Annotated in this window: 362 protein-coding genes, 22 tRNA genes, 1 rRNA gene, 2 other RNA genes, 1 pseudogene, 2 riboswitches and 9 other annotated features; of the genes and pseudogenes, 76 read left to right on the forward strand and 312 right to left on the reverse strand. The window is 40.1% G+C overall.

What is annotated here, in order from left to right; genetic code table 11:
* The first annotated feature begins 8 nt into the window (after positions 1-8).
* Together J7E81_RS15765 and ispG are read left to right on the forward strand one after the other, a co-directional pair.
* On the forward strand, positions 9-338 hold the full coding sequence (locus J7E81_RS15765; protein ID WP_215043650.1) for a hypothetical protein: 330 nt from the start codon (positions 9-11) through the stop codon (positions 336-338).
* Between the two features lie 117 nt (positions 339-455).
* Entirely contained in the window at positions 456-1,634 is a 1,179-nt protein-coding gene (ispG, locus tag J7E81_RS15770; RefSeq protein WP_215043652.1) for a flavodoxin-dependent (E)-4-hydroxy-3-methylbut-2-enyl-diphosphate synthase, read from the forward strand.
* Between the two features lie 194 nt (positions 1,635-1,828).
* Here the strand turns inward: ispG and J7E81_RS30595 are convergent, their stop codons facing one another.
* The gene (locus tag J7E81_RS30595; protein ID WP_374104058.1) at positions 1,829-2,185 is read right to left on the reverse strand and encodes a DUF4190 domain-containing protein; all 357 of its coding nucleotides are present in this window, start codon (positions 2,183-2,185) and stop codon (positions 1,829-1,831) included.
* A 330-nt stretch (positions 2,186-2,515) separates the two neighbouring features.
* Between J7E81_RS30595 and J7E81_RS15780 the strand changes: the two genes are divergently transcribed.
* Positions 2,516-3,112: a 5' nucleotidase, NT5C type gene (locus J7E81_RS15780; protein ID WP_215044391.1), complete on the forward strand. Its 597-nt coding sequence runs from the start codon at positions 2,516-2,518 to the stop codon at positions 3,110-3,112.
* 15 nt (positions 3,113-3,127) lie between these two features.
* On the opposite strand, the gene zur is transcribed toward J7E81_RS15780, so the two are convergent.
* The 3 genes from zur to J7E81_RS15795 are packed head-to-tail and all read right to left on the reverse strand — an operon-like array spanning position 3,128 to position 5,159.
* Complete coding sequence (zur, locus tag J7E81_RS15785; protein ID WP_215043654.1) at positions 3,128-3,541, reverse strand: zinc uptake transcriptional repressor Zur; 414 nt, start codon at positions 3,539-3,541, stop codon at positions 3,128-3,130.
* Positions 3,538-4,389, reverse strand: coding sequence for a metal ABC transporter permease (locus tag J7E81_RS15790; RefSeq protein WP_215043656.1), 852 nt, complete (start codon positions 4,387-4,389; stop codon positions 3,538-3,540). The genes zur and J7E81_RS15790 overlap by 4 nt, the downstream gene beginning before the upstream one ends.
* Positions 4,386-5,159 (reverse strand): metal ABC transporter ATP-binding protein, encoded by a 774-nt coding sequence (locus tag J7E81_RS15795; protein ID WP_215043657.1) that lies wholly within the window; start codon positions 5,157-5,159, stop codon positions 4,386-4,388. Before J7E81_RS15795 ends, J7E81_RS15790 begins: the two co-directional genes overlap by 4 nt.
* A 167-nt stretch (positions 5,160-5,326) precedes the next feature.
* On the opposite strand from J7E81_RS15795, the gene J7E81_RS15800 reads away from it, so the two are divergent.
* A complete protein-coding gene (locus J7E81_RS15800; protein WP_215044393.1) occupies positions 5,327-5,584 on the forward strand; it encodes a DUF2624 domain-containing protein in 258 nt (85 codons plus the stop codon).
* 29 nt (positions 5,585-5,613) lie between these two features.
* Here the strand turns inward: J7E81_RS15800 and J7E81_RS15805 are convergent, their stop codons facing one another.
* Together J7E81_RS15805 and J7E81_RS15810 are read right to left on the reverse strand one after the other, a co-directional pair.
* Positions 5,614-6,507, reverse strand: a complete 894-nt coding sequence (locus J7E81_RS15805; RefSeq protein ID WP_215043659.1) for a deoxyribonuclease IV — start codon at positions 6,505-6,507, stop codon at positions 5,614-5,616.
* Positions 6,508-6,529: 22 nt separating this feature from the next.
* Positions 6,530-7,846: a DEAD/DEAH box helicase gene (locus J7E81_RS15810; RefSeq protein WP_215043661.1), complete on the reverse strand. Its 1,317-nt coding sequence runs from the start codon at positions 7,844-7,846 to the stop codon at positions 6,530-6,532.
* A gap of 257 nt (positions 7,847-8,103) precedes the next feature.
* On the opposite strand from J7E81_RS15810, the gene J7E81_RS15815 reads away from it, so the two are divergent.
* Together J7E81_RS15815 and J7E81_RS15820 are read left to right on the forward strand one after the other, a co-directional pair.
* Positions 8,104-8,748 (forward strand): YqfQ family protein, encoded by a 645-nt coding sequence (locus tag J7E81_RS15815; protein WP_215043663.1) that lies wholly within the window; start codon positions 8,104-8,106, stop codon positions 8,746-8,748.
* Positions 8,749-8,934: 186 nt separating this feature from the next.
* Positions 8,935-9,885: a 4-hydroxy-3-methylbut-2-enyl diphosphate reductase gene (locus J7E81_RS15820; protein WP_215043665.1), complete on the forward strand. Its 951-nt coding sequence runs from the start codon at positions 8,935-8,937 to the stop codon at positions 9,883-9,885.
* 85 nt (positions 9,886-9,970) lie between these two features.
* On the opposite strand, the gene J7E81_RS15825 is transcribed toward J7E81_RS15820, so the two are convergent.
* The 19 genes from J7E81_RS15825 to yqfC all read right to left on the reverse strand — a co-directional run bounded on the left by J7E81_RS15825 (position 9,971) and on the right by yqfC (position 29,144).
* Positions 9,971-11,086 carry a Nif3-like dinuclear metal center hexameric protein gene (locus J7E81_RS15825; RefSeq protein WP_215044395.1) on the reverse strand — a complete coding sequence of 372 codons (1,116 nt, stop codon included), beginning with the start codon at positions 11,084-11,086 and terminating at the stop codon, positions 9,971-9,973.
* Positions 11,064-11,798, reverse strand: coding sequence for a tRNA (adenine(22)-N(1))-methyltransferase (locus J7E81_RS15830; protein ID WP_215043667.1), 735 nt, complete (start codon positions 11,796-11,798; stop codon positions 11,064-11,066). The genes J7E81_RS15825 and J7E81_RS15830 overlap by 23 nt, the downstream gene beginning before the upstream one ends.
* 76 nt (positions 11,799-11,874) lie before the next feature.
* Entirely contained in the window at positions 11,875-12,243 is a 369-nt protein-coding gene (gene cccA, locus J7E81_RS15835; RefSeq protein WP_215043669.1) for a cytochrome c550, read from the reverse strand.
* Between the two features lie 192 nt (positions 12,244-12,435).
* A complete protein-coding gene (locus J7E81_RS15840; RefSeq protein WP_215043671.1) occupies positions 12,436-13,575 on the reverse strand; it encodes an acyl-CoA dehydrogenase family protein in 1,140 nt (379 codons plus the stop codon).
* 384 nt (positions 13,576-13,959) lie between these two features.
* On the reverse strand, positions 13,960-15,090 hold the full coding sequence (gene rpoD / locus J7E81_RS15845; RefSeq protein ID WP_215043673.1) for an RNA polymerase sigma factor RpoD: 1,131 nt from the start codon (positions 15,088-15,090) through the stop codon (positions 13,960-13,962).
* Between the two features lie 40 nt (positions 15,091-15,130).
* A complete protein-coding gene (gene dnaG / locus J7E81_RS15850; protein ID WP_215043675.1) occupies positions 15,131-16,939 on the reverse strand; it encodes a DNA primase in 1,809 nt (602 codons plus the stop codon).
* A gap of 628 nt (positions 16,940-17,567) precedes the next feature.
* On the reverse strand, positions 17,568-18,377 hold the full coding sequence (locus J7E81_RS15855; RefSeq protein ID WP_215043677.1) for a pyruvate, water dikinase regulatory protein: 810 nt from the start codon (positions 18,375-18,377) through the stop codon (positions 17,568-17,570).
* A 26-nt stretch (positions 18,378-18,403) separates the two neighbouring features.
* Entirely contained in the window at positions 18,404-19,039 is a 636-nt protein-coding gene (gene ccpN / locus J7E81_RS15860; RefSeq protein WP_215044397.1) for a transcriptional regulator CcpN, read from the reverse strand.
* Positions 19,040-19,159: 120 nt separating this feature from the next.
* Entirely contained in the window at positions 19,160-20,542 is a 1,383-nt protein-coding gene (locus tag J7E81_RS15865; protein WP_215043679.1) for a glycine--tRNA ligase, read from the reverse strand.
* A gap of 94 nt (positions 20,543-20,636) precedes the next feature.
* Positions 20,637-20,821, reverse strand: a binding site (T-box leader).
* Between the two features lie 51 nt (positions 20,822-20,872).
* Positions 20,873-21,625 carry a DNA repair protein RecO gene (gene recO, locus J7E81_RS15870; protein ID WP_215043681.1) on the reverse strand — a complete coding sequence of 251 codons (753 nt, stop codon included), beginning with the start codon at positions 21,623-21,625 and terminating at the stop codon, positions 20,873-20,875.
* Between the two features lie 36 nt (positions 21,626-21,661).
* Entirely contained in the window at positions 21,662-21,805 is a 144-nt protein-coding gene (locus tag J7E81_RS15875; protein WP_098529956.1) for a YqzL family protein, read from the reverse strand.
* A gap of 157 nt (positions 21,806-21,962) precedes the next feature.
* Positions 21,963-22,883: a GTPase Era gene (gene era, locus J7E81_RS15880; protein WP_215043684.1), complete on the reverse strand. Its 921-nt coding sequence runs from the start codon at positions 22,881-22,883 to the stop codon at positions 21,963-21,965.
* Positions 22,873-23,274 carry a cytidine deaminase gene (locus J7E81_RS15885; protein ID WP_215043686.1) on the reverse strand — a complete coding sequence of 134 codons (402 nt, stop codon included), beginning with the start codon at positions 23,272-23,274 and terminating at the stop codon, positions 22,873-22,875. Before J7E81_RS15885 ends, era begins: the two co-directional genes overlap by 11 nt.
* A gap of 220 nt (positions 23,275-23,494) precedes the next feature.
* Positions 23,495-23,875: a diacylglycerol kinase family protein gene (locus tag J7E81_RS15890; RefSeq protein ID WP_215043688.1), complete on the reverse strand. Its 381-nt coding sequence runs from the start codon at positions 23,873-23,875 to the stop codon at positions 23,495-23,497.
* Entirely contained in the window at positions 23,859-24,329 is a 471-nt protein-coding gene (gene ybeY, locus J7E81_RS15895) for an rRNA maturation RNase YbeY (RefSeq protein ID WP_215043690.1), read from the reverse strand. Before ybeY ends, J7E81_RS15890 begins: the two co-directional genes overlap by 17 nt.
* Complete coding sequence (locus J7E81_RS15900; RefSeq protein ID WP_215043692.1) at positions 24,326-26,503, reverse strand: HD family phosphohydrolase; 2,178 nt, start codon at positions 26,501-26,503, stop codon at positions 24,326-24,328. Before J7E81_RS15900 ends, ybeY begins: the two co-directional genes overlap by 4 nt.
* A gap of 184 nt (positions 26,504-26,687) precedes the next feature.
* Positions 26,688-27,656, reverse strand: a complete 969-nt coding sequence (locus tag J7E81_RS15905) for a PhoH family protein (RefSeq protein WP_215043694.1) — start codon at positions 27,654-27,656, stop codon at positions 26,688-26,690.
* Positions 27,631-28,845, reverse strand: coding sequence for a sporulation protein YqfD (gene yqfD / locus J7E81_RS15910; RefSeq protein ID WP_215043696.1), 1,215 nt, complete (start codon positions 28,843-28,845; stop codon positions 27,631-27,633). Before yqfD ends, J7E81_RS15905 begins: the two co-directional genes overlap by 26 nt.
* Positions 28,842-29,144, reverse strand: a complete 303-nt coding sequence (gene yqfC / locus J7E81_RS15915) for a sporulation protein YqfC (RefSeq protein ID WP_215043698.1) — start codon at positions 29,142-29,144, stop codon at positions 28,842-28,844. Before yqfC ends, yqfD begins: the two co-directional genes overlap by 4 nt.
* 105 nt (positions 29,145-29,249) lie before the next feature.
* Here yqfC and J7E81_RS15920 point away from each other — a divergent pair, with 105 nt between their 5' ends.
* The 5 genes from J7E81_RS15920 to J7E81_RS15940 all read left to right on the forward strand — a co-directional run bounded on the left by J7E81_RS15920 (position 29,250) and on the right by J7E81_RS15940 (position 34,301).
* Entirely contained in the window at positions 29,250-30,770 is a 1,521-nt protein-coding gene (locus J7E81_RS15920; RefSeq protein ID WP_215043700.1) for a recombinase family protein, read from the forward strand.
* Between the two features lie 157 nt (positions 30,771-30,927).
* Complete coding sequence (locus J7E81_RS15925; RefSeq protein WP_215043702.1) at positions 30,928-31,965, forward strand: hypothetical protein; 1,038 nt, start codon at positions 30,928-30,930, stop codon at positions 31,963-31,965.
* Positions 31,966-32,094: 129 nt separating this feature from the next.
* Positions 32,095-32,283 (forward strand): amino acid transporter, encoded by a 189-nt coding sequence (locus J7E81_RS15930; RefSeq protein WP_215043704.1) that lies wholly within the window; start codon positions 32,095-32,097, stop codon positions 32,281-32,283.
* A gap of 145 nt (positions 32,284-32,428) precedes the next feature.
* Positions 32,429-33,103 (forward strand): hypothetical protein, encoded by a 675-nt coding sequence (locus J7E81_RS15935; protein WP_215043706.1) that lies wholly within the window; start codon positions 32,429-32,431, stop codon positions 33,101-33,103.
* A 598-nt stretch (positions 33,104-33,701) separates the two neighbouring features.
* Positions 33,702-34,301, forward strand: a complete 600-nt coding sequence (locus J7E81_RS15940; RefSeq protein ID WP_215043708.1) for a recombinase family protein — start codon at positions 33,702-33,704, stop codon at positions 34,299-34,301.
* Between the two features lie 524 nt (positions 34,302-34,825).
* Here the strand turns inward: J7E81_RS15940 and J7E81_RS15945 are convergent.
* The 11 genes and pseudogenes from J7E81_RS15945 to rpsU form a co-directional block, all read right to left on the reverse strand.
* Positions 34,826-35,152 carry a gas vesicle protein gene (locus J7E81_RS15945; protein WP_215043711.1) on the reverse strand — a complete coding sequence of 109 codons (327 nt, stop codon included), beginning with the start codon at positions 35,150-35,152 and terminating at the stop codon, positions 34,826-34,828.
* A 22-nt stretch (positions 35,153-35,174) separates the two neighbouring features.
* Positions 35,175-35,462: a gas vesicle protein K gene (locus J7E81_RS15950; RefSeq protein ID WP_215043713.1), complete on the reverse strand. Its 288-nt coding sequence runs from the start codon at positions 35,460-35,462 to the stop codon at positions 35,175-35,177.
* Positions 35,425-35,649, reverse strand: a complete 225-nt coding sequence (locus J7E81_RS15955; RefSeq protein WP_308162232.1) for a gas vesicle protein — start codon at positions 35,647-35,649, stop codon at positions 35,425-35,427. Before J7E81_RS15955 ends, J7E81_RS15950 begins: the two co-directional genes overlap by 38 nt.
* 62 nt (positions 35,650-35,711) lie before the next feature.
* A pseudogene (locus J7E81_RS15960) lies at positions 35,712-36,518 on the reverse strand (GvpL/GvpF family gas vesicle protein).
* Positions 36,519-36,528: 10 nt separating this feature from the next.
* Positions 36,529-36,783: a gas vesicle protein GvpG gene (locus J7E81_RS15965; protein ID WP_215043715.1), complete on the reverse strand. Its 255-nt coding sequence runs from the start codon at positions 36,781-36,783 to the stop codon at positions 36,529-36,531.
* Positions 36,783-37,103, reverse strand: coding sequence for a GvpL/GvpF family gas vesicle protein (locus J7E81_RS15970; RefSeq protein ID WP_215043717.1), 321 nt, complete (start codon positions 37,101-37,103; stop codon positions 36,783-36,785). The genes J7E81_RS15965 and J7E81_RS15970 overlap by 1 nt, the downstream gene beginning before the upstream one ends.
* A gap of 151 nt (positions 37,104-37,254) precedes the next feature.
* Positions 37,255-37,701, reverse strand: a complete 447-nt coding sequence (locus tag J7E81_RS15975) for a hypothetical protein (protein ID WP_215043719.1) — start codon at positions 37,699-37,701, stop codon at positions 37,255-37,257.
* A gap of 32 nt (positions 37,702-37,733) precedes the next feature.
* The gene (floA, locus tag J7E81_RS15980) at positions 37,734-38,729 is read right to left on the reverse strand and encodes a flotillin-like protein FloA (RefSeq protein WP_215043721.1); all 996 of its coding nucleotides are present in this window, start codon (positions 38,727-38,729) and stop codon (positions 37,734-37,736) included.
* Between the two features lie 20 nt (positions 38,730-38,749).
* Positions 38,750-39,385 (reverse strand): NfeD family protein, encoded by a 636-nt coding sequence (locus tag J7E81_RS15985; RefSeq protein WP_215043723.1) that lies wholly within the window; start codon positions 39,383-39,385, stop codon positions 38,750-38,752.
* 131 nt (positions 39,386-39,516) lie between these two features.
* Positions 39,517-39,963 carry a GatB/YqeY domain-containing protein gene (locus J7E81_RS15990; RefSeq protein ID WP_215043725.1) on the reverse strand — a complete coding sequence of 149 codons (447 nt, stop codon included), beginning with the start codon at positions 39,961-39,963 and terminating at the stop codon, positions 39,517-39,519.
* A 15-nt stretch (positions 39,964-39,978) separates the two neighbouring features.
* Positions 39,979-40,152: a 30S ribosomal protein S21 gene (rpsU, locus tag J7E81_RS15995; protein WP_007087607.1), complete on the reverse strand. Its 174-nt coding sequence runs from the start codon at positions 40,150-40,152 to the stop codon at positions 39,979-39,981.
* A gap of 189 nt (positions 40,153-40,341) precedes the next feature.
* On the opposite strand from rpsU, the gene J7E81_RS16000 reads away from it, so the two are divergent.
* Complete coding sequence (locus J7E81_RS16000; protein WP_215043727.1) at positions 40,342-41,283, forward strand: Na/Pi symporter; 942 nt, start codon at positions 40,342-40,344, stop codon at positions 41,281-41,283.
* A gap of 42 nt (positions 41,284-41,325) precedes the next feature.
* Here J7E81_RS16000 and mtaB read toward each other — a convergent pair whose 3' ends face one another.
* The 12 genes from mtaB to gpr form a co-directional block, all read right to left on the reverse strand.
* Positions 41,326-42,699 (reverse strand): tRNA (N(6)-L-threonylcarbamoyladenosine(37)-C(2))-methylthiotransferase MtaB, encoded by a 1,374-nt coding sequence (gene mtaB, locus J7E81_RS16005; protein WP_215043729.1) that lies wholly within the window; start codon positions 42,697-42,699, stop codon positions 41,326-41,328.
* Positions 42,700-42,705: 6 nt separating this feature from the next.
* Positions 42,706-43,455 (reverse strand): 16S rRNA (uracil(1498)-N(3))-methyltransferase, encoded by a 750-nt coding sequence (locus J7E81_RS16010; RefSeq protein WP_215043732.1) that lies wholly within the window; start codon positions 43,453-43,455, stop codon positions 42,706-42,708.
* 92 nt (positions 43,456-43,547) lie between these two features.
* Positions 43,548-44,489, reverse strand: a complete 942-nt coding sequence (gene prmA / locus J7E81_RS16015; protein ID WP_215043734.1) for a 50S ribosomal protein L11 methyltransferase — start codon at positions 44,487-44,489, stop codon at positions 43,548-43,550.
* Between the two features lie 17 nt (positions 44,490-44,506).
* A complete protein-coding gene (gene dnaJ, locus J7E81_RS16020) occupies positions 44,507-45,646 on the reverse strand; it encodes a molecular chaperone DnaJ (RefSeq protein ID WP_215043736.1) in 1,140 nt (379 codons plus the stop codon).
* 130 nt (positions 45,647-45,776) lie between these two features.
* On the reverse strand, positions 45,777-47,603 hold the full coding sequence (gene dnaK, locus J7E81_RS16025) for a molecular chaperone DnaK (RefSeq protein ID WP_215043738.1): 1,827 nt from the start codon (positions 47,601-47,603) through the stop codon (positions 45,777-45,779).
* Between the two features lie 28 nt (positions 47,604-47,631).
* The gene (grpE, locus tag J7E81_RS16030; RefSeq protein ID WP_251028666.1) at positions 47,632-48,231 is read right to left on the reverse strand and encodes a nucleotide exchange factor GrpE; all 600 of its coding nucleotides are present in this window, start codon (positions 48,229-48,231) and stop codon (positions 47,632-47,634) included.
* A 108-nt stretch (positions 48,232-48,339) separates the two neighbouring features.
* On the reverse strand, positions 48,340-49,371 hold the full coding sequence (gene hrcA, locus J7E81_RS16035; protein ID WP_215043742.1) for a heat-inducible transcriptional repressor HrcA: 1,032 nt from the start codon (positions 49,369-49,371) through the stop codon (positions 48,340-48,342).
* A 125-nt stretch (positions 49,372-49,496) separates the two neighbouring features.
* Positions 49,497-50,636, reverse strand: a complete 1,140-nt coding sequence (gene hemW / locus J7E81_RS16040; RefSeq protein WP_215043744.1) for a radical SAM family heme chaperone HemW — start codon at positions 50,634-50,636, stop codon at positions 49,497-49,499.
* A gap of 74 nt (positions 50,637-50,710) precedes the next feature.
* Positions 50,711-52,546 carry a translation elongation factor 4 gene (lepA, locus tag J7E81_RS16045; protein ID WP_215043746.1) on the reverse strand — a complete coding sequence of 612 codons (1,836 nt, stop codon included), beginning with the start codon at positions 52,544-52,546 and terminating at the stop codon, positions 50,711-50,713.
* A gap of 406 nt (positions 52,547-52,952) precedes the next feature.
* Positions 52,953-53,279 (reverse strand): DUF3679 domain-containing protein, encoded by a 327-nt coding sequence (locus J7E81_RS16050; RefSeq protein WP_215043749.1) that lies wholly within the window; start codon positions 53,277-53,279, stop codon positions 52,953-52,955.
* A gap of 17 nt (positions 53,280-53,296) precedes the next feature.
* A complete protein-coding gene (spoIIP, locus tag J7E81_RS16055; protein WP_215043751.1) occupies positions 53,297-54,502 on the reverse strand; it encodes a stage II sporulation protein P in 1,206 nt (401 codons plus the stop codon).
* A gap of 123 nt (positions 54,503-54,625) precedes the next feature.
* Positions 54,626-55,744, reverse strand: coding sequence for a GPR endopeptidase (gpr, locus tag J7E81_RS16060; protein WP_215043753.1), 1,119 nt, complete (start codon positions 55,742-55,744; stop codon positions 54,626-54,628).
* A 212-nt stretch (positions 55,745-55,956) separates the two neighbouring features.
* On the opposite strand from gpr, the gene rpsT reads away from it, so the two are divergent.
* Positions 55,957-56,217 (forward strand): 30S ribosomal protein S20, encoded by a 261-nt coding sequence (gene rpsT, locus J7E81_RS16065; protein WP_215043755.1) that lies wholly within the window; start codon positions 55,957-55,959, stop codon positions 56,215-56,217.
* A gap of 129 nt (positions 56,218-56,346) precedes the next feature.
* Here the strand turns inward: rpsT and holA are convergent, their stop codons facing one another.
* Positions 56,347-57,363, reverse strand: a complete 1,017-nt coding sequence (holA, locus tag J7E81_RS16070; protein WP_215043757.1) for a DNA polymerase III subunit delta — start codon at positions 57,361-57,363, stop codon at positions 56,347-56,349.
* 305 nt (positions 57,364-57,668) lie between these two features.
* On the opposite strand from holA, the gene J7E81_RS16075 reads away from it, so the two are divergent.
* A complete protein-coding gene (locus tag J7E81_RS16075; RefSeq protein ID WP_215043760.1) occupies positions 57,669-57,803 on the forward strand; it encodes a YqzM family protein in 135 nt (44 codons plus the stop codon).
* 105 nt (positions 57,804-57,908) lie between these two features.
* Here the strand turns inward: J7E81_RS16075 and J7E81_RS16080 are convergent, their stop codons facing one another.
* The 3 genes from J7E81_RS16080 to J7E81_RS16090 all read right to left on the reverse strand — a co-directional run bounded on the left by J7E81_RS16080 (position 57,909) and on the right by J7E81_RS16090 (position 61,502).
* Positions 57,909-60,236 (reverse strand): DNA internalization-related competence protein ComEC/Rec2, encoded by a 2,328-nt coding sequence (locus J7E81_RS16080; RefSeq protein WP_215043762.1) that lies wholly within the window; start codon positions 60,234-60,236, stop codon positions 57,909-57,911.
* A gap of 94 nt (positions 60,237-60,330) precedes the next feature.
* The gene (locus J7E81_RS16085) at positions 60,331-60,783 is read right to left on the reverse strand and encodes a ComE operon protein 2 (protein ID WP_215043764.1); all 453 of its coding nucleotides are present in this window, start codon (positions 60,781-60,783) and stop codon (positions 60,331-60,333) included.
* 68 nt (positions 60,784-60,851) lie between these two features.
* Positions 60,852-61,502: a helix-hairpin-helix domain-containing protein gene (locus tag J7E81_RS16090; RefSeq protein WP_215043766.1), complete on the reverse strand. Its 651-nt coding sequence runs from the start codon at positions 61,500-61,502 to the stop codon at positions 60,852-60,854.
* 84 nt (positions 61,503-61,586) lie between these two features.
* Between J7E81_RS16090 and comER the strand changes: the two genes are divergently transcribed.
* Positions 61,587-62,411, forward strand: coding sequence for a late competence protein ComER (gene comER, locus J7E81_RS16095; protein ID WP_215043768.1), 825 nt, complete (start codon positions 61,587-61,589; stop codon positions 62,409-62,411).
* A gap of 73 nt (positions 62,412-62,484) precedes the next feature.
* On the opposite strand, the gene J7E81_RS16100 is transcribed toward comER, so the two are convergent.
* Genes J7E81_RS16100 through J7E81_RS16135 form a run of 8 tightly spaced genes read right to left on the reverse strand, consistent with a single transcriptional unit; the run spans position 62,485 to position 67,531 of the window.
* Positions 62,485-63,231 (reverse strand): class I SAM-dependent DNA methyltransferase, encoded by a 747-nt coding sequence (locus J7E81_RS16100; RefSeq protein WP_215043770.1) that lies wholly within the window; start codon positions 63,229-63,231, stop codon positions 62,485-62,487.
* The gene (gene rsfS, locus J7E81_RS16105) at positions 63,228-63,584 is read right to left on the reverse strand and encodes a ribosome silencing factor (protein WP_215043772.1); all 357 of its coding nucleotides are present in this window, start codon (positions 63,582-63,584) and stop codon (positions 63,228-63,230) included. Before rsfS ends, J7E81_RS16100 begins: the two co-directional genes overlap by 4 nt.
* Entirely contained in the window at positions 63,577-64,155 is a 579-nt protein-coding gene (gene yqeK, locus J7E81_RS16110; protein WP_215043774.1) for a bis(5'-nucleosyl)-tetraphosphatase (symmetrical) YqeK, read from the reverse strand. Before yqeK ends, rsfS begins: the two co-directional genes overlap by 8 nt.
* Positions 64,124-64,714 carry a nicotinate-nucleotide adenylyltransferase gene (locus J7E81_RS16115; RefSeq protein WP_215043776.1) on the reverse strand — a complete coding sequence of 197 codons (591 nt, stop codon included), beginning with the start codon at positions 64,712-64,714 and terminating at the stop codon, positions 64,124-64,126. The genes yqeK and J7E81_RS16115 overlap by 32 nt, the downstream gene beginning before the upstream one ends.
* A gap of 37 nt (positions 64,715-64,751) precedes the next feature.
* The gene (yhbY, locus tag J7E81_RS16120) at positions 64,752-65,042 is read right to left on the reverse strand and encodes a ribosome assembly RNA-binding protein YhbY (RefSeq protein ID WP_215043778.1); all 291 of its coding nucleotides are present in this window, start codon (positions 65,040-65,042) and stop codon (positions 64,752-64,754) included.
* Positions 65,042-65,875 carry a shikimate dehydrogenase gene (aroE, locus tag J7E81_RS16125; protein WP_215043779.1) on the reverse strand — a complete coding sequence of 278 codons (834 nt, stop codon included), beginning with the start codon at positions 65,873-65,875 and terminating at the stop codon, positions 65,042-65,044. Before aroE ends, yhbY begins: the two co-directional genes overlap by 1 nt.
* 30 nt (positions 65,876-65,905) lie before the next feature.
* Positions 65,906-67,012: a ribosome biogenesis GTPase YqeH gene (gene yqeH, locus J7E81_RS16130; RefSeq protein ID WP_215043781.1), complete on the reverse strand. Its 1,107-nt coding sequence runs from the start codon at positions 67,010-67,012 to the stop codon at positions 65,906-65,908.
* Between the two features lie 3 nt (positions 67,013-67,015).
* Complete coding sequence (locus J7E81_RS16135; protein ID WP_215043783.1) at positions 67,016-67,531, reverse strand: YqeG family HAD IIIA-type phosphatase; 516 nt, start codon at positions 67,529-67,531, stop codon at positions 67,016-67,018.
* A gap of 496 nt (positions 67,532-68,027) precedes the next feature.
* Between J7E81_RS16135 and J7E81_RS16140 the strand changes: the two genes are divergently transcribed.
* On the forward strand, positions 68,028-68,168 hold the full coding sequence (locus J7E81_RS16140; RefSeq protein WP_215043785.1) for a sporulation histidine kinase inhibitor Sda: 141 nt from the start codon (positions 68,028-68,030) through the stop codon (positions 68,166-68,168).
* Between the two features lie 90 nt (positions 68,169-68,258).
* Here the strand turns inward: J7E81_RS16140 and J7E81_RS16145 are convergent, their stop codons facing one another.
* Positions 68,259-69,041, reverse strand: coding sequence for a phosphatidylserine decarboxylase (locus J7E81_RS16145; protein WP_215043787.1), 783 nt, complete (start codon positions 69,039-69,041; stop codon positions 68,259-68,261).
* A 132-nt stretch (positions 69,042-69,173) separates the two neighbouring features.
* Between J7E81_RS16145 and pssA the strand changes: the two genes are divergently transcribed.
* On the forward strand, positions 69,174-69,713 hold the full coding sequence (pssA, locus tag J7E81_RS16150) for a CDP-diacylglycerol--serine O-phosphatidyltransferase (RefSeq protein ID WP_215043789.1): 540 nt from the start codon (positions 69,174-69,176) through the stop codon (positions 69,711-69,713).
* A gap of 159 nt (positions 69,714-69,872) precedes the next feature.
* Positions 69,873-70,586, forward strand: a complete 714-nt coding sequence (sigK, locus tag J7E81_RS16155; RefSeq protein ID WP_215043791.1) for an RNA polymerase sporulation sigma factor SigK — start codon at positions 69,873-69,875, stop codon at positions 70,584-70,586.
* A gap of 74 nt (positions 70,587-70,660) precedes the next feature.
* On the opposite strand, the gene J7E81_RS16160 is transcribed toward sigK, so the two are convergent.
* Positions 70,661-71,617, reverse strand: coding sequence for a F510_1955 family glycosylhydrolase (locus J7E81_RS16160; RefSeq protein WP_215043793.1), 957 nt, complete (start codon positions 71,615-71,617; stop codon positions 70,661-70,663).
* Between the two features lie 48 nt (positions 71,618-71,665).
* Positions 71,666-72,346, reverse strand: coding sequence for a response regulator transcription factor (locus J7E81_RS16165; RefSeq protein ID WP_215043795.1), 681 nt, complete (start codon positions 72,344-72,346; stop codon positions 71,666-71,668).
* Between the two features lie 218 nt (positions 72,347-72,564).
* Here J7E81_RS16165 and J7E81_RS16170 point away from each other — a divergent pair, with 218 nt between their 5' ends.
* Complete coding sequence (locus tag J7E81_RS16170; protein ID WP_215043798.1) at positions 72,565-74,364, forward strand: M3 family oligoendopeptidase; 1,800 nt, start codon at positions 72,565-72,567, stop codon at positions 74,362-74,364.
* Between the two features lie 468 nt (positions 74,365-74,832).
* Here the strand turns inward: J7E81_RS16170 and J7E81_RS16175 are convergent, their stop codons facing one another.
* From J7E81_RS16175 to mtnN, 6 genes are all read right to left on the reverse strand, one after another.
* Positions 74,833-74,973 (reverse strand): YrzI family small protein, encoded by a 141-nt coding sequence (locus J7E81_RS16175; protein WP_215043800.1) that lies wholly within the window; start codon positions 74,971-74,973, stop codon positions 74,833-74,835.
* 27 nt (positions 74,974-75,000) lie between these two features.
* Positions 75,001-75,141, reverse strand: a complete 141-nt coding sequence (locus J7E81_RS16180) for a YrzI family small protein (RefSeq protein WP_215043802.1) — start codon at positions 75,139-75,141, stop codon at positions 75,001-75,003.
* A 503-nt stretch (positions 75,142-75,644) separates the two neighbouring features.
* The gene (locus J7E81_RS16185; protein WP_215043804.1) at positions 75,645-75,899 is read right to left on the reverse strand and encodes a YrhC family protein; all 255 of its coding nucleotides are present in this window, start codon (positions 75,897-75,899) and stop codon (positions 75,645-75,647) included.
* A 141-nt stretch (positions 75,900-76,040) separates the two neighbouring features.
* The gene (locus J7E81_RS16190; protein WP_215043806.1) at positions 76,041-77,174 is read right to left on the reverse strand and encodes a bifunctional cystathionine gamma-lyase/homocysteine desulfhydrase; all 1,134 of its coding nucleotides are present in this window, start codon (positions 77,172-77,174) and stop codon (positions 76,041-76,043) included.
* Between the two features lies 1 nt (position 77,175).
* Positions 77,176-78,099: a PLP-dependent cysteine synthase family protein gene (locus J7E81_RS16195; protein WP_215043808.1), complete on the reverse strand. Its 924-nt coding sequence runs from the start codon at positions 78,097-78,099 to the stop codon at positions 77,176-77,178.
* A gap of 17 nt (positions 78,100-78,116) precedes the next feature.
* Complete coding sequence (mtnN, locus tag J7E81_RS16200) at positions 78,117-78,812, reverse strand: 5'-methylthioadenosine/S-adenosylhomocysteine nucleosidase (protein ID WP_215043810.1); 696 nt, start codon at positions 78,810-78,812, stop codon at positions 78,117-78,119.
* 283 nt (positions 78,813-79,095) lie between these two features.
* Between mtnN and J7E81_RS16205 the strand changes: the two genes are divergently transcribed.
* Positions 79,096-79,299, forward strand: coding sequence for a DUF2536 family protein (locus tag J7E81_RS16205; protein ID WP_215043812.1), 204 nt, complete (start codon positions 79,096-79,098; stop codon positions 79,297-79,299).
* A gap of 32 nt (positions 79,300-79,331) precedes the next feature.
* On the opposite strand, the gene J7E81_RS16210 is transcribed toward J7E81_RS16205, so the two are convergent.
* From J7E81_RS16210 to cymR, 21 genes are all read right to left on the reverse strand, one after another.
* Entirely contained in the window at positions 79,332-79,958 is a 627-nt protein-coding gene (locus J7E81_RS16210) for a YrrS family protein (protein WP_215043814.1), read from the reverse strand.
* Positions 79,959-80,027: 69 nt separating this feature from the next.
* Positions 80,028-81,794 (reverse strand): peptidoglycan D,D-transpeptidase FtsI family protein, encoded by a 1,767-nt coding sequence (locus J7E81_RS16215; RefSeq protein WP_215043816.1) that lies wholly within the window; start codon positions 81,792-81,794, stop codon positions 80,028-80,030.
* A gap of 57 nt (positions 81,795-81,851) precedes the next feature.
* The gene (gene greA, locus J7E81_RS16220; protein ID WP_215043817.1) at positions 81,852-82,328 is read right to left on the reverse strand and encodes a transcription elongation factor GreA; all 477 of its coding nucleotides are present in this window, start codon (positions 82,326-82,328) and stop codon (positions 81,852-81,854) included.
* Positions 82,329-82,484: 156 nt separating this feature from the next.
* Positions 82,485-83,120 carry a uridine kinase gene (udk, locus tag J7E81_RS16225; RefSeq protein WP_215044399.1) on the reverse strand — a complete coding sequence of 212 codons (636 nt, stop codon included), beginning with the start codon at positions 83,118-83,120 and terminating at the stop codon, positions 82,485-82,487.
* A complete protein-coding gene (locus tag J7E81_RS16230; protein ID WP_215043819.1) occupies positions 83,117-84,391 on the reverse strand; it encodes a peptidase U32 family protein in 1,275 nt (424 codons plus the stop codon). The genes udk and J7E81_RS16230 overlap by 4 nt, the downstream gene beginning before the upstream one ends.
* 75 nt (positions 84,392-84,466) lie before the next feature.
* Positions 84,467-85,396 carry a peptidase U32 family protein gene (locus tag J7E81_RS16235; protein WP_215043821.1) on the reverse strand — a complete coding sequence of 310 codons (930 nt, stop codon included), beginning with the start codon at positions 85,394-85,396 and terminating at the stop codon, positions 84,467-84,469.
* A 5-nt stretch (positions 85,397-85,401) separates the two neighbouring features.
* Positions 85,402-86,046 carry an O-methyltransferase gene (locus tag J7E81_RS16240; RefSeq protein ID WP_251028668.1) on the reverse strand — a complete coding sequence of 215 codons (645 nt, stop codon included), beginning with the start codon at positions 86,044-86,046 and terminating at the stop codon, positions 85,402-85,404.
* Positions 86,047-86,354: 308 nt separating this feature from the next.
* On the reverse strand, positions 86,355-87,491 hold the full coding sequence (gene mltG / locus J7E81_RS16245; RefSeq protein ID WP_215043823.1) for an endolytic transglycosylase MltG: 1,137 nt from the start codon (positions 87,489-87,491) through the stop codon (positions 86,355-86,357).
* Between the two features lie 239 nt (positions 87,492-87,730).
* The gene (locus tag J7E81_RS16250; RefSeq protein ID WP_215043825.1) at positions 87,731-88,030 is read right to left on the reverse strand and encodes a DUF1292 domain-containing protein; all 300 of its coding nucleotides are present in this window, start codon (positions 88,028-88,030) and stop codon (positions 87,731-87,733) included.
* A gap of 12 nt (positions 88,031-88,042) precedes the next feature.
* Entirely contained in the window at positions 88,043-88,459 is a 417-nt protein-coding gene (gene ruvX / locus J7E81_RS16255) for a Holliday junction resolvase RuvX (protein WP_215043827.1), read from the reverse strand.
* A 3-nt stretch (positions 88,460-88,462) separates the two neighbouring features.
* Entirely contained in the window at positions 88,463-88,729 is a 267-nt protein-coding gene (locus J7E81_RS16260) for an IreB family regulatory phosphoprotein (RefSeq protein ID WP_101579205.1), read from the reverse strand.
* Positions 88,730-88,862: 133 nt separating this feature from the next.
* Entirely contained in the window at positions 88,863-91,499 is a 2,637-nt protein-coding gene (alaS, locus tag J7E81_RS16265; protein WP_215043829.1) for an alanine--tRNA ligase, read from the reverse strand.
* A 483-nt stretch (positions 91,500-91,982) separates the two neighbouring features.
* A complete protein-coding gene (locus J7E81_RS16270) occupies positions 91,983-93,047 on the reverse strand; it encodes an AI-2E family transporter (protein ID WP_215043831.1) in 1,065 nt (354 codons plus the stop codon).
* A gap of 99 nt (positions 93,048-93,146) precedes the next feature.
* Complete coding sequence (locus J7E81_RS16275; protein ID WP_215043833.1) at positions 93,147-93,281, reverse strand: YrzQ family protein; 135 nt, start codon at positions 93,279-93,281, stop codon at positions 93,147-93,149.
* A gap of 54 nt (positions 93,282-93,335) precedes the next feature.
* Complete coding sequence (locus tag J7E81_RS16280) at positions 93,336-93,527, reverse strand: hypothetical protein (protein WP_098529891.1); 192 nt, start codon at positions 93,525-93,527, stop codon at positions 93,336-93,338.
* 11 nt (positions 93,528-93,538) lie between these two features.
* Entirely contained in the window at positions 93,539-94,015 is a 477-nt protein-coding gene (locus J7E81_RS16285) for a PRC-barrel domain-containing protein (protein ID WP_215043835.1), read from the reverse strand.
* A gap of 24 nt (positions 94,016-94,039) precedes the next feature.
* A complete protein-coding gene (recD2, locus tag J7E81_RS16290; RefSeq protein WP_215043837.1) occupies positions 94,040-96,451 on the reverse strand; it encodes an SF1B family DNA helicase RecD2 in 2,412 nt (803 codons plus the stop codon).
* 31 nt (positions 96,452-96,482) lie between these two features.
* Positions 96,483-97,136, reverse strand: coding sequence for a tetratricopeptide repeat protein (locus J7E81_RS16295; protein WP_215043838.1), 654 nt, complete (start codon positions 97,134-97,136; stop codon positions 96,483-96,485).
* A 104-nt stretch (positions 97,137-97,240) separates the two neighbouring features.
* On the reverse strand, positions 97,241-98,359 hold the full coding sequence (mnmA, locus tag J7E81_RS16300; protein WP_215043840.1) for a tRNA 2-thiouridine(34) synthase MnmA: 1,119 nt from the start codon (positions 98,357-98,359) through the stop codon (positions 97,241-97,243).
* A 36-nt stretch (positions 98,360-98,395) separates the two neighbouring features.
* Positions 98,396-99,538 (reverse strand): cysteine desulfurase family protein, encoded by a 1,143-nt coding sequence (locus J7E81_RS16305; RefSeq protein WP_215043842.1) that lies wholly within the window; start codon positions 99,536-99,538, stop codon positions 98,396-98,398.
* Between the two features lie 109 nt (positions 99,539-99,647).
* Positions 99,648-100,067, reverse strand: a complete 420-nt coding sequence (gene cymR / locus J7E81_RS16310; protein WP_215043844.1) for a cysteine metabolism transcriptional regulator CymR — start codon at positions 100,065-100,067, stop codon at positions 99,648-99,650.
* 221 nt (positions 100,068-100,288) lie between these two features.
* Between cymR and J7E81_RS16315 the strand changes: the two genes are divergently transcribed.
* The gene (locus J7E81_RS16315; protein WP_215043846.1) at positions 100,289-101,563 is read left to right on the forward strand and encodes a replication-associated recombination protein A; all 1,275 of its coding nucleotides are present in this window, start codon (positions 100,289-100,291) and stop codon (positions 101,561-101,563) included.
* A gap of 64 nt (positions 101,564-101,627) precedes the next feature.
* On the opposite strand, the gene J7E81_RS16320 is transcribed toward J7E81_RS16315, so the two are convergent.
* The 7 genes from J7E81_RS16320 to J7E81_RS16350 all read right to left on the reverse strand — a co-directional run bounded on the left by J7E81_RS16320 (position 101,628) and on the right by J7E81_RS16350 (position 108,442).
* Positions 101,628-102,578, reverse strand: a complete 951-nt coding sequence (locus J7E81_RS16320; protein WP_215043848.1) for an ABC transporter permease — start codon at positions 102,576-102,578, stop codon at positions 101,628-101,630.
* Positions 102,571-103,497, reverse strand: coding sequence for an ABC transporter ATP-binding protein (locus J7E81_RS16325; protein WP_215043850.1), 927 nt, complete (start codon positions 103,495-103,497; stop codon positions 102,571-102,573). The genes J7E81_RS16320 and J7E81_RS16325 overlap by 8 nt, the downstream gene beginning before the upstream one ends.
* 125 nt (positions 103,498-103,622) lie before the next feature.
* Positions 103,623-104,390 (reverse strand): tRNA threonylcarbamoyladenosine dehydratase, encoded by a 768-nt coding sequence (locus J7E81_RS16330; protein ID WP_215043852.1) that lies wholly within the window; start codon positions 104,388-104,390, stop codon positions 103,623-103,625.
* Positions 104,391-104,540: 150 nt separating this feature from the next.
* Positions 104,541-104,735, reverse strand: a non-coding RNA gene (ssrS, locus tag J7E81_RS16335) — 6S RNA.
* Positions 104,736-104,801: 66 nt separating this feature from the next.
* Positions 104,802-106,571, reverse strand: a complete 1,770-nt coding sequence (gene aspS / locus J7E81_RS16340) for an aspartate--tRNA ligase (protein WP_215043854.1) — start codon at positions 106,569-106,571, stop codon at positions 104,802-104,804.
* Positions 106,572-106,584: 13 nt separating this feature from the next.
* A complete protein-coding gene (gene hisS / locus J7E81_RS16345) occupies positions 106,585-107,856 on the reverse strand; it encodes a histidine--tRNA ligase (protein WP_215043856.1) in 1,272 nt (423 codons plus the stop codon).
* A gap of 113 nt (positions 107,857-107,969) precedes the next feature.
* Positions 107,970-108,206: a binding site (T-box leader), on the reverse strand.
* A 59-nt stretch (positions 108,207-108,265) separates the two neighbouring features.
* Positions 108,266-108,442, reverse strand: coding sequence for a hypothetical protein (locus tag J7E81_RS16350; protein WP_215043858.1), 177 nt, complete (start codon positions 108,440-108,442; stop codon positions 108,266-108,268).
* Positions 108,443-108,607: 165 nt separating this feature from the next.
* On the opposite strand from J7E81_RS16350, the gene J7E81_RS16355 reads away from it, so the two are divergent.
* Complete coding sequence (locus tag J7E81_RS16355; protein ID WP_215043860.1) at positions 108,608-110,365, forward strand: N-acetylmuramoyl-L-alanine amidase family protein; 1,758 nt, start codon at positions 108,608-108,610, stop codon at positions 110,363-110,365.
* 90 nt (positions 110,366-110,455) lie between these two features.
* Here the strand turns inward: J7E81_RS16355 and dtd are convergent, their stop codons facing one another.
* From dtd to J7E81_RS16385, 6 genes are all read right to left on the reverse strand, one after another.
* Positions 110,456-110,896 (reverse strand): D-aminoacyl-tRNA deacylase, encoded by a 441-nt coding sequence (gene dtd, locus J7E81_RS16360; RefSeq protein WP_215043861.1) that lies wholly within the window; start codon positions 110,894-110,896, stop codon positions 110,456-110,458.
* A 12-nt stretch (positions 110,897-110,908) separates the two neighbouring features.
* On the reverse strand, positions 110,909-113,104 hold the full coding sequence (locus J7E81_RS16365; RefSeq protein WP_215043863.1) for a RelA/SpoT family protein: 2,196 nt from the start codon (positions 113,102-113,104) through the stop codon (positions 110,909-110,911).
* Positions 113,105-113,404: 300 nt separating this feature from the next.
* On the reverse strand, positions 113,405-113,917 hold the full coding sequence (locus J7E81_RS16370) for an adenine phosphoribosyltransferase (RefSeq protein ID WP_215043865.1): 513 nt from the start codon (positions 113,915-113,917) through the stop codon (positions 113,405-113,407).
* Positions 113,908-116,271 carry a single-stranded-DNA-specific exonuclease RecJ gene (gene recJ, locus J7E81_RS16375; protein WP_215043867.1) on the reverse strand — a complete coding sequence of 788 codons (2,364 nt, stop codon included), beginning with the start codon at positions 116,269-116,271 and terminating at the stop codon, positions 113,908-113,910. The genes J7E81_RS16370 and recJ overlap by 10 nt, the downstream gene beginning before the upstream one ends.
* Before the next feature lie 147 nt (positions 116,272-116,418).
* Positions 116,419-118,683, reverse strand: coding sequence for a protein translocase subunit SecDF (gene secDF, locus J7E81_RS16380; RefSeq protein ID WP_215043869.1), 2,265 nt, complete (start codon positions 118,681-118,683; stop codon positions 116,419-116,421).
* A gap of 136 nt (positions 118,684-118,819) precedes the next feature.
* Positions 118,820-119,116, reverse strand: coding sequence for a post-transcriptional regulator (locus tag J7E81_RS16385; RefSeq protein WP_215043871.1), 297 nt, complete (start codon positions 119,114-119,116; stop codon positions 118,820-118,822).
* Between the two features lie 146 nt (positions 119,117-119,262).
* Between J7E81_RS16385 and spoVB the strand changes: the two genes are divergently transcribed.
* A complete protein-coding gene (spoVB, locus tag J7E81_RS16390; RefSeq protein WP_215043873.1) occupies positions 119,263-120,813 on the forward strand; it encodes a stage V sporulation protein B in 1,551 nt (516 codons plus the stop codon).
* A gap of 47 nt (positions 120,814-120,860) precedes the next feature.
* Here the strand turns inward: spoVB and J7E81_RS16395 are convergent, their stop codons facing one another.
* Positions 120,861-121,523, reverse strand: coding sequence for a DUF421 domain-containing protein (locus tag J7E81_RS16395; RefSeq protein WP_215044403.1), 663 nt, complete (start codon positions 121,521-121,523; stop codon positions 120,861-120,863).
* A gap of 180 nt (positions 121,524-121,703) precedes the next feature.
* On the opposite strand from J7E81_RS16395, the gene J7E81_RS16400 reads away from it, so the two are divergent.
* Positions 121,704-122,120 (forward strand): TIGR04086 family membrane protein, encoded by a 417-nt coding sequence (locus tag J7E81_RS16400; protein ID WP_251028670.1) that lies wholly within the window; start codon positions 121,704-121,706, stop codon positions 122,118-122,120.
* Between the two features lie 48 nt (positions 122,121-122,168).
* Here J7E81_RS16400 and yajC read toward each other — a convergent pair whose 3' ends face one another.
* From yajC to nadB, 12 genes are all read right to left on the reverse strand, one after another.
* Positions 122,169-122,468: a preprotein translocase subunit YajC gene (gene yajC, locus J7E81_RS16405; RefSeq protein WP_215043875.1), complete on the reverse strand. Its 300-nt coding sequence runs from the start codon at positions 122,466-122,468 to the stop codon at positions 122,169-122,171.
* Positions 122,469-122,498: 30 nt separating this feature from the next.
* Complete coding sequence (gene tgt, locus J7E81_RS16410; protein WP_215043877.1) at positions 122,499-123,638, reverse strand: tRNA guanosine(34) transglycosylase Tgt; 1,140 nt, start codon at positions 123,636-123,638, stop codon at positions 122,499-122,501.
* Positions 123,639-123,763: 125 nt separating this feature from the next.
* Positions 123,764-124,792 carry a tRNA preQ1(34) S-adenosylmethionine ribosyltransferase-isomerase QueA gene (gene queA, locus J7E81_RS16415; protein WP_215043879.1) on the reverse strand — a complete coding sequence of 343 codons (1,029 nt, stop codon included), beginning with the start codon at positions 124,790-124,792 and terminating at the stop codon, positions 123,764-123,766.
* A gap of 33 nt (positions 124,793-124,825) precedes the next feature.
* Complete coding sequence (gene ruvB / locus J7E81_RS16420; protein ID WP_215043880.1) at positions 124,826-125,827, reverse strand: Holliday junction branch migration DNA helicase RuvB; 1,002 nt, start codon at positions 125,825-125,827, stop codon at positions 124,826-124,828.
* A 10-nt stretch (positions 125,828-125,837) separates the two neighbouring features.
* The gene (gene ruvA, locus J7E81_RS16425) at positions 125,838-126,449 is read right to left on the reverse strand and encodes a Holliday junction branch migration protein RuvA (protein ID WP_215043882.1); all 612 of its coding nucleotides are present in this window, start codon (positions 126,447-126,449) and stop codon (positions 125,838-125,840) included.
* Positions 126,450-126,676: 227 nt separating this feature from the next.
* Positions 126,677-127,225 (reverse strand): intercompartmental signaling factor BofC, encoded by a 549-nt coding sequence (locus tag J7E81_RS16430; RefSeq protein WP_215043884.1) that lies wholly within the window; start codon positions 127,223-127,225, stop codon positions 126,677-126,679.
* A 338-nt stretch (positions 127,226-127,563) separates the two neighbouring features.
* The gene (locus J7E81_RS16435; RefSeq protein ID WP_215043886.1) at positions 127,564-128,250 is read right to left on the reverse strand and encodes a YhcN/YlaJ family sporulation lipoprotein; all 687 of its coding nucleotides are present in this window, start codon (positions 128,248-128,250) and stop codon (positions 127,564-127,566) included.
* An 87-nt stretch (positions 128,251-128,337) separates the two neighbouring features.
* Positions 128,338-129,327, reverse strand: coding sequence for an aminoglycoside phosphotransferase family protein (locus J7E81_RS16440; protein ID WP_215043888.1), 990 nt, complete (start codon positions 129,325-129,327; stop codon positions 128,338-128,340).
* Positions 129,314-131,272, reverse strand: a complete 1,959-nt coding sequence (gene safA, locus J7E81_RS16445; RefSeq protein ID WP_308162221.1) for a SafA/ExsA family spore coat assembly protein — start codon at positions 131,270-131,272, stop codon at positions 129,314-129,316. Before safA ends, J7E81_RS16440 begins: the two co-directional genes overlap by 14 nt.
* Before the next feature lie 318 nt (positions 131,273-131,590).
* Positions 131,591-132,688 (reverse strand): quinolinate synthase NadA, encoded by a 1,098-nt coding sequence (gene nadA / locus J7E81_RS16450; protein ID WP_215043890.1) that lies wholly within the window; start codon positions 132,686-132,688, stop codon positions 131,591-131,593.
* A gap of 1 nt (position 132,689) precedes the next feature.
* Entirely contained in the window at positions 132,690-133,538 is an 849-nt protein-coding gene (gene nadC / locus J7E81_RS16455) for a carboxylating nicotinate-nucleotide diphosphorylase (protein ID WP_215043892.1), read from the reverse strand.
* Positions 133,507-135,084: an L-aspartate oxidase gene (nadB, locus tag J7E81_RS16460; RefSeq protein WP_215043894.1), complete on the reverse strand. Its 1,578-nt coding sequence runs from the start codon at positions 135,082-135,084 to the stop codon at positions 133,507-133,509. The genes nadC and nadB overlap by 32 nt, the downstream gene beginning before the upstream one ends.
* Positions 135,085-135,183: 99 nt before the next feature.
* On the opposite strand from nadB, the gene J7E81_RS16465 reads away from it, so the two are divergent.
* Positions 135,184-136,356: an IscS subfamily cysteine desulfurase gene (locus tag J7E81_RS16465; protein WP_215043896.1), complete on the forward strand. Its 1,173-nt coding sequence runs from the start codon at positions 135,184-135,186 to the stop codon at positions 136,354-136,356.
* 29 nt (positions 136,357-136,385) lie between these two features.
* Entirely contained in the window at positions 136,386-136,922 is a 537-nt protein-coding gene (locus J7E81_RS16470) for a transcription repressor NadR (protein WP_215043898.1), read from the forward strand.
* Between the two features lie 37 nt (positions 136,923-136,959).
* On the opposite strand, the gene pheA is transcribed toward J7E81_RS16470, so the two are convergent.
* From pheA to J7E81_RS16575, 21 genes are all read right to left on the reverse strand, one after another.
* Positions 136,960-137,814 (reverse strand): prephenate dehydratase, encoded by an 855-nt coding sequence (gene pheA, locus J7E81_RS16475; RefSeq protein WP_215043900.1) that lies wholly within the window; start codon positions 137,812-137,814, stop codon positions 136,960-136,962.
* A 69-nt stretch (positions 137,815-137,883) separates the two neighbouring features.
* Positions 137,884-138,333: an ACT domain-containing protein gene (locus tag J7E81_RS16480; protein WP_215043902.1), complete on the reverse strand. Its 450-nt coding sequence runs from the start codon at positions 138,331-138,333 to the stop codon at positions 137,884-137,886.
* Positions 138,334-138,361: 28 nt separating this feature from the next.
* The gene (gene obgE / locus J7E81_RS16485) at positions 138,362-139,651 is read right to left on the reverse strand and encodes a GTPase ObgE (protein WP_215043904.1); all 1,290 of its coding nucleotides are present in this window, start codon (positions 139,649-139,651) and stop codon (positions 138,362-138,364) included.
* Positions 139,652-139,687: 36 nt separating this feature from the next.
* Positions 139,688-140,233: a Spo0B C-terminal domain-containing protein gene (locus tag J7E81_RS16490; RefSeq protein WP_215043906.1), complete on the reverse strand. Its 546-nt coding sequence runs from the start codon at positions 140,231-140,233 to the stop codon at positions 139,688-139,690.
* A gap of 192 nt (positions 140,234-140,425) precedes the next feature.
* Positions 140,426-140,722, reverse strand: coding sequence for a 50S ribosomal protein L27 (rpmA, locus tag J7E81_RS16495; RefSeq protein WP_215043908.1), 297 nt, complete (start codon positions 140,720-140,722; stop codon positions 140,426-140,428).
* A gap of 1 nt (position 140,723) precedes the next feature.
* Positions 140,724-141,068 (reverse strand): ribosomal-processing cysteine protease Prp, encoded by a 345-nt coding sequence (locus J7E81_RS16500; RefSeq protein WP_215043909.1) that lies wholly within the window; start codon positions 141,066-141,068, stop codon positions 140,724-140,726.
* A gap of 15 nt (positions 141,069-141,083) precedes the next feature.
* On the reverse strand, positions 141,084-141,392 hold the full coding sequence (gene rplU / locus J7E81_RS16505; protein ID WP_160721963.1) for a 50S ribosomal protein L21: 309 nt from the start codon (positions 141,390-141,392) through the stop codon (positions 141,084-141,086).
* A gap of 13 nt (positions 141,393-141,405) precedes the next feature.
* Positions 141,406-141,487, reverse strand: a sequence feature (ribosomal protein L21 leader region).
* Between the two features lie 74 nt (positions 141,488-141,561).
* Positions 141,562-143,019 carry an Rne/Rng family ribonuclease gene (locus J7E81_RS16510; RefSeq protein WP_215043910.1) on the reverse strand — a complete coding sequence of 486 codons (1,458 nt, stop codon included), beginning with the start codon at positions 143,017-143,019 and terminating at the stop codon, positions 141,562-141,564.
* 85 nt (positions 143,020-143,104) lie between these two features.
* A complete protein-coding gene (locus J7E81_RS16515; protein WP_215043911.1) occupies positions 143,105-143,974 on the reverse strand; it encodes a M50 family metallopeptidase in 870 nt (289 codons plus the stop codon).
* Complete coding sequence (locus tag J7E81_RS16520; protein ID WP_215043912.1) at positions 143,967-144,761, reverse strand: M23 family metallopeptidase; 795 nt, start codon at positions 144,759-144,761, stop codon at positions 143,967-143,969. Before J7E81_RS16520 ends, J7E81_RS16515 begins: the two co-directional genes overlap by 8 nt.
* A gap of 106 nt (positions 144,762-144,867) precedes the next feature.
* A complete protein-coding gene (minD, locus tag J7E81_RS16525) occupies positions 144,868-145,671 on the reverse strand; it encodes a septum site-determining protein MinD (RefSeq protein ID WP_215043914.1) in 804 nt (267 codons plus the stop codon).
* Complete coding sequence (minC, locus tag J7E81_RS16530; protein WP_215043916.1) at positions 145,672-146,352, reverse strand: septum site-determining protein MinC; 681 nt, start codon at positions 146,350-146,352, stop codon at positions 145,672-145,674. It abuts the gene before it with no gap.
* 141 nt (positions 146,353-146,493) lie between these two features.
* Positions 146,494-147,012: a rod shape-determining protein MreD gene (mreD, locus tag J7E81_RS16535; protein WP_215043918.1), complete on the reverse strand. Its 519-nt coding sequence runs from the start codon at positions 147,010-147,012 to the stop codon at positions 146,494-146,496.
* Positions 147,009-147,890, reverse strand: coding sequence for a rod shape-determining protein MreC (gene mreC, locus J7E81_RS16540; protein ID WP_215043920.1), 882 nt, complete (start codon positions 147,888-147,890; stop codon positions 147,009-147,011). Before mreC ends, mreD begins: the two co-directional genes overlap by 4 nt.
* Positions 147,891-147,950: 60 nt before the next feature.
* Positions 147,951-148,973, reverse strand: coding sequence for a rod shape-determining protein (locus tag J7E81_RS16545; RefSeq protein ID WP_215043922.1), 1,023 nt, complete (start codon positions 148,971-148,973; stop codon positions 147,951-147,953).
* Positions 148,974-149,136: 163 nt separating this feature from the next.
* Positions 149,137-149,811, reverse strand: a complete 675-nt coding sequence (gene radC, locus J7E81_RS16550; protein WP_215044409.1) for a RadC family protein — start codon at positions 149,809-149,811, stop codon at positions 149,137-149,139.
* A 46-nt stretch (positions 149,812-149,857) separates the two neighbouring features.
* Positions 149,858-150,430: a Maf family protein gene (locus tag J7E81_RS16555; protein ID WP_215043924.1), complete on the reverse strand. Its 573-nt coding sequence runs from the start codon at positions 150,428-150,430 to the stop codon at positions 149,858-149,860.
* Positions 150,431-150,665: 235 nt separating this feature from the next.
* On the reverse strand, positions 150,666-151,745 hold the full coding sequence (locus J7E81_RS16560) for a hypothetical protein (RefSeq protein WP_215043926.1): 1,080 nt from the start codon (positions 151,743-151,745) through the stop codon (positions 150,666-150,668).
* Between the two features lie 482 nt (positions 151,746-152,227).
* A complete protein-coding gene (locus tag J7E81_RS16565) occupies positions 152,228-152,986 on the reverse strand; it encodes a prepilin peptidase (protein ID WP_215043928.1) in 759 nt (252 codons plus the stop codon).
* A 483-nt stretch (positions 152,987-153,469) separates the two neighbouring features.
* On the reverse strand, positions 153,470-154,777 hold the full coding sequence (locus J7E81_RS16570; protein WP_215043930.1) for a bifunctional folylpolyglutamate synthase/dihydrofolate synthase: 1,308 nt from the start codon (positions 154,775-154,777) through the stop codon (positions 153,470-153,472).
* A gap of 64 nt (positions 154,778-154,841) precedes the next feature.
* Complete coding sequence (locus J7E81_RS16575; RefSeq protein WP_215043932.1) at positions 154,842-157,484, reverse strand: valine--tRNA ligase; 2,643 nt, start codon at positions 157,482-157,484, stop codon at positions 154,842-154,844.
* Positions 157,485-157,533: 49 nt separating this feature from the next.
* Positions 157,534-157,767, reverse strand: a binding site (T-box leader).
* A 155-nt stretch (positions 157,768-157,922) separates the two neighbouring features.
* Between J7E81_RS16575 and J7E81_RS16580 the strand changes: the two genes are divergently transcribed.
* Entirely contained in the window at positions 157,923-158,117 is a 195-nt protein-coding gene (locus J7E81_RS16580) for a hypothetical protein (protein WP_215043934.1), read from the forward strand.
* A 17-nt stretch (positions 158,118-158,134) separates the two neighbouring features.
* Here the strand turns inward: J7E81_RS16580 and ysxE are convergent, their stop codons facing one another.
* The 8 genes from ysxE to hemA form a co-directional block, all read right to left on the reverse strand.
* Entirely contained in the window at positions 158,135-159,175 is a 1,041-nt protein-coding gene (gene ysxE / locus J7E81_RS16585; RefSeq protein WP_215043936.1) for a spore coat protein YsxE, read from the reverse strand.
* A gap of 95 nt (positions 159,176-159,270) precedes the next feature.
* Positions 159,271-160,398: a stage VI sporulation protein D gene (gene spoVID / locus J7E81_RS16590; protein ID WP_215043938.1), complete on the reverse strand. Its 1,128-nt coding sequence runs from the start codon at positions 160,396-160,398 to the stop codon at positions 159,271-159,273.
* Between the two features lie 297 nt (positions 160,399-160,695).
* Positions 160,696-161,982 (reverse strand): glutamate-1-semialdehyde 2,1-aminomutase, encoded by a 1,287-nt coding sequence (gene hemL, locus J7E81_RS16595; protein ID WP_215043940.1) that lies wholly within the window; start codon positions 161,980-161,982, stop codon positions 160,696-160,698.
* A 24-nt stretch (positions 161,983-162,006) separates the two neighbouring features.
* Positions 162,007-162,987, reverse strand: a complete 981-nt coding sequence (gene hemB, locus J7E81_RS16600) for a porphobilinogen synthase (RefSeq protein WP_215043942.1) — start codon at positions 162,985-162,987, stop codon at positions 162,007-162,009.
* Between the two features lie 277 nt (positions 162,988-163,264).
* Complete coding sequence (locus J7E81_RS16605) at positions 163,265-164,041, reverse strand: uroporphyrinogen-III synthase (RefSeq protein ID WP_308162224.1); 777 nt, start codon at positions 164,039-164,041, stop codon at positions 163,265-163,267.
* The gene (gene hemC / locus J7E81_RS16610) at positions 164,034-164,972 is read right to left on the reverse strand and encodes a hydroxymethylbilane synthase (RefSeq protein ID WP_215043944.1); all 939 of its coding nucleotides are present in this window, start codon (positions 164,970-164,972) and stop codon (positions 164,034-164,036) included. Before hemC ends, J7E81_RS16605 begins: the two co-directional genes overlap by 8 nt.
* 14 nt (positions 164,973-164,986) lie before the next feature.
* Entirely contained in the window at positions 164,987-165,820 is an 834-nt protein-coding gene (locus J7E81_RS16615; RefSeq protein ID WP_215043946.1) for a cytochrome C assembly family protein, read from the reverse strand.
* 12 nt (positions 165,821-165,832) lie between these two features.
* Positions 165,833-167,176: a glutamyl-tRNA reductase gene (gene hemA, locus J7E81_RS16620; RefSeq protein WP_215043948.1), complete on the reverse strand. Its 1,344-nt coding sequence runs from the start codon at positions 167,174-167,176 to the stop codon at positions 165,833-165,835.
* A gap of 284 nt (positions 167,177-167,460) precedes the next feature.
* Here hemA and J7E81_RS16625 point away from each other — a divergent pair, with 284 nt between their 5' ends.
* Positions 167,461-167,949 carry a LiaI-LiaF-like domain-containing protein gene (locus J7E81_RS16625; protein ID WP_215043950.1) on the forward strand — a complete coding sequence of 163 codons (489 nt, stop codon included), beginning with the start codon at positions 167,461-167,463 and terminating at the stop codon, positions 167,947-167,949.
* A gap of 41 nt (positions 167,950-167,990) precedes the next feature.
* Here J7E81_RS16625 and yihA read toward each other — a convergent pair whose 3' ends face one another.
* The 13 genes from yihA to J7E81_RS16690 all read right to left on the reverse strand — a co-directional run bounded on the left by yihA (position 167,991) and on the right by J7E81_RS16690 (position 182,258).
* Positions 167,991-168,572: a ribosome biogenesis GTP-binding protein YihA/YsxC gene (gene yihA / locus J7E81_RS16630; protein ID WP_215043952.1), complete on the reverse strand. Its 582-nt coding sequence runs from the start codon at positions 168,570-168,572 to the stop codon at positions 167,991-167,993.
* Positions 168,569-170,896, reverse strand: a complete 2,328-nt coding sequence (gene lon, locus J7E81_RS16635; protein ID WP_215044413.1) for an endopeptidase La — start codon at positions 170,894-170,896, stop codon at positions 168,569-168,571. Before lon ends, yihA begins: the two co-directional genes overlap by 4 nt.
* Positions 170,897-171,108: 212 nt before the next feature.
* Entirely contained in the window at positions 171,109-172,776 is a 1,668-nt protein-coding gene (gene lonB / locus J7E81_RS16640; RefSeq protein WP_215043954.1) for an ATP-dependent protease LonB, read from the reverse strand.
* A 294-nt stretch (positions 172,777-173,070) separates the two neighbouring features.
* On the reverse strand, positions 173,071-174,330 hold the full coding sequence (gene clpX / locus J7E81_RS16645) for an ATP-dependent protease ATP-binding subunit ClpX (RefSeq protein WP_215043956.1): 1,260 nt from the start codon (positions 174,328-174,330) through the stop codon (positions 173,071-173,073).
* Between the two features lie 395 nt (positions 174,331-174,725).
* Positions 174,726-176,003 carry a trigger factor gene (gene tig, locus J7E81_RS16650; RefSeq protein WP_215043958.1) on the reverse strand — a complete coding sequence of 426 codons (1,278 nt, stop codon included), beginning with the start codon at positions 176,001-176,003 and terminating at the stop codon, positions 174,726-174,728.
* Between the two features lie 170 nt (positions 176,004-176,173).
* Positions 176,174-177,199 (reverse strand): tetratricopeptide repeat protein, encoded by a 1,026-nt coding sequence (locus tag J7E81_RS16655; RefSeq protein ID WP_215043961.1) that lies wholly within the window; start codon positions 177,197-177,199, stop codon positions 176,174-176,176.
* Positions 177,200-177,316: 117 nt separating this feature from the next.
* Positions 177,317-177,393: transfer RNA gene (locus J7E81_RS16660), tRNA-Arg, on the reverse strand.
* Between the two features lie 102 nt (positions 177,394-177,495).
* Positions 177,496-178,008, reverse strand: coding sequence for a metallophosphoesterase family protein (locus tag J7E81_RS16665; RefSeq protein ID WP_215043963.1), 513 nt, complete (start codon positions 178,006-178,008; stop codon positions 177,496-177,498).
* Positions 178,005-178,616 carry an XTP/dITP diphosphatase gene (locus J7E81_RS16670; RefSeq protein WP_215043965.1) on the reverse strand — a complete coding sequence of 204 codons (612 nt, stop codon included), beginning with the start codon at positions 178,614-178,616 and terminating at the stop codon, positions 178,005-178,007. Before J7E81_RS16670 ends, J7E81_RS16665 begins: the two co-directional genes overlap by 4 nt.
* A 146-nt stretch (positions 178,617-178,762) precedes the next feature.
* Positions 178,763-179,518 carry a ribonuclease PH gene (rph, locus tag J7E81_RS16675; RefSeq protein WP_215043967.1) on the reverse strand — a complete coding sequence of 252 codons (756 nt, stop codon included), beginning with the start codon at positions 179,516-179,518 and terminating at the stop codon, positions 178,763-178,765.
* A gap of 297 nt (positions 179,519-179,815) precedes the next feature.
* Positions 179,816-180,871 carry a GerMN domain-containing protein gene (locus J7E81_RS16680; RefSeq protein WP_374104051.1) on the reverse strand — a complete coding sequence of 352 codons (1,056 nt, stop codon included), beginning with the start codon at positions 180,869-180,871 and terminating at the stop codon, positions 179,816-179,818.
* A gap of 127 nt (positions 180,872-180,998) precedes the next feature.
* Positions 180,999-181,793 carry a glutamate racemase gene (gene racE, locus J7E81_RS16685; RefSeq protein WP_215043969.1) on the reverse strand — a complete coding sequence of 265 codons (795 nt, stop codon included), beginning with the start codon at positions 181,791-181,793 and terminating at the stop codon, positions 180,999-181,001.
* A gap of 15 nt (positions 181,794-181,808) precedes the next feature.
* Positions 181,809-182,258 (reverse strand): MarR family winged helix-turn-helix transcriptional regulator, encoded by a 450-nt coding sequence (locus J7E81_RS16690; protein ID WP_215043971.1) that lies wholly within the window; start codon positions 182,256-182,258, stop codon positions 181,809-181,811.
* A gap of 246 nt (positions 182,259-182,504) precedes the next feature.
* On the opposite strand from J7E81_RS16690, the gene J7E81_RS16695 reads away from it, so the two are divergent.
* On the forward strand, positions 182,505-182,810 hold the full coding sequence (locus J7E81_RS16695; protein WP_215043973.1) for a HesB/YadR/YfhF family protein: 306 nt from the start codon (positions 182,505-182,507) through the stop codon (positions 182,808-182,810).
* Between the two features lie 51 nt (positions 182,811-182,861).
* On the opposite strand, the gene J7E81_RS16700 is transcribed toward J7E81_RS16695, so the two are convergent.
* The 6 genes from J7E81_RS16700 to J7E81_RS16725 all read right to left on the reverse strand — a co-directional run bounded on the left by J7E81_RS16700 (position 182,862) and on the right by J7E81_RS16725 (position 189,271).
* Positions 182,862-184,697 (reverse strand): PAS domain-containing sensor histidine kinase, encoded by a 1,836-nt coding sequence (locus J7E81_RS16700; protein ID WP_215043975.1) that lies wholly within the window; start codon positions 184,695-184,697, stop codon positions 182,862-182,864.
* Between the two features lie 256 nt (positions 184,698-184,953).
* The gene (gerE, locus tag J7E81_RS16705; RefSeq protein WP_007087335.1) at positions 184,954-185,178 is read right to left on the reverse strand and encodes a spore germination transcription factor GerE; all 225 of its coding nucleotides are present in this window, start codon (positions 185,176-185,178) and stop codon (positions 184,954-184,956) included.
* A 165-nt stretch (positions 185,179-185,343) separates the two neighbouring features.
* The gene (locus tag J7E81_RS16710) at positions 185,344-185,928 is read right to left on the reverse strand and encodes a class D sortase (RefSeq protein ID WP_215043977.1); all 585 of its coding nucleotides are present in this window, start codon (positions 185,926-185,928) and stop codon (positions 185,344-185,346) included.
* Between the two features lie 142 nt (positions 185,929-186,070).
* Positions 186,071-186,835 carry a succinate dehydrogenase iron-sulfur subunit gene (gene sdhB / locus J7E81_RS16715; RefSeq protein WP_144564368.1) on the reverse strand — a complete coding sequence of 255 codons (765 nt, stop codon included), beginning with the start codon at positions 186,833-186,835 and terminating at the stop codon, positions 186,071-186,073.
* Positions 186,836-186,856: 21 nt separating this feature from the next.
* Positions 186,857-188,608 (reverse strand): succinate dehydrogenase flavoprotein subunit, encoded by a 1,752-nt coding sequence (gene sdhA, locus J7E81_RS16720; protein WP_215043979.1) that lies wholly within the window; start codon positions 188,606-188,608, stop codon positions 186,857-186,859.
* 51 nt (positions 188,609-188,659) lie between these two features.
* Positions 188,660-189,271 carry a succinate dehydrogenase cytochrome b558 subunit gene (locus J7E81_RS16725; protein WP_215043981.1) on the reverse strand — a complete coding sequence of 204 codons (612 nt, stop codon included), beginning with the start codon at positions 189,269-189,271 and terminating at the stop codon, positions 188,660-188,662.
* Between the two features lie 428 nt (positions 189,272-189,699).
* Between J7E81_RS16725 and J7E81_RS16730 the strand changes: the two genes are divergently transcribed.
* Positions 189,700-190,155, forward strand: coding sequence for a YslB family protein (locus J7E81_RS16730; protein WP_308162226.1), 456 nt, complete (start codon positions 189,700-189,702; stop codon positions 190,153-190,155).
* A 92-nt stretch (positions 190,156-190,247) separates the two neighbouring features.
* Here J7E81_RS16730 and J7E81_RS16735 read toward each other — a convergent pair whose 3' ends face one another.
* The 13 genes from J7E81_RS16735 to zapA all read right to left on the reverse strand — a co-directional run bounded on the left by J7E81_RS16735 (position 190,248) and on the right by zapA (position 205,440).
* Positions 190,248-191,468, reverse strand: a complete 1,221-nt coding sequence (locus J7E81_RS16735; RefSeq protein ID WP_215043985.1) for an aspartate kinase — start codon at positions 191,466-191,468, stop codon at positions 190,248-190,250.
* A gap of 238 nt (positions 191,469-191,706) precedes the next feature.
* Positions 191,707-191,884: riboswitch (Lysine riboswitch) on the reverse strand.
* Between the two features lie 66 nt (positions 191,885-191,950).
* A complete protein-coding gene (uvrC, locus tag J7E81_RS16740) occupies positions 191,951-193,723 on the reverse strand; it encodes an excinuclease ABC subunit UvrC (RefSeq protein ID WP_215043987.1) in 1,773 nt (590 codons plus the stop codon).
* A 132-nt stretch (positions 193,724-193,855) separates the two neighbouring features.
* The gene (gene trxA, locus J7E81_RS16745) at positions 193,856-194,170 is read right to left on the reverse strand and encodes a thioredoxin (RefSeq protein WP_215043989.1); all 315 of its coding nucleotides are present in this window, start codon (positions 194,168-194,170) and stop codon (positions 193,856-193,858) included.
* A 208-nt stretch (positions 194,171-194,378) separates the two neighbouring features.
* Positions 194,379-195,356, reverse strand: a complete 978-nt coding sequence (locus J7E81_RS16750) for an electron transfer flavoprotein subunit alpha/FixB family protein (protein ID WP_215043991.1) — start codon at positions 195,354-195,356, stop codon at positions 194,379-194,381.
* 39 nt (positions 195,357-195,395) lie between these two features.
* Positions 195,396-196,169 (reverse strand): electron transfer flavoprotein subunit beta/FixA family protein, encoded by a 774-nt coding sequence (locus tag J7E81_RS16755; RefSeq protein ID WP_215043993.1) that lies wholly within the window; start codon positions 196,167-196,169, stop codon positions 195,396-195,398.
* Positions 196,170-196,277: 108 nt separating this feature from the next.
* Positions 196,278-197,051 (reverse strand): enoyl-CoA hydratase, encoded by a 774-nt coding sequence (locus tag J7E81_RS16760; RefSeq protein ID WP_215043995.1) that lies wholly within the window; start codon positions 197,049-197,051, stop codon positions 196,278-196,280.
* A 22-nt stretch (positions 197,052-197,073) separates the two neighbouring features.
* The gene (locus J7E81_RS16765) at positions 197,074-197,658 is read right to left on the reverse strand and encodes a fatty acid metabolism transcriptional regulator FadR (RefSeq protein ID WP_215043997.1); all 585 of its coding nucleotides are present in this window, start codon (positions 197,656-197,658) and stop codon (positions 197,074-197,076) included.
* A gap of 387 nt (positions 197,659-198,045) precedes the next feature.
* The gene (locus tag J7E81_RS16770; protein ID WP_215043999.1) at positions 198,046-199,752 is read right to left on the reverse strand and encodes an AMP-binding protein; all 1,707 of its coding nucleotides are present in this window, start codon (positions 199,750-199,752) and stop codon (positions 198,046-198,048) included.
* A 279-nt stretch (positions 199,753-200,031) separates the two neighbouring features.
* Positions 200,032-200,439: a DUF350 domain-containing protein gene (locus J7E81_RS16775; protein ID WP_215044001.1), complete on the reverse strand. Its 408-nt coding sequence runs from the start codon at positions 200,437-200,439 to the stop codon at positions 200,032-200,034.
* A gap of 18 nt (positions 200,440-200,457) precedes the next feature.
* Positions 200,458-202,815, reverse strand: a complete 2,358-nt coding sequence (locus J7E81_RS16780) for an endonuclease MutS2 (RefSeq protein WP_215044003.1) — start codon at positions 202,813-202,815, stop codon at positions 200,458-200,460.
* A gap of 18 nt (positions 202,816-202,833) precedes the next feature.
* A complete protein-coding gene (polX, locus tag J7E81_RS16785) occupies positions 202,834-204,549 on the reverse strand; it encodes a DNA polymerase/3'-5' exonuclease PolX (RefSeq protein ID WP_215044005.1) in 1,716 nt (571 codons plus the stop codon).
* A gap of 82 nt (positions 204,550-204,631) precedes the next feature.
* A complete protein-coding gene (locus J7E81_RS16790; protein ID WP_215044007.1) occupies positions 204,632-205,174 on the reverse strand; it encodes a CvpA family protein in 543 nt (180 codons plus the stop codon).
* 5 nt (positions 205,175-205,179) lie between these two features.
* Positions 205,180-205,440 carry a cell division protein ZapA gene (zapA, locus tag J7E81_RS16795; protein WP_215044009.1) on the reverse strand — a complete coding sequence of 87 codons (261 nt, stop codon included), beginning with the start codon at positions 205,438-205,440 and terminating at the stop codon, positions 205,180-205,182.
* 132 nt (positions 205,441-205,572) lie between these two features.
* Here zapA and rnhC point away from each other — a divergent pair, with 132 nt between their 5' ends.
* Both rnhC and J7E81_RS16805 read left to right on the forward strand, forming a co-directional pair.
* Positions 205,573-206,526: a ribonuclease HIII gene (rnhC, locus tag J7E81_RS16800; RefSeq protein WP_215044011.1), complete on the forward strand. Its 954-nt coding sequence runs from the start codon at positions 205,573-205,575 to the stop codon at positions 206,524-206,526.
* Between the two features lie 40 nt (positions 206,527-206,566).
* A complete protein-coding gene (locus J7E81_RS16805; RefSeq protein ID WP_308162227.1) occupies positions 206,567-206,869 on the forward strand; it encodes a 4a-hydroxytetrahydrobiopterin dehydratase in 303 nt (100 codons plus the stop codon).
* 146 nt (positions 206,870-207,015) lie between these two features.
* Here J7E81_RS16805 and J7E81_RS16810 read toward each other — a convergent pair whose 3' ends face one another.
* From J7E81_RS16810 to J7E81_RS16825, 4 genes are all read right to left on the reverse strand, one after another.
* Complete coding sequence (locus tag J7E81_RS16810) at positions 207,016-207,993, reverse strand: nuclease-related domain-containing protein (protein ID WP_215044015.1); 978 nt, start codon at positions 207,991-207,993, stop codon at positions 207,016-207,018.
* A 231-nt stretch (positions 207,994-208,224) separates the two neighbouring features.
* Positions 208,225-210,639, reverse strand: a complete 2,415-nt coding sequence (gene pheT, locus J7E81_RS16815; protein ID WP_215044017.1) for a phenylalanine--tRNA ligase subunit beta — start codon at positions 210,637-210,639, stop codon at positions 208,225-208,227.
* Positions 210,640-210,688: 49 nt separating this feature from the next.
* Positions 210,689-211,726 carry a phenylalanine--tRNA ligase subunit alpha gene (pheS, locus tag J7E81_RS16820; RefSeq protein WP_215044019.1) on the reverse strand — a complete coding sequence of 346 codons (1,038 nt, stop codon included), beginning with the start codon at positions 211,724-211,726 and terminating at the stop codon, positions 210,689-210,691.
* Positions 211,727-211,798: 72 nt separating this feature from the next.
* Positions 211,799-212,043: a binding site (T-box leader), on the reverse strand.
* A 60-nt stretch (positions 212,044-212,103) separates the two neighbouring features.
* On the reverse strand, positions 212,104-212,865 hold the full coding sequence (locus J7E81_RS16825) for a TrmH family RNA methyltransferase (protein WP_215044021.1): 762 nt from the start codon (positions 212,863-212,865) through the stop codon (positions 212,104-212,106).
* Positions 212,866-212,985: 120 nt separating this feature from the next.
* Here J7E81_RS16825 and sspI point away from each other — a divergent pair, with 120 nt between their 5' ends.
* Entirely contained in the window at positions 212,986-213,192 is a 207-nt protein-coding gene (sspI, locus tag J7E81_RS16830) for a small acid-soluble spore protein SspI (RefSeq protein ID WP_215044023.1), read from the forward strand.
* A gap of 79 nt (positions 213,193-213,271) precedes the next feature.
* Here the strand turns inward: sspI and J7E81_RS16835 are convergent, their stop codons facing one another.
* The 3 genes from J7E81_RS16835 to dut form a co-directional block, all read right to left on the reverse strand.
* Entirely contained in the window at positions 213,272-214,357 is a 1,086-nt protein-coding gene (locus tag J7E81_RS16835) for a M42 family metallopeptidase (RefSeq protein ID WP_215044025.1), read from the reverse strand.
* Positions 214,358-214,527: 170 nt separating this feature from the next.
* A complete protein-coding gene (locus J7E81_RS16840; protein ID WP_215044027.1) occupies positions 214,528-215,121 on the reverse strand; it encodes a YdeI/OmpD-associated family protein in 594 nt (197 codons plus the stop codon).
* 58 nt (positions 215,122-215,179) lie between these two features.
* Positions 215,180-215,626 carry a dUTP diphosphatase gene (dut, locus tag J7E81_RS16845; protein ID WP_215044029.1) on the reverse strand — a complete coding sequence of 149 codons (447 nt, stop codon included), beginning with the start codon at positions 215,624-215,626 and terminating at the stop codon, positions 215,180-215,182.
* A 136-nt stretch (positions 215,627-215,762) separates the two neighbouring features.
* Between dut and J7E81_RS16850 the strand changes: the two genes are divergently transcribed.
* On the forward strand, positions 215,763-216,134 hold the full coding sequence (locus tag J7E81_RS16850) for a sigma-w pathway protein ysdB (RefSeq protein ID WP_215044031.1): 372 nt from the start codon (positions 215,763-215,765) through the stop codon (positions 216,132-216,134).
* Between the two features lie 23 nt (positions 216,135-216,157).
* Here the strand turns inward: J7E81_RS16850 and J7E81_RS16855 are convergent, their stop codons facing one another.
* From J7E81_RS16855 to infC, 4 genes are read right to left on the reverse strand one after another with little or no spacing between them, the layout of a single operon-like run.
* Positions 216,158-216,418, reverse strand: a complete 261-nt coding sequence (locus tag J7E81_RS16855) for a DUF1294 domain-containing protein (RefSeq protein WP_215044033.1) — start codon at positions 216,416-216,418, stop codon at positions 216,158-216,160.
* A gap of 57 nt (positions 216,419-216,475) precedes the next feature.
* The gene (gene rplT / locus J7E81_RS16860; protein ID WP_215044035.1) at positions 216,476-216,835 is read right to left on the reverse strand and encodes a 50S ribosomal protein L20; all 360 of its coding nucleotides are present in this window, start codon (positions 216,833-216,835) and stop codon (positions 216,476-216,478) included.
* A gap of 32 nt (positions 216,836-216,867) precedes the next feature.
* Positions 216,868-217,068: a 50S ribosomal protein L35 gene (gene rpmI / locus J7E81_RS16865; RefSeq protein ID WP_215044037.1), complete on the reverse strand. Its 201-nt coding sequence runs from the start codon at positions 217,066-217,068 to the stop codon at positions 216,868-216,870.
* 17 nt (positions 217,069-217,085) lie between these two features.
* Complete coding sequence (infC, locus tag J7E81_RS16870) at positions 217,086-217,604, reverse strand: translation initiation factor IF-3 (protein WP_176541431.1); 519 nt, start codon at positions 217,602-217,604, stop codon at positions 217,086-217,088.
* Positions 217,605-217,730: 126 nt separating this feature from the next.
* Positions 217,731-217,863 (reverse strand) — a sequence feature (ribosomal protein L20 leader region).
* A gap of 351 nt (positions 217,864-218,214) precedes the next feature.
* On the opposite strand from infC, the gene J7E81_RS16875 reads away from it, so the two are divergent.
* Positions 218,215-220,431, forward strand: coding sequence for a glycerophosphodiester phosphodiesterase family protein (locus J7E81_RS16875; RefSeq protein WP_215044039.1), 2,217 nt, complete (start codon positions 218,215-218,217; stop codon positions 220,429-220,431).
* Between the two features lie 65 nt (positions 220,432-220,496).
* Here the strand turns inward: J7E81_RS16875 and thrS are convergent, their stop codons facing one another.
* From thrS to J7E81_RS16925, 10 genes are all read right to left on the reverse strand, one after another.
* A complete protein-coding gene (thrS, locus tag J7E81_RS16880; protein ID WP_215044041.1) occupies positions 220,497-222,431 on the reverse strand; it encodes a threonine--tRNA ligase in 1,935 nt (644 codons plus the stop codon).
* 276 nt (positions 222,432-222,707) lie between these two features.
* Positions 222,708-222,955 (reverse strand) — a binding site (T-box leader).
* An 87-nt stretch (positions 222,956-223,042) separates the two neighbouring features.
* Entirely contained in the window at positions 223,043-223,924 is an 882-nt protein-coding gene (gene ytxC / locus J7E81_RS16885; protein WP_215044043.1) for a putative sporulation protein YtxC, read from the reverse strand.
* Positions 223,925-224,067: 143 nt separating this feature from the next.
* Positions 224,068-224,994, reverse strand: coding sequence for a primosomal protein DnaI (dnaI, locus tag J7E81_RS16890; RefSeq protein ID WP_215044045.1), 927 nt, complete (start codon positions 224,992-224,994; stop codon positions 224,068-224,070).
* Between the two features lie 10 nt (positions 224,995-225,004).
* Positions 225,005-226,402, reverse strand: coding sequence for a replication initiation and membrane attachment family protein (locus tag J7E81_RS16895; protein ID WP_215044047.1), 1,398 nt, complete (start codon positions 226,400-226,402; stop codon positions 225,005-225,007).
* A gap of 190 nt (positions 226,403-226,592) precedes the next feature.
* Positions 226,593-227,054, reverse strand: a complete 462-nt coding sequence (nrdR, locus tag J7E81_RS16900; RefSeq protein WP_144564449.1) for a transcriptional regulator NrdR — start codon at positions 227,052-227,054, stop codon at positions 226,593-226,595.
* 174 nt (positions 227,055-227,228) lie between these two features.
* A complete protein-coding gene (locus J7E81_RS16905; RefSeq protein WP_215044049.1) occupies positions 227,229-227,627 on the reverse strand; it encodes a hypothetical protein in 399 nt (132 codons plus the stop codon).
* A gap of 160 nt (positions 227,628-227,787) precedes the next feature.
* Positions 227,788-228,819 (reverse strand): glyceraldehyde-3-phosphate dehydrogenase, encoded by a 1,032-nt coding sequence (locus J7E81_RS16910; protein WP_215044051.1) that lies wholly within the window; start codon positions 228,817-228,819, stop codon positions 227,788-227,790.
* A gap of 154 nt (positions 228,820-228,973) precedes the next feature.
* The gene (gene coaE / locus J7E81_RS16915; RefSeq protein ID WP_215044053.1) at positions 228,974-229,579 is read right to left on the reverse strand and encodes a dephospho-CoA kinase; all 606 of its coding nucleotides are present in this window, start codon (positions 229,577-229,579) and stop codon (positions 228,974-228,976) included.
* A gap of 19 nt (positions 229,580-229,598) precedes the next feature.
* Positions 229,599-230,234, reverse strand: coding sequence for a sporulation membrane protein YtaF (gene ytaF, locus J7E81_RS16920; RefSeq protein ID WP_215044055.1), 636 nt, complete (start codon positions 230,232-230,234; stop codon positions 229,599-229,601).
* A gap of 138 nt (positions 230,235-230,372) precedes the next feature.
* Entirely contained in the window at positions 230,373-230,738 is a 366-nt protein-coding gene (locus tag J7E81_RS16925; RefSeq protein WP_215044057.1) for a winged helix-turn-helix transcriptional regulator, read from the reverse strand.
* 215 nt (positions 230,739-230,953) lie between these two features.
* Here J7E81_RS16925 and hxlA point away from each other — a divergent pair, with 215 nt between their 5' ends.
* Positions 230,954-231,601 (forward strand): 3-hexulose-6-phosphate synthase, encoded by a 648-nt coding sequence (gene hxlA, locus J7E81_RS16930; protein WP_215044058.1) that lies wholly within the window; start codon positions 230,954-230,956, stop codon positions 231,599-231,601.
* A gap of 2 nt (positions 231,602-231,603) precedes the next feature.
* Positions 231,604-232,161 (forward strand): 6-phospho-3-hexuloisomerase, encoded by a 558-nt coding sequence (hxlB, locus tag J7E81_RS16935; RefSeq protein WP_215044060.1) that lies wholly within the window; start codon positions 231,604-231,606, stop codon positions 232,159-232,161.
* 144 nt (positions 232,162-232,305) lie between these two features.
* Here the strand turns inward: hxlB and mutM are convergent, their stop codons facing one another.
* Genes mutM through J7E81_RS16955 form a run of 4 tightly spaced genes read right to left on the reverse strand, consistent with a single transcriptional unit; the run spans position 232,306 to position 237,934 of the window.
* The gene (gene mutM / locus J7E81_RS16940; protein ID WP_215044062.1) at positions 232,306-233,133 is read right to left on the reverse strand and encodes a DNA-formamidopyrimidine glycosylase; all 828 of its coding nucleotides are present in this window, start codon (positions 233,131-233,133) and stop codon (positions 232,306-232,308) included.
* Between the two features lie 15 nt (positions 233,134-233,148).
* Positions 233,149-235,785: a DNA polymerase I gene (polA, locus tag J7E81_RS16945; RefSeq protein WP_215044065.1), complete on the reverse strand. Its 2,637-nt coding sequence runs from the start codon at positions 235,783-235,785 to the stop codon at positions 233,149-233,151.
* Positions 235,785-237,221: a two-component system histidine kinase PnpS gene (pnpS, locus tag J7E81_RS16950; protein ID WP_215044067.1), complete on the reverse strand. Its 1,437-nt coding sequence runs from the start codon at positions 237,219-237,221 to the stop codon at positions 235,785-235,787. The genes polA and pnpS overlap by 1 nt, the downstream gene beginning before the upstream one ends.
* A complete protein-coding gene (locus J7E81_RS16955) occupies positions 237,218-237,934 on the reverse strand; it encodes a response regulator transcription factor (RefSeq protein ID WP_215044069.1) in 717 nt (238 codons plus the stop codon). The genes pnpS and J7E81_RS16955 overlap by 4 nt, the downstream gene beginning before the upstream one ends.
* Positions 237,935-238,129: 195 nt before the next feature.
* Here J7E81_RS16955 and J7E81_RS30600 point away from each other — a divergent pair, with 195 nt between their 5' ends.
* Positions 238,130-238,516 (forward strand): nuclease-related domain-containing protein, encoded by a 387-nt coding sequence (locus J7E81_RS30600; RefSeq protein ID WP_251028672.1) that lies wholly within the window; start codon positions 238,130-238,132, stop codon positions 238,514-238,516.
* Between the two features lie 604 nt (positions 238,517-239,120).
* Here J7E81_RS30600 and J7E81_RS16965 read toward each other — a convergent pair.
* The 6 genes from J7E81_RS16965 to J7E81_RS16990 form a co-directional block, all read right to left on the reverse strand.
* Positions 239,121-239,348: a hypothetical protein gene (locus J7E81_RS16965; RefSeq protein WP_215044071.1), complete on the reverse strand. Its 228-nt coding sequence runs from the start codon at positions 239,346-239,348 to the stop codon at positions 239,121-239,123.
* A gap of 180 nt (positions 239,349-239,528) precedes the next feature.
* Positions 239,529-240,005 (reverse strand): MaoC/PaaZ C-terminal domain-containing protein, encoded by a 477-nt coding sequence (locus tag J7E81_RS16970; RefSeq protein ID WP_215044073.1) that lies wholly within the window; start codon positions 240,003-240,005, stop codon positions 239,529-239,531.
* Between the two features lie 83 nt (positions 240,006-240,088).
* Positions 240,089-241,027 carry a malate dehydrogenase gene (mdh, locus tag J7E81_RS16975; RefSeq protein WP_215044075.1) on the reverse strand — a complete coding sequence of 313 codons (939 nt, stop codon included), beginning with the start codon at positions 241,025-241,027 and terminating at the stop codon, positions 240,089-240,091.
* A 141-nt stretch (positions 241,028-241,168) separates the two neighbouring features.
* Entirely contained in the window at positions 241,169-242,437 is a 1,269-nt protein-coding gene (gene icd / locus J7E81_RS16980) for an NADP-dependent isocitrate dehydrogenase (protein WP_215044077.1), read from the reverse strand.
* Between the two features lie 146 nt (positions 242,438-242,583).
* Positions 242,584-243,702 (reverse strand): citrate synthase, encoded by a 1,119-nt coding sequence (citZ, locus tag J7E81_RS16985; protein WP_215044079.1) that lies wholly within the window; start codon positions 243,700-243,702, stop codon positions 242,584-242,586.
* A 444-nt stretch (positions 243,703-244,146) separates the two neighbouring features.
* Complete coding sequence (locus J7E81_RS16990) at positions 244,147-244,608, reverse strand: DUF441 domain-containing protein (RefSeq protein WP_215044080.1); 462 nt, start codon at positions 244,606-244,608, stop codon at positions 244,147-244,149.
* Positions 244,609-244,820: 212 nt separating this feature from the next.
* On the opposite strand from J7E81_RS16990, the gene ytvI reads away from it, so the two are divergent.
* The gene (gene ytvI / locus J7E81_RS16995; RefSeq protein ID WP_215044082.1) at positions 244,821-245,936 is read left to right on the forward strand and encodes a sporulation integral membrane protein YtvI; all 1,116 of its coding nucleotides are present in this window, start codon (positions 244,821-244,823) and stop codon (positions 245,934-245,936) included.
* A gap of 96 nt (positions 245,937-246,032) precedes the next feature.
* Here ytvI and pyk read toward each other — a convergent pair whose 3' ends face one another.
* The 7 genes from pyk to dnaE all read right to left on the reverse strand — a co-directional run bounded on the left by pyk (position 246,033) and on the right by dnaE (position 256,505).
* Complete coding sequence (pyk, locus tag J7E81_RS17000) at positions 246,033-247,796, reverse strand: pyruvate kinase (protein ID WP_215044084.1); 1,764 nt, start codon at positions 247,794-247,796, stop codon at positions 246,033-246,035.
* A gap of 41 nt (positions 247,797-247,837) precedes the next feature.
* Positions 247,838-248,797: a 6-phosphofructokinase gene (gene pfkA / locus J7E81_RS17005; RefSeq protein WP_215044086.1), complete on the reverse strand. Its 960-nt coding sequence runs from the start codon at positions 248,795-248,797 to the stop codon at positions 247,838-247,840.
* A 304-nt stretch (positions 248,798-249,101) separates the two neighbouring features.
* Positions 249,102-250,079 (reverse strand): acetyl-CoA carboxylase carboxyl transferase subunit alpha, encoded by a 978-nt coding sequence (gene accA / locus J7E81_RS17010; protein ID WP_215044088.1) that lies wholly within the window; start codon positions 250,077-250,079, stop codon positions 249,102-249,104.
* Positions 250,073-250,951 (reverse strand): acetyl-CoA carboxylase, carboxyltransferase subunit beta, encoded by an 879-nt coding sequence (gene accD, locus J7E81_RS17015; protein WP_215044090.1) that lies wholly within the window; start codon positions 250,949-250,951, stop codon positions 250,073-250,075. Before accD ends, accA begins: the two co-directional genes overlap by 7 nt.
* A gap of 195 nt (positions 250,952-251,146) precedes the next feature.
* Positions 251,147-251,773 carry a FadR/GntR family transcriptional regulator gene (locus J7E81_RS17020; protein ID WP_308162229.1) on the reverse strand — a complete coding sequence of 209 codons (627 nt, stop codon included), beginning with the start codon at positions 251,771-251,773 and terminating at the stop codon, positions 251,147-251,149.
* Between the two features lie 7 nt (positions 251,774-251,780).
* The gene (gene ystJ, locus J7E81_RS17025; RefSeq protein ID WP_215044092.1) at positions 251,781-253,019 is read right to left on the reverse strand and encodes an NADP-dependent malic enzyme; all 1,239 of its coding nucleotides are present in this window, start codon (positions 253,017-253,019) and stop codon (positions 251,781-251,783) included.
* Between the two features lie 123 nt (positions 253,020-253,142).
* Positions 253,143-256,505 (reverse strand): DNA polymerase III subunit alpha, encoded by a 3,363-nt coding sequence (gene dnaE / locus J7E81_RS17030; protein ID WP_215044094.1) that lies wholly within the window; start codon positions 256,503-256,505, stop codon positions 253,143-253,145.
* A gap of 186 nt (positions 256,506-256,691) precedes the next feature.
* On the opposite strand from dnaE, the gene ytrH reads away from it, so the two are divergent.
* Both ytrH and ytrI read left to right on the forward strand, forming a co-directional pair.
* Entirely contained in the window at positions 256,692-257,030 is a 339-nt protein-coding gene (ytrH, locus tag J7E81_RS17035) for a sporulation membrane protein YtrH (protein ID WP_215044096.1), read from the forward strand.
* Positions 257,027-257,527, forward strand: coding sequence for a sporulation membrane protein YtrI (ytrI, locus tag J7E81_RS17040; RefSeq protein ID WP_215044098.1), 501 nt, complete (start codon positions 257,027-257,029; stop codon positions 257,525-257,527). The genes ytrH and ytrI overlap by 4 nt, the downstream gene beginning before the upstream one ends.
* A 76-nt stretch (positions 257,528-257,603) precedes the next feature.
* On the opposite strand, the gene J7E81_RS17045 is transcribed toward ytrI, so the two are convergent.
* Positions 257,604-258,548, reverse strand: coding sequence for a DHH family phosphoesterase (locus J7E81_RS17045; RefSeq protein ID WP_215044100.1), 945 nt, complete (start codon positions 258,546-258,548; stop codon positions 257,604-257,606).
* An 88-nt stretch (positions 258,549-258,636) separates the two neighbouring features.
* Here J7E81_RS17045 and J7E81_RS17050 point away from each other — a divergent pair, with 88 nt between their 5' ends.
* Positions 258,637-258,948, forward strand: a complete 312-nt coding sequence (locus tag J7E81_RS17050; RefSeq protein WP_215044102.1) for a YtpI family protein — start codon at positions 258,637-258,639, stop codon at positions 258,946-258,948.
* A gap of 240 nt (positions 258,949-259,188) precedes the next feature.
* On the opposite strand, the gene J7E81_RS17055 is transcribed toward J7E81_RS17050, so the two are convergent.
* From J7E81_RS17055 to J7E81_RS17065, 3 genes are all read right to left on the reverse strand, one after another.
* The gene (locus tag J7E81_RS17055; RefSeq protein ID WP_215044104.1) at positions 259,189-260,508 is read right to left on the reverse strand and encodes a CBS domain-containing protein; all 1,320 of its coding nucleotides are present in this window, start codon (positions 260,506-260,508) and stop codon (positions 259,189-259,191) included.
* A 188-nt stretch (positions 260,509-260,696) separates the two neighbouring features.
* Complete coding sequence (locus J7E81_RS17060; RefSeq protein WP_215044106.1) at positions 260,697-260,933, reverse strand: hypothetical protein; 237 nt, start codon at positions 260,931-260,933, stop codon at positions 260,697-260,699.
* An 82-nt stretch (positions 260,934-261,015) separates the two neighbouring features.
* Positions 261,016-261,696, reverse strand: a complete 681-nt coding sequence (locus J7E81_RS17065) for a metal-dependent hydrolase (RefSeq protein ID WP_215044107.1) — start codon at positions 261,694-261,696, stop codon at positions 261,016-261,018.
* Between the two features lie 225 nt (positions 261,697-261,921).
* Between J7E81_RS17065 and J7E81_RS17070 the strand changes: the two genes are divergently transcribed.
* Together J7E81_RS17070 and ssrS (J7E81_RS17075) are read left to right on the forward strand one after the other, a co-directional pair.
* A complete protein-coding gene (locus J7E81_RS17070; RefSeq protein ID WP_215044109.1) occupies positions 261,922-263,019 on the forward strand; it encodes a M24 family metallopeptidase in 1,098 nt (365 codons plus the stop codon).
* Positions 263,020-263,072: 53 nt separating this feature from the next.
* Positions 263,073-263,268, forward strand: a non-coding RNA gene (gene ssrS / locus J7E81_RS17075) — 6S RNA.
* An 83-nt stretch (positions 263,269-263,351) separates the two neighbouring features.
* On the opposite strand, the gene J7E81_RS17080 is transcribed toward ssrS (J7E81_RS17075), so the two are convergent.
* The gene (locus tag J7E81_RS17080) at positions 263,352-263,696 is read right to left on the reverse strand and encodes a hypothetical protein (protein ID WP_215044419.1); all 345 of its coding nucleotides are present in this window, start codon (positions 263,694-263,696) and stop codon (positions 263,352-263,354) included.
* Between the two features lie 197 nt (positions 263,697-263,893).
* A complete protein-coding gene (locus tag J7E81_RS17085) occupies positions 263,894-264,052 on the reverse strand; it encodes a hypothetical protein (RefSeq protein ID WP_215044111.1) in 159 nt (52 codons plus the stop codon).
* Positions 264,053-264,157: 105 nt separating this feature from the next.
* Between J7E81_RS17085 and J7E81_RS17090 the strand changes: the two genes are divergently transcribed.
* Together J7E81_RS17090 and J7E81_RS17095 are read left to right on the forward strand one after the other, a co-directional pair.
* The gene (locus tag J7E81_RS17090) at positions 264,158-264,610 is read left to right on the forward strand and encodes a universal stress protein (RefSeq protein ID WP_215044113.1); all 453 of its coding nucleotides are present in this window, start codon (positions 264,158-264,160) and stop codon (positions 264,608-264,610) included.
* Positions 264,611-264,779: 169 nt separating this feature from the next.
* Positions 264,780-265,094, forward strand: a complete 315-nt coding sequence (locus J7E81_RS17095; protein ID WP_215044115.1) for a hypothetical protein — start codon at positions 264,780-264,782, stop codon at positions 265,092-265,094.
* A 30-nt stretch (positions 265,095-265,124) separates the two neighbouring features.
* Here the strand turns inward: J7E81_RS17095 and J7E81_RS17100 are convergent, their stop codons facing one another.
* From J7E81_RS17100 to J7E81_RS17130, 7 genes are all read right to left on the reverse strand, one after another.
* Complete coding sequence (locus tag J7E81_RS17100) at positions 265,125-265,637, reverse strand: MogA/MoaB family molybdenum cofactor biosynthesis protein (protein ID WP_215044117.1); 513 nt, start codon at positions 265,635-265,637, stop codon at positions 265,125-265,127.
* 2 nt (positions 265,638-265,639) lie between these two features.
* Positions 265,640-266,476, reverse strand: coding sequence for an EcsC family protein (locus J7E81_RS17105; RefSeq protein ID WP_215044119.1), 837 nt, complete (start codon positions 266,474-266,476; stop codon positions 265,640-265,642).
* Between the two features lie 132 nt (positions 266,477-266,608).
* Positions 266,609-267,796 carry an acetate kinase gene (locus J7E81_RS17110; protein WP_215044121.1) on the reverse strand — a complete coding sequence of 396 codons (1,188 nt, stop codon included), beginning with the start codon at positions 267,794-267,796 and terminating at the stop codon, positions 266,609-266,611.
* A gap of 241 nt (positions 267,797-268,037) precedes the next feature.
* Positions 268,038-269,021 carry a class I SAM-dependent methyltransferase gene (locus J7E81_RS17115; RefSeq protein ID WP_215044123.1) on the reverse strand — a complete coding sequence of 328 codons (984 nt, stop codon included), beginning with the start codon at positions 269,019-269,021 and terminating at the stop codon, positions 268,038-268,040.
* Between the two features lie 249 nt (positions 269,022-269,270).
* Positions 269,271-269,771, reverse strand: a complete 501-nt coding sequence (gene tpx, locus J7E81_RS17120) for a thiol peroxidase (RefSeq protein ID WP_215044125.1) — start codon at positions 269,769-269,771, stop codon at positions 269,271-269,273.
* A gap of 211 nt (positions 269,772-269,982) precedes the next feature.
* The gene (ytfJ, locus tag J7E81_RS17125) at positions 269,983-270,447 is read right to left on the reverse strand and encodes a GerW family sporulation protein (RefSeq protein ID WP_215044127.1); all 465 of its coding nucleotides are present in this window, start codon (positions 270,445-270,447) and stop codon (positions 269,983-269,985) included.
* A 14-nt stretch (positions 270,448-270,461) separates the two neighbouring features.
* The gene (locus tag J7E81_RS17130) at positions 270,462-271,157 is read right to left on the reverse strand and encodes a DUF2953 domain-containing protein (RefSeq protein ID WP_215044129.1); all 696 of its coding nucleotides are present in this window, start codon (positions 271,155-271,157) and stop codon (positions 270,462-270,464) included.
* 177 nt (positions 271,158-271,334) lie between these two features.
* Here J7E81_RS17130 and J7E81_RS17135 point away from each other — a divergent pair, with 177 nt between their 5' ends.
* Complete coding sequence (locus J7E81_RS17135) at positions 271,335-272,138, forward strand: NAD kinase (protein WP_215044131.1); 804 nt, start codon at positions 271,335-271,337, stop codon at positions 272,136-272,138.
* A gap of 37 nt (positions 272,139-272,175) precedes the next feature.
* Here J7E81_RS17135 and rarD read toward each other — a convergent pair whose 3' ends face one another.
* The 6 genes from rarD to refZ form a co-directional block, all read right to left on the reverse strand.
* Positions 272,176-273,108, reverse strand: coding sequence for an EamA family transporter RarD (gene rarD, locus J7E81_RS17140; protein ID WP_215044133.1), 933 nt, complete (start codon positions 273,106-273,108; stop codon positions 272,176-272,178).
* Between the two features lie 176 nt (positions 273,109-273,284).
* Entirely contained in the window at positions 273,285-273,488 is a 204-nt protein-coding gene (locus J7E81_RS17145; protein ID WP_098532038.1) for an alpha/beta-type small acid-soluble spore protein, read from the reverse strand.
* 99 nt (positions 273,489-273,587) lie between these two features.
* Positions 273,588-274,793 carry a tRNA uracil 4-sulfurtransferase ThiI gene (gene thiI, locus J7E81_RS17150; RefSeq protein ID WP_215044135.1) on the reverse strand — a complete coding sequence of 402 codons (1,206 nt, stop codon included), beginning with the start codon at positions 274,791-274,793 and terminating at the stop codon, positions 273,588-273,590.
* Positions 274,794-275,936: a cysteine desulfurase family protein gene (locus J7E81_RS17155; RefSeq protein WP_215044137.1), complete on the reverse strand. Its 1,143-nt coding sequence runs from the start codon at positions 275,934-275,936 to the stop codon at positions 274,794-274,796. It abuts the gene before it with no gap.
* Positions 275,937-276,054: 118 nt separating this feature from the next.
* A complete protein-coding gene (gene ezrA, locus J7E81_RS17160; protein ID WP_215044139.1) occupies positions 276,055-277,743 on the reverse strand; it encodes a septation ring formation regulator EzrA in 1,689 nt (562 codons plus the stop codon).
* Positions 277,744-277,904: 161 nt separating this feature from the next.
* Positions 277,905-278,537, reverse strand: coding sequence for a forespore capture DNA-binding protein RefZ (gene refZ, locus J7E81_RS17165; protein WP_215044141.1), 633 nt, complete (start codon positions 278,535-278,537; stop codon positions 277,905-277,907).
* 144 nt (positions 278,538-278,681) lie between these two features.
* Between refZ and J7E81_RS17170 the strand changes: the two genes are divergently transcribed.
* Complete coding sequence (locus J7E81_RS17170; RefSeq protein WP_285292022.1) at positions 278,682-279,164, forward strand: GAF domain-containing protein; 483 nt, start codon at positions 278,682-278,684, stop codon at positions 279,162-279,164.
* A gap of 73 nt (positions 279,165-279,237) precedes the next feature.
* Here J7E81_RS17170 and J7E81_RS17175 read toward each other — a convergent pair whose 3' ends face one another.
* The gene (locus J7E81_RS17175; RefSeq protein WP_215044143.1) at positions 279,238-280,638 is read right to left on the reverse strand and encodes a sensor domain-containing diguanylate cyclase; all 1,401 of its coding nucleotides are present in this window, start codon (positions 280,636-280,638) and stop codon (positions 279,238-279,240) included.
* A 397-nt stretch (positions 280,639-281,035) separates the two neighbouring features.
* Here J7E81_RS17175 and rpsD point away from each other — a divergent pair, with 397 nt between their 5' ends.
* Positions 281,036-281,638 (forward strand): 30S ribosomal protein S4, encoded by a 603-nt coding sequence (gene rpsD, locus J7E81_RS17180; protein WP_215044145.1) that lies wholly within the window; start codon positions 281,036-281,038, stop codon positions 281,636-281,638.
* A 211-nt stretch (positions 281,639-281,849) separates the two neighbouring features.
* On the opposite strand, the gene tyrS is transcribed toward rpsD, so the two are convergent.
* Positions 281,850-283,106, reverse strand: coding sequence for a tyrosine--tRNA ligase (gene tyrS / locus J7E81_RS17185; RefSeq protein ID WP_215044147.1), 1,257 nt, complete (start codon positions 283,104-283,106; stop codon positions 281,850-281,852).
* Positions 283,107-283,154: 48 nt separating this feature from the next.
* Positions 283,155-283,374 (reverse strand) — a binding site (T-box leader).
* 148 nt (positions 283,375-283,522) lie between these two features.
* On the opposite strand from tyrS, the gene J7E81_RS17190 reads away from it, so the two are divergent.
* Complete coding sequence (locus J7E81_RS17190) at positions 283,523-286,315, forward strand: transglycosylase domain-containing protein (protein ID WP_215044149.1); 2,793 nt, start codon at positions 283,523-283,525, stop codon at positions 286,313-286,315.
* 174 nt (positions 286,316-286,489) lie between these two features.
* Here the strand turns inward: J7E81_RS17190 and acsA are convergent, their stop codons facing one another.
* The gene (gene acsA, locus J7E81_RS17195; protein WP_215044151.1) at positions 286,490-288,208 is read right to left on the reverse strand and encodes an acetate--CoA ligase; all 1,719 of its coding nucleotides are present in this window, start codon (positions 288,206-288,208) and stop codon (positions 286,490-286,492) included.
* Positions 288,209-288,410: 202 nt separating this feature from the next.
* On the opposite strand from acsA, the gene J7E81_RS17200 reads away from it, so the two are divergent.
* The 3 genes from J7E81_RS17200 to J7E81_RS17210 all read left to right on the forward strand — a co-directional run bounded on the left by J7E81_RS17200 (position 288,411) and on the right by J7E81_RS17210 (position 290,944).
* On the forward strand, positions 288,411-289,043 hold the full coding sequence (locus J7E81_RS17200; RefSeq protein ID WP_215044153.1) for an N-acetyltransferase: 633 nt from the start codon (positions 288,411-288,413) through the stop codon (positions 289,041-289,043).
* A gap of 75 nt (positions 289,044-289,118) precedes the next feature.
* On the forward strand, positions 289,119-289,766 hold the full coding sequence (locus J7E81_RS17205; RefSeq protein WP_215044155.1) for an acetoin utilization AcuB family protein: 648 nt from the start codon (positions 289,119-289,121) through the stop codon (positions 289,764-289,766).
* The gene (locus J7E81_RS17210; protein ID WP_215044157.1) at positions 289,763-290,944 is read left to right on the forward strand and encodes an acetoin utilization protein AcuC; all 1,182 of its coding nucleotides are present in this window, start codon (positions 289,763-289,765) and stop codon (positions 290,942-290,944) included. Before J7E81_RS17205 ends, J7E81_RS17210 begins: the two co-directional genes overlap by 4 nt.
* A gap of 78 nt (positions 290,945-291,022) precedes the next feature.
* Here J7E81_RS17210 and ccpA read toward each other — a convergent pair whose 3' ends face one another.
* The 5 genes from ccpA to J7E81_RS17235 form a co-directional block, all read right to left on the reverse strand.
* Positions 291,023-292,048: a catabolite control protein A gene (ccpA, locus tag J7E81_RS17215; protein ID WP_215044158.1), complete on the reverse strand. Its 1,026-nt coding sequence runs from the start codon at positions 292,046-292,048 to the stop codon at positions 291,023-291,025.
* A gap of 247 nt (positions 292,049-292,295) precedes the next feature.
* Positions 292,296-293,372 (reverse strand): bifunctional 3-deoxy-7-phosphoheptulonate synthase/chorismate mutase, encoded by a 1,077-nt coding sequence (locus J7E81_RS17220; protein WP_215044159.1) that lies wholly within the window; start codon positions 293,370-293,372, stop codon positions 292,296-292,298.
* Positions 293,373-293,634: 262 nt separating this feature from the next.
* The gene (gene ytxJ, locus J7E81_RS17225) at positions 293,635-293,964 is read right to left on the reverse strand and encodes a bacillithiol system redox-active protein YtxJ (protein ID WP_215044160.1); all 330 of its coding nucleotides are present in this window, start codon (positions 293,962-293,964) and stop codon (positions 293,635-293,637) included.
* A gap of 77 nt (positions 293,965-294,041) precedes the next feature.
* The gene (locus tag J7E81_RS17230; RefSeq protein ID WP_215044162.1) at positions 294,042-294,518 is read right to left on the reverse strand and encodes a YtxH domain-containing protein; all 477 of its coding nucleotides are present in this window, start codon (positions 294,516-294,518) and stop codon (positions 294,042-294,044) included.
* 20 nt (positions 294,519-294,538) lie between these two features.
* Positions 294,539-295,000, reverse strand: coding sequence for a DUF948 domain-containing protein (locus J7E81_RS17235; protein WP_215044164.1), 462 nt, complete (start codon positions 294,998-295,000; stop codon positions 294,539-294,541).
* A 210-nt stretch (positions 295,001-295,210) separates the two neighbouring features.
* Here J7E81_RS17235 and J7E81_RS17240 point away from each other — a divergent pair, with 210 nt between their 5' ends.
* Positions 295,211-296,326: an aminopeptidase gene (locus J7E81_RS17240; RefSeq protein WP_215044166.1), complete on the forward strand. Its 1,116-nt coding sequence runs from the start codon at positions 295,211-295,213 to the stop codon at positions 296,324-296,326.
* A gap of 81 nt (positions 296,327-296,407) precedes the next feature.
* On the opposite strand, the gene murC is transcribed toward J7E81_RS17240, so the two are convergent.
* The 6 genes from murC to J7E81_RS17270 form a co-directional block, all read right to left on the reverse strand.
* A complete protein-coding gene (gene murC, locus J7E81_RS17245; RefSeq protein WP_215044167.1) occupies positions 296,408-297,706 on the reverse strand; it encodes a UDP-N-acetylmuramate--L-alanine ligase in 1,299 nt (432 codons plus the stop codon).
* A 232-nt stretch (positions 297,707-297,938) separates the two neighbouring features.
* Entirely contained in the window at positions 297,939-300,431 is a 2,493-nt protein-coding gene (locus J7E81_RS17250; protein ID WP_215044169.1) for a DNA translocase FtsK, read from the reverse strand.
* 157 nt (positions 300,432-300,588) lie between these two features.
* Entirely contained in the window at positions 300,589-301,377 is a 789-nt protein-coding gene (locus J7E81_RS17255; protein ID WP_215044423.1) for a DUF1444 domain-containing protein, read from the reverse strand.
* A gap of 104 nt (positions 301,378-301,481) precedes the next feature.
* Complete coding sequence (locus J7E81_RS17260; RefSeq protein ID WP_215044171.1) at positions 301,482-301,796, reverse strand: thioredoxin family protein; 315 nt, start codon at positions 301,794-301,796, stop codon at positions 301,482-301,484.
* Between the two features lie 120 nt (positions 301,797-301,916).
* On the reverse strand, positions 301,917-302,438 hold the full coding sequence (locus J7E81_RS17265; protein WP_215044173.1) for a DUF84 family protein: 522 nt from the start codon (positions 302,436-302,438) through the stop codon (positions 301,917-301,919).
* Between the two features lie 55 nt (positions 302,439-302,493).
* Positions 302,494-303,567 carry a M42 family metallopeptidase gene (locus tag J7E81_RS17270; protein ID WP_215044175.1) on the reverse strand — a complete coding sequence of 358 codons (1,074 nt, stop codon included), beginning with the start codon at positions 303,565-303,567 and terminating at the stop codon, positions 302,494-302,496.
* A 203-nt stretch (positions 303,568-303,770) separates the two neighbouring features.
* Here J7E81_RS17270 and J7E81_RS17275 point away from each other — a divergent pair, with 203 nt between their 5' ends.
* Complete coding sequence (locus tag J7E81_RS17275; RefSeq protein WP_215044177.1) at positions 303,771-304,088, forward strand: PepSY domain-containing protein; 318 nt, start codon at positions 303,771-303,773, stop codon at positions 304,086-304,088.
* Between the two features lie 40 nt (positions 304,089-304,128).
* Here J7E81_RS17275 and J7E81_RS17280 read toward each other — a convergent pair whose 3' ends face one another.
* Complete coding sequence (locus J7E81_RS17280) at positions 304,129-304,971, reverse strand: YtnP family quorum-quenching lactonase (protein WP_215044179.1); 843 nt, start codon at positions 304,969-304,971, stop codon at positions 304,129-304,131.
* Positions 304,972-305,061: 90 nt separating this feature from the next.
* Positions 305,062-305,703 (reverse strand): tRNA (guanosine(46)-N7)-methyltransferase TrmB, encoded by a 642-nt coding sequence (gene trmB, locus J7E81_RS17285; RefSeq protein WP_215044181.1) that lies wholly within the window; start codon positions 305,701-305,703, stop codon positions 305,062-305,064.
* Positions 305,704-306,078: 375 nt separating this feature from the next.
* On the opposite strand from trmB, the gene J7E81_RS17290 reads away from it, so the two are divergent.
* Complete coding sequence (locus J7E81_RS17290) at positions 306,079-306,357, forward strand: YtzH-like family protein (protein WP_215044183.1); 279 nt, start codon at positions 306,079-306,081, stop codon at positions 306,355-306,357.
* Here the strand turns inward: J7E81_RS17290 and J7E81_RS17295 are convergent, their stop codons facing one another.
* The 4 genes from J7E81_RS17295 to thpR form a co-directional block, all read right to left on the reverse strand.
* A complete protein-coding gene (locus J7E81_RS17295; protein ID WP_215044185.1) occupies positions 306,358-307,131 on the reverse strand; it encodes a phosphotransferase family protein in 774 nt (257 codons plus the stop codon).
* Positions 307,132-307,339: 208 nt separating this feature from the next.
* On the reverse strand, positions 307,340-309,475 hold the full coding sequence (gene pulA, locus J7E81_RS17300; RefSeq protein WP_215044188.1) for a type I pullulanase: 2,136 nt from the start codon (positions 309,473-309,475) through the stop codon (positions 307,340-307,342).
* Positions 309,462-310,445, reverse strand: a complete 984-nt coding sequence (locus tag J7E81_RS17305) for a diacylglycerol/lipid kinase family protein (protein WP_215044190.1) — start codon at positions 310,443-310,445, stop codon at positions 309,462-309,464. Before J7E81_RS17305 ends, pulA begins: the two co-directional genes overlap by 14 nt.
* A gap of 26 nt (positions 310,446-310,471) precedes the next feature.
* Complete coding sequence (gene thpR, locus J7E81_RS17310) at positions 310,472-311,038, reverse strand: RNA 2',3'-cyclic phosphodiesterase (RefSeq protein ID WP_215044192.1); 567 nt, start codon at positions 311,036-311,038, stop codon at positions 310,472-310,474.
* Between the two features lie 155 nt (positions 311,039-311,193).
* Here thpR and cysK point away from each other — a divergent pair, with 155 nt between their 5' ends.
* The 3 genes from cysK (at position 311,194) to J7E81_RS17325 (ending at position 314,334) form a co-directional block, all read left to right on the forward strand.
* Positions 311,194-312,117 carry a cysteine synthase A gene (cysK, locus tag J7E81_RS17315; RefSeq protein ID WP_215044194.1) on the forward strand — a complete coding sequence of 308 codons (924 nt, stop codon included), beginning with the start codon at positions 311,194-311,196 and terminating at the stop codon, positions 312,115-312,117.
* 391 nt (positions 312,118-312,508) lie between these two features.
* The gene (locus J7E81_RS17320; RefSeq protein WP_215044196.1) at positions 312,509-312,730 is read left to right on the forward strand and encodes a DeoR family transcriptional regulator; all 222 of its coding nucleotides are present in this window, start codon (positions 312,509-312,511) and stop codon (positions 312,728-312,730) included.
* Positions 312,731-312,984: 254 nt separating this feature from the next.
* On the forward strand, positions 312,985-314,334 hold the full coding sequence (locus J7E81_RS17325) for an amino acid permease (RefSeq protein WP_215044198.1): 1,350 nt from the start codon (positions 312,985-312,987) through the stop codon (positions 314,332-314,334).
* Between the two features lie 81 nt (positions 314,335-314,415).
* Here J7E81_RS17325 and J7E81_RS17330 read toward each other — a convergent pair whose 3' ends face one another.
* The 3 genes from J7E81_RS17330 to speD form a co-directional block, all read right to left on the reverse strand.
* A complete protein-coding gene (locus J7E81_RS17330; protein ID WP_215044200.1) occupies positions 314,416-314,760 on the reverse strand; it encodes an ArsR/SmtB family transcription factor in 345 nt (114 codons plus the stop codon).
* Positions 314,761-315,186, reverse strand: coding sequence for an SRPBCC family protein (locus J7E81_RS17335; RefSeq protein WP_215044202.1), 426 nt, complete (start codon positions 315,184-315,186; stop codon positions 314,761-314,763). It abuts the gene before it with no gap.
* Between the two features lie 104 nt (positions 315,187-315,290).
* Positions 315,291-316,100, reverse strand: a complete 810-nt coding sequence (speD, locus tag J7E81_RS17340) for an adenosylmethionine decarboxylase (RefSeq protein WP_215044204.1) — start codon at positions 316,098-316,100, stop codon at positions 315,291-315,293.
* Here speD and J7E81_RS17345 point away from each other — a divergent pair.
* A complete protein-coding gene (locus J7E81_RS17345; protein ID WP_215044206.1) occupies positions 316,099-316,326 on the forward strand; it encodes a hypothetical protein in 228 nt (75 codons plus the stop codon). The genes speD and J7E81_RS17345 overlap by 2 nt on opposite strands.
* A 903-nt stretch (positions 316,327-317,229) precedes the next feature.
* Here the strand turns inward: J7E81_RS17345 and J7E81_RS17350 are convergent.
* From J7E81_RS17350 to J7E81_RS17360, 3 genes are all read right to left on the reverse strand, one after another.
* Entirely contained in the window at positions 317,230-318,138 is a 909-nt protein-coding gene (locus tag J7E81_RS17350) for a nuclease-related domain-containing protein (RefSeq protein WP_215044208.1), read from the reverse strand.
* A 226-nt stretch (positions 318,139-318,364) separates the two neighbouring features.
* Positions 318,365-319,084 (reverse strand): pseudouridine synthase, encoded by a 720-nt coding sequence (locus J7E81_RS17355; RefSeq protein WP_215044210.1) that lies wholly within the window; start codon positions 319,082-319,084, stop codon positions 318,365-318,367.
* Positions 319,074-320,702: a putative polysaccharide biosynthesis protein gene (locus J7E81_RS17360; protein WP_215044212.1), complete on the reverse strand. Its 1,629-nt coding sequence runs from the start codon at positions 320,700-320,702 to the stop codon at positions 319,074-319,076. Before J7E81_RS17360 ends, J7E81_RS17355 begins: the two co-directional genes overlap by 11 nt.
* A 203-nt stretch (positions 320,703-320,905) precedes the next feature.
* Here J7E81_RS17360 and J7E81_RS17365 point away from each other — a divergent pair, with 203 nt between their 5' ends.
* Positions 320,906-322,180: a BaiN/RdsA family NAD(P)/FAD-dependent oxidoreductase gene (locus J7E81_RS17365; RefSeq protein WP_215044214.1), complete on the forward strand. Its 1,275-nt coding sequence runs from the start codon at positions 320,906-320,908 to the stop codon at positions 322,178-322,180.
* A gap of 7 nt (positions 322,181-322,187) precedes the next feature.
* Here the strand turns inward: J7E81_RS17365 and J7E81_RS17370 are convergent, their stop codons facing one another.
* Positions 322,188-322,373, reverse strand: a complete 186-nt coding sequence (locus J7E81_RS17370) for a sporulation protein Cse60 (protein ID WP_215044216.1) — start codon at positions 322,371-322,373, stop codon at positions 322,188-322,190.
* A gap of 141 nt (positions 322,374-322,514) precedes the next feature.
* On the opposite strand from J7E81_RS17370, the gene J7E81_RS17375 reads away from it, so the two are divergent.
* Positions 322,515-322,910, forward strand: a complete 396-nt coding sequence (locus J7E81_RS17375) for a hypothetical protein (protein WP_215044218.1) — start codon at positions 322,515-322,517, stop codon at positions 322,908-322,910.
* Positions 322,911-322,985: 75 nt separating this feature from the next.
* Here J7E81_RS17375 and J7E81_RS17380 read toward each other — a convergent pair whose 3' ends face one another.
* The 8 genes from J7E81_RS17380 to J7E81_RS17415 form a co-directional block, all read right to left on the reverse strand.
* Positions 322,986-323,300: a rhodanese-like domain-containing protein gene (locus J7E81_RS17380; RefSeq protein ID WP_215044220.1), complete on the reverse strand. Its 315-nt coding sequence runs from the start codon at positions 323,298-323,300 to the stop codon at positions 322,986-322,988.
* Positions 323,301-323,363: 63 nt separating this feature from the next.
* Positions 323,364-325,781 carry a leucine--tRNA ligase gene (gene leuS, locus J7E81_RS17385; protein ID WP_215044222.1) on the reverse strand — a complete coding sequence of 806 codons (2,418 nt, stop codon included), beginning with the start codon at positions 325,779-325,781 and terminating at the stop codon, positions 323,364-323,366.
* A gap of 43 nt (positions 325,782-325,824) precedes the next feature.
* Positions 325,825-326,047 (reverse strand) — a binding site (T-box leader).
* A 168-nt stretch (positions 326,048-326,215) separates the two neighbouring features.
* On the reverse strand, positions 326,216-328,009 hold the full coding sequence (gene cstA, locus J7E81_RS17390) for a carbon starvation protein CstA (RefSeq protein ID WP_215044224.1): 1,794 nt from the start codon (positions 328,007-328,009) through the stop codon (positions 326,216-326,218).
* Positions 328,010-328,148: 139 nt separating this feature from the next.
* The gene (locus J7E81_RS17395; RefSeq protein WP_215044226.1) at positions 328,149-328,895 is read right to left on the reverse strand and encodes a LytR/AlgR family response regulator transcription factor; all 747 of its coding nucleotides are present in this window, start codon (positions 328,893-328,895) and stop codon (positions 328,149-328,151) included.
* The gene (locus tag J7E81_RS17400; RefSeq protein ID WP_215044228.1) at positions 328,873-330,648 is read right to left on the reverse strand and encodes a sensor histidine kinase; all 1,776 of its coding nucleotides are present in this window, start codon (positions 330,646-330,648) and stop codon (positions 328,873-328,875) included. Before J7E81_RS17400 ends, J7E81_RS17395 begins: the two co-directional genes overlap by 23 nt.
* Before the next feature lie 131 nt (positions 330,649-330,779).
* Positions 330,780-331,964, reverse strand: coding sequence for an MDR family MFS transporter (locus J7E81_RS17405; protein WP_215044229.1), 1,185 nt, complete (start codon positions 331,962-331,964; stop codon positions 330,780-330,782).
* A 557-nt stretch (positions 331,965-332,521) separates the two neighbouring features.
* Positions 332,522-332,701 (reverse strand): glycogen biosynthesis protein GlgD, encoded by a 180-nt coding sequence (locus J7E81_RS17410; protein WP_215044231.1) that lies wholly within the window; start codon positions 332,699-332,701, stop codon positions 332,522-332,524.
* Positions 332,702-332,716: 15 nt separating this feature from the next.
* On the reverse strand, positions 332,717-332,980 hold the full coding sequence (locus J7E81_RS17415; protein ID WP_215044233.1) for a YtzC family protein: 264 nt from the start codon (positions 332,978-332,980) through the stop codon (positions 332,717-332,719).
* Positions 332,981-333,170: 190 nt separating this feature from the next.
* On the opposite strand from J7E81_RS17415, the gene mnmL reads away from it, so the two are divergent.
* Both mnmL and mnmM read left to right on the forward strand, forming a co-directional pair.
* Positions 333,171-334,130, forward strand: coding sequence for a tRNA modification radical SAM protein MnmL/YtqA (mnmL, locus tag J7E81_RS17420; RefSeq protein WP_215044235.1), 960 nt, complete (start codon positions 333,171-333,173; stop codon positions 334,128-334,130).
* 1 nt (position 334,131) lies between these two features.
* Positions 334,132-334,704 carry a tRNA 5-(aminomethyl)-2-thiouridylate-methyltransferase MnmM gene (mnmM, locus tag J7E81_RS17425; RefSeq protein ID WP_215044237.1) on the forward strand — a complete coding sequence of 191 codons (573 nt, stop codon included), beginning with the start codon at positions 334,132-334,134 and terminating at the stop codon, positions 334,702-334,704.
* A 20-nt stretch (positions 334,705-334,724) separates the two neighbouring features.
* On the opposite strand, the gene J7E81_RS17430 is transcribed toward mnmM, so the two are convergent.
* Both J7E81_RS17430 and J7E81_RS17435 read right to left on the reverse strand, forming a co-directional pair.
* A complete protein-coding gene (locus J7E81_RS17430) occupies positions 334,725-335,807 on the reverse strand; it encodes a tetraprenyl-beta-curcumene synthase family protein (protein ID WP_215044239.1) in 1,083 nt (360 codons plus the stop codon).
* A gap of 20 nt (positions 335,808-335,827) precedes the next feature.
* On the reverse strand, positions 335,828-336,631 hold the full coding sequence (locus J7E81_RS17435; RefSeq protein ID WP_215044241.1) for an alpha/beta hydrolase: 804 nt from the start codon (positions 336,629-336,631) through the stop codon (positions 335,828-335,830).
* A 142-nt stretch (positions 336,632-336,773) separates the two neighbouring features.
* Between J7E81_RS17435 and J7E81_RS17440 the strand changes: the two genes are divergently transcribed.
* Positions 336,774-337,286 carry a gamma carbonic anhydrase gene (locus tag J7E81_RS17440; protein ID WP_215044243.1) on the forward strand — a complete coding sequence of 171 codons (513 nt, stop codon included), beginning with the start codon at positions 336,774-336,776 and terminating at the stop codon, positions 337,284-337,286.
* Between the two features lie 41 nt (positions 337,287-337,327).
* On the opposite strand, the gene asnB is transcribed toward J7E81_RS17440, so the two are convergent.
* Both asnB and metK read right to left on the reverse strand, forming a co-directional pair.
* Positions 337,328-339,232: an asparagine synthase (glutamine-hydrolyzing) gene (asnB, locus tag J7E81_RS17445; protein WP_215044244.1), complete on the reverse strand. Its 1,905-nt coding sequence runs from the start codon at positions 339,230-339,232 to the stop codon at positions 337,328-337,330.
* A gap of 230 nt (positions 339,233-339,462) precedes the next feature.
* Entirely contained in the window at positions 339,463-340,662 is a 1,200-nt protein-coding gene (gene metK / locus J7E81_RS17450) for a methionine adenosyltransferase (protein ID WP_215044246.1), read from the reverse strand.
* Between the two features lie 310 nt (positions 340,663-340,972).
* Positions 340,973-341,109: riboswitch (SAM riboswitch) on the reverse strand.
* Between the two features lie 260 nt (positions 341,110-341,369).
* Between metK and pckA the strand changes: the two genes are divergently transcribed.
* Entirely contained in the window at positions 341,370-342,956 is a 1,587-nt protein-coding gene (gene pckA, locus J7E81_RS17455; RefSeq protein WP_215044248.1) for a phosphoenolpyruvate carboxykinase (ATP), read from the forward strand.
* A 67-nt stretch (positions 342,957-343,023) separates the two neighbouring features.
* Here pckA and J7E81_RS17460 read toward each other — a convergent pair whose 3' ends face one another.
* Together J7E81_RS17460 and J7E81_RS17465 are read right to left on the reverse strand one after the other, a co-directional pair.
* Positions 343,024-343,266: a DUF2584 domain-containing protein gene (locus J7E81_RS17460; RefSeq protein ID WP_215044250.1), complete on the reverse strand. Its 243-nt coding sequence runs from the start codon at positions 343,264-343,266 to the stop codon at positions 343,024-343,026.
* A gap of 34 nt (positions 343,267-343,300) precedes the next feature.
* On the reverse strand, positions 343,301-344,095 hold the full coding sequence (locus J7E81_RS17465) for an alpha/beta hydrolase family protein (RefSeq protein ID WP_215044252.1): 795 nt from the start codon (positions 344,093-344,095) through the stop codon (positions 343,301-343,303).
* 230 nt (positions 344,096-344,325) lie between these two features.
* On the opposite strand from J7E81_RS17465, the gene J7E81_RS17470 reads away from it, so the two are divergent.
* The 3 genes from J7E81_RS17470 to J7E81_RS17480 are packed head-to-tail and all read left to right on the forward strand — an operon-like array spanning position 344,326 to position 346,927.
* Complete coding sequence (locus tag J7E81_RS17470; RefSeq protein ID WP_215044254.1) at positions 344,326-345,342, forward strand: ABC transporter substrate-binding protein; 1,017 nt, start codon at positions 344,326-344,328, stop codon at positions 345,340-345,342.
* A 21-nt stretch (positions 345,343-345,363) separates the two neighbouring features.
* Positions 345,364-346,140, forward strand: coding sequence for an ABC transporter ATP-binding protein (locus J7E81_RS17475; protein ID WP_215044256.1), 777 nt, complete (start codon positions 345,364-345,366; stop codon positions 346,138-346,140).
* Positions 346,121-346,927 carry an ABC transporter permease gene (locus J7E81_RS17480; RefSeq protein WP_215044258.1) on the forward strand — a complete coding sequence of 269 codons (807 nt, stop codon included), beginning with the start codon at positions 346,121-346,123 and terminating at the stop codon, positions 346,925-346,927. The genes J7E81_RS17475 and J7E81_RS17480 overlap by 20 nt, the downstream gene beginning before the upstream one ends.
* A 19-nt stretch (positions 346,928-346,946) precedes the next feature.
* Here the strand turns inward: J7E81_RS17480 and ytkD are convergent, their stop codons facing one another.
* Both ytkD and J7E81_RS17490 read right to left on the reverse strand, forming a co-directional pair.
* Entirely contained in the window at positions 346,947-347,426 is a 480-nt protein-coding gene (ytkD, locus tag J7E81_RS17485) for an RNA deprotection pyrophosphohydrolase (RefSeq protein ID WP_215044260.1), read from the reverse strand.
* Between the two features lie 85 nt (positions 347,427-347,511).
* Positions 347,512-347,835 (reverse strand): hydrolase, encoded by a 324-nt coding sequence (locus J7E81_RS17490; RefSeq protein WP_215044262.1) that lies wholly within the window; start codon positions 347,833-347,835, stop codon positions 347,512-347,514.
* Positions 347,836-348,079: 244 nt separating this feature from the next.
* Here J7E81_RS17490 and J7E81_RS17495 point away from each other — a divergent pair, with 244 nt between their 5' ends.
* Both J7E81_RS17495 and ytzI read left to right on the forward strand, forming a co-directional pair.
* The gene (locus J7E81_RS17495) at positions 348,080-348,337 is read left to right on the forward strand and encodes a DUF6154 family protein (protein ID WP_098531965.1); all 258 of its coding nucleotides are present in this window, start codon (positions 348,080-348,082) and stop codon (positions 348,335-348,337) included.
* 110 nt (positions 348,338-348,447) lie between these two features.
* Positions 348,448-348,636, forward strand: a complete 189-nt coding sequence (gene ytzI / locus J7E81_RS17500; protein ID WP_215044264.1) for a YtzI protein — start codon at positions 348,448-348,450, stop codon at positions 348,634-348,636.
* A gap of 40 nt (positions 348,637-348,676) precedes the next feature.
* On the opposite strand, the gene J7E81_RS17505 is transcribed toward ytzI, so the two are convergent.
* The gene (locus tag J7E81_RS17505) at positions 348,677-349,150 is read right to left on the reverse strand and encodes an S-ribosylhomocysteine lyase (RefSeq protein WP_215044266.1); all 474 of its coding nucleotides are present in this window, start codon (positions 349,148-349,150) and stop codon (positions 348,677-348,679) included.
* Positions 349,151-349,299: 149 nt separating this feature from the next.
* Here J7E81_RS17505 and yidD point away from each other — a divergent pair, with 149 nt between their 5' ends.
* On the forward strand, positions 349,300-349,527 hold the full coding sequence (yidD, locus tag J7E81_RS17510; RefSeq protein WP_215044268.1) for a membrane protein insertion efficiency factor YidD: 228 nt from the start codon (positions 349,300-349,302) through the stop codon (positions 349,525-349,527).
* 2 nt (positions 349,528-349,529) lie between these two features.
* Here yidD and J7E81_RS17515 read toward each other — a convergent pair whose 3' ends face one another.
* The gene (locus J7E81_RS17515; protein WP_215044286.1) at positions 349,530-350,102 is read right to left on the reverse strand and encodes a beta-class carbonic anhydrase; all 573 of its coding nucleotides are present in this window, start codon (positions 350,100-350,102) and stop codon (positions 349,530-349,532) included.
* 205 nt (positions 350,103-350,307) lie between these two features.
* Here J7E81_RS17515 and J7E81_RS17520 point away from each other — a divergent pair, with 205 nt between their 5' ends.
* The 3 genes from J7E81_RS17520 to J7E81_RS17530 all read left to right on the forward strand — a co-directional run bounded on the left by J7E81_RS17520 (position 350,308) and on the right by J7E81_RS17530 (position 353,802).
* The gene (locus J7E81_RS17520; protein ID WP_215044287.1) at positions 350,308-351,240 is read left to right on the forward strand and encodes a metal ABC transporter solute-binding protein, Zn/Mn family; all 933 of its coding nucleotides are present in this window, start codon (positions 350,308-350,310) and stop codon (positions 351,238-351,240) included.
* Positions 351,241-351,375: 135 nt separating this feature from the next.
* Positions 351,376-352,737: a cytochrome ubiquinol oxidase subunit I gene (locus J7E81_RS17525; protein ID WP_215044289.1), complete on the forward strand. Its 1,362-nt coding sequence runs from the start codon at positions 351,376-351,378 to the stop codon at positions 352,735-352,737.
* 15 nt (positions 352,738-352,752) lie between these two features.
* Positions 352,753-353,802: a cytochrome d ubiquinol oxidase subunit II gene (locus J7E81_RS17530; RefSeq protein WP_215044291.1), complete on the forward strand. Its 1,050-nt coding sequence runs from the start codon at positions 352,753-352,755 to the stop codon at positions 353,800-353,802.
* Positions 353,803-353,885: 83 nt separating this feature from the next.
* Here J7E81_RS17530 and menC read toward each other — a convergent pair whose 3' ends face one another.
* The 6 genes from menC to J7E81_RS17560 all read right to left on the reverse strand — a co-directional run bounded on the left by menC (position 353,886) and on the right by J7E81_RS17560 (position 361,606).
* On the reverse strand, positions 353,886-354,992 hold the full coding sequence (menC, locus tag J7E81_RS17535; RefSeq protein ID WP_215044293.1) for an o-succinylbenzoate synthase: 1,107 nt from the start codon (positions 354,990-354,992) through the stop codon (positions 353,886-353,888).
* 6 nt (positions 354,993-354,998) lie between these two features.
* Complete coding sequence (locus tag J7E81_RS17540; protein ID WP_215044295.1) at positions 354,999-356,477, reverse strand: o-succinylbenzoate--CoA ligase; 1,479 nt, start codon at positions 356,475-356,477, stop codon at positions 354,999-355,001.
* A 330-nt stretch (positions 356,478-356,807) separates the two neighbouring features.
* Positions 356,808-357,626, reverse strand: coding sequence for a 1,4-dihydroxy-2-naphthoyl-CoA synthase (menB, locus tag J7E81_RS17545; protein WP_215044297.1), 819 nt, complete (start codon positions 357,624-357,626; stop codon positions 356,808-356,810).
* A gap of 13 nt (positions 357,627-357,639) precedes the next feature.
* On the reverse strand, positions 357,640-358,452 hold the full coding sequence (menH, locus tag J7E81_RS17550; RefSeq protein WP_215044298.1) for a 2-succinyl-6-hydroxy-2,4-cyclohexadiene-1-carboxylate synthase: 813 nt from the start codon (positions 358,450-358,452) through the stop codon (positions 357,640-357,642).
* Positions 358,449-360,200, reverse strand: coding sequence for a 2-succinyl-5-enolpyruvyl-6-hydroxy-3-cyclohexene-1-carboxylic-acid synthase (gene menD, locus J7E81_RS17555; protein ID WP_215044300.1), 1,752 nt, complete (start codon positions 360,198-360,200; stop codon positions 358,449-358,451). The genes menH and menD overlap by 4 nt, the downstream gene beginning before the upstream one ends.
* A 2-nt stretch (positions 360,201-360,202) precedes the next feature.
* A complete protein-coding gene (locus J7E81_RS17560) occupies positions 360,203-361,606 on the reverse strand; it encodes an isochorismate synthase (RefSeq protein WP_251028675.1) in 1,404 nt (467 codons plus the stop codon).
* Positions 361,607-361,948: 342 nt separating this feature from the next.
* Between J7E81_RS17560 and J7E81_RS17565 the strand changes: the two genes are divergently transcribed.
* Positions 361,949-362,887, forward strand: coding sequence for a 1,4-dihydroxy-2-naphthoate polyprenyltransferase (locus tag J7E81_RS17565; protein WP_215044305.1), 939 nt, complete (start codon positions 361,949-361,951; stop codon positions 362,885-362,887).
* Between the two features lie 34 nt (positions 362,888-362,921).
* On the opposite strand, the gene J7E81_RS17570 is transcribed toward J7E81_RS17565, so the two are convergent.
* From J7E81_RS17570 to rrf, 27 genes are all read right to left on the reverse strand, one after another.
* A complete protein-coding gene (locus tag J7E81_RS17570; protein ID WP_215044307.1) occupies positions 362,922-365,318 on the reverse strand; it encodes a glycogen/starch/alpha-glucan phosphorylase in 2,397 nt (798 codons plus the stop codon).
* Positions 365,308-366,759, reverse strand: a complete 1,452-nt coding sequence (glgA, locus tag J7E81_RS17575) for a glycogen synthase GlgA (RefSeq protein ID WP_215044309.1) — start codon at positions 366,757-366,759, stop codon at positions 365,308-365,310. The genes J7E81_RS17570 and glgA overlap by 11 nt, the downstream gene beginning before the upstream one ends.
* A complete protein-coding gene (locus tag J7E81_RS17580) occupies positions 366,756-367,787 on the reverse strand; it encodes a GlgC family sugar phosphate nucleotidyltransferase (protein ID WP_215044311.1) in 1,032 nt (343 codons plus the stop codon). Before J7E81_RS17580 ends, glgA begins: the two co-directional genes overlap by 4 nt.
* A 45-nt stretch (positions 367,788-367,832) precedes the next feature.
* The gene (locus J7E81_RS17585) at positions 367,833-368,978 is read right to left on the reverse strand and encodes a glucose-1-phosphate adenylyltransferase (RefSeq protein ID WP_215044313.1); all 1,146 of its coding nucleotides are present in this window, start codon (positions 368,976-368,978) and stop codon (positions 367,833-367,835) included.
* Entirely contained in the window at positions 368,920-370,869 is a 1,950-nt protein-coding gene (glgB, locus tag J7E81_RS17590) for a 1,4-alpha-glucan branching protein GlgB (protein ID WP_215044315.1), read from the reverse strand. Before glgB ends, J7E81_RS17585 begins: the two co-directional genes overlap by 59 nt.
* Positions 370,870-371,569: 700 nt before the next feature.
* Positions 371,570-371,641 (reverse strand) — tRNA-Glu (locus J7E81_RS17595).
* A gap of 10 nt (positions 371,642-371,651) precedes the next feature.
* A tRNA-Ser gene (locus J7E81_RS17600) sits at positions 371,652-371,742 on the reverse strand.
* Between the two features lie 11 nt (positions 371,743-371,753).
* A tRNA-Asn gene (locus tag J7E81_RS17605) sits at positions 371,754-371,828 on the reverse strand.
* 26 nt (positions 371,829-371,854) lie between these two features.
* A tRNA-Ile gene (locus J7E81_RS17610) sits at positions 371,855-371,931 on the reverse strand.
* Between the two features lie 6 nt (positions 371,932-371,937).
* Positions 371,938-372,011, reverse strand: a tRNA-Gly gene (locus J7E81_RS17615).
* Between the two features lie 11 nt (positions 372,012-372,022).
* Positions 372,023-372,098, reverse strand: a tRNA-His gene (locus J7E81_RS17620).
* A gap of 31 nt (positions 372,099-372,129) precedes the next feature.
* Positions 372,130-372,205 (reverse strand) — tRNA-Phe (locus J7E81_RS17625).
* Between the two features lie 6 nt (positions 372,206-372,211).
* Positions 372,212-372,288: transfer RNA gene (locus tag J7E81_RS17630), tRNA-Asp, on the reverse strand.
* Positions 372,289-372,291: 3 nt separating this feature from the next.
* Positions 372,292-372,365, reverse strand: a tRNA-Met gene (locus J7E81_RS17635).
* A 177-nt stretch (positions 372,366-372,542) separates the two neighbouring features.
* Positions 372,543-372,635: transfer RNA gene (locus J7E81_RS17640), tRNA-Ser, on the reverse strand.
* Between the two features lie 18 nt (positions 372,636-372,653).
* Positions 372,654-372,727, reverse strand: a tRNA-Ile gene (locus J7E81_RS17645).
* 23 nt (positions 372,728-372,750) lie between these two features.
* A tRNA-Met gene (locus J7E81_RS17650) sits at positions 372,751-372,827 on the reverse strand.
* Between the two features lie 15 nt (positions 372,828-372,842).
* Positions 372,843-372,918, reverse strand: a tRNA-Ala gene (locus J7E81_RS17655).
* A gap of 17 nt (positions 372,919-372,935) precedes the next feature.
* A tRNA-Pro gene (locus tag J7E81_RS17660) sits at positions 372,936-373,012 on the reverse strand.
* An 8-nt stretch (positions 373,013-373,020) separates the two neighbouring features.
* Positions 373,021-373,097: transfer RNA gene (locus J7E81_RS17665), tRNA-Arg, on the reverse strand.
* 17 nt (positions 373,098-373,114) lie between these two features.
* A tRNA-Leu gene (locus tag J7E81_RS17670) sits at positions 373,115-373,203 on the reverse strand.
* A gap of 5 nt (positions 373,204-373,208) precedes the next feature.
* Positions 373,209-373,283: transfer RNA gene (locus J7E81_RS17675), tRNA-Gly, on the reverse strand.
* A gap of 24 nt (positions 373,284-373,307) precedes the next feature.
* Positions 373,308-373,392: transfer RNA gene (locus tag J7E81_RS17680), tRNA-Leu, on the reverse strand.
* Between the two features lie 35 nt (positions 373,393-373,427).
* Positions 373,428-373,503: transfer RNA gene (locus tag J7E81_RS17685), tRNA-Lys, on the reverse strand.
* Positions 373,504-373,513: 10 nt separating this feature from the next.
* Positions 373,514-373,586: transfer RNA gene (locus tag J7E81_RS17690), tRNA-Thr, on the reverse strand.
* 19 nt (positions 373,587-373,605) lie between these two features.
* Positions 373,606-373,681: transfer RNA gene (locus tag J7E81_RS17695), tRNA-Val, on the reverse strand.
* 7 nt (positions 373,682-373,688) lie between these two features.
* Positions 373,689-373,804, reverse strand: a 5S ribosomal RNA gene (gene rrf, locus J7E81_RS17700).
* Between the last annotated feature and the right edge of the window lie 58 nt (positions 373,805-373,862).

Raw genomic sequence — 373,862 nt, forward strand, 5'->3', positions numbered from 1 at the left:
CTTGTCCCATGAAAAAACTATTCGGCATTCTACTAGGAATCTTAGTCCTATACGTCATTTATTACGATCTAACAGTTGGCACTCTTCCAACCTCCACCCCTAAACCTGTAGACGCAAAAGTTGAGCAAAGCACCCCGTCTAAAACAGATTTACCTTCTTTTGATGCAGAAGTAAAACCAGGTGATACAGTGATTTCCATTGTTGAGCATAGAATCAATAAATCACTTCCTGTTCCCATCCCTGACTTAATCGAGGACTTTCAAACATTAAATGGAGGTAAGTCCCCTGAAAAAATTCAAATTGGCTCTACATATCATTTTCCTGATTACTCAAAATAAAGAGGATATATCGTAAATCTTGTCAAAAATAGCACATGGCTGATACAATAAGATGAACCTCCAAGCAGGGGCTATTCATACTTCTGCTTGGGAGAACATTCGAGTGTACTGACCGTTATGACGGCAATAGATCGAATTTATTCAGATTCGAATCCATATTTGAAGGAGAGCGAATTACACGTGAGTGAAATTATACATCGCACCAAAACCCGGCCCATTAAAGTAGGAAATTTAACCATTGGCGGGAGCAATGAAATCATTATTCAAAGTATGACTACAACGAAAACGCACGATGTGGAGGCGACCGTTGCAGAGATTAAACGCTTGGAAGAAGCAGGCTGTCAAATAGTCCGGGTTGCATGTCCAGATGAACGGGCTGCAAATGCCATTCCAGAAATCAAGAAAAGAATTAATATCCCTCTTGTAGTCGATATTCATTTTGATTATAAATTAGCACTTAAAGCCATTGAAGGCGGTGCTGATAAAATTCGAATTAACCCAGGGAATATCGGTAAACGTGAAAAGGTTGAAGCAGTTGTAAAAGCAGCGAAAGAACGTGGAATCCCGATTCGAATTGGAGTAAATGCTGGATCTCTAGAAAAGAAAATTCTTGAAAAATACGGATATCCGACAGCTGATGGTATGGTAGAAAGTGCCCTTCACCATATTAAAATTCTCGAGGATTTAGATTTCCACGATATTATTGTCTCGATGAAGGCATCTGATGTTAACCTAGCTATCGAAGCTTATGAAAAAGCCGCACGCGCTTTCGATTATCCATTACACTTAGGTATTACTGAATCTGGGACACTTTTTTCCGGTACAGTTAAAAGTGCGGCGGGATTAGGTGCGATTATCAGTAAAGGGATAGGAAATACATTACGGATTTCTTTAAGCGCCGACCCTGTGGAAGAAGTGAAAGTCGCACGCGAGCTTTTAAAGGTATTTGGACTTTCTTCTAATGCAGCAACATTAATTTCATGCCCAACCTGCGGAAGAATTGAAATTGACCTGATCAGTATCGCAAATGAAGTTGAAGAATATATTTCAACCATAAAAGCTCCGATTAAAGTATCAGTATTAGGCTGTGCTGTAAATGGTCCTGGCGAAGCACGGGAAGCGGATATCGGAATTGCCGGTGCTCGTGGTGAGGGATTATTGTTTAGGAAAGGTGAAATTGTCCGCAAAGTTCCAGAGGCACAAATGGTTGAGGAACTTAAGAAGGAAATTGATCAAGTCGCTGAAGAATATTTCCGCAAAAAGGCAGAAGAAGAAAAGTTGTTAAATAAAAACTAACCGCAAAGAAACCCGGTATGAATGCCGGGTTTCTTTTTGTCTGTCTGTCTGTCTAGCTCCAGCGCCTAGCCCCTCGAGGTCATAAGCCAATCCGACCAAAAGGTTAAAAAGCAACCTTTCGGCCGGCTTGGCTTATGCTTGTCGGGGCTGAACAAGGCGCTTGCGCTTTTCTTAGCTCCTATGCAGCAGTACTGTTAAAAGAACGGAAGAATAAAGATACCGACAACAATTGATATGGCTCCAATACCAATTGCCCATGCACCAAGACCTTGGGCACCTCTACTCCTCGCTACAAACCCTAACACAATACCTGCAGCACCAAATAGTATAGGCATTACAAACAGTGATAAAATCGATAACGCTAAGGCAAGGGTACCTATCCCTGTTCCTGCGGCAGCTCCAGCTTTCTGCTGCTGCTGCGTATTGTTTTGATTTTTCCTTAGTGCAACAGGAACAGGTGCAGCAATTTCAGCTGCCGATTCTTCTCGGTATTGAGAAGATCTGATCGGAACGGAAGCACCAATCTCAGGAGTATTCTCTGACTTCTTCAAGGAATAAGAAGTGCTAATTGGTGCAGCTACTTCTGAAGCGGTTTCTTCCCTATATGAGGAAGGAGAATTGGGTATATCTTCTCCAATTATTGGTCCTCGAAGAGCTTCTTGCACTTTCGTGTCTCGTTCATCTGCCATCCTAATCCCTCTCTTTCAGTTATAGGAGCATTTATTAGTGTGGACCACATGACGGTTTTTAGTATGTCAATGTTTGTCTTAAATAGGGATTTATTTGAAATAGCGGAATGTAACTTTTTAAATTAATCCTTTATTGTTGGCCTGACTTTGGTAAAATAAAAGGAGAACTTACATCAAACGAGGGTGAAGAATATAATGAAAAGATTTGGTATAGATATAGATGGCACCGTAACCTCTCCCACCTCCCTGATTCCTTTTATTAATAAGGCCTTTAACTTAACTATCTTATATGAGGATGTAAATAAGTATGAATTGACCCCGTTTGTTAATGTACCTGAACAGGAATTCGCAAAGTGGTTTACCGAAAATGAACCGATTATTTACGAAGGTTCACCGCCTGCACCTGGTTCCATTGATGTACTAACGAGATGGAAACATAAACATGAATTATTTTTTATTAGTGCACGAGGACCTCATTTGCTCGATGTAACGGAGGAATGGTTTTTCAAGCATGGGCTTACGTTTCACCATATTGAGTTGATCGGTTCACACGATAAGGTGGAAACTGCCAAGAGGCATAATATTGATCTTTTTTTTGAGGATAAACATGATAATGCGGTTATGATTCATGAGGAGTGCCGTATTCCGGTTATTCTCTTCGATACTCCCTATAATCAGGATCCCCTGCCAGAAGGCGTTATACGTGTTAAGAATTGGCGTGAGGCCTATCATTGGGTAGAAACCTGGCTAAAGAATCAAAAACCAGTACGTAAAAAACAGCTTGTGTAACCCACAAGCTTTTTTTTAACAACAACAATCCGGACAACGTCCATATATTTCGAATTTATGCCCAGAAATATCATATCCCTTTAGATTTTCACTTAATCCCTCCATGGGACAGGTATCGATTTCTTTGGTTTTTCCACAATCTAAACAGATAAAATGATGATGATGATGGTTTCTGGAACAAGTAAACCGGAAATGTTTTTCCCCGGATAACTCTGTCATTTCTAAGATCCCCATATCGACAAATAGAGATAGGTTACGGTAAATGGTATCAAAGCTTAAACCTGGATAATCTTCTTTTAATAAATCGAGGACATCTTTAGCCGTTAAATATTTATCATTATCTGCAAATAATTGCAGCATATCTTCTCTTTTTCCTGTTTGTTTAAATCCATTTTCCTTTAGGTGCTGTATGGCTTCATTAACATTCACTTAGCTCCTCCTCCTAATCGACTGGTCATTTTTTTATAAAAGATTGCCATTATTAAGATGAGAACCGCGAGCATAACAATCGTACCCCCGGGTGCAAGATCCAGGTAATAGGCCGTAAAAAGTCCGCCTAAGACAGAGAGTTCACCGAAGAGAACCGATAAAAAGATCGTTTGTTTGAACCCCTTGGCGATGCGAATACTGGCCGCAACTGGAAGTGTCATTAAAGAGGAAACCAACAAGATTCCTACAATTCTCATCGATGCAGCAATCACAAGGGCTACCATGACAATAAAGATGAAATGAATACTTTTCGCAGGTATTCCTGAGGCTTTGGCATGTTCCTCATCAAAAGAAAGTAAAAATAGCTCTTTATACAATAAAATAATTACGACTGTGACAAGTATACTTATAACCAATATAACCCATAAATCGGTCCGGCTGACAGCAGAGACACTGCCAAATAAATAACTATACAAATCAGTATTAAATCCATTGGCAAGCGAAATAAAAATGACTCCAAGCCCAATTCCGCCTGACATAATAATTGGAATCGCCAGCTCTTGGTATTGCTTATAAACGCCTCTTAGCTTTTCAATAAACAATGAGCCGCCTACAGAAAAAACCATTCCCATATAAAGCGGGTTCAAACCCGCAAGCATAGTAAATTTGTTCTCAATAAGCAAGCTTGCAGCAATGCCTGCCAAGGTAACATGACTTAAGGCATCAGCAATTAATGATAACCTTCTGACGACGATAAACACTCCTAGCAAAGGGGCTAGGATTCCAATCAAAATCCCTGTTAAAAACGCATTTTGTAAAAATTCATAATGAAAAATACCTTCAATCAATTTCTAACGCCTCCATGTTCATGGTTATGGGCTAACACGTGTACATCATGACCATAAACCTTAGACAACCCATTCCTGCTAACTTGTTCAAATTCCTCTGTATTACCATGAAAATGCAAATGTTTATTTAAACAAGCAACATGTGTAACCTTATCGGAAATGGTGCCTATATCATGGGTAACCAATAAAAGCGTAATCCCCCTGCTCTTATTTAAGTCGCCTAGCATCTCATAGAACGAATGAACATTTTCCGCATCCACGCCGACGGTGGGCTCATCCAAAATCAAAAGCTTCGGTTCACTTACCAGTGCACGGGCAATAAATACCCTTTGCTGCTGACCTCCGGACAGTTCTCCAACATTTCGATGGCTAAATGCCTTCATCCCCACTGCGTCTAGTGCCTCCATTACCCTCTGCCTATGTTCCTTTTTAAAGAAGGTAAATAATCCCAACTTTTTGGTTAATCCGCTTGAAACCACTTCAAAAACAGTAGCTGGAAATCCAGTATTAAAGGAATTGGCCTTTTGCGACACATAACCAATTTTTTGCCAATCTTTAAATTTACTTATTTCCTGACCAAATAAAAAGATGTCCCCTCTTTGCAGCTTTAATAAACCTAATATTAATTTTAACAAAGTAGATTTACCTGAACCGTTAGGGCCGACAATGGCCAAAAAGGATCCGTCTGGGACAGTAATCGTAATATCTTCAAGAACACTTTCTTTTTCATAACGGTAAAAAAGATCTTTTATTTCAATATTAGCTTGCATGGTCCACACTCTCACTTTTAATTATCAGAATGATTCCGATTTAACTTCAAGTAGTATACAATAGGACTTCCCAATTGTAAAGGCAAAGAAACTTGGTCAATCCCCATTATAATCCATTGTCACACTCTATCCTCATCTTCATACATTAGCATGGAGGAGTGATGAGGGTGAAAATATTTGAAAGCATCATTAATCATAAAATTAACACAATTACAGCAGAAGAGCTTATAAAGTATGCAAATCAGTTTAATATTACGATCAGTAACCAACAGGCAAACAAGATCTCCGAATACTTAAGAGGGAAAAACATTAATATTTTTGATACAACACAACGGTCCCAATTGGTAAAGCAAATAGCAAAAGCAGCTGGACCCGAAACCGCCCGAGAAGTTAATAAGCTATTAGTTGAATTTACGAAAAAATAAAAAAGCTGTGCCGAAGCACAGCTTTTTCCTTATCCTTGCATTATTTCATCTAATAAGTTTTCGTTAAACTCTTGCTCCCTGAGCATGTTGATTTCAAACTTATAAGGCGGTTTTTTATTATTTTTATCTTCGCCAACAAAAGGAGTCTCCAAAATCTTTGGGACTTCTGTTAATTGAGGATGATGAACGACATAATTTAGGGCTTTAAATCCAATATGACCAAATCCGATATTCTCATGGCGGTCTTTTCTCATCCCCACTGTGTTCTTACTATCATTGATATGAAGGACTTTTAGTTTGTCTAAACCGATAATTTTATCAAATTCATTTAGAACACCGTCAAAGTCGTCTACAATGTTATAGCCGGCATCATGTGTATGACAAGTATCAAAGCAAACTGACAACCTGTCGTTAAAATTGACACCGTCCATAATCATCGCTAGTTCCTCAAATGATTTTCCACATTCAGAACCTTTTCCTGCCATCGTTTCGAGCGCAATTTGAAGCTGTTCCTTACCTGTTAAGACTTCATTCAAGCCTTCGATGATTTTTTTTATGCCAAGCTCCGTTCCCACCCCGACATGGGCACCCGGATGAAGAACAATTTGTTTCGCCCCAAGTGCCTCTGTTCGTTCAATTTCACTGCGAAGGAATCTTACTCCTAATTCAAACGTATCCGGATTAGTTGTATTTCCAATGTTTATGATATAGGGAGCATGCACGATTATATCTGTGATCCCGTTCAACTCCATATGTCTTCTTCCTGCTTCAATATTCAGATCTTCAATTTTCTTTCTTCGGGTATTTTGCGGTGCACCCGTATAAATCATAAAAGTATTAGCACCATAGGATACTGCTTCCGCACTGGCAGCAAGCAGCATATCTTTGCCGCTCATAGATACATGTGAGCCAATTTTCAACATCCCATTCTCTCCCTTTAGATGATTATTTCTTTCTCTTCTCTATCTTCCGCTGCCGTTTTTTTATTTTATCCATTTCCCACTGCATTTTCTTTTTATAGCCTGGTTTTACCTTTTGTGGTTTTTTAACAATTGATTTCGCCGTTCGATCAGCCTCATCTTCTTTTCGTACACGGGTTTTCCGTCTATTTCTATCGTCGATCTCTTCAATTCCTTCATTTTTGAAATCAACATGTTTAAATTGAATGCCCATTTTTTCCAACCGGTTTAAAGCGTCCTCATCGGAGCTTTCATAAATCGTGAGGGCAATTCCAGAATTACCTGCGCGTGCTGTTCTTCCCACCCGATGAATATAAAAATCCAAATCAGTTGGAAGTTCATAATTAATGACATGGCTGACCCCTTCAATATCAATCCCTCTAGAAGCAAGATCGGTCGCAACAATATACTGATACTCCAAGTCCTGTATTTGTTTCATCATTTTTTTTCGTTCACGGGGGTTTAAATCGCCATGAACTCGTCCGACTTTTAAGCCTTTATCATTTAAGAAATAGGCAACCTCTTCTGCCATCTTCTTCGTATTGGTAAAAACAATCGCTAGATATGGATTGTAGGCAAGCAGTGCATCATGGACAAGCTGCTTTTTATTGCGATGCCTTGATGGTAACAGATAATGCACTAAGTTCTCAGCTGCTTTTCTTTTTGAATCAATCTGAATGGTTTTAGGATTTTCCATATATTTCTTTAAAAATGGTTTTAATTTTTCAGGTATCGTAGCTGAAAAGACCAACATTTGCAATTTCTCTGGCATTTTGGCAGCAACCTGATCGACATCTTCAATGAATCCCATATCAAGCATCATGTCAGCTTCATCAACTACAAGGATTTTGGCTGTATGGATAAATAATGCCTGTTCCACCATAAGATCTTTAATTCTGCCCGGGGTACCAACCACGATTTGCGGTTGAACCTTTAATTTTTCAATTGTTCTTAGCTTATCGGTTCCTCCGATATAGCATCTAGTCATAATTTGCTGATCAGGACTGCAATGTTCGGTAACTTTCAAAATCTGGTGGTAAATTTGTGAAGCTAATTCTCTTGTTGGTGCGGTAATGACTGCTTGAACCTCTTGACGGTTTGGATCTATTCCCTGCAGAATCGGCAAAGCATAAGCAAATGTTTTCCCTGTCCCGGTTTGGGATTGACCAATCGCACTTTCTCCTTTTAACACTAATGGAATCATCCGTTCCTGAATTTCTGTAGGCTCAAAAAAACCAAATTGGTTCAATGCTTCTATAATAAAAGGCTGAAACTTAAAACGCTCAAATTGATTTGCTTTCATAAAATTGCTCCTTATTCTTTTTAATCTTCTTATGGAGTAGTGTTTCCTCAAGTTTAACTTCCTTCTCTATGTCCATCATGTTATTATAGTAAAATTTCTCCTAAATAACCAGTTAACTTATTTTTTTATTCACAGCTTTTACTAATTTGCCAATTTTTAAAACGAAATTAAGTTATTTCCTTGTGTGTAAACCTAAACCAAATTTGGATTTATGCATATTTTAAAGTATGAAGTCATGGTAGAAAGGAGGTTTTGGAATGCAGCCAAGACCAAGAATGCCCTTTAACGGCGGAATGGGACAGCAAATGTTCGGCGGTGGCCCCATGATGGGGTCAGGGGGCACCCCTTCATTCGGTAGAAATCCGATGATGAGGCCTCAAACAGGACCTTTCGGCGGTGGAAACTCAATGATGGGGGCGAGAATGGGAGCCGGATCCGGTCAGATGGGAAGAGCCGGAGGCGGAATGCTCTCAAAACTACTCGGAAGAGGTACACAAGCAAGTACTCCTGGCGGACTTATGGGAATGGGAAGGGCCGCAGGAAGCGGCGGCGGCGGCTTACTTCAATCCTTAAGCAATCCTGGGGGGTTAACAGGAATTTTAAATAATACCCAGCAAGTGTTAAAAACAGCACAAACAATTGGACCAATGATCCAACAATATGGCCCTATGGTTAAGAATATACCTGCGATGTGGAAGCTATATCGGGGCTTTAAAAATGCTACAAAGGACAGTGAGTCATCCACTAAGAAATCAAAAGCAGAATCAGTCACGGAGGAATCTTCTAGCAGTGAAAGTTCGGAATCCGGACATTCTAAACAGTCGGCAACCCAAAAAGGAAGCCAAAAGTCACGCTCTCATCAGTATCAAAAAGGAAGTTCAATCCCGAAAATGTATATTTAAAACACTTGAATGCTGAAACCCAGCATTCTTTTTTAATTAATCCTACAGGAAAAATGTATCTTTGTATTCTATCTATTAGTTTTATATAATAAATACATAGACTTACAGAAAAGCCTATTGATTCAGGGAAAAGAACGGATTGCTGATCTAATAAAAAGCAAAGTTCATGTAGGAGGACTTTAAAATATGCAAATCATTAAAATATCACCACGCGGTTACTGTTACGGTGTCGTCGATGCCATGGTTATTGCAAGAAATGCTGCTTTAGATAAATCATTGCCACGTCCCATTTACATTTTAGGGATGATTGTTCATAACAAACATGTTACAGATGCGTTTGCAGAAGAGGGTATTATCACCCTTGATGGTAATAATCGCATGGATATTCTTAATAAAGTTGAATCGGGTACGGTTATTTTCACCGCCCACGGCATCTCTCCGGAAGTACGTGAGCTTGCAAAGAAGAAAGGACTAGTAGCGATTGATGCAACCTGTCCTGATGTAACTAGAACACATGATTTGATAGAGGAAAAAACCAAACAAGGATATCAAGTTATTTATATAGGTAAAAAGGGACACCCGGAGCCTGAAGGTGCGGTTGGTGTTGCACCAGATATGGTTCATTTAGTGGAAACTCCTAATGATGTTGAAGCATTAACCATTCAAAGTGAACACCTTATTGTTACGAACCAAACTACCATGAGTCAGTGGGATGTTGCCGATACTATGAAGAAAGTAAAAGAAAAATATCCGCATGTCGAGGTCTATAATGAAATTTGCCATGCAACGCAAATCCGCCAAGAAGCCGTTGCGGACCAAGCAACTAAAGCAGATGTAACAATTGTTGTGGGCGATCCAAAAAGTAATAACTCAAATCGTCTTGCACAAGTTTCGGAGGAAATTGCTGGAACACGAGCATATCGCATTGCCGATATAACAGAATTAGAAATTGATTGGTTAAAAGATGCCAAAACTGTGGCCGTAACGTCGGGTGCTTCAACACCGACCCCTATTACCAAAGAGGTAATCACATTTCTTGAGCAATTTGATCCAACGAATGAATCGACTTGGGAGCGCCGTAAACAAGTTCAATTGAACAAAATATTACCTAAAGTTAAAAGTGCTGACAAAGCGTAAGAAAAAACGCTAAGGACTTGTCCACTGTAACTATTTAATAGAAAAAGAACCGTGTCCTATAAAGACCGGTTCTTTTCTATGTAGTTTATACAAACTGAAAGGGATCTGTATTTTGTTCAGATGGGAAAATGTCAACATGGTAGCCAGACTCTTGGCACATCTTTTGGAGTACGTTTGTCAGCCCTTTTTTCATTACCTTTTCCACATTATGTCCCGGGTCAATCATATTTAAGCCCTGCATCAGCGCATCATGGGCCGTATGGTAATAGATATCCCCTGTAACATATACATCTGCCCCTTTAAATTTCGCACTCATAAAATATTTATTACCATCGCCGCCTAATACAGCAACCTTTTTAATTTTAGAGGTTAAATCACCTACAACCCGGACTGTGGAGACGTTTAATGCTGTCTTTACCTTTTCAGCAAACTCAGCTAATGTCATCTCTTTCACTTTTCCGATTCTGCCGAGACCAAGTGTCTCCCCTTTATTCTCAACCGGATACACATCATAGGCAACCTCTTCATATGGATGTGCTTTAATCATCGCAGTGATTGTTTTCTTTAAAAGGGATTCAGGCAGGATGGTTTCTATTCTTACTTCCTCCACTTTCTCTAACTGCCCTGGTTTGCCCACATATGGATCTGTATGTTCACCTGGTAAAAATCTCCCTATACCATTTGCCGAAAAAGAACAATGACTGTAGTTTCCAATATGACCAGCCCCTGTATGACCTAACACTTGTCTGATTTCTTCTGCATGACTAGAAGGGACATAAACAACTAATTTCTTAAGCTTTGTATCATAGGTTGGGACCAAAACCTCCGCCTCTTCAAGCTCCAAAGCTTCTGCCAATAGATCATTGACCCCGCCTTTGGCCACATCCAAATTTGTATGGGCTGCATAAACAGCTATATCATGTTTTAATAACTTTTCAAACATTTTCCCCTGGGTTGTATCAGTTAACAGTTTTTTAAGCGGCCGATAGATAATCGGGTGATGAGCAATAATGAGCTGCACATCTTTTTCAATTGCCTCATCAATTACATGATCGAGGACATCAAGAGCAATCATTACTCTCTCAACTTTTTTATTTAGATGCCCAATTTGTAAACCTATTTTATCGCCTTCCATTGCCAACCCCTTTGGTGAAAATTGTTCAAAAAGCTGGATGATTTCATGACCGTTCGGATTCTTCATTATCATTACTTAGGACCTCCTCCACAAGTTTTATCTTTTCAATGAGCTCATTCTTTTTTTCGATCGTTTCGGCGGTTTCCGAAGCCCCTTCCATCGCTTCCACAATGCGCTGCCAATTTTTCATCTCTAAATCCCACTTCTTTTTAAAGATTTCATTCTTTTCTTTCAAAAGGAATGGACCGAGCAAAAACTCTCTTTCTTTCTTTTCCTGATAAGGTTTAACCGGATCACCTTGTTCGGCAATTAAAATTTCGTAAATTTTCCCATCTTCCTCAAGGATTTCTTCCGCAAGTAACTCCCAGTGATTTTCAAACAACCACGTTCGAATGGAGAACGCACTAATATTCGGCTGCAGTACAAGACGCTTAACTGAACCTAGCTTGTCTTTCCCATTTTCCAAGATACTTGAGATGAGAGCACCTCCCATTCCGGCAATGGTAATACAATCGACCTCACCAGACTGAATAACCTCAAGTCCATCACCCATGCGGACAGTAATTTTGTCAGCGAGCCCTTCTGTTAGTACATTTTTCTCGGCTGATTGGAATGGACCTTTGGCCACTTCGCCTGCTATCGCATACGATATTTTTAAATTCTTTGCTAGATAACATGGCAGATAGGCATGATCGGAGCCAATATCCGCCAACCGTGCCCCTTCTGGTACATATTTTGCGACTGTCGTTAAACGAACTGATAATTTATCTGTATTCAAGATTCCACCACTTTTATATAATGTATTTTATTAAGTATATAAAAAAGTCCTTTACAGATGCAAAGGACTTCTTTTGCTATTTAATTTTTGAAACCCATTCTGCCATTGCTTCAGCTTGTTCTTGAGGAACAAGACCTGATGGCATGTTGCCTTTACCTTTTGTAATGATGTTCACAATCTCTGCTTTAGAATACTTGCTGCCGACACCTTTTAATGTTGGCCCTACTACCCCTTGATACTGATCCCCATGACAGCCAATACAGGTTTGCTTATAAATGTCTTCTGGCTTTGTTGCTGCAACCTCTGTCGTCTCGCTGCCGCTTCCTTTTCCATTCTCTTTGGCGACTTCTTTCATGTCTCCCAGGCCTTTGAAGGAAAGAATAAACACTAATACGATCCCAAAAACCATGACAAGAATGTAAGGAATAACCGGATTCCGTTTCATGATCTTACCTCCCTTATGTACGAACGCATCTTAAAAATAAATAGTCTACAAACAACTACTATTTTACTTGAAAAATAACAGAAGGAAAAGCCCTAAACTTATTTTATCACTATAATCTTTTTAATATAGAAAAAAGAGACTGAAGAATTTAACCATTTATCTCTACAGTCTCTCCATTTAGCCCTTTATTTATTAGCCGCCGATGAGGCGGGATATGACGATTCTTTGTACTTCGGAGGTGCCTTCGCCAATCTCAAGGAGCTTTGCGTCGCGCATCATTCTTTCTACCTGGTACTCCTTCATATAACCGTAACCACCATGGATTTGCACGGCCTGGTCTGTTACTTCCATACACATTTCGGATGCATATAACTTACACATGGCTGCTTCTTTGGAAAACGGCCTGCCTTGATCTTTTAACCAGGCAGCTTTATAGACCATATTTCGTGCTAACTCGATTTTCATGGCCATATCGGCTAGTTTAAATTGAATAGCCTGAAAGGAAGAAATGGATTTACCAAATTGTTTTCTCTCCTTCGCATAGGCTAACGCCTTCTCATAAGCACCTTGAGCAATCCCTACAGCCATTGCCCCAATCCCGATACGTCCACCATCTAATGTGATTAAAAACTGTCTAAAGCCCTCTCCACGCTTCCCAAGTAGATTATCAACTGGTACCTTTACATTTTCTAATACTAGCTCCGTTGTATTGGAAGCGTTCAAACCCATCTTTTCATAATTATCAATGATGGTAAATCCCTCAGCGTTTGTAGGAACGATAATGGCGCTAATCTCTTTTTGTCCATTCTTCTCTCCAGTTACAGCTGTTAATGCTAAATGGTGCGCATAACTGGCATTGGTAATAAAGCACTTATTTCCATTTATAATAAATTTGCCATCTTCTTCTTTGGCCGATGTCCTTGTTCCCCCCGCGTCTGAGCCGGCATTAGGTTCTGTTAGACCAAATGCCCCCAATGATTCTCCCTTACAAATTGGAGTTAAATAGTTACGTTTTTGCTCCTCCGTTCCAAACATATTAATTGGTGCACCGCCTAAAGAAATATGTGCAGAGTATGTGATCCCCGTCGAGCCGCATCCCCTGCTTAACTCTTCGACCACTATGGCAAAACTGATTGTATCTGCTCCGCCGCCGCCGTATTTTTCAGGAAAAGGAAGCCCCATCATCCCTAAACTGCTTAGCTTTTTTAATATCTCCACTGGAAACAGCTTTGTTCGATCACGTTCTATGGCTCCTGGTGCCACTTCTTCATCTACAAATTGTTTGATCATATGTTTAATCATTTGTTGTTCAGATGTTAAGTCAAAATTCATTTTCATCCCCCCAAAACAACATTGTATACGCTTTCTTTTTTATTATATAAGGAATTGCCATTAATTCATAACATTTAAAATTTTAAAATATATTATATTATCGAAATATATAAACGGGATTGGTCAAACCCGGGGGATGGAATGAATAGGATTACCGCTAAGCTGTTGCTTGAGATGGATGTAGAAGCCATTTTTCCTTTTGTAAAAAAGTAAAGCAACGTAAAAGACGGAACAGATGTTGAAAAGCCTATTTGCAAAAAGAGAGACAATTCAGTAAAATAACAATACAGAAAGTGCTTACATTCGTTGAAAGCTTTTGTGTTTCGAACAAAAAAATAGTCTACCTCTGTTTAAGAAGTAAACTATAATTGGCAACACATTCAGTTATTCTAAGAAATCTTTTAAACGTTTACTGCGGCTTGGGTGACGTAACTTCCGCAGCGCTTTTGCTTCGATTTGACGAATACGTTCACGAGTGACACCGAATACCTTTCCAACTTCTTCAAGGGTACGGGTCCGGCCATCGTCCAATCCAAAACGCAATCTGAGAACATTTTCTTCTCGGTCAGTTAACGTATCGAGAACATCCTCTAATTGCTCTTTTAATAATTCATAGGCAGCATGCTCTGAAGGGGACGTTGCATCCTGGTCTTCAATAAAATCACCTAAGTGTGAATCATCTTCTTCACCAATTGGAGTTTCGAGTGAGACTGGCTCTTGTGCTATTTTTAGGATTTCTCGCACCTTATCAGGGGTTAAATCCATATCTTCACCGATTTCTTCCGGTGTTGGTTCACGACCAAGATCTTGAAGAAGCTGACGTTGAACGCGAATAAGCTTATTAATGGTTTCAACCATATGAACGGGAATCCGTATCGTTCTTGCTTGGTCAGCAATGGCACGGGTAATTGCTTGACGAATCCACCAAGTAGCATAAGTACTGAATTTAAAGCCTTTTCGATAATCAAATTTTTCAACAGCTTTAATGAGGCCCATATTCCCTTCTTGAATTAAGTCAAGAAATAACATACCCCGGCCAACATAACGCTTTGCGATACTTACAACAAGCCGTAAATTGGCCTCAGCAAGACGACGTTTAGCTTCTTCGTCCCCTTCTTCAATCCGATTAGCAAGTTTAATTTCCTCTTCCCCAGAAAGTAAGTCAACACGGCCAATCTCTTTCAGATACATGCGGACTGGGTCATTAATCTTAACTCCTGGAGGTACACTTAAATCATTTAAATCGAATTCTTCATCATCTTCTTTTGCCAATTTTTTAACGTCTGGATCTTCTCCATCACTTTCGCCTACTAATTCAATTCCTTGCTCAGTTAAGGACTCATAAAATTCATCCATATGTTCGGAATCTACATCAAAGTTCGCCATTTTCTCAGCAATATCATCATAGGCAAGGACACCGATTTTTTTACCCAGTTCAGTTAACTGGTCTTTTACTTGTTCAAGGGTTAATTCATTTTCAACCTCTTTTGAACGGGCTGATTTTTCAGCAGCCATATGTCCCCCTCCTTCCAAAATCAAAACAATATATTAGAATTTATAACAATTTACGCAAGTGATTCATTTCAGTAGCAATCGCTGCGGCCTTACTAAAGTTCTTTTCTCGTTCAGCTTCTTTTAGTTCCACTTCTTTTTCTTTTATCTTTAACAACTTTTGATAATTCAACACCTGTTTGATATAATCAGTTAATTCCTGACTAGTCAGTTCATCATTTATGGCCATCATTTCAATGTCTGCAACTATTCTTCTAAGATTATCATCTTGAATATAGGTTAAAAATGCGCTGGTGTCAGGTTCTGCATGGTCCTCATAAAATCCTAACAGATAGGTTATTATTGCCTGATGTTCATCCATATTAAACGTTTGTCCTGCAAGTAATTCCTGAACCTTATATGCTACATCTCGATCTTTAAGCATATGGGCAATTAACCGTCTCTCGGCTGTAAGATATGCCGGTTTCAGTCCTTCTGCCGGCTTAATAACTACCAAAGGCTTATGAGCCGGTTCCTTCGACCCGCTTGATTTTCTCTTTTCAGCAAAATATATTTGCTGCTGTTGCTGCTTTAATGCCTCTAATGAGAGCGAAAATTCAGCTGCCAGCTGTCTTAAGTAATGATCTCTTTCAACAGCCTTATCGAGTTTGCTGATCTCTTTGATTATTTGTTCGATGTATGCGAACTGATCTCCTTCAAGCTGAAGATTTTTTCCGCGGCGAAAGTAAAGAAATTTAAAGGCCATCCAGGTTAAACTTGCGCCAATTACATCATTACGGAACTTATCTGTACCATTCTTTTGAATATATTCATCAGGATCCAGACCATCTGCCATCATCGCGACCTTTAGTTGGAAGCCGGCTTCTTGAAGGTGATTCCCTGCCCGATAGGCAGCCTCGATTCCGGCCTTATCGGAATCATAGCAAATCGTTATCGTTTGAACATTTTGTCTTAACAGAGAGATATGCTCCTCTGTTAAGGCTGTTCCCATTGTGGCAACCCCATTTTCTACACCAGCCCGGTCGGCTGCAATGACATCGGCAAATCCCTCAAATAAAACAGCATATTGCAATTTTTTTATACTTGGTTTTGCCAAGTGATAATTATATAAAATTTTACTTTTATTAAAGATTGCCGTTTCGGGACTATTTAAATATTTGGGCTCATCAGCCCCAAGTGATCTCCCAGAAAAAGCAATCGTATTACCATGACGGTCAAATATAGGAAACATAATTCGATCCCTGAAACGATCGAAGTACGTTCCATCCCGCTCTCGTTTGATAATTAAACCGGCTTTTTCCATCCATTCAGGTGAAAAATCCCTTTTGGTCAGGAATTTATACACGAAGTCCCATGAATTTAATGAATACCCGATTTGAAACTTATCAATCGATTCCTGGGTAAAACCTCTGTTTAGTAAATACTCAAGTGCGTGCTGGCCCTCTTTTGTATTTACCAAAAGATGGTGGTAAAATTTTCTTAAAAGCTCATGGGCATCAATCATTGCTTGAAGCTCTTTTGAAAGTTTTTTTCCACCCAATGTTTGCGGCAAGTTAATACCTAATTCAATATTTACCTTTGCTGCTAGTTTAATGGCTGCCTCTTGGAATGATATTCCTTCGAGTTCCATTAAAAAAGAAAATACATTTCCTCCAGCCCCACAACCAAAACAATGAAAAATTTGTTTGTCAGGTGATACTGAAAATGATGGGGTGCTCTCTCCATGGAATGGACATAATCCGAAGTAATTTCGCCCCTGTTTTTTCAGCTGAACATAATCGCTTATTACCTCGACAATATCAACAGCCTGACGAATTTGGTCAATCTTTTCTTCGGCAATAAGGTCTGCCATGAAAACAACTCCATTTGTACTACAGGTATTCGGCAGGCACCAGTTAAATTCCTGCAAATTTCGACATTTTTTTTGTTAACTCCATCACAAATCCTGCTCGATCCTCAGATTAATAGGTCTTGGTCCTTTCGGTATTCTCCTCTTTGACACCAATATCTCCTTTACCGGGATTGTTTACCAGATACAGGTTTGTTCTTCCTTACCTGAGTCAATGTATTTCCAGATTGCACATATGTAATGTTTTTTCTTTCACATGATGATCACAGGTAGCAGCTAAACAAACGTCAACGGAAAATATGGCTGTGATTTTCGACAATTTCCTCTTTAACCGGGCAAAACTCTGCATCGACAAAATAGCCTATTTGCCTTTTCCATAAGTATTAATTCTACATCACTCCGCATATTCCTTCTTAAAGAAACAACTTTTATAAAAAGGATTTATGTCGAATTTTTTTAGGGGGGCTGCCTTGACATCTAACAATAAATAGTTTATTCGTTCCAATGCAACTCTAAACCTAAAAAGATATATTTTTATCACAATTTTTTATTATAGTATATTCGTTATCATTTTACCATAACTTTTTTTCATTTTTTTCGTTTGAAAAACACATAATCAATTGATTATGTGTTAGAATCTTCCCTTTTGAATATAATTTAAGATAACATTTGCTGTTTCTTCAACTGCTTTATTGGTCACATCGATCACTGGACACTTAATTTTCTTGACTATCTCTTCAAAGAAGGTTAATTCCTCTTTTATTCGTTCAATATTTGCATAACTTGCTTGATCGTTTAATCCCAAAGAAAGCAACCGTTCTCTTCGGATATTATTTAACTTTTCCGGACTGATTTTCAAGCCAAAGCACTTTTCGATCGGAACCTTATATAGTTCTTCAGGAGGATCTACTTCCGGAACCAGCGGCACATTGGCCACCTTTAACCGTTTATGTGCCAAATACTGTGATAATGGTGTTTTAGAGGTTCTAGATACCCCAATTAAAACGATATCTGCCTTTAAAAGCCCTCTTGGGTCTCGTCCATCATCGTATTTTACTGCAAATTCAATCGCTTCTACCTTTTTAAAGTAATCCTCATCAAGTTTCCTTACCAAACCAGGTTCACAAAGGGGTGTTTTCCCGCTGAAAACTTCAATTTGATCAATGATCGGCCCTATTAAATCTACTGCTTGTATACCGTCCTCATCGGCCCTCTCCTTCAAATATGTACGCATATCAGGTTTAACCAGGGTATAAGCAATCATCCCCTTATCATGGGAAACCAGTGATAAAACTTCTTCGATATGTTCTTTATCCTCCACATAAGGAAATCTCTTTAATGTCATACCTGACCCATTGAACTGGCTAATCGCTGCTTTCGTCACTAATTCAGCTGTCTCCCCAACTGAATCAGAGACCACATAAATGATTGGCGTACTCATTCTCCCCCATCAGCTCCATTTCCTATTTATCTTTCTTCATCACCTATCGCCAAAAAGGCTTTGGTAATGTTTGTTTTTGTGACTCTGCCAATAACCTCATAGCCTTGTTCTGACTTTTTAACGACAGGTAAGGCATCGATTTGTTTTTCAATTAATTTCTTAGCCACATCAATTAATAAATCTTCACGTTCGCATGTGGTTATGTTTGGCATCCTAGTCATAATGATATTAACAGGGATACTTGTTAGCTCTTGCTTGCCAATACTGGCCCTCAATAAGTCTTTCCTTGATAGTACTCCGACTAGATTAGATAATTGATCGACTACAAATAATGTGCCCACATCTTCAAGGAACATTGTACAAATCGCATCATAAACTGAAACACTTTCACTTACTACCACTGGGATCGATTGATAATCCGATACATAAATTTTCTGCAGATTCTCAGTCAATAACTGAGCTCCCGACTTTCCTGTATAAAAATAGCCAACTCTCGGCCTTGCGTCTAAAAACCCAGCCATTGTTAGGATTGCCAAGTCCGGCCGTAATGTAGCACGGGTTAAACTTAATTGGTCCGCAATTTGTTCACCTGTAATTGGGCCATTTTCTTTAACGATTTGTAAAATATGCTCCTGGCGTTTAGTCAGTTCGATTGTCCTCACCACCTAAAAAAATACAATACGATTTGCCATAATTGATTAAGAAATATTATATACTACTTAGCGGCTATTTTAAATCATAATGGTTATAGATAAAAGGTGCGGATATCCGCACCTTTTTCCCTAAAATACCATCTTATCTTGTAAAAAGCTAACTAATTCCGAAATAGGCAGGCGGGTCTGTTCCATTGTATCCCGGTCACGGACTGTAACCATGTTGTCTTCTTTTGAATCAAAATCATAAGTGATGCAAAATGGTGTACCGATTTCATCATGACGGCGGTACCGTTTACCGATCGAGCCTGCTTCATCATAGTCAACGGTAAAGTGTTTAGACAAATCAGCAAATACCTCTCTGGCCTCTTCAGACAGTTTTTTCGATAATGGCAGCACTGCAGCTTTATAAGGGGCTAGCGCCGGGTGAAAATGCATGACGGTTCTGGAGGTACCATCTTCAAGCTGCTCTTCATCATACGCATCGATTAAGAAAGCTAGTGTAACCCTGTCAGCACCAAGTGATGGTTCAATACAATATGGTACATATTTTTCATTTGTTTCTGGATCCAAGTAGTGAAAATCTTCTCCCGAAAATTCCATATGCTGTTTTAAATCATAATCTGTTCTTGAAGCCACGCCCCACAATTCGCCCCAGCCAAACGGAAATTTAAATTCAAAATCAGTTGTCGCATTACTATAATGGGAAAGCTCATCTTCTGAATGGTCGCGAAGTCTGATATTTTCCTTTGTAAGACCTAGAGATGATAACCAGTTCTCAGCAAATTGCTTCCAATAATCAAACCATTTTAATTCCTCACCAGGTCTGCAGAAGAATTCAAGTTCCATTTGTTCAAATTCTCTAGTTCGGAAGGTAAAATTACCAGGTGTAATTTCATTGCGGAAGCTTTTACCGATTTGCGCAATACCAAACGGCAATTTCTTTCGCATTGTCCGCTGAACATTTTTAAAGTTAACAAAAATACCCTGAGCAGTTTCTGGACGGAGGAATATTTCATTTGTACTCGTTTCCGTTACGCCTTGGAACGTTTTAAACATTAAATTGAATTGACGGATTCCCGTAAAATCGTGGCTGCCACAATCAGGACAAGCAATATTATGTTCCTTAATTAATTCTTCCATTTTTTCAAATGGAAGCCCGTCTACTACCAACTCTATTCCTTTTTCATCGAGAGCATTTTCAATTAACTTATCAGCACGATGACGAGCCTTACAGTTTTTACAGTCAATCATTGGATCATTAAAATTACCAATATGACCTGACGCTTCCCAAGTTCTTGGGTTCATTAAAATACTTGCATCTAGGCCTACATTATAGGGAGACTCTTGAACAAATTTTTTCCACCAAGCTTGTTTGATATTATTTTTAAATTCAACACCCAATGGACCGTAATCCCAAGTGTTTGCTAAACCACCATAAATTTCTGACCCAGGGAAGATAAATCCTCTGTGCTTCGCATGTGAAACGATTTGTTCCATTGTTACATTCATTGTTTTTTCGCTCCTTTTTTAAAATAAAAAGTGGAATGTCCTCATAATACATCAATTAGACAATAAAAAACTCCCGCCTCTATGCTTAATTAAGCATAGGGACGAGAGTTACCCGCGGTTCCACCCTATTTGCTGCTATGGAAGCAGCCTCCTTAAATTGTGTTTCTTCAACACGTTTGCTCAGGAATGCCTTCACTAGTACTCTATACCCTAGCTTCCACCATCCTAGGTTCGCTTTTATAGAGAAATCTAATTACTACTTTCCGTCACCGCAAATATTTTTTATTAAAGAAATAGTAACGAAAACTTCTTACATTGTCAACAAGGCATTTATAACAGATTGCGAAAATGATCCATTGAATTAAGAAACTTTTTAGATTTAAGGTGGAGACCTGAATATTCATCATAGTAGGCTGTGATTATTTTTTTCAATTCAGCCTTCGTTTCGTCTTTAACTGAAATATTTCCTAATCTGGAAAGATCAAAATAATAAAATAGCCGTAATAATTTAACAGTCGCTGGTAATAATGGAAAATGGTAAGGATCTTTTTCCTTACAACGATGACAGATAAAACCGCCTTCCCGAATTGAAAATGAAAAATGACCGTCTGTACTGCCGCAAACAGAACATTTATCTAAAACCGGGTAGAGTCCCATCACATTTAACATCTTCATCTCGTAAATATTCATAAGAATATCGGGATCGAACCCTTCATTCAGATAATGAAGGGTCTGATTGAGTAATTCAAAATGATAGGGGTTTGTTTTTTTATCTTCCGTACATCTATCTGTTAATTCAACAATATAACTGGCATAGGCTGTTAAAAAAATATCTTCCCCAATAGAACGCAAAGAAGTAATGATTTCTCCCTGCTGCAGGCTCCCTAAACCGGAACCTGTTTGCAGGAGAAAATATCCATGTGTAAAAAGTTGGGAAATAGAGGAAAGGCGGCTATTGGGCTTTTTGGCTCCGCGTGCCATAACACCAATCTTACCACCTTCTCTAGTATATAACGTGACTATTTTATTTGTTTCTCCATAATCTGTGGTTCTAATGACAATGCCCTCATATTTCTGAAGCATTTTTTGCCACCTTCTATCATACGTGCGAAAACAAACTTATGAAACGGGAAAATCAATTTGTGCTAGATCTTCATTCTGATTTCCGGGTATTTCTTGGTTTTCCTTCTCAAGCTCTTTGAAGAGAAGATATGTGTCAATATTACCTGTTTGGAGGAATACTTTCCACGTAAAATCCATCATCGAAAACCCCACCTTTCATTATTTAGACTAGCCTAATGTTAAATCCCAAACCTTATTATTATCATAGCCTGCCTTAGCCAAAATATAAGACGAAATAATTGTTAATGTTGTCCATGCATAATCTTGTTTAAGAGTTAATATTTTAATTAGGGTTTACTTAATATTCATCTTCATTGAAGCCATAATCACGGAGTTGAGACATTTTATTACGCCAATCTTTCTGTACCTTAACCCAAAGCTCCAAAAATACTTTTGAACCAAGGAGATTCTCAATATCTACTCGGGCGCGTTTACCGATTTCTTTAAGCATGCTCCCTTGTTTGCCAATAATTATACCCTTTTGTGAATCTCTTTCTACAATCACCGTAGCCATAACATGAATAATATCCTTATTTGGCTGGCGTTCCATTTTATCCATCACGACTGCCAAAGAATGGGGAATTTCCTCCCTTGTTAAATGAAGTGCTTTTTCCCTAATTAATTCAGTAATAATAAACCGCTCCGGATGATCGGTTACCTGGTCTGCAGGGTAATATTGGGGCCCCTCAGGTAAGAATCCTTTAATTTGCTCTAATAATCGTTCAACATTATTTCCTTCCAATGCAGAAATTGGCACGATTTCTTTAAAATCATATTTTTCCTTATATGATTCAATAATAGGCAGCAACTCATCAGGATGAATTTGATCAATTTTATTAATTACGAGAAAGATAGGAGTATTTACCGTTTGGAATTTTTCAAGTATAAATTCTTCACCCCGGCCAAATCCTTCTTCGGCATTTACCATAAATAAGACTAAATCAACTTCTTTAAGTGTATTCTGTGCTACCTTCATCATGAAGTCGCCCAATTTATGTTTTGGTTTGTGGATTCCTGGTGTATCAATAAAAATCATCTGAGCATCAGGCAGGGATAATACCCCTTGAATTTTGTTTCTTGTTGTTTGCGGCTTATCACTCATAATGGCGATTTTCTGGCCTATTACCCGATTAAGAAAAGTTGATTTCCCGACATTAGGTCTTCCTATGATGGAGATAAATCCTGATTTGTATCCGTTTTCATTCCCTTTAGTTTGCATGTAAATCCTCCGGAGAAAAGGCACCAGGAAGTAACTCCGCCACCGTCAATTCTTTTACATCACCTTTTAGGTTGGTTAGTATTATTTTCATGTCACTTGGGCAAAGTTCAGATATTACCTGCCTGCAAGCCCCGCATGGCGAACAAGGGCGGTCTGTATCAGCAACAACGGCCATCATTTGGTAATCTCGGTCACCTTCGGAATAAGCCTTAAAAAGGGCTGTACGTTCTGCACAATTACACATACTATAAGCGGCATTTTCAATATTGCAGCCATGATATACTTTTCCATCAGTCGTTAACAATGCTGCCCCCACTCCAAACTTAGAGTATGGAACATATGCTTTTTCTCTTGCTTTTTTTGCTTCTTCCATTAATTGTTCAATATTCACAAAAACGTCTTCCCTTCCAGCAGGAATCTGCTGTTTCTTTATTTTACCGCAATTTTTAGAGAAAATCATTACTTGTAGCGAAATAGTAATAAAAAATTTTAAAAAGTTAGAATTTTCTCATAATGTAACTTGTCTTTTTAAAACAAATTATTTTAGTTATTTTACCGAAATGATCCTTATATTTCAAATCGGTTAAAATTAGATTTATTTTTACCTCTTTCTAGAACAGTTTCAGGACATAGGGTAAATAGATAATGATACCCACAATAACTGCCAAAACCGCATAAACAAACACAGCTCCAGCAGCAATATCTTTGGCTTGTTTTGCAAGTGGATGATATTCGGCAGTAGCAAGGTCTACTACCCGTTCAATGGCTGTATTCATTAATTCCAAGGCAAACATCCCTCCAATCGTGAAGAGAATGAGGAGCCACTCTATTTTAGAAATTGAAAAATAAAACGATAACCCCAGAACGAGTATCGAGCTAATCAAATGGAACCGCATATTTCTTTCCTTTTGAATCGCGGTGAGAATTCCTGCAATTGCAAATGAAAAGGAACTCAACGAGATAAACCGTTCCCTTTTATCGTGTGAGTCCATAATCGTTCAAAATTTCCTTTTGCAAAGTAAACATTTCTTTTTCATCTTCTTCTGTCATGTGATCATAGCCCAAGAGGTGAAGGAAACCATGAACAGCCAAAAATCCTAACTCCCGCTCAAAAGAATGGCCGTATTCTTCAGCTTGCTCTTTTGTTCTTGGGATCGAAATAATAATATCGCCTAAGATCCGAGGCATATCTATTCCGGATAGTTCCACCTCACCCTCACCAAGTTCTTCCATCGCAAAGGAAATAACATCTGTCGGGGCATCTTTATCACGATAATCACGGTTAATTTCATGAATCCGCTCATTTGAAACATAGCTTATCGATACCTCACTATGCTCTTCAATCTGCTGGGTTTTAGCTGCAAAATTGATTAATCTTTCTATTTCAAGCATTTGCTGCTCGGTCAATTCATTTGTTTCATCAACACTGTCAATAAGTAAGGTCATGCTTGCTTCACCTGCTTTGTATTTGTTAATTCTGGATACTCAATCCTTGAGTGAAAGATCCCTTTTAATGTCTCACATAATGTGTGGGAGACCGTTTCAATTTCTTTCATCGTAATATCGCATTCGTTTAACTGCCCATCTTCAAGCCTTTCAGTAACTATTTTTTTTACAAACGTTTCGATTAATTCCGGTGTAGGCTGTGATAAAGACCGTACAGCTGCTTCAAGACTGTCCGCAATACCAACAATCGCAGATTCCTTCGTTTGCGCTTTTGGGCCTGGATAGCGGAATTCCTCTTCTTTCATAGTTGATTCAGCTTGAAGGGCTTTATGGTAAAAGAATTTTAACAATGTGGTTCCATGGTGTTGCTCAGCAATATCAATAATTTCTTTTGGCATGTGGTATTTCCTTAATATTTCCGCCCCATCTAAAACATGAGCTATAATAATAGTTGCGCTTTTATCAGGAGGCAGCTTATCATGGGGATTTTCATGATTTATTTGGTTTTCTATAAAGAAGTTTGGCCTTTTGGTTTTCCCGATATCATGGTAATAACTCCCCACCCTTGCTAAAAGACCATTAGCTCCAATCGCTTCACATGCTGATTCTGCTAAATTAGCAACCATTACACTATGATGATAGGTTCCTGGTGCCTCCATTAGAATCTTCCTTAGGAGTGGATGATTTGGGTTAGATAATTCAATCAGCCTGATGGTTGAAAGTATTCCAAAGCTCGCTTCAAAGAAAGGTAATACCCCAACAGTCAACACAGCAGAAATGACCCCGGATACAAGTGCTGTAATTAGATAATAGCCGTACTCAATCCCAGAGTACTGTCCATTTGGGAGGAGCATTAATGCAGCAATCGTTAATATATTGATCAGTGATGCGAAGATACCAGCTTGGAATATTCTTGAACGGCGATTTTGGCTGTTTAAAAACAGAATTGCTGCAACACTGCTAAAAAGGAAGTAAATTCCTACTGAAAAATTAAGTGTTCCAGTAATCCCTTCATTAAAAAGGATACTCCCGCAGACAGCCATAAGAACGGACATAAAAATGGCCAGCTTTTCATCAATTAATATTTTAATCAACATTCCGCTCATGGCGGCCGGAAAAATATAACCGATTCCATCAAAATTAAAAACCTGAAGCATACTAATAATTTTCATAATAAAAATCGAGAAAATGAAAATAATCCCATACAACAATAAGTAGGTTTGCCGCTTTTCAGGGAGCGATTTCATTTGATGAAAATAGTAATAAATAGCCGAAAGGGTAATGAAAATTAACAGGACTAAGCCAATCAGGGGCTTATATGAACGATCATTGTTGATCAGACCTACCAATTTCAATCGCCGATAGATATCCTGATTAATTAATTCTCCTTCTTCGGCAATTATTTGTCCTTGAAGAATTTTTACAGGTTCCACATTTTCTGCAGCCTGTTGTCTTAGTTCTTCTGTTGCGTTAGAGTCATAAAATTCGTTTTGGATAACAGCATATCTTCCTAATTCAATCGCTGCTAATTTTAATTCATCATTTAAGGTAGTGTATTTTAATTCTTCTTCTACCCTTTTCTTAGCATTTTCCACCTCATCAGCAGAAATTCTTTTGGTCATCACATTATTGATGGCGGTGACCGTTAAATCCTTTGCGATTGCTAGTTCATCATTATTGGCGTGAATTAAGGCTGCAAAAACCTGATTAGAAAGCTCCTTCGAAACACTAGATGTTAATTTTGCTTTTAATTGTGACTCTTTATCAGAATCACTGGGCTCCTCATTGGTGGTTGATTCATCAGAACTAGCCTCTTCCTGTTTTTTCGTTGCCTCCTTAATTTCATTATTAACCTCGTTTGCAGCTTGAAAAATAGATGTGATTAAATCCACCCGATTTTGCGTATACTCATTTTTCAAAGCGTATACAGGCTGTACCTGATTAATCGCCTCTTTGCGTTTGGTTTCGGTACTTTCCTTATCTTCTACTGTTGCAGGAGAACGAATCGTATTTTCTGCGACTGAGAACAAGCTTAACTCAAGTTTTTCGGGTTTCACATGGTTGTAAAGCGCCCCGACTAAAACAATTCCTAGTACGATAAAAAATAAAATGCGAAAAAAAGTAAAGTCAAGTAATTTCCGTATCCGTATGAAGTTCTGCTGTAGTTTATCCAACTAAATCCCCCCAACCACGGCCCATCGATCAGTGTAATAGTAAAAGACTAACAAAAATACTACTAGAAAATGCGCTTTATGTAAAATCATATCAGTTTTTCGGGAAAGTTTCACCTTTATAACGAAGAATTTGTTTAAATATGGAAAAAGGATAAACCAATAAGGTTTATCCCTTCTGCCTTCTTTAGTGCTGATTACCCTTTTTTTCGTACGCTTCAATGATCCTTCCGACAAGGGGATGCCGAACAACATCACTTTGTTCTAAAAAGATAAAGGAAATCCCTTTTACATTTTGCAAAATCTCTTCTGCTACAATTAAGCCGGATTTGGCACCTTTAGGTAAATCGACTTGCGTTTGGTCACCGGTAATCACCATTTTTGACCCAAAACCTAACCTAGTCAAGAACATTTTCATTTGTGCCTGAGTTGTATTTTGTGCCTCATCTAAGATAACGAAAGCATCATCTAGTGTACGGCCACGCATATAGGCAAGAGGAGCAATTTCAATTGTCCCCCGTTCAATAAGCCTTTGAGTATGTTCTGCCCCTAGAACATCGTTTAACGCATCGTAGAGAGGTCTTAAATAAGGGTCCACTTTCTCCTTTAAATCACCTGGCAGGAAACCGAGGCTTTCACCTGCTTCCACAGCAGGTCTTGTTAAAATAATTCGATTTACTTGCCCTGATTTGAGAGCATTCACGGCCATGACAACTGCAAGATACGTTTTTCCAGTCCCGGCTGGTCCAATTCCAAACACCAAGTCATTTTTCTTTATGGCTGTTACATAATGTCTTTGTCCAAGCGTCTTAATTCGAATTGTTTTTCCTTTAACATTTTTGCCGATTTCTTCCTCATATAAATTCACAAAATAATCCAAAGTACCCTTCTGAGCCATTTGGATGGCATAAAGAACATCTCTTTGACTTATATTTATACCTTTGCGGATTACAAAAATTAATCTGTCGATGATTTCGCCTGCCATAGTGACTTGATCTTCATCACCAGATAAACTGACAGATTCTCCTCTTGTAATAATCGATACATTTAACTCTTCTTCAATTGTTTTAAGGTTTTGATCCGAATTTCCTAGCAGCGTAATCGCTTCTGCCGGATTTTCTAATTGTACATTAATGGTTGTTAATTTCTCTGTCATCAGGAGTCTCCTTGGAAATCGGTTGTCCGACTGCAATGTTTTCGATTATCTTAAAATGGATATCTAGTATAACTTTACCATTTTCCATTGCTTTGTGTAAAATTTTTTCATCCTTTATCATAGCATCCTCATCTAGGCTGGTTTTTATTTGTTTTTTTGCAAGTTCTACTGCCATTTTTTCAGCCTCACTAGTAGAATAGCTTCGTTCGTACACTTCTCGCTCTCGAATTGTTTTATTCACATAAGAAATAGGCAATTCCCAATTTAAAAAACGAACTTTATGGACATTCTTTTCTGTCTCATAATGCTTATACTTAGGTTTCCCAAAACCCCAAATAGGTACTTCTAACTTCCCTAATAAGAGGGAATGTTTTTGCTCTTCCTTCCCATTATAGACGTTAAATTTGGTGACGAGTGGAAGCTCAACATGGCTTTTATACCAGGTTTCTCCCCAAACCTCACCTTTAGCAGCAGTAAGTTCAGGATGATCTTCTTGTCCAAAAGCACCTGAAACGAGTAACTGGCCTTTTTCAACATGATCATGAATATCAACCAGCTTTTGCCCGCTTTCCACAAACATTTTTACAATGATGGCCTTCTTTTTTGCAATAAGATTTTGTGGTGAGTATTGCTCAGGTTTTTTAGGTTCATTTTTTTCTACCACTTGCAGATGGTAGGTTGTCCCCTTTAATTCCACACCAACCCATGTTAACGCGCCAATATTATTGGTCAATTGTCTTTGGATTCCCTCAACGTTGGCAACAAGAAATTGGACTTTTCCAATTTTAACGCCCATCTTGTCCAATTCTTTACGGATTTGATACTCAGTAGCTGGTTTTGCCCCCTTAATTTCAATTCCCCAAATCATATTAGACAAGAGCAAAATGATAAATAAAAAGGCGGCGGCTCCCAACATAAAGCCGCTGTTTTTCAACAACCTTTTTAGCAGAAATGGGGCACCGCTGCGCTGTAAAAAGGTAATTTTGCATTCACTTTTTCTTGCAAACCTTCTAATTTTAAGGGCATCTTGAACCCGCATCTTGAATGTAATGGTCTCAGTGCCATGCCGTTTGACATGCCAAATATGTAAACCGTTTCTTGTTAAAACATTTAAAAAACGTTCGAGCCCTTTGCCAGATACTCTTACGGTAACTCTGCCATAGAGAAATTCAATCCACTGGTTTTTCATTTTGTGCCTCCCGCATCTTCATTTATATAAATGACCTGATCTATCTTTCCTTGCAATAAAATTTCTTCAGGCAGAATGGTCTTTATGACAAACCCCTTACCTTTTATTAACAGTTGGCCCTGTTTTAACAACAAACGGAGTTCTTTATCAGTAAACGACAGCAGGCCGCGGTGATTTTCCACATATATATGGATATGTCCAATCATTGTAATTCGTGGCAGGTCCATCATGACATCTTGAGGAAGATCCATTTTATTAGCCATCCAATTTCGAACACGCTGGCCCCATTTTTTTGCCATAAAAAAGAACCCCCTTTCATCTCATATTTATGAGATTTGTTACCGATTGTTGCTTGTGCTATAATAAAGTCTCAATAACATATTTATTCTACAGGGGTTCATATCATGCTAATTAAAACAGTCGCTATATACAATCGTATTTCAAGGGACAACGGTGAATCAGATGATGTCCTTCTCAATCACAGAACTATTATAAAAAGATTATGCGAAGAAAAAGGATATCAGTACCAGTTATATGAAGAGGTTGAGTCGGGTGGGAAATTTGAAGAGCGTACCCAACTTTTACAGTTGCTCAAGGATATTGATAAAGGATTATATGATGGACTAGTTGTCGTTGAACTGAGTCGTATTGCTCGGGATAATCTCTATTCACAAATGATTGCTAAAGTATTAGAGGAAAATGGAGTTCTAATCATCACTCCAAGCAGAACATACAATCTAAGTGATGAATCAGACAGACTCATGTATGATATGGAATCCATGATATCCAGTAAAGAGTTAAGAACAATCACTCGCAGAATGAGAGTTGGAAAGCTTGAAGGTGTAAGACGGGGTGAATGGATTCAAGGTGTTCCTCCTCTTGGATATTCAAAAGGAGACAATAAGAAGCTTGTAATCGTTGAATCAGAGGCAAGCCTTGTTAGAATGATATTCAACTATGCTGAGAATGGTTATGGAATCCAAAGCATTGTAAAAAAGCTTGAAGGGTACAAGACGAAAGCGGGTAAATCATTTACTGATACAGCGGTCTACACCATTCTAAATAATAAGACCTACACAGGGAGCATTATATACAATGTCAAAGACAAAAAGGGAAATATCACTGAAACCATATTAACTAAGAATGCTCATGAACCAATCATCACTAGGGAACAATTCAAGTCAGTTCAGCAAGCTATTAAAGGACGTATGAGCGGTAATTTGGAGACTAGAAACCGCTCAAGAGGAAAAATATTGAGTATACTGAAAGACCTTGTATATTGCAATGAATGTGGTCTAAAGATGGGATTTAGAAAGGACAGTAAGCAAAAGAATGCAATATATCTCAAAGCATGTAAATGTGGTAATCGTGGAGTCGTTGAAAATCTAGTATTAGATTCTTTCATGAATGAGTTTTACTTCCTTCAAGGGTTGCTTCAAAGAGAATGGAAGGAAGCTTTGAAATCACCTCAGAGCGTTTCTAAAGATACCTTACTCCACCAAGTCAAGGAGTTAAAAAAGACACAGGACAAGCTAAATACAAGACTTTCAAGAGCAAAAGATGCTTATCTCGATGGAGTGTTTAACAAAGAAGAGTATTTAAAGACAAAGAATGATGTTGAAAGCGAGTTAAAGAAGATATCCGTTTCAATAGATGACTTGCTTCAAGACATTGAAACCATGGATAAGGATTCAATCACATCTCAATATAAGTCCAAGATAGAAAAGATTAATCGTTTCCATGAAGCATATAATAAGGAAGCTTCTCAGCAGGATTTTGATGAATGTAATCGTATATTGAAGCTGATAATCAATAAGATTCATTATGCAAGAGTGGATGAGAAAGTCACAATCACTTCTCCTCTTGAGGGATATATGGATGTTGAGCAAGGTGATTTTGTTGAGTTGAGTATAGAGTCAAAATGAGGGTATCCATCGAATTAGGGTATCCTTTTAATATCTTAACTGACAGTTTGTAATTACTCATTCTTTTTTGTTACATTCTAACTGGTCCGATTTATTGTTCCACATAGTTATAAACATGATTAACTAACAGTAAAAACAATAGCTTGAAGGTGATAAATTGAGGAGTAACGAAAGAGAGGTATATAAGCAATTCATACCTATAGACAAGAGAACCATTCAAGGTAAAAAAGACGGGGTAAAATATGAGTGGTTCTCAATGGAGTTAAGTGAAGAAAAATCCAAGGAATTTATGTCACAGTATAACTTTACTTTCGAAGAAACTACCCCACATTATGTAAAGATTGAATGGAATCTTGAACAACTAATCAATGATGAACTATTACAAGGAATGTATCCCTTTCTCTATAGAGTGATTAAACGTAGACTACACTTCTTATCAACATTAATTGAGGAGTCAAGAGACAAAATAGTTAGTCCTGTAGCAAGAATAGAAGGAAACTACTATTTCTTTGCATCAGCTAGATATTTAGCATCTCAATACTTTAGCACCTACAATACTTGGAATAGAAACATTTCGATTTTTTGCACCTTAGGATTAGTAAACAAGGTAAAAACTGATAATCGAATGATAGAACGTAGAACAACAAGAGAAACAAAAGCATTAGCCAAGAGATTGGATATTGACCACGAAAAGCTATCACCCCCTAACTTTTACACTATACCTATTTACAATGATGAGTTGCTGACAGAAGCAAATCATAGAGCAAAAGTTCTTCTAGATAACAATTTTCGTACCAATGGATTTAGTAAGAATTTCTTGATAAGGGTATTTGGGCAAGAGTTTGCCGACACAATATTCCATGATGAACGGCAAATATCAGAGTATAGCCAAAATGTTCAATCAAAGATTGAGGAGTTTATCTTAAAGGATATTAACCGTCAGGGTTACACAACCAAAGACAGAGTACTAAGATATGTTCATATCGATTATTCACAATTGCTACCTTGGGAATATGGAGTAACGAAAGAGAAGCAGAACAAAAAGGCTATTCTAGGTAGAGAATTTGATAGGAGTATATCTGAAATAAAGGATAAGTATAATCTAGAATACAAAAAGGCTAATAAGGAATTAAAGGAAAGGTTCAAACTCGCTAAAAGTAAAACTATCATTTATGCAAAAGAAAACAACCTTTAAGGCTGAAACCGAATGTCTAATAAAACTCTGATTTCATTAAGAGCAAATCCCCCTTTCACTCAAAAGCAAACAAAATATTCCAGCGAAGAAGGAATTATTATGTTAAAATTTGGTAAAGGGGGGGGTTGAATGAAAGAGGAAAAGAAACCATTCAATGATGTAATTGACCACTTTAACAAGATAGAAGGAAATGCCACAAATCCAACCAATGCTAAATTGAAAAGATTGCCAAAACCATTGAAATATTTTGGGTATTTTATGATTGGTTTCCTTTTAATATCATTTCTGTTAGTGATTGTTTTAAATTTATTAGACTAAATAAATATTATTAAGGGTGTGCGTTTCTGTAGCAATGCAGGAACGCTTTTTTGTTGTTGTGGTAAGGAGCGGATTTAGCAAACTATTCCTATCTGTATGAATTAGAAAACTTCATTGGGAACACTATTAATGAGGTGTTGAACCAATGAAAAGATACGTTATTTTTGTAATGGCATTTCTTCTTGTAATTGCCCCCAATAACGTAAGGGCAGTAATTCCAAAATACACTGTTATAGCAAAGTCTGATAAAGATAATATAACTATCTATGCGAGGAAAATGGATGGGTTATATCATGACTTCAAAATTGATTTTAAGGGGGAAACTTACTTCCGACCTTTTTGGATGAACGATACTAACCCTACTTATGCCCCACAAATATATTACGAAGACATCAACAAAGATGAAAAGAAGGAGTTAGTCATCATCTTAACGAAGGGGTATGGTACTGGTTTATTAGATGAAGAAGTCTATGTGTATAGATATACTAATGGATTGATTGACGTACTTGTTGATAATCCTTTGGCAATTATCAACAAAAAGGTAAAAACTAAGTTAACGACTGAAAAAGCCGAAATCAGAGTGGGTAACAAAGTACACAAAGTTGATATAACCCCTTTAGAAATACAACCTTCAAACTTATTTGATGATATAGCCTTTGTCGGTATTATTAAATACGAAGTAAAAGAAAATCAACTTATCGTAAGAGTTAGTGGACAAATATCTCCTGCAGGTTTTATTGGGGATATTGTAATTGTTTATGAATATCGAGACAAAATGTTTCAAGCAAAATCAATTGAATTTCAACCCGCTGAATTATGAGTTGTTAACAACAAGCTGCGTTTCTGTATCAAGCAGGGACGCTTTTTTGTTGCTACGGAAAGGTTAGCGGAAGCAGTATGAGTATGTAATGTACATACACACGCCACAGACGCTCAGAATGGCTCGTGGTGTTCTAAGAAGTCTTTCCTCCCCCCTCTATACCTCTTTATTCTAAGTCAGGCTTAGGATTGAATCTGTAAGCCTCATGTGGTGTTTGTAAGTTCGTTTGATACAGACCACTCTCATTCACAAACCAGTATTCGTTATATTTCCGACACGACTCAAATAATAGATATGTTTTAGTACGGTAAAGTGATAAATCCTATAGTAATACACTGATGTTGTTCGAGACGAATCATCGAAAACGAGGATGAAACCTGTTAAGTGAGGAATAGACATCGCTGTATTGGTTCTGATAAGCTATGAGTTTCAAAAGGTACACCTTATGAGACGGTATTTAAGTACTGAATAAACCTGTGTTTGTATAGTTGCAAAAGGTGCAATAACTGATTATGAAACGTATCAAAATAAATATTGACCTTTTGGTACACCTTGTTATATACTTGACTCACAAGCTAATAGTAAGGAGTTAATTAAAATGACAAGAGAATTCGCATATGTACGTGTTTCAAGTAAGGAACAAAATGAACAAAGACAACTAGATGCAATAAGAGAGTTAGGAATTGATGAAGGCTACATATTCACAGACAAGCAAAGCGGTAAGGACTTTGACAGACCTGACTATCAATTAATGAAGCGTATGCTTAAAGCAGGTGATGTCCTATACATTATGTCAATTGACCGTTTAGGACGTGACTACACTGGCATATTGAAGGAATGGAACGATATTACAAAGATTATCAAAGCACATATCGTTGTATTGGATATGCCATTATTAGACACTCGTAAGTATGCTGACACAATGGGAACGTTTGTAAGTGACCTAGTACTACAAGTCCTATCGTTTGTTGCTGACAGAGAACGTGATAATATTAAGAAGCGTCAAGCACAAGGAATTGCTTCCGCTAAAGCACAAGGTAAACATCTAGGAAGACCCAAAGCGTCTATTACAGTTGAATTTGAGAATGCCTACAAACAATGGAAAGCAGGAGAAATAACAGGTGTTCAAGCAATGGAACAAGCAGGAATGACTAAGGCTACCTTCTACCGCAAGGTTAAAGAATATGAGGCAAGTTAAAGAGACTCCCAAACTGAGGAGTCTCTTTTCTTTTCGTGATGATATGAGGGGCGGTATTTTCCACACTTTAAGGGCGGTTATGAGCGGGAGACGGGGTAGGTTGCTACATATCCACATCATCAAAATTTTAAAGATGCCGAGTCATAGCAAGAACCACGTCTCACCACCTATAAAAAAATTCATATTTATGAAATGAAAGAGGGTTCTAGCACCTTTTTTATAATAAAACTCCCAACCTAGCCGGCCATTATAGGCTGCATAAAAAGAGGCCGCGGGATTTTCCCGCAAGCCGCTGGGTCAGAATAAGTCTTAAGGGTGTTGAAAATACAATTTTATTTACATCTGAAAGTTGATTATTGTATATTTTGAAATCCACACTATTTATCAATGTTTTCATATATCTTCCCTAGAAAGAATCCATTGACTTCAGTGAGTTTACCTCTCCAGATTCATTTTGAGTGTTGTTTGCTTCCTCTGTTTGGTATTCGTGTTTTATAGTTTTTCCCATGATAAAATCCTCCTTATTAATAATTGATATCAGGTGAATTTAAGCGGTTCGTGGAGATGCCTTTTTCAAGAGATTCGGGCCGTTCCAGGATCCTCTTATTCTCTTCCTCAAGCACTTTGTTTGTGTGTTCTAAGGCTTTAGAGGTTAAATATGGATCGGTTTCCCACCAGTCCATGCCAATTTCTTTTGCCTTATCAACAGAAGCTACAATCAGGCGGATTTTAATGGTAAGCAGTTCGATATCCGCAATCCCTACTGTAATATCTCCAGCAATGACAACACCCTTGTCGAGTATTTTTTCAAGTACGTCTACAATAGTACTTGATTGCATGGAATGTTCCATTTAAAATTCCTCCTTTCCTGGTTTACAGTAAGCTTCCTAAAAGACCCAAATCGATGTTCAAATCTTTATCATCAAGGCCAAAAACTTTTTTTAATTCTTCCATTTTTTCTTCAAGATTCATTAAAGCGACACCCAGGTTTTCAATTTGCTCATCTGTCAGCGTCCCGCCTTCAACCCTTCTTATGGCATGCCGTTCGACGATTTGCCGCAGCAGCTCAATGACAGTTAACACTAACTGTGCTAATCCATGTTCTGCATTATCAGGATCCAGATTAATCTTTCCATTTGGTGTTTGGCTGGCCGGTTGCATCAATCAATGCCTCCCTCTGTGTATCAAATTCTTCTGAGGATACAGTTTTCCGGTTTTGAGCCTGAACCAAAGATTCAACCGACGCAATCAGGAGCCGCAAATCCAGGTAAACAAGATCAACCCCGGCAATGGAAATCACTAAATCTGCTTTTATTGCTACACCCTTATCAAGAATGACATCCAAAATATCAAATTAACGCATATCCTTATTTTCAATCGATTCCGTTACAGACATATGCTTGTCCTCACTTATGAAACGCTGGAAAAATGGTAAGCAGGCCATGGCCCCGTTGCCATAAACAGCCATCCTTTTTCCTGCATTAAATTGTGATATTGTTGGATTTTTTCCCTGAATGGCTCCACTTGCGATTTAGTAACAAGATAGACACCGTTCCATGCCATCTGCTCCCGCCTGCCTGTCACTTGGCTGTTCCAAGTTCTTTTCACATTAGCTTTTAGCGCCAACTCAGCTAAATCCGAGTGGATTTGCTCACTCACCTTGTTCTTCTCTTCCTCAAGCTGCAAATTTACCAATTTTTCAAGCTTTTTCTTTTCGAAAAATTGTCGTCCTTTTTGCAGCTTGCTGATTTCTGCCCGTTGCGCCTCTATCACCGGGTTGCTTTCACTTACTAGTTTTTTTAGGAGTTCATCCTGACATTAAATTTTCAAATTCCATTCTTCATTTCCGGAAATTATGTCAAACGTCTCCAGCATTTTGGGTTCATTCGCCTTTACCGTCGTCACCAAACTGGCTTTATTTTTATAAAGAGTACAAAACTTCAACGGGACCATCGTGAACATCGTTGATAGATGCATTACCGTTTCATGATGATGAAAGGCCTTTTCCTGCACCCATTCCATATCACTGTTGATCAGGTCTTGAATACTATCTTCCGAGTATTGTCCGGAATCCAGGTTACAAACAATTGCGGTAATTTCGTCTAACTGAATCGTGTATAGATTACTGGTACCATCAAAGCCTTTTAAAAATGGTAACGAGTTCTTATCTGCTTCGGCGGTGGGAATTAATCCATATAAATAAATTAGACCGTCCATCTTCTTTGCCTCACTTCTTCTTTGTCATCTGTTCCCATTGTTCCATTTCCATTCGTTTAGCTACTTCGTATCTTATTAACAGCTCTTCTTCTTTTGCTTTATAGGCATCTTCAGGAATATCACTAAGCTCAAACATCATTTGAAGTTGAATCAGCTTTTGTTGAATGGTGGGAAGGTGGTACAATTCTTTATCAGCCTCTTCTTTCACCTTTTCCGCGATTTTGATCACGAGGTTAATCGGTGCAGAAACTAACTTGTGAAGCATCAGGCATCGACGGTTAATCTGATATTCACAAAGTTATATGCGGGCCACGGACCGCTATAGCTGAATTCAACTTTATCGTCCCATTTGTCATGTACTTCATTTACTTTTTGATCAAACAAGGCTTCATTGGCCCGATCTACCAGGAAGGATGCATTTAACAGCATCTTCTCACTTGTTGGCTCAGTGGTTTTGGATGCAACTGCCAGTTCCTTTAAAGGCTCGAACACCTTCTGTGCTGCATCCTGCCTTAGCGAGGAGACAATTTTCTGGGCAGCCCCTCCTAATTGCACCCGCTCGTAATAGCTAGCGGCTTTATCCATTATCCATCCCTCTACTTTAGTTTGTAATATTAAAAGGCGTTAAGAGCAGTACCTGAAACTGCATCTTTACAGAGGGATTACGAATTTTAAAAATAAAAAAAAGAGCACAAAACCCAAAGGTTTCATGCTCTCTCCATATTCTCGTTTTAATTCACCGAGAACGTTTTTTCATTATATAAGGATTCTTTGAACGCGGTTCCCCAAGTATTTCAGACCAAATTAATCCATCTATTACTGTGCGTTGATCTGGATTCAAGGTTAAATCAGGCGTTACTTCTTCCTGATTTTTAATAATGTCCCTATTTGCTGATTGGTTTCGTGCAGCTGCCATCCCAATTCTGCTAGCTTGAGACTCTTGTCTTACCTGCTCGTATTCTACTTCAAGTGTATTTAGACTTCTTTGTAGTTTCGGCTTGTTCTCCGTCCTCAAAGGCTTTGTTTCTGTAGTAAAATTTTCAGTTATTTCTTTGAACATGGTTTGAATCTCTCCCAGCGGCTTGCCAGCAGGATTCCTCCGTGTCTGTCCTGGAGTGTTTTTGTTCTTATGGATGATCATTGAGACAATTCCAGCAATTATCATAATTACTATGGTTTCCAAAGCGACATCCCTCCTTTTAAGGAAAACGGGGATTATTGATTATTCTTTTTATCACCTGTCATTTTTCCGATTGAGCCCCTCATATCCGTGTCAGCTGAAATATTCTTAAAATTCATATAGTCCATTACACCGATATTCCCTGATTTAAGCGCTTCAGCCATTGCAAGTGGTACTTCCGCTTCTGATTCCACCACTTTAGCTCTCATTTCTTGTACTTTTGCTTTCATTTCCTGCTCGAGAGCAACAGCCATTGCCCGGCGTTCCTCTGCTTTTGCCTGGGCAATCTTCTTATCTGCTTCCGCTTGTTCTGTTTGCAATTCTGCTCCGATATTCTTACCGATGTCAACATCAGCAATATCAATCGAAAGAATTTCAAATGCCGTACCGGCATCAAGACCCTTAGACAAAACGGTTTGTGAAATTAAATCCGGGTTTTCAAGAACTTTGCTGTGACTATCAGACGAACCAATGGTAGATACCACACCTTCTCCCACTCGAGCTACAACTGTTTCTTCACCAGCACCACCGACGAGCCGCTCGATATTGGCACGAACGGTAATTCTTGCTTTTGCTTTTACTTCTATTCCATTCATCGCAACACCAGCAATAAAAGGAGTTTCAATGACCTTCGGATTTACACTCATTTGCACGGCCTCTAGTACATCACGTCCTGCCAAATCAATAGCAGCACAGCGTTCGAAGGATAATTCGATATTGGCACGATGCGCCGCAATTAACGCATTAACTACTCGATCGACATTTCCGCCTGCAAGATAGTGACTTTCAAGCTGATTAGTTGTGACATTTAAACCGGCTTTATGGGCTTTTATTAGCGGATTTACCACCCTGCTTGGTGTTACACGTCTAAGCCTCATACCAACTAATGTAAAAATACTTATTCGGACTCCTGCAGCAAGTGCGGAGATCCACAGCATAACTGGTACAAACGATAATAAAATTCCTAAAAGGATTAGGGCAACGATAATAACTACAATAATAAAAATAGTTCCGCCTGATAAAATATCCATGTACAAAACCCTCCTAACATTTATTGTACTTCTCTCACAACAATTCGTACTCCTTCAACCTTAACGACTTTCACTTGAGCGTTTTTCTCTATAAAACCCCCTTCAGTGATAGCATCCACTCGTTCATTGTTAATAACAATGGTACCTGCAGGCCGTAGGATCGTGAGTGCACGGCCTTCCATTCCTAAGAGATCAGTACGGTTAATATTTGAAACATACCCATCCTCTTTTCTAGCAGAATCGGATAGTACCATCTTATTAAATAAAACAAGTTTTTTTCCCAAAGTCTTAATCATCAAAAAGAATGTAAAAATAGAAACAGCAATCGCTATTAAGATGGAAACACCCATTTGCAAGGCATCTTGGCCTGCTAAAAACAGACTCAATAGTAAGGCAGTGAATCCGAGTGTCCCTGCGATCGCCCCAGGTAAAAAAAACTCCAAAAAAATAAGCAGGATTCCGGCAACAAATAAAATTAATGTTCCAAATCCTGCTAAACCTGCTTGAAAGTGACCATAAAAGAATAAGATTAACGCCAATATCCCTATTAAACCCGCAATACCAAATTTGGCAGTAAAAAGCTCCAAAACGATTCCCACTCCTGCAATGGTTAAAAGGATAGTCACAACAACCGGATTTGTTAGAAACTCAATCATTCTAGCTCCCCCTTTCCATCTGAAACTTTCTGACTATATGTTTTACGTTTCAGGACAATAAAAAGTTTCAAATGAATCAAAATATGTAAAAAGACTACTGGCATTAACCAGCAGTCTTTATGTCAGAATACTTATGAAAGGTGTTGTTGTACAAATTTATTAACGAGCGAACCATCTGCTTTACCTTTAACTTTAGGCATAATAGCAGCCATCACTTTTCCCATTTCTGCTTTTGATGTTGCGCCGACTTCAGCGATTGTTTCTTTGACAATCACTGACAGTTCCTCTTCAGATAACTGTTTCGGTAAATACAGCTCAATATTCTCAAGTTCTGTACGCAATTTATCAACTAGGTCTTGACGACCAGCCTTATCAAATTCATGGAGGGAGTCTTTGCGTTGTTTTACTTCGCGAGAAAGGACTGTTAACTCTGCATCTTCAGAAAGCTCTTTTGTACCGAGCTTGATCGCTTCATTTTGAAGTGAAGCTTTCACCATCCGAATAACTGAGAGTTTGTCTTTTTCCTTGTTTTTCATCGCTTGTTTCATATCATTGTTCAAACGCTCGAGAAGACTCATATAATACACCCTCTCTTAAAACTTACGTTTTCTTGCAGCTTCAGACTTTTTCTTACGTTTTACACTTGGTTTTTCATAAAATTCGCGCTTTCTTGCCTCTTGCAAAGTACCAGTTTTTGATACTGTACGTTTGAAGCGACGAAGAGCATCTTCAAGCGATTCGTTTTTACGAACGACGGTTTTAGACATTCTCTTTCCCTCCCTCCGAAACACAACACACTTACATTCAATCCATGTACCTTGCAATTATAATATAACCTTTATACAAGGTCAACTTAAATTCACACAAATAAACGGAAAACATGATTAAATGCTTGTCTAAATAATTGGCATGTCCCTTCAGGCGCTGCCATACAATGAAGGGAGGGGGCCAAACATATGCTATACATACTATTATTTATACTTTGTATTTTAGTATTTATCTTTGGAATGACGATTATTCGATTTGGGTTATTCAATTTATCAGCAAATAAATTAAAAACATGGTTAATTAAACTAACCAGTACACCGTTAAAAGGAATGTTAACTGGAACTTTCATTACTGCCCTTTTGCAAAGCAGCTCGGCGGTAATGGTGATTACAATCGGTTTAATTTCGGCGAGGATTATGACGTTTCCTCAATCGATTGGTATTATACTCGGCACCAATATTGGGACAACCTTTAAAACTGAATTAATTACGTTTGATATAGATAGAATTCTTGTTCCATTAGCCATAAGCGGTGCGCTGCTTATATTATTCAAGAATAAAAAAGCACGAAGCATTGGAATGCTGCTTTTTGGGATTGCTTCCGTGTTCACAGCGATGAAAGGTTTCGAATTATTGGCACAGCCTCTTACAGTCATGCCGTTTATCAACAAATTTATATTATCTATCAATGACAATATTTTCTTAAGCCTGCTCACAGGGGCGGTTATCACTTCGATCATCCAGTCAAGTACTGCCATGACGGGGATTGCGATGGGATTTTTAACTGCCGGCCTGCTGCAGCTTGATGCAGGGATTGCGATTGTTCTTGGTGCAAACATTGGGACGTGTATTACGGCTGTGATTGCATCGATTGGTGGCGGCAGGGAGTCAAGATTAGCAGCATTTGCCCATGTTTGGCTTAATGTTTTTGGAGTATTACTTTTTATCCCGCTCATCCCTTTTTTAACGGAGAATGCAAAGCTTCTTGCAAGTCAAACAGATATTCAGCTAGCACATATCAGTGTTATTTTTAATGTTGCTACCTCTTTAATCGTTTTGCCGTTCGCCACTAAGTTTGGGGAAATGATTCTCTTTTTACACGACAGAGCTCCCAAAAAACCGATTTCTTAACTTATCTAAAATAAAAAGGACCTACTGAGGTCCTTTTTCTACTTAAATTGCAGCTTCTTCTTTGTTAAAAATTACTTCTTTCATTAATTCTCGATCTTCCATTACCTTGACAAACTGCCCTTCATTATAAGGATATCCGGCTTTGGTAATTTTAACTTTAACAATTTTCCCAATCATATCTTCTGTTGCTGGAAAGACAACTTTTAAGTAATTATCAGAGTATCCAACATAAAGCCCCTTGTTGGCTTCTTCCTTGTACTCCTCTTCCGGAATGACCTCTAATACTTCCCCTTCAAAAAGAGACGCGTATTCTTTTGCAAGTTGATCTGAAAGAGAAATTAAACGGTGTACCCGTTCATTTTTGACTTCCTCATCAACTTGATCCTCCATCCTTGCTGCAGGAGTACCAGTACGCTTTGAATATGGGAATACATGAAGCTCAGAAAATTTATGCTCTTTTATAAAATTATAAGTTTCCATGAACTCTTCTTCGGTTTCCCCTGGAAAGCCGACAATGACATCAGATGTAACCGCAAGCCCTGGAAGTACTTCCTTAAGTCTATCTAATCGTTCAGCAAAAAATTCCATTGTATACTTACGACGCATACGTTTTAAAACAGAATTTGATCCGGATTGGAGAGGAATATGCAGATGACGCACAATCAAATTGGATTGATTAATTACCTCAATCACTTCATCGGTAATTTGACTTGCTTCAATTGATGAAATCCGCAATCTTTCTAGGCCATTTACACCTGCTTCTAAATCACGAAGCAAAGCAGCAAGATTATAATCTTTCATGTCTTCACCGTAACCGCCAGTATGAATACCAGTTAAGACAATTTCCTTATAACCGGCATCAACAAGCTGCTGGGCTTGATGAATGACTTCTTTAGGGTCACGGGATCTCATCAGCCCTCGAGCCCACGGTATAATACAAAACGTACAAAAGTTATTGCAGCCTTCTTGAATTTTCAGGGATGCACGCGTTCTGTCCGTAAAAGCTGGAACATCAAGCTCTTCATAAACTCGACTCTTCATGATATTCCCTACGCCATTTATTGGCTGCCGTTGTGTTTTAAATTGTTCAATATAATCCAGCATCTTTACACGGTCCTGGGTCCCAACTACAATATCAACACCAGGGATGGCCATGATTTCGGCAGGAGAAGTCTGAGCATAGCATCCAGTTACACAAATAACAGCATCTGGATTTTTTCGAACAGCACGCCGGATGATTTGGCGGCTTTTTTTATCGCCCGTATTAGTAACGGTACAAGTATTTATAATATAGACATCGGAAATGGATTCAAAATCAACCCGTTCGTAACCTTCTTGTTTAAACAACTGCCAAATGGCTTCTGTTTCATAATGATTCACCTTACAACCTAGTGTATGAAACGCAACTGTTGCCATTTAATCTCACCTCAATAGTTCAAAATGATAGGAAATAGCCGCAAGTGAATATAATGGGGCCGTTTCTGTTCTTAAAATTCGCGGTCCTAAACCACATAGCCCAAAACCATATTCCTTTAATTGCTGAACTTCTTCCTCAGCTAGACCGCCTTCTGGTCCAAATACGATCAGGAGGGTTTCGCCGCTTTTTATCTGTTTTAACGTGGAAGAAAGCACCGAGGTCTCGCCTTGCCTGCTTTCTTCCTCATACGCTGCTAATTTATAATCAAAGTCCCCGCTCATTTTCAGCAGCTCTTTAAATGACATCGGATTGATAATGGTCGGTACTACAGTCCGATGGGATTGTTCTGCCGCTTCCTTAGCAATCTTTTGCCATCTATCTATTTTTTTTGCCGCTTTTTTTTCATCCCATTTTACAACCGAACGAGCAGCAGAAAAAGGAAGGAACTGCCGGGCACCTAATTCCGTCCCTTTTTGAATAATCCACTCCAGCTTGTCCCCTTTGGGCAACCCGCTTGCGATGGTAATCGAAATTGGAAGCTCGGGACTGTCATCTATCCATTGTACAACGTCTGCAACGACACTTGAATTGGTAATTTCTGAAAGCTTACAAACAGCCTGTTTGCCATTTGGATCAACGCAAATAATTTGATCATCGATTTGCATCCTCATGACCTTTACAATATGGTGACGGTCCTCTTCATCAATGAAAAATTGATTATCATTTGCTTGATGTTGAACAAAGTAGCGTTGCATACATTGCACCTCTCTTAACATTTTACTCTTTATTCTACTACTTTTAAGAAGTAAGGAAAATAAAAAGGGGTTTTTCCACCCCTTTTTAAGCATTATTTCCTTTTTGCAATAATCGCAACCCAATCTTCCATTAGAATGGTTTCAAGGATTTCAAAACCGGAATCAATTAGTGCATCTTTTACTAAATCTTTTTTAGGCTGGATAATTCCCGACGCTATAAAAGAGCCACCCGGTTTTACCACACGAGCAACATCATTCGTGAATCGTAAAATAACTTCAGCTAAAATGTTTGCAACAATAACATCAGCGGAATTTTCTTCCACACCGTCTAAAAGGTTGTTTTGTGAAACCACTACACTCTCATTGACCTTATTGAGCTTAATATTGAGCTTTGCGGATGCGACTGCCACTTCATCAAGATCATAAGCCCTGACGTCTTCCGCCCCTAGCATAGCAGCTGCGATACTAAGTACTCCTGAGCCGGTCCCTACATCGATTACCCGATCACCAGGCCGCACGGTCTTTTCTAGCGCTTGAATACACATAACCGTTGTTGGATGTGTTCCTGTCCCAAAGGCCATACCAGGGTCCAATTCAATAATTAATTCATCGCTGCTAACAGGTTCGTAGATCTCCCATGTTGGCACAATCGTGAATTTTTCTGATATTTTAACTGGATTATAATACTTTTTCCAGGCTGTGGCCCATTCTTCTTCATTTACTTCACTTATGGTTACCTTATTTAACCCTAAATCAATATCATGGAGGATAAGATTGTTAATGGATTCTTTAATTGCGTCGACCGTCTCTCCGAGGAAACTGTTAACAGGTAAATAGGCTTTGATCATAACGCCCTCTTCGGGATAATCATCTGGATTAAGTTGGTAGATTTCTCCGAATTGATCTTCCCTTTCCTTCGTTAATTCAAGGGGATCTTCTATAACTACACCGCTCGCCCCGGCTTCATGTAAAATATTTGAGATAGGTTCGATCGCCTCGTTTGTTGTGTGGATACTAATTTCTGACCACTTCATCTCTACCAACTCCATCCTTACTCGCTTTTAAAAGCTCTTTTTACTTTTGAGAAAAAACTTTCTTCGTGTTCACCGATTGGTGAGGAACCACTAATGTCCGCAAATTCTTTGAGAAGCTGTTTTTGTTTATCAGACAGCTTTGTTGGAGTAATAATACGGACGATTATATACTGATCTCCTACACCATATCCACGAACGTTTGGAATTCCTTTCCCTTTCAGGCGGAATTTTTTACCTGTTTGTGTACCAGCAGGAATTTTAAGCTTTACTTTGCCTTTTAAGGCTGGAACCTCAATTTCATCACCCAAGGAAGCTTGAACAAACGTAATTGGCATCTCACAATATATATCATCGCCGTCGCGTTCAAAAAATTCGTGTGAACGAACCTGGAATACCACGTAAAGATCGCCGGCCGGACCGCCGTTTGCTCCAGCTTCCCCCTGGCCTGACATGCGCAGTTGTTGTCCATCATCAATACCGGCAGGAATTTTTACATGGATTTTTTTGCGTTTTTGAACTTTACCTTTTCCGCCGCATGTTGAACATTTATGTTTAATCTCTTTGCCTGTACCATTACAATGATGACAAGTTCTGCGGTTAACAATTCTGCCAAATGGAGTGTTTTGTTCCACATTTAACTGTCCTGTACCATGACAATGCTGACAAGTCTCTGGTTGAGTGCCAGGTTTAGCACCGGAGCCATGACAGGTTTCGCATGTTTCTTCTCTTGGAATTTCTATATCTGTTTCTTTTCCAAACGCCGCTTCTTCAAATGACACCGTCATCGTATATTGCAAATCAGCACCTTGTCTAGGCGCATTCGGGTCACGTCTTCTCGAACCGCCGCCACCGCCAAAGAAGGTATTAAAGATATCTTCAAACCCTCCAAAACCGCCGCCAAAGTCACCACCACCACCAAAGCCTCCGAAGCCTTGGTTTGGATCTGTATGACCGAACTGGTCATAATGGGCCTTTTTTTGGTCATCGCTTAGCACTTCATAAGCTTCAGCAATTTCTTTAAATTTTTCAGCTGCATCAGCCTCTTTATTAATATCTGGATGATATTGTTTAGATAATTTTCGATAGGCTTTTTTTATTTCATCCTTAGAAGCACTTTTACTAACACCTAGTACTTCATAGTAATCCCGTTTACTCATGATTACCACTCCCGAATCTGTCACATAAAGATTATTCTAACACCGTTTAGATGGGTATTGCAATAAAAAAGCCAAAGCCTGTAACTTTGACTTTGACTTTTTTTACAAGAATAAAAATTACATAAGATTTTTACTTATCATCTTTAACTTCTTCGAACTCTGCATCGACGACATTGTCATCTTTAGGACCTGCAGCGCCTGGATCTTGAGCACCTTGTTGTGCTTGTGCTGCTTGTTCGTAAAGTTTAACTGTTAATGCTTGAACAACTTCTTGTAAAGCATCTTTTGCCGTACGAATTTCATTTAGATCGTTTTTCTCAATAGCTTGTTTTAAGGCATCTTTAGCATCGTTTGCTTTAGCAACTTCTGCAGCATCTACCTTTCCTTCCAAGTCTTTTAAAGTTTTTTCCGCCGTAAACACTAGCTGGTCCGCCTCATTGCGAAGTTCAACTTCTTCCTTGCGCTGCTTATCTGCTTCTGCATTTTCTTCGGCTTCTCTAACCATTTTTTGAATTTCTTCATCAGAAAGTCCTGTTGAAGACTTAATGGTAATTTGCTGTTCTTTATTTGTGCCAAGGTCTTTTGCTCGAACATTAACAATACCGTTTTTATCGATATCAAATGTAACTTCGATTTGTGGGATTCCACGTGGTGCTGGCGGAATATCGGTTAATTGGAAGCGTCCTAATGTTTTGTTATTAGCGGCCATTGGGCGTTCGCCTTGTAAAACATGAATATCAACAGCAGTTTGGCTATCAGCAGCAGTTGAGAACACTTGTGATTTTGATGTTGGGATCGTTGTGTTACGGTCAATTAACTTCGTGAACACACCGCCCATTGTTTCAATACCAAGTGATAGTGGTGTTACGTCAAGTAAGACAACATCTTTAACATCACCTGTGATAACACCGCCTTGAATAGCTGCTCCCATTGCAACTACTTCATCTGGGTTTACTCCACGGTGAGGCTCTTGACCTGTTGCTTTTTTGATAGCTTCTTGAACAGCTGGAATTCTTGTAGATCCACCAACAAGGATTACTTTATCTATTTGTGATGGTGTTAAACCTGCATCACTTAATGCTTGACGAACAGGGCCCATTGTACGTTCAACAAGGTGTGCAGAAATTTCATCAAATTTTGCTCTTGTCAATGATACTTCTAGGTGAAGCGGGCCAGCTGCACCAGCAGTGATAAATGGTAAAGAAATCTGTGTTGTAGATACACCTGATAAATCTTTTTTCGCTTTCTCAGCTGCATCCTTAAGGCGTTGTAATGCCATTTTATCTTGAGAAAGATCAATTCCATTTTCTTTTTTAAACTGCTCTACTAAATAATCAATAATAACTTGGTCAAAATCATCCCCGCCAAGACGGTTATCACCGGCAGTTGCTTTAACTTCAAATACACCGTCACCTAATTCAAGGATTGATACGTCAAATGTACCACCGCCAAGGTCATACACAAGAATAGTTTGGTCTTGGTCAGTTTTATCTAGACCATAGGCAAGTGCAGCTGCTGTTGGTTCATTGATAATACGTTCTACTTCAAGACCTGCAATTCTGCCGGCATCCTTTGTTGCTTGACGCTCTGCATCGTTAAAGTAAGCTGGTACCGTAATAACCGCTTTCGTTACTGGTTCGCCGAGATAGTCTTCTGCGTATGATTTTAAATATTGAAGAATAATAGCTGAAAGCTCTTGCGGAGTGTAATCCTTTCCTTCAATATTTTCTTTGTAATTTGTACCCATGTGACGCTTAATTGAAATAATCGTATTTGGATTTGTGATTGCTTGGCGTTTTGCCACTTCCCCTACTTGGCGTTCACCGTTCTTAAACGCAATTACAGAAGGAGTTGTACGGTTTCCTTCAGGGTTTGGAATTACTTTTGGTTCTCCGCCTTCTAGAACAGATACACAAGAGTTTGTTGTTCCAAGGTCAATACCAATTATTTTACTCATTGCCTTTTCCTCCTAATAAATATGTAGATTATTGATTTACTTTAACCATTGAAGGGCGAATAACTCGATCCTTTAATAGATAGCCTTTTTGAAACTCATCAGTAACAACGTTTGCTCCGTAATTCTCATCTTCTCCCTGCATAACTGCTTGATGCAGGTGCGGATCAAACTCTTTGCCAACAGCCTCAATAGGTTCAACACCTTCTTTTTTCAGTGCATCAACCATACTGCGGTAAACCATGTCCATTCCTTGTAGTAAAGCCTTAGTCTGTTCATTGTCAGCTTCTACTTTCATGGCTCTTTCAAAGTTATCTAATGCTGGCAGTAGATCGGTGATTAATTTTTGAGCTCTATATTTTTCGCTCGCTTCTTGGTCGATTCTAGTCCGGCGGCGGAAATTATCAAAGTCTGCCTGAAGTCTTAAGATTCGATTGTCTGCTTCATCTAACTTAGCTTTAAGCTGCTCGATTTCTTGCAGATATTCATCAACTGGATTAGACTCAGCCACATTTGTTGGCTCACTTTCACCAGCAACAGGTTCACCTGTATTTTCTTCAGTAAGTTCAACTTGTTCATTATGCTCAATTTCAACTTCTTCGTTGATGGTATTATTTTGTTCTTTTGTCAACTTACTCACCTCCCTTAAAGGATTCATAACAATTTATCGTAACTGATCAATACAAAGGAAAAGGGGGTGCCTAAAAAGGCGATTCACCCTTACTCAATATTACCAGCACTAGTTACTTTGATACAGTTTAGTTAAAACAGTGGTTAAATCTCTGCTCAAAAATTGAAGCAAGCTGATTACACGCGAATATTCCATTCTTGTAGGTCCTAATATCGCAATCGTTCCTAATTTTTCAACACCCACAGAATAGGAAGCAGTAATTAAACTGCAATTATCCATCGCACTAATATTATTTTCCCGGCCAATTTTAATATGGATGCCAGCAGACTCGTTTCGGATTAAATTATAAATCCATTCCTCTTGATCAATCATAGTCAATAAACTGCGGATTTTGGTGATATCGTGAAATTCCGGTTGGCTTAACATATTGGTTTTTCCACCAAAAAACAGTTTCTCTGCTACGGGCATTTTAAAGGATTCTCCAATCATGTGGAGCATTAAATCGTAATTCTGGATATGCTGGCGTAATAGCATTGCCACTTCCTTATAAATCTTATCATTTAACTCTTCTAGCGGTACACCGGATAAACGGTCATTAAGAATATTCACCGTTTTTTCGATATCACTGGCATCCACCATATCCGGCAGTGAAAAAGTCCTGTTTTCCACATGACCTGTATCGGTTACAAATATAGCGACTGCTGACTCCCTGTTTAAAGGAATAATTTGTATTTTCTTTAACTTATTTATACTAACAGCTGGTCCTAGAACGATGGATGTATAATTGGTTAACTCTGATAAGATTTTTGCGGATTTTTGGATGATTGCTTCGAACTCAAAGATCCTTTCAGCAAAAATCGATTGAATGATAGAGATATCTTGCTTATTTAATGCTTGAGGCGAGAGTAAATGATCCACATAATACCGGTATCCTTTTTCAGAAGGCACACGTCCTGAGGAGGTATGTGTCTTTTCGATATACCCCAACTCTTCAAGGTCGGCCATTTCATTTCGAATGGTAGCGGAACTAAAGGAAATTTCCTCTTTTTTCGACAAACTTCTTGAGCCGACTGGTTGGGCAGATCGAATAAAGTCATCAACAATTACCTGAAGAATCAACAACTGCCGATCTGTTAGCAACTTTCATCACCTCTGTTAGCACTCTTTGTTAACGAGTGCTAATTATATTAATAAATTATCAAAAAAGGTGGGATGGTGTCAATTAAAAAGAATACAAAATGGCACATCAGCCTAAAGACTTTGCTTTAGATTACTCCCAAAAAGGCCTGGAATACTTCGTTGCCTAACAAACGGCCCTGTTTAGTTAAATATATATTATCGTTCTGTACTTCTATCCATTGTTTAGCCCTTAAATCCGTAAGTTCATTAGCAAATAATTTTAAAGGATCGGCGGCAAATTTTTCATGAAAGTGGGAAATAGAAACTCCATCTGATTTTCTTAGACCCAGGAACATTTCTTCCTCCATTTGTTCTGCTTTTGTCACCTGATGATTTTCAAAAATGGGCAGCAATTGATTATCTAGTTGGTCGATATACTTTCTTAGTGGACCTGTATTGGACCGTCTCCATCCGTTTACATAACTGTGTGCGCCTGCACCAAACCCATAGTAGTATTCATTATTCCAATAGGTTAAATTATGCTGACTTTCATACCCTGGTTTTGAAAAATTACTGATTTCGTATTGATTAAATCCGTGTTTTTCCATTTGTTCCATTAATATTTCATACATGCTCGCTTCGACATCTTCCCCGGGAGTTGGCAGCTTGCCCTTTTTTAATAAATTATAAAAAACGGTCTTTGGCTCAATAATGAGCGAGTAAGCAGAGTAGTGAGGGATATCAAGCGAAAAAGCCTCCGTTAAGGAATCTTTAAAATCCTGAACAGTTTGAGTTGGTAAACTGAAAATCAAATCGATACTGATATTTTCAAAGCCAACCTTTTTGGCCTGGTCAACTGTCTGGTAAACATCCTTTGCTTGGTGGACACGGCCGATCTTTTTTAAGAGCTCGTTATTGAAGGTTTGTACCCCAAGACTTATTCGGTTAACCCCAGCATCTTTTAATGTTTGTAATTTCTCTTTGGTTAAATCACCGGGATTGGCTTCAAACGTAAACTCTAGCTTTTCGCTTTTCGGCAGATTGGTATGAATACTTTCACAAAAAGTGTAGAGCTGCTGCTCATTTAAGGAAGTCGGTGTCCCGCCGCCAACAAAAATGGTGTCTAGTGAATCAGTTGGAAATTCACGAAGAGTAAGTTTCATTTCCTGGTCAAGTGCCTTTATATAATCATCAACAGGCTGGCCCTTTAAAAAAACTTTGTTAAAATCACAATAGTGGCAAATATGCTCACAAAAAGGGATATGGAGGTATGCTGCTTTAATCATGTTTCTTCCTCTATTCTGTAATAAAAAGAGGCTAGGAGAACCTGCCTTAGGCAATCCCTAACCCCTTTACGTTGTTATTTTTTCGTATTATTTTCGTCCATTTTCAATACGGCCATAAACGCTTCTTGCGGTACTTCAACAGAACCTACTTGTTTCATCCGTTTCTTACCTTCTTTTTGCTTTTCTAACAATTTACGTTTACGGGAAATATCCCCGCCATAACATTTAGCTAATACGTTTTTGCGCATTGCTTTAATGGTTGAACGTGCGACAATTTTTTGTCCGATCGCCGCTTGAATAGGTACCTCGAACTGTTGTCTTGGAATGAGTTCTTTCAGTTTTTCAACGATGATTTTACCTCGATCATAAGCAAAATCCTTATGAACAATAAAACTCAAAGCGTCTACTTTTTCGGCATTCAGTAATATATCCATTTTAACCAGACTTGATGGTTGATAACCAATCAACTCGTAATCAAAGGAAGCATAGCCTCTCGTACTCGATTTCAATTGGTCAAAGAAATCATAGACAATTTCTGCTAGTGGAATTTGATAAACTATGCTGACCCGATTTTCCCCTTGGTATTGCATGTCAATAAAGATTCCGCGCTTAAGCTGGCAAAGTTCCATGATCGCACCCACATAATCATTTGGAGCCATCATCGTGGCTTTAACATATGGCTCTTCCACACGGTCAATTTTTTGCGGATCAGGCATATCAGACGGGTTGTCAACATTCAGTTGAGAACCATCTGTTAAATGAACATGGTAAATAACACTTGGTGCAGTTGTAATTAAGTCAATTTTAAATTCGCGCTCGATCCGTTCTTGAATGATCTCCATATGGAGAAGTCCAAGGAAGCCGCAGCGGAAACCAAAACCAAGTGCTTGAGATGTCTCTGGTTCGAATTGAAGTGCCGAATCATTTAACTGCAGTTTTTCCAACGCTTCGCGCAGGTCATTAAATCTAGCTGTATCAATTGGGTAGAGACCGCAATATACCATAGGATTTAATTTACGATAACCTGGGAGCGGTTCAATTGCACCGCCTTTAGCATTGGTAATGGTATCACCAACACGAGTGTCCCCGACATTTTTAATAGAGGCTGTTAAGAAACCAACATCCCCAACGGAAAGCTCGTCCCGCATAACTGCTTTTGGTGTGAATACACCGACTTCGTTCACTTCAAACTCTGCTCCCGTAGCCATCATCTTAATTTTATCACCGACTTTAACCGAACCTTCAACGACACGGATGTAGGCAACGACGCCGCGATAGGCATCATATAAAGAGTCAAAGATTAATGCTTTTAATGGTGCTTCGGGATCACCTGTTGGTGCAGGAACTTTCTCAACAACCTGTTCGAGAATTTCCTCAATCCCAATGCCAGCTTTTGCTGATGCGAGAACTGCTTCAGAAGCATCTAGACCGATAACTTCTTCAATTTCGGCGCGGACTCTTTCTGGTTCCGCACTCGGCAGGTCAATTTTATTAATGACAGGTAATATTTCAAGGTCGTTATCCAGGGCTAAGTATACGTTTGCTAGTGTTTGTGCTTCAATTCCCTGCGCAGCATCCACGACTAAAACAGCCCCTTCACATGCTGCAAGACTTCTTGAAACTTCATACGTAAAATCGACATGTCCCGGTGTATCTATTAAATGAAAGGTGTATTCTTCCCCATCTTTTGCTTTGTATTTTAATTGGACAGCATTTAACTTAATCGTAATTCCGCGTTCTCTTTCTAAATCCATTGAATCTAATAGCTGATCTTTCATTTCACGAGAGGATAAGGCATTCGTTTTTTCCAATATCCGGTCAGCTAAAGTTGATTTCCCATGGTCAATATGGGCAATAATAGAAAAATTTCTAATTTTCGATTGTCGTTTAAGTCTTTCTTCTCTGTTCATGGTCTTCCACTCCTACTATACTCGCACATGTACACTATTTTTGATTATATCAGTAGGGCTGTTAAGATTCAATACAGAATCCCTCTCCCACGGATTAGCAATGATTGGAGCAAAATCAGAAGGGTGATGGCAGTGCATTTTCAATTGAATAAAAAAGTATAATCCTCTTAACCATGAGAACTATACCTTTTTAAATAAAATATGTAAAAGAACTCTGTTGATTGGAACGGAAGGCGGCGTAGACTCCTGCGGGAGTAAGGGACAGGGGAGACCCCGCAGGCGCTTAAGCGCCGAGGAGGCTCCGCGGCACGCCCGCGGAAAGCGAAGCCGCCTGGAGTGGAAATCAACAGCCAAGTTAGATTTAGGGGACTTTTTCAATGAACATTAAAAGATCTGACGTCTTTACCTAATCCGCAATGAAGTGAACTAATTTTTCTGAAGCACCTGTAATCCCATCTGACATTTTTCTGCCCATTGAAGAAAAGAGATTAAAGGCGCTTATTTCCTCCAATTTTTTCTTCTTCGCTGCAATATCGTGGCTGGAAATATCCTTCCCAAGGAACGATGCCCTCACATTATGGTCCTTTTCATGAATGCTGACAGCTGTTTCTAGATTGGGATCGCCATACCCTTTCATTTTTTGAATCCCATTATTCGCTAACTGCATCCCTGTTAGAACAGCAATGAACAGTAGAGCAGCTAGACAGAAGCTTTTAACCATAAACATCTTCATAAAAATGCTCCTAACCTCTATTGTTTAGTAGACGGTTGCTGCGTATCCTGATTTACTTTTTCTGCCTGCCAATAGAAATCACTAAACACATCGGCAAGCGCATCAGCGGAGCGGTTTAATTCTTCAAATGTATTATCAACACCGCCAAATTCCATTAAGATTGCATTTTCCGAAAGGTTCTGATTATATATACTATTCGATCCGGCAGCATTTTTGATAATGACTCCCCTGCTTAAACCTTTATATTTTTTCTCCAGTCGATCATGAAGTTCTTTTGCTAGTTTTGCATTTTTTTCGTAGTTTGGATTTTTTCCGCCGATAATAAACGCAACCTTTGCATAGGACTTTCCATTAATTGAAACCGTTGTTTTATCCCTGCGTTGTGAATCACGGTGAATATCAATAAAATAATGCAAATCATGATTAGATGTCATCGCGGTCTGAACCACGGTTCGCGATTGATCATAGGACTTCCAGAATTTCCAGCCTTTTTTATTTAATGCCGCTTGAATATCAGTCTTATCGATAAAACTGCCAATTCCTCTGTCAGCCAAGCTGGTCTTTAATTGATCACCAATCTTTGTCACATTTATTTGCGAGTGATAAGCTAAATCCGGGTTAGTTACTCCTTTAAGGTAGGGAAGATAGGATTCGCGATTATGAGAGAAGTACACATACACAACCATCCTTCCTCCAGTAGTCTGCCCTGGTGCAGGTGAGGAATTTTCATCCGAAAGCTTGTCCAATCCTTCTAAATTTTGTAAGGCTGCTTCTCGTTCCTCTTTCATAGTTTCAATCGGCGGCGCTGACTCAACCGGCATATTTGTATAGTTTGTTCCTTCCCCAGCCACAAGGATCTTTCCATCAAATTGATAAAAGCCCGGAAGTTCTCTGCCAAGAAGGCTGCGCGGATCATTTAGATTAATATTGCTTGATAGGGTAAATATCAAATTGGTAAGCTTCGGTGTAGTCACCCAGCTATTCCCTGTCTTTAAAAAATGATGATTTTCCCAGCCCATAAATTGGTATAGTAATTCACCATTCACATTCGTAGCAGCTTCATTTACAGATGTTGACATAAGTCTATATTGCGGTTTTAATGACGTTAAAAGACCGCTGATAGAGAAAATTAATATAATAAATAGGGAAAGTACGGCAAAAGCTTTCAGGATGCTTGTCCCTTGGACGATTAAAAAGGCACTTGACGTTTTTGTGTTTTTCATAGTTCCACCTCGCTTAAACGATTCTAGTAAATACTATGTCATTACTAGAAATGGTAGAACTATCTTTTTATTTAATAGTCGAAGTAAAGAGGGCTATTGAAGGAACAGCCCCCTTTAGTTTGTTTATCTTGTATTAAAACCAGCATTCTCTTGATCGATAGCAGTATGTAACGCGGAGTTTAATCCATTGGCAATAAGGTTCGCCATATCCTCGATGAACACATCTACTTCTTTTGGTGTTACCATCAAATTATGACCAATTGGTGAGAGAACTTCGTAGATTAATTTTCTTTTTTCTTCATCCGGGAGTGTGCCGATCATACCTAAAAAGGTTTTACGATGTTTTTCCTCGGGCAAATCCTCATCGGTTAATTTTCTTTTCTCGCCAAAAGTCATACCTGCGGGTGCAAGAGCTCTTGAAGGACGATTTCCTTCCCTCAGCTCTTTCCCAAAATGTTTTAGAATAAAATCTATCGTATCACTTGTTATTGAAACAGCGTCAACGACGGTTGGAACTCCTATGGCGATAACCGGAATTCCCAAGGTCTCCTTACTTAATTCCTTTCTTTTGTTTCCGACCCCTGAACCAGGATGGATACCGGTATCAGAGAGTTGGATGGTTGAATTGACTCTTTCTATCGAACGTGATGCTAAGGCATCGATGGCGATGACGAAGTCCGGTTTCGTTTTTTCAACCACCCCAAAAATGATGTCGCTTGTTTCAATCCCAGTCAGGCCCATTACACCTGGTGATAAGGCACTAACAGATCGGTAACCTTCTTCAACATTCTCAGGCTGAAGCTGAAATAAATGCCGGGTGACTAAGAGATTCTCACACACCATTGGACCAAGGGCATCGGGAGTTACATTCCAATTCCCCAACCCTACCACGAGGCAGGAATCCGTTTTTTTTATTCCGGATCCTGCTAAGAAATGGGCAAATTCCCGGGCAAAGATTTCTTGCACCTTCTGTTGAACCTCGGAATTCTGCTGTCTAATCCCCTGTACCTCTAACGTTAAGTATCGGCCTGCTTTTTTGCCTAGCTGTTCTTCTCCTTGTTTTGTTACCTCAACTAGAGAAATTTTTATATCGTCAACATCTTTTTCTTTAATAATGACCCCTTCGATTTTCGAAAGGTTTTCTTCTTCTCCGACAGATCTTCCCGCAAGCACCATTTCTCTTGCTTCAATTGCTAAATCCGTTCGAATCGAATACTTGCTTAAATCAATAGACTCATTCATGAATTCCACCCCTAATAGAAAATCCTAAATAGAAACTATTTCCTATTTTTGCCCTTAAGCCCGTAAAACATGCATTTTAAATTCGGTTACCTTTGAATTGTGTATTGCAATCTGGCCTTCTGTTTGATAAAATACTTCTTGTTCTGAATTATTATGGATGAATGTAAAGTCGAGTTCATATAAGTCTCGATTCTTTGTAGGAGGTGAATGGAATGCCTAACATTAAATCTGCAATTAAACGTGTGAAAACAACTGAAGCTCGTAATGCTCAAAATACAACTGCTAAATCTGCAATGCGTACGGCTGTTAAAAAAGTAGAAGCTGCTGTTACTCTTAACGATGCTGCTGCTACAAAAGAAGCATTAGTTGCTGCTGCTAGCAAATTAGACAAGGCTGCTGCTAAAGGTCTTATCCACAAAAACGCTGCTGCTCGAAAAAAATCACGTCTAATGAAAAAGTCTAACGCTCTTTAATTAAAAGCGTAAAAAAACGATTCCTATTCGGAATCGTTTTTTTATTGCTCCAGCGCCTAGCCTTTGACCTTGCTTTCGCCGGTCAGTCGCCCTATATCGTGGCTGACCAAGGCGCTGCAGCTTTTCTTTTTACCTTTTTAAACGGAACAAAAGCATTTCAATCAGTAATGACTTATTCATTCCGCCGGTTTTCATCTGATAATCTGCCTCTGCTAACATCTCCATTAGGTTAGCTAATTCTTCATCCCTAAAACTTCCTGCCTGACCGAGGGCTAGCTTTACCCGAAACGGATGGATTTTTAAATAGGCGGCAATTTGCTGCTGCCCGTAGCCTCTTCTTGAAAGTTCCTTTACCTGATAGATGAGACGAAATTGACCAGACAAAAGCGCTAATATCTTAATAGGCTCTTCATTTTGTTTTAACAAGTCATAATAAATCCGCAACGCCTCATCTAATTTTCTTTGAACTACTCTCTCAATAAGGGAAAAAATATTTTGCTCAAGGGTCCTAGCAACCAATTTTTCTACCAGCCCGCTATCAATACGTTTTTGCTCAGCAGCGAATAAGGACAATTTGTCCACCTCGCTGGCAAGCATAAACATATTAGTACCTGCTAAGGAGAGTAATAGGTCAATCGCATTTTCTTCAAATTCCATCCCATTACTTATCGCTCGATCTCTTACCCATTTTTTCAATTCATGTTCAGATAACTTTTTAGCCTCAACTAATTCAGCACTCCGTTTAATCTCTTTGGTTATTTTTTTTCTTTCATCCAATTTTTCATACGGAGCCGAAATGACCATCACTGTATATGGAGCAGGCTCTTTCAGGTATGCTTCCAATTTTGCCAGATTGTGTTCTACCTTAGCCTTCGTTTTTTCTGCAGTTAAGAAAACAGGATTATGTAAAAAAACAACCTTTTTCTCTCCCAAAAAAGGAAAGGTCTCAGCGTCCTCTAAAGCGAAATCGACTGAAGTCTCTTCTAAATCATAAGCTGAAAAATTAAAGTCCTTTTCTTCTTCGTCTAGAATATGGTTCAGAAGTAATTGTTTTGTTTCATTGATTAAAAATGCTTCTGTTCCATATAATAAATAAATAGGAGCTATATCCTTTTTTTTAATTTTTTTCCATATCTCTAATACCATTTTGTCCAGCGCTCCCCTAAATTTTCACTCCTATCTTATCGTAAAGAAGCTTGGACCTTTTGACAAGTACTTAAAGGGAATTAGCACGTTTATCCAACAATACCAATTCCCGAATCTATTTGAACGCCAGCAATATTGGCCCTAGGTACTTCTATTGACTGGCGGGGTTCCTCTACTTATAGTGTAGCCCTTCCTGAGTCGAACTATTTTGACAACTCTTGTCAGTACAGGAAAGAAGCAAATAGCAGGCTGGATTTTTTCAGGCGAATAGCTTATACTATACTTGAAAATAGGAGGGGTATAGCGTGAATCATTTTGAAAAAGACGTGCAAAGTAAACGTAATGATGCGATTGATTCTGGGGTAGGTTTTGGAGTTTCTTTCGGCTTTTTTGCTATAATCTTTATTATTGCAACAGTCATTAAGCTAATTGGTTCCTAATGAATGCTACATAATTTAGTAAAGAGGGCTGCAGCGCTGCAGTCTTTTTTTATGAAAATTGCGCTTCCGCCAGAGCCTTGGGCTTTCTTCTTGAATTACTATACCTTATGGCAGATAGGTTGAAAAGGTTCCTTTTCCACGATAAAAAAGATAAGTAATGGCCCCTTGCTGGTCAGTACGGTATATTTTTGCTTTTACGGCTGCCAAACGATCTAGTACCTCCTGATGAGGATGTCCAAAACGGTTATGTTCACCAACTGAAATAAGAGCCGCCTTTGGCTTAATTTGATTGATAAACACCTCAGCACTTGACGTTTTACTTCCATGGTGGCCCGCTTTCAACACATCAATCGTTAAATGCGGATACTTTCTTATGATTGCCTCTTCCCCCTCTTGGTCAAGATCCCCGCCAAAAAACCAGCTAAGACCTCCAATCTCGGCAACGATGGCGATCGACCCTCTATTTCGCTCACCTGTGAAGTTCTTTTTCGGAGACAAAATATAAAAATTATTATCCCCTTGTTGCCAAGTATCACCGGATGAAACTTTTATAACGGGTATCCCTTGGCTCGCTGCTTCTTTTGTGATAAGTTGTTCCATTTCAGAAGGCTCAGTAACCGATGGCATTAAAATCTGCTTGACCTTAAGCTCTGAAAGAATGGATTTAGCACCGCCAATATGATCCATATCCCCATGGGTCAGGATTAATTTATCAATCTTTGTAATACCTTTTGCTTTCAAAAAAGGAACAACCACATCCCGGCCAACTTCAAATGGTTTGGCCTGCTCTTTCCACCTTTCCTCTACAAAATTCATTGAACCGCCTGTATCGATCAGATAGTCGCCCCGTCCATGTGGAAAATGAATGAAAATACTATCACCCTGTCCTACATCAATCATTGTCACTTCGCCAGAAGGATTCAACCAATTCCAGCACGGCTGAATGGTAAGAAGCATGACTATAATTACAAATACATGCACCCTCTTTCTAGGATAAGCCCCTCTTTCCCATACATAAAAGGATGAAACGATTAGGATGATGTAAAGAATAGTGATCAAGTTAGGAGGTCTTCCCGGAGTAAAATTGGTGAAAGGCACATTCCCTAAAACCTGAATAAGCTTATTGGATAACTCAATCGTCTTTTGTACGAGGAAGATCAGTATCCCTGGGGTTGTTCCAGTCAGTAATTGAATCATAAATAGGACATAAACGGCAGGAAGATAAACGAATGAAAATAGGGGGATATACAACAAATTAGCCGCAATCCCTATAAAGGAAAGTTGAAAATAGTGGTAAAGCAATAGCGGCATCGCGGAAAGTTGGGCTGTCACAGAGGTAGCAATCATCTTCGCCCCATTCCCTTGATGCCGTTTGAGAATTTTGGGGGCAGCAAGAATGATCGCAAAACTGACTAAAAAGGAAAGCTGGAAGCCATTATCAAAAATGATCATTGGTGAACCAAAAATATAGAGGAGAAAGGCCAAACTTAGAGCATCGATAGTTAAAAGCCTAAGATGATGCTTCCATTTTTCAGCGATTAAAATCAGTGCAATCATTAGTGCTGAGCGTATTACAGAGGGGGAACTGCCTGTTAAGAGGACATAAACGGGTAGGAGGCCCAAAAGAAAATTGGTCATAAACTGTCTAGTCAGTCCGCATCTAAGTCCAATATAAAAAATCATCCCAATGAACAAGGAAACATGGAGACCGGAAATGGCCAATAAGTGAACAATTCCCGTCCGTTGGTAGTCACTTAATAATTCAGGGTCAAGGATTTTGGTATCACCGAATATTAAGGCTGCAGACAACCCTGCAATTTCTGATGGAAAGTTCTTTTCTAGGTAGTTAATCCCTGTAAAGCGAAGCTGTTTTACATATGCGGACGGAGAGGATTTAATGGGTTTGCAATGATGAAGAGGGCTTTGTTGAAGATTAAGAATCCAAAAAATTCCTTTTGTGGCCAAATAGCGCTGATAGTTAAATCCATTCGGATTTTTAGCCACAGCCGGTTTCTTTAATGTGCCTGTAATTTGGCAAATGCAGCCATATGGGCTGTGACTTTGCAAAAGCCGTTTTTCTTCCTCCGAGTTTATTTGGTAACGAAGGAGAACTTTTTCATTATAGAGTTGTTCCTTTCCTTGTACTTTTAATAGATGGCCATCAATGATTGGGTCCTTGATATATTCTATATAAAAGTTAGTCTTCGCTGGCGGAAGCTTTGAATGATTATGGGCATAGACCCACTCTCCTTTAAGATAAAAGATAAAACCTATCAGGATGATCAGGACAATTGGGGCTTGTTTGAACTTTTTAAGTTTAGCCAAAGTAAGGAGAAATAGACAAGTTACGATAAGAAATGGAAAAAATGAAACAAGTGAACATAAAACACCTAAGAAGGCACCTAGAGCAATATAAATATATTTTCCGCTCATTTTTTTCTCCGTTATTTGGAATTTTGTGATACTGGGGAATCGTTATCGATTTATGGGGTGACGCCGGTCATTTTCCGGCGTCTTATAAAGGAGATTATTTACCAAGTTGAATCATTGGTTCTTTCAATTCAACCTTTTCGGTTTTCACCTTGGCTTGTTCAAACAATTCAATCGCGTAGGGATGATTTTTATAATCCTCTGCATAATAGACGGTTTTAATCCCTGCTTGAATAATTGCCTTACAGCATTGAAGACAAGGAAAATGGGTTACGTAAAGTTCGGCATCAGAGGTCGGAACACCGAATTTGGCACACTGCAACAGTGCGTTCATTTCCGCATGAACCGTCCGCACACAATGATGATCAATCACATAACACCCTTTGTCAATACAATGATCTCCGCCGGCAATAGAACCATTGTAGCCGCCGGCAATAATTCGTTTATCTCTGACAATCGTTGCACCTACGGTTAATCTTGTACAAGTGCTTCTTAGTGCGAGCAGATGGCTTTGTGCCATAAAATATTGGTCCCAAGAAATTCGCTCCATGTTTCCCACTCCCTGCATAACTTTTCTTTTAAGTTTACTGGTACAGCCCTTTTAGGTCAATGGAAGTTTCATTTTACTACAATCAAATCCTTTAGCTTTTCAAACGTCTTATCCCCAATTCCAGTTATATTTTTTAAGTCGTCAATCGTTTTAAATGGGCCGCTTGTATTTCGGTAATCGATAATGGCTGCTGCCTTAGCTGGACCGATTCCAGGGAGATTCTGCAGCTCTTGTTCATCCGCTTTATTAATATTAATTTTCCCTTGTTTTTGACCTGTCCCGCTCAATCCAGATCCGCCGCTTCCAGTCGCTGTAGGTAAGGTACTTTCCTCTTCTCCCTTTCCTGGTATGTAGATGACCATTTCATCCTCCACATGCGCAGCAAAGTTAACTTGTGTTTGGTCGGCCTGGTTCGTTAATCCACCCGCTCTTCCAATTACATCAATGACCCTTTCTCCAGTGTTAGCTTGATAAACCCCTGGATGAGTCACTTGTCCCTTTACATCTACCATGATATTTTCAGGCTGATTTGCAGCTGGTGTGTCTTTCTTTTCAGCAGGTGTCTCGACAGCTTGTGTTCGGACCTCATCTTCCTGGCTGAGAGAAGTCAATGGGGCCGACTCCTCAGGACCTTGTATATAAAAATAATAAAAACCACCAACAACAAGCAATAAGACAACTGCAAAATGAATCTTGTGTTCCAGTAACCAATCTTTCATGATAATCCATCCTTCCTAAAGGTATATTTCACATTTCATTTTCATAATCTTATAAAAGAATACTGATGCGAAGGAGGGTCGATTATGAATATAGGCATTATCGGTACCGGTAATATGGGAAGAGTCATAGTGGAGGCTTTGATTGACGGAAAGGCCGCTTCCCCTTCTTCCTTAATGATAACGAACCGAACCAAATCCAAAGCCATGCTGCTTAAAGATAAATATAAGGACATATTAATTGGCGCGAATCCAGAAGAAGTTGCTGCACAATCTGATTTAATCTTTATTTGTATAAAGCCATTAGACATACGGAATATGCTTGATCAAATCAATCCCCATTTATCTCCTGATAAGTGTCTTGTTTCGATAACTAGTCCTGTCAGTACTAGCCAGATTGAAAATAGGGTATCCTGTTCAACTGTCCGAGTCATTCCTAGTATTACAAATCGGGCATTAGCGGGGGTTTCACTCGTTACGTATGGGGAAAATTGCAGCGACCATTGGAAAATGAAACTAGAAAAACTCATTTCGAAGATTTCTGTTCCGGTTTGTATTGATGAACGAATAACGAGGGTAGCCTCTGATATTGTTAGCTGTGGACCTGCTTTCTTTAGCTATTTGCTTCAGAATTTCATTAAAGCTGCGGTTAAGGAGACTGACATTGATACAGAAACAGCGACTGTTTTTGCAAGTGAGATGATTGTAGGACTTGGAGAATTAATTAAACAAGGGCATTATACCCTGCCATCCTTACAAGAAAAGGTTTGTGTAAAGGGCGGGATCACAGGGGAAGGAATTAAGGTGTTAGATAGTGAGCTTGGATCAGTATTTGAACATGTCTTCCAAGCTACCCATGCTAAATTTAAAGAGGATTTAGAAAAGGTAGAAATTCAATTCTCTAAACAATAATTCGCTAATCGTTTACAAATTCCTCTAATAAATCATAAAAAAAGCCATCTTTTTTGTAAAAAGATGGCTTTTTTTATTTTTTCTTGGCAACAAAGAAAATTCGTTCCGATTCCTTTGTGGGTTCGAACTGTTGAAAATCAGCACTAATCTCAAGTAATTGAAATCCGGCAGTATTTAACCAGTCAGAATATTGGCCGATCGGATACGTACGCTGATAATGAAGTTCGTCTATGCGATCATATTTCCCGGTCCGTTTGTCTAAAACAAAAAAACTTAATTCATGTTCCACGCTATTAGGATCTTCCCCGGGGAAACTATTCCAAATATAAGAAATATTATCCTCATTTAAGGCGAAGGTTTGATTAATGAACACGTCTGTCATTTTATAGATCGAATGTACATCAAAAATAAACAATCCATGATCCTGTAAATGTTGATGTACATTCAAGAAAGTTGATAGTACCTCTTCTTCTGTTTGTAAATAATTTAATGAATCACAAAAGATACCTATGACATCAAATTGCCCTTGTCCTTCCAAATTTGCCATGTCCTGTTGAAAAAACGGGATTTTAACACCCTCTGCCTCGGCTTTTCCCTGGGCCACTGATAGCATATCTTCTGATAAGTCAATCCCTGTAACATCAAGACCTTGTTTGGCAAACCGAACAGAAAGTTCTCCTGTCCCGCAGGCTAGATCCAACAGGCGGGTTGCTTCCACCTCATATTTGGCAAGCCTGTTTTTAACAAATGATACCCATTGATCATATGGGGCATCTTTCATAAGTTCATCGTACAGGTAGGCAAATTGCTCATAGCTCATGAATTTAACTCACTGAGGATATCAACATGCGGCGCATCGCCCCACAACCGTTCTAAATTGTAATAGCTTCGTTCATCACGGTGGAATACATGGGCAACAACATCTCCTAAATCAATTAGCACCCATCTTGCTTCGTCAAACCCTTCGATTCTTTTTACATCATAACCGGTCTCTTGGGCCTTTTCCTTCATTTCTCGTGCAATAGCCTGTACCTGTTTGTCGGAATTACCATGACAAATAATAAAATAATCGGCAATTAACGAGATTCCTTTCATATTTAAAGCTAATATATCTTCAGCCCGTTTATCGTCGGCTGCTTTTACCGCAATCTTAAGAAGTTCTTGATTATCCATTCATCAGTCCTCCAGTTTTTGAAATTAAATCATTATAGGTATAAAATGTTTCCGGATAAATCGTTTGGTTCTTTTTCATTAAGAAAAGAATGGTATTTTGAATGGCTTTTACGAGTGCCTTTTCTAAATTTTCTTTAGCTATTTCTCTTACTTCCTCTACACCCGGGAAATGTCTCCCCGGCTCAATATAATCCGCTAAATAAATGACTTTTTCCAGTAACGTCATATTAGGTCTTCCAGAAGTATGGTAGCGGATCGCATCCAATACCTCATTATCACTGACCCCTGCTTCTTTTCCAACCAGGTAAGCACCCACTGGAGCATGCCACAATTCAGTATTATATAAAAGTAAATCCTGCGGCAGTCCTTGTGACATAATAATTTCTTTCATTTCATCCTTTGGGCGAAACTTGGCATAATCATGAAAAATAGCCGCTATTTCCGCTTTCTTCACATCTGCTCCATATTTCTCTGCCAAGCTAATAGCAGTTTCCATTACCCCTAGCGTATGCTGGTATCGATGTTCCGTTAATTGGACTTTAACTATGTCTAAAGCTTTTTGACGTTCCATATAAATGTTTCTCCTCAATATAATCAATAACCGAATCTGGCAGCAAATAACGAACCGATTTACCTTTTTTTACTCTATCCCTGATCATACTTGAGGACACATCAATGGCTGGTACATCCACATATAGAACAGGGTAGTCCGTTTGGCGGCTGTATGAAGGTCTCTCAACCCCAACAAATTGGACAAGGTTAATAAGTATATCAATATCATGCCATTTCGGCAAATATTCAATCATATCGGCACCAATTATAAAGAAAAATTGATGGTCAGAATACTCAGCGTTAAGTAATTTCATTGTATCAACGGTATAAGAGGGCCCGTTACGATCGAGCTCGATAGGTTGAATGCTGAAGGCCGAATTTCCTGCAATAGCAAACTCGAGCATCCTGAGACGGTCCTCATCTTTAACCGACTCCGGTTTTTTCTTGTGCGGCGGTTCATGGTTTGGCATAAACCAAATTTTATCAAGCTCAAGTGCCGAAAGAACTTCATTGGCAATCAAAAGATGTCCATAATGGGGCGGATCAAACGTGCCGCCCAATATTCCAACTTTCTTCATGCGATCGCCATCCTTTTCCTTGTTTAAGGTCCTTTTTTTATGGAAGAGTGATTGTTTTCTTTTCTGTAGACTCTTTATACAAGACAATCGTATTTCCGATAATTTGGACGATTTCTGCGCCTGTGCCGTTTGCCAGTTGCTCGGCTACTTCCGTTTTGTCTTCCTCACAATTTTGCAGGATACTTATTTTAAAAAGTTCTCTTGCTTCCAAGGCCTCTGCTATTTGCTTAATCATATTCTCATTTACTCCGCCTTTACCTACTTGAAAAATCGGATCTAAATGATGTGCCTTTGACCGTAAAAATCTTTTTTGTTTACCTGTTAACATTATTTTCCTCCTAGTTGTCCCAACACATTTTCTTTCATTCGTTGTATATCTGGAAATATCCCTGTCCATTTTTCAAAAGCAAGTGCGCCCTGATAGACAAACATATCAATACCGTTCTGTACGGTTGCCCCTCTTTCACTCGCTTCATGTATAAACCTTGTTTCAAGAGGGTTATAGATAATGTCACAAACAACAGTCTGATTACCTAAATTTTTGAGACTTAAGGGCTGTTCCGTTATTTTCGGAGACATCCCAATCATCGTTGTTTGGATAAATAGATCATATTCACCTACAAGTTTGCCTGCTTCTTCTATGGTAAACGCCCTTGAGGAATTTGGATAAGGACATTCCGCAATGAGACCGGCGGCCTTTTCAACCGTGCGATTAGCGATGTCGATTTGAATAGGGTTTTCTTTGGCTAAGGTAAAGTAAATAGCTCTTGCAGCGCCACCTGCTCCAATCACTAATATTCTTCTTCCTTTGACTTCAGAAACAATACCATTGAGCCCTTTCAAAAAACCTACCCCATCCGTGTTGTAACCAATCAATTTTCCATTTTGGTTAACTACGGTATTTACAGCTCCAATACTAGCGGCTAATTCATCCACTTCATCCAAAAACGGGATAATGTTACTTTTGTGGGGAATGGTGACATTAAAGCCAACGGCTCCTAATGCTCTTAATCCGTTAACTGCATCATGTAAGTCTTCATCCTTTACTTGAAAAGGAAGATAGATGGCATCCATGTTATAAAGCGAAAACAAATCATTGTGCATTGCCGGCGACATGGTATGTCCAATCGGGTTCCCCAAAACTCCAAATAGCTTTTTCACCTGTTTCTCCACCCTGTTTACATATTCTCTTTAGATTAATGACCTTCGCATCAAGGTTTGGACGCCTTTTGGCACATAGGCAGCCACTTTTGCCCCCGGTTCATTAATTGTAATCCATCCCAGTCCTGAAAAAACAATATCTGTTTTTGCCTCTTTGACGGTAAATTCCTGTCTAACCAACTCCGGAAATGATTCTAATTCATCCGGTCCTGGTGGTGTCAGCAATTCGCCTACATGTTTTTCATAAAGACTGTCCGCATTTTCAATTTTTGTCCGGTGAATATTTATTTCGTTTGAAACGTAACAAACAAGTGATCTTCGGCCACCCGAAATATAGTCAAAACGAGCCAAACCTCCGAAAAACAATGTTTGTCCTTCATTTAATTGAAATACCTTTGGCTTTATTTCCTTCTTAGGCGTAATAATTTTTAAATCTTTTTTATTTATAAAATGTGCCATTTGATGGTGATTGATGATTCCCGGCGAATCAATTAACGATTTTTCATCATCGAGCGGGATTTTAATAATATCTAATGTGGTACCCGGAAAATGAGAGGTTGTTATTACGTCTTCTTCCCCTGTTACTTCTTTAATAATCCGATTAATAAAAGTTGATTTTCCAACATTCGTACATCCGACCACATAGACATCTTTACCATTTCGTAAAACATCAATGGCCGCGGCCGTATCCCTAATATTTAATCCTTTTGCGGCACTGACTAAAAATACTTCTTCCGGTCTAAGCCCTAATTCTCTTGATTCATGCTTCATCCACTGAACTAACTTGGCATGCTTGACAGACTTTGGTAATAAATCGACCTTATTTCCAACAAGTATTACCTTATTGTTACCTACGAACCGGTGTAATCCTGGAAGCCAGCTGCCGTTAAAATCAAAGATATCGACAATCATGACAATAAGGGCATCAGTCCGGCCAATTTCATTTAAAATTTTTAAAAAGTCATCATCGGTTAAATTAACATCCTGGACTTCGTTATAGTGTTTTAACCGAAAACATCTTTGGCATATAATCGTTTCCTTCTCTAAAGCAGAAGAAGGGGCATAACCCATTTCATTTGGGTTTTCAGTTTGGACTTTTATTCCACAGCCCATACAGATATATTGTTGATCACTCACTAATTAATCCTCCCATTGAAGCATCCCTTTTTTACGGAACCAATTTAAGATTCTTCGTTCCGCAAATCGATTGAATTTCGTCCAAAATCCATCGGATGAGGCGACAGGAACAACCAAGATCGTATGAAATCCGCTGCGGTTTCCACCCAGTACATCCGTTAATAATTGGTCTCCTATAACAACTGCCTCTTCCTTTTTAATTCCCATTTGTTGAACAGCCCGGTGAAACGCCGGCCCCATTGGTTTCCGTGCTCTATAAATAAACGGTATTTTTAGCGGGTCTGAAAAAAACTTGACCCTTTCTTCATTGTTATTAGAAACAATGGTTACCAGGATATGATGTTTTTTCACTTCATCAAACCATTTAATTAATTGAGGAGTGGCACTAGGACGGTCCCATTCCACCAAGGTATTATCTAAGTCCGTAATAATCCCTTTAATCCCTCTTGCTTTTAATTCTTCAGGTGAAATATCGAGAATGCTTTTCACATGTTCATTCGGTAAAAATTGTTTCAACACTAAGCGTACACCTCATTAGCTCTAAATAAAATGCTGGATGCAGAACCACCATTTTCTTTTCTTGTACCATCATAACCAATTTCCCCCCTTGTTTCAAAAGAAAAAGTGAAACAGGACAAATTTAATCAACAAAAATACTTTATATCTTATTATCCTTCATATATCGAAAATACATGAGATTCAAATACAATTACTTTTTGATTAATTTAAAGGATCTGCTGATTAAAGGTATTTTAATAAATATTTTTCGACAAATTCCAACATTCCCACCTTCTGTGGATAACCTTATTAACAATATACCCATTGAATAATTTACATTTTATTACTTTATAAACAAATTAACCACAAGTTATCCACTTGAAACTGTGGATAACGAGAACGATTGTTCTAAAGGAATTAATTTGGTAGATTTAGGTTACAGCATTTGAACTTACCAATTTATGTTTTGTTCTTATAAAATAGAACCATTTATTCTAAATCGGAGGGGGATTCTGATATGCGGAACCTGTCAGATGAATTATTAATTGAATCATATTTTAAAGCAAGAGAGCTAAACTTAAGTCCAGAATTTATCGGTCTCATTGAATCTGAGATGCACCGACGCTCTTTATATAATAAAATTAAAAAGTCTTCTTAATTGTGATAACGCCCCTTTTGAGGGCTTTTCTTTTTTTACAGCGTAAATAACTACAAACTAACAACGGCGCCACTAAAGCGCCGTTTTGAATTACTTTACTAGCATTCCGAGTCTTTCCCCAACCTTAAGCTCTTGCGGGGTATGAAGGGTTTCATCCATTTGAAAAGTACCTTTTTCAAATAAAAGGACCACTGTCGAACCGAAACTAAAGTAAGCCAGTTCCCCGCCTTTTTCCAGCTCACTGCCTTTATGAGTGGTCTCAATTGAATTTACAAACATTGCTCCAACTTTCACGATGGCAACATGACCACCGTTTGTTTTTACTTCGGTTATGACTCGATAGTTTTTAGATAGGGCTTGTCGTCCGTATTTTAACCCCCATTTATTAACTGGGTATGATTTTGAGCCAAGCTGCCATTGTTTAGTAACAGTCCCATTGACAGGACTATGGATTCGATGATAGTGGCTTGGACTCAAATATAAAATCATATATGTACCTTTCAGATACTTAGCCAGGGTATCCGAATTACCGAGCATCTCACCAATTGAATAGGTTTTACCTTTGACAACGATCTCACTGGTTTCTTTAATGTTCCCTACATCTTCCAAAACGGCATCAACAGGGCTGACTACTGAATCAGCCAGTTGGTCAATTGCCCTGGCCTCTTTTTTTAACGTCCTCACAAATAGGTCATGCAAGGTTGGATAATCAGACAGTCCTTTATCCATTTCCTCTAGATTTAATTGATAGACCCTTGCAAAGGATGGGACAACAAAACGACTGACTGGCGAGCGGGCAAATCTTTTTAAAATCCCCGATGACCACCTTCCATTGGTCAATTCTATTAAGAGCCGATAAAAACCTTGCAACATGATAATACCCCCAAATAGTGTAAAAATACTCTTTACGGAATGACATAAAACCCGTAGAATTAAATATTATAGAATAATCTAGCTTAAAAATATATTCCCTTCTGTTTTTCAAAAAAAGGAGTGGTGTGGAGAATGTTTTTATTGGATGTATTGGATCTCACAATAAAAAAACTGAAATCGCAAACAGCAAATGTTATTACCATAACAAACCTTTCACTGGGCGGATTTGCAATCGTGCTTGGTTTACATGGAAATTTACGTTTAAGCTTATTGCTCATTTTCATTGCCGCTTTGGCCGATCGCTTTGACGGCATGGTCGCCAGAAAATTTAATATTGAATCTGAGTTAGGCAAACAATTAGATTCCATGAGTGATATTATATCATTTGGAGTTGCACCAGCACTATTACTATATCAAGGTATTTTATCTGAATTTGGCGGACCTGGTTCATTTTTCACCGTATTTTACATCGCCTGCGGTGCTTTTCGATTAGCACGATTTAATGTTACAGAAAGTAACGGTTATTTTACTGGTTTACCCATAACGGCGGCTGGCTGCCTGGCAACCTTAAGTTTTCTGGCAATCCCCTACCTCCCTTCACAAACCTTCTTGTTTATTATGATTATTTTATCATTTCTAATGGTAAGTTCCTTTAAACTAAAAAAAGTATAATGGCAAAAATACTTCAGAAAAAAATGACCTATTTAGCGGCAAGCTAGAGGGTCATTTTTATTTTGTAAATAAAATTTACAGGACAGACACAATTTTTTGTTTTTTTCATAGGAATTAATAAGTGGGCTAAAGTCCAATAAAGCACGGGGGTGGACGTAGATGACTGGAATCTTAACAGCTCTCGGATATTTAATGAAGGAATTTTTATTTCTTGTTTCTTATGTAAAAAATAATGCCTTTCCCCAGCCCCTCTCTGCGGCGGAAGAAAGAAAGTATTTACGGTTAATGGCAGAAGGGGATGCGCACGCACGTAATATGTTAATTGAACACAATTTACGACTTGTCGCTCATATTGTAAAAAAGTTCGAAAATACCGGCGAGGATTCAGAAGATTTGATTTCGATTGGAACCATAGGTTTAATTAAGGCAATCGAGAGCTATTCAGAAGGGAAAGGAACAAAGCTTGCAACCTATGCAGCAAGATGTATCGAGAACGAAATTCTCATGCATCTAAGGGCGCTCAAAAAGACCAAAAAGGATGTTTCACTGCATGATCCGATTGGTCAGGATAAAGAGGGCAATGAGATTTCATTAATTGACGTGCTGAAATCCGAATCAGAAGATGTAGTAGATACCATTCAACTTAACATGGAGTTAGAAAAAATCAAAAAATATATCGAAGTACTTGATGACAGGGAAAAGGAAGTAATTATTGGCCGCTTCGGCCTAGATTTACAAAAAGAAAAAACGCAGCGTGAGATTGCTAAAGAGTTAGGGATATCAAGGAGCTATGTCTCGAGGATTGAAAAACGGGCATTGATGAAAATGTTCCATGAGTTTTATCGCGCTGAGAAAGAACGGAAGAAGAGATAACCCAATTTGAAAGCGAATAATATAGGATTGTTCCAAAAGAGCAGGATTTCTCCTCCTGCCCTTTTGGTTTGGATTTATTTATTTTTACCGTCCGACAATAAATTGTTCCACGTTTTCCCGCCATCAGTGGATTCATATAGGTCATTTTTGTATGTTGTAAAAGCAATCTGGTTAGTATTTTTAGGATTCACCGCCAAATAAGTAATGGGATTATCATAATCAAGAAACGGAATGATCAGATTAGCCTGTTCTCCTGTTACGGGTGAAATCGTTTTTAATAGAATTTTCTCATCTTCCACACTGGAAAAAAGAAGTGAATCCCCACTGAAGGTTAATGCTGTTACCATGATCGGCCCTGTGATTAGTTTCATGGTGTTCCCGTTATCGGTTGAAAAATAGATACCAGATCTTGTTGACATGGCCATGGTATTTCCATTAGTCGGATGAACCGCCATCATCCCCATTGAATCAGCAGAAAAATTTTTAAAAGCACTTTTCTTCCATGTCTTCCCGTTATCGGTCGAATAGTTTACACCGAGATTGACAGAACCACTTTGCTCTTCACCAATTACATATAGACCATTTCCTGTGTAACTAGCTGCCGTAAAATGAAAGTTTGCTTTGTCATAAAAAGCCAGCTTCTGAAGGGTTTTCCCCTTATTAACACTTCTTACTAGACCGAGCGGGTCCTTCAAGCCCGAACCTTTTTGCGGATGGCCGCTTGCTATAAATCCCGTTTCAATCGCCTGAAACCCGATGTAGTCATGTTGATTTGTTGTTGTTTTGTACCATCTTTTATCTTTATAAAGTTTTAAACCATTATTTGCGGCTATATATAGGGCGGTGTCGTTGCCAGGATAGCCAATCCCGCGGATATTTTTCAGTTTTATGACCCCTGCATCTGCGATATGAAAGGTCGCTTTACTTCTCGAACTCGTTTCTTTTTTCTCCTGACTCTGATTAGTGCAGCCTGATGTAATTAGCACAACTCCTAAAAGAACAGCAAGAAAAGTTTTACTATTAAGCCTCATTTTATCCCCCTACTAAGAATTCATATTAAACTATGAGATATTTTTTTATTAGAAATCGTTATCCATCCACTTATACCCCACTCCCCATACGGTTGTCAAATAATCCTCCACAGGAAAACCAGCTTTCCGTAATTTATCACGTAAATTACGGACATGGGAATCGATGGTCCGATCCTCAGTCAATGCAGCATAACCCCAAATCGTTGTTAAGAGATGTTCCCGCGTAAATACTTTATTTTTGTTTTTTAATAAAAGAGCCAACAATGAAAATTCCTTTGGCGTAACCGAAATAGGCCGCTGTTTATAGGATACCTGGAAGGAATCTTCGTTTAAGCTTAATTCGTTAAAAAACACCAAACCACCAGACGCCTGTTTCCTTCTTAAAACAGCCTCAATTCGAGCAATCAATTCATCTTCATCAAATGGCTTAGAAATATAATCATCTGCCCCCATGTTTAACCCTTTTATGATATCTAATTTCTCACTGCGCGCTGTTAACATGATGATGGGGATATCCGATTCTTTTCTAATTTCTACACAGGCTTCCCATCCGTTCATTTCTGGCATCATGACATCTAATAAAAGCAGATCTGCTTTATCTTCGTGCAAGTACTGAATGGCCTCCGCTGCGGAGGTTCTTTTTATACATTGATACCCTTTTGGTGTTAAATAAAGAGACAATAGGTCTAGCATTCTTGATTCATCATCCACTAGCAAAATCTTGGTCACTTGATTTCAACTCCAGCTATATAAATGTTGATAAAATTATACTATAAACAAGACCACAAATTTCTAGATTTATTTGTATTTAATGGGACAAACCTTTTGCCTGCCGGAAAAGTAGTTCCCAACTTTACTTGTTTGAGTCATTTTTATAAAAGTGAAAGTTAGAGAATTTTTCGATAAATGATTATAATGTAAAAGGACATAATTGAGGAGGTACAACGATGACAGTCAATACATATTCAGAAGTATGGAATCTTGATGTATTTTTTCCAGGAGGAAGTGATTCCGGAGAATTAGAAACGTTTTTGGTTCAAACAGAGGAAAGTATTAAAGGGTTGGCAGAAAAGGTAAATAATTGGACACCTGTTAATTCAGTCGAGGACAGCCAATACCTGCAGGAGCTCTTACGTAATTTAGAAGAGGCAGCAAAGAAGTTAACTCAAGCAGGAGCGTTTATTGGCTGCTTATTAGCACAAAACACAAAAGATAAGAGGGCGTATTCTCTTGATGCCAAAGTAACGAGTTTGGGGGCTGTATTTCAAACCGCATTAGGTTCGCTGGACTATCAATTAACGACGATTGATGATTCCGTCTGGGAGCAGTTAGTTGCTAAGGAGCCGTTAAAAGAATTTAGCTTCGTATTAACAGAGAGCCGAGAAAAGGCTAAAGAGAAGCTTTCAAAAGAAGAAGAAGCAATAATCAGCACGCTTGAAGTAGACGGCTATCATAGCTGGGGCCAACTATACGATTTAATTGTAAGTAAAATTAAAATCCCTTTTAATGAAAACGGTATGGAACAACAACTTTCCGTTGGCCAAGCCTTTAATAAATTCTCAAACCCCGACCGGGAAGTTCGGGCTGCGATTTTTAGGAAGTGGGAGCAAGCCTGGGGAAATCAAGCAGACATTCTTGCCAAAACGCTTAATCATCTTGCCGGATTCCGGTTAAGTGTTTATCAAAAACGAGGCTGGGAAGATGTTTTAAAAGAGCCGCTCAGCATTAACCGGATGGAAAAGGTCACGTTAGAAACGATGTGGTCAGTGATCTCGGAATCTAAACAAAAGATCGTTGATTATTTGGAGCGCAAGGCTAAACTACTAGGGCTGAAGAAGTTATCCTGGTTTGATTTAGATGCTCCATATGGAAAAACAGAAACGAAGGTACCTTATCAAGAAGGAGCCAAATTTATTGAAGAGAACTTTGCCCTGTTTGGCGAAAAGCTCGCTGCTTTTACGAAAAATGCTTTTAGCGAACGCTGGATTGAAGCGGAGGATCGTCCAGGGAAAGCTCCAGGGGGTTTTTGTACTGATTTTCCTGTGAAAGAACAATCACGGATATTTATGACCTATTCTGGTACGCCATCGAATGTTTCTACACTAGCACATGAACTCGGGCATGCATTTCATTCCTATGCGATGCGGGATGTTCCCTATTTTAATTGCAACTATGCCATGAATGTGGCAGAAACAGCCTCGACCTTTGCTGAAATGATTGTTGCGGATGCGGCTGTAAAAAACGCTAAGGACGAAGAAGAAAAACTGGTTCTTTTAGATGATAAAATCCAGCGGACGGTTGCCCTGCTCATGAATATACATGCACGCTTCTTGTTTGAGGTTAATTTTTATCAAGAGCGTAAACTTGGTACTGTGGCTGCAGATAGAATCAGTGAATTGATGTTGGCTGCACAAAAAGAGGCTTATGGCGATGCGTTGGAGGAATATCACCCACTATTTTGGGCTTCAAAGCTGCACTTTTTTATCACGGATGTACCGTTTTATAACTTTCCCTATACATTTGGCTACCTTTTCTCGCTGGGTATTTATGCTCAGGCACTTGAAGAAGGAAAAGGGTATGAGGAAAAATACATTGCCCTATTAAAAGACACTGCCTCCATGAAGGTAGAGGACTTAGCACGAAAACATTTACAAGTGGATTTAACTCAAAAAGATTTTTGGGAAAAAGCAGTAGGCACATGTCTGGCGGATATTGATGAGTTTATTAAGCTTACAGAAAACAAATAATGAATTGATAAAAAATGAGCATTGGCCGTATATGTGCCAATGCTCATTTTTCTTCCTTATTCTACACTAATCTCTGCGAAATTACGCATCCAATCGCCCCGGTAATAACGAGAGCCATAACAACCATAAACATCATCTTCTCCACCCCTTAGAGATCGGTATATTCTAATTTGAATTTATCATATTTTCATAGTACCAATCTTAAGGAAAATTGAACATTTTGTTAACACTCCTATCGCTATAATCGACTGGCAACAATTATCTTGTGATTAATTCGTGTTTTTGGATGCTTTCAGCAGCTTAAATAGTAAAGATAAAAATAAGGTGTGCAGCGGCATTTTTTCTACCTCCTATTTTTTCTTGACTAGGTGGTATCTTTCATACCCCATAAGCTAGCTCCCCGGCCTTGCATTAGAAAAAACATCATATAAAAAACCACCTTTCTTCGCGTTATCTTTTAGCTACAAACTACATCATGCGATACATTGAGATTTGCCGGTCTTTATTTTGTTCATAAAGCTTTTCAACCATCTCTTGATGGGCAGCTTCTTGTGTGCTGATTTTTCGTTTAGAAATGGTAATCGTTAAAAATAAGATATTTAGAGTCATTTTGTTTCACATCCTTTTTGAGCAAATTTACATTAACCGATACATGGAAATTTGCCGATCTTTGTTTTTTTCATACAGTTTTTCAATCATTTCCTGGTTAGCCGCTTCTTCCGGGCTATAACTTCTTTTTTTGATCGTAATCGAGAAAAATAGAATATTCAGGGTCATGGATAACACCTCCTTAAATGAGTTCTCTGATAACAGCCAAGCCTAAAGACCGATTGCTCTAAGGCCACAGTTTTACCTTATGCCAGACATATCCATATAGCTCGTAAAAAGGGCACAAAAAGGCCGCAGGAAGATATCTCCCTGCGGCCAAGTGAAATTTAGGCACTAAAATACCGCAAGGCGTCATTCTCCCTGCGGCATGGATATGTATTGTCACAGTACGCAAATAATGCGAGCGCTAAGCAATCCATTCCAATCTGGTCGAATGCGTGTTATTCAAGTATGCTGTTTTAACTTCAACTCCAGTTGACACGGGTGTATTTGCAGTTGGATATAACATCATTTTCTTCGACCTCCTTTGGAATTTTTAACTTCATATGGTAATTATATCCACGCTAACTAACTTTGTAAACCTTTTTAGCAAACTTTTTGATAAATAAGTAAACTGCCCTTTTATGAAAAGCAAAAAGGCGCCCCAATAAAAAATCGGGTGCGCCTGCCGTTTAATTATATAAATCCTCATTCTCATCTATTTCTAACAGCTTTAGTTGACATTGCTTGGACTGGATAAAAAACAAAATGGACACTGCTATAAACGATGTAGAAGCAAGGACCATCAAATTTAAAGTAAATTCGGTTTTCGTCACAACCGGAATGATAACTCCTAAATAAAAAAAGATACCGACAGCCAATAAGACAGATCCGAAACGTTTAAAATCAACCATTTTCTCATACAACACCTTCGTTTGCTGCTTCACTACTTCTCACCTGTCTTTCTTAAAATCTACTAACCTACTTTACCATAAAAATCCCAGCTAAACAGTATGTAAATATTAGAAAAGGCGACAGGCACCATGTGAAAATTTCACATGGTGCCTGTCACCTTTGGTTTGTAGGTACTATTTTAATGCTTGCGATAGGTCTTCGATTAGGTCTTCGACGTCTTCGATGCCAACGGAGATCCGGACTAGGCCTTCGGTGATGCCAAGTTCGGCTCTTCGTTCAGCAGGGATTGAAGCATGTGTCATACGTGCTGGTACGGAAATAAGGCTCTCGACTGCTCCAAGGCTTTCTGCCAGTGTAAAGTACTTGATCCTGCTCAGGAGTTGGTCTGCATTTTCCCCGCTGCCAACATCAAAGGAAACCATACCGCCAAACCCTCGCGCCTGTTTTTTCGCGATCTCATGATTCGGATGGGTTTCAAGGCCCGGGTAGAATACTTTGTTGACCTTCGGATGGTTTTGTAAAAACTCGACAATCGCCTTTGTATTGGCTTCCGTTTCTTCCATGCGGATTCCTAATGTTTTAATCCCTCTGATTAATAACCAAGAATCCTGAGGTCCTAACACCCCGCCAGTAGAGTTCTGCACGAAATGGAGATCTTCTGCAAGCTTGTCGCTGTTTACTACGGCTAATCCAGCCACTACATCACTGTGACCGCCAATATACTTTGTCGCACTATGAAGAACTATATCCGCCCCGAGCTCAAGTGGATTTTGCCAATAAGGGGTGGAAAAAGTATTGTCAACGATTGTTAACAAATTATGCTTCTTTGCAAGCTTAGCTGCGGCATCAATATCGGTAATCTTTAAAAGAGGGTTGGTTGGTGTTTCGATATAAATTGCCTTCGTATTCGGACGGATTTCTCGTTCAATATTGTCCAAATTACTTGTATCAACAAAGGTTGAATCAATACCAACCCGTTTTAATACCTTAGTCAGCACACGGAACGTACCACCATAGACATCGTCTGTAATGACAACATGATCCCCGCTGTTAAACAGCATGAATACAGCCGTAATCGCGGCCATTCCGGAACCAAACGCAAAACCTGCTGTACCGCCCTCAATTTCCTTTATAAGCTCTTCTAGTGCGTGTCTGGTTGGATTTCCTGTTCGCGAATATTCAAAACCCTTATGACCTCCAACCCCTTCCTGCTTATAGGTACTTACTTGATAGATTGGGAAAGAGACAGCGCCAGTAGCAGGGTCTTCACTGATTCCGCCATGAATTAATCTTGTCTTCGGTTTCAAGCTATATTCCTCCCTCAAAAATCTTCTTACTTAAATAACGTTCACTACCATCCGGAAAAATAACCACGATATTGGTCCCTGCTTTTGCAGTCCTTGCCTCCTCTAAGGCAGCATAGAAGGCTGCACCTGAAGAGCTTCCACAAAGCAGGCCCTCCTGCATAGCTAATTCCTTTACCAGACGAAAGGAATCATCATCTGAAACGGTATAAATCGCATTAAAATAAGCGGGATCCATATAGCCTGGTAAAAATTCCATTCCAATTCCCTCTGTCTTGTGAGGTCCGGTTTCTCCGCCGTTCAATATAGATCCTTCTGGTTCCACGATCACAGTCTTAACGGCTTGGTTCTGATCTTTTAAATACCGGGCAGTTCCCATAAAGGTTCCGCCAGTACCTGCTCCAGCCACAAAAACATCGACATGACCATCCATTTGTTTCCAAATTTCCGGTCCAAGGGTTTTGTAATAGGTTTCAGGGTTTGCCGGATTTCCAAATTGCCGCGGGTAATAGGAGCCTGGGATTTCTTTTAGAAGCTCCTCCGCTTTGGCAATCGCCCCTTTCATCCCTAGCTCTGTGGGGGTATGAACAACCTTAGCCCCCAACGCCTTCATTAATTCTTGTTTCTCAATACTAAATTTCTCTGGTACACACAAAATAACCTGTACGCCTTTATTAATCGCGGCAAGAGCCAGGCCAATTCCGGTATTTCCAGCAGTGGGTTCAATGATCGTACCGCCAGGCTTTAGTTTCCCGCTCGAAAATGCCTCTTGTAAAAGTTCAATTCCAAGGCGGTCCTTGACACTTCCCCCAGGGTTCATGAATTCAAGCTTTGCAAAAATACGAACGCCTTCAGGCAAAGAAAATTGTGTAATTTCAACCAAAGGTGTATGCCCAATTAATTCATGGACGTTTTTGTAAAACTGCATTGCTCCACCCCTACATACTATTTTAAGGCAGCGATCATTTTCATAACCAAAGTAGCCGAATTGGTTGCTGCTTTGTCGATGAACTGATCAAATGAGATCTCAGATTCTTTTCCGGCAATGTCGGAAAGCGAACGAATAATGACAAATGGAACTTCGAAACGGTGGGCCACTTGCGCAATGGCCGCAGCTTCCATTTCTACCGCTTGAAGGTCCGTAAATTTCGACCGAACGAACTCAACTCTGTCCGGATCTTCCATAAAGGAGTCACCTGTTACGATTAATCCCTTAACAATTTGAAAATTTTCCAGTTCTTTCGCCGCAGATTCAGCCACAGAAATTAATTTGTCATCCGCTAAAAAAGCGGCAGGAAGCTGTGGTACCTGGCCATACTCGTATCCAAAGGCAGTGACATCGACATCATGATGACGGACTTCTGTTGAAATAACGGCGTCCCCCACGTTTAAAGAAGGATTAAAGCCACCTGCTGAACCGGTATTGATGATGCAATCGGGCTTAAACTTTTCAAGCAGAATCGTCGTCGACATCGCTGCATTAACTTTTCCGATACCTGAACGCAGTAAAATTACCTCTGAATCATGCATGTTACCAAATGTAAACTCACAGCCGGCAACCGTTTCTTGTGTTTGATTCTTGATATTTTCTCGTAGTAAGGTTACTTCTTCTTCCATTGCTCCAATTATAGCGATCTTCATAAATGACCTCTTTCTTTTTTTGAACCAGCCCTTAACCTGGAAAACAAAAACATGGAAAACGTGATTGTTTTATTGTATTCAGTTATGTAGTGTCGGGTTAGTGCTGGCACTTGTTTTTTATTTTCGCATTTATACGATTATAATCTTCCTCTGATTTTGCTATCGTATCCGCAAACCCTATTCTATCACCATTTAAAAACAACCTGCTAGATTAATGACAAAGCAATTGTATACAAACAAGAAAATAACTAAAATGAAATATAGGGAAAGGGGGATTTGCTTGATGAATTTTCAGCTCGACTTTATTGAGGATAAGGTAGAGTTTTTCGAAGCCACTAATTTACAGACCTTACAGAAAAAGATTGAAACACAGATTGATGAAAATCGTGCCATTATGTTAGCCGTACACTCTGTTTCACATCAAATGCATGTCAACGAAAACGGTCAAACTTATTTTACGGCTGTTGTGCACTTTAAAAAGAAATAGGATGGTGCTAGTAGCGCACCATCCTATTTTCCTTATTGTTGTTCAACATTTGTAGGGACATAGCCTTGGCCATCCACCCATTTTATATAAACCTTAAATTTCTGTTTCGTATCTTTAGCAGTAACTGTCCCAATGGCTGCATTAGCAGTAGACTTATCACTCCCAAGCCAATTTACGGTCATATTGCTTTGGTCAATACCTGTTGCTTTGGAGATGGCAGTTAACATCGCCTGCCAATCCTCACCCTCAAATGTCATTTTATGCTCGCCTGTTTGAGTCGTAGAAGAACTACCATCATCCGTTACACCTGCCTGTGTATCCTCTGGCTGTTCAGGTGTGGTTGTTTCTTCACTTGCTTGTTCGGCTGCCGTTTGATCCTCTGAAGAAGAACTGTCATCACTTGAGACAGTGTCATCCTTCGTGTTGTCATCGGTTGTTACTTCTTTATCAGTTGTTTTTTCTTTAGCTGTAGTTTGGGTTTGTTCTGTTTTTGTACTTTCCGTTTTTGACGTCGAAGCATTGTCATTTCCTGATGAAAATATATTATATGCAACAAAAATAATTAATAGCAGGACAACCACAATCAAAGTATTTAAAACGACATTTGTTTTTTTTCGTTTCGCTCGATAACCAGAACGAGAATTGGAATCTTTGCTCAAAATTTTTCCCTCCTATAAATAAGGCTCTTCATATTCTAACATGATTTACAGAGAACTTGAAGGGAAAACCTACTTACTTCTTTCGTCATGGTCATTTTCATAGAGCAGCTTGACCATGTCAGCAAATAACAAATTAACCCCGCCCGCGGAATCATACACATCTAAATTTACAGCAACAAGAGCATATTTTGGATCTTTATAGGGAAAATACCCGGCAAACCATTTATTATGAAGCTGCTTACCCGCCACATATTTTCCTGTTTCAGCTGTACCTGATTTTCCGGCTACTTCATATGGTAAATCCTTAAACCATCTCCCTGTACCATTGGGGCTTGTAACAACCTCTCGAAGCAATTTTTGGAGCCGCATGGTGGTGTAAGGAGAGATGCTATCTCCCTGAAGGCTTTGAATTGGAAAATTGACCATCGTTGTCCCATTTTTATACTCAATCTTTGATACCGCCCTGACCATTTCTTTTTTTCCACCTCTCGCAATGGTTGCCATCATATTCGCAACGGCTAAAGGGGTAGCACGGACCTCATTCTGGCCGATCCCGGACATGGCTGCCATATTAGCATCCTTTCTTGCCTCATCGGATACAAAGACTCTGCCATGATCTTCTTCAGGAAGCTGCTTAAAATTACTGGTATGATAGACATCTCCCTGCCAGCCTACGGTGTTCGTTAATGATAATTTGTCAGCGTACTCATCTAATAGATGGGGGTCCTTTTTTTGTAATTCTTTTGCCAATTCACCAAAGGTTCGGTTGCAGCTTCTTGCAAAGCTATTGGTAAAATCCAGCATTCCATAATTATATTTTAGTTCCGGTTTTCCATTAATCTTTTTACTGCAATCAAATTGACGTGCAGGGTGATCGAGGTTATTATCAATTGCTGCTGCTGCAACGACGGTTTTAAACACAGAGCCCATAATCTGCTGCTTCAACATCTTATTGGTAATCCCTGCACCGCTATATGGATCCTTTTTATTAATAGCAGGACGAGAAACCATTGCAAGTACGCTATTGTCTTCAATATTCAGAAGGACAAGGCCGCCCTTTTTTATTTGGTACTTGTCTACTAATTCCTCTGCTTTCTGCTGGATATTTTTATCAATAGTGGTACGTACATTAACAGGATAAAATGGGTTGGCAGGATCGACATACTTAACATTGATGCCAAATAAAGGACCGCCAGAGCCGTCAACATGGTATACAAGCTTAGATTTTCCTTCCGGCAGTAAAAATTCATCAAAGCTCTCCTCTAGCCCTGACACACCCAATAAGGTTTTCTCAGATAATTCTTTAGTAGGATACCGCTTTTTCACTTCTTTTGGGTTTTCACCTGTCAAACCAATTAATTGTTCTGCAGGTACTTGAGAACGCTCAAACTTCTTTTCGATCGCAAAAACACCAGGAATATTTAATTGATTCACTCGTTCCATTTGTGATGCAGTTAATTCCAAGGGCTGTGGATCACCATAGGCAAACGGCTTTTTCGCATCTTTAACCGCATTTTTAAGGACACTTTCTGGGATTCCGGTAATGGCAGAAACCTTGTTAGCATCCCAGTCGATTTTTTTTAAAAAAGGAAACAGAACGAGGACGGAAACCTTTTTATGGGAAAGCATTTCGCCATTCCGGTCCAGAAAATTTCCTCTGCCATTATCAATCACTAACTCTTGTGTTCTTTGCTTAACACTTTCCTCAAGTAAATTAACGTTATGCTTTGAAAATGTCTCTGTTTCCATTAATTGAATTTCGATAAGCCGGACTAAAAGCAGTGCCAGTCCTGTAATACAGATAAAAAGCCATCCAAGTGCCCGTCTTTTCCACATAATAAAACACCTCGTCAAAAGTTTTGACGAGGTGAGAGGTTTTCAAACCATTATTAATTATTTAATGGAAACAATACGAACGCTCATTTCTCCGCCTGGAGTTTGAACCGTTACTTGGTCGCCCACTTTTTTCCCTAAAAGACTTTTCGCAATAGGTGAATCGTTTGAGATTTTTCCTTCAAACGGATCAGCCTCTGCACTGCCGACGATGGAATACGTTTCTTCTTCGCCATCTGGAAGTTCAATAAAGGTAACAGAACGGCCTAGAGCAACTGAATCTCCTGCCATTTCACTCTCAGCAATAATCTTAGCATTACGAATCATATTTTCTAATGTTGTAATCCGGCCCTCTACAAATGCTTGCTCTTCTTTTGCAGAATCGTACTCGGAGTTTTCAGATAAATCACCAAAGCTTCTGGCAATTTTAATTCTTTCCACCACTTCTTTACGTTTAACTGATTTTAAGTATTCAAGCTCTTGTACTAGTTTTTCTTTACCTGCTTGTGTCATTGGAAATACTTTCTCTGTAGCCAAAACCCTCACTCCTTCTAGTCTTCACAATCCCCCAATAGAATTGTGTATGTAATTTTATGTAGGTATTGTACCATACGGTAAATACATAGTAGCGCGTCCTTTCAAAAAAGGGCGCGCACTATACTATTTATTTTCGTCTATTCTGTTGCTATTGTGTCATAAAAATGACTTTTGTTCAAGAATTGTTTGAATTTTAGTGACCATTAAATCAATTGCCACATGATTTTGACCGCCCTCAGGGATAATGATATCTGCATAGCGTTTAGTTGGTTCAATAAATTGATTATGCATCGGCCGGACAACGTTTAAATATTGATCAATGACGGAATCAAACGTGCGACCGCGTTCTCGAATATCCCGCTCTAACCGGCGGATAATTCTTAAATCAGCATCTGTATCAACGTACAACTTTATATCCATTAAATTGCGAAGCCGCTCATCCTCAAGCACTAAAATCCCTTCAAGGATAATCACCTCTTTAGGTTCAACAGGTATTACCTTATCAGAGCGTGTATGAATCGAATAGTCGTAAACAGGTTTATCGATTGCTTCATAACGTAAAAGCCTCTCAATATGATTAATCAGCAGGTCATTATCAAAGGCAAGCGGATGATCGTAATTTGTTTTTAATCGTTGCTCAAATGGAACATTTTGCTGATCTTTATAATAATAATCCTGTTCTAGAACTAAGATAGAGAGATCTTTCAAACTTTCATAGATCGCATTTGTTACACTGGTTTTTCCGGAGCCGGAGCCGCCCGTTACACCAATAACAACCGGTTTGCGCATTATGCGTTCTCCTTTCGCATCATGTTGTTAGGGTATACCGGTTTGTCCAATTTAAATTGTACAATCTGAAGTGGATGTCTAGCTGCGTCCAATTCATTCCCTTTTTCATCCCAAATTTTATCAACTACATGTGTAAAGTTTTCAATTTCAGGACCAAAGAATTCCACTTCATCCCCTGGTTTAAAATGATTCCGCTGCTGCAAGGTTACAATTTGGGTTTCCTCGTTATAATCCAACACAAGTCCTACAAATTCAAAGTTTGTCTTCTTGCTATGATTACCAAACATTTGCTCTTTATACCCTGGAATCCCTTCAAAAAAGGCTGGAGCTGTTTCTCGGTTTGCACACTTGTCAAGCTCTTCCAGCCATTCTTTTTTAATCACAAAATTCTCAGGATCGGCACAATAGGCATCAATGACTTTACGATAAACACTAACAACCGTTGCAATATAATGAATCGATTTCATGCGGCCTTCAATTTTTAAACTATCGATTCCAAGCTCAATCATGTTCGGAATGGCCTTAATAAGGTTAAGGTCTTTTGGGCTCATCGCAAATGGAGCGTCCGCTTCGCCAAACAGGGCAGTCTCCTGATCCGCGCCCTCGAGCTTATACAAATCATAATCCCAGCGGCATGATTGACAGCAGCCGCCTCGATTTGAGTCCCTTGCCGTCATGTGATTACTTAAAGTACAACGGCCGGAATAGGCAATACACATCGCCCCATGGATAAAGGTTTCAATTTCAACTTTAACCTTTTCCTTCATTTCTCTAATTTCCTCTGCTCCAACCTCACGAGCTAACACAACTCGCTCTGCTCCTGCTTCTTTCCAAAACTGAGCAGCCTTCCAGTTAGAAAGTGATTGCTGGGTACTAATATGAATCTCAATTTCAGGAGCCAGCCGGCGGCATGTTTCAATAATCAGCGGATCGGCAACGATAATTCCTGCGATTCCAGTTTCTTTTAGGCCAAGAATATATTCCTCTAAGCCTTCTATATTTTCATTGTGAGCAAAAATGTTCGTTGTCACATAAATTTTTGCACCGTATTTCTTGGCAAACTCCACCCCATCTTTCATATCTTCGAAGGTAAAGTTATCAGCATTCGAACGAAGACCATATTCCTGGCCGCCAATAAAGACAGCGTCGGCACCATACTGAACGGCAATTTTTAATTTTTCAAGATTGCCTGCTGGAGCAAGGAGTTCCGGCTTCTTTACAATGACACGTTTTCCATCGATTATTTCAGAAATTTTGTCTGTAACGGTATTCACGATTGAACCCCTCCCAATTATTTCTTTATATTTAACTTTGTTGCCTGGTTTTTTTTAGGCACTTCCGGTTTTCATTTAATATACGGTTTCTTTGAAAAAGAAGCCTGTATCTAAGGAACGGTTTGCTGGCTGAATTTCTTCGATCGCCTCCAACAGGTCGTCCTTTTTGTCATCATATGCATCCGGGTCGTCAACGCATAAATCAATTGCCGCACGGTAGGCTTTTGTAACGGCGAGAATATATTCCGGGCTTTTTAAGATCCCATCAATTTTAAAGGAATCGACACCGGCCTCAATCATTTCTTGAAGTTCATCAATGATACAGATATCATTTGGGCTCATAATATGGGTTCCATTTTCGTCTTCAAAAATTGGATATTTATTACCGCGTTCTTTATCATGCAAAAACATATTTTCTTCCATTTTGCGGTTTTCCACTTCCATAACCTTGCCCTGATATTCATAATAGTTTCCCAGTAAGGAACGTTTAGATTGGAACATGCAGCTCATACCATGAACCTGAACTTCAATTTCCACTTCCGCCTTCTCTTTTATCTCAACAATGGCATCCATGTTAATCTCACGGGCTAGAACCGAACGTTTTGCACCCTTCGAACCCCAATAATTACATGTAAACCAGTTCGTCCCGGTTGTTTCTGTATTCCAATGCAGCTTCATCTCGGGAGCTACTTCTTTTGCCGTCATTAAAACGGCAGGGTCACCGAAAATAATCGCATCAGCATGGGCATCTTTAGCAAATTGGATATAGTCGCCAAGCTCATCGATTTTTTCATTATGAAAAATAGCATTCATGGCCACATAGACTTTTTTTCCTTTACTATGCGCTATTTCAATAGCCTTGCGGACATTTTCACGGTTGAATTCACCGGCAAGTCGAAGACCATAGCGCTGTTCACCCACCACAAATGCATCGGCACCCGCTTCGGCTAATGGCAAAATATCATCCACGGTTAATGGAGTGACAAGTAATTCTGGTTTTTTCATCACACTCACCTCTTCTTTTTACTTATGGCTATTCCGTCACCAACTGGTAAAATAACAGAATCATACTCAGAGTGGTTCATTAACCACTGATTAAATTCAGCAATTTTTTTTACAAGATTGCGTGTTCTTTTTGATTCAATCTCGGCTTCTGCAACAAGTCCTTTAAACAAGACATTATCTGTCACAACCATCCCTTCAGCTGTCAGATACTTTGCATAAAGCTCAAAGAACTTTTTATATTGTCCTTTTGCCGCATCAATAAAAATAGCATCGAACGGGCCATGTTTACGAACAACTTCTTCAACTTCAAGGGCATCTCCCTCAATTAAGATAATTTGTTCAGCCTTACCGGACCGCTCGATAAATTCTTTTGCTGTCTGAATTCTTTCGATATCACGTTCAATCGTAACAATTTCAGCTTCAGGAAGGGCTGCTGCCATTCTTAAAGCTGAATAACCAATTGCCGTTCCAACCTCAAGGATTCGCTTTGACCGGTGGATTCTTAACAATTGCAACATCGTTTCAATTCCGGCCAATTCCATAATTGGAACATGGTGTTCATTTGCATAATTTTCCATTTCGCTAAACAAGTCATTCCTGTCAGCAAATAAACCGTCTATATAAGCCTGCAGCTTCTCATTATTTAACAAGCTGCCGTCACCTCTATCCTCATAAGAAAGCCGGCAGCGCGAGACACACTAAATCCGGACCGTTCATAAATTCAAATACTTTTATTATTCGCTAAAAAAGAACTCTTTAGACATGAAAAAATAGCGTTCACAGCTTCGGAGCCCTGCAAGCTGAATGGCTTGAGTGCTTTTTAGGGGCAATAATACCGCCATTTTTCCTTTTACTGTGGGTTACGCTATAGAATACTTATTAAAACACCTTATTAAAACACCTGAATTATTTTACCATAAAAAAAGGGGGAATGCTAATCTTTCCCCCAAGGTTCTGCTTATTTTTTATTGGAAATATACTCAGCTTTTTTTTGATTATGCTCAGCTAATGTTTTCGTGAAAATAACAGAACCATCAGCTGTAGCGAGGAAATAGTAATAATCGGTTTGATTCGGCTCAAGTGCCGCTTCGATTGAATCCCTGCCGGAGTTGGCAATCGGCCCAGGCGGCAGACCGGTATTTTTATAAGTATTATAGGGAGAATTTACTTCTAAATCCTTATAATAAACTTTTTCTTTGTGTTTTCCTTGTGCATATAAAACGGTTGGATCCGTCTGAAGCGGCATTCCTTGTTTCAGTCGATTGTAAAAAACACTGGCGATCGTTTTCCGGTCAGCCTTACCGGTAGCTTCCTCTTCAACTAGAGAGGCCATCGTTAATAACTGATGAATGGATAGCTTTTTTTCTTTACTTTTTTCCGTGTAATCAGTTAACACGGTTCTTGTTTTATCAAGCATTGCCGTGACCATTTCTTCAACTGTTGGGTTTGGCTTGTAAAATGGATAGGTTGCTGGGTATAAATACCCCTCGAGTGGATACTTTACGGTAGAATGCAAGATTTCATCTGTTAAGATATCAGGATATTTACTCATAAGAGATTTAATAAATTGTTTATCATTTAGTTTATTAAACACATCCGCTTCATTTTGATGAGTGGCTTTTGCCATAATCCCGGCAATTTCCTTCAGCTGCTTCCCCTCTGGAATGGTAATCTTAAATGTTGCTCCAGCTAGGACCTTACCGGTTTTCAAACGGCTGACAATTTCAGGTACAGCCATGGAAGGACTTAGTTGGTATTTGCCCGCCATAAAGCCGCCTTCGTTTTTAAGCTTTACATAGTATTTAAAAACCTTTGCATTTTTAATAATTCCATTTTCCTCTAATCTCTCACCAATTCCCGTTACAGAAGATCCGATTGGAATATCTACTGTTTTATGCGTCTTACTTTTTGCATCAACAGGTTTTAGGGCAGACTGTATGTAGAGATAACCCCCACCGCCAATTAAAATGATCAATAATAGCAGGCAAATAGAGATCATTAAAACAATCTTGCGGACAAGTTTTGCTTCATAGTGTTGTTCTAGCATTTTTTGTCGAATGACATTCTTTTTATTGCCTTTTTCATTTGTTGTCATCCTGTTCCCCCTTCCCAAGGCCAATGTGACATGAATCCTATCTATCTATATTATCGTAAAATAGATATCCATAATAATTTGAGCACATAGTAAGAAAAATGTCAATTTAACAATGAATATGTCGGGCGGAGTTCGAAGGATACTAGCCGCTAGGGCGCTGAAGCTGAACAATTCTCGTAGTAAAAATCTTATCCAAAACACATAAAAAAACCGGCTAAATCAATAGCCGGTCATGAAACCTATTCTTCTTGTTCCTCGTTAAAGGTATTAAATACTTCTTCTACCATATCCCATTCTTCGTCCGTTTCAATTTCCATTAACTCACCAAAACCGCCGTCTTCTGTAGGTATATAGGCATAAGTAAGGATATCGATTTCCTCTTCCTCATCTTCATTTGCGCCCACTGGGTAAAAGAAAACATAGGACTTTTCAAACTCATCTGAATCGAATGTGAAAAGTATTTCAAATAATTGTTCATCGCCATTTTCATCGACAAGTGTGATGTAGCGATCTTCTTCGTGATTATGTTCGTGTGCCATTTTTCCACCTCATTAATTTTTGCTATCAAGAAAACCTTGTAGAATCATTACGGCTGCCATTTTATCAATGACCTTTTTTCTCTTTTTACGGCTGACATCCGCCTCAAGCAAGACACGTTCAGCAGCCATTGTCGTTAACCGCTCGTCCCACAAAACTGTGGGAACAGCAAATCTGCTCTCAATTTCAGCAGCATATTGCTGACTAGCTTCACCGCGCGGTCCAATCGTCCCATTCATATTTTTAGGTAAACCGATAACGACCGTATCAACTTGATACTCCTTTATTAATTGCCCAATTTCCTCGAAACCAAACTCTTGTTTTTCTTCGTTTATTTTAAGGGTCTTTAAGCCCTGCGCCGTCCAGCCTAATTCATCACTTACGGCAATCCCGACGGTCTTTGAGCCTACATCTAATCCTAATACACGCATTCATTAACCCTCTCGTTGTTGTTTTAGGTAGGATTTTACCAATTCCTCAATAATTTCATCTCGTTCTAACTTACGAATAATGTTACGTGCATCACGATGACGTGGAATATAGGCAGGGTCTCCAGATAGTAAATAGCCAACTATTTGGTTGATGGGATTATATCCTTTTTCCTGCAGGGCTTCATAGACTTGAAAAAGAACATCGTTAACATCATGTTCAAACGGTTCTTCCGGAAAATTAAACCGCATCGTTTTATCAAATGAGCTCATTTCATGCACCTCGCTTATTTTTTACGAGAATTGTCTAGCTCCAGCGCCTAGGGGCTCGTCTTATGCCGGTCGCCCCTTGACAAGGCGCTTCGCTTTTCTAGTTACCTACATTTTACACTACTTTGTCCCATTATCAAATGGATTTCACCCATTCATCAACGAATTGGAGTGCTGCATCCAATTTTTCTGGGTCCTTGCCGCCAGCTTGCGCCATATCCGGACGTCCGCCGCCGCCGCCGCCGCAGCGTGTGGCAACTTCTTTAACCAATTTACCAGCATGGAAACCTTTTTCAATTAGGTCCTTTGTCACTGCCGCGATTAAATTCACTTTTCCTTCATGGACACTGCCAAGAATAATAACCGCAGATCCCAGCTTTTGTTTCAAGTCATCGGCCATATTTCTCAAGTTATTCATTTCGGCAGCTTGAACTTTTGCCGATAAAACTGTTACACCTTCAACTTGCTTTGCATTTGAAACAAGATTGCCTGCTTCAATATTTCCAAGCTTTGCAGCAAGTGATTCATTCTCACGCTGAAGCTGCTTAATTTCAGCCAGTAATCCTTCAATTCGGCTGCCCATATCTTTAGGATTGGTTTTTAACTTTTCTGCTGCATCCTTTAATAAACCAACTTGATCATTTAAGGATTGATAAGCTGCTTCACCTGTTACCGCCTCAATCCTTCTAGTTCCTGCACCAATTCCGCCCTCTGATACAATCTTAAACAAACCAATAACAGAGGTATTCGGTACGTGGCATCCCCCGCAAAGCTCTAAGCTGTAATCGCCCACTCTAACAACGCGGACAATGTCCCCATATTTCTCACCAAACAAGGCCATTGCTCCAAGTGCCTTTGCTTCCGCAATTGGCTTTAAGCTAATATCTACTGCGATATTGCGCCAAATTTTTTCATTAACAATTCGTTCAACTTGTTCCAATTCCTCTGATGTAATTTGACCAAAGTGTGAAAAGTCAAACCGGAGACGATCAGGTTCAACAAGGGAGCCGGCCTGGTTAACATGTTCCCCAAGCACATCTTTTAGAGCACGATGCAGAAGATGTGTGGCTGTATGGTTTTTAATAATTTTGACTCGATTTTCCGGATCAACTTCAGCCGTTACCTGTTGATTGGTTTTCAGTTGTCCGCTTTCTACCATAACCTTGTGAAGGTTTTGACCATTTGGTGCTTTTTGAACATCCTTTACCGCAACTGTCACACCATCAGCCTTAAGTAAGCCTCGGTCCGCAATTTGGCCTCCACTTTCTGCATAAAAAGGAGTGATATCAAGGATTACCTGAACTTCTTCACCTTTTCCAGCCTGATCAACAAGGTTACCGTCTTTAATAATGGCCGCCACGATTGATTCGGTTTTTAATTGATCATAACCAACAAATTTACTTTCAAGCGTTACATCACGGAGGACACCGCCTTGAACCTGCATGGAATCAACATCTTGACGGGCGGCCCGGGCACGCTCACGCTGCTGCTCCATTTCTATCTCGAAGCCTTCATGGTCAACCTTCATGCCTTCTTCTTCTGCATATTCTTCCGTCAATTCAACAGGGAAACCGTATGTGTCATAGAGACGGAAAATATCTGCGCCAGATATCGTATCACTGCCCTTTTCTTTTTCCTTGCTAATGACACTAGCTAGAATCGTCAAGCCTTCATGAAGGGTTTCATGGAAACGCTCTTCCTCGTTTTTAATTACTTTTTGAATAAACTCGGTTTTATCTTTTACCTCTGGATAGTAGTCCTGCATAATTTCTCCTACAACCGGAACAAGTTCAAACATAAACGGACGGTTAATATTGATTTGCTTTGCATAGCGTACTGCACGGCGAAGTAAACGGCGCAGCACATAACCGCGGCCTTCGTTTGAAGGAAGGGCTCCATCCCCAACCGCAAAGGCAACGGTCCGGATATGGTCAGCAATCACTTTAAAAGCAACGTCTTGTTCCTTGTCAACACCATAGCTGACACCAGAGATTTCTTCTGCTGCCCGGATAATTGGGATAAATAAATCAGTATCAAAGTTGGTTGCCACATTTTGAACAACGGAGGCCATCCGCTCTAGTCCCATCCCGGTATCAATATTTTTCTTTGGAAGCGGTGTATAGGTTCCATCAGGGTTATGGTTAAATTGAGAAAATACAAGATTCCAAACCTCAAGGTAGCGCTCATTTTCGCCGCCAGGATATAATTCAGGATCACTAGGGTCGTCTCCATACTCAGGGCCGCGGTCATAGAAAATTTCTGTGTTAGGTCCGCTTGGTCCTTCACCGATGTCCCAGAAGTTCCCTTCCAAGCGGATAATGCGTTCCTCCGGGATGCCAATCGTTTTATGCCAAATTTCATAGGCTTCATGATCCTCAGGATGAACCGTAACACTTAGCAGTTCAGGATCAAACCCCATCCATTTTTCAGAGGTTAAAAACTCCCATGCCCAAACGATTGCTTCGTCCTTGAAGTATTCTCCGATTGAGAAATTTCCAAGCATTTCAAAAAAAGTATGGTGTCGGGCAGTTTTTCCGACATTCTCAATATCGTTTGTACGAATAGATTTCTGTGCATTTGTAATCCTTGGATTCTCTGGAACCACACGACCATCAAAGTATTTCTTTAAGGTTGCCACTCCACTGTTGATCCACAATAATGATGGGTCATCGTGCGGTACAAGCGATGCACTTGGTTCAATATTGTGACCTTTTTCCTCACTAAAAAACTGTAGAAACATGGAACGAATTTGTGCTCCTGTTAATTTTTTCATAATTAAGACCTCCCTTTAATAGAAAAGCGCAAGCGCCCGTTTAGCGACGTATGGACTCGAGCCCATTGACTGAGTTAAAGGAAACACGAAGAGCGTGAGCGATTCGATGTTGACTTATCGTAGGGAAATGGGCGAAGTACACTAGTCGCTGGGCGCTGGAGCTAGACATACTTTAAAAAAGCATACAAAAAAGCCCTCATCCCAAAACAGGGACGAGAGCTGATCTCGCGGTACCACCCTGATTATGAATACAAACATATGTATCCATCTCTCAAAATTCGCCTTAACGCGGCAAGCACGGCAGGGATTAGCTGCACTCCAGATTAGCTTTCTGTTATCCTTCATCTAGAGCTTCTTTCAGCCTGGGAAGCTCCTCTCTTTTACGCAAAAAAGCGTTACAGATGGACTACAACATACTCAATCCTTCTACATTTTTAAACAAATATTCTATATGACGAATTATAGCCACCATCAAAACGTTTGTCAATTTGATTCGTTCATAAGATGGTTTTTTGCATGGACTATGCCCACTTTCAGGACAGCTAAAATGGGCACAGCAAGGATTAATCCTAAAATTCCGCCAATTTCACCGCCCGTTGTTAAAGCGGCCATAATCAATAATGGATGCATATGGAGACTCTTTCCGACAATATAGGGAGATAAAATGTTCCCTTCGATAAACTGCAAGCCAAAGACAATCACGATTGTAATAATGACTAATTTCATTGAAACAGTAGCCGCAACAAACACGGCCGGTATGGCCCCAATCAGAGGACCAAAATAAGGAATCACATTTGTAGCCCCTACAATCAGACCTAAAAGCAGCGGATAATTCAAATCAAAAATCCAAAATAATAGCGAAGAGATACTTCCGATGATCACACAAACCAGCAGCTGACCGCGAATATAACCGCCGAGTGAATGATCGGCATCCTTTAGAAATAATGTTCCTTTCTTTCGCCATTTCTTCGGTGTTAGGTACCAGACTGTCCTTTTTAATAACGGATAATCCTTTAGCATATAAAAGGTAATAAACGGAATGATCATCATTAGTAAGGCGGAATTTAACAGATTGACAAGGATATTAACGATAATCGTTAATAAGGAATCAAGTTTATTTTCAAATGCATCAATTCCTTCATCCACCCGCGCCTGAAGACCATCAGGCCATTCTCTTGTATGCTTTTGCAGGAGTGTAATCCATTCCCGATACTGCTCAGCAAAAGCGGGCGCACTTTCTGACAAATCTTTGATTTGATCAATAACAACTGGTATCCCTTTATATAAAGAAAAGCCAATTCCGCCAAAAAAGATAATATAAATGAGGATAATCGCAAGACCACGGTGTAGTCCTTTTTCATGCAATTTCTCCACAATTGGGTGCAGCAAATAGGTAATAAACCCCGAAATAATGAAAGGAAAAATAATCGTTCCAATTATTTTAATAATCGGCATCCATAATGAACTAATCTTAAGGAAAACAAAAATTGCTATTAATAAAAGGAGCAAAAACCCAATTCGATAATACCATTTCACACGAATATCCACGTCAAGGCCCTCCTTCAATTAGTTTTGGAGACTGACGTTGGAAATATACAGCGTTTAAGCTAAAAATCCCCCTCAATGTCCTTGAGGAGGATGATCCATCTAAAATATCGCACGCTTTACCTTTTTCTGAATCCTTTTCATATTGCGGGCTGACATCATATTATTTCTTTGGGCAATATTGTAAGCTGCCATCCCTGCACCAAAAACAAGCATTGTCGTCATCATTTTATTCATCGTCTCACCTCTTCGACAGATTGGCTAGACTAAACATCCCGAGGGAACCCCGGTTTAAATCGTATAACGACGTTCTTCTTCTTCAAACAAATCATCCAAGGAACTTAGTGACCCGTCTTCTTCAACCTGATGGGTATTGATTATCCCTTTGTTAACGGAGAGCTCGATAAAACAATTCCAGCAATAATATTGGTTAATACCTATTTTGCCAATATCTTTGCTTTGACAATTGGGACACTTGAACATGAAAAGACACCTCACGTATTTTTTACATCTACGATAATGGCATCCTTTCCGATCGCAACGGGCTTCCCGGATTGAATGACTTGTTTACCTTCCGTAATCTCCGAAAAGAAGCCATCCGTAATTTCATACCCTACGATTGTGCCCATTTCTTCTTGAAAATATACATCCGTTAACATTCCTAGTGACTCACCGCTCTTAGAGAGCATCATCATCCCATCTAAAGAATGTTGATGGTTTAAGGTATATTCAGGACTCACTTTTAGTTTCTCTAAGTAACTGCCATCCTGGACCATTACCCCATCCCAGCCAAAGGAGGCCACTTTTTCGATCTCAAGGAAATAGAGTTGCTTGAAGAGTATTCCTTTTTTGACCAATAGGCCATTCACCTTTCCGGTGCTGGATATACAAAGATCTGTAATCTCACCTATCTTTGTTCCACTTTTTGTTTCAAAAACAGGCTGCCCTTTTAATAAAGAAAATGTCCGCAAAGAGTTTCCACCCCCGAACATTTCTTAGTTTCCGTCATTTGTTAAAAAATCATAAGGTGTAACGTTTTCCATTCCAACCATAGGATGGACTTGCATTAACTGCTCCTCATAGGATAATTCACTAGAAGAGTTTTCTTCTAGTTGAGTGACAATTGTGATCGATTCCTGCAGCTTTTGGCAGAGTGTCGTTTGCCTTTGAAGCTCATCTGCCCGTTCGACACCCAGCCTGAAGGCCTCTTCCTCCCCGCAAATAATCAACGATTGTTTACTCCTAGTTATGGCCGTATAGATTAGATTCCTTTGCAGCATTCGGTAATAACTTCTTGTGATGGGCATAATAACAATCGGAAACTCACTGCCCTGCGACTTATGGACCGAACAGCAATAGGCATGTGTAATTTGATTTAAGTCCTGTCTGGTATATTCCACTTCTGTTCCTTCAAATGAAATATAGATCATATCTTGTTTTTCAGTATTTTCTTTGGCATAGATAATGGAAATAATTTCTCCAATATCACCGTTAAAAACATTGTCTTCCGGCTGGTTCACAAGTTGAAGCACCTTATCTCCAATCCGGTATTTGACGTCGCCAAACGCTATTTCCTTGCGCTTGCCATCCGGATTAGGATTAAATATTTCCTGTAATAAGACATTTAACCGGTCAATTCCGGCCGGCCCCCGGTACATCGGTGCCAGCACTTGAATATCCTTCGCGGTATAGCCTTTATTCTTGGCATTCTGGGCCACTTTTTCGACAACTTGGGCAACTTGTGCAGTTGAACATCGAATAAATGAACGGTCTGACTGCTTTGCTGTCACATTTGCCGGAAGATGCCCTTTTTTTATATCATGGGCTAGTTCAATAATGGAAGAACCCTCGGCCTGACGGTAAATATCGGTCAGGCGGACGGTTGGAATCCTTTGTGATTGGAGCAAGTCCTTTAAGACTTGTCCAGGTCCAACGGATGGAAGCTGGTCCTCGTCCCCTACCATGATTACTTGGATATGTTCTGGCAGGGCCTTAAATAATTGATTGGCTAACCAGATATCGAGCATCGATGTCTCATCAACAATTAATATTTTCCCCTCAAGCGGACTAACTTCATCGCGGTCAAACCCTTCTGTCCCATTAAAGCCAAGTAAGCGGTGAATCGTTACGGCAGGCAGACCAGTGGATTCGGTCATTCGTTTCGCGGCTCTTCCTGTCGGCGCTGCTAGTAAAATCGGAAACGGTTCATCTTTTTTAAAATAATCCTTTGGTTCAAGTGAACAGCCGTGAAGTTCACCGTATAGCTCGACAATCCCTTTAATAACCGTTGTTTTCCCGGTACCAGGACCGCCTGTCAAAATGAGCATGGGCGACATCAGCGCCGTTTGAATAGCTTCTTTTTGGGACGGGGCATACTGAACACCGAGACGCTCCTCTAAGCCGCCTAAGGCCAGAAGGAATTCAGACTCAGGAAATTGCTCACGATATTCCGTTTGCTGCAAAATTCGGTTGATATTTGTAACTAGCCCTTTTTCCGCAAAAAATAAGGAAGGCAGATAAATACGTTTTTCTTCACCAATAATCTTTCCTTCTTCTTCAAGCTTGATCAGTTCGCCAGAGATATCCGTAAAGTCAATTTGATCGCGTTTGTTCTCTTCTAAAAGTGACTTGACCTGTTCGAGTAAAGTCTCTGCATGTAAATAAACATGACCTGTTTGCATGCTTTCATTTTCGAGTGTATAAAGGCAGGCTGCCTTGATCCGGTCAGGGTGATTTCCTGAGATTCCAAGCTGGTAACCTAGTTCATCTGCCCGGCCAAATCCAATCCCCTCGATATCCTCAACAAGCTGATAAGGGTTTTTTTGAATAACCGAAAGCGTTTCGTCTTTATACGCTTGATAAATACGCATCGATATTTGCGGTCCAAATCCATATTGATTCAGGGCTACCATTACCTGTTCAAGCCCTTGATGTTCCATTAAGGTATCATACAGCATTTTCGCTTTTTCAGGAGGAAGCTTTGGAATGGAATCGAGTAAGGATGGCTGATTGAGAATCTTGGAGATGGCATTCTCGCCAAGTGTCTCAACGATGTTTTCCGCTGTCTTTTTCCCGATGCCTTTAAACATTTCACCTGATAAGTAAGCAATAACCCCTTGTTTGGTCTGCGGCATATCCTTCCGAAAATGTTGGGTATGAAACTGAACCCCAAACTTAGGATGTTCTTTAAATTCTCCAAAAAACACATATGTTTCTTGTTCATGAATTTTTGGAAAATAACCGGTTACCACTGCTTCTTTGTCATCATATTGATCATTGGTTTCATCGACACGGATTCTAAGGACCGTATAGAGGTTTTGCTCGTTATGGAAAATGGTTACAATCGGTCTTCCCTTTACGAATTTTCCTTGCTCAGCGAATAAATCAAGGGTGTCTTGTTTTTCCATTCTGCTCCCTCCTTTCCGTTCTAATTAGTAATTAGAGATTTTGTTCAAGTAATTTTTTACCGTGGCCAGCGAGCAGGTGATCCGGCTGAATTTCTAATGCTTTGTTAAACATTGCTAGTGCTAGTGTCTGATCTTCTTTAAATGCATATGAGACGCCCAAGTTATAATAAGCATCGGAATGGTCGGGATCTAGTTCGATGCATTTTTCTAGCTGGATGATGGCTTCATCGATGATTTCATTCTGTGCCAGGCATAATCCATACTGGAACCGGGCTTCTGCATCGTTTTCGTTCAGTTCGACACTTCGCTGCAGGTACGGGAGAGCCAGTTTGCCTTGATCTAACTGCAGGAGGGTAAGACCTAACATAAAATATGTGTCACTTGAGTCGAGTCCTTTTTTCATGGCTTGCTCAAAACTATGCTTTGCTTCTGCGAAGCGGTCGTGGCTAAAAAGGACGTTTCCGATACTATAGTAAGCAGCTGCGGCGTTTTCGTCTATTTCGATGGCTCTTTGGTAGAATTTGATTGCTTTTTCATCGTCGCCTACTGCTGATAGAACATTGCCAAAATTAATATAAGCAACTGGGTCTGTAGGGTTTTGTTCGATCGCGTCGTTAAACGCTTTTGCTGCCTCTTCCCAGTTACCTTCTTGCATGTATTGTACACCTAATTGGTTTTTATCCATTTTTTCAACTCCAATCCTAAATGAAAGTATATCATATTTTAATCAGTATTTTTCCGCCAAATAGTAGAAAAGCCCTGATTCCAGCGAGGGAATCAGGGACTTAGTTAGCCAACATATGTTAAACGTTCACCATTTTTATAAACTTCATCAATCGTTCCGCCTCCAAGGCATTCGTCTCCTTGATAAAAAACAGCGGCTTGTCCAGGTGTAATCGCTCTGATCGGTTCATGGAACAAGACTTGAACCTTATCGCCTTCTAACAGGCGAACTGTGACTTTATGGTCCTCCTGACGATAACGGAATTTCGCCGTGCATTCAAATTCAGCTGGTTTTTCACGGTTTGAAACCCAGCTGACATTCACAGCCGTAATCGCATCGGAATAAAGTTTTTCATGATAGAAGCCTTGGCCGACATACAGGATATTTCTTTTTAAATCCTTGCCAATCGCAAACCATGGCTCGCCAGATCCGCCAATCCCAAGGCCATGACGCTGACCGATTGTATGATACATCAGCCCCTCATGTCTTCCTTTGACTTCACCTTCAAACGTCTCCATGTTTCCAGGCTGTGCAGGGAGATATTGCCCTAGGAATTCTTTAAAATTCCGTTCGCCAATAAAACAAATACCGGTACTGTCTTTTTTGGCAGCAGTAGCAAGTTCTGCCTCCTTGGCAATTTCCCGAACTCGAGGCTTTTCAAGGTTACCAATCGGGAACATTACTTTACTTAACTGCTCCTGGGATAATTGATTTAGGAAATACGTTTGGTCCTTATTTTCATCAAGACCGCGAAGCATTTTATATTCGCCATCACGGTATTCAACCTGGGCATAGTGTCCTGTTGCTAGATAATCGGCACCCAGGTTCATCGCATGTTCCAGGAAGGCTTTAAATTTGATTTCTTTGTTACACATTACATCAGGATTTGGCGTCCTGCCCGCTTTATATTCATCAAGGAAATAGGTAAATACCTTGTCCCAATATTGTTTTTCAAAGTTAACTGCATAATAGGGTATGCCAATTTGATTGCAGACACGAATGACGTCCTCATAGTCTTCTGTAGCTGTACAAACGCCATTTTCATCGGTGTCATCCCAGTTTTTCATAAAAATTCCGATGACATCATAGCCCTGTTGCTTTAATAACAGCGCTGCAACAGAGGAATCGACTCCACCTGACATCCCTACTACAACACGTGTATCCTTTGGATCCTTTCTTTCCATGTTTTCACCTCTCTCGTTTAACAACTTCCTCTTCCTCTATTTTTTCAGGCGCTTCACAATTTTCGCTATTTCTTCAGCTGCTTTACTGACATCTTCCTTCGTCGTAGTAAAGCCAAAGCTGAAGCGGATGGAATTGGTCAGCCGCTCTGATTGTTTACCAAACATGGCAACAAGAACATGGGATGGCTCAATCGATCCAGCCGTACATGCTGAGCCGCTTGATACAGCAACACCTGCTAAATCAAGGTTGACTAACATCGCCTCCACACTAGTTCCCGGAAAGCTTAAGTTTAATACATGTGGCAGACAATATTCAAGCGATCCGTTTATGTTAAATTCAACCTGTCCATCATGCAGTTTTTCAAGTAATGTTTCCTTCAGTTCAACAAACTTTTCGCGCTTGGCCGGACGCGCTTCACTCGCAATTAAAACCGCTTCATGAAAGCCAACGATTGAGGCCACATTTTCCGTCCCGGCCCGGCGTTTTCGCTCTTGGTCACCGCCAAAAAGGCGTGGCGCCAATTTAACCGTTGACCTTGCATAAAGAAAGCCGACCCCTTTAGGGCCATTAATTTTATGAGCGGAAACCGATAATAGATCAATTTTGCTTTCGTTAACATCTATGTCTACTATTCCGTATGCTTGGACGGCATCAGTATGAAATAGGGCTTGATGTCCTTCAAGCAGTTGGCCAATTTCACTAATTGGCTGTATCGTGCCTACTTCGTTATTGCCGTACATCACCGATACTAGAATTGTATCTTCCCTTAATGCCGCTTGCAGGTCACTCATGGAAATTCTACCTGTTTCATCCACTGGCAGATAGGTTACTTCAAAGCCCATTTTTTCTAATCTTTTGCAGGCATGGAGAACGGCATGATGTTCAACCTGGGTTGTAATCACGTGCTTGCCCCTCGTTTGATAGCTTTCAGCTACACCAAATAATGCCATATTATCGGCCTCAGTGCCGCCGCCTGTAAAAATAATCTCGGTTTCCTGGGCTCCGATGCTGCGGGCAAGTGCAGCCCGCGCTAAATCAATATAATGACGTGCCTCTCTCCCGTAGGAATGAATGCTAGAAGGGTTCCCAAATGTAGCATTCATAATCGTCATCATCTTGTCGATCACCTTAGGGTGCATCGGACTTGTTGCGGCATGGTCGAGATAGATTCGTTCCATTATTACACCTTCAATCAAATAATTCTCATTTATCATTCAGCTAAAAACGGTGAAGTATCATTGAAATAGTGGTCAGCGCACTAGAACAAACTCACTGTTATTTTTAACCTTAAATATAAAACATATAACCCTCTGGCTCCTGGTCTTCACTATGGCTGGCCAAATCTTCTAGCGTCGTATTGTCTAAAACATCTCTAATGGCATCGCGAATTCGAATCCAAAGCTCACGCTTAGCAGGTTCTTCATCCTCTATTCCTTCGACAGGGGTAATCGGTCCTTCTAACACGCGAATCACATCGCCTGCAGTAATTTTTGAAGGCGTACTTGTTAATTCATAGCCGCCATACGCCCCTCTGATACTTTTAACTAAGCCGGCATTCCGTAATGGAGCAATTAATTGTTCTAAGTAATGCTCGGATAGTTCATTTGCTTGAGCAATCGTCTTTAAAGAGGTCGGACCTTCACCATGTTTTTTAGCTAGTTCGATCATAATCGTTAAACCGTAACGACCTTTAGTTGATATTTTCATCTCTTGCACCCCTATTCGTTAATGGATCTATTATATTAAAAAATTCTTAGTAAATTGATAGGCATTCAAAATTATATCATATTCTTGTTTAATATGCTTTTTCAAGGGAAAATGGTAAAGTTAAATTAGGAAAGTCTATTTTACAACCTATAAATGAAAAGTTTATTTACCTTATATTAATATTTTGAGCAAGGCATGAGTTCAATTTTGGAGAGATGATTATGCAGCAAAAACCATTAGCATTCCGCATGCGTCCACGAACGATTGAAGAAATTGTCGGGCAGGAGCATCTTGTTGGGGATGGAAAAATTATTGCAAGAATGGTGAAAGCAAAACAGCTGACATCAATGATTTTATATGGACCGCCGGGAATTGGCAAAACCTCGATTGCAAGTGCTATTGCAGGAAGTACAAAATATGCCTTTCGAACCTTAAATGCCGTAACGAATAATAAAAAAGATATGGAAATTGTGGCTGCAGAGGCAAAGATGTCGGGAAAAGTCATTTTGCTTTTAGATGAGGTCCACCGTTTGGATAAAGCCAAACAAGATTTCCTTCTTCCTTATCTGGAAAACGGAATGATTGTCTTAATAGGAGCCACAACCAGCAATCCCTATCATGCGATTAACCCGGCGATTCGGAGCCGTTGTCAAATATTTGAGCTGAAGCCCTTAGCACCTAATGAAGTGAAGCAAGCCTTATTGCGGGCACTCAAGGATGAAGAGCGTGGTTATGGAAAAGAAAAAGTAGACATTTCCGAGGAAGCATTACTGCATTTTGCCCAAGGTTCGAACGGGGATGTTCGCAGCTCCTTGAATGCATTAGAACTTGCCATTCTATCAACAGATAAGAATGAGGATGGTGTGATCCCGATTGATGTGGAAACGGCTGAGGAGTGTTTGCAAAAGAAAAGTTTGGTTGCCGATAAGGATGGAGACGGTCATTACGATGTCCTTTCAGCCTTTCAGAAGTCGATTCGCGGGAGCGATGTCGATGCCGCCCTCCACTATCTTGGCCGGTTAATTGAAGCAGGTGACCTTCCTAGTATCAGCCGCAGATTGATCGTGATCGCTTATGAGGATATAGGATTAGCTAATCCTCAAGCAGGGGCACGGACGTTAGCGGCAATTGAAACAGCTGAAAGAATTGGATTTCCCGAGGCAAGGATTCCACTCGCAAACGCGGTGATTGAACTGTGCTTATCCCCTAAATCAAATTCAGCGGTTCTGGCGATACAAGCGGCCCTTGATGACATTCAAAAAGGAATAGTCGGAGAAGTGCCAGATCATCTAAAGGATGCCCATTACAAAGGCGCAAAAGAGCTTGGCAGAGGGATCGGCTACTTATATCCGCACGACTTTGAAAACGGCTGGGTACCGCAGCAATATTTACCGAACAAACTAAAAAACAAAAAATACTATCAGCCTAAGAAAACAGGAAAATTCGAACAAGCTCTAGCTACTGTCTATGAAAAATTAACAAGATCAAAAAAGTAGAAAGAGTAGAAACGGTGACAGGCACCATGTGAATTCTTCACATGGTGCCTGTCACCGTTTGTGTTTATGCTGCTACGTCTCGTTTTTGGAAGACGTAGAAGGCGAGAAATTGGAATAGGGCGAAATAGATGACTAACATGATTATCGAGAAGGGGATCGTCATGCCTTCAACTAGCGGCGTTCCTTCAAAATATTGCATTAAATCTGTGTTGGCAAATAAAACATATTTAGCCCAGTCAAATTTCATTGCTAACAAAGCGGTAAACTGACCACCGGTAAATAGTAAAAATAAGGAAAGTCCGATCGCAAGGGAACTGTTTCGAAACACAGCAGACATCATAAACGCCATTGTTACTAACATAATCGTATCAATGGAACTCAGCCCATAATAAATGAGTAAATGGACAACTATATTTTGTTCGGTCACATGGCCATTATAATAATTTAAATAGGGAACTGCTTTATCAGGCATACCAAACAAAATCGCACCCAATAGGCTGGAGAAAATAAACATAATGGCCAACATTAAAATAGTAAATAATAGCACTGTCACATACTTTGCGAATAAAATTTTAGTCCGATTAATCGGCCGGATCAATAATAGCTTAATGGTTCCCCAATTAAACTCACTGGCCACAATACCTGCAGAGATAATAATAATAAAAACACCTGCCAGTAAAATCAGCTGTGATGAATCTCTAACAAACGACCAAACGGTATATTTCTCTTTTGGCGGCATATCATGTTTAATTCGATAATCATTTATTGCAATTTCTTTCTTGAAATACTGCTTTTCCGTATCAGTCCGGCTTTTCACCATCTGTTGCTTTAGGGCATCATTTTCCTCTTTTAAAATTTGCTGCCAATTTTTATCTTGCTGAATGTCCATACTATTTTGTTGAGACTTAATCACAATGCCAACCAGGGCTAGAGATAAAACCAAAATCGCAATCATAACAATGGTTCCTGGTCGTCTAAAAATTTTCATCAATTCGTTTTTGATTAAATTAACCACGTACAGCCGCCTCCTTTTCTGATGTCACTTCAAGGAAGCGATCTTCTAATGTTTTCGCTACTTCTTTTATCCCAAATACCGAAATCTCCTCAGCCACCAATAACTTTACCAAATGAGGGATTTCCTCTTTATCTATTTCAACAGTTAATCCGTTTCTAGAACGATTTGCTTTATGATTTGGATAATTGGCCGTTAACAGATCCAGCGCCTTATCGCAGGGAACTACTTCTAATTCATATGTGGTTTCAGTGCTGTGAACAAATTCTTGGACAAGCTGTACATCTACCAGCCTGCCATCTTGGATAATCCCGATTCGGTCACACATCATTTCCATTTCAGATAATAAATGACTCGAAACGATCACTGCCATATTCTTTTCTCGGGCGAGCAGGCGGACATAGTCACGAATCTCTCTTATACCTGCTGGATCTAACCCGTTAGTAGGCTCATCAAGGATTAAGACATTCGGGTCATGCAAGAGGCACTGAGCCAGACCTAACCGCTGCCTCATTCCAAGCGAATACGTTTTTACCTTTTCATGGATTCGTTCCGATAAACCCACCAATTCTACTGTTTCGGCTATTTTTCCCATTGAGATACCTTTTGACATTCGGGCATAATGAACTAAGTTCTGATACCCGGTCAAAAATTTATACATTTCGGGATTTTCAACGATTGCTCCGACATGACCAACAGCCTGTTCAAACTTTGTTTTAATACTAGCCCCGCCAATAAGGATGTCTCCGGAGGTAATCCCCATTAAGCCAACAATCATTCGAATCGTTGTCGTTTTCCCTGCTCCATTTGGACCTAAAAATCCAAACACTTCCCCTTTATTTACTTGGAAACTAATCCGGTCTATTATTTTTCGCCCTTTAATAATCTTAGTGACATCTTTTAGTTCTACAATTGTCTCCAAATTCTCATCTCCTCTCAACACAAACAATCCAATTTAAGTGTACCTGAATCTAGCAAAAATTTCCTTAAATTCAAGTCTGATCGAAAAATAAAAACCCTAAACCTCAATAGTTTAGGGCTAACAGTTTATTTCTCATCTGCAACACGCTGAATTTTAATGTCTTTTAACAATTGTGTTACCACATAACTTGCCATAATCAAACCGGCTGCCGATGGTACAAAGGCATTGGATGCTGGCGGCATTTGTGCTTTACGGATTGGGGCATTTTCATTTCCCACTTCTTTTTTGATATCCTCACGAATCACAATTGGACTTTCATCAGAAAAGACAACTGGAATACCTTTATGAATCCGCTCTTTACGAAGTCTGGTACGAATGACCTTTGCAATCGGATCCGTGTGCGTTTTCGAAATATCGGCAATCTGAAACCGGGTTGGATCCATTTTATTTGCTGCACCCATGCTGGAGATAATCGGGATATTACGTTTAAGGCATTCTTTCATGAGGTGAATTTTATAAACAATGGTATCAGAAGCATCGACAACAAAATCCAATTTATGACTAAAAATCTCTTCATACGTTTCTTCGGTATAAAATATTTTTAAAGGAATTACTTCACAATCAGGATTAATATCCTTAATCCGCTCGGTCATGATGTCCACCTTTGGTCTGCCGACCGTTGACAAAAGGGCAATCAGTTGACGGTTGATATTCGTAATGTCAACATCATCTTTATCAATTAAAATTAATTTACCCACACCGGATCGGGCTAAAGCTTCAGCCGCAAACGAGCCAACTCCGCCGATTCCTAAAACAGCAACCGTGCTGTTTTTCATAATTGTTAATCCTTCTTTACCAATAGCAAGTTCGTTTCGAGAAAATTGATGCAGCATTAGATTCACTCCAAATTTATAATCACTTTTATATATTTTTTCACCATAAGAATATATCATACCCACTTATAAAAACAAGTAATTTAGTAGGAATTATTCAAAAAGAAACACCTTCTGCTTCTGCAGAAGGTGATAGTTTAGAAAATAACGAAGAGTCCCAATGGTGCCGTTGCTAATGATCCTTCGTTTTGATCCCGCTACTAGCAGGTGGGTGTCCTGTTTCCGCGATTGTAAGTCCCTATACCGTATAGGTGGGGCATTTACGCATGGCAGAAAACGCTAGACTCCCGAATCAATTATGTTCGGTCAAAACTTCAGGTAACACAACGAACAGTTCAGGACTCTTCTTTAATTGCCTTTATCATACCATAATTTACAACAGTCATCAAGAATTATGAAAGCGAATTCTTGTTATTTATTAACATTTAATGACAAATTTAATTCTTTTAATTGTGCCTCGGAAACTTCACCCGGTGCATCCGTCAACAGGCAGCTTGCACTCGCTGTTTTAGGAAAGGCAATCGTATCCCTAAGGTTAGAACTGCCAGCAAGAAGCATAACCAAACGGTCAAGACCAATCGCGATTCCACCATGAGGCGGTGTTCCAAATTCAAATGCATTTAAGAGGAATCCGAACTGTTCTCTTGCCTCTTCAGGAGTAAATCCTAGAACGCTAAACATTTTTTCTTGAACCTCACGTTCAAAGATCCTTAGGGAGCCGCCGCCAAGTTCATAACCATTTAAGACAATGTCATATGCTTGAGCACGAACTTTTGAAGGGTCCGTATCTAACAGTTCAAGGTCTTCTCTAAACGGCATCGTAAATGGATGGTGGGCAGCATAATAACGGCCTTCCTCCTCATCATACTCTAAGAGCGGCCAGTCCGTAACCCATAGGAAGTTAAACTGACTTGGGTCAATTAAGCCTAATTCTTTTCCAAGTTTGAGTCTTAAGGCGCCAAGTGCGTCGGCGACAACATTTTTCTTGTCAGCTACAAAAAGAAGTAAATCTCCATCTGTTGCTTCAAGCGTAGCCTTAATCGCTTGTGCATCTTCCTCAGAGAAGAATTTTGAAATTGGTCCTTTTAATCCTTCGGCTTCAACCTTTAACCAAGCAAGCCCTTTTGCGCCATAGACAGCAACGAATTCGGTTAACGCATCAATATCTTTACGCGAATAGTTTTCTGCTGCGCCCTTAACATTAATCGCTTTTACCTGGCCGCCATTTGCAACAGCTGCTGCAAAGACTTTAAAGCCAGAATCCTTCACGATTTCAGAAAGATCGACAAGTTCTAAGCCAAACCGGGTATCTGGTTTATCCGATCCAAAACGGCTCATTGCTTCTGCATAGGTCATCCGCGGAAAGCTTGCAGGGACTTCTACCCCTTTAACTTCTTTCATTAATCCAGACAACATGTTCTCCATCATGCCCATGATGTCTTCTTGGCTCCAAAAGCTGGTTTCAATATCGACTTGAGTAAATTCTGGCTGACGGTCGGCACGCAAGTCCTCATCACGGAAACAACGCGCAATTTGATAATAACGTTCAACCCCGCCTACCATCAATAATTGTTTAAACAATTGTGGTGATTGCGGCAATGCATAGAACTCACCAGGATGGACACGGCTAGGAACTAAATAGTCACGTGCTCCCTCTGGAGTACTTTTTGTTAAAATTGGTGTTTCAATATCTAAGAAACCTTCACTGTCAAGGTAGTTTCGAATATGTCTTGTTACCTGATGACGCATCTTCAGTGTTTCAAACATAACTGGACGGCGGAAATCTAAATAGCGGTACTTTAAGCGGACATCTTCTGAAGCATCTGTCCGATCAGAGATCTGAAACGGCGGAGTTTTCGCTTCATTGATAATCGTTACTTCTTCAGCTTGCACCTCAATTGTTCCGGTTGAAATATTTTGATTGACGGTTCCTTCTTCACGACGAACAACAGTTCCAACCACATTCAAAACATATTCGTTGCGGATTTTTTCTGCTGTTTGCAGTGCTTCTTTTGATAAATCTGGATTAAATACAACCTGAACAATTCCAGAACGGTCGCGCAAATCAATAAAAATTAACCCGCCTAAATCGCGGCGTTTTTGAACCCAGCCCTTTAACGTTACCTTCTCCCCAACTGCTGACTCTGGAACTTCCCCACAAAAATACGATCTGCCAAACATGATTATCCCCCTTTTAAGCTTGTAATTCCTGAAATTGTTTAATAAATGTGTTTAGGTCAAATTCTACTTGTTCACCTGTAGCCATATTTTTAACATTAATTTTATTATTTTTAAGCTCGTCGTCTCCGAGTACTGCTACATATTTAGCTTTTAAACGGTCAGCGGCTTTAAACTGGGCCTTGATTTTCCGGTCAAGATAATCTCTTTCCGCTGAATAGCCAGCCGTGCGGAGCTGCTGCAATAGTCCAACCGTATAATCTTTTGCTTCTTCGCCAAGTGATGCTAAAAACACGTCGATTCCCTGGTTGATTTCAAGTTCAATGCCTTCGGCGTTAAGGGCCGCAATAAACCGTTCAATACTTAAAGCGAAGCCGATACCAGGCGTTTCCGGACCGCCGATTTCTTCGGCAAGCCCATTATAGCGCCCGCCTCCACATAGGGTCGTAATGGCTCCAAATCCCTCCGCATTACTCATAATCTCAAATGCTGTGTGATTATAATAATCTAAGCCGCGAACCAAGTTTGGATCGACCTCAAATGGGATATCAAGCAGCGTTAAATACTGCTGTAGTTTTTCAAAATAGGCTTTTGAAAAATCATTTAAGTAATCCAGGATGGAAGGTGCTGTTTTCATTAGTTCATGATCACGGTCCTGTTTGCAATCAAGGATTCGAAGCGGATTTTTTTCAAGACGATTTTGACAGTCATGACAAAATTCGCCAATCCGCGGTTTGAAGTGATTGACAAGCGCTTCACGGTGGGCTGTGCGGCTCTCTTTATCACCAAGACTGTTGACTATAAGCTTTAACTTACGCAAGCCCATTTCTTTGTAGAGATTCATCGCTAACGAGATAACCTCTGCATCAATTGCTGGGTCATTACTCCCTAAGGCCTCTACCCCAAATTGGACGAATTGGCGAAAGCGGCCTGCCTGAGGCCGTTCATACCGGAACATCGGTCCCATGTAATACAGTTTTACAGGCTGATTAGCAAGGCCAAACATTTTCTTCTCTACAAAAGAGCGGACAACTGCTGCTGTTCCTTCTGGTCTAAGTGTTATGCTGCGTTTGCCCCTGTCCTCAAAGGTGTACATTTCCTTTTGGACAATGTCCGTGCTGTCACCGACACCTCTTGAAAAGAGGTCTGTATGTTCAAAGATTGGTGTACGAATCTCTTGGTATTGATATTTTTCACATAGTTCTCTGGCTTTTGCTTCAATTAACTGCCACTTTTCAACTTCACCAGGCAGAATGTCCTGCGTACCTCTCGGAATGCTAATAGACATGGTGTATACCTCCTTTATAAACATAAAACTTATGTATATATAGTTAAATGGACACAATAACAGGTGCTTGCTTTTTCTGGAAAAACAAAAAAACTCCCATCCCTTGTAATTATACAAGGGACGAGAGTTTGGTTCCCGCGGTGCCACCCTAGTTGAAGAACATCATACATGCTCTTCCTCTTAAACAGTTAACGCCTGCTACGTTCATCTTCTACTAAAGCGCTGCTTTTTCAAAGAGAAGCCTACGGAGTGTTCTTTCACTAAGGTACATGGAGAAATGCTCTCAGCCTAAGGCACTTCTTCTCTTTCCATGGATGATCTTAATTACTATGCTCCATCATTGGTTATCCCTAATATGACTTATATTTATTTAATAATACGGAGCAACCGTGGTAATGTCAAGAAAGATTTAAGACCTTCCTAAGTGTTTTTTTAACTTTCTGACATCGCCCATTGTGATCCCAAATTCCGATGCAAGCTCAATCGAGTTCGTATGACCTTCTTTTTGAATAAAGTCATGGAAATCCACCCCAAAAAGACGGCCCTCCATTGATTGTATGTTCATGCCTTTCTCACTTGATCTCATCAACAATCACCTCAGTCTTTTTTACTAGTATTTCCACTCTGGAAAAAAATTTGCATGTTTTTGTGATTTTTATGGTTTACTTCTAGTAAAATTGGCGCAATTAACCAATTAAGGAATGAATTTCTGGCTTTTTTACGATAAAATAAACAGATAAAGGAGGTTACGATGACAAAAAAGTATACACTGCTCTTATTCACTATTATTCTCGCTTTCGGTACCTTTCTGCCGCAAGAAATAGGCAACGCCTCAAGTGGTTCGGTAACGATATCCACGGATACTGTAAATGTCCGCAGCGGCCCAGGATTAAGCTATCCCAACATCATGACAGTAAAACGCGGCGAACAGTATCAAATTGTAAAAGAAAAAGATGATTGGATTGAGATTAAATTATCGTTTGGCCAAACTGGCTGGATAGTCAATTGGCTCGTCACGAAGGACGATGAAACTAGTTCAGGCCCCGAAGCAACAAGTACTGGAGGCAAAATTGCAAAGGTTAATACTGATCAATTAAGGATCCGTTCCGGTCCTGGGACAAGCTTCCCGATGATCGCCTCGTTAAATCAAGGTCAAGAAGTGACAATCCTTGATCAGAATGAAAACTGGTATAAAATCAGCAGCTATTTTGGAGAAGGATGGGTCATACGGGAATTCTTAAACATTCAAACCAGTGATAATACTACTTCCCCAAAATCATCTAAACATACTGAAATGGGGACAGTGAATGCCGATACGATCAACATAAGAGAAGAGCCTAACGTCTCAAGTTCAACGGTTGGAAAACTGACAAACGGAACAGATGTGACGATTATCTCCCAACAAAATCAATGGCTGAAAATCAGTTATTCAAGTATAGAAGGCTGGGTTAAGGCGGAGTTTATTGACACTCAATCAGAGATTTCAAATGATACCCAAAAAGAAAGTGTAACAGGGGTAACAGGAACCGTATCTGCGGAAAGTCTCAGTGTCCGTTCAGACGCATCGTTAAACGCCGATATCATTGGTAGTGTTTCAGAGGGACAACAGTTTACTATTTTAGATGAAAAATATAATTGGGTAAAGATAGAGTTTCAGTCCGGTAGTTTTGGCTGGGTTTCAGGCTTGTTTCTTGAGAAAACCACTGCTTCCGCTAAAGAAAAACAACCGTTAAAGGTAACTACTGTTACAATTTTACATAACGGCACAAATATCAGAGAAGAAGCAGATGTCCAATCCGATGTAGCTGCCCTGGCTGACGAAGGAGATCGGTTTTCGGTAAAAAGGATGGTAAATGACTGGTACGAGGTACAATTAAGGAATGGAAAAACAGGCTACGTCGCTGGCTGGATTGTTTCAAACAATGGGTCCAGTCCGCAAATTCATAAAGGCGGAGCCGAGAGCTACCTTAAAAATAAAACTATTGTCCTCGACCCCGGACATGGTGGCGAGGATACTGGAACAACAGGTACGAATGGTACACTAGAAAAACAGCTAACACTTCGAACCGCACGACTACTATACGATAAATTAAGTGCGGCTGGAGCCAATGTCTACCTTACTAGAAGTACGGATACATTTATTTCCCTGCCATCTCGGGTGTATGCGGCCACAAAAAATAGTGCTGATGCCTTCATCAGTCTGCATTACGACAGTACCCTGGACGACCGAAGTTCACGGGGAATGACAGGCTATTATTACTATGACGATCAAAAAGGATTGGCAGATTCGCTTTATACTTCAACCATTGCTCAAACAAAATTGGATGGGCGCGGAGTAAGATTTGGTGATTTCCATGTCATCCGGGAAAACAGTCAAACAGCTGCTCTCATTGAGCTGGGCTATTTAAGTAACCCGCAAGAAGAAATTACCCTTAACTCAAGTGTGTTTCAAGAAAATGCAGCTTCAGGACTATATGATGGCTTAGCGCGGTATTTTAAAAATAACTAAACTAAAGCTCTGGAGGATGATGCTTCCAGGGCTTTTTGTGGTTAGCGGGCGCTCCCACTAAAAAAAGCCCGGCACGAATGCCAAGCCAGCCTACTTACTTTCTACAATCAACGTAACAGGTCCATCATTGATTAATTCTACATCCATCATGGCGCCAAACACACCCGTTTCAACCGTAATCCCTTTGTCCCGAAGCATCTGATTAAAGGCTTCATATAAGACCACTGCCTGTTCGGGCCTTGCAGCGTCCATGAAGTTTGGCCGCCGCCCTTTCCGGCAGTCACCATAAAGGGTAAACTGAGAAACCGAGAGAATTTCACCGCCCACATCCAATAACGAAAGATTCATTTTCCCCTCATGATCATCAAAAATTCGAAGGTTCGCAATTTTATCCGCTAAATAGAGGGCATCTTCTTCTTTATCCTCATGTGTCACTCCAACCAGCAGGACAAAGCCTTTCTTAATCTGCCCGGTTATTTCACCATCGACAGTAACCTTAGCTTTCTTGCTGCGCTGCACTACTATTCTCATGCTAGAAACTCCTTAATTCATAATCCGGCGAACTGAATAAATGTCCGGGATTTGCTTAATGCGCTCCACAACCTTTTGGAGGTGGCTGACATTGTGAATGGCAATTGACATAATAATTGTTGCCATTTTATTACGGTCCGACTTCCCGCTAACAGCTGAAATATTGGTCTTCGTCTCACTAACCGCTTGGAGAACCTCATTAAGCAGCCCCTGTCTGTCATAACCGCTGATTTCAATATCAACGTTATACTCTTTACGATCGTTTAAGGAAGATTCCCACTCAACCGGAATTAATCTAGATTGAGCGTCGTTCGAATCAATATTTGGGCAATCAGAACGGTGCACAGACACTCCGCGTCCTTTTGTGATAAAACCGACAATCTCATCACCCGGAACAGGATTACAGCATTTTGATAACCGGATTAACAGGTTATCAATCCCTTGCACACGTACACCTGATTCTCGCTTTTTCGTCGACGGAAAGGCTTTTAAATCGGTAATCGCATTCGCAATTGTTGCTGATTGTTCTTTATCCCGCTTTTTCCGCCACTTCTCGGTTAAACGGTTGGCCACCTGCAAGGCGGTAACGCCGTTATAGCCGACAGCAGCATACATATCTTCTTCATTGGAAAAATTAAACTTTTCTGCAACCTTTTTAAGATTATCCGGTGTTAAAATTTCTTTTATATCGAATTCCATTGTACGGATTTCTTTTTCAACCAGTTCTTTGCCTTTAATGACATTTTCATCACGGCGCTGCTTCTTAAAGAACGCACGAATCTTGTTCTTGGCTTGTGATGTTTGAGCGAGCTTTAACCAATCCTGGCTCGGTCCGTACGAATGTTTTGAAGTGAGAATCTCAATAATATCGCCAGTCTTCAATTTATAATCAAGGGTGACCATTTTCCCATTCACTTTGGCACCTATCGTCTTATTGCCGATTTCGGAGTGAATCCGATAGGCAAAATCAATCGGAACAGAGCCAGAAGGCAATTCGATCACATCACCCTTTGGTGTAAAAATAAATACCATATCGGAAAATAAGTCAATTTTTAATGACTCCATAAACTCTTCGGCATTGGCGGTATCATTCTGAAACTCAAGAATTTCCCTAAACCAGGTAAGCTTTTGTTCAAAGGTAGAGCTGTCGCTAATCGTCTTACCTTCTTTATAGGCCCAGTGGGCTGCTACCCCGAATTCAGCAATTTGGTGCATTTCGTACGTACGAATTTGCACTTCAAGCGGATCTCCCTTTGGACCAATAACTGTGGTATGCAATGATTGATACATATTCGGCTTTGGCATTGCGATATAGTCCTTGAAACGCCCTGGCATTGGCTTCCAGCAAGTGTGAATAATGCCAAGAACGGCATAGCAATCCTTAATACTATTGACCACGATGCGTACAGCCAGTAAATCATAAATTTCACTGAATTGTTTATTTTGCAGGGCCATTTTACGATAGATGCTGTAAATATGCTTTGGGCGTCCTGAAAGCTCGGCTTTAATCGATACTTCATTTAAGCGGCTCTTCACTTCATCGACGACATCATCCAAATATTGCTCGCGTTCGGCCCGTTTTTTCTTCATTAAGTTCACAATCCGGTAATACTGCTGTGGATTTAAGTATCTTAATGCGGTATCTTCTAACTCCCATTTAATCTTAGAAATACCTAGACGATGAGCTAAAGGTGCAAAAATTTCAAGTGTCTCATTTGAAATCCGACGCTGCTTCTCTACTGGAAGATGCTTAAGTGTCCGCATATTATGCAAGCGGTCAGCAAGTTTAATCAGAATGACGCGGATGTCCTGTGCCATTGCTACAAACATCTTCCGGTGGTTCTCCGCCTGCTGCTCTTCATGAGACTTGTATTTTATTTTCCCTAACTTTGTAACCCCATCAACAAGCATTGCCACTTCGCTGTTAAAAGCCTCTGTAATATCCCCTAAGGTTACATTGGTATCTTCTACAACGTCATGGAGAAAACCAGCCGCCACCGTTGCCGGGTCCATTTCAAGGTCCGCTAAAATACCGGCAACCTGAATCGGATGGATAATATAGGGCTCTCCCGATTTTCTATATTGTTCACGATGGGCATGTTTCGCATACTCATAAGCCTTTTTGACTAATTCAACATGCTCATCATTTAAATATTTTCTAGTCTTGTCGATGACTTGGTCGGCCGTTAACACTTGATCGTTCGCCATGAAATCACCTTTATTTTCATCTCATTTTTTATATCAACGTATTTTGTAAGTTACCTTATGGTCTGAACAAAATATCTATCTATATGAATGCTTTTCTAAAAAAAATTGTTACTAAATTAGAATGATTGTTACTATTATCGAAAAAATTTGCCGAATTGTAAAGGGATTGGGCTGTTTTTTTACTAAAATACGATATTTTTGTCGTTTTTATTGTTTTGTCACACCCAATACAGGGTAAAAAACCCGCCTTTTTCATTATATAAAGAGAGCACTCGTATCCTGAGTGCCCTCATGCCTTTATTAATAGTGCATCAATGTTAGAACATCGTAGCCGTCTAATTTATTGCGGCCTTCTAAATAGCTTAATTCCACTAGAAAAGCAATTCCGGCTACCACACCGCCAAGCTCTTCTACCAATTGAATCGTTGCTTCGATCGTACCGCCTGTTGCCAACAAGTCGTCAGTAATTAACACACGTTGACCAGGTTGGATTGCATCTTTGTGGATCGTTAGTACATCCTTGCCATACTCCAATCCGTAGCTTACCTTAATGGTTTCTCGTGGCAGCTTACCTTCTTTGCGGACTGGGGCAAACCCTACTCCTAACGAATAGGCTACCGGGCAGCCAATAATAAAGCCACGTGCTTCTGGTCCAACGATAATATCGATTTGCTTCTCTTTTGCATAAGAAACAATTTGATCTGTTGCGTATCTATAGGCTTCACCATTATTCATTAAAGGGGTGATGTCTTTAAATTTAATCCCCGGTTTTGGCCAATCGGGTACGATTGTTATAAATTCTCTTAAATCCATTCTTTAATTGCCTCCTCAGATTCAACCGATCCTTGAATGACTTGATCGAACCAGCCTTTTAATTCTTGAAAGGAGGAAAACAATAATTCTCTTTCAAGAGCATACTGGGCCTGTTTTGTTTGATAAGTTTGGGAATCAGTCAGGTCACGCTTTGGCGCTCCCGTATTTAAAGTGATAAATCCATTGTTTATTGTAACAAAATCTAGTTCAGAAAACACCTTTGACATAAATTTAATCGTTTCCTGCGACCAGCCGCGATGTTTCGCTATGGTTTCACCATGGAGTTTCAAGTCGATTGGGCCTTTTTTTAACAGGAAGGCATAGAACCATTTGAAGTGGTCGCGGGTTGGCAGGGTGGAAAAATAATCGCTTGCTTCTTTATAAAAATAAGTATAAATCCTTGCAGGCTCTTTTCCGGCTACTAATTCTTTTACATGATCCTTGGTTGGCGGGAAATCAACTAAAGCAATATTGGCTCCTAATCCATCAAAGGCTTTTGCATCTTCAATGTTTTGGATAAGGTTTACCTCAGACCGCAACTCTTTGTTTATTTTTTCAAGGTGATCTTGATTAAAAATAATAATTTTCCTGTTTTCAGCAGGTACAATCGTTTGGATGTGATTCGCTCGTTTTTGTCCGCGCAAATCAAATAATTGCCACGAATGGACAGCCATATCGTGAATAAAGATTTGTGGTTTACGATTATTATTCCATTCATTAATAGATAATTCTCCAATTAATGAAATTTTTGAGACAGGAGAAATTTGGTCAGCAAGCGAACCTAAACCAAACCCTACACCATCAAGGGTGGAGCCTTCTTCATTTACTAAGACCTTTAAATGATTTTGTCCACTGCCAATCTTTCTCATACTCGTAATCGCCACATTATCGATTAACACTTTGGGCTTCGGGTTATCCATGCCAAACGGAGCGAGCAAGCTTAGTTCATCTAAGGAAGCTAAACTAATATCTTGAAGATGTAATTTCTCATCAAGCTGCGTTATTGGGATTAAATGTTCATCTGTCAGCTGCTCATCAGCGAGGCGGTTAAGGCGCTCACGGAGTTCAGCAACGTCTTCAAGTTTCAATGTCATCCCAGCTGCCATCGGGTGACCGCCAAAATGGGGAAGAAGTTCTCTGCATGTCGATAGATTTTTAAATAAATCATATCCGAGAATACTTCTTGCCGAGCCCTTAGCGACACCTTTTTCCGAATCAAAGTTAAGCACGATGGTTGGCCGATAGAACTTTTCGACAAGTCTTGAAGCCACAATTCCAATTACACCAGGATTCCAGCCTTCTTTCCCAATCACCAATACTTTATTGGTCTCAATCGGGTAGTTTTTTTCAACCTCGGCGATTGCTTCGGCCGTAATGGTGTTGACGATCTCCTGCCTTGTCTTGTTTAACGCATCCATTTCTTCAGCCAAACTTTGAGCTTCCTCTGGGTCTTCTGTTAATAACAAATGAACGGCTAAATCTGCATCTTCAAGCCTGCCGACCGCATTAATTCGTGGTGCAATTGTAAACCCAATCGTTTCTTCATTAATCGCCTTAAGGTCAACCCCAGCAACTTTTAAAATAGCTCTCAGCCCAATATTTTGGGTTACTCTCAGTTTTTCAAGACCTTTTTTGGCAATCAGGCGGTTTTCGCCTTTCAACGACACTAAGTCAGCAATTGTCCCGATGACGGCAATTTCAAATAAATGATCGGGAACTTCCCCGTATAAGGCATGGGCCAGTTTAAAAGCGACACCGACTCCGGCCAGTTCGCGAAATGGATAAGTGCTGTCAGGCAGTTTGGGATGAATGATGGCGAGTGCCTCTGGTAAAACCGGTCCAGGTTCATGATGATCGGTAATAATTAGGTCCAAGCCAAGTTCTTTTGCAACAGCTGCCTCATGCACAGCCGCTATTCCTGTATCTACGGTGATAATCAGTTTAATACCATTTTCCGCCGCTTGACGGAATGCAGATTCATTTGGTCCATATCCTTCTCTAAAACGATTAGGGATATAGAATTGGACATTTGCCCCTAAATCGCGAAGTGTAATCATTAACACCGAGGTGCTGCTTACTCCATCGGCATCGTAATCCCCAAAAATGAGAATAGGTTCTTGTTTTTCAATCGCCTCTTTAATTCGATCAACCGCTGTTTCCATTCCTATAAGTAAATATGGATCATGAAACCCATCTTTTCCAAATAAAAAATACCGAGCAGAATCTACGGTATCCAGTCCACGGTTTACAAGCAGGGATGCAACCAGAGGTGTTATTTTCAATTCATTTACAAGCATTTGGGCAAGTTTATGATCAGTTTTGCGAACAATCCAGTTAGACTTTGATTTTAACAATTGTACGTTCACCCCTCAGACTTTCTAATTATACAGGAGCGAGCATAAGCTTTCAATCAAAAGAAAAAACTGCAAATGGTTTGCAGTTTTTCTTTTAATATAAGGGTAGTCTTGCTTTACGCCCAGCAACTAGTGGACAACGCTTTTCTATACTTGCGGCTGATCCGAATATTTTCTCTTTTCTTTAACCGTTCTAATGACACCCTTCTTTTTCAGTTCTTTACATTTCATTACATACCATAAAGAACCTGCGATAAAGATAGATGAATATACACCAACGATTAAACCGACAAATAATGCAATCGAAAAATTACGAATCGATGGACTTCCAAATATCATTAAGCACGCGGTCGTTACAAGTACCGTAAGAACAGTGTTAATGGATCGGGTTAATGTTTGACGAATACTTACGTTTACCACATCCGCAATATCTTGAACGGTTTTAAGACGCTTTTTCTTCTGCATATTTTCACGAACCCGGTCAAATGTGACAATTGTATCGTGGTTTGAATAACCGACAATGGTCAAAATGGCCGCGATGTAGTTTAAATCTACTTCAAGTCTTGTAATACTGAAAATGGCAATCATGAAGAATGCATCATGCAGGATAGCTGCAATCGCCGCAATGGCCATATAGGCTTCAAATCGTAAAGAAACATAAAGAATGATGATGATCGACGCCAGCAAGACGGAAATAAACGCATTCTTCGCCAGTTCTTTTCCGATCGTCGGAGAAACGGTGCTGACATTCGGCTCAAAGCCAAATTCCTTTTTGAAATCTGCCTTTAAGGACGCAATCTCATCCTTTGTCAATACACCAATCATTCGAACAGCACCAATTTGATTTTTGTTTCCTGAGATAACAACATCATCAGGTTTTAAACCGCGATCAGTAAAAGCACTTTTCACTTCTTCTGCGGTTAATGGTGTTTTTGATTGTACTTCTATCCGAGTACCACTTGAAAAATCAATTCCTAAGTTCAAGCGGAAAATGGCAAGACAGATAATCCCTGCAACAATAAGCGTACCTGATAATATAAATACTTTCTTTCTGATTCCAACAAAATCAATTTTATCAAATCTGGTTGGCAGGTCGACCGTATCAACGTTATCAGTAATTTTCCTAATTTGTGAAGGATGTACTGCAAACCAGCCCGGTCTTTTATTAAAGAGACCGCTCTTTACCCATAGTCCTAACAGGAGTCTTGAACCGTAAACATTGGTCAAGAAACTCATAAGAACACTCACGATTAACATGGTCGCAAACCCTTTAACAGAACTTGTCCCATAGAAAAATAACACACATGCTGTCAAAATGGTTGTTAAGTTGGCATCAAAAATGGCTGTAAAGGCATGTTTTTCACCAGCTTCAAACGCGGATTTAAGGCTTCTTCCTACCTTCAATTCCTCGCGAATACGTTCATAGGTGATGATGTTCGCATCAACGGCCATACCGATCCCGAGGATAATGGCGGCAATTCCCGGCAGGGTCAGGACCCCATTCATCCAATCGAAAATTAATAACACCAGATAAGTAAAAATCGTTAATGTAATTGTCGCAATAAATCCTGGAAAACGATAATAGAAAATCATGAATAAGTAAATGATTGCTACACCGAGAATTCCAGCAAAAATAGTTTCATTAAGAGCTTGTGCCCCAAACTTAGCCCCAACTGAAGTGGAGTATACCTCTTTCAGTTTAACTGGCAAGGAACCTGCATTTAATAGCGAAGCCAAGGTTTGCGCTTCTTTCGTCGTAAAACTGCCGACAATCGAAACGGTATCCTGATTAAAGACTTCTTTTACTGTAGGGGCCGATAAAAACTTAGGCTTTGCTTTGGTTACTTCTGTTTTAAAGGAATCTTTGCCTTCTTCGTAATCAAGCCAAATGACTAGATAATTATTTGGAGCCATATTCAAAATTTCCTGAGAAACTTTGCGGAATTTATCTGCACTTTTTAATGTTAAAGATACACTTGGTGCACCGTTTTGATCAAAGGTTTGCTTAGCCCCGCCTTGTTTCAGATCGGAACCATCCATCATTAGTTTGTCATTCGCATCACGGAAAGTTAAATTTGCCTGTGTGGACAAAATTTCCCTTGCTTTATTTTGATCTTTAACACCGGCAAGCTGCACACGGATTCGGTTTGTACCTTCAATTTGAATACTAGGTTCACTTACCCCTAGAACGTTAATCCGCTTATCAAGAGCTTCAGCGGTGCTCGCCAAAACATTTTTGTCAATTTTTTGACCTTTTTTCGCAGGCTGAACCTCGTACAAAACCTCAAATCCACCTTGAAGGTCTAGCCCGAGCTTCATATTATTTAAGATGTTCTTTGTTGTTGCTCCTATTGTGCCTCCAATTATTAGGATCACAAGAAAGAAAGCAATAATTCTACTACGCTTTACCATTATGTATTGTTCCTCCTTAGTGCTTGTGCATGTAGCACTGTACGTCTATCTCTATACAAAAATAATGAAAAAGTCACTGCTTTCATTATGAAATAACTTATAAGTGCTGTCAATTTACATAAATGAAAACATTTTCTTATTTTAAAAGTTCTTTAAGCTCTGCTTCGTTATCAAATGAGAATTCGGAAGTTTTATAGGATTCAATTGTTACATAGTTTAGATAGTCACTTACCCTTACAGAGAGAATATCCTGGATCATTTCATAAAGCTTCATCTCATGTTTTACTTTTTTCCACTTTTTCTTTACTAAGAATTCCCAAAGACCTTGTTCTCTTACAGAATCAACGCCGAGCAGGCGAAACTCCTCCAATTTGCTCTTTAATGCCGGCTGTACTTGGGTACGAAAGTCTTCGTTTACGTGACTATTATCCATTCTCACTGCCTCCCAGAAATCTCGTTTGCGCATTCACTTAAATGAAAACATTTAAAAAGCTTTTACAACTTGTCATGCTTTGTCCACCCTAAGGCATATAGTTAATTGTATATGAATTCTTCTTATTTGAGAAGGTGGGAACCTAAATGTCGAAGTTTTTAAAAGGGACTTTCATCCTTTTAGTTGCGGGCTTTATCACAAGAGTCCTTGGCTTTATTTATCGCATCGTTCTGGCAAGAAGTATTGGTGAAGAAGGCGTCGGTTTATATATGATGGCCTATCCTACGTTCATTCTTGTAGTAACGATCATTCAGTTAGGCCTTCCGGTTGCCATCTCGAAAAACATTGCAGAGGCAGAGGCCAAAGGGAATTATGCCGAAATCAAAAAAATTCTCGTCGTATCCTTGGCGATCACGGTGGGTTTATCCATAGTCCTGACACCTGCATTGATTTTACTGGCACCCACTCTATCTAGCACTCTCTTTACCGACCAGAGAACCTACTATCCGCTGATCGCGATTGCCCCAGCCATGCCTATTATCGCCGTAGCGTCCGTTTTACGCGGATACTTTCAAGGCCGGCAAAATATGCGGCCCTCAGCCATTTCACAAATACTTGAACAATTTGTTCGAATTACGTTAATCGCAACTGCCACTAAAACATTCCTCCCATATGGAGTGGAATATGCAGCAGCAGCGGCTATGGGGGCTTCCGTTTTAGGTGAACTGCTTTCGCTTATCTACTTGCTGACAACATTTAAATTAAAAAAACGATTTAAGTTGCGAAAAAACTTTTTCCAATTTGTTCACAAAGGGAAACGTACATTTAAAGAATTAATGGAGATTGCTCTGCCAACGATGGGCAGCAGAATGATTGGCTCAATCTCCTGGTTTTTTGAACCGATTGTCGTGGCCCACAGTCTTGCCCTTGCAGGTGTTCTCGCTGTCAATGCTACCAAACAATATGGCGCCCTAACCGGCTATGCAATGCCGTTGTTGATGCTGCCTTCCTTTGTAACCTTTTCGCTGGCAACCTCCCTTGTTCCTGCCATCAGCGAAGCCAATTCAAAAAATAATCATAAATTAATTGAATACCGGCTCCAGCAAGCGTTGCGGTTTGTTTTTTTAACAGGCGGTCTTGCCGTGATTATTCTCTATGTATTAGCGGACCCGCTCATGCAGCTAATGTACGGCTCAACGAAGGGAGCCTATTTTATCCGCTTGATGTCTCCCTTTATGTTGGTTTATTACTATCAAGGTCCCCTTCAGGCAGTTTTACAGGCCTTAAATCTTGCTCGAGCAGCGATGCTTAATAGTCTAATCGGTTCGGTTGTTAAAACCGCCGTCATTTTCTTACTTGCTTCCCAAGCTACATTTGGTATTACTGGAGCTGCCTTAGGAATTGTCGTAGGTTTTGTCCTTGTAACTGGATTACATTTTGCAACCGTCTTAAAGAAGGTGTCCTTTTCCTTCTATGCCTGGGAATATTTAAAGGGCTTCCTCGTGATGGGGCTTTCAGGCTGGCTGGGCTATTATCTTTTTGAACATTTCCTGTTACAGGAGCATTTAATCATCCGTGTCATCACTTCTGCACTTGCTATGGTCGTTTCCTATATAGTGATGCTCGTTTTATTCCGCCTCATTAAAAAGGAAGAACTAAAACGGATCCCTTGGTTTGGGAATTTAATTCCTAGCTAAGCAGCTTAATAAATGAAAAGAAGACATGCCTTATGGGCGTGTCTTTATTAATCGGTGTCCTTTAGATCGATATAGAAATTCCCATTTTCAAAACTGCAAAAAGAAATATCTTTAATATCACGATATCCCTTCTTCTTCAATTCCTGTCTCAGCCATAGGTTGGTTTTATTGATTCTCTTTAAGTTTTCTTCATCAATTTGTCCGTCCATTATTAAAGGAATTGTGATATCGCCTTGCTTGGTTGGTTCTTCAGGATTTTTTAATTTTTCAATAACAGATAAACTTCCAGACGGCTCCAAAATAGCAAATTCGACGTCAGCAATACTGCGGATGTCCTTTTCTCTTAATTGCACCATTAAATCATCAAAATTATAGCGCTGCTTCCGCATCGCTTTTTCATCAATTTTTCCTCTATTTATAATAATAATCGGTTTTCCATCAATCAGATCACGAAACCTTTTACTCTTTAAGGATAAAATCGCCATGATAATTTGGATCGCCATTAAAACTAACATTGGAACCATTGTATGAAGTAACGGAGAATGATGATTCTCGATGGCAACGACCGCCATCTCACCTATCATTATAAATACGACTAGATCCAGAATACTTAATTCGCCAATTTCGCGTTTACCCATCATCCGAAAAATGATGAGGATGAGGATATAAAACAAAATGGTCCGAAACATGATCGATACATATTCCACAATTGGTCGCCCCTTTTTTTCAATCAAAGAATAGTATCGTGTATTTGATAAGCATTTATGAGAGGAAGTTCGTTCCAAAAAATTAAAAATAGGCAAGCAGAAATATTTATTCTACTTTCCGCTTAGCCTGAATACGCTTGTACTAGGAAGAATAACTGTCTAGGACTTGCCGAAGGTTTAGTCTTGGAACGAAGGGGGAGAGTTAAAATCGAATCGAAAAGCTTTGGGATATCCATTTTGTATGGATTAATTTTTATTTTTGCCTTTGCTTTAATATCCAGTCTTATATTTGCCTTTATCCTTCGATTTACATCCGCTCAAGAAGGATCACTTCAATATGTAATTACAGCCTTGTCTTTCATTGGGCTGTTCGGCGGCGGTTTTCTTTCAGGCGGAAAGCGAAAAGAAAAAGGCTGGCTAATTGGAGGATTTACAGGGCTCATTTATTCATTTTTTGTCTTTTTGTTTCAATATCTTGGCTATGACCGCTTGTTTGATGCGGAACAAGTCATTTATCACACCTGCTATACATTAATTGCGATGATGGGTGGAATCTTAGGAGTCAATATTTCTTCTAACAATTCACGTAGGGCTGCATAATAAAAAAGGAAGCCATCTTAATACATATGGCTTCCTTTTTATTATTCATTACTTCGTAAGATTTACGCTTCCTTCACTTGAACCCGCTGCGGATTCAGTTACCTCACGGATGGCATTGCGATCATATGTAAGACGGCTGCCGTCACCACATTTAATGACCACTTTATTATCATCAATCGAATCAATAAAGCCATGCAGACCACCAATCGTGACGATTTTATCCCCTTTTTTCAATTGGTTTTGCATATTCGCAACATTTTTTTGACGCTTTTGCTGTGGGCGAATTAATAGGAAATAAAATAATACAAACATTAGTATTAATGGAATGATTGTACCGATACCTTGCATCTTGTTTCCCTCCTTTCAATAAATATTCTATTAGAAATTTTTCGCGTTTGGTTTATTAAAACCATAACGTTCAAAAAACTCTTCACGGAAATCTCCAAGCCTGTCTTCCATAATAGCTTGTCTGACCTTCTCCATTAATCTTAACAGAAAATAGAGATTATGGTAAGACGTTAAACGAATTCCAAACGTTTCATCACATTTAATTAAATGACGGATATACGCTCTTGAGTAATTTCGGCATGTATAGCAATCACATTCAGGATCTAGCGGCCCAAAATCACGGGCATATTGCGCATTTTTCACGACAAGGCGTCCTGTGCTTGTCATTAAGGTCCCATTTCGGGCAATTCGAGTTGGCAATACGCAATCAAACATATCGATGCCGCGAATCGCTCCATCAATCAACGAATCCGGTGAGCCAACTCCCATTAGATAACGTGGTTTATTTGACGGTAACATTGGGGTTGTAAACTCAAGGACTCGGTTCATGACATCCTTCGGCTCTCCCACGGATAACCCGCCTACTGCATAACCAGGGAAGTCAAGCGAAACAAGGTCGTTTGCACTTTGTCTGCGGAGCTCTTCATATTCGCCGCCTTGGACGATTCCAAATAACCCTTGGTCTTCTGGTCGCTGGTGAGCGTTTAAACAGCGCTCAGCCCATCTTGACGTTCTCTCAACGGATTTTTTCATATATTCAAACGTAGCAGGAAATGGCGGGCACTCATCAAATGCCATCATGATATCGGAACCAAGAGCATTTTGAATTTCCATAGCCTTTTCCGGTGATAAAAATAGTTTCTCCCCACTCATGTGATTGCGGAAATGAACGCCTTCTTCTTCAATTTTACGAAATTCACTTAAACTGAATACTTGAAAACCCCCAGAGTCGGTTAAAATGGCCCGGTCCCAATTCATAAATTTATGAAGACCGCCAGCCTCTTTAATAATTTCATGTCCTGGTCTGAGCCATAAGTGGTAGGTATTACTTAAAATAATCCCTGCACCCATTTCTTTTAAATCTTCAGGTGACATTGTTTTTACAGTTGCCAGTGTTCCAACAGGCATGAATGCAGGTGTGTCAAACGAACCATGCGGTGTATGGACCCTGCCAAGCCTGGCCCCCGTTTGTTTACATGTTTTAATTAATTCATAACGAATCGCAGTCAAATTGTTATCTCCTTCCAAAGGCGGTGTGAGCAGAGCTGTGTTAAATCTTTATAAAGTGATGACTATATATTACAGAAAATATGATTTACAATGAATTCTATTTACGGCGCTCCACCCCTTTACCACTAGATGATGAACATTGCATCACCAAAGCTGAAAAAACGGTACCGTTCCGCAACGGCTGTGTTGTAGGCATGCAAAATATTCTCTCGGCCGGCTAAAGCACTGACAAGCATGATCAGCGTTGACTTAGGCAAGTGGAAATTTGTAATCATTCCATCAATCGCCTTAAATTCATAACCAGGATAGATGAATATACTTGTCCAGCCGCTTCCCGCGGTAAATTGTCCATTGTTTGCGGATGCAATCGTCTCTAAAGTCCTAGTTGATGTAGTTCCAACAGTGATGATTCTGCCTCCGCTCTGTCTTACTTCATTTAGCAGTTGGGCCGTACCTTCTGTAACCATATAAAATTCAGCGTGCATGTCGTGTTCCAATACATCGTCCACACTCACAGGGCGGAATGTCCCAAGACCTACATGAAGCGTAATAAAGGCTATATGTACTCCTTTTGCTTTAATCTCTTCCAGGAGGGACTCCGTAAAGTGAAGACCAGCGGTTGGAGCAGCGGCAGATCCCGGTTCGCGGGCATATACCGTCTGATAACGATCACGGTCATCTAGCTGTTCTTTAATATAGGGTGGGAGCGGCATTTCTCCTAACTGATCAAGTACCTCGTAGAAAATCCCAGAGTATTTAAACTTTAATACTCTTCCGCCATGGTCGGATTCCTCGGTGCAAACAGCTGTAAGCATTCCATCACCAAAGGTGATTTCTGTACCTATCTTCACGCGTTTTGCCGGTTTCACAAGTGTTTCCCACTGATCACCCTCAAGTTGTTTTAAAAGCAGGACCTCAATTTTTGCCCCCGTATCATCTTTTACACCAAAAAGGCGTGCCGGTAATACCTTGGTATCATTTAAGACAAGGCAGTCCCCTTCACGCAAGTATTCCGTAATATTTTTAAACACTTCATGCTTTATTTCACCTGTTTGCTTATCTAAAACCATTAATCGGCTGTCTGTCCGGTTTTTTAATGGGACCTGAGCAATTAATTCCTCAGGTAAATGAAAATCAAATATATCTACTTTCATCACTAACACACCTTACTATTTTTTATAAAAAGATCAATCCATCGGCACTTCCATGCCAAAATGGTGATAAACTGCCCCAGTTACTACTCTGCCGCGCGGGGTACGCTGCAGGAAGCCAATTTGTAACAGATATGGCTCATAAACATCTTCAATTGTTTCCGCCTCTTCCCCAATCGAGGCCGCAATGGTATCAAGACCGACCGGACCGCCGCGGAATTTTTCGATAATTCCTTTTAATAGCTTGTGATCGATATGGTCAAGTCCTAACCGGTCAACCTGCAGTAACTCCAGAGCTTCTCTCGCAAGGGCCAGGTTAATTGTACCATTTCCCTTAACTTGTGCAAAATCCCTAACCCGGCGGAGGAGCCGGTTGGCAATCCTAGGGGTTCCCCTCGCCCTCCTGGCAATTTCAACTGCAGATGGTTCATCGATTTCTGTTTCAAATAAATCGGAGGTTCTGACAACAATATTTTTTAACTGATCTTCCTTATAATACTCGAGCCTGCACAAAACTCCAAATCGGTCGCGTAAGGGAGCTGATAAGGAACCTGCCCTGGTAGTGGCACCGACCAATGTAAACGGCGGCAGGTCAAGCCGGACCGACCTCGCACTCGGCCCCTTTCCGATGACAATATCCAGGCAAAAATCCTCCATTGCTGGATAAAGTACTTCTTCGATCGTCCGTGGCAGCCGGTGAATTTCATCAATAAATAACACATCCCCAGGCTCGAGAGAGGTTAGAATAGCCGCTAAATCTCCTGGCCGTTCAATCGCAGGCCCTGAGGTTGTCCGGATATTTACCCCCATTTCATTGGCAATAATTACCGCTAGTGTGGTCTTGCCTAATCCTGGAGGCCCATAAAGGAGAACATGGTCAAGGGTCTCCTTCCGCATCTTTGCCGCTTTTATAAAGATCTCAAGATTTTCTTTTACTTGAGTTTGTCCGATGTATTGCTGTAAAGTTTGCGGCCGCAGGCTTTGTTCAAGACTGACCTCGCTTTCATTCACTTCACTAGATATGATCCGCTCTTCCATGAATTATCACCTATTTTAAAAGCCGCTGGAGGGCTTTTTTAATATATTGATCGGTCGAAAGCTGTTCTTTTTGTAATTCAGACGATATTTTTTTAATTTCTTTATCGGAATAGCCAAGAGCTTTCAAGGCGAGGACAGCTTCTTCAAAAGCTGCATTGGCCGCTTGCTGTGGAAGTGGGAATTGATCAGCATTGAATAGGTTAGGAAAGTAATCCGGTACAATATCTAGTAATTTTCCTTTTAAATCAAGGATCATTTGCCGGGCAGTTTTTTTACCAACGCCAGGGAATTTAACAAGAAAGCTTTCATCTTCATTTTCAATGGCATTTACCACTTGCTGGACTTCGCCTGAAGCCAAAATGGCCAGTGCCCCCTTAGGACCAATCCCCGAAACGTTTAATAGTTTGGTAAAAAGTCTTTTTTCTTCTCTTGTTTCAAATCCGTAAAGGGCGATTACATCTTCGCGGACATAATGATAGGTATATACTGTTACCATTGTTTCCATTTTACCAGCGAAAATAAACGGATTCGGTGTGGAGATTTGATAGCCAATCCCATTATTTTCAATGACAATGTATTCCGGTCCGACAAATTCTACCATCCCTTTGATAAATTCATACACACGTTTTCTCTCCCCAAATAAACCTAAAAGTTTTTTCTCTTGAAAAATAAGCTGTCTTTCATTTTAACATAAGTCCAGGCGGTTATTGAAGAAATTCGTATCCTATCAAAAAGTCTAATAATTCAGTTCCCTTGGACCTTCTTCTAAAATTGGATACAAATGAGAGATCGATCTACACATAAAAAAACAGGCTGATTGGAGTCAATCAGTCTGAGTTAATAAAAGGTTTACTGTTTTTTTACAGAATACGGTTCGAATGTTTCTAGGACTTCCACATAATGGTCCTTCGATTTAATTGGGATGCCTTGAATTAATTCCTCTTGTTTCTTGCTTTCAAGTTTCTTGATATCTATTTGAAAGAATGATTGGATAATGTGTGATTGTCCCGGCCGGCCATTAAAAATGGTCAAAACACCATCATCTGTGACACCAAAAAAACCATTTGCTTTTAATAATGGCGAGATATCGTCAACTTGTTTGCGGAATACATAGGTTGACTCGTTGATGTCGGTAAGCTGCCATTGGTCATATTTAGCCCAGAAATTCTCCATTTTCCAACATGTCTCGTGCACCAATTCCTGACTTATTTCCCCGTCAAGATAGACTCTTTCTAAGATAACCGTTAAGTTCAGGGGCTCTGTCTTCGGTATTTGGTTATCTTGTGGGGCAGCCGAGCCTGTTGGGATTAGCCCAGGAACTCTACCAATCAACATGAAGAGAATAACAGCAAATACGGCTAATGTGTACCGGTACATTGCTATCCAAATGACCCTCATGTCACTCACCTCTTAATCTTAATAATTGAACATAGTTTACAGTACTAGTTTAGCCTTTATTTCCCTTTTTATCCGACAAAATAATAGCGGCTTATTTATAAATAAAACTGTGTTAATCGTGAATGTTGATTTCCGCTCCAGGCGGCTTCGCTTTCCGCGGGCGTGCCGGGGAGCCTCCTCGGCGCACTTGCGCCTGTGGGGTCTCCCCTGCCCCGTACTCCCGCAGGAGTCTTCGCCGCCTTCCGCTCCAATCAACATGCTTAAATTCAACAATCCCTTTAACACAGCCATAAATAAAGAGGCAAGCTCGAAAGCTTTGCCTCTTGTTTTGGAGTGGGTTAGCTGCCGCCCTTATTCCGCTGGGAATCGTTATGAATATTACGGTCCCGGCCCATTGTGCCCTCGTCCGTAATAACCTGGACGGTTTTTCCTTTTGCATAGGGCTGAACCACTTTCTGAATGGCTCGTTTGGTTTCAGCTGCCCGATCATTGTCATGTAATGAAACGGATACAATGACCGTATTTCCATATGCGACAGACCTTACATTTCTAACATTATCGATATTTTCCACTTTGTTTCTTATTTTTGCTGTAAAACGATCTTGGAACTCCGGATTCGTGACCACTCCATAATTACCGTTCTTAGCACTCAAGTGACCGTGATAGTTTAAATCACTTGTACTAAAACGGTTATCTCGCTGAAAGAAGTTTCGGTCTGTTTTGGCCCTAGGGACTGTTGGATTTGGGGGATTCCCGTTTTCGTCTCTAGTTTGCATCTGCCTGCTGTTTTTTTCATTAATGTCTTGATCTTCCACGCCAAGGTTATGGTCCATAATTTCTGTCAAGGCACCATCATTATCCCTTAACATTCCATAATCATTATTGGCGTGGTTTTCATTCGAATAATAACCAATCGGCCGAGCTACGTTATTTCCAGTACCCGCACGATTATTATCATTTGTACATCCTGTAACACCTATTAATAAAGAGAAGGAAAGAGGAATCATCCACTGTCTTTTGTTCAAGCGATAAACCCCCTAGAGTACATTCTGAGCATAGAATTCTGCTCATTTATAGGGTGTTATCTTCTGTTGTAAATCATTCTGATAAAATCATTTCACTTTTTCCTGTAATTGGCTGATAAATTTTTTTCTTAAGTGAAATTGATCAACAGTTAAATCCATCACCATCCTTATTTTTTCTTGGTCATTATAGGCTTTTTCGCGAATCAGCCGGTTCCATTCTCGAAAAATATCTGCTGGGAAGGCTAAAGCATACAAAAAAGCTTTTTCATCTAAATATTTTCCTATTGGCTTTAAACTTTCCAGTTTTCCCAATGACCAATCTAGATTGGGAAGAATTCGATTGGCATATTGTAAATAATCATATGACGGCGGACCGATACTAATTAAGTCAAAATCAATTAAATTTAACTGTCCCTTCCTGTCACGGAGGAAATTGTGATGGGCTACATCACCATGGAGAATCACAACCGGCTCTCTTTGAAAAAAGCGGCGGTGTTTCATCATCCCGGCCAATGACCAATTGGCCCATACGATTAGTTCAGAAATCATGTAATCATCTAAAAAGTATTTTATAAAAGGAAGATTGCCTGAAAAAACTCGGAGCCTTTCTGTCCATTTTGCAATTAAATCACTTCTCGAAAGCAAAGTTCGGTAACGGCTTTCAACTGAAGCAGTGGTTTGGTGAAATTGTTTCAGCAGATCAAGACCTTCTTGACGATTTCGCTGTGTTGAATAAGAAAAGGGTGTGTTATGTGGAGGAATGTATTCGATACAGCCATAATAGGTTCCCTCAAAAAAGAGCTGTTCTTTGATCGGACCTGATAAGTATTGGTATGTTTTCAAAAATCCTTCTTTTTTTAAGGTTGCGGTAAAGGCTTCTTGAAGTTTTAATCTGTTATTGGAATGATATCCCTTTAAAATATAGGTATTATTATCAGTTTTTAATAAAAAGACAGATTTTCGGACCATCACCAGCCGAACAATTTTCTCATAAAATTGTGATTGAAAATAAGAGAGGAGACGATTCAAGTAATCATCGTCTCCCTTTTGTTTACCAGGTTTATTAATTGCTCTCATCACGGTAACCTGGCATACCGTAAGGATTTGTTCCAGCTGGACCCACACCATATGGATTCATATAAGGCGGGTGAGCAACATTCATTGGCCCTGTATACGGGGCACTGTATATTGGCGGTGTTGGCGGTACAAAGCTGGTTGGTGGCGGGCTTGTTGGAACCATTCCAGCAGGCTGCATTCCGCCGCCGCCACCACAGCCACAGTCATTTAGAGCTCCGGTTCCTACTGGCAGCCCTTGTGCTGGAGCTGTCGGCATAAACGGCATTTGCCCTGCTGCTCCATGTGTATGAAGATCGGATGATTCAAAGTCATGCATACCCATTACTTGTGGTCCAGGTCCGCCCATTTGCGGATATCCGTATGGTGCTGTGCCCATTCCGTAAGGATTAACCATTCCAGGGTTCCCAAACATGGTGCCAGGTCCTCCTGGAGAGGCTTGAGACATCCCTCCTTGATATTGAGCTGGATAACCTTGTGCCCCTGTCATTGGGTCGACTGTTCCTCCAGGCATTCCCTCATAGCCCATTGGCATCTGACCATATCCGGCAGGCATTCCTCCGTAACCCATTGGGGTTTGACCAAATCCAGCTGGCATTCCTCCGTAGCCCATTGGATTTTGTCCGCATCCGGCTGGGACCTCTCCATAACCCATTGGATTTTGTCCGTATCCGGCTGGGACCTCTCCGTAACCCATTGGATTTTGTCCGTATCCGGTCGGGGCCTCTCCGTAACCCATTGGATTTTGTCCGTATCCGGCTGGGACCTCTCCGTAACCCATTGGATTTTGTCCGTATCCGGCTTGCATTGGTGCTGCTCCTGCCGGCATTCCACCATATTCAGACGGCATTTGAGTTGGTACAGGTGCTCCTCCAAAGCCCATTTGGGTTGATCCAGCTGGTACCCCTCCATAGCCCATCGGTGCCGTTCCAGATTGGAACCCTCCATAGCCCATTGGGGATTGACCATATGCTGCAGGGTCCATCATTGGTGTTTGGGTTCCCATTACTGCTCCAGGGTTATAGGCCGGATTTACACCAGGCATTTGCGGCATGAAGGATGATGACTCATCATGGAAAAATTGCCCCGGCATAACGGACGTACCAGCCATAGCTGGATTAAATCCAGGTGTCCCGTGAACCATGCCTGGATGTGGCAAATACCCTGCCCCTTGGACTTCCGGATAAGGCATAACAGGCGGCATCATCGGCATACCTCCAAATGGAGGGCAGAAACCAGGTCCCGGCATTACAGGCGTAATTGGCACACAATAGTCTTGCGGCGGCGGTATTTCAACCGGCATTTCTTTCGCAGGTGCCGGAGGCGGAATTGGAATTTCCTTTTTTATTTCTTCTTTGACCTCTGGAAGTATGTTGGCAGGTTTAGGAGGAAGCTGTGGTGGAACGGTCATGTTGGTCATGTTGCTCGTATAATAATTGTTTATATCAATTTCTGGGATGATTTGCAGGGGCATTTTTGGAGTGAAAGGTGCTTTAGGTGCTTCTTTTATTATTGGCTGTTCTTTTACAATTGGTTTCTCTTTTACAATCGGTTGTTCCTTTACAATCGGTTTCTCTTTTACAATCGGTTGTTCCTTCACAATTGGTTTTTCTTTAACAATCGGCTGTTCCTTCACAATCGGTTTTTCTTTTACGATTGGGGCTTCTTTGATTGGCAGTGGAACGGGCTTCTCTTTGGCAAACGGATGCTCAGCAATCGGCATTTCTTTCTTTGTTCCTAAATTGATTGTTTTTTCCGGTTTCGTTCCCATCGGCGCTTCTTTTTTTATGGATCCACCTGTGGTTGGAACTTTTATTTTCATACCGGGCATAATCATATCAGGGTTGCTGAGCTGTGAATTCATCTTTTTCAGCTCTTCAAAATTCACGCCGTACTTCTTGGCGATCTTCCAAAGAGTATCCCCTTTCTGTACGATATGGATCTTCACTCTGATTTCCCTCCTATGGCATAAGTCCATATAGTGTATGTGAAGATGGGCAAAGTGCTAACATTCTTCAAAAAAATCTATGCTTCCTTTTGTAAAATTATGAATAAGTCCCCAAAGATACGGCGAGATTCGTAAAATGAAATATTCGCCGATAAATTGGTTAAAACCGCCGATATGTTGAAGATTTCCGCCGATATATTAGTTAAAACCGCCGATAAGTTAAAAAAAACCGCCGATATATCATCCAATTTTAAAAATTACCTTTTCAAAGATAAAAAAAAAGATGCAATTAGTTAAATTACATCTTTTTTTCGCTTATTATGAATTTTTCAACATCCGATCTAGAGCTAATTTTGCTTTTTCTGCTATTTCTGGACTAACTTTGATGATATTGTTTGGTTGATCGAGTGTATCCAGGCTCCACACTAGGTGCGGCAAGTCAATTCGATTCATGGTCATGCAAGGACACATATGCGGATTTAATGAGATAATCTGTTTATCCGGATGATCGTTGATTATCCGGTTTACGAGATTCATCTCGGTCCCGATTGCCCATGCGGAACCAGGCTCTGCCTTTTCGATCGCATTAATAATATAACTGGTGGACCCCGCCATATCCGCTAATTCAACCACTTCTCGGCGGCATTCCGGATGAACGATAATTTTCATATCAGGATATTGAGCACGTGTATCGGCGACGTTTTGAACAGTAAAATTTTCATGAACTGAGCAATGCCCTTTCCAGAGAATCACTTTTATTTGTGATACATCGCCCTCATATTCAAGCGCATTTGTGATTGGATTCCAGATCGCCATCTCATCTAAGCCAATCCCTAAATCTGCTGCCGTATTCCGGCCTAGGTGCTGGTCAGGCAAAAATAAAATCCGTTCTTTAATTCCTAATGCCCATTTTACCATCGTTTCGGCATTGGAGGAGGTAACGGTTGCACCGCCATTTTCACCCACGAATGCTTTAATCGCTGCGGTTGAATTGATATAGGTTAACGGCAGTATCGTATCTCCAAACAGTTCCTGGAGTTTTTCCCAGGCTCGTTCTGTTTGCTCGATATCCGCCATGTCAGCCATTGAGCAGCCGGCGCGCATATCAGGTAGAAATACTTTTTGATTGTCACTGGTTAATATATCGGCCGTCTCGGCCATAAAATGGACACCGCAAAATACGATATACTCCGCTTCCTTGTTATCCGCCGATAATTGCGCTAATTTTAACGAATCACCGGTTGCATCGGCAAACTGAATCACTTCGTCTTTTTGATAATGATGGCCTGGAATAAATAAGCGTGAGCCAAGCTGTTTTTTTACCTCAATTACACGTTTTTCAAGTTCTTCCCGTGTCATTTGCTTGTATTTTTCCGGGATCATGACATTTTTTTGTAAAGTTTCTAAGAAGCTCATTCTACTCATCTCCTTTATTCCATAACACTTTTACACTTATATCAAGGGCTTTATAGGAATGAGTCAGTAGCCCTAGGGAAATATAATCGACCCCTGTGTCACGATAGTCCGCGATGTTAGATAATTGGATGCCGCCGGAAGCCTCGGTAATGATACCAGCCGGGACGAGTTTGATAAACTCCTTAATTTCATCAGGTGTTCGGTTATCAAACATGATCACATCCGCACCAGCATCGACTGCTTCTAGCACTTGCTCTTCTGTTTCTACCTCGACCTCAACTTTTACCATATGGCCTGCTTTTTCCCGGACAGCCTCTACTGCCTTTGAGATCGAGCCAGCAAAGGAAATATGGTTATCCTTAATCATGACCGCATCATATAAACCAAAACGATGATTAAAGCCACCACCGCAGCGGACTGCATATTTTTCAAGCATTCTTAGACCCGGAGTCGTCTTTCGTGTATCACATACTCTTGTATGACCACTGTCGAGAGTCTGAACTGTCTTTTGTGTCAAGGTGGCGATCCCACTCATTCGTTGAACCAGATTAAGGACCACTCGTTCTCCTTTTAGTAAATCAGCAATTTTTCCAGAGACGTGAGCAAGTTCCTGTCCCTTCTTGATTGCTTGGCCATCCTTCACAAATAGCTCGATGCCAATCTCTTGATTTAATAGCTGAAAACCGGTCTTGATAATTTCCTCTCCACAAAAGACACCCTCATCCTTTGAAAGAAAAACAATTTTCCCTGTTGTATCATCCGTAAAAATGAGATCGGTAGTTAAATCCTGTTCCCCAATATCTTCGATAAAAAAATCCTCAAGTTGCGAGCGCAGTTTTAGTGAATTCATGGTTTTTCTCCAATCCCCGATTGTATTTATGAATAATGGTTTTTCGAAGCCATTTTTGATTATCTTCTAACGGGTAATCACTTCGATAGTGACCCCCTCGGCTTTCTGTCCTTTGTAAGGCCGATTCCGTAATCAAACTCGCTGTAATCACCATAAAGATCTTTGTCAGGTCCGTCTCAGAACAAGTATCTAACTGGATTTTATCGGCACGGAATTGAGCCAGCCAAGCTTGCTGCATTTTCAAATCTGCTTCATTTCTGACAATCCCTACCCGCTCCATCATGGAATCCTTGATCAGCTGAACATCCGGTAATTTCGCCTTTTGGATGATGGCAGATGGGAAGAAATCACGAGAATCAAATGGCTGCGGATTTGTTTTGGCACCATTAATCAACTTGGATAATTGCACACCTTGATAAAGCCCCTCTAATAAAGAATTGCTCGCTAAGCGGTTAGCCCCATGCAGTCCTGTACATGCGGCCTCCCCGATCGCATATAACCCCTTAATGGAAGAACGTCCGATTAAATCCGTTTTAATTCCGCCCATTAAAAAGTGGCTGCCAGGAGCTACCGGAATTTTCCCTTCCGCTAAGCAAATTTCATTTTCTTCGCAAAGAGCGGTAATAGAAGGAAATCTTTTGGTAAATTCTTTAATGCTGCGAATATCTAAAAATACTTGTTTGCCCTTTTTCAGAAATTCATAGATTCGCTGTGAAACAACATGCCTCGGGCCCAGATCCTTCATGGGATGAATCCCATCCATTATAGCTGTACCGTCTTCGGTCACAAGGATTGCCCCTTCACCTCTAACAGCTTCAGAAATTAAGCCTTTTGTTTCACCGTTACTATACAGAAGGGTAGGATGAAATTGGATAAATTCCATATCAGCGATCTCTGCCCCTGCTAAATAGGCCATGGCAATACCGTCTCCAGCTACGGTTCTAGCATTTGAGGTATAGGTGAACAATTGCCCGCAGCCTCCGGAAGCTATGATGATATGGCATCCATAATACCGCAGGATCGTTCCATCCGATTGTTTGGCTTTCACACCAATGCAGCGAGTTTTTTCTGCGTTTAATACTAATTCATAAGCAAAAACTCCCTCTTCAACCATCACATTTTGGGGGAGTCTGCTGATTAAATGTTCCATCACGTTTTTACCGGTTGCATCACCGCCGCCATGGACGATTCTCTTTTCACAATGGGCACCTTCCATTCCTAGGAATAATTCACCATTATGATCTTTATCAAACACATCGCCCTGCTGAGACAGATTTCGAATCAAAGACGGGGCAGCGTTAATGATTTCCCGGACCGTATCAAGGTTATTATGAAACCTTCCCGCCTCCAGTGTATCCCCAATATGTTTGGACGGGTGGTCATTTGCTCCAAGCGCGGCAGCAATGCCGCCTTGGGCAAGATACGAGTTTGCCGTTCGTAATTTCCCCTTTGTGAGTATTCTCACATTCAAATGATTATTTAATTGAACAGCCAGCTGTAACGCGGCTATTCCACTTCCAATAATTACTACATCATCATTTATCATGGATGACCCTCCTGGCATTAACAGGTGTCTTGACATATATATTTACACAGATTTAAACTAAAAACAAGTACTAAAAAAATAGATTATTGGAGAAATAGGATGATATATTTTGATTTTGCTGCGACAACTCCTTTAGATGCTGATGCTGCGGAGGCTTATGTAAAAGTAGCAACTGAATACTTTGGAAATACTCAGAGCCTCCATGATATCGGCGGACAATCTCAACAATTACTCGAAAGTTGCCGGGAAGAACTGGCCAATGCTTTTGCTATTAATAAAAAGGGCTTATATTTTACAAGCGGCGGGTCGGAAGGAAACTTTTTAGCGATCGAGGCTCTTTTGTCAGCTCCACTAAAAAGCGGCAACCATATTATTGCCGGCATGGCAGAGCATTCCTCTGTCCATGGTGTGCTAAAGCGACTCAAAAAGAATGGCTATGAAGTAACCTTTATTCCGCTTACTTCAAATGGATTGATGGATATGAATTTTCTCTTGAGTTCGATCAGACCAGAAACTATTTTAATAACCGTGCAACATGTTAATTCGGAAATAGGAACAATCCAGCCAGTTGAGGAAATCGCAAAAATAGCGAAAGAAAACAAGATTCACTTTCACAGCGACTTTGTCCAATCCTTTGGAAAAATAGATGTAACGACCCTTGCGCCCTTAGTCAGCAGTTTTTCTTTTTCCGGTCATAAAATTTATGGTCCAAAAGGGATCGGCGGCGTTTATATTAACCCCAGCATCGCTTGGAAGCCCTTTTTCCCGGGGGGTTCACATGAAAGCGGGCTTCGGCCTGGAACAGTCAATGTCCCTGCGATCGCTGCACTAACTGTGGCAGCTCAGAAAATTATCGGACGACTTGATAAGGACCATACTAAATTTCAATTATTGCGTGAAACATTTATTGAAACGCTTGAGCCGATAAAAGAATCGGTCAAAGTTTATCAAGCTGATGATCACCGGCAGCTGGCCAATATAATTGGGATGCGGATTTCCGGTATCGAAGGGCAATGGATGATGCTTGAATGCAACCGGCTCGGTTTTGCCATCTCCACTGGAAGCGCATGTCAAATCGGAATGCAAGCCCCGGCAAAGGTGACGGAGGCACTTGGATTAGATAAAGACGAAGCTAAGGAATTTATCCGAATCTCGCTTGGTCATTCCTCCACAAAGGAACAGGTCATTACACTCGGGGAAACGGTGGTCAAGATTGTTAAATCATTCAAAATGGCCTCACGTGATAGAAAGAAACAATCTGTGCTAGAATAGGAAGATAGAAAAACGACAGGAGGTCTTTTATGGCTGATCAAAAGAAGATTTTGGGGGAGGAAAGAAGGTCGTTCATTCTCCAGAAGCTGAAAGACAGCTCTGAACCGCTCACAGGAAGTGAACTTGCGGCAAGAACAAATGTAAGCAGACAAGTAATTGTTGGGGATATGACCCTTCTTAAAGCTAAGAATGAACCGATTATTGCCACAAGCCAAGGTTATATTTATTTAAAGACAAGCTCGAGTACTCCTGCATTTGAAAGAACGATAGCCTGCAAACATTCGCCGGCTGACACAGAGAAAGAATTAAATTTACTTGTTGACCATGGTGTTCTGGTTAAAGATGTAAAAATTGAACACTCTGTTTACGGTGATTTAACGGCATCCGTAATGGTGGCAAACCGCCATGAAGTGAAGCAATTTATGGAAAACATTACAAGCACGAAGGCATCTTTATTATCAGAGCTAACCGGTGGATATCACCTGCATACGATCTCGGCTTCAAGTCTCGAGGTCTTAGATCAAGCCGAACAAGCCCTGAAAATTGAAGGATTCCTGATTGAATAAGAAAAGAGACCCGCTGCAGATGCACGGGTCTCTTCTCTTAATCTAAGTTTACCATCACGGATGGATAGCTCCCTAACACTTTGACACCACAGCCAAGGGCTTCAAGTTCAGCAATGGCTCCAGGAATTAACACCTCGTCAAGTTTCATTTCCAGATCAATAATAAAGAAATAATTGCCAATTCCTGTTTTCATTGGTCTTGATTCAATTTTGGAAAGATTCAATTTTCTCCAGGCAAACGCTGACAGTACCTGATGAAGGGCACCAGCCTGATCAGAAGGCAGTGTCACCATTAGGGTTGTTTTATAATGCGATGACCCGCTTATTTCCGCAAAATCCAAGTCTTGCTCTGATAAAACAAAAAAGCTCGTATGGTTAAAATGAAAATCATGAATGTCCTTTTGGACGATAGTCAGACCATATTCTTTTGCTGCGAGTTCATTTGCAATCGCGGCCGCATTCAATTCAGGCTGCTCCATGACCATCTTCGCTGCCGCAGCGGTTGATGTGATACTCTCAATTGGTACACCTTTAAAATGGTTATGTAAAAACTTATGGCACTGGGCAATTGCATGGGAATGGCTAAATACTTTGGAAGCTTCCTTCCAATGGTCCTTATTATCAGGATGAACCATCAAATGCTGTTTAATTGGAAGCGTAATTTCTCCCACAATCGGAATATCAACTACATGTGTTAAATAATCCAGCGTAATATTTACTGAACCTTCAAGCGCGTTTTCAACCGGGACGACCGCCAAATTCACTTTTTGATCCCCAATGGCATCGATACTTTCCGGTATCGTGCTAAATGGTTCCAGCTCGAAACCTTGAAAAACTTTGCTCACAGCTAATTCTGTAAATGTTGCCTTTGGTCCCAAATAACCAACCTTCATGACTTTCCCCACTCCTCTATATTTTTAAAAAGGAAGGCTCAAGACCAGGCCCATAGCGGATCTTGTCCACTACGCGCCTGTTCCCAGCACTTCCACTTTTTCAACAAATTCAAGTTTTCTTAGTTCCGTTAATAAATCGTCTAGCTTTGTTATAATGTTTGATGTATTTAATGACAATGTCACATTTGCTCTGCCTTGGAGCGGGATCGTTTGGTGGATGGTCAGCACATTACAGCCTGATCCAGCAACGACACTTAACAAGTTTGACAACGTGCCAGAGCGGTCTTCTAAATGAAAGAAGAGGGAAATGATCTTCTCCTTTTGAATCGTCGAAAAAGGAAAGACCGTGTCCCTGTATTTATAAAAGGCACTCCTGCTTAGGTCCACTTTAAGAACAGCATCTGCAATCGATTCAGCTTTGCCCCTATCAAGCATTTCTTTCACTTCAAGGGTTTTCTTCATCGCTTCTGGCAAAACATCCTCACGGACCAGGTAAAACTTTTTATCAAAATTATCCATTTACCTCTACCTCGTTCTTGACGGAAAACTACTCAATAAACTCAAATTCGAACTCTAACAACTTCACAATATCCCCGTCTTTTGCCCCTCTTTGTCTTAAGGCATCATCGACACCATAACCGCGGAGCTGGCGTGCAAAACGGCGGATTGATTCTTCTCTTGAAAAGTCCGTCATCTTAAATAAGCGTTCGAGCTTCTCACCCGAGAGAACAAATGAGCCGTCTGGATCTCTCGTAATGGTAAAGGCTTCAGGATCGGCCTCATGTTTATATAATACACGATGTACGCCCGTTACCTCTTCTTCATGCTCAAGCGGGAATTCTGGTGTCTGCTCAATTTTATCGGTAATCGCAAATAATAGATCTCTAAGACCTTTTCGTGTTAGGGCAGAAATAGGAAAAATCGGATAATCCTCTTCTAACTGCTCTTTAAACATTTTTAAGTTTTCCTCGGCATCCGGCATATCCATTTTATTAGCGACAATGATTTGCGGGCGCTCCGTTAATCTGAGGTTATATTCTTGTAATTCTTTATTAATCGTCAAATAATCCTCAAATGGATCTCTGCCTTCTGTTGCTGCCATATCGATAACGTGGACAATTACCCTTGTCCGCTCAATATGCCGCAAAAATTGATGACCGAGGCCAACACCTTCACTAGCCCCTTCAATTAATCCCGGCAGGTCGGCCATAACAAAGCTTCGGCCATCTTCTGTTTCGACCATGCCAAGATTAGGAACAATCGTCGTGAAGTGATATTCCGCAATTTTTGGCTTTGCCGATGACACGACTGATAATAAGGTTGACTTCCCTACACTTGGGAATCCTACTAAACCGGCATCAGCAAGGAGTTTCAACTCAAGAACAACATCCCGCTCTTGTCCTGGTTCACCATTTTCGGCAATCTCTGGTGCTGGATTTTGCGGGGTGGCAAAACGAGTATTTCCTCGTCCGCCCCGGCCGCCCTTGGCAATAACCGCCCGTTGGCCATGCTCGACTAAATCAGCGATGACCTCTTTTGTTTCAGCATCGAGGACGACTGTTCCAGGCGGCACCTTAACAATCATATCTTGAGCGCCCCTGCCGTGCATTCCCTTCGACATGCCATGTTCTCCGCGTTCCGCCTTAAAATGACGCTTATAACGAAAATCCATTAGGGTGCGTAAGCCCTCATTCACTTCAAAAACGACATTGGCTCCCTTTCCGCCATCCCCGCCGGCAGGACCGCCATTTGGTACATATTTTTCACGGCGAAAGGCAACCATACCATTTCCGCCGTCGCCACCTTTTACATATATCTTAACTTGATCGACAAACATCTTATTCCTCCAGTCTTGCACATAAATAAATTAAAATTAAACCGAGTTATTTTTCAGCATTGGCATAAATAACTCGAGGGAGAGTTCCGTTTCTGTAAATTCTTTGATCGACAAATCTAAAGATTTATCAGATAGAAAGCTCTCAATCAGTTCTCTGTTAGTTATTATCCCGCTAAAATCAAAAAAGAAACGAACACCGTCAGATTGCGGTTCTATGGTAATTGATAAATTATTTTCTTGAAATGGCTCAATCGCTTGATTCAAACTGCAAAAAAAAGTATGTGTCCATTTCGTCATGGCCAGATCATTAATTTTTGAGGCATCTGGATCAAACATTACCTCATATTCCAGCTTAAAGAAAGGATTTTCCCAGTTCGATTTTAAAAGCAGCGCTGCAAATAAAGGCATATGTAAATTTGATAGTTTGGTCTCATGCTGGGTCTCAATTACGATTTCATCAATCACTTGTTTTGCCCGATCAATCCTATTTAAGTCCAGGTTTCCTTTAATTAGCTGCAGCTTATTTAGCCAATCATGTCGTGAATGCCGCAGCACTTCCACGATATCCCATTCATTCCCCATATGTACACTCCCACATTTAAGTGTTGACACTGTTTGCTGTTAGTATATCAAAAAAACATACATGAGTAGACTTTTTTGTATAAGAAAAGTTTTTTAGAGGCAAAAAGAGCTTTCTAAGAAGATTTTATGAGTGAGGTCTTTATTGCAAAAAGAAAACTCTAACCAATCAGGTTAGAGTTTCTGATGAATTGCTTAAGCTTCTTGAGCAGCTTCTGGATAAACACTTACTTGTTTACGGTCACGACCTAAACGTTCGAATTTTACAACGCCGTCGATTTTTGCAAAAAGAGTGTCGTCACCACCGCGGCCAACGTTTTCACCTGGGTAAATCTTTGTACCGCGTTGACGGTAAAGGATAGAACCACCAGTTACAAATTGACCGTCTGCACGCTTCGCACCAAGGCGCTTCGCGATAGAGTCACGTCCGTTCTTTGTAGAACCTACTCCCTTTTTAGATGCAAACAATTGAAGATCTAATTTTAATAACATTTCATTCCACCTCCTGCTTTTTGAAGGTTATTTTAATGTGCTCTCCGTACGTTTCTTCAATCGATCGTAATGACACAGCCATACCCTCGAGAAGAAGCTGTACTTTCTCATATACGCTCTCCGGAAGGTCTCCCGGTATAACGCAGCGGAGAAAGCCATCTGCTCGATGTTCAAGATCGGGCGTGACACCGGTTAGTTCGTGAACCGCATTAATCGCACCAACAGATACGGCTGATACGCCTGCACAAACAATGTCCTTGCCGCGATCTGCAAACAAAGCATGACCGTTCATTTCGAATGATTGAATATTTCCGGACTCAGTACGATAAATCGTAATGTTAATCATCTATTTTCCAACACCTTATGCGTTGATTTTTTCGATGACAACTTTAGTGTAAGGTTGACGATGACCTTGTTTCTTACGGTTGTTTTTCTTTGCTTTGTACTTGAAAACAATGATTTTCTTCGCACGGCCTTGTTTTTCAACTTTAGCTGTAACAGTAGCGCCTGCAACAACAGGACTTCCAACTTTTACAGTTTCACCGCCAACGAAAAGAACCTTGTCAAAAGTAACTGTTTCACCAGCTTCAACATCTAATTTTTCAATGTAGATAGCTTGGCCTTCTTCAACTTTTAATTGCTTACCGCCAGTTTCGATAATTGCGTACATGAACTGCACCTCCTTATAAACTCAGACTCGCCAAATACAGGCGCTTATGCATATGCAAAAGTCTTATTACCTGCACTGTGCGGTTGTAGCACGGGTGCTACAAACATAACATTAAGATACTAACATAGATTAATTGAATGTGTCAATAGCCATTTGGGCACTTCATCGGTCAGAGCTGTTCCTTTTTCGAAAGTTCATCGATATGACCAAACTGCTTTAACTGATAAAAATGGGGTAGATCAGGCTGAAGCGTAAAATATAGTTTCAGCTGAAGAAGTCCCTCTAACACCTCTCTGTGGGCCTCATGTGTTCCAAGGAGCGCTTCTTTTACCTCTGGGGTTGTCCCGATCAGGATGGCCTCAAAATCGGAGCTGCGGTGCTCTAACAGCTCTCGCTCAAGCCGGAAAGCAACGGTTTCTGGACTAAGAATGCGGCCGGTACCCTCGCAGACCGGACATTTCACCTTTAGGGCTTCTGATAAGGTCACCTTCGTCTTTTTCCTTGTCAGTTGAAGGATGCCAAGTTCTGTAAACCCGATGATTTTGGTTCTTCGCTCATCTTTATTTAATTCTAATTCCACTGTATCGAGTACCGTTTGCTTGTCATCGTCCCGAGGCATATCAATAAAATCAATCAAAACAATTCCGCCAATATCACGGAGACGAAGCTGTCTGACAATTTCTTTCGCTGCAAGCTGGTTGGTTTTAAGGACCGTTTCACCGTAGTCGATCTTGCCGGAAAATTTCCCTGTGTTCACATCGATAATCGTTAACGCTTCAGTCTCATCAAATATCAGGTATGCCCCATTGTCAAGCCACACGACCCGCTTTAACGCCTTGTCAATTTCATGCTCGACCTTACTGCTTGAAAAAATATTCTCTTTGCCGTTGTAAAAACTAAGCTTGGTGTGATCGTTGATCTTCTCGAGAACATTTTTTAGAGAAAGATCATCGACAATGATTTCACCTGTTTTCATCCGGGCAGCTTGGGTGATGACCATTTCAATAAAAGTGTCCTTTTGAAAAATAATTCCGGGATTTTTTTGGACGGACGCTTTTTGTAACAGGTCTTGGTATTGTTCTCTTAACATTTGAAGTTCAGCGGCGATTTCCTCTTCTGAACTATAGATTCCTGATGTCCGAAAGATCATCCCTTCTTCTTCCGTTTTTAACTTTGTGCCAATTTTACGCAAGGTCATTTTCTTAGATTCATGGGCAATTTTCTTTGATACGGCCACATACCGTCCTTGCGGCATATAGACAAGATGATTCCCCTCTATCTCAACGATTCCTTTGACTTTGGGGCCTTTTGTGCCTGTCGCATCCTTCTCAACCTGGACGAGCATTTTTTCGCCTTGATGGACAAACGAGGTAACGTTCTTTTGTTGATCCTTTGATTGAACGAACGAGGGGAGAACATTGCGGTGCAAATAAGCATTTTTCTCCTCGCCGATATCGATGAAGGCAGCGTTCATACCTGGCAGTACCTTTGTAACGGTCCCTAAATAAATATTACCGACCAGCGAACGAAGTTCCGGCCGGTCGATGACAATATTTTCAACACGGTTATCCCTTAGGTAAGCAAATCGCTTTTCCCGTGAATGATAGTTTACAATTAATCGTTCCAATGAAGCGTCCTCACTTTACAACTTTCTTTAATCGCAGAAGAAGCGCTCGTGGCCCGGGCGCTTCTCGCTTTTTTATTATTATACCCTAATAGTATGAAAAAAGAAGGTCGCTAATTTTATCGGTCAACCGTTTTTCGGAAAAATAGGCATGGAGGAGTTCGTTCTCATCCAGTTTTCCAGTTTCCCGTCCATCTGCCTCGACGATAATAGGATGCTTGCAGCCGCGCTGAAATTTTTCGAGAACATGAATGACCAAGTCCCCTTCATTCGCTTGGATGGGCCTCAGAATATCAGGGGTCGCCTTTTTCCCGTAATAACGCTCAAGTAAAAATCTCATAAAGATATAACGGCGCTGTTTCCATTCATGATATAGCGAGAAAAAGAGGAAAAAGATTACTACCCAAACATTTAAATGCATGGGTGCTGTGAATAAAATCAACACCGAAAACAAGCTTAAACAGCATAGAGAAATCAGTAATGTCAATTGATGGGCTCGTGGAAATGAATCTTTTAAGGAGAGCAGTAAGAATACGAGCTTGCCCCCATCAAGCGGCCAAACTGGGAATAGATTAAAAACAAAAATCATCAGATTATAATTAAGAAAGAGATGAAATAAATTTTCTGGAAGCAGTTGCAGAGTAAATAAGAGATAAGCGAGCCCCACCATCCAAACATGCTGCAACGGCCCGGCAAGCACCACAATTGTCTCTTCCTTTAAAGGACGATTACCATGCTCATCCATTTCCGCTACCCCGCCAAATGGAAGCAAGGAAATTTTTTTGATTCGCCAGGAAAAAAAAGAAGCTGCAGCAGCATGCCCCATCTCATGTATAAAAATAATTCCAAGCAGCATGGAGACTTCCAGGAAATGTGCTGTAGCAATCGATAAGGCAATCACAATCCACAATAACGGATGGATCGAAATCAGTCTTAGAAGTGTCATCATCCTAGTCAAAGCGAATCACCTGGATCGGATCGATAAAATTATCGTCTTTTTTAATGGCAAAATAATATTTTCCTTTTGTCTTATCCTCCCCTGCAGAGGTCGAAACGGTTCCAACTACGTCTCTCTTGCCGACATACTCATACAGCTTTACTTTCACTTCGTCCAAATTGCCGTACCATGTTTCTGATTTGTCAGAGTGCTGGATAATGACGGTTTTACCAATCCCTTCTTTCACACCCGCAAATGTAACGAGACCATCATTAATCGCTTGAACCGGAGCACCCTTGCCTGTTTCAATCATGATCCCCTGGCCATTTTTTTCGAAGTTTTCAAGGATCTTCCCCATGGCCGGTACAGAAAGATTCTGATTATCTGCCACTGTTTTTTTATTTGACGCTTTATCGTCAGTAAAAGGCAGCAGGGCTAATGGTTTACCAAACTTCTCCTCGTACCAATTGGATACCACGGCAAACTTAAAGTCCTTATCCATTTGACTTGTGATAAAATCCCGCGCCGGCTCAAGTTTTCCGGTATGATTGCGAAAGAGAATGGCCACTGCTAAGAAGAGAAGTGCTGAAGCCAAGATCTTGAAAAAGAAGACCTCTTTTTTAAAGAGAGGATGTCCGGCGTCACCGCCACCGGTGTCGGAAGGACTCGTATACTTAAAATCATCATGCTCATCATACCCTGGCCAAGTAATCTGGCGTTCAGGACTTGTTGAATTTGCATTGGTACCTTGTTCCTTTTTTCTTTTGGCGATTCGCCGCCGTATTTCTTCCGGTGTAGACCGCGCCATACCCATCAACCCTTTTCCTGCTTTTTGTACAAGTTTATGTGCGAAGAAGGACGAGTATGACAAACATTAAAAAGCCTGTCCGCAATTAAACAGACAGGCTCCAAAATTATCTGACACCAAAGAATTTTTTTAGTTTAGTAAAAACACCTTTATTTGCTTCCTCAAGCGGCTGAAGCGGAATGGATTCCCCAAGAATTCTTCTTGCGATGTTCCGGTAGGCAATCGATGCCTTGCTAGTTGGATTAAGGGCAATCGGTTCACCATGATTAGAAGCCTTGATGACCTCTTCATCGTCAGCGACAATCCCAATTAATTCAATCGATAAGTGCTGGGTAATTTCATCAATATCCAGCATATCGCCAGTCTTCATCATATGATTGCGAATCCGGTTGACGACTAGTTTCGGTGCTTCCATATTCTTTTGCTTTTCTAAAAGACCGATAATCCGGTCGGCATCACGGACAGCTGATACCTCAGGGGTTGTGACCACAATCGCTTTATCCGCACCCGCGATTGCGTTTTGGAAACCCTGTTCAATCCCGGCAGGGCAATCAATAATAATATAATCATAGTCTTGCTTTAATTCTAGAATGAGTTCTTTCATTTGTTCCGGTTTTACAGCTGATTTATCAACCGTTTGTGCCGCCGGAAGTAAATATAATAAACCGTCAAACCGTTTATCTTTCACCAACGCTTGATGAATTTTACATCTTTTTTCTACCACATCGACCAGGTCATAAATAATCCTGTTTTCTAATCCCATGACTACATCCAAGTTTCGAAGACCGATGTCTGTATCCACTAAGCATACCTTTTTGCCTTGAAGGGCCAAAGAAGTTCCAATATTAGCAGAAGTAGTAGTTTTACCCACTCCGCCCTTACCGGATGTAATTACGATTGCCTCTCCCACCTAAAGTCCCCCTTCGAATCTGTTTAAATTAGGCCTTACATGAACTAAAACTTGTAATCTATCAACAATGATCTTCCGGTCCTCATCTATGTATGCACATTCCATTTCTCGCGGTTCATTGTTTTCTGCATGATCCGGTGCACGATTAATTTGATCACTAATCCGAAGCTGTGATGGTTTCATGCTAGACGCGGCAATTACTGCTTCATCGTTGCCATAGCAGCCTGCATGAGCTACACCTTTTAATGATCCCATTATAAAAATATTTCCACCGGCGATAACGGTACCGCCAGGGTTAACATCGCCAATTAATAATAAATCACCAGGGGCTTCCAGAACTTGCCCTGAACGAATAATTTTCGAAACAGTCCTTACCTCATTTTTAGTCTTTAGCTGGTTAGCGTCTTCCAGCGTAATGACATTCGAAACGATCGCATCGACATCCAAGTTCTTCTTTTGAAGAATCAGCTGTTTTAACTCTTCATGCTGCTCCGAGGTTATATAGCGGTTACCTACATTAACTTTTACTGAAATTAAATTGCGCTCATCTTGCATCCTTGAGTTTGCGGATAGTTTTTGATCCAATTCTTTTTTTAGTTCCTGATAGGAACATGTATCATCAAGATGAAGGACAAGACCTTCCTTCGTACCTTTTATTGTAACATTTTGCCGCTTTTTCATGGAGAATTTTCACCTCATAATAAGAAAACAATTTAGGAATAGTTCTCTAAGGACCTATTCCAATCAAAAAATACAGACATTTAATACAAATTCGACACGAAGGCTCTATTCTCCTTTTTTTGAAGAAAACAAAGTATTAGACTATTCAGCCCGCATTGCATCCATATGTTTTTCAAACAATCTTTTTAAAGGATACCCAGCGATGATCACAAATAGCGCATTTAAGATAAGCGTTGGGTAAAAGCGCAAATGAAGAAAACTCCTAAAATCCATGTCCGTCACATGGATCAGATGGTCCATTTCGTAAACGCCCACTTCCAATAACGCAATCCCAACAATCGTGATTAGGATGGCAACCATAAAATTATTTTGCAGGATATTCAGGATTTTGGAAGCTAGATACGCAATAAACGGAAAAAGGAAAAGGTATATACCAATAATTTCAATATAGACAATATCAAACAAAAGCCCAAAGATGGCTGCATAAATAATTCCTTGTTTTCTGCTCACAAATATCGTTAGAAATAATAAAGCAGCAAAAAGAAAGTGCGGCGCAATGATTTTATTTTCACCCAAAAGATCCGCTGGTACATATTGGACAAATAAGCTTTCTAAAATAAATATACACAGAAACAAAAGAGGAAGAAGGAATTTTTTCACGATCCCGACTCCTTCCCTGATGTTGTATCTGTAGTTACCGACTGAGCCATTACTCGTTTCGTAACGATGACTGTTTTAATATCATAAAAATCAGCCCCCGGTTTTACCAAGGCCGTTTGGTTTAATCCATATTGATCCTGTCTTACTTCGACCACTTTTCCGATCATTAAGCCTTTTGGAAAAACATCCCCTAACCCAGAGGTGATGACAGTCTGTCCTTTATCAATTTTTGCACCAGAAGGAATGGCTTTGACCTGAAGTAATTTTTTCTCGCTGTCATAGCCTTCTACCAGTCCATATACATTGGTTTTTCCCTGCACAATGGCAGAAATTCGGTTCTTCGGATCCATCGAACTCAACAGCTGTACGGTCGAGCTAAATTGAGTCACATTCTTTACTTTTCCAATCAAGCCGTTGGCTGTGACAACTGCCATGTTTTTCTTCACACCGTTTAATTTACCTTTGTCGATTATAATCATTTCATGCCAACGATCAGGATTTCTTCCAATCACAGTAGCTGGAAGTGGTTCATAATCTCGCAGGGTCTTCTTTTCACCGAGAACATCACGCAGTTCTTTATTGTCGTTCTTCAGCTCCTGAACCTGTGCTTCAAGGCTGGCAACATTTTCAACTCGTGATTTTAATTCTTTATTCTCTTCGTAAGTGTTCGTAAGGTCCTGGAGATTTTCAAAAAAGCCTGCAACATAGTTGGTAGGCTTTGAAACCAAGGATTGAACCCAGCCGGTTGTATCTTTAACAAATTGCTCCGGCCAGGATAGTTTGCTTCTCTCCCTTAAAGAAAACCCAATCAATGCCACGAGAACAATAATGCTGACAAGTAATAGAATCAGTCGTTTATTCATAAAGAACTGTGGCATGATTATACACCTCTTTTTTTCTATATAGATAAGAAAGTAGTAGTCTTAAAAAGCTCTTACTTAACGTGAATCTCTTGCTTTATTTTTAAACAAATGGATATGGTCGAGCGCTTTTCCAGTGCCAATCGCCACGCAATCAAGCGGGTTTTCAGCAATTAAGACAGGCATTTTCGTTTCTTCACTAATGACTTTGTCCAAATTGCGAAGAAGCGCCCCCCCGCCGGTTAAGACAATGCCGCGGTCCATTATATCAGCAGCAAGCTCAGGCGGCGTTTTTTCTAACGTATTTTTTACCGCTTCGACGATTGCATAGACAGTATCATTTAGGGCAGTCGCAATTTCTTTTGCGGTAATTTCAATCGTTTTTGGCAGACCCGTTAATAAATCGCGGCCGCGGATCTCCATATTATCGATGCCTTCAGGTATGCCCGCAGACCCAATCTCCATTTTGATTTGTTCAGCGGTCCGTTCCCCAATCATCAAATTATAGTTTTTACGGATATAAGTAATAACGGAGTCGTCCATTTCATCGCCAGCGACACGAATCGATTGGCTTGTTACGATTCCTCCTAAGGAGATAATCGCGACTTCCGTCGTACCTCCACCAATATCCACAACCATGCTGCCGGTTGGCTCCCAAACAGGCAGGTTCGCACCAATGGCTGCAGCAAATGGCTCTTCAATCGTGTAGGCATCTTTTGCCCCTGCTTGTCTTGTTGCATCAATGACGGCTCTTTCTTCGACTGCAGTTATACCTGATGGTACGCAGACCATGACATATGGCTTGCCTGAAAAAAGATTATTACTTTTCTGTGCTTGGCGAATATGGTATTTCATCATGATAGCGGTCGTTTCGAAATCAGCGATGACGCCATCCTTCATTGGTCTCATGGCAACAACGTTCCCCGGTGTCCGTCCAATCATATTTTTCGCGTCGTTCCCTACAGCCACAATGCTTTTGGTATCTGTTTGCATGGCCACAACGGAAGGCTCTCTTAAGACAATGCCTTTTCCTTTTACATAGACGAGGGTGTTGGCCGTCCCCAAGTCAATTCCAAGATCTCTAGGTCTAATTCCAAACATACTATTGTATCTCCCTTTCTGATACGAAATGCACAAATTCTATAGGCAGGTAATCACCTTAATTATCATGTCTTTTTTCGTACTATTTAAATGATGACTTTAAAAAACAATCCTAAAAAATCATACCCAATATTATATCGTAACGTCAAATAATATCCTAGTGTTATAAATAACCTTTTTCCTTTAAACTAACAAACTTGTTTTCACCGATAATCAAATGATCGAGTAAATCAATGCCAATGATCTTTCCACACTCGACAAGACGCTTCGTAACATCAATGTCTTCTTTGCTTGGTGTCGGGTCTCCGGATGGGTGGTTGTGCAGGGCAATTATTGATGCAGCAGAGCGCTTTAAGGCTTCGCGGAACACCTCCCTAGGGTGCACGATTGAGGCATTTAAACTGCCGATAAAAACGGTTTGTTTATGGATGACTTGATTTTTCGTGTTTAAAAACAAACAGACAAAATGTTCTTGGGTCAAGAAGCGCATATCGTTCATGACATACTTCGCTCCGTCTTCCGGTGAGCGGATCACATAGCGGTCCGTGTAATTAAGATTAGCAATCCTTCGCCCAATTTCAACCGCAGCAAGAATTTGAATCGCCTTAGCTGCACCAATCCCTTTGATTTCCGTCATTTCTTCTAAGGTTGCCCCCTTTAACATGCGCAGCCCTTCAAAATGAGTTAACAAACGATTCGCTAATTGCAGCACGGATTCATCTTTTGTTCCAGTTCGAAGCAGGATGGCAATCAGTTCATGATTCGATAAGCTTTGCGGTCCATGGTTAATAAACCGCTCTCTTGGCCGTTCATCCTGCGGAAAATCACGGATCATCATGGTATTTGTTGACACTTATTTTCCTCCCTTTTTAGTGGGAGTCTTTCTAATATGGCAAAGAGTAGCCGGCCTTTTTCAATTCCCTTATCGTCCTTGCAACTGGCAGACCGACAACCGCAAAATAGTCTCCATTTATTTTTTTGACAAGCATGCTGCCTAGCTGTTGAATCCCATAGGCGCCTGCTTTATCAAACGGTTCACCGCTTTGCACATAGGCGTTAATGTCTTCATCTGTTAACTCCCAAAACCATACTTCTGTTCTTTCATAAAATTTAGTGGTACTTGTTGGAGACACGATTGCAACACCAGTAAAAACCTCGTGCTGCCTTCCGGATAACCTTTTTAACGTACTAATGGCTTCTGCTTCGTCAGCCGGCTTTCCAATGATTTGATTATCCGCAACCACAACCGTGTCAGAGCCGATCACAAAAGAGTCTTGATTCTTCCGAAAAACAACCTGTGCTTTACGCTCGGCTAACTCCATGACTACTTCCTCTGGGGAGAGTGCCGGATCAAAGCTTTCATCAACTTCACTGCTTGAGACCGCAAATGATAAGTGGAGATTTTCTAGAAGTTCTTTTCGCCGTGGAGAAGAAGAGGCTAAAATGAGGTTTTGCATTCAATCACCTTACCTTTGGCATTTATTATAGGGAGATACATGTTAATGGTATCAGAAATTGTAGAAGCACACAATTTCAAGACGAAAAAAATTTTGAAGAATGATGTCAAATTATGTAAAATAAATGTAAAAGCTCAGTTTTTGTAAATGTGTAATCGTTTATACAAAGTACAATGTCAAAAGCCTCACCATTTTTAGTGAGGCTTATTTCCCGGAAAATATCATCTATTGTCGATTACAATGAATAATAGGCACTTAGAAAGTTTAAAAGATGCTGCTGGGCTTGACTGAGACTCTTTTTACTTTTGGACTTTTGATAAGTATCTAGCTTATCGACCGCGGTTGTTAATTCTGTTTTTATCGTCTTTACCTTTTCATTCTTTAGGCCGCTCGTCTTTAATTGTTCCTCAAGACCTGTAATGGCCTTTGTCGATTCGGCAGACAGTTCATTATTTAATAGTGCCGTTGAGGTTGCTAGTGATAACGTTTCATAGATAGCAGGCACACTCTCTAGGAAGCTTTTGTCTTTGTCATTAAGACCGGATACTTTTTTTTCATCAAGTAACAGCGGCTTGGCAAAGACCTCCCCTACACCATCTGCTTTATATTGATTACCGAGAGATTTAGCTGCTTCAATGGAATTGGCTACCCCGAGAAATAAAAATTGCTTTCCACTTATTTTAATTAACTTTGCTGGAACCCCTTTGGAGGTAACCTCAGTAGATGTTTCCTTTGCCCCGTCATTCGAGGAGAACACCCCGCCTTGGATCACATAGATCGTCATTTGATCTAAGGTAACTTCGTTTGTTTTTTCTCCAGTGTTCGCAACTGTCGTGTTTCCTTTTTCCTCAACGACAGTTGGGATTGTCTCTGTACCTGTCTTGTTCGTAGGTCCTGCAATCACTAATTTCAACATTACAAACCCAATCGTTGTACCGAGCAAAATGGCGAAGGTGGCCGAAATTATTATAGATAGAATGTTTCTGTCCTTCTTCTTTTTTGTATTGGTAGAGAAAGTTGTTATTTTGGGGAGGCTGGCTTTGTTTGTTTTTTTATTGCCTGCGATCGTAAATTCCTCTATCTCTTGTTCGGAGGATTCGGGAATAATCCAGTCAAAGCTCTCATCGACGGATTCCTGGGCGGCGGCTGTTTCCAAAAATACGTCTGAATCTAGGTTAGTCGAATCTATTTTTATCACTCTTGTAGTTGATTCGAGGCTAGTTTCCGGTTCGGTAAGTGTTGGTTCTTCTTGGTAGGCTTTAGTCTCACCATTTAATTTGATCGTGATTGTATTGCCTTTTTTAGGCTTGTCCACTGTTTGTACTCCTCTCTCTTCCGAAGGGTCATTGGTTTCATCCTAACATAGAGGCAAAAAAAAATAACAAGACTTTTGTCGTCTTGTTATGGTAGTCTTTCGTCAAATTGTTTGTTAGTTCGGCATTAAGATAACTATGGCTGGGTTGTTACTGTCTCTGGGAACTTGCTAAGAGGAGTTTTCATACCAGCTGAAAAAGACATCGATTTTTTGCTGTAGACCGGCAAGTTCTGCTAACTGGGCATATAGAATACCTTATATCACAAATACTTATCTAAGGGGTTGATTGTTTGTTCGATACTGAAAATTTCTTGGCCACCTTATATTTTTACAAATAATTCCGGTAAAAAAATGTTCACAACCTCTTTGAGCTATCGGTGGGTTGGAATTTTAAATTAAGCAAACGAATGGAGTGATCATTTATTACCAGATTAATCATTCAGCTTTTGATGTTAAATAGGGAAATACCATAACAAAAAACCTTAGTTAAATCCTTTATTAAGGAAGTTTATATAAATATTAATTATTTCCGATCCAAAAAAATAAGCTGACAATGTTCCCGCTACTATATAAGGTCCAAAAGGTACTGGTTGTCGCTGTTTAACAAATTTCAAGAGTAATGCCAAACCACCTATTACTGCACCGAATAGCGTAGAAAGGAAGAATGATAATAAGACTAATTTAACACCCAAAACAAACCCCAGTAATGCATATAGTTTTACATCACCATAGCCCATCCCCCCCTTACTAACAAGAGCAATACTAAGAAGCAATAGAAATCCAGTTAAAGCTCCTAGGATACTATCCCACCAAGGGATTAAAGGCCAAATAGATCGTTCTAATAAAAAAATCATTGCAAACCAAATTAAAACTTTATCAGGAATAATCATATATTGAATATCCGATACAGCAATAATCATAAGCATGGAGATTAGGGTTAGGGCCACTATTAATTCCCCTGACCATCCAACAGTTAACAGTGCTATCATAAACAGTATTCCAGTAAGTAATTCAATTACTGGATAAATAGGAGAAATCCTCGACTGACAGCCGCGGCATTTACCACCTTGGATAATATAAGAAACTAAAGGGATAAGTTCATAAAATTTCAACTGATGTTTGCAATTAGGGCATTCCGAACGCGGATAAACTATTGATTTCTTTATTGGTACTCTCAACCCTACTAGATTATAGAATGAGCCAAGAGTAAATCCATATAATAATATTATTATAATAAGCATTGACATATTCCCCTTAGTTCTTTTATTTGTTAAACAGTAATCAACCTTATATTGAACTCTGAAACCAGTAATGTTTTTTTTATTTGCAGTCTTATTAACATCTCCATCAATGATTCTTTTTTATGTTTTTATTATTGATTTTATTTCTTTTACAGCTCTATAGAATAGTTATATTATCTCTTGTAGTATACAATAATAAAAATGGGATACAAGTGAACTTTTTTAGGATTTTGTCCTAAATCTCAGCATTTTAAATGAAATGGAATATTAGGCGGAACTTGCTGACAATAGATAAAATAATCACTATAAATATATTTAACTAGCAGACTATCTTGAATTTTTCTCTGCTCTGGAAATTCATGTAAAAATAACAACTGAAGTGAACAGTTAATCCCTAAAGCGGATAACCTTTTCTAATTAACCTATAAAAAGACCAATTCATCCTTTCAGAATTGGTCCTTTTTAAAATTTAGTATAATTCACCTACGGTTTGTTTAAGTATTTAGAAATGATTGGTTTCGCTTCTGAAATAAAATAGAGAGATCCAGTGATAACCACTATCTCGTTTGGTCCTTGGCATTTAATCTTATCTAAGATATAGGCTGACCAGTCATCGACCGCCAATTTGTTTACTGAACTGCTTAGTGTGAATAATTCTTCCGCCTTAGCCGCACGCGGGAAATCAAAACTTACAAACGCTATTTGATTAGAAATCCCATCAAGCATTTTAATCATCTCATCCAATTTCTTATCCCTTAAAGCAGCAAATACAATATGAATGTTTCGATCTTTATATCTTGTTGATAGCTCATGGACCAAAGCCGTAATCCCTTCCTGATTATGAGCACCATCAATAATAACAAGTGGGTTTTCCGAAAGAATTTCGAATCTTCCCGGCCAATATGCTTCTTTTAATCCGCTACGAATCGATTGCTCAGTTACTTGGAAACCTGCATGGTTTAAAAAGTCAGCTACGAGAACAGCTAATGCGGCATTTTCCGTCTGATGCTGGCCGATCATGCTAATCTCAAGTTCTTCCAAGGATAAAGATTTTGATTTTAATGAAAAAACCTCACCTCTAGCAATCGATTTATATCCAGAAATCTGAAATTCTTGATTTAATCGATAGATTGGTGCAGACCTCTTTTCTGCCATTTCCTCAATTACCTTTAACGCACCTGGATGTTTAACAGCTGTAAAAATAGGAGTATTCTCTTTAATAATCCCTGCTTTTTCAAAAGCAATTTCTTCATAGGTGTCACCGAGGATAGCTGTATGGTCTAAGCCAATATTTGTAATAATCGAAGCTAACGGCTGGATGATATTAGTTGAATCGAACCGCCCGCCTAACCCCACCTCAAAAATAACAATGTCGATATTACTTGTATTAGCGAAATAATAAAAGGCCATCGCTGTGATTACTTCGAACTCCGTTGGACCGCCTAGTTCCATTCCTTCTAATTCATCTGCGAGCGGCTTAATGACATTGGTCAGCTTTAAAATTTCCGCATCACTAATCGGTTTTCCGTTCACACTGATTCGTTCATTAAATTGTTCAATGTATGGCGACGTAAAGGTACCTACTTTATATCCTTCTGCTTGTAGGATTGAACGTAAAAAGGTGACAGTGGAGCCCTTTCCATTTGTTCCGCCAACATGGACTGCTTTGATTTTCTTTTCCGGTGATCCAAGCTTGTCCATCATCCATTCCATCCGTATTAAACCCGGTTTAATTCCCAGTCTCAGTCTCCCATGGATCCAGTCGAGGGCTTCTTGATAAGTCGTAAACAATTTTGATACACCCCTTTTATGTAAGCGAGACGAACCCAGGATTGAATTCGTCTCGCACAACTTGTTATCCTCTTAGTTCTTTCATACGAGCTTCAACAATGTCTCTCTTCTCTAGATAATCCTTTTCTTTTGCACGTTCCTCGGCTACAACACTTTCAGGTGCTTTTTTCATAAAGCCCTCGTTGCTTAATTTCTTCTGAACGCGATCGACTTCTTTATTTAAGCGGTCTAATTCTTTATTTAAACGAGCAATTTCTTCGTCGATATTAATCAAGCCTTCAAGCGGCAGGATGATTTCTAAGCCTGTAACAACTGCAGTCATCGCTTTTTCAGGTACTTCGATATCAACGCCCATTTGCAATTCTTCTGGATTACAGAAGCGTTCAATGTAGCTGCGATTACTTTCAACTGCCTTCAGAACAGATTCATCTTTTGCTTTTACAAGCATTTTTATCTTTTTGCTTAATGGTGTGTTTACCTCAGCACGAATATTACGTACAGAGCGAATCATTTCTACAAGCAGCTTCATTTCTTGAGCCGCCTGGTCGTCTGATAGCTCTGGTTTTACAACCGGCCATGCTGCCGTTGTGATGGATTCACCAGCATGCGGTAGGTTTTGCCAAATTTCCTCGGTGATAAATGGCATGAATGGATGTAACAAACGCATGGTGTTATCTAGGACATAAGCAAGAATCGAACGAGTTGTTTTCTTAGCTGCTTCATCTTCGCCATATAATGGAAGCTTCGCCATTTCAATGTACCAGTCACAGAAATCATCCCAGATAAAGTTATACAAGGCACGGCCGACTTCACCGAACTCATAGCGTTCAGACAGTCTTGTCACATGCTCAATTGTTTCATTTAAGCGTGTTAGAATCCACTTATCGGCAACTGATTTTTCACCGCTGAAATCAATTTCCTCATATGTTAGGCCATCCATGTTCATTAACGCAAAACGGGAGGCATTCCAAATTTTATTCGCAAAGTTCCAAGTCGATTCAACCTTTTCAAAGCTAAAACGTAAATCCTGACCTGGTGAACTTCCAGTAGATAAGAAGTAACGTAAGGCATCGGCACCATATTTTTCGATTACATCCATTGGATCAACACCATTGCCAAGTGACTTACTCATCTTACGTCCTTGCTCGTCACGAACGAGACCATGAATAAGTACGTCTTTAAATGGACGGTCACCAGTGAACTCGATGCTTTGGAAAATCATTCGGGATACCCAGAAGAAGATGATGTCGTACCCAGTTACTAGAGCAGCCGTTGGGAAATAACGCTTATAATCTGCCGCTTCAGTATTTGGCCAGCCCATTGTCGAGAACGGCCATAATGCAGAGCTGAACCAAGTATCTAATACGTCTTTATCCTGTTCCCAGTTTTCTGCGTCTGCAGGTGCTTCCGTTCCTACGTAAACTTCACCTGTTTCCTTATGGTACCATGCAGGAATACGATGGCCCCACCACAGCTGTCTAGAAATACACCAGTCGCGGATATTCTCCATCCAGCGAAGATATGTTTTTTCAAAACGGTCTGGAACGAAATTTACTTTGTTTTCCTTTTCCTGGAGAGCAATTGCTTCGTTTGCGAGTGGCTGCATTTTAACGAACCATTGGGTTGAAAGATATGGTTCAACAACCGCGCCGCTCCGCTCAGAGTGACCAACGGAATGCATATGCTCCTCGATTTTGAAAAGAACGCCTTGTTCTTGTAAGTCCTTAACAATTTGTTTACGGCATTCGAAACGGTCTAGTCCCTGATATTTACCTGCTTTTTCATTCATCGAGCCATTTTCATTCATAACAAGAATACGCTCTAGGTTATGGCGGTTACCAAGTTCAAAGTCATTTGGATCGTGCGCAGGTGTGATTTTTACAGCCCCTGAACCAAATTCCATATCGACATAATCATCCGCAACAATCGGGATTTCACGGCCAACGATTGGAAGAACAACGTTTTTGCCAATTAAATGCTTGTAACGTTCATCTTCCGGATGTACGGCAACAGCGGTATCACCAAGCATTGTTTCTGGGCGGGTAGTGGCGACTTCAATGTGGCCGGAACCATCTGCAAGTGGATAGTTCATATGATAGAAGGCACCTTGAATATCCTTATAAATAACTTCGATATCAGATAATGCTGTTTTCGTGGATGGATCCCAGTTAATGATATACTCTCCACGGTAAATTAAATCTTTCTTATAAAGAGTTACGAACACTTCTTTAACCGCATCAGATAAGCCCTCATCAAGCGTGAAACGCTCACGGCTGTAATCAAGGCCTAAGCCTAACTTCGACCATTGCTGACGGATATGGGAAGCATATTCTTCTTTCCACTTCCATGTTTCTTCAACGAACTTTTCACGGCCTAAATCATAGCGGCTTTTTCCTTCGTTACGAAGTTTTTCTTCCACTTTGGCTTGGGTCGCAATTCCAGCATGGTCCATACCAGGCAGCCAGAGAACATCATATCCCTGCATCCGCTTCATTCTTGTCAAAATATCTTGTAATGTCGTATCCCACGCATGACCTAGGTGAAGTTTTCCAGTAACGTTCGGCGGTGGAATCACGATTGTATATGGCTGTTTGCCTTCATCGTTTTTTGCCTCAAAAAATTTTCCATTCAGCCACCATTCATAGCGACCTTTTTCAATCGTTTGCGGGTCGTACTTGGTAGGCATTGATAATTCTTTTGTTTCCATTTTAGTTCCTCCTTCAATTTCCGGTAAACATAAAAAACCCCATTCGTCATAAAAGGACGAATGGAGTTTGCTTCGCGGTACCACCTTTTTTCCAATCAAAAAACACGATTGGCTCTTAACTTAGATAACGGATTTTATCCGTCTTCCACTATTAGGATTGCTCCGTTCACAGAAGAAGCTCATGGGCGACATTCCAATGTTCCGCTTAGGAAATCTTTCAGCTAATGATTTCCCTCTCTAAAAAGCAGGTGTGCATTGTACTCTTCCCTGTCGTAGCTTTCATTTTAAATTATATTGTTATACTACCCAAAAAAGGGGAGCGACGTCAACAGGATGAACAATTTTTTTATATTTTATACGTTATGTAATTATAAGAGAACTTATCTAGGCTTTTGGAATATATATAAATAAAAATTTATTATTAGGGGGATTCGGTCCGTGAAACGTAACAATTTCCACAAATACAAATACCGTCCCTGGTTTATTACTTCGCGCAGAATTGCGGCACAATTCATTGTTCCCTTTACTATCTTTCAGTTTATCCGCACCTTGTTTTTACCAACCATCCTAGATGTATTACTGTTAGTGACATTTCTTGTGATTGCCGTTTCTATCTATTTTGACATTATTTAAGGAGCCCATCAAGCAGATTAAGACTGCTGCTGGGCTCCTTCTTTTGCTTGTTTTCGTTGATTTTCGATTTCCGTCATCCGCATCACAACATACTCGGAATTTTTTAAATGCCAATATTGCTCCTGCAGCTTACGGACAAATTTCATTTCATTTTTCCGGCCCTCTTTTTTATAATAACGATCGACCACTTGCATAATCGGCACAGGCAGGGCTAAGTAGCTGTTAAATAATAATTTCTCATCCTCTTTATAAGGGAAATATTTAAAGTAATGATACACCCAATCGATCGCGGTATCACTCCGCTTCGGTCTCGTATTTAACGCCCTTGATAAATAAGGGAGAAGATCATGGATCGGAGACCCATAACGGGCATTTTCAAAATTGATAAAATAGCCGTAGCCCCGGTCATCATAGAGAAAATGCTCGGAAGATAATTTACCATGGGTAATGACCATGCGTGCCTTCTCGGTGTCCTTCGTATTCTCGTACCATTCCTCAAATTTGCCTTTTGAAAATCGAAGTGCCTGACTGATTTCGTTATAGTATAAGCAATACAACAATTGGAACGGTGACATATAAGTCTTCTTTTCACATTCATCAATAAAACCGTCGAGAAACTCCTGGTGCTTTTCCAGCTGTTGAATGGTGGTTTCATAATGCTCCGTCCGTTCCTCTTTACTAACGGTCACTTCCTTAGCAGACAGGGTATGAAGTCTAGCTAACTCTCGGAATAGCTCAAGATTTATTTGGTCACGGTTTTCTTTTTGAAGATTGGGCATCCAAGGCATTAAATAATAAAGATTATTCTCATGTAAAACGGCATACCTGCCGTCCATTGTCGGATAGATGGGGACAATACGGTTAAAGCCTTTTTGGTATAGCAGGTGAACATGACGGATGAAATCTGTACCGGTTGTAGGTGGAATTTTTTTTAACGCAAAGGTGCCTTTATTGGAATAAACCTTTTGAACAATCCCGAAGTCTTCTACAAAATAAGGCTCAATAAGATAATGATTTAATATCGGTGCTACTGATTCTAACCGATTCGTATCGTTCATGAGATGTCATCTCTCTTTCAAAGAAAGGCGAGGATTCGTTAAGTACCTTAAAAATAAGCTGAGCAGGTTAAAAAAAACCCGCTCATCTTTTTTGTTTACCTGTTATTTTTTGCAAGTGTACCAGGAATATAAAGGACCTGGCCTTCATATACATCTTGATTTAGTTCAAGATTGTTCTCCCGAAGAAGGTTTGGCACGGAAACATCATAGCGGTCTGCTACACTAGCAACCGTATCCCCTTTTTGAACAATGCAAACCTTTAATTTCGTTTGGGCTGTTCGTTCATCCTTACGGCCAAAAAACTCGGTTAACGTCATGCTTTTCTTTTTAGCAGGTTTCTTCTTTTTCTGTGCTTTCGGCGGCGGCTCTTCTGATGAGGAGGAAGATGAGCTTTCAACCTCAACTTCTGCAATAATCACTTCTTCATGGTGCTGCGGCGCATGATCTTGCACCACGATAACCTCTGCCGTCGTTTCAACTGCTTCGGGCTGGCTGGCTTCACTTCTAGCTTCCTGAAGATTCCATGCAGGTGAATAGTCTTCTTCTTCTTCTTCTTCTTCTTCCTCTTGTTCCTCGACCTGAGGCTGGTAGTTGAAGGTCGGGAATGTTGGTAAGATTTCCACAGGATCTTCTTCTTCCTGTTGTTTTCTTGCTTCTGCTTCAAACAAGAAGTTGTTTTCAAAACTGCTATGGACCGCAGGTTGTTCTACTTCTACATCTTCCTCCACCTCTTCATAACGGTGAAGGACCTCATACTGCTGTTCTTCTTCTTGCTGTTGTTCTACAGGCTCATTTCCATATAACCCACTAATCGTCAATTCGGCGGAAAGCTTTAAGCAGCTGCGCTCAGGGATGGAATAATCAAATGATTCTACAAGGACATCGATATCATAAATACTTTGGATCCGGTTATTCGGAATGGTGATATCTACTGGGAAACGGTGTGAAAACTCACAAGATCCCGGCTCCTCCAATTCTGCAACTCTCTCGACAAATTTTTGAGAGGTCACTGCCTCCTCTTCACTCACATCGCTTGCTTCGTAACTTTTATATTCTCCAGATAGTTCGAGCGAACCACGTATGGTTACGTACTGATCGTTTTCCTGGATGGTGATGTCCGGGTCTAGGGAAATGGACACGAGTTCCTCGACTTCCTGTCCTTTTCTAAACCACAATGACTCCTCCAAGGAAAATCGCAGGCACGATTGATTCTCTTGGGACAAAGCGACTCCTCCTTTCGTATCTTTCACGCAAAATCACTATGTCACTTACACTTTATGAGGAAGGTCTATTTTTTATGATAAAAATGGAATTCCGACTTGAAAAAGAATTGTTTTGGATGGGCTTTTTATTCTGTTTGGCTGATTTTTCGGAGGGATTGGCTTATTTTTCAGGTGGTTTGGCTCATTTTATTAGATATTTGGCTCATTTTCTTTGTTTATTGGATGATATTCCATTTACACCCAATTATAAGCAAAAAAAATACACCCACTCTTAACAAAGTGGGTGTAAAAAAGCGATTATTTAAGTTTCGAGAAAGCAACTTCAGCTGCTTGAATGGTTTTTTCAATATCCTCATCAGAGTGCTCTACGGATAGGAATAAGCCTTCAAACTGAGAAGGCGGTAAGAATACCCCTTGATTAGCCATTTCACGGTAATACGCCGCAAAGAAATCCAAATTAGACGACTTAGCTTTCTCATAGTTAATGACCGCTTCATTCGTAAAGAAGAAACCAATCATCGAACCGGCACGGTTAAAGGTAATCGGAATATCATACTTTTTAGCCGCTGCTTCAAAGCCTTTCTGAAGCAGATCACCTTTACGGATAAATTCTTGATAGTGCTCTGGTGTAAGTTGGCTTAACGTTTCAAGTCCTGCTGTCATGGCCAGCGGGTTACCTGAAAGTGTCCCTGCTTGATAAATTGGACCGCTTGGGGCGATTTGCTGCATGATTTCAGCTTTTCCACCGTAAGCACCAACAGGAAGTCCGCCGCCGATCACTTTACCAAGACAAGTAATGTCTGGTGTCACATTAAAATAGCCCTGTGCACAGTTGTAACCAACACGGAACCCGGTCATGACTTCATCAAAAATAAGCAGAGAACCGTTTGCTGTCGTTAGCTCACGCAGACCTTCTAAAAAGCCTGGAAGCGGCGGAACAAGTCCCATGTTACCAGCAACAGGCTCAACGATAATACATGCAATATCATCGCCAAATTGCTCAAACGCATATTGAACACTTTCTAAATCATTATAAGGGACTGTAATCGTATTTTTGGCAATCCCCTCAGGAACACCTGGGCTGTCAGGCAGACCTAGTGTGGCTACCCCTGAGCCAGCTTTAATCAACAATGAATCACCATGACCATGATAGCAGCCTTCGAATTTTAGGATTTTGTTACGGCCTGTATAGCCGCGTGCCAAACGAAGTGCACTCATGGTCGCCTCAGTTCCTGAGTTAACCATTCTGACCACTTCAATTGATGGGACACGCTCAATGACAAGCTTTGCTAATTTCGTTTCTAACTCGGTTGGGGCACCAAAACTGGTCCCTAATTCAGCTGTTTTTTTCAACGCCTCTACTACACGATCATTAGAGTGTCCTAAGATCAGCGGCCCCCATGATAGAACATAATCAATATATTCATTACCATCGATATCATAAATTTTTGACCCTTTGCCTCTTTCCATAAATATTGGGCTCATATTAACGGATTTAAAGGCACGAACCGGGCTGTTTACACCGCCAGGCATTAGGTTTTGGGCTTCTTTAAATGCTTCAATCGATTTTGTATACGAACGCATTCTCTTCCCTCTTTTCAGAAATTGTTAATTCTCTTCTTTTAACCAACGGCAGGCATCTTTGGCATGATAGGTAATAATTAAGTCTGCACCAGCACGCTTCATGCCCACTAACATTTCCATTACGGTATTTCTTTCGTCAATCCAGCCATTTTGCGCTGCCGCTTTAATCATCGCATACTCACCGCTCACGTTATAAATAACGACAGGCAGATTAAAGTTATTTTTCACATCACGAACGATGTCAAGATATGGCATCCCAGGTTTCACAATTAAGAAATCAGCGCCTTCTGCGACATCGGACTCTGCTTCTCTAAATGCTTCCATGCGGTTCGCAGGATCCATTTGATATGTCTTCCGATCACCGAATTGCGGTGCGCCCTCAGCAGCTTCTCGGAATGGTCCGTAGAAGGCAGATGCATATTTAACAGCGTACGACATAATTGGAATCTCGGTAAAACCAGCCTCATCTAATCCTGCACGGATCGCCGCTACGAAACCATCCATCATGTTAGAAGGAGCAATAATATCGGCACCTGCTTTTGCTTGGGCTACTGCTGTTTTTACGAGTAGATCAAGCGATTGGTCGTTAAGGATTTTGTCCCCTTCCACCATTCCGCAGTGACCATGGTCGGTATATTCACATAGGCATGTATCTGCCACGATAATGATATCTGGGAAGTTTTCCTTTATGTAACGGGTTGCGACTTGGACGATTCCATGGTCATGGAAAGCTTGCGTGCCGCATGCATCCTTTGTGGTTGGTATTCCGAACAAAAGTACAGACTTGATTCCGTGTGCGACGATATCTTCTATTTCAGCCTGAAGGTTGTCCATTGATACTTGGAAGACACCAGGCATGGAGGAAACTTCTTTACGAATATTTTCGCCTTCATAGATAAACAACGGATAAATGAAGTCATCGGGTCTTAGGTGATTTTCTCTCACAAGTGCACGCATATTCGCACTAGTCCGTAGTCGGCGGTGACGTTGAAATTGAAGTTCCATTCTATTTATACCTCCAAAAGTTTAGTTTTAAATTTGTTACTGGCGGATCACGTCGTGTTTGTGGCGGATAGACGCAGCTCTCTGGCGCAGCGCCGCCGTTTACTGGCGGATAAAAAAAATTACTGGCGGTGCTCTCGGTTGCTGGCGGATAACATCGTGTTAGTGGCGGATAACGCGGCTCTCTGGCGCATCACCACCTTTTACTGACGGATAGCCCACGACTACTGGCGGGAAATTCACCTTTACTGGCGCACAGCCTCCGTTTACTGGCCGCCAGTCAACCCTCACCCTCAAGATAAGCAATCGTGCTCTCAATCATATCCTTCACGGTATACTGATCCGGTGAAACATGCACCGTAAGCCCGTATTCCAGCAGCTTTTTTTCCGAAACAGGTCCAATACAGCCGATTATACATTTTTTCAACTGCTCCTCCAAACCATACTCCTTCACGACCTCCATGAGGTGATCCACAGTCGAAGGACTTGTAAACAAGAGAATATTTAATTCATTCTTTGCCAGCATCTGTGCCAGCTTCAAGCGGCTTTCCTCAGGCAAATACGTTTCATAGATAACCACTTCATCGATCTGTGCCCCTGCCGCGGTTAAAGAAGTCGCGATATACTCCCGAGCCAAGTTCCCTTTGGGCAGCAACACCTTGGTATGCGAATCGACAAGTGGTAGAAACTCCTCGACAAACACCTCAGCCACATAGGCTGAAGGGACAAATTCCGGGTGAATTCCCCTCTTCTGCAGAACTTCGGCAGTTTTCTTTCCGATTACAGCCGTTTTAGGCAGTTCAGCCGCATCCCGGTCGCAAAATAAAAAAAAGGTTTCAACCGTGACATTACTCGTAAAAATGATCCAGTCGTATGTATGAATGGCCTCCAAACAGTCTTCAAGGCGATGATTTTTTTCAATCGGCCGAAAAGCAAGTAGAGGGATTTCAACCGGAATCCCTCCATACCTCTCGACTAGCCGAGAAAATGATTTTGCTTGATTCATTCCTCTAGGAACTAGAACTGTTTTATCAAGCAAAGCGTGAGGTTTACTCACGGCCTTCAAGCTCCCGTTTCACTTTTTCAATCAGGTCCTTGGCTCCTTTTTTAATTAATAAATCCGCAGCCTGATCTCCGAGTTCTTCTGGATTTTGTCCGCGAAGCTCTTCTCGGTAAATCACTTGACCTTCTGGTGAGCCGACTAAAACATTTAAGACTACTTCATCATTTTCATCTACTTGAGCAAAGCCAGCAATCGGCACCTGGCAGCCGCCCTCCATTTTTTGAAGGAACGCCCGTTCAGCACGAACCGCTTTTTCTGTTTTTTTACAAGTGAATTTCTCAAAAAGGTCTAGCAATTCTTGATCGTCCTCACGGCATTCAATCGATAGTGCGCCTTGCCCCACTGCAGGTATACAGATATTGGCATCAATAAATTCCGTTACGACTTCCTTTGCCCAGCCTAGGCGGGATAAACCTGCCGCCGCTAGAATAATTGCATCGTATTCACCTGATTCTAACTTTTCTAATCTCGTATCGACATTACCACGAATCCATTTAATTTCTAAATCAGGACGCTGAGCAAGAAGCTGGGCACTGCGGCGCAGACTGCTTGTTCCGATGATTGCGCCCGGCTTTAAATCATTTAATTTCACATGATCCTTTGAAATCAAGGCGTCACGATGATCCTCACGGAATGGAATGCAGCCGATTGTTAACCCTTCTGGCAGAACAGCAGGCATGTCTTTCATACTATGAACGGCCATATCAATCTCTTTATCAAGCATAGCTTGTTCGATTTCTTTTACAAATAACCCTTTACCGCCAACCTTCGAAAGGGTAACGTCCTGGATTTTATCACCTTTTGTGACGATTTCTTTTACTTCAAATTCGAAATCGGGATTTAGCTTTTTAAGCTGGTCAATAACCCAATTTGTTTGTGTTAATGCCAGTTTGCTTCGTCTAGAACCAACAATAATTTTTCTCATGTTTGCCTCCTAAGTTATGCATACCATAAATGAAATGATGATAATCTTCCAAATAGAAAAAAGTTTATTAAAACGATTAAAAAGGACGCTGTATTCCAAATCGCCAATTTTCTCCCGGAGAGATTTTTTACGATCCGCAGGTATAAATAAATGCTATAGGCTGAAAGTAACAGGAATGAACCAATAATTTTCATATCGTACCACGGCATTCCCGGAACCTTTAAAAATGCCCACTGGAGGCCTAGAATCAGGCTGAGAAGCAGCATCGGAACGCCAATGACAGCAAGTATGTAGGATAATTTTTCGAGTTTTTCTAAATCTGCCAGCCTGATCAGACGCGCTCCCCATTTTTTCCGTTTCAACAAATCATATTGAAGTAAATATAAAGATGAAAATACAAATGATAGCGAAAAGGCTCCATAAGAAAGTATGGCCATTGTAATGTGAATTAACAGCAGTTCAGATACAAGCCTGGTTGCCAGAGTATGAGAATGGTATTGCATTGGGACAAATGTATGAATGGCCATAACAGTAAAGCCGAGTATATTGGTGAAAAAGACGATGAAATCCACCCGTAATAAGTGATTGATCACAATCGACAAAGTGACTAATACCCAGGCATAAAAATAGAGTCCCTCGAAAATCGTTAGTACAGGGAACCTGCCTGTTTTGGTCATATATAAAAAGAGAAAGACCGTTTGCAATATCCAAACAACTGCAAGTAACCAGAAAGCAATACGGTTTGCCTTCCGGTTATGGTGAATGAAGTCGAAAAAATATAACAACACACTGAAGGCATATAGAACAACTGTAAACTCGTGAAGCCTTGTCAAAAGAGTGTTAAACATAGCAACAACCCCTTATGACTGAAAAGAAGCCTGAACTTCTCCAACCGGCAATTTAATTGTTTTGGCTTCTTTCCTATGCTGCTCCTGAACAAGCCCTTCAATATTAAAGATCTTCATAAACAAATCCATTGCTTGATCTGCATCCGGTCTTGCCGCCAATTCTTTTGCTTGTAAAATAGGATCCTTTAAGAGCTGATTAATAATACTCTTTGTATGTTTATTTAGGACTTTAAGATCATGTTCGCTTAGGCTTGGCAGTTTCCGTTCAAGACTAACCATCGTTTCTGCTTGAATCGCAAGTGCTTTTTCACGCAGTGCAGAGATAACAGGGACTACCCCAAGCGTGCCCAGCCACTGTTTAAACTCAACAATTTCCTTTTCGATCATGAGCCTGATTTTCGTTGCGGCCTTTTGACGCTCCTGCAAGTTTGCTTCGACAATGCCTTCTAAATCGTCAATATCGTATAAAAAGACATTATCAAGTTCAGCTATTCTTGGGTCTAAGTCACGAGGTACCGCAATATCGACCATAAATAATGGTTTCCCTTTGCGCTTTTTCTCGACTTTTGCAATTAATTCTTTTGAAATAACTAACTCCTTGGCACCTGTTGAACTAATTAAGATATCAGCCTCTATTAGTGATTTCTCTAATTCACTCACATTTCGCGCCTGACCGTCAAAACGGCTTGCAAGCGTCTGTGCTTTTTCAAACGTACGATTAATCACCGTTACCTGTTTTACACCATTGCCGTGTAGGTTCTGGGCAGCGAGTTCACCCATTTTTCCAGCGCCAAAGATTAAAACATGCTTATTCTCGAGCGATCCAAAAATTTTCTTCGCAAGTTCAACGGCTGCATAGCTGACAGAAACTGCATTAGCACCAATATCAGTATCAGAATGTGCACGTTTTGCCAAGGTAATCGCTTGTTTAAACAGGTGTTTAAACACGGAACCGATCGTTTCCTCTTGTTGTGCTAATAAAAAGCTTGTTCGTACCTGTCCGAGAATTTGTGTTTCTCCTAGAACCATGGAGTTTAGTCCACATGTTACATTGAATAAGTGATCTACTGCCCCATCATCCTCATTGACAAAGAGAAACGGCGAGAATTCTGCCTGCTCCATTCCGAACCATTCGGACAGAAACTCCTTAATATAATAACGGCCTGTATGAAGCTGATCCACAACCGCATAAATTTCTGTACGATTACATGTCGACAAGATGATATTTTCTAGGATGCTCTTTTTGGCATTTAATTGTTTAATCGCATCCACAAGATCGGTTTCGTTGAATGTCAACCGCTCACGGATTTCAACAGGGGCAGTTTTATAGTTAAGACCGATGACTACTATATGCATTTGTAAATTACACCCCCAAAGAGTTTACAGTATTAACTAGTAAAATTATATCACGAGCAATTTCGACTTTTGCTCGAAAAATGTGAACATAAAACGAAACAATATGCTACTATATAATAAACTCGTGTATGAATACCGAGCCTGATATAGTAACTTTACCATCGTTTCCTTTACATATTCTTAACGTGATGAATAAATAGAATTTCTAACATACTTCCTTATGTACAGTACCAAAAAAATAGAATAGATTCAAGTGAACCTTACTGGAAGTGGTGGTGTTTTTATTGAAAAATCAACGAATTTTCCCTGGGATTATCTTAATTGGCTTCGGGGCTTACTTTTTACTCCAGCAGACAGGCTTTACTCTTTTTCAACAATTTTATACATGGCCGACATTACTGATTATTGTCGGGGCTGCTTTTTTGGGTCAAGGGTATTCTGCAAGGGAATATGATGCGATTCTCCCTGGGGTCATCATGAGTGGATTTGGCCTGCATTTTCACTTATCAGGTCATCTTGCTTTTTGGCCCACGAATACGATTGGAATGCTGATTTTAATTATTTCAGTAGGCTTTTTCCTTCGTTTTCAAAAAACCAACTCGGGTCTGTTTCAAGCCTTTCTTTTTCTCATTATAGCGGTTCTGTTGCTGTTTTATGATAAAATTGCCAGCTATTTTGGCCTGTTGCAAAACGGAATGAATTTCGTCTGGAAATTTTGGCCTGCCCTTTTAATTGTTGTTGGTATCTATTTTTTACTAAAAAAGAAAAAATAACCGCCTTGAGCAGAAGAACTGCCTAGGCGGTTATTTTTTTCTTACATATAACTATGCAAAATCGACCAGGCTTGATCTTTGCCTTCGCCTGTTTCTGATGAAAAAACCACAATTTGGTCGTTTTTATCTAGGTCTAATGTTTCACGGGTTACTTTTAAATGCTTCTGCCATTTCCCCTTAGGGATCTTATCCGCTTTCGTCGCAATGATAACACATGGAATCTCATAATGTTTTAGGAAATCATACATCATCACATCGTCAGTGGTTGGCGGATGACGTAAATCAACGATTAAAACAGCTGCCTTAAGCTGTTCCCTCGTCGTGAAGTAGGTCTCAATCATCCTTCCCCACGCTGCCCGCTCGGACTTCGAGACTTTCGCATACCCATAACCTGGGACATCGACAAAATGCAAAATTTCATTAATCAAGTAAAAATTCAATGTCTGCGTTTTACCTGGCTTAGAGGAAATCCGAGCTAAGCCCTTACGGTTCAGCATTTTATTAATAAAGGAAGACTTGCCAACATTCGAGCGGCCGGCAAGTGCAAACTCCGGCAGCTCGGTTTCCGGATATTGCTCAGGTTTTACCGCACTAATTACAATCTCAGAACTTACAACCTTCATCGGACGCCACCTTCTAGAAGGGCACGCTTCAATACTTCATCCACATGGGCAACAGGGACAAATTCTAACTCGTTCCGAACACTTTCAGGAATATCATCAATATCTTTGACATTATCTTTAGGAATAATGACTGTTTTCAAACCTGCGCGGTGGGCACTAAGCGATTTTTCCTTCAAGCCGCCAATTGGAAGAACTCGGCCTCTCAACGTGATTTCACCTGTCATTCCCACTTCACGACGGATTGGTTTGCCGGTTAAGGCCGAAACTAGTGCGGTTGCCATCGTAATTCCTGCAGATGGACCATCTTTAGGGACCGCACCTTCTGGAACATGGATATGAATATCATTTTTTTCATGGAAGTCTTCGGCTATACCAAGCTCACTTGCTTTTGAACGAACATAACTAAAAGCTGCTTGAGCCGATTCTTTCATAACATCACCAAGTTTACCTGTTAAAACTAGTTTTCCTTTACCAGGAGATAAAGAAACTTCTATTTGCAGGGTATCGCCGCCAACAGTTGTATATGCTAATCCAGTTGCTACGCCGACTTGATCCTCGGATTCTGCCATGCCATAATGGAATCTTGGTTTACCTAGGAACTCTTCCACATTCTTCTCGGTAATAATTACACGCTTTTTCTCGCCGGCAACAATAATTTTGGCCGTTTTGCGGCAAATCGTTGCCATTTGACGTTCAAGGCTACGAACACCTGCTTCACGAGTATAGTAACGAACGACTTTCAAGATCGCATCATCACGCACTTGCAGAATTCCTTTTGAAAGGCCATTTTCTTTAATTTGCTTCGGCAGTAAATGATCACGGCAAATATGAACTTTTTCAATTTCCGTATAGCCTTCAATCGTTATAATCTCCATTCGATCTAGGAGCGGCCCTGGTACGGTTGACAAGTTATTCGCTGTTGCAATAAACATAACCTTCGATAAATCATAGGTTTCTTCAATATAATGATCGCTGAAATTATGGTTTTGTTCAGGGTCTAATACTTCTAGCATGGCACTTGATGGGTCACCCCGGAAGTCACTCGACATTTTATCAATTTCATCTAGTAAGAAAACAGGATTGATCGTCCCTGCTTTTTTCATTCCTTGGATAATCCGGCCAGGCATTGCACCGACATAGGTTCTGCGATGACCGCGGATTTCGGATTCATCTCGAACACCGCCAAGCGAAACTCGGACAAAATTCCGATTCAGCGAGGTCGCAATCGAGCGGGCCAAACTGGTTTTACCCACACCTGGAGGTCCTGCTAGACAAAGGATTGGACCTTTGATTGAATTAGTCAGCTTTTGCACCGCTAAGTATTCAAGCACACGTTCCTTTACCTTTTCAAGTCCGTAATGATCCTCGTTTAAAATCTTTTCAGCACGAAGAATATCGATATCATCCTCCGTCTTTGTTGTCCATGGAAGGGCAATCAGCCAATCAATATAGTTACGAATGACCGCACTTTCAGCCGAACTTGCAGGGACCTTCTCATAACGGTCCAGTTCTTTCAATGCGGCTTTTTTAGTATGCTCCGGCATGCCTGCTTCTTCAATTTTTTTCGTAAGGTCTGCGATTTCGCCGGTTTTACCTTCTTTATCGCCTAATTCCTTTTGAATCGCCTTCATTTGCTCACGAAGGTAGTATTCTTTTTGTGTCCTTTCCATCGAGCGTTTCACACGCTGGCCAATCTTTTTCTCAAGATTTAGGACTTCTTTTTCATTATGAATGGTATCAATTACGCGGTTAACACGCTGTTTAATATCGATCATTTCAAGAATTTCTTGTTTTTCTTTTAACTTGATTGGCAAATGTGAGGCAATCAGATCGGCCATCCGCCCTGGCTCTTCAATATCGGCAACAGTTGCAAACGTTTCGGCTGATATCTTTTTCGATAATTTTATGTATTGCTCAAAATAATCCAGCATCGTTCTCATCAAGGCTTGATCTTCTACATCTTTCGTATCCGGGTCCTCGTAGGTAACGATACTAACGGAGTAATAGTCATCTTCATCATAAAAAGAAACCACTTCTGCCCTATTTAATCCTTCTACTAATACGCGAATGGTACCATTAGGAAGCTTTAACATTTGCTTCACCTTTGTCAATGTACCTAATTTGTATAAATCCTCTTCCGCAGGTTCATCAATGGAGACATCCTTTTGTGTGGTTAAAAATATCAAATGGTCATCTACCATTGCTTTTTCGAGTGCCTGAACCGATCTCTCACGGCCTACATCCAAATGCAGAACCATTGTCGGATAGACGAGCAGGCCTCGAAGCGGCAGGAGGGGGACGATTAATTCATTTTGGTTCGCCATCATACTGCACCTCCACATGCAAAATCCTTATTTTTCTACTGCATAGCAGAATAGTCTTTGTTGTACAATTCTATCTCATTTGGTTTTTCGTGTCTATTTTTAGAGAGTGTACGCAGTTTCTTTCTCAATATAATTATTTTCCCCAATCAAGACATTTTCTTTCTCATAAAAAAACTTCGGTTTGATTATATTGCCAAACCGAAGTTTTTATACTAAATGGACTCTTTTTTTGTTAATTCAATGGAAGCAGGTATAGCCTCATTTTGTTGAAAGGAGTTTACCAAGGCAATATCAAAAACTTGTTGCAGGTGGGTAACCGTAACAATGTTGATCCCTTTTATTTCATTTAAGATCGTTTGCATATTTTCTTCTGGTATAATAACGGTTTTAGCCCCAGCCTTTAGCGCTGCCTTTACCTTCGGATAGACACCGCCGATTGGCTTTACATTACCGTGAATACTAATTTCACCTGTCATGGCCACTGTGTTGTCAATTGGAATCTTGTAAATGGCGGAATAAATTCCTGTCGCCATGGCAATCCCTGCAGAAGGACCATCGATCGGCACCCCGCCTGGAAAATTGACATGAATATCATAATCGTTAGCTGGTACTCCCATCGACCGCAGGACGGTAATAACGTTTTCAATTGAACCGCGCGCCATACTCTTGCGCCGGATCGATTTGCCTTGACCGCCAATACTTTCTTCTTCCACAATACCAGTAATATTAATCGAGCCCTTTTCTTTTGCTGGAATGACCGTTACCTCTATTTCAAGCAATGCGCCTGAATTTGGTCCATAAACAGCTAAACCGTTAACCAACCCAATATGTGAAATGTCATTAATTTTTCTTTCCATTCTTGGCGTCATCTGACTGGAATGAATGACCCACTCGATATCTTCGTCCTTTAGATAGCTCCGGTCTTCGGTTATGGCAAGACCAGCAGCAATTTGAATCATATTGACCGTTTCCCGGCCATTTCTTGCATATGTAGAAAGTGTGTTAACAGCATTTTCGCTTATTTCCATATTCACTTTATCAGCCGCTTTTTTTGCCACGGTTACAATCTCTTCTTGATTTAAATCTCGGAAGAATACTTCCATACAACGTGAGCGAATCGCTGGGGGTATTTCACTTGGTGTTCTGGTTGTGGCCCCGATTAGCCGGAAGTCTGCCGGAAGGCCATTTTTAAAAATATCATGGATGTGAGTTGGAATCTGCGTATTTTCTTCATGATAATAAGCACTTTCAAGAAAAACTTTCCGATCTTCTAACACCTTCAACAGTTTGTTCATTTGAATCGGATGTAATTCACCAATTTCATCAATAAACAGGACCCCTCCATGTGCATTGGTGACTGCTCCCTGCTTTGGCTGGGGAATCCCTGCTTGTCCCATTGCCCCTGCACCCTGATATATCGGGTCATGAACGGAGCCTATTAACGGATCGGCAATCCCTCTTTCATCAAATCGAGCGGTTGTTGCATCTAACTCAACAAAGACCGATTTTGGTTTAAATGGTGATTTTGCATTCTTTTTTGCTTCCTCAAGGACGAGGCGGGCAGCAGCTGTTTTTCCGACTCCCGGAGGTCCATAAATAATGACATGCTGCGGGTTTGGACCGCATAAAGCTGCTTTTAATGATTTTATTCCATCTTCTTGGCCTACAATATCATTAAAACTTGTAGGACGAACTTTTTCAGATAACGGTTCTGTTAAGGAGATCGATCTCATTTTGCGTAGTTGTTCCATCTCTTTCCGGGATTCCCGGTCAATGGACACTTTTTGGGTTCGCTGGCTCCTCAATAAATTCCAAAAATACAGCCCGATAATAATACCAAAAAACAGCTGTATAAATAAAGCAATCCCCGTCCAACTCATATCTTTCCCTCCTACAACTAATACTCATCTATAGTAAGAAGTATTTCCTTTACACTGGCGGAATAAACCAACAATGTAAAAACAAATCATCGTTGGAAAGAGAGGGGTTATCTGTCTTTGGCTCATTTTCTTCGATTGTTGGCCGGTTTTCTAGGTTATTAGGCTGATTTCCCATAGGTATTAGCTGATAAATTATGAGTATTGGCTCATTTTTCGTTAAGATTGGCTGTTTTAACAATTTATGGAATAAATCCATCAAAAAGAGACCCAGCTTTACAGCCAGGTCTCACTTCATTATGCTGATTTTTCCTCGACAATCACAGTACCATCTTCAAGGACTAACTTTGGTACACTATTTTCGGAAACTGTTTCTTTTGTAATAATACATTTCGTGATATCTTCACGTGAAGGAAGATCAAACATGACATCCAACATAATTCCTTCAATAATTGAACGTAAACCACGGGCACCTGTCTTCCGTTCGATTGCCTTTTTCGCAATTTCAGTTAGAGCACCTTCTTCAAATTCGAGCTCCACTTCATCGATTTCAAGCATCTTTTGGTACTGCTTGACAAGTGCATTCTTTGGTTTTGTTAAAATTTCAATTAAGGCAGCCTCGTCTAATTGCTCAAGACTCGCAATAACTGGAAGACGTCCAATAAATTCAGGAATTAATCCAAAACGTAGTAAGTCTTCAGGCAATACCTTGGAAAGAAGCTCTTTTTGGCCGATATCCACTTGCTTGACATCTGATCCAAAGCCTATTACCTTCTGGCCTAAACGGCGTTTGATAATTGGTTCAATTCCATCGAATGCACCGCCGCATATAAACAAGATGTTCGTCGTGTCTATTTGGATAAATTCTTGATGCGGATGCTTTCTACCACCTTGTGGCGGAACGCTTGCAACGGTACCTTCAAGAATTTTTAATAGTGCCTGTTGAACGCCTTCACCGGAAACATCTCTTGTAATCGATGGATTCTCCGATTTACGGGCAATTTTATCGATTTCATCGATGTAAATGATTCCTTTTTCAGCCTTCTCGACATCGTAATCGGCTGCTTGAATTAATTTTAAAAGAATATTTTCAACGTCTTCCCCTACGTAACCTGCCTCCGTTAGTGAGGTTGCATCAGCAATCGCAAACGGTACATTTAAGATACGTGCCAAGGTTTGCGCTAATAACGTCTTACCTGATCCAGTAGGTCCAATCATACAGATGTTACTTTTTGAAAGTTCAACATCATCGATTTTACTATTAGAATTGATACGCTTATAGTGGTTATAAACCGCTACTGAGAGCGATTTTTTCGCCTGATCCTGCCCAATAACGTACTCATTCAAAATCTCACAGATTTCTTTTGGTTTTGGTACGTCTTTGAATTCTACTTCTTCTTCTGTTCCTAGTTCTTCTTCCACAATCTCTGTGCAAAGCTCGATGCATTCATCGCATATATATACTCCCGGCCCGGCAACTAATTTACGAACTTGATCCTGTGTTTTTCCACAGAAGGAACACTTTAACTGTCCTTTTTCATCATTAAATTTAAACAATTCTTTCACCCCTTAACACGTGTTAAAACCCTATTGAAGCTCGTGAATTACACAAACAAAGTCCGAGTTTTTTCTCTACTTCTAATGGTATGTATTTTGCATTGTAACACATTTGACTAGTGGACTGGAAATAAAACGCTTTATCGATTATGTTTTCTTTTTCTCGTTTTGTTTGTGGAATTCGAAAAAATATGTACTCATTAATCTTAACCATAATTTTTAAAAATAAATCTTAAAACGCTATGGAAATATTTATTCGCTATTGACTGCGCTTTTTCCTTCCCATATTTTGTGGAATCCTTAAAAAGGTTTCCCTGTCCTTATTATAATATGTAATGGATAAAATGTATAAAACAAGGCACGATAAAAATCGCGCCTTGTCCAAAAGTTCACTATTATTTCTTATTTTCAACTAAGAAATTAACTGCTTTTTGAAGTTGAAGATCAGCTTTAATGCCTTCAACGCCGCCAAGAGCTTGTTTAATGGTATCAACCGGCATATTGTACATACCAGCCATTCTTTCAAGTTCAGCGTCCACATCTTCATCTGTTACTTCAAGGTTTTCTGCTTTAGCAATTGCTTCAAGTGTTAAATTCATTTTCACACGTTTTTCAGCGTCTTCTTTCATTTGTTCACGAAGCGCGTTTTCGTCTTGACCTGAGAATTGAAAGTAAAGTTCAAGGTTCATACCTTGCATTTGCAGGCGTTGTTCGAACTCTTGAAGCATGCGGTTTACTTCAGTCGTAACCATTACTTCTGGAATTTCAACTTCTGCATTTTCAGCAGCTTTTTCCACTACAGTATCACGTAGGTTGTGTTCTGCTTCATGCTTTTTGCTGTCTTCTAAACGAGTTTTGATTTTTTCTTTTAATGCTTCTAAAGTTTCAACTTCTTCGTCTACATCTTTAGCAAACTCGTCATCTAATTCAGGAAGTTCTTTTCCTTTGATTTCATGAACAGTTACTTTGAATACGGCTTGTTTTCCAGCAAGTTCTGCCGCATGGTATTCTTCCGGGAAAGTAACTTCAACTTCTTTAGATTCGCCAGCTTTTACGCCTACTAATTGCTCTTCGAAACCTGGGATGAAAGAGCCTGAACCTAACTCTAATGAATGATTTTCAGCTTTTCCGCCTTCGAATGCTTCGCCATCTACGAAACCTTCAAAGTCGATGACAACTGTATCACCATTTTCTGCAGGAGCATCTTCTTTTACAACAAGCTCAGCTTGACGTTCTTGCATTGTTTTTAATTCGTTCGCAACATCTTCATCTGTTACAATTGTATCGATTTCTTCTACTTCTAAGCCTTTGTACTCGCCTAATTTAACTTCAGGCTTCACTTGTACAGTTGCTTTAAAAATAAGTTCTTTGCCTTTTTCCATTTGATCGATATCGATATCTGGACGATCGATTGGCTCAATTCCTGTTTCGTCAATTGCATTTCCGTATGCTTCTGGAAGAAGGATATCTAATGCATCTTGGTAAAGAGCTTCTACACCGAAACGTTTTTCAAACATGCCACGAGGCATTTTTCCTTTACGGAAACCTGGAACGTTTACTTGCTTAACCACTTTTTGAAATGCCGCGTCTAGGCCTTTGTTTACCTCTTCAGCGCTTACTTCAACAGTAAGGACACCGCGGTTGCCTTCTAATTTTTCCCATTTTGCTGTCATACCTATTTTCCCTCCAACAAATCTATTCTCATTTCATTCGATAACGAATTTGAGTCGAAAAATGTCTTGTCGAACAAGCAATTTTTCCATTTTTAAATGTAAAATATAGTTTTTTACACAATGCAACCCCTACATTATAACATAGGTTCGTCTTCTTTCAACAGGAAGACCTAAATATTAGGATAAGAAATTTTCTCAATAGTCTCTATTTGCTCTCTTGCTTTCTCAATTTCAGAGGGTTCAGCACCGTAATCTCCTGCAATTTCGTCAAATTCCGGGTCCATTCCCAAATATTCTTGTGCGAGCATGTCAAAAGCTGCAGCCCAAGCTTCCGAGGAATTTGGTTCAAGTTCAAACGGATAACAAATAAAAAATAGTCTATCAACCATATTAATCGCATTTTCATATAGACCGGGATTTTTACTTTCTACTTGTTTTGCAAGCAATGCCTTTACCTCTAGCATTTTAGGCTGCTCCCTTACGTCAGGGAGCTGTATAGGACTGAACTGTTTTTTGCAAGCAAATTTTTCTACGATGATGTCTCGATTTATTTCTTGTTCCTTTAATAGATTTAAAACGATTGTTTTTATAAATGGATGACCCGCCTCGGACTTTAAGTAGTCTGCCAGTTCCTCAAGATAGGGACGGATGTTTTTGTCCGCCAAATTGGCTATAGTGAGCATTTGCTCGTTAATATTATCGATTGAGAGCAGGTTTAGGGCTGGAAGCTCTAAGTCTTCTTCCTCCTGTTCTGCGTCTTGCCGGTCATGTCCCTCTGCCATCCGGCGGCTAAATTGCAAAATTGTTAAAAAGTGGTCATGCTTCTCGGGCGGGATTTCCCTTTCATCTAAGAGTGCTTCAATGGTTGTGACAATTTCCCGGTATTCATGCAGCTGGATCAGGACGGTCAAATAAAGATCGACCATCTGAAAATAATCGCCTATGCCTTTTAGCAGCATCTCATTTGCCAGTATTTTCGCTTTTTTAAAAGCACCCGCTTCAAAATAGGCCAGGACAAGCCCGATTAAAATGTTTTCGTTATCAGGGTCAAGCTCCCGTGCCTCCTCTAAAAGGGGGATCGCTTCATGAAATTTTTTCTTCTCAAGTCTTTCCAGACCTTTGTCCGCTAATCGTTTGTCTAGTCCGGGAAAGAAGATAATATTATCTTTTCGTTTGACTTGTTCCCGTTTTTTCATAAAATCCGTCCTTCGGTGTGTAGTAAAAAATAGTGTAGCATAATTTGGAAACAAAAAAAACTCACCATACTGGTGAGTTGAGCTTTTGATATGTAGTTTGACTTTGGTACAAGAAAATGGCGTCCCAGGAGAGATTCGAACTCCCGACCGTACGCTTAGAAGGCGTATGCTCTATCCGGCTGAGCTACTGGGACATATTAACTTTCAAAGACAATATTTATTATATTATCCTATCATCTAAAAGTCAACAGCATTTTTTACTTTTTTATAAAAAGGGGAGTAACTCCCCTCCCTAATTATAGAATGAATTCTTGTGCTAGTTGTGTTAGTTCACGACCAGAGAGCTCAAACACTGATAGCTTAACCTTACCACTTTGTAAATCAAGCATCACATAGGTTTTTTCAAAGCGCTCACGCGGGAGACGGATGCTGCCTGGGTTGATAAACAAAGTCCCCCCAACTACTTCTGCCCCTAGGACATGGGAGTGTCCAAAGCAGACAATATTGGCATGGTATTCCTCCGCTTTGTATTTTAGAGTCATTAATGAAGATTTAACCGAGTAGCGATGGCCATGGGTGATAAAAAACTTTCTTCCTGCCACTTCACAAGTAGTCTCTAAAGGGTATTCTGCCCCAAAATCACAATTTCCCATAACTGTTAAGTAACCAGAGATCGCTTTATCGGTTGGCATCAATTCCGAATCACCACAGTGAATCATTAAGTCAACTTCATGTAAGTGCCGTTCCCTGATGATGTTAAGTTCCTTTGTTAAACCGTGGCTGTCGCTGACAATTAATACCTTGCTCATGACCGGTCCGCTCTTTCTAAAATAGTATCTAACATGACATCCAATTTTTTTAGAGCATTTGCCCGGTGGCTGAGTTGATTTTTTTCTTCTGAGGATAGTTCCGCCATGGATAAGCCTTTTTCCGGCACATAAAATACCGGGTCATAACCAAACCCGTTAGTACCGCGGGGCTCTTCCAAAATACGTCCCTCACAGGTGCCTGACACCGTTCTTGTCTCTTGACTAGGAACTGCAATGGCCAACGCACAATAAAATCGAGCCGTTCTCTTTTCCTCAGGAACGCCTTGCAGTTCTCCTAGCACTTTATCTGTATTGTTCTGGTCGTTTTTCGGCTCTCCGGCATAGCGGGCGGAGAAAATCCCGGGTCTGCCGTCTAGGGCATCAATGATTAGCCCTGAGTCATCCCCTATGACCATTTTATCGAGTGCTCGGGAAATAGCCTCCGCTTTAAGGATCGCGTTTTCTTCAAAAGTGGTTCCCGTTTCCTCCACGTCAGGTAGTTCAGGAAAATCTAATAGGGTTCGAACTGCAATTCCCCTTGATGAAAATATTTCTTCAAATTCTCTTGCCTTTCCCGGGTTTTTGGTTGCTATTATGACTTCTTTCATATTATCGCCTCTTATTTTATAACAGTGTTTTTATCAATTTGACAGTAAAGTTAGCTTATCCGCTAGTTGACTCTAGTTATCCGCCAGTTACCCCATGTTATCAGCCAGACAATTCCTCTATCCAAGCGAATCCTACTTCTACCAACTTATTTCTTCCTTCTACTCTCAATCTTTTTAATAATCTCCTCACCAAGTGCTGCTTTTTGCTGTTCGAATAACTCCATAAGCCCTTCTTGTGCAGCATGGAGCAGCCCTTGAAGTTGGTCGTAAGAGAAAGTTGATTCTTCCCCTGTACCTTGCAGCTCGACAAATTCTCCATTTCCTGTCATGACCACATTCATATCGACTTCAGCCTTGGAATCTTCCGCATAGTTTAAATCTAACACGATCTTGCCGCCCGATAAGATCCCGACACTCGTTGCAGCTAAATAATCGGTAATTGGAAATTTCGGAAAGTGCTTTTTCTCCGTTAATGAATTTAGGGCTAAGGTGAGCGCCACAAATGCACCGGTAATCGAGGCTGTTCGCGTCCCTCCATCCGCCTGGATGACATCACAATCAATCCAAACCGTCCTCTCTCCAAGTGCCTTCAGATCGACTATCGCACGAAGTGCACGGCCAATCAAGCGCTGAATCTCCATTGTTCTGCCTGAGACCTTTCCTTTAGAGGATTCACGAGTGTTTCTGGTTTCTGTTGCCCTTGGAAGCATAGCGTATTCGGCTGTAATCCAGCCCTTCCCTTCCCCTCTCATAAAGTGAGGAACCCGATCTTCAATACTGGCGGTACAAATAACCTTTGTATTTCCGACCGATATAAGGACAGAACCCTCTGGGTGCATTAAATAATTGGTTTCAATATGTATAGGCCTTAGCTGCAATGGCTCTCTTCCATCCACTCGCACAACTTATCCTCCTTATGAGTATCGCTTTTATTCAAATGGCTGTGTTAATCTTGAATGTTGATTTCCGCTCCAGGCGGCTTCGCTTTCCGCGGGCGTGCCGGGGAGCCTCCTCGGCGCACTTGCGCCTGCGGGGTCTCCTCTGCCCCGTACTCCCGCAGGAGTCTTCGCCGCCTTCCGCTCCAATCAACATGCTAAAAATCAACCATAACCTTTAACACAGCCTTTCAAATAAAGAAGAGGCGGGCCTAAGAGCCAACCTCTTTCATGGTCACTATATAGTATAACAAAAATGGTTTTTTAAAAACTACCTGTATTGACTTTTTCTGGACGTGTTACCGGTTCAGAGACTTTCTTCCCTTGATCATTCTTAATGTCTACCTTACCTTCAACCTCGACGGCAACCTTTTCAACACCTTTTTGTTCTGTTAAAGAAAGAACGAGCGTATCTAGTAACGATTGAGAGATTTCTTTGTCCTTAAAGCTGTCATAAATATTCTTGTTAAAGTTTAATGTTACCGTACCGTTTTCATATTTAGGGGCTTCAAGCAGCTTCACATCTGACATAAATTCAGATACTAGCGTAGATTTCTCACTCGGCCCTTGAATTAATTGTTTGATGACAGCGGCATAATTGTCTTTCTCCGTATTGCTAATCCGGCGTGTTACCGGCACATAGTAATAAGAGCCCTCTTCCCCGCCAATATAATAGACCGTTACTGGCTTTGTATTGGTAATATCTGCGACATCTGTGGTATCAATATTAATCCCGGATGCTCTTGATAGATTTTCACTAATCGGAGTTCCGCCGACAGGCATTTCTGTTAAGTCATGGCCGTTCATTTGAAGCTTGACCGATTTCACGTTATCAAATTGCGTCATTGTCCAGGTGACAGATTGAAGGATTTTTTGTTCATCCTGTGGCTGATAATTCTTGAATTCTTTTGAGAAGTTCACCGTTGCGACGCCATTATCTTTATTAATGTTAACCGAAACTTCTGTATCTTCAGGGAGCACTGCCCTAAACTTATTTGGAAGCAAGTCGGTTCCTTTACCATTTACCACAAGATACTCAAGGGCCTGTTTTGCTACGGAAGCGGTTTTTGGCAGGGCAAGTGTTTGCGGAACTACATAGCCATCCTTATCAATCAAATAGAGTTCCGTTTTAACTGTGTTCTGGGCGGTTTCTTTATCTTTCGCCGTCGTCACCTTGCTTACCGTTTCATCTTTCACCGTAACCGTTTTTGGCGGATCGATTTTCTTTTGTACTTCTGTGTTAAATAGTCCGCAGCCAGAAAGTAGCATTGTCGAGGTCAACACCGTCATACCAATTATTTTTGCTTTATTTTTAGACACATTAATTCCCCCCTAAGACAGTTTGTACTATCATGTATACGAGCCTTACGAAAAAATAGACCGCCTTAAGAAAGAAAAATAGAATTAAATTTATATGCAAAAAGGAGCCCCGTGGCTGGAGCTCCTTTTAAAGTTTTATTTTATTTACATTGTGGACAGGAGTTCCGAGCCATTGGGAGGCAATTTTTGAAAAAAGCCATTTTGAGCCTGTTGTGTAATATTCGTGCTCTGGTTCGTCCTCACAAGTGTCCAGCAAATCATTATACTGGAGAATAGCACTGACTTCTCGAGCTGTTTCATCCCCTGAACTAATTACCTTTACCTTCTCACCCATTACATTTTTAATAAGCGGTTCGAGCAGTGGATAATGGGTACACCCCAATATTAAAGTATCTAAATTTTGCTCCAACAGCGGCTTCAAAGATTCATCTACGATTCTCTCAGCAATGGCACCTGCATATTCTCCGCTCTCCACTAGAGGGACAAATTTCGGGCATGCATGACTCGTGACAAACAGCCTGCTGTTGAGCGATTTTAGAGCTATTTCATAGGCTCCGCTTTTGACCGTTCCAATTGTGCCAATAATCCCGACACGATAATTTTTCGTCCGCTTTATCGCAGCTCGTGCCCCAGGATTAATTACGCCAATAACTGGAATTGATAATGCTTTACGGATTTCATCCAAAGCAGCAGCCGTAGCGGTATTGCAGGCTATGACAAGCATCTTAATATTTTTTTCTAATAAAAAATTAGTTAATTCCCAAGTAAACTTCTTAACTTCCTGTCTTGACCTTGGGCCATATGGGCAGCGTGCTGTATCTCCCAAATAGATGATTTTCTCATTGGGAAGCTGCCTCATCATCTCTTTGGCAACGGTTAGTCCACCGACACCGGAATCAATAACACCGATTGGTTGTTTCAAAAATCTCGCCTCTTTTTAACGCATTTCTTGATGCATTTTGCTCAAGCTGGATTGAAGAAGTAAGATTTGATCCATTGTAAAGTTTTTTAATATTTCCTCTAAATACGCCTGACGCTTCTTTATGACTTCATCAATGATTCTTTTACCTTCTTCTAATAAATGAATTCGCACGACACGGCGGTCGCTGGGATCCTTCACTCGCACCACAAGTAAATTTTTTTCCATCCGGTCGACTAAATCTGTCGTTGTACTGCAAGCCAAAAACATTTTATTCGATAGCTCTCCAATGGTCATGTCTCCCTCTTCAAAAAGCCATTGCAAGGCCACGAATTGTGGTGGAGTAATTTTATATTGACTTAACATTTCCCGGCCCTTCTGTTTAATGATACCAGAAATATAACGTAAGTCCTTTTCAATATTAGCAATAATATCCACTGTAACTTTTTGTGGGTTTTCGAGTTCCATATTTGTATACACTCCTATAATTTGCTTCTCCTCAAGACGACACTAGGTCATAACCGGCTGAAAAAAGCTAAATGTCTTAAAGCTTGTACTTATTTTCTACTTTTTTTGCTAAAATTTCAAGCAGAAACTTGCTTTTTGCTACTCCTGAAAAGCCATTTACTAAATCAAATGCTATAATAAATTTATTCTAACAGATTCGTTCATAATATAGTTATGTTTGAATTTTAAAACAAAGGTGAGAAAAAGATGAAAATAGATTTGAGTAACACTGCGATTCAATGGTTTAAGGAAGAAGTAGACTTAAAAAATGGGGATAAGGTTAGATTCTATGTAAAAATTTACGGAAGCAGCCCTGTTCAAGAAGGGTTTTCACTTGCTTTTACCGTGGATAATGAACCCATCGACATTGCAGTTAAGACTGAAAAAGACGGGCTGACCTTTTTTATTGAGGGTGCTGATTTATGGTTCTTTAATGGTCATGATTTACATGTTGATTACAATAAAGAAATTGATGAATTAGAATTTAGTTATATTCTACCAAGTGAAAAATAATAAAAACCGGCATCTTAAAAAGATGCCGATTTTTATTACCCTAGGTATTTCTTAATGAAGTCTTTTACTTGCAATGGGTAAAATCACTTCTATTAAAGTCCCCTGCTCATCGCTCCAAATATTAATGGTTCCACCATGGTTTTCAATGATTTGTTTTGAAATCATCACTCCAAGTCCAGTACCATCTTCTTTGGTGGTGAAAAATGGCTCTCCCACACGTTTTAATATTTCTTGTGACATACCCTTTCCCGTGTCTTGAAAGAAGACCTTTACCATATTAAGACCGTATTGTTTTACCTCAATGGTGATAAGCCCGCCCTCTGGCATCGCCTCTATGGCATTTTTTAAAATGTTGATAAACACCTGCTTTAACTGATTCCGATCACAATTAATAGTAAAGTTATGATAATTGTAATGGGTCTCGATTTGAACTCCACTGATAATGGCCTGTGTATCAATCAACGTCTTAACATTTTCCAGCAGGGTGATGAGATCAACGGCTTCAAATTTTAATTCATGTGGTTTGGCCATGACCAGAAGCTCACTTAGAATCAATTCAATCCTGTCCATTTCAGACTCGATGATTTCAAAGTAAGGCCTATTCCTCTCCTCTTCTGACTCCATCAACTGCAGAAAACCTTTAATGGCGGTGAGAGGATTTCGTACCTCATGAGCAATTCCCGCAGCCAGTTGTCCTGCTACATTTAATTTCTCGGAATTAAGCAGGAGTTCATGGGTCCTTTTCCGTTCGGTAATATCCCGAATGATGATATGCCTCGCCCGGTTATTCTGATAAATGGTTGGAATTCCTTTCACTTCGGCTACAAATGGAGAGCCGTCTAAGCGCAGGAGTTTATACTCAATAAAGTCTGTGACATTACCAGACGTCTCGATTTGCTGACGCTCTTTGGCTATCTCATGATAATCCGGATGGATAAGATCAGCCATTGTCCGATTTAGAATATCCTTTTTATCTGATGCCCCGAATAATTTGGCACCTGTTTCATTGATAAAGAGAATCTCGGCATCTTTTGCAATAATGACGGCATCTGGTGAATACTCAACTAGATCTCGATAGGTTTCTTCCCGTCTTTTTGCTTCTGTTATATCTCTTATTACACTGACAATCTCTAAAACATGCAGAGTATCATGGGCGATGATTGGTTTACAAAGCGATTCCACCCACATATATTCACCGCTATTTTTTCGGACACGGTAGCTGTCTCGTCCATGTTCTTGGCCGTCGAGGACCTTTCTTCGGTTTTGAAAGGCGTTTTCAACATCATCCGGATGGACAAACGACAAAATATTTTGGTTCAACACTTCATTTGGATCATAACCGAGAATATATTCACAGGAAGGAGAAACATAGACAATTTCACCTTGCAAGTTAGTACTAACAATAACATCGAGGATATTATCAGTTAAAACGCGCTGCATTTCTTCAACTTTTCTTATTTCTTCTTTTTTTCTTTTTAATTCCGTTATGTCTTTCCCGACTGCGCTAACCCCGACAATTTGGTCATCTTCACTAATCGGGATAAAGGTTATATTTAAATCAAGGATTTGTCCAATTTTTGTGATGATCTTGGTATCAAAGTTTGAAAAACGGCCTAATACCGCATTGCTAAAATGATGGAACACCTTATTTATGTGGTCGATGGGAAATAGAAATTGAAGTTTTAACTCGTCCGCTTCCACGGGTGAAAAACCAGTTAATTGTAAGAATGCCGGGTTCGATTGAACAACACGGCCTTCAATATCCAATACAAAAATGCTATCTTCGTTGCAGGAAAATAACGTCTCATTTCTGCGGTGATTTTCTTTTAAATATTTTAATAAAAGCATTCTCTTTTCACTTTTAATCGCTTCAACAGGACTGTTCATCTTTCTCTTTCCGTTCCTTTCTCCCCTAATAATACCTATATATGATCACTCTAATTTTCATTTTAAGTTTTACTGATAAAACTTTCAATAGATTTCTACTATTTTCCATTAACTTATATTATCTTCTAAACTAGCCAAAGAAAGAACAATTTGCATGATACGGATAGGGAAACTAGTGTGAGGAGGTCTGTTTTTATTTTTCTAAAAAAACATTTTCATAAAAATGAACGGCCCCCAAAATGGAAGCCGGTCATTATTAAAGTTCTAGCTCTCCCATTCGAAGGAGCTCTACAACAGCTTGTGAACGCCCTTTGACACCAAGCTTTTGCATGGCATTTGAAATGTGATTCCTTACTGTTTTTTCGCTTATAAATAATTCACCAGCGATTTCTTTCGTTGTTTTGTCTTGTACTAGTAGTTCGAATACTTCTCTTTCCCGTTTGGTGAGTAATGGCTTGTGATTATAATCATTCTCCTTCAAGTATTGTAACCCTCCTTGCCTTCGCCAGTAATGTATCGTGGGATGGGTATATATTTAGTCACCATATCTTATGTAAACGATACAAATGGAGTGACTATAATTGACTAAAAGGAGTGGGTTTTTATTAAAAAATCACAAAATTATTCCAACTTTTTTATTTTTTGTTTAGGAGTTAATTATTTTTGCATAAATAATGTATCGTTTTGGCGCATTACCAACATAATGAAACGGATAACATGTGGTCAGGATTAATTCTTCCTGCTGTTTTTGTAAGGTAATAATGCTTTTATCGTTTGCTTTAACAATTTTTGTACGGACGATCTCGTATGTATAATTCCCATACGGCATCTGTATCTTTAACTGGTTACCTATTTTTAGTTCGCCTAATTTGCGAAATACTGTATCCCGATGACCCGACAAAACGATTTGCCCCTTATCACCTGGAAAAGAAGAGCCTTTATAATGGCCTACTCCCTTTTCAAGATCATCAGGGTCTGTTCCTTCCACAATGGCCAATTCAGCTTTAATGTTTGGAATCTTTAAAATGCCAACTGTATCTCCTATAGTGGGAGGTGTACTAGTATCTAGTTTCTTCTTATCCGCAGTAACCGGCTGTTTCTGGCTGATAATTTCCTTTGCCTGCTGAAGAGCCGTAGTCGATTTTACTTTTGTATGGGCATATTGCCAAACACCAACGCCCAATAGAATAAGTCCTATTACAATAAGAAAAAAGGGGAATTTTCTTTTCACCTTGAATACCTGCCTTTAATGAGGTTCATTTCTTCAAGTATACCAAAGAGTGACACGATTGGACTATTGAAACTATTGCCTAAAAAAAGAAAAAACCTTCTTTCCCAAACAGAAAAGAAGGTTTTGTGAGGCTATATTACGTTTAGTTACCACTATCGCTTCCAAAGAAGTTTCTAAATGCTTGCATCGTGGCAGCACGGTTAACCGCTGCAATCGAAGTTGTAATAGGAATTCCTTTTGGACATGCCTGTACACAGTTTTGCGAATTCCCGCATCCCTGCATACCGCCATCCTCCATAAAAGCATTTAAACGTTCTGCTGCGTTCATTTCACCTGTTGGATGTGCGTTGAATAAGCGAACTTGGTTAAATACTGCTGGTCCCATAAAGTTTGTTTTACTATTCACATTTGGACAAGCCTCTAGACAAACACCGCAAGTCATACATTTAGATAGCTCATATGCCCACTGACGTTTTCTTTCCGGCATCCGTGGTCCAGGTCCTAAATCATAGGTTCCATCAATCGGAATCCAGGCTTTTACCTTTTTCAAGGAATCAAACATTCTGCTCCGATCAACGGAGAGGTCACGAACAACAGGGAATGTTTTCATTGGTGCTAGGCGAATCGGCTGTTCTAGCTGATCAACCAAAGCCGAACAAGATTGACGAGGCTTCCCGTTAATCACCATTGAACAGGCACCGCAAACCTCTTCAAGGCAGTTCATTTCCCAAGTGACTGGAGTAGTCGTTTTCCCTTGTGCATTTACTGGATTTTTACGTATTTCCATCAAGGCCGAAATAACGTTCATATTCGGACGGTATGGAATTTCGAATGTCTCCTCATAAGGAGCAGCATCTGGACTATCTTGACGAGTAATGATAAAAGTTACCTTTTTATTTTCAGACATGTTTCCCCACTCCCCTTTCTATTAATGTTTTGTTGTGTAATCGCGCTTCCTTGGCTGAATTAATGAAACGTCGATCTCTTCGTAATGGAAAGCTGGAGCAGTTTTAGAATCAACGAATTTCGCCATCGTTGTTTTCATAAATTCCTCATCATTCCGTTCAGGGAAATCTGGTTTATAATGAGCACCACGGCTCTCGTTCCGGTTATACGCACCGATCGTTATAACACGGGCCAATTGCAGCATGTTCTGTAATTGTCTTGTGAAAGCTGCCCCTTGGTTGCTCCATTTTGAAGTATCATTGATATTGATGTGTTGATAACGCTCTAATAGTTCTTGAATCTTTTCATCTGTTTTTAATAGCTTGTCATTATATCGGACAACGGTTACGTTATCTGTCATCCATTCGCCAAGCTCTTTATGAAGAACATAGGCATTTTCAGTACCATCTAAAGTCATGATATTATTCCATTTTTCTTCCTGCTCTTTCACATGACGATCAAATACAGTAGAAGAAATAGCATCTGAACTCTTTTCAAGTCCTTCGATATATTTAACAACATTAGGTCCTGCTACCATACCGCCGTAAACAGCTGATAACAAGGAGTTTGCACCAAGACGGTTTGCACCATGCTGTGAATAGTCACACTCACCTGCTGCAAATAAACCTTTGATGCTAGTCATCTGATCATAATCAACCCATAGACCACCCATTGAGTAGTGAACCGCAGGGAAAATTTTCATTGGTACTTTACGAGGGTTATCACCCATGAATTTTTCATAAATCTCGATAATACCGCCAAGTTTTACATCAAGTTCATGCGGATCCTTGTGAGATAGATCAAGGAATACCATGTTTTCGCCATTAATACCAAGCTTTTGACGAACACATACATCAAAGATTTCACGTGTTGCAATATCACGTGGTACTAAGTTTCCATAAGCAGGATATTTTTCCTCAAGGAAGTACCATGGTTTTCCGTCTTTATAGGTCCAAATACGACCGCCTTCACCACGTGCAGATTCACTCATTAAACGAAGCTTATCATCACCAGGAATAGCAGTTGGATGGATTTGAATCATTTCACCGTTTGCATAGTAAGCGCCTTGCTGATACACGATTGATGCAGCTGAACCTGTGTTAATAACGGAGTTGGTTGATTTTCCAAAAATAATCCCAGGCCCGCCCGTTGCCATGATCACAGCATCTGCAGCAAAGGATTTAATTTCCATTGTTTTTAAGTTTTGGCAGACAACGCCCCGGCAAACCTGTTCATCATCTAAAACTGCACCAAGGAATTCCCAGCCTTCATATTTCGTTACTAATCCATCTACTTCATGACGGCGAACCTGCTCATCCAGAGCATAAAGAAGCTGTTGCCCGGTTGTTGCACCGGCAAACGCTGTCCGGTGATGCTGTGTTCCCCCAAAGCGACGGAAATCTAGTAAACCTTCAGGTGTACGGTTAAACATAACACCCATACGGTCAAATAGATTAATAATACCAGGTGCTGCATCACACATCGCCTTAACTGGAGGCTGATTCGCTAAGAAATCCCCGCCATAAATGGTATCGTCAAAGTGAATCCATGGGGAATCCCCTTCCCCTTTTGTATTTACTGCTCCATTAATACCACCTTGGGCACAAACAGAGTGAGAACGTTTAACTGGTACCAGCGAAAAAAGCTCTACCGGTGTTCCTGATTCTGCCACTTTGATCGTAGCCATTAGGCCTGCAAGACCGCCGCCGACTACAATCACTTTTCCTTTACCCATTTGTGACTCACTCCTTCTAATCCAAATACAATTTTTTCCGACTACAATCTATTAAGAAATAAACGCTATTAAAGTTTGAATGCTTATTAATGAAAGAATAACGAACACACCAATCGTCACGTATGTAGTAATTTGTTGTGAACGTGGTGATACGGTAATTCCCCAGCTTACTAAAAATGACCATAAACCATTGGCAAAGTGGAAAATAGCTGAGAGAATCCCAATTAAATAGAATCCAAACATGAATGGTGATGATAGAATATCATGCATCATATCATAGTTTACCTCAGTCCCAAATGCCGCCGCCACACGGGTTTGCCATACATGCCAAGCAATAAAGATTAAGGTTAAAACTCCTGTAATACGCTGCAGCATGTACATCCAGTTTCTAAAAGTGCCAAACCTATTAACATTGCTACTTCCGGTAAAGGCAATATAAAGTCCATAGATTGCATGATATAACAATGGTAAATAGATAAGAACTGTTTCTAGGATGATCTTGAAAGGAAGATTCCCCATGAAACCTGCTGCCTTATTAAAGGATTCTGGTCCCCCTGTAACAAAATGGTTGACGACAAGATGCTGCGTTACAAATAATCCAATCGGTATAACACCTAGCAATGAGTGCAATCTTCGATTTACAAACTCTCGATTACCCGCCATAATTTTACCCCCCTTTTAGTTTTCAAAAAATGGTTCTTACTGTTTCCTTTTTTATATTTTTCTTACAAATGTATAATGGTCACCACTGTGACAATTATGTGACATGTTCATTTTACTCCCATCATTTAAGAGCGTCAAGAAAACGGATACAGATTCTTAAGCAAAAATAGAAAATTTTTTAAATATATTGATATTATACTAACCATGTCTCTTGTAAGAGTTTTCAGGTTATAAATATATATTAATCCCAATCTTTTCAATCTATTTCCAACATCTAACTGGTAGAAATTTTCCACTGGTGGAAATAATAATTATGATGAGAAATAGGATTAAATATTGCACGATAATTAATTTAATCTTAATAAAACTGATAATGAAATCCGAGTTAAATTGTATATAATAGAATGATAGGAAAGAGGGGAAACATTGTGAAAGAAAGTACTGTCGTCGATGTAAGTTTGACCACTTCAGAACCGCGTACCATATCGATCTTCGGATATGAATTAATCAGGGAAATCCTTCTGCCTGAGATTCTTGGGAAGGAAGCACCAGAAATATTATATTGGGCAGGTAAACGGCTGGCTCGGAAGTATCCATTAACTGATTTTGATCAGGTTATTGATTTTTTCAATCAAGCTTCATGGGGTCAATTGGAAATAAAAAAAGAAAACAAAAATGAACTTGAGATTGAGCTGTTTAGCCCCTTGATTGTATCAAGGGTTAAATCAAAGGCTGAGCATTTCTTCCAGCTTGAAGCAGGCTTCCTCGCCCAGCAAATGGAACTTCAAAAAGGAGCTATCGCCGAAGCCTTCGAGCACCCCGTCAAAAAGTCAAACAAAGTGCAATTTACCGTCAAATGGGACATAAAAGACTCCCTCGAGTAATCCAGTCCCATTCGAGTAAATACGATTGCACTGTTATCAATCGTGTCAGGTTCCCTTTCGGTGCCTGACACCATTTTTACTATCTTTCTATTTTATTGTTGTTTGCCCAGCTCGAAGGCTGTGTGCAGGGCTTCAACTGCTTTTAACATATTTTTTTCTTCTACTACCGCCGAGACTTTAATTTCGGATGTGCTGACCATTTTGATTTGAATATCATTCTCGGCAAGTACCTTAAACATTTTCGCTGCCACACCTGGATTGGAAATCATTCCTGAACCGACAATGGATACTTTAGCTAATTTATTTTCTGCATCTAGCTGCTCATAACCCAATTCTGTTTTATTATCTTCCAGTACCTTCAGCGTTTCTAATAGGTCATTCGTTTGGATTGAGAATGACAGATTAGCTGTTCCGCCTTCAGTTGTGCTTTGAATAATAATATCTACATTGAGATGATTTTGCGCTAGAGTTGTAAAAATAGTTGATAGACTTGTAATTGAGTTAGTCAACCCCAATACGCTTACTCTTGTAATTTCGTCCTCAAATGCCACTCCGCGTACCACTAAATTTTGTTCCATCGTTGCTTCCTCCTCAATCACTGTTCCTTCTTCTTTCTCCATGCTTGATCTGACCACAAGCTGTACATTGTAATTTTTAGCAAACTCTACTGCTCTGGGATGAAGTACACCTGCACCTAAATTGGCCAACTCTAGCATTTCATCATATGAAACAGATAATAGTTTTCGGGCATCTTTTATATATCTTGGATCCGTCGTAAACACGCCGGTTACATCTGTATAAATATCACACTTATCCGCTTTTAGAGCTGCCGCTAAAGCAACTGCGGTTGTATCTGATCCACCGCGGCCTAATGTTGTAATTTCGCCATCCTCGGTTACTCCTTGGAAACCCGCGACAATGACCACCTTTCCAGTTGAAACTTGGGTTTGAATCGCTTTTGTATCGATTTTGGCAATTCGAGCATTCCCATGTACAGGTTCAGTAACAATTCCTGCCTGCCAGCCTGTAAAAGATACTGCCTCCATTCCTTGTTGTTGTAAAGCCATGGAAAGTAATGCAATCGTAACCTGCTCGCCCGTAGACAAAAGCATATCCATTTCACGCTTGCTGGGCTCCTTCGTTATATCCTTGGCCAGGCTTACAAGCTGGTCCGTCGATTTTCCCATCGCAGAAACCACTACAACCACATCATTGCCCCGCTCTTTTTCCTCTCTTACACATGCTGCAACATTTAAAATTCTTTCAACACTCCCAACGGAAGTGCCGCCAAATTTTTGTACAACTATACCCATCTTTTTCCCCACTTTCCATTTTGCTGTCACTAGTATGCTAGTAAATTAGAAAAGCGCAAGCGCCTTGGTCAGCCCCACAAGCATAAGACGAGCCGGCCGAAAGGTTGCTTTTTAACCTTTTGGACGGATTGGCTGTAGACCATCGTGGGCTAGGCGCTGGAGCTAGACATAAAAAAAGCAATGAGAAGGGTATCTCATTGCTTTTTGAACACGAACATAAAAATTCCTGTGCAAATAACGTTAAGATAGCTCTCCAAGACATCGTCTTGACAATTCTGGATTTCTTCAATACAGAACCAGCAAAAGAAGGATATGAGCCCTTCTTTACTTCGGCGAACCTTCCCTTTCATGATCCCTCATCGAAGCTCATCCTTCTCAGAACCATTACTATTGAATTTCGCACCTCTACCTTCACTTTATTACGATAAAGTGACTGATTAAATTTTCACCATTATAGCATGTTCATTTTTATATGACAATAATTATTGACGAAGTTTTTCGATTAATTCCTCTGCGACATTGGTTGGTATACCAAGGGCAGTAAATTCCTCCAGACTGGCTTCCTTCATCTTTTTCACTGAGCCAAACTGTTTTAGCAATAATTTTTTTCGTTTTTCACCAATTCCTGGAATATCGTCGAGTAATGATTGAAAAGCACTTTTCCCGCGAATTTGCCGGTGGAAGGTAATCGCAAAACGGTGGACTTCATCCTGAATCCGCTGCAGCAAATAAAACTCCTGGCTATTTCTCGCTAACGGCACAATTTGGAGCGGATTTCCATAAAGCAGCTGCGAAGTACGGTGTTTCTCATCCTTCACAAGACCTGCCAGCGGGACATCTAAACCAAGCTCATTTTCGAGAACATCCCGAACCGCCTCCACATGTCCTTTACCACCATCAATAATAATTAAATCTGGCAACGGCAGATTTTCTTTCAGAGCTCTCGAATATCGTCGTCTGGTAACTTCCCGCATCGATTCATAATCATCAGGGCCGATTACTGATTTAATTTTGTATTTTCGATATTCACGTTTGTTTGCTTTTCCATCTGTAAAAACAACCATCGCTGAGACGGGGTCCGTCCCTTGTATATTAGAGTTATCAAATGACTCAATTCTGTAAGGGGTATAGATCCCTAGAAGTTCACCTAAATTTTCAACCGCTTTAATTGTTCGTTCCTCATCTTTTTCGATCAGCGAGAATTTTTCCTTTAAGGCAATGTTGGCATTTTTAATTGCCATTTTAACGAGGTCCTTTTTGGCACCTCTTTGCGGCTGTAGTACCTTTACTTCTAGCAGTTGTTCTGCCAACTGAAGATCCACTTCATCTTGAATTAAAATCTCTTTTGGCTTAAAATGATTGGCTTTTGTATAAAATTGACCAAGGAATGTCAAGATTTCTTCCTCAGGTTCATTGTAGATCGGGAACATAGAGACGTCCCGCTCGATCAACTTGCCTTGACGGACAAAAAACACTTGGACACACATCCAGCCTTTGTCGACTGCATATCCAAACACATCGCGGTCCGTAAAATCGGTCATCGTGATTTTTTGCTTTTCCATAATGGTCTCAATGTGAACAATTTTATCGCGGAGCTCCTTAGCACGTTCAAAATCGAGTTCTTCTGCCGCCGCAGTCATTTTTTCTGTTAACTCATTCTTTATTTCCTTATAACCGCCATTTAAAAAACGGGTGATTTCGTCAGTCATTTGTTTATATTGATCTTCCCGTACTTCATTAACACATGGTGCAAGGCATTGTCCTAGATGGTAATACAAGCAGACTCGGTCAGGCAACGTAGAGCACTTGCGTAACGGATATATTCGGTCGAGCAGCTTTTTGGTTTCGTTTGCCGCCATGACATTTGGATAAGGTCCAAAATACTTTCCTTTATCCTTTTTCACTTTTCTCGTAATAATTAGTTTCGGATGTCTTTCCGCTGTTAATTTGATAAACGGATACGTTTTATCATCCTTGAGCATGATATTGTATTTTGGATCATATTTCTTAATCAGGTTTAATTCAAGCAGCAGCGCTTCTATATTTGAAGAGGTAACAATATACTCAAAGTCCTCAATTTCATTAACAAGTCGTAATGTCTTCCCATCGTGTGAACCGTTAAAATAAGAACGTACACGATTCTTCAAAACTTTCGCTTTTCCCACATAAATAATCGTTCCCTGACGGTCTTTCATTAAGTAGCAGCCAGGCTGATCAGGCAGCAGGGTTAATTTTTGCTTTATAATTTCATTCATTCCGGCCACTCCTCCGTCCTTTTTTCATACATATAAAATTTTAATGCAAAGCGTCAATAAAAGGAAGTAGGAGACTATTGTCAAAAGTAAAAAACCTCAGCCAATTGGCTAAGGTTCTCGGGTTCAACGGTATTAAACGTGCTTTTCTAGAACGCTTGCTAGCGCATCTTTAGGCTGGAAGCCAACTACTTTGTCTACTACTTCGCCGTCTTTTAATACCAACAAAGTTGGAATGCTCATTACGCCAAAGTTAGCAGCCGTTTGTGGGTTGTCATCCACATCAAGCTTGGTGATTTTTACTTTTTCGCCCATTTCTGCGTCAAGTTCTTCAAGAACGGGAGCAATCATTTTACAAGGGCCGCACCATGGTGCCCAGAAATCTACAAGCACAAGACCTGAACCTGTTTCAGCTGTGAAATTTTGATCGGTAACATGTGAAATAGCCATTTATATTGACCTCCTAATAAATACTGAAATACTACGGAAAGTATAACATTTGTTTGTCATATCACGCTAATAATATGTCTCGCAAATAATTTCCCCATTTTTACTATAAGTATTCTATTCATAACCATGTAAAAAAGCGAGCCATTCACCGCCCGCTTTTTAGTATTGACCTGCATTTCCGTTAGTAAACCGTCCTGGCTATAGTTTATTAAGAATGAACTTTTAGTTTTTTAAATTCTTCTGTTAACAGTGGCACGACTTCGAATAAATCACCAACAATACCGTAATCAGCTACTTTAAAAATGTTGGCTTCCGGGTCCTTGTTAATTGCGACAATAACCTTGGAATTAGACATTCCAGCTAAGTGCTGAATAGCCCCTGAAATACCGCAGGCAATATACAAGTCTGGTGTCACAACCTTGCCAGTCTGGCCAATTTGTAAAGAGTAGTCACAATAATCCGCATCACAGGCACCACGTGAAGCTCCAACTGCGCCGCCTAATACCTTTGCTAATTCCTTTAATGGAGCAAATCCGTCAGCACTTTTTACACCGCGGCCGCCAGAGATCACGACTTTTGCTTCACTTAAATCTACACCCTCACTAGCTTTTCTGACCACTTCCTTGATAATCGCACGAAGATCCTTGATCTCAACAGACAGAGACGAGACCTCGCCTGTTCTGCTATCATCCTTTACGGAAGGTGCAATATTATTTGGGCGAACAGTGGCAAAAATCATCCCGTCGGTAACAATTTTCTTTTCAAATGCTTTACCTGAGTAGATCGGTCTTGTAAATACGATATTTCCACCAGCAGCTTCAACTGCTGTAGCATCAGAAATGAGGCCGGATGAAAGTTTCCCGGCAATTCGAGGGGCTAAATCCTTTCCTAACGCTGTGTGTCCTATCACTAATCCTTCAGGCTTTTCTTGGTCAATGACTGCCAATAAGGCTTGGGCAAAACCATCCGACGTATATTGTTTTAATTTTTCGTTCTCTACGACCAACACGCGGTCTGCTCCATATTGGATCAGTTCAGTACCTAAAGCGCTTACAGATTCACCAACTATAACTCCAACAACTTCTCCGCCTTCTGCCACTGTTTTTGCTGCAGCAACTGCTTCGAAAGAAACATTACGTAATGATCCGTCACGAACTTCTCCTAGTACCAATACTTTTCTTGACATTCGATTACCCTCCTGAAAAACAATTTTTATGTGAATGGATTAGATTACTTTCGCTTCCGTATGAAGAAGATGTACAAGTTCCTTCACTTGGTCATTTAAATCCCCTGCTAAAACCTTTCCTGCTTCTTTCTTTGCCGGTAAGAATATTTCGATCGTTTTGGTTTTGGCTTCTACGTCATCTTCTTCAAGATCGAGGTCGTCTAACTCTAATTCTTCCAGCGGCTTTTTCTTTGCCTTCATGATTCCTGGCAGAGAAGGGTAGCGAGGCTCGTTAAGGCCTTGCTGTGCCGTAACCAATAGCGGCAGGCTGGATTCAATCACTTCGGAATCTCCCTCTACATCCCGAGTGACTGTTACGCTTGTTCCATCAATTTCTAACTTTGTAATAGTTGTAACGTAGGGAATATTAAGCAATTCAGCCACGCGTGGGCCAACTTGGCCTGAACCGCCATCAATCGCGACATTGCCGCCTAAAATTAAATCCGCATTTTTATCTTTCAAGTATTCCGCAAGAATTTTTGCAGTCGTAAATTGATCTCCATTTTCTACATCATCTTCAATATTAATAAGAACGGCTTTGTCTGCTCCCATTGCAAGAGCTGTACGTAATTGCTTTTCAGACTCCTCACTGCCTACGGATATCACCGTTACGTCACCGCCATTGGCATCACGAACCTGAATCGCTTCTTCAATTGCATATTCATCATATGGATTGATGATGAATTCTGCACCATCCTCGTTAATTTTGCCGCCAGATATGGCAATCTTCTCTTCCGTATCAAAGGTTCTTTTCATTAATACATAAATGTTCATGGTTTCCCTCCTAGTAAATTTCAAACATTAACTCAGTTCAAAAGATTGAGAAAATGATTGGCAAAAAAATTTTATTAGAACTCCGAGACAGGTCTCTGCCGTCAGAAGTTATGCCCCTTTAAAATTAGGCTCCCGCTTTTCAAGGAAGGCCTGGATTCCTTCTTTTGCATCCTTTGAAACAAATACCTCGCCAAATAATTCAGCTTCCCTTTTTGTTCCTTCGTAAAATTCTTCTGTTTTTGCATAATTTAATAATTCTATAGCTGCCCGAATAGAACCAGGGCTTTTCTTAGCTATTTTTCCAGCAAGCTTATAGGTCTCATCTAATAGTTGACTTTCTGGGAAGGCACGGGTTGCTAAACCATATTGGACTGCCTCCATACCGGAAATAGGTTCGGAGGTAAACAGCATTTCCGCAGCCCTGGCAACGCCTACATATTTAGGTAAACGCTGTGTACCCGCAAAACCTGGGATTAACCCAAGCTGCAGCTCAGGAAGACCAAGCTTGGCATTTTCGGTTACATAGCGGATATGGCATGCCATCGCCAATTCGAGTCCACCGCCAAGTGCGGCACCATGGATAGCAGCAATGATGGGCTTTGAAAACTTTTCCATCCGATCGAATAAATCCTGCCCATACTTGCCAAGGTTTGCAAATCCATCTGCTGAAGTCACAGTCGTAAATTCCTTAATGTCGGCTCCCGCTGAGAAAAATCGGCCTTCGCCATGAATGATTATAACCCCAATCTCACCGTTTGGTTCAATTTCATCAAGTACTGCTGACAATTCTTTCAACAGACCTGATGAAAGTGCATTTGCGGGCGGACGCTCGATCGTAATCGTGGCAATCCGATCCTGATACGACCATTTTAAGTATTCCAATGCAACTCCCCCTTTTCATTCCTCACCTTTTCCCACAGCCATTAATCAACAGTCGATGGACTGGGGATGCCAGAGACAATAAATCATACTTTTCCTCGTTCATAACCCACGAAGTAACAGTCTCGTCAATTGTCCCAAAAATCATTTGCCGGGCTAGACGAACATCAAGATCACTAGAAAACTCCCCTGTTTCTTTTCCTTCTAAAATGATTTTGTCTATCACCTGTAAATATCCTCTAAGAACCGCATTGATTCTTAAACGTAATTCTTTATTGGATTGACGTAACTCCAATTGAGTAACAATTGCCATATGGTGATCCTCAGATAGAAGTTGGAAATGGGTTTCAATCATCATTAATAACTTCTCTTCCGCTGTCACTTTTCCTGCTATTTTTTCCTCAATTTTTTCAACGAATTCGCCCATCTTTTCTTCAAAGAGTGAGATAAGGATGTCTTCTTTGTTTTTAAAATATAGATAAATCGTTCCATCAGCCACCCCTGCCTGTTTCGCAATTTTGGAAACTTGGGCTTGATGGTACCCATTTTCAGCAATCACAATAACTGCTGCATCTATAATTTGCATATATTTTGGTTTGCTCTTTTTCACATAATCCACCCTCTTGAAGAAAATCGAAAAGCGGAAGCGCCTTGTTTAGGGGCGATATAGGGAGATTTAGTCGATTGAAAATCGACTTAGTCTCCCTTAATGCGTACAGGAAGCGTTAGCTTTCTGTAGCCAAGCATAAGACGAGCCGGTGAGAAGGTTGCTTTTTAACCTTCTTGCCGGATTGGCTTAGACCAAAGAGCCCCTAGGCGCTGCAGCTAGACATTAATCAAATTTATCAACTTAAAAAAAGAAATTATGAATGAATCATCATTCATAATTTTATAATAGAAGTTAAATTATCTGCTGTCAAGAAAAACTGACCCATTCATCCTAATATAAATCAATTAGTGTGACAAGCCCTCCTGCTCAAAAAAAATAGTTCCAAAGCTAGGCATGTTTTTGGGTGTCTTGCTCTATTTTTTGTTTTTCTTCTTCCACTAGTGTTCTTCTTAATATTTTACCTATAGCTGTTTTTGGTAATTCCTTTCTAAATTCATACACTCTTGGTGCTTTATATGCGGCCAGATATTTCCTTGCAAATTGATTCATTTCCTCCGCTGTCACGTTGGAACCTTCTTTTAAGACAAGATAGGCTTTCACGGTTTCACCACGGTATGGATCAGGAACACCGGCAGCAACGGCCTCAACTACGTCTGGATGTTCATAAAGTACTTCTTCAATTTCTCGAGGATAGATATTAAAGCCTCCCGCAATAATCATATCCTTTTTACGGTCCACTACATAAAAGTATCCCTTTTCATCCATGTAACCCAGATCCCCGGTATAAAGCCAGCCATCCTTAAGGACCTCCTCGGTTTCTTTTGGACGGTTCCAGTAGCCCTTCATAATTTGCGGTCCTTTGATCACAATTTCACCAATTTCGCCAGCCGGCATCGATTCACCCGTTTCAACGGACAAAATGAGGGAATCTGTGTCTGGATAGGGAACACCGATACTGCCTTTTACTCTTGGAACATCCCATAAAAAGTTGGAATGGGTAACAGGAGAAGCTTCGGATAAACCGTAGCCTTCAACCAGCTTTCCACCGGTTATTTCCTCAAACCTTTGTTGTATTTCAACCGGAAGTGGGGCGGACCCGCTGATACATGAATCAATCGAAGAAAGATCATATTTTTTTAAATCTGGGTGATTCAATAAGCCAATATAGATGGTGGGCGCACCTGGAAATAGGGTGGGCCGCTGTTTGTGAATGGTTTTCAGTGTTGTTAGGGCATCAAATTTAGGTAATAAAATCATTTTACAGGCCATTTTAATTGATAAAATCATCACTGTGGTCATTCCATAAACATGGAAGAACGGTAAAATACCTAAAACAGATTCTTCCCCCGGTTTACATTTGTATAACCATGCTTCAATCATACAAGTATTGGCGATTAAATTTTTATGGGTCAGCATAACTCCTTTTGGATAACCCGTTGTTCCCCCGGTATATTGTAGCAGGGCAATATCTTCAGCTGGATTAAATTCAGGACGGTTTACTTCTTTTGAGTTGGTTTTGATTATTTCGGTGAGCAGATGGGCGTTTCCTTCATGTTTTACCTTTACAACAATCCCATATTGCTTTTTCTGGATGAAGGGATAGACAAGATTTTTAGGAAATGGCAAGTAGTCTTTGATAGCGGTTACAATAACGTGTTGTAAGTTTGTCTGCGGCATAACTTTGGTGACTCGTGGATAAAGGATGTCTAGGGTGATAATAGCTTTTGATCCGGAGTCTTTCATTTGGTACTCCAGTTCTCGTTCTGTATATAAAGGATTCGTTTGAACAACGATTCCCCCTGCCATTAATATCCCAAAATAACTAATGACGGATTGAGGCGTATTCGGAAGCATAATGGCAACCCGGTCATCCTTCTGGATGCCAATGGATTGCTGTAGATAACTGGCAACACTTAGCGCTTCTTCATAGAGCTGTTTATAGGTTAATTCCTTACCCATAAAGTGAATGGCGATTTTCTCCGGGAACTCTCGGGCTGCATTGACTAAGTATTCTTGGACTGGTTCACTGGAGTATTCAAGTGTGGCAGGAATTTCCTCTGGATAAAGGTCCAACCATGGTTTTGACTCCAACATAAGTAACCTCCTTTTTTATCTATAATTGGAAAATATTAAACTCTCTTCTATTATAGTACAGCACTACACAATAGACAATGAGACTTTCGATTTTGGTACAGGACCGATCAGCTTAAATTCTTTATCACTTCATCCGATCAATAAAAAAATCATCGCCAAATGACTTTAGCGATGATTTTAATTAGGCGAAAAACACCATATAGATAATGCCGATCAGTAAAAACAAACCGCACAATCCCAGCAGTACTTTGGCTAATGTCTCCACTATTTCTTCTCTCCTTACGAAATTCCTGCACCAATAACAAAGGACAACCCAATCGAGATAATCAGTGACATCAAACCAACCGCTCTGTTATCATTTTGAATTTCCTCATCAATCTTAAATTTAGGTGTTAAAAATTCAAAGATAAAATAGCCGGCAAGCAGCAAGGCAAATCCGAAAACACCCCAGCCAACCATCTCAAGTAAGGAATTGTTTTCCTTAATGGAAGCCCGAAAAATATTAGCCAGACCCAATATTTTTCCACCGGTTGCCATTGCCACAGCCAGGTTTCCTTTTTTTATTTCTTCCCAATTTTTATATTTGGTTACCATTTCAAAAACAGCTAAAAAGACAACCATACATAAAATCACAACACTGTAATATGCAGCAATTTGAATATACCTATTCTCCCAAAACTGGTCCATTACGTATCTCCCCGGGTATTATTTAAATTCGACGATGGTTACCCCTGAACCACCTTCTCCGGCCTCTCCAAAGCGGATTTTCTTAACGGAACGGTGGTTTTTTAAATATTCTTGTACACCCTGTCTTAACGCTCCGGTCCCTTTTCCATGGATAATGGATACGCGCGGATAACTTGCCAGAAGAGCATCATCAATGTATTTTTCTACCTTCATAAGGGCATCCTCATACCTTTCCCCACGAAGATCCAATTCCAGTTTAACGAGCGTGTCCCGTCCTTTTACAATCGCCATAGGTCTGGTTTCCACTTGTTTTGGCGTACTCAAGTACTCCATATCCTTCTCTTTGACTTTCATCTTCAAAATCCCAATTTGAACCTGCCATTCATTGTCTGAAACCTTGTCCACCAGGGTTCCCTTTTGACCAAAGGTTAAGACCTTGACCTCATCACCCGGTGTAAACGTATGCTTTTTCGTTTTCTTATTGGTTAATTTATCGGATTTCTTAATTTCAGGTGCCGCTTGTTCCAGCCGTTTTTTCGCATCAATGAGCTCATGCTCTTTAATATCTGCATGTTTTTCCGTTCTCATTTTGCGCAAATCACGGATAACCTTCTCTGCCTCTTGTTTGGCCTCATCCACAATATCAGCAGCCTTTTCAGCTGCCTTTTCCATCATAGTATCTTTTTTATTATAATACTCGATCAGTTGTTTTTGTAAATCTTGATGAAGTTTTTCCGCTTGCTTTAAAAAGTCTCGTGCTTCTTCATGTTCCCGCTCTGCTGCGCGTTTGCTTTCCTCAAGTGAAGCAATCATTTTATCAATTTGATTGGTGTCTTCACTTACATGAGAGCGGGCTGCTTCAATAACCCGATCATTTAAGCCCAAACGTTTCGAAATTTCGAAGGCATTACTCCGGCCAGGAACTCCCAATAATAATTTATACGTTGGACTTAAGGTCTCCACATTAAATTCTACACTTGCATTTAAGACACCCTCGCGATTATAACCATATGCCTTTAATTCTGGATAATGGGTCGTTGCAATGACCCTTGCCCCGCGCCTGTGCACCTCGTCTAAAATCGAAATTGCTAAAGCAGCACCTTCCTGTGGGTCCGTTCCTGCACCGAGCTCGTCAAATAAAACTAAGCTGTTAAAATCAACCCGATCTAATATATCCACTATGTTTACCATATGGGACGAAAACGTACTCAAGCTTTGTTCAATCGACTGCTCATCGCCAATATCGGCATAGACAGCATCAAAAACCGCCAGTTCCGATCCATCCTGCGCTGGTACCTGTAATCCCGCCTGTGCCATTAACGAGCATAGGCCAAGCGTTTTTAAGGTAACGGTTTTACCACCGGTATTAGGACCGGTTATGACAATCGTTGTATATTCTTTTCCAAGCATAATATCATTGGCCACTACCTCATCAATCGGAATGAGCGGATGACGTGCTTTATATAAAGCAATTCTTCCTTCATCATTCATAATTGGCATGGATGCCTTTATTTTTTTACTATATTTCGCTTTTGCAAAAATAAAATCTAGGTTGGCTAGAATATCGACAATCACTTTGAGTTCGCTTTCGTACTCAGCGGTTTTGGCAGACAACTCTGTCAGGATTCGTTCAATTTCCAGCTGTTCCTTGACACGAATATCCTGAAGCTGGTTATTCAATTGAACAATGACCTGCGGCTCAATGAATAGAGTTTGTCCAGAAGAACTTTGATCGTGAATAATCCCGCCATAGTGGCCGCGATACTCTTGTTTTACCGGGATAACAAAGCGGTCATTGCGGATGGTCACGATTGCATCGGATAACATTTTTGCTGCGTTTGAAGAACGGATCATACTTTCTAGGCGTTCACGAATACGCGATTCATTTGCTCTAAGCTGATGCCTTAGTGAGCGCAGCAAATCACTCGCACTATCTAACACCTCGCCGCTTTCATCAATCGCATGCTTAATTTCATGTTCCAGATTGGTAAGCGGAACAATATGTGCTACCTGTTCCATAAGGATAGGCAGTTCCGTTCTTTCTTCAGCAAGTTCCTCTATAAATCGTTTCATTTGACGGCTGGCATGGATTGTACTTGCAACATGGACCAGCTCATGAGCACTTAGTACGCCGCCAATCACTGAACGTTTTATGTGAGCACGGATATCGTGAATTCCTGATAAAGGAACATTTCCTTTTATCCGAATAACGGTTGCCGCCTCATCTGTTTCAGCTTGAAGTCTAACAACCTCTTCAAAGTCAGTAGAAGGCACTAAAGCCTTTATTTTATCTCTTCCAAGTGAAGAAGAGGCATGATCGAAAAGCTGTTCCTTTATTTTCGTAAATTCTAAAACTTTTAACGCTCTTTCGTGCATGGAGTTTCCCCCCTTTTCTTATCTTTGGTGTAAAAATTCAAGTAAGTCATATTTATCTAATGCGTTAATTACGGTAGATTTTTTAATCCAGCCTTTTTTGGCGGCATATACCCCAATTTCCATATGCTTTAATGTATCCAATTGATGGGCATCTGTGTTAATCAGGATTTTAACGCCATTTTCTTGGGCTTTTCGTAAATACTCTGCTGCTAAATCGAGACGGTTAGGGTTGGCATTTAATTCTAATGCCGTATTCGTCTCTTTTGCTAATTGGATCAATAAGTCAACATCGACATCATAACCTTCCCGGCGGCCAATTTTCCTCCCGGTTGGGTGGGCGATTAAATCGACATGTGCATTTTCAAGTGCTGTCTTTAGCCGTGCCATAATCTTTTCCCTCGGCTGGCTGAACGCCGAATGAATCGAGGCAATAACGAAATCCATTTCCGCTAATAGCTCATCATCATAGTCTAGAGTACCGTCTGGTAAAATATCCATCTCTACACCCGATAGGATGAGAATATCATCATATTGTTGATTTAATTTTTTAATTTCTTCCTTTTGCCTTAACAATCTCTCACGAGTAAGACCGTTTGCCACCTTTAAATACTGCGAGTGGTCGGTGATCGCCATGTATTGATAGCCTCTAGCCCGGCAGGCTTCAACCATTTCCTCAATTGTATGAGCCCCGTCACTCCAGGTGGTATGCATATGCAAATCACCTTTAATATCTGCAAGTTCAATTAATTCTTCAGACGCCGAGAATTGCTCGACTTCTTTTCCATCTTCGCGAATTTGCGGCGGAATAAACGGTAAATCAAAATGTTTGAAAAATTCTTCTTCCGATGAAAAAGTAAGAATCTCCCCTGTTTCTACAATTTCAACACCGTATTCACTTATTTTTTCTCCGCGTTCTTTGGCAAGCTGACGCATCCGGACATTATGGTCCTTAGAGCCGGTAAAATGATGTAGCGTGGTGATAAACTCGTCTGGTTTCACGAGGCGGAAATCAACAGAAACGTCATAATCCAGATTCAAGACAATGGAAACCTTTGTATCCCCTGCGCCGATCACTTCTTTAATTCTCGGCAGATTCAACAGTTGCTCGCGGACCTTTTCCGGTTGGGTTGTCGCAATGATAAAATCAAGATCTTTAATGGTTTCCCGCATTCTTCTCAAGCTTCCTGCTCTTGAAAACCGAGTGATATCCGTCATTTCTTCCAATTTTGCCTCAATTTGTTCGGCAATTGGGAGCATGTATGCCAGCGGAAGCCGCTCGGGTCTTGTTCCTACATTGGCGATAGCACTTAAGATTTTCTCTTCCGTCTTCTTGCCAAATCCAGCAAGAGCCTGTACCTGACCAGCAAGACACGCTTCTTTTAAACTGACAACATCGACAATCCCCAGTTCCTTATAGAGCTTGGCTATTTTCTTTCCACCAAGGCCTGGGAGCTGCAGTAAAGGAATTAAGCCAGCTGGGACTTCTTCCTTCAGCTCTTTTAGAACGGTAGACTCCCCATCTTTGATATACTCATCCATGACTGCAGCAGTACCTTTGCCAATCCCAGAAATACTTGTAAAGTCCTCAATTTCTGCTAAAACACGCTCATCTGTTTCAAGCGCATTTGCTGCTTTGCGGAATGCAGAAACTTTAAATGGGTTTTCACCCTTTAATTCCATATAAATCGCAATGGTTTCTAATAACCGTATTAATTCCTTTTTAGTCATTTCCATTCTTAACACCTGCCCTATTTAGCATTATCATTTTATCCTATTTTTTGCAAGAATGAGAAAAACTCCTCTGCTACAGAGAAGTTCAAGCAGTTGTATATTCAATCCACAAGCTTTTGATTTGCTGTGAAAGGATAGGGGTGTGATTCACGATTGCTTTTGCCACAGAGGAGTGCTCCAGTGCATCCTGAATAAAACCGATTGGAATTAGCGCTCCAATATATAATAAAATAAAGATAATTAAATAGACTTCACAAAAGCCTAATATTCCTCCAGCTACTATATTCAGCTGTTTTAAAACCGGCAAATGAGCAATAAAATCAAGCATGGAGCCGATAATTTGAAATAATATTTTTACAGCAAAAAAGATAATCACAAAGGCAATCGCCCTGTAAAAAGCACTCTCCATATCGGTTGAGCCGGTTAAAATCTTTAATTCCGGGGCATCACCGAAGTTTGGATAGGGAATCCATAAAATGAGTTTTGTGGAAAGTTCTTCATAGTAGGAAGTGGCGGCGACATATGCAATAATAAATCCTAGTAGATGAACAAGCTGGAGAATGAAACCCCTTTTAAGTCCAACAAAGAATCCCATAATGAGTAAAATAATAATGGCTAAACCTAACATATTTTTTAGTCCTTTTCTTTTTGTAGTTCTGCTTGCAGCCGTTCTAACTCATCTTTGATTTTAATATAATCATTGACGGCATTTACCGCAGTAAGAACAGCTAGTTTATTTACGTCTAAAGTTGGATTCTTATAACTAATTTCGCGCATTTTGTCGTCAACTAACGATGCCACAAGTCGTACATGACTTGGACTTTCCGTACCCATTATGACGTATTGCTGTCCGTATATAGCAACGGTTGTTTTGTGTTTTTGAATATTTGACAACGTAAAGCCTCCATTCCAGAATCCTACTCTATACTATAACACGAACGTACATAAGTCGAAAAGTCAAACAAATTAAAAATGAATCGCTAACTTTAATTCCAAACAGAAATTTTATAGAAATGTGGTGTCTAAGTGGGAAATGTTGTCCTTAATTTAGAAATGGCAAAGATCAATGAAATGAAAAACTATTATACCAAGCAGCTTTTAGATAAAAATATTCCCGGAAGTGTGTTTGCTGCCAAAACACCGGCCTGTATGATTACGGCCTATAAATCCGGGAAGGTTTTGTTTCAAGGAAACGATAGTGAATCAGAGGCTGGAAAATGGGGCAGCAGTGCTGTTGGTGCTCCTAGTAAAAAACCTTCTGCAGTCAAGGCGAAGGCTGGGGCAAAAGGCGATCTTCCTCCAGGTATTGGCGGGATGTCAGCCATCGGTTCCGACGAGGTGGGCACGGGTGACTTTTTTGGACCTATTACGGTTGTAGCTGCCTATGTCAGAAAAGAAGATATTCCGTTATTAAAGGAATTAGGCGTACGGGATTCAAAGGATTTGAATGATGAAAAAATCATCTCAATTGCCAAAGTCATTAAGGATGTGGTTCCTTTTAGCTTGATGACCTTGAAAAATGAAAAATATAATCAGGTGCAGCGTTCCGGAATGTCCCAAGGGAAGATGAAAGCACTGCTCCATAATCAAGCCATTTTAAAGGTGTTGGAGAAGATATCCCCTGTAAAGCCGGAGGCGATTTTAATTGACCAATTTGTCCAGCCCAGTACTTATTTTCAGCATCTAAAAGGACAGAAGGCAATCGCCAATAAAGATGTGTATTTTAGTACGAAAGCAGAAGGAATTCATTTAGCGGTCGCTGCGGCTAGTATCCTGGCACGTTATGCGTTCATTCAGTATATTGATAAGCTTAGTGAGGCGGCAGGATTTAAGATTCCTAAGGGGGCAGGAGCTCAGGTGGATGTGGCAGCAGCCAAGCTGATTTTGAGTAAAGGACGGGACAGTCTTCCTTCCTTTGTCAAACTACACTTTGCCAATACAGATAAGGCGATGGCGATTGTAAATAAAAAACGGAACTAAGAGTTGTTAAGATTCGTATCGGGTAATGGAGGGGTCCAGAGTGACAAACAAATTAAGTATATCGGAAATCGATCAAGCTCTAGCTGGATTACCAGGATGGAAATTAGACGGTAAATTCATTGTTAAAAAATATCGTTTCCGGGAGTTTTTGAGTGGGGTAGCGTTTGTGAATGAAATTGCGGAGCTGTCTGAAGAGAAAAATCATCACCCTTTTATTGCCATTGATTATAAATTAGTGACGCTAAGGCTAACTTCTTGGAATGTCGGGGGATTGACGGATTTGGATATGGCTTTGGCGAAGGTTTATGATGAAATCTATGAAAAAAGTAGAGTTCAGGACTAATTTGGTGATTCTTTTTATGAGAATGCGGTCTAAAAATTTGTTTACATTTTTTTATCAGCAGTTTTTAGTTACTTATCAGCAGTTTTTGTATGTTTATCGGCACTTTCCAGCCATTTATCAGCGCAAATTTGATTTTATCAGCACTTTTACCAGGGGATGGCCTTCGGAGAATAGGACCTCCCCTTTTTTGTCTCTGGATCATAACTGAGATTTGCCGATATTAAAAATCGCTTTGAAGTATGAGGAGATGTTATATGGCAAAAATCTCGAAATTGTTGATTGGTTATTTGAGAATCAATTAGCAAAAAATAATCCATTAGAGCACTAATATGGGCATCTTTTGAATCCGTCTTACAGGATGGACAGAACCATTTAGCTCTTTTTTCAATCATCGGAAAATAACTACAGCGGGGACAGAATACACCGATTGATAAATTATGCTTATTGATTCCATATTTTCGCAAAATATAGCTTGTGGGTACCGTATTCATTTTCATAAGAAGTCGACACAGCTTACGGAGATCCCTTGCCTCAAGGACAGGCTTCGTGTGTTGATTTTCAAAGTAACTGATTTTATTTTGGAACACGTCTGCTTTACATACACGAGGCTTTACTTTATGAGTATTTTTCCCAGTAACAACATACGTCGTATAACTATTACTAATCACTACCTCGTATTCAATGGGGATGCTGGGGTATTTGTGCTCTTTTAAAAGCTTTCTTAAGTATTCTTGGTGTCTCTCTGCTTGGGTGATTGGATAGGGGTAACCTTTTTCTCTTTCATTATTTATCTGGATGAACTGCTCGTTTTCGGTATCAAATACCAACTTACCAGCCATATTTTTTATTTCAATAATTAGGGCGTATTCTGGTGATATGAGGAGGGTATCGATTTGGCAGTTGTAATCACCATCAGGAAGGTTTAAATCGTGGAGAATCATGTATTTATCCTTAGGCAGGAACCTAAGATAGTAGTCAAACGCAACTTCACCTTGGAAACCAGCACGCCTTCTTCCTAACTCCTCTTGGATCTCTTGGTATTTTGGATGGTTAGGGGAAAGTCGCCGGCATAGGGCTTCTAAAATAAGTATAACTAAGGGAATTTTCCTTTCTTTTATAAGCAAATATGTTCACTCCTTTCGTTTTATCATAACTATTCTAATAGGAGACACGAAAATCCTGCGGAAATTTAGCGAAATTTGCATGTCATTTTTTATATCGGCAGTTTTTATATGTTTATCAGCAGTTTTCATCAAATTATCAGCACTTTTCAATGTTTTATCAGCGAAAAAATTAATTTATAAGCAATTACAAAAAAAAGCCGGCTCGAATTAGTTTCGAACCAGCATTTTACTTTATCCTCTAAGCACAGCCCCAGCCTTTTCTTTTAAGGCATCGAGCACACGCTCATGAACCTTTGTTACCTCTTCATCCGTCAAAGTACGTTCCGGATCCAAATACTTTAACGAGAAAGCAATCGACTTCTTGCCTTCTTCCATTTTATCTCCCTCATACAAATCAAACACTTCCGCTTCCTTGAGAAGTGGTGCACCAGTAGTTAGAATAATATCCTTTAAGGTGCCTGACACCGTTTCTCTGTTTACCACAAGGGCAATGTCTCTTGTGATGGTTGGGAAGCGTGGGATGCTGTTGTATTGTAATGGCGCCGTTTCTTCTTGGAGGACGGCTTGTAAGGAAAGTTCAAAGACATAGGTATCTTTTAGATCGAGTTCTTTTTGAACAGTTGGATGGACTTGGCCAACGAAACCAACGCTGACACCGTCCAACCTGATTTCGGCAGTACGTCCTGGGTGCATACCTTCAACTTGCGCCTGAACATATTCAATACGCCCTTCAAGGCCAAGCTTTGCAAACATCCCTTCCAAAATCCCTTTCACAACGAAGAAGTCCACAGCCTTCTTCTCGCCTTGCCATGAATGGCTGTGCCACAAGCCCGTTACAGCCCCTGCTAAATGCTCATTTTCAACGGGAAGCGTTTCTTCCCCATTTGATAAGAATACAGCGCCCGTTTCATAAACAGCTAAACTGTCATTTTGACGTGCACTATTATATTTTAATACTTCCAATAATTGAGGCATGATGCTTAAACGAAGTACGCTGCGTTCTTCACTCATTGGCATAGCCAAACGAATTGGGTTACGTTTTTCAAGGGCAAATTGGGCAGCTTTTTCTACACTGGTTAACGAGTATGTTACAGCCTGATACAATCCTGCACCCTCTAAGTATTGACGAACCACACGGCGTTTCTTTTGATAAGCCGACAACTTACCTGGAGTGGTCGAACCAATTGGCAAAGTTTTAGGAATATCATCATAGCCAAATAGGCGCGCAACTTCTTCCACTAAATCCTCTTCAATTTTGATATCCCCGCGGCGAGTTGGTGCGGTAACCGTAATAGTATCCTGTTCGATACTTACAGGGAATTGCAAACGATCAAAGATTTCTTTGACTTCGTTCATTTGAAGCTCTGTGCCAAGGACACGATTGATTTTTTCAAGAGTAATCGATACAACCGCAGGTTCAACTGTTAGCGTATCTACCTCTGAAGTTCCCTCAAGCACTTCACCGCCGGCATATTTTGCCATTAAGTAAGCTGCACGTTCGCCGGCTGCACGAACACGGTTAGGATCTACGCCTTTCTCGAAACGTGCGCTTGCTTCACTCCTTAACCCATGGTCTTTTGAAGCTTTACGGACAGTCTGACCGTTGAAATAAGCCGCTTCTAAAAGAACAGTAGTAGTATCTGAAGTTACCTCTGAATTAGCACCGCCCATAACTCCAGCAAGAGCAACTGGTTCCTTTCCGTTCGTGATGACAAGGTGATCCGCAGTTAACGTGCGTTCCACATCATCAAGGGTTACAAACTTTTCACCATCTACCGCACGGCGGACAAGGATTTCCTTTGAGCCTAAACGGTCATAATCAAACGCATGTAACGGCTGGCCATATTCTAATAAAATATAGTTTGTAATATCAACCACATTATTGTGCGGACGAATGCCTGCATTCATCAAGCGGGTTTGCATCCATAATGGTGATGGTCCGATTTTAACATTCTTAATGATTTTAGCGGCATAAAGCGGACTATCTTCTTTGGCTTCAACCGTGATTTTAATATAATCAGATGCCTTTTCGGTAATTGGTTCAAGGGTCATCTCAGGAAGCTTAACGTCTCTCCCCAGAATGGCCGCCACTTCATAGGCAACTCCTAACATACTTAGGCAGTCAGAACGGTTAGGGGTTAAGCTTAGCTCTAACACTTCATCGTCACGATTAAGCTGCGCTAACGCATCAACGCCAACTTCCGTCTCTGCCGGAAAAACATAGATGCCCTCGGAATATTCTTTTGGAACAATTTTTCCTTCCATGCCAAGCTCAGTAAGAGAACAAATCATTCCGTTTGACTCTTCGCCACGAAGCTTAGCCTTTTTAATTTTAAAATTCCCTGGAAGTACTGCTCCCACTGTAGCAACGGCTACCTTTTGGCCTTGTGCCACATTTGGTGCCCCGCAAATAATTTGCACAGGTTGTTCTGCACCGATATCTACCAGGCATTTGCTTAATTTATCAGCATTTGGATGCTGTTCACGTTCTAGGACATGACCAATAACAACACCTTTTATTCCTTCGTTGAGGACTTCAACACCCTCAACTTCGATTCCGCTTTTTGTAATTTTTTCAGCAAGTTCAACAGCTGTTACACCGGTTAAATCAATATAATCCTGCAGCCATTTATATGATACGAACATGTCGCCAACCTCCTATTATTCAGCTTTAACTCCTACGGGGCTTCAGCCTTTACTCGTGTTTTGAAAACTGCTTTAAGAATCGTACATCATTTGTATAGAAATGACGGATATCATCGACACCGTATTTCAACATCGCAATCCGTTCAGGTCCCATTCCAAACGCGAATCCAGTGTATTTCTTAGAATCATAACCAGCCATCTCAAGTACGTTTGGATGAACCATTCCTGCACCTAAAATCTCAATCCAGCCTGTTTTCTTGCAAACATTACAGCCATGGCCGCCACAGATTTTACAAGAAATATCCATCTCAACAGATGGCTCTGTGAATGGGAAGAAACTTGGTCGAAGACGAATTTCACGATCTTCTCCAAACATTTTTTTCGCAAAAACTTCCAGAGTTCCCTTTAGATCGCTCATGCGGATGTTTTCACCGACCACTAGACCTTCAATTTGCATGAATTGATGAGAGTGTGTGGCATCATCATTATCACGGCGGTAAACCTTACCAGGGCAGATAATTTTAATGGGCCCTTTGCCCTCATGCTTTTCCATTGTCCGTGCTTGGACTGGTGATGTATGGGTACGAAGGAGGATTTCATCTGTAATATAGAAAGAGTCCTGCATATCACGGGCCGGGTGACCTTTTGGTAAATTAAGAGCTTCGAAATTATAATAATCTTGCTCTACTTCTGGACCTTCGGCTACTTGATAGCCCATGCCGATAAATAAGTCTTCAATTTCCTCAATGATTCTAGTCAGCGGATGGTGGTTTCCAACCTTGACGGGACTGCCTGGAAGGGTGACATCAATACTTTCTGATGCTAATTTTTCTAGAACCGCTGCCTCCTCTAATCCTTTTTGTTTGACTTCGATTTTAGCCGCAATCGTTTCACGTACTTCGTTTACAAGTGCTCCCATAACTGGACGCTCTTCAGCTGAAAGCTTTCCCATTCCGCGCAATACTTCAGTAATTGGTCCCTTTTTACCAAGGTAAGCAACACGGATGTCATTTAATTCTTTTAAGCTGGAAGACTGTTCAACTTTTTCAATAGCCTCTTCCTGCAATTCCTTTAATCGTTCTTGCATATCATCTATTCCTCCTTAATGGTAATTGGTCACTTTAGGCAGCCATAAAAAAACAAAAAAACCCCATCCCTGGAAAGGGACGAGGTTTGTTAATTCGCGGTACCACCCTTGTAAACACACGTTATGTAAAAAACATTGTGTTCGCTTCATTCGAATAACGGCCTGTGCCGATGCATCTTTACATTTTAAAAAAATGGTCCCGATGCCAACTCAGGAGGTGAACTTCTCTAATCTAGAACCATAAAAGTGCTTGCAGTCATGGCACTTTCTCCCTAAATGGTCGATAACTAGATACTTTTCTCCGTCATCGTTTTTAACTTTTTTCAATTGTTCATTATTATATAACGTTTTTCAGCAAAAGGTCAAACGTATTTCGCCTATTTTTTTAAATAATAGAGCAGAATTCCTGTCGCAACCGCAACATTTAATGATTCACTTTTTCCGAAGATCGGGATATATAGGTTGGCGGTCGTACTTGAAAGTAGATCTTTGGCGACACCATTGCCCTCGTTGCCAACGATAAGGGCAAACGAATCTTGGCTGGAAATATCGGTGTAAGCCGAAGCACCTTCTAGTGCGGTTCCATAAACCGATATGTTTTTATCCTGAAGCTTGTCAATCCATTCATGAAGGTCGCCCCTAATGATTGGCAGGTGAAAATGGCTTCCCTGTGCTGACCTTAAGACCTTCGAGTTATAGATATCGACACTGCCGTGTCCGACAACAACTGCATCAATCCCGGCCGCATCGGCTGTGCGGATCATGGTACCAAGATTACCTGGATCCTGGGCAGCATCTATTAATAAGAACGTCTTTCCCTCCTCGGCCATGATTTCAGCCTTCTTACTTGGTACACGACAAATCGCGTAAATTCCTTGAGGAGTTTCAGTCTCCGTTAATAATTTAGATATTTCTTCCGTGACGAGAGTGACTGGTGTAGAACTGACATCCCAGCGCGGCGGCAGACCTGCCTGTTCCGAAACGATAATTTCTAATATCTGCTCACCTTGCTTGAGTGCTTCCTCTACTAAATGAAAACCCTCTATTATAAACGACTCGGTTTTATCCCGCTCTTTTTTTGTTAACAGTTTTCTCCATTGTTTTACCTTAGGATTATTGACAGATTCTATAAATTTCAAAACAGTTCTCCTTTAACTAACTCATATATTTTCTCATTATATCCTAAATATAGTACATAATAAAACCCAAACCTAGAAATCATAATATTGAAGAAAGGTTAACAAAAGGAGGATGTTTACATGAACTTAAACCTACGAAATGCGATTCTTCACAACGTTTCCGGGAATACACAAGATCAATTACAAGATACAATCGTGGATGCCATTCAAAGTGGCGAGGAAAAAATGCTTCCAGGACTTGGGGTATTATTTGAAGTGATTTGGCAAAATTCATCTGAAGATGAGAAGAAAGAAATGCTTGAAACCCTTGAAAAAGGCGTGAAGTAATTTACAGGCTGCCAATTTGGCGGCTTTTTTTTTCTAAAAAAATCCCTCGGCTAGATACTAACCGAGGGTCTACTACATTTTATTCAAATGTAATCTTATCAACCGTTTCACGATCTAAACGCTTAATAACCTCAACAATCAATTTAACCGCATTTTCGTAATCATCACGATGGAGCATTGCTGCATGCGAATGAATATAACGAGTCGCAATCGTGATCGCAAGCGCAGGTACACCTTTATGAGTCAAATGGATTGAACCGGCATCTGTGCCACCGCCAGGGATGGATTCAAATTGATAGGGAATATTCAACTCATCGGCTGTATCTGTAACAAAGTCACGCAACCCTTTATGTGCCACCATAGAAGCATCATAAACAACTACCTGCGGGCCTTTGCCCATTTTGCTCATTGCTTCTCTTTCCGAAATTCCAGGCGTATCTCCGGCAATACCCACATCCACAGCAAAACCGATATCCGGTTCAATTTTGTAAGTAGCTGTCTTCGCACCGCGCAAGCCAACCTCTTCTTGAACATTTCCAACGCCATAAACCACGTTTGGATGTTCAACGCCTTTCAACTGTCTTAACACATCAATCGCAATGGCACAACCAATCCGGTTATCCCATGCTTTGGCTAATAGCATTTTCTCATTGTTCATGACGGTAAATTCAAAATATGGAACAACCATGTCTCCTGGACGAACGCCCCAGCCCTGTGCTTCTTCTCGGCTGGACGCCCCAATATCAATGAACATATCTTTAATTTCAATTGGTTTCTTGCGGGCTTCAGCTGATAAGATATGCGGTGGTTTAGAACCGATAATACCTGTTACCTCACCTTGCCTTGTTACAATTGTGACGCGCTGAGCCAACATAACCTGTCCCCACCAGCCGCCAACTGTTTGAAAGCGAAGGAAGCCTTTGTCGTCGATTTGCGTTATCATAAAACCAACTTCATCCAAGTGGCCGGCCACCATTATTTTGGGGCCGCCTTCTTTCCCCACTTTTTTGGCAATTAAACTGCCGATTCCATCAGTCGTGATTTCATCCGCATATGGAGCTATGTATTGTTTCATCACTTCACGGACTTCACGCTCATTACCGGGAATACCTTTGGCATCTGTTAAATCCTTCAACATTGTTAATGTTTCATCTAGTTTTGCCATGTTTAAGCCCCCTAATAGGTATGTACGACCTTATTATACAAAACGAAACTGCCAAGCTACAAATTTTTGGTTCAAATAATCGACGGCAGGGCCTATTTGGGGCTGACCGCCTTACTTCCGACCATGCCAAGCGCAGCTATGAATCATATGGATATTTTTGTAAAAATGGACTAATCATTTAATCCCTTTCCATCGAGAATTTGCTGCATATACTTTTCAACCCTAGACACTCGAGTTTTAGATTGTTTAGGTTGAGCGAAATAAAGAAGGTATGCTCTTTGCCGTCCCGGCGTTAATGCTTCGAAAGCCGTTTTCAGGGCAGGGATCTCATCTAATTTATGTTGAAATTCTTCAGGAATACTATAATCTGTATTCTTTTTAAAGGTTACTTCCAAACCAGCTTTTTCAACTTCAATCGCTTCATAAATATAGTCTTTCACGATCGTTTCCATTGCAATGATTTCTTGAACGTTGGTGAACCGAATTTGGCGCGCCGCCTGTACATTCTCCGTTTGTTGGATTAGTATCCCTTGGGCATCCTTTAATAAGGCACCTTTGGGAAAAAGAAGGGCACAATATTCTTTAAATCCATGGATTAAAACGATGTTTTTTTTCTCAAACGTGTAACAAGGATGCATCCACTTAAATTCTTCGGTCAGCTCACAGTCAAGAACAATCTCTCTCAATTTCTCATATTCTTCCTTCCACTGTTTTGCTTTATTTAAAAATTCATCAACCTTAGGATTCGTTCTACTCTCTGTCATCCAGGACCACCTTCCTTTAATTCTTCCTGCCATAAATTTTTCAAACTACGTTCATAGCTTAGGAGTTGATCGTGGTCCCAGATGAACCAAAACCACCAGTTCCCCTCTCAGAACCTGTTAAAACATCTGCTTCGATAAGATCAACTTTAGCAATAGGAGCAATGACCATTTGAGCAATTTTCATTTTCTTCTTTATGACAAAATCTTTTTTTCCATGATTAATTAAAATGATCTTAATTTCTCCTCTATAGCCTTCATCTATAGTGCCTGGACTATTTAAAACAGTAATAGAATGATTTAAGGCCAAACCACTTCTTGGTCGAATCTGAGCTTCCGTTCCTTTTGGCAATTCTAACTGAATACCTGTTTGTATCAGTGCCGCTTCTCCCGTTTTTATGACTTTCTCCTCTACTGAGAATAAATCAAACCCAGCATCACCTTCATAAGCCCGATTTGGCAATAAAGCATCCTCATGAATTAAATTAACCTTAACCGTGTAGGTCATAATTATCCTCCAATCGTTTCGATTTATGTAATAGTAAGCTCCTTTAAGAAATTATATCAAAACACAAAAATAGTGAAACTTCTGTTTTTCGTAACCGTATTAAAAAGTAATATCGTCTAGGGTAGGGGGCAAAACCATGATCTGGTTGCTGCGTTTTATATTATTGTTCTTACTTTTCTTCATCGTTTACTTGGGGATCAAATCTTTTTTCAACTCGTCCCGTAAACTTGAAACAGCTCGTAAACATAAACGATTTTTGCTTCTGGATGATGAAGATATTAGAAAGAACTTCATTGTGACGTATCAAGGTGCCGTGTTTGTTGGCGAAAAATATATGGGTAAAAAGGATAATGGATTTGATGTTGAATCAGTCTTTATTTGGCCCAACAATCCTGCTGCACTAACAGGACTCATAAAAGAAGACTTCACTTTTCTAACTGAAAAAATACGCCAGAAATATCCAAATGCGGATATTCATTGGAAAAGTACGGTGAAAGAGTTTTTATAGACTAGCCGCAGATCATGCGGCTTTTAAATGATTATTTTTAAAAAAATGATCATCTCGAGGATGGCAAGAATAGGGAACCCTAGCTTAAAGGATGTATGTTTTGTTTTATGACGGTAAAGCTGCATTCCTGCAGTGGTCCCAATTGCCCCGCCAAAGATTGCCACCATCCAAAGTGTCCGCTCACTAATTCGATATTCATGCTTTTTGGCACGCTTTTTATCCTCTCCCATAATCAACAGCCCGACTAAGTTCATAACAATTACAGCGATAATTAATACCTTCATTTTTTTCCCCTTTTATAGAAAAAGCCATCCTCATTAGAGAATGGCTTTTATTAGTAATTACTTGTTATATTGTTGTTTAGCTGTGTTTGCTAATTCAGCAAATGCATTTGCATCGCTAATAGCAAGTTCAGAAAGCATCTTGCGGTTTACTTCGATACCAGCAAGCTTTAAGCCATGCATTAAACGGCTGTAAGAAAGACCGTTGATACGAGCTGCTGCGTTGATACGAGTAATCCAAAGTTTGCGGAAATCGCGCTTAACCTGACGACGGTCACGGAAAGCATATTGTAATGATTTCATAACCTGTTGGTTAGCAACTTTATATAATGTATGTTTTGAACCGTAATAACCTTTTGCTAATTTAAGAACTCTTTTACGACGTTTGCGAGTAACAGTACCGCCTTTTACACGTGGCATGTAATTTCCCTCCTATGAATCGATCACTTATATTATTTTACGTAAGTTAGTAGATGACGAATGCGTTTAAAATCGCCTTTTGAAACAAGGCCTGATTTGCGAAGCTTACGCTTAGCTTTTGTAGATTTGTTAGCGAATAAGTGGCTTGTATAAGCATGGTCACGCTTTAGTTGACCAGAACCAGTTTTCTTGAAACGCTTTGCAGCGCCGCGGTGAGTTTTCATTTTTGGCATTATGATTGTCCTCCTTATTACTTATCGTTTTTAGGTGCTAAAACTAGGAACATGCTGCGTCCATCCATTTTTGGGTGTGATTCAATGGTCGCAACTTCCTTGCACGCTTCGGAAAAACGGTCTAACACACGTTGACCGATTTCTTTATGGGTAATCGCTCGGCCCTTAAAACGGATAGAAGCTTTTACCTTGTCGCCTTTTTCCAAAAATTTAATGGCATTACGAAGCTTTGTATTAAAGTCATGTTCATCTATTGTTGGGCTTAGACGAACTTCTTTAGTAGTAATAATCTTTTGATTCTTACGTGCTTCTTTTTCTTTCTTTTGATTCTCGAATTTGAATTTGCCATAGTCCATAATTCGGGCTACCGGAGGCTTTGCATTTGGTGCTACAAGTACCAAATCAAGGTTTACTCTTCCGGCGATTTCCAATGCTTCAAATTTGGTCTTAATCCCCAATTGTTCGCCATTCTGGTCAATTAAACGAACTTCTCGAGCACGGATGCCCTCATTCAACAACATGTCTTTGCTAATAATTAGCCACCTCCAAGGTTTTATCAAGAATACAACTTATGGGGTACAAGAATAAGATCACCTTATTGTTTGACACCCTAGTTGATTGACAGGCATGAAATACTTTTAAAAGTGCTATTTCTTAAGTACACAAACAAAAAAGTGCGGATGAATACACCCACACTTTACAGAACATAAGTAATAAACAAAAAGTTCACGTAAAACCTGCCAACTGCTTAACTAGCGTCAATCAGGTGAGAAGCGGGTGCTTCTTCTTTTCCCAAAATTAAGTATTCAATTTTACCTTAGTAACTATATCATAGCGAAGATTACTTGTCAAACAAACTATTTTTCTTTGACAACGAAATTTATTGTAGCAAGAAACAAAAAATTATTCAATAGTTTTTTTATAAAATACTGTTATTGCCTTTCCAAATGCTCTTGTTCATTCATGATTATCAGCCAGCTTATACATCACAATCCTCCACTAAAGGCTGTCGACATACGGGTTTGATAGGTAAAAGGTACTGTTTATGCTCCTTTTACAAAAGATTAATATTCTAGTAATTCCCACTTTACAATTCTCCTATAGTTTTATGTTGAAATACATAAACGTATAGGAGATGGATATGAAATGAAAAAAGGTTTGATCGCCAGCCTTGCTTGTTTGTCATTTTCGGTAACTTCGGCAGCTCCTCTGGCAGTATTTGCTCACCCAATTGAAAGTACTGCTACTGACAATGGACAATCTACACTACGCCCGATTAATTCTGATGTTGCCGTTATTGCTCATCGCGGAGCATCTGCCTACGGTCCAGAACATACACTTGCAGCCTATAAGCAAGCAATGACGATGAAGGCGGATTATGTGGAATTCGATTTACAAATGACAAAGGATGGCCAGTTAATCGCTATGCACGATGAAACTCTGGCAAGAACAACGAATGTGAAGGACCTCTATCCGGACCGTGCACCATGGAGGGTTAAGGATTTTACGCTTGATGAAATCAAACAACTTGATGCGGGCTCATGGTTTAATAGAGCTTATCCAAATAAAGCGAAACAAGAATACATTGGGCAGCATGTCCCAACCCTTGAGGAAGCAATTGAATATGTAAAAAAACACGGAAACGGAAAAGTCGGTCTTTACATGGAAACAAAAGCACCGAACGTTTACCCTGGAATGGAAGAAAAAGTAATCGAAATATTGAAAAAAACCGATGCCTTAGATGATGAAAAGCTTTTTCTAGAATCATTTAGTGAGGATAGCCTTCGGAAGTTAAAAACACTTGCCCCTAACGTAAAGCTGATTCAGCTTTATGATGGAAAAATGCTTGCAGGGAAAGATGTATACCAAGAGATGAAGCGAATCTCCGATTATGCTTCCGGTGTAGGTCCGAGCAAGGAGCTTGTGGTTCCGAAGCTCATGGAAGCTGCTCATCAAAACAAACTTCTGGTTCATCCTTGGACCGTAAATTCTCAGGACGATTTGGTATCCATGCTCTCTCTTGGTGTCGATGGAGAATTCACAAATACCCCTGACATGTTGGACGATCTGCTTAAGAAACCGTTTATTTCACATGGAGTGGCAAGCGGAGATGTAACGGATTCTTCAGCTATTTTATGGACCCGAACGAATAAAGACTCAGGAGTCCAATTCGAAATTTCAACTAACAGCAATTTTAAAAATGATACGATCGTAAAAACCGGTCATGCTTCTAAAGAGGATGATTTTACGGTAAATATAGAGGTCAACGGATTAAGTGCCGATACAAAATACTATTATCGTGCTCATGCTGTTTCCAGCAAGTATATGGTTACCGGATCCTTTAAAACCGCACCGAAGGAAAACAGCTTAAAGCCCTTGACAATGATATGGGGCGGAGATACTGGCGGCCAGGGAGAGATTCCACCTTATAATTCTTTCAAAGCAATGTCGGCTTTAAATCCAGACTTCTTCCTGTTCAGCGGGGACACCATTTATGCAGATAATAAAACACCAGCTGTGCCTAATCCTCCTTCTCAAACCGTTCAGGATTTCTGGGCTAAATATAAAGAAAACCGTACGGATTCTGGTTTGCGCAGCCTTTTGCAAAAAACAGGGACGTTCTCGATTTGGGATGACCATGAAGTAACGAACGACTTTTCAGGGCCATCCCAGGAACTCACCCCAACCGGTTTAAGAGCGTTTGAGGACTATTGGCCGATTTCAAGTGAGCGCAGTTCGTCAGACAAGCTATATCATAAGTATTCTTGGGGTAATACAATGGATATGATGATCCTTAACAACCGCGGCTACCGCTCACCAAATACACAGGCAGATGGAACAGATAAAACTATGCTAGGTGATGAACAGGTAAAATGGCTGGAGCAGCAGCTACTCGAGTCGGATGCTAAAGTAAAACTAGTAGCCACATCTGTGCCAATCTCAGTGCCAACCGGAAAAGCCATGGCTAGGGATGGATGGGCAAATGGGAATAATGTAAATCCAAATGACCCAACTGGATATGAGAACGAATTCAAAAAATTCTCTGATTTTATCATTGAAAAAGGGATTAAAAACGTCTTTTTCGTCACCACTGATGTTCATTTTGCAGAAGTGATCAAATATGATGCCAACCATGACGGAAAAACCGATTATAATGAACTAATCAGCGGCCCGATTGGCGCTGTAAAAATCAATCCAGGAACCCTCGACCCAACTTTTGGTCCTGAAAAATTATACGCAGAAGGTAATTTCTTCAATTTCGGTGTGTTTAAGGTGAACCCTGAAAACAAGCAGGCAGTTGTTGAAATACAGGATGAGAACGGGAAGACTCATTTTACTCATACTTTCCAGCTCGAGGACTAATATCCCCCAAAAAGATAATAAAAATACCACAGCCCAAAAAGGCTGTGGTATTTTTCATTATAAGCTTAGCCGCGTTTTACTTCTGCTAGAAGTCCTGCAAGGAAATCACCAAAGGCGATCGTTTCTGATTTCTGTTCTCCATATTTCCGGACGTTGACAGCATTGTCTTCCACTTCTTTGTCACCAACAACCAGCATATATGGTATTTTCAGCATTTGCGCTTCACGAATTTTATAGCCGATTTTTTCATCACGGCCATCTAATTCTACACGGAAGCCTTCATTTTGCAGCTGTTCCTGAACTTGTTTCGCATAGTCATAATGTGCGTCAGGTGAAACTGGTATCACTTGTACCTGTACTGGAGCAAGCCATGTTGGGAATGCCCCTTTGTATTCTTCAATCAAGTAAGCAACAAACCGTTCCATTGTTGATACAACGCCGCGGTGAATAACAACAGGACGATGCTGCTTTCCGTCTTCGCCGACATAATTTAGGTCAAAACGTTCAGGAAGCAAGAAATCCAATTGAACAGTTGATAATGTTTCGTCTTTACCCAATGCAGTTCTTACCTGCACATCGAGCTTAGGACCATAGAAAGCTGCTTCTCCTTCAGCTTCGAAATAATCAAGACCGAGATCATCCATTGCTTCTTTCAACATGCTTTGTGCTTTTTCCCACATCGCATCATCATCAAAGTACTTTTCAGTATCCTGCGGATCGCGGTAAGAAAGACGGAACGAGTAATCGTTAATATTAAAGTCTTTATATACTTCTAGAATTAAATTCACAACACGCTTGAATTCATCTTTAATTTGATCTGGACGGACGAAAATATGAGCATCATTTAAAGTCATCCCACGAACACGCTGCAATCCTGCTAAGGCCCCTGACATTTCATAACGATGCATTAGACCAAGTTCCGCAATCCGAATTGGAAGCTCACGATAGCTGTGCATGCTGTTTTTGTAGACCATCATATGATGCGGACAGTTCATTGGACGGAGCACTAATTGCTCATTATCCATTTCCATAATCGGGAACATGTCTTCATGATAATGATCCCAGTGACCGGAAGTTTTGTATAAATCTACGCTTCCCATAATTGGCGTATACACGTGGTCATAACCAAGACGCTGTTCTTTATCGACGATGTAACGTTCAATCACACGGCGGATCGTTGCCCCTTTAGGAAGCCATAATGGCAAGCCCTGACCAACTAATTGGTTACTTGTGAAAAGACTTAATTCTTTTCCGATTTTACGATGGTCACGCTCTTTCGCTTCTTCTAATAAACGAAGATGCTCTTTTAAGTCTTCCTTCTTGAAGAAAGCAGTACCGTAAACTCGCTGCAGCATTTTATTATCGCTGTTGCCGCGCCAATAAGCACCCGCAATACTTAGCAGTTTAAACTCTTTGATTTTTCCAGTAGACGGAACATGTACTCCACGGCAAAGGTCGAAAAATTCACCCTGCTCATAGATTGTTACTGTTTCTTCATCCGGAATTGCTTCAATTAGCTCAAGCTTGTAAGGATCTCCAGCTTCTTTAAAAAGCTGTACCGCTTCAACACGGCTGACTTCCTTACGAACAATTTCAAGATTTTCATTGACGATTTTCGCCATTTCCTTCTCAATCTTTGGCAAATCCTCGGGTGTTAATGATACATCAAGGTCCATGTCATAATAGAAGCCGCCTTCAATAACCGGTCCGACCCCTAAATTGACATCGGGATATAGTCTTCTCACCGCTTGTGCCATTAGGTGGGCTGTACTGTGGCGTAATACCTCTAACGCCTCATTTGATTCGGGTACAACGATTTCTATAGAACCGTCTTCTAAGATGGGACGGCGAAGATCAACCATTTGTCCGTTCCATTTGCCAGCGATTGCCTTTTTCTTTAGGCCCGGGCTGATGGAAGCAGCAATATCTTCCGTTGTTGTTCCTTTTGGAAACTCCTTTACTGCTCCATCAGGAAACGAAATCTTAACAACATCTGACATATTAACTCCTCCTTTAAATTTAAGCGCCTGAAGCCATTTGGACTACAAATCGCTTTTAAAAAATGGCTGTGTTAAAGGTTATTGATAATTTTTAGCATATTGATTGGAGCGGAAGGCGGCGAAGACTCCTGCGGGAGTACGGGGCAGGGGAGACCTCACAGGCGCAAATGCGCCGAGGAGGCTCCCCGGCACGCCCGCGGAAAGCGAAGCCGCCTGGAGCGGAAATCAACATTCAAGATTAACACAGCAAAAAAAATAAAAAAACCCGTCCCTAGGAATAGGGACGAGTTTTGATTAACACGTGGTTCCACCCAATTTTTCACTTTTAATAAATCCATTAAAAATGACTTTGGTCAGGTAACGGCTGTGGCCGTCAACAATTACTTTCCCCATCAGAAAATGAAGAGTTCACTGCCGAAGTTTAAAGGTGGTAAGTATTAATTCCGTGTTAGAAGACTTTCAGCCGTTGGTCTTCCTCTCTTTAAACCGTAAAAAAATACTGTTGTCCTTATCATTACTTTTACTACATATTTGCTATGTACGTTATTATAATGATTTACTTTTAAAAATGCAAGGTACATAAAACTAAATATTGACAAGAATTTAAGATTTTATGCATGATTTTCTGATGACTCTTGGTCCAAGTTCCACTTTTTCAAACTTCTCAAGGCGGTAAAATTTTTAGTTGTTACTCGTTCTTCAAAAATATTTTTGATTGTTCTTACCAACGGCTCATCTGGATTTTTTGTATAGAGAAAAATGGACGTAGGTGCAATCGATAGAAGAGGTGCGATGGAAACAGAATCAACATATACCGGATGGTTTACCAATAATTTTCGATCAATCATTTTCGTTAGTTCAGCTCGTTTTATTTCCTCCAAATTCTCATTATAAAACGTGATTTCCTCATCAAATAATACATGCAGCGTTGACATTTTCGGCTCCCGCTTTACCAAGAAGTCGCGAAGCATTTGAATAAACATTTGATATTCTTGCTCCATTTTGTATTCATCAATAGCGAGTTCTACATATTCTTCGAGCATCTGCAGGTATGGCCGCAAGCGAAATTTAAGCAAGGCATCAAAAGAGAAAGAAACCTGTTCTTGAAAAATATGATCAACTGCCTCTTCAATAAAAGATGTCTCTTTTTTGGTTTCCTTTAAGAAAGCGGCCAGGTCCTCTCTTTGACCTTCAAGGATGGAATAAATAATCTCCATAATCGACTGCTGTTCTTCTTCATCTTGGAAAAAATAGTGATTCTTAATTATATCTCGAAACCAATCATCACGTTTCACGGTGGTAATAAAATCATAAAAGGCTTTTTTCACCTTATTAAACATATCATTAGAAAAGATACCATCTAACACTTGTACTATATGTCGATCTTCTATAAGAAGAATAGTTTTTTCATCAGAATTGAATGGTAAATACGTTAGCAAGTGGTTATAAAACCGGTTCGCATCTATCTTGCTTTGGAAGATGATTTCCGCCAACCAAATCCCCCCTTTTTTAGAAAAATCTCTGTTTAATATATATGGGGGACTTGACCAAAATAGAAGTATGCACAGCCTTAGAATTGTTATTTAAATAAAAAAAGGACCGCCATATGTTTACAGGCAATCCTTTCATGTTACTATTATCTTCTGTTTGGCCCATCTACTAAAACAGGCTCACTCAAGGTACGGATTCTTTCCATAATTCTCCGGGCTTTCATTTTCTCTTCCTCACCGCGCTGGCTATAGGTTAAATGGTGCTCCAGCCCTTTTAAATCAAAGTTTGACGTAAAAAAGGTTGGAAGGTTCTCGAGCATTCGGAATTGGAGGATCGGACCAAGGACCTCATCCCTTGTCCAACTGGATACGGCCTCCGCGCCAATATCATCCAGCATTAAAATCGGTTCTTTTTTCAAGGCCTCTATTTTTTCGTTTAAGGTAGAATCGGCAATTGAACTTTTCATTTCCCGTAATAATTCCGGGACATAAACAATCATAGAGGAAATTTGTTTTTTGGCCAGCTTGTTCGCAATGGCGCCAAGTATATACGATTTCCCAACACCAAATTCTCCGTATAAATATAAGCCTTTTGCCTGCTTCCCTTGTTCATAGTTTAAAATAAACGACAGGGATCGTTGAATGGCATCAATTCGATTATTATCATGTTCAAAGTCCTCAAACGTTGCATTCAAGATATCTTTAGGAACATATAAACTTTTAATTAACTTTTCATTTTTTCGTTTTTCATCATCCATCATTTTTCTTGGACATCGTTCATATCTTACATCAATTGAATTCCTTACTAATACCAACTCGGGCTGATATCCCTTCATCATATTAATACAGCCATTAAGACTTTCACACTTATTACATTCTTGGCTTTGATTAATATACTCGTAAAGCTTGTTTAAGCCCTTTTCAATTGTATCCTTGGTCAACTCATGTTCATGTTCCCTAATAAATGATTTCACTGCAGGATGCGACAGCGTTTCTTGGCGCATTTTTTCATATCGTTTTTGAAAACTCTCACTTGAGGCTATCCGGTTTAGCGTTCGGTTAATCTTTTCCATATGTCACCTCTTAATCATCGATTGCTTTTAACATTTCTTCTATTTCACGTTTTTTAGCCTCTAAATCAGGATCTTTTTCTTTTAGGACTTCCACAGGTTCATTTTTTGGATCTTTATCAAACCAATCAGGCAAAAGTTCGGTCCTAATAGGTTTTTTATTTGATGTTCTTCTATTTTTCTTCTCTTCATCCCAAGAAAGATACTTACTATGTTCACTTCTCGCTAATTCCATCGCTTCTTTAACGGTTTTAACTTCCTTCCGTGCCCAGTGGCTGGCAATTTGCTCGACATAGTTCTTAGTAAATTTCGAATCTGCTTTTAACAGAACATATTGGATGAGCACATTGACAACACCAGGCAGCAGTTTCTTCTTGGACATGACATCTTCAATAATTTTCAATTCGGTATCAGAAGGTTCAATTCCATGTGATGCGTCTCTAAATACCTTAACAGGGGATGTGGTTTCCAACGAACGGACTAACTCCTCTTCTTTCGTCTTTGGCTCGTCTAATTGATTACGGTATCTAGGCGGCTGTGTCCGTTCCACTAAGCTTGGATATTGCTCATTATTTTCAAATTGATACCAGTTTCGTGCTGCTTTTCTTAAGTCCGCGAGATCAATTTCATTATTTGGATTAATGGCATCAAGAATTAAATTTTTCATTTCAATCGGATTTATATTATATAGGAATGACAGATTACTAATCACTTCTTTTACTTTTTTCGTTAATGCCTTTTTAGGGACAAGTGATTCATTTAAGCCGGCCAATAGCAAACCAAAATCAAAAGTATCGATATCAATTTGAATCCCCTGCTGTTCCTGACGGCTAATAAATTGTTCATCATCCTCCGCTTTTAATTCTCCTGAAACATCTTGTATATATTGCATGCTCCCGAGGGTGGCAGAGGCAAACACATCTTGGAATGCCTTCGTTACATTCTGATATTCCGTTTCCTTTGGTTTTTGTTGATCAGTAAAAAATCGCTTCAATCGGGAAAAATGGTTCTTCCCGATTTTCCGGAATAAATAAATGTTCAACATTCCATCTAAAAAGAACTGCTCCGGATTTAAAGGCGGCTGGAGCTCATAAATGAAGGAACGCTCTTCATCTCCTGTCTTAACATAGGTTTTGATTAACCCGATTCCCTCTAGCTTTAACCTAGCTTCGTAAATATCCTTTAAATTCATTCCCATAAGATTCATCAATAGATGGTGTGTCGATGATTCAGACCAGAGGCGATTTTCCTCCAGTTCTGCCCAAAGCGTCATGTATAAACTTAAGCAAGCTGACCCTATCAGCGGCTGATATAAAAACGTCAGCACTTTACGGTCATATTCATGCAGCAGCCCGCCGGCAGCTACTATATAACGGTCGATAGGAAGAATTTCCTGCCAATGCTGCGCCATATCAATCCAACCTTTCCTCTGAAAATTGTATAATAAAAGTCCAGCTACAGCGCCTAGGGGCTCGAGATCATAAGTCAATCCGGCAAGAAGGTTAAAGTGCAACCTTCTCACCGGATTGTCTTATGCTTGTCGCCCCTGGTCAAGGCGCTTCCGCTTTGTAAACAAAAAGAGCTAAAATCATCAGCTCCTTTTACGATTTTTCCTTTTTTATTAATTCTTTTAGTTCGTCTATAAAAACATTAATATCTTTAAATTGGCGGTACACAGAGGCAAATCGCACATAGGCAACTTCATCTACGTGTGCCAGCCTGTCCATAACCATTTCGCCAACCGCTTCACTTTTGATTTCAGAAATCCCTTGGCTGCGAAGGTCTTTTTCCACACCGTGCGTTATATCTTCTAATTCCTTTAAGGCGACAGGGCGTTTCTCACACGCCTTAATTAGGCCCCTTAGAATTTTATCACGGCTGAATTCTTCTCTTGTTCCTTCCTTTTTCACCACAATCAGGGGAATCTCTTCAATCTTTTCAAATGTAGTAAACCGATAACCGCATTCCTCGCATTCTCTTCTTCTCCGTGTTGCACGTCCTTCATCAACAGGCCGGGAATCAAGCACACGTGTACCGTAATTTTGACATGAAGGGCACTTCATTGTTAATCAACTCCAAATCTGAATAAAAGAACTTGCCAACTGGTGTTCCCCTAAAGGGGCGAAGACAAAGGCGTTATACGTTGTGTTTATACATCTTTTAAACCAGCCCTCTATTTCCGAACAAAATCCTTAACTTTATCTTATAAAAAAGAGGGCTTTAACACAAGTAGCGGATTACGAGTTTTTTCTTATTTCGACAAGGTTATGTAATCGATTGATTCGTTCATAATAAGATTCAATCCTCTTTTTCAATTGTGGATATATACCTAGGAGAGAAAAACTCTCTGACGAAATATTAAAATCAACTGCTGTTTCCATTGGTTTTACAGAAACAATCGTGACGACTAGAAAGCATGGAATAGGTTTATTTATTTCAACCGCAATCTCCCCATGGTCTTTGGATACAGTGGTGACTCGACAGTCCGCATCGTCGTGAAATAATTTCTCAACCGACTGAAATAATTGATTAAAGGTCCCTTTATAATAGTGCGTTTTTAACGAAACATCCGTATTACGGTCAGACGTTTCTAGTTGTTTTTTAAATCGTGTAAAAATATTCACCATGATAGCCATATAAACCCTCCAAGTTTCTTCCTTTTTCTCTATTTTACAACATTCTGTTAAAAATATAAAAAGAGGAGTACGAATTAGTACACCTCTTTTCATATTTTTTATTAGGAAGCAGAAAAATTTGCTCATTTGGCCTAAAGAAGGACTTCCCACAAAGGGATTATTAGCTGACTTTCACCTTTGACATTTTAGCGATTTCCTCTGCCACATACAGGGCGAGATCAACCACTCGTGATGAATAGCCCCATTCATTATCATACCAAGCTAAGACCTTGACTTTCCTTGTTCCCATTACCATTGTTGAGAGACCATCAATAATAGCAGAATGGGAGTTTGTATTAAAGTCTACAGATACTAAAGGCTCCATCGTAACATCCAAAATTCCTTTTAACGAGCCATTTGCAGCTTCTAAAAACGCTTGATTAATATCGTCTAGTGTAACATCACATTTTAGATCGACAACTAAGTCCACTAATGAAACATTAGGAGTCGGCACACGTAAGGACATCCCATGCAGTTTTCCTTTTAATTGCGGAAGCACCAATGATATGGCCTTAGCCGCTCCTGTTGTCGTTGGAATAATAGATTGTCCACATGATCGGGCTCTTCGTAAGTCCTTATGCGGATTATCAATATTCTTCTGATCGTTTGTATAAGCGTGAATGGTTGTCATTAAACCAGATTCGATACCGAATGTTTGATCCAAGACCTTTGCAACAGGTGCGAGGCAGTTGGTCGTACACGAAGCATTAGAAATAATATCATGCTGATTAAGATCAAGCATGTCTTCATTTACTCCCATTACAATGGTAACGTCCTCATTTTTACCCGGCGCTGTTAAGATAACCTTTTTAGCACCTGCTTCCAGATGAAGTGCGGCATGTTCACGAGAATTAAATTTTCCCGTAGCCTCAATGACAATATCAATCCCAAGTTCCCTCCAAGGTAATTCCTCAGGGACACGATTATTTAATAGTTTAACTCGTTTACCATTTACGATTAATTCATTATCTAAAGGGATAACATCTCCCTGAAATGTCCCATGATTTGTATCATACTTAATGAGATGAGCTAAGGTTTCTGCCGGATAGCTCGCATTGATTGCTACAACCTCAAGATTCCCTTCATAAATTGCTTTTCTAAAAACCATCCTTCCAATTCTCCCAAACCCATTGATCGCAATTCTCGCTTTCATTTTACGGCCCCTTCCGTATTAGTGTTATACTGTTATCAAGTATTGTTACAATTAGTATAACACATTAAAGTTTAATTGTGATCATTTAATCGCGGATATTTTTAAAAATTTGTCTAAAGCAAAAAGAGAAGGGGTTAGTCCCTTCTCTTTTCCATTATTCTTGTGTTATTCCCCATTTAGCAAGTATCACAAGCAGCTGTTGTTTCGTCTCATCAAGCGATCCATTATTATTTATTACAGCGTCAGCAAGCTTAATTTTTTCAGATAATGGCATCTGAGAATTGATTCTAGCTTGTGCATCTTCATGGGTTAGGTTATTTCTTTCCATTAATCTTTGCAATTGTATGTCACGATCAACATAAACCAGTATCGTTTTTTCAACCATCGCGGTTAGGTTACTTTCAAATAATAAAGGAATATCCAAAATCACTACCTCTTCATTATTCCTCTTGGCAGTCTCCACTTGTTCTAGCATTCTTCGTCTTACTTCCGGATGGGTTATTTCATTTAACCGCTGCCGTTGATCAGCTTGATGAAAGATAATAGCACCAAGTTTTTGCCGGTCAATTTCTCCAGTTTCTAAAAGAATTTCATCGCCAAATTCGGCAAGAATTTTCTGGTAAGCAGGTTCACCTTTCATGACCGCTAAGCGGGCTTCAACATCTGCATCAATAACGGTGATAGACATTTCCTTTAACATGTTTGATACTGTACTTTTTCCACTGGCAATTCCGCCTGTTAGACCTATAACGAGTGACATGCTTTGTTCCTTTCTAGGGTTATAACTTCATAACTCCAATGATAATTAATAAGACTCCTGGTAAGAAAGTAAATTTTTGAACCCATTCAAATTTATGAAAAAATGCGCCACTTTTGATCCCTAACAGAACAAATAGAGAACTCATGACGGCGACCGCTAATGCTAAAGAAAAGGGAGAATACCCAAGCATGGCCGCCCCAATCCCTGCACCAAAAGAATCTAGTGATAAGGCAAAGCCAAGCATTAAGGCCTCGACCCCTGTAATCGTTCCAGATTGGTCAAAATCGGCAGACATCGGCTTTTTTAGGATGTTTATGGCGATTCCTAAAGAACGTATCTCAAAGTTTACAATGGTCTTTTCATGCTCTATCAATTCTTTTTCCTTCTCTGGCCGAAAAAACTGATATAACACCCATGCACCAAGGGCGATTAAGATGATTCCTCCAAGGCTTGCCGTTAGTTTGGGTGACAGTATCTTTTCCAGCCCATGTCCAATGGACACGGCTATCATTAATGAGACAGCCGAGCAAGTGGCAATAATTAAAACGGATCTAAGCGGCATCACCATTTTCCTTAACCCATAGGTGAAGCCAACGCTAAAACTGTCGAGACTGAGCGCAAAAGCTAAAATAAGAAGTGAGAACAACTGAACCATGATGTCTAGGGCTCCTTCCTCCGAAATCACTACGATAGTATATGGAAGGAGCCCATCCCATGTGATTAGGAGTAAATCTTTGTTCATCATAAGTTCAAGGGACAGCTTTATGTTGGTGTCACGCGATTTATTGCCTATCTACTTTACAGATGTACTGCTATTTGGGAGCTCTCCAATCACATTTTCCATATAATTTTTTCCCCATTCATACATGGCATCAAGAATCGGCATTAAACTCTTTCCCTGCTTGGTCAAGGAATACTCCACTTTTGGCGGAACTACAGGATAAACCTTCCTATCGATGATAAGGTCTTCTTCCAGTTCACGTAATTGGTTAACAAGCATTCTTTGTGTAATTCCAGGAATGAGAGCCTTTAGTTCACTAAAGCGCTTTGTTCCTTGTTTGCCTAAATGCCACAAAATCAGCATTTTCCATTTCCCCCCGATAACAGAAAGGGTAAGTTCTTTTTCACAATTAAAGATTTTTTCACTCGTTCGTGACATATGTTCACCCCCTACTTAGTTTATCACTTAGTATACTTTTTGACACTATGTAAAAATAAAGTGCGTACTTCTCAAATTTAAATATAGCTATTATACTAACCACTATACCAATGATTGCGCACATTGGTTACAGATGCCGAGTGAATTTCATGTCATTCGAGGGCATTAATACTATAGTGCAACAAATTAAACTAATCATGAGGAGTGAAATATAGATGGAATTACAATTAGCATTAGATTTAGTCAATATTCCACAAGCAATTGAACTGATCAAAGAGGTGGAAGATCATATTGATATTGTTGAAATCGGCACGCCGGTTGTCATTAATGAAGGTCTCCATGCAGTAAAAGCAGTAAAAGATGCATTCCCTAATTTAAAAGTATTAGCAGACTTAAAAATTATGGATGCTGCTGGTTATGAAGTCATGAAAGCATCCGAAGCCGGCGCAGATATTATTACAATCCTTGGTACAGCAGAAGATGAATCAATCAAGGGTGCGGTTGCGGAAGCTAAAAAACAAGGGAAAAAGATCCTTGTGGACATGATTGCTGTAAAAAATCTGTCTGAACGCGCAAAAGAAGTTGATACAATGGGTGTGGATTATATTTGTGTTCATACTGGATATGATTTGCAGGCAGTGGGAAAAAATTCATTTGAAGACCTTCAGACGATTAAAAGCGTTGTAAAAAATGCCAAAACAGCCATCGCAGGCGGTATTAAATTAGAAACCCTTCCAGAAGCTTTAAAAGTACAACCAGATCTTGTCATTGTGGGCGGCGGTATTACGGGACAAGCTGATAAAAAGGATGCGGCGGCAAAAATGCAGCAAATGATAAAAGATGAAATGGCTGTCCTTTACTAAAAATGCAAGCCACTCAATATTTTGCAGAAATTTTAACAGAGCTAAGCCGCTCTATTTCTTTAATAAAGGATGAAGAAGCTGAAAAGCTGTTAAACGGAATTCTTGAATCCAAGAAAGTCTTTGTGGCAGGTGCAGGAAGATCAGGATTAATGGCAAAATCCTTTGCCATGAGAATGATGCACATGGGAATTGATTCCTATGTTATAGGTGAAACGGTAACCCCTACTTTTGAAAAAGATGATGTTTTGATTATCGGTTCAGGCTCGGGTGAAACAAAAAGCCTAGTCTCCATGGCTGAAAAAGCCAAAAGTATTGGTGGAAAAATAGCAGCCGTAACCATCTATCCTAATTCCACCATTGGACAGCTAGCTGATTTCACCATTCAATTACCTGGGTCCCCAAAGGATCAATCAGAAGGCAATTATAAAACCATTCAACCAATGGGTTCGCTGTTTGAACAAACCCTTCTGCTCTTTTTTGACGCGATAATTTTACGATTCATGGAGAAAAAGGGATTAGATACGAATAAGATGTATGGCAGGCATGCCAATCTTGAATAAAAAATGATTTCCGAATTACTCCATAGTTTGGATTTTGAAGTAGGAAAATATTTTTCCTACTTCTTTTTTAATGCTTTGAAAAATGATTTGATACACCTTTTCCATTCTTAGGCGCTATAGCTGGACCGTTTTCAAAGTTCACTACTAAATTATTTGGCAGTTCGGGCAATAGTGTGTTCCCCGACCGCCTACAGTGATTTTCTCTAGCGGTGTTCCGCATTTTTTACAGGCTTCCCCTTTTCGGCCATACGCGTATAGGTCCTGCTGAAACATACCGATTTGGCCTTGGGAGTTAACATACGAACGAATTGTACTGCCGCCTTTTTTAACTGCCTCACTTAATGTCGCGACAATCTCATCATGCAGGACTGATATTTCCTCTTCATTGAGCGTACTCGCAATCCGCTCAGGATGAATACCTGAACGAAATAGAGCCTCATCAACATAGATATTTCCAAGACCAACAAACAATTTTTGGTCTAATAAGGCTGTTTTAATCCTACGATTCGTCTTTTTTAATTTTTCAGCTAAGTATTCCTTTGTAAACTCCTCCGAAAATGGTTCCGGACCAAGTTCTAACAATGGAGGCTGTATAAATTCTTCACCTTTTTTATAGAGATGCATGGTCCCAAATTTACGGACATCGCGGTACCGCAGCTCGGTATCATCCGTAAAATGAAAAATCACATGTGTGTGCTTATCAAGCTCTTCTTCTTTTGGATACAGACCATATTTGCCCTCCATACGTAAATGAGACACCAAGGCAAAATGATCGGTATAAATAATTAAAAATTTCCCTCTTCGGCCTACATCCACAATTGTTTCTCCTTTTAAGGCATCGATAAATTGTTCCACCTCTACAGGATTTTTGATGATTTTGGGCCAAAAGACAGTAATGTTAGCAATTTCCTTATCAAGGACGAGATGTTTTAATGTTTTTCTTACAGTCTCTACTTCAGGAAGCTCCGGCAATGTTGGTCCTCCTTTTTATTTTGCATCAAACCAAGTTGGTCCATAGGCATAGTCCACCTTCAACGGCACTTTTAATTCAAGGGCATTTTCCATGACATCGGGAACTAATTTCTTCAATATTTCAATCTCCTCCTCGGGAGCTTCAAAAATAAGTTCATCATGGACCTGGAGTAACAGTCTTGTTTTTAGCCCTTTATCCTTTAAAGCCTCATCCATATCAATCATCGCTTTTTTGATAATATCTGCAGCGGTCCCCTGGATTGGCGTGTTCATGGCTGTTCTTTCTGCAAAGCTTCGTAAATTAAAATTTCGAGCTGTAATTTCAGGGAGGTACCGTCTTCTTTGCATTAAGGTTGTCACATACCCCTTTTGTCGGGCCGAATGAATAATATCATCCATATATTCCTTGACTCCAGGATACGTATGAAGATAACGGTCAATAAACTGTCCTGCTTCTTTTCTTGTGATTCCCAAAGATTGTGATAGTCCATAATCACTGATTCCATAGACTATCCCAAAGTTTACAGCCTTTGCCTGGCGGCGCATATTAGAGGTTACTTCATCGGCGTCAACATGAAATACCTCCATCGCTGTTTTCGTATGAATATCCATATCATGCTTAAAGGCATCAATCAGCTTTTCATCACCCGCTATATCGGCAAGCACCCGCAGTTCAATTTGCGAATAATCAGCAGCAAAAATGACCCAGCCCTCTTCGGATGGTACGAACGCCTGACGGATTTTCCGCCCTTCCTCAAGGCGAATAGGAATATTTTGCAGATTCGGATCAATCGAGCTTAATCTGCCCGTTGCGGTTAACGTTTGCTGATAACGTGTATGGACCTTTCCTGTTTCTGAATTAATGACTTTCAGAAGGCCCTCAATATAAGTGGATTGCAGCTTTCCAAGCTGGCGATACAGCAGGATATACTGGATGATTTCATGATCCTCTGCTAATTTCTCTAACACATCAGCAGATGTCGAATGACCAGTCTTTGTCTTCTTGTATGAGTACAAGCCTAATTTTTCAAAAAGAATGACTCCCAATTGTTTAGGCGAGTTAATGTTAAACTTTTCACCAGCTAACTCACATATTTTCCCTTCAATTTCTACTAGTCTTTCTGTTAGTTCCTTCCCCATCTGCTGAAGCCGGTCTTGTTCAACCTTAATCCCGGTGGATTCCATATCCGCTAAGATAAGAGATAAAGGCATTTCTAACTCGTTAAAAAGTTCATATTGTTCATTTTCCCTTAATTCATCTTCGAGCTTCTCTCTTAACTCTGACATGGCAAGGCTTTTTCGAACCAGATGCTCAGCATGTTTTGCGGTTTCAGGAACCTTCCGTTTCGCCCCTTTTCCATAAAAAGATTCGTCTGATTGAATATTAAGGTTTTGATATCTCTTGGCAATCGCGGCAAGATCTTCAATATTTTCCGATGGGTTAACCAAATATGCTGCCATAAGAATATCAAAATCAGTTCCTTTTAAATGGATATCATATCTTCGTAAAGCAACCTCTGAGCGTTTCGCGTCATAAACAATTTTCCTTTTTCGTTCATCCTCCGCCCACTTTTTAAAAACAGTTGATTTTAATGCCTGCTCGGTCGACAAATAATAATGGCCCGTTTCATTTACGATTGAGAACCCAATTATGTCAGCATAGTGATAATTATCGTCAAGCATTTCAACATAAAAATAATTGTCATCCGCAAAGATATCTTCCGTTATTTCCTCAGGAATTTTATAGTCGATTTCCTCTAGTACATGTTCCACTGTGTCTATTCGTTCATCGCCCAGCTTTTCTAATAAGGAGTTGAAACCTAATTCTTTAAATAAGCTGATTAGTTTTTCTCTGGTAAAGCCTTCATACGCAATGGTATCTAACTCAACCTCGACCGGGGCTTGCCGTTCAATTGTCGCAAGTTCTTTGCTCATTAATGCTTGTTCCTTAAACTCAGCTAATTTTTCCTTCAACTTGTTCCCGCTAACTTGGTCAATGGAAGCTAATAAATTTTCCAAGGTGGAAAATTCTTTAAGCAGCTTAATGGCTGTCTTTTCTCCTACCCCCGGAACTCCAGGGATATTATCGGAAGGATCTCCCATAAGGCCTTTCATATCAATGATTTGCTCTGGCGTCAAACCGTATTTTTCTGCAACATGCTCAGGTGTGTACACCTCAATATCTGTTATTCCTTTTCTGGTAATTCCGACCGTGGTAATCGGAGAAGATAGTTGGGTTAAGTCTTTATCGCCAGAGATTACCTTAACTTCAAAGCCATCCTTTTCAGCGGTTAATGATAGTGTGCCAATAATATCATCTGCTTCATAATTTTCAAGTTCATACCTCGAAATCCCGTACGCATCCAGCAGATCACGAATGAAAGGGAACTGCTCTGACAGTTCAGGAGGAGTTTTTTGCCGGCCGCCTTTGTACTCGCCAAAGGTCTTATGCCGAAACGTGGTCTTACCTGCGTCAAAGGCAACCAGCATATGGGTTGGCTTTTCATCTTCCAATATTTTCATCAACATCATGGTAAAACCGTAAACTGCATTAGTATGTATTCCTTTATCATTATTAAGTAAAGGGAGCGCAAAAAAGGCGCGATAGGCAATACTATTCCCATCAATCAGCACAAGCTTTTTCTTTTCCATTAACTTTCACCATCCATCAAAATCATTTCTTTTGGCAGTTCAATGATAAATTCACTGCCCTCACCGAGTTTACTCCTCACACTTATACTGCCGTGATGCGCTTCGACTAAATGTTTTACAATCGCTAAACCCAGGCCTGTACCGCCGGAGTTTCGACTTCTCGCGCGGTCAACCCGATAAAACCGTTCAAATATTCGAGGAATATCTTCTTTACTAAGACCAACTCCAGTGTCTTTTATTGATATACGCACTTTTTCTTCCCCGTCAATTAGGATAATTCTCACCGCTCCATCCGCAGGTGTATAGGTAATCGCATTATTGATTAGATTGATAAACACTTGCTTTAAGCGATCCAGGTCCCCGTATAGTAGGACTTTGTTTTGTTTACTATGAAATTCAAGCTGAATGTTTTTCGTCTTAGCTTTCCCATCCAAAAGTTTCAGGACATCGTGAAGCACAGAGTATAGATCGATCAACTGTATATTTAATTGAAAGCCATGCTGCTCAATTTTTGAAAGCTCCAAAAGGTCTTGAATCAAAGTCTGAAGCCGATCGCTTTCTTTTAAGATAATGGAGAGAAACGATTGAAGCGTTTCTTTGTTATTCATCGCTCCATCCAAAAGGGTTTCGGTAAAACCCTTAATAGAGGTGACTGGAGTTTTTAATTCATGAGAAACATTGGCGACAAAATCCTTACGCATTTGTTCCAGTTTCTTCATTTCTGAAATATCGTGGAATACAAGCAATACTCCCTTCCAGACATTGTTAGCGCCAATAATGGGTACCCCATACACAATAAAATATTTTCTTTCAATCTGCAAAGGTAAATGTAATTGTTTGCTAACCTTTTGTTCCGTTCGAAATACCTCGGCAACGAGCTGACGAATCTCTTCATAATCGATCACCTCGTAATATTGTTTATTGATATAATCACTTGGATTGATATGAAAAATATCAACATAGCCTTTATTAACTAAATTAATATACCCTCTACTGTCAAATAGAATTAAACCTGCACCCATATTTTCAATCAAAGCACTTAAGCGGTCTTGCTGGATTTCTCGAACTTTGGTGAGTTCTTGCAGATTCTCTGCCAGCATGTTAATCGAGGAACCTAACATTCCTGTATCGTCTAACCTGTTTACTTTTGTACGGGCACGGTAGTTTCCATGTGCAAGTTCGATTGCCACTTCGGTGGCGGCTTTAATGGGCTTTGTATATCTCGTGGTAATACTGATGGCTAGAATGACGGTGACGATGACAGCTGTTCCCAAACCGGCGGTTAAAAGCAGCCAAATTTCCACTTTGATTTTGTCATTCAGGGTGTCCAAAAAATTATATTTAAAAAACTGCCCCAGCAATATTCCTACGCCAATTAGGACCATTATTATTAAACTAATTAATACAACGAAAGCCCTCGAACGAAACTTAATCATTCTCCTTTAGGCTCCTCCAGTTTATAGCCCAGGCCGCGTATCGTTTTGATATAGGCAGGCTTTTTCGTATCTTTTTCGATCTTCTCGCGCAGATGTGAAATATGAACATCGACAATTCTAGTATCGCCTGCAAAGTCATAATTCCAAACAGCACTCAGTAATTGATCTCGAGTCAATACACGACCTTTATTTTGTCCAAGAAAAAGGAGCAATTCAAATTCCTTTAGAGTTAATTCGAGTTGATTCTCTTGGAAAAAAGCTTCATATTTTCCTGGGTAGATCGTTAATTTCCCAATCTGGATCTGCTCCTCTGCTTGATCGCTGTCACTTGCTGCTTCGGTTTGGAATTGTGCTCTTCTTAAAATGGCTTTAACCCGGGCGATGACCTCTCGTGGACTAAAAGGCTTGACCATATAATCATCAGCACCCAGCTCGAGTCCTAGAATTTTATCTAGTTCATCATCTTTGGCCGTTAACATCAGGATTGGCGTCATAATATTTTGTTGCCTGAGCTTTTTGCAAACATCCATTCCATCTAATTTGGGCAGCATTAAATCCAAAACGATCATATCAGGGGACTCGGTTTCGGCTAATCGTTTTCCCTCTGCCCCATCCATTGCCGTAACAACCTCAAAGCCTGCCTGTTCTAAATTATATTGAAGTAAGGTCACAATTGATTGTTCATCATCTACAACTAGTACTTTATTTTTCATGGAATAACCCCCACCTTCTAGATATTCTCATTATATCTATAAGGAATATGGATTATCTAGTTTTAGGGGCTGCTAAAGATATTTGTTATATAAGAACGCTTTCTTGTAAAGAAATTTACATAGAATTCACAATTCTCGCTGATTTCGCCATTTTCGTTTTATACAATAGTATTGGTAAAAGAAAGGATGTGTAATATGGCCTATAAACCACGTACGGTACCTGAAGATTTAAAGGTTCTACGGATTTTAAACAATCGAATGGCTTTAACTGCAGAACAGCATAAGTACTATCTATATAAAGAGAAAGGTTTTGAAGGGGAGGTCCGGTTTGATCTCTTAACAGAGCAGCTGCAAAGTGATTGCTTAATTTTAAATGATTTGTATCTTGAAGTTAATAACACCTCGTTTCAGCTTGATGCCTCGATAATTTTTCAACATACTTTTTATTTCTTTGAGATTAAAAATTTGGAAGGAGATTATTGCTATCGTGAGGAACGTTTTGAGACCATTTTTGGAAAAATTATTAAAAACCCTCTTGACCAGATAAGTAGAAGCAACTCCTTACTACTCCAATTATTTTAAAAACTAGGTTTTTCTCTATCTATTGAGGCCTACGTTGTATTTGTAAACCCTGAATTTTTTTTGTATCAAGCTCCAATGGATAAGCCCATTATCTATCCCCCACAGTTAAAACAGCTTATGAGAAAACTAGATAATACACCATCTAAATTAACGTATCATCATAAGAAGATGGCGGATAAGCTCATTTCATTGCATCAGGTTCAATCTCCTTATTCCAATGCAAATATTCCAACATATGAATACAATCAATTACGTAAAGATATAACATGTTCTGTATGTCATTCTTTTTCTTGTTCATTTTCTAGTGGAAATGTTATTTGTGTTGATTGCGGGCATGTAGAAAGTGTGGAATCCGCTGTTTTACGGTGTGTAGAGGAGATTCGGATATTATTTCCGAATATGAGGATCACTACTAATGTTGTTTTTGAATGGTGTGGGATAATAGATTCAAAAAAGGTCATTCGACGGATACTTAAAAAGAACTTTAAAGCAATAGGAGAAAGAAAATTACGTTATTTTGAGTAAAGACCAATGAGCAGCAGGAATGGAGTTGGTCATAACTTCCATGTTGAGTTAATTAGATACATTCATTTACCTGTAAAGCTTATATTCTGAAAAGATGGTCAATGATATTTTTTTCATTGACCTTTTCATCCTCTTTATCTAACTGTCGGGCAATGAGATTTTTTTCTTTTCCCCTTTTGACCACTTTTGCTCCTTGGCGGGCAATGAAACCCTTTTTCTTTTCCCCTATTACCCACTGTTTCTCTTCGGAGGGCAGTGAAACCCTCTTTCTTATCCCTATAGACCTCTTTTTCTCATCGACGGGCAATGAAACCCTCTTTCTTTTCCCTTATAGACCTCTTTTTCTCTTCTGCGGGCAATGATACCTTTTTTCTTTTCCCTTATAGACTTCTTTTTCTCATCGACGGAAAATGAAACCATTCTTCATTGACCGCAACTGTCTCTTTTCTTTTAGAATCGTCCATGAAGAAATTAGCCATATATAAATTCAAAAATTATCCAAAACCTTCCCATGAATATCTTCCAACCGATGCGGCGGGCATACCATTAACTGTCCTTCAATCACCTTATCATTAGCTTCATTCATCCCAACGACACGAATCACCACCACATGGGCGGTCTGATTCACCTCAATTACCTCGAACAGAAACTCGACCGTCTCATAATGATAAACCGGCTTTAGAAACTCAATCTCCTGTTTTAAAAGATGACTACCAGGCCCCGGCAGATATTTAGATACAGCTGAAGTCATAATCCCTGTCAGCATAATACTAGGGACAATCGGCTTTTCAAATGGAGTTTGGGAAGCATAATCATGTTGAATATAAAGAGGATTGGCATCATCCGTCAGGCCTAGATATAAAAGCAGATCCTTGTCTTCCATTTTTTCCGTTAATGATAACTTTTCACCAACACTTATCTCATCAATTCGGCGGCCAAGCCTTCTTTTTTTTCCTAACAGCATCAAATCACGCCTCTCTTGTAAGCGATTACATTAATGATAGAGAAAATTCGGAGACCGACATTGATCCCCGAACCCAATTTTATTTAGATTAATACTCGCATTACATTGCGAACAGATTCGACTGATTTATCTAATGCAGCCTTTTCTTCAGCAGTTAAATCTAATTCAATGATTTTTTCAATCCCATTCGCTCCAAGAATCGTTGGTACGCCAAGATAAATACCTTCATAGCCAAACTCGCCTTCTAGATACGCAATGGATGGTAATACACGGCGTTGATCTTTAAGAATAGCTTCACACATTTCAACTAAAGATGCAGCCGGCGCGTAGTAAGCACTTCCATTTCCAAGAAGGTTAACGATTTCGCCCCCGCCCTTTCTCGTACGCTCAACAATTGCCTCTAAACGATCTTTAGGAATTAACGTTTCTAATGGAATACCGCCAGCATAGGAGTAACGTACAAGCGGAACCATATCGTCACCATGACCGCCGAGAACAAAACCTGTAACATCTTTTACAGAAACGTTTAATTCTTGAGCAACAAAGGTGCGGAAACGCGCCGTATCAAGAACACCAGATTGACCAATCACACGACTTTTAGGGAAACCAGATTCCTTGAATACCGTGTAGGTCATGGCATCAACTGGGTTAGTTAAGACTATAATGGTACAGTTTGGAGAAAATTTAACGATTTCTTGTGTAACGCTTTTCATAACTTTTTGGTTTGTTTGCACTAAATCGTCACGGCTCATCCCTGGTTTACGTGCAATACCAGCTGTAATGACAACAATATCAGAATCACGTGTATCCTCATAGTTAGATGTACCAGTAATGTTGGCATCAAAACCTTGAACCGGACTCGCTTCAAGCATATCTAACGCTTTACCTTTTGTAGGATTTTCCATTGGAGCAATATCCACTAAAACGACATCACCAAGTTCTTTTTGAGCTAGTAAAAATGCTGTTGTTGCACCAGTAAAACCGCCGCCAATTACAGAAATCTTTTTACGTTTTAATGACATTTTAAGCTCTCCCTTTGAACGTATTAGTTTTTAAAGGCCTACATATAGGAAGGGGCTGTTAATAACAGCCCCTGTTCCTGATAAAAGCATTTAGAGAACAAGGTTCCTTAATAGTTCATGCCGCCTTTTACCAGCGTATGATTATTCCATGTTCTTGATAAGCTCGTCACCAAACTCTGATGTTTTTACTTCAGTTGCCCCATCCATTAAACGAGCAAAGTCGTAAGTTACAACTTTAGAAGCAATTGTTTTTTCAACTGATTTTATGACCATAGTTGCCGCTTCATTCCAACCTAAATGTTCAAGCAGTAACACTCCGGATAAAATAACAGATGATGGATTTACTTTATCTAGACCTGCATATTTTGGTGCAGTACCGTGAGTTGCTTCAAAAATCGCATGACCAGTTTCATAGTTGATGTTAGCTCCTGGTGCGATACCGATACCGCCAACTTGAGCTGCAAGTGCATCAGAGATATAGTCACCGTTTAAGTTTAATGTTGCAACGACATCAAACTCGCGTGGACGAGTAAGGATTTGTTGTAAGAAAATATCAGCAATCGCATCTTTTACGATGATTTTGCCAGCAGCTTCAGCATCTGCTTGTGCTTTGTTCGCAGCATCTGAGCCTTGTTCTGCTTTAATGCGGTCATATTGTGCCCAAGTGAACACTTTATCGCCGAATTCTTTTTCCGCAAGAGCATAGCCCCAGTTTTTAAATGCGCCTTCAGTGAACTTCATGATATTCCCTTTGTGCACTAAAGTAACTGACTTACGGCCTTCTTTAATGGCATAATTGATTGCTGCACGGACTAGACGATTTGTTCCCTCTTCAGAAACTGGCTTAATACCAATACCTGATGTTTCAGGGAATCTAATCTTGTTAACGCCCATTTCATTTTGCAAGAAGTCGATAACCTTCTTTGCCGCATCAGTTCCTTTTTCATATTCAATACCAGCATAGATATCTTCAGTATTTTCACGGAAGATTACCATATCAGTATCTTCTGGACGCTTAACTGGTGAAGGAACACCTTCAAACCATCTCACTGGACGCAAGCATACAAACAAATCTAATTCTTGACGCAGCGCAACGTTTAATGAACGAATTCCTCCGCCAACAGGAGTCGTTAATGGACCTTTGATTGCAATCAGATATTCATTGATTACATCAAGTGTTTCTTTAGGAAGCCACTCGCCAGTTTGGTTAAATGCCTTTTCACCAGCTAGAACTTCCTTCCATACTATTTTACGATCGCCTTTATAGGCCTTTTCTACAGCTGCATTTAAAACTCTCTCGGAAGCTGCCCAGATATCTGGTCCAATTCCGTCCCCTTCAATAAATGGAATAATAGGGTTGTTTGGTACGTTTAGAACTCCGTTGTTTACTGTGATTTTTTCACCTTGCATTGTGTTATTCTCCCTCCTGGTATGTATAAAGACTTTGAAGTTTGTTCGTGATCTATCAAAAGACTGAATCAAAGGTTAGAGTGGTAATCCTCTAACCTTTATTAATCCAATTCTATTGAATCAATTTTTTGAATAAAAGTAAAATATTAACCTCTTTGCTCCACTGGGACATATTTTTGCATGCCAGGACCTGTATAATCGGCACGAGGACGGATCAAACGATTATTTTCATATTGTTCTAAAATATGAGCTAACCAGCCTGATACACGGCTTACCGCAAAGATTGGTGTCATTAAATCATGGTCAATACCTAAACTATGGTACACAGATGCTGAATAAAAATCCACGTTTGGCGGTAATTTCTTTTCGCCTGTCACAATGGCTTCAATCTGAACAGACATATCAAACCAGTGTGGTTCCCCAGTCAACTCGGTCAATTTCTTAGACATTTCTTTTAAATGCTTTGCTCGAGGGTCGCCTTTTCGGTATACCCTGTGACCAAATCCCATGATTTTTTCTTTGTTTGCAAGTTTACCGCGAACGTATGGTTCAACATTTTCAAGAGTGCCAATTTCGGTTAACATCTTCATTACCGCTTCGTTTGCACCACCATGAAGTGGTCCTTTTAAGGCACCAATGGCTGATGTAACACCTGAATATACATCAGATAATGTTGCGACACACACACGTGCAGTAAAGGTAGATGCATTCAACTCATGATCTGCATGCAGCACCAATGCCTTATTCATTGCTTCTACCGCAATTGGTTTAGGTTCATTCCCAGTTAACATATATAAGAAATTAGCTGCAAAGCTTAAATCCTTTCGTGGGGCCACTGGTTCAAGCCCTTTTCTAATCCGGGCGAACGTGGTAACGATGGCTGGCATTTTCGCTTGCAGACGAACTGCTTTTCGATAGTTGGCATCTTCATCCATAATGTCTGCTTCATCATCATATAACCCTAACAAGGAAACTGCTGAACGAAGGGCTGCCATTGGATGCACTTTTTTAATTGGATACATTTTAAAGTGCTCGATGACTTCCGGCGGCAGGGCTGAGTTTTCAGCTAACTGTACTTTTAGCTCTGCTAACTCCTCTACATTCGGTAATCTTCGATGCCATAATAAATAAATAACCTCTTCAAAACTAGCATTTACTGCTAAGTCATCAATGTCATAGCCAACATATGTCAGTGTGTCATCAATAATAGAGCTTATGGAAGATGTTGTTGCCACTACCCCTTCAAGACCGCGTGTTACTGTCATAGAAAATCTCTCCTCACATTCTGAATTTCCCCATCTTTCTTTAAAAAACTGTCTGCTGACATTTACTCTAATAAAGGATTTTGTCAGCTCTTCATTACTCTTATGCCGGATAAGATCGTTATATCTTTGATCTGGCAAAAATCTTATAACAACTGAAATCCATTAATAGGATTCAGTTGAGTTAAAAGCTTATTTATGGCGGTTGCCTTCGTAAAATGACGCCCTGCTTTTTCTTTTATTCTTTTGACTGAGCGATTGCTCGGAATCAAGCCAAGAAAAGTGTATTCTTACCAATCTTTAAAAAATAATTTACAAGTAATTCAATATTTATATATGGAATATGTAAATAAGGATACGCTTACAAGCTTATTATAAACAATTATCAGATTTTTGTGAATGAAAAGACACCGAAAAACTCAAAAAAATTATTATTTCACAAAAAATCTAGCTAAAAAATCCGAATACTTTCATCGCCGTATAGGCAATACCAGCACCAATCAGAGGTCCTACTGCTACACCTTTAAAAATTGAAACAGACAGAATGGTACCAAGTACTAAAGCGGTTGTAATCTGCGGATCATCTGCCAGCAGTTTAACCCCGCCCTTGGCAAGTAAGGCCACAAGCACCCCCGATATTAGAGCCACCCAAGCATATGGTGACTTAAATGACGCTGTTAAATCTTTAAAGCCGATATCGCCGCTGGCAATTGGGGCGAGCACTGCAATGGTAATCAGCGTTACCCCCCAGTTAATCCCCTTTGACTGTATAAAAGAAAAAGATTTTGCCTCTAAACCTCCCGCCTTTAATAAAAGCAGGACAGCAATCGCGATCATTAAAGAACTATTTTTCGCAATTAACCCGATGACGAGTAATAGCAGGAGGAATAATAATGATTCGCTGAACATGGTATCACCAATCCTTTCCAAATTATTGTGCCATACTATTTAGTTACAGCCCGATTTCATTATTTTTAGTTTCTTTTTTTATTACCTGCGTGAAACTTTTCCCGTTATGAATCGTACTATTTTTAGAGAATAAATTTTTCTGGGAAATTATGCAGTTTCTATCATTAAATGTTAAACTGAAATTACTCATTTATTTTAAAGGAGGGCTGCTTTTGGAGCTTAAATATATATACCGGACCATACGATTTTTACTGGTCGCAGGTGGTGTGTTTTTGGCGTTGTATTTATTTTATTTCTTGTCAAAAGTCACCTATCCATTTTTAATTGGTCTTATCATTGCCTTTCTGATCAATCCCTTTGTCGACTTCCTTCAGAAAAAGGCAAAAATGCCTCGCGTACTTGCCGTTCTCATTGCCTTAATCGTGATATTTGCCTTATGTGCCGGTTTAATTACGCTGTTAGTTGCTGAGATTGTCTCTGGTGCAGCCTATTTGGCTACAGTAGTTCCGGAACATCTAGATACACTGATTAATTACCTAGAGGATTATTTTACAGCTCAAATTATTCCCTTATACAACCAATTAACAAGTGTGTTTAATAAGCTGGATGCGGGTCAACAGGACACGATCATTGGCAATATTCAAAATGTAGGGGCAAAAGTCGGCTCAACAGTGGGGACGTTTATTAAGAATCTTTTTGGTAATATACCAAATATCATATCGTGGTTTCCCAATGCTGCGACTGTTCTCATTTTCTCTTTATTAGCCACCTTCTTTATCAGCAAGGATTGGTATCACTTGTCAGCAATGGGCGGTAAAATCCTGCCTCAAAAAGCGAAAACAAGTGGAAAAACGGTTTTTGCAGACCTAAAGAAGGCATTATTTGGTTTTATCAAAGCACAGCTGACCTTAATTTCAATTACCACGGTCATTATTCTGATTGGGTTGCTCATTCTTAGAGTAGATTATGCCATAACGATTGCATTAGCAACAGGAATTGTGGATATTATCCCTTACTTGGGTACAGGTGCTGTCTTTGTGCCATGGATTATTTATGCCTCTATCAGCGGTGATATGGGGCTGGCGATTGGTTTAGGTGTTCTCTATATCATTGTCCTTGTCCAGCGTCAAATTATGGAGCCGAAGATTCTCTCATCTAGTATCGGTCTCGATCCGTTAGCCACCCTTATAGCCTTATTCGCAGGCTTTAAATTAATAGGATTTCTGGGCTTAATTGTTGGTCCAGTCACCCTAGTGATTATCACCACTCTAAAAAGAGCAAATGTCTTCCATGATGTCTGGGTATTTATCAAAGGCCGAGAAGTATAAGCAAAGTAAAGGATAGAAAAAACGTCAGCCCCAAATGGATGCTGACGTTTTTTTCTTGTCTTCTATTTCATGCTATTCATTAAGAGAGCTTAATGATTATAGGACACTTGCATGTCCGTTATAGACAATTCCTCTTGTTGCATCAACAGTGATTTCTTGGCCATCACTAAATAGCTCAAGGGCACGGTCAACACCAACAATGACCGGAATGCTTAAGTTAAGACCAACAACCGCTGCATGGCTGGTTAAACCGCCTTCTTGCGTAATAATGGCCGCACACTTTTCAATGGCTGGCATCATATCACGATCAGTTCCAAGTGTTACAAGTATGGAACCTGGCTTTACTTTTTCCAATGCTTCCTTTGCATCATGGGCAACAACCACTTTACCGAATGCAGAACGGCGTCCAATCCCCTGTGCTTTTGTAATAAAATCGCCCACCAAATGAATCTTCATGATGTTCGTTGTACCTGCTTCCCCAACTGGTACGCCGGCAGTGATTACCACCAAATCGCCATGTTTAACAATGCCGCTGTTTAAGCTTTCTTCAACTGCTGTATCGAGCATATCGTCTGTGGTTGTTGAAGTTCTGCCATGCTGTGGATAAACCCCCCAAACTAGCTGTAAACGACGAACAATGTGTTCATTAGCTGTAATGGCTACAATGGCTGCTTTTGGACGATATTTAGAAATCATTCTAGCAGTGTGGCCGCTCTCCGTTGGTGTAATAATAGACTTAACCTCGAGATTTAAAGCGGTATGTGCTACAGATTGGCCGATTGCATCTGTAATATTGTGTTCTGTGTCCTTGCTGCGGCTTGATAAGATTTCTTTATGATCTAAAGCTTGTTCAGCTCTTGAAGCAATATTATGCATGGTTTGCACGGCTTCTACTGGGTATTGGCCTGCAGCCGTTTCACCAGAAAGCATAATAGCATCGGTACCATCAAAAATGGCATTGGCAACGTCACTCGCTTCCGCACGAGTTGGTCTAGGGTTACGCTGCATTGAATCAAGCATTTGTGTAGCAGTAATAACTGGCTTTCCAAGAGCATTACATTTTTTAATAAGCATTTTTTGCACAAGTGGTACTTCTTCTGCAGGAATTTCTACACCTAGGTCTCCACGTGCAACCATTAATCCGTCGGAAATTTCAAGAATTTCATCGATGTTATCTACGCCTTCTTGATTTTCAATTTTAGGGATGATTTGAATGTGTGTTCCATTATTTTCTTCCAGCAGCTGACGAATTTCTAGTACATCTTTCGCACGGCGGACAAACGAAGCTGCGATAAAGTCAACACCTTGCTCAATCCCAAATAAAATATCTTGGGTATCTTTTTCTGTAATCCCCGGTAAATTTACTGATACACCAGGAACGTTTACACCTTTTTTATTTTTCAAAGTACCGCTGTTTAAAATTTTAGTATGAATTTCTTTTTCGGATTGATTGATGTCTGTAACCTCGAGGCCGATTAATCCATCATCTAAAAGAATTCTAGAGCCTACATGAACATCTTCAATTAATCCAGGATATGTAACTGAAAATTTTTCTGTGGTTCCTTCTACTTCTGTCATGGAAACAATAATGTTTTTTCCCGCTTCAAGCTCAATTGCTCCATTTTGCATGTTATTCGTACGAATCTCCGGACCCTTCGTATCAAGCAGGATGGCTACAGTCTTACCAGTTTGCTCAGAAGCTTCCCGGATATTTTTAATTCTAGCCCCATGTTCTTCAAAATCACCATGAGAAAAATTTAATCGGGCAACATTCATACCCGAATTAATTAATTGTGTTAATTTTTCAATGGACTCACTTGCAGGTCCAATCGTACAAACGATTTTTGTTTTTCGTAGCATGCTTTTTTCCTCCTATTTTTAGAAAAGACAAACTCCAATTCCTATATTGATAATTCCTTAGATAATTTAAATAAGTCAAGGTCGAGCGTATGCTTTTTCTCTAAGGCTTCAATGATATCATAGTCAACAAGCTTATTATTTTCGATTCCTACGGCACGTCCGCCTTTTCCTTCAATTAGCAATTCAACCGCACGTGCTCCAAGCCTGCTGGCTAGCACTCGATCCGCTACGGTCGGTGAACCGCCTCGCTGGATATGTCCCAGTACCGATACTCTTGTTTCAAATTCCGTGTTTTCTTGAAGCTGACGGGCAAATTCATAGCCACTGCATACTCCTTCAGCCACGACAATAATACTATGCTTTTTACCGCGATCATGTCCACTGCGCAGTCTTTCAGCTACTTCTTTCATGTCATAATTTTCTTCTGGGATTAAAATGGTTTCCGCTCCGCCTGCCAGTCCAGCCCATAAAGCAATATCCCCGGCATTACGTCCCATTACTTCAATAACAAATGTTCTTTCATGGGAGGTTGCTGTATCACGAATTCTATCAATCGCATTGATGACAGTATTTAGGGCCGTATCGAAGCCAATCGTTAACTCTGTTCCAGGGATGTCATTGTCAATGGTCCCAGGTACACCAACACACGGATACCCTTGCTGTGTTAAGGCTCTCGCACCGCGGTAAGAACCGTCTCCACCGATAACAACTAGCCCTTCAATACCGTGTGCACGAAGCTGCTCAATTCCTTTTTGTTGGACTTCTGGATTTGCAAACTCAGGAAGACGGGCAGACTGAAGCATCGTACCACCACGATGAATGATGTCACCCACAGAACCTAACTCAAGCTTTTTTATATTTCCACTAACTAATCCTGCATAACCACCGTAAATACCATATACCTCTACATTATGAAAAATTGCTTTACGAACCACAGCACGAATGGCTGGATTCATCCCAGGAGAGTCTCCCCCACTTGTAAGAACGCCTATTTTTTTCATGTATATCACCCCAATAATCAATTTGACCCGTATGTACACACCGTTAGTAAATAAATGAATTAAGCCTAAACTTCACAGTACTTTATTATTATTAACATAAAATCCTCGAATATTTATAAAATAACATGAACAAAACGCGTTAACAACCGATTCAGATTAGTAATTATAATAGACGAAATAATCAATTAATTGGCAGCGCTTCATATTGGGTTGCAATCGTTATCATTAACAATTTAAGGTAATTTCAGTGAATAAAATGTGAACTCTTTTTAAAAAAAATCGTGCCCATTGAGAGCACGATTCGTTAATTTACACTAATGTAATCTTCCGCAACTGTGTATTCGCCAATGGTTCTAAACCGGTTATAACGGTCTGCTATTAATTCTTCTTCGGACCGTTTTAATAAGTCTGCTAGTGATGCTTTTAGCATTTTCTCAATTTCCTCAGCCTGCTTTTTAACATCCTTTTGAGCTCCACCCTTAATCTCTGGGATAATATCATCAATAATCCCCAGTTCCTTCAGGTCAGGAGCAGTAATTCTCATTGTTTCTGCTGCATTCTTTGCAAGAGACGCATCCTTCCACAGAATAGCTGCCGCCCCTTCAGGAGAAATAACGGAGTAAGTTGAATTTTCGAGCATATAAATGCGGTTGCCAACACCTAGTGCTAGGGCACCGCCGCTTCCGCCCTCTCCAATGACAACGCAAATAACCGGGACCCGCAGCCCAGCCATTTCAAATAAATTTCGAGCAATGGCTTCGCTCTGACCTCGTTCTTCAGCAGCTTTCCCTGGATAGGCTCCCTTCGTATCAATAAAGCAAATAATAGGGCGATTAAATTTATCAGCCTGCTTCATTAATCGCAATGCTTTTCGATAGCCTTCAGGATGGGGCATTCCAAAATTCCTGCGGATATTTTCTTTCGTATCTTTCCCCCGCTGATGGCCAATAACGGTGACAGGTAAGCCTTTAAACTTGGCTACACCGCCAACAATGGCTTCATCATCACCAAAGGTACGATCACCATGGCACTCAAAAAAACCATCAAAAAGATACGAAATATAATCAAGAGTGGTCGGGCGGCTGGCAAGCCGAGCTATTTGAACTCTGTCCCATGGCTTAATATTTTCATATATGTCCTGCTCCAGTTTCACCAGACGAGCCTCTAACTTTTTAATTTCAGAACTTAAATCTACATCTGTTGTTTTAGTGAACTCTTTTAGTTCCGTAATTTTCTTTCTTAACTCCACAATTGGGCGTTCGAATTCTAATTCTCCTACCATTCGAGTTCACCTCCAGGTTGATGAATTTCTAATATATTAGTAATTTTTTCCACTAAGTCTTCACGGGAAATAATGGCATCAAGCTGACCATGTTTTAAAAGGAACTCTGCCGTTTGAAAATCCTCCGGCAATTCCTCACGAATCGATTGTTCAATTACTCTCCGACCAGCAAAGGCAATTAATGCTCCCGGTTCAGCAAAGTTATAATCCCCCAAGGAGGCAAAGCTTGCAGAGACACCGCCTGTTGTCGGGTGAGTCATCATCGAGATAATAAGGCCGCCATTATTACTAAATCTCTTTAAAGCAACACTAGTCTTTGCCATTTGCATCAAACTGAGGGCGCCTTCTTGCATTCTTGCTCCGCCGGATGCTGTAAAAATAATAAATGGAAGCGACAATTCATCTGCTTTTTCAATGGCCCTGGTTATTTTTTCTCCAACAACTGAACCCATACTCCCCATCCGGAATGAAGCATCCATAATGGCTAAGACAATCTTATGGTCATTAACCGTCCCTATACCAGTTACAACGGCTTCATTAAGATTGCTTTTTTGCCGGTCTTTTTCCAGCTTTTCCAGATAATCCGGAAAATTAAGTGGATTCATTGAAACCATTTCCTCGTTTAATTCCACAAAAGTTCCTTCATCAATAAAACTATCGATCCGTTCTTTTGCTGTCATTTGGAAATGAAAACCGCAATGCAGACATACCTTTGCGTTTTTCACTAACTCTTTTGTATACATAATTTTTTTACATGAAGGACACTTAGACATAATTCCTTCTGGCACGTCATTCTTTGTAGTATCTTTTGTTATGGTTGCATATTTTTTCTTTTTTGGTTGATTTTTTGTAAAAAGATCCTTAAGCGCCAAATTAAAACCTCCCTTGTGTAACGCGACCTGCCTATGGCAAGATTCTCCAATTATTGCTATTATAAAAGTCTTTCTATCCAGCCTCCACTTCATACCTAAACCATTCTAAGTGTTCTAACTGAATCAAACTAAAAAATAGCCCTCCTAACAGGCTTGTATAACTTTCACTATAAAATAAACATAGTTCAAAATCTGTTAGTATTTGTCGGTAAAGTTTGACAAATTTCGAAGTTTTTTATACGCAGATAGTGTTTTTTCAAGATCCTTTTCAGCTATAGCGTTTAATAAATTAAGATAATGTTCCCGTTTATAGATTAGATCATTTTCCTCTAATGAGTGATAATACTCTTTTAAAATAGACCATAATCGCAAGAATAAATGGTTATCGGACAGCTCCATAAATCTCTGGAAAAATTCATCATCAGAGAAATGGTCCGTGATTTCAAACCAATCCTTAATCTTTTTGATTTCCTGATTATCTGCTTTTTGGAGTACTAAATGCAAGCAATCCATTTCAATATAGTTTTTGGTTTCATACACATCACGCTTAGCTTTTTGATCCTGCAAAATAAAAGTACTAAGAAGTTGGACAAGCTGATGACCGCGAAAATCTCTAATATAGGTTCCCTCGCCTCTTCTAGTCTCAATTAAACCAAGTAATTCTAACGCTCTAAGTGCTTCGCGAACGGAAGAGCGCCCGAAATTCAGGCGCTCCGACAATTCACGTTCAGATGGGATTTTATCGCCGGTCTTGAGACCGTCAATCGTAATCATTTCTCTTAATTGCTTCACAATCTCTAAATAAACTTTGGTATTCGTCACTTACGAATCACTCACTTTTACCAATGATTGCGAGCCTTTGAGTTCTTTCCTTTACATCCTCTGGATCAACTTTCAGACGGGCTACTCCTGTTTCCATAGCTGCCTTGGCCACTGCAGCAGCAACATTTGGTGCTACTCTTGGGTCAAAAGGTGCTGGGATAACATAGTCTGCATGCAGTTCATCCTCGCTTATTAATCCGGCAATTGCCTCTACGGCTGCCACTTTCATTTTTTCATTTATATGAGTTGCCCGAACATCAAGGGCTCCACGGAAAATTCCTGGAAATGCAAGGACGTTGTTCACTTGGTTAGGAAAATCAGAACGACCCGTTCCAACCACTTTTGCCCCCGCCGCTTTGGCTTCTTCCGGCATAATCTCTGGATCAGGATTAGCCATTGCAAAAATGATCGAGTCTGGGTTCATAGAAGCAACCATATCCTTGGTTAGTGCTCCTGCAACCGATACACCGATAAAAACATCCGCACCTTTTATCACATCAGCGAGACTTCCTTGTTGATTATCGCGGTTCGTAAATTTCGCCACTTCTGCTTTGACTGAATTCATCCCCTGCGGCCGGCCTTCATAAATGGCACCTTTTGTATCACACATGATGATATCTCTGACTCCGTAGTTATATAACAACTTGATAATGGCAATTCCAGCCGCACCGGCTCCGCTAGCAACTACCTTTATTTCAGTCATTTTCTTTCCAATAATTTTAAGGGCGTTGACAAGTCCTGCTACAGTTACAATGGCAGTGCCATGTTGGTCATCATGAAAAATGGGGATATTAGCTTCCCTTTTCAATCTTTCTTCAATCACAAAACAGTTCGGAGCGGCGATATCTTCGAGATTCACTCCCCCAAAGGTTGGCTCCAACAACTTTACCGTTTCGACAATTTTATCAACATCTGTTGTGTTTAAACAAATGGGAAAAGCATCCACTCCGGCAAAGCTTTTAAAAAGGACAGCTTTGCCTTCCATTACTGGAAGAGCGGCTTCAGGTCCAATGTTACCCAGCCCTAATACAGCTGTACCGTCGGAAACAACGGCAACCATATTACCTTTCATCGTATAATCATAAACCGTTTCAGGTTTTTCATAGATGTCTTTACATGGCTCTGCCACACCTGGTGAATAGGCTAAACTTAAATCATGTGCATTTCGAACTGGAACCTTTGATTTTGATTCTAACTTTCCCTTATGAATTCGATGCATATGTAATGCTTCTTCACGTAAAGTCAAGAACTGTCACCCCTAAAAAATTATATAAAAAATAATAATACCCATTCACTTATTGCCATCTATAGTGGTCAGACCACACTTGTCTCTTTACCACTATAACATATCTAGGGAAGTTGTAAAGAATTATTCCTTTAGGACCACGTTTTCTGAACCAAGGATATTTCTTAATTTTTGCAGTACATTCTGTTCAGGTTTCACCTTGTACTCATCACCTAACCTAAATGTTTTCCCGGTATCTTCATAATGGACAATAACGGGGGCAGTTCCTTTATTTTCTTTTAATAACTGATGTATCTGTTTTAGTAATGCTTCGTCCTTCATACCAGCGGAAACTTTTAAATATAAAACAGCTTGTGTTTTAAAATTGTTTTGTAACCATTGTTCCAAATCAAACACCTGCTGAATAATAAATTGCCATTGACCTTCTCTTTCTTCCAATTTACCTTCAAGAAGCACAAAACTTCCTTGTTTCAATAATACCTGAAATCTTTTATATACATTTGGAAATACCACAGCCTCCATCTCACCGCTCGAATCACTTATGGTTAAGAAAGCCATCGAGTCTCCTTTTTTTGTACGAATCGATTTCATCGCTGAAATATAGACACCTGAGGCAGCCCTTTTTACTTCCGGGCTAAATTGATATAACAGCAAGGCACCACTTAGTTTAAGCCTTTTTTCATAAATGGAGATAGGATGGTCAGATAGGTAGAAACCTAGCGCCTCTTTTTCAAAGGTCAATTTATTTTCGAGACTAATAGGATCCACTTGGACGTATTTTGGCTTTGGGATCATGTCTTCCTCAAATAAGGCAAACTGTTCATCCTCATTCGGTTTAAAGATTTGGGCATGTTCAATCGCTACATCCAAACTGGCTAAAAGAACAGCACGGTCTTCGCCAAATTCATCAAATGCACCGGAATGAACTAAATATTCAAGTGTTTTTCGGTTTACTGCTTTAGAAGAAACTCTAATACAAAAGTCAAATAAGTCTTCAAATCTCTTCCGTTTTCTAACTTGGAAGATTTCCTTCAGAGCTGCAGCACCCACACTTTTTATGGCTGCCAGGCTATATCGAATTCCATTTCTTTCTACCTGAAAGGAGTATTTGCTTTGATTAATCGATGGGGGGAGGACGTTGATCTCCTTTTGCCGCGTTTCCAAAATATATTGAGCAATTTTTGTATCATTCCCGATTGCAGAAGTAAGAAGGCCCGCCATAAAATGAACTGGAAAGTTGGCTTTTAAAAACGCTAGTTGGTAGGCAATCATACTATAGGCGACCGCATGGCTCCTATTAAATCCGTAGTTTGCAAATCGAACAATTAAATCATATATTTCATTCGCAAGTCCTTCTGTATAACCTTTCTTTAATGCCCCTTGAACGAAGTGATAGCGCTCTTTGTCCAATACTTCTTTTTGCTTTTTCCCTACTGCACGGCGTAACAAGTCTGCTTCACCAAGGGAAAAACCAGCCATTTTGGAGGCAATCTGCATGATTTGCTCTTGGTAAACAATGACTCCATAGGTATTCGCTAAAATGGGCTCCAAATCAGGGTGTGGATACTCTACAGCCGCCCTGCCATGTTTCCGGTCGATATAGAGTGGAATGTTTTCCATTGGGCCTGGACGATATAAAGCATTTACTGCCACAATATCCTCAAAGCGAGACGGCTTTAATCGAGTCAGTACCTTCCTCATACCCTCTGATTCAAGCTGAAATATACCTGTGGTTTCCCCTCTGGCCAGTAAGTCAAACGTGTTAGCGTCTTGCAGTGGTATCTGCCGTATGTCAACATTCCTGCCCGTATCTCGATAAATAGAAGTTAAAATCGTTTCAATTAACGAAAGGTTTCGTAGACCGAGAAAGTCCATTTTCAGTAAGCCAATCTCCTCAAGATACTCCATTGAATACTGGGTTAAGAAAACATCTCCGGACCCCCGTTGAATCGGGACTAACTCCACCAGCTGCTTCTCACTAATGACCACACCGGCCGCATGTGTGGAAGTATGGCGCGGCAGGCCTTCAAGTTTGATAGCTGTCTCAAACAATCTATGATTTAGCGGACTATCCTTCACAAACTTTCTTAATCGTTCAGATTCTTTATAAGCGGCGTCCAGATTAATACCTAAGCGGGACGGAACCAATTTTGATAAATACTCCAATTCTTTCGCATTTAAACCAAACGCTCGGCCGACATCTCTTAAAGCCGCTTTTGCAGCAAGTGTTCCAAATGTAACAATTTGAGCAACATGCATTTCCCCATATTTTTTAGCAACGTAATCGATCACCTCGTCCCGGCGATGATCAGGGAAATCGATGTCAATATCGGGCATCGATACCCGTTCAGGATTTAAAAAACGCTCAAATAATAGCTCATGCTTAATCGGATCTACGTCTGTGATATACAAAACATACGCAACAAGTGAACCTGCCGCTGACCCTCGTCCTGGTCCGGTTAAAATACCATGCTCGCGTGCATATCTCATAAAATCCCAAACAATTAAAAAGTAGTTACTAAATTTCATCCGCTTAATCACAGCAAGTTCATAGGACAATCGGTCTAAATATTCCTTATCCGGGTTAGAGAACCGTTCATACAATCCCTTTTCACATAAATGGTCAAGAAACTCCTCCGCGGGAACACCATGCTCGGTTGGGAATGCCGGTAAATAGGTTTTATTAAGTTCGATATTTACGGTGCACCGGGCGGCAATGTTCAAGGAATTTTCTAAGGCTTGGGGATGTTCTGAAAAGCAATCAACCATTTCTTCAGCACTTTTTAAATAAAACTGGTCGCTATCTAGTTTTTCTCTATGCTCATCCTGAAGTTTATCGCCATTTTTAATCGCTAGTAAACATTCGTGTGCAAATGTATCTTCTTTTTCTAAATAATGGACTCTGTTTGTAGCTACAAGCGGTATGTTCTCTCTGTTAGCGATCGTAAGAAACTGTTTGTATATCCTTTTTTCATCTTCTAGCTGATGCTGCTGGACAGATAAGAAGAAGTTGCCGTTTCCGAATATCTGATCCAGTCTAAGGATTAATCTTCGTGCATATTCCTCATTGCCGTTTAAAAGTGACTGTTCAATTTCCCCTTCTAAACCTGGAGAAATGGCGATAAGTCCTTGTGAATAAGATTTAAGCCATTTAAACGGAAGACCATTTTTAGACTTAGTTTGAACCGCACTTGTTATTTTTAGTAAGTTTTTAAATCCTTCCTCTGTTTCAGCAAGTAAAACAAGTGGATAGGCTTCATTTTCTGACCGTTCGCTTTCAACATCTACCGTTAGACCAATGATTGGTTTAAGGTTATTTTTCTTACAGAGTTTATAAAATTCAATCGTTCCGTACATGACGTTTCGGTCTGTCAGAGCAAGGGCTTTAAACCCTTTTCTTTTGGCATTTTCAATTAAATCCGGGACAGATGCCGTGCTTGTCAACAAGCTATAGGCACTATATACATGAAGGTGAATAAAAGACATAATGTCACACCGTTCCTTAAAAAAATTTCATTAATTTAATTATAGAGCTTAATAAGAAAAAAGGAAAATATGTTCTTATTTAACGAAAAGCATAAGCGCCTTGGGCTTTATTTCATGGTACTAACTCATATTCCAGAACCTTTGTCCATATACATGAATATAACAATTTGTAAGGGCGGTTTGCGCATGAAAGAGATTGGTTTTTTTCCGGCTTTTATTGAGGGCTACTTTATCGCACTAGGAGTCGTGCTTGGCGGTTCCTTAATTGGAGGAATTGCTTCATTCTTAACTGGACAACCACCGCTTACGACCGTCTACCGATTGTCCTCCGCACTTAGGATATGGGCAATCGTTTCTGCAATTGGTGGAACATTTGATGCAGTTTACACATTTGAAAGAGGTATATTTAACGCGGATACAAAGGATCTTTTTAAACAACTCTTGCTCATCCTTTCTGCCTTGGGCGGGGCCCAAACAGGTGCGCTCATTATTAATTGGTTAACCCAGGAGCATATCTCGTCATGAGAGTCCCGCAATTATATCGTAAACCCGGCTGGCAGCGCTTTTTTGCAGGAACCGCTGTTGGCGGAGCAATTAGCTGGTGTATCTTTCTCTATATTTACGGGGTTTGGCAGGAAGAGAACACGGAGTTAATACGGAAGCAGCAGCAGGAAATTGTTGATTTAAATAACGAGAAAAAGATTTGGCAGGATGAGTATAAGGAAATCAATCGGCGCAATATTGAACAGCTTACGGTCCAGAAAATAAATATTAAAATCACAAACGCCGAAAAATATAAGCTAGACTCGTTGAGTGTCCTAGAAACAGAAGATTCGGTTCACGATGATATTAGTATGATGCTCGCCAAAGATATCGAAACCGTATATAAAAGTAAGGACTTACTCAAAAAAATAATTGAAAACAAACAAGTAAAAATTAATGATAAAAGATACAAGTTAAAAGTGAAAGAAATGGTTATCTATACAAACTTAACCATCCAATTAGAAATTCATTTTGAATAAGCAAGGCTGCAGCGACTTTATTAGGCGCTGCAGCTAGACATACGGCCCTGAAAACGGGCCGTTTTCTTGCTTGAGACTAGTTGGAATATGCTTCGCAAACTTTCCCTAATTCCGTAACGACTTGTTCCACTTCGTCCCATGAATAAATCGTTGCACCCGAAGCAAGCGGATGTCCGCCGCCGTTAAATTTCCTTGCGACCACATTAATCACAGGCCCCTTCGAGCGGAGTCTTACCCGGATTTGGTTGTCTTCCTCAATGAAAAAGACCCACGCTTTTATCCCTTTTACCTCCCCAAGTGATCCAACCAGTAAAGATGCTTCAGCCGGTCTCGCGTCATACTCTTTTAATAAATCCTTGGTAATCTCAACAGAAGCTACACCATTTGGCTGTAGGACAAAATTCTGCAGGATATAACCTTGTAATTTAATAATTTTAGGATCTAGCTCGTACATTCTGTCAAAAAGTTCTGTCCGTGAAAAATTGTAATGAATTAATTCACCTGCATATGCAAATGTTTTTTCCGTTGAACTTGGGAACAAAAATCTACCCGTGTCACCAACAATACCGGCAAACAATAACCTTGCCGCCTCGTCATTCATTTTCAATCCCGATTCCTTACCTTTTAGATAGAATTCATAGATCATTTCACTGCAGGAACTAGCATTGGTGTCGACCCACAATAAGTCCCCATACGGTTCCATGTTAGGATGATGGTCGATTTTAATCAATTTATCTCCCCATGTATAGCGATGATCATCGATTCTTTCCTGATTGGCCGTATCACAAACAATCACTAATGCCCCTTTATAAACTTCGTCCTCGATTACATCAAGCCTGCGCAGGAAATTCAGCGTCGCTTCCTCTTGACCGACGGCATAGATTTTTTTCTCTGGAAAGGATTCCTTTAATATTGCGGTTAATCCACCTTGTGAACCGTATGCATCCGGGTCTGGACGGATATGACGGTGAACAATAATCGTTTCATATTGTTTAATTGCTGTTAAAATTTGCTCAATCATGACACTGCTCCTTATGTACCAATTATGGCTTTTTTTTTCAATCCACGATAAAATAATAATGATTTCAAGAAATTTGGAGGATTGAATAATGTTTGTATTCGTTGTATTGATTGTCGTTTTATTTGCTTTCTACTTATTTTATAAAACAAAATACATTAGAAGCAACCGTCAGGTAGAAAAGAAATGGCTTTCCGCCAAATCAAATATCGCACTTGGTCTTTTTGTCTGCTTATTTGGCATTAATCATCTTGTCTTTATATCCGAGACTACCACATCATACATTATTGCATCCATCTTTACTATTTATGGTGCCTACTTTAGTTGGATTGGCTTCAAAAAATATAAGCACTACCTTCCGTTTGCCATTGAAGAGGCTAACAGTCTTGAAGCCCAAAAATAAGTTGAGCCGCTTCTCAAAGGGAAGCGGCTTTCTTTTTAATTAGGCTGTGTTAAGGGGTATTGTTAATTTTTAGCATGTTGATTGGAGCGGAAGGCGGCGAAGACTCCTGCGGGAGTACGGGGCAGGGGAGACCCCACAGGCGCAGGTGCGCCGAGGAGGCTCCCCGGCACGCCCGCGGAAAGCGAAGCCGCCTGGAGCGGAAATCAACATTCAAGATTAACACAGCCTTTAATTAAGTTATTAATTCCGATCAATTAACTGACACATCATCATCGCTTTTCCCACTAACACACTTTCATTAAAAACCTCTACATCTACTTTCCCAAACTTACGGCCAACTTCCAGTACTTTAGGAATAATTTCTAAGGTACTTTCCATCTGAACCGGTTTTAAAAAGTAAATTGTCATATTTTCTACAACCAAATCGCCTTTTTTATAACTGCGTAAAATCCGATTTGCCGCTTCAGACACAATTGTGGTGAATACCCCGTATGAAATGGTTCCAAGATGATTAGTCATTTGAGGGGTTACTTCACAGGAGTAAACTTCCTCCCCTTTAGCTTTCCCTTGGATTAAAGCCATTTGGTTGGTAATGATATCGTCAATTGTTTCACCAACCTGCGGCTGGCGCTGATTCATTTGCAGCGCCTTTAATACATCTTGACGGCTGATAATTCCCTCAAGACGATTGGAATCGTCTGTAACAGGTAAGACCTCTATCCCTTCCCAAACCATTGTATGAGCTGTTGAGGCGACACTTGTTTTTCCGTTCACCGTCATTGGATTTTTTGTCATGATCTTATCAATCGAAGTATCTAAATCTCGGCCTAGTATATCTTTACTCGTGACCATCCCCTGAATTTTCATGTTTTGGTCGACAACAGGGTAGCGGCTATGCGTGGTTTTTTGATTTAGCTCATGCCATTTGGATACTTTATCTGAAGTTTTGAGATAATAGGTTTCATCAAGCGATGTTAAAATGTCTTCTACTAGAATGATTTCTTTTTTGATCAATTGGTCATAAATAGCCCTGTTAATCATCGTTGCTACCGTGAAGGTATCATAACTAGTTGAAATGACCGGTAATTCCAAATTATCGGCCAGCTTTTTCACATGCTCTTCACAGTCAAATCCACCAGTAATTAAAACAGCGGCTCCTTCTTTTAAGGCAAGCTCATGTGCCTGTGTCCGGTTTCCGACAATAAGGAGATTACCAGCCTCTGTATAGCGCATCATGGCTTCTAATTTCATCGCGCCAATGACGAATTTATTTAGGGTTTTATGCAAACCAGTTCTTCCGCCTAATACCTGCCCGTCCACAATATTTACAACTTCGGCAAATGTAAGCTTTTCAATATTTTCTTTCTTTTTTCGCTCAATCCTAATCGTGCCAACCCGTTCAATCGTGCTGACATATCCTTTATTTTCAGCTTCTTTTATCGCTCTGTAGGCCGTTCCTTCACTTACGGTCATCGCCTTGGCGATTTGCCGCACTGATATTTTTTCCCCAATTGGAAGTCCATCAATGTATTGCAAAATTTGTTCATGCTTAGTAGCCAAGACCTTCACCCTTTATTGTTTGAATTCCAATTCATCCAGTCTTACACCGGAATTATGTCTATTTTCCATTATAGAGTGTTAAAAGTCTTGATTCAATGCGGTTTCTCACAATTTATCATGCAAAGAGCGCCTTTTTTGAGGCGCTGCTTGCTAGGAGCCTTGAAAACTCCTAAGAAAATAATGAAGGATTAATGGTAGGAACGGGACTTTTTCTTTACACGTCCTGACTGCATTTTTCGCATCGATTTCTTTGGGCTATAGAGGATACCTGTTAGATTCCCTGCAATCACAACTAATGCAAAAGCCAGCCATGTTAAAGAAAAGATCCCTTGTGTGTTGTCAAGGTTAATTGACAATCTAGGTACAGCAAAATAGAGCATAAAGGCTGCAAGCAATAAGCAAAGTAGATATCGGTTCTTTTTCATTTTCATTTCCTCCCTAAAAGACTGCTTGTTTCATTTTTATGCTAGAGGAAGGAAAAAAAGTATGTGAAAACCGAAAGAACCATTAAATTTCTAATGCCTCACCTGGTGCAAGGACGAGTCCATTTTTATTAGGCATCATTTCAAGAAATTGATTCGGGTCTTGTTTAATTGGCGGGAAGGTATTGTAATGGATTGGAACAACTGTTTTAGCTCTTAACAGTTCGGCCGCATAGGCAGCATCCTCTGGACCCATTGTATAGTTATCACCAATTGGCAGGAAGGCAAGGTCGATTGGATGACGGTCGCCAATTAATTTCATATCGGAGAAAAGTGCAGTATCACCTGCGTGGTAAATGGTCTTCCCTTCACTCATAAACAAGATTCCAGCAGGCATTCCGCAATACACGATTTGATGATCATTTGTGGTATAGCTTGAGCCATGGAAGGCCTGGGTCAACTTTATTTTGCCAAAATCAAATTGATAAGAACCTCCGATATGCATACCATGTGTTTTTACACCCTGCCAGCTTAAGAACGTAGATAATTCATCCGTTGCCACTACAAGCGCGTCATTCCTTTTGGCCAGCTCTACAGTATCCCCCACATGGTCATTATGGCCATGTGATAATATAATTGCGTCGACTTTCACATCTTGCGCCTTTAAGTCCGTTAAGGAATTGCCTGTAATAAACGGGTCAATGATGATATTTTTTCCTGCCGTATTAATTTGAACAACTGAATGCCCATGATAAGATATTCTCATTCTTACCTACTCCTTTTTATCTATAAGAATTATCAAGCTCGGTGCCAACGCTAAGACGGGCACTTACGCTTTTCTATGTATTTCCCTAAGAATTTAGGAATTCCTTCTTACTTTATACCCATAACTGCTTCTTTTTAGTGCATGATAAGGTATGATAGTTTACATTCACCAATTATCTTGTTACGCTCAGGTTGGATTTGATATTTAACAAGGGGGTCCCCTAACATGAATCAACGATTAGTAAAGCTTCAAACTTGGATGAAGGAAAATGAAATTGAAGTCAGTTTTTTGACATCGTCAGAAAATGTTTTTTATTTAAGCGGCTATTATACTGACCCGCATGAAAGACTTCTCGCACTTGCGGTATTCCAAGAAGAGGAGCCGTTTTTGGTTTGCCCTTCAATGGAAGTACATGATGCAAAACGATCTGGCTGGGCTCATGAGATCATCGGCTACAGTGACATTGAAAATCCGTGGGAACTGATCTTAAACTCGATCAATAAAAGAATTCATAAAGTTTTGAAGGCTGCTATTGAAAAAGAACATATGAACGTTGAGCGCTATGAACGGCTTTTAAGTTTGTTTCCGCACGCTTCGTTCGTATCGGCAGAAGAAAAATTACGGATGCTGCGCATGATTAAGGATGCACAGGAATTAAAAATCATTGAAGAAGCCTGTGCATTGGCAGATTACGCTGTTCAGTTTGGTGCTAGTGAAATTAAAGAAGGAAAAACAGAACTCGATGTACTAAATGCATTGGAGTACGCACTTAAACAAAAGGGCGTAACCGAAATGTCGTTTTCAACCATGGTTCTAACAGGTGCAAATGCAGCTTCTCCTCATGGTACTCCTGGAGGAACCAAAATTAAAAAGGGCGATCTCGTCTTGTTTGATTTAGGTGTTGTGGTTGACCGGTATTGCTCCGATATTACAAGAACAGTGGCGTATGGAGATATTAACGATAAGCAAAAAGAAATATATGATACGGTCTTGAAGGCCCAACTTGCTGCGATAGACGCTAGTAAACCTGGGGTGAGCGCTGCGGAAGTGGACCTTACTGCCCGACGAATTATTTCAGATGCCGGTTACGGGAAGTTTTTCCCTCACCGCTTAGGGCATGGTCTTGGGATTAGTGTCCATGAATATCCGTCATTAACAGAGACCAATCAGTTGATAATTGAAGAAGGAATGGTTTATACGATTGAACCCGGTATCTATGTACCAGAGGTTGCAGGCGTCCGTATTGAGGATGATGTGTATATTACGGCGGATGGAGCAAAAGTGATTACTAATTTCCCAAAAGAGCTGCAAATTATTAAATAAAATTTGGGACCTTTTTACATTGAACTCTGTAAGGATTTGATGTATTATAACAATACAAGCTGCGTTGTACGTAATCATAATAAAGTTTTAACCTTTAAGCTGTAAAAGGGAGTTTAACTATCGAAGCGGAAATGACATGCCTCTGTCTATAGGACATGGAGGACACGCAGGAACGTTTCTGAGAACACCCACTTTGAGGAGTGGTGGTTTAAAACTTTCTTATATCTCTACGGCAAATGCGGCTACATAATTGCTTTATAAAACCAGCTTTCTAGTGAAGCTGGTTTTCCTATGTAAAAAAGAAGAGGTCCCCGCCTCTTCTTTTTTTACTTTTAATAAAAGTAAGGATATGGGTAATATGGGTAAAAATACGGGTAACCGAAATACGGGTATCCATAACCATATAAATATGGTGCTGTTAATAAGGCACCTGCTGCCAAGCCGCCTAAAAACGGCAGCCCAAAACCGCCAAGGCCCCATCCCCATCCCCACGGTCTGCCAAAGCCAAAACCGAAGGGTCTGCCAAAGCCAAAGCCGAATGGACGGCCAAAACCGAATCCGAAGCCTGGACGTCCAAAGCCAAAGCCAGGACGGCCAAAACCTCCAAAATGACCAAAGCCGCCAAAGTGGCCAAAACCGTGGTGAAGTCTTTCATCTCCCGTATTTATTCCATACATTTCAGTTGTCATTTTTCATTTTCCCCTCCTCTTTTTATAGTTGACACACTAAAGAATATGCATGATTACCTATAAACTCTTGGGTAAATGCCCTTTAGAGTTTATTTTCCATGGACATATGACTACTATTACAAGTCTGGTTTATCAAAACAAAAAAGCTGCCTAATTTAGACAGCTTTTTTGTCAGAAACTCAATTTTATTCCTCAACAGCAGCAAAATCACTATTGTTTGCAAGTGCCGTTCCTTCCCCTATAAATCCACTATTATAAGAGTTCAAAATCTGCTGGCTTACCTCCATTGTCCCCTTTTCATCAAATTCAAATGTATACTTGTTCTTTGATTCACCTTTTACCATACTTTCATACCCCCCTTTTGATGATGTTACTTCATTATTGTTCGAAAAATTGAAACAATTATTCATTGTTAAATATTGTATAATCAAGGTGAGGAGATGATAATCATGGGACTTAAATATCAAAATATTTTAGTCGCTATTGATGGATCAAAAGAAGCAGAGTGGGCATTCAAAAAAGGGATAGAAATCGCCAAACGAAATGGTTCACGTATGATACTCGTACATGTAATCGATACAAGGACTTTTGCCTTAGTTGAAGCATATGATACGGTTATTGGCGACCGTACAGAAACGCAAGCAAAAGAAATGCTCGAAAAGTATCAACAGCAAGCTGTTGAGGCAGGGATAAAAAATGTTCAATATGAGATTGAATACGGCTCTCCTAAAATTCGCATCCCTAGAGATATAGCCAAAAAACATCAAGTAGATTTAATCCTCTGCGGAGCTACCGGGATGAATGTGGTGGAAAGATTCTTTATCGGAAGCGTTTCAGAACATATCACTCGTTACTCCCCTTGCGATGTTCTAGTCGTTCGAACCATAAAAGATGCTGAATAAAACTTTATATATTTTAAAGCACGGCGCTCATCGCCCGTGCTTTTTCGTTAAAAGTTAAATATATTCTCGTGAATGATCTCTCTATCTATAGTACAATTAAAACAATTATTTTAAGATGGTGCCTGACACCATTTCTACTATTAGCGAATTTGAAATAGGAGGCAGATATATGGTGGATCATTTTTATTTTGATGAACGTCTTGGGATTCCTGTGCCGGATTTAAGGGTTGAGTGGGATGAATACAGCAAGGAAACGCAGCAGTTTATTTTGCTTCATTGGGAAAAGATTCGCGGTTCTATTCCCGATCGGATTGCTGAACTCGAGCAGGAAATTAACTATAAACAGGCTAAACTTTCTGATGAAAGTGACTTTCCCCTTTCATGTAAGTTGAATACTGAAATAGCGGAACTTGCTTCTATCATTAATGATTTATGGCTCTGGTATCGTGCCGATCAAACCGTTTCCACAAAAGTCCATCAATAAAAACTCCCTGCAAGAGGGAGTTTTTATTGTTTATAGGTCTTTTTTTAACTCTCGAACAACATGCCCAATCTCTGGAAGAATTAATTTGCTCATTGCTAATTTGACCGCTCCAGTGGAGCCAGGAGTCGAGAATATAGCTGTGTTTTTAACAACGCCTGCTATCGCCCTGGATAGGATTGCTGCAGAACCTATATCCTCCTGGTAACTCAGCATTCTAAACAATTCCCCAAAGCCGACTATTTCTTTCTCTAGCAGCCCTTTAACCGTTTCGATGGTAACATCCCGCTTGGCAATTCCCGTCCCGCCATTCGTAAGAATTACATCGATCTCTTCTCTGTTACAGGCTTTAAGAATTTCAGCTTGTATTGGTCCCGATTCATCTTTTACAATACAATAATCCACAATTTTATGTCCTGTATCTTCAAGCATTTCGATCATTAACCGGCCACTTTTATCTGTTTCCTGATTTCTTGTATCACTAACAGTAATGACCATACAATTAACAGCCTTTGGTGCTTCACTTTTATGTTCTTTGGTACTCATCTTTATGACTCCTCTTTATCCTTAAGATATCGCAATTGATAATATTTATGGGCAAAGTCCGTTACTTTGCGCGTTAATTGATAATTGGTTGCAGCGCCAATGGCCATACTGACAAGTGGTATACCCTGGATTGCTTTTTTCCGGAACACCATAATCACCATTGCCTTAAACAGCTGCTGAATGGGTTGCTCCAGCCAAGAAATATCGGAAATTTTCTCATTTCCTTCATAAAAATATAACTCTTCTTGCTGCTCTAATTCCTCGTTCAAACAAGCCCAGCCCTCTTTTTGGATTCTCGGCGGCAATGTGGCTGTATGGAATACCTTTAAAGACGTCATCATCTCAAATGGGGTATTCACCTCAAATCCGTAGGTCATCGCAATCAATTGAACCACCCGCAGATTTATAACTGCCATCGCTGGAATATCTGCCCCTAGCAGAAGCGTACCTCCCGTCCCAGAAAGTCCACCTTGGGTAAAGGAATAGAGGCGATGCTTGGCAATTTGCTGCTCCGCTATGTATTGTAATTGGTCAATATCCAATCTTCTCAGGTCTGCGATATTCTCTATATCTTTTTGGAAGATTCTCCCTGATCCCAGTATTCTTTCCTTTGCATCCATTTGAAGCTGTGAACCTTGAATAATACTATGTAAATGAAATAACCAACCGTCAATTACGGAAAAAAATTGCCTTTGAACTTTTTCCGGCAATAAAGAAAAAGATCGGTCCAAATACTTTTCATAGAGTAATTGAAAATCATTGGCTTCATAGCTTAATAAGTTTTTTTCCCACGAGCGAATTTCATCCAGAACAACTAGTTCACGGTCTGTCAATGGCATTGTAATCCCTCCTGCCCATTGTATCTTTTTCCAGTATATCACATTAAAACAGGACTGAAAAAAGGCAAAAGCCACAACAAGAGCTTTTGCCTTTTTCTAGATTATTAAATTTCAGGGTTACCTGAATTAACCTTAATGTGTTAAACGAACAACGTCACGGGCAATCATAACCTCTTCATTTGTAGGTATGATGATTACTTTAACTGGGGAATGAGGATAGTTGATAAATGCTTCCTCTCCTCTTACCTTGTTTAAAGCAGGATCCCAATATACACCCATAAATTCTAAGCCTTTTAAAATACGTTCTCTAATTGGGTCACTATTTTCACCAATACCGGCAGTGAAAATAATCGCATCTACGCCATACATCCGAGCAGCATAGGAACCGATATATTTATGAATACGATTAGCAAACACATCCAATGCAAGCTCTGCACGCTCATTTCCTTTGTCAGCTTCGCCAATAATATCCCGAAGATCACTTGAAAAACCAGAAACAGCTAACATACCACTCTTTTTATTTAACACATCAAGCACTTCTTCAGCTGTTTTATTGGTTTTCTCCATGATATAAGGAATAAGCGCTGGGTCAATATTCCCTGAACGTGTCCCCATTGTTACCCCTGCCAGAGGCGTGAATCCCATAGATGTGTCGATGGACTTACCGCCTTCAATCGCAGCGATACTTGCTCCATTTCCTAGGTGACAGGAGAGTAAACGAAGCTGTTCAATCGGGCGCCCTAATAATTCTGCCGCACGCTGGGACACATATTTGTGGCTTGTGCCATGGAAGCCATATTTACGAATTCCATACTTTTTATAGTATTCATATGGCAAGCTATATAGGAAAGAGCTCTCAGGCATTGTTTGATGAAATGCTGTATCGAACACTGCAACTGCCGGTACATTAGGAAGAACTTGTTTGAATGCTTTAATACCAGTAGCATTTGCTGGATTATGCAATGGAGCTAATTCTGATAACTCTTCAATTTTAGCTAAAACTTCATCCGTAATTAACGCTGAATCGTTAAAAGTTTCTCCTCCGTGAACGACGCGGTGCCCAATTCCTTCAATTTCATTAAGAGACTTGATAATACCTAATGAGGTCAATTTATCCAATAGCATCTTAACGGCGACATCATGATCGGGAATATCTATGACTTCTTCGATTTTTTCTCCATTAACCGTTATATTAAAAATTGAATCATTCAGACCAATTCTTTCAATTAGTCCTTTTGTAATTACTTCTTCGCTAGGCATTTCGAATAACTGAAACTTCAACGAAGAACTGCCTGCATTGATTGCAATAACTTTTGCCATTTTTCAGAACGCTCCTTTTATATAACAACATCGACTTGAAGTAAATTTTGTTTTAATACACCTTTATTTTGCGCAAACCGACCCTGTTTATTTCCCTCAATTTTTCATTTAATCACTCTAGGTAAGACATTACAAGGAATAAATCATTTGATACCGATTACATTACAAATGTTCATATATTCACAAATTTCTTAATTCCAAGAAAACAAAATAAAGGATAAAGAGGTGAATTTCACCTGCTTTATCCTTTATTTTCTTGAAACCACTTTTCCATCTTTGTGAGGATGTTATCCATCTCATACGCATTTGAAAGGCTAGGTAAATTTACCAGCAATGCTTGCTTAGGGGGCTGAATAGTTTCGCCCTTTTTTTGTAAAATCAAAATACTTTTCGCCGAACTCTTATTTTTAAATATACTGGTTGGCAATTGCAGCAGGCCTTGGATATACACATGATCCTTTATGTATTCGTGAAGCTGCGGTGCCTGCTCACTTTCAAATAGTCCATTAGGAACCAAGAAGAACAGATATCCCCCTGCATTCGTATGACGGACACCTTGTTCAATAAACAAGTGATGGGAATAAGTATGGCCCGTATCCGCTTTTAATTGATAATCGGCCGCCCTGATATCATTCGGATAGTAGCCAACAGGTAAATCAGCGATTACTCCATCGACTGGGTCAATAAATAAAGATTCTAAGCTGTCTTGGTTAAAGAATTGAATCGGATGCCCCTGCAAGTTTGCATTCACATAGGCGAGCTTGATTAGAATATCGTCAATTTCTACACCAATCGCGGTGATTTGTTTACGCGAATGATTCATTACCGTTGTTAAAAGATTTCCTGTTCCCACAGCTGGATCAAGAAGACGGAAGGATGGTTTCTGCATAAATTTTTCAACTAAATATCCGACGAGCATTCCCACAGAATCGGGAGTCATTTGATGATTTGGCTGTACATTTTCCTTCATACCTTTTAGAATCACTAACTGAAAGGCTTTGCGAAGGTCTTCATTGGAAAAGTTGTCCAAACTCAGTTCACTGTATTGTTTCTTTAGCCGCTTGACGGTTAGTTCACTTAACTCTTCCTGCAAAATAGCTCCTTGGAATAGATTTTCACCCGTATCAGCAAGTGCTTCAAGATAACTGCAAGCTAGTTCCTCTTGTAAAATAAGGGCCGTTTCGTTAAATAATGTAAATAACTCTTCTATTGGAGAAATGTTCATTGTTTCCCTCCATTACTAAATTTCCTTATTCATTCTATACGAGTATGTATTTTTTAAACAAGTAAAAAGACCTCGCAATTTCACGAGGCCCTTTTCAGAATGACAAATTTAATTACTTTTCAAGCTGTCCAGCTCCAGCGCCTAGTCCCTCGAGGTCACTTCGGTCCTGCCGATGAAGTCAAAGAACGACTTCACCGTCAGGCCCTCCAGTGCTTGTCGGGGCTGGTCAAGGCGCTTCCGCTTTTCTGTTTATTTTGCGTTTCTAGCGGCTTCAAGTGCTGCTTCGTAGTTTGGATGGTTTGTTGCTTCACTTACATACTCAACATATACAACCGTATCGCTTGAATCTACTACAAATACGGCACGCGCTAAAAGTCTTAGCTCCTGGATAGCCACCCCATACGCTTCACCAAAAGAGAGGTCTCGGTGGTCAGAAAGAGTTTGAACATTTTCAATTCCAGCAGCGGCACACCAACGCTTTTGTGCAAATGGTAAGTCAACGCTTACTGTTAAGATTTTAACATTTCCTAAAGAGTTAGCTTCTTCATTGAAACGGCGTGTTTCTGCATCACAAACACCTGTATCTAAAGATGGTACAGATGAAATTAAGCGAACTTGCCCCTTCGTATTTTCAAGAGTCACTTCTGATAAGTCATTGGCAAGAACAGTGAAATTTGGAGCCTTGTCGCCAACTTTCACCTCATTGCCAAGCAGCGTAATTGCATTTCCTTTAAATGTAACGTTTGCCATACTCATTCATCCTCCTTTGTCGTATTAAAGCCATTTGCTAAAAAACAATTAGACTTTAATTATGTACAGTGTAAATATATCTGTTCAAAACTATTTTTGCAATTATTTGAACTAGGGAATTTTAATTAATAGAGTAAAGGTATAATGAGGGGTGGAAATCACAAAAGAAAAAGTTAACCTTCCAAAAATCTTGGAAGATTAACTTTCTTACTTATAATTCTAAATCGACTTTAGGCTGCTGCTGCTGAGATTGCTGTTGTGGCTGCTGTTGGGATTGCTGTTGTTTTCCCTCATTTTTTTTCGAGAACATTTGCTGTATTTTATCGACAGCCTGCGGGGCAAGCTCCAAGATCTTCTCGTATAAATGAGTGCTTTCGTCTAAATGAAGCATTTTTACACCTTGAGAATTTACGATTAAAAAAGCGATAGGAGTAATAGACACACCGCCACCGCTTCCTCCGCCAAATGGAAGTTGAGGCTGTCCTTCTTTTTGACCACTTTCGAGTTTAAACTCACTACCCCCTGCAGCAAATCCAAATCCAACCTTTGATACTGTTAAAATAACACTTCCGTCTGGGGTTTCTACCGGATCACCTATAATCGTATTTACATCAATCATTTCTTTTAAACTTTCCATTGCAGTCGTCATCAAACCTTGAATTGGATGGTCAGACATGGTTATTTCCTCCTCTATGAAACGGATTTAGTTTTTTCATCTCGATGATTTGTACTGCCTTTTAGGTTCGGTTTCCCGCCCCTCCAGAATCTAATCAGTTTTAATCCTGCGAGAATAGCATACCCGATTCGAAACTGAAACATACATGTTAACTGTGTATGGATTACAGTCGCCTGAAAATGGGGGGTAACCGTTAATTGCGGCATTTCTTTCAACCTCATATAATGGCTGAGAAGTCCTACAATGCCTCCTTTAACAGCCCATAAGGCACCAGTCATCATCCCCGTATGAGCGGCGTCACCAACCCCCAGTAAGGTTTGCCACTCAAAATTTTTAATCGTGACCTTTTGTAAAAACTTTTTGACTATTACACTCAAACCGAAAACCTTATGCAGGATATGTTTTGTTCTTTGGAGTTTACTTAAAAAATCTTGCTGGGTTAATTGAGTTACATCCGGTTCAGTGTCTTCATCAGCGGTGTCTCCCATTTGGGATTTGCTTTTCAAAACAATACTTGGGGAATCATCATCCACTTTAATTTCAGGTACTTTTATTTTGTATTTGATTAAACCAAACAATACTCGTAACTCTATCTTTAAATCGTCATTATCGTTTAGATGGGTATAATAAACATAGATCGTCAACTTTGTAAAAATAATTAATAGAAATAAGAACAATAAGATCATAAGAGAGAGAAGAAGCCAAAACATTTTCTCACATCCTTTCAGCCCATTATTATTTGCTTTTATCTAAAAAATAAACCTGCCATACGATATTGATAGGTTAGTCCTGCTTTTATATTATTTCTAAAAAATGCTAAACTAAATTCAGAGGTTTTATTTTTCAGCATGAAATGACATCTTCATCATCTTACAGGGGGACTGAAAATGGAGACCAGACGAAATATTTATGTATATCACAAACGGGATGCGGATTTACTTTTGAAAATGGCACCCCTGCTAGAACTAGCGAAACGTTACGATTTTACGATTGTGGATGATTACCGTAAAGCTAACATTATTGCCAGTGTAGGTGACGATGGAACATTCTTACAAGCGGTAAGAAAAACTGGTTTCAGGGAAGATTGCCTTTATATGGGGATTTCAGTCCTGGATAGTTTGAGTATGTATTGTGATTTCCGCATTAATGATACCTCAAAAATGATTGAGGCGATTACCATGAATGAACAATTAAAGGTCCGCCGTTATCCTACCATTGAGGTAACAGTCGATGGTCAAAGTACATTCCGTTGTTTGAATGAATTTAGCATCAGATCATCTATTATTAAAACACTTGTGATAGACGTATTTATTGATCAGCTGCATCTTGAAACGTTTCGAGGTGATGGATTAATTGTCGCTACCCCAACAGGCAGCACCGCCTATAATAAATCAGTTAGCGGCTCGATTGTGGACCCGCTGCTCTCTTGTATGCAGGTTAGTGAGGTGGCATCTGTTAATACAAATCAATATCGAACACTTGGTGCTTCCTTTATTGTTGGAAGTGAACGCACACTTACCCTGAGAATTATTCAGGAAGGGAATGACCACCCTACCATGGGGATGGATAACGAGGCCTTAAGTATCCGTCATGTTGAATCCATTCAAATCAAAATTAGTGATAACAAAATAAAAACCTTAAAATTAAAAGATAACGCTTTTTGGAATAAAGTTAAGCGAACCTTTCTATAAAAAAACCCTTATCCGCCATCGGATAAGGGTTTTTAAATTAAAGAGCAGCTGTTTTTTCATTTGATATCTTAACTTTTCTTTTAGTAAACAGTTTTGTTTTTGAAAGTGAATAGATGACAAGCGCTGCCCAAATAAATATAAAGGATAGTAATTGTATTTTAGAAAAATGCTCTTGATAAACAAAAACACCCAGGATCAAGGTTAATGTTGGTGAAATATATTGCAGGAAGCCAAGTAAAGAAAGTGGGATTTTTTGAGCGCCTTTTGCAAAATAAAGCAGTGGTATTGCCGTAACGGCACCTGCACCCATTAATAATAAATCCGTTCTCCAACCGGAGATAAATAAAGAATTCGTCCCATGTAGAAATAAGTAAATCATATAAATAACAGCAATGGGTGCCAGCACCATGGTTTCTAATGTTAAACCAACCGACGATTCTACATGAATCACTTTCTTAGCCAGTCCGTACAAGCCAAATGATAACGCCAAAGAAATCGCAATCCACGGAAAGACACCGTGAGAAACGGTTATGATAATTACCCCAATTGCTGCTAATAGAAAAGATACAAGCTGCGCAACTGTTAATTTTTCTTTAAGGACAATCATCCCTAATAAGATACTAATAAGTGGATTAATGTAGTAGCCAAGACTTGCCTCAATCATATGACCGCTATTAACTGCCCAAATGTAAACAAACCAATTAACACTAATGAGTAAAGAGGCAATGGTTAGGAAATACATCTGTTTTTTATTTTCCGCAAATCCTTTCAATGTAGTAACAAATAAACTCCATTTTTTTGTGATAACTAGAACAACTACCATAAAAATAAATGACCAAAAAATCCGGTTTGTTAGAATTTCCTGTGCATTTACCTTATCTAAGAATTTCCAATAAATCGGCAGTAATCCCCAAAGGAAATACGAAAAGCCGGCATGAAGCGCTCCCTTTTTTGTATCCGTTTTTTTCATCTTTCTTCTCCCTTAATGTTTCTAATTTCGAAATACTCTTTATTATACCTCGAAAATGGGAATATAGAAGACCTTTTTGAATCCCAATCGATTCCAGGTCTTGCAAATTATGATAAATATAAAAGAGGGTGGGAGGTAAACCTCCACACCCTCTGTAGCCATCTTATTCAATTTGATTAACGAGAAAATCCGCCGCCTAATTGTTGTTCAGCCATAGATACTAAACGCTTAGTGATTTCACCACCAACAGAACCGTTAGCACGTGAAGTAGTGTCAGCACCAAGATTTACACCAAATTCTTGAGCAATTTCATATTTCATTTGATCAAGAGCTTGTTCAACACCAGGAACTAGTAAGTTGTTTGAGTTGTTGCTTGCCATGTGATATCACCTCCTTGTGAGTATAGAATGTGTAGAAACTGTAAAGTTCATTCTATAATCCAATTGGTAATTGTTCACAAAAAATTCATATTTTGCTTGTTAAAATAATGAATTAAATTCTGATGGTTGGTCATCAGGTGAAATGACAAGTGTTTCAACCGCTTGAACCGCTTCTTCCATTAAAGAAGTAAAATCAAAAAAGCTTTCATAATACTGTACTTTCTCTCGACGCGGCTTTGTTTTAGGAGAGGCAGGAACAAAGATGGTACAGCAATCCTCATAAGGCCGATTGGAAATCTCGAGAGTATCTATTTCGTGCGCGATTTTGATTATATCTGTTTTGTCCATCGTAATCAATGGACGAAGAATAGGGGTATTGGTTACCTCATTAATCGTATACATGCTTTCTAATGTTTGGCTCGCTACCTGACCAAGACTTTCACCAGTTATAATTGCAAGCCCTTCTTGTTTCATCCGGATCCTATCGGCAATGCGAAGCATCATTCTCCGTGTTGAGGTCATGGTATAGTTTTCCGGTATTTGTTCGTGAATAGCTTGTTGGATGTCGGTAAACGGCACAATATGAAGCTTGATCGTGCTTCCATAAATTTCGCCCAGCTTTTTCGTAAGATCTATTACCTTTTCTTTGGCTCTTTCACTTGTATAGGGCGGGCTAAAGAAATGGACTGCTTCAATTTCTAATCCCCGTTTCATTGCCATATACCCCGCGACAGGGCTGTCAATTCCTCCTGACAACATAAGCATGGCTTTTCCGTTCGAGCCAATCGGCATGCCGCCAGCACCCGGTATATTTTCACATGATAAATAAATCGCGTCTTCTCTAACTTCAATCCGTAAATTAATATCCGGATTTTTTACATCTACACGCAGGCCGGGGATATTCTGGAGTATATAGCCGCCAATTGTCCGATTGATTCCATCTGTATTTAACTCGAAAGTTTTATCTGAACGTTTTGGGGTTACCTTGAAAGTTTGTCCGTCCTTATAATGTGCCCTAACAAACTCTAATGCTGAATCTTTTAGTGCCTCAACATTTCTTTCCACTTTAATGGCCGGACTAAAGGATTGAATCCCAAATATGTGCTTTAGTTTCTCAATTATTTCCGTCCCATTTTCTCCGTTTATTAAAACATACATCCGATCCCGACTGGCCTCTATTTTACTAGTTGGAAAAGAGGCCAAGGCCAATTTTACGCTTTTTCTAAGTTTCTCAACAAACTTATGGCGGTTACGCCCTTTTGTGGATATTTCTCCATAACGTATTAAAATACGGTCATAATTCATTTATTTCCTAACCTTTCGTAATTGGTTTGCATATTTCTTTATCGAATGAATAACATCAATAGCCTCTTCTTCTGTGTTATCAAAACTGAGACTGATTCGAATCGAGCTATCGGCTAATTGTTCCGGAACCCCCATGGCGATCAATGTTTTACTTGGTGATTTGCGCTTGGATGAACAGGCACTTGTGGTCGATACAAAAATACCTTCCTGTTCAAGAGCATGAATAAATACTTCCGATTTTGTTCCTTCAAGGGAAAAATTTAAAATATGTGGTGCCGCTCCTTCTAGTGGTGTATGAACCTTCACACCTTCGATTTCGTTTAAACCTTTCCTAAGCATGTCCTGGATTTTTATCATGGCCGCTATCCCATCCGCACTTTTTCCCACTGTCATCCTTAGGGCCTTTGCCATCGCCACGAACCCCGCAACATTTTCCGTGCCGCTGCGCAGCTTTTGCTCTTGATTGCCCCCAGATAATAAAGGTGTTAGTCTAGTACCCTCACGAACAAATAATACACCTGTCCCTTTTAGGCCATGGAATTTATGTGCGGATAATGAGCAGAAATCAACCCTGTTTTGATTTATGGATAAAGGCACTTTTCCGATTGCCTGGATGGCATCAACGTGAAATAAAATGGTTGGATATTTTTTTAACATCTCTCCTATTTTAGCGATTGGCTGTATTGACCCAACTTCATTATTTACCTGCATGATCGAAACCAATATGGTTTCTTTGCGGATTGCTCTTTCTACATCCTCCACCGAGACTCTTCCATTTCGGTCCACTGGTAAATACGTAATGTCAAAGCCTTCCCCGGCAAGCTGCTCCATTACTGCCAAAACAGACGCATGCTCGATACTTGACGTAATGATATGGCGCCCTTTATTTCGATTCAACAGAGCTGCCCCTTTAATCGCCATATTATTACTCTCTGTCCCGCCAGACGTAAAATAAATTTCAGTGGGTTTTACTTTTAATAACTTCGCCACCTGATCTCTTGCCTGAGTCAGCAGTTTCTCTGCCTGCCCTCCTATACGATGCAAGGAGGAAGGATTTCCAAAATATTCACTGGAAACTATCGTAAAGGAATCTAAAACTTCTTTATATGGTTTAGTTGTTGCACTATTATCAAAATAAATCATGATGTGATCTCCTCCCCCTCCCAGACACTTAACAAAAATAAATCTTATCATATTTAGGATCGTTTGAAAAAGAAAAAACCGATTCAAGCCGTACGGCTGAATCGGTTTCTTTACGAACCTAATGGGTTACACTCGCTGCTTTTATTTTCTTCAATGCTTCCGGGTCAATTCCTTGAAGGGAGGCCGCTACCTGCTCTAATGCTTCCTGATACTCATAATGCCTAAAAGCATCTTCCGCATCTGCTAATCCTTTAGCGACAGATGGGTACTTGCTGCGGTAACGATTTCCATATTGAATGGCTTTTTCGGCTAATGTAACATTTTCAATTAGCTCATAAGTAGTGGTTACAAGCTTTTCAACCGTTAATACAGCCACCTCTAGGTATTGATTAAGCGCTGATACATTGAGCGGCTTTTCTTCAAGCTGATAACGAACGTTTTGAATACTGTCGTTTGTATCTTCAAAAAGAAATTTGTAATCTGCAGGCAAACCAGGGACATTGTTTTTCTTCACAATTCTGATGGTCTCGCCCACCTTTTTTGTTAATTCCATAACCTTTTCCCGCGCTTCGTTTTCATCTTTTCGTAAAGCTTGAAGTTTTAAGGCAAAGGCCTGCTGTCCTTCACGAATGACTTCTAGCTGTTCTTTAATCGAATTCAGTTCTTCGCTAAGTGCCGATTGTGCTGTTCCATTCATCTTCAATTTTTCAACCAATATCTCATAATGCTTATATACAGTGGAAAGTTCTTTTTCAAGCTGCCTTTGTGTCTCAAAATCGCTGTCCGATAATTGATAGCTTTGTTGAACCGCAAACACCTCATTTGACAGCTCCTTATTCTCTTTTTGAGCAGAAGCTAATAGCTCATAGGCTGTTTTTTCATTTTTAATCACGAAATGTTTCGCATGAACTTCTTTTTCCAAAAGATCCAATAGGACATCGATTCGGTCCTTTATTTCTTTAATCCCTTCCTCTGCCTGATCAATTTCTGCTGTTTCAATCAGCACTAAATTTTCAGCAAGCTTCTCTTCCAAACGTTTCACTTCTTGTTCTACATTGATATGGTCTAAGTAGTAATCCTGACCGATCATTTCACGATGTCCTTCTAAACAATCGGATAACAGATTGGGAAGTAGTGACTGACATTCTATTAACATTTGGGGGATTAAATCCATATGGTGTTTGATTTTTCCAAGCTGATTATGTATAAGTAAAACGACTTCACGAGCTTCTAAATAATTTCCGAGTTCCGTTTTCTCATCATATTCTTTATAATGATGTGCTACTTCGTTTAACAGCAGTTCTAGATGTTTTTCCGCTTTGCCAAAGCTGTGCCGGTGAGCAAGCAGCCTCTTTTTTGCTTCACGGTATTTTTCTTTTAATTCTTCAATTTCTACTCTGTTTTTTTCCTCACTGCCAACAAGCTCATGGAGTTCATCCAATATATTCTTAATTTGATTTTCCGTTTCCTCCAATTTGGTATGAATGGCTTGTTGTACCTCTTTTGCCTTTTTAAAGCGGTACCGATCAATATATTCTTCCGCATCAAAAAGCATTTCTTCTAAATCAGGGAGCTTCACGGTTACTACATCATCCCATTGATTCCGCCAGCGTTCAAACAGCTCCTCTGTTTGGCCTGTCATATTCAATTGCTTTACCTTCGACATTTCATCCAGTATTGGCCGATCTAATAAATCAATTTTCCATGCCTCGAGCCGATCCATTTCTTTAAAGTATTTTTTCTTTATTAAATACCCCCATACAAACAAGGCTAGTAGCAGGATGAAAAATCCAATGAAATACTTCACAAGTAAGCCTCCTATATCAAACAACATATTCGAATTCATCTATATTAAAAAAATTTATTCCTATTCCTATTCAATGCTATTATGATACCATGTTAACGACATTTTTTGACTATTAATTTCAATTTTTTTGTAAAATACAATAAAAAAAATAGCGATTACCGCTATTTAATCAATGCCCCCTTCATTACTGGACCTTCATAGCTTAACGTTTTATCAATCCAAGCGTATAGTTCCTTTAAATACTTTTGTTCAAAAAATGGCTCATTTGGGAAAATATATAAAACTTCTCGCATATATTGTGTATTCATAAATGGCATCATTAACAAACTCTTTAATTGAATAATTAAGTAAGGAATTGAATGCGGCCGAAATTCCTGCCATTCAAAGCCTCTTTCCATGATCTTTTGCAAATAATATTTTTCTTTTAAGGAATATGTTGACATGATTTCCCTTACTACTTGAGAATCCATCGACATTTCCCGATAGACAAAACTGGCAAGTTGACTATTTTCACATTGATAATGAAGTAAATCTGCGACAATCTTCTTTAAACATTCTTTAGCACCACGGTCGATGGAGAGATACGCTTCTTCTATCTTATTGATATATTGTTCAAAAAAATGCATGAAGCAGTATTCTAATAGTCCAGGCTTATTATTAAAATAGTAAGCAATGGTAGCGGTGTTTACCTTTGCTAAATTGGCAATATCCCTAACCGACGTACCTGAATACCCATTTGAATTAAACAACGATATGGCAGCCTGAACAATTGCTTCCTTTGCATTTTTCTTCATGTATTCTCCTCCTTAGGTATCCCATACATAGGATTTCTGTATTATATGACTGAATCCTTTATGAAAATATCGACAAAGTACTCTCTTTTTCTTCTTTTTTTGATAAAATAATAAATAATTCATTATAGAAAAAGGTGAAATTACTTGTTTAACGTCGAAATGTATACAGGAACTCGCGAAGAGAATTATGAGCTAGTCATAAAGCAGATGCAGGCCTTGCTTCATGATGAGAAAAATCAAATCGCTAATCTCAGCAATGCTTCTGCACTTTTGAACCAATTTCTCGACCGCATTAACTGGGTTGGTTTTTATTTAATGGATTCTAATGGAGAGCTAGTTCTTGGTCCTTTTCAAGGATTACCGGCTTGCGTCAGAATTCCTCTCGGGAAGGGCGTATGTGGAACGTCAGCTTTGAAAATGGAGACCATTCGTGTGGAAGACGTTCATCAATTCCCTGGCCATATCGCCTGCGATGCGGCTTCACGATCTGAGATTGTCATTCCGCTCTTGAAAGACGGGGAACTTTTTGGAGTGTTAGACATCGATTCCCCAGAAGTCAATCGCTTCGATGAGCTTGATCAGCAAAAGCTTGAAAAGTTGGCAGCTGCAATAGTCGAACATCTTTAAACTTCTTTTAGGTTAAGTCTAGATAAGAAGAGCACAGATAATTATTCTGTGCTCTTCTTTATTAAATATCATCCTAACATGCCATGCTGGCATCCTCTTGGATGACCACCTTGTTTTTGCCAGTTTCTTTTGCCCGGTATAATGCTTCATCTGCTCTTTTAAATAAATATTGATAAGTGTCATTCCGTTCCTTTTTCCAGTAAGACACACCACAGGATACTGTAATATGCGGTTCTGAGCATTCTGACACCTTATTTACAATCCTTTGGGCAATAGCAACCCCCGTTTCTAACGAAACCCTAGGCAAATAAATAGCAAGCTCCTCTCCGCCCCAGCGTGCACCAATATCACTTTCTCGAATACTGCCTTTAATGAGATTCGCAACTTGAACCAATATCAAATCTCCAATTTGATGGCCATAGGTATCATTTATTTCTTTAAAATTATCAATATCAATGAGAATAAAGGTGCCTTCCTCATCTTTCTTCATAGATTGTTGTATTTTTTCATCTAAAAACTTACGGGAATGAAGCTTGGTAAGATGATCCGTAATCACCAATTTTTCAAGTTCAGCTCTTAATAGGGCATTGGTTAAGGCCAAAGATGAATGATAGACCAGGGATTGCAGTAATTTAAACGCCTCAAACGGGAAGAAGTAGGGCTCTCGATGCATAATAATAGCAAATCCTTTCAGCTTCTTGCTGACAACTACCGGAACCGCCATGACAGAATGAAAAACAGGTGAAAGATGTTGGGGAAGATTCAAATCTCCAATAAATAATGGTTCGTTACTCTGTTGAAATTTTCCCTTTATATGGTCAATGTAGATTCGAGCTTGTTGTGTAAAAAAGAATGCTGTCGAGCCAGGGAGTACTTTTGCTGTTAGTTGATCCCTGGTGAATAGAAAAAAGCCAACCTCTTGTGCTTCAAAAGAGCTTTTAATTTGTTCAGACATAATGGTCATCGTTTCGACTAACGGCTGGTTTGAATTTAATTGGTATGACGTTTTATTGATTAATTGCAGGTCAGAAATGGTTTTTTGCGCTTGCTGATACAGTTTAGCATTTTCCAAGGCACTGCCCGCGGACTCTGACAATGACCTGATAAAATCTGCCTCATACTCCGGAAATTTGGTCTCTTCCGGTGCGATGACTTGAATCACACCATAAATCTTCGAATTACTTTTTAAAGGTGCGTAGAGAGCAGCGTGTTTGGACACATCTGAACTCTCAAATTGAATCTCTCCAGACTCATAGGCATTAATGACATTCATATTTTCACTATCGTATTCTAAGTCCATGATTGGCAGGTCACTATGATGGTAGGCATCAAGTGATAGAAGTAAGTAGTAGGAATAATTAGGAAAGATTTCTTTTAGTGTAACAAATATTTCCCCTAGTAGATTGTCCACATTCAGGGTTGAATGAAATTTTTCAGATATTTGAAATAATTTTTTATATTTTTCTGTATCCAATAGTAAATCCCCTTTAGAGACTACATCATTATTTTCTGTATTTTTTTAATTCCAAATAAATACATTGTATCCTAATTATAGTGAATGTCAGGATGCTTTTGGAATATATTTTTAGGTAAAATATTAATTTTTCTAGAACATTTCCGAGTCATTTAAGTCGGTTTAAAAATATACTTGACTTACCATGTATAAAAATCATATAATATTCTTTGTGTAAAATATATGCAGCCTATTGAGTTCATTTTATTGGTATCATTTTGTTCCTCAAACTAGTTTGATGGTGCATCTTGTAACCCTTAGCTGCTAGGGCGAAGGTGCATGAAAACAAAATGTCTAGTAAAGATTCTCATAACGGTTTTTATTTTACCAAAATAAAAACACTAAGGAGGAGTCATTCATGGCTCGTTATACCGGCCCAAGCTGGAAATTATCCCGTCGTCTTGGAATCTCTCTAAGCGGCACAGGCAAAGAATTAGAAAAGCGTCCTTACGCTCCTGGACAACATGGTCCTAATCAACGCAAAAAGCTTTCTGAATACGGATTACAATTACAAGAGAAGCAAAAGCTTCGTCATATGTATGGTGTAAATGAGCGCCAATTCCGTACTCTTTTCGAAAAAGCTGGCAAATTATCAGGTATCCACGGTGAAAACTTCATGGTATTACTTGAATCACGTTTAGATAACGTTGTTTACCGTTTAGGTCTTGCTCGCACTCGTCGTGCTGCTCGTCAATTAGTAAACCACGGTCATATCTTAGTTAATGGTTCACGTGTAGATATTCCATCATACCGTGTAACTGCTGGACAAACAATCGGTGTTCGTGAAAAATCACGTAACCTTGATGTAATTAAAGAAGCGATCGAAGTTACTAATTTTGTACCTGATTTCTTAACTTTCGATGCTGACAAATTAGAAGGAACTTTCACTCGCTTACCAGAGCGTTCTGAACTTCCTGCTGAAATTAACGAAGCACTTATCGTTGAGTTCTACTCTCGTTAATCTCTATAATGAAAAAACGGATGCTAATTGGCATCCGTTTTTTTCATTTATTTGCCTTGTTTTTTTATGAGGACAAGGAGTCCTCGTTTACCGGGCTTTCGTGTCCTCATGGGGCCTTCATGCGGACAATAGTTCCCCGCTTTTTGCACTCATGTCCTCATGGTTTTCCTTGTAATAAAAAATGGGCTTTGGAATCCCAAAGCCCTAGTCTTTAATAGTTTATTAACGTGTATTTCTTCTTACCTCTTCTAATAATCGTAAACTGTCCTTCAATACGATCTGTTTCCTGAAGAAGATAAGCAGTGTCAGTCACCTTTTCCCCATTTACCATGACGGCCCCATTTGTAATATCCTCACGTGCCTGACGCTTGGAAGGAGAAATCTTTGCCGCAACAAGCAAATCAACTAAATTCTCTTCACCTTCGTTTGCATCATAGGAAGGTACATCTTTAAAACCTTGCTTAATTTCTGCCGCAGAAAGGTTTTTCACTTCACCGCTAAAAAGAGCTTGAGAAATCTTAATCGCCTGCTGTAATGATTCTTCTCCGTGAATCATACGGGTAATTTCTTCTGCTAATGCTTTTTGAGCTTTACGAAGATGCGGCTCTTCTTGGACGCTTTGTTCAAGGCTCTCAATATCTTCTTGAGAAAGGAACGTAAAGTACTTCAAGTATTTCACTACATCTGCATCAGCTGTGTTAATCCAGAATTGATAGAACTCGTACGGAGTGGTCTTTTCTGGATCTAACCAGACAGCTCCGCCTTCCGTCTTCCCAAATTTGGTTCCATCTGCTTTTGTAACCAGTGGGATCGTTAGACCAAACGCCTTCGATTCTTCGTTATGCATTTTCCGGATTAATTCCAGTCCAGAAGTAATATTCCCCCACTGGTCGCTTCCGCCAATTTGCAATTTACAATTGTGGTGGTCATATAAATGATTAAAGTCCATTGCCTGAAGAATGGTGTAGGTAAATTCGGTAAAAGAAATACCGGTTTCAAGGCGGGATGCAATCGTATCCTTGGCAAGCATGTAATTAACACCGATATGCTTACCGATATCACGTAAGAACGTCACGATATCCATAGAGCCTGCCCAATCATAGTTGTTAACCATAGTGGCTCCATTTTCACCATCAAAGTCAAAAATAGAGGCAAGTTGTTTTTTAATGCCTTCAACATTCTCTTGAACGGTTTCCAAAGTTAGCAATTTACGCTCTTCACTTTTACCGCTCGGGTCTCCAATTAATCCCGTAGCACCGCCAACCAACACGATAGGGCGATGTCCATGCTGCTGAAATCTTCTCAGGGTTAAAAACGCAACTAAGTGCCCAATATGCAAGCTATTGGCAGTCGGGTCTACCCCGCAATAAAGCGAAATACTTTCCTTGTTTAATAAATCTTTTAGGCCTTCTTCATCTGTTTGCTGATAAATAATGCCCCTCCATGTTAAATCCTGTAGTAAATCCAAAATAATCCCTCCAATTAGCTTAAAAAAATAAAAACGCCCCTGCAAAAATGCAGGGACGTATAGTTACGCGGTACCACCCAGCTTGAGGAAATATCCTCCAACTCAATAAAAATAACGGTTTAAACCGTTTTCCGCTACTAACAAACGAGTTCACAGAAAAAAGCTCCAGGAGGTAATTCATTCTTCTATGTGTATCAGCTTTCACCACCGCTGACTCTCTACAAACAGGGATAGAAGAACTACAGTTGATTCCCTTCACAGCTTTAAATATAAAATATGCTATAGCTTTTTTTAACATAATTCCTTGCCTCTGTCAAACCTCGAACTGGAAATTTCAGAAAATGTAGAAGGTTGTCAGTTTTTAGTCCTTCTGTATGCTATAATGGATGTGATTTTATATTGAGGTGATGCCCTGAATGAATGAAAAAATTCAAGCTTGGATGGAAAAAGGAAAATCCATATTAAACTTGTTTACCCATAGAAAAACGGTAAAAAGTGCACGAATAACCTACCAAGTCGTTTGGAACTTAATGCTCCTTGTACTAACTGTCGGCATTCTTGGCGGGTCATTTGCGACAGGTGTTGGTGCAGGCTACTTTGCCTCACTAGTAAAGGATGAACCCGTCCGCTCCTACGACAGTATGAAAAAGGATATTTATAATTATACCGAAACCTCGGACTTATATTTTGCTAATAACGTCTACCTTGGCAGGCTCAGGACCGATTTGGTCCGGGAAGAGGTTAAACTTGATCAAGTCTCAAAGGATTTAACCAATGCAGTGGTGGCAACGGAAGACCAATACTTTTATCAACATAAAGGGGTAGTACCGAAGGCCGTATTTCGAGCTCTTTTTCAAGAGGTAACAAATTCCGCTGTTCAATCAGGTGGGAGTACGTTAACACAGCAATTAATTAAAAATCAGATTCTAACGAATGAAGTCTCCTTTCAGAGGAAAGCCAATGAAATCTTACTTGCCCTCCGTTTAGAGAAATTCTTCAACAAAAAAGAAATTTTAGAAGCCTACCTCAATGTTTCAACCTTTGGAAGAAACTCATCGGGTCAAAACATTGCCGGTGTCCAAGCTGCAGCTAAAGGAATCTTTGGAAAAAGCGCTAGTGAGCTGACACTGCCGCAAGCCGCCTTTATTGCCGGTCTCCCGCAAAGTCCGTTTGGATATACTCCCTTTACAAGAGAAGGCACAGTGAAGAATAATCTTGAACCAGGGCTGGCTCGAATGAAAACGGTTTTAAAAAGAATGTTTGACGGTGGATACATAAACCAGCAGCAATATGCTGAAGCCTCTGCCTACGACATCACAAAGGATTTTATTAAGCCTGTACCAAATCCACTTGAAAAATACCCATGGCTTTCATTCGAAATTGAAAAACGTTCTCTCGATGTCCTTACCACTGTGCTGGCAAAAAAAGATGGGTACACAGATAAGGATTTAAAAAATGATGATACTCTTTATTATAAATATAAAACATTAGCGAATCATGATCTCCATCAAAATGGTTACAAGATTTATACAACGATCGACAAAAATATTTATGATAAGATGCAAACGGTAAAAGATCATTATAAATACTACGGACCCGATAAGGCTCAGGTGAAAAAGGATCCGGAAACCGGCAAAGAAGTAACGGTGATGGAGCCAGTCGAAGTGGGAGCCGAATTGATTGAAAACAAGACAGGGAAAATTATCAGTTTTGTTGCAGGAAGAAATTACGGAAATCAGCAGCTTAATCATGCAACTAGCGCCATTAGACAGAATGGTTCAACGATGAAGCCACTTCTCGTTTATGGCCCGGCAATTGAGTTAGGCAAAGCTTCACCAGGTATGCCGCTTCCAGATGTAGCGCTAAGTCTCGCTGATGGCCGAAGCACTCCATGGCCGCGCAACTATGATTTAAGGTATAGTGGGATCGTTTCCGCTCGTTATGCATTAGCAAAATCATATAACGTTCCTGCAGTTAAATTGTATAAAGATATCGTTGCACAGCAGCCCGCAAAATATCTCGAAAAAATGGGGTTTACCTCTCTGAAAAAGCCGGATTATACCAATCTTGCAACCGCGATTGGTTCAATGGAAACGGGTGTTACGATTGAGGAAAATACCAATGCATTTAGTACGTTTGCAAATGGCGGGAAATTTATTGATGCCTATATGATCGATAAGATTGTCGATAAAGATGGCAAAATCATCTACCAGCATGATATAAAACCTGTAGATGTCTTTAAGCCGCAAACCGCCTATCTTACACTTGATATGATGCGGGATGTTATCAAGATGGGGACTGCCGCTGGAGTTAAGAGTAAATTGAAGTTCAGTACAGATTGGGCCGGAAAAACTGGAACCGGTAATCAGTATATCGATTCTTGGTTTGTTGCTTCAAATCCGAATGTAACCTTTGGAATTTGGACCGGATATGATACACCAAAATCCCTGCAAACATCGGGAATGAGTTATAGTCAGCGTACGAATAACCTGTGGGCAGAATTAATAAATGCCGCATACGATATCAACCCAGACTTAGTGGATCCAAAGGAATCATTCCAAATGCCTAGTGGGATCGTAAAACGTTCCTTTTGTGCAGTTTCCGGTTTACTTCCATCTGCAGCCTGTTCAAAGGCTGGTTTAATCCAAAGTGATTATTTCAATGTGAACAATGTTCCAACAAAAGTGGATGATAGTTTAGTGGAAGGGAAATTTGTTACTGTAGGTGATAAAAAATATTTAGCCTTGGATTCCACTCCAAAAGAGTTTGCCCAGTTTGGTTTGGTCCTGAATCCCGACTTCATCACAAGGATGGTCGGAAGGAATTTTAAAAATTATAGTCAATTGATCCCGAAAAGGGACCGTTGGGGGAAAATACTTGTACCGACCGCTAAAATGGTCGATAACGGAAAAAGTCCGGACGGAGTAGCTCTTTCCGTGTCGGGAAATACCTTATCTTGGTCCAAGTCAGGTGATAATGATGTCGTCGGTTACCGAGTATATCAAGGCAATACCAAGGTAGCAAGTATAACTAGCGGCTCAAAGCTTTCCTATACGGCAGGAAACGGCTCTTATCACGTTAAAGCAGTTGATATTGCCGGCAATGAATCTGCATCATCTAATGTAGTTGAAGTTGGAGCTTCTGCTCCTCTACCGGTGATACCACCGACTACACCACCGGCTTCGAATGATCATCCGACTGCACCATAAGTATCAGGTTGCACATAAGTATGAAGAAAAGAATGGCTTTCGCAGCCATTCTTTTTTTGTGTCATTAGTCGGTTGAACGAGTGAACACCCACACTGATTTTCATACTACCGGGAAATATAAAAATAAAAACACACGACCATTCTTTTAGAATAATCGTGTGTTTGAAACGTTCATTAATCTTCCATGGTTGAAAGGTCCCCTGTCGGCAGGTTCAACTCCCATGCCTTTAAGACGCGTCTCATAATTTTACCACTTCGAGTTTTTGGCAATTTGTCACGGAAATCAATTTCCCTAGGCGCTGCGTGAGCGGCAAGACCTTTTTTTACAAATTGTCTAATTTCCTCTTTTAATTCTTCAGATGCTTCAAAACCGTCCCGTAAAGCCACGAACGCCTTAATAATCTCACCGCGGACAGGATCTGGTTTCCCAATAACCCCTGCTTCTGCAACAGCCGGATGCTCAACAAGCTTACTTTCTACTTCGAACGGACCAACCCGCTCCCCAGACGTCATGATCACATCATCGACCCTGCCTTGGAACCAGAAATAACCATCCTCATCCATGTAGGCAGAGTCTCCCGAAACATACCAATCACCTGGCATGAAATAGGATTCATACTTCTCCGGATTATTCCAAATCGTATGCATCATCGACGGCCAACCCTTTTTAATAGCCAGATTTCCCATGCGATATGGAGGCAGTTCGTTTCCTTGATTATCGACAATGGCCGCCTTCACTCCTGGAATAGGTTTTCCCATGGAACCAGGCTTGATTTCCATACAAGGATAATTACAGATAAGCTGTGCGCCTGTCTCGGTCATCCACCAGCCATCATGGATACGTTTATTAAATACCTTTCCACCCCATTTTACTACTTCCGGATTTAATGGTTCACCAACACTTGAGATATGACGCAGACTGCTTAAATCGAACTTCTTAACAAGCTCATCTCCTGCTCCCATTAGCATCCGGAAGGCCGTTGGTGCACTATACCATACCGTAACACCAAAATCCTCTATCATTTGATACCAGGATTCAGGGCTAAAACGGCCCCCGACGATTACGTTTGAAGTTCCTGTTAACCACGGTCCAAAGATACCATAAGATGTACCTGTTACCCAGCCAGGGTCGGCGGTACACCAGTATACGTCATCCTCTTTTAAATCCAGAACCCATTTTGCCGTTTGGTAATGTTGAATCATGGCATTATGTACGTGCAATACTCCTTTAGGCTTTCCAGTAGAGCCTGATGTATAGTGCAGGATCAGACCATCTCTGCGATCCACCCATTCAATCTTCAGTTCTTTACTAGCCGATTTAAACTTCTCTATAAAGTCAATCGTTATTCCTTGCTCTTCAACATTATTCCCCACAACAAAGATATGCTTTAAGGCCGGTAAATCTTGAACAGGGACACGATCTAACAAATCTGGGGTTGTCACTAAAACTTTCGCTTCGCTGTCCTGCAGCCTGTCTCGGACTGCTCCCTCCATAAATGCTTCAAATAATGGCCCGACAATCGCGCCAAGCTTAATCGCACCTAGTACTGTAAAATAAAGTTCCGGAGAGCGCGGCATGAAAATAAAGACACGATCGCCTTTTTCAACATCACCATATGATTTTAATACATTTGCTGCCTTATTAGATAAATCCTTCATTTCCTTAAATGTATACTTTTCATCTCTAGCGCCATCACGGTAATATAGGGCTACCTTATTCTTCCGGAAGGTTTTCGCATGGCGGTCAATCGCCTCATAAGCCAAATTTACAAGTCCTGTTTCACTCCAGGAAAATTCTTTTTCGGTTTCCTTCCAGTCAAAACGTTTGTACATTTCTTCATAATTTTCAAGATTAAACTCGCCTTGGACAACTGGCAGCGCTTCCACTTTCACCTAAATCTCCCCCTCATTTGCTAGTATGAGATAATTATAGTACAAACAAGAATTATTCACAATTTTAAAAATATTATTTTCTTGAATTTTATGGTCATTCACCTATTTCCTTACATAAAAATTATTTGAAATTTCTTTTTTCTAATAGTTTTTATGTATAATAGAATTGATACACAACCATCTCTGTAGAGTAGGTGACAGTATGGAACACACAAAAACATACAATGCCAAACAATTAAAAACTCCTCATGGGAATTTAATTATTGAGGGTCCTATTTCATCTGAAAAACTTGCCGGATATGAATTTCACCACGACCTTGTAGCATTTCGACAGCCCGCACAACAGCATCAGGCATTGATTGGGATTGCCGATCTTCCTGAAGGAAGAATCATTATTGCCAGGGACCTGCATACCATCGTTGGATATGTAACTTATCTTTATCCTGATCCGCTTGAGCGATGGTCAGAAGGAAAGATGGATAATCTGATTGAATTGGGAGCGATTGAGGTCATCCCAAAATTCAGGGGCTGCTCCGTCGGTAAAAATCTGTTGATCGTCTCCATGATGGATGATGCCATGGAAGATTATATTACAATTACAACGGAGTATTACTGGCATTGGGATTTGAAAGGTACAAAATTAAATGTTTGGGACTACCGAAAGATTATGGAGAAAATGATGAATGCCGGCGGCCTTGAGTGGTATGCCACGGATGATCCTGAAATTTGCTCTCACCCTGCTAACTGTCTGATGGCAAGGATCGGAAAAAGAATAGAAGCTGATTCCATCCAAAAGTTTGACCGGCTCAGGTTTATGAATCGATTTATGTACTAAAAGTGGAAGTGACCGTTTAGCATCGCAAGAACTGGAGCTAGACAGCTTAATCTTTTTTGATTGAGGGTGATTTATATGATTATCGAAGAAATCATGAAAACAGATGTTGCCGTACTTTTACCAACGAATACGATTGCAGATGCCATACATTTAATGGATACACGAAAAATTCGTCACATTCCGATTGTGGATCAAGACAACCATTTACACGGACTAATAACCATAGCAAATATACGAGAAGCAACTCCCTCTATCTTTCACGCAAATGAACATCCCGAAGACTTAAAGAAACCACTAGAAACCATTATGGAGAAAAAGGTAATCACCGGTCACCCGCTTGACTTTGTAGAGGAGGCAGCTGGGATGTTTTATGAACATAAAATCAGCTGTATTCCGATTATCAATGACCGAAAGCTAATCGGGATTGTAACGGAAACCGATTTACTGCGGACTATGGTTGAATTAACTGGAGCACACCAGCCTGGTTCTCAGATCGAAATCAAGGTTCCCAATCTTGCCGGTGTACTTAGTGATATAACAGCTTTGGTAAAAAAGAGGAACGCGAATATCCTAAGTGTTCTCGTCTATCCCGATAAAAACGATGATCACTTTAAAATCCTTGTTCTTAGGGTGCAAACCATGAATCCGACTGCACTCATTCAAGATCTTAAACAAGCGGGCCATCAAGTTTTATGGCCCAACCTCCCGGGGACATCTCTATGAAAGATCAGTGCTCCTTTATATTTTCAGAAGAACTGCTTAAGTATAAATTTAATGACCAACATCCTTTTAATCAATTCCGGCTTCAATTGACCGCTAACCTTTTACATAAAATCAATGCTTTAGCGCCAGATCAGATTATTCCGCCCAAGATGGCAACTGAAAGGGAATTAACACTAATCCATGACCCTAGCTACGTAGAGGCTGTAAAACAGGCAGGAGAGGGAACTCTTCCAAAGGAAATTGCTGAAAATTACGGCCTTGGAACAGAGGATACACCCGTGTTCCCCCATATGCATGAAGCAAGTTCCTTATTGGTTGGTGGGACGTTAACGGCAGTGGACCAAGTAATGACAGGAAAGGCTCTTCATGCCCTTCACCTTGGCGGAGGATTACATCACGGCTTCCGTGGCAAAGCCTCAGGATTCTGTGTCTATAATGATAGCTCTGTTGCGATAAGATATTTACAAGAAAAATATCATGCCCGGGTTTTATATGTCGATACCGATGCCCATCATGGCGATGGTGTTCAATGGTCCTTTTATGATGACCCTGGTGTTTGTACCCTGTCCATCCATGAAACAGGAAGATATTTATTCCCTGGAACAGGCAGCATTAATGAACGAGGCCAAGGTCTCGGGTACGGTTATTCCTTTAATATACCTGTTGATGCCTTTACCGAAGATGAATCATGGCTGCATGTCTACACAGAAGCGATCAAAGAAGTCGCAGCATTTTTTAAACCAGATGTTATTCTAACCCAAAATGGCGCTGACTCCCATTATTATGACCCCTTGACCCATTTATCTGCAACAATGAAAATATATCGGGAGATACCTCGACTTGCCCATGAAATTGCACATCAATATTGTAATGGTAAGTGGATTGCTGTCGGCGGGGGCGGATATGATATCTGGCGTGTCGTACCTAGGGCATGGGCACTTATTTGGCTTGAGATGACCGAAAACAAGATAGGCTATGGCCGTTTACCGGATGAGTGGATCGGACATTGGCAAAAGCTAGCTCCTGTTCCTTTGCCAATGGAGTGGGATGATCCTGAAGGGATATACACTCCCATTCCACGAAAAGCAGAAATTACCGAAAAAAATCTACTAACACTTGAAAAAGCACTATTCCCAATTCGAAGCCAAGCAAACATCAGAAAAGCGGAAGCGCCTTGATCAAGTAATGAGATGTACAACGATAAATGTCTATTTAAAACAAGAGGGTTGGCATTTTTAGATGCCAACCCTTTTGTTTTATTTTGTCGAATTGCGATGTTCAATCCGGTGCGGTAAGACAACGATTGAATCACTAGTCTTATCTTTATTCATCAATTTGGTTAGAAGACGCATGGAAACTGCACCAATGTCATATAACGGCTGAACAATGGTGGTCAGCTGCGGGCGCACCATCAGTGACAAGCGGGTATTGTCTGAGGTAATGACCTCAAAATCTTCCGGTATATGAAAGCCTTTGTCCTCTGCCCCATGAACAACGCCTAGTGCCATTTCATCAGAGCCTACTAAAATCGCTGTCGGTCTGTCTGCCGCTTCAAGCAATTTTTCAAAAGCTTCGATTCCTGAATCGTACGTATAGTCCCCTTCAACAATCAATTCTTCATTATACGGAAGACCTTCGTCTTGAAGCGCTCTTTGGTATCCCTTTAATTTTTTCTGAGCATTTTTTGGTTCATGTAACGGACCCACAACAAAGGCGATATGTTTATGGCCTTTTTCAATAAATTCCTTTACAGAATCATAAACAGCTGCTTCATAATCAATGTTTACTGATGGAATTTGATTAGACTCTTCAATAGATCCTGCAAGGACAATCGGAACTGGAGACTTGCCGAATTCCTCGACATGATCTGCCGTAATATTTCCTCCCATAAAGACAATTCCGTCTACTTGTTTACCAAGCATCGTATTCAATAAATGTAATTCCTTATCTTTATTTTGGTCAGAATTACTTAAGATGATATTATACTTATACATTGTAGCAATATCCTCAATCCCGCGAGCTAATTCTGCATAGAATATGCTCGAAATATCAGGAATAATAACGCCAACTGTGGTTGTTTTCTTACTAGCTAATCCCCTGGCAACGGCATTAGGGCGATAACCTAGTCTGTCAATAACCTCTAATACTTTTTTGCGGGTAACCGGTTTAACATTCGGGTTTCCATTCACCACACGGGAAACAGTTGCCATTGATACATTCGCTTCCCTTGCCACATCATAAATAGTAATATTCACTTTTATACACTCTCCTAAAACGTTCATTGTTTTTTTTATTTTACATCTGTTTGTAAAAAACTAGTCATGATTATTTGTCTAGTTTAAATTTCTCTTTATAACGACCATCCGCTTTGGTTGTTTGTGAGATAATAAACAATCTTCATATGTACTTAATGATACGACAACTAGATTAAAGCCGCAATTGAAAAAGTCAATATTTTTTTAAAAATGTCCGTAAATACAAAAAAACCTTCTGCCACTCGCAGCAGAAGGTCCTCTTTATTATGGTTCTTTAAATATTAACAAAATTTGATGCTAGTAATTGCTTATAGAATTCATCAAATTGCTTAAGATCCATCTGCTGCTGAGCGTCTGAAAGAGCTACCGCTGGATCTGGATGAACTTCAGCCATAACTCCATCTGCCCCAATGGCAATAGCCGCTTTCGCACATGGAAGTAATAAATCTCTTCTTCCAGTTGAGTGGGTAACGTCCACCATGACCGGTAAATGTGTTTCCTTTTTCAGGATTGGAACGGCGGAAATATCTAATGTATTTCTTGTTGCCCGTTCATACGTCCTTATTCCACGCTCACAAAGAATGATTTGGCCATTCCCCTGTGCCATAATGTATTCAGCTGCATTGATAAACTCTTCAATAGTAGCAGCAAGCCCCCTCTTTAGCAAGACCGGTTTGTTAACTGCACCAGCAGCTTTTAGTAACTCAAAGTTCTGCATATTTCGGGCGCCAATTTGAATAACATCAATGTAATCACAAGCCATTTCAATATCTGCCGGATTGACAATTTCACTAATGACTGCCATATCGAACTCATCAGCCACACGTTTTAAGATTTTTAAACCCTCTACCCCCAGGCCTTGGAAATCATATGGAGAAGTTCTTGGTTTATAGGCACCGCCTCGAAGAAGCTTTAAGCCTTTTTCTTTCATAGCCTTAGCCACTGTGGCTACCTGCTCATAGGACTCAACGGAACAAGGGCCAAATACAAAATGTTGTTTACCATCTCCGATATTTTGGCCCTTCAATGAAACAATCGTATCTTCAGGCTTTTTCTTTCTCGATACTAGTAATGCCTTTTCGTGGTCATCTTTCTGTAAATCCAGCCCTGCTTTAAAAATTTCCTTAAAAAGATGATCAATCGTTGAATCCTCAAACGGGCCATCATTATGTTCTTTAATCACTTCAAGCATTTTTCTTTCACGGACTGGATCGTAACGGTAAACACCCTGATTACCTTTTACTCGTCCGATTTCTTGAACGAGCTGAGCTCTTTCATTAATTACTTTTAATAACTCCAAATTTAATTCATCAACACGTGTCCTCAGTTGATCCAATTCATTATTGCTCATTATTCGTCCCGTCCTTCCTTTTGCAGATCATTTTCTTTTCGAAGTAAATTTCAGGTAATTTTCTATCTAAAGATAATGATTTACAAGCTTAAAGTTAAAATTTTATAATTTTTGAATAATTAGACCAATTATAGCTGAAAAATAATTTTTTGTCACCTATTTTTTCTTTAGCAATTAAACGCTTTTAAGCGCTAAAGTAAATGGAGTTATAATAGAGTAATATATGCAAATTCACTGTAAAAGTTTCTTAAAATTTAAAATTTTACTTATTATTCGCTGCTTCTGTAAGAGAACGGCTTGTAATTTTCCAATGAGAAGCATTCCAGCGCGGCTTTCCTTCTGAAAAAAGAATCGCCTGTGGTGATTCATGCTTTATTTCAAATCTTTCAGCAATTTCGTTTGATAACGGACGTGAATCTTGAACAGCTAAGAAGTAAGTAGGGATATCGTGATTGGAGCCTGCAAACTTTTCGTATTCCTTATAAGCAGCAAGACTAATTGGACAGGTTAAACTATGTTTCAAAAGATAGAACTCACCTTCAGTTTTCATTAAATCATTAAATTGTTCAACTGTATCAACTTTTTTCAGCATTTCTATCTACCTCCAAAGTATCCAAAATAAATAAATGGTGAAGTAATTTTATCACTTCACCATTTTTATCACAAATATTAAAGTTTCACTTTACTTTCTTCTTCGTCAAAAGCCTTCTGTGTTTCTTCTAATTTTTTCTTAATATCATTGCTATCTGATTTTTTTGCCGATGGAGATTCATTCGGATTTTGAATAGGAATATAGGTTCCTTCGGAGTCTGTACTATCTTGGTCCTTTTGTGATGTTTTCCCTTTTACTTTATTAACAAGTTCTGAGGATTGCAGGACAATTCCTTGAGAGAAAGATGATGTTTTGGAAGCAAGTTCATTACTTTTTGCTACGACATTTTCTTTTAAACTCACCGTTTTATCCATAATTGTATCAGCTTGGCTGCCTAGAGTGGTACGAAGCTCTCTACCGGATTTAGGAGCAAAAAGCAAAGCAGCGGCAGCTCCTACAACTCCTCCAATCACTGCCCCCCAAAAGAAGGTGCTAGAAGATCCCTCATTACGGCTTTGATTCGTTTCCCTTGACTCATATTCTCGATTAGTCATGTTCTTCCTCCTTCACTTTGTTAATGTAACCTTACCCTTTGTCTCTCGTTTACACTTACTTCTTGTTTAGACTGCTTTCTAGACTGCCACTTTTCTTTTAATTCAAGAATAATATTCCCCCATTGAACAATTTGTGAGATTTTTTCTTTACTTTCCTCTACCTGCTGATCAACTGAATGGCTAATATTCTGAAGTGTCCCATTAAACCTGGTCACTGTTGTGCCTACATCCTTTACGGCCGCAACCACACTGTTTAGACTTTCAGATTTTTGCTGAATGTCTTCTGCTAATGCGTTTGTTTTTTGCAGGAGTAAGGTTGTTTCTGTTGTGACACCATCCAATTGTTTTTCTAAACCACTCAATGTGTTTGAAACGCTTGTGAGGGTTACTTGAAGTGATTTTAGTGTCTTTGATAGATAGATAACTAGCACAAAAAATGCGATTGCTATCAATGCTGCGCTTAAATATAAAATAATTTGCATTATGCACCTCCGCCTTAAATCCTATCCATATGTATAACCGATTCCATCTAGATATAAACCTCGAAATTATCTTATACTACTTCCATAAATTTGTCTTGTTTTCCTGCAATTCGTTTAAAAAAATTTCCCTATATAAGCTGAAACTTCAACTTTCTTCCCTTGTTCGGGTACAATAGAAAGGGAAGAAGAATTCTTGTTGGAGGTGTTTGTGTGAAGGATCCTCGTATCGAAAAACTTGCGAGAAATTTAATTAATTATTCTGTCCAGCTTCAAAAAGGGGAGAAGGTACTGATTGAAAATTTTGGGCTGCAGCGGGAACTAGTGACTGCACTTGTAAAAGAAGCCTATGCCGCAGGGGGATATCCCTTTGTCCTGTTAAAGGATCATCAAGTGGACCGTTCGCTATTAATGGGGGCACAGGTTGAACAATTTAATATGATGGCTGAGTTTGAAGCAAATGTCATGAGTAAGATGGATGCATACATAGGACTTCGTTCCGGAGATAACATCAGTGAACAATCGGATGTTCCGGATGATAAAATGAAGATACACGGCAATACGATTGGCAAAAAGGTTCACCGGGACATCCGTGTTCCTAAGACTAAATGGGTTGTCCTTAGATACCCAACGTCTTCTATGGCACAATTAGCTAAAATGAGTACAGAAGGATTTGAGAACTTTTACTTCGATGTATGTAATCTTGATTATGCTAAAATGGATCAAGCAATGGACAGCTTGGTAGAATTAATGAACCGGTCCAATAAAGTTCACATTACCGGCCCAGGAACCGACCTGCATTTTTCTATTAAAGACATCCCGGCCATTAAATGTGCGGGAAGACTAAATATTCCTGACGGTGAAGTTTACACGGCTCCAGTGAGGGATTCCGTTAACGGAGTTATCACCTATAATACTCCATCCCCCTATCAAGGCTTTACGTTTGAGAATGTGAAATTAACGTTTAAAAACGGGAAGATTGTGGAAGCAGAATCCAATGATTCAAGCCGTATTAATAAAATCTTTGATACAGATGAGGGAGCCCGCTATGTCGGGGAATTTGCCATCGGAGTGAATCCATTTATCCTGACGCCGATGCAGGATATCTTGTTTGATGAAAAAATAGCCGGCAGCTTCCATTTTACACCGGGACAGTGCTATGATGATGCCTTCAATGGCAACCATTCCAATATCCATTGGGACATGGTTAACATCCAGCGTAAAGAATATGGCGGCGGGGAAATCTATTTTGATGATGCCCTCATCCGTAAAGACGGCCTATTCGTTTTGCCGGAATTAGACGTATTAAACCCTGATAAGCTTAAATAACCAAAAAGGATGCCATTATGCTGGGCATCCTTTTTTTCCTTCTTATTGTCAAGCGTAAGCGCCTAGGCGCTTACGCTTTTCTTATGATAACTGTTTTTCATAGGACTCTTGGAATTTTTGAATATCTCCAGCTCCCATGAAAATAATGACACTATTTTCATACTTGTTCAAAACAGATGTATTTTCTTCTGAAAGAACTTCAGAACCCTCAATTTTCTCTTGTAAATCCTTAATTGATAGCTTGCCGTGATTTTCTCTGGCCGATCCAAAAATTTCACACAGATACGTTTTATCTGCCTGCCGTAAGCTCTCGGCAAAATCCTCTAAAAAAGCTTGCGTGCGTGAAAAGGTATGCGGCTGGAAAACAGCGATGATCTGCTTATCTGGATATTTCTGCTTAGCCGCGTCAATCGTTGCTCTTATTTCAGTTGGATGATGGGCATAATCATCAATTAAAATTTGTGTTCCCACTCTTTTTTCCGAGAATCTTCGTTTTACACCTTGGAACGTCTGTAATTGTTCCTTTACTATTTCCACATCGATTTCCTCGTAATGACATACCCCGATGACAGCCAGTGCATTGAGTACACTATGATCACCAAACGTAGGAATGGAAAATTTGTCATAAAAGGTATTGCGAATAAATACATCAAAGCTGGTTCCATCAGTTGTCTTTACGATATTTTTGGCCTGATAGTCATTTTCTTCACCAAAGCCATAGAAAAGAACGGGAACCTTTGCCTGAATTTTTTGAAGCTGTTCGTCGTCCCCATAAGCAAATATACCTTTTTTAACCTGTACAGCCATTTCTTGAAAGGCAGAAAAAACGTCATCAATATTGGCAAAATAATCCGGATGGTCAAAATCAATGTTTGTCATGATCGCATAGTCAGGGAAGTACGATAAGAAATGTCTTCTGTATTCACATGCTTCAAAGACAAAATACTCTGCCCCTTCCTCGCCTTTTCCTGTTCCATCACCAATTAAAAATGATGTTGGTTTTGCCCCAGCGATGACATGAGAAAGTAATCCAGTTGTCGATGTTTTTCCGTGCGCACCTGTAATGGCAATGCTTGTAAAGTTTTGCATAAAATCGCCTAAAAAACGATGGTACCGTATGATAGGAAGTCCAAGTCTCATCGCCTCTTGTATTTCCTCATGGGAATCGGGAAAGGCATTTCCCGCAATGATTGTCATGCCTGGCTTTATGTTTTCCTTTTGAAAGGGAAGAATCGTAATCCCCGATTGTTCAAGGGCCAGTTGTGTAAAAAAGCGCTTTTCGACATCGGAGCCCTGCACCTGAAATTTCATATCATGAAGAACTTGTGCGAGTGCACTCATTCCTGACCCCTTTATACCTACAAAATGGTAAATAGTCATAGAAGAACCTCCAACCAACGTAATACTGGTAAACAGTATATGAAATCTGTCTGCATTTGCTAATCAGTATGTAAACACACGTTGTTTTATTATTATAAGAAATCAATTCAATATTATAGCACTATTCTGTAATAAAAACTATTTGTTGCCCTTCCCTTACATCCGCCCTACTCATTATACTATTTAATATCTGTCCACATCCATAAAGAATACAAAAGATTAGCTCATAATACTAGTCTTGCATCGATTGTAATTCAGCTTCCGTAATTAAGACTTCACGTGGTTTGCTGCCATTTGCACTTGTGATATATCCGTTTTGTTCAAGCATATCCATTAATCTCGCGGCTCGGTTATAGCCAATCTTGAAGCGTCGCTGCAAGCTGGAAGTTGAAGCATTGCCATGATTGACGATAAACTCACAGGCATCATAAAACAATTCATCCTCTTCTTCGATCACCTGCGCCTTTTTTAACAATTCTTCCTGTTCAAATAAGTAATCAGGCTCTTGCTGCTCTCTTACGTGAGCAACGACAAGATCTATTTCCTCGTCCGAAACAAATGTACCTTGTAAACGCACTGGTTTGGATGCGCCATTCTCTAAGAATAGCATATCTCCACGGCCAAGGAGTCTTTCAGCGCCACTTATATCAATGATTGTTCGTGAATCTACCTGAGATGACACCGAAAAGGCAATTCGTGTCGGGATATTCGCCTTAATTAAACCTGTAATGACATCAACCGAAGGTCTTTGCGTTGCCACTATTAGATGGATTCCACAAGCCCTTGCTTTTTGAGCGATTCGGCAAATGGCTTCTTCCACATCAGCTGGCGACATCATCATTAAATCTGCCAGCTCATCAATCACAATCACAATGAATGGCAATTTGTCAGAGTAACGTTTATGCTGAGTAGCTAATTCGTTAAAACGATTGATATCACGGACGCCTGTATGAGCAAAAAGTTCATAGCGCCGCTCCATTTCATCAACTGCCCATTTTAAAGCAGCGGTTGCTGCCTTTACATCCGTAATAACCGGACTTACAAGATGGGGAATCCGATTATATGGGGCAAGCTCTACCATTTTTGGATCAATAAGCAGGAGCTTTAAATCCCGAGGATCTGCTTTATATAACAGACTAATCAAAATCGAGTTAATACATACACTCTTTCCCGATCCTGTAGCCCCAGCAATGAGTCCATGCGGCATTTTTTTTAAATCGGTAACAATTGGATTCCCGGCAATATCAAGTCCAAGCACTGCGGTTAATGGCGAACCAGACTCTTTAAAAACCCTGCTCCCAATGATTTCATTAATCAATACAGGTCTTGACTTTTGGTTCGGCACTTCAATCCCAATCGTATGTTTTCCCGGGATTGGCGCCTCAATCCGAATATCACGGGCTGCAAGACTTAATTTAATATCATCACTTAAATTAGTGATTTTATTTACTTTTACCCCCGGTTCAGGCTGTACTTCAAAGCGGGTAACGGACGGCCCTTGGGTGACATTGACAACACTAGCCCCTACATTAAAGTTCTTAAGGGTTACATTCAATAAATCCTTTTGCCCATCAATCCAGTCTGTATCGAGTATTTCTGTTACAGGAGGACTTAACAAATTAGATCTTGGAAGTACATATAATCGATCATTCTCTACTTCCTCACGGACTGATGGCATTTTGATGACTGGTCTTTCTTCTGCTGATATTTTCTCTTGCTGATGAAGCCTCTCTTGTTCAAACTCTCTTTTCCGGTTTCTTTCTTCCCATTTTTGTTTATCTTGCTTAAGCATCATGACATTAAAAGGCAAACGAGACCGTGCGGATGGAGGAGCTGGTGTTTCAGATACTGCCTCACCTGCCGCCTCCGTTTGGTCGGGGCTGTCGGCCTCTTTCCCAAATGCAAGTTCATTTGTCTCTGTCTGGACATTTTCTTTGTATACTGTTTCATCCATTCCGGATTGAACATCCGCTCCAAATATAAGCTTAATAGCTTCCGCTTGAACCTGCTCCTCATGAGTATGTTCACCCGCTTCCGCTAAAACATCTTCCTCATAGGCAGGTTCGTAAGCTTCTGTGTGGTCATCGCTCTCAAATGTAAGCTCATTAGCTCCTTGTTCATCTTTCTCTTTTTCAGGAAGGTAATTTTCTTTCATTTTCTCCTGAGTTTGACTCAGTTGATTTTTATCACTTTGATTGACCATCTCTTTCGGTTCATTTTCAAGTGATCCTGTTTTTAAATTCACATTTGTTCGAATAACATTACTCACTTGGTCATCAAGTTGGTCATTAAAAAAATGACTTAATTCATGCTCAACAATGGCCGTTGTCTTTTGCGGTCTGTTAAACCCGAAAACAGGTGATGGTATCTCGGTGGGATGAAACGGGCCGCGCGGGCGTGCCTTTTGCTCTTTGATGACCGTCTGTACCTTTGAGATTTCATGTGTACTTTTGGTATTTTCTACTAACTTACTTTTCTTAGGTGATTCTACCACACGCTTTGTTCGGCTTGTTACCTGCCTAGTATTTGATTTGATAATCTTTTTTGGGGTACTGCTTCCTTTTGGATATTGATAAGCTATTCTAGCATCTAAATCCTTTAAGCTATCCAATTGACTGGTGGAATCGTGATCCCCTATTTCCTTATGGAGGAGATACCCCGTCATTTTGTCCCCGTCTTCCTCTTCTTTCCTTAACTTTTGGAAAAAGTTTTGGATCCAACTCAAAACTATCACTCTTTCTTGTTCATCTATCATTCTATTTTATCAGTTTTTCTTATTTTATCGACACAATTCTTAAGAATGAGTCGAAATATGTTCGAATTGGATACAATAGGAAAGGTACCATGAAAAAAGACCACATAACGTGATCCCTTTCAAGGTCTCATTTATTTTTTCCTAGAATAAAAATTGGCTCTAGTTCTCCATCTTCATATAAAAAAGACAAGGCAGTAATCGGCACCCTTCCACTTGCAAAAAAGCTCATGGCCATTTGGGCAATCACATCATATCCCCTGTCATTGCGGATGTCCGCGATAATTAACACATCTTGATGCGGAACAGCGAGCACCATGGTTCCTGTAATCCGTTTCTCCATTTCATTGAGGAAACCCTTATTTAAGATTCGGCTGGCATCATAGCCATCATTGGTGTTAAGGAAATAGAAGATATTGCCGGCCACTCGGTCCTCTTTTACGGAAGTTGAAAGGGACCTAACATTAAATAGAGCCATCTCCTTGATCGTGTTGGCACTCCATCCCTCTTTTTTCATCATGCGTGTATCAATCAAGCGATAAGTATTTCCCATGTCAATCGCATAATAAATTTTTGTTTCTGCGGTATGCTCTTCCGTCAGAAATGGTACCCCCTCTTCTGCTTCGACTGGAAATGACGCCGACCGAATCACAGGAAAAATCTGTTTAAACTGATCGTGCAGGTCGACGGTGTTCTCCATTGCTTGCAAACCTTCTTCAACATAATAAACAATTTCATCGATGGCTTTTTCTTTTTCAACTTGCCATTTGGCGATAACCCCTGGTAAGGCGATGCTAATCCCTTTCCCAGTTGATTTACTTTCGATTCGAAGCTGATCCTTTTCTCTGTCATAAGTAATCAGTCTATCATCCTTTGCCAAACGTGTCTCTAATGTTTGGCGCATCAGTCTACTGTCCATTTTCATTGTTTACCTCCATGGTAAGAAGCTACCGTTCATTTTACAGTAAAAAACGACAATAAAAAACCCCTGCTCCAAAAGAGAAACAGGGGTTTTTATCTCTATTACTTCAGACCAGAAATAAATGATTCAATTTCTTCTTGTGTTTTTCGGTCCTTACTGACAAAGCGTCCCAGTTCTTTTCCGTTCTCATACGCAATAAAACTTGGTATTCCATATACATCCACTTGCTGGCATAAATCAATAAATTGATCGCGGTCAACATGAATAAATGTAAAATCGGAAAACTTCTCTTCAATCTCTGGCAGCACTGGCTCAATAAAACGACAATCCCCACACCATTTTGCGGAAAACATAAAGATAGTTTTATCTTGATTACGCAGAGAATCGAATTGTTCGATTGATTCTAAATTTTTCAAAGTGAACGCCTCCGTTTTTTTTCTTACCTATATGATAACTTTCCTTTCAAATCATAACAGTATACGCTTTATGGAGTCTAATGTTATGCATCATCTCGCCTATTGCTCCTCATTCATAAGTTAATATTTTCCAGTCTGGGAATAATAGCTAAATTGACCTACCAATAGGCTGGTTACATGTGTAAACATATCGATCCGGTTCACTAAGCCATTGGTAAAAATACCAACCGCCCCTTCATGTTTTCTAACATTATTCTTTTTTGCATAGTCATCCATCACAGGTCCTAATTCCTCTCCTGCTCTGAGCCTTGCTGCCACTTCTTCCGGTAAAAGGAATCTAGCTCCGCCGGCAATTACAGGCTCCCTGCCGCTTACTGCAAGAGCTCCCCAATTACAAAGCAATAATCCATGGCTTGTCTCTTGTACTCCGCCTTCCAGCCCAATCCCAATATCACCATTTCCTTGGTTTAAGGCCCCAACAGCCCGATTGACGGCACCTTGTATCGTTTCCTCATCAGAAAAAGGCTGGTCGTTCACGCCAGATGGGATATCGATTGAAATAAATTCAATGTCTTCTTGTCGAAAGCTATTTTGGACAGCTGTAATTTTAGCAGGATTTTTTGATCCGATCACAATTCTCATGTTGAATCCCCTCTTTCCACATTGAAGAGGAGGCACGATCAATGCCTCCTATTTTTTAGCTATTTGATTTAATGGTATCTACTGTTGTTTGGTCGCATGCCTTAACGAGTTTTACCAATAATTCTTTGGCTGCCGCATAATCATCAACATGGATAATGGAAGCATGTGTGTGGATGTAACGAGAACAAATGCCAACCACTGCACTTGGAACCCCTTCATTCGATAAGTGAACACGTCCAGCGTCTGTTCCGCCCTGTGAAACAAAATATTGATAAGGAATATGATTCGTTTCCGCTGTATCCAGCACAAATTCCCGCATTCCGCGATGGGTAACCATGGAACGGTCAAGAATGCGGAGCAATGTCCCCTTTCCAAGCTGGCCAAATTCATGCTTATCCCCTGTCATATCATTGGCTGGGCTGGCATCAAGAGCAAAAAAGAGATCCGGTTTAATCATATTAGAAGCTGTTTGAGCGCCACGCAAGCCGACTTCCTCTTGAACAGTTGCTCCTGAATATAGGATATTGGGCAATGACACATCTTTTAGTTCCTGAAGTAATTCAATTGCCAATCCACAGCCATAACGATTATCCCAAGCCTTAGCTAAAATTTTCTTTTCATTCGCCATTGGGGTAAATGGGCAAATCGGCAGAATGGCCTGACCGGGTTTAATACCAATCCGCTCAGCATCTTCTCGGTTATCAGCACCAATATCAATTAACATATTCTTTATTTCCATCGGTTTGTTTTTCTTTGATTCATCTAATAAATGCGGTGGAATAGAACCAACCACACCTATAACCGGTCCATTTTTGGTCATGACTTGGACACGCTGCGCTAGCAGCACTTGACTCCACCAGCCTCCGAGCGGTTGAAAGCGGATCATTCCATTCTCCGTAATCGCTGTAACCATGAACCCAACTTCATCCATATGCCCTGCTACCATGACGGTTGGTCCTTGTTGATTTCCTTTTTTCACCCCAAAGATACTGCCCAAATTATCTTGTATAATTTCATCTGAGAATAATGACAGCTGCTCTTTCATGAAATTTCTGACTAAGTGTTCATTTCCAGGTGCGCCTGGCAGCTCTGTCAAGGTTTGAAAAAGCTTTAGTGTTTGTTTATTCATGATAAGACTCCTTTTATGTATTTACTTTCATGACTTTCCATTCCCCAGCACTTCTATCCGTCTCTTCTACTACATTTTACAGAATCCTCTCACTTGTTACCAATAATTCATTTTCCTTCCGTAATATTATCCACTTAACTGTAAATACGGTATACTGAGAAGAGAATCTTTTTGTAATCTTTTCCTATTTCGGAGGTGGATGAATGAACTGGAAGTCTTTTTTCTTAGGTGCAGCGGTAGGAATAGTTGGTTGTTATGTGACCAAGGAAGCCATCACTCAAAAAACAAATGTTTCACCAGAGAGGGTATTAGCGTCAGTCAAAAAACACTTTCAACTGAACGGTCCAGTATCTGGCTCATGGATACATATGGAAGCGGAGCCTTACGAGAAAAACCAAATAACGTATCGCGTGTATAAAGGCGGAATATCTCAAACCATTGACGAAGCAATCCAGCAATATGAATTTATCGCTGATGCTCAAACTGGTACAGTCATAGACCTAATTCCTTTTTCTTCATAATATGAAAAAGCCGCATCCATAAGGGGTGCGGCATTCATGTTTATTGCTCCCTTTTAATACTGGCAACAAGCTGTTTCCCGTCTGGATCCCATTTTACAGCCCGGTAAAATGCATCATGGTAGAAAGTAAACCATGCATTTTTCTTTAGACCAAATGGAATCCACTTTTGTTTGGCGGCAATGGAGGTCATAGGATAGTCGTCGTAAGCCATAACCCATAGTACATTTTGATGAGCATGTGTGGGCATAAGGTCGGCCATGTGAATACAGGTTTCCCCCCCGTCTTCAATCATAAGAATGGAATGTCCATCACTATGCCCGCCCGTATGGATCATCGTGATGGCTTCTAATTCCCATTTTTCTGCAAAAGGGACCACCTGTGCTGCTACTGCTTGCCAATTTTCCAGCCAATATGTATTTTTGGAGCGAATATTGGGGTTTTGCATTTCGTCCCACTCGATTTGAGAAGTAATAATCTGAGCATTTGGAAAGGTTGAGACATACTTCCCATCCACCAGCTTCGTCAGCCCGCAGGCGTGATCAAAATGTAAATGTGTCATTAGGACAAAGTCGATATCTTCTGGGGTTAAGCCTATTTGTTGTAAAGATTCCTCTATCATCGATTCTTTTGTTACCCCATAATTTCGTAATTGTTTCTCCGTTAATTTGCCTTTTCCCAAACCGGATTCAACTAAAATATTTTTCCCATTCATTCGAATTAAAATTGGGTCTGTCGGAAGTTCAATTTGATTCTTTTCGTTTACCGGATATTTTTTTGACCATAACCCCTTGGGAACTACCCCAAACATAGCACCACCATCAAGGTATGTGACTCCCCCGGATAACCAAGTAAGCGAAACATCACCAATCTTTAACATTTCCATTATCCACTCCCCCTTTCCCTCTATATTAACATTATTTGGATTTAATTTTTATAAAAAAAAGACAGCTCTTAAAAAGAACTGTCCCTGCCATCAGTTTTGATATTTTACTTCACAACGATAAATCCGTTTTCCTTGTTCAGAAAATTTCTGCTCATATTCTGTCATAATGTTGCCTTCATACTCACTTTTGTGAAAATCAAGACTCACATATTTCAATAATAACCCATAAGAAGAAAAGCTCGTTAGGGAGTATTCAAATAACCCCTGATTATCGGTCTTAAAATGTATTTCCCCGCCATCAACCAAAATATCTTCATAGCGCTTTAGGAAATCTTTATAGGTTAATCTTCTTTTTTCATGCCGGGCCTTTGGCCATGGGTCTGAGAAATTAAGGTAGACTCGATCAACATCATTTTTTGTAAAGTATTTATCTAGGTCCGCTGCATTTACTTGTAGCAGCTTAAGATTGGGTAAATCCGCTTCTATTAGGCGATCCAAAGCAGCAACAATGACACTGACGTACAGCTCTATTCCTATATAATTTATATCTGGATTGGCCTTAGCCATGCCCGTGATGAATTGACCTTTACCTGTACCGACTTCAATATGGAGAGGCTGATCTTTTTCGAATACTTCATGCCACTTACCCTTGAAATTTTCTGGATTTGCTACTACATACTGTGGATGCTGCTCTATTTTTTCCTTTGCCCAAGGTTTATGTCTAAGTCTCATTTTGACACTCCTAAAAAACATTATCTTTCAAAAGATACCATGCTAATCTCTTTCATGCAAGCCAAACTAAATGGAAAAAAGGTTTGCGTATAAACAAAAAAAGAATCCACAAGCTAACTGTGAATACCTTTTTTAGAATTGTCAAGCTCTAGCGCCTAGCCCCTCGAGGTCACAAGCGGATCCGTCCAAAAGGTAAAAAAGCAACCTTTCGGCCGGATCGTCTTGTGCTTGGCTACAGAAAGCTATCGCTTTCTGTACGCATTAAGGGCGACTAGTCTTTGGCCCTGCTTACGCTGGCCAGTCAACAAGTCGCCCTAGATCGGGGCTGAACACGCTTGTGCTCTTCTTAATATCCACTTGAAAGGATGTGCTTTAATGCCATTAAGCCATGGTCACCAAGTTACACTGCTAAAGGATATTTTAAACAACCACCAAACCGATTGCTGTGGGTCTGTTGCCGAATGCGAGCAATTGGAGCGTTTAGTAAAATCTCTTATGGTCAACAACCAAATTGATTCGAATGTTAAAAATATCTTGCAGGAAGTATATCAATACAGTCAGCATGGTACTCAATCTGCTGATTTAGATCAGCATATCTTATCTAATCAAGAAAATTTATCACAATGGGTAAATGATATTGACCAATTTTCCTAATTAGAGGATATTTTGCAAAAAATCAATCCAATTATTCATTTCTTCGAATCGTTGTTTATCTTTATACCACTGAATAGAAGATAGGGTTTGAATGGTTACATACCATTTCATTCTAAGTTTTAGATGATTGGTTAGCTCTTTACCATAAAGATTTAACCAGTCCTCCCAGTTTTCTTCTGGAATGTACCAGTAAAGAAGTAATCCTAAATCAATGGCAGGGTCAGCAATCATGGCTCCGTCCCAATCAATCAAATACAACTGGTTGTCTTCTGCAAGCAGCCAGTTGTTATGGTTGACATCACCATGACAAACCACTTTCTCATCGCAAGATACATGTAAGGCTTCCTCTTTAAGAAAGTTAATTGCCTTTTGTGATTCAGGTAAAGAAAGTACCTGTTCATCTAATTCCTCGATGACCGACTGTAAAATCGGCTCAGGATTTACCGGCGAATTTTCTAACCGTCCTAACATTCCAAGCATCGGTTCAGAACAGTGTATTTTCTTAAGCAATCTGGCTACACTCTCTTGGTTCATTTCAGAGGGCTTTAATTCCCGGCCAGGAAGCCATTGCTGTGCTGTTATAACATCTCCGTTTTCCAATCGTTTTGTCCACACAAGCTTTGGGACAATGCCTTCTGCTGATAGTACTGCAAGGAATGGAGAGGAATTCCGCTTTAAAAAAAGCCTTTGATCCTTATATTCTGCATAAAAGGCTTCTCCTGTTTTGCCTCCAGCTGGGATAACTTCCCACTCTTGTCCTAGTAAATGTTCCAAAATTGCTCACCTTCAATTTATGCCGTTCTAATGGGCTTAATCCTCTTTAAAGAGGTAAAACCTGTGCTGTAGGAAGGTTTATAAACCACAATTATAACAATAGCCTTTTTTTAAATAAAAAAAAAGCTATTGAAACCATTGCACACAATAGCCATCTTATTAAATTTTATCTCCTATTCCCTTTTTTCGTCAAGTAATCTTTCAAAAACTATTTTTTCAGCAAAACATTTAATGAAATGGGTTCTACTAAATATTGGGGCTCTTTTATAAAATCTTTGGCAGTGGTTTTAGCAAACTGGTGATTGGCTAACACTCCCCATTCCCCCTCCGGAAGTGTGATCATTTGGGTTTTAGTGGATGGATTAATAACAAGAACCACCTCCTCCTTGGGTAATTGATAATAACAGCCGGCAACAGGAGCCGGAAATGACAGGGCTTGGATGTGAGCACAAATTTCCTCCGCTGTTCTCATCCGAAAACATGAATACTCCTGACGGATTTTAATAAGACCCTTGATGTACTCGACATTTTCCTTATACTTACTTTTCCGTTCCCAATCGAGTTGATTAATCACATCTGGAGAACGATAGCTATTTCCATCTCCTTGTTTTGTGCGGAAGAACTCCTGTCCGCTGTGAAGAAACGGGATACCTTGTGATAATAGGACAATTGCTGTTGCAAGACGATGGTACTTTTTTCGAATAGCCGGATCCGTTTCAGAATAGCAGCCGTTAAGTTTATCCCAGAGTGTATGATTATCATGACATTCAACATAATTGACCGATTGTTGCGGGGTATTAAAGACACGAGTACTCTTTTTAGTAAAACCGATACTGCCAGTAATCACCTCTATTGCAGCATCCACCAAATGCTCGTTCCCTATCGCATAGCCCTTATCAAACAAGTTAAACGTACTTCCTTTTATGATGTCTCTAAATTTATCATTGAACTGTCCGATTTCCGGTATTTTTGCCTGATTAGCTATGATCGCCTTTTGTGCGGCCGGCAGGGGAGTATTAAGGTTCCAGCCTTCACCAATAATTAAAATCCCCTTTGCTAAACTGTCACAATTCTTTCGCACCTCATTCATCGTTGTTACGTCTAAAATACCCATTAAATCAAATCGAAACCCATTGACTCGGTACTCCTCCAACCAATAGCGGACACAGTCAACAATAAACTTCCGCACCATTCTTCGTTCTGAGGCAATATCATTTCCAACACCCGTTCCGTTTGAAGGCAATCCAATATCGTTATGACGGAAATAATAGCCTGGGACTATTTTTTCAAAGGAAGATTGTTCACGTATATAAACATGATTAAAAACGACATCGATGATGACCCCTAAACCTTGACTGTGAATCTGGTCAATTAATTTTTTAAGTTCATTGATGCGGGAATAAGGATCGGATGGATTGGTTGCATAACTTCCCTCGGGAGCATGGAAATGGAGAGGATTATATCCCCAGTTATACTGCTTTGCTGGGTTTAATTCATCCACTCCGGCAAAATCGTTCAGCGGGAGAAATTCTATATGGGTAATTCCTAAATCTTTGACATATGATAAGCCAGTTGCATCACCATCTGGACCTTTTGTATCCATTTCACCGGCACCTAAATATAGTCCTTTATGTTTGACACCGCTTTGTGGATGAATCGTGAAATCCCGGATATGTGTTTCATAAATAATCGCATCCACTGGGTTTTCTAATGGAGGTATCCCGAGTCTTGGCCTAGCTGTCTTTTCCAGGAGCACAATTACACCCTGCTCCCCATTTGCTGTTACTGCCTTTGCATATGGGTCTACAGCCTCCCGCCATTCTTGATTAACAAGGACCAAAAAGCTATATTGAAAAAACTCCAGCTCGCGGTGAAGAGAGACAGACCAAACGCCGTACTCCTCCCGCCTCATCTTGATGATTTCTGAATATCCATTACCAGATGGGCGTAATTTTAATTTGACCCCTGTCGCTGTTGGTGCCCACAGTTTAAAACAGGTTTGCCCGGCCTGAAAGGTTACACCGAGGTCATTCCCTTCATAATAGAATTTTTCATCAAATTGTTCTGTTCGAATCACTGCACCTATTTGTAAATCGGTTTTCCCACCGTACTCATCAAAAATCCAATACAGCTTGCCAAAGGAAATTTCTCCCTCAAACTGGCAAATATATTTAAAGTGTTCCTCAATTTCCGTCTTCTCCACAATGACTAGGGGCGTCTTATCTGAATCCGCTGCCATGTAAAATGTAGTGGATATTCCGTGATGGTATGAATGGGGAAGAAGGATAGTAACGATGTTCATTTCATCTAAGTAAGCAAAAAAATTTCGGTCAGCAGAATTCATTCGAATCCCTCTCCTTCAGATCAACTTCTTCCTTCCCGCGACTTCTAGATAACACCTCTAAGGATTTCGCATGAAGGTGAATCGAAAGTGGGGTGTATCCGATATGCTCCCCATCAGCATGAACATACTGTGTTTCTGTCGAATAGATGGTTATATTTTTCCCCTTGAATGTTTTCACTTCTTTAAAATGGGTGTGTCTTCCCCAAAAAACACTCATAAAAACGAATAAAAGTTTCACCCTGGATAGTTGATGAACAATTGTAATATCAAAAAGACCATCATCCGGGTTGGCATCCGGCGCAATTTTCATGCCGCCGCCGTAGTAAGGCTGGTTAGACACAGTAATAAACCACGTTTGTTCAAATATATGCGTTTTCCCGTCAATTGATAAATCAAATCTTCCAGTTTTATAAGTAAATACATTTTTTAATAGGAAATAGACATAAACCAGCCTGCCTAATGATATTTTATTTAACAATGCCTTTATGCGGGATTGATTCACTTGATACGAGATAATAGCATCCAATCCAGCACCCATATTATTAATAAAATAGTGTTCCTCCATATTATTTAGGCAAACTTTACCGATATCAATCTGCTTTCCTGGCCGCTTCCGGAGGCGGAGAATGACTGTTAAAGCCTCTTCAGGATCAGCTGGAATTTGAAAGCCCCTTGAAAAGTCGTTTCCTGAACCGCCAGGAATAAAACCAAGTGTTATGTTTTTGTCATTTGCAACCCCATTTAACACCTCATGGATGGTTCCGTCTCCGCCTACCGCAATCATCAGCTTTTCCTGCTGATCGCTGCAGGCAATTTGTTTAGCAATCAATTTAGCATGACCAGGATATTCGCTAAAAAAAGCTAAAAAGGAGATCTGGTCAGACATCAGTTTGGATTCAACTTTTTTCCATATTTTTAGACAGGATCCATTACCAGCTTTTGGATTAATAATAAAATATATCTGCTTCATACAACACACCTTTTAGTGGTATTTCATTATTGCAATGGGAATATGGTTACGGCTTCATATTTTGGGGTTTGGTCAAGATGTGTTTGATAAACAACAACCTCTTCAACTTTAAATTCAAGTGGTTCCGGCTGTAATTGATTCCAAACATTTAACAGCTCTTTTTGAAATCCTTCCTGCCCCTTCCATTTTCTCGCTAACGTGATATGCGGTTTAAAGGGGCGTGTTTCCAGTTGAAATCCTGCCCTCTCACACGCTGAAAATACTTTATTCCTAATTGCAGCCAGCTCCTCACTACTTTCTGTATCGGCCCAAAAAACCCGAGGAGAATCAACCTTTCCAAATATACCTAGTTTGTTTATTTTTAATGTAAAAGCTTCCTCGTTACTTATGGTCTCTTTTACATATTTTTCAGCAGCTTTCAGTTTCTCAGGTTCTGCTGCTCCTAAGAAAGTTAATGTTATATGTAAGTCCAAATGATGAACCCAGCGGCTAAATGGGATCTTTTCCTGTAAATGATCGATATGATTCTTCATGATTCGTTTGGTAGTTTCAGGTATTCTTACAGCAAAGAAAAAATGTGGTCGTTGATTCATATAAACCCCTCAGTCCTTTTTTTTAATTTTAGTCTATTTTCTCCCAATTGTATCTACAATCAAACAGTCTCATAGGCGATATTTTTTACATTTAGTATCCTTTTCATTATCATTGAATTAGGAATTCTTAAAATAAGTATAGAAGGGGTATCCCAATGAGAGTAGTGGACAATATAGCTGAATTGATTGGAGAAACGCCGCTTGTAAAACTAAATCGGGTAGCTCCTGAAGAAGGGGCTTCCGTTTATTTGAAACTGGAATTTTACAACCCCAGCAAAAGCGTAAAGGACCGTGCGGCCTATAATATGATTATCGAGGCAGAAAAAAGCGGAGATTTAAAAAAAGGCTCGACGATCATTGAACCAACGAGCGGTAACACAGGGATTGGGATTGCAATGAATGCGGCTGCCAGGGGTTATCAAGCGATTATTGTGATGCCTGATACCATGACAAAGGAACGGATCAGCTTACTGGCGGCATACGGAGCAAAAGTAATTCTAACCCCTGGAGATGAAAAAATGCCAGGAGCCATTAAGAAAGCCCTGGAATTAGCAAAAGAGATCCCTAATAGTTTTGTCCCAATGCAATTTGAGAATCAAGCAAATCCGGATGCACATAGACATTCTACTGCTGTTGAGATTATCGAAGCCATGAATGAAATCGGCAAACCACTATCAGCTTTCGTTGCAACAGCTGGAACCGGAGGAACCATCACGGGAACAGGAGAAACTTTAAAAGACTATTATCAAGGATTATCTGTCCATGTGGTCGAACCAAAGGGTTCTCCAGTTCTGTCAGGCGGTAAACCCGGTAAACACAAACTAGTTGGTACAAGCCCTGGATTCATACCTAAAATTCTTAATGAAGAAGTTTATGATGAAATCCATCCAATTACAGATGAAGATGCCTATGAGATGACAAGAAGATTGGCTAGAGAGGAAGGAATTTTGGTTGGTCCCTCTTCCGGGGCAGCTTGTTTTGCGGCGCTCGAGGTTGCAAAACGCCTTTCTAAGGATGAGGTCGTTGTCTGTATTGCCTGTGACACCGGGGAAAGATATCTTTCAAGTGATTTATTCTAATTGTCACTATACACACTATGTAACCCAAAGCGATTTATGCAAAAAGACATTTTTAACTAAAAATTCAAACAATTTATCATAAACCAAGGACCTCCGCCCATACTCTATAGTATGAAATAATTTAGGAGGCGGTATAAACAGACAATTACCATTAATTACCGAGGTTTCTTTTGTATTCTTTACTATATTGGTAGAAATTTTCTGAAATAATGGGTACAATAAGGTTAGATGTATGACATCTAGGTATCTACTGTATCCATTGTTACATTCCAATTAAAGGAGATGTCCGCGCGGAAAAGAAACTACATATTTCTTGAAGAGTAATCTTCAAATAGGCTGTCGGTAGCTGGATTAAGCCATAGGTTTGAAATTTAGGATAGGGAGTGGTTCTTTGAAACCTTCAACTAACCGGATGTTAAACCGCATCAAATGTATCTACATGTTTATTCGAAACAACGGCACTGTCACGACCCAAGAACTTGTAGAGGAATTTGGTATCACTCCTCGCACCATACAACGAGATTTAAATGTCTTAGCCTATAATGACTTGGTCATTAGCCCAAGCCGCGGAAAATGGACTACAACACAAAAGAAAGTAAAGATGACATCTTAAAATTATAAAAATTAAATAATCCGCATAACAAAGCATGCGATTTTATCGCATGCTTTTTACTGTTTAAAACCAAATGAGGACGAAACGCAAAGCGATGCACCACTCGGTGCTGGAACTGATTCGAACTCACTTTATCCCCCTGCAATTAAATCTTCTATTCTATTTGACAGGTATCATAATTATGATATATTAGTATAGAAAATCGCTTTAACGCTTAAAAGCGTCTAAGTAAAAAAGAAAAAGTAGGTACCTATATGAAAAATAATCAGCAGCAAAATTTAAAAAAGGGGCTTCTGCCAAGGCATGTCCAATTTATTGCCCTTGCGGGGATGATCGGGACAGGAATTTTTAAAGGCAGTTCCGATACCTTAAATATAGCCGGACCAAGTGTAATTGTAGCCTATTTAATCGGCGGGTTATTATTATTTATAATCATGGCAGCACTTGGAGAAATGGCACTTGCTTTCCCAAACTTAAATGTACAGCATTTAGTTAATAAAGCTTTTGGATTCCAAGTTTCCTACCTTGTTGGATGGCTATACTGGATCAATTGGATTTTAGTCACCATTGTTGAGTTATTAGCAGCGGGAAGTTTTCTACAATTTTGGTTTCCGTCTGCTCCATTATGGCTTCTCAGTTTTTTATGTGCGCTTGTCATCGTTGGCATCAATTTATTCCAAGTAAAATACTATGGTGAACTTGAGTTTTGGTTTGCCGGGATTAAAATAATTGCTCTGATCGCCTTTATTATTCTAGGATTTTTACTTCTCTTAGGTTTAATTCCAAGCAATATTCACGATCCACTTTCAAACTATACTGGGCACGGCGGTTTTTTTCCGCACGGACTGGGTGGAACGTTTAATGCCTTTTTAGTTGTTATGTTTTCTTATGGCGGGGCTGAATTAATTGGAGTCGCTGTTACTGAAACAAAAGATGCTGAACGCGTCTTGCCTAAAATTATTAAAGGTGCTGTTTGGCGCGTCATCATTTTTTATGTTTTGCCGATTCTAATTATTTGCGGCATGATGCCTTGGAACAAAGTGAACGGTCAAGACAGTCCATTTGTTCAGGTTTTTAGTAGTACAGGCCTACCTGGTGCTGCCCACATCATGAACTTTGTGCTATTAACTGCTGTCCTTTCCGCAGCCAATTCCGGTATCTATGCTACATCGAGAACCTTGCATTCTATGGCTCAAAGTGAGGTTGCACCTAAAGTCCTTGCAAAGGTCTCCTCAAAGGGTATACCGTTTATTGGGATTATGATAACAAGTGTTTGTATTTTGGTTGGTGTTTATTTAGCTTATTTGACACCAAGCCAAGTTATTGGCTACCTCATGACCATTCCTGGGTTTACGGTCATGATTATTTGGATAAGTATTTGTGCAGCCCAGTTAAAATTAAGACCGCATTACAACAATAAACCAGCATTTAAAGTGAAGTGGTTCCCTTTTACCACAATCTTTGCACTCCTATCATTAAGCATCATTTTCATTGGATTTTTATTTAATGCCAATAATTTGATTGGGACATTCGTTAGTATTGTAACGATTGTCCTCCTAATCATCCTGTCATTTATTAATAAGAAACCGAATAGTAACAAATAACGATTGTATGCAGCTTTCAAAAACGGATGCAATAATAAAGAAACAAGTAGGGATAGCCAGTTGGTTATCCCTACTTGTTTTTTATTGTTCATTTTCTGAATTTGAATCATTCGATTCTAAAAACCGCCCAAGTGCACCCAGTTTATTTTCCCAAAACAACTCAAAATATTGGAGCCAGTCTTTTAGTTCCACTAATGGTGATGCTTCAAGCTTGTACCTAGTTTCCCTGCCGACCTTCCGCTCCTTAACTAAACCTGCTTCAGATAGTACTTTCAGATGCTTCGAAACAGCCGTCCGGGTAATCGGAAAATGCTTACAAATCGCGGTAACTGGCATTTCTTGGTTACTAAGAAGTTTCAAAAGACTTCGACGGGTAGGATCTGCAATCGCTTGAAAGACGTCATGTTTTGCTAAGGGAGCGGCCATTTATGCCTCAACATACGCTTGGAGTTTTTTCACAAGACCTGCCCAGCCTTGGTTCATATTGTCACGTATCGGAGTATGCGGCGCACCAAATTCAGTAACTTTATTAATATCCCATCCGCCATGGATTAACGTTAACTCTGTTTGCTTCTCCAATTCTTTCAATTCAAATGTTAAGGTCCAGTCTTTTCCCCAATTAAAAGAAAGACGGTTTGGCGGGTCTACCTGTGTTACCTTACATGGTGACATTCCAAATTGACCTGCATTTATATGAAACTCATGACCTTCTATAGGCTGTAGATCGTTCGGCATAAACCAAGCACTTAGCCCCTCTGCTGTTGCAACTGCATCCCAAACTTTAGCAATTGGTGCATTATAAACGACAGTATATTTAATATCCTCTAATGTTGCTTGTGATTGATTTTCCACTAAGAATCCTCCTCACTTGACCTCCAATTACGTTTCATATTGTAACTATATAGCACCTTTTGGTTGCATGTCAATCATTTATAAAAGAGCCCAAGTATTGAGCTCTAAACAATATTTTTTCCATAAAAGATTTCATCCATCTCTATCTTTAATCTCTTTGTTATTTCAATATGTTCATCTGGTGTTAGCCTTTCTTTGGTATAACCAAATAAATAGTTATTTAGATCGAATTCTCTCAGTTTGCATTTTGTGTGAAAGATATTCTCTTGATAAACATTGACGTCGATCATATCAAAAAGTTCTCCGACATCTTCAGGAATATAATTTTGAATAGAGTTTATTTCATGATCAATAAAGAGTTTATGGCCGCTCTTGTCCCTAGTAAAGCCCCGGACTCGGTAATCAATGGTCATTACATCTGTTTCAAATGATCTAATTAAATAGTGGAGCGCTTTAAGAGGAGAAATTTCACCACAGGTTGAAACATCAATATCTGCACGAAATGTACTAATTCCCTCATCTGGATGAAATTCCGGGTATGTATGGACCGTGATATGACTTTTGTCTAATTGCATGACCACTGATTCGGGAAGCGGCCCTGGTGACTCTTCAAAGGATTCTGAAGGAACATCATGTGTTACCGGTCCTTCTGATACTAATAAAGTTACACTTGCCCCGGCTGGTTCAAAATCCTGACTGGCCACATTTAATACGTGGGCACCTATAATATCTGCAACGTGTTTTAATATCTTTTGCAATCTATCTGCACTATATTGTTCATCAATATAGTTTAAATAGGCTTCCCGTTCCTCTCTTGTTCTTGTAAAACAAATATCATACATATTAAAGCTTAAAGACTTGGTAAGGTTGTTGAAGCCGTGCAGTTCTATTGCCTGCTCGTGTGTTAGTTTCATGAAAGGTTCCCCCTTAGTAACACTTCTTTATTGCGTATTTATCTGTATGGTACCCATTTTTATACTTCGTTACTTATTATTTGATGAGAAACCACTGGGAAACAATATGGATGCACTAGCAAAAAAAGCTGAAGTTAGCTGCTATAAGGTGAAGCAGGTCCGAAGCTGGACTGAACTTTGGACATGGCAATTCCAAATAGATGGTGTGGTGTCTGAAGTCGGATGATCTTTGGACATGGATGTGCCAAAAAGTTGAGGTGGTGTCTGAAGTCGGATGATCTTCGGACACGGCAATTCCAAATAGATGGCGTGGTGTCCGAAGTTGGATGATCTTCGGACATGGCCATGCCAAATAGATGGGGGCGTGTCCGAAGTTGGTTGATCTTCGGACATGGCCATGCCAAATAGATGGGGGCGTGTCCGAAGGTGGATGATCTTCGGACACGGCCATGCCAAATAGATGGCGTGGTGTCCGAAGTTGGATGATCTTTGGACATGGCAATTCCCAAAAGATGGGGTGATGTCTGAAGTTGGATGATCTTCGGACACGGCAATTCCAAAACGATAAGGTGGTGTCTGAAGTTGGATGATCTTCGGACATGGCCGTGCCAAATAGATGGGGAGGTGTCCGAAGTTGGTTGATCTTCGGACATTGCAATTCCAAAAAGATGGGGGCGTGTCCGAAGTTGGATGATCATCGGACATGGCCATGCCAAATAGATGGCGTGGTGTCCGAAGGTGGATGATCTTCGGACATGGCCATGCCAAATAGATGGGGGCGTGTCCGAAGGTGGCTGATCATCGGACACGGCAATTCCAAATAGATGGCGTGGTGTCCGAAGTTGGATGATCTTTGGACATGGCCCATGCCAAATAGATGGCGTGGTGTCCGAAGTTGGATGATCTTCGGACATGGCCATGCCAAATAGATGGCGTGGTGTCCGAAGGTGGATGATCTTCGGACATGGCAATTCCCATTAGATAAAACGGTGTCCGAAGTCGAGTAAACTTCGGACAATGTAATATCAAAAAGATAAGGTTGTGTCCGAAGTAGGATGAACTTTGGACACAGGCAATCCCAATAAGTGTAACTTTGTCCGAACAAATACCAATCTTCTAACAAAAAAAGTTATATATAATAAGAATCACTTGTTTTTCCAACCGCGGTAAAGTTTTTCTTTAATACCCTACAGAATGTCTTTTTTGACAAATCAACGTTACACCATTCATAAATGTTAGTAGTCGTAATCTTTCGCTCAGGAAATAACAACTGAAATTCCCTCACATTCCGTAGAATGGCATCTTCGACCATTTCATGACCTCCACACTTTTCGCAAACAAAAAGATGATTCTGTATAGTTACCAAAAAGGAACGACAAAATTTACAATACAATTCCTTCTTCAACTGCTCATATTGATAGTTTGGCACCTGTGTAAATGGGTTTTTAGTTTGATGTAAAGAAATTAATTGTTGAGCCAATTTTTTGTAACCATCATTCAATTTAGATGATGTATCATTTATACTCTTTAAAAACCGGTTAACTTGATTGGGAAGAATAATGGGATGGTCGACTTGGGCGTTGAATAAAGTGAATTCAGGGTTAATAAAAATGACGGTGGCTTCAACGAGGTAGTGAAGCTTGATGTCGTGGAGCAGTTGGCGGAATTGGGATGCACATTTGCTTAATTGGATGATTGGATTTTTATATTCTCGACCGGATTTCACAGCGTAAAATCTGTCCTTTTCCAGGCAAAAGTCTCCTTCAAAATATTTTACATCCAGCAGTCGAATGACTTCTTGCGAAACAAGCGTTGTATCGATCTGAAAATAGGAATTCTTTATTTTAAGCAGCAAGTCATTGATAATGTATCTTTCTTCTTTAAGACCTTCTGCCATACGGTCAAATTTCACCTCTCCCTCATAACCTTTTTCCAGGTTGAAATAATGAAACTTTTCCTCTTGTGTTAACTCCATCCTTGTGTTTAATGATCGCATTTTCAATAATTCATCTGATTCTGTTCTGCTTTTAAGTATCATAGGCCGCTTCCCTTCAACATTTCTAAACCTATTTTATAAAAAAGCAGGACAAATGGGTGTGAATATTCCGTTACATATTTTAAAAAAAGAAATTATAAATAAGGTTTTTTGTATTCCTTATAAAGAAAACTCGCCAATTACTTGACGAGTTTTACTTTTTAAATATAAATACGACTGTCATTTCGGACGCATTTTTAAGAAAAGCACCAGAAAACTTGTTTGGTTTTTATTTCACTTGGTACTCTCGCAATAGCTCCACTTCTTCATCTGTTAATTCTCGATATTCCCCGAGTTCCAGGGTTTCATCTAAAGGAAGCGGCCCCATAGAAATCCGTTTCAAGTACACAACCCTTTTCCCAACGGCCTCAAACATTCTCTTGACTTGATGAAACTTACCTTCAGTAATGGTTAGCTCAATATCAGAGCGAATACCTGATTTTACTATTTTTAATTCACCAGGCTTGGTTTCATACCCGTCATCAAGAGTGACTCCTTTGGCAAACGCCTTGACATCCTCTTCGGTTACTTCGCGGTCAATCACCGCAAAGTATGTTTTCGGGACATGCTTCTTTGGTGATAACAATTTATGCGCTAATTGACCATCATTGGTAATCAGCAATAATCCCTCTGTATCCTTGTCCAATCTCCCAACCGGAAAGGGCTCATACACTTGATCCTCAAGCTCCAACAGGTCAATAACGGTCTCAGCCGCACTATCTTCTGTCGCTGATAACACACCAGGAGGCTTGTTCATCATTAAATAAATAAATTCTTTGTATTCAATCACTTCACCATTGAAGGTCACCGTCTGGCTTTTTTCATCAACATGTTGTTTCGGATCCTTAACGATCACATCATCGACTCTAACGGCACCACTTTTTAATATCTGCTTTACTTCTTTTCGGCTGCCGTAGCCAAGGTTTGCTAACATCTTATCAATTCTCAACGCTTTGCCTCCTTTTTGGCAGCTTAAATTTAGTAAGAACACGCTCAATTCTGTTTCCGAATAACCGAGTTGCCAGTCCTGATTTCAATCCTAAATAAAAATAGATGGCAGCCCCTACAAGTGCACTAATTAAGATCATTAAGACCGATTGCATTTTGGAGGCCGGTGATAAGAATAACGTTAAAAATTTATACATCAGCTCGGTTCCCACCCACATACATCCAGCAAAAATGATAATCAATAAACTTCTTCGCCAAACGAATCGATATTGATAGCGGGAGAAATATCTAATTACCACTAAATTAATAATAATCGAGGCCATATATCCAATGGCTGTAGCTAATACAGCTCCTCTTGTTTCAAACATTTTAACTAAAGGAATATTAAGTGTTAGTTTGACCAATAGTCCCACTAATAAGCTTAAAATCGTATACCGCTGTTCATTAATTCCTTGCATGATCGCTGCTGTCACCGCATATAGGGAAAATAAAATGGCGACCGGCGCATAAGCACCTAACACCTGTGTCCCAAGAGAATCATGCTCATAAAAAGCCGTATAAACTGGCTCAGCTAATAGAGATAGCCCAATTGCCGCAGGCAGTGTTAAGAATAATAACACTTGAAAGGTTTGATTTAATTGATTAGTTAAGTTTTTACGATCATTCTCCACATATGCCTTTGTAATGCTCGGCACAAGTGTTAACGAGAAGGCAGTGGCCAGGGAAACAGGAATAATCACAATTTTATGTGATTCAAAGTTCAAAATACCAAAAGCAGTATCGGCCAACTTCTTTGTCGTTCCCATTTCTACTAAGGCTTTGGTTAGGGTAAATTGATCAATAAGTTGGAATAATGGATTGGCAATCCCTACAAATACAAAGGGAGCTGCATAAATAAAGATTTCTTTATAAATTTCTTTTAGTGAAACATGGATGGTTCCCTTATCTTGCTCCAAAAGCTCATCCAAATGCGGCTTCCTTTTATACCAGTACCAAAATAGGACGGCTAAGCCTCCTATCGCTCCAACAAAGGCAGCAAATGTGGCAACACTAACAGCGGTTACCATTGATCCATTTAAAAATTTGAGAACCACATAAGCCCCAACAAGCGTGAACAGAATTCGGACGATTTGTTCTACCACTTGCGATGCAGCTGACGGTCCCATCGATTGATGACCTTGAAAAAATCCTCTGATTAGACTCATGAACGGTACTAGGATTAAGGCAAAACTGACCGCACGCATGACGGTTATAGCCGCATCTATTTCATTACCAGGATTACTCATTTCGGCTAATAAAGGGGCTGCCAAATACATAATTAAAAATGCAACAAATCCTGTGATCGACATAACCACTAAACCAGATTTAAACAATTTTCTGCCAACAGCATATTCTTCCAGTGCATTATACTTTGCAATAAACTTTGAAACAGCCAGTGGCACCCCAGCTGTTGCGATACTAATAAATATGGTGTAAGGGACATATCCGTAGGAATAAAGCTGTGTCCCATGTTTTCCAACAATCTGATAAAACGGTATAACATAAATGAGTCCGATTACTTTAGAAAGTATAGTTCCTAACGTTAAGATAAACGTTCCTCTTAAAAGCTTTGACTGCATAAAATCCCTTCCTACCCGAAAGATACGTTCGTAAATTCACAAAGAATAATCGACGTTTTTTGCACACTATTAGTAGTTTACAACTTCTTTTCCTCCGATGCCACTCACAACCGAGTTAATTCTCTTAAAAAAATGACTTTTTTCGTTTTAATTTCACAAGTTATGTTTATAATGAAATGAATAAATTAAAGTTGGTGGATAAAATGGATTACGATTGTATTGTGATTGGCGGCGGTCCCTCCGGATTAATGGCTGCCATTGCTGCGGGGGAAAAAGGGGCAAAGGTCCTCTTAATCGATAAAGGAGACAAATTAGGACGGAAGCTGGCAATTTCCGGAGGCGGACGCTGTAACGTAACCAACCGGCTGCCGGTTGAGGAGATTATTAAACATCTGCCCGGCAACGGTAAATTCTTATATAGTGCTTTTTCTATTTTTAGTAATGAAGATATTATTCGCTTTTTTGAAAGGCTAGGAATTGAATTAAAAGAGGAAGATCATGGGCGGATGTTTCCTGTAAGCAATAAAGCTCAATCAGTGGTGGATGCCCTCTTAGAACAGCTCGAGAAACTACGTGTAAGAGTCTTCAAAAATAGCCCGGTTGCCGATGTTCTCTATGAAAATGGACATGTTTCCGCAGTGCGGTTAAAGGATGGCCAGCAATTTTCGACTAAGTCAGTAGTAATTGCGGTAGGGGGAAAATCGGTCCCGCATACAGGGTCTACCGGCGACGGTTATGCCTGGGCTGAGAAAGCAGGCCATACAATCACTGAGTTGTTCCCAACCGAGGTCCCTGTTACCTCCAGTGAGCCCTTTATAAAAAACAAATCATTGCAGGGATTATCGTTAAGAGATATTAATCTCAGTGTCTTGAATCCGAAAGGCAAACCCTTGATTTCCCACCGGATGGATATGTTGTTTACCCATTTTGGAGTCAGTGGCCCGGCTGTTTTACGATGCAGTCAATTTGTGGTCAAGGCCATGAAAAAATGGAATTTAAAAGAAGTAACAATGAGCTTGGATGCCCTTCCGGACCGAAAAGAGGAAGAGATTTTTCAAGAGATTGTAAAACTCGTAAAAGGGGAACCCAAGAAGAGCATCAAAAATACCTTAAAGGGAATAGTTCCAGAGCGTTACCTTCTATTTCTCCTCGAAAGGAATGATATGGATCCTGCCGACCAAGGAGGAACGATTTCCAATGAAAAGATTCGTGCATTTGCTAAGGGCTGTAAACAATTTCAATTCAAAGTAAACGGCACACTTCCACTTGAAAAAGCATTTGTGACGGGCGGCGGGGTTACCGTGAAAGAGATCGAGCCGCAAACCATGGCTTCTAAATTGATGGAGGGTCTCTATTTTTGTGGTGAAATACTAGATATCCATGGATACACAGGTGGATATAACATTACATCTGCCTTAGTGACGGGCAGGCTTGCAGGAACCAATGCAGCACTATCTGCAAAAAATTATCGGGCGTGAAGTTCTATCACGCCCGATAGATAATCATAGCGGTAAAGCAGTAAATCTGCGCTTCCTCTTCTTCCTCGGTCATTGCAGCCACATTATACTTGATATCAACTAGGCTTTGTTCCTCTATACCTTTTAAAAATCGATTCATCTCTTTTTCTAAATCTTTTTCATGCTCCCTGTCAAATAACTTTACTTGGATCATAAGTCTCCCTCCCTCTCCTTTTTCTATCAGTATTCTCACTTTTTCAGAATTTTAAAAATAGATAGTTTTAAAAGTTAAGGTTTTTTTAAGATTGGGCTTGTAAACTTGTTTCTGAGATCAAATGTTGAAAGGAGGATCTGAGTGGATAAAAAACAAAAGATTACTTGGGGAGTCAGCTTTGGAAGCTTGGCTTTAGCAGCGGGAATGGTCTCATATCTCGGTTTATCTAATGGCGGAAGTACGAACAGCCAAATGGCATTTACTCAACGGCAGCAGCCAGGTTCTAATACAAATCAAAATCAGCAGCAAGATCAACAACAAGGAGGATCAAACACACAACAAGATCAGCAAACAGGACAAGATTTTAATAGTTCCTGGAGCGGAGACAGTCAATTAGATCAAAGTCAGCAAACACAGGATGATAACAGTGGCCAAGGCTTCGATAATAGCGATCAACAACAGGATCAATTTTTTAATGGCGGCGGTCCAGGCTCCGGACATCACCATGGATTTGATACAACAACAGGTGGAACCTGATTTGCTGATGTGGAAACCTGCATGTGGTTGAAACCATAACAGACAGAAAAAAAACCGATTCCAAAACGGAATCGGTTATTCTGTGTATTCAGTTTCTCCCGTCCAGGCCAGCATTCCGCCAATCATATTCCGGACTTTATAACCTTGTTCTTGAAGATAATAGCAAACATTTCCACTGCGGTGGCTTGAACGGCAAATGAAAATATATTCCTTCTCTTTATCAAAATAGTCCAAGTTAGCGGGAATATCGCCCATACGAATATGTTTCGCTCCTGGAATCATCCCAAAAACAACTTCCTCATCTTCTCTAACATCTACAAGCTCTGGCTTTTCCCCTGCCTCGAGCTTCTTTTGCAACTCTTCTGGTGTAATCACGTTAATTTCTTCCATCCCAATCATCCCTTCAGAAAAACATCCTCCATTTTACAAGAGGATGTTCAGTTTTATTTCTGATTAATTCGCCACAATATTTACCAATTTACCTGGTACAGTAATTACTTTGCGAATGGTCTTTCCTTCAATTTGTTCCTTCACACGATCGTCATCCATGGCGATTCCTTCCAGAGCTTCTTTTGTAGCATCTGTCGGAACCTTTAATTTTGTTTTTACCTTGCCATTTACTTGAATCACAATCTCGATTTCATCATCGACTAATTTTGCTTCATCATATGCCGGCCATGCTTCATAGGAGATTGTACCGCTATGACCTAACTTTTCCCAAAGCTCTTCAGCAAGATGCGGACAAACAGGAGCAAGTAATTTTACAAACCCTTCGATATAAACCTTTGGAAGAACGGTTGCTTTATACGCCTCATTGATAAAGACCATCATTTGTGAAATAGCTGTATTAAATCTTAATCCTTCATAATCCTCCGTCACTTTTTTTACAGTCTGATGGTAGGTTTTTTCAAGGGTGGCTGTCTCTTCGTTTGACTGGATTTTCGGGCTTAATTCACCGTTTTCTTCCACTAACAGACGCCAAATTCGATCTAAGAAACGGCGGGATCCATCTAAGCCATTGGTCGACCAAGCAATCGATGCATCAAGAGGTCCCATAAACATTTCATATAAACGAAGGGTATCGGCACCATGGCTGTCAATAATGTCATCAGGGTTGACAACATTTCCTTTTGATTTACTCATCTTTTCATTGCCTTCACCTAGGATCATCCCTTGGTTGAAAAGCTTTTGGAATGGTTCTTTGGTTGGCACTACACCAATGTCATATAAAAACTTATGCCAAAAACGTGCATATAGCAAGTGAAGCACGGCATGTTCGGCACCGCCAATGTAAATATCAACCGGAAGCCAATGATTTAATTTTTCCTGTGAGGCTAATTCTTGATCATTTTTTGGATCAATATAACGTAAATAGTACCAGCAGCTTCCTGCCCATTGCGGCATGGTATTGGTTTCACGGCGGCCTTTTATACCTGTTACCGGATCGACGACATTGACCCAATCCTCAATATTCGCAAGCGGCGACTCGCCTGTTCCGGATGGTTTAATGTCGGTTGTTTTTGGTAAGGTTAATGGCAGCTGATCTTCAGGAACGGCTGTCATGGTGCCATCTTCCCAATGGATAATTGGGATTGGCTCACCCCAGTAACGCTGACGGCTGAATAACCAGTCCCGTAAACGATAGGTCACTTTTTTCGTTCCAATTCCCTTTTCCTCTAACCAGGCGATCATTTTAGAAATGGCCTCTTCTTTATCTAATCCATTTAAGAACTCAGAATTAATGTGTTCCCCATCACCTGTATAAGCTTCTTTTTCTACATCTCCGCCAGCTACAACCGGTTTAATTGGTAATTGAAACACTTTTGCAAATTCCCAGTCACGTTCATCATGAGCAGGTACGGCCATAATGGCACCTGTTCCATAGGTTACTAAAACATAATCCGCAATCCAGATTGGCATTTTTTCGCCATTTACAGGATTAATCGCATATGCTCCAGTAAAAACACCCGTTTTCTCTTTTGCTAAATCTGTCCGTTCTAAATCGCTCTTCATTTTAACCTTATCTAAGTAAGCATCGACAGCAGCACGCTGCTCTTTAGTGGTAATTTTTTCAACAAATGAATGCTCTGGAGCCAATACAGCATAGGTTGCACCGAATAATGTGTCTGGGCGGGTAGTGAATACTGTAAAGGTTTCATCATGCCTGTCAATTTGGAACGTTACTTCGGCCCCTTCAGAGCGGCCAATCCAGTTGCGCTGCATTTCCTTTAAGCTTTCAGGCCAGTCAAGCTCCTCAAGGTCCTCAAGTAAACGATCACCGTAAGCCGTAATTTTTAACATCCATTGCTTCATCGGACGGCGTTCAACCGGATGTCCGCCGCGTTCACTCTTGCCGTCAATAACCTCTTCATTTGCTAAAACAGTTCCAAGCGCCGGACACCAGTTCACCGCTACTTCATCAATATAGGCAAGCCCTTTTTCCCAAAGCTTTAAGAAGATCCACTGTGTCCATTTATAATATTCTGGGTCGGTCGTATTGACTTCACGGTCCCAATCATAGGAAAAACCAAGTGCTTTAATTTGTCTTCGGAAGGTGTTAATATTCTTTTCTGTAAATTCGGCAGGGTCGTTACCTGTGTCTAAAGCATATTGTTCTGCAGGCAATCCGAAAGCATCCCATCCCATAGGGTGCAGTACATTATAGCCCTGCATCCGCTTTAAACGGGAAAGAATATCTGTTGCTGTATAGCCTTCCGGATGACCTACATGAAGCCCTGCACCGGATGGATAGGGAAACATGTCTAATGCATAGAATTTCCGTTTATCATATTCTTCGCTCGTTTTGAACGTTTTTTTGTCTTCCCATTGTTTTTGCCACTTTTTCTCGATTTGTTGATGGTTAAAGCTCATTTTGATTTTCCTCCTACTGCAAAATAAAAAACCCCTCATCCCAAAAAGGGACGAGAGGATTGTATGTATCTTCCCGCGGTACCACCCACATTAGTGCCTAAACACTCGCTTCATTCAACCTTAACGCGGTAAACGGCAAACATTACTGTTCATTCATGCCTGCAACTCAAAGGCGAGTTCATGATGTACTCGGTTGACTTTCACCAGCCGTCAACTCTCTATTCTCTCGAGTAAGAATCATTACTACTCCTGATCACTGTTTTTTTAATATAAAGTATTACGGTTATTGTATTAAATTTTCTATCACTATGCAAGCAAACATTTGCCTAAATTCAGGATAGACAGGTGGCGGCCAGTTTAAACATTAAATATCTGGATTATATTCTACGGATAAATGAAAGAACAGTTGACTGAAGAAGTCAACTGTCCTAAATTTAAGCAACTCTTGAACCAAATTGAAAACGAGGGGAATTCCACATGGTGGTCCATTTCTTAATAGCTGTCGCCAAAATAATGATACCAAGTACTAACATGATGATCGAAAGAATCCCATTTAACACACTGTATCCAGCAGCTGCCGGATTTAAGTAAACGTTTTTGACCATCCAATAGCCTGCATAGTTAACCGTGACAAACAAATAAGCGAGAGGAATTAAACATGTTAACATGTACCAGCGTTTGTCAGCCACTTTTAGGATGACAGTGGCCCCAATAATGAGACCGATCGATGCCATCAACTGATTAGATACACCGAATAAGGCCCAAACAGAACCGATATCTCCAGAAAAGAGCAAATATCCCCATATAAAGCAAGCTAATGCACTTGCAAATATAGACCCAGGAATCCAATCTGTTTTTTTCAATGGTTTATAAAACTCACCAAAGAAATCTTGTATTAAATAACGGGCTACACGTGTTCCAGAATCAATCGCAGTTAAAATAAATACCGCTTCAAACATAATGACAAACTGGAAAAAGTAGGACGATAATTTAGCAAACCAAGGGATGGCCGTGAAAACATAGGTCATACCTACAGCTAATGTTACGGCCCCGCCCGTTCTTCCTTCCAAGTCCATTCCAATTTCCTGGGCAAGCTTTGGTAATTGGTCCACATGCATGCCTAATGTTTTGTAAACCTCTGGAGTGGAATTAATGGCAAAATAATCTGCAGGCTGAAGGGCTGTTGCTGCTATTAATGCCATAATCCCAACCACACACTCTACTAACATCGCCCCAAATCCAACTACTTTAATATCTGACCAGCGATCAAGCATTTTCGGAGTTGTACCTGAACCAACAAAGGCATGGAAGCCAGAAATGGCACCACAGGCAATCGTAATCGAAATAAACGGCCAGACTGGACCAGCAATGACAGGACCGCCGCCTTGTGTAAACTTCGTAAATGCAGGCATTTGAATGTTCGGATTAATAATAAATACTCCAATAATAAGGGCAATAAATACACCAATTTTCATAAAACTACTTAAATAATCTCGTGGAGCTAGCAATAGCCATACTGGCAGTGCCGCAGCAAAAAAAGCATAGATAGGCAGAATAATTGCCAATGTTTTTGTATCTAAAGTCAGCCATTCGCCCAAAACGGTATTCTGAATCATCGGTCCTACAAATACGCCTACCATGACAAGGATGAATCCAATTGTAGTCGTTATTTTTAAATTACCTGTTTTCTTATATAAGATGCCTACTCCCATTGCAATGGGAATAGTGATTCCTACTGAAAAAGTCCCCCATGGGTTGTTCTCAAGTGCGTGAAGTACGACCATTGAAAGCCCTGCCATGGTAATCGTAATGATGAATAGCATAGCAAGTCCTGTACAAAAACCTGCGACAGGGCCTAATTCATCCTTGGCTACTTCAGATAATGATTTTCCCTTCTTTCGCATAGAGGCGTAAAGGACAACTGCGTCATGGACAGCACCACCGATTACCGCACCAATTAACAGCCAAAGTAAACTTGGCAAATAACCAAATTGTGCAGCCAAGATTGGCCCTACAAGCGGACCAGCTGCTGCAATCGCAGCAAAATGGTGGCCAAATGTCACCCATTTATTAGTTGGGACATAGTCCTTCCCATCATTAAATTCGTGAGCTGGTGTTGGCTTTGAATCGTCTAACTTTAAAACATTTGCAGCCATGAAAGTTCCGTATAAACGGTAAGCAATCATTAATATACAAATGGAACCAATTACAACCGAAACCGCATTCATTTTCTTTTTTCCTCCCCCTAAATCAATAACTTATATTAATCTTATTAAATGAAAACGGTAACATACTTTTTTCAAGATATTTTGCTGAAATCTAGGGTTGAAAAACAATAATTCTGAAATGAAATACAAAAAACAGCTGTTAAAAACCAAGCAGCTGTTTCAGTTCCTTTGTATAGGTTCTGCTAACGGGAACCTTTTCGCCGGATTTCATAATTAAATTGTAGGTTGAATTAAACCATGGTTCGATCTCGAGAATGGCATCAATATTGACTAGATATGCACGATGAACACGCATAATAGAAGGAAATTGCAGTTTTCGTTCAAAGGTTACTAATGGTTCATTGACCCATAACTTTTGTTTTTCCGTAGCTACGACTGTTTTACCATCCTGCGTGCCAATATAGACAATGTCATTGATATGGAGTAACACGATTTTTTCATCAATCGAAACCGCTAATTTTTCTGACCGATCATTTTGACTAGAATGCCACCTAGATGAAAGCGGGATTTTTTGCTCTTTATTTCCAGCCAGCTTAAACAGCTTATCAATGGTGAGCTGGATCCTTTTTTCATCAATTGGTTTTAAGAGGTAATCAACTACATTAAGTTCAAAAGCTTTAAGAGCATATTCATCAAATGCTGTTGCAAAAACAATCAATGGCGGATGGTCTAACTGATTTAATCTACTGGCAATTTCGATTCCACTTTCATCGGCAAGCTGGATATCCAAAAAAATCACATCAATATCCATGTTTTTTAAATTTTCAAACGCAGTTTCAAGGCAATCAGCTTCTCCAGCTACTTCCACCTGCTTACTTCGTTTTAGCAAATAGGAAAGTTCATCTCTCGCAAGCGGTTCATCATCAACGATAAAGGCTTTTAACACTCTCTTCCCCCCATCTTTGCCGGGCTAATGGCAATTTAATTACAACCCTTGTCCCCTTTTCTAGGATACTATCAATCTGTAATGATGCTTCAGGCCCATAAATCTCTTCAATTCTTTTTTTAATATTCCATAAGGCAGTACCTGTACCATCTGCCGAATCAACTGTTTGAATTCCAAGTACAGCAAGTTTCTCCGGTGAAATCCCTTTTCCATCATCCTCCGTGATGAGGACCATTCTCCCCTCTTCCTGGTAGGCACGGACTCGAACTGTTCCCGTTTTGTTTTTTGAAAAGGCATAATGAATCGCATTTTCCACCAGTGGCTGCAATGTAAAGGGGGGTATTAATACCTCTCTAAAAGGTGGAGCTATTTCAAAAGTCACCTTATACCTGTCAGGGAATCTTGCTTGTTCAATGGACAAATAAGCCTCCACATGATCGAGTTCTTTTTCAAGCGGTATCAGCATTTGACGAGCGCCTTGAAGATTACTGCGAAAGAAGACACTTAACTGAATTAGCAGTTTTCTAGCTTGGTCGGTATCTTTTCGGATTAAACTTGAAATGGTATTAATTGCATTAAACAAAAAATGAGGATGGACCTGTGCCTGAAGTGCCTTAATTTCAGCATCTTTTAATAAGCGTCTTTGCCGCTCTAGCTCTGCCATTTCGAGCTGGCCGGAAAATAATCTCCCTAAGCCTTCAGCCAGCTCCTGTTCTACACTATCGAGTTGGCTAGAATTAGTAAAATAAAGCTTCAAGGTTCCGACAGTCTTATCATAAACCTTAAGCGGTAACACTATGGCAGCCTCTAATGGACAATTCGGGTTAAAACATTGAATTTCCATGGCTGTTTTTGCAATAATGATTCTGCCTTGTTCTAGCACCTTTTTTGTTAATTCAGTGGCCATTGTCCCAGATGGCAGATGATGGTCGGCACCAGCCCCAGCATGTGCGACAACTTGCTGTTGATTTGTGATGGAGATGGCATCTGCACCGGTCCATTTCAATATAATTTCAGCTGCCTTTGCGCACGAGTCCATATTTAGGCCCTGCCGAAAAAATGGCAGTGTTTGATTTGCAATATATAAAGCCTTATGTGTTTGTAATGCCCTTGTTCGTTCCTGTTCTTGAAAAATATCCTGGATAATAAGTAAAAATAAAAGTGTCCCAAAACCATTAATCGCAATCATAGGAAAGGCAATTAGTTTTACAAGATTTAAGGCTTCATCAAAGGGCTTTGCTAATAGGAGAATAATTCCCATTTGAAAACATTCCATCAAAATTCCCATTATAACTGCTTTCGTTGTAGAGCCGCTTTCCTGTATTTTAAAACGTTTACTTAAAAATCCTGTCACGATTCCTGCAAAAATGGTGGAAACCGCACATGCCACCGCGGTGAAACCATCGAGCGATAAGCGGTGCAATCCAGCAATCAACCCTACCCCTATTCCAATCATGGGTCCGCCAAGCAAACCGCCAATCACCACGCCCATTATTCTTGTGTTGGCAATGGCACCATTCTGATCAACATCTGTCAGCCAATCTTGTGACGTAACGACTCCATGACCTATTTCTACACCTGTATAATTGCTGATAATCCCAAAGGCACCAAAGATCGCTATGATTGTTACTTTCGCTGCCATCCCCCGCTCGTTATGGATCACCTGTCGAAACGATCTCATCCTTGATAAAATAAATGCAACAATGATTAAAATACCAACCCGCTCAAGCATAAGAGGTATTAAAGCTAGCATCCCATCCCCACTTTCTTCCTTTCTAAAAAAACTACTCTATCAATTTACTATATCAAAAAATAAACAAGGAAATAATTTAAAAGACTAAAAATAAAAGAAACCCACAATCATCTTGACTGTGGGTCATAAACTTATATTGTCTTAGCAGTAATTTTCTCTTTTGGTCTCAAACCGCGGTCATAAACGATGGTAGTGCCGATTGCGAGTATAAACAACAAGATTAATACTGTAAATAAAGTGAACATATTATAGTGGTCGACCAGTATACCGCCAAGCACTGGACCAATCATCCTTCCGCCTGTGGCCGTACTGTTCACGATACCTTGATAATAACCTTCACGCCCTTTTGGAGCCAACGCAAAAGCAACAGTTGGAACTGCCGGCCAAATGAACATCTCACCGATTGTTAAAATCACCATAGCCGCTAAAAAGCCTGAAAAAGCGCTGGCCTGCCCTGCTACAATAAAGGAAATAATAAAGATACCAATACCGATCAGGATTTGCTTCTTTAACGATGAAGCAAGATATTTGAGAATCCCGTTTAAGAGCGGCTGCCCTAGCACGATAATCGCTCCGTTAATCGTCCATAATAAACTATATTGGGTTAGTGTGATATTCACTTCCTGTGTATAAGAAGCAATCGTTGTAGTCCATTGACTGTAGGAAACCCAGCAGAGCAAATAGCCTGCACATAGGATCATTAATGCCTTAAGGTTCATTCTGCTAACGGCCGTTACATTTTCTTCCCTGTTTTCTTGATGTGCAGCATCTGTAGAAATACCTTTATATCCAAAGACCGCAATCACTAAAAAGATGACATACATAACTGTATTTGCAAGAAAAATAAGTTGAAAGGAATAATCAGCGACAATCCCGCCAAGTGATGCCCCGATTGCAACACCAACATTTTGGGCAACATACAGAGCATTGAAAGATTTCCGTCCTCCCTCTTTCCAAACGGAACCAGCCATCGCATACATAGAAGGAAAAATAATTCCTGTTCCAAAGCCCACAATCGTTAAGAAAACAACGTATTCAGGCCAGTTATGCCAGATAGATAACCCCACTAGGGCTGCTAAGGAGATCAGAATCCCCAGAATAATAGATTTAAAGCCCCCTATTTTATCAAATAAATGACCACCATATAGGTTCCCGATTACATTTGCTCCAGAATTAAGCATTAGAACGATCCCCGCAACAGATAAAGATTTACCTAAGTGATCGTGAATATAGATGGTATTTAAAGGCCATAAAAAAGAAGAGCCAATTACATTCACTGCCATTCCAATAATTAATAGCCATAAGGCACGTGGCATGAAAAACGCTCCTTTACGATAAACATTTCATTTCCAAAGATACATTGTATTCCATTCCCAAGCTGGGTGCAATCCTTTTCGTTCTCCTCTTTTTTTAATTAAATATTCTGCTAAATCGGATGCTTTTCGAAGTTCATTTTAGGGTGATTTATACCCGTGGGGATGAGAATCTAGGCTTCGACAGATAAGTGATAAGTGACAGGTATAACAGATAAGACCTGTAGGCTCGGGTTTTGCTTCCCACAGCTTCGACGGATAAGAGACGCTCATAACCCCCGTAGCCGTTTACTTCCCCTTGCTTCGACCGATAAGAGACGCTCATAACCCCCGTAGCCGTTTGCTTCCCCTTGCTTCGACCGAGACGCTCATAACCCCCGTAGCCGTTTGCTTCCCTTTGCTTCGACCGATAAGAGACGCTCATAACCCCCGTAGCCGTTTGCTTCCCTTTGCTTCGACCGATAAGAGACGCTCATAACCCCGAAAGCTAACAGACTCAAATCTTACGACAGATAAACACAAAAAGATCTCTCCACAAAGTGAGAGACCCTTTTCATTTCTTATGATGATTGTTCTGGTTCTTGATGCATTTTGGATTTAACCGGTTGTCCGCCGGTATCCTCGTATTTCTTTTTTGCCTCTTTTATTAAGTCACGATCCTGGCTGAGCTCAAGGTCTTGATTATTGATACCATTTCGGGTTTTTTGTTCGGGATTTTTCATCTTGGAACGTTTCTTCAAGAATTTCTCCTCCTCTTAACGTGTCTCAATAATCATGGAATTCTGAAGCTGCTGAATTTGAAGTCTCATTCGATGGAGCTGTTCCCGCTGCTGCGAGTTAGCACTATGGGCCATCGTACAAATATCCTGATAGGTTTGCTCGAGCTGTTGCAGCGCTGTCGTATAATCATCGTTATTATAATGCTCTTGAAGGCTGCTGTGCTTGTATTGCTCTTCAGCATAACGTAGTGTGTCCTCAACTTGTTGCATTAGATTATCCATTGAGTCGCGAGTAGCCATCTAAGAACCCCCCTAATTGTTTGAAGCGCACGCTTCATTTCTTATTTTGTTCTCCATTCCCTATCCTATAACTCATGACAGGTGGATAATTATTACCAACCTTTGCTTGCAGCAATGGCAATTGGATATAGGCTTACTTCATGATAAAATGAAGGGTATGCAATCTTTAACTTACAAAGGAGGTTTCTGAGTGCTTCAGACAAAACCTTTTCTATATGCAACCGACGATAAACGATATCACACTTGGAATTACCACCTTAGAAATCATTTCGGCCATAAGGTGTTTAAAGTAGCCCTTGACGGTGGCTTTGACTGTCCGAACCGCGACGGTACGGTCGCTCATGGCGGCTGTACATTTTGCAGCGCAGCCGGTTCTGGGGATTTTGCTGGTAACCGGGTCGAGCCATTAGAAACACAATTTAATCAAATCAAACAAAAAATGCATACTAAGTGGAAAGACGGCAAGTATATGGCTTATTTTCAGGCCTTTACTAATACCCACGCTCCCGTTGAAGTACTTAGGGAAAAATATGAAACCGTGCTTGACCAAGAGGGGGTTGTTGGAATATCCATTGCAACCCGCCCAGATTGCTTGCCGGATGACGTGGTTGACTATTTAGCCGAATTAAATCAGCGTACGTATTTATGGGTAGAGCTTGGCCTCCAGACTGTTCATGAAAGAACGGCTATGCTGATTAATCGTGCCCATGATTTCCAATCTTACATTGATGGTGTCAATAAACTTCGGAAACATGGGATTCGGATTTGCTCCCACATCATTAACGGACTCCCGCTTGAATCCTATGACATGATGATGGAAACAGCTCGTGAGGTAGCCAAATTAGATGTGCAAGGGATTAAGATTCATTTACTGCATTTATTAAAAGGCACCCCAATGGTTAAACAATATGAAAAGGGAATGCTTGAATTTCTCACCAAAGAGGATTATATATCTTTAGTATGTGACCAATTAGAAATTTTACCGCCGGAAATGATTGTTCATCGAATTACAGGAGACGGTCCGATTGACTTAATGGTTGGACCCATGTGGAGTGTTAATAAATGGGAAGTATTGAATTCCATTGATGCAGAATTAAAGAGAAGAAACAGCTGGCAAGGTAAGTTTTTCCAAGGGGATGTGGTAAATTGATATGAAAATGGAGCGCATTCTCCCCTTTGCCAAAAGTTTACTTAAAAAGGCTGTAAAGCCCGGAGATATGGTAGTGGATGCCACTTTGGGGAATGGACATGATACGGTATTTTTGGCAGAATTGGTTGGAGAAGATGGACAAGTTTTTGGGTTTGACGTCCAGCAAGAAGCTATTAACGCTACGAAGGAACGCTTAATCGAGCATAACCTGATCAACAGGGTCACCATTTTTCATGAAGGCCATGAACAAATTTTTGCAAAAATCCCTAAGGATGTTCAGGGAAAAATAACCGGGGCCATATTTAATCTTGGTTATTTGCCTGGTGGCGACAAAAACATTGTAACCCATGCAGAAACAACGATTTCGGCAATCGAACAACTATTGTCAATAATGGCTCCCGAGGGGACCATCGTCCTTGTGATTTACCATGGTCATGAACAAGGTGCAGTTGAACGCGACCAGCTATTGAACTATTGTCAAGGACTGGATCAAAAAACAGCCCATGTTCTTCAATATCAGTTTATTAACCAACAAAATAACCCGCCATTTATAATTGCACTTGAAAAAAGATAAACCAGGCACTAGGCCTGGTTTTATTTTGTTATCGACCGTGTTACAAACGCAGGTACCGTTTTTTGCAGGGACCGGTAAGCTAGTCCATTGTAGTAAAAGAAATAACTAATCCATCCCCCTGATTTGATAATCCCTCGTGCCAATTTACGGACATTTTCCTGTTTGCGAACCTTGGCATCTGATAAATAAATCCCCAACAAACCTCGATTAATGAGTTGATGAAATCTTTTGTGGGGCAGGAATTCCGTATGGCGGTCCGCTTCGATTACGAAATGCTTTAAGCGTTTAAAAAGAATCTCTTCACTATTATAATAAGCGCAGAAATTTAGGTCTCCGCCAATCAAGTCTTCCTCTTGATCAATAAAGTAATCTAAAAGTATATGTAAGCCCTGAATATAAGGAAAGTACCCCTTGCGGATATTTACCGCATCTTCTACTTTAAAATCTTCCCGCATCGCATATGAGACTAAACAAAAGATCCCTAAGGTTGAACCAGAGCAGGCCGAGAACTCATACCATTCCATTTCAGGAAGATTGTCTTGGTAACGATTGAACCATTTTTTTAAACGAGGTACCCGCTCTTCCTTGACCACATGTTTGTGAATCTGCAAATCACAATAATATTGGCATAGTTCTAGAAGATACTCTTTGATTAAATCATAGTTGTCTAACTCCCTTAAAACCGTACGGCATGTTTCAGATAAATCATGTAAATATCCATTGTCATCCTGGTCATCTCGGAGCCGATAATAATTTTTCTCTTCTGCCTGCAGTACAAGGGCATCTGACATTGACTCATGGAGGGCTGCAAAATCGGCAGGATCCAGCGAGGTACTCCGATCACATAGGTTATCTAAGTAATCGCTGATCGTTTGATAAGCCACAATAAACTTTACTGCTTTTTGATAGTCTTCCTTGGCACTAAGAGCAAGTATGCCCCCGCCTTCACAATGGAAGGTTTTTTGGTCAATACTTGCAAGAGCCTGATTTCTTAATTCTTGGTTAGGAATATTTTCAGCCCGGCTTTTCCAATAAGCCAATTCTTGATGGACAGCAGGAATAATTTTGCGATAGACCCTAGACATAAGGGTGATTGGCATCATGGAAAAAACATCTACCTTTCTTAGACAATATAACCAATTGCTTTTAATTGGCTAAAAACAAAATCTTTCGCGTATTCAAATACCTCTTCCCGCTCCGGTTCATTAAAAATTTCATGGTAGCACTTCGGCCACTCCTTAAACCTTTTCTCCGATAACGGTACGTGGTTAAACCACTCCTTTACGGTGGCTTTATTAACAATTTTATCATCCCCGCCCTGCATGACGAGCATAGGGAGATCTTGTGTATCTGCCAAATTCTCGAATGCTTCCTTGATCGCCCCAACAAGTTCACGATACCAGCGAATCGAAACTTTTGTCACGTAAAGAGTATCATTCGAATCCGCTTCGCGGACATCTTCGTTTCTTGTGGCCATCTGCACCGACAGCCCGGAATTCATCCGAAGCGATGGATAAACTACATTTATGAGATGAGAGAGAGCATTTAAAAATTTAGATGGCGCTTGAACCAGTCCCAGACATGGAGAAGAAAGAATCACGCCTGCCACATTCAGTTGTTCTTCTTGCAACAAACGAATCGAAATCAATCCGCCCATACTGTGGCCTAATAGAAACACGGGAAGGTTATATCGATAGGCCGCTTGCACCCAGTCCTTTACCTCCGTAATATATTCATCAAAGGAATCGATATGGCCGCGGCGGGACCTTGTTGTCATCCCTTGCCCCGGAAGGTCGCCCATAATGATATGAAAGCCGGCTAAACGCCACATTTCAATCAGCCAGCCGTATCTGCCATGGTGCTCCATTGCACCATGCACCATTACAATTACTGCTTTTGCCTCCCCTTCAGCTTCCCATTTCCACATTTTTCGTCCCCCTAGAAAAAGATATGCTTTTTGTCCAAAACCTTGCAAGTTTAGACTTATTTGTTATACCAGATTTATTTTTTGAAAACCACTTACTATATTCGCTAAAATATACTTATCAATTACAAAGGAGCGAGCCCAATTGATCTACCCCTTTAAAGATAAATACCCGTTAATTGCTAAAACTGCCTTTATTGCCGATTATGTTACCATCACGGGTGATGTAGAAATAGGCGAACAGTCCAGTGTCTGGTTTAATTCCGTGATTCGAGGCGATGTTGCCCCAACGAGAATAGGTAATAAGGTTAATATTCAAGATAATTCTATCTTACACCAAAGCCCTAATAACCCGCTAATTTTAGAGGATGAAGTGACGATCGGTCATCAAGTCATTCTTCATAGCTGCATTGTAAGAAAAAGAGCTTTAGTTGGCATGGGATCCATTATTCTTGATCAAGCAGAGATAGGAGAAGGTGCCTTCATTGGCGCTGGAAGTCTTGTACCGCAAGGAAAAAAAATCCCCCCTAATACCTTAGCATTTGGCAGACCCGCAAAAGTTATTAGAGAATTAACGCCGGAAGACAAAAAAGATATGGAACGTATTTATACAGAATATGCCGAGAAAGGCCAATATTATAAGTCTTTGCAATCTTAAAGATTAACAAAAGCACCCACATTTTTGCGGGTGCTTTTCTTTTAATGCTTTACTGATTGTAACTCTTTTTGAAGGGCATAATCACGTTGAAAAGAATAGACATTTTCCACATATACTTGATGCCATACCATAAACATAAGCACGGTCCAGATCTTCCGGCTGTTGTCCGCTTTGCCCTGACAGTGATCTTCGAGTAAACCCAACACATATGATTTATTGATTAGATGGTCCATGTTGCTTTCCCGGATAATCTTTTTGGCCCATTCATTCATTTCGTTTTTCAACCAATGACGAATAGGAACAGGGAATCCTAATTTTTTACGACTTAGAACATGTTCAGGCACTACACCTTCAGCTGCTTTACGTAAAATATATTTGGTTGTACCATTAGCCGTCTTTAAGCTGGTTGGAATTTTCGAAGCTACCGCAAACACTTCTTTATCTAGGAATGGTACGCGAAGCTCAAGCGAATGAGCCATTGTTACTCGATCTGCCTTTAGCAGGATATCGCCGCGCATCCAGGTATGGATATCAATATACTGCATTCTGTCGACTGAGTCATACCCTTTGGACTCTTGATAAAGAGGCTTAGTGACATCGAGATAGTTTAAACCTTCACGGTAAACATTTAATACATCACGTTTTTCCACTTCGGTAAACATCTTCGCATTTCCAATGTAGCGTTCTTCCATTGGTGTAACGCCGCGCTCAATAAAGCTTTTGCCTTTCATTCCTTCAGGCATCATCCCGGCAATACCTTTTAATAAAACTTTCCCGACTCTTGGGATTTTATTAAAGACATCTAGTGACTGTGGCTCCCGATAGATATTGTACCCGCCAAATAATTCATCGGCACCTTCACCCGAAAGAACAACCGTTACATGTTTACGAGCTTCCCTTGCGACAAAATAAAGAGGAACACAGGCTGGGTCGGCAAGCGGATCATCCATATGCCACATGATTTTTGGAATTTCATTCATATACTCTTCAGGTGTAATAATGTAACTGATATTTTCCACACCGAGCTTCTCAGCTGTTTCTTTAGCCACATCAATTTCACTGAAACCATTGTGTTCAAAGCCAACAGAGAAAGTCTTAATAGCGGGATGAAATTCTTTTGCAATTGAAGCAATAATCGATGAATCAATTCCGCCTGAAAGGAACGAACCTACAGGAACGTCACTGCGCATATGCTTTTCGACTGAATCAAATAATACATCGCGAATTTCCTTAATAAAATCAGCTTCTGATTTCTGAACAGGCTGAAAATGAGCCTTCCAATACTTTTTCATTTCCATTGGAGCGCCAATTTTTTTGGTGAAATAATGTCCTGGCTCTAATTTTTTAATTCCTTCAGATAACGTATCAGGTTCAGGAACGAATTGATAGGTTAAGTAATGCTGCAACGCATCATAGTTGAGGACATCATTCTCTAAAGCCAGCAAAATGCTTTTTTTCTCAGATGCAAAAAAGGTTCTTTCGCCATCTTCCATATAAAAGAAAGGTTTAATTCCGAATGGATCACGCGCACCATAAAGGGTTTGTTCCTGCTTATCCCAGATGACGAATGCGAACATTCCGCGCAGTTTTTCAACCGCTTTTTCTTTTAAGTGGCTATAAAGGGCAATGATTACTTCTGTATCCGAACTTGTGGCAAAAGACAGTCCTTCTGTCAATAACTCTTCACGAAGTTCAACATAGTTATAAATTTCACCATTAAAAATAATCCAATAACGCTCGTTTTCATATGTTAGCGGCTGATGGCCACTTTCGATATCAATAATACTCAAACGGCGGAAGCCAAACTGGATATGGTCATCGTAATAAAAACCATCATCATCCGGCCCGCGATGGGTTATTAAATCGTTCATATTTTTAAATAGCTGTTTTTGTTCTTCACTATAGTTTTGTGTTTTGTCGTGTACACAACCGATAAAACCACACATTATGTACCTCACCTACTCCAATTTCATATTAAACGTCTTCTAAAAAACATCTCTCTAATACTACCACTTTTTTTTCAAAATGACACTGTGAACTTATAGGTAAATATCATAACATCATTTTTCACTTCTTTAGACCTACCTAAACATGTTATTCCAATAATATACATTAACCATACATTAGACGAAAAGTAAAAAAGGGAGTTACATATATCATGCAACACCCTTCTTATTTATAGATTTGCCTGCTGGCGTAACGCTTCTGCTTTGTCTGTGCGCTCCCACGGAAGATCAACATCCGTACGTCCAAAGTGGCCGTAAGCTGCTGTTTTCTTGTAGATTGGGCGGCGAAGGTCAAGCATTTTAATGATACCAGCTGGACGAAGATCAAAGTTTTGTTCCACCAAGTCCACTAATTGCTCTTCATTGATTTGGCCTGTACCAAATGTATCAATTGAGATGGAAACCGGTCTTGCGACGCCAATTGCATAGGCAAGCTGAACCTCAACCTTATCTGCTAGTCCTGCCGCCACAATATTTTTGGCCACATAGCGCGCAGCATAGGCAGCTGAACGGTCAACCTTTGTAGGATCCTTACCGGAGAATGCCCCGCCGCCATGACGAGCATAGCCGCCATAGGTATCAACGATGATTTTACGGCCTGTTAACCCTGCATCGCCCTGCGGCCCGCCAATCACGAAACGGCCTGTTGGGTTAATAAAATACTTTGTGTTTTCATCAATGAGTTCCTTAGGAACAACAGGATTAATGACGTATTCTTTCACGTTTCGCTGAATTTGTTCTAATGTAATTTCTGGGTGGTGCTGTGTAGAAATGACAATCGTATCAATTCGAACTGGTTTATCATTCTCATCATATTCCACCGTGACTTGTGTTTTTCCATCAGGACGCAGGTATGGAAGAATATCCTCTTTCCGTACCTCCGTTAATCGGCGTGCAAGTTTATGTGCAAGTGAAATCGGAAGCGGCATAAGCTCTTTGGTCTCATTACAAGCAAAACCAAACATTAACCCTTGGTCTCCTGCACCGATCGCTTCAATTTGTTCATCTGACATTTGACCTTCACGAGCTTCAAGGGCTTGGTCAACACCCATCGCAATATCAGGAGATTGTTCATCAATAGAAGTTAAGACCGCACAAGTTTCCGAGTCAAAACCATATTTTGCACGATTATAACCGATACCTTTAATCGTTTCACGGACGATCTTTGGAATATCTACATAGGTTGATGTGGTGATTTCTCCTGCTACTAAAACTAATCCTGTCGTTACCGAAGTTTCAGCGGCAACACGAGCATTAGCATCCTTAGCTAGTATTGCATCTAAAATGGAATCAGAAATTTGGTCACAAATCTTGTCAGGATGACCTTCAGTTACTGATTCAGAAGTAAACAAACGACGTTTTGTTGACATCTGAATTCCTCCTTATTATGGAATAAAGTGAGGTTAGCTGTTTGGGTTTTATGTATACCTGCCGTTTAACCTCGATTGATACGGAACTCATTCCCTTAGTAGTATGAAATAAACATGGGATTATTATTATAGAAATGTAAAAGTGCCTTGGTGCTTGTACTCATACAATATTCTATTTTAAGTATACTCCCCTTGAAGTTTATACGATGGAATAAAAAGTACAATTATGTAACATAGCACGTAAATACAACAAAAAACCTTTCCATCATTATGAGGAAAGGTTAATAGCAAAAGTTTTGCGTGCCTTTCACTCTTATCGTTCAAGGTCAAGCCTTGCTTCAGGTTAAGCACCTTTGCCCGAAATACCGAACCCTTGGAGTTCGCTTTATTCGTTTGCAGGTTGCTGGGTTTCATAGGGCCTGTCCCTCCACCAGCTCGGGATAAGAGAGTATCCGTTCAAGGGTAAATCATAACCTACTACTTCAATCAATGTCAATTAATTTATATCAAGTTTTTCCTAAAAGAGTAAATTGTAACTTTTGCAAATGGATTTTTGCGTTTAATTAAAACACCTAATCCAAGCCATTTGTCCCTCATTCAAATAAAATTCTTAAATATTCACATAATTTCACTCATTAGTATAGACTATTAAAATAAATGTGTTATACTATTGAACAAATAATCCTAGTAAAGGAAGGTTTCAGTAAATGAATTCTGTTCATATTCCAACTGAATTAAATCAATTGTTACATGAAGGTAATGTCCAGGTACAGCTATCCGTCCCGCAATTAGTTGAAAAGGTTTTAGGAAGAAAGGAAGGTACTCTAACCTCTTCCGGAGCTGTCAGTGTTTCCACCGGCAAATATACCGGAAGATCACCACAGGACAAATACATTGTGATGGAAGAGTCTACCAAGAACAAAATAGCGTGGGGCTCAACAAATCAGCCTATTTCTGAGGCAGCTTTTACGAATCTTTACCATAAAATACTTGATTACTTAAAACTTCAAAATGAGATTTTTGTGTTCAAAGGGTTTGCCGGAGCGGACAAAAAATCCCGGCTGCCGATTCAAGTCATTAATGAATACGCCTGGCATAATCTATTTGTACAGCAATTATTTATTCGCCCGACAGAAGAAGAGTTGCTGACACACGATGCAGGGTTCACAGTCATTTCTGCTCCGAATTTCAAAGCGGACCCAGTGATCGATGGAACAAATTCTGAAACCTTTATTATCATCTCTTTTGAACGAAGAATTGTACTAATCGGCGGCACGGAATATGCTGGGGAAATGAAAAAGTCCATTTTTTCAGTCATGAACTATTTACTGCCTGAAAATAATATTTTCTCGATGCATTGTTCAGCTAACGTTGGCAATGAAGGAGATGTGGCTCTATTCTTTGGATTATCTGGAACAGGCAAGACTACTCTTTCAGCGGATCCAAATCGCCGCTTAATTGGGGATGATGAACATGGCTGGTCTTCTAATGGAGTTTTTAATATTGAAGGCGGCTGTTATGCAAAGTGCATTAATCTTTCTCGTGAAAAAGAACCGCAAATATTTGATGCGATTCGGTTTGGGACGGTTTTGGAAAACGTGGTCCTCAATAAGGAGTCAAGAATTCCAGATTATGATGATAACACCCTGACAGAAAACACGAGGGCAGCCTATCCAATGGAGGCAATTGACAATATCATTCAGCCAAGTATTGCTGGTCATCCTAATACGATTGTCTTTTTAACGGCCGATGCCTTTGGCGTATTGCCGCCAATCGCAAAATTAACGAAGGAACAAGCCATGTATCACTTTTTGAGTGGTTATACATCTAAGCTTGCAGGGACTGAACGCGGAGTTACATCTCCGGAAGCGACATTCTCGACATGCTTTGGAGCACCATTCCTTCCACTTCCAGCGACACGCTATGCGGAAATGCTTGGCGAAAAAATTCTAGAGCATAACGTAAATGTCTTTTTAGTGAATACCGGCTGGACAGGTGGAGAATATGGTATTGGGAATAGAATGAAGCTATCCTACACCAGGGCAATGGTTCAAGCAGCTCTAGAGGGAGAACTTAACCATGTGGAAACCGTAAAAGATAACATATTTGGGCTAAATATACCAGTACATGTTGCAGCGGTTCCGGATGAGGTGCTTCAGCCGAATAAAACGTGGGCAGACCCACAGGCCTATCAGAAAAAAGCAAAGGAACTAGCCGCTAAATTCAGGGAAAACTTCAAAAAGTTTAGCCATGTTCAGACAGAAATTGAGGAAAAAGGTGGACCATTACAATAGTCTTATCATAACAAGGAAGCCCATATCTACTCCGATATGGGCTTTCCTGCACTTATATTTAACAAGGTTAATTTGTAGAATTTAAGGATACTAATTGATAGGTTACGGTTGTGGTATTTCTTTGCCATTCCACTTTTTTTATTAGCCCCGTTCCACTTGAATCACAGTCGATTGTTTTTCTGACTTCAATTGGAATTTCAATAGGGTAAAGTCTGTATCCTTCTTTCACTAATTCAAAAAGGTTCTCCTCGATCCTATGCTCCCTGCCCTTCGTTACAATCATTGTATTCATTTCAAGAGGCATACCCATACATATCCGCTCCTCCGTTTATATTACCTTTATTTTAACATCTTTTAGCTTGATTTTTCATCCACTTTGATAAATCATGGACTACTTTTCTGTTTACTGCCGGAGGAAAGTAGTGAGTAAACTCATCAAAGTACCAGCAGTCTACTTGTTTATCTAGTGATCTCAGCCTTCTCTCCAGCCGGTGAGCGTGCTCAACTGACACATTTTGATCCTGAACACCATGAATAATCAGGATTGGGGCTTCTATATTTTCAAGCTCATAAAGCGCTGTTCTTTCTTTATACCGTTCCGGATACTTTTCAGGTGTACCTCCAATAACTCTTTTCATCATTCTCCGTAAATCTTTTCGTTCCTTATACGTAAGGGTCATATCACTTACACCTCCCCAGGTAACGATAGAAGCTGCTTCTGGAAAGAGAATACCTGTCCATAATGCCATAACACCCCCGCGGGAAAAGCCAAAGATATGGATATCCTGAACCCTTGGAAGTGATTTCAATACCTGAAAGGCAGCATAGGCATCCTCTCTGTCTTCTCCTGCAAAATCCTCATTTCCTTCTCCCCCTTGATTGCCGCGGTAAAAAGGGGCAAAAACGATAAACCCTTCAGAGGCAAACTGAGCGATCCGGGCGGGTCTGACTTTTCCAACATTTTTAATCCCTCCCCTTAAATAAAGAAAACCGTCCAGGTTTCCTTCTTGTAAAGGAACAGCAAGCATCCCCTTCACTTTTAATCCATTTGAGAGATACGTAATCACTTTTAATTCTACATTTGGATTAGGAGAAGGAAAACGAATCATTTCGATGATCCTTCCATTATTTTTGTCCATTTGTCGTCCATCCTTATATATTTGGTTGTGTTAAAAGTTATAGTTGAATTTTATCACGTTGATTTCCGCGGCAAGCGAAGCCGCCTGGAGCGGAAATCAACAACCAAGATTAACACACCCACATTTTTAAAATTTATTGTCACTGGGCATTCACACATTTTTTCGCCCTACATACGATATCTTAGGCAATTAGCCCAGATTTATGAAAAGGGTATTAAAGGAGGTTCAATATGAAAAAGAGGATGAAATTAAGTTTCTCCTTACTTCTCATTAGTGTACTTATGATTTCATTGGCGGCTTGTAACAGTGATTCAGTGACCAAAACAAAGAAATTAGAAAAGGTTCGGATTGCCGAAGTGACTCGGTCCATTTTCTATGCCCCGCAATATGTTGCACTTGCCAAAGGGTTCTTCAAGGAAGAGGGATTAGATGTTACCCTTACAACTACTCCTGGGGGCGATAAGACCATGACCACCTTGCTTTCTGGAGGGGCGGACATTGCACTTGTCGGTTCAGAAACATCCATTTATGTTTACGCCCAGGGCTCCAATGATCCGGTGATCAATTTCGCCCAGCTTACGCAAACGGATGGTACATTCCTTGTAGCAAGAAATAAAATAGACAACTTTTCATGGGATATGTTAAAAGGGAAAACATTCCTTGGTCAGCGTAAAGGCGGTATGCCGCAAATGGTGGGAGAATTCGTTTTAAAAAAACATGGAATCGATCCCCACAAAGACCTAAACCTCATTCAGAATGTTGATTATGCGAATATTGCAAATGCCTTTGCTTCTGGAACAGGCGAATATGTACAGCTATTTGAACCAACAGCAAGTATCTTTGAAAAACAAGGAAAAGGCTATATTGTTGCTTCCTTCGGTAAGGAATCCGGTCATGTCCCTTATACCACTTTTATGGCCAAACAAAGCTATTTAGAAGAAAATAGTGACACAGTGGATAAATTCACCAGAGCAATCTATAAGGCACAGCAGTGGGTGCAAACTCATAGCGCCGAGGAAATCGCCAAAACGGTTACTGCCTATTTTCCGGATACCGATTTAGATATCATGACAACGGTCGTAGAGCGTTATAAAAGCCAAGGATCTTTTGCTACAGATCCGATATTGGATGAAGAAGAGTGGAACAATCTTCAAACTATTATGAAGGAAGCTGGAGAGCTTCCAAAAGAAGTAGATCATAAAACACTTGTTAACACGGAGTTCGCTGAAAAAGTCATTAAAAAATAAAAGGAAAGGGTGGCCGTCTTTATGAGCTTTTTACAAATTCAGCAGATTCATCATACTTATTTAACAAAAGCCTCTGCCACCACGGCCCTCTCCAATGTTTCACTAACGGTTGAGGAGGGAGAGTTTGTCTCCTTCCTCGGCCCTAGTGGCTGTGGTAAGACTACTTTGCTCTCGATCATTTCCAGCTTACTAAAACCAACCCAAGGGACTGTCCTGTTAGAAAACAAGCCGGTTTCTACCTCAAAAAATAAGATTGGCTACATGCTCCAGCAGGATTATTTGTTTCCTTGGAAAACAATTGAGGAAAATATCCTATTAGGCCTTAAATTATCTAAAAGGCTAAATGAACATACCAAATCGTCTGCCCTAAACCTATTAAACCAGATTGGTTTAATCGGTGTCGAGAAACAGCTTCCAAAGCAGCTTTCAGGCGGGATGAGGCAGCGGGCTGCCCTTGTTCGAACGCTTGCGACCGAGCCGAAACTACTGATGCTTGACGAGCCATTTTCTGCGCTTGATTATCAAACCAAGCTTAAGCTTGAAGATTTAGTTTCCCGAACCTTGGATGAGTTCGGAAAAACAGCTATCCTTGTAACGCACGATATTGGAGAAGCCATTGCGATGAGCGACCGAATCTTTTTATTCTCAGCAAAGCCTGGGAAAATTCACAAAACCTTTGAAATGCCGGAAGATCTAAAGCGGCTGTCTCCCTTTGAAGCAAGAAATCACGAAGCATTTCAAGGAATTTTCCAATCGATATGGAAGGAGTTGGAGTCGCTTGAGCCAAGAAAAGTATAATATAGAGCTCCTCCATAAAAATTATCTTCGATCCTTAACTATTGAAAAAAGATGGGTTCGTTTTTATCAACTGATTATTTTCCTACTCATATTTTTGAGTTGGGAATTTTTAAGCCGGATGCAGTGGATTGATCCGCTCCTCTTCAGCTCTCCATCTAAAATATGGACTCTTTGTGTTGAGAAAATTCAAGATGGCTCATTAATGACGAATTTAGGTGCCACTTTAATGGAAACGATCATTGGCTTTCTTGTCAGCACCCTGCTCGGTGTTATCATAGCAGCCGTACTCTGGTGGTCTCCCATCATTTCCAAAATACTTGACCCTTATCTCGTCATTTTTAATGCGATGCCCAAAGTTGCCTTAGGACCGGTCATCATTGTTGCCCTTAGTCCTGGATACACCTCCATTATCGCAAATGGAGTCATCATTTCGGTGATCATTACGGCGCTTGTTGTGTACTCATCCTTTAAAGAAGTCGATCACAACTATATAAAGGTCCTTCAAACCTTTGGTGCTACTCGCGTTCAATGTTTTAAAGAAGTGATCCTGCCAGCTAGCTTCCCTGCGATTATTTCAACCTTAAAGGTTAATGTTGGGCTGTCATGGGTTGGGGTAATTGTGGGAGAATTTCTTGTCTCCACGAAAGGACTTGGATATTTAATTATTTATGGATTCCAAGTATTTAATTTTACACTTGTCTTCTTATCTCTATTGATTATCGCCGTATTTGCCACCATTATGTATCAGCTCGTCGATCTATTAGAAAAACAATTAATTAAAGAATAGCAGGGGCAAACACCTACTGCTATTTCCTTCTCTTTTTAAGCTGCTGGATATAGTTGATACATTCCCCAATTACTTGATCTTTCATGATAAAGCTGTACTCATCTGCAAAGCGAAGCTCCAATATATTCCCCTCAACCGCAACGGGTCCATTTGTTTCATAATAGGCATTGGTTTGCTCTACTCTATCCACCATTCCCCAAAAAACAGCTTTCACGAAAGCTCCTTCTGTGTCATTCACTTTGTATTCAGCGATCGATTGAAGGTCACCGAGAATTGCCCCAGTTTCTTCAAAGGTCTCTCTTCTAGCCGCCTCTTCAAGGGTTTCTCCATTTTCCACTTTTCCGCCAGGAAACTCCAAGCCGCGCATTTTATGATTGGTTAAAAACCAGGAATTTTCAAATTGACAAATCACCAAAACATGCTTAGGCTTCATATTAAAGACATTATGACCAAATCGAAGTTCAACCGTATTTCCGTTGCAATCGAAAAACTTTTTCATTCTATATCCGCCCCATATATTCTTTAATGATATAATTATATAGAAAAAAGGAGAATCCTTAAACTTTTGGATTCTCCTCACAGGATTACTGATTCTTAGGTAAAATGTTCATGCTTTCAATATGGGTTTTTGCCTCTTGGTCACCGAGTTGATACAGCATCCCATAAACCTGTTGGATGGTACTATCATACTGGTCATTTTCCCTGTCATAATGGTATTGAACAAACGGGACGTGGGCTCTAAAGAAGTTCTTCCACTCTGTTGAATAGTTTTGATTAAACAGCTCTCTCAGCTGTGTAATTTCTTCATCAGTTGCTTGAATTTTATAGCTCCAAGTGGAACTTGAAGCATTAGCGGATATTTGACCGGTTCCTACATCAATAAAGTAGGTTTTCTTTTGTTGATCCATTACTTCATCCCCTTTTACTGTTTAGTAATGTACAAATAGAGAAATTTTATTCTTTTTTCACATTTCGACTCATTTTTTAGTGAAGTATCCTATATAATAAACATACAACCAAGAAAACAGATTTTTCAGTTAATTTATCTTTTGAAAGGCAGGGATGATTTTATTCGTTTATGGGTATTCAATAAGTAGAGTGAATTCATTTTTAGGTCATACAATCCCAAGGTTTTTACCAGGAGGTGGAAAAATGAAATTAGTCGATGAATTATATGCGATGTATCGAAACAAATTAACCGGTGATGAAGAAGACATTGATATGTTGACATTCGCTTTTTTAGAAGAGATGTCACACGAAGATTTGCTGGCGTTAATTCAAGAGATGGATAAACAAGAACTTTATGATTTAATGGGTCTCTATCTGATTGAAAGCTTAAAAGGAAAGTTTGCTCAAGAAGAGTACGGACAGCATCGTACACATACTTATTATCCTAGGAATATACATTGATTTTACATAACACCTGACAAATTGGAAGCTGAAACAGCTTCCTTTTTCTTGTTTTTTCAAAAATTTCTTCTTTTTTCATGATACAATGGGTAGAAAGGGAGGAAATTAATATGTATACGGTATTAGTGCTAGGGATTATTATCGTTATTGTTGTTTTGCTGCTGGCAGTTACAACTACTTCTAAAGCATATTCCTATAAGCATACAGTTGACTCATTAGAGGATAATCCATATAGGGATCAAGAAGAAAAACTACAACAAACAACTAATGAAAATCATGAAAATCAAGATAAACGCTAAAAAATTCCTATTCGCAATTGCATAGGAATTTTTTTAGGGTTTAAGCAAAAACTTGCTTTAAGTCTTCTTTGCTGTGTTCAAGCCAAAAGCGCATTAACCGTTTGGCACCTTCTAAATCATGCAGTTTAGCTTGGCCGCACTGCCGTTCATTTGCAGCAGGAACCTCAACAATTTCAACTGCATCCTTCATCGTATCTTCTAACAAGTCGATGATTTCCTCAACAGTTGGTTCCCCGCTAACCACCAAATAATAGCCTGTTTGGCACCCCATTGGCGAAATATCAATGATATCAAAATGGTCATACTTTTCGGAATGCTTGCGAATATTAAAAGCAAGCAAATGCTCTAAAGTATGGATGGCATCTGGCTTCATTGCCTGTTTATTAGGCTGACAAAAACGGATATCATATTTATTAACAACACCGTCACTGCCCACTTTATGAACACCGCAATGTCTAACATATGGGGCTTTAACAGCATTATGATCTAAATCAAAGCTTTCAACTGAAGGCACGTTACTCACTCCTTTGTGTAATCTCTCTTTACTATACAATAAAACCCGACTAAATACATCACCTTAGTTACATTTAGCATTTTAGACGATTATTACTATTTATGGTATGTTGTAAGTATGATTCCTGTATGTAAAAGGAGAAAGAATGTATGCTAAAAAAAATCTTTATTGCGCTTATTCGCTTTTATCAAGTGGTCATTTCACCAATCAAACCGCCTTCATGCCGATTCTATCCAACCTGTTCCCAATATGGATTAGAAGCCATTCAACGCTTTGGCGTACTAAGAGGCGGCTGGCTGACCATTAAGCGGATTTCAAAATGCCATCCCTTTCATCCAGGGGGCGTTGATCCTGTTCCGGAAAAAAAACAGCACTAGTTCTAGTTCTTATAACCGTCTACAATTAAATCTAGCTTGCCTGTTTTAGGATCAATCACTAAACCGTGAACAGGAACATCGTTAGGCAATAATGGATGATTTTTAATCATATCCACACTGTGCTTGACGCTGTCAGTTACACTTTCAAATCCTTGCAGCCACTGCTTAATATCAATTCCGGAATATGTAAGAGTGCTTAGTGTTTCTTCCGAAATCCCTCTTTCTTTCATATTCTCTATCACCGGTTCCGCCTTCATCCCGCTCATACCACAATCGTAATGAGCAACTACCAGAACTTCCTGCGCTTTTAGTTGATATAAAGCAACTAAAATACTGCGCATGACACTTCCAAACGGATGTGACACCAGTGCTCCAGCGTCCTTAATAATCTTGGCATCCCCATTTCCCAAATTTAATGCTTTAGGCAAAAGCTCTAATAGTCTGGTATCCATACAAGTTAGGATGACCATCTTTTTGTTTGGAAATTTAGTTGTTTCATACTTCTCGTATTCATGGTTCTCTACAAATTTCTGATTGAAGTCTAAAATATCGGTTAATATTGATGAATTGCTCACCTAAATCCCACCTTTCATATTAAGCATACATAATATGCCTTGTAAGAAACAAATATTATACTTGCAATTATACTATTTTTTTTGTAAGATACTAATGGAAATCGGAATCGTTCCGTATTATATATTATTTTCTTTTCAGAATTCCAAAAATTTTTAAACAATAAATCGTAATAAATCCGATTTAATAGATTATTAAGGAGTAACTATGAAAAAATTCATTCTGATTCTCTCTTTTTTATTGCCAATAAGCCTCATCCTGTCTGGCTGTACAAATGGAACTAATCAATCGAAAGAAAAGAAAGATCATTTAACCATCTATACAACTGTCTTCCCCTTGCAATATTTTTCAGAAAGAATCGGCGGAAAATATGTGACTGCAAAAACCATCTATCCTCCCGGAGCTGATGAGCATACTTATGAACCATCTCAAAAAGATATGATGAATTTAGCAGATTCAGACTTATTTTTCTATATTGGGCTGGGGTTAGAAGGTTTTGTGGAAAAAGCAAAAGACACTCTAAAAAGTGAAAATGTTAAGCTAGTAGCGACCGCCGCTCACCTTAAGCTGCCAAAGGACCCCCACTCGGGTAAAAGAGAAGAGCTGGGTACGAATAATGTAAATCCCCATGTTTGGTTAGATCCGGTTTATTGTAAAGAAATGGCCGCTGTCATTCGTGATCAATTAGTTAGTAAAATGCCGCAAAACAAAGAATTTTTCAATGAAAATTATGATAAACTTGCTGCTGACCTCGACCATATAAATACTCAATATGATCAGACCATTTCAAATGCAAAACATAAAAAAATCATGGTCACCCATGCGGCCTTTGGCTATTGGGAAAGCCGTTACGGCCTTGAACAAATTAGTATTTCAGGCCTATCTACAACCAATGAGCCCACGCAAAAAGAACTTGAAAATATCATATCGATTGCTGAGCACGAGGGTATACACTATATTCTTTTTGAACAAAATGTTCAGTCAAACCTTGGTAAAGTTGTCCAAAAGGAAATGGGAGCTAAAGCCCTCCATATTCATAATTTAGCCGTCCTCTCTAAAGAAAATCTTAAAAATAAAGAAACCTACTTTACTCTCATGAATACGAACTTAAAAATATTGGAAACAGCTTTAAATAATTAACATTCGACCTCCTGATTCTTTGGGAGGTCTTTTTTTATTTTCTAAAATTTATCCTTTTCTTTGGAAATAATTACATAGGAATCTCTTACCTGTAAACAATAAACTCATACGTGTCTAAAGAGAAGGGAGATCCATATGAGTGATTTAGTAATTGCAAGGAGTTTATTTGGAACAACAATGGGTTTTCATATTATTTTTGCAACCATTGGCGTTGGGCTGCCTTTCATGATTTTAACAGCAGAACTCCTCTATCAAAAAACAAAGGATATCGAGTATGTTGTCATGGCTAAAAGATGGACAAAAGCCTTTGCCGTCCTATTAGGAGTGGGGATACCGACCGGTACTATTGCAGGAACCCAATTATCCTTGCTTTGGCCTGGATTCATGAAAGTTATTGGAATTGTTATGGCCCTTCCCTTTCAAATTGAGATTTATGCTTTTTTTATTGAGGCTTTATTTATGTCCATTTACGTTTATGCAGCTGAACGAATTGCCCCATGGATGAGGATTGCCAGTTTAGTCCTTGTGGCAATTGGTGCGATGGGTTCTGCCGTGTTAATCACAAATGTTCATGCATTCGAGGGGACACCCGCTGGCTTTAGGGTTGTGGATGGTAAAATAGTCGATGTTCACCCATGGGTTGCCTTCTTTAATCCAAGCTTTTTTATCAATGCCGGTCATGTCGCATTTTCAGCCTATACAACCGGAGCGTTTGTCATCGCGACTGTTTCTGCCTATAAAATGCTTAAATCCGATTTCTCCTCAAGAGTATTTCGATTTCATCGAAAAGCACTAATGTTAAGCCTTGTAATCGGGGGAATCTTTTCATTATTAACAGCACTAAACGGACATGAAACCGCACAAAGCCTTCATAAATATCAGCCTGAAAAACTTGCGGCTGCAGAAGGGTTATTTGAAACTCAATCCCATGCTCCACTAGCAATAGGCGGATTTACTGATCGAGAAACAGAAAAGGTAAAGTGGGGAATTGAAGTCCCTTGGGCACTAAGTTTTTTGGCCGGTAATCGTTTTGATACCGTTGTAAAAGGCCTAAATGATTTTCCAGAAGATGAATGGCCGCCGTTGTTTATCCATACCCTATTTAACGGAATGGTAGGGATTGGCTCATTACTTATACTCATTTCGTTCATAGGGATTTTTTGGAAGAAGATTGTCAAAAAAGAGAATTTCCCAAGGTGGTTAATGTGGTTGTATGTAGCTTCAGGTCCACTTGCTGTTCTAAGTATTGAATTCGGTTGGATTTTTGCCTGCACAGGAAGGCAGCCCTGGACGATTTATCGAGTTTTATCCACAAAAGATTCGGTGACGACTGCCACAAACCTGGGAGTACTATTTATATTGTTTACTGCCGTCTATATCATCTTAGCCTTATCAGTCATCTTTGTCCTGCGTTATTATTTCAAGAAAAATAAGGTAGAGGATGATCTGAATCGGGCAGAGCAAAAAGGAGTTCCACTGTTTAGTTCAAATTCATAAGGAGGTGATCCTGCTATGTTGAACGCCTATCTTGCCATAACAGTACTCTGGGGCTTTGTTTTCATTTATGCGGTTATGGCTACAATGGATTTTGGTGCAGGGTTTTGGTCCATGGTTTATTTTAACCGAGAAAAAACGAAAGCGACCAATATTGCCAACCGTTACCTTTCTCCTACATGGGAGGTGACCAATACCTTTATTGTGGCACTAGTAGTGGCCATTTATAGTATGTTTCCCTATGGGGCTTACACACTTGGAACCATTCTGCTTATTCCTGGCAGTCTAATTTTATTACTATTATCCATCAGGAGTGCATTTCTCGTTTTTTCTCATATCGCTGATGAATATAAAAAACCGCTAACCTATATTTCCGGTATAACCGGGATTATCATTCCCGGATTACTGATTAGTGTTTTACCGATTACTCATGGGAAATATGTTGATTTTTCAACAGACAAGCAAACGTTGGACTTAGCCGGACTTTTCACAAGTCTAAATGAATATGCCTTCTTCGGATTTGCCATAACAAGCACACTTTTTCTTTCCTCGCTTTTATTGGCGGATTATTCAAAGACATCCGAGGAATATGAAGCCTATAACGTTTATCGGCGTGATGCTATAATCATTGGACCTATTTCTTTATTGATGGCTTTCCTCATTATGCTTACCCTAAAACAAGAAGCAGGGTGGATTTTCCATAAAATGATGAAAGACCTTCCTCTTCTCTTTCTATCACTAGGCTGTTTTCTTATCGGAGGTATAGGTTTATTCTTTCCTTCTGGTAAGAAGAACATTAAAGGCCGACCAAGGGTAGCTGTAATAGCCATTACCGCTCAATATTTGGTGGCAAGTTACGTTTATGGAAAAGCTCATTTGCCCTATATCGTCTATCCGGAAGTAACGATCCATTCGGCTTTTACAGATCCTAATTCTTTCCGTGCAGTTTTTTTTAGTTATGTTGCTGGATTCGCTATATTGTTTCCGGGTTTTATTTATTTTTGGAGCTTGTTTATGAATGATAAACGGTACCTAAGACGGAGAAAGGTAACTGAATCCCGAAAATAGATCATGCGTGTCGTATGTATGCTGTTAGCCATCCAGACAAATAAAGGTGAACCAGGACGTCCTGACTCACCTTTATTATTTTTCTAAAATTGAAAAGTTCTCTTGGATAATAACGTTTCTTGCAGCCTTTTTTCATTAAGGCTGAACCCTATACCAGGTTCAGCTGGCACCTTAATATAACCATTTTCAACCTGAACCTCTGGCAAAATGATATCTTCCTCCCAAAAGCGATTCGAAGCAGATATATCACCCGGAATTGTAAAACCTGGCAATGATGCGAGGGCAATATTATGGGCCCGGGAAATGCCAAACTCGATCATGCCCCCGCACCAGACAGGAATATGCTTGGCCAAGCAGTAATCATGAATTTGCTTGGCTTCATATAGACCGCCTACCCGGCCTACTTTGATATTAATGACCTGACAACTGCCAAGCTCGACTGCCTTTTTTGCATCTTCAAAACTAACAATACTCTCATCCAAACAAATCGGCGTACATATTTCTTTTTGGAGGGCAGCATGTTCAATGATGTCATCTTGGGCAAGCGGCTGCTCGATCATAAGCAGGTTAAATTCATCTAAAGCCTTTAGCCGGTCAATATCCTTTAATGTATAGGAAGAATTAGCATCTGCTATAATTGGCAGTTGCGGATATTCCTTACGGATCTCAGCTAAAAAAGAATAATCCTGTTCGGGATTAATTTTCACTTTAATTCGCTGGTATCCCTCTTTTAAATACTGCTCGATTTGGTTAATGGCATTGGCAGGAGAATTAGTCGCAACGACAACACCTGACGCAATTATGGATTGGGTACCGTTAAGAATCATTGATAAGGGGGATGAATGTTGTTTAGCATATAAGTCCCATAAGGCTGTTTCAAGGGCCGCCTTCGCCATATGGTTTCTTCTAATCGATTTAAAAAGCTGTGCTGCCTCCTCTGGCCGCTCAATTGGGTGTTTTTTCAGCAATGGGATTAATATATCCGTAATCATATGTAAACTTGTTTTAACGGTCTCTTCGGTATACCAGGGGGTTGAAAAAGCCACCCCCTCGCCCAGCCCTGTGAGGCCGTCATGATCGGTAATCTTTACAATGATTCCTTCACGGTGAGTCACGCTGCCTAAGTGTGTGATAAAGGGGGATTTTAAGGGCATTTCAATAATAAAAAGCTCCACTTGAGCGATTTTCATTTTGCCTTACACCCACTCTCTAAGTTTTCTACGCAGCAATTTTTTTGCGGCATTTCTGGGCAGCTGTTCTGTAAAATAAACAATCTTGGGCACTTTATATTTGGCAAGACGTTCCATCAAAAATTGCTGCAGGACCTCACTTGATAAATTCCTGCCTTTCTTTTTTACAATAAAGGCTACAGGCACCTGTCCCCATTTTTTATCCTCGATTCCAGTCACACCGGCATCCAATACATCCGGATGTGAAAGCAGGGCAGCTTCAATTTCAGCCGGATAAATGTTTTCCCCGCCGGAAATAATTAAGTCACTGCGCCGATCTTTTACAAACAAAAAACCTTCTTCATCCAAGTAACCAATATCTCCTGTATAAAGCCAGCCCTCATGTATCTTTTCTGCAGTTGCATCTGGTCGGTTTAAATAGCCAGGAGTAACATTTGGTCCTTTAACGATAATTTCACCAGCAGTCCCTGCTTTCGCCGCTTCCCCATTTTCAAGCTCAATCTTTAGCTGTGAAGGGAATAACGGCTTTCCGGCAGAGCCAAGTTTTTGCAAGCTGTCTTCCGGCGAGAGCGTAACGATTTGCGAGGAGGTTTCGGTCATTCCGTATGATTGAAAAACGGGAATATCCTTACTTACACACGCCTCTAACAATGGTAATGGCGCTGGTCCTCCTCCTAACAGCATGCACCTAAAATGACCAGGTAAACGCCTACTATCTAACGCCTCCACAATTTGCGAAAGCATGGTACCTACTACTGACATGATGGTTACCTGTTTAAGCGAAATATCTTTAATAGTTCGTTCAATCTCAAAGTTTTCATGGAGAACAATTGGCATTCCATATATTACACTGCGCATTAAAATAGAAAAACCACTTATATGGAAAAGAGGAACCGAACAAAGCCAGCAATCACTTTCCATTACTCCAAGATTCAAGGCTGAACCTGTTGAGCTCCACCAATGATTCCCGTAGGTCTGGATCACTCCTTTTGGGTTTCCCGTCGTGCCTGATGTATACATAATGGTACAAATATCAGTAAGACTGATTTCTTCTTGAATAGATGGTTCTTCTGGTTCTAATTGAAAGAGTTGAGCTTTCGTAATAGTCGGCAAGTAGTCCAATTGCTGATTAATAATATTTTTCGTCTCAGAAAAGGAATCTTCAAGAATAAGAAAGGCAGATTCCGAATCCTTTATTTGCCAAACCAGTTCTGCTGCCGTCAGCCGATTATTTAAAATAACGGCCCTTACTCCTAATAACTGTAGACCAAATAAAATCGTGACCGTGTCCAAATGATTCTTTAATAAAATTCCCACAAAGTGTCCCTTTTGAATACCAAGAGCTTGAAGTCTCCCGCTTACTTCCAAGGAACGCTCATATAAATCACGAAAAGTTAACATTTGATCCTGAAAATAAATGGCAGTTCGATTGGGCGTTAAATGTGCACGCTTTATTAATAAGTTAGGCATTGTTTCAGTTTGCATTTTTGTACCCTCTTTTCTTTAGATAAGGCTGTGTTAAAGGTTAGTGTTAACTTTTAGCATGTTGATTGGAGCGGAAGGCGGCGAAGACTCCTCGAAAATGCTATCGCATTTCCTTCGTGCGTGGGCGGATTCGAGGATGCAAATTCAAAGTCCTGCGGGAGTACGGGGCAGGGGAGACCCCGCAGGCGCAAGTGCGCCGAGGAGGCTCCCCGGCACGCCCGGGGAAAGCGAAGCCGCCTGGAGCGGAAATCAACGTTCAGGATTAACACAGCCTTAGATAAAAACAACAGCCTGATGGAGACCATCAAGCTGCAGAAAAGAATCTTCAAATCAAGGAAAACGCGGGAATTGACCAAAATTAGGTTTACGTTTTTCTTTAAAGGCATCGCGGCCTTCTTTTGCTTCATCCGTTGTATAGTATAGCAAAGTCGCATCACCGGCAAATTGTTGAATACCAGCAAGACCATCCGTATCAGCGTTAAAAGCTGCTTTTAAGAAACGAAGTGCCGTTGGACTTTTCTCAAGCATTTCTTCACACCACTTAATGGTTTCCTCTTCTACTTGTTCTAATGGTACAACGGTGTTGACTAAGCCCATATCCATGGCTTCCTGGGCATTATATTGACGGCAGAGATACCAAATCTCGCGAGCCTTCTTATGGCCAACAATTCTCGCTAGGTAGCCGGAGCCGTATCCTGCATCAAAGCTTCCTACTTTTGGACCTGTTTGCCCAAAAACAGCATTATCTGCTGCAATGGTTAAATCACAAACAATATGTAAAACGTGACCGCCGCCAATCGCATATCCTTTTACCATCGCTACTACCGGTTTTGGAATAACCCGAATTAAGCGCTGCAGGTCTAAAACATTTAAACGCGGGATTTGGTCGTCGCCTACATATCCCCCATGGCCTCTTACACTTTGATCTCCACCGGAACAAAATGCTTTCTCACCGGCACCTGTTAATACAATCACACCAATACTTGAATCATCACGTGCATATGCAAATGCATCAATCATTTCCATCACGGTCCTTGGTGTAAAAGCATTATGTACGTGTGGACGGTTGATGGTAATCTTTGCAATCCCATTATAAGATTCAAATAGAATTTCTTCGTATTTTTTAACTGGAACCCATTCTACTGTCAAAAGAAATCCTCCTTTATAATTTATTCGACAAAAAGTCACTTACTATTGTACCAAACTTTTCTGATTCTTCCACATGAATTGCATGTCCACTATTTTGGACGACCATCCATTTTGCATTCTTTATCCTAGCTGTCATAGATTCTGCAATGCGGCCAAACTTTAAATCTTCCTCACCAGTGAGCAGTAAGACCTCACATTTTAAGCCGCTAAGTTCCCTCCACCATGATGGCTGTGAACCTGTTCCCATCCCAAGTAAACTATTGGCAAGCCCCCGGGGGGAATTCCTCAATCGCTGTTCTCTTACTTTGTTTTGTACGGAAACAGGAAGTCTCTTCATCGTCTTAAACAAGGAGATATCCTCCCAATAATTAATAAACGATTCCAAACCCTCTTCTACTATAAACTTTGCAAGTTTTGCATCATTCATACGGCGAACTTCTCTTTCACTCTCTGTTTCAAGACCAGGAGAAGAACTTTCTAAGATTAGCTTTCGGACACGGTTTGGGAACATCACGGCAAACGTTAGGGCCAATCTGCCGCCCATTGAATAGCCAAGCAGGTCTATTTGGTGAACACCAGTTTTCTCCAAAATCTTATTTAGGCTTTGTGCCATGGATTCGATTTGATAATGCTTTAGGTCTTCAGGTGATTCCGTCCTGCCATGTCCAATAATATCAGGAACAATTAACCTTGAGTGGCTGCCCCACTTATCAAAAAATGATGCCCAGGTAGATGAATCTCCTGTAAAACCATGCAGTAAGACAAGGGGAAAACCTTCACCAGAAACCTCTAGATGAAAGCGAATCCCACCGACATTTACCATCATTCCTGCTCTCCAATGACAAGATTTGATATTTCCTGGGAAACAGAATGCCAAAATTCACGATGTTCATCCCGATTTCTGTCTCTATTTGTTTCAACCTCATAAACATGGATACCCTTTTGCTGGTGACTTTGTTTTAAAAGGTCGGCAAGCTGATCCCAATTTGCTATTTTAGTGTAATGTCCATTAAACATTTTAACAGCATGCTCAAAGTTAATATTCAATGGTGTACCGAACAATAATTCAAAATGTTTAGGATGCTCTGACTGTGGAAGGAAAGAAAAGATTCCGCCCCCATTATTGTTAACAAGAATGATATGGATATCAATATCGTAAAGCTTGGCTGCAATCAAACCATTTAAATCATGGAAAAAGGTTAAATCCCCCAGCACTAAATATAAGGATTTAGTATAAACAGCAGCACCGATGGCAGTTGAAACGGTCCCGTCGATCCCATTAGCCCCTCGATTAGCCATTACCTTAATCGATTTATTATTGCTTAAGAAAAAACTATCTAAATCACGGATTGGCATACTGTTACCTACAAAAAGAGTTGCTTCTTCGGGAAGCATATCTGCTAATTGATAGAATAGCTTACCTTCACTTAATTCTTTTTCATCTCTGATTACGGCCATATTTTCTTTTGTAAGCCGGTTCACATTTTTCCAATCGTCTAAAAAAACAGAAGAGGAATTAGCGCCCATATAGGTTAATAATTTTTCACAAAAATAGGTTTCATTACAAAAGATCATATTGGTTGATAATGCCGAAGGATCCCGCCAGCCTCCTCCGCCGTCAATGACAAATTGAGCAGCACCATGATTATCTTTTAAGAATATTGTTAACGCTTTTGAAACCGGCATTGCCCCAAATCTTAAGACAACATCCGGCTTTAGAAAGGACTTGGCATCTTCATTTCTTAAAAAAGTATCGTAAACCTCCATAACATTCTCAAACGAATGGCTCCCGCTTCGTAATTGCGATAACGGGTCAGCTAAAATTGGATAGTTTAAAAGAGCTCCAAGTTCGGTGACTGCTTCCGCAAATTTCTCATCCGCTAACTGACCGCATACAATGATTCCTTTTTCTTTTCCAGCCAATTCACTGGCAATTTCTTTAAACTCTTCGTCACTTAAGGTTAAATCTCCATTTTGGACCTTAACATATCCCTTTGGCCGTTCAGAGAGTTCAAAAATAGTTTCGTCCACTTTCGGAATGAGCGGTTCACGGAATGGAAAGTTCAAATGAACGGGACCGGCCGGTGCTTGGGTGGCAATCGCGGCTGCCCTTGCACAAATCGTCCTTGCATAGCGCAGCATTTCATTGCTTTTTTCCGGCAGCGCCATATCAGCAAACCATTTTACCTGATGGCCATACAAATGAAGCTGATCAATTGCCTGCGGAGCACCCACCTCTCGCAATTCATGTGGTCTGTCAGCAGTTAGTACCAACAAAGGGACACGTGAATATTTTGCCTCCACAATTGCTGGAAAATAATTTGCGGCTGCGGTACCGGATGTGCACAAAATGGCTACTGGCTTGTTTTTTGCTTTTGCCATACCCAAACCGAAAAATGCGGCAGAACGCTCATCCACATGGATATGAACTTTTAAATCAGGATGCTCCGCCATGACCATTGCCATCGGAGTTGACCTAGAACCTGGACTGACTACTACATCCGTAATACCCGTTAAAACAAGTTCTGAAACAAAAGCTGCAATATATGCCGTTAATGATTCTTGATGATTCATAATTATCTTCCTCCAAGGGCCCGAAGCATTGGTCTAAACTTTAAACTTGTTTCTAAATATTCTTCTTCAGACTGGGAATCCGCTACTACCCCGCATCCGGCAAACAAAGAAACTTCATCTCCCTGAATAAGCCCGGATCGAATAGCTACCGCGAATTCACCATTTTGCCGGTAATCGACCCAGCCGAGCGGACCGCCAAATAGACCTCGGTCCAGTTGTTCAACTTCTCTTATCTTTTCTACGGCTGAAGCTTTGGGAAGTCCTCCAAGTGCAGGTGTAGGGTGAAGCTTCTCCACAAGCAGTAAAAGGGAGGTGTTTGGACCGCACTTTCCAATTACTGGAGTGTATAAGTGCTGAATATCCCGCATTTTCATTAGTTGTGGGTGATCTGGGAGAATAACCTCTTTACAGGATTGCCCAAGTGCTCCCTTAATCATCTCGACTACATACCCGTGTTCCTTTAGATTTTTTTGGTCTGATAGAAGAGTTTGTCCTAAAACCTGGTCCTCTTCCTCTGTTTGCCCACGGGGAATCGAACCAGCCAAACAGGTTGAATAAACTTCATCCCCCTGCTTTTTGATTAGACGTTCCGGCGAGGCCCCTATAAAACAATCTCCATTTGATTCGAACGCAAAAATATAGCTGGCCGGCTGCTGTGTATATAAATTCTCCAGGACAGATTCTGCTTCTACTTCCGAACTAACCACAAGTCTAAGTTCTCGAGCAAGTACGACTTTCTTCAATGGACCACCATGTGTTAATTCATTCACCACTCCATCAACCGTTTGTTTCCATTTATCAGGAGAGACTTCATCTTTCCGGATTACTGTGGGAGAGTTGGTGATACGTTTGTTTCTTAAAGAATAAAGCAGTTGATTTCTTTCTTCCATACTCTTGCTATATAAGGACAGATCATCATTCGGTGTAAAGATAATATTTGTGGTTAAATAGGTTTCACCCTGGACGATACTCAATAAGAATTTAGGTATGTGAAATAAAGAATCTGCAAATTTGGTCCAAAGATCGGTTTTTTCTTTAAAAGGATCAAACGAAAAGCCTCCAAACATCAGAGGTCCAACACCGTCGACCTGATAATCATTAAAAATAAAACTATCTTTTAAAAAGCTCTTCCACTCTTTTTCAACACGAAAAAAGCGGTCAGCAGCCTGATCCGATTGAAATTGCTTTGAAATTCCAAGTCCCACTAGAACCATCTCATTTGTCGGGTCCTTCCAAAAAAAACGTTCCCCGCAATAATGGTCTTTTCCGGTATTAAAAAAGGAGAAAGGTTTGGTCGTGTCCATTTTATGAACTTCACTCATTAAAATTGGACGGCCTAATTCTCTAGCCCGTTTTGCCCCTAAAAGACCCCTTTCTTTTATTTCTGTTTCTTGAATGGTAATCAAACAAATCCCTCCAAAACAGCCGAAATGACTGTTATCCATTCATCTTAAAGCCTATTCTAAGATACTACTCCCATTGTAAATAAGTCAATAATACTTGTCACTATCTGACCAGCTTTATTCCTTATTATATATCAAAATGCTTAAAGAAGGGTGCGAGCGGTTTTATTCCTTCAGTTTTCCACGAAAAACAGATAATAATCGAACAGGGATTATCTTCTAGTTTTGAAAACAAAAATTAATTGACACTAAACATGGAATTCCATACACTTAGGTGTGGGAATAAAACTCTTAATACTATAAAACTTCATTATATAGACAGAAAATTGATAAGGGGGAGCAGTAATGGAGTCAAATATACAGCAAAACTCAAAGCAGTCCGTTGAAGCTAACCGCGGGTTTCAAGTTTGGTGGAAAATGACCCGTCCTCATACACTAACGGCATCATTTGTACCAGTTCTACTTGGTACGGCATTGGCATTTAAAACCGGTAATGTTCACATTGGCCTGTTTATTGCTATGCTAGTTGCCAGTATGTTAATTCAAGCGGCAACCAATATGTTTAACGAGTATTTCGATTATAAACGAGGATTAGATACCGAAGAATCGGTTGGAATTGGTGGAACGATTGTCAGGGATGGGATTAAACCAAAAACCGTTATCAATCTTGCTTTTGGGTTCTACACGATCGCTTTATTGTTAGGAGTATATATTTGTGCCAATAGCAGCTGGTGGTTAGCCATTGTAGGATTGGTTTGTATGGCTGTAGGCTATTTCTACACCGGTGGTCCTGTTCCGATTGCCTACACACCATTTGGTGAAATTCTTTCTGGATTCTTTATGGGCATGCTGATTATTTTAATATCTTTCTTTATTCAAACGGGTACAGTCGATCATTCAAGTATTCTTCTATCCGTGCCTAGTATGGTTTTAGTCGGAATGATTATGCTTTCCAATAACATTCGTGACCTTGATGGCGATAAAGAAAATGGCCGTAAGACGGTAGCTATTTTATTAGGTAAAAAGAAAGCCATTTATCTGCTAGCTGGAATGTTTACCTTTTCTTATCTTTGGATTTTGGGACTAATTATTAGTGGTATTGCTCCATTCTGGACAGCCATTGTCATTTTAAGTGTTCCAAAGCCTATTAAAGCAATCAAAGGTTTTAATGAGAATAATGTGCCAATTAAAATGGCACCCGCGATGATTGCAACGGCTCAAACCAATACCATTTTTGGATTTCTACTCGCAATCGGCATTTTCATTGGCCACTTCTTTTCATAAACAAAGCTTCTGCCAGCAGGCAGAAGCTTTTTACTTATTTTAGGGATTTTATTCCCCAGATATCATCGGCATATTCCCTAATCGTTCGATCGCTCGAAAAATAGCCTGCCTGTGCAATATTAGCTAAACTCATTTTTTGCCACTCGCTCTTGTCTGTAAATGTTTCACCGATTTGCTCTTGCACTTTTGCATAAGAAGCGAAATCCTTTAAAACAAAATATTGATCATTTTCCTCAAGTAATGAATCAAAAATTGGTTCGAATTCATTATTAACACCAGGAAAGAATCCATTTACAAGTTGGTCAACTGCTTGCCTGATTCGATAATCATGATGATAATATTCTCGAGAATGGTAGCCCCCATGTTGATAATAATGGAGGACTTCATCTGAAGTTAAACCAAATGTAAATATATTTGATGGGCCGACTAATTCTTTAATTTCTATATTAGCTCCATCCAACGTACCAACTGTTAAGGCACCATTAATCATAAACTTCATATTCCCGGTACCAGAAGCTTCTTTACTGGCAGTTGAAATCTGTTCACTAACATCTGAGGCTGGGAAAATCTTTTCAGCTAGAGAAACCCGGTAGTTTTCCAGAAAAATCACCTTTATCTTATCCCCAACGATTGGATCATTATTAATTTTTTCAGCCACTGTGTTAATAAGTTTAATAATTTTTTTTGCATAATAATAACCAGGCGAAGCCTTCGCACCAAAAATAAACACCCTTGGGACAATGGCATAACTAGGATCTTCTTTTATCCGGTTATATAGATGCATAATGTGTAAAACATTTAAAAGCTGTCGCTTATAGGCATGCAGCCTTTTAACCTGTACGTCAAAAATAGCCCCAGTATCCACTTTAACCCCTGTTTTATCTAAGATGATCTCGGCAAGCCTTTGCTTATTTTCATTTTTTATATGTAAAAGTTGATCTAAGAAGGAGGTATCATTTTTATATTTAAGCAAATGAGTAAGCTCTTCGGCTGACGATGTCCAAGAAGATCCAATTGCGTCTGTAATAAGGGTAGATAAACTTGGATTTGCTTTTAATAACCAGCGGCGATACGCAATGCCATTCGTTTTATTATTGAATTTCTCCGGATATAGCTGATAAAATTGGTTCATTTCCCGCTTTTTTAATATTTCGGTATGTAGCTTCGCGACACCATTAACACTAAAGCTTCCAACAATGGCCAAATGGGCCATTTTCACATAATTATCAGCGATAATAGCAAGATTACTAATCCTTTCCCAATTGCCCGGGGTTTGGTTCCACAGTTCCCGACAGAAACGTTCATTGATCTCTTCGACGATCATAAATATCCGCGGCAATAATGGTTGAAAAATATGAATGGGCCATTTCTCGAGTGCTTCAGATAATGTCGTATGATTTGTATATGAGATCGTTTGTTTCGTTATCTCCCATGCCTGTTCCCATTCATACCCTTCCTCGTCAATTAGGACTCTCATAAGCTCTGGAATGGCCAATACAGGGTGCGTATCATTAATATGGATACAAACATGTTTATGCAGTTGATCTAAGCTCGTATGTTGTTTTCGGTAGGTTCTTAAAATGGATTGAATACTGGCAGACACTAAAAAGTATTGCTGTTTCAACCTTAAGATTTTTCCCTCGTCGTGGGTATCATCAGGATATAGAAATTCAGAAATCGATTCTGTCTCACGCTTATATTTTAATATATCCGCATCGATTGGAAATTGTGATGGCTCGGCATTCCATAACCGCAAAGTATTCACAGTTGATGTGTTATAACCGATTACTGGCATGTCATGAGGGACTGCTGTAACGGTTTCAGCATGAAGATGATGAAAGACAAGGCGACCATTTTCCGACCTCGATTCGACTTTTCCCCAAAATGGCACTTTAACAGCACTGTCCAACTTCCGAATTTCCCAAACATTTCCGCTTCGCAGCCATTGTTCAGGAAGTTCCACTTGATAGCCATCCACTATTTTCTGCTCAAACAACCCATGCTTATAACGAATGCCATGTCCATGTCCGGGCAAATTAAGCGATGCAAGTGAATCTAGAAAACAGGCGGCTAACCTTCCTAATCCACCGTTTCCTAATCCTGCATCACTTTCTAACTCTTCAAGCTGATCCAGATCAATCCCTAATTCCTTCATTCCTGACTGGACGGTTTCCTCTACACCTAAATTAATTAAATTTTGACGCAATAACTTACCTAATAAATATTCAATGGACAGATAGTATACCTGCTTACCTTCCGCTGCAAGATATTGTTCATTTGTTGCAATCCAATCATTGCTGACAAACTCCCGAATCATGCTGCCAAGGGTTTGATACTGATCGCGTGCAGAGCTTTCAGAAAAGCTCTTCCCACATAGCATCTCAAGTCTTTTCAGAAAGTTCTTTTTAAACAGTTCTTTACTAGAAAACATGAGTTTCACTCCTTGAGACGAGCTCCGCATAGAGCTGGCTATAACTAAAGGCAGATTGTGCCCAGCTATAGTCCTTTTCCATCGCCTGCTTAACAATCGTTTCCCAAACTGATTTATCATGATAGAAGCTTAGCGCCCGTTGAATCGTATAAAGCATGTCATGAGCATTAAAGTTTTGGAAGGAGAAGCCATTCCCCTTACCAGTATATTCATTAAAGGCTTTCACAGTATCATTTAAGCCGCCAGTTTCGCGAACGATTGGTATCGCCCCATATCTCATTGCAATCATCTGTCCGAGGCCGCATGGTTCAAATTGAGACGGCATTAAAAACAAGTCAGCAGCAGCATAGAGCTTATGGGCAAGTTCCTCGCTAAATCCTGTATAGACCTTTAATTTATCAGGATAAACCCGGGCTGCTTGTCGTAAATATTCTTCATATTCAAAATCACCTGTTCCCAGTATAATAACTTGAACATCCTCTTGCAATATTTCCCGGAGCACGCACTTTACTAAATCCAGACCCTTTTGTTTCGTCAGCCTTGTAATCATGACAAGCAAAGGAGTAGCAGCACTCTGTGGCAAGTCAAATTGCTTTTGAACTTCTTTTTTATTAACTGCCTTTTTGGAATAGGTATCTACTTTATAATTTTGAAAGATTAATGGGTCAATCGCTGAATTGTAAAATTCTTCATCAATCCCATTTAAGATTCCAATGAGATCTTCGTTTCTTGCACGCAATAGTCCGTCTAATTTCTCACCGTAAGCAGGACTTTGAATTTCTTCTTTGTAAGTAGGGCTTACTGTAGTGATTTTATCCGCTGCCACAAGACCGCCTTTCATAAAATTAATATTCCCGAAAAATTCCAAATGGCCGGATTGGAATGAAGTATAATCCAATCCCAATAAATCCCCCAAGACTTCTTTTGGAAAAATTCCTTGGAACTGCAAATTATGAATCGTAAAGACGGTCTTAATCAATCCATACCCTTTTCGCTTGTAATACTCCGTTCTCAAAAGGTAAGGTATCATCGCAGTATGCCAGTCATGGCAATGCAGGACATCTGGATAAAAGTCAAGTTCTGCAATCGCCTCAAGGATAGCCCGATTTAAATAGGAAAATCTTTCGCCATCATCGAAATAACCGTATAAACCTTCTCGTTTAAAATAGTATTCGTTATCAACGAAGTAATAGGTAATACCTTGGTGTGTAAGCTCTTCAATCCCACAATATTGATTTCTCCAGCCTACAGAAACGGTAAATTCCTTAATTTTTTTCATTTTTCCTTTATACTCTTCTGAAATAGTCCCATATTTCGGAAGAATTACCCTTACATCAGTACCAAGGCTTTTTAATTCTTTTGGAAGTGATCCGGCAACATCTGCAAGTCCCCCCGACTTGGCGAATGGGCCACATTCCGATACAGCGAATAAAATTTTCACGAGTTCATCAGCGCTCCTTGTTTCGTTCCTTTACGAATGACGTATGGGGCATGTGCATTTCCTACTAAATATGTACCTGCCTCTACCTTTACATCCTTATCTAAAATAACAGAATCTAAATAACAGTTCTCCTCAATATGACACTTTTGCATAATAATGCAGTTCTTAATGACTGCCCCTTCACCGATCTTCACTCCACGGGCGACAATACTGTTTTCTACAGTCCCGCTAATATGACAGCCGTTAGCAATCATCGCATTTTTCACCACGGACTCTTTGACATATTTAGTTGGCGGTTCATCCTTAACCTTTGTAATAATTGGCTGGTCTTTTAAAAATAATTGCTTCCAAATTTTTGGATCGAGCAATTTCATACTAGTGGTGAAATAGCTGTCAATCGAATCTATCATGACGGAATAACCGTTATATTCATAGTGACAAATGGAATATTCATGAGAAAGATCATTTACAACATCCTTCATACAGGTGTACCCTGTATCATGTCTTGTTTCAATCAATTTAATCAGTAATGACGTTTTAATTAGATACATTTCCATCGAGCGTCCATCTTGCTGACGGATTTCGGTTATATCGCACTTTGCTTCATTATGCCACTCTAGTATTGGTCTGATGTTCATATTGAAAATAGTGTTACAGTTAGAGATAATCGCATATTCTTGCGTGCTTCGGTAAAAATAATCCATATTAGCCGCAAAATGTTCAAATGAACCAATTTTATTACCATCAGTATCTACAATAGGGGATGGAAAAAAGAAAAGCCCGTCTCGTTTACGATTTAAATCCCAATTTTTCCCTGAACCTAAATGATCCATGAGGGAGCGGTATTGCATTTTTGGAAAGATTGCTACACTTCGAATTCCTGAATTGACCATACTTGAAAGAACAAAGTCGATAATACGGTAACGTCCTCCAAATGGCAATGCTGCGAGTGAGCGATGGATTACTAGATCCTCTAAATCTTCGTGGTAGGTTGTTGCATCTATAACACCTAATAGCTTTCTTTTCACTCCAAATTCCCTCCTGTTTTTTATTAAATACCCGTCTCTTTTAGTCTATAATGCAGGGTATAGTCCGTTTAGCATCTCATCCGTTACGAGGATAATCTCATCATCAAATGAGCGGATTACTGTCCCATCAGGTATTTTGACCTCTCCAGGTACAATTGCTTTTTCAATCAAACAATTCTCACCAATTTCAGCATCCGGCATGATGACGGACTCTTTAATAATCGAGTTCTTCCCTACTGTCACACCTTGAAATAATACGGATTTTTCTATCTTCCCTTCAACCGTACAGCCTTCATTGATCATAGACTCTTTTACAATGGCTTCTGGAGAGATATATTGCGGCGGCTGATTGGGGTTAACAGAATAGATTCTCCAATCATTTTCAAATAAATCTAAATCACATTCATCCCCCAATAAATCCATATTTGCTTCCCATAGGCTTTGGACTGTACCAACATCCTTCCAATAACCTTTAAATGGATAAGCAAACAATTTTTTATTTTCGTCTAAGAGCAATGGGATGATATCTTTTCCGAAGTCATGGCTTGAATTAGGATCACGATCATCCATCTCCAAATATTCCTTCAAGATACTCCAGTTGAAAATATAAATCCCCATAGAAGCAAGATTATTCTTTGGATGGCTTGGCTTTTCCTCAAATTCTGTAATTCTCATTTCCTCGTTTGTATTCATAATACCAAACCGGCTGGCTTCAGCCCATGGAACCTCTATTAAAGAAATTGTCGCATCGGCTCTTTTCTCGATATGGTATTCAAGCATACTTTCGTAGTTCATCTTATAAATATGATCACCTGAAAGGATTAAAACGTATTCTGGCTGGTATTGCTTTAAATAATTTACATTTTGAAAAATGGCACTGGCGGTTCCGGTATACCATTTCACTTCTGAAGACTCAGCGTACGGAGGCAGTACCGTTACGCCGCCGTCTTTTCGGTCTAGGTCCCAGGCACTTCCAATACCAATATAGGAGTTTAATAAAAGCGGCTGATATTGGGTTAGTACCCCAACAGTATCAATACCAGAGTTGGTACAATTGCTTAATGTAAAGTCGATAATTCGGTATTTCCCTCCAAAAGGTACTGCAGGCTTCGCTAATTCTTTCGTAAGCGAATTAAGTCTGCTTCCTTTCCCTCCTGCTAACAACATGGCTACGCACTTTTTCTTTACCATTACCTTTTCTCTCCTTCCGCTTTTTAACTGGTCGTATGATTTGAAAGCCGAACGGTGGAATTGCAATCTCTATTGAATATGGCTGACCATGGTAAGGCTCTTCAGCTGCTACTATGGTCTTCTTATTCACCATTTCTGTCCCACCGAACTCTTGGTAATCACTATTAAAAATTTCACGATATTCGCCCGCTTTCGGAGCCCCAATCTTATAAACTGGATACCCTACTCCCGTAAAGTTGCAAACAATCATTAATGTATCTTCTTCCTTTTTTCCTTTACGAATGAAGGAAAAAATAGATTGGGAACTGTTATTCACATCAATCCACTCAAAGCCATCTCTGATATGATCCAATTCATATAGTGCCTTTGAGCGTTTATAAATCTTTGTTAATACTTTTACATATGTGTTCAAATTGCGGTGCATGTCATATTCCAATAAGTTCCAATCGAGTTGTTCTTTATCCTTCCATTCCGCAAATTGACCAATTTCAAATCCCATGAATAATAATTTTTTTCCAGGATGGGCAAACATATAACCTAGCAGCAGCCTAAGTTGGGCAAATTTCTCCCAATACTCTCCTGGCATTTTGTCCAGCAAGGACTTTTTCCCATGAACAACCTCATCATGTGAAAATGGAAGCATAAAATTTTCAAAAAAGGCATATAAAAGTGAAAACGTTACCTTAGAATGAACCTGTGACCTCGAATAAGGCGGTGTTTCCATATATTCAAGCATGTCATTCATCCAGCCCATATTCCATTTGTAGTCAAATCCTAAACCGCCGTAGTGCACTGGCGCTGTTACTTGAGGATAATCCGTGGAATCCTCCCCAATCATGAGAAAATGGGGATCGAACTCATGTACTTCTTTATTCAACTTTTTTAAGAAATTAATTCCAAAGGGATTTTCGCGCTTTCCGTTAGTGGTATCCGGCCAATAAATAATATTTGCGACCGCGTCCATTCGAAAGCCGTCTATGTGGAAGTAATCGATCCAAAAGAATGCATTTGAAATCAAGAAACTTTGGACCTCACCTTTTCCTAAATCGAAATTTGCCGTACCCCATACAGCATTTTCTCTGTCACTTTCAGTGCTATATGAATAAATATGGGTCCCGTCAAATCGGTAAAGACCATGAGCATCCTTGCAAAAATGGCCTGGTACCCAGTCTAGTATGACACCAATGCCTTGCTGATGGCATTGGTCCACAAAGTATCTAAAATCATCCGGTGTGCCATACCTGGAGGTCACAGAAAAATAACCCGTACCCTGATAGCCCCATGAGGCATCAAGCGGGTGCTCGATGATTGGCAAAAGTTCTATGTGGGTAAAACCATGCTCTATTACATAAGGAATCAGTTCATCGGCAAGTTCCCTATAAGTTAGATAGCTGTCATCTTCTTTTTTCTTCCAGGATCCTGCATGGACTTCATAAATAATTGCTGGCTCTGATAACACATTCTTTTTTTCTCTTCGATTCATCCATTGTTCGTCTTGCCAATCAAAACTGTTCAGGGGATATACAATCGAAGCGGTTTGAGGCCTTAATTCTGAATAAAATGCAAACGGGTCAGCCTTAAGGAGCTTTTCACCTGAAGATGTTATAATCTCGTACTTATAAATACAGCCTTCTACATCTTGATTAAGGACAATGACCCAAACGCCCTCATCATTTACCTTTTGCAGTTCATATCCTTCACCATTCCAGTTGTTAAAATTTCCCGCGAGCCTAACCTTAGCGGCATTAGGAGCCCAAACGCAAAATCGTGTATAGACCTTATCGGAATTCTTAAAGATATGAGCGCCAAAAAGCTGATGACTCTGGAAGAAGCTGCCTTCATGAAATAAGTGCAGCTGATAATCTGTCGGAAATAGTGTGTTCACCGTCATGGCTCTCCTCATCTCACTGAAAATATGTATTTCTTTGACCAATTATAATTGCAAATGGCCCAGATGCCTTGTAAAACTTTTTTATCTTTTTTGACAATAACTGATGAATTCGACCACTAAGTTACAATACCCTACACCATACGACACTAAACCACAAATTTTCCCCCATAATTCGACAAGAATCTAGCATCTTTTTTTGAATATTTTCATTAAGTTAGTGTTGGAAAGTTATTTTTTTAATAATAAAAATTAAGGTAAAATATTTAGGTAAAAAGAAGTAAATGTAAACGGTATCAATGTTTCCTAAAAAATAAGGGTTATAATTAAGTTATATTAAAATAATGAATAGAGTGTATAAAATGAAAATAAAAGGTAGCAAAAGCGGACAAAAGTAGGATGAATTTTAGTACTATGGGACTATTATTTCTTCAGGAAGAGGGATATATAAAAGGGATTTGTAGGAATAATTAAATAGCCACCTACCTAGGGCAGGTCGCACTAAATTAGAGGTTGATCATAAGAAGCTACGATAATCTAAGAGCACTCATTTTTCAGCTGCACTTCTTACTTTGTGCCCAGTTAGAAAGATTTAAGGTAAGTCTATCTTTCACAAGGTTGTTTTTCTATATAAAACATTCTACTGAATAAAAGTCTATAAACGCACAAAAAAACTGATAACAATTGTTACCAGTTTTTTGTATGACCCCTACGGGACTCGAACCCGTGTTACCTCCGTGAAAGGGAGGTGTCTTAACCGCTTGACCAAGGGGCCGTTTATCTTATGGCGGAGAAGGAGGGATTTGAACCCTCGCGCCGGTCACCCGACCTACACCCTTAGCAGGGGCGCCTCTTCAGCCTCTTGAGTACTTCCCCATAAAATAAAATGGCTCCGCAGGTAGGACTCGAACCTACGACCGATCGGTTAACAGCCGATAGCTCTACCACTGAGCTACTGCGGAATAATATATTTTTTTTGAAATGACTATGGTGGGCCTAAATGGACTCGAACCATCGACCTCACGCTTATCAGGCGTGCGCTCTAACCAGCTGAGCTATAGGCCCACATGTTGGAGCGGGTGATGGGAATCGAACCCACTACATCAGCTTGGAAGGCTGAGGTTTTACCAGTAAACTACACCCGCAAAATTTTTAATGGGGCGGCTGATGGGAATCGAACCCACGAATGCCTGAACCACAATCAGGTGCGTTAACCACTTCGCCACAGCCGCCGTAAATTATTATATTTAATTAGTAAACTAATGGTGGCTCAGGACGGAATCGAACCGCCGACACAAGGATTTTCAGTCCTTTGCTCTACCGACTGAGCTACTGAGCCATCATATGGCGGTCTGGACGGGACTCGAACCCGCGACCTCCTGCGTGACAGGCAGGCATTCTAACCAACTGAACTACCAGACCGAATTGCGGGGGCAGGATTTGAACCTACGACCTTCGGGTTATGAGCCCGACGAGCTACCAGACTGCTCCACCCCGCGATAATAAAAAGTATTAAGTTTGGAATATGCTCCATGTTTGTTACTGACTGTCCCCATCTCAGAAAGCTTAATCAAGCAGCAGCTCGATGGGTACAACTCGCAGAATTTCATAGAGGCAACGCTGGTTGCTCCACCCCGCGATAATAAAAGGCATTAAATTAATCCAAGAGAATAATATGGCGGAGGAAGAGGGATTCGAACCCCCGCGCGGTTTAACCCGCCTGTCGGTTTTCAAGACCGATCCCTTCAGCCGGACTTGGGTATTCCTCCACATTATTAAGCTTCAGGTGGACCTTGTAGGACTCGAACCTACGACCGGACGGTTATGAGCCGTCTGCTCTAACCAGCTGAGCTAAAGGTCCAAGTAAAATATTTAAATAATAGTTGGTAGCGGCGGAGGGGATCGAACCCCCGACCTTACGGGTATGAACCGTACGCTCTAGCCAGCTGAGCTACACCGCCATCATAAAATTAAATTGGTGGAGTCTAGGGGGATCGAACCCCTGACCTCCTGCGTGCAAAGCAGGCGCTCTCCCAGCTGAGCTAAGACCCCGAAATTAATTGAATACATGGTCGGGAAGACAGGATTCGAACCTGCGACCCCTTGGTCCCAAACCAAGTGCTCTACCAAGCTGAGCTACTTCCCGATAAATTATGGCGCGCCCGAAAGGAGTCGAACCCATAACCTTCTGATCCGTAGTCAGACGCTCTATCCAATTGAGCTACGGGCGCATTATTTATTTCTTAAATGGTGCCGAGGACCGGAATCGAACCGGTACGGTAGTCACCTACCGCAGGATTTTAAGTCCTGTGCGTCTGCCAGTTCCGCCACCCCGGCACATATGGAGCGGAAGACGGGATTCGAACCCGCGACCCCCACCTTGGCAAGGTGGTGTTCTACCACTGAACTACTTCCGCATATATGTTACGTTGCTTTTTAAATGGTGCGGGTGAAGGGAGTCGAACCCCCACGCCTTGCGGCGCCAGATCCTAAGTCTGGTGCGTCTGCCAATTCCGCCACACCCGCAATATTGATAGTTATTTTACTTACGTAAAAAACTATGGTGAGCCATGAAGGACTCGAACCTTCGACCCTCTGATTAAAAGTCAGATGCTCTACCAACTGAGCTAATGGCTCGTACTAAAGGTGCCGGCGAGAGGACTTGAACCCCCAACCTACTGATTACAAGTCAGTTGCTCTACCAATTGAGCTACCCCGGCGTAAAGTAAGGAAAATATATGGTGGAGGATGACGGGATCGAACCGCCGACCCTCTGCTTGTAAGGCAGATGCTCTCCCAGCTGAGCTAATCCTCCATATACAGCCTGGCAACGTCCTACTCTCACAGGGACAAAGTCCCAACTACCATCGGCGCTGAGAAGCTTAACTTCCGTGTTCGGTATGGGAACGGGTGTGACCTTCTCGCCTTAATTACCAGACTATTTATTCGACACTATTTTATTATAATGTCTTTTTTTAATTTTGCAAGAGAAATTT

It is taken from the genome of Bacillus sp. ISL-18, from assembly GCF_018613415.1.
Classification (GTDB): domain Bacteria; phylum Bacillota; class Bacilli; order Bacillales; family Cytobacillaceae; genus Neobacillus.

Excerpts from the sequence above, each read along its gene's own strand:
- J7E81_RS15765 (WP_215043650.1), top strand. The coding sequence starts at position 9 with ATGAAAAAACTATTCGGCATTCTACTAGGAATCTTAGTCCTATACGTC.
- ispG (WP_215043652.1), top strand. The coding sequence starts at position 456 with ATGACGGCAATAGATCGAATTTATTCAGATTCGAATCCATATTTGAAG.
- J7E81_RS15795 (WP_215043657.1), bottom strand. The coding sequence starts at position 5,159 with ATGCAAGCTAATATTGAAATAAAAGATCTTTTTTACCGTTATGAAAAA.
- J7E81_RS15805 (WP_215043659.1), bottom strand. The coding sequence starts at position 6,507 with ATGTTGAAAATTGGCTCACATGTATCTATGAGCGGCAAAGATATGCTG.
- J7E81_RS15810 (WP_215043661.1), bottom strand. The coding sequence starts at position 7,846 with ATGAAAGCAAATCAATTTGAGCGTTTTAAGTTTCAGCCTTTTATTATA.
- J7E81_RS15815 (WP_215043663.1), top strand. The coding sequence starts at position 8,104 with ATGCAGCCAAGACCAAGAATGCCCTTTAACGGCGGAATGGGACAGCAA.
- J7E81_RS15820 (WP_215043665.1), top strand. The coding sequence starts at position 8,935 with ATGCAAATCATTAAAATATCACCACGCGGTTACTGTTACGGTGTCGTC.
- J7E81_RS15825 (WP_215044395.1), bottom strand. The coding sequence starts at position 11,086 with ATGAAGAATCCGAACGGTCATGAAATCATCCAGCTTTTTGAACAATTT.
- cccA (WP_215043669.1), bottom strand. The coding sequence starts at position 12,243 with ATGAAACGGAATCCGGTTATTCCTTACATTCTTGTCATGGTTTTTGGG.
- J7E81_RS15840 (WP_215043671.1), bottom strand. The coding sequence starts at position 13,575 with ATGAATTTTGACTTAACATCTGAACAACAAATGATTAAACATATGATC.
- rpoD (WP_215043673.1), bottom strand. The coding sequence starts at position 15,090 with ATGGCTGCTGAAAAATCAGCCCGTTCAAAAGAGGTTGAAAATGAATTA.
- dnaG (WP_215043675.1), bottom strand. The coding sequence starts at position 16,939 with ATGGCAGACCTTATTGCCGAAGAAAAGATTGACCAAATTCGTCAGGCT.
- J7E81_RS15855 (WP_215043677.1), bottom strand. The coding sequence starts at position 18,377 with ATGAGTACGCCAATCATTTATGTGGTCTCTGATTCAGTTGGGGAGACA.
- J7E81_RS15865 (WP_215043679.1), bottom strand. The coding sequence starts at position 20,542 with ATGAATGTAACAATGGAACAAATCGTTTCACATGCGAAGCACAGAGGA.
- recO (WP_215043681.1), bottom strand. The coding sequence starts at position 21,625 with ATGCTTCAGAAATATGAGGGCATTGTCATTAGAACCACAGATTATGGA.
- J7E81_RS15875 (WP_098529956.1), bottom strand. The coding sequence starts at position 21,805 with ATGATGGATTTTACGTGGAAAGTATTCCTCCAAACAGGTAATATTGAC.
- era (WP_215043684.1), bottom strand. The coding sequence starts at position 22,883 with ATGCAAACTAAAGGGAATGAAAACGGATACAAATCAGGATTTATCTCC.
- J7E81_RS15890 (WP_215043688.1), bottom strand. The coding sequence starts at position 23,875 with ATGGACTCACACGATAAAAGGGAACGGTTTATCTCGTTGAGTTCCTTT.
- ybeY (WP_215043690.1), bottom strand. The coding sequence starts at position 24,329 with ATGACCTTACTTATTGACAGTGTTGATGAAACAAATGAATTGACCGAG.
- J7E81_RS15905 (WP_215043694.1), bottom strand. The coding sequence starts at position 27,656 with ATGACAGAGAAATTAACAACCATTAATGTACAATTAGAAAATCCGGCA.
- yqfD (WP_215043696.1), bottom strand. The coding sequence starts at position 28,845 with ATGAAAAACCAGTGGATTGAATTTCTCTATGGCAGAGTTACCGTAAGA.
- yqfC (WP_215043698.1), bottom strand. The coding sequence starts at position 29,144 with ATGGCAAAAAAATGGGGCCAGCGTGTTCGAAATTGGATGGCTAATAAA.
- J7E81_RS15920 (WP_215043700.1), top strand. The coding sequence starts at position 29,250 with ATGCTAATTAAAACAGTCGCTATATACAATCGTATTTCAAGGGACAAC.
- J7E81_RS15930 (WP_215043704.1), top strand. The coding sequence starts at position 32,095 with ATGAAAGAGGAAAAGAAACCATTCAATGATGTAATTGACCACTTTAAC.
- J7E81_RS15935 (WP_215043706.1), top strand. The coding sequence starts at position 32,429 with ATGAAAAGATACGTTATTTTTGTAATGGCATTTCTTCTTGTAATTGCC.
- J7E81_RS15940 (WP_215043708.1), top strand. The coding sequence starts at position 33,702 with ATGACAAGAGAATTCGCATATGTACGTGTTTCAAGTAAGGAACAAAAT.
- J7E81_RS15945 (WP_215043711.1), bottom strand. The coding sequence starts at position 35,152 with ATGGAACATTCCATGCAATCAAGTACTATTGTAGACGTACTTGAAAAA.
- J7E81_RS15950 (WP_215043713.1), bottom strand. The coding sequence starts at position 35,462 with ATGCAACCGGCCAGCCAAACACCAAATGGAAAGATTAATCTGGATCCT.
- J7E81_RS15965 (WP_215043715.1), bottom strand. The coding sequence starts at position 36,783 with ATGCTTCACAAGTTAGTTTCTGCACCGATTAACCTCGTGATCAAAATC.
- J7E81_RS15970 (WP_215043717.1), bottom strand. The coding sequence starts at position 37,103 with ATGGATAAAGCCGCTAGCTATTACGAGCGGGTGCAATTAGGAGGGGCT.
- floA (WP_215043721.1), bottom strand. The coding sequence starts at position 38,729 with ATGGATATTTTATCAGGCGGAACTATTTTTATTATTGTAGTTATTATC.
- J7E81_RS15985 (WP_215043723.1), bottom strand. The coding sequence starts at position 39,385 with ATGATTGAGTTTCTAACAAATCCGGTTGTTGTGACTATCCTTTTAACC.
- J7E81_RS15990 (WP_215043725.1), bottom strand. The coding sequence starts at position 39,963 with ATGAGTCTTCTCGAGCGTTTGAACAATGATATGAAACAAGCGATGAAA.
- rpsU (WP_007087607.1), bottom strand. The coding sequence starts at position 40,152 with ATGTCTAAAACCGTCGTTCGTAAAAACGAATCGCTTGAAGATGCTCTT.
- J7E81_RS16000 (WP_215043727.1), top strand. The coding sequence starts at position 40,342 with ATGCTATACATACTATTATTTATACTTTGTATTTTAGTATTTATCTTT.
- mtaB (WP_215043729.1), bottom strand. The coding sequence starts at position 42,699 with ATGGCAACAGTTGCGTTTCATACACTAGGTTGTAAGGTGAATCATTAT.
- J7E81_RS16010 (WP_215043732.1), bottom strand. The coding sequence starts at position 43,455 with ATGCAACGCTACTTTGTTCAACATCAAGCAAATGATAATCAATTTTTC.
- prmA (WP_215043734.1), bottom strand. The coding sequence starts at position 44,489 with ATGAAGTGGTCAGAAATTAGTATCCACACAACAAACGAGGCGATCGAA.
- dnaJ (WP_215043736.1), bottom strand. The coding sequence starts at position 45,646 with ATGAGTAAACGGGATTACTATGAAGTACTAGGTGTTAGTAAAAGTGCT.
- dnaK (WP_215043738.1), bottom strand. The coding sequence starts at position 47,603 with ATGAGTAAAATAATTGGTATTGACCTTGGAACAACAAACTCTTGTGTA.
- hemW (WP_215043744.1), bottom strand. The coding sequence starts at position 50,636 with ATGATTAAAGCAGCATACCTCCATATCCCTTTTTGTGAGCATATTTGC.
- lepA (WP_215043746.1), bottom strand. The coding sequence starts at position 52,546 with ATGAACAGAGAAGAAAGACTTAAACGACAATCGAAAATTAGAAATTTT.
- J7E81_RS16050 (WP_215043749.1), bottom strand. The coding sequence starts at position 53,279 with ATGAAGATGTTTATGGTTAAAAGCTTCTGTCTAGCTGCTCTACTGTTC.
- spoIIP (WP_215043751.1), bottom strand. The coding sequence starts at position 54,502 with ATGAAAAACACAAAAACGTCAAGTGCCTTTTTAATCGTCCAAGGGACA.
- gpr (WP_215043753.1), bottom strand. The coding sequence starts at position 55,744 with ATGAATGAGTCTATTGATTTAAGCAAGTATTCGATTCGAACGGATTTA.
- rpsT (WP_215043755.1), top strand. The coding sequence starts at position 55,957 with ATGCCTAACATTAAATCTGCAATTAAACGTGTGAAAACAACTGAAGCT.
- holA (WP_215043757.1), bottom strand. The coding sequence starts at position 57,363 with ATGGTATTAGAGATATGGAAAAAAATTAAAAAAAAGGATATAGCTCCT.
- J7E81_RS16080 (WP_215043762.1), bottom strand. The coding sequence starts at position 60,236 with ATGAGCGGAAAATATATTTATATTGCTCTAGGTGCCTTCTTAGGTGTT.
- J7E81_RS16085 (WP_215043764.1), bottom strand. The coding sequence starts at position 60,783 with ATGGAGCGAATTTCTTGGGACCAATATTTTATGGCACAAAGCCATCTG.
- J7E81_RS16090 (WP_215043766.1), bottom strand. The coding sequence starts at position 61,502 with ATGAAAGATTGGTTACTGGAACACAAGATTCATTTTGCAGTTGTCTTA.
- comER (WP_215043768.1), top strand. The coding sequence starts at position 61,587 with ATGAATATAGGCATTATCGGTACCGGTAATATGGGAAGAGTCATAGTG.
- J7E81_RS16100 (WP_215043770.1), bottom strand. The coding sequence starts at position 63,231 with ATGAGCTATGAGCAATTTGCCTACCTGTACGATGAACTTATGAAAGAT.
- rsfS (WP_215043772.1), bottom strand. The coding sequence starts at position 63,584 with ATGGATAATCAAGAACTTCTTAAGATTGCGGTAAAAGCAGCCGACGAT.
- yqeK (WP_215043774.1), bottom strand. The coding sequence starts at position 64,155 with ATGGAACGTCAAAAAGCTTTAGACATAGTTAAAGTCCAATTAACGGAA.
- J7E81_RS16115 (WP_215043776.1), bottom strand. The coding sequence starts at position 64,714 with ATGAAGAAAGTTGGAATATTGGGCGGCACGTTTGATCCGCCCCATTAT.
- yhbY (WP_215043778.1), bottom strand. The coding sequence starts at position 65,042 with ATGTTAACAGGTAAACAAAAAAGATTTTTACGGTCAAAGGCACATCAT.
- J7E81_RS16140 (WP_215043785.1), top strand. The coding sequence starts at position 68,028 with ATGCGGAACCTGTCAGATGAATTATTAATTGAATCATATTTTAAAGCA.
- J7E81_RS16145 (WP_215043787.1), bottom strand. The coding sequence starts at position 69,041 with ATGTTGCAAGGTTTTTATCGGCTCTTAATAGAATTGACCAATGGAAGG.
- pssA (WP_215043789.1), top strand. The coding sequence starts at position 69,174 with ATGTTTTTATTGGATGTATTGGATCTCACAATAAAAAAACTGAAATCG.
- sigK (WP_215043791.1), top strand. The coding sequence starts at position 69,873 with ATGACTGGAATCTTAACAGCTCTCGGATATTTAATGAAGGAATTTTTA.
- J7E81_RS16160 (WP_215043793.1), bottom strand. The coding sequence starts at position 71,617 with ATGAGGCTTAATAGTAAAACTTTTCTTGCTGTTCTTTTAGGAGTTGTG.
- J7E81_RS16170 (WP_215043798.1), top strand. The coding sequence starts at position 72,565 with ATGACAGTCAATACATATTCAGAAGTATGGAATCTTGATGTATTTTTT.
- J7E81_RS16175 (WP_215043800.1), bottom strand. The coding sequence starts at position 74,973 with ATGACTCTAAATATCTTATTTTTAACGATTACCATTTCTAAACGAAAA.
- J7E81_RS16180 (WP_215043802.1), bottom strand. The coding sequence starts at position 75,141 with ATGACCCTGAATATTCTATTTTTCTCGATTACGATCAAAAAAAGAAGT.
- J7E81_RS16195 (WP_215043808.1), bottom strand. The coding sequence starts at position 78,099 with ATGCAGTTTTACAAAAACGTCCATGAATTAATTGGGCATACACCTTTG.
- mtnN (WP_215043810.1), bottom strand. The coding sequence starts at position 78,812 with ATGAAGATCGCTATAATTGGAGCAATGGAAGAAGAAGTAACCTTACTA.
- J7E81_RS16205 (WP_215043812.1), top strand. The coding sequence starts at position 79,096 with ATGAATTTTCAGCTCGACTTTATTGAGGATAAGGTAGAGTTTTTCGAA.
- J7E81_RS16215 (WP_215043816.1), bottom strand. The coding sequence starts at position 81,794 with ATGTGGAAAAGACGGGCACTTGGATGGCTTTTTATCTGTATTACAGGA.
- J7E81_RS16235 (WP_215043821.1), bottom strand. The coding sequence starts at position 85,396 with ATGAAAAAACCAGAATTACTTGTCACTCCATTAACCGTGGATGATATT.
- mltG (WP_215043823.1), bottom strand. The coding sequence starts at position 87,491 with ATGACAACAAATGAAAAAGGCAATAAAAAGAATGTCATTCGACAAAAA.
- J7E81_RS16250 (WP_215043825.1), bottom strand. The coding sequence starts at position 88,030 with ATGGCACACGAACATAATCACGAAGAAGATCGCTACATCACACTTGTC.
- ruvX (WP_215043827.1), bottom strand. The coding sequence starts at position 88,459 with ATGCGTGTATTAGGATTAGATGTAGGCTCAAAGACCGTCGGGATTGCC.
- J7E81_RS16260 (WP_101579205.1), bottom strand. The coding sequence starts at position 88,729 with ATGAGCTCATTTGATAAAACGATGCGGTTTAATTTTCCGGAAGAACCG.
- alaS (WP_215043829.1), bottom strand. The coding sequence starts at position 91,499 with ATGAAAAAATTAACAGGAGCACAAATTCGTTCCATGTTTCTACAGTTT.
- J7E81_RS16275 (WP_215043833.1), bottom strand. The coding sequence starts at position 93,281 with ATGAATAAAATGATGACGACAATGCTTGTTTTTGGTGCAGGGATGGCA.
- J7E81_RS16280 (WP_098529891.1), bottom strand. The coding sequence starts at position 93,527 with ATGTTCAAGTGTCCCAATTGTCAAAGCAAAGATATTGGCAAAATAGGT.
- recD2 (WP_215043837.1), bottom strand. The coding sequence starts at position 96,451 with ATGGAAAAACAAGACACCCTTGATTTATTCGCTGAGCAAGGAAAATTC.
- J7E81_RS16295 (WP_215043838.1), bottom strand. The coding sequence starts at position 97,136 with ATGGATAAAAACCAATTAGGTGTACAATACATGCAAGAAGGTAACTGG.
- mnmA (WP_215043840.1), bottom strand. The coding sequence starts at position 98,359 with ATGGAAAGAAAGGATCCAAAGGATACACGTGTTGTAGTAGGGATGTCA.
- J7E81_RS16305 (WP_215043842.1), bottom strand. The coding sequence starts at position 99,538 with ATGGAACGAATCTATCTCGACCATGCCGCAACAAGTCCGATGCACCCT.
- cymR (WP_215043844.1), bottom strand. The coding sequence starts at position 100,067 with ATGAAAATATCAACTAAAGGTCGTTACGGTTTAACGATTATGATCGAA.
- J7E81_RS16315 (WP_215043846.1), top strand. The coding sequence starts at position 100,289 with ATGCAGCAAAAACCATTAGCATTCCGCATGCGTCCACGAACGATTGAA.
- J7E81_RS16330 (WP_215043852.1), bottom strand. The coding sequence starts at position 104,390 with ATGCTGCATCAATTTTCTCGAAACGAACTTGCTATTGGTAAAGAAGGA.
- aspS (WP_215043854.1), bottom strand. The coding sequence starts at position 106,571 with ATGTTTGGCAGATCGTATTTTTGTGGGGAAGTTCCAGAGTCAGCAGTT.
- hisS (WP_215043856.1), bottom strand. The coding sequence starts at position 107,856 with ATGTCTATTAGCATTCCGAGAGGTACGCAGGACATTCTGCCTGGTGAA.
- J7E81_RS16350 (WP_215043858.1), bottom strand. The coding sequence starts at position 108,442 with ATGAGATCAAGTGAGAAAGGCATGAACATACAATCAATGGAGGGCCGT.
- J7E81_RS16355 (WP_215043860.1), top strand. The coding sequence starts at position 108,608 with ATGACAAAAAAGTATACACTGCTCTTATTCACTATTATTCTCGCTTTC.
- dtd (WP_215043861.1), bottom strand. The coding sequence starts at position 110,896 with ATGAGAATAGTAGTGCAGCGCAGCAAGAAAGCTAAGGTTACTGTCGAT.
- J7E81_RS16365 (WP_215043863.1), bottom strand. The coding sequence starts at position 113,104 with ATGGCGAACGATCAAGTGTTAACGGCCGACCAAGTCATCGACAAGACT.
- J7E81_RS16370 (WP_215043865.1), bottom strand. The coding sequence starts at position 113,917 with ATGGATTTAAGAGAATTTATAACAATCGTACCCGATTGGCCAAAACCG.
- secDF (WP_215043869.1), bottom strand. The coding sequence starts at position 118,683 with ATGGTAAAGCGTAGTAGAATTATTGCTTTCTTTCTTGTGATCCTAATA.
- J7E81_RS16385 (WP_215043871.1), bottom strand. The coding sequence starts at position 119,116 with ATGGATAATAGTCACGTAAACGAAGACTTTCGTACCCAAGTACAGCCG.
- spoVB (WP_215043873.1), top strand. The coding sequence starts at position 119,263 with ATGTCGAAGTTTTTAAAAGGGACTTTCATCCTTTTAGTTGCGGGCTTT.
- yajC (WP_215043875.1), bottom strand. The coding sequence starts at position 122,468 with ATGCAAGGTATCGGTACAATCATTCCATTAATACTAATGTTTGTATTA.
- queA (WP_215043879.1), bottom strand. The coding sequence starts at position 124,792 with ATGAAAGTAGATATATTTGATTTTCATTTACCTGAGGAATTAATTGCT.
- ruvB (WP_215043880.1), bottom strand. The coding sequence starts at position 125,827 with ATGGAAGAGCGGATCATATCTAGTGAAGTGAATGAAAGCGAGGTCAGT.
- J7E81_RS16430 (WP_215043884.1), bottom strand. The coding sequence starts at position 127,225 with ATGAGGGTCATTTGGATAGCAATGTACCGGTACACATTAGCCGTATTT.
- J7E81_RS16440 (WP_215043888.1), bottom strand. The coding sequence starts at position 129,327 with ATGAGAGCAATTAATAAACCTGGTAAACAAAAGGGAGACGATGATTAC.
- nadA (WP_215043890.1), bottom strand. The coding sequence starts at position 132,688 with ATGAGCTTCTTAGAAACTTTACAAAAAAATGTCATGATCCCGGAAAAA.
- nadC (WP_215043892.1), bottom strand. The coding sequence starts at position 133,538 with ATGAATTCACTAAAACTGCGCTCGCAACTTGAGGATTTTTTTATCGAA.
- nadB (WP_215043894.1), bottom strand. The coding sequence starts at position 135,084 with ATGATAAATGATGATGTAGTAATTATTGGAAGTGGAATAGCCGCGTTA.
- J7E81_RS16465 (WP_215043896.1), top strand. The coding sequence starts at position 135,184 with ATGATATATTTTGATTTTGCTGCGACAACTCCTTTAGATGCTGATGCT.
- J7E81_RS16470 (WP_215043898.1), top strand. The coding sequence starts at position 136,386 with ATGGCTGATCAAAAGAAGATTTTGGGGGAGGAAAGAAGGTCGTTCATT.
- pheA (WP_215043900.1), bottom strand. The coding sequence starts at position 137,814 with ATGAAGGTTGGTTATTTGGGACCAAAGGCAACATTTACAGAATTAGCT.
- J7E81_RS16480 (WP_215043902.1), bottom strand. The coding sequence starts at position 138,333 with ATGGATAATTTTGATAAAAAGTTTTACCTGGTCCGTGAGGATGTTTTG.
- obgE (WP_215043904.1), bottom strand. The coding sequence starts at position 139,651 with ATGTTTGTCGATCAAGTTAAGATATATGTAAAAGGTGGCGACGGCGGA.
- J7E81_RS16490 (WP_215043906.1), bottom strand. The coding sequence starts at position 140,233 with ATGGGGAATGAATGGGATATCGTGGAAGTGCTGCGGCATTCACGACAT.
- rpmA (WP_215043908.1), bottom strand. The coding sequence starts at position 140,722 with ATGTTATTAAAATTAGATCTTCAATTGTTTGCATCTAAAAAGGGAGTA.
- J7E81_RS16500 (WP_215043909.1), bottom strand. The coding sequence starts at position 141,068 with ATGATTAACATTACGATTTATCGTACTGAGTCCGGAAATATTCAATCA.
- rplU (WP_160721963.1), bottom strand. The coding sequence starts at position 141,392 with ATGTACGCAATTATCGAAACTGGCGGTAAGCAATTAAAAGTTGAAGAA.
- J7E81_RS16520 (WP_215043912.1), bottom strand. The coding sequence starts at position 144,761 with ATGGCGCGGTCTACACCGGAAGAAATACGGCGGCGAATCGCCAAAAGA.
- minC (WP_215043916.1), bottom strand. The coding sequence starts at position 146,352 with ATGAAAAAGCGGCAAAATGTTACAATAAAAGGTACGAAGGAAGGTCTT.
- mreC (WP_215043920.1), bottom strand. The coding sequence starts at position 147,890 with ATGCCACAGTTCTTTATGAATAAACGACTGATTCTATTACTTGTCAGC.
- J7E81_RS16545 (WP_215043922.1), bottom strand. The coding sequence starts at position 148,973 with ATGTTTGGAATTAGACCTAGAGATCTTGGAATTGACTTGGGGACGGCC.
- radC (WP_215044409.1), bottom strand. The coding sequence starts at position 149,811 with ATGATGATCCGTGATTTTCCGCAGGATGAACGGCCAAGAGAGCGGTTT.
- J7E81_RS16555 (WP_215043924.1), bottom strand. The coding sequence starts at position 150,430 with ATGCAAAACCTCATTTTAGCCTCTTCTTCTCCACGGCGAAAAGAACTT.
- J7E81_RS16565 (WP_215043928.1), bottom strand. The coding sequence starts at position 152,986 with ATGCTTATTATAATAATATTATTATATGGATTTACTCTTGGCTCATTC.
- J7E81_RS16575 (WP_215043932.1), bottom strand. The coding sequence starts at position 157,484 with ATGGAAACAAAAGAATTATCAATGCCTACCAAGTACGACCCGCAAACG.
- ysxE (WP_215043936.1), bottom strand. The coding sequence starts at position 159,175 with ATGAACGATACGAATCGGTTAGAATCAGTAGCACCGATATTAAATCAT.
- hemL (WP_215043940.1), bottom strand. The coding sequence starts at position 161,982 with ATGCGTTCGTATACAAAATCGATTGAAGCATTTAAAGAAGCCCAAAAC.
- hemB (WP_215043942.1), bottom strand. The coding sequence starts at position 162,987 with ATGGAACTTCAATTTCAACGTCACCGCCGACTACGGACTAGTGCGAAT.
- hemC (WP_215043944.1), bottom strand. The coding sequence starts at position 164,972 with ATGAGAAAAATTATTGTTGGTTCTAGACGAAGCAAACTGGCATTAACA.
- J7E81_RS16615 (WP_215043946.1), bottom strand. The coding sequence starts at position 165,820 with ATGTTTAACACTCTTTTGACAAGGCTTCACGAGTTTACAGTTGTTCTA.
- hemA (WP_215043948.1), bottom strand. The coding sequence starts at position 167,176 with ATGCATATAGTAGTCATCGGTCTTAACTATAAAACTGCCCCTGTTGAA.
- yihA (WP_215043952.1), bottom strand. The coding sequence starts at position 168,572 with ATGAAGGTTGTAAGTTCTGAGATTGTAATTAGTGCGGTAAAACCTGAG.
- lon (WP_215044413.1), bottom strand. The coding sequence starts at position 170,896 with ATGGCGAACCAAAATGAATTAATCGTCCCCCTCCTGCCGCTTCGAGGC.
- lonB (WP_215043954.1), bottom strand. The coding sequence starts at position 172,776 with ATGAGTTGGACGGGGATTGCTTTATTTATACAGCTGTTTTTTGGTATT.
- tig (WP_215043958.1), bottom strand. The coding sequence starts at position 176,003 with ATGACAGCAAAATGGGAAAAATTAGAAGGCAACCGCGGTGTCCTTACT.
- J7E81_RS16655 (WP_215043961.1), bottom strand. The coding sequence starts at position 177,199 with ATGAAAAAACGGGAACAAGTCAAACGAAAAGATAATATTATCTTCTTT.
- J7E81_RS16665 (WP_215043963.1), bottom strand. The coding sequence starts at position 178,008 with ATGAGCAAGGTATTAATTGTCAGCGACAGCCACGGTTTAACAAAGGAA.
- J7E81_RS16670 (WP_215043965.1), bottom strand. The coding sequence starts at position 178,616 with ATGAAAGAAGTCATAATAGCAACCAAAAACCCGGGAAAGGCAAGAGAA.
- J7E81_RS16690 (WP_215043971.1), bottom strand. The coding sequence starts at position 182,258 with ATGGAACTCGAAAACCCACAAAAAGTTACAGTGGATATTATTGCTAAT.
- J7E81_RS16695 (WP_215043973.1), top strand. The coding sequence starts at position 182,505 with ATGAAAATAGATTTGAGTAACACTGCGATTCAATGGTTTAAGGAAGAA.
- J7E81_RS16700 (WP_215043975.1), bottom strand. The coding sequence starts at position 184,697 with ATGAACAGTCCTGTTGAAGCGATTAAAAGTGAAAAGAGAATGCTTTTA.
- sdhB (WP_144564368.1), bottom strand. The coding sequence starts at position 186,835 with ATGTCTGAAAATAAAAAGGTAACTTTTATCATTACTCGTCAAGATAGT.
- sdhA (WP_215043979.1), bottom strand. The coding sequence starts at position 188,608 with ATGGGTAAAGGAAAAGTGATTGTAGTCGGCGGCGGTCTTGCAGGCCTA.
- J7E81_RS16725 (WP_215043981.1), bottom strand. The coding sequence starts at position 189,271 with ATGGCGGGTAATCGAGAGTTTGTAAATCGAAGATTGCACTCATTGCTA.
- J7E81_RS16735 (WP_215043985.1), bottom strand. The coding sequence starts at position 191,468 with ATGGGTATAGTTGTACAAAAATTTGGCGGCACTTCCGTTGGGAGTGTT.
- uvrC (WP_215043987.1), bottom strand. The coding sequence starts at position 193,723 with ATGAATGAAATTATAAAGCAAAAATTAACCCTGCTGCCTGATCAGCCT.
- trxA (WP_215043989.1), bottom strand. The coding sequence starts at position 194,170 with ATGGCTATTTCACATGTTACCGATCAAAATTTCACAGCTGAAACAGGT.
- J7E81_RS16750 (WP_215043991.1), bottom strand. The coding sequence starts at position 195,356 with ATGTCAAGAAAAGTATTGGTACTAGGAGAAGTTCGTGACGGATCATTA.
- J7E81_RS16755 (WP_215043993.1), bottom strand. The coding sequence starts at position 196,169 with ATGAACATTTATGTATTAATGAAAAGAACCTTTGATACGGAAGAGAAG.
- J7E81_RS16770 (WP_215043999.1), bottom strand. The coding sequence starts at position 199,752 with ATGTTGGAGTCAAAACCATGGTTGGACCTTTATCCAGAGGAAATTCCT.
- J7E81_RS16775 (WP_215044001.1), bottom strand. The coding sequence starts at position 200,439 with ATGGACCAGTTTTGGGAGAATAGGTATATTCAAATTGCTGCATATTAC.
- J7E81_RS16780 (WP_215044003.1), bottom strand. The coding sequence starts at position 202,815 with ATGCACGAAAGAGCGTTAAAAGTTTTAGAATTTACGAAAATAAAGGAA.
- polX (WP_215044005.1), bottom strand. The coding sequence starts at position 204,549 with ATGGAAATGACTAAAAAGGAATTAATACGGTTATTAGAAACCATTGCG.
- J7E81_RS16790 (WP_215044007.1), bottom strand. The coding sequence starts at position 205,174 with ATGTTAGGTTTAGCCATTATTATTTTACTCATTATGGGATTCTTTGTT.
- pheT (WP_215044017.1), bottom strand. The coding sequence starts at position 210,639 with ATGTTCGTATCATATAAATGGCTGCAGGATTATATTGATTTAACCGGT.
- pheS (WP_215044019.1), bottom strand. The coding sequence starts at position 211,726 with ATGCAAGAACGATTAAAGGAATTGCAGGAAGAGGCTATTGAAAAAGTT.
- sspI (WP_215044023.1), top strand. The coding sequence starts at position 212,986 with ATGAACTTAAACCTACGAAATGCGATTCTTCACAACGTTTCCGGGAAT.
- J7E81_RS16835 (WP_215044025.1), bottom strand. The coding sequence starts at position 214,357 with ATGGCAAAACTAGATGAAACATTAACAATGTTGAAGGATTTAACAGAT.
- J7E81_RS16840 (WP_215044027.1), bottom strand. The coding sequence starts at position 215,121 with ATGACAGAGAGTAGAACGAATCCTAAGGTTGATGAATTTTTAAATAAA.
- dut (WP_215044029.1), bottom strand. The coding sequence starts at position 215,626 with ATGACCTACACGGTTAAGGTTAATTTAATTCATGAGGATGCTTTATTG.
- J7E81_RS16850 (WP_215044031.1), top strand. The coding sequence starts at position 215,763 with ATGATCTGGTTGCTGCGTTTTATATTATTGTTCTTACTTTTCTTCATC.
- J7E81_RS16855 (WP_215044033.1), bottom strand. The coding sequence starts at position 216,418 with ATGAAGGTATTAATTATCGCTGTAATTGTTATGAACTTAGTCGGGCTG.
- rplT (WP_215044035.1), bottom strand. The coding sequence starts at position 216,835 with ATGCCACGTGTAAAAGGCGGTACTGTTACTCGCAAACGTCGTAAAAGA.
- rpmI (WP_215044037.1), bottom strand. The coding sequence starts at position 217,068 with ATGCCAAAAATGAAAACTCACCGCGGCGCTGCAAAGCGTTTCAAGAAA.
- J7E81_RS16875 (WP_215044039.1), top strand. The coding sequence starts at position 218,215 with ATGAAAAAAGGTTTGATCGCCAGCCTTGCTTGTTTGTCATTTTCGGTA.
- thrS (WP_215044041.1), bottom strand. The coding sequence starts at position 222,431 with ATGTCAGATGTTGTTAAGATTTCGTTTCCTGATGGAGCAGTAAAGGAG.
- dnaI (WP_215044045.1), bottom strand. The coding sequence starts at position 224,994 with ATGGAAAAGATTAACCGAACGCTAAACCGGATAGCCTCAAGTGAGAGT.
- J7E81_RS16895 (WP_215044047.1), bottom strand. The coding sequence starts at position 226,402 with ATGGCGCAGCATTGGCAGGAAATTCTTCCTATCGACCGTTATATAGTA.
- nrdR (WP_144564449.1), bottom strand. The coding sequence starts at position 227,054 with ATGAAGTGCCCTTCATGTCAAAATTACGGTACACGTGTGCTTGATTCC.
- J7E81_RS16905 (WP_215044049.1), bottom strand. The coding sequence starts at position 227,627 with ATGGCTATCATGGTGAATATTTTTACACGATTTAAAAAACAACTAGAA.
- J7E81_RS16910 (WP_215044051.1), bottom strand. The coding sequence starts at position 228,819 with ATGAAAGCGAGAATTGCGATCAATGGGTTTGGGAGAATTGGAAGGATG.
- coaE (WP_215044053.1), bottom strand. The coding sequence starts at position 229,579 with ATGTCACTCGTTATAGGTCTAACAGGCGGAATTGCCAGTGGAAAAAGT.
- ytaF (WP_215044055.1), bottom strand. The coding sequence starts at position 230,234 with ATGGTTCAGTTGTTCTCACTTCTTATTTTAGCTTTTGCGCTCAGTCTC.
- J7E81_RS16925 (WP_215044057.1), bottom strand. The coding sequence starts at position 230,738 with ATGTCACGAACGAGTGAAAAAATCTTTAATTGTGAAAAAGAACTTACC.
- hxlA (WP_215044058.1), top strand. The coding sequence starts at position 230,954 with ATGGAATTACAATTAGCATTAGATTTAGTCAATATTCCACAAGCAATT.
- hxlB (WP_215044060.1), top strand. The coding sequence starts at position 231,604 with ATGCAAGCCACTCAATATTTTGCAGAAATTTTAACAGAGCTAAGCCGC.
- polA (WP_215044065.1), bottom strand. The coding sequence starts at position 235,785 with ATGGAAAAGAAAAAGCTTGTGCTGATTGATGGGAATAGTATTGCCTAT.
- pnpS (WP_215044067.1), bottom strand. The coding sequence starts at position 237,221 with ATGATTAAGTTTCGTTCGAGGGCTTTCGTTGTATTAATTAGTTTAATA.
- J7E81_RS16955 (WP_215044069.1), bottom strand. The coding sequence starts at position 237,934 with ATGAAAAATAAAGTACTAGTTGTAGATGATGAACAATCAATTGTGACC.
- J7E81_RS30600 (WP_251028672.1), top strand. The coding sequence starts at position 238,130 with ATGGCCTATAAACCACGTACGGTACCTGAAGATTTAAAGGTTCTACGG.
- J7E81_RS16970 (WP_215044073.1), bottom strand. The coding sequence starts at position 240,005 with ATGCTGTTAGGAAAAAAAAGAAGGCTTGGCCGCCGAATTGATGAGATA.
- mdh (WP_215044075.1), bottom strand. The coding sequence starts at position 241,027 with ATGTCATTAAAACGTAAAAAGATTTCTGTAATTGGCGGCGGTTTTACT.
- icd (WP_215044077.1), bottom strand. The coding sequence starts at position 242,437 with ATGCAAGGTGAAAAAATCACAGTAAACAACGGAGTTCTAAACGTACCA.
- citZ (WP_215044079.1), bottom strand. The coding sequence starts at position 243,702 with ATGACAGTAACACGCGGTCTTGAAGGGGTAGTGGCAACAACATCTTCC.
- J7E81_RS16990 (WP_215044080.1), bottom strand. The coding sequence starts at position 244,608 with ATGTTCAGCGAATCATTATTATTCCTCCTGCTATTACTCGTCATCGGG.
- pyk (WP_215044084.1), bottom strand. The coding sequence starts at position 247,796 with ATGCTACGAAAAACAAAAATCGTTTGTACGATTGGACCTGCAAGTGAG.
- pfkA (WP_215044086.1), bottom strand. The coding sequence starts at position 248,797 with ATGAAAAAAATAGGCGTTCTTACAAGTGGGGGAGACTCTCCTGGGATG.
- accA (WP_215044088.1), bottom strand. The coding sequence starts at position 250,079 with ATGGTAGGAGAATTAGAATTCGAACGCCCAATTGTGGAGTTAAGAAAG.
- dnaE (WP_215044094.1), bottom strand. The coding sequence starts at position 256,505 with ATGTCTTTTATTCACCTTCATGTATATAGTGCCTATAGCTTGTTGACA.
- ytrH (WP_215044096.1), top strand. The coding sequence starts at position 256,692 with ATGAAAGAGATTGGTTTTTTTCCGGCTTTTATTGAGGGCTACTTTATC.
- ytrI (WP_215044098.1), top strand. The coding sequence starts at position 257,027 with ATGAGAGTCCCGCAATTATATCGTAAACCCGGCTGGCAGCGCTTTTTT.
- J7E81_RS17045 (WP_215044100.1), bottom strand. The coding sequence starts at position 258,548 with ATGATTGAGCAAATTTTAACAGCAATTAAACAATATGAAACGATTATT.
- J7E81_RS17050 (WP_215044102.1), top strand. The coding sequence starts at position 258,637 with ATGTTTGTATTCGTTGTATTGATTGTCGTTTTATTTGCTTTCTACTTA.
- J7E81_RS17060 (WP_215044106.1), bottom strand. The coding sequence starts at position 260,933 with ATGAAAAAGAACCGATATCTACTTTGCTTATTGCTTGCAGCCTTTATG.
- J7E81_RS17065 (WP_215044107.1), bottom strand. The coding sequence starts at position 261,696 with ATGAGAATATCTTATCATGGGCATTCAGTTGTTCAAATTAATACGGCA.
- J7E81_RS17070 (WP_215044109.1), top strand. The coding sequence starts at position 261,922 with ATGAATCAACGATTAGTAAAGCTTCAAACTTGGATGAAGGAAAATGAA.
- J7E81_RS17080 (WP_215044419.1), bottom strand. The coding sequence starts at position 263,696 with ATGTATGGAATAAATACGGGAGATGAAAGACTTCACCACGGTTTTGGC.
- J7E81_RS17085 (WP_215044111.1), bottom strand. The coding sequence starts at position 264,052 with ATGGTAAAAGGTGAATCAAAGAACAAGTATACATTTGAATTTGATGAA.
- J7E81_RS17090 (WP_215044113.1), top strand. The coding sequence starts at position 264,158 with ATGGGACTTAAATATCAAAATATTTTAGTCGCTATTGATGGATCAAAA.
- J7E81_RS17095 (WP_215044115.1), top strand. The coding sequence starts at position 264,780 with ATGGTGGATCATTTTTATTTTGATGAACGTCTTGGGATTCCTGTGCCG.
- J7E81_RS17100 (WP_215044117.1), bottom strand. The coding sequence starts at position 265,637 with ATGAGTACCAAAGAACATAAAAGTGAAGCACCAAAGGCTGTTAATTGT.
- J7E81_RS17105 (WP_215044119.1), bottom strand. The coding sequence starts at position 266,476 with ATGCCATTGACAGACCGTGAACTAGTTGTTCTGGATGAAATTCGCTCG.
- J7E81_RS17110 (WP_215044121.1), bottom strand. The coding sequence starts at position 267,796 with ATGGCAAAAGTTATTGCAATCAATGCAGGCAGTTCTTCGTTGAAGTTT.
- J7E81_RS17115 (WP_215044123.1), bottom strand. The coding sequence starts at position 269,021 with ATGAACATTTCTCCAATAGAAGAGTTATTTACATTATTTAACGAAACG.
- tpx (WP_215044125.1), bottom strand. The coding sequence starts at position 269,771 with ATGGCAAACGTTACATTTAAAGGAAATGCAATTACGCTGCTTGGCAAT.
- ytfJ (WP_215044127.1), bottom strand. The coding sequence starts at position 270,447 with ATGTCTGACCATCCAATTCAAGGTTTGATGACGACTGCAATGGAAAGT.
- J7E81_RS17130 (WP_215044129.1), bottom strand. The coding sequence starts at position 271,157 with ATGTTTTGGCTTCTTCTCTCTCTTATGATCTTATTGTTCTTATTTCTA.
- J7E81_RS17135 (WP_215044131.1), top strand. The coding sequence starts at position 271,335 with ATGGAGACCAGACGAAATATTTATGTATATCACAAACGGGATGCGGAT.
- rarD (WP_215044133.1), bottom strand. The coding sequence starts at position 273,108 with ATGAAAAAAACGGATACAAAAAAGGGAGCGCTTCATGCCGGCTTTTCG.
- J7E81_RS17145 (WP_098532038.1), bottom strand. The coding sequence starts at position 273,488 with ATGGCAAGCAACAACTCAAACAACTTACTAGTTCCTGGTGTTGAACAA.
- thiI (WP_215044135.1), bottom strand. The coding sequence starts at position 274,793 with ATGAATTATGACCGTATTTTAATACGTTATGGAGAAATATCCACAAAA.
- J7E81_RS17155 (WP_215044137.1), bottom strand. The coding sequence starts at position 275,936 with ATGATTTATTTTGATAATAGTGCAACAACTAAACCATATAAAGAAGTT.
- refZ (WP_215044141.1), bottom strand. The coding sequence starts at position 278,537 with ATGAAGAAAAATGCAAAGGAAGCAATTGTTCAGGCTGCCATATCGTTG.
- rpsD (WP_215044145.1), top strand. The coding sequence starts at position 281,036 with ATGGCTCGTTATACCGGCCCAAGCTGGAAATTATCCCGTCGTCTTGGA.
- J7E81_RS17190 (WP_215044149.1), top strand. The coding sequence starts at position 283,523 with ATGAATGAAAAAATTCAAGCTTGGATGGAAAAAGGAAAATCCATATTA.
- J7E81_RS17200 (WP_215044153.1), top strand. The coding sequence starts at position 288,411 with ATGGAACACACAAAAACATACAATGCCAAACAATTAAAAACTCCTCAT.
- J7E81_RS17205 (WP_215044155.1), top strand. The coding sequence starts at position 289,119 with ATGATTATCGAAGAAATCATGAAAACAGATGTTGCCGTACTTTTACCA.
- J7E81_RS17210 (WP_215044157.1), top strand. The coding sequence starts at position 289,763 with ATGAAAGATCAGTGCTCCTTTATATTTTCAGAAGAACTGCTTAAGTAT.
- ccpA (WP_215044158.1), bottom strand. The coding sequence starts at position 292,048 with ATGAACGTTTTAGGAGAGTGTATAAAAGTGAATATTACTATTTATGAT.
- J7E81_RS17220 (WP_215044159.1), bottom strand. The coding sequence starts at position 293,372 with ATGAGCAATAATGAATTGGATCAACTGAGGACACGTGTTGATGAATTA.
- ytxJ (WP_215044160.1), bottom strand. The coding sequence starts at position 293,964 with ATGCTGAAAAAAGTTGATACAGTTGAACAATTTAATGATTTAATGAAA.
- J7E81_RS17230 (WP_215044162.1), bottom strand. The coding sequence starts at position 294,518 with ATGACTAATCGAGAATATGAGTCAAGGGAAACGAATCAAAGCCGTAAT.
- J7E81_RS17235 (WP_215044164.1), bottom strand. The coding sequence starts at position 295,000 with ATGCAAATTATTTTATATTTAAGCGCAGCATTGATAGCAATCGCATTT.
- murC (WP_215044167.1), bottom strand. The coding sequence starts at position 297,706 with ATGACTATTTACCATTTTGTAGGTATAAAGGGGTCAGGAATGAGTGCA.
- J7E81_RS17255 (WP_215044423.1), bottom strand. The coding sequence starts at position 301,377 with ATGGACAGTAGACTGATGCGCCAAACATTAGAGACACGTTTGGCAAAG.
- J7E81_RS17265 (WP_215044173.1), bottom strand. The coding sequence starts at position 302,438 with ATGAGAATTGTGATCGGATCAAAAAATCCTGCTAAAATTACAGCTGTC.
- J7E81_RS17270 (WP_215044175.1), bottom strand. The coding sequence starts at position 303,567 with ATGAATAAACAAACACTAAAGCTTTTTCAAACCTTGACAGAGCTGCCA.
- J7E81_RS17275 (WP_215044177.1), top strand. The coding sequence starts at position 303,771 with ATGAACTGGAAGTCTTTTTTCTTAGGTGCAGCGGTAGGAATAGTTGGT.
- J7E81_RS17280 (WP_215044179.1), bottom strand. The coding sequence starts at position 304,971 with ATGGAAATGTTAAAGATTGGTGATGTTTCGCTTACTTGGTTATCCGGG.
- trmB (WP_215044181.1), bottom strand. The coding sequence starts at position 305,703 with ATGAGACTTAGACATAAACCTTGGGCAAAGGAAAAAATAGAGCAGCAT.
- J7E81_RS17290 (WP_215044183.1), top strand. The coding sequence starts at position 306,079 with ATGCCATTAAGCCATGGTCACCAAGTTACACTGCTAAAGGATATTTTA.
- pulA (WP_215044188.1), bottom strand. The coding sequence starts at position 309,475 with ATGAATTCTGCTGACCGAAATTTTTTTGCTTACTTAGATGAAATGAAC.
- J7E81_RS17305 (WP_215044190.1), bottom strand. The coding sequence starts at position 310,445 with ATGAAGCAGATATATTTTATTATTAATCCAAAAGCTGGTAATGGATCC.
- thpR (WP_215044192.1), bottom strand. The coding sequence starts at position 311,038 with ATGAATCAACGACCACATTTTTTCTTTGCTGTAAGAATACCTGAAACT.
- cysK (WP_215044194.1), top strand. The coding sequence starts at position 311,194 with ATGAGAGTAGTGGACAATATAGCTGAATTGATTGGAGAAACGCCGCTT.
- J7E81_RS17325 (WP_215044198.1), top strand. The coding sequence starts at position 312,985 with ATGAAAAATAATCAGCAGCAAAATTTAAAAAAGGGGCTTCTGCCAAGG.
- J7E81_RS17330 (WP_215044200.1), bottom strand. The coding sequence starts at position 314,760 with ATGGCCGCTCCCTTAGCAAAACATGACGTCTTTCAAGCGATTGCAGAT.
- J7E81_RS17345 (WP_215044206.1), top strand. The coding sequence starts at position 316,099 with ATGAAAGGTTCCCCCTTAGTAACACTTCTTTATTGCGTATTTATCTGT.
- speD (WP_215044204.1), bottom strand. The coding sequence starts at position 316,100 with ATGAAACTAACACACGAGCAGGCAATAGAACTGCACGGCTTCAACAAC.
- J7E81_RS17350 (WP_215044208.1), bottom strand. The coding sequence starts at position 318,138 with ATGATACTTAAAAGCAGAACAGAATCAGATGAATTATTGAAAATGCGA.
- J7E81_RS17360 (WP_215044212.1), bottom strand. The coding sequence starts at position 320,702 with ATGCAGTCAAAGCTTTTAAGAGGAACGTTTATCTTAACGTTAGGAACT.
- J7E81_RS17365 (WP_215044214.1), top strand. The coding sequence starts at position 320,906 with ATGGATTACGATTGTATTGTGATTGGCGGCGGTCCCTCCGGATTAATG.
- J7E81_RS17370 (WP_215044216.1), bottom strand. The coding sequence starts at position 322,373 with ATGATCCAAGTAAAGTTATTTGACAGGGAGCATGAAAAAGATTTAGAA.
- J7E81_RS17380 (WP_215044220.1), bottom strand. The coding sequence starts at position 323,300 with ATGGAAGAAATTAACGTGATTACACCAGAAGAGTTGCAAAAGAAGCTC.
- leuS (WP_215044222.1), bottom strand. The coding sequence starts at position 325,781 with ATGAGCTTTAACCATCAACAAATCGAGAAAAAGTGGCAAAAACAATGG.
- cstA (WP_215044224.1), bottom strand. The coding sequence starts at position 328,009 with ATGAATGCGGTTTCGGTTGTAATTGGTTCCATTTGTATATTAATGATT.
- J7E81_RS17400 (WP_215044228.1), bottom strand. The coding sequence starts at position 330,648 with ATGCTAGCTTTAATACCTCTTATGCTTGAGCGGGTTGGTATTTTAATC.
- J7E81_RS17405 (WP_215044229.1), bottom strand. The coding sequence starts at position 331,964 with ATGCCACGTGCCTTATGGCTATTAATTATTGGAATGGCAGTGAATGTA.
- J7E81_RS17415 (WP_215044233.1), bottom strand. The coding sequence starts at position 332,980 with ATGGCTACTCGCGACTCAATGGATAATCTAATGCAACAAGTTGAGGAC.
- mnmM (WP_215044237.1), top strand. The coding sequence starts at position 334,132 with ATGAAAATGGAGCGCATTCTCCCCTTTGCCAAAAGTTTACTTAAAAAG.
- J7E81_RS17430 (WP_215044239.1), bottom strand. The coding sequence starts at position 335,807 with ATGATGCCAATCACCCTTATGTCTAGGGTCTATCGCAAAATTATTCCT.
- J7E81_RS17435 (WP_215044241.1), bottom strand. The coding sequence starts at position 336,631 with ATGTGGAAATGGGAAGCTGAAGGGGAGGCAAAAGCAGTAATTGTAATG.
- asnB (WP_215044244.1), bottom strand. The coding sequence starts at position 339,232 with ATGTGTGGTTTTATCGGTTGTGTACACGACAAAACACAAAACTATAGT.
- metK (WP_215044246.1), bottom strand. The coding sequence starts at position 340,662 with ATGTCAACAAAACGTCGTTTGTTTACTTCTGAATCAGTAACTGAAGGT.
- pckA (WP_215044248.1), top strand. The coding sequence starts at position 341,370 with ATGAATTCTGTTCATATTCCAACTGAATTAAATCAATTGTTACATGAA.
- J7E81_RS17460 (WP_215044250.1), bottom strand. The coding sequence starts at position 343,266 with ATGGGTATGCCTCTTGAAATGAATACAATGATTGTAACGAAGGGCAGG.
- J7E81_RS17465 (WP_215044252.1), bottom strand. The coding sequence starts at position 344,095 with ATGGACAAAAATAATGGAAGGATCATCGAAATGATTCGTTTTCCTTCT.
- J7E81_RS17470 (WP_215044254.1), top strand. The coding sequence starts at position 344,326 with ATGAAAAAGAGGATGAAATTAAGTTTCTCCTTACTTCTCATTAGTGTA.
- J7E81_RS17475 (WP_215044256.1), top strand. The coding sequence starts at position 345,364 with ATGAGCTTTTTACAAATTCAGCAGATTCATCATACTTATTTAACAAAA.
- ytkD (WP_215044260.1), bottom strand. The coding sequence starts at position 347,426 with ATGAAAAAGTTTTTCGATTGCAACGGAAATACGGTTGAACTTCGATTT.
- J7E81_RS17490 (WP_215044262.1), bottom strand. The coding sequence starts at position 347,835 with ATGGATCAACAAAAGAAAACCTACTTTATTGATGTAGGAACCGGTCAA.
- J7E81_RS17495 (WP_098531965.1), top strand. The coding sequence starts at position 348,080 with ATGAAATTAGTCGATGAATTATATGCGATGTATCGAAACAAATTAACC.
- ytzI (WP_215044264.1), top strand. The coding sequence starts at position 348,448 with ATGTATACGGTATTAGTGCTAGGGATTATTATCGTTATTGTTGTTTTG.
- yidD (WP_215044268.1), top strand. The coding sequence starts at position 349,300 with ATGCTAAAAAAAATCTTTATTGCGCTTATTCGCTTTTATCAAGTGGTC.
- J7E81_RS17520 (WP_215044287.1), top strand. The coding sequence starts at position 350,308 with ATGAAAAAATTCATTCTGATTCTCTCTTTTTTATTGCCAATAAGCCTC.
- J7E81_RS17525 (WP_215044289.1), top strand. The coding sequence starts at position 351,376 with ATGAGTGATTTAGTAATTGCAAGGAGTTTATTTGGAACAACAATGGGT.
- J7E81_RS17530 (WP_215044291.1), top strand. The coding sequence starts at position 352,753 with ATGTTGAACGCCTATCTTGCCATAACAGTACTCTGGGGCTTTGTTTTC.
- menC (WP_215044293.1), bottom strand. The coding sequence starts at position 354,992 with ATGAAAATCGCTCAAGTGGAGCTTTTTATTATTGAAATGCCCTTAAAA.
- J7E81_RS17540 (WP_215044295.1), bottom strand. The coding sequence starts at position 356,477 with ATGCAAACTGAAACAATGCCTAACTTATTAATAAAGCGTGCACATTTA.
- menH (WP_215044298.1), bottom strand. The coding sequence starts at position 358,452 with ATGATGGTAAATGTCGGTGGGATTCGCTTTCATCTAGAGGTTTCTGGT.
- menD (WP_215044300.1), bottom strand. The coding sequence starts at position 360,200 with ATGAATCATCAAGAATCATTAACGGCATATATTGCAGCTTTTGTTTCA.
- J7E81_RS17565 (WP_215044305.1), top strand. The coding sequence starts at position 361,949 with ATGGAGTCAAATATACAGCAAAACTCAAAGCAGTCCGTTGAAGCTAAC.
- J7E81_RS17570 (WP_215044307.1), bottom strand. The coding sequence starts at position 365,318 with ATGTTTTCTAGTAAAGAACTGTTTAAAAAGAACTTTCTGAAAAGACTT.
- J7E81_RS17585 (WP_215044313.1), bottom strand. The coding sequence starts at position 368,978 with ATGGTAAAGAAAAAGTGCGTAGCCATGTTGTTAGCAGGAGGGAAAGGA.
- glgB (WP_215044315.1), bottom strand. The coding sequence starts at position 370,869 with ATGACGGTGAACACACTATTTCCGACAGATTATCAGCTGCACTTATTT.